Origin of the sequence: Cohaesibacter sp. ES.047 (genome assembly GCF_900215505.1) — a bacterium.
In the GTDB taxonomy this organism is placed as follows: domain Bacteria; phylum Pseudomonadota; class Alphaproteobacteria; order Rhizobiales; family Cohaesibacteraceae; genus Cohaesibacter.
The window spans coordinates 56824-518196 of sequence record NZ_LT907844.1 but is presented as its reverse complement, the minus strand read 5'-3'; the positions used below and the strand labels follow the sequence as shown (position 1 = coordinate 518196).

371 protein-coding genes, 2 tRNA genes, 5 pseudogenes and 2 riboswitches (2 of these 380 cut by a window edge) are annotated in these 461373 nt (G+C 56.3%); of the genes and pseudogenes, 225 read left to right on the top strand and 153 right to left on the bottom strand.

Features of this window, described 5'->3' with window-relative positions:
* Positions 1–419, top strand: partial view of an IS6 family transposase gene (locus CPH65_RS02170; protein ID WP_090075640.1) — the 3' portion only. 334 nt of this gene lie to the left of the window's left edge; only the last 419 of its 753 coding nucleotides appear in the window; its start codon lies off the left edge, out of view; it ends in the stop codon at positions 417–419.
* 87 nt (positions 420–506) lie between these two features.
* Here the strand turns inward: CPH65_RS02170 and CPH65_RS02165 are convergent, their stop codons facing one another.
* The 12 genes from CPH65_RS02165 to CPH65_RS02110 all read right to left on the bottom strand — a co-directional run bounded on the left by CPH65_RS02165 (position 507) and on the right by CPH65_RS02110 (position 14121).
* Positions 507–767 carry a type II toxin-antitoxin system ParD family antitoxin gene (locus CPH65_RS02165; protein ID WP_096171937.1) on the bottom strand — a complete coding sequence of 87 codons (261 nt, stop codon included), beginning with the start codon at positions 765–767 and terminating at the stop codon, positions 507–509.
* Positions 768–1259: 492 nt separating this feature from the next.
* A complete protein-coding gene (locus CPH65_RS02160) occupies positions 1260–3452 on the bottom strand; it encodes a methyl-accepting chemotaxis protein (protein WP_096171936.1) in 2193 nt (730 codons plus the stop codon).
* A gap of 450 nt (positions 3453–3902) precedes the next feature.
* The gene (locus CPH65_RS02155; protein ID WP_096171935.1) at positions 3903–4247 is read right to left on the bottom strand and encodes an antitoxin Xre/MbcA/ParS toxin-binding domain-containing protein; all 345 of its coding nucleotides are present in this window, start codon (positions 4245–4247) and stop codon (positions 3903–3905) included.
* Positions 4248–4581: 334 nt separating this feature from the next.
* Positions 4582–5340, bottom strand: a complete 759-nt coding sequence (gene istB / locus CPH65_RS02150; protein WP_096171581.1) for an IS21-like element helper ATPase IstB — start codon at positions 5338–5340, stop codon at positions 4582–4584.
* Positions 5341–5351: 11 nt separating this feature from the next.
* The gene (istA, locus tag CPH65_RS02145) at positions 5352–6881 is read right to left on the bottom strand and encodes an IS21 family transposase (RefSeq protein WP_096171580.1); all 1530 of its coding nucleotides are present in this window, start codon (positions 6879–6881) and stop codon (positions 5352–5354) included.
* A 74-nt stretch (positions 6882–6955) separates the two neighbouring features.
* Positions 6956–7621, bottom strand: coding sequence for a hypothetical protein (locus tag CPH65_RS02140; protein ID WP_157747463.1), 666 nt, complete (start codon positions 7619–7621; stop codon positions 6956–6958).
* Between the two features lie 191 nt (positions 7622–7812).
* Positions 7813–8610: a hypothetical protein gene (locus tag CPH65_RS02135; RefSeq protein WP_157747462.1), complete on the bottom strand. Its 798-nt coding sequence runs from the start codon at positions 8608–8610 to the stop codon at positions 7813–7815.
* Positions 8591–9127, bottom strand: a complete 537-nt coding sequence (locus tag CPH65_RS02130; RefSeq protein ID WP_096171932.1) for a hypothetical protein — start codon at positions 9125–9127, stop codon at positions 8591–8593. Before CPH65_RS02130 ends, CPH65_RS02135 begins: the two co-directional genes overlap by 20 nt.
* Positions 9128–9328: 201 nt before the next feature.
* Positions 9329–10312, bottom strand: a complete 984-nt coding sequence (locus CPH65_RS02125) for a hypothetical protein (protein ID WP_172891439.1) — start codon at positions 10310–10312, stop codon at positions 9329–9331.
* Positions 10313–10796: 484 nt separating this feature from the next.
* Positions 10797–12626, bottom strand: coding sequence for a hypothetical protein (locus CPH65_RS02120; RefSeq protein WP_096171930.1), 1830 nt, complete (start codon positions 12624–12626; stop codon positions 10797–10799).
* 178 nt (positions 12627–12804) lie between these two features.
* On the bottom strand, positions 12805–13341 hold the full coding sequence (locus CPH65_RS02115) for an AlpA family transcriptional regulator (protein WP_157747460.1): 537 nt from the start codon (positions 13339–13341) through the stop codon (positions 12805–12807).
* Between the two features lie 177 nt (positions 13342–13518).
* The gene (locus CPH65_RS02110) at positions 13519–14121 is read right to left on the bottom strand and encodes a hypothetical protein (protein WP_157747459.1); all 603 of its coding nucleotides are present in this window, start codon (positions 14119–14121) and stop codon (positions 13519–13521) included.
* Positions 14122–14859: 738 nt separating this feature from the next.
* Between CPH65_RS02110 and CPH65_RS02100 the strand changes: the two genes are divergently transcribed.
* Both CPH65_RS02100 and CPH65_RS24935 read left to right on the top strand, forming a co-directional pair.
* Positions 14860–15132, top strand: a complete 273-nt coding sequence (locus CPH65_RS02100; protein WP_157747458.1) for a hypothetical protein — start codon at positions 14860–14862, stop codon at positions 15130–15132.
* Positions 15133–15315: 183 nt separating this feature from the next.
* The gene (locus tag CPH65_RS24935; RefSeq protein WP_096171925.1) at positions 15316–15696 is read left to right on the top strand and encodes a hypothetical protein; all 381 of its coding nucleotides are present in this window, start codon (positions 15316–15318) and stop codon (positions 15694–15696) included.
* A gap of 619 nt (positions 15697–16315) precedes the next feature.
* Here CPH65_RS24935 and CPH65_RS02090 read toward each other — a convergent pair.
* The 8 genes from CPH65_RS02090 to CPH65_RS02055 all read right to left on the bottom strand — a co-directional run bounded on the left by CPH65_RS02090 (position 16316) and on the right by CPH65_RS02055 (position 24006).
* Positions 16316–17527 carry a UxaA family hydrolase gene (locus CPH65_RS02090; protein ID WP_096171924.1) on the bottom strand — a complete coding sequence of 404 codons (1212 nt, stop codon included), beginning with the start codon at positions 17525–17527 and terminating at the stop codon, positions 16316–16318.
* Positions 17520–17849 (bottom strand): UxaA family hydrolase, encoded by a 330-nt coding sequence (locus CPH65_RS02085; protein ID WP_096171923.1) that lies wholly within the window; start codon positions 17847–17849, stop codon positions 17520–17522. Before CPH65_RS02085 ends, CPH65_RS02090 begins: the two co-directional genes overlap by 8 nt.
* 129 nt (positions 17850–17978) lie before the next feature.
* Positions 17979–18632: an RraA family protein gene (locus tag CPH65_RS02080; protein ID WP_096171922.1), complete on the bottom strand. Its 654-nt coding sequence runs from the start codon at positions 18630–18632 to the stop codon at positions 17979–17981.
* Between the two features lie 57 nt (positions 18633–18689).
* Positions 18690–20099 carry a glucuronate isomerase gene (gene uxaC, locus CPH65_RS02075; RefSeq protein WP_096171921.1) on the bottom strand — a complete coding sequence of 470 codons (1410 nt, stop codon included), beginning with the start codon at positions 20097–20099 and terminating at the stop codon, positions 18690–18692.
* 47 nt (positions 20100–20146) lie between these two features.
* Positions 20147–20911 carry an SDR family NAD(P)-dependent oxidoreductase gene (locus CPH65_RS02070; protein ID WP_096171920.1) on the bottom strand — a complete coding sequence of 255 codons (765 nt, stop codon included), beginning with the start codon at positions 20909–20911 and terminating at the stop codon, positions 20147–20149.
* A 49-nt stretch (positions 20912–20960) separates the two neighbouring features.
* Positions 20961–22001, bottom strand: coding sequence for an enolase C-terminal domain-like protein (locus CPH65_RS02065; protein WP_197703942.1), 1041 nt, complete (start codon positions 21999–22001; stop codon positions 20961–20963).
* Between the two features lie 126 nt (positions 22002–22127).
* Positions 22128–22928 (bottom strand): GntR family transcriptional regulator, encoded by an 801-nt coding sequence (locus tag CPH65_RS02060; RefSeq protein WP_096171918.1) that lies wholly within the window; start codon positions 22926–22928, stop codon positions 22128–22130.
* Complete coding sequence (locus CPH65_RS02055) at positions 22870–24006, bottom strand: mandelate racemase/muconate lactonizing enzyme family protein (RefSeq protein WP_172891438.1); 1137 nt, start codon at positions 24004–24006, stop codon at positions 22870–22872. The genes CPH65_RS02060 and CPH65_RS02055 overlap by 59 nt, the downstream gene beginning before the upstream one ends.
* Positions 24007–24411: 405 nt before the next feature.
* On the opposite strand from CPH65_RS02055, the gene CPH65_RS02050 reads away from it, so the two are divergent.
* The 4 genes from CPH65_RS02050 to CPH65_RS02030 all read left to right on the top strand — a co-directional run bounded on the left by CPH65_RS02050 (position 24412) and on the right by CPH65_RS02030 (position 28497).
* Complete coding sequence (locus CPH65_RS02050) at positions 24412–25407, top strand: TRAP transporter substrate-binding protein (protein WP_096171916.1); 996 nt, start codon at positions 24412–24414, stop codon at positions 25405–25407.
* A gap of 90 nt (positions 25408–25497) precedes the next feature.
* Positions 25498–26001 (top strand): TRAP transporter small permease, encoded by a 504-nt coding sequence (locus CPH65_RS02045; protein ID WP_244574608.1) that lies wholly within the window; start codon positions 25498–25500, stop codon positions 25999–26001.
* Between the two features lie 2 nt (positions 26002–26003).
* Positions 26004–27305: a TRAP transporter large permease gene (locus CPH65_RS02040; protein ID WP_096171914.1), complete on the top strand. Its 1302-nt coding sequence runs from the start codon at positions 26004–26006 to the stop codon at positions 27303–27305.
* Positions 27306–27945: 640 nt separating this feature from the next.
* Complete coding sequence (locus CPH65_RS02030) at positions 27946–28497, top strand: winged helix-turn-helix domain-containing protein (protein ID WP_157747456.1); 552 nt, start codon at positions 27946–27948, stop codon at positions 28495–28497.
* Positions 28498–28545: 48 nt separating this feature from the next.
* Here the strand turns inward: CPH65_RS02030 and CPH65_RS02025 are convergent, their stop codons facing one another.
* The gene (locus CPH65_RS02025; RefSeq protein WP_096171912.1) at positions 28546–29496 is read right to left on the bottom strand and encodes an IS481 family transposase; all 951 of its coding nucleotides are present in this window, start codon (positions 29494–29496) and stop codon (positions 28546–28548) included.
* Positions 29497–29676: 180 nt separating this feature from the next.
* On the opposite strand from CPH65_RS02025, the gene CPH65_RS02020 reads away from it, so the two are divergent.
* Complete coding sequence (locus tag CPH65_RS02020; RefSeq protein WP_096171911.1) at positions 29677–30741, top strand: AbrB family transcriptional regulator; 1065 nt, start codon at positions 29677–29679, stop codon at positions 30739–30741.
* A gap of 342 nt (positions 30742–31083) precedes the next feature.
* On the opposite strand, the gene CPH65_RS02015 is transcribed toward CPH65_RS02020, so the two are convergent.
* On the bottom strand, positions 31084–32073 hold the full coding sequence (locus CPH65_RS02015) for an N-acetylneuraminate lyase (RefSeq protein WP_244574512.1): 990 nt from the start codon (positions 32071–32073) through the stop codon (positions 31084–31086).
* A gap of 17 nt (positions 32074–32090) precedes the next feature.
* Between CPH65_RS02015 and CPH65_RS02010 the strand changes: the two genes are divergently transcribed.
* The 4 genes from CPH65_RS02010 to CPH65_RS01995 are packed head-to-tail and all read left to right on the top strand — an operon-like array spanning position 32091 to position 35578.
* Positions 32091–32777 (top strand): FadR/GntR family transcriptional regulator, encoded by a 687-nt coding sequence (locus CPH65_RS02010; RefSeq protein WP_096171910.1) that lies wholly within the window; start codon positions 32091–32093, stop codon positions 32775–32777.
* Positions 32778–32830: 53 nt separating this feature from the next.
* Complete coding sequence (locus CPH65_RS02005) at positions 32831–33793, top strand: sialic acid TRAP transporter substrate-binding protein SiaP (protein ID WP_096171909.1); 963 nt, start codon at positions 32831–32833, stop codon at positions 33791–33793.
* A gap of 1 nt (position 33794) precedes the next feature.
* The gene (locus tag CPH65_RS02000) at positions 33795–34307 is read left to right on the top strand and encodes a TRAP transporter small permease (RefSeq protein WP_096171908.1); all 513 of its coding nucleotides are present in this window, start codon (positions 33795–33797) and stop codon (positions 34305–34307) included.
* On the top strand, positions 34304–35578 hold the full coding sequence (locus CPH65_RS01995) for a TRAP transporter large permease (protein ID WP_096171907.1): 1275 nt from the start codon (positions 34304–34306) through the stop codon (positions 35576–35578). The genes CPH65_RS02000 and CPH65_RS01995 overlap by 4 nt, the downstream gene beginning before the upstream one ends.
* A gap of 125 nt (positions 35579–35703) precedes the next feature.
* On the opposite strand, the gene CPH65_RS01990 is transcribed toward CPH65_RS01995, so the two are convergent.
* Together CPH65_RS01990 and CPH65_RS01985 are read right to left on the bottom strand one after the other, a co-directional pair.
* A protein-coding gene (locus CPH65_RS01990; protein WP_096171592.1) for an IS630 family transposase occupies positions 35704–36770 on the bottom strand; the annotation gives its coding sequence in 2 pieces (ribosomal slippage) (positions 35704–36266 and positions 36266–36770; 1068 coding nt in all).
* A gap of 368 nt (positions 36771–37138) precedes the next feature.
* Positions 37139–37477 carry a hypothetical protein gene (locus tag CPH65_RS01985; protein WP_096171906.1) on the bottom strand — a complete coding sequence of 113 codons (339 nt, stop codon included), beginning with the start codon at positions 37475–37477 and terminating at the stop codon, positions 37139–37141.
* Between the two features lie 148 nt (positions 37478–37625).
* Here CPH65_RS01985 and istA (CPH65_RS01980) point away from each other — a divergent pair, with 148 nt between their 5' ends.
* The gene (gene istA, locus CPH65_RS01980) at positions 37626–38906 is read left to right on the top strand and encodes an IS21 family transposase (RefSeq protein WP_197703941.1); all 1281 of its coding nucleotides are present in this window, start codon (positions 37626–37628) and stop codon (positions 38904–38906) included.
* On the opposite strand, the gene CPH65_RS01975 is transcribed toward istA (CPH65_RS01980), so the two are convergent.
* Positions 38874–39931, bottom strand: a protein-coding gene (locus CPH65_RS01975; RefSeq protein ID WP_096171905.1) for an IS630 family transposase whose coding sequence is annotated in 2 segments (ribosomal slippage) — positions 38874–39445 and positions 39445–39931 — 1059 coding nt in all. Because the reading frame shifts where the segments join, the coding sequence is not laid out codon by codon here. The genes istA (CPH65_RS01980) and CPH65_RS01975 overlap by 33 nt on opposite strands.
* Before the next feature lie 95 nt (positions 39932–40026).
* On the opposite strand from CPH65_RS01975, the gene CPH65_RS01970 reads away from it, so the two are divergent.
* Positions 40027–40296, top strand: coding sequence for a hypothetical protein (locus tag CPH65_RS01970; protein ID WP_197703940.1), 270 nt, complete (start codon positions 40027–40029; stop codon positions 40294–40296).
* Complete coding sequence (gene istB, locus CPH65_RS01965; protein WP_096171904.1) at positions 40293–41039, top strand: IS21-like element helper ATPase IstB; 747 nt, start codon at positions 40293–40295, stop codon at positions 41037–41039. The genes CPH65_RS01970 and istB (CPH65_RS01965) overlap by 4 nt, the downstream gene beginning before the upstream one ends.
* 538 nt (positions 41040–41577) lie before the next feature.
* Here istB (CPH65_RS01965) and CPH65_RS23700 read toward each other — a convergent pair.
* From CPH65_RS23700 to CPH65_RS01955, 3 genes are all read right to left on the bottom strand, one after another.
* Complete coding sequence (locus tag CPH65_RS23700; RefSeq protein ID WP_157747454.1) at positions 41578–41769, bottom strand: hypothetical protein; 192 nt, start codon at positions 41767–41769, stop codon at positions 41578–41580.
* 432 nt (positions 41770–42201) lie between these two features.
* The gene (locus CPH65_RS01960; protein WP_244574606.1) at positions 42202–43209 is read right to left on the bottom strand and encodes a LacI family DNA-binding transcriptional regulator; all 1008 of its coding nucleotides are present in this window, start codon (positions 43207–43209) and stop codon (positions 42202–42204) included.
* Between the two features lie 60 nt (positions 43210–43269).
* Positions 43270–44268 carry a LacI family DNA-binding transcriptional regulator gene (locus tag CPH65_RS01955; protein WP_096176172.1) on the bottom strand — a complete coding sequence of 333 codons (999 nt, stop codon included), beginning with the start codon at positions 44266–44268 and terminating at the stop codon, positions 43270–43272.
* A gap of 531 nt (positions 44269–44799) precedes the next feature.
* Between CPH65_RS01955 and CPH65_RS01950 the strand changes: the two genes are divergently transcribed.
* The 9 genes from CPH65_RS01950 to CPH65_RS01910 all read left to right on the top strand — a co-directional run bounded on the left by CPH65_RS01950 (position 44800) and on the right by CPH65_RS01910 (position 53989).
* Positions 44800–45765, top strand: coding sequence for an ABC transporter permease (locus CPH65_RS01950; RefSeq protein WP_096171902.1), 966 nt, complete (start codon positions 44800–44802; stop codon positions 45763–45765).
* A 42-nt stretch (positions 45766–45807) separates the two neighbouring features.
* Positions 45808–46794 carry a sugar ABC transporter substrate-binding protein gene (locus tag CPH65_RS01945; RefSeq protein WP_096171901.1) on the top strand — a complete coding sequence of 329 codons (987 nt, stop codon included), beginning with the start codon at positions 45808–45810 and terminating at the stop codon, positions 46792–46794.
* Between the two features lie 72 nt (positions 46795–46866).
* Positions 46867–48432: a sugar ABC transporter ATP-binding protein gene (locus CPH65_RS01940; protein ID WP_244574511.1), complete on the top strand. Its 1566-nt coding sequence runs from the start codon at positions 46867–46869 to the stop codon at positions 48430–48432.
* A 38-nt stretch (positions 48433–48470) separates the two neighbouring features.
* A complete protein-coding gene (locus tag CPH65_RS01935; protein ID WP_096171900.1) occupies positions 48471–49361 on the top strand; it encodes an AraC family transcriptional regulator in 891 nt (296 codons plus the stop codon).
* Positions 49362–49544: 183 nt separating this feature from the next.
* The gene (deoC, locus tag CPH65_RS01930; RefSeq protein ID WP_096176170.1) at positions 49545–50246 is read left to right on the top strand and encodes a deoxyribose-phosphate aldolase; all 702 of its coding nucleotides are present in this window, start codon (positions 49545–49547) and stop codon (positions 50244–50246) included.
* 63 nt (positions 50247–50309) lie between these two features.
* Positions 50310–51221 carry a ribokinase gene (locus CPH65_RS01925; protein ID WP_096171899.1) on the top strand — a complete coding sequence of 304 codons (912 nt, stop codon included), beginning with the start codon at positions 50310–50312 and terminating at the stop codon, positions 51219–51221.
* 68 nt (positions 51222–51289) lie between these two features.
* Positions 51290–51784, top strand: a complete 495-nt coding sequence (gene rbsD, locus CPH65_RS01920; protein ID WP_096171898.1) for a D-ribose pyranase — start codon at positions 51290–51292, stop codon at positions 51782–51784.
* Positions 51785–51974: 190 nt separating this feature from the next.
* Positions 51975–53078: a Gfo/Idh/MocA family protein gene (locus tag CPH65_RS01915; protein ID WP_096171897.1), complete on the top strand. Its 1104-nt coding sequence runs from the start codon at positions 51975–51977 to the stop codon at positions 53076–53078.
* A complete protein-coding gene (locus tag CPH65_RS01910; protein ID WP_096176169.1) occupies positions 53075–53989 on the top strand; it encodes a sugar phosphate isomerase/epimerase in 915 nt (304 codons plus the stop codon). Before CPH65_RS01915 ends, CPH65_RS01910 begins: the two co-directional genes overlap by 4 nt.
* Before the next feature lie 352 nt (positions 53990–54341).
* On the opposite strand, the gene CPH65_RS23695 is transcribed toward CPH65_RS01910, so the two are convergent.
* The 6 genes from CPH65_RS23695 to mtnK all read right to left on the bottom strand — a co-directional run bounded on the left by CPH65_RS23695 (position 54342) and on the right by mtnK (position 60675).
* On the bottom strand, positions 54342–54503 hold the full coding sequence (locus tag CPH65_RS23695) for a hypothetical protein (protein ID WP_157747453.1): 162 nt from the start codon (positions 54501–54503) through the stop codon (positions 54342–54344).
* Between the two features lie 81 nt (positions 54504–54584).
* Positions 54585–55916, bottom strand: a complete 1332-nt coding sequence (locus CPH65_RS01905; RefSeq protein WP_096171896.1) for a DUF6538 domain-containing protein — start codon at positions 55914–55916, stop codon at positions 54585–54587.
* A gap of 595 nt (positions 55917–56511) precedes the next feature.
* On the bottom strand, positions 56512–57201 hold the full coding sequence (locus CPH65_RS01900) for a class II aldolase/adducin family protein (protein WP_244574510.1): 690 nt from the start codon (positions 57199–57201) through the stop codon (positions 56512–56514).
* Between the two features lie 5 nt (positions 57202–57206).
* Complete coding sequence (locus tag CPH65_RS01895) at positions 57207–58193, bottom strand: sugar-binding transcriptional regulator (RefSeq protein WP_197703939.1); 987 nt, start codon at positions 58191–58193, stop codon at positions 57207–57209.
* Between the two features lie 122 nt (positions 58194–58315).
* The gene (gene mtnA / locus CPH65_RS01890) at positions 58316–59419 is read right to left on the bottom strand and encodes an S-methyl-5-thioribose-1-phosphate isomerase (RefSeq protein ID WP_096171895.1); all 1104 of its coding nucleotides are present in this window, start codon (positions 59417–59419) and stop codon (positions 58316–58318) included.
* On the bottom strand, positions 59416–60675 hold the full coding sequence (gene mtnK / locus CPH65_RS01885; RefSeq protein WP_096171894.1) for an S-methyl-5-thioribose kinase: 1260 nt from the start codon (positions 60673–60675) through the stop codon (positions 59416–59418). The genes mtnA and mtnK overlap by 4 nt, the downstream gene beginning before the upstream one ends.
* 130 nt (positions 60676–60805) lie before the next feature.
* On the opposite strand from mtnK, the gene CPH65_RS01880 reads away from it, so the two are divergent.
* The 7 genes from CPH65_RS01880 (at position 60806) to CPH65_RS01850 (ending at position 68216) form a co-directional block, all read left to right on the top strand.
* Positions 60806–62320: a sugar ABC transporter ATP-binding protein gene (locus CPH65_RS01880; protein ID WP_096171893.1), complete on the top strand. Its 1515-nt coding sequence runs from the start codon at positions 60806–60808 to the stop codon at positions 62318–62320.
* A gap of 3 nt (positions 62321–62323) precedes the next feature.
* Positions 62324–63340 carry an ABC transporter permease gene (locus CPH65_RS01875; RefSeq protein ID WP_096171892.1) on the top strand — a complete coding sequence of 339 codons (1017 nt, stop codon included), beginning with the start codon at positions 62324–62326 and terminating at the stop codon, positions 63338–63340.
* Positions 63341–63473: 133 nt separating this feature from the next.
* Complete coding sequence (locus CPH65_RS01870; protein WP_096171891.1) at positions 63474–64526, top strand: substrate-binding domain-containing protein; 1053 nt, start codon at positions 63474–63476, stop codon at positions 64524–64526.
* Between the two features lie 71 nt (positions 64527–64597).
* Positions 64598–65038, top strand: coding sequence for an RbsD/FucU family protein (locus tag CPH65_RS01865; RefSeq protein WP_157747452.1), 441 nt, complete (start codon positions 64598–64600; stop codon positions 65036–65038).
* 109 nt (positions 65039–65147) lie between these two features.
* A complete protein-coding gene (locus CPH65_RS01860) occupies positions 65148–66074 on the top strand; it encodes a transketolase (RefSeq protein ID WP_096171889.1) in 927 nt (308 codons plus the stop codon).
* Between the two features lie 10 nt (positions 66075–66084).
* Entirely contained in the window at positions 66085–67089 is a 1005-nt protein-coding gene (locus tag CPH65_RS01855) for a transketolase family protein (RefSeq protein WP_096171888.1), read from the top strand.
* Positions 67089–68216, top strand: coding sequence for a RuBisCO large subunit C-terminal-like domain-containing protein (locus CPH65_RS01850; RefSeq protein WP_096171887.1), 1128 nt, complete (start codon positions 67089–67091; stop codon positions 68214–68216). Before CPH65_RS01855 ends, CPH65_RS01850 begins: the two co-directional genes overlap by 1 nt.
* A gap of 231 nt (positions 68217–68447) precedes the next feature.
* Here CPH65_RS01850 and CPH65_RS01845 read toward each other — a convergent pair whose 3' ends face one another.
* From CPH65_RS01845 to CPH65_RS01835, 3 genes are all read right to left on the bottom strand, one after another.
* Positions 68448–69230: a FadR/GntR family transcriptional regulator gene (locus tag CPH65_RS01845; RefSeq protein ID WP_244574509.1), complete on the bottom strand. Its 783-nt coding sequence runs from the start codon at positions 69228–69230 to the stop codon at positions 68448–68450.
* Between the two features lie 129 nt (positions 69231–69359).
* The gene (locus CPH65_RS01840) at positions 69360–70154 is read right to left on the bottom strand and encodes a carbohydrate-binding protein (RefSeq protein ID WP_096176165.1); all 795 of its coding nucleotides are present in this window, start codon (positions 70152–70154) and stop codon (positions 69360–69362) included.
* Positions 70155–70171: 17 nt separating this feature from the next.
* Complete coding sequence (locus tag CPH65_RS01835) at positions 70172–71971, bottom strand: heparinase II/III family protein (RefSeq protein ID WP_096171886.1); 1800 nt, start codon at positions 71969–71971, stop codon at positions 70172–70174.
* A 277-nt stretch (positions 71972–72248) separates the two neighbouring features.
* On the opposite strand from CPH65_RS01835, the gene CPH65_RS01830 reads away from it, so the two are divergent.
* The 8 genes from CPH65_RS01830 to CPH65_RS01795 all read left to right on the top strand — a co-directional run bounded on the left by CPH65_RS01830 (position 72249) and on the right by CPH65_RS01795 (position 83538).
* Positions 72249–73190: a carbohydrate ABC transporter permease gene (locus tag CPH65_RS01830; RefSeq protein WP_096171885.1), complete on the top strand. Its 942-nt coding sequence runs from the start codon at positions 72249–72251 to the stop codon at positions 73188–73190.
* 12 nt (positions 73191–73202) lie between these two features.
* Positions 73203–74039 carry a carbohydrate ABC transporter permease gene (locus tag CPH65_RS01825; protein WP_096171884.1) on the top strand — a complete coding sequence of 279 codons (837 nt, stop codon included), beginning with the start codon at positions 73203–73205 and terminating at the stop codon, positions 74037–74039.
* Between the two features lie 4 nt (positions 74040–74043).
* Positions 74044–75219 carry a glycoside hydrolase family 88 protein gene (locus CPH65_RS01820; RefSeq protein WP_096171883.1) on the top strand — a complete coding sequence of 392 codons (1176 nt, stop codon included), beginning with the start codon at positions 74044–74046 and terminating at the stop codon, positions 75217–75219.
* Between the two features lie 32 nt (positions 75220–75251).
* Positions 75252–76361 (top strand): ABC transporter ATP-binding protein, encoded by a 1110-nt coding sequence (locus CPH65_RS01815; protein WP_096171882.1) that lies wholly within the window; start codon positions 75252–75254, stop codon positions 76359–76361.
* A gap of 26 nt (positions 76362–76387) precedes the next feature.
* Positions 76388–77110, top strand: coding sequence for a DUF624 domain-containing protein (locus CPH65_RS01810; RefSeq protein ID WP_096171881.1), 723 nt, complete (start codon positions 76388–76390; stop codon positions 77108–77110).
* Between the two features lie 28 nt (positions 77111–77138).
* Entirely contained in the window at positions 77139–78395 is a 1257-nt protein-coding gene (locus tag CPH65_RS01805) for a sugar ABC transporter substrate-binding protein (RefSeq protein ID WP_096171880.1), read from the top strand.
* Positions 78396–78560: 165 nt separating this feature from the next.
* A complete protein-coding gene (locus CPH65_RS01800; protein WP_096171879.1) occupies positions 78561–81626 on the top strand; it encodes a glycoside hydrolase family 2 TIM barrel-domain containing protein in 3066 nt (1021 codons plus the stop codon).
* Positions 81627–81654: 28 nt separating this feature from the next.
* Complete coding sequence (locus tag CPH65_RS01795; protein ID WP_157747451.1) at positions 81655–83538, top strand: DUF2264 domain-containing protein; 1884 nt, start codon at positions 81655–81657, stop codon at positions 83536–83538.
* A 27-nt stretch (positions 83539–83565) separates the two neighbouring features.
* Here the strand turns inward: CPH65_RS01795 and CPH65_RS01790 are convergent, their stop codons facing one another.
* Positions 83566–85149: an aromatic amino acid lyase gene (locus tag CPH65_RS01790; protein ID WP_157747450.1), complete on the bottom strand. Its 1584-nt coding sequence runs from the start codon at positions 85147–85149 to the stop codon at positions 83566–83568.
* Between the two features lie 114 nt (positions 85150–85263).
* Between CPH65_RS01790 and CPH65_RS01785 the strand changes: the two genes are divergently transcribed.
* On the top strand, positions 85264–86520 hold the full coding sequence (locus tag CPH65_RS01785) for a LysR family transcriptional regulator (RefSeq protein WP_096171876.1): 1257 nt from the start codon (positions 85264–85266) through the stop codon (positions 86518–86520).
* Positions 86521–86549: 29 nt separating this feature from the next.
* On the opposite strand, the gene CPH65_RS01780 is transcribed toward CPH65_RS01785, so the two are convergent.
* Positions 86550–87161 (bottom strand): uridine kinase, encoded by a 612-nt coding sequence (locus CPH65_RS01780; RefSeq protein WP_157747449.1) that lies wholly within the window; start codon positions 87159–87161, stop codon positions 86550–86552.
* On the opposite strand from CPH65_RS01780, the gene CPH65_RS24810 reads away from it, so the two are divergent.
* Positions 87151–87279, top strand: a complete 129-nt coding sequence (locus tag CPH65_RS24810) for a hypothetical protein (RefSeq protein WP_256385208.1) — start codon at positions 87151–87153, stop codon at positions 87277–87279. The genes CPH65_RS01780 and CPH65_RS24810 overlap by 11 nt on opposite strands.
* 145 nt (positions 87280–87424) lie before the next feature.
* Here CPH65_RS24810 and CPH65_RS01775 read toward each other — a convergent pair whose 3' ends face one another.
* The gene (locus tag CPH65_RS01775) at positions 87425–88483 is read right to left on the bottom strand and encodes an aldo/keto reductase (RefSeq protein ID WP_096171874.1); all 1059 of its coding nucleotides are present in this window, start codon (positions 88481–88483) and stop codon (positions 87425–87427) included.
* A gap of 281 nt (positions 88484–88764) precedes the next feature.
* Between CPH65_RS01775 and CPH65_RS01770 the strand changes: the two genes are divergently transcribed.
* From CPH65_RS01770 to CPH65_RS01710, 13 genes are all read left to right on the top strand, one after another.
* Complete coding sequence (locus CPH65_RS01770) at positions 88765–89532, top strand: GntR family transcriptional regulator (protein WP_244574508.1); 768 nt, start codon at positions 88765–88767, stop codon at positions 89530–89532.
* 4 nt (positions 89533–89536) lie between these two features.
* The gene (locus CPH65_RS01765) at positions 89537–90565 is read left to right on the top strand and encodes an SIS domain-containing protein (RefSeq protein ID WP_096171872.1); all 1029 of its coding nucleotides are present in this window, start codon (positions 89537–89539) and stop codon (positions 90563–90565) included.
* Positions 90562–91746 (top strand): N-acetylglucosamine-6-phosphate deacetylase, encoded by a 1185-nt coding sequence (nagA, locus tag CPH65_RS01760; RefSeq protein WP_172891437.1) that lies wholly within the window; start codon positions 90562–90564, stop codon positions 91744–91746. The genes CPH65_RS01765 and nagA overlap by 4 nt, the downstream gene beginning before the upstream one ends.
* On the top strand, positions 91743–93242 hold the full coding sequence (locus CPH65_RS01755) for an FGGY-family carbohydrate kinase (protein WP_096171870.1): 1500 nt from the start codon (positions 91743–91745) through the stop codon (positions 93240–93242). The genes nagA and CPH65_RS01755 overlap by 4 nt, the downstream gene beginning before the upstream one ends.
* A gap of 123 nt (positions 93243–93365) precedes the next feature.
* The gene (locus CPH65_RS01750; protein ID WP_096171869.1) at positions 93366–94106 is read left to right on the top strand and encodes a GntR family transcriptional regulator; all 741 of its coding nucleotides are present in this window, start codon (positions 93366–93368) and stop codon (positions 94104–94106) included.
* Complete coding sequence (locus CPH65_RS01745) at positions 94103–94831, top strand: SIS domain-containing protein (protein ID WP_096171868.1); 729 nt, start codon at positions 94103–94105, stop codon at positions 94829–94831. Before CPH65_RS01750 ends, CPH65_RS01745 begins: the two co-directional genes overlap by 4 nt.
* A 49-nt stretch (positions 94832–94880) precedes the next feature.
* Complete coding sequence (locus CPH65_RS01740) at positions 94881–96158, top strand: ABC transporter substrate-binding protein (RefSeq protein ID WP_096171867.1); 1278 nt, start codon at positions 94881–94883, stop codon at positions 96156–96158.
* 32 nt (positions 96159–96190) lie between these two features.
* Positions 96191–97066 carry a carbohydrate ABC transporter permease gene (locus CPH65_RS01735; RefSeq protein ID WP_096171866.1) on the top strand — a complete coding sequence of 292 codons (876 nt, stop codon included), beginning with the start codon at positions 96191–96193 and terminating at the stop codon, positions 97064–97066.
* A complete protein-coding gene (locus CPH65_RS01730) occupies positions 97063–97890 on the top strand; it encodes a carbohydrate ABC transporter permease (protein WP_096171865.1) in 828 nt (275 codons plus the stop codon). The genes CPH65_RS01735 and CPH65_RS01730 overlap by 4 nt, the downstream gene beginning before the upstream one ends.
* Before the next feature lie 29 nt (positions 97891–97919).
* Positions 97920–99008 (top strand): ABC transporter ATP-binding protein, encoded by a 1089-nt coding sequence (locus CPH65_RS01725; protein ID WP_096171864.1) that lies wholly within the window; start codon positions 97920–97922, stop codon positions 99006–99008.
* 155 nt (positions 99009–99163) lie between these two features.
* The gene (locus CPH65_RS01720) at positions 99164–100372 is read left to right on the top strand and encodes a PQQ-dependent sugar dehydrogenase (protein WP_096171863.1); all 1209 of its coding nucleotides are present in this window, start codon (positions 99164–99166) and stop codon (positions 100370–100372) included.
* 238 nt (positions 100373–100610) lie between these two features.
* Positions 100611–101954 (top strand): efflux RND transporter periplasmic adaptor subunit, encoded by a 1344-nt coding sequence (locus tag CPH65_RS01715; RefSeq protein WP_096171862.1) that lies wholly within the window; start codon positions 100611–100613, stop codon positions 101952–101954.
* A 5-nt stretch (positions 101955–101959) separates the two neighbouring features.
* A complete protein-coding gene (locus CPH65_RS01710; RefSeq protein ID WP_157747448.1) occupies positions 101960–105070 on the top strand; it encodes an efflux RND transporter permease subunit in 3111 nt (1036 codons plus the stop codon).
* On the opposite strand, the gene CPH65_RS01705 is transcribed toward CPH65_RS01710, so the two are convergent.
* Both CPH65_RS01705 and CPH65_RS01700 read right to left on the bottom strand, forming a co-directional pair.
* The gene (locus CPH65_RS01705) at positions 105060–106343 is read right to left on the bottom strand and encodes a DUF2254 domain-containing protein (RefSeq protein WP_096171860.1); all 1284 of its coding nucleotides are present in this window, start codon (positions 106341–106343) and stop codon (positions 105060–105062) included. The two genes, CPH65_RS01710 and CPH65_RS01705, sit on opposite strands and share 11 nt — an antisense overlap.
* Before the next feature lie 92 nt (positions 106344–106435).
* A complete protein-coding gene (locus CPH65_RS01700) occupies positions 106436–107338 on the bottom strand; it encodes a LysR family transcriptional regulator (RefSeq protein WP_096171859.1) in 903 nt (300 codons plus the stop codon).
* Positions 107339–107433: 95 nt separating this feature from the next.
* Between CPH65_RS01700 and CPH65_RS01695 the strand changes: the two genes are divergently transcribed.
* The 10 genes from CPH65_RS01695 to CPH65_RS01650 all read left to right on the top strand — a co-directional run bounded on the left by CPH65_RS01695 (position 107434) and on the right by CPH65_RS01650 (position 119717).
* A complete protein-coding gene (locus CPH65_RS01695; RefSeq protein ID WP_197703935.1) occupies positions 107434–108714 on the top strand; it encodes an FAD-binding oxidoreductase in 1281 nt (426 codons plus the stop codon).
* Positions 108715–108724: 10 nt separating this feature from the next.
* Entirely contained in the window at positions 108725–109903 is a 1179-nt protein-coding gene (locus CPH65_RS01690; RefSeq protein ID WP_096171858.1) for an FAD-binding oxidoreductase, read from the top strand.
* A 28-nt stretch (positions 109904–109931) separates the two neighbouring features.
* The gene (locus CPH65_RS01685) at positions 109932–110645 is read left to right on the top strand and encodes an SDR family NAD(P)-dependent oxidoreductase (protein ID WP_096171857.1); all 714 of its coding nucleotides are present in this window, start codon (positions 109932–109934) and stop codon (positions 110643–110645) included.
* 108 nt (positions 110646–110753) lie between these two features.
* Positions 110754–112295 carry an ABC transporter substrate-binding protein gene (locus tag CPH65_RS01680; protein WP_096171856.1) on the top strand — a complete coding sequence of 514 codons (1542 nt, stop codon included), beginning with the start codon at positions 110754–110756 and terminating at the stop codon, positions 112293–112295.
* Positions 112296–112358: 63 nt separating this feature from the next.
* On the top strand, positions 112359–113300 hold the full coding sequence (locus CPH65_RS01675; RefSeq protein ID WP_096171855.1) for an ABC transporter permease: 942 nt from the start codon (positions 112359–112361) through the stop codon (positions 113298–113300).
* Complete coding sequence (locus tag CPH65_RS01670) at positions 113297–114220, top strand: ABC transporter permease (RefSeq protein WP_096171854.1); 924 nt, start codon at positions 113297–113299, stop codon at positions 114218–114220. The genes CPH65_RS01675 and CPH65_RS01670 overlap by 4 nt, the downstream gene beginning before the upstream one ends.
* Positions 114217–116013, top strand: a complete 1797-nt coding sequence (locus CPH65_RS01665) for an ABC transporter ATP-binding protein (protein ID WP_096171853.1) — start codon at positions 114217–114219, stop codon at positions 116011–116013. The genes CPH65_RS01670 and CPH65_RS01665 overlap by 4 nt, the downstream gene beginning before the upstream one ends.
* Positions 116014–116193: 180 nt before the next feature.
* Entirely contained in the window at positions 116194–117312 is a 1119-nt protein-coding gene (locus CPH65_RS01660) for a Xaa-Pro peptidase family protein (protein WP_096171852.1), read from the top strand.
* A gap of 163 nt (positions 117313–117475) precedes the next feature.
* Entirely contained in the window at positions 117476–118249 is a 774-nt protein-coding gene (locus tag CPH65_RS01655; RefSeq protein ID WP_096171851.1) for a gamma-glutamyl-gamma-aminobutyrate hydrolase family protein, read from the top strand.
* Positions 118250–118289: 40 nt separating this feature from the next.
* The gene (locus CPH65_RS01650) at positions 118290–119717 is read left to right on the top strand and encodes an aldehyde dehydrogenase family protein (RefSeq protein WP_096171850.1); all 1428 of its coding nucleotides are present in this window, start codon (positions 118290–118292) and stop codon (positions 119715–119717) included.
* A 56-nt stretch (positions 119718–119773) separates the two neighbouring features.
* Here the strand turns inward: CPH65_RS01650 and CPH65_RS01645 are convergent, their stop codons facing one another.
* From CPH65_RS01645 to CPH65_RS01630, 4 genes are all read right to left on the bottom strand, one after another.
* On the bottom strand, positions 119774–121114 hold the full coding sequence (locus CPH65_RS01645; protein ID WP_096176163.1) for an FAD-binding oxidoreductase: 1341 nt from the start codon (positions 121112–121114) through the stop codon (positions 119774–119776).
* Between the two features lie 63 nt (positions 121115–121177).
* On the bottom strand, positions 121178–122569 hold the full coding sequence (locus CPH65_RS01640) for an aspartate aminotransferase family protein (protein WP_096171849.1): 1392 nt from the start codon (positions 122567–122569) through the stop codon (positions 121178–121180).
* Positions 122570–122683: 114 nt separating this feature from the next.
* Positions 122684–124108 carry a glutamine synthetase family protein gene (locus tag CPH65_RS01635; protein ID WP_096171848.1) on the bottom strand — a complete coding sequence of 475 codons (1425 nt, stop codon included), beginning with the start codon at positions 124106–124108 and terminating at the stop codon, positions 122684–122686.
* A 197-nt stretch (positions 124109–124305) separates the two neighbouring features.
* Positions 124306–125001 (bottom strand): GntR family transcriptional regulator, encoded by a 696-nt coding sequence (locus tag CPH65_RS01630; protein ID WP_197703934.1) that lies wholly within the window; start codon positions 124999–125001, stop codon positions 124306–124308.
* A 180-nt stretch (positions 125002–125181) separates the two neighbouring features.
* Here CPH65_RS01630 and CPH65_RS01625 point away from each other — a divergent pair, with 180 nt between their 5' ends.
* From CPH65_RS01625 to CPH65_RS01605, 5 genes are all read left to right on the top strand, one after another.
* Positions 125182–126291: a polyamine ABC transporter substrate-binding protein gene (locus CPH65_RS01625; RefSeq protein WP_172891436.1), complete on the top strand. Its 1110-nt coding sequence runs from the start codon at positions 125182–125184 to the stop codon at positions 126289–126291.
* A 342-nt stretch (positions 126292–126633) separates the two neighbouring features.
* Positions 126634–127800 (top strand): ABC transporter ATP-binding protein, encoded by a 1167-nt coding sequence (locus CPH65_RS01620; protein WP_096171847.1) that lies wholly within the window; start codon positions 126634–126636, stop codon positions 127798–127800.
* Positions 127801–127803: 3 nt separating this feature from the next.
* Positions 127804–128784 carry an ABC transporter permease subunit gene (locus CPH65_RS01615; RefSeq protein WP_172891435.1) on the top strand — a complete coding sequence of 327 codons (981 nt, stop codon included), beginning with the start codon at positions 127804–127806 and terminating at the stop codon, positions 128782–128784.
* A gap of 4 nt (positions 128785–128788) precedes the next feature.
* Positions 128789–129607 (top strand): ABC transporter permease, encoded by an 819-nt coding sequence (locus tag CPH65_RS01610; RefSeq protein WP_096171846.1) that lies wholly within the window; start codon positions 128789–128791, stop codon positions 129605–129607.
* 66 nt (positions 129608–129673) lie between these two features.
* The gene (locus CPH65_RS01605; RefSeq protein WP_197703933.1) at positions 129674–131089 is read left to right on the top strand and encodes a glutamine synthetase family protein; all 1416 of its coding nucleotides are present in this window, start codon (positions 129674–129676) and stop codon (positions 131087–131089) included.
* A gap of 45 nt (positions 131090–131134) precedes the next feature.
* Here CPH65_RS01605 and CPH65_RS01600 read toward each other — a convergent pair whose 3' ends face one another.
* On the bottom strand, positions 131135–132502 hold the full coding sequence (locus tag CPH65_RS01600; RefSeq protein WP_157747447.1) for a DUF418 domain-containing protein: 1368 nt from the start codon (positions 132500–132502) through the stop codon (positions 131135–131137).
* A gap of 798 nt (positions 132503–133300) precedes the next feature.
* Between CPH65_RS01600 and glpK the strand changes: the two genes are divergently transcribed.
* Positions 133301–134794, top strand: coding sequence for a glycerol kinase GlpK (gene glpK / locus CPH65_RS01595; RefSeq protein WP_096171843.1), 1494 nt, complete (start codon positions 133301–133303; stop codon positions 134792–134794).
* Between the two features lie 73 nt (positions 134795–134867).
* Here glpK and CPH65_RS01590 read toward each other — a convergent pair whose 3' ends face one another.
* The gene (locus tag CPH65_RS01590; RefSeq protein ID WP_096171842.1) at positions 134868–136484 is read right to left on the bottom strand and encodes an FAD-dependent oxidoreductase; all 1617 of its coding nucleotides are present in this window, start codon (positions 136482–136484) and stop codon (positions 134868–134870) included.
* Between the two features lie 269 nt (positions 136485–136753).
* Here CPH65_RS01590 and CPH65_RS01585 point away from each other — a divergent pair, with 269 nt between their 5' ends.
* A complete protein-coding gene (locus CPH65_RS01585; protein WP_096171841.1) occupies positions 136754–137605 on the top strand; it encodes a DeoR/GlpR family DNA-binding transcription regulator in 852 nt (283 codons plus the stop codon).
* A gap of 99 nt (positions 137606–137704) precedes the next feature.
* Here the strand turns inward: CPH65_RS01585 and CPH65_RS01580 are convergent, their stop codons facing one another.
* Together CPH65_RS01580 and CPH65_RS23690 are read right to left on the bottom strand one after the other, a co-directional pair.
* On the bottom strand, positions 137705–140443 hold the full coding sequence (locus tag CPH65_RS01580; protein WP_172891434.1) for a peptidoglycan-binding protein: 2739 nt from the start codon (positions 140441–140443) through the stop codon (positions 137705–137707).
* The gene (locus tag CPH65_RS23690) at positions 140427–140672 is read right to left on the bottom strand and encodes a hypothetical protein (RefSeq protein WP_157747446.1); all 246 of its coding nucleotides are present in this window, start codon (positions 140670–140672) and stop codon (positions 140427–140429) included. The genes CPH65_RS01580 and CPH65_RS23690 overlap by 17 nt, the downstream gene beginning before the upstream one ends.
* Before the next feature lie 406 nt (positions 140673–141078).
* Between CPH65_RS23690 and CPH65_RS01575 the strand changes: the two genes are divergently transcribed.
* Positions 141079–142863 carry an ABC transporter ATP-binding protein gene (locus CPH65_RS01575; RefSeq protein WP_096171839.1) on the top strand — a complete coding sequence of 595 codons (1785 nt, stop codon included), beginning with the start codon at positions 141079–141081 and terminating at the stop codon, positions 142861–142863.
* A gap of 41 nt (positions 142864–142904) precedes the next feature.
* Positions 142905–143648 (top strand): M48 family metallopeptidase, encoded by a 744-nt coding sequence (locus CPH65_RS01570; RefSeq protein ID WP_157747445.1) that lies wholly within the window; start codon positions 142905–142907, stop codon positions 143646–143648.
* Between the two features lie 117 nt (positions 143649–143765).
* Here CPH65_RS01570 and CPH65_RS01565 read toward each other — a convergent pair whose 3' ends face one another.
* Positions 143766–145994 carry a transglycosylase domain-containing protein gene (locus tag CPH65_RS01565; protein WP_096171837.1) on the bottom strand — a complete coding sequence of 743 codons (2229 nt, stop codon included), beginning with the start codon at positions 145992–145994 and terminating at the stop codon, positions 143766–143768.
* Positions 145995–146430: 436 nt separating this feature from the next.
* Between CPH65_RS01565 and CPH65_RS01560 the strand changes: the two genes are divergently transcribed.
* Both CPH65_RS01560 and polA read left to right on the top strand, forming a co-directional pair.
* Positions 146431–147480, top strand: a complete 1050-nt coding sequence (locus CPH65_RS01560) for an acyltransferase family protein (protein ID WP_157747444.1) — start codon at positions 146431–146433, stop codon at positions 147478–147480.
* 171 nt (positions 147481–147651) lie between these two features.
* Positions 147652–150537: a DNA polymerase I gene (polA, locus tag CPH65_RS01555; protein ID WP_096171835.1), complete on the top strand. Its 2886-nt coding sequence runs from the start codon at positions 147652–147654 to the stop codon at positions 150535–150537.
* A gap of 7 nt (positions 150538–150544) precedes the next feature.
* On the opposite strand, the gene CPH65_RS01550 is transcribed toward polA, so the two are convergent.
* Positions 150545–151375, bottom strand: coding sequence for an HAD family hydrolase (locus CPH65_RS01550; RefSeq protein ID WP_096171834.1), 831 nt, complete (start codon positions 151373–151375; stop codon positions 150545–150547).
* 437 nt (positions 151376–151812) lie between these two features.
* Here CPH65_RS01550 and CPH65_RS01545 point away from each other — a divergent pair, with 437 nt between their 5' ends.
* From CPH65_RS01545 to CPH65_RS01535, 3 genes are all read left to right on the top strand, one after another.
* On the top strand, positions 151813–152208 hold the full coding sequence (locus CPH65_RS01545) for a DUF930 domain-containing protein (RefSeq protein WP_157747443.1): 396 nt from the start codon (positions 151813–151815) through the stop codon (positions 152206–152208).
* Between the two features lie 173 nt (positions 152209–152381).
* On the top strand, positions 152382–152828 hold the full coding sequence (locus CPH65_RS01540; RefSeq protein ID WP_157747442.1) for a MarR family winged helix-turn-helix transcriptional regulator: 447 nt from the start codon (positions 152382–152384) through the stop codon (positions 152826–152828).
* 48 nt (positions 152829–152876) lie between these two features.
* Complete coding sequence (locus CPH65_RS01535) at positions 152877–154256, top strand: MATE family efflux transporter (protein WP_096171831.1); 1380 nt, start codon at positions 152877–152879, stop codon at positions 154254–154256.
* 24 nt (positions 154257–154280) lie between these two features.
* On the opposite strand, the gene CPH65_RS01530 is transcribed toward CPH65_RS01535, so the two are convergent.
* The 4 genes from CPH65_RS01530 to CPH65_RS01515 all read right to left on the bottom strand — a co-directional run bounded on the left by CPH65_RS01530 (position 154281) and on the right by CPH65_RS01515 (position 157427).
* Positions 154281–155195 (bottom strand): DMT family transporter, encoded by a 915-nt coding sequence (locus tag CPH65_RS01530; protein ID WP_096171830.1) that lies wholly within the window; start codon positions 155193–155195, stop codon positions 154281–154283.
* 141 nt (positions 155196–155336) lie between these two features.
* Positions 155337–155765: a DUF1801 domain-containing protein gene (locus tag CPH65_RS01525; RefSeq protein ID WP_096171829.1), complete on the bottom strand. Its 429-nt coding sequence runs from the start codon at positions 155763–155765 to the stop codon at positions 155337–155339.
* Complete coding sequence (locus CPH65_RS01520; protein ID WP_096171828.1) at positions 155762–156541, bottom strand: class II glutamine amidotransferase; 780 nt, start codon at positions 156539–156541, stop codon at positions 155762–155764. Before CPH65_RS01520 ends, CPH65_RS01525 begins: the two co-directional genes overlap by 4 nt.
* Before the next feature lie 157 nt (positions 156542–156698).
* Positions 156699–157427 carry a glycosyltransferase family 25 protein gene (locus tag CPH65_RS01515; RefSeq protein WP_256385207.1) on the bottom strand — a complete coding sequence of 243 codons (729 nt, stop codon included), beginning with the start codon at positions 157425–157427 and terminating at the stop codon, positions 156699–156701.
* Between the two features lie 228 nt (positions 157428–157655).
* Here CPH65_RS01515 and CPH65_RS01510 point away from each other — a divergent pair, with 228 nt between their 5' ends.
* Complete coding sequence (locus CPH65_RS01510) at positions 157656–159185, top strand: choice-of-anchor I family protein (RefSeq protein WP_096171826.1); 1530 nt, start codon at positions 157656–157658, stop codon at positions 159183–159185.
* Positions 159186–159286: 101 nt separating this feature from the next.
* On the opposite strand, the gene CPH65_RS01505 is transcribed toward CPH65_RS01510, so the two are convergent.
* Positions 159287–159706 carry a BA14K family protein gene (locus CPH65_RS01505; RefSeq protein ID WP_096171825.1) on the bottom strand — a complete coding sequence of 140 codons (420 nt, stop codon included), beginning with the start codon at positions 159704–159706 and terminating at the stop codon, positions 159287–159289.
* Positions 159707–159900: 194 nt separating this feature from the next.
* Here CPH65_RS01505 and map point away from each other — a divergent pair, with 194 nt between their 5' ends.
* Positions 159901–160671, top strand: coding sequence for a type I methionyl aminopeptidase (map, locus tag CPH65_RS01500; protein ID WP_157747441.1), 771 nt, complete (start codon positions 159901–159903; stop codon positions 160669–160671).
* An 8-nt stretch (positions 160672–160679) separates the two neighbouring features.
* Here map and CPH65_RS01495 read toward each other — a convergent pair whose 3' ends face one another.
* Together CPH65_RS01495 and CPH65_RS01490 are read right to left on the bottom strand one after the other, a co-directional pair.
* On the bottom strand, positions 160680–161186 hold the full coding sequence (locus CPH65_RS01495) for a GNAT family N-acetyltransferase (RefSeq protein ID WP_096171823.1): 507 nt from the start codon (positions 161184–161186) through the stop codon (positions 160680–160682).
* 223 nt (positions 161187–161409) lie between these two features.
* Positions 161410–163008 (bottom strand): phosphoenolpyruvate carboxykinase, encoded by a 1599-nt coding sequence (locus CPH65_RS01490; RefSeq protein ID WP_096171822.1) that lies wholly within the window; start codon positions 163006–163008, stop codon positions 161410–161412.
* Between the two features lie 699 nt (positions 163009–163707).
* On the opposite strand from CPH65_RS01490, the gene CPH65_RS01485 reads away from it, so the two are divergent.
* The 5 genes from CPH65_RS01485 (at position 163708) to CPH65_RS01465 (ending at position 168083) form a co-directional block, all read left to right on the top strand.
* A complete protein-coding gene (locus CPH65_RS01485; protein WP_096171821.1) occupies positions 163708–164418 on the top strand; it encodes a response regulator transcription factor in 711 nt (236 codons plus the stop codon).
* 262 nt (positions 164419–164680) lie between these two features.
* Positions 164681–166549, top strand: coding sequence for a sensor histidine kinase (locus tag CPH65_RS01480; RefSeq protein ID WP_096171820.1), 1869 nt, complete (start codon positions 164681–164683; stop codon positions 166547–166549).
* Positions 166550–166581: 32 nt separating this feature from the next.
* Entirely contained in the window at positions 166582–167139 is a 558-nt protein-coding gene (locus CPH65_RS01475; RefSeq protein ID WP_096171819.1) for an HPr kinase/phosphorylase, read from the top strand.
* Between the two features lie 166 nt (positions 167140–167305).
* Positions 167306–167707 (top strand): PTS sugar transporter subunit IIA, encoded by a 402-nt coding sequence (locus CPH65_RS01470; RefSeq protein ID WP_096171818.1) that lies wholly within the window; start codon positions 167306–167308, stop codon positions 167705–167707.
* Positions 167708–167801: 94 nt separating this feature from the next.
* Positions 167802–168083, top strand: coding sequence for an HPr family phosphocarrier protein (locus CPH65_RS01465; protein ID WP_096171817.1), 282 nt, complete (start codon positions 167802–167804; stop codon positions 168081–168083).
* Between the two features lie 37 nt (positions 168084–168120).
* Here the strand turns inward: CPH65_RS01465 and CPH65_RS23685 are convergent, their stop codons facing one another.
* A complete protein-coding gene (locus CPH65_RS23685; RefSeq protein ID WP_157747440.1) occupies positions 168121–168474 on the bottom strand; it encodes a hypothetical protein in 354 nt (117 codons plus the stop codon).
* A gap of 342 nt (positions 168475–168816) precedes the next feature.
* On the opposite strand from CPH65_RS23685, the gene CPH65_RS01460 reads away from it, so the two are divergent.
* The 4 genes and pseudogenes from CPH65_RS01460 to CPH65_RS24930 all read left to right on the top strand — a co-directional run bounded on the left by CPH65_RS01460 (position 168817) and on the right by CPH65_RS24930 (position 173353).
* Positions 168817–169815: an ABC transporter substrate-binding protein gene (locus tag CPH65_RS01460; protein ID WP_096171816.1), complete on the top strand. Its 999-nt coding sequence runs from the start codon at positions 168817–168819 to the stop codon at positions 169813–169815.
* A 216-nt stretch (positions 169816–170031) separates the two neighbouring features.
* A complete protein-coding gene (locus CPH65_RS01455) occupies positions 170032–170916 on the top strand; it encodes a proline/glycine betaine ABC transporter permease (protein ID WP_197704022.1) in 885 nt (294 codons plus the stop codon).
* On the top strand, positions 170916–172178 hold the full coding sequence (locus tag CPH65_RS01450) for a glycine betaine/L-proline ABC transporter ATP-binding protein (RefSeq protein WP_096171814.1): 1263 nt from the start codon (positions 170916–170918) through the stop codon (positions 172176–172178). The genes CPH65_RS01455 and CPH65_RS01450 overlap by 1 nt, the downstream gene beginning before the upstream one ends.
* Positions 172179–172401: 223 nt before the next feature.
* Positions 172402–173353: pseudogene (locus CPH65_RS24930) on the top strand (IS630 family transposase).
* Between the two features lie 48 nt (positions 173354–173401).
* Here the strand turns inward: CPH65_RS24930 and CPH65_RS01440 are convergent.
* Both CPH65_RS01440 and CPH65_RS01435 read right to left on the bottom strand, forming a co-directional pair.
* Positions 173402–174475 carry a DUF2336 domain-containing protein gene (locus CPH65_RS01440; protein ID WP_096171813.1) on the bottom strand — a complete coding sequence of 358 codons (1074 nt, stop codon included), beginning with the start codon at positions 174473–174475 and terminating at the stop codon, positions 173402–173404.
* Between the two features lie 155 nt (positions 174476–174630).
* On the bottom strand, positions 174631–181437 hold the full coding sequence (locus CPH65_RS01435) for an Ig-like domain-containing protein (protein WP_096171812.1): 6807 nt from the start codon (positions 181435–181437) through the stop codon (positions 174631–174633).
* Between the two features lie 264 nt (positions 181438–181701).
* Between CPH65_RS01435 and CPH65_RS01430 the strand changes: the two genes are divergently transcribed.
* The 8 genes from CPH65_RS01430 (at position 181702) to CPH65_RS01395 (ending at position 196028) form a co-directional block, all read left to right on the top strand.
* On the top strand, positions 181702–183525 hold the full coding sequence (locus CPH65_RS01430) for an ABC transporter transmembrane domain-containing protein (protein ID WP_172891433.1): 1824 nt from the start codon (positions 181702–181704) through the stop codon (positions 183523–183525).
* Entirely contained in the window at positions 183522–186011 is a 2490-nt protein-coding gene (locus tag CPH65_RS01425; protein WP_096171810.1) for a peptidase domain-containing ABC transporter, read from the top strand. The genes CPH65_RS01430 and CPH65_RS01425 overlap by 4 nt, the downstream gene beginning before the upstream one ends.
* Before the next feature lie 133 nt (positions 186012–186144).
* On the top strand, positions 186145–187473 hold the full coding sequence (locus tag CPH65_RS01420; RefSeq protein WP_096171809.1) for an HlyD family type I secretion periplasmic adaptor subunit: 1329 nt from the start codon (positions 186145–186147) through the stop codon (positions 187471–187473).
* A 161-nt stretch (positions 187474–187634) separates the two neighbouring features.
* A complete protein-coding gene (locus tag CPH65_RS01415) occupies positions 187635–189110 on the top strand; it encodes a TolC family protein (protein ID WP_096171808.1) in 1476 nt (491 codons plus the stop codon).
* Positions 189111–189287: 177 nt separating this feature from the next.
* Positions 189288–191456, top strand: a complete 2169-nt coding sequence (locus tag CPH65_RS01410; protein WP_096171807.1) for an EAL domain-containing protein — start codon at positions 189288–189290, stop codon at positions 191454–191456.
* 2 nt (positions 191457–191458) lie between these two features.
* Positions 191459–194053, top strand: a complete 2595-nt coding sequence (locus CPH65_RS01405; RefSeq protein WP_096171806.1) for an ATP-binding protein — start codon at positions 191459–191461, stop codon at positions 194051–194053.
* A 153-nt stretch (positions 194054–194206) separates the two neighbouring features.
* Positions 194207–195445 carry an NAD(P)/FAD-dependent oxidoreductase gene (locus tag CPH65_RS01400; protein WP_096176159.1) on the top strand — a complete coding sequence of 413 codons (1239 nt, stop codon included), beginning with the start codon at positions 194207–194209 and terminating at the stop codon, positions 195443–195445.
* An 85-nt stretch (positions 195446–195530) separates the two neighbouring features.
* On the top strand, positions 195531–196028 hold the full coding sequence (locus CPH65_RS01395) for an MmcB family DNA repair protein (RefSeq protein ID WP_244574506.1): 498 nt from the start codon (positions 195531–195533) through the stop codon (positions 196026–196028).
* Between the two features lie 44 nt (positions 196029–196072).
* Here the strand turns inward: CPH65_RS01395 and CPH65_RS01390 are convergent, their stop codons facing one another.
* On the bottom strand, positions 196073–196627 hold the full coding sequence (locus tag CPH65_RS01390; RefSeq protein WP_157747438.1) for an ActR/PrrA/RegA family redox response regulator transcription factor: 555 nt from the start codon (positions 196625–196627) through the stop codon (positions 196073–196075).
* A gap of 107 nt (positions 196628–196734) precedes the next feature.
* Positions 196735–198123, bottom strand: coding sequence for an ActS/PrrB/RegB family redox-sensitive histidine kinase (locus CPH65_RS01385; RefSeq protein ID WP_096171803.1), 1389 nt, complete (start codon positions 198121–198123; stop codon positions 196735–196737).
* 500 nt (positions 198124–198623) lie between these two features.
* Here CPH65_RS01385 and CPH65_RS01380 point away from each other — a divergent pair, with 500 nt between their 5' ends.
* Entirely contained in the window at positions 198624–199880 is a 1257-nt protein-coding gene (locus CPH65_RS01380) for a polyhydroxyalkanoate depolymerase (RefSeq protein WP_371359444.1), read from the top strand.
* A gap of 42 nt (positions 199881–199922) precedes the next feature.
* Here CPH65_RS01380 and CPH65_RS01375 read toward each other — a convergent pair whose 3' ends face one another.
* Complete coding sequence (locus tag CPH65_RS01375) at positions 199923–200372, bottom strand: helix-turn-helix domain-containing protein (protein ID WP_096171802.1); 450 nt, start codon at positions 200370–200372, stop codon at positions 199923–199925.
* 173 nt (positions 200373–200545) lie between these two features.
* Here CPH65_RS01375 and CPH65_RS01370 point away from each other — a divergent pair, with 173 nt between their 5' ends.
* From CPH65_RS01370 to CPH65_RS01355, 3 genes are all read left to right on the top strand, one after another.
* Entirely contained in the window at positions 200546–201178 is a 633-nt protein-coding gene (locus CPH65_RS01370) for an NAD(P)H-dependent oxidoreductase (protein ID WP_096171801.1), read from the top strand.
* Positions 201179–201588: 410 nt separating this feature from the next.
* The gene (locus CPH65_RS01360) at positions 201589–202041 is read left to right on the top strand and encodes a DUF2852 domain-containing protein (RefSeq protein ID WP_096176157.1); all 453 of its coding nucleotides are present in this window, start codon (positions 201589–201591) and stop codon (positions 202039–202041) included.
* 245 nt (positions 202042–202286) lie between these two features.
* Positions 202287–202439: riboswitch (FMN riboswitch) on the top strand.
* 116 nt (positions 202440–202555) lie between these two features.
* On the top strand, positions 202556–203494 hold the full coding sequence (locus CPH65_RS01355; protein WP_096176156.1) for a DMT family transporter: 939 nt from the start codon (positions 202556–202558) through the stop codon (positions 203492–203494).
* A gap of 58 nt (positions 203495–203552) precedes the next feature.
* On the opposite strand, the gene CPH65_RS01350 is transcribed toward CPH65_RS01355, so the two are convergent.
* A complete protein-coding gene (locus CPH65_RS01350) occupies positions 203553–203981 on the bottom strand; it encodes a RidA family protein (protein WP_096171799.1) in 429 nt (142 codons plus the stop codon).
* A 167-nt stretch (positions 203982–204148) separates the two neighbouring features.
* Here CPH65_RS01350 and CPH65_RS01345 point away from each other — a divergent pair, with 167 nt between their 5' ends.
* The gene (locus tag CPH65_RS01345) at positions 204149–206116 is read left to right on the top strand and encodes a beta-N-acetylhexosaminidase (RefSeq protein ID WP_096171798.1); all 1968 of its coding nucleotides are present in this window, start codon (positions 204149–204151) and stop codon (positions 206114–206116) included.
* Between the two features lie 58 nt (positions 206117–206174).
* Here the strand turns inward: CPH65_RS01345 and CPH65_RS01340 are convergent, their stop codons facing one another.
* Positions 206175–207149 (bottom strand): complex I NDUFA9 subunit family protein, encoded by a 975-nt coding sequence (locus tag CPH65_RS01340; RefSeq protein ID WP_096176155.1) that lies wholly within the window; start codon positions 207147–207149, stop codon positions 206175–206177.
* A gap of 450 nt (positions 207150–207599) precedes the next feature.
* Here CPH65_RS01340 and CPH65_RS01330 point away from each other — a divergent pair.
* The 5 genes and pseudogenes from CPH65_RS01330 (at position 207600) to CPH65_RS01320 (ending at position 209988) form a co-directional block, all read left to right on the top strand.
* Positions 207600–207686, top strand: a tRNA-Leu gene (locus tag CPH65_RS01330).
* Positions 207687–207747: 61 nt separating this feature from the next.
* Positions 207748–207936: pseudogene (locus CPH65_RS24925) on the top strand (DUF6538 domain-containing protein); the annotation flags it as partial.
* Between the two features lie 279 nt (positions 207937–208215).
* On the top strand, positions 208216–208950 hold the full coding sequence (locus CPH65_RS24210; protein ID WP_197703932.1) for a tyrosine-type recombinase/integrase: 735 nt from the start codon (positions 208216–208218) through the stop codon (positions 208948–208950).
* A 552-nt stretch (positions 208951–209502) separates the two neighbouring features.
* Positions 209503–209655, top strand: a pseudogene (locus tag CPH65_RS24805) (BRO family protein); the annotation flags it as partial.
* Positions 209641–209988 (top strand): Bro-N domain-containing protein, encoded by a 348-nt coding sequence (locus tag CPH65_RS01320; protein WP_256385217.1) that lies wholly within the window; start codon positions 209641–209643, stop codon positions 209986–209988. The pseudogene CPH65_RS24805 and the gene CPH65_RS01320, both read left to right, overlap by 15 nt.
* A gap of 17 nt (positions 209989–210005) precedes the next feature.
* Here CPH65_RS01320 and CPH65_RS01315 read toward each other — a convergent pair whose 3' ends face one another.
* A complete protein-coding gene (locus tag CPH65_RS01315; protein WP_096171794.1) occupies positions 210006–211796 on the bottom strand; it encodes a hypothetical protein in 1791 nt (596 codons plus the stop codon).
* A gap of 622 nt (positions 211797–212418) precedes the next feature.
* On the opposite strand from CPH65_RS01315, the gene CPH65_RS01310 reads away from it, so the two are divergent.
* From CPH65_RS01310 to CPH65_RS01300, 3 genes are all read left to right on the top strand, one after another.
* Positions 212419–213564, top strand: coding sequence for an ATP/GTP-binding protein (locus CPH65_RS01310; protein WP_096171793.1), 1146 nt, complete (start codon positions 212419–212421; stop codon positions 213562–213564).
* Positions 213561–214361, top strand: coding sequence for a DUF3226 domain-containing protein (locus tag CPH65_RS01305; protein ID WP_096171792.1), 801 nt, complete (start codon positions 213561–213563; stop codon positions 214359–214361). The genes CPH65_RS01310 and CPH65_RS01305 overlap by 4 nt, the downstream gene beginning before the upstream one ends.
* A 127-nt stretch (positions 214362–214488) precedes the next feature.
* Positions 214489–216510: an ATP-binding protein gene (locus CPH65_RS01300; RefSeq protein WP_096171791.1), complete on the top strand. Its 2022-nt coding sequence runs from the start codon at positions 214489–214491 to the stop codon at positions 216508–216510.
* A 38-nt stretch (positions 216511–216548) separates the two neighbouring features.
* On the opposite strand, the pseudogene CPH65_RS01295 reads toward CPH65_RS01300, so the two are convergent.
* Positions 216549–217121 (bottom strand): annotated as a pseudogene (locus tag CPH65_RS01295) (Bro-N domain-containing protein); the annotation flags it as partial.
* Between the two features lie 127 nt (positions 217122–217248).
* Here CPH65_RS01295 and CPH65_RS01290 point away from each other — a divergent pair.
* Positions 217249–218315, top strand: a protein-coding gene (locus CPH65_RS01290) for an IS630 family transposase (RefSeq protein ID WP_096171592.1) whose coding sequence is annotated in 2 segments (ribosomal slippage) — positions 217249–217753 and positions 217753–218315 — 1068 coding nt in all. Because the reading frame shifts where the segments join, the coding sequence is not laid out codon by codon here.
* A gap of 623 nt (positions 218316–218938) precedes the next feature.
* Here CPH65_RS01290 and CPH65_RS01285 read toward each other — a convergent pair.
* Positions 218939–219343 carry a DUF6636 domain-containing protein gene (locus CPH65_RS01285; RefSeq protein WP_371359376.1) on the bottom strand — a complete coding sequence of 135 codons (405 nt, stop codon included), beginning with the start codon at positions 219341–219343 and terminating at the stop codon, positions 218939–218941.
* Positions 219344–219486: 143 nt separating this feature from the next.
* The gene (locus CPH65_RS01280) at positions 219487–220908 is read right to left on the bottom strand and encodes an acyltransferase family protein (protein ID WP_096171788.1); all 1422 of its coding nucleotides are present in this window, start codon (positions 220906–220908) and stop codon (positions 219487–219489) included.
* A 490-nt stretch (positions 220909–221398) separates the two neighbouring features.
* On the opposite strand from CPH65_RS01280, the gene CPH65_RS01275 reads away from it, so the two are divergent.
* Complete coding sequence (locus CPH65_RS01275; RefSeq protein ID WP_096171787.1) at positions 221399–223450, top strand: methyl-accepting chemotaxis protein; 2052 nt, start codon at positions 221399–221401, stop codon at positions 223448–223450.
* Positions 223451–223555: 105 nt separating this feature from the next.
* Here the strand turns inward: CPH65_RS01275 and CPH65_RS01270 are convergent, their stop codons facing one another.
* The 5 genes from CPH65_RS01270 to CPH65_RS01245 form a co-directional block, all read right to left on the bottom strand.
* Positions 223556–223894 (bottom strand): acyl-CoA thioesterase, encoded by a 339-nt coding sequence (locus tag CPH65_RS01270; RefSeq protein ID WP_244574602.1) that lies wholly within the window; start codon positions 223892–223894, stop codon positions 223556–223558.
* 924 nt (positions 223895–224818) lie between these two features.
* Positions 224819–226162 carry an SLC13 family permease gene (locus tag CPH65_RS01260; RefSeq protein ID WP_096171784.1) on the bottom strand — a complete coding sequence of 448 codons (1344 nt, stop codon included), beginning with the start codon at positions 226160–226162 and terminating at the stop codon, positions 224819–224821.
* A 97-nt stretch (positions 226163–226259) separates the two neighbouring features.
* On the bottom strand, positions 226260–226724 hold the full coding sequence (locus CPH65_RS01255; protein ID WP_096171783.1) for an HPP family protein: 465 nt from the start codon (positions 226722–226724) through the stop codon (positions 226260–226262).
* A 435-nt stretch (positions 226725–227159) separates the two neighbouring features.
* On the bottom strand, positions 227160–228554 hold the full coding sequence (locus CPH65_RS01250; protein WP_096171782.1) for a hypothetical protein: 1395 nt from the start codon (positions 228552–228554) through the stop codon (positions 227160–227162).
* 406 nt (positions 228555–228960) lie between these two features.
* On the bottom strand, positions 228961–230568 hold the full coding sequence (locus CPH65_RS01245; protein ID WP_197703931.1) for a methyl-accepting chemotaxis protein: 1608 nt from the start codon (positions 230566–230568) through the stop codon (positions 228961–228963).
* 912 nt (positions 230569–231480) lie between these two features.
* Here CPH65_RS01245 and CPH65_RS01240 point away from each other — a divergent pair.
* The 12 genes from CPH65_RS01240 to CPH65_RS01185 all read left to right on the top strand — a co-directional run bounded on the left by CPH65_RS01240 (position 231481) and on the right by CPH65_RS01185 (position 246425).
* A complete protein-coding gene (locus CPH65_RS01240; protein ID WP_096171780.1) occupies positions 231481–232680 on the top strand; it encodes an acetate/propionate family kinase in 1200 nt (399 codons plus the stop codon).
* Between the two features lie 391 nt (positions 232681–233071).
* Positions 233072–234073, top strand: a complete 1002-nt coding sequence (gene galE, locus CPH65_RS01230; protein WP_096171778.1) for a UDP-glucose 4-epimerase GalE — start codon at positions 233072–233074, stop codon at positions 234071–234073.
* A gap of 154 nt (positions 234074–234227) precedes the next feature.
* Positions 234228–235157 (top strand): sulfate adenylyltransferase subunit CysD, encoded by a 930-nt coding sequence (gene cysD / locus CPH65_RS01225; protein WP_096171777.1) that lies wholly within the window; start codon positions 234228–234230, stop codon positions 235155–235157.
* Complete coding sequence (cysN, locus tag CPH65_RS01220) at positions 235157–237079, top strand: sulfate adenylyltransferase subunit CysN (protein WP_096171776.1); 1923 nt, start codon at positions 235157–235159, stop codon at positions 237077–237079. The genes cysD and cysN overlap by 1 nt, the downstream gene beginning before the upstream one ends.
* Entirely contained in the window at positions 237063–237851 is a 789-nt protein-coding gene (cysQ, locus tag CPH65_RS01215; RefSeq protein ID WP_096171775.1) for a 3'(2'),5'-bisphosphate nucleotidase CysQ, read from the top strand. Before cysN ends, cysQ begins: the two co-directional genes overlap by 17 nt.
* Before the next feature lie 192 nt (positions 237852–238043).
* A complete protein-coding gene (locus CPH65_RS01210; RefSeq protein ID WP_244574504.1) occupies positions 238044–239615 on the top strand; it encodes a mannose-1-phosphate guanylyltransferase/mannose-6-phosphate isomerase in 1572 nt (523 codons plus the stop codon).
* Positions 239616–239878: 263 nt separating this feature from the next.
* Entirely contained in the window at positions 239879–241165 is a 1287-nt protein-coding gene (locus CPH65_RS01205; RefSeq protein WP_096171774.1) for a malonyl-CoA decarboxylase, read from the top strand.
* Between the two features lie 220 nt (positions 241166–241385).
* Positions 241386–241532: a hypothetical protein gene (locus CPH65_RS23675; RefSeq protein ID WP_157747432.1), complete on the top strand. Its 147-nt coding sequence runs from the start codon at positions 241386–241388 to the stop codon at positions 241530–241532.
* Between the two features lie 163 nt (positions 241533–241695).
* The gene (locus tag CPH65_RS01200) at positions 241696–243375 is read left to right on the top strand and encodes a methyl-accepting chemotaxis protein (RefSeq protein WP_096171773.1); all 1680 of its coding nucleotides are present in this window, start codon (positions 241696–241698) and stop codon (positions 243373–243375) included.
* 225 nt (positions 243376–243600) lie between these two features.
* The gene (locus CPH65_RS01195) at positions 243601–244878 is read left to right on the top strand and encodes a class I SAM-dependent methyltransferase (protein ID WP_244574503.1); all 1278 of its coding nucleotides are present in this window, start codon (positions 243601–243603) and stop codon (positions 244876–244878) included.
* The gene (locus CPH65_RS01190; RefSeq protein ID WP_096171771.1) at positions 244875–245720 is read left to right on the top strand and encodes an RNA methyltransferase; all 846 of its coding nucleotides are present in this window, start codon (positions 244875–244877) and stop codon (positions 245718–245720) included. The genes CPH65_RS01195 and CPH65_RS01190 overlap by 4 nt, the downstream gene beginning before the upstream one ends.
* A gap of 66 nt (positions 245721–245786) precedes the next feature.
* Positions 245787–246425 carry a DsbA family protein gene (locus tag CPH65_RS01185; protein WP_096176153.1) on the top strand — a complete coding sequence of 213 codons (639 nt, stop codon included), beginning with the start codon at positions 245787–245789 and terminating at the stop codon, positions 246423–246425.
* 3 nt (positions 246426–246428) lie between these two features.
* Here the strand turns inward: CPH65_RS01185 and CPH65_RS01180 are convergent, their stop codons facing one another.
* Entirely contained in the window at positions 246429–247235 is an 807-nt protein-coding gene (locus tag CPH65_RS01180; protein WP_096176152.1) for an undecaprenyl-diphosphate phosphatase, read from the bottom strand.
* A 452-nt stretch (positions 247236–247687) separates the two neighbouring features.
* Between CPH65_RS01180 and CPH65_RS01175 the strand changes: the two genes are divergently transcribed.
* The 5 genes from CPH65_RS01175 to CPH65_RS01155 all read left to right on the top strand — a co-directional run bounded on the left by CPH65_RS01175 (position 247688) and on the right by CPH65_RS01155 (position 252056).
* Complete coding sequence (locus CPH65_RS01175; RefSeq protein ID WP_096171770.1) at positions 247688–248374, top strand: glutathione S-transferase family protein; 687 nt, start codon at positions 247688–247690, stop codon at positions 248372–248374.
* A 34-nt stretch (positions 248375–248408) separates the two neighbouring features.
* A complete protein-coding gene (gene queG / locus CPH65_RS01170; RefSeq protein ID WP_096171769.1) occupies positions 248409–249584 on the top strand; it encodes a tRNA epoxyqueuosine(34) reductase QueG in 1176 nt (391 codons plus the stop codon).
* A complete protein-coding gene (locus CPH65_RS01165) occupies positions 249581–250453 on the top strand; it encodes an SDR family oxidoreductase (RefSeq protein WP_096171768.1) in 873 nt (290 codons plus the stop codon). Before queG ends, CPH65_RS01165 begins: the two co-directional genes overlap by 4 nt.
* 189 nt (positions 250454–250642) lie before the next feature.
* Positions 250643–250719, top strand: a tRNA-Arg gene (locus CPH65_RS01160).
* A gap of 270 nt (positions 250720–250989) precedes the next feature.
* A protein-coding gene (locus CPH65_RS01155) for an IS630 family transposase (RefSeq protein ID WP_096171592.1) occupies positions 250990–252056 on the top strand; the annotation gives its coding sequence in 2 pieces (ribosomal slippage) (positions 250990–251494 and positions 251494–252056; 1068 coding nt in all).
* Positions 252057–252275: 219 nt separating this feature from the next.
* Here the strand turns inward: CPH65_RS01155 and CPH65_RS01150 are convergent.
* From CPH65_RS01150 to CPH65_RS01125, 6 genes are all read right to left on the bottom strand, one after another.
* Complete coding sequence (locus CPH65_RS01150; protein WP_157747431.1) at positions 252276–253418, bottom strand: MFS transporter; 1143 nt, start codon at positions 253416–253418, stop codon at positions 252276–252278.
* Positions 253363–253800: a MerR family transcriptional regulator gene (locus tag CPH65_RS01145; RefSeq protein ID WP_096171766.1), complete on the bottom strand. Its 438-nt coding sequence runs from the start codon at positions 253798–253800 to the stop codon at positions 253363–253365. The genes CPH65_RS01150 and CPH65_RS01145 overlap by 56 nt, the downstream gene beginning before the upstream one ends.
* A gap of 217 nt (positions 253801–254017) precedes the next feature.
* Positions 254018–254803 carry a DNA adenine methylase gene (locus tag CPH65_RS01140; RefSeq protein ID WP_096171765.1) on the bottom strand — a complete coding sequence of 262 codons (786 nt, stop codon included), beginning with the start codon at positions 254801–254803 and terminating at the stop codon, positions 254018–254020.
* A gap of 156 nt (positions 254804–254959) precedes the next feature.
* Positions 254960–255442, bottom strand: coding sequence for a hypothetical protein (locus CPH65_RS01135; protein WP_096171764.1), 483 nt, complete (start codon positions 255440–255442; stop codon positions 254960–254962).
* Between the two features lie 13 nt (positions 255443–255455).
* Positions 255456–255890: a hypothetical protein gene (locus tag CPH65_RS01130; RefSeq protein ID WP_096171763.1), complete on the bottom strand. Its 435-nt coding sequence runs from the start codon at positions 255888–255890 to the stop codon at positions 255456–255458.
* A gap of 2 nt (positions 255891–255892) precedes the next feature.
* Positions 255893–257155, bottom strand: a complete 1263-nt coding sequence (locus CPH65_RS01125) for a phage tail protein (RefSeq protein ID WP_157747430.1) — start codon at positions 257153–257155, stop codon at positions 255893–255895.
* 270 nt (positions 257156–257425) lie between these two features.
* Between CPH65_RS01125 and istA (CPH65_RS01120) the strand changes: the two genes are divergently transcribed.
* Both istA (CPH65_RS01120) and istB (CPH65_RS01115) read left to right on the top strand, forming a co-directional pair.
* Positions 257426–258979, top strand: a complete 1554-nt coding sequence (gene istA / locus CPH65_RS01120) for an IS21 family transposase (RefSeq protein WP_096171585.1) — start codon at positions 257426–257428, stop codon at positions 258977–258979.
* Positions 258980–259008: 29 nt separating this feature from the next.
* Positions 259009–259791, top strand: a complete 783-nt coding sequence (istB, locus tag CPH65_RS01115) for an IS21-like element helper ATPase IstB (protein WP_096171761.1) — start codon at positions 259009–259011, stop codon at positions 259789–259791.
* 20 nt (positions 259792–259811) lie between these two features.
* Here istB (CPH65_RS01115) and CPH65_RS01110 read toward each other — a convergent pair whose 3' ends face one another.
* The 4 genes from CPH65_RS01110 to CPH65_RS01090 all read right to left on the bottom strand — a co-directional run bounded on the left by CPH65_RS01110 (position 259812) and on the right by CPH65_RS01090 (position 261914).
* Positions 259812–260729 (bottom strand): DNA-binding protein, encoded by a 918-nt coding sequence (locus CPH65_RS01110; RefSeq protein ID WP_157747429.1) that lies wholly within the window; start codon positions 260727–260729, stop codon positions 259812–259814.
* A gap of 112 nt (positions 260730–260841) precedes the next feature.
* A complete protein-coding gene (locus CPH65_RS01105; protein ID WP_096171759.1) occupies positions 260842–261183 on the bottom strand; it encodes a hypothetical protein in 342 nt (113 codons plus the stop codon).
* A 225-nt stretch (positions 261184–261408) separates the two neighbouring features.
* The gene (locus CPH65_RS01095; protein ID WP_096171757.1) at positions 261409–261615 is read right to left on the bottom strand and encodes a hypothetical protein; all 207 of its coding nucleotides are present in this window, start codon (positions 261613–261615) and stop codon (positions 261409–261411) included.
* Positions 261612–261914, bottom strand: coding sequence for a helix-turn-helix domain-containing protein (locus CPH65_RS01090; RefSeq protein ID WP_096171756.1), 303 nt, complete (start codon positions 261912–261914; stop codon positions 261612–261614). Before CPH65_RS01090 ends, CPH65_RS01095 begins: the two co-directional genes overlap by 4 nt.
* Positions 261915–262287: 373 nt before the next feature.
* Here CPH65_RS01090 and CPH65_RS01085 point away from each other — a divergent pair, with 373 nt between their 5' ends.
* On the top strand, positions 262288–263316 hold the full coding sequence (locus tag CPH65_RS01085; protein ID WP_096176137.1) for an IS110 family transposase: 1029 nt from the start codon (positions 262288–262290) through the stop codon (positions 263314–263316).
* Between the two features lie 306 nt (positions 263317–263622).
* A protein-coding gene (locus tag CPH65_RS01080) for an IS3 family transposase (protein WP_371359365.1) occupies positions 263623–264794 on the top strand; the annotation gives its coding sequence in 2 pieces (ribosomal slippage) (positions 263623–263914 and positions 263914–264794; 1173 coding nt in all).
* Between the two features lie 68 nt (positions 264795–264862).
* Here CPH65_RS01080 and CPH65_RS01075 read toward each other — a convergent pair.
* Positions 264863–266809, bottom strand: a complete 1947-nt coding sequence (locus CPH65_RS01075) for a lipopolysaccharide assembly protein LapB (protein ID WP_096171755.1) — start codon at positions 266807–266809, stop codon at positions 264863–264865.
* A gap of 536 nt (positions 266810–267345) precedes the next feature.
* Between CPH65_RS01075 and CPH65_RS01070 the strand changes: the two are divergent.
* Positions 267346–268569 (top strand): annotated as a pseudogene (locus CPH65_RS01070) (IS256 family transposase).
* A gap of 249 nt (positions 268570–268818) precedes the next feature.
* Here CPH65_RS01070 and tnpB read toward each other — a convergent pair.
* The 4 genes from tnpB to CPH65_RS01050 form a co-directional block, all read right to left on the bottom strand.
* Entirely contained in the window at positions 268819–269046 is a 228-nt protein-coding gene (gene tnpB, locus CPH65_RS01065; RefSeq protein WP_096171754.1) for an IS66 family insertion sequence element accessory protein TnpB, read from the bottom strand.
* Complete coding sequence (locus tag CPH65_RS01060) at positions 269043–269447, bottom strand: transposase (RefSeq protein WP_096171753.1); 405 nt, start codon at positions 269445–269447, stop codon at positions 269043–269045. The genes tnpB and CPH65_RS01060 overlap by 4 nt, the downstream gene beginning before the upstream one ends.
* Positions 269448–269527: 80 nt before the next feature.
* Positions 269528–270481, bottom strand: coding sequence for an IS30 family transposase (locus CPH65_RS01055; RefSeq protein ID WP_256385215.1), 954 nt, complete (start codon positions 270479–270481; stop codon positions 269528–269530).
* Between the two features lie 250 nt (positions 270482–270731).
* Positions 270732–272894 carry a malate synthase G gene (locus CPH65_RS01050; protein WP_096171751.1) on the bottom strand — a complete coding sequence of 721 codons (2163 nt, stop codon included), beginning with the start codon at positions 272892–272894 and terminating at the stop codon, positions 270732–270734.
* Between the two features lie 280 nt (positions 272895–273174).
* On the opposite strand from CPH65_RS01050, the gene CPH65_RS01045 reads away from it, so the two are divergent.
* The 4 genes from CPH65_RS01045 to xdhC all read left to right on the top strand — a co-directional run bounded on the left by CPH65_RS01045 (position 273175) and on the right by xdhC (position 278863).
* Entirely contained in the window at positions 273175–273999 is an 825-nt protein-coding gene (locus tag CPH65_RS01045) for a bifunctional allantoicase/(S)-ureidoglycine aminohydrolase (protein ID WP_096171750.1), read from the top strand.
* A gap of 201 nt (positions 274000–274200) precedes the next feature.
* Complete coding sequence (xdhA, locus tag CPH65_RS01040) at positions 274201–275658, top strand: xanthine dehydrogenase small subunit (RefSeq protein ID WP_096171749.1); 1458 nt, start codon at positions 274201–274203, stop codon at positions 275656–275658.
* Complete coding sequence (xdhB, locus tag CPH65_RS01035) at positions 275655–278003, top strand: xanthine dehydrogenase molybdopterin binding subunit (protein ID WP_244574502.1); 2349 nt, start codon at positions 275655–275657, stop codon at positions 278001–278003. The genes xdhA and xdhB overlap by 4 nt, the downstream gene beginning before the upstream one ends.
* Positions 278004–278017: 14 nt before the next feature.
* Positions 278018–278863, top strand: a complete 846-nt coding sequence (gene xdhC / locus CPH65_RS01030; RefSeq protein WP_096171748.1) for a xanthine dehydrogenase accessory protein XdhC — start codon at positions 278018–278020, stop codon at positions 278861–278863.
* A 98-nt stretch (positions 278864–278961) separates the two neighbouring features.
* Here xdhC and CPH65_RS01025 read toward each other — a convergent pair whose 3' ends face one another.
* The 3 genes from CPH65_RS01025 to puuE all read right to left on the bottom strand — a co-directional run bounded on the left by CPH65_RS01025 (position 278962) and on the right by puuE (position 282419).
* On the bottom strand, positions 278962–280389 hold the full coding sequence (locus CPH65_RS01025; protein ID WP_096171747.1) for a uracil-xanthine permease family protein: 1428 nt from the start codon (positions 280387–280389) through the stop codon (positions 278962–278964).
* An 87-nt stretch (positions 280390–280476) separates the two neighbouring features.
* The gene (locus tag CPH65_RS01020; protein WP_096171746.1) at positions 280477–280983 is read right to left on the bottom strand and encodes an ureidoglycolate lyase; all 507 of its coding nucleotides are present in this window, start codon (positions 280981–280983) and stop codon (positions 280477–280479) included.
* Positions 280980–282419, bottom strand: coding sequence for an allantoinase PuuE (gene puuE / locus CPH65_RS01015; protein WP_096171745.1), 1440 nt, complete (start codon positions 282417–282419; stop codon positions 280980–280982). The genes CPH65_RS01020 and puuE overlap by 4 nt, the downstream gene beginning before the upstream one ends.
* A gap of 223 nt (positions 282420–282642) precedes the next feature.
* Here puuE and uraH point away from each other — a divergent pair, with 223 nt between their 5' ends.
* Complete coding sequence (uraH, locus tag CPH65_RS01010) at positions 282643–283002, top strand: hydroxyisourate hydrolase (RefSeq protein ID WP_096171744.1); 360 nt, start codon at positions 282643–282645, stop codon at positions 283000–283002.
* Here the strand turns inward: uraH and CPH65_RS01005 are convergent.
* Positions 282999–283949: a LysR family transcriptional regulator gene (locus CPH65_RS01005; protein ID WP_096171743.1), complete on the bottom strand. Its 951-nt coding sequence runs from the start codon at positions 283947–283949 to the stop codon at positions 282999–283001. The genes uraH and CPH65_RS01005 overlap by 4 nt on opposite strands.
* Before the next feature lie 133 nt (positions 283950–284082).
* On the opposite strand from CPH65_RS01005, the gene CPH65_RS01000 reads away from it, so the two are divergent.
* Positions 284083–285339, top strand: a complete 1257-nt coding sequence (locus CPH65_RS01000; protein ID WP_096171742.1) for a urate hydroxylase PuuD — start codon at positions 284083–284085, stop codon at positions 285337–285339.
* A gap of 88 nt (positions 285340–285427) precedes the next feature.
* Here CPH65_RS01000 and CPH65_RS00995 read toward each other — a convergent pair whose 3' ends face one another.
* Positions 285428–286414: a Gfo/Idh/MocA family protein gene (locus CPH65_RS00995; RefSeq protein ID WP_096171741.1), complete on the bottom strand. Its 987-nt coding sequence runs from the start codon at positions 286412–286414 to the stop codon at positions 285428–285430.
* A gap of 211 nt (positions 286415–286625) precedes the next feature.
* Between CPH65_RS00995 and CPH65_RS00990 the strand changes: the two genes are divergently transcribed.
* From CPH65_RS00990 to CPH65_RS00970, 4 genes are all read left to right on the top strand, one after another.
* Positions 286626–287390 (top strand): DeoR/GlpR family DNA-binding transcription regulator, encoded by a 765-nt coding sequence (locus tag CPH65_RS00990; RefSeq protein ID WP_172891431.1) that lies wholly within the window; start codon positions 286626–286628, stop codon positions 287388–287390.
* Positions 287383–288567: an MFS transporter gene (locus tag CPH65_RS00985; RefSeq protein WP_096171739.1), complete on the top strand. Its 1185-nt coding sequence runs from the start codon at positions 287383–287385 to the stop codon at positions 288565–288567. The genes CPH65_RS00990 and CPH65_RS00985 overlap by 8 nt, the downstream gene beginning before the upstream one ends.
* Positions 288568–289048: 481 nt before the next feature.
* Positions 289049–290389, top strand: coding sequence for a sodium-dependent transporter (locus CPH65_RS00975; RefSeq protein ID WP_096171737.1), 1341 nt, complete (start codon positions 289049–289051; stop codon positions 290387–290389).
* A gap of 160 nt (positions 290390–290549) precedes the next feature.
* Entirely contained in the window at positions 290550–291434 is an 885-nt protein-coding gene (locus CPH65_RS00970) for a lysophospholipid acyltransferase family protein (protein WP_096171736.1), read from the top strand.
* 33 nt (positions 291435–291467) lie between these two features.
* On the opposite strand, the gene CPH65_RS00965 is transcribed toward CPH65_RS00970, so the two are convergent.
* The 5 genes from CPH65_RS00965 to CPH65_RS00945 all read right to left on the bottom strand — a co-directional run bounded on the left by CPH65_RS00965 (position 291468) and on the right by CPH65_RS00945 (position 298830).
* The gene (locus CPH65_RS00965) at positions 291468–292484 is read right to left on the bottom strand and encodes a hypothetical protein (RefSeq protein WP_157747427.1); all 1017 of its coding nucleotides are present in this window, start codon (positions 292482–292484) and stop codon (positions 291468–291470) included.
* Positions 292485–292760: 276 nt separating this feature from the next.
* Positions 292761–294173, bottom strand: coding sequence for a glucuronate isomerase (gene uxaC / locus CPH65_RS00960; protein WP_096171734.1), 1413 nt, complete (start codon positions 294171–294173; stop codon positions 292761–292763).
* Positions 294174–294440: 267 nt separating this feature from the next.
* Positions 294441–296825 (bottom strand): TIM-barrel domain-containing protein, encoded by a 2385-nt coding sequence (locus tag CPH65_RS00955; protein WP_096171733.1) that lies wholly within the window; start codon positions 296823–296825, stop codon positions 294441–294443.
* A gap of 139 nt (positions 296826–296964) precedes the next feature.
* Positions 296965–298275 carry a TRAP transporter large permease gene (locus CPH65_RS00950; RefSeq protein WP_096171732.1) on the bottom strand — a complete coding sequence of 437 codons (1311 nt, stop codon included), beginning with the start codon at positions 298273–298275 and terminating at the stop codon, positions 296965–296967.
* A gap of 24 nt (positions 298276–298299) precedes the next feature.
* Positions 298300–298830, bottom strand: coding sequence for a TRAP transporter small permease (locus CPH65_RS00945; RefSeq protein ID WP_096171731.1), 531 nt, complete (start codon positions 298828–298830; stop codon positions 298300–298302).
* 563 nt (positions 298831–299393) lie between these two features.
* Between CPH65_RS00945 and CPH65_RS00935 the strand changes: the two genes are divergently transcribed.
* From CPH65_RS00935 to galK, 6 genes are all read left to right on the top strand, one after another.
* A complete protein-coding gene (locus CPH65_RS00935; RefSeq protein WP_172891430.1) occupies positions 299394–300374 on the top strand; it encodes a TRAP transporter substrate-binding protein in 981 nt (326 codons plus the stop codon).
* A gap of 133 nt (positions 300375–300507) precedes the next feature.
* On the top strand, positions 300508–302322 hold the full coding sequence (locus CPH65_RS00930) for a glycoside hydrolase family 2 protein (RefSeq protein WP_096171728.1): 1815 nt from the start codon (positions 300508–300510) through the stop codon (positions 302320–302322).
* A 25-nt stretch (positions 302323–302347) separates the two neighbouring features.
* Positions 302348–303103 carry an FCD domain-containing protein gene (locus CPH65_RS00925; RefSeq protein WP_096171727.1) on the top strand — a complete coding sequence of 252 codons (756 nt, stop codon included), beginning with the start codon at positions 302348–302350 and terminating at the stop codon, positions 303101–303103.
* Between the two features lie 123 nt (positions 303104–303226).
* Positions 303227–304384 carry a mannonate dehydratase gene (uxuA, locus tag CPH65_RS00920; RefSeq protein ID WP_096171726.1) on the top strand — a complete coding sequence of 386 codons (1158 nt, stop codon included), beginning with the start codon at positions 303227–303229 and terminating at the stop codon, positions 304382–304384.
* A gap of 318 nt (positions 304385–304702) precedes the next feature.
* Positions 304703–305743, top strand: a complete 1041-nt coding sequence (locus CPH65_RS00915; protein ID WP_096176150.1) for a UDP-glucose--hexose-1-phosphate uridylyltransferase — start codon at positions 304703–304705, stop codon at positions 305741–305743.
* Between the two features lies 1 nt (position 305744).
* Positions 305745–306845, top strand: coding sequence for a galactokinase (galK, locus tag CPH65_RS00910; protein ID WP_096171725.1), 1101 nt, complete (start codon positions 305745–305747; stop codon positions 306843–306845).
* A 79-nt stretch (positions 306846–306924) separates the two neighbouring features.
* Here the strand turns inward: galK and CPH65_RS00905 are convergent, their stop codons facing one another.
* The 3 genes from CPH65_RS00905 to CPH65_RS00895 form a co-directional block, all read right to left on the bottom strand.
* On the bottom strand, positions 306925–307314 hold the full coding sequence (locus CPH65_RS00905) for a NifB/NifX family molybdenum-iron cluster-binding protein (protein ID WP_096171724.1): 390 nt from the start codon (positions 307312–307314) through the stop codon (positions 306925–306927).
* 127 nt (positions 307315–307441) lie between these two features.
* Complete coding sequence (locus tag CPH65_RS00900) at positions 307442–308140, bottom strand: DUF2161 domain-containing phosphodiesterase (protein ID WP_096171723.1); 699 nt, start codon at positions 308138–308140, stop codon at positions 307442–307444.
* Between the two features lie 129 nt (positions 308141–308269).
* Positions 308270–309556, bottom strand: a complete 1287-nt coding sequence (locus CPH65_RS00895; protein ID WP_096171722.1) for an Nramp family divalent metal transporter — start codon at positions 309554–309556, stop codon at positions 308270–308272.
* Positions 309557–309873: 317 nt separating this feature from the next.
* On the opposite strand from CPH65_RS00895, the gene mntR reads away from it, so the two are divergent.
* Positions 309874–310338 (top strand): manganese-binding transcriptional regulator MntR, encoded by a 465-nt coding sequence (mntR, locus tag CPH65_RS00890; RefSeq protein ID WP_096171721.1) that lies wholly within the window; start codon positions 309874–309876, stop codon positions 310336–310338.
* 14 nt (positions 310339–310352) lie between these two features.
* Here mntR and CPH65_RS00885 read toward each other — a convergent pair whose 3' ends face one another.
* The gene (locus CPH65_RS00885; protein ID WP_157747426.1) at positions 310353–311039 is read right to left on the bottom strand and encodes an HAD family phosphatase; all 687 of its coding nucleotides are present in this window, start codon (positions 311037–311039) and stop codon (positions 310353–310355) included.
* Between the two features lie 237 nt (positions 311040–311276).
* Here CPH65_RS00885 and CPH65_RS00880 point away from each other — a divergent pair, with 237 nt between their 5' ends.
* Complete coding sequence (locus CPH65_RS00880; RefSeq protein ID WP_096171719.1) at positions 311277–312119, top strand: inositol monophosphatase; 843 nt, start codon at positions 311277–311279, stop codon at positions 312117–312119.
* A 59-nt stretch (positions 312120–312178) separates the two neighbouring features.
* Here CPH65_RS00880 and CPH65_RS00875 read toward each other — a convergent pair whose 3' ends face one another.
* The 3 genes from CPH65_RS00875 to CPH65_RS00865 are packed head-to-tail and all read right to left on the bottom strand — an operon-like array spanning position 312179 to position 314508.
* On the bottom strand, positions 312179–313162 hold the full coding sequence (locus CPH65_RS00875; protein WP_096176149.1) for a threonine/serine dehydratase: 984 nt from the start codon (positions 313160–313162) through the stop codon (positions 312179–312181).
* A gap of 58 nt (positions 313163–313220) precedes the next feature.
* Positions 313221–313421 (bottom strand): hypothetical protein, encoded by a 201-nt coding sequence (locus tag CPH65_RS00870; protein WP_096171718.1) that lies wholly within the window; start codon positions 313419–313421, stop codon positions 313221–313223.
* Positions 313422–313473: 52 nt separating this feature from the next.
* Complete coding sequence (locus tag CPH65_RS00865) at positions 313474–314508, bottom strand: LacI family DNA-binding transcriptional regulator (RefSeq protein WP_096176148.1); 1035 nt, start codon at positions 314506–314508, stop codon at positions 313474–313476.
* Between the two features lie 360 nt (positions 314509–314868).
* Here CPH65_RS00865 and CPH65_RS00855 point away from each other — a divergent pair, with 360 nt between their 5' ends.
* From CPH65_RS00855 to CPH65_RS00805, 11 genes are all read left to right on the top strand, one after another.
* Positions 314869–316176 carry an extracellular solute-binding protein gene (locus CPH65_RS00855; RefSeq protein ID WP_096171716.1) on the top strand — a complete coding sequence of 436 codons (1308 nt, stop codon included), beginning with the start codon at positions 314869–314871 and terminating at the stop codon, positions 316174–316176.
* A 122-nt stretch (positions 316177–316298) separates the two neighbouring features.
* A complete protein-coding gene (locus tag CPH65_RS00850; RefSeq protein ID WP_096171715.1) occupies positions 316299–317183 on the top strand; it encodes an ABC transporter permease subunit in 885 nt (294 codons plus the stop codon).
* 128 nt (positions 317184–317311) lie between these two features.
* The gene (locus tag CPH65_RS00845; RefSeq protein WP_244574600.1) at positions 317312–318100 is read left to right on the top strand and encodes an ABC transporter permease subunit; all 789 of its coding nucleotides are present in this window, start codon (positions 317312–317314) and stop codon (positions 318098–318100) included.
* A 10-nt stretch (positions 318101–318110) separates the two neighbouring features.
* Positions 318111–319172, top strand: a complete 1062-nt coding sequence (gene ugpC, locus CPH65_RS00840) for a sn-glycerol-3-phosphate ABC transporter ATP-binding protein UgpC (protein ID WP_096171713.1) — start codon at positions 318111–318113, stop codon at positions 319170–319172.
* Complete coding sequence (locus CPH65_RS00835; RefSeq protein WP_096171712.1) at positions 319169–320161, top strand: endonuclease; 993 nt, start codon at positions 319169–319171, stop codon at positions 320159–320161. Before ugpC ends, CPH65_RS00835 begins: the two co-directional genes overlap by 4 nt.
* Positions 320162–320394: 233 nt before the next feature.
* Positions 320395–320489, top strand: a riboswitch (TPP riboswitch).
* Positions 320490–320550: 61 nt separating this feature from the next.
* Positions 320551–321339 carry a hydroxyethylthiazole kinase gene (gene thiM / locus CPH65_RS00830; protein WP_096171711.1) on the top strand — a complete coding sequence of 263 codons (789 nt, stop codon included), beginning with the start codon at positions 320551–320553 and terminating at the stop codon, positions 321337–321339.
* A complete protein-coding gene (gene thiE / locus CPH65_RS00825) occupies positions 321336–321950 on the top strand; it encodes a thiamine phosphate synthase (RefSeq protein ID WP_096171710.1) in 615 nt (204 codons plus the stop codon). The genes thiM and thiE overlap by 4 nt, the downstream gene beginning before the upstream one ends.
* On the top strand, positions 321947–322744 hold the full coding sequence (thiD, locus tag CPH65_RS00820) for a bifunctional hydroxymethylpyrimidine kinase/phosphomethylpyrimidine kinase (protein ID WP_096171709.1): 798 nt from the start codon (positions 321947–321949) through the stop codon (positions 322742–322744). The genes thiE and thiD overlap by 4 nt, the downstream gene beginning before the upstream one ends.
* Before the next feature lie 94 nt (positions 322745–322838).
* Entirely contained in the window at positions 322839–323780 is a 942-nt protein-coding gene (locus CPH65_RS00815) for an ABC transporter substrate-binding protein (RefSeq protein ID WP_096171708.1), read from the top strand.
* A gap of 5 nt (positions 323781–323785) precedes the next feature.
* A complete protein-coding gene (locus tag CPH65_RS00810) occupies positions 323786–324490 on the top strand; it encodes an ABC transporter ATP-binding protein (RefSeq protein WP_096171707.1) in 705 nt (234 codons plus the stop codon).
* A complete protein-coding gene (locus CPH65_RS00805; RefSeq protein ID WP_096171706.1) occupies positions 324487–325212 on the top strand; it encodes an ABC transporter permease in 726 nt (241 codons plus the stop codon). The genes CPH65_RS00810 and CPH65_RS00805 overlap by 4 nt, the downstream gene beginning before the upstream one ends.
* Before the next feature lie 39 nt (positions 325213–325251).
* Here CPH65_RS00805 and CPH65_RS00800 read toward each other — a convergent pair whose 3' ends face one another.
* A complete protein-coding gene (locus CPH65_RS00800; RefSeq protein ID WP_096171705.1) occupies positions 325252–325980 on the bottom strand; it encodes a VIT1/CCC1 transporter family protein in 729 nt (242 codons plus the stop codon).
* Between the two features lie 196 nt (positions 325981–326176).
* Positions 326177–327079, bottom strand: coding sequence for a hydrogen peroxide-inducible genes activator (locus tag CPH65_RS00795; RefSeq protein ID WP_096171704.1), 903 nt, complete (start codon positions 327077–327079; stop codon positions 326177–326179).
* 172 nt (positions 327080–327251) lie between these two features.
* On the opposite strand from CPH65_RS00795, the gene katG reads away from it, so the two are divergent.
* Entirely contained in the window at positions 327252–329426 is a 2175-nt protein-coding gene (gene katG / locus CPH65_RS00790; RefSeq protein ID WP_096171703.1) for a catalase/peroxidase HPI, read from the top strand.
* A 102-nt stretch (positions 329427–329528) separates the two neighbouring features.
* Here katG and CPH65_RS00785 read toward each other — a convergent pair whose 3' ends face one another.
* The 5 genes from CPH65_RS00785 to CPH65_RS00765 form a co-directional block, all read right to left on the bottom strand.
* Positions 329529–330212, bottom strand: a complete 684-nt coding sequence (locus CPH65_RS00785; protein WP_244574500.1) for a L,D-transpeptidase — start codon at positions 330210–330212, stop codon at positions 329529–329531.
* Between the two features lie 421 nt (positions 330213–330633).
* Positions 330634–331782 (bottom strand): sodium ion-translocating decarboxylase subunit beta, encoded by a 1149-nt coding sequence (locus CPH65_RS00780; protein WP_096171702.1) that lies wholly within the window; start codon positions 331780–331782, stop codon positions 330634–330636.
* Between the two features lie 16 nt (positions 331783–331798).
* On the bottom strand, positions 331799–332197 hold the full coding sequence (locus tag CPH65_RS00775; protein ID WP_096171701.1) for an acetyl-CoA carboxylase biotin carboxyl carrier protein subunit: 399 nt from the start codon (positions 332195–332197) through the stop codon (positions 331799–331801).
* A gap of 13 nt (positions 332198–332210) precedes the next feature.
* A complete protein-coding gene (locus tag CPH65_RS00770; RefSeq protein WP_096171700.1) occupies positions 332211–332594 on the bottom strand; it encodes an OadG family protein in 384 nt (127 codons plus the stop codon).
* 15 nt (positions 332595–332609) lie between these two features.
* Positions 332610–334163, bottom strand: a complete 1554-nt coding sequence (locus CPH65_RS00765; RefSeq protein ID WP_096171699.1) for an acyl-CoA carboxylase subunit beta — start codon at positions 334161–334163, stop codon at positions 332610–332612.
* An 851-nt stretch (positions 334164–335014) separates the two neighbouring features.
* Between CPH65_RS00765 and CPH65_RS00760 the strand changes: the two genes are divergently transcribed.
* From CPH65_RS00760 to CPH65_RS00730, 7 genes are all read left to right on the top strand, one after another.
* The gene (locus tag CPH65_RS00760; protein WP_197704018.1) at positions 335015–336460 is read left to right on the top strand and encodes a circularly permuted type 2 ATP-grasp protein; all 1446 of its coding nucleotides are present in this window, start codon (positions 335015–335017) and stop codon (positions 336458–336460) included.
* The gene (locus tag CPH65_RS00755; protein WP_157747425.1) at positions 336460–337464 is read left to right on the top strand and encodes an alpha-E domain-containing protein; all 1005 of its coding nucleotides are present in this window, start codon (positions 336460–336462) and stop codon (positions 337462–337464) included. The genes CPH65_RS00760 and CPH65_RS00755 overlap by 1 nt, the downstream gene beginning before the upstream one ends.
* 196 nt (positions 337465–337660) lie before the next feature.
* Positions 337661–341041 carry a DUF2126 domain-containing protein gene (locus tag CPH65_RS00750; RefSeq protein ID WP_096171696.1) on the top strand — a complete coding sequence of 1127 codons (3381 nt, stop codon included), beginning with the start codon at positions 337661–337663 and terminating at the stop codon, positions 341039–341041.
* Positions 341042–341292: 251 nt separating this feature from the next.
* On the top strand, positions 341293–343941 hold the full coding sequence (locus tag CPH65_RS00745) for a circularly permuted type 2 ATP-grasp protein (RefSeq protein ID WP_172891429.1): 2649 nt from the start codon (positions 341293–341295) through the stop codon (positions 343939–343941).
* 25 nt (positions 343942–343966) lie between these two features.
* Positions 343967–345091: a transglutaminase family protein gene (locus tag CPH65_RS00740; protein ID WP_096171694.1), complete on the top strand. Its 1125-nt coding sequence runs from the start codon at positions 343967–343969 to the stop codon at positions 345089–345091.
* Positions 345092–345762: 671 nt separating this feature from the next.
* Entirely contained in the window at positions 345763–350739 is a 4977-nt protein-coding gene (locus CPH65_RS00735; RefSeq protein ID WP_096171693.1) for a 2-oxoacid:acceptor oxidoreductase family protein, read from the top strand.
* Positions 350736–353495 (top strand): sulfide/dihydroorotate dehydrogenase-like FAD/NAD-binding protein, encoded by a 2760-nt coding sequence (locus CPH65_RS00730; protein ID WP_096171692.1) that lies wholly within the window; start codon positions 350736–350738, stop codon positions 353493–353495. The genes CPH65_RS00735 and CPH65_RS00730 overlap by 4 nt, the downstream gene beginning before the upstream one ends.
* Before the next feature lie 91 nt (positions 353496–353586).
* On the opposite strand, the gene CPH65_RS00725 is transcribed toward CPH65_RS00730, so the two are convergent.
* The 5 genes from CPH65_RS00725 to CPH65_RS00705 form a co-directional block, all read right to left on the bottom strand.
* The gene (locus CPH65_RS00725; RefSeq protein ID WP_096171691.1) at positions 353587–357636 is read right to left on the bottom strand and encodes a translocation/assembly module TamB domain-containing protein; all 4050 of its coding nucleotides are present in this window, start codon (positions 357634–357636) and stop codon (positions 353587–353589) included.
* 42 nt (positions 357637–357678) lie between these two features.
* Positions 357679–359652, bottom strand: coding sequence for an autotransporter assembly complex family protein (locus CPH65_RS00720; protein ID WP_172891428.1), 1974 nt, complete (start codon positions 359650–359652; stop codon positions 357679–357681).
* Positions 359653–359907: 255 nt separating this feature from the next.
* The gene (locus CPH65_RS00715) at positions 359908–361338 is read right to left on the bottom strand and encodes a carbon starvation protein A (RefSeq protein ID WP_096171689.1); all 1431 of its coding nucleotides are present in this window, start codon (positions 361336–361338) and stop codon (positions 359908–359910) included.
* A 294-nt stretch (positions 361339–361632) separates the two neighbouring features.
* Positions 361633–363351, bottom strand: coding sequence for a LytS/YhcK type 5TM receptor domain-containing protein (locus tag CPH65_RS00710; protein WP_096176146.1), 1719 nt, complete (start codon positions 363349–363351; stop codon positions 361633–361635).
* 109 nt (positions 363352–363460) lie between these two features.
* Entirely contained in the window at positions 363461–364243 is a 783-nt protein-coding gene (locus CPH65_RS00705; protein WP_096171688.1) for a LytTR family DNA-binding domain-containing protein, read from the bottom strand.
* 539 nt (positions 364244–364782) lie between these two features.
* Between CPH65_RS00705 and CPH65_RS00700 the strand changes: the two genes are divergently transcribed.
* The 11 genes from CPH65_RS00700 to CPH65_RS00650 all read left to right on the top strand — a co-directional run bounded on the left by CPH65_RS00700 (position 364783) and on the right by CPH65_RS00650 (position 377878).
* Positions 364783–366054 carry an imelysin family protein gene (locus CPH65_RS00700; protein ID WP_197704017.1) on the top strand — a complete coding sequence of 424 codons (1272 nt, stop codon included), beginning with the start codon at positions 364783–364785 and terminating at the stop codon, positions 366052–366054.
* Positions 366055–366215: 161 nt separating this feature from the next.
* Positions 366216–367748, top strand: a complete 1533-nt coding sequence (locus CPH65_RS00695) for a di-heme oxidoredictase family protein (protein WP_096171687.1) — start codon at positions 366216–366218, stop codon at positions 367746–367748.
* 3 nt (positions 367749–367751) lie between these two features.
* Positions 367752–368762 carry an imelysin family protein gene (locus CPH65_RS00690; protein WP_096171686.1) on the top strand — a complete coding sequence of 337 codons (1011 nt, stop codon included), beginning with the start codon at positions 367752–367754 and terminating at the stop codon, positions 368760–368762.
* A gap of 1 nt (position 368763) precedes the next feature.
* Positions 368764–369840, top strand: a complete 1077-nt coding sequence (locus CPH65_RS00685; protein ID WP_096171685.1) for a DUF1513 domain-containing protein — start codon at positions 368764–368766, stop codon at positions 369838–369840.
* A gap of 276 nt (positions 369841–370116) precedes the next feature.
* Entirely contained in the window at positions 370117–370806 is a 690-nt protein-coding gene (locus tag CPH65_RS00680) for an HAD family hydrolase (RefSeq protein WP_096171684.1), read from the top strand.
* Between the two features lie 115 nt (positions 370807–370921).
* Complete coding sequence (locus tag CPH65_RS00675; RefSeq protein ID WP_096171683.1) at positions 370922–371884, top strand: sugar-binding transcriptional regulator; 963 nt, start codon at positions 370922–370924, stop codon at positions 371882–371884.
* A 128-nt stretch (positions 371885–372012) separates the two neighbouring features.
* On the top strand, positions 372013–373326 hold the full coding sequence (locus tag CPH65_RS00670) for a sugar ABC transporter substrate-binding protein (protein ID WP_096171682.1): 1314 nt from the start codon (positions 372013–372015) through the stop codon (positions 373324–373326).
* A gap of 96 nt (positions 373327–373422) precedes the next feature.
* Positions 373423–374295 carry a carbohydrate ABC transporter permease gene (locus tag CPH65_RS00665; RefSeq protein ID WP_096171681.1) on the top strand — a complete coding sequence of 291 codons (873 nt, stop codon included), beginning with the start codon at positions 373423–373425 and terminating at the stop codon, positions 374293–374295.
* 2 nt (positions 374296–374297) lie between these two features.
* Positions 374298–375128: a carbohydrate ABC transporter permease gene (locus CPH65_RS00660; RefSeq protein WP_096171680.1), complete on the top strand. Its 831-nt coding sequence runs from the start codon at positions 374298–374300 to the stop codon at positions 375126–375128.
* A 9-nt stretch (positions 375129–375137) separates the two neighbouring features.
* The gene (locus CPH65_RS00655) at positions 375138–376145 is read left to right on the top strand and encodes an ABC transporter ATP-binding protein (RefSeq protein WP_096171679.1); all 1008 of its coding nucleotides are present in this window, start codon (positions 375138–375140) and stop codon (positions 376143–376145) included.
* 263 nt (positions 376146–376408) lie between these two features.
* On the top strand, positions 376409–377878 hold the full coding sequence (locus CPH65_RS00650) for a mannitol dehydrogenase family protein (protein WP_096171678.1): 1470 nt from the start codon (positions 376409–376411) through the stop codon (positions 377876–377878).
* Positions 377879–377981: 103 nt separating this feature from the next.
* Here the strand turns inward: CPH65_RS00650 and CPH65_RS00645 are convergent, their stop codons facing one another.
* The 3 genes from CPH65_RS00645 to CPH65_RS24405 all read right to left on the bottom strand — a co-directional run bounded on the left by CPH65_RS00645 (position 377982) and on the right by CPH65_RS24405 (position 380039).
* Complete coding sequence (locus CPH65_RS00645; RefSeq protein ID WP_096171677.1) at positions 377982–379244, bottom strand: MFS transporter; 1263 nt, start codon at positions 379242–379244, stop codon at positions 377982–377984.
* Positions 379245–379325: 81 nt separating this feature from the next.
* Entirely contained in the window at positions 379326–379580 is a 255-nt protein-coding gene (locus tag CPH65_RS00640) for a hypothetical protein (RefSeq protein ID WP_096171676.1), read from the bottom strand.
* A 27-nt stretch (positions 379581–379607) separates the two neighbouring features.
* On the bottom strand, positions 379608–380039 hold the full coding sequence (locus CPH65_RS24405; RefSeq protein WP_244574683.1) for a hypothetical protein: 432 nt from the start codon (positions 380037–380039) through the stop codon (positions 379608–379610).
* Here CPH65_RS24405 and CPH65_RS00635 point away from each other — a divergent pair.
* Complete coding sequence (locus CPH65_RS00635) at positions 379968–381812, top strand: GNAT family N-acetyltransferase (protein ID WP_244574681.1); 1845 nt, start codon at positions 379968–379970, stop codon at positions 381810–381812. The two genes, CPH65_RS24405 and CPH65_RS00635, sit on opposite strands and share 72 nt — an antisense overlap.
* Positions 381813–381848: 36 nt before the next feature.
* Here the strand turns inward: CPH65_RS00635 and CPH65_RS00630 are convergent, their stop codons facing one another.
* The 9 genes from CPH65_RS00630 to CPH65_RS00590 all read right to left on the bottom strand — a co-directional run bounded on the left by CPH65_RS00630 (position 381849) and on the right by CPH65_RS00590 (position 390809).
* Entirely contained in the window at positions 381849–382574 is a 726-nt protein-coding gene (locus CPH65_RS00630; protein ID WP_096171674.1) for a FadR/GntR family transcriptional regulator, read from the bottom strand.
* A gap of 2 nt (positions 382575–382576) precedes the next feature.
* Positions 382577–383560: a galactofuranose ABC transporter, permease protein YjfF gene (yjfF, locus tag CPH65_RS00625; RefSeq protein WP_172891576.1), complete on the bottom strand. Its 984-nt coding sequence runs from the start codon at positions 383558–383560 to the stop codon at positions 382577–382579.
* A complete protein-coding gene (locus CPH65_RS00620; RefSeq protein WP_096171672.1) occupies positions 383560–384603 on the bottom strand; it encodes an ABC transporter permease in 1044 nt (347 codons plus the stop codon). Before CPH65_RS00620 ends, yjfF begins: the two co-directional genes overlap by 1 nt.
* Positions 384600–386108, bottom strand: coding sequence for a sugar ABC transporter ATP-binding protein (locus CPH65_RS00615; RefSeq protein ID WP_096171671.1), 1509 nt, complete (start codon positions 386106–386108; stop codon positions 384600–384602). Before CPH65_RS00615 ends, CPH65_RS00620 begins: the two co-directional genes overlap by 4 nt.
* A gap of 93 nt (positions 386109–386201) precedes the next feature.
* Complete coding sequence (gene ytfQ, locus CPH65_RS00610) at positions 386202–387155, bottom strand: galactofuranose ABC transporter, galactofuranose-binding protein YtfQ (protein ID WP_096171670.1); 954 nt, start codon at positions 387153–387155, stop codon at positions 386202–386204.
* 402 nt (positions 387156–387557) lie between these two features.
* A complete protein-coding gene (locus CPH65_RS00605; protein WP_096171669.1) occupies positions 387558–388211 on the bottom strand; it encodes a 2-dehydro-3-deoxy-6-phosphogalactonate aldolase in 654 nt (217 codons plus the stop codon).
* A complete protein-coding gene (locus tag CPH65_RS00600; RefSeq protein WP_157747424.1) occupies positions 388201–389157 on the bottom strand; it encodes a 2-dehydro-3-deoxygalactonokinase in 957 nt (318 codons plus the stop codon). The genes CPH65_RS00605 and CPH65_RS00600 overlap by 11 nt, the downstream gene beginning before the upstream one ends.
* A gap of 52 nt (positions 389158–389209) precedes the next feature.
* The gene (locus CPH65_RS00595; protein ID WP_172891427.1) at positions 389210–389902 is read right to left on the bottom strand and encodes a FadR/GntR family transcriptional regulator; all 693 of its coding nucleotides are present in this window, start codon (positions 389900–389902) and stop codon (positions 389210–389212) included.
* Between the two features lie 145 nt (positions 389903–390047).
* Positions 390048–390809, bottom strand: coding sequence for an SDR family NAD(P)-dependent oxidoreductase (locus CPH65_RS00590; protein WP_096171666.1), 762 nt, complete (start codon positions 390807–390809; stop codon positions 390048–390050).
* A 545-nt stretch (positions 390810–391354) separates the two neighbouring features.
* Between CPH65_RS00590 and CPH65_RS00585 the strand changes: the two genes are divergently transcribed.
* The 3 genes from CPH65_RS00585 (at position 391355) to CPH65_RS00575 (ending at position 394551) form a co-directional block, all read left to right on the top strand.
* A complete protein-coding gene (locus CPH65_RS00585; RefSeq protein ID WP_244574498.1) occupies positions 391355–392332 on the top strand; it encodes a tripartite tricarboxylate transporter substrate binding protein in 978 nt (325 codons plus the stop codon).
* Between the two features lie 259 nt (positions 392333–392591).
* Entirely contained in the window at positions 392592–393044 is a 453-nt protein-coding gene (locus CPH65_RS00580; protein WP_244574680.1) for a tripartite tricarboxylate transporter TctB family protein, read from the top strand.
* A gap of 4 nt (positions 393045–393048) precedes the next feature.
* Positions 393049–394551 carry a tripartite tricarboxylate transporter permease gene (locus CPH65_RS00575; RefSeq protein WP_096171663.1) on the top strand — a complete coding sequence of 501 codons (1503 nt, stop codon included), beginning with the start codon at positions 393049–393051 and terminating at the stop codon, positions 394549–394551.
* Between the two features lie 143 nt (positions 394552–394694).
* Here CPH65_RS00575 and CPH65_RS00570 read toward each other — a convergent pair whose 3' ends face one another.
* The gene (locus CPH65_RS00570; protein WP_096171662.1) at positions 394695–395192 is read right to left on the bottom strand and encodes a MarR family winged helix-turn-helix transcriptional regulator; all 498 of its coding nucleotides are present in this window, start codon (positions 395190–395192) and stop codon (positions 394695–394697) included.
* Positions 395193–395290: 98 nt separating this feature from the next.
* Between CPH65_RS00570 and CPH65_RS00565 the strand changes: the two genes are divergently transcribed.
* The 3 genes from CPH65_RS00565 to CPH65_RS00555 are packed head-to-tail and all read left to right on the top strand — an operon-like array spanning position 395291 to position 400045.
* Positions 395291–397066, top strand: a complete 1776-nt coding sequence (locus CPH65_RS00565) for an N-acetylglutaminylglutamine amidotransferase (protein ID WP_096171661.1) — start codon at positions 395291–395293, stop codon at positions 397064–397066.
* Positions 397067–397072: 6 nt separating this feature from the next.
* Positions 397073–398857 carry an N-acetylglutaminylglutamine synthetase gene (gene ngg / locus CPH65_RS00560; RefSeq protein WP_096171660.1) on the top strand — a complete coding sequence of 595 codons (1785 nt, stop codon included), beginning with the start codon at positions 397073–397075 and terminating at the stop codon, positions 398855–398857.
* A gap of 15 nt (positions 398858–398872) precedes the next feature.
* Entirely contained in the window at positions 398873–400045 is a 1173-nt protein-coding gene (locus CPH65_RS00555; protein ID WP_096171659.1) for an osmoprotectant NAGGN system M42 family peptidase, read from the top strand.
* Positions 400046–400112: 67 nt separating this feature from the next.
* Here the strand turns inward: CPH65_RS00555 and CPH65_RS00550 are convergent, their stop codons facing one another.
* The 5 genes from CPH65_RS00550 to CPH65_RS00530 all read right to left on the bottom strand — a co-directional run bounded on the left by CPH65_RS00550 (position 400113) and on the right by CPH65_RS00530 (position 407862).
* On the bottom strand, positions 400113–402341 hold the full coding sequence (locus CPH65_RS00550; protein WP_096171658.1) for a ferredoxin: 2229 nt from the start codon (positions 402339–402341) through the stop codon (positions 400113–400115).
* A 5-nt stretch (positions 402342–402346) separates the two neighbouring features.
* Complete coding sequence (locus CPH65_RS00545) at positions 402347–403339, bottom strand: thiamine pyrophosphate-dependent enzyme (RefSeq protein ID WP_172891425.1); 993 nt, start codon at positions 403337–403339, stop codon at positions 402347–402349.
* 10 nt (positions 403340–403349) lie between these two features.
* Positions 403350–405278, bottom strand: coding sequence for a 2-oxoacid:acceptor oxidoreductase subunit alpha (locus CPH65_RS00540; RefSeq protein WP_096171656.1), 1929 nt, complete (start codon positions 405276–405278; stop codon positions 403350–403352).
* 107 nt (positions 405279–405385) lie between these two features.
* A complete protein-coding gene (gltA, locus tag CPH65_RS00535; protein ID WP_096171655.1) occupies positions 405386–406894 on the bottom strand; it encodes an NADPH-dependent glutamate synthase in 1509 nt (502 codons plus the stop codon).
* A 2-nt stretch (positions 406895–406896) separates the two neighbouring features.
* Positions 406897–407862: a sulfide/dihydroorotate dehydrogenase-like FAD/NAD-binding protein gene (locus CPH65_RS00530; RefSeq protein WP_096171654.1), complete on the bottom strand. Its 966-nt coding sequence runs from the start codon at positions 407860–407862 to the stop codon at positions 406897–406899.
* A 473-nt stretch (positions 407863–408335) separates the two neighbouring features.
* Between CPH65_RS00530 and CPH65_RS00525 the strand changes: the two genes are divergently transcribed.
* From CPH65_RS00525 to CPH65_RS00495, 7 genes are all read left to right on the top strand, one after another.
* The gene (locus CPH65_RS00525; RefSeq protein ID WP_096171653.1) at positions 408336–409136 is read left to right on the top strand and encodes a FadR/GntR family transcriptional regulator; all 801 of its coding nucleotides are present in this window, start codon (positions 408336–408338) and stop codon (positions 409134–409136) included.
* A 66-nt stretch (positions 409137–409202) separates the two neighbouring features.
* Entirely contained in the window at positions 409203–410234 is a 1032-nt protein-coding gene (locus CPH65_RS00520) for a TRAP transporter substrate-binding protein (protein WP_096171652.1), read from the top strand.
* Between the two features lie 142 nt (positions 410235–410376).
* Positions 410377–410973, top strand: coding sequence for a TRAP transporter small permease subunit (locus CPH65_RS00515; RefSeq protein WP_096171651.1), 597 nt, complete (start codon positions 410377–410379; stop codon positions 410971–410973).
* Positions 410973–412298: a TRAP transporter large permease subunit gene (locus tag CPH65_RS00510; RefSeq protein ID WP_096171650.1), complete on the top strand. Its 1326-nt coding sequence runs from the start codon at positions 410973–410975 to the stop codon at positions 412296–412298. The genes CPH65_RS00515 and CPH65_RS00510 overlap by 1 nt, the downstream gene beginning before the upstream one ends.
* 74 nt (positions 412299–412372) lie before the next feature.
* Complete coding sequence (gene dgoD, locus CPH65_RS00505) at positions 412373–413521, top strand: galactonate dehydratase (RefSeq protein ID WP_096171649.1); 1149 nt, start codon at positions 412373–412375, stop codon at positions 413519–413521.
* Positions 413522–413561: 40 nt separating this feature from the next.
* Positions 413562–414953, top strand: a complete 1392-nt coding sequence (gene gndA / locus CPH65_RS00500) for an NADP-dependent phosphogluconate dehydrogenase (RefSeq protein WP_157747422.1) — start codon at positions 413562–413564, stop codon at positions 414951–414953.
* 80 nt (positions 414954–415033) lie between these two features.
* Positions 415034–415534: a gluconokinase gene (locus CPH65_RS00495; protein ID WP_244574497.1), complete on the top strand. Its 501-nt coding sequence runs from the start codon at positions 415034–415036 to the stop codon at positions 415532–415534.
* On the opposite strand, the gene CPH65_RS00490 is transcribed toward CPH65_RS00495, so the two are convergent.
* Both CPH65_RS00490 and adh read right to left on the bottom strand, forming a co-directional pair.
* Positions 415531–415884 (bottom strand): DUF779 domain-containing protein, encoded by a 354-nt coding sequence (locus tag CPH65_RS00490; protein WP_096171647.1) that lies wholly within the window; start codon positions 415882–415884, stop codon positions 415531–415533. The two genes, CPH65_RS00495 and CPH65_RS00490, sit on opposite strands and share 4 nt — an antisense overlap.
* A gap of 123 nt (positions 415885–416007) precedes the next feature.
* The gene (adh, locus tag CPH65_RS00485) at positions 416008–417555 is read right to left on the bottom strand and encodes an aldehyde dehydrogenase (protein ID WP_096171646.1); all 1548 of its coding nucleotides are present in this window, start codon (positions 417553–417555) and stop codon (positions 416008–416010) included.
* A gap of 290 nt (positions 417556–417845) precedes the next feature.
* Here adh and CPH65_RS00480 point away from each other — a divergent pair, with 290 nt between their 5' ends.
* A complete protein-coding gene (locus CPH65_RS00480; RefSeq protein ID WP_096171645.1) occupies positions 417846–419831 on the top strand; it encodes a sigma-54-dependent Fis family transcriptional regulator in 1986 nt (661 codons plus the stop codon).
* 131 nt (positions 419832–419962) lie between these two features.
* Here the strand turns inward: CPH65_RS00480 and CPH65_RS00475 are convergent, their stop codons facing one another.
* Entirely contained in the window at positions 419963–420982 is a 1020-nt protein-coding gene (locus tag CPH65_RS00475; protein ID WP_096171644.1) for a 1-aminocyclopropane-1-carboxylate deaminase, read from the bottom strand.
* Between the two features lie 153 nt (positions 420983–421135).
* Here CPH65_RS00475 and CPH65_RS00470 point away from each other — a divergent pair, with 153 nt between their 5' ends.
* The 4 genes from CPH65_RS00470 to CPH65_RS00460 all read left to right on the top strand — a co-directional run bounded on the left by CPH65_RS00470 (position 421136) and on the right by CPH65_RS00460 (position 424063).
* A complete protein-coding gene (locus CPH65_RS00470) occupies positions 421136–421597 on the top strand; it encodes an Lrp/AsnC family transcriptional regulator (protein ID WP_371359368.1) in 462 nt (153 codons plus the stop codon).
* A 188-nt stretch (positions 421598–421785) separates the two neighbouring features.
* A complete protein-coding gene (locus CPH65_RS24795; RefSeq protein WP_256385206.1) occupies positions 421786–421908 on the top strand; it encodes a hypothetical protein in 123 nt (40 codons plus the stop codon).
* A complete protein-coding gene (locus tag CPH65_RS00465; RefSeq protein WP_096171642.1) occupies positions 421905–422720 on the top strand; it encodes a sulfite exporter TauE/SafE family protein in 816 nt (271 codons plus the stop codon). The genes CPH65_RS24795 and CPH65_RS00465 overlap by 4 nt, the downstream gene beginning before the upstream one ends.
* A gap of 8 nt (positions 422721–422728) precedes the next feature.
* Positions 422729–424063, top strand: a complete 1335-nt coding sequence (locus CPH65_RS00460; RefSeq protein WP_096176143.1) for a D-serine ammonia-lyase — start codon at positions 422729–422731, stop codon at positions 424061–424063.
* 41 nt (positions 424064–424104) lie between these two features.
* On the opposite strand, the gene CPH65_RS00455 is transcribed toward CPH65_RS00460, so the two are convergent.
* The gene (locus CPH65_RS00455; RefSeq protein WP_096171641.1) at positions 424105–424806 is read right to left on the bottom strand and encodes an aspartate/glutamate racemase family protein; all 702 of its coding nucleotides are present in this window, start codon (positions 424804–424806) and stop codon (positions 424105–424107) included.
* Positions 424807–425083: 277 nt separating this feature from the next.
* On the opposite strand from CPH65_RS00455, the gene CPH65_RS00450 reads away from it, so the two are divergent.
* From CPH65_RS00450 to CPH65_RS00430, 5 genes are all read left to right on the top strand, one after another.
* A complete protein-coding gene (locus tag CPH65_RS00450) occupies positions 425084–426352 on the top strand; it encodes an FAD-binding oxidoreductase (protein WP_096171640.1) in 1269 nt (422 codons plus the stop codon).
* A 22-nt stretch (positions 426353–426374) separates the two neighbouring features.
* Entirely contained in the window at positions 426375–427346 is a 972-nt protein-coding gene (locus CPH65_RS00445) for a TRAP transporter substrate-binding protein (protein ID WP_096171639.1), read from the top strand.
* A 121-nt stretch (positions 427347–427467) separates the two neighbouring features.
* Complete coding sequence (locus tag CPH65_RS00440; protein ID WP_096171638.1) at positions 427468–427995, top strand: TRAP transporter small permease; 528 nt, start codon at positions 427468–427470, stop codon at positions 427993–427995.
* Positions 427992–429287 (top strand): TRAP transporter large permease, encoded by a 1296-nt coding sequence (locus CPH65_RS00435; protein ID WP_096171637.1) that lies wholly within the window; start codon positions 427992–427994, stop codon positions 429285–429287. Before CPH65_RS00440 ends, CPH65_RS00435 begins: the two co-directional genes overlap by 4 nt.
* Before the next feature lie 75 nt (positions 429288–429362).
* Complete coding sequence (locus CPH65_RS00430) at positions 429363–429788, top strand: universal stress protein (RefSeq protein ID WP_096171636.1); 426 nt, start codon at positions 429363–429365, stop codon at positions 429786–429788.
* 9 nt (positions 429789–429797) lie between these two features.
* On the opposite strand, the gene CPH65_RS00425 is transcribed toward CPH65_RS00430, so the two are convergent.
* The 8 genes from CPH65_RS00425 to hutI form a co-directional block, all read right to left on the bottom strand.
* Positions 429798–430556, bottom strand: a complete 759-nt coding sequence (locus tag CPH65_RS00425) for an amino acid ABC transporter ATP-binding protein (protein ID WP_305764024.1) — start codon at positions 430554–430556, stop codon at positions 429798–429800.
* Positions 430557–430666: 110 nt separating this feature from the next.
* Positions 430667–431326 carry an amino acid ABC transporter permease gene (locus tag CPH65_RS00420; RefSeq protein WP_096171634.1) on the bottom strand — a complete coding sequence of 220 codons (660 nt, stop codon included), beginning with the start codon at positions 431324–431326 and terminating at the stop codon, positions 430667–430669.
* A 9-nt stretch (positions 431327–431335) separates the two neighbouring features.
* Positions 431336–432004, bottom strand: a complete 669-nt coding sequence (locus tag CPH65_RS00415) for an amino acid ABC transporter permease (RefSeq protein WP_244574496.1) — start codon at positions 432002–432004, stop codon at positions 431336–431338.
* A 147-nt stretch (positions 432005–432151) separates the two neighbouring features.
* Positions 432152–432970: a transporter substrate-binding domain-containing protein gene (locus CPH65_RS00410; RefSeq protein WP_096171633.1), complete on the bottom strand. Its 819-nt coding sequence runs from the start codon at positions 432968–432970 to the stop codon at positions 432152–432154.
* Positions 432971–433026: 56 nt separating this feature from the next.
* Positions 433027–434703, bottom strand: a complete 1677-nt coding sequence (hutU, locus tag CPH65_RS00405; RefSeq protein ID WP_096171632.1) for a urocanate hydratase — start codon at positions 434701–434703, stop codon at positions 433027–433029.
* 17 nt (positions 434704–434720) lie between these two features.
* Positions 434721–435536: an N-formylglutamate deformylase gene (hutG, locus tag CPH65_RS00400; protein WP_096171631.1), complete on the bottom strand. Its 816-nt coding sequence runs from the start codon at positions 435534–435536 to the stop codon at positions 434721–434723.
* Positions 435523–437079, bottom strand: a complete 1557-nt coding sequence (hutH, locus tag CPH65_RS00395; protein ID WP_096171630.1) for a histidine ammonia-lyase — start codon at positions 437077–437079, stop codon at positions 435523–435525. Before hutH ends, hutG begins: the two co-directional genes overlap by 14 nt.
* On the bottom strand, positions 437067–438242 hold the full coding sequence (hutI, locus tag CPH65_RS00390; RefSeq protein WP_244574679.1) for an imidazolonepropionase: 1176 nt from the start codon (positions 438240–438242) through the stop codon (positions 437067–437069). Before hutI ends, hutH begins: the two co-directional genes overlap by 13 nt.
* Before the next feature lie 179 nt (positions 438243–438421).
* On the opposite strand from hutI, the gene CPH65_RS00385 reads away from it, so the two are divergent.
* The 3 genes from CPH65_RS00385 (at position 438422) to CPH65_RS00375 (ending at position 441977) form a co-directional block, all read left to right on the top strand.
* Complete coding sequence (locus CPH65_RS00385; RefSeq protein WP_096171628.1) at positions 438422–439801, top strand: formimidoylglutamate deiminase; 1380 nt, start codon at positions 438422–438424, stop codon at positions 439799–439801.
* A 2-nt stretch (positions 439802–439803) separates the two neighbouring features.
* Positions 439804–440499, top strand: coding sequence for a GntR family transcriptional regulator (locus CPH65_RS00380; protein WP_197703928.1), 696 nt, complete (start codon positions 439804–439806; stop codon positions 440497–440499).
* Positions 440500–440666: 167 nt separating this feature from the next.
* Positions 440667–441977 carry an aspartate aminotransferase family protein gene (locus tag CPH65_RS00375; RefSeq protein WP_096171626.1) on the top strand — a complete coding sequence of 437 codons (1311 nt, stop codon included), beginning with the start codon at positions 440667–440669 and terminating at the stop codon, positions 441975–441977.
* Between the two features lie 30 nt (positions 441978–442007).
* Here the strand turns inward: CPH65_RS00375 and CPH65_RS00370 are convergent, their stop codons facing one another.
* Positions 442008–442454 (bottom strand): secondary thiamine-phosphate synthase enzyme YjbQ, encoded by a 447-nt coding sequence (locus CPH65_RS00370; RefSeq protein ID WP_197703927.1) that lies wholly within the window; start codon positions 442452–442454, stop codon positions 442008–442010.
* A gap of 357 nt (positions 442455–442811) precedes the next feature.
* On the opposite strand from CPH65_RS00370, the gene CPH65_RS00365 reads away from it, so the two are divergent.
* On the top strand, positions 442812–444959 hold the full coding sequence (locus CPH65_RS00365; protein ID WP_096171625.1) for a bifunctional diguanylate cyclase/phosphodiesterase: 2148 nt from the start codon (positions 442812–442814) through the stop codon (positions 444957–444959).
* A 50-nt stretch (positions 444960–445009) separates the two neighbouring features.
* Here CPH65_RS00365 and CPH65_RS00360 read toward each other — a convergent pair whose 3' ends face one another.
* Positions 445010–445963, bottom strand: a complete 954-nt coding sequence (locus tag CPH65_RS00360; protein ID WP_096171624.1) for a LysR family transcriptional regulator — start codon at positions 445961–445963, stop codon at positions 445010–445012.
* Positions 445964–446116: 153 nt separating this feature from the next.
* On the opposite strand from CPH65_RS00360, the gene CPH65_RS00355 reads away from it, so the two are divergent.
* From CPH65_RS00355 to CPH65_RS00285, 15 genes are all read left to right on the top strand, one after another.
* Positions 446117–446902, top strand: coding sequence for a transporter substrate-binding domain-containing protein (locus CPH65_RS00355; protein WP_096171623.1), 786 nt, complete (start codon positions 446117–446119; stop codon positions 446900–446902).
* A 72-nt stretch (positions 446903–446974) separates the two neighbouring features.
* A complete protein-coding gene (locus CPH65_RS00350) occupies positions 446975–447766 on the top strand; it encodes a creatininase family protein (RefSeq protein ID WP_096171622.1) in 792 nt (263 codons plus the stop codon).
* A 12-nt stretch (positions 447767–447778) separates the two neighbouring features.
* Positions 447779–448426 (top strand): amino acid ABC transporter permease, encoded by a 648-nt coding sequence (locus CPH65_RS00345; protein WP_096171621.1) that lies wholly within the window; start codon positions 447779–447781, stop codon positions 448424–448426.
* 27 nt (positions 448427–448453) lie between these two features.
* Entirely contained in the window at positions 448454–449110 is a 657-nt protein-coding gene (locus CPH65_RS00340) for an amino acid ABC transporter permease (RefSeq protein WP_096171620.1), read from the top strand.
* A 21-nt stretch (positions 449111–449131) separates the two neighbouring features.
* Positions 449132–449902: an amino acid ABC transporter ATP-binding protein gene (locus CPH65_RS00335; RefSeq protein WP_096171619.1), complete on the top strand. Its 771-nt coding sequence runs from the start codon at positions 449132–449134 to the stop codon at positions 449900–449902.
* Complete coding sequence (locus tag CPH65_RS00330) at positions 449902–451248, top strand: aspartate aminotransferase family protein (RefSeq protein ID WP_096171618.1); 1347 nt, start codon at positions 449902–449904, stop codon at positions 451246–451248. Before CPH65_RS00335 ends, CPH65_RS00330 begins: the two co-directional genes overlap by 1 nt.
* Complete coding sequence (locus tag CPH65_RS00325; RefSeq protein WP_096171617.1) at positions 451245–451937, top strand: CoA transferase subunit A; 693 nt, start codon at positions 451245–451247, stop codon at positions 451935–451937. Before CPH65_RS00330 ends, CPH65_RS00325 begins: the two co-directional genes overlap by 4 nt.
* A 7-nt stretch (positions 451938–451944) precedes the next feature.
* Entirely contained in the window at positions 451945–452577 is a 633-nt protein-coding gene (locus CPH65_RS00320; protein WP_096171616.1) for a 3-oxoacid CoA-transferase subunit B, read from the top strand.
* 60 nt (positions 452578–452637) lie between these two features.
* Entirely contained in the window at positions 452638–453930 is a 1293-nt protein-coding gene (locus CPH65_RS00315) for an ArgE/DapE family deacylase (protein WP_096171615.1), read from the top strand.
* A gap of 26 nt (positions 453931–453956) precedes the next feature.
* Positions 453957–455135, top strand: a complete 1179-nt coding sequence (locus tag CPH65_RS00310; protein WP_096171614.1) for an acetyl-CoA C-acyltransferase — start codon at positions 453957–453959, stop codon at positions 455133–455135.
* Positions 455136–455542: 407 nt separating this feature from the next.
* Positions 455543–456607 carry a multiple monosaccharide ABC transporter substrate-binding protein gene (chvE, locus tag CPH65_RS00305; RefSeq protein WP_371359475.1) on the top strand — a complete coding sequence of 355 codons (1065 nt, stop codon included), beginning with the start codon at positions 455543–455545 and terminating at the stop codon, positions 456605–456607.
* 84 nt (positions 456608–456691) lie between these two features.
* Positions 456692–458218 (top strand): multiple monosaccharide ABC transporter ATP-binding protein, encoded by a 1527-nt coding sequence (mmsA, locus tag CPH65_RS00300; RefSeq protein ID WP_096171613.1) that lies wholly within the window; start codon positions 456692–456694, stop codon positions 458216–458218.
* A complete protein-coding gene (gene mmsB / locus CPH65_RS00295; RefSeq protein WP_096171612.1) occupies positions 458211–459416 on the top strand; it encodes a multiple monosaccharide ABC transporter permease in 1206 nt (401 codons plus the stop codon). Before mmsA ends, mmsB begins: the two co-directional genes overlap by 8 nt.
* A gap of 413 nt (positions 459417–459829) precedes the next feature.
* Positions 459830–460969: a tyramine oxidase subunit B gene (locus CPH65_RS00290; protein WP_096171611.1), complete on the top strand. Its 1140-nt coding sequence runs from the start codon at positions 459830–459832 to the stop codon at positions 460967–460969.
* Between the two features lie 87 nt (positions 460970–461056).
* Positions 461057–461373, top strand: partial view of a Rid family hydrolase gene (locus CPH65_RS00285; protein WP_096171610.1) — the 5' portion only. It continues 106 nt past the right edge of the window; only the first 317 of its 423 coding nucleotides appear in the window; its start codon is at positions 461057–461059; its stop codon lies beyond the right edge, outside the window.

Sequence of the window (461373 nt, the reverse complement as noted above, 5' to 3'; positions counted from 1 at the left end):
ATCCCGTGGATTTTCTGCTCACCGCCAATAGAGATCTTGATGCAGCAAAGCGTTTCTTCAACAAAATGCTCAAGGATGAGCCGCTCCTGTCGCCGGGCAAGATCGGCACTGACGGTGCCAACACATTCCCGTCAACGATCAAACAATCGGTCGACAAAGGCCACCTGCGGCCGGACCCAGTCCATTATGTTACCAAGCATCTGCAGCAGCGTATTGAGAGTGATCATTTCAGGGTAAAGAAGAATATGCCCAGGATTGGTGGTTTCCGATCCTTCCATGCTGCGAGACGAACCATCGCTGGTTTCGAAGCCATGCTGTGGCTTAAGAAGGGCTTCGACTTCGCGGAGACATGGACCGTTCGCGAACAGAATGATCTCATTGCTCTCCTCTTTGGACTTCAAAAAGTTAACGAAGCATGAAAATGACGCTGATCACAGCACAAACAGGGCCTGATTGAAACTTTGCGACGCGCCCCTATGATCTCATCTTGAGCTTTCTGCGATAGTCTATAGCTCATTTTTGGAGGCGGTCAGGCCTGCTTTTGTTCGTGCCATCTGTCTAATGTCTTCCATTGAGGAAGAACTGACACCGCTTGCCAAACCTGCATCCACATGGCTTTGCATTGCAGCGATCTTCTGTGTTCTCGCCTGATCGCGGCGAATGAGATCGCGCACATAGTCGCTAGCATTGCTATACCGCCCGTCAGCGGTTTGCTCAGTCACCCAATCCTTCATGGGCTCCGGGAGCGATACATTCATTGTTGCCATCAGAGAACCTCCAATGCTGTTATATATCATATCTTGGCAAAGTTTGCCAAGATATCGATGTCAGATAAAGAAGGAGGATCGGCGCTAGTGAAAAGAAATGTGAGTGATCCACCGGAGTGCCCTACATTCCTGCCATTCGAACGAAGCGCAGCATTTTTAGCGCCTGGGTGACAGGAGCGCGGACGTTTGAGACATTGGCTGCAGCGCCTAAATTTTTTGGCAACAAGGTGCACGTCTGGTAACACGGGGCGGAGAGCTGACTCGCATCAGTGCAGCATGGCTTAAGCATCTCCGTTCAAAGCGGACAATTTTTGCGTGTGCGAAAAGTTAGCCTTCGGCTGTAAAATCAGCCATTGCGAAGCAAGCGACTGCGTAAGCTGCGGGTTTTTGTTTTGAAGCTAATTTCAATTGCGGTTACAGCCAGATCTTCAATAAAGCTAAGCGGAGCGAACTAGTCGCTCCGCACTTTTTAAGTCGAGCAATTGGTGATTATCAAGCCGCGGCGAAATCCGAAACAAACGACTTCACAGTTTGGTTCAGATTTTCTGCGCTTGTCGACAGGCCGTGTGACAGTTGTATCAATTCGTCAGACGCCTGGCTTGTCATATTCGCCGCAGCACTCACACCACCGATACTGTGTTTTACTTGTTGCGTACCAGTTGCTGCTTCCTGACAATTTCGAGCAATCTCACTCGTCGCTGCACCTTGTTGTTCCATAGAACTTGCAATTGAGGTTGCAATTTCTTGGATATTGGTGATCACCTGAACAATCTCGCCTATGGAGGATACTGTGGTGCCAGTCTCTGTCTGAATTTCACCAACCTTGTGGGCGATTTCCTCGGTCGCTTTGGTTGTTTGGGTCGCGAGTTCCTTCACTTCCGCAGCAACGACAGCGAAGCCCTTGCCAGCTTCACCAGCACGTGCCGCCTCGATGGTGGCATTGAGTGCCAAAAGATTGGTTTGATCGGCTATGCCTTTGATAAGATCAATGACATCTCCGATAGCAGTTGCGGATTTGGCCAACTCATGAATGCGGGCATTGGAAGCCTCTGCTTCAGTGCGTGCCTTATTAGCGACGCTTGCCGAATGTGAGACTTGGTTATTGATCTCAGAAATTGAAGTCGTCATTTCCTCAGAGGCAGAAGCTACTGTTTCAACATTGGTGGCTGCCTGTTCAGAAGCTAATGAAACAGCCTCGGATTGGTTGGATGTTTCTTCTGCGGTATCGGACAGTTTCTTTGCAGCACTTCCAACTTCCTGAGATGTCTTGATGAAATTTGCTGACAAATCCTGCATTCTCTCAACGAAATTGTTTGCAAGTTTTTCTCTTCGTGCAAGGACTTGCCGCTCATTCTCTTGACGTGCAGTGGCCTCCTCGCGTAATTTTCGCGCTTCCTCAAGACCTACACGCAAGGTCTCCGATGCCGAGGCGATCTCACCGACTTCATCTTTGCGATCTGCACCCTGAATTTCATCAACGGTTTCTCCTGCTGCAATGCGTCGCAATACGGCAGCCAAGACAACGATTGGGTTGGATATCTTATTGGCAAAATATGCAAGAAAACCAAGTGAAAGCACGGCTGCCGCGAATGCTGCAATAATTTGTAACCAGATCGCTGAATCCGACCGAGCTTCGATGCTTTTCCGCAGGGCGATGGACGAAGCTAATACATCCGAGTTGTTTACATCGATAATCAGAGCCCATTTCTGACCTGTCCGTCCCAGTTCAATCGGCGCGGTCACGCGGATAGTTCCCGCAGTTTCGTCATTGGTAACTTGGGTTTCGTCCAGTTTGAGCTGCTCAAGTGTTATGTTAGCAAGCTCATTGATCTTGTCGAACCCACCTCCGATTGCTTTTGGCGTGCTGCTGGAAGCAACCACGAGCCCTTTGTCGGTAATGATGTTTGCCTTACTGTTGCCGTTATACAAAGTTTGGCTGACGTTGTCTGCGAGCTTCTGGATGAATGAGAGATCGAAGTCCGATCCTGCGACGCCCAGAAACTGATTATCAACTTTGATTGGGACGGAAATAGTGGCGAGCTGTACTGCTTTTCCTTGCACAATGTAGGGCAAAGGGGCGAGCAGGCTTTCTTTACCAGATTGCTCTGGACCCAAAAACCAACCGCCTTTCATTATGCCATTGGAATGTAGTGCTTTACTGTCATACTCAACCAAAGGCTGCAGTGCGATTTTGCCGACAGCATCTCGCACCCAGTAGGGCAGAGCGCGACCTGTATCATCGGACCCAACATCAGTACGTCCTTTGAAGGCATCATCATTCGCATCGATACCGTTTGGCACCCAGGCGCTATATGTTCCATTAAATTTGGGATTATCTTTCAATACGCGCTCAAGCAAGGCATTCAGCTGTGTTCTTCGAGACGTGAGCCGAGAGCCTCCATCTTCAGGTTTCGTTGCGATAGTTTCTAAGGCGCTTGCCATATTGCGGGCGGCTTGAAATGCATGATCAAGCTCTTCCTTGATATGTGCGGCCTTTACACCTGCCAACTGCCCTAGAAGCCGCTTTGCTTCCTCGCTCTGCATATCACTAACCGACTGCTCTACATATTCATTCAAGTTCAATGATGAATACAATGAAATTCCGGCAATCGTGCCTCCAGTTGCCAAAACGGAAAGTGCCGCAAGGCCAACAATCTTTATGCGAATCGACTGTAATTTCATCATTTTACCTTTCTGACGAACACATTAGATCGACAACAACAGTATACCCCGACAAAAATGCACCTAAAAATTGCACATTGCCTAGCTATATAAGACCAAAATTGTGTAAATTTATTTTTAATGAAGTCAAAAAACTATGTATGTAGTAAGTAATACTTACTTTTATACGATAAATAAATGTTATTTTACTCGGCCCATCAAGTTACTCCCGAAAGATTAGGCAGTGAGATGCGCTACCCTTGCGTCTCCACCTGATCTCCAACAAAGCAGTGTTTCATTCGATGTCAGCAATAGAGAAGGATGATACATAATCTGCTTACCGACGAATGACCGCAAATGGGATGTTGCGACACAGCATCACTCGGACCGCGAATGGCAGGATTGGGCCGCTTCTTCCATGGGCCTCAATGAGAACAGGTCAGGAATATGCCAATCTGTGCATTGCAGATTCACTTATGAATAGACACCTGATTGGACCGACTTCAAATAGTCAAGAACTCTGTCAGATTTGCGCTCCAACACCAAATCAAACGCAGTTTTTCCGGCCCAACCAGGAATTGGTTGATGTTTAAACCAAAGAGCCGCTCGCTGATCAGATCCTGTCATCTCGCTTGCTAGGTTGAGGATGCTCATTAATGGTCGAACTGCTTCATTCAGTTTGCGTAAACCGGATTGCCTATAAAATGATTGTCGATCTACACCGGTCAATAGAGCCAATTCTGTCTGAGTGATTCCAAGTCTCTTGGCGAATGCTCGTGCAGATATGATCTGATTGTTGCTATCGAAGTGCGTGGACATGGTTGGGTAATCTCTCTGCAAAACAGGCCTTTGAAGTTCATTCGAGATAAGCCAATTCTGTGACCACCTTTCGAGCAACTCAAGCCTCTTGACGCCCAAGGTTTGCCGAAAGCAATCATCTTGTGACAGATGGTTACCCAAATAGCTTCAGTCAGGGCAATGCTCCTCTTTCGCGTGGCCGGTTTGAGCAAACTGCGATCTTTAATCGCAGACATCATCTTTCATCGATCAAGCACCTGTCCATCTAGCTGTCGAAGGCTTCATTAATGTCATGCGCATTCCGGAGTATCCGGCCACCTTTGGCGTGCCGTCTTGAGGCCTGAAGATTTAGGTATCAGCTTTTGTTGTTTTCGTCACCCGTTTTGACATGGGTTTTTCGGAAGGACTGGCCTTCGAGTTCGAGGCGATATGCGTTGTGCACGAGCCGATCGAGGATAGCGTCGGCGAAGGTAGGTTCGCCGATAACCTCGTGCCAGGTTTTCAGCGGCAATTGGCTGGTGATCAGGATTGACCCTGCACCATATCGTTCTTCGACGATTTCCATGAGGTCCCGTCTCTGGTTTGCATTCAGACGGTCGGGTCCCCAGTCATCGAGGATCAGGAGTTGGGTTTTGGTAAGGCTTCGAAAGAGGCGCGGGAAGCGCCCGTCTGCATGGGCCATCTCCAATTCGCTAAACAGACGCGGCACACGTTTGTAAAGCACGGTGACACCACTTCGACAAGCGGCCTGGGCGAGCGCACAGGCTAACCAGGTTTTACCGACGCCACATGAGCCGGTGATCATCAAGTTCCGTTTGTCCCGTATCCATTTACCTGTCAGCAGTTGCTGGAACAGCGCCTTGTCCAGCCCACGTCTGGTTTTGTAGTCGACATCTTCTGGGGCGGCTCCGACATGGCGCAGACGTGCGGTTCGCATTCGGCTCTCGAACCGCTTGGTCTCGCGGCTGGCAGCTTCTCTGTCGATGAGTAGCCCCAGCCATTCGGCGTGGGTCAGATCAGCCGTTCCGTCTTGGCTGGCCAGCTCGGTGAAGGCCTCTGCCATGCCGTCGAGCTTGAGGCTATTGAGCTGCTCCAGGGTTGGATGTGTCAGCATATCCTGTCCTTTCAATGGAAGTAATCTGCACCACGGATATTGGGGTGGGTGATCGCGGGGCCGTCCGTGGGCGTTTCTCGGCGTTGTCGATCCAGACCATTCTTGAGAATGGAATGCAGGGATTGGTAGGTGTAGCTGTTGATCTCGAGCGCGCGTTCACAGGCAGCATCGAGGCGAGCATTGCCAAAAGATCGGGCAAGCTTGAGCACGCCCATGCAACTGCGATAGGCTTGTTCTGGGTGTTTGCGTCGGCGCATGACGACCTCAACATAGGTATCGACATTGGGGCCGATGCGGACGGCTTGCCTTCGGATGCTTTCCGGCGTCCAGTCGGCACGATGGCGATGATTGGACGGCATATGTTCTTTCTGGGTGGAATGTTGGCGGTTACCAGAGATGCGGACGTGAGACGCAACCCTCTGACCTTTATGGAAGACTTCGATGGTCCGCGCGGCGACCCGCACCCATAGCCTTTGTTTGATCAGCTGGTAGGGTACCGAGTAATAGTGCCGGTCCACATCGATGTGATAGTCAATCCCAGCACGACACTGCTTCCATTCGGCATAGACGTATGGCTCCCGGGGCACTGGCTTCATGGCTGGTTTGTCCAGGCTCTCAAACAAGGCCCGGCGGCTGGTACCCAGATGCCGGGTGACCTTGGCATTGAGCTGATCTTGTAGAGGGCGAATTGCTGCGTTCAGCTCGTCCAGGCCAAAGAAGGTCTGGTTGCGAAGTCGAGCCAATACCCAGCGCTCGGCCAATTGAACCGCCGTCTCGACCTTGGCTTTGTCCTTGGGTTTATGCGGACGAGCGGGCACAACGGCGGTATCGTAATGTGCAGCCATATCCCCATAGGTGCGGTTGATCGCCGGGTCATGGAAACAGGCCTTGATTACCGCTGACTTCAGATTATCTGAGACAATCATCGCAGGCACACCGCCGAAGAAATCGAAGGCCCGCACATGGCTCGATATCCAATCCGGCAGGCTCTGGGTCCAACTGGCCTCCACATAGGTGTAGTTCGACGCCCCAAGCGTGGCCACAAAGATCTGAGCTGTGCGCACTTCACCGGTCTGAGGACAGATCACATCCACGGTCTGGCCCGCATAATCGACAAACAACCGTTCACCAGCGGGGTGACGCTGGCGCATTACCGGCGAAAGCTTGCCTTCCCACGCTGAATAGCGGGCACAATATTGGCTGTAACCATAGCCGTCAGGATGAACCTCGCGATATTCCTGCCACAACAGAGCCAGCGTCACACCTTTGCGGCGCAGCTCGGCATGCATATGAGCCCAGTCTGGCTGCGGTACCGCGCGAGAGGACGCCCCAGGTTGGGATGGGTAAAGAAGAAGTTCCAGATCACTGTCAGACAAATCAACCGGCAGAGGCCATGCCAAACCAGCCAAATCCGCGCGACGGAAATAGTCCGATATCGTTGCTCGTCCTATCGAAAGGCTTTGCGCCACTCGGCGTCCTGACAAGCCTTCTGCCCGAAGCCGAAGGGCTTCCCGGATCTTGCGCATTGGTAATCTCTTCATGGGGCTTTCTCACGTTCCAAAAGAACACAAGATAGCCGGTGAGTGATTACCTCAAAACGGTCGACAAATCCCCTTCACAAGGGGGGGCCGAATGCTCCGGAATCAATGGCCGGATCAAATCGGAATGGGTGGCCGGATGCTGTCGGAATCAGTGGCCGGATAAGACCGGAATGCGCAATGTCATCCGGAATTCCGTCAGAGAAGAAGGCCTTCTGCTTTGAGGCTCGCTTTTGTTGTTTCTCGAAGAGGTAGAAGGACATGCCATCTGCTGCATATGGGTTGCTTGGTTTAAATATCTGTCCGTCTTCTAGAATTGAACACTGGATGAAATACTCCACCACCAGCATGCTGCAGGTTTCGGTCACGGTCGGAACGTAGTTGATGATCGGGAACTGATCGCCGTCTTCGTCGCATTCATAGTAAAAGTCATTATTGGTGAGCCGGGTTCCTGTTGCTGTTTCAAAAGCGACAAGAAGCTGTTGGAGACGCCGATCTTCTTCTTCCGACAGTTCTGAGCTGAAATCGTAGTAGCCTTTGATCTTGCCACCTTCTGCTCTTGTGGTTGCGATGATGCCCGCGACTTCGTCAGACTGAAGCTCTTTGCAATAGAGTGGGCCTTCAACGAAATTCTGAACGCAGATGGATGATCCAAAGCTGATGAAAAGGTCTTTCATATCAAAGTGTATCCTGAATAAGAAAAACTGAATGGAGTGCGGCTGGCGAACGGATTGGTAGAGCAAAGCAGGCCATTCAATGGGTGAACAATGTTGGCGCAAGCTGTTGTTGTCTCAGTCACGGCGACAGTTTGACGCCGTGACCGATGCATGATCCTCAGGCTCGATTTCGATGAGTGTTTTGAGATGCGGAAACAATATCGGTAGAAGCGAAACTGAAGCGCCGATGTTTCCTGTCTATGCAGGAAGGCGAATTCTCAACGGAGCCAGGAGCGAAGATGAGGGCGCTCATCGAGTTCCACTGTTGCTGTTTTGGTAAGGCTGATGGATGGCAGGGTCGGCTTTTTGGGGGTGCGGTCCTCTCGGCCCTTCTCGAAATTGCGGACTGCCGCCATGTCGATATTGGCCTGAACACGGGCGCGGATGGCACTGAAACGCAATCCGTCAGGACCGATCAGACGCCCGATGACAGGTGAGGCTGATCTGCATTTCTTGAATCCGTTATGGTCGAGGGAAACGGTAATTCGGATGTTGCTGTCAAAGACCGTTGGCGAGTTGAGACCGGCTGCGGCCATGGCAATCGGGTTGGTGATGTCAGTTTGAAGGGATGAGCTGGATTTGTTCTCGAGCCTTGATCCGTAGACAAGGGTGACAAAGCGCATCCCGCCGATGTTGCGGATATCATGGATGAGACAAGGGCGTGGTTCAGGAGCGTTTTGCTTTCGTTTCTCAGCGAACGGGAAGGGGAAGAGAATGACATCGCCCCATTTGAGTTTGTCTTTCCAGTCATGGCGGTGTTGGGCGATGTGATGATCTTGTTTGGCCTTGATGAGCATGGGCTTTTGCGTCCTTACGTTTGAGGTTTGCTTGACGCCTGTCTTTTCCTTTTCCTTTGTTTGGGGGATCGGATCGTGCGCGGCGTCATCAAGGCTGCCGCGATCGATCTCGAACCCCTCCATTGCGCATTGTTTCCAACTCTTCCTTCTTCGGATGTCTGGCTCGCCATTGGCTGCGAGCCAGAAGGTGGTTTTCGGATCACCGGGCAGAGATGGCATCCCATGCAGCCTGTTGCCGCTCGAGATCATTCTCCGACATCAGAGCTTTTGGGCCTCTTTCTCCTGAATGCGTCAACTGATGACGAGCCTCGTGAAGCAGAAGGCGATCCGCCTCAATGCGTTGAGGGCTTCGAATATATTGCATGCGATGAAGTCCCTTGTTTGGTAGCCTGCCGATCACTGGCGAGGCCATTGAAGGCAGTCTGGAAACATCGTGAGGGATGAGAACCGTTCGGGTGAAATTGACCGAGAAGGTGATTGGTTGTGAAAGGCCTGCCATTTGCAGGTCCATCTTTTCGGTGATCTGGATATCTGAGGCGTTCAAAGATGTCGGATCGACATCACGACCGATGCCCATCAACAGCAGGGTTTCAGAATCGAGTTGCGCGATCTCGATCACAACGAAGGCGTTGTGGAGGAGTGGAGTTTTCGGTGGGTAGGCAGGAAACTGGACGATATCTCCGGGTTTGAGATCCTTGAGCCAATTGTCGGGGGATGGATTGATGGCATCGGTCATGTTTGTGACTTCCTTGTAAAAGTGAAAACAGACGCCTGTTGCTCTTCTGAAAGGTTTGGACGTTCAGATCGGCGCGGCGACATCCCGGCTGTCGCGCCAAACTGAACTGTATTCTTTCCAACAAAAAAACACCCCTTTCACGTCAGGAAAGGGGTGTTGTGTCTCACGAGAGATGATCGGACCTGGTCATGGATAAATGATCTATTTGTCGGTTTCGGTGTCTTCATCCTCGTCCGGTGATGACAAGGTTTTTGCCACCAATTGGTCCATCAGGGATTGGGATTGCTTGAAGAGAGTATCGCGCAAGGCATCAGCCTGATAGGCCAGTCTGGTTTTGATGTCACGTTGGGCACAGAGCGCCATCGCCATGGCAACGCCTTCTGCACCGCGTTTGCCAAGCTCGGTATGAGCCATGGTTCGTGCGATGTGAGCGCCTGTTCCGAAGTGCTCACGCCAAACCTTTGAAAAACGCTTTTTGTCATACATTTTGCCCAAGAAGTCATGAAACACCGGGGCTTTTCCTTGGATCAGCCTCTGTCTTTGTTGATTGAGCCATCCCGTTCCGACTTCAGGGCTGACCTCGTCAAATATCAGGGCATCGAAGAATCTATCGAGTTTTGGATGCAGTGGCGCCCTGATCGATTGGCCCGTCTTGTTGGTGGCCACATTGATCTTATAGCTACCTATGTTGGCGTCATAGGTGATGTCGTCTCCCCACCGCAATAACCCATCTGTTATGCGCAGTGGCATAAAGAGCCAAAGTGCGATGACTGCTGCCTGATTGCGCAACTTGTTCTTTGTCTTGCGATGTGTGGCAGTTGAGCTGTCCTTGAGGAGTTGGCAAGCAATCCGGTAGATATCCTTGTAAGAGGGTACTTGTTCATATCGGCCGAATTTCAGGGGGCTTTCTGCGGCTGCATCGCTTTCGAGTTTGTTGATATGCTTGCTTAAGTCGGCCAGAATCTGGGGGCTGATACCAAGCTCTTTTCCGAACTGGCGCAATCGGGTTGTTGCGGTTTGCAAGGTACGGGCACGGCACCCCTGATTCATGTAAGCGGCTTCTTCTGCAGACGGAGCCCGATCTTTTTTTGTCTGTTCAAGAATGCGTACACCAGCGGTATCGATGACGACCGGAACGCCTGCGGTTTTGAGGGTCCAGACATACTCACTGATGACATCTTGCATACTTTCCAGCAAACTCTCTGAAAATGCTTTGCGGCCAGAAGGGCGATGGCCATTTCGCAACTGCGCCCAGACTTTTTGCCATTGGACGGGCCACTCCGTCACAGGGCTTCGAAACTTTGCTGGCTTTCTCTCTGCCTTTTTTCGCGGTTTCCTGTGGGCCTTGTCATATGCAATCGTCTTTTCGGTGATCGCTGCCTGCAGGGCTGTGGAGACAGTCGGGTGGCCAGGATAAAGGATATTCATGGTTTCCCTCAAACGGATCAGCATGCCGGCTGGTTCGCGATTTGCTGAGTAATCCAAAAAGTCCTGTTTGGTGGGTGCGGTTATGCCGTGCAAATGATTATAGAGCAAAAACTTGGCCAACCGCTTCTTATGAATGTCGTCCAACAGACCGAATGTTGGCATTGTCTCATAAGGAGCGAGCAACTCGTCATTGGATGGGGTGTTCGCTGCTTCTGTGCTCATTTTGTCTTTTTTGTTACCATTATTCATCGATCATCTCCGCAATCAGTTCTTGGCCGGCTTGCATCTGTTCCACTTCCTTGATCCATGCGTAATAGGTCAAAACCGTATTGACCGTATTGACCGTATCGCCGAGGCGCGCTGCTATGACCACGATCTTGTCGGGATGTGCCCGAAGCAAGAGTGATGCTTGTCCATGGCGCATTTGTTGAGGTGTCATGGGCAAGTTGAGGACCGTGCGCGTGTAGAGAGAAAACCGCGTGCTAAAATAGCTCTCATTCATTGGCTTTGTGGCACTTTCCGGGGCTGGAAAGAAATACGGGTTGTTGGCCGCGTGCTGATACAAGGGCCTGATGGTTTCAAGATACCAGTTCAAGACTCCCAGATAGTCCTGTTTGCCTGGGAGTATCTCAACCTTGATGCCCTTTTTGTTTTTGACGGTGCCCGGTGGAATCCGAAGCTTGACGGGATCCTTCTTGCTCTTGGGCATTATGATATGCGCATCAGTGCCATGGAGGGTCAGGCCCATGGCATTTTCGCAGCGGATTGGTGCTCCGCCGATTTCGATGGCGCAAAAGGCCGCACAAGTGCCGATCCAGCGGTATTTCACCAGTTCCATCTTCGTCAGTGCGCGCCCTTTTGCTTCCATTTCCAGGGCAGCATCCTGAAAGGCAAAAGGCGAGTTCAAGAAGCGCTTTGTAAGGGCTTTGGATTCAAACAATTTTTCACAAAACTTCCTATTGGCTTCAGCCATTTCCTTTTCGGCATCTTTGCCCTCAATCAGGAACGAATTGTTTTTGAGCGCCTGGGTGAGCGCCGCAAGGGCTGTCGGGTCAGCGTCAAGCGCATGGAGGACCCGTTTGTATTTGGACAGATATTTCCGTACGGTCCGAGGCGAAATTTTGCGGTCATCATGGTCTGGCAACTGACAGCGGGCAATCATCAGATTCCGGACCTCAGTAATCACATCGCCGCGGGCGAAAATAAGATCCCAAGGTTGACTGGTGTCAGTTTCGGGATGCGCATCGAGGTACGTGCGCGTGATGGAGTTCATCGTCGAGTTGAAGAGGGTTTGCGTTTCGGGGCTGCGATTGGCATAGGTCTTTGATACAGGATCAAAATCCTTGTCAGCCAAGATCGCATAGATCGCATCAAAGTCTTCCTGCCAATCTAGCGGGATCGGCTCCTGATTCTGACGCAAACGGCGGGCTGAAAAGCCAATGCTGCCCAGAGGCAGATGGGGGCGAGCAAAATCATATTTGCGGAGCTTGTCAAGAAACGCCACGGCGCGGCGATAGGAATCCCGTATGCGCGTCGGGCAGTCAAGATACTTGCTGTTGGCGATATCGTTGGTGATGTCCTGTGGTTGGATATCTGCAGATCGCATGAAATCAGCAAGTTTTCTTACCGCAACAAAATTGGTTTTGCGATAAGGATCCAAATCCGGGATATCGGGTGCGTTGCAATCAAGCGCATCAAGCAAATGATACCACCCATCTTGCTGGGCCCGTGCTTCTTCAAGGGCTTTATCGACGCCCAGGAATTCTTTAAGAGGTGCCAGGGTACGGCGGCGAAGCAGCTGGTAGGCGTTGTCGGTGGTGCACCAGTTCGGATCATACCCGTCAATCGGGAAATTGATCTCGATAAGATCCAATGAGGCAAGAATGTTTGCCAAGGGCTCGTTCAGAATGTCGCCAACCCGCTTGATCGAAGATACATAACGCTTCCTGCTGTCGTCGCTGAGGTCTGTTCGCTTCTCGACATGAGCGAGCAGATCCTCAAATGTTTTGGGTTTGGGTTGATGCTCCTCAGATGCCGGTATTGGTGGCGGGGGGTCGAATAAGTTATTCAATTTGCTAACCTTTCTTTGGTTTGAGTGTGGTCGTCCGTTTGCACTTCCGGTCGCTTAAGTGCATGCAGGACACACACACCACTGAATTTTCCGGATCCGATAATCAGTGGGTGTATGTGTCCCGGTCGCTTGTTGGTATGTCCGGTCGAAAATGCGAATTTTGCTGTGTCCGAACTATTCATTGCGCATCTCCATCGATTACTTGCGGCAACGAGAAGATGCCGACAGTGGCCGTTGGTGCAGGGTCAGCAGATGGAACCTGTGATGGGGATGGCACGTCACCTGATTTGGACAGGTGTCGATATTTCGGCTGGGGCTTGTTGCTCTGCCAGGCAATCACATCAGCTCTACGCCAACGTTTCCGATTCCGCGCGTTGGGGCGCTTTCCAAACGAAAAATCGATTGGCGCGGGAAAGTCTGGACTATAATTGGGTGAGGAAGGATTGGCCCAGCGATAGATGATCGATGGATCTGCCCTATCCAGATCCTCGGCTACCTGACTTGCTGTCAAGAGAGGCTTCGTCAACTCTTCCCAATGTTCGGCAGACTGGTCGGCGGCAAGCCCGAGGGCCTCAAAGACGACGGACCAGCAGGTGCCGTTGGCGCGCAACACAATGCCTGCGTCCTGAAGGACTTCCTTGAGGCTCCGCGCTGGCACACCAAAATAGGCGATCAGGTCTTTGCGGTTGATGTAACTGTCTTTGCATTTTGTCATATGAAGGGAACTGGAAAAATTTTCCGAGAAACCAAAATGAAAATGCAACTTTTTAGAAATTATTTTACAAGTAATTGTATTTGTTTGTGAAATTTAATATCTGAAGTATGCGGGATGATAGCTGCAGGGCCAAACAGTTTGGCCCGGCGACAGTGAAGCAATCGCCGGGCTGGTTGTTTATGCAAGATGCGGAGGCACGGGATACATGATAAGGGTTGCCAGGCGTTGCCTCTCAGCCAGTGACGTTGGTTTGTTTAATACATATACACATCGCCAACCCATCATCTCTTCTACGATTGGAATGCCGGCGTGACACCCGCGCACGACCCTGTAGTGATATTGCGCACGCAAAAATCCCAAGAGCGGGGCGCTGCCCGGATTAAGATTTATTTGATCAAAAAAACGATGCAGCTTTGCAAGCGTGTGATAGCCCCGACAATCTGGAAAGCCATCAGGATGTCTATTTGCTGCGGCCAACGACAGGCCGACCAAGGGCACCTTGCGTTGGCTATCTGGATTTTTGGACGTGTTGCTTTTCCCAATGCATATATGAGGGATTGGATCGTCAAGGACGATGTCGCAGGGGGCAAGGCCTGTGAGATCACTTGCTCTGCAGCCAGTTTCGAGCATCATCAGCAAAAAATCGCGTGAGGTGTCGTCTAGGCCATCAAAGGCATTAGGAGCAAGCCAGTCAGACTTGATCCGTGCGATATCGGACACCAACTCAGCAAAGTTGATGTCATCTCGGAATTGTACGGTTTTGAGGTTAGATTTTTTCATCACAATCTCCATCTTTGGTTTTACAAGAGAGGAGGATGCCTCTGCAAAGAGCAGCAGGCGATCTCTCCCGGAAAGCAAATAGGACGATCAAGGACGGACGAAAAACGTATATTTTGTCATATTTTTACGAGAATGTGCGTATATTGGCGACGGGCTCGGCCAAGATAATTGGGGTCGTTACCTATTATTTCTTCCGGTCATCTATAATGATGGCAAAATAATCAAAAAATTTGGCACATTCGTTTGGGCTTCTTCTTAACCCGCCCTATGTTCGCCAGTGAAACTGGCATTCAACAGAACCTGTTCGCTTTATTCCTGTTTTTTCGACATCCGGCAGCCAATCAGTTCATGCCTGGGCGGATTGATCTGTGATTTACATTGTTACAGTTCCAGTTGTTGGATGAGCGAGACGGGATCATCCATAATATCTGTTCCGCACTCCTTTACCGGAAATCGCTGAATTCTGCGGTTCTTTCCCCCATTTTCTCTTTGCGACCGAAAAAAGCACGGGTCCGTTTGGGTTTGTATCGCAATCGCCGTAGTTCCTTGATGTAGGCCGGTGTGTGATCGCTGGCCGTGATCGCAATCCCGCGATCAGAGATCGGATCCCGGCGTTATGGTACCGCAATGCTCAACAATAGAGTTTGAGAGAGTGCCAATCCATGGCAGGCGTGCACATTGCCACCCATGGATGCTGTCCAATGCTGCCCTGCGGATGCTTCGCATGGATGGTCTGACATGACGTTATCCTGCGACATAGATCCCAAATGCGGATCTGCCGATCTCCATAAAGCAGCAAAAAGCCAGCCCAAAAGCGAAACGGCGATTTATCTGGCACGCCTGTATGCCGCTCGTGACAAGGCTGCCGTGTTGATTTCAGATGGCGAAGAATGGGTGTTGCCCCATTTTGAAAGGATCCTCGCCGAGATCGAAAAGCTCGAAGATAAGCAGAAGCGACTGGATCATGCCCTTGAAATCGCCCGCAAGGCCAAGCAACGGCGGGCAGATTGATGAGCTCGACGTAACCGACACATCCTCTCTAGCAAGAAAATGCGATCACTTTTTCTGGTTCGCTGAAATCCGCCCTAAATCCCGTTCAAGGCTCTTGGACAAGGATTGTGATCTGAACCAATCGTTCCTTTGGCCTCATTGCGAAAAACCAATGATCGGTGTGTGCCGAGGAACAGGATCAATATGAGCGAACAGAATGAGGTTTATGGGAAATACAATGATGTGTCGGTGCTGACGCGGCATGTCGATGACGCACTTTTGCAGCTGTCAGACACATTCGACACAGCGGAGTTTGTCTCAGCTCTTACGGCTGCAGGACAAAGAGGTGCCGATGATGAAAAGGTCTTGAATTCCGCCGTGAAGTGCAACACTCCCGCCTCGATATGGTCAAATCGATGGCCCGACTTCAGCTTTGGTGAGTGGTTAACACGAGCGTCCGAACGGATGCATCGCAACAAGTTGGCTGTGGCTTTGGCCAATAAACTGGCCCGGATAGCCTGGAGTATCCTCAAACACAAAACGGCGTTTGATGCGCCAAGAAATGCGGTCGTAGTTGGTATTTGAAGATAACACTCACGACTTCAAAGGAGTTCGCGATAGATAGACTGCATGGAACGGAAAAATACGCCCCCAGAATCTGACGGCCCTTTCGGTCAACTTTGACCTTGCAGCTAATGAGATCACGGTGCGAGCGTAACCCCAACAAGGCCACGACCCGCGTGTCGATCAAAAGTCCGGATACATATGAGCGACTTCCTGCGACATGCAAAGAAATCTCTTGCGAACAGCAGCCGGTACATACAAAAGGGCCGCGATTGCCAATCTCGACCTTTGATGATTGCGGTCAGGTGATGATGCAGTGAATCACGCCGCTTCCAGTCCAAGGTGGACGTTGAAACTGGAAGGGACTTTCATATTTGCGAACGAGATCCCCGGAAATCGAGGCACTTAGCGGATACTTCTCGTTTGTCTGTTGGCAACAATGCCCACTCTGCATCTGTCAAATCGCTTGAATACCAATCCAGTTTTTTGGATATGTTCTTGCCGGATGATATCAGGAAAGGTCATATCAGCCCCATCTCTTCGCAATGACGGTGAATCACAATCCGCTGATATCACTCAGGTACTTTGCGATCAGACAGTAAGGCTGACTTGGGGTAAATCCACTTACATGAAGGCGTGGCTATAACCGACAGCCACCCTGTTGATCCGCATTTTGGTGTTTGTACATGATGTAATACTCGGCATGCCCAAGAGCTTCAGGTTTGCTTTGCTGTCCTGAGGCGATGTCGCAGATCAAATGAGCCAATTCGATGGCGGCATCATCGAGTGATATGTCGCCGGTCAAAATTCGACCGGCGTCGAAATCCATGTCTTCTTTCAAACGGTTGTAGGTTTCCGAATTGCCAGTGACTTTAAGTAGAGGCGAGATGGCCGACCCTATGACAGAGCCGCGCCCCGTGACAAATACCAGCAATTGGCTGCCTGCACTCATCAGGTCCACCAGACCCTCGGTGTCGTTGGGGTTGGTGTAGCCAAAATTCATAAAATGCTCATCAGGAACACTGTCCATGATCCAGAGGCCAGAGTCCGGAGGAGGCGTACCTACCTTGATGACCCCTTGTATCGGGCGGCTGCCACTTTTGGCAAAAGCGCCCATGCTTTTCTCTTCGATTGTCGTCAAGCCTCCTGCGAAATTGCCCGGTGAGACGGAATATTGCCGAACCGACTGACAATAGGAGACAGCCTTGTTATAGGCCCAGTCTAGCTGTGTTTTTGTTTCTGCTGTCGCTGCGCGATCGAGAATGATTTCCTTCAGCCCAACCATCTCAACGATTTCTTCGATGATAGCCCGGCCCCCTGCATCAACAAGAAAATCAAAAAATCGACCGGTGACAGGATTGCCCGCAAGCCCGCTTGTACCATCGGAACCTCCGCATTCGGCGCCAATTGTCATGTCTTTAAGGGACATCTCAACACGAGGCGTCTGGTCCTTGATCTGGCTTCGCAGGGATCGCACGATGGCTTTGCCTTTGTCGATCGAGCTTTGGGTACCACCAGTATCCTGGATATAGAAAGCCTCTGCCAGTCTGCCGCTTTCTCTGGCCAATTCTGCGATTTTTCCGGGCTGGGTATATTCGCAACCAAGACCGACCGCAAGCACTGCGCCCACATTGGGATGGCGAGCCAGCGACAGAAGCAGGCGGATGGCATATTGATTGTCATAACAACCATCAAATCCGATGACATGGACATCATCTTCGCCTTGCGCAATGGCATGGGCGACGTGGCGTGAACACATCACCGTATGGACAACAAGAACCAGATTGCGAATGCCTTTGCGACCGTCCTTGCGCAAATAGCCGGTCCAGCTGCGCTCGAAAGGATCATTCATAATGGGTATCCGTTGTTGCTCCTGAGTGGATGTCCAGCGATGAGGAGCGTTCATCAAACTGGCTTTCGCAATTGTGTAGATGCACCCATTCGCCAGATTTGATCGGTTTGGATGCAAGTCCGATCGGAACGCCAAACTTGATCACTGCCTCGCCCTGCTGAATGTCACTCAAAGCAACCTTGTGGCCTGTTTCGATGGCCTCAAGCAGTCTGATTGCTTTCAAATCGTCTGCATTGTGGATCGTGATATCCTGCGCGAGCGAAGCGCTGAGCAAGGTTGCAACATTGTCCGTCTTGTCTATCCTGAAGCATCCTTGGGACATACCACATCTCCTGTTCGGTCCATGGAGCATTGGGGCGAGTGTGAGACGCGCCCCGATGAGGGTGTGAAATTTAGGTGTCAAACCCGCGCGATGAGCGACCAGATAGGTACTCAAGATTCCGCTTCGTGGTCAAAGAACACCAAATTTCTCAAACGCAGCCGTGCTGGTCATTCCCGCTTCGATGGCTTGGCGGACTGTCTTTTCAGCCCGTGCCTTCTCAACGGCTTTCTCAATCACTTCTGCCTCGTGCTTTTGCGGGACGATCAGCACGCCATCCAGATCGCCAAAGACCAGATCACCCGGCTCGATCCAAACACCTTCAATTTCCAACGGGCAGCGATAATCGATGACTTTGGTGCGCACACCTGAATCCTGCGCATAACGTCCGCGAGAGAAAACCGGCCAATTCTGGTCAAGAACCATCGGCGTGTCGCGGTGGTAGCCATTGATTACCGCACCATTGGCTCCTCGCGTTCTGGCCGTAGCTGTAAGCAACTCGCCCCAATAGGCACAGCGCATATCACCGCCACTCGCAAGATAGATATCGCCCGATTCCAGTTGATCAAGGGCATGCGTGAGCTTTCCAAAGGGTTCAGCTTGTGGGCCAAAAACATCAATCATCACGACCGGCATGGCGCGGCCGACCAGCTTCATCTCTTCCTTCATGGGTTGAACGGGTTGAGGTAGAAATTGATGATAGAGACCCATCGCATCAAGGATATCGCCGACGACGGGCGTATAGAGTTCCTCTTTCACAAGGGAAAACAGATCTTCGTCTTTCATGTCATTGTCTCGCAAGTCTTTGATCGATTATGCCGAATGGTTGGTAATCTTGGGTCTTCACTTTTCGGCCTGAAAGTATCGGATGGCATTGTCAAAGCAGATGTCTTTGACCATTTTGCCCAGCAACGCTTCATCATTGGGAATCTCGCCGTCACGGACGCCGTGGCCGATGAACTGGCAGAGCACCCTGCGGAAATATTCATGCCGCGTGTAGGAGAGGAAGCTGCGGCTGTCGGTCAGCATACCAACGAAGCGGCTGAGCAGGCCAAGATTGGCCAACTGCATCATCTGGCGCAGCATACCGTCCTTCTGATCGTTGAACCACCATCCTGATCCGATCTGAATTTTTCCCGGAATCTTGCCATCCTGAAAATTGCCGCACATGGCGGCGATCATTTCATTGTCCCGCGGATTGAGACAATAAAGAATGGTGCGGGGCAATTGATCGGTTTGCTCAAGGGTGTCGAGTAGGCATCCAAGCGCTGCGGCAATGGGTTGATCATGGATGGAGTCAAAGCCACATGCTTCTCCCACTTCGGCAACTTTGCGGGTGTTGACGTTGCGATAGGCGCCAATGTGATATTGCTGCGCCCATTCGCGTCGGTGATATTCACGACCCAGAAAAACAAGCAGAGCTGTTCGATAGGCGGAGAAATCATGCTCTGATGGGATAGACCCATCTCGCCGCGCTTTCAGGATGGCATTGAGCTCGGTGTCTGAGGCTTGCGCAAAGGTGACCTCATCAAGCGCATGGTCTGAGATGGTGCAGCCCATCGCTGCAAAATGGTCCATCCGCTGAACAAGGGCAGCGAAAAGATCGTCCATCGAGGCGATAGCGACACCGGAGACCTCTTCCAGCTTTTCCAGATAGCTGACAAAGTCCGGATGCCGAATGTCACAGATGCGATCGGGCCGGAAACATGGCACGATTTTGGCTTTGAAACGCTTGTCGGCTTGTGCCGTGGCGTGAGGCTTGAGGTCATCGACCGGATCGTCCACCGTCACCACAGTATGGACATTCATCTGATCAATGATACCGCGGGCAGAAAATTGTGGCTCTGAGAGCAGTTCGATGCCCTTGTTCCAGACATAATCAGCCGTTGATGGGGACAGCAATATATCATCAATGCCAAAGGGGCGACGCAGCTCTAGATGTGTCCAGTGATAAAGCGGATTGCCGATGGTATCGGGCACGGTCCGCGCCCATGCGTCAAACTTCTCGCGCGGGGACGCTCCACCGGTACAAAGGGCCTCATCCTCGCCGTTGGCACGCATGGCGCGCCATTTGTAATGATCGCCCTTCAACCAGATTTCCCAAAGATCCTTGAATTGATGGTTTTGGGCAATCTCTTCAGGGGGCAGATGACAGTGATAGTCAAAAATTGGCTGATTTTCTGCATAATCATGAAACAGGACACGCGCCATAGGCGTGTCGAGCAGAAAATCATCATGTATGAAACCGGACATCGTCGTTGTTCCTATTATCCTGACAATCGAAACGGGCCTGATGGATATCAGAAGCTGTGAAGTGCACCGCCATCTACAACGGTGATGTGGCCGGTGACATAGCGTGCTGCATTGGAGGCGAGATAGACCATGGCCCAACCGATATCTTCCGGCTGACCGGTGCAATTCATGGGAATGCGTCCCATGATTTTCTCAAGGCGCTTCGGATCGTTTAAGGTTGCGAAGCGGAAGAGAGGCGTGTCGATCCACCCCGGTGCCACACCATTGACCCGAACACCGCTCGGAGCCAGCTCTGTTGCGAATGAGCGAATGAGCCCCACATAGGCCGCTTTTGATGCGGCATAACCGGACACATTGGGAATGCCCAAGAAAGAACTCATTGAAGCTGTGAAAAGGGCTGAGCCTTTGCCGGTTTTCTTCAATTGGGGCAGGAAGGCCCGCGTTAGGGCAAAGGCTCCCGTTACATGAATGTCGAAAACCTGCTTGAATTCTTCGACCGACATTTCCTCAATCGGTTTCTTGACCGTGTTGCCTGCATTATTCACCAAAATTGAGATGGGGCCTTTTTGCTGCTCCACCTTTTCCGCTAGATCGGCGGCTCCGTCAAAGTCTGTAACGTCAAATTTGAAACCAGAAGCTTTGGCGCCCAGATCAGTGGTTGCCTTGTGAAGCTTTTCTTCCTCACGTCCCACCAAAACAACTTCAGCGCCGGCTTTGAGGAAGCATTCTGCAGCGGCCAGCCCCAGTCCACTTGCTCCTCCGGTAATCAAGGCACGATGACCGGTCAGCGAAAATGCTTCTGAAAATTCCATATCGACAGTCCCTTAATTGACTTATTGACGAGGCCAAGCTGTGGCCCGTTCATCCTTTTGAACTGGTGCGATGAGACACGCACAATTGATCGATGGCATCCCAATCAAGATCTACGCCCAAGCCAGGAGCTTTGGGCACCATCGCCCAGCCGCGTGCATCAATGGGGAGTTTGCCTTTCAACGGGAACTGGAACGGTTCCTGCGGCACAAAAAGCTCGAAATAGTCACAATTCTTGACCGAGCAAGAGACATGAAGATTGGCGATATCCATGAAGGCCATGGTGGTGGTGTGTATTTCGCAATTCATGCCGAAACTCTCTGCCAGATTGCAGATTTTCAATGTTCCGGTCACACCGGCTTTCCATGAAACGTCGGCTCTTACGATGTCTGCAGCCCGCTGGGCAATGGATTGAGCAACCCCCCAATGGCAGCCGCGTGTCGTCTCCGTGGCAGCGACAGCAATATCCAGAGCGCTGCAAAGCTCGGTATATTTTGCAAGTTCAAAATCCCTGAATGGCTCCTCGAACCATTCATAACCATGCTCTTCCAGACCGCGCCCCACACGGATGGCCTGATCAAGCGTGTAATCGCCGACAGGATCGCAAAAGAGCAGAAAATCCTCGCCGACAGCTTCTCGCAAATTTTTGTGTAGTTCGATATCCCGGCGCCATGGTGAGGGGGAGTGCACCTTGTAGCCGGGGACGCCGAGATCCTTGTAGAAAAGTGCCTCTTTGATGCAATCTTCATCGTCTTCATGGAACAGGCCGCTGGCATAAGCTGGCAGACCATCACGCACGGCACCAATATATTGGTAAAGCGGCAAGTTGGCAGCTTTGGCCGCGATGTCCCACAAGGCGACATCAATGGGACCGGGTAGATAGACGGGGAAGAAGGTCAGATGCCGGTCCAGCGTCCATAATTCGTGCCAGATCTGTTCTCGATCATGCACATTGCGTCCCAGTACGACCGGCGCAATCACATCATGTAAATAAGTCTCTGTGATCACACCCGATCTGGTGGCGAGTGCAGAGGCATATCCGTCTATGCCTGCGTCTGTTGACAAACGCAGGACGACAACGTCCCAAGACATGTTTGAGCCTGCGCGATTTTCTGGAAAGAGCGAAAAATCGCGCTTGCAGTGCCAAGTTTCGAGTTGTGTGACTTTCACGATGGGACCTCAAGTGTCTTGTCTATTGACGATCAGCCTGCGCGGCACCTAAACAAAGATGTCGTTACGGTTTGCAAATATCTCTTCACGGAATTGTTCCAGAACTTTCAGATGTCCGAGCATCTGTTCTCTGGCACCTTCTGCATCCCCTGCCTCGATCTCGGCAATGATGCGTTTGTGAAATTCGATTGCCTCCGCATCAAGATGGGCGTGTTGGAGCTCAATCACGCGCATGCGGTTGAGATGCGCACGGATTTCGCCGACAACATCATAGATCGTCATATTGTCTGCAAATCGCATGATGGCGCGGTGAAAATCCTCATCCAGCCCCGAGAAGGCATGATAATTCTTGTCTGCAACCACCTCGATTTGTCGCAGAATGCTGGCTTTTATTGCCAGACTGAAAGCCTGACTTTCCTCATCTTCGGCGCGCCATTTCTGGGCTGCCTTGGCGACCGCGACAGTTTCCAGAATCTCCCTCACTTCCTGCGACTCACGGATTTTTCGTTTTGACAAGAAGGAGACGCGCGCTCCGCGTTGGGGCAGCACTTCGAGAAGATCCGCAAGAACGAGGCGCTGGAAAACCTGACGGACCGGTGTTCTGCTCACGTCAAATTGCGCTGCAATCTCGTTCTCATAGATCATGTGTCCGGGCACATATTTCAGGGTGACGATGCGCTCATAGAGTTCGTCATAGATGACGCTTTCCAGCGTCGGGCGATCCCGAAGAATTGATTCCGCTTTTTTCTTAATGAGTCTTCTCCTTAAAGATCCGTTTGCTCGAGCATGCTCACTTGCTGCCGCCGGCAAAGGCGATGGGTGATCCGTCTGGCCGGATTGCACATGCATCAAGTGCCGCTCGATCAAATTTCAGTCCATGGCCTGCATCGCTTGGCGGACGACCGATTGCATCTTTCACGACAATGGGGTCTTCAAGAAGTCCCAGCTCAGTGAAACTGCCACCAATCACATTCTCAAGCATAAAGCCGTTGGGAACGCCGCACAGCAGGTGTAATGACAGCTCCATCATATAGTGAGGGGCCACTGGACGTCCGAATATATCTGCAAGATGCGCGATTTTCAGCCATTCCGAAGGACCGCCTACAAAAGCCACGTCCGCTTGAATGATGTCGACGGCATCTTGTTGTAAATATTCAAGGAATTGGGCGCGTGAGAACAAGCTCTCGCCAAGCGCTATCGGGGTCGTGGTGGATTTTCTTAGCGTTGCATGGGCCGCAACGTCATGAAAGAGCAGAGGCTCTTCTATCCAACCCAACTGGAAGGATGCGAGTTGCGCGGCCTTCTGTCTTGCTTCCGATGAGGTCCATTTCTGATTCAAATCGACAAAGATTTTACCGTCGGGACCAATTTTTTCACGTGCAAGTCTAATGCGGGCGATATCTTCTTCGATCTCTGTACGTCCGATTTTAAATTTCACAGCCCGATAGCCTTGCGCCTTATAGTCATCCAGTCGCAGTGAGAAGTCGGCCAACGTATCGTCATGGGTCAGTTTGATTTCCGAAATATAGGCCGGAATTTCAGGACGAGCGCCTCCGAATAGCCGCCAAAGGGGCTGACCCAGCGCTTTGCCGATCAGATCCCACACTGCAACATCGATTGCCGCAATAGCCAGCATATTCACACCAGTCCCCAGTCGGCGGGACTGTCTTTGCAACTTGGTCCATATCTGCTCGCGATCCAGCGGATCCATGCCGACGATCAGTGGCGCCAGATAATCTTCAATCAGGGCTGAGATGGAAGTGATGCCGACATCGACCGAATAGCTAAAGCCCGTCCCTTCCAGACCGGTATCTGTTTTGAGAACAACAAATACAAACTCCAGAGCTTGCACTTTGTTTGTTGCATCCTCCCATGGCGAGACAGGGGCAATCCTGTGTGCTGAAACTGAAACTTCCTCAATTCGCATGTCTGAATTCCTTTTCGACTCTGCCATATCGTGCGCTGGAAACTACTATTGCATGCTTGAACACTTGGATACAAGTGTGTACTATGACATTACCGCACGAATGAGAAAATCTGTGTGGAACTGATCTGGAAGGTTGGGTGAGCAACAATTGGCTCGTCGCCCGGTTTGGCATGGTTCCTGACTGGTCGACTTTGTCATTGTTTGTAGGAATTCTTCTGCGGGGCCTCTTTAATAGTGCGCCCATTTTTTGAGAGCAGGGAATTTCTAAACCAAATCAGACGGATGCCAATGACCGGAAGGCGGGTGGAGCTGCTTTTCAATATTGGGGTGGGGGAACCTACCGAGAGGATTTCGTGCTGGCCGCTCATTTCAAAGGCTGGCCGAAAAAGATTATGGGAGTGAAGAATGCATAAACTACTAGGGTCTACTGCCGCACTGCTGCTGGGCGGCTTGCTATCCGCTGGTGCTGTCAATGTGGCCTCTGCGCAATCGGTTGTGTTGAAATATGGTGAGTTGAACCCGGACTCTCATCCAATGACAGTTGTGGCACGCGCATTTGCCAAATTGGTCAAGGAAAAGAGCAACGGGGATATCGTTGTTGATGTCTATCCCTCCAGTCAGCTGGGTGACGAACGCACCGAGCTTCAGGGCTTGCAAATGGGTGCGATCGATATGTTCCGCGCCAACGCAGTGAGCCTGGGTGACTTCGGCTCGAAGAAATCCAACCTGTTCTCCCTGCCCTATCTGTTCCGTGATCGCAATCATCTTTGGAATGTGCTTCATGGTGAAATCGGGCAGGATATTCTGTCTGATGTACAGGCTTCAGGTTCGATGATGGTTGGTGTGGCCTTCATGGAAGAAGGGCAGCGCAACTTCTTCTTCCGCGATGCTCCCGTTTCCGACATGGAAGGCATCAAGGGCAAAAAGATCCGCGTCCCTCAGACGCAGATCCTGATCGATACGGTCAAAGCTTTTGGCGCAGCACCAACCCCAATTTCCTACTCGGAACTTTATTCAGCCCTGCAAACCGGCGTGGTTGACGGTGCGGAGAATCCTCCGACCGGTTATCTGGCGAACAATTTCTATGAAGTCGCGCCTTACTATATGGTCGATGGTCACACCTACAGCCCATCCATCATGGTGATGTCCGAGATTTCATGGAACAAATTGTCCGCTGATCAGCAGGCCATCATCGCGGCGGCTGCACGTGAGACCGAAGATTTCAACAAATCGCTGGCTGAAGAAGCCGATGCCAAAGCTTATGAAGAACTCAAAGCCAAAGGCGCGCAGATTATTACTGTAACAGATCTGCCGGAATGGCCCAAAGCTGTTGGCAGTGTCTATGAAAAATATGGCTCTGACTTTACCGATATAATTCAGGCAATTCTTGCTGTGAAGTAAAGTCAATTGATGGCTGCTCAGGGATCCCGGCTTTGGTCGGGGCTCCCTGAGCAAAAATCCAGTTCCCAATTCCAGTCTTTGCGAGTGCCAATGACTCTTGAGCCGATCTCCCGCCCCATATATCTCGTTGTCAGGCATGCCTGCAACGTGATGCTCATCCTTCAAGTTGTCCTGATCTGTTATGCAGTATTCGCCCGTTTTGTGCTGAATAATGCCCCGGCATGGGTCGAGGAATTTTCATTGCTGTTTATGGTCTGGTTCTGTTTGCTCAGCCCAGCCGAAGCGATCAAGGAAAAACGGCATCTTGCGATCTCGATTTTGCAGTCTTTCCTGCCAAGTCGGGCAATTCGTATCGTCGATCTTTTCAATCATACCCTGATTTTGCTGTTCGCGGTTTTTATGGCGACCGAAGGCATGAAGCTCGCAGAGCTCACCTTGCGCAACATCATGCCCGGCATGGGGGTCTCAGCCACCTGGCTTTATACCGCGGTGCCTGTTTCCGGTGTGATCATTGCATTGGCATCCATCGAACGTATCCTCGCAATTCTGTCCGTTCCGGGCGAAAATTATGTTGAGCTGGAGTGCAATAGTTAGAAATGGAAATACTGACCGACATTCCGGCAACTGTGTTGTTGATTGGATCATTCCTAACAATGATCATTTTGCGCCTGCCGATCGTTTTTGCAATCGGCATTTCAAGCGTTGTTACGACCCTTTATCTGGGATTGCCGTTGATGATGGTGGCCCAGAATATGGTCAAGGGGCTCAATGTTTTCGTGTTGCTTGCGGTGCCCTTTTTCATTTTGGCTGGCGACATCATGTCTGCAGGGGGGATCGCCGACAAGCTGGTAGCCTTTGCGACTGCGCTGGTGGGATGGATGCGCGGAGGGTTGGCCATGGTCAACATTCTGGCATCCATGTTCTTTGGCGGCATTTCTGGCTCCTCGGCCGCGGACACCACGGCCATCGGCAAGATGCTGATCCCGATGATGAAGAAAAAGGGGTATGATGAGTCCTTCTCCACTGCGGTGACGATCACCAGTTCGGTGCAAGGGGTCTTGGTGCCACCCAGCCACAATATGGTGATTTATGCCCTCGCTGCTGGCGGTGTCTCGATTGGTGGGTTGTTTCTGGCAGGGATGGTGCCCGGCGTGCTGCTGGGCATCGCCTTGATGGTCTATGCCTATATCGCGTCGCGAGTGAAGAACTACCCTACGGGCAACAAATTCGAAATGCGCGAATTGTGCCGCTCTTTCTGGGACGCATTGCTTGGTCTGGGCACTGTGCTGATCGTTGTGATCGGGGTGATTTCCGGCATCTTTACAGCCACGGAATCGGCTGCGGTGGCGACAGCTTATGCCTTCTTTATCACTTTCTTTGTCTATCGAAAGATCCCGCTATCGGAAATCTGGCCTATTCTGACCCGTTCGATTAAAACCTTGGGGATCGTCATGATCCTGATCGGAACATCGACGGCCTTTGGCTGGCTGTTGGCTTTCCTAAAAGTGCCAGCATTGATCGCGCAAGGCATTTTCACCATCTCGGAAAATCCGATCATCGTGCTACTGATCATCAACCTATTTTTGCTCTTCATGGGTATGTTGATGGATATGTCGTCTCTGATCTTGATCTGTACTCCCATTTTGCTTCCCATCGCCAAGCAGATCGGTATTGATCCTATCCATTTTGGTGTGATCATGGTGCTTAATTTGGGAATCGGACTGCTCACACCACCGGTCGGGAGTACCTTGTTCTTGGGGAGTGCCATATCAGGGGTCAGTATCGAGAAAATAACGAAGGCAACATTGCCCTTCTATATCGTGATGCTGGTGATGTTGATGGCGGTGACATTCATACCCGCTTTGTCCATGACGATGGTCGGCCTGTTCTTAAGTTGACGGGCTGGATTAAGAATGGTGGTGTTTGATGGTTGCTCTGCGCCATAAAACTGGCAGAGACTTGGGGCGTAGGTGAAGCGGCGAGATGCTCGAACCGAACAGATTGCGAGGCTATCGATTTATACCTCAAAACTACCGGGGTATACCAAATTTCGGTCTACTCCGGTAGACTTCGCTAGTTTTCACTAGCTTTAGTCCCATTCCGAGCCAAGATCCGACTGGGAAATGATCCATCCTTCAGGCTTTGCCAAGGCGTGGATGGCTTGCATTTCAGCTCCTGACAATTCGAAATCGAAGATGCCGAAGTTTTCAGGCAGGCGTGTCAGTTTCGCGGTCTTTGACAGGAGTGATCAGAGGATACGGTATCCAGGCGACTGAAGATAGACATCATCACCGAGACTGTTTCGGCCGCGCTCTTGCCGGTCATGCGAGCAGCCAGGGTAACCCGGAATTTTCTCTCGTGGATCACAAGCACAGGGCGGGTTCGCTTGCAGATGATCAGATCAGCTTCCCATGTGTGGATGCCCCGTTTAGTGCAAGAGATAATTTCAGCAATTCAGACATGTGATCGGGTACGGTCATGTGTCATACCAAGGGCGTGAAGTTCTGACTCTTTAGGGATTCCATTTTTAGCACTGGCGTGATTCAACATGGCAAAGGAGATTTTGCCATGTCTGCCGCTTTGATTCTTAGCGATGCTTTTGACGCCGATAGTTTGCGCCGTCTTGCCAAAGGATGCCGCAATGCCAAACAGAGCCGCCGCCTACTGGCCATTGCGGCTGTCTATGACGGCATGAACCGTGCTGATGCCGCCAAAGTCGGCGGTATGGACCGCCAGACTTTGCGAGATTGGGTTCTTCGCTTCAATGAGCAAGGCACCGATGGTCTTGTCGACATCAAAGCAACCGGCGCTCCCATGCGCTTGAGCCCAGAACAGCTCGAAGAGTTTGTTGCTATCGTTGAAACCGGTCCTGATCCTGAGAAGGACGGCGTCTCTGTCTGGCGTAGCCAGGATCTGGTGCGTGTGATCCAAGAGCGGTTTGGGGTCTCCTACAAGGAACGTGGAGTACGGGATCTTTTGCGCCGCATGGGGTATGTGCGCATATCTGGTCGACCTCAACATCCAGAACAAAAGCCTGAAGTCATTGATGCTTTCAAAAAAACTTCTCCGCAACGTTGGCAGCGCATGTAGGCCATTTGCCAAAGAACAAGCCCATCGAGATTTGGTGGCAAGATGAGGCTAGGTGTTCGGTCCCGGGATTTGATGGATCGGATTCATTTTGAATCTTTCCGGATCCTCTGTCCACTTTTTGCAGATAAATTCGTATGGGGTCAGGCCCCTTAGCGTCTTCAATCGTCTAGCGAAGTTGTAGGCATCTATGAAAACAGCCAGATGCTTCTGGAGTTGCTCGTGATCGTCGTAATGGAACCGTTTGACGGTGGCATCCTTAATAGTCCGGTTCATCCTCTCGACCTGACCGTTGGTCCATGGGTGCTTCACTTTTGTCAGGCGGTGTTCAATGCCGTTTCCAGTGCAGACCCGGTCAAAGATGTGCTGGAACTCATGGAGATCGCGAGACCGATTGGTGAACTGGATGCCATTGTCGGTCAGAACAGTATGGATGGTATAGGGCACAGTGGCGACCAGATTGCGCAGGAACTGTGCAGCATTCATCTTTCCTGCCTTGGTATAGAGTTCAACGAAGGCATACTTGGAAGTCCGGTCAATAGCCACAAAGAGATAGAGCTTGCCTTCAGCTGTCTGTACCTGGGCAATATCGATATGGAAATAGCCGATCGGATAGCTCTTGAAACGCTTCTTTGGCTGCTTGTCGCCTTCGACACTCGGTAGTCGCGAAACTCCGTGTCGTTGCAGGCATCTGTGCAGTGAAGAGCGCGTCAGATGCGGGATTGTCGGCTGGAGTGCATAAAGGCAGTCGTCGAGAGGCAACAAGGTATGCCTGCGGAAGGCGACAATGGTCGCTTCTTCTTGCCGCGAAAGCACAGTCGAACGTGGCTCCTTCGGTCCGGTTCTTAAGTCCGCTTGTGAGGTGCGCGTCTTCCACTTGACGACCGTTTTCTGATTGATGCCGTATCGCTTGGAAAGCACTCTCAGGCTCTCTTGACTATTTTGTATTGCTCGACGGACTGCCTCTGTCGTCGTGGCGCTGCCGTGTAGAACTTGGCCCATAGTGCTTCCCTCCATTCAAATGAGAAAGGTGCACCATCAAAGCATGGGATCAAACACCCTAGATCATCCGATCGCGCTCTTCGTCTTTGCTGCAACTGCTCTCGTTATCCTGACACCCGTTCTTGTTCGCGTCTTGAGGATATCTGGACAGGATGAGGCTGTGAGTTCGGAAGGCTGAGAATGGGCCGGTTCAAACCAATGACCCAACAGGTGAGCGGGCTTGCTATTGCTTTAGCGGGCGCCGCTCTCTTTTTGGTAGTGGGGTTGCCGCTTCCATTTCTGTTTGGTTCTCTCTTTGCCTGTCTTATGGCGGCACTTTTGCGGCTTCCGTTCAAGGGAGTCGGTCTTCTTTCGAAGACCGCCCGAACTGTTCTCGGTGTTGCTGCGGGAGCCTCGATAACACCCGACGTGGTTCATGCCTTGCCGCACATGGCTTTCACTATCGCGCTCATTCCACTTTTTATCGGTCTCATCGCTGTTGTCGGTTTGCCCTTCTTTCTCCATTTTGGCTACGACCGGGTGACAGCTTGGTATGCCGCCATGCCTGGTGGATTACAGGACATGGTCATTTTTGGGCAGGAAGCGGGTGGCGATGCCCGTGCCTTGTCACTTATTCATGCGACGCGCGTCCTCGTTATCATCACCTTGGCTCCAGTCATCGCGACCCACTTCTATGGAGTCGGTTTTGACCATCCCATCGGTGCATCGACGAGGGATCTCCCGGCGGTTGAGCTCGTCCTTATGATTGTTGCAGCGCTGGGAGGATGGTTTCTAGCCGTTCGCCTGAAATTGTTTGGGGCGGCCATTCTCGGGCCGATGATTTTGGCGGCCTGTTTCACCCAACTTGATCTGCTACATGCCAGACCCCCGCGTGAAGCCATCTTGGCAGCTCAGCTTCTTATTGGCCTCAGCATCGGTGCCCACTATATCGGAGTCACTTTGCGAGAACTTGGCCGTTTCGTCTTGTCCGCAGTTTTGTTCGTCCTGATCCTCGCCGCCATGTCGGCGTTGTTCACCGAAGTGATCAGCCTGCTCGAGTTTGCTCCGCCGCTGGATGCGTTTCTTGCCTTCTCGCCCGGAGGTCAGGCAGAAATGGCCCTATTGGCGATGCTCTTGGGAGCTGATATGGGGTTTGTTGTGGTGCATCACGTCTTTCGAGTGATCATCGTCATCACCGGAGCACCAATCGCTGCTCGTTTGCTGCGAAAGCTGGCGAAATATGAGGAGTTGAACCGACGTTCTTAGACTTCCCGAGTTGTTCTCCCTGAACGAAGTCAAGGCTTGACGCGACCCAGAGCGCGCTGGCTCTATATTGCCGGAGGCTGCTTTGTTGTGCCATTCGCCTTGGCAACATGGGATGCCCTATTGGGCAAATTCAAGCAAGGTTTCGAGAAGATTCTCTAAACTCTCAGATATCGAACTCCTTTACTTCATTCTGAGTCACTCTGCTTTTCCTGTCCGTGGGGAACCCGCTTCGCGTTTGAAAAGCTCGGTACTCTACTGAGTGACAAGATCGAATGCAGTCGGGAGGGGCTGGAGTTCTCCCGACTGCGCTGCTTAACCGTCAAAACAAGGGAGGTTGAATCGTTAAGCAGCGGATCGGGCTTGTCTCCAATGCAGGAGACGCGAAATCCTGTTCTGAAGCTCTGCGTCATCAGCCCAGTTCAATTGCTGGAAAGGTTTTCTGGCTTCTCCACAAGGTACACCCATCTGAGAGACCACATATTTAGTGCCATTGATGATGCTGGGATAAACGGCCTCAATCAGTTCGTTGGCCATGCCTTGCAGTTCCAGTGCTTCTGGCATTTTTCCGAGTTGAAAGAGTTCAGCAATTGCAACAATCAAGTCTCCCATGAAATTGAAAGTCGTTCCGATGCAGCCGTCAGCACCCATCGACAGACCTGCTAGTGTCATTTCATCGAAGCCATTGTAAATTATCTTCTCAGGGAATGCTCTCTTGATACGATCAAGAGTGTATAGGTCAGATGAGGTGAATTTTACCCCCTCTATATTCTTGTGCTCGAGCAGTTTGCAACATGCTTCGAAGCTGAGGCCAAGATTTCTCGCTGGAAAGTTATAGACGATTAGAGGAACTGATGTATTCTGTGCAAGCGTGAAATAGTGTTGCATCACTTCAGATTCCGAAAAACCATAGTAAAAAGGTGATATCGCGGAAATTGCATCGTAGCCGCAATCATTGGAAACCTTTGACAATCGTAAAGATTCTTCTGTCGCGATCGTTCCTATATGAGCGATTTTCTTCAATCCTGCTCCGTGTTTAGCGACGAGTTGAAGTATTGTCTCACGCTCCGAACTATTTTGCATCGGACCTTCCCCGCTGCTGCCACCCACGTATACGCCGGACAGGCCTAGCTCACTTTGAAATTCAAGCAATTTGATCAAAGCGCGCTCGTTCACCATGCCATCCTCACCGTATGGTGTGACCAAGGCAGAGTAGATTTCCTTCGGATGCATTTTCTTTTCCTTTATGTTGACAAAGGTGGAGCCATAATCCAATATGGTAATACCAAAAAATATTATGGCTTTACAGTAATTTTTTATCGTGTTACCAAACATGAGAAGGAGAAGCAAGCGTGATTGCGAACAGCAAAACAAAAACCGCAGGGGAGAGGATCGCATCTCAACTTGTCGATGAGGTCAAGGAAGGCGTCTTGGTGGAAGGTGATCGCCTTCCATCGGAGCGCTCACTTGCAGAAAAATTCGGAGTTTCAAGACCCACGATCCATCACGCGATACAAATTATGGCACGCAACGGATATCTCGAGACGAGCGGTAAGCGCCGACCAAGAGTTGTTTTGCCAAAGGTGCATTCTCTGCCCGGATTTCAGGCTGAAACCGTGGCCGTTCTTCTGACGCAGGAAGAAGGACATGCCAGTTTAGAGCAGTTGCGACAGATCATTGAAACAGGAGCTGTAAGAGTTGTCGCGCGAGCTTCTGCGGTAAACCATGTCGGTCGATTGATGGCACAACTTCGTCCTTTGGAAGAGGCCGGGGCACCGGAGGAATTTCTTTTGGCGGACCAGGCATTTCACCGAACCCTAATTGGTTGCCTTGAAAATCCAATCGTTTCAAACCTTTACGAAAGCTTTATCGGAGAGATTTTTAAACTCCGAATTGGGCGCGCATCGGATCGAGATCACTGGGATGCTGTGCGGCGCGAACACCGAGAGATCGTCGATGCAATCCGAATGAGTGACCCAGTGAAGGCAGCTTCAATACTCGAAGAGCATTTGATGGATGCTTATGCATTGAGTTTTTAATCAACCGGCACACCCATAGAAACCTGCCGGTTGCAGCATGAAGGAGGAAAGTAATGCTAAAGATCGTATCCGCCATAGTTTGTGCGGTTTTGCTTCCCGTTACAGCGGCTCAAGCGGAAACTCTTTCACTTGGGATGCAGGAATCTCCCGGACACAATCTTTACAAGGGTGCCGTAGCAGCGAATGAAAAGCTCAAAGAGCTTTCTGGTGGAACAATGGACATCAACATCTTCCCAAGCTCTCAGCTTGGAGAATTCAGAGCGATGGCCGGACAGGTGCAATTCGGTGAACTGGACATATTCGTTCACGGCTACACCGATCTGAACTACATGATGCCGAATCTCACTCTCTTGGGTGCGCCTTATGTGCTTCCGAGTTTTGAGGCATTTGAAAAGCTGATCGCCTCGAGTTATGGAGACGGTATCGAGGCTGATTATGTCGCAAACGACCTACACCCGATTGATAACTGGTATCTTGGCATGCGCCAGATGACGTCAAACAGGCCGATCAATTCCATAGAAGACATGAAGGGCCTGAAGTTGCGTGTCCCAAATGTGGACCAATTGATCGCGTTTGCCGAGGCCGTTGGAGCTCAGCCATCCCCTGTCGCTTTTCAGGAAGTCTATCTTGCATTGCAGACCAATCAGGTCGACGCGGAAGAGAACCCTTTGCCAACCATCGAGAACATGAAATTCTATGAGGTTCAAGACTATATCGCGATGACTTCGCACTTCATGGCCGCAATGACCGTGACGATGAGCGAGGCAACTTGGCAGAAGCTTTCGGATCAACAGCGCGACTGGGTGACAGAGGCACTCAAGTACGGAGGTTCCGTGTCTGATGAACTGACGTTTGAAGGAGAAAGAAACCTGCTTAGCTTCTTCAAGGAAAAAGGGCTGACGGTCACATATCCCGAGTTGGAACCGTTTCGTGAAGCGATGCAGCCATTCTACGCAAAAATGAATGAAAAATTTGGCGAAGGTTCCATCGAAAAACTTCTAGAGTTTGCAAATTGAAATGAAGAAAAAAGCCACGGGGCGAATGGGAAACCATTCGATCGAGGGAAGTATCTCTGCGATTTTGATGATGCTTCTTCTTGTGACTGTTGCTGTCCAGGTCATCGGCCGTAGTGCCGGTGGCTTTGGGCCGGTTTGGACGGAAGAGTTGTCGCGATGGTTATGGATATGGATGTCCTTTGTGGGGCTTGCTGAAGTTGAAAGACAGCGGGGGAACTTACGAATGGATGCTTTCCAGGCCCTGTTTCCTGCTTCTGTTAGTCGTGGGATCAATTTGCTGATCGACATAGCTTTCTGTCTTGTTCTCGTCCATCTGATTCAAATCGGTATTTCAATGGTTGTGAGAACAGCAAACTACTCATCAGTCGCCTTACCAATTCCTACCGCATGGCTCTACGCAGCATTTCCGGTTGGGGGAGCATTGACCTTTGTTCGCGTTGTCATGCGCGTCATTGGCGAGTTTGCGGAATTGCGCTCTTCTTTTGCGCGCAACAGTGCGGGAGATGAAAAATGACACTGGCAATCATTGCCTTTTCCATGTTGTTCATGATCGGCCTCGGTGTGCCGATTGCGCTGTCCATGCTGTTCACGAGTATGGGATATTTCTATATCAATGGTAGCGGTTTGACCTTTGCAACTCAGAGGTTGGTTGATAGCTTAAATAGTTTTCCGCTACTGGCAATTCCTCTTTTTATTCTTGCCGCGAGTCTGTTGAACAATGGAGGTATTACGGCCCACATTTTCGGGTTTGCTACACGCCTGGTCGGACACATCCGAGGTGGGTTGGGACACGTAAACGTACTTGCCAGTGTCTTCTTCTCAGGTATGTCAGGATCGGCTGTTGCCGACACTGCAGGGTTGGGAAAAATGGAAATCGAAGCGATGCGGAAAGCTGGTTATGATGCTGAATTTTCGGGTGCCGTGACCGCGGCTTCTTCGATGATCGGCCCCATCATTCCACCCAGCATCACAATGGTGCTCTATGGCGTCAGTGCGAATGTGTCTATCGGCGCTCTCTTCCTCGCAGGAGTCATTCCTGGACTTTTTTGCGCGGTTGCTCTCATGGCCATGGTGTATTTCTATTCTGTCCGCAGGAATTACCCTGCAGAGAAGCGTGCGAACTGCAAAGAGGTCTGGGAAAGTTTCAGAAAGGCCTTCTGGGCACTGCTGACACCGATGATCATTATCTTCGGTATTATGGGAGGGTATTTTTCTCCCACCGAAGCGGCTGCAGCGACCGTGGTCTATGCTCTTCTGATCGATCTGTTCATCTACCGGACCTTGACAATCAGAAGGCTCTGGGGATCACTTTATGAAGCCGCCTCGCTATCGGCGAGCATCGCATTCATTGTTGCCAATGTCGGGATGCTTGGAATTATTCTGGCAAAAGAGCAGGCACCGCAGCAACTTACTCAACTATTTCTGGCGTTGGTCGATAGCCCGATCATGTTTCTGCTGATCGTCAACCTCTTGATCTTCGTTCTGGGGGCTTTCATTGAATCTATGGCAATCCTTCTGATTGTCGTTCCGATTCTAGTGCCTTCAGCGCTATCCTTTGGCATTGATCCAATCCACTTTGGGGTGGTTGTTGTTTTGAATATCATGATCAGTACGCTAACCCCTCCCATGGGCATGGCTCTTTTCGTGGTTGCAAAGGTTGGCAACATTCCGTTCCAGAAGCTGGCACTGGCGATTCTGCCCTGGCTGATACCTCCGGTATTCGTGTTGGTATTGGTGACACTGATCCCAGAGATCTCGATGTTTCTTCCCAACTTGTTGCGATAGTACTCACGTTTTCTCTGCGCCCCGTAATCCATGAAAGGTTTTTGGGGGGTGGAGTATTGCTAGTGCCTTTGTGAAGCGGGAGATCATTCCGACAGAGATGTGGTCTCTTCTCATACCAACGGCATTTAATTCTGACCTTCTTGAGCCCATTTTCTCATACCTATTGAATGGATGATGGTTGGGTTGGCGGAGAGGCTCTTCCATGCTTGGCAACCAGCATCAAGAATGGCGGCATAGTCTTCGAAGACCCGATTGGACAGGAAGGTACCGCGCAGATACTGCCAAATATTCTCAACTGGGTTCAGTTCCGGTGATTTGGAAGGCAACAGGAGGATGGTGATATTCTTGGGCACGTTGAGTCTGCTTGTCGTATGCCATCCGGCACGATCCATCAGCACCACGGCATGAGCGCCGCGCGCCACTGTCCTTGAGACTTCTTCGAGGTGCATTTGCATGGCCTGTGTATTTGCAAAAGGCATCATCAATCCCGCGCCAACGCCACGCGCTGGACATATTGCACCGAACAGATAGGCATTTTTATATCGCTGATCGGCTGGCAGACGTGGTCTGGTTCCCTTTTTTGCCCATAGTCGGGCCAGTCCATTCTTCTGACCAAGCCTAGCCTCATCTTGCCACCAAATCTCGATGGGCTTGTTCTTTGGCAAATGGCCTACATGCGCTGCCAACGTTGCGGAGAAGTTTTTTTGAAAGCATCAATGACTTCAGGCTTTTGTTCTGGATGTTGAGGTCGACCAGATATGCGCACATACCCCATGCGGCGCAAAAGATCCCGTACTCCACGTTCCTTGTAGGAGACCCCAAACCGCTCTTGGATCACACGCACCAGATCCTGGCTACGCCAGACAGAGACGCCGTCCTTCTCAGGATCAGGACCGGTTTCAACGATAGCAACAAACTCTTCGAGCTGTTCTGGGCTCAAGCGCATGGGAGCGCCGGTTGCTTTGATGTCGACAAGACCATCGGTGCCTTGCTCATTGAAGCGAAGAACCCAATCTCGCAAAGTCTGGCGGTCCATACCGCCGACTTTGGCGGCATCAGCACGGTTCATGCCGTCATAGACAGCCGCAATGGCCAGTAGGCGGCGGCTCTGTTTGGCATTGCGGCATCCTTTGGCAAGACGGCGCAAACTATCGGCGTCAAAAGCATCGCTAAGAATCAAAGCGGCAGACATGGCAAAATCTCCTTTGCCATGTTGAATCACGCCAGTGCTAAAAATGGAATCCCTAAAGAGTCAGAACTTCACGCCCTTGGTATCAGTCGTCAGAAAAAAATTAATGCAAACACCGAATGATGGCCCACCGACTGGCGGAGCTCATCTAGGGACTGTTCTGCGGCCCCTTTTCGCTGCAACTTCTATTGGGGCTTCACATCCTTTTGAGCCTGAAACAATCCTGCGTTATGCGTTAGTCGAGCTGTTTCCTACATTTCTACAGTCAATCGCGGTGCCGGCGATTTTTCCTCTGTTGAGGGCAGGGTAGAGCGCGCCCTCATCGGAACGGGACCTCTGCCTCTGATCTGCTCAACGTGCTAATGGCAGGGTCATTTCAAATGTTCGGGCACGGGAAGTACGATAAGCTTGTGCAAGGCCAGTTTGTCCTCAACGGTCATGTCATCGCCATAGAGTTCGCGATCGCGGATGGCCTTGACGCTGTGGCCCATCAGTTCGCCACGGTCGTCATTGGGCAGTTGAACCTTCTTGAGGCGAGATTCAAACGAGTGCCTTGTGCCGCCAACTGTGTGCTTCTCTGAAGGCAGTAGGCCTTTTTCCCTGAGAGCCTTGTTTATCGTGTTGGAATAGTTGCTGTTGCCACGATACTTTGGAAATCCTCCAGGGTGCCGTTTTGCTGCTGCCAGAGCGACACCGACGAGGGGTACCATCCTTTGAGAGGCTGTATTCTTAACCTCGCGACTGTGAATCGGCGTGCAAAATTGACCCACTTAGGTGGGTTATGAGCGAGTAAAATTGACCCACCTGTATCCGTTAGTCTCTGCAGGCCAAGTGCGGAGGAAAGAGCAGGTGATATTGATGGAAAGTGTTTTGAAGATCCGTCGTTGGGTGCTGGTTGATGGCCGAAGCATCCGATCTGTCGCGCGTCAGACAGGTTTGTTGCGCAACACAATCAAGAAGTATCTTAAGGATGACAGCCCGCCGAGCTACCATCGCCAGGCCCCGCCAACTCGGCACAAGCTATGCAATGGGTTTGATGCTCGTCTCCAGACGCTTTTTGAACAGGACCAGAAGCGCCCTCGCCGGGAGCGCCGAACGGCCCAAAAGCTCTATGAACAGCTGGTGTCCGAAGGATATACCGGCTCGTATTCGCCTGTTCAGCGCTTTATCCGCGATCTGAAGCGGGCCGGTACCGGTTCTGGTGAGGCTTTTATCCCGCTCTATTTTCCGGCAGGTGATGCGCTGCAGTTTGATTGGAGCGAAGAACGGGTTGTCCTTGGCGGCGTCGAGCAGAAGATCAAGCTCGCCCATTTCCGCATGTGCTACAGCCGCAAACCCTTTGTGGTTGCCTATCACGGCGAAGCTCAGGAGATGGTTCTGGATGCCTTTGTGCAGGCACTGTCTTTCTTCGGCGGTGTTCCTCGCCGGGTTATTATAGACAATCCCAAAACAATGGTGACTTATGTCTCTCGTTCAAAGGATCGGATATTCCATCCCCGTTTCCTGGCGCTGATGAACCATTATGTGATGGAGCCGGTTGCCTGCACTCCAGCCTCTGGCTGGGAGAAGGGACAGGTTGAGAACCAGGTCCAGTTCTTGCGGGGGCGGCTGTTTGTTCCCAAACCTGCCTTTGATGACCTCGATGCGCTGAACGACTGGTTGTTTCTGCGGTGTGAAGATTTGGCAGGTCGCCCCCATCCAGAGCGTCAGGACTGCACGATTGCCCAGATGTTCGAAGATGATCGCGCCAAGCTACGCCCACTGGGGCGGGCATTTGACGGATACGTGGAAAAGACCGTCCGCGTCCGCTCCACCTGTCTGGTTCAATATGACAGCAATCGCTATAGCGTGCCGTCGCAGTTCGCAGGGCAGCATGTCTCGCTGCGTGCCTATGCCAACCGGATCGTGGTCGTATCTGGCCAGGATATCATTGCCGAACACAAGCGCCACTTCACCCGGAATATCAGCTATTTTGAACCTTGGCACTATGTTCCTCTTCTGGATCGCAAGCCCGGTGCCCTGCGCAATGGGGCTCCCTTTGTAGGCTGGCAACTCCCCCAGGCTATGCATCGGATCAGAGAGCATTATACCAACGAGCATAATTCATCATCGATTTGCCCATTTTCTCAACCCGATTGACATGATGATCCAAGGTTGGTCGACAAGTTTGTTCCAAGCTTTGCAGCATATCGCGAGGATTTCCTCGTAGGATGAGAAGATCCGGTTGGAAAGCCAGTTTTCCCGCATGAACTGCCATATATTCTCGACCGGGTTCAATTCAGGAGACCTTGGTGGTAGCGGGAGCAATGTGATGTTGTCCGGCACGTCAAGATTTTGCGTTGTGTGCCAGCCGGCCTGATCGAGAATGAGGATTGCGTGGGCTCCATCAGCGACTTGGCCGGAGATTTCTTCCAAATGCCACTGCATGGCTTGGATGTTGCAAAAGGGCAGAACCAATCCAGCCCCTACACCGCGGGCCGGGCAGATAGCCCCGAAGATATAGACTGACTTTGTCCTTTGATCTTTCGGTGCAACAGGGCGGGTTCCACGCTTTGCCCAACGACGTGTGATCTTGGTTTTCTGTCCGTCACGCGCCTCGTCCTGCCACCACACTTCTATCGGAGTTCCTTTCGGGAGCTTTTTGCAGACTTCTGCCAACTCGGCTGGGAAGTTTTTTTAAACTCATCCATCGCGAATTGATTCTGCCCTCTATGGCGGGGGCGAGCCGAAAGCTTGGCAAAACCAAGGGCACGTAGTTCACGACCAACAGAGGATTCTTCCAGGGAGATGCCATATTCCTCATAGATCCAGCGAGCCAGATCCTTGCGCCGCCAGCGCACAACACCATGAATGGCCGGGATTGGGCCCTGCTCGACGATCTGTGCGAGAGCCTTGCGCTGTTCATCATTCAGTTTGCTGGGTGCTCCAGAACGTGCCTTGTCGATCAGGCCCGTTGGGCCTTCGGTATTAAAGCGAAGCACCCAGTCCCTGACGATTTGCAAAGTCACGTCACCAATTCGGGCCGCATCGCTCCTTTTGCCACCATCGTAAATCTCGGCCAAAGCCAATAGCCGGCGGCTCTGGTTGGCATGCTTGCTGGCTTTGGCCAGATGTCGCAAAGATTGTCCGTCGTAATCATCCCGAAGTGATACAGCTTTGCCCATTCTACGCCCTCCAAGTCAATGAAAGCCATTGATTCAGAAAACGATCAAAAAGGGAACCCCTAATTTGAGTCTGCACTTCTGCTTGTTGGTATTATATGGCCGGGAAAGGCGGGGATCGGGAATTTGTCGACCTGCTTTTGCTGGCTCAGGATCACGGCATTGAAGCTGTCGAGATGGCTTGCGAGCTGGCGGTGGAACAAAACACCCTGCGCCTTCCTGCCATCATCAACCTGATCAACCAACTGGTAGAGCCGGTTATAACGCCTCTGAGTGAGGCCTACGCCTATCCGCAACTGACCTTACCGCCCAAAGCGGACTGCAAACGCTATGAGGCGTTGTGCTCGACTGAGGAGGTTGCCGCATGAATGCTCTGATCGACCAACTGACCGCACTGAGGCTGCATGGTATGGCAGCTTGCGCCCATGATTTGCTGTCCGCGCGCAAGCCACCAAGTCTGACCACAGCGATAAAGCAACTGATCGACGCCGAGACTGTAGAACGCCGCGTGCGATCGATCCAGTATCAAATGAGGATCGCGAAGTTCCCCCACCACAAGGACTTCGCCACCTTCGATTACAGCGCTGCCGCCGTTGTCCAGACCCAGATAGAGACCTTCTGCACGGGACAGTTTACCGAAGAAGCTCATAATCTGATTTTGGTCGGCGGAACCGGGACGGGCAAGACACATATTGCCATCGCGTTGGGAACGACCTTGATCAACAATGGCAAGAAGGCGCGCTTCTATAACGCCGTCGATCTGATCAACGCCCTCATCAAGGAACAGGCCGATGGCAATACCGGCAAGCTCATCCGGCAACTGACGGCTCTGGACTGCGTCATCATCGATGAACTGGGGTATATTCCATTCCCCAAATCCGGCGGGGCGCTTCTGTTCCACCTGATCAGCAAGCTCTACGAGAGGACAAGCGTCATCATCACGACAAATCTGGAGTTCGGGGAATGGGTCTCGGTCTTTGGCGACGCAAAAATGACAATCGCGCTGTTGGATCGCGTCACCCATCACTGCGCAATCGTTGAGACCGGCAACAAGTCTTATCGGTTTGCCCAAAGCAGAAGACAAAATCACAAAACCAAGCCCCCGGCTTGACCACAGCCCCGCTTCGCTTCGTTTGGCTAGTGGGGCCACTGCACTACGCGGGGCTATGGACAAGCCTTAGCAACAACGCGGCCTGAAAAGGCCGCGTTAAACAGCAATACGGTGGGTCAATTTTAAATGCTGAAGGCGGGTCAGTTTTGAATGATCATTGACAGGGCAATATCAGTGTCATGCGTCTCCGCTCGATCAGATGCCTTGTGATTGTCGTGAAATGCTGTGATTGAAGGTTCCTTGCGGTTATTCGCGTGGCAAGGCCGATCCTGTCCTCATGCCAATCCAGAGCCATCCATTGCGACGATACGAACCTCTCGGTATCGAATTCATTTTGACCATGCGGAGCTATGGAAGCGCACATTCCAAGATCTTGTTGACACGCCGACTGCATACATCACGATTCTCGCGGAAAATATCGAAACATTGATCACACAATGCGGCTTCAGCTCAATTGATGTGTTTTCGTTCGGTACTCCGGATTGCGTTCTTTGTTCCCGTCAACACTGCCAGTGCGACCATCACAGGCGTGACGCAATCATTTTTCTTTCTCATCTTGCTGTTGACCAGGTGATGCTACTCGGCTTCGTGCGAATACATTACAGACGGTTTCTCCGATGAACTGCGGGAATTGGCCGATGTTGTCAGGGATGAGCATCACATCGCAGCTGAGGCGGTATTCGTGACCACGCATGTCAACGCTGGTTCGATTTGAGATATGCGTGTTCATGGTGGCGTTCTGTGTCGACAGTGACAGTTGTGATGGCCAATCCTGAAATTTTGAAGGCATCACACCTCCGAGGATCAACGTGCGTTTTAAGTTGCGCAGTCTGTGACAGATTACTGCTCAGCTGTGGCGCGAGTGTTTTTGCTGCTTCTGGACGGCAGAGATGATTACATAGTTTTCAAACTTCAATACTCATATAAAGAATTCTTTATATGTTTTGAAAATACTTAAAAAGCAAAACTTGGAGACGATCAGTCCATTGATATGCTTCGGGCTGATGTCTTTTCGTTGCAGGTTTCGTTCTCACAACACAAGCTTGTTCAATCACACCAGACCTCACAAAGCCAGCAGTGTTATGGTCTTTCACCATTATTACTTTCCACTCGATACTATTGGTTCCCGAAACCGGCACAATATGGGTAAGAAAGCAGGGGGCTACGCTTCATGAAAGGGCAGATTCTCTCTGAACACGAGTTGCAACGGTGGCGGAGCCTGATCTTCTCGGAGGCCATTGGTAAGTGAGACAAGCCGCTTTACCGCCTCACGCGCCTGAGCACCGGTGTCCTGATCAATAACAGCATCCAGTGTGCGGTCCACCAACATGGTGCGGGTGGCGTCTGTGAGATCATGGGCGACAAAGACCACCTCGTTTGAAAGTCCGAGTTCGTAAAGAGCTCTCGCGATACCCTGATTGCCTGAGCCAATGCTGTAGATGGCCGAAACGGGTTCCGACGAAAGCAGTTTCATCGCTTTTGAATAGGCTTGATCGCGATCATCATTGACTTCCATGATGCTGGTGATCGACATGCCGGGATATTCTTCTTTCAAGATGGATCGGAAGCCCATTTCCCTTTCTTCATGTCCGCGATAGAGCAGTGACCCTGCGAATAGAGCGATGCGGTGGCTCGTGCCCCGTGGCAGGAATTTACCGATGATTTGGCCCGCAAGACGGCCTGCGGCCCGGTTCTCGATCCCAACATAGGCCGCTCTGGTGCCGGAATGGATGTCTGATATGAGAGTGCAGACATGGATGCCAGAGAGCGTGAGGATGTTGATTGCCTCGCAAACCTCCGGGTGATCGAGGGCCACCACGCCAACCGCATTGGTTTGACCCCTGAGTGAGAAAAGCTTCTGGCTCAGGCGAGCGGGATCGAAGCCGTCGATCTGATGAAACGTGAACTTGCAATCTTCACAGAGCTTGGACTCCTCGATCAGGCAGCGGCGCAAAGAGCGGATGAAGCTGTTGGTCCCGGCGGGGAGAACAAAATCGATCTGTCTGGTCTGCAATCCAAATTCCTGAATTGGGGCAAAGTAACCAAGCTGCATTGCCGCCTGCAGAACGATCTCGCGTGTTCGGGGATGGACGCCATGTCGATCGTTGAGGACCCGGTCGACAGTGGTTGCCGACACGCCCGCCTGTAGAGCAATCTGCGCAGCTGTCACCTTCAACTCATGTCTCCTCTTTGTTGATTCTGATGCGATGGCCGGTGGCGAGACTGTGGCTCAGGGCAGGTTTTCGCGGAAGAAGACCTGCAATCTCGGGGGGTATTCCAGCTCGCAGGAATTCTCAACCGAGGAGATGAGCAGCTTGACGACTTCGCGGGCTTCGGCCCTGAAGTCCTGATCGATAACCGCGTCCATGGTTCGATCGAGCAGCATTTCTCTAGAGGCGGTCGTCAGGTCGTGCCCGATGAATATGATGTTTCTGGCATGCTCGGATTCCCTGAGGGCCTGTGCGATGCCCTGATTGCCCGATCCGATGTTGTAGATAGCATCGGGAGGCGCTTCCTTCAGGAGCTTCTTGGCGAGGGTGTAGGCGGTTTCCCTGCGATCATTGAACTCGATCATTTCAGAAATCTGGATCGTCGGAAATTCATGGGACAGCACCGATCTGATGCCCATCATGCGTTCTTCATGGCCCCGATAGGACAGGGAGCCGACGAACAGCGCGAGTTTTGCAGTAGCATCTCGCGGCAGGAAGCGACCGATCAGATATCCCGCCAGACGTCCGGCTGACCGATTGTTGATGCCAACATAGCCGACCTTCGGGGCGCCGGGTATGTCTGAGACGAGCATGGCGACCTTGATACCAGCTTCAGTCAGTTTGCTTATCCCCTCGCGCACGGTCGGGTTGTCGATGGCGACAATCGCGACAGCATCGGTCTTGCCGATCAGTCCCGCGAACATTGCAGCGAGATTTTCGCTGTCGAACCAGTCGATCCAATGCACGCGGGCATCTATTTGGCTCCGGGATTCAGTTTCTTCCTGCAGTTGGGTCTGTAACTGCTGAATAAAGCTGTTGCCCCCAGCGGGAAGCAAGAAATCCAGCCGCAGATGCTGCGGTTCCTTGCCATCGGATGAGAAATATCCCAGCTTTCTGGCCACATGGAGCACGACCTCGCGCGTGTGCGGCTTGACGCCCTCACGATCATTCAGAACGCGGTCAACTGTTGCCACGGATACGTTGGCTTCGCGCGCTATGGCCCCCAGCGTGGTTTTCATCAGAAACACTCCACATGTCTTGTTGTATCCGGAAATGATGGTCCATCGTTAGGATACAATCAATTTCGTCAGGAAGGGTGTAAAAAATTCAAAATGATGAAAAATGACGAAAAATGATTTATCATAATGATTGCTTCTACACCTTCTTTGACGGATAGTTGTTGTGGGAGGACAAAACGGGATTGGGAGGAGAACCCGATCTTACGTTCGCTCGTAATTCTGAAATTCCGTTATATATCAGGAAATTATTAGTATCTCTGCTGATGCGGCATCGGGATTTTGCGATGTGATGAGGAATGGTGCGTCGTATGGGAGCCTTCATTTTGAGGGCTTCTTGAAGAGATCTAATCCAGTTGGCCTGTGGCGGTGTTTGAGGTCTTGCGGGGTGACTTCCGGTTCAAGGGTGTTCCGGAAGCGTTCGTAAATCTGGTCTCGTACTCGTGGCGATGAGAGAAACGTGCCCGAGTCGGCTTCGCACTGCGATCCTTGTTGGTCATTCCAAGGTTCAGAACCGATTGAAAGACAGCGCCAATGACGAACAACAACTCAAATGGAATCAAGCTGATAAAGTCCCTGTTTTCCGGGCGTGAAGCTTCGGTTGCGATCATTCTTTTGCTGGTCATGTGTTTCATGTCCTTTCAAAACGAATTCTTCCTGACCCAGCGCAACCTGTTGAATGTGGGACGTCAGGCTTCAGTGGTCGCGATCGTGGCTCTTGGTCAGGCTCTGGTGATCATCGCAAGAGGGATTGATCTGTCCGTGGGCTCGATCATCGGTGTTTCGGCAGTTGCCGGTGCCATGGCAGCGCAGGTGACCGGAAGCCAGATGGCCGGCATCATCGCAGCACCCATGTGTGGTCTTCTGTTCGGGGGCTTCAATGCGATCCTCTACACGCGGATCAACATCAACCCCTTCATTGCCACACTTGGCACTCTGTCAGTCGCCAGAGGCATCGCGTTGCTTGCCACAGGGGGAATTCCGGTCAGCATGAGTGGCTGGGCCTCCTGGCTTGGGTCTGGACGCATTTATGGTGTGCCGGTGTCGTTCATCGCTATGCTGCTGCTAGCCTGTGCCTTCTTCTTTCTTGCAACGCGCACCCGGATCGGCCGCAACATCTATGCAACGGGTGACAATCCCACAGCGGCCCGGCTCGCGGGGATCGATGTCGACCGGACACGTGTTTTCGTGTTCATGACCAGCGGCCTGCTGGCCGGTCTGGGTGGTCTCATTCTTGCGGGCAACCTCGCCTCGGCGAACCCCAATCTCGGTCGTGGCTATGAGTTGGATGTCATCGCTGCCGTCATTCTTGGCGGAACGGCCCTGTCCGGCGGGCGAGGATCCATTCCTGGTGTGATCCTTGGTGCACTGTTGATGGCCCTTCTTGGCAATTCCTTCGTTCTGCTGGGGATCTCGTCCCACTGGCAGGTCGTGACCAAGGGTCTTGTCATCATTCTAGCCGTCGGGATCGACGGAATCCGTCGCGGTCGAGAAGACTGACGACACCTCGTGCAATCCACTTTGTTTCTGGGAGGAATAATCATGTGGAGTCTTACCAAACGCAGCCTGATGGGTGCGGCAGCAGCCATGGCACTTGTGATGAGTTGTGGCAGTGTCTTTGCGGAACCGGCCCTGCCGGACGGCGGGAGTGTGAAAGCGCTACCCAATGATGGAAAACCCCTGCGCATCGCGTTTATGGGATTTCAGAACAATCCTTTCTGGATCCCGGTGGTCGAAGGTGCACATGCGGCAACCAAGTATCTCGCCGAATTCAACACTCAGGTCGACTATTCGGACCTCGGGGATGGCTTGACGACGGAGGCGGTCATCGCAGGCATCGAGAGTGCCATCGCCCAGCAATATGACGGCATTGTCGTTGTGCCGATCTTCGATGGAACGGAACGAGCCATCAATGAGGCGGTCGATTCGGGTATTCCGGTCATCAATATCATTGCAGAGGGGAGCGTCCCGTCCAAACGCCTGCTCTTCATCGGCCAGAACTCGACACAGGCTGGACAGCAGTTGGGCGAATTCATTGCCAAGCGTATGAACGGTGAAGGCAAACTCGGCGTGATCACTGGCTACTTCGGGGCGGTCCAGCACACCCAACGCATGAATGGCGCCATCGACTATCTCAAGGAAGAGTTCCCCGACGTGCAGATTCTCGGCCCCTATGAAAATCAGGACAGGGCGGAAGTTGCCTATTCGCAGGTTCAGGACATGTACACCGCCAATCCTGATCTGAAGATGGTCTATGTCACCGCAGGCGGTCCATACGGTGCAGCACGTGCGGTCAAGGATCTTGGCAAGACCGGGGAAATCGGTGTCGTCGGCTTCGACCATACGCCGGACAATGTCGCCTATGTTAAAAGTGGTGAAATGGTCGGCTTGATCGATCAGGCCCCTTTCCAGCAGGCCTTTGACGCGACGGTCATGATGCACAATTACCTGATCTCCGGGAAGAAACCCAATCAGGATGTGATGTTCCTCAAGGGCAATCTGATGACCCCGGAAAATCTCGACAAGTAGTCAGCCCTGCCAGCACCGGCCGTCGTGTCGGGGCTGGCTTCCCTCTTGTCCAAGACTTGCGATGGGAGGGGTGTGTTCGGAAATGAAATGTACGCGCGTGCGGTTGAGCCGTCAGGCGGCAATGGATCTGGAGCCTTTATTGTCATGATCCCCCCAAGATTAAGACTTGAGAATGTCACGAAATCTTTCGGCCCTGTCGAAGTGCTTCATGGCGTCAATCTATCCATCGCGCCTGGAGAGGTGGTTGGTTTGCTCGGCGAGAATGGAGCGGGCAAGAGCACACTGATGAATGTTGTCAGTGGCAGATTGTCGGCGGACACCGGAGAAATCGAACTGGATGGCGCTGTCCTCAAGCTTGCTTCGATCAAGGAGGGTATGGGCCTCGGGATCCGCTTCGTTCATCAGGAGCTGTCGACGATTGGCTCTCTTAGCGTGGCTGAAAACATCTTTCTTGGTGACTATCTGGCAGGCAAATCTGGTGTCATCCGGCACTCGCTTCTGGTCGAGAAAGCCAGGAAGGTGCTTGCGTCAGTTGGCCTTGAAGATCTCGATCCGTCCGCGTCGGTCGATACCCTGAGTCCGGGCCAGCAGCAGCTGATCGAAATCGCCAAGGCCATCGTGGTCAAACCGAGTCTTCTGATCCTTGATGAGCCGACCTCTTCGCTGACTTCCTTTGAGGCGGACAAGTTGTTCAGGCTTGTCAGGGATCTGACGGGCGAGGGCGTCTCGGTCGTTTTCATCACCCACAAACTTGATGAGGCAATCAGCAACTGCGATCGCATTGTTGTCCTCAGGGATGGGAAGCTGGTCAGCAGCGAGCTTGCCTCCGAGACCAGCAAGCAGAAGCTGATCGTGCACATGATCGGCAAGAGCTCTGAATTCAACTGGCGCGGAAGCGCGGCCCGAGTGGGAGAAACGCGTGTGTCCATTCGCAACCTTCAGGATGAAACCGTACTGTCTCCGATCGATCTGGATATCGATGCGGGGGAGGTTGTGGCCCTGTTCGGTCTGGTCGGTGCAGGTCGGACCGAGTTCATGGAAACGCTCTTCGGGTTTCGCAAGGCCAAGAACGGCACACTCAAAATCGACAATGAAACCTGTCCCTTGGGGCATGTGCCGACCGCGGTTCGGTACGGCCTTGCGATGGTGCCGGAAGGGCGGAAGGTTCGTGGCATTCTGCCCAGCCACAGCGTTGAGCGCAACATCTCCATTTCCAACCTCTCGGCACTTACGCGTCTTGGCGTGGTGCGGCAGGGGGAGGAGCGGCGCGGCGCCGATTTCCTGAGCAAGAGCCTGCACATCCGTATGGAAGACGGGCGTCAGGAAATCACCAGCCTTTCGGGTGGCAATCAGCAGAAGGCGGTCTTTGCCCGTGCGGTGATGATCAAACCAAGACTGTTGCTGCTTGATGAGCCAAGCCATGGCGTCGATGTCGGTGCCAAGGCCGAGATCTATCAGATCATCAGTGATCTTGCGCGCGAAGGCATGTCGGTTCTGGTTGCGTCCTCGGAATTGCCTGAAGTGTTTGCGCTGGCAGACCGGTGTGTCGTTTTCTCCTGCGGTGAACTCGTTGGCAGCCTTGCACGGGACGAAATGACGGAAGAAAAAATTCTCCAGCTGGCCTTTTCGCGTCATTAGCGCAGAGGGTTCTGCTGTCACACGGGGGACTGAGGTCCATGGGTGGTGAACTGGCCATGTTTCGAAAAGCACCGACACAAACGAGAATTATCAGTTCTCACTATGCCGTTCACGAAGGCTGGCAAGGGCTCTTTGCCTACCAGTTCCTCAGAGCTGGTCACATTTGCACCGGCCCTGATTTCAAGGTGGAACGGGCAGGGGTTCCAGGTCACGAATTTCTGTTCTGTCTAATAGGCCGGGGCACGGTCACCGTCGATGGGCGCAAACATGTGGTGGGGCCAAAGGAACTGGTCTGGTTGCCGGTTTATGAACGCCATGCACATCTTCCCGACAGAGAGGACCCTTGGGAGTTGCTCTGGCTTCGGGTCGATAGCGCCAATCTGGCTCGCCTTGCTGCGATTCTATCCGTTCATGAAGATCCCGTGTTTCACTTCGACAATCCGCGACGCATCCAGCAAGTGTTTGAGGGCATCCTGTCCCAGCTCGAAGTTGCCTCTCTTGCGGCTCAGGCATCCTGTGATCGGCACATCTCCGGGTTGGTCGAATATTTGCTCGAGGCCAGAGGCAGTCGTCTGATCCAGCCCGAGGCCGCCAATCACAAGGGCTTCGGCCATCTGATGACCCAGATCCATATCCACTACAATGATCACTGGGACATCGACAAGCTGGCAAAGGCCTGCCGGGTGAGCAAATCACATTTGTTCAGGCTGTTTCGCAAGGCGTTTGACAAGACACCTCTCAACTGGTTGCGGGACTATCGCATTGCCCAGGCAAAGCGCTTCCTAGTGGAAACCGACGACTCGATTTCGATGATCGCAATGAAGGTCGGATATGACGATCCCTTCTATTTCTCACGAGACTTCAAGAAGCAGACGGGGCTCGCGCCACGGGCCTTTCGCCTCAAGGTGAATAGTTGCGACGGCTTTTAGGTTGGGTAGCCTTTGGTATAAATATTTATGTAATTTTTACAGAGATTTAGATGTGGTTTCGCACGTTCAAAGACGATGAGAATATTGTCCAGTTTTTTGAGAAACACAGCCATCCAGTCTCGATTTCACCATTGCTATGATGGGGGCAAGATTGAATTTCTGCACATGGAAGGTGAAACCAAGATGATCGACTTCAATGATCCCAAACAGGTCGCCAAGGCCATTCAATATACCAACGTTAATCCCGATCTGACCCGTGAAGAACTCCTCGCCCACGTCAAAGTCTGTGCTGAATATGAATTTGATGCAGCGATGATCGCACCGTGTTTCGTGTCACTGGCACGCGAAGCGCTCAAGGGAACCGGGGTCAAGGTCGCGTCGACCGTGAATTTTCCCATGGCCAACGATACACTCGAAATGAAGCTCGCCGTTGTGCGCATGCTCGCCAAGGAAGGTGCGGACGAGTTCGATTTTCCACCCAACCCGGGACTTCTGCTGGGCGGTGACGAAGACGGATATGCTCGCGAGCTGCAGGAAATGGCCCGCGTTGCCCATGAAGAGGGCATGAGAATCAAGGCCATGCTGGAGTTCGGATATATCACCACGCCGGATCTCAAGGCGAAGTCGGCACAATTGGCCTGCGAAGCCGGGATTGACTGGGTCAAACAGTCTTCGGGCTGGGGCAAGGGCGGTTGCGTGGCCACCACCGAAGACGTCGTGATCCTGAAGGACAACATCAAGGCACCGTGCCGCGTGAAGGTCTCCGGCAAGGTCAATACGCGCGAGAAGATGGAGATGCTCTTCAAGGCTGGAGCAGAGCTGGTCGGCACCAGTTCAGGTCCATCCATCGTTGCCGGTGAAGCTGGTGACGCCAACGCATACTAACAAGATTTGAGCTCAGGTGGTCCGGTCTCGGTGAGAGATCCGGACCCCGGGTTGGAGGATGAGATGTCGATCATAATTTTGGGAAGCTATCTCAGAGCATTGGTGATGACGACCGAGAGGATTCCGGTGGTTGGCGAAACCTTGCTCGGCAGAGACTTCCGCCAGACCTTTGGAGGCAAAGGCTCTGACATGGCGGTTCAGGCTGCTCGGCTCGGAGCGGATGTTAAATTTCTAGGCGTCATCGGGACGGACATGTTTGGCGACGAATTTGTCGAGCTGATGAAACAGGAAGGGATCGGCATCGAGGGGCTGCACCAAACTTCGAAGCTGGCAACAGGTGCCGGTTTCATCATCAAGGACGAAGCCGCCAAGAATGTCATTGTTATCGATATGGGGGCGAACAGCCTGTTTGGCAAAGACGATATCACGGCACATGAAGGTCTGATCGCCAGTGGCAAAATAGCCTTGGCGCAGCTTGAGGTGCCGATCGAGACAGCCCTGTTTGGCCTTCAGAAGGCAAAGGATGCCGGACTGACGACAATCCTGAACCCGGCTCCAGCTCAGGACTTGCGAGGGGTTGATCTTGGCTGTGTCGACATTCTGACGCCCAATGAAACGGAAGCGCGAGTTGCGCTTGGCCTCGATCCATCCGACCCGTTGTCGCACGAGGATGTTGCCCGACAACTGATGGAAACCGGTGTCGGTGCCGTGGTCATGACCCTTGGCGAAGATGGCGTTGCAGGTTTTACCAGCGAGGGCAGCTTCACGATCCCGCCCTACAAGGTTGAAGTGGTTGATAGCAATGGAGCCGGTGACTGCTTCAACGCCTCGCTTGCTGTCGGCCTGTCAGAAGGAATGGCGATGGAGGACGCCGCCACATTTGCTTCCAGGGTTGCGGCTCTGTGCTGCACGCGCTGGGAAACTGTTCCGTCCTATCACACCAGACAGGAAGTCGAAGCCATTCTCGCACAATAGCCAGCGATTTATGTACCCGGTCCTCGATAATCATGGGAGCCACAGATGCCGGGTGGAAGGAGAAAAAGATGATCCCCAACAAGATACTACATCCGGAATTGGCCAATGCGCTTGCAACGCTCGGGCACACCGACATTGTCATGGTGACCGATGCCGGTTTCCCTATCCCCAAGGACGCTCACCGGATTGATCTGGGCTTTTATGAAGGATTGCCGGATGTGCTAGACATTCTGAAGGTTCTGCGCAAGGAGATCTTCGTTGAAGAGGTGCATTTCGCAACGGATGTTCGCGACAGGCACCCGGACCTCTACGCGGAGCTGCAGTCGATCTATACCGGTGCAGGCGCCGTTTTCAAGGGCACGGACCATGAAACCCTTGTCAATGAGTATGCCAAAAAAGCCAAGGTTATCATTCGTTCGGGCTCGTTTAACCCGTGGGCAAACATTGCTCTGGTCGCGAGCACGGACCCATTTGCCTGGTTCACGCAAAAGAACATCAAGATCCTGCCAGAGTATGTCGAACGGCGCAAGATGATGGACGAGAAGGAGGTTCCCAACCTTTAGACCCCGCTGGCGCCCTGCGCCTGTCGCAGGGCGTTTTCGATCAAGTCATCAGAATCCCTCCGTGCAATCACCAATTGAGGTGCGAGGCGAGGATGCTGATGATGGAACGAAACGTAGTGCCATAGCCCGCGCTGATGTGAGGATGCCCCCTTCGCGCAAGGCATGGCGCTGACTACAACAGGAGGATTGAATGGGAGGATTTGAGGTGCATCCTGATCCTGAAGTCAGGGTACGGGAATACAAAATTGGGGCGATCGGGGCTGGCATGATCATGGCCGACTGCCATCTTGCCGCCTATGCGGAGGCAGGTTTTCCTGTGGTCGCAATCTCCTCGAGAACACGCGATCATGCACAGGCAGTCGCGGAACGGTGGCAGATCGAAACGGTCTGGGATACGCCGGAAGAGCTGATTTGCGATCCCAATGTCGAGATTGTCGACATCGCCTTTCCGCCTGATCAACAGCCGGATCTCATTCGCAAGGCACTCGCGGCACCGAATGTGAAGGCCATTCTGGCGCAAAAGCCGCTCGCCCTGTCGCTGGAGGAAGCAAAGAAGCTGCGTGACGAAGCGAAGGCGGCAGGCAAGCCTTTGAGTGTCAATCAGAACATGCGGTTTGATCAGTCGGTTCAGAGCCTCAAGCAGATTCTCGATGAAGGCATCATTGGGGATCCGGTTTTCGCGCAAATCGATATGCATGCCATTCCCCACTGGCAGCCATTCCTGCGCGACTATGATCGGCTGACCCTATCGAACATGAGCGTTCACCATCTGGATGCGCTGAGGTTTCTTTTTGGCGATCCCGTTGAAGTGACCAGCTTGGTGCGTTCCGATCCGCGCATTGAATTCGACCATACCGATGGCATCGTGGTGACCTCCCTGCGGTTCCCGTCCGGACTGTTGGCTCTCAGCCTTGAAGATGTCTGGTCGGGGCCCAGGGAAGAGGGCTATGTCGACGACCAGTTCATCAACTGGCGCGTTGAAGGCAGCCTTGGTGTTGCCAAGGGAACCATCGGCTGGCCGACCGGGGCACCCTCGACACTGAGCTATGCCAGCACCAGCCACACCAACGGGCAGTGGGTCACTCCGCAATGGGAAACCATGTGGTTCCCTCATGCATTCGTCGGAGTGATGGAGCAACTGCAATTCGCGCTCAAGTCCGGGACGGAGCCCGTTCTTAATGTGACGGACAATGTCAGAACGATGGCGCTTGTCGAGGCCGCCTACCAATCCATTGAAGAAAGCCGCAGCTTGCGGATCAATCTCGCACAGGATGAATGGAGGATATCATCATGATGCAAACCGGTATCTTTACGGGATATTTCCCCTATGAACTTAAGACAACCGCTGAGGTCATCCGAGCTCACAATTTCAACACGGTTCAGCTCGATCTGCATTTTAAGGACATTGATGTGAGCGATGGGCAGATGACGCCGGAGAAATGCCGCACCATTCGCGACACCTTCCGTGATCATCATCTGCCGGTGAGCTGTATTTCGGGCTACACCAACATTGTCCATCCGGACCTTGCGATCCGTGCCCAGCGTCTTGCCCGGCTCAAAGAACTGATCGCACATGCCCAGTATCTCGGCTCACCCTACGTGATTTCCGAAACCGGAACGTTCGACACCGAAAGTGACTGGGTTCACCATCCCAAAAACAAGACCGAAGAGGGCTGGGATGACTGTCGCGCCGTGATCGCTGAGTTGGCCCAGTTTGCCTATGACAACGGAGCGGTCTTCCTGTTGGAGACCTATGTCAACAATGTCGTCGGTTCGGTCGAGGAAACCCTGCGCATGTTTGCCGAAGTTGATCATCCGGGACTTGGCCTCCTGATGGATCCGACGAACTATTTCGAAGCGCACAACATGGACAAGATGGATCAAACGCTGAATTACGTCTTTGATGCCCTGTCCGACAAGATCAAGATCGGTCACGCCAAGGATGTGAAATTGTCCGGTGACGACAAGTCCGAGAAGCACTCGGATATTGGCGACGACACGGCTGCCGAGAGCCACACCTTCCGTGGTGTCGGGGAGATTGAGTTGCCTGCTCCGGGGCTTGGGTCTCTAAATTATGATCTCTACTTCCAGCGCCTTGTGAAGAAGCATCCCAACATTCCGATGATCATCGAGCATCTGGATGAGTTGGATGTTCCTAGGGCGAAGGCCTTCATCGATGGCAAAATGCGGCAAAACGGCTGCTGATTGCTCATAGCTGCTTCGGACTTGTTGCCATGAGGTCTGGAGCAACCCACTGGAGACGGCGAGTTCACACAAAATGGGGTGTCTTCACTCCAGTGCTCGCCGGTTCTGGCATTTCGCTTTGAAACGCGGAATCCGGTCTGAGCCATTGGGACATCGTCTCTCATCTGTTCTATGAGAGGAACGTTTCGATGAGATCGCGCCCAGTCTACCGAGCAATGCACTAATATTAAAACTGGACCATTTAAATGGGGCGGATCAGCCGGACCATTCCCTTTCTCGATTAGATGAAGAACCAGATGGCAATCATTATGGACTGAACGCACTATTTCGCGATGTTGTTCCTCTGTTCGGATCAGAAGCGGTTTGCCAGATGCATCGAGAATGTACCCGATGAGGTGGTCTTCAGATTTTCGAAGGCGGATGACACATGCATGACCATGTTGGAGCCGAATTGGCAAGATTTCTGGTTCACAAATAGATCGCCAAAGCCGCCAAATGAGAACCGTCTTTTCACGGAACAACGACGGGAGTGCCTTTTTTGCAAGGAAGCGCTTCCGGTTGTAGTGTTCTGGTAGTGGTGTTAAGGGGGCGGGGGTTATTCCAAATGTTTGGGCACGGGAAGTACGATAAGCTTGTGCAAGGCCAATTTGTCCTCAAGGGTCATGTCATCGCCATAGAGTTCGCGATCGCGGATGGCCTTGACGCTGTGGCCCATCAGTTCGCCACGGTCGTCATTGGGCAGTTGAACCTTCTTGAGGCGAGATTCAAACGAGTGCCTTGTGCCGCCAACTGTGTGCTTCTCGGAAGGCAGTAGGCCTCTTTCCCTGAGAGCCTTGTTTATCGTGTTGGAATAGTTGCTGTTGCCACGATACTTTGGAAATCCTTCAGGGTGCCGTTTGGCTGCTGCCATAGCGACACCGACGAGGGGTACCATCCTTTGAGAGGCTGTATTCTTAACCTCGCGGCATATGTCTCCTTCTTCCACCTTGATATGAAGGTGAGGGATCGGATGATCCAGTACAATCGAATGCGGGGGCAAATTTGAAATCTCACTCTGACGGCACCCTGTTTCGATGGAAATCAGCAGAATGTCGATCGCTTCGTCATTGATACCATCCAAAGCACCAGGAGCAAACCATTTCTCCGTCATCCAGTTTACCGGGATCTCGAGTTTCCGGTTGGGTTTCTCATAACGGTTCTTCTTGATGCCAATGCCCTGATAAAGCTTGGGCGGTTCAGTCATTCCGATGCTTTCGTAATAGGCGCTTAGCATCGAACGCATGAGGATAAAATCCTTGTTGGCAGTATCAGGCTTTGTTTTTCCCGAAGAGACTTTGTTCTGCCAGAACATCTTGTGTTTTTGGACAGCGGCGGCGGCGATTTCTGATACGAGGATGTCCTTGTTTCCGATTGATTTCATCAGATTTCGGACCGCCTTTTTCCTTGGGTTACGCCATTTGCGCAATTGGTCGTCATTCTTGTGCCTGTTGTCATGAGCGCAGAATTCTTCAACGTTGCCCACCAATTCTGATAACCGCAAACCTGGCTCTTCAACACCTCCGAGAAGAGCACGGGCAGCCCCAACATCATCTCCTTCCGCAAGTTTTTCGAAGCGAACCAGGGTCTCCTCCAGCGGAGCCAACAGCAATGACTCAGACGGCAGATAGCTGAGACCTCGTTTTTTGACGATATCTTGAGCAGCCCGGTAGGCATCGGCACTAGTCGGCTGGTCCTGAAGAAGCTTCAAAGCCTCAAGCTCGTCCAAGATTCCCTTCCTCATGGCTGGAGCCAATTCGGCGGCCTGGCGAGCGCTGTCTGTCTTCAATGTTCGATGGATCTCGGTCTTTCCGGCGATGCCGACATATTCCTTCCGGACCCGCATCCTGAAATGGAAAGTCCCTTTCCCGCGCTTGATCAAACCGCTCATGAATTGTACCCTTTTCACCGGTGTTGCAACGTCGTCCGGCCAACGACGGTTGCTACACTTTTTGCTACACATTCCGTTTGAATGCTCACAATGCAAGTAGGGCTAAACTTCTAGAAACAAAAAGAAAAATCAATATCGGCCAGATCCGCCAGAAGGACTGTCTCTTCGCCATACACCATTAATTTAATTGGGTAACTTCCCAATCTGGATTTACTATTGCCGATCTAGTGACAGTTTTCACGCGATAGAAAACGGTTTCCATGTTCGTATCCCTTCAAAGGTTTGGGATACACCCTAGATGACTGTCCGGTCTTCCGGGGCCAATTTAGAGATCGCGCTGACCGAGGTACTTCTAATTTTTTTTTGGGGGGGGGGGCTCGCTGGCTTGATATCGTCAAACCGCGCGCGCCATGTATATGCTCCAGCATATCGTTGAACCAATGCTATATGTGTGAGCATTTGCTATGCTGATCACATATAAATTCTGATATGCCAGAGCATATAATGGGGAGCTTTGATATCGTGCAGCCTATATGCGAGAGGCTACTCGATTGGCCTCTCCGGGCGGTATGAGGCCCCAGAGTCAGGATCAGAGTCAGTCGACTTTGACCGGTCCATAGTTGGAGAAGGCTTTGATCACGTCGTCCATCTCTTCACGGCTGAGGATCACCGGTGTGCCAAGCTGGCGACTGATCGTATAAACGCGCGCGATGTTTTCCAGCTCTTCAAGGCGCCAGATGGCTTTCTCGATGCTCTCACCCACCACAGTCGCGCCATGGTTGGACATCAGGCAGGCATGGCGGTCCGTCATCGCCGAACAGACCTCATCGGCCAATTCCTTGCTGCCGAACAGGTGATAGCCCGTGAGCGGCACATCATGGCCCCCGAAGGCCGCAATCATATAGTGACAGGCGGGAATGGGCTCGCGGACAATTGCCAGTGCCGAGCAATAGGCGGGATGGGCATGCAGCACCACATTCATGTCGGGACGGCTGCGCAAGAGAGCTTGGTGGAACTGCCATTCGCTTGACGGTTTGAGTTTGGCTCCGTCTTTGACCGGCACGTCCTCAAGACCCATCCGGACCAGCATTTCGGGAAGTAGATCATCGTAGGGGACGCCTGACGGGGTGATCAGCATATCTTCACCAGCATCCCCGACACGAACCGAGATGTTCCCCGATGTGCCCTGGTTGATGCCGCTGCTGTTCATCCAGCGGCAGGCGCTGATAATGGCATTGCGCGTTTCCAATGTGTCGGAAAGCCCTTGGTTAAGCCCTTTGGCCACGTTTCTTACTCCATTAACAACTGTGCTGTGTTGGAACAGGTCACAAGATGGGATGTGTATCCGCCCAAGATGGCCGCTTTGGCGCCCCTGACCCTTTCGGGGCCGGACGCGACAAGAAGGCCCATTTCCTTGCTTCGCATTTGCTCGAGCGTAACGCCGATCATGCGATCATCAATTTCGGTCGGGATGGGTGTGCCTTCTGCGTCAATCAAGCGGGCGCAGATAACCCCTGCGGCCCCTTTTTCTCGGCATTTGGCCAGCGTTTCGCGCGAGAGAATGCGTGTGCGCGCGATGTGGCTGTTGTCGCCCACGGTACCGCAGGCAAACAGCACCTTGTTGCAGTCATTCACTGCCTTGAGCTGGTCGGCAATATCGGGCTCGTCCCGCAATTGCTTGGCAAGGCCTTCGGTGGAAACGATCAAGGGCACATGCAGGTTGATGACGCTTGCACCAAAATGCCGGGCGATGGTTGCCGAGCAAACTTCGGCCGCATAGCCAAGCCCTGCGGCACGGGAGCCCACCAGCTGGACAACGGTGACATCCTCGACCGTGAGATGCGGGACAACTTCGGCCACCCGATAAATCGTCTCCCCCCATGCAATCCCCAGCTTGTCACCAGGTTCAAGCAATTGGGGCAACCAGTCCGCGGTCGCGCGGGCTACCCTTTCGCTGGACCCTGCCTGCCCGGTGGGGTCGGACGGCACCACCAGCACTTCGGCCAGCCCGTATTTTTCCTTGAGGCGTTCGGACAATTCGTGATTGAGAAAAATTTCGCTGTTGAGCGTGATCCGCACATAGTCCCGGCGACGGGCCTCGGTCAGATAATTGACCACAGAGGCACGACTGACTCCCAGACGGGCGGCAATGTCGTTCTGGTTCAATCCATCATGATAATAGGCCCATGTCGCCTCTATGATTGCGTCATCTTGACGGGATATCTGTCGAGGCAGGGATCGGGACGGCTTGGCCCGCGATGTTTTCTCTGAAACCACTGGTCAGTCCTTCAATGAATGGGGTTTCTGTGCCTCTGATGGGTACAGAAACCATCTCTATCCGTAACGTTTTTCAACCAGCGATTGGCGTTATAAGAAAACCGCCAATTGTGCAAGAAAAACTAGTTGGCGGATTTTACCATATCCGGGAACAAACCAGCCAGACCTTCCGGTGTGGCCTTGCAGACGCCACGCTCGGTGATGAGCCCGGTGACCAGTCGATTGGGCGTTACGTCAAAGGCCATGTTGCCACCTGACGTGCCTTCTGGTGCGACCTGTACCGTATCAATGGTGCCGTCGGCTCGGCGTCCCTGCACATGCGTGGTTTCGAAATCATCGCGTTCTTCGATGGGAATTTCGGCCACGCCATCATCAACGGTCCAGTCGATGGTTGGGGATGGCAGAGCAACATAGAAGGGAACACCATTGTCATGGGCGGCCAGCGCCTTGAGATAAGTGCCGATCTTGTTGCACACATCGCCGCGCCGCGTGGTACGGTCCGTGCCAACGATCACCATGTCCACAAGACCATGCTGCATCAAATGCCCACCGGCATTGTCAACGATATACTTGTGCTCGATGCCGTGACTGCCCAATTCCCATGCCGTCATGGCGCCCTGATTGCGCGGACGGGTCTCATCGACCCAGACATGCAAGGGGATGCCGGCATTGTAGGCATGATACATCGGTGAGGTCGCTGTGCCCCAGTCCACAGTGGCGAGCCAGCCCGCGTTGCAGTGGGTCAACAGACGAACCGGCTCACCGGCTGGTTTTTTCGCAGCAATCTCGCGGATGATCGCAAGGCCGTTTTCACCAATCTGGCGATTGATTTCCACGTCTTCATCAGCGATTTCGTGGGCCAGTTTCAAGGCCGCATCAGCCCGCATTTCCTGCGGGATAGGCCGCAGGGCTTCGCGACAGCGATTGAGCGCCCAACGCAGGTTGATCGCGGTGGGGCGGGTCTTGTCGAGAAACTCCCATGCCTTGTCCATGTTGGCATCAGACGCATCCTCAGCCATGGCCAGAGCCATGCCATAGGCAGCAGTTGCCCCGATCAGCGGCGCGCCACGCACGCGCATTTCCACGATTGCGTCGGCATATTCCTGCATGGTCGTTACCGCCTGGATCCGGAAATCATGGGGCAGCCAACGCTGGTCTATAATCTGGAGTGCACCCTGGTCATAGTCCCACCACAGTGAGCGATAGTGCGTGCCATTGACTTTCATAGGAAGTCCCTCTTGTTAAAGTCTTGCGCCATGCTAGCCAGAGCAGTCATGTCGGGAAGTGTATCGCAAGTCATGACAAGCTCGGCGCCCATCATCAGATTGCGGGCTTCAAGGGGCGCTCGCACAGCGGTGTCCTCGATGCTTTCGAAGTCGGCATTGTGTGCCAGTGACAGCGTCCGGCGATGCATTTCGATGCCGCAGATGGCGACAGCATCCGCCCAGATATCTCCAAGCAGGGCCTTGCAGGCCTCATCGGAGCTGTGCCCCTGATCCTCGAACAGGGCCTTGGGATAGAGCATCCCTGTGCGCTCGGTCTGCCAGAGATGGGTAAACTCTTCCACGAAGGTCTCCCATGTGCCGGTGATAACGGAGAGGATCCAGGTCTGGAAATCCTCCAGATCATCGCCGCGGTGGGCTGGCTGGCTGAAATAGGCCATCAGGAAGTTGGCAATCAACATGCCGATATCAAAGCCCATGGGGGCATATTGAACAAATTCGGGGTCAATCACCCGGGAGTCGCTATCCGTCGACATGATCGAGCCGGAATGCAAGTCCCCGTGCACCATGGTTTCGGTGTTGGACGCAAATTTCATCAGCATGCGCTGAACGCGGGCCTTGAGGGCAGGGTCGGACCGCAATTGGGCGACCACCGGATCAAGCTCGGGGGTGTGATGGTTGCGCTCCGCATCATAATAAGGGTCGGTGAAGACCAGCGACTCGGTGATGGCCGGGATTTCCACATTGCCTGCAAACATGGCAACGTCTGCTTTCTTGTCCGACGATTTCATCGACAATTCCGACCCGCGAAAGGCAGTCCGGGCGCAGAATTTGCCAAGGAATGGCGCGAGATTGTCGACCTTTTCGCCGTCAATCAGCTTTTTGCGCAAAATGGCGTGCGGCGCAATGAATTCCATCGCGATAAGGGCGTTTGGTTCATCGAACAGAAAGACTTCCGGAACCGCGCCGGGGTCTCTTTCAGCTTGCCGCTTGAGGGCATGATATTCGAAGAAGGCACGGTACAACGGCAAGGGCCAGCTGTCCCCGACCAGACGCACATAAGGCAGTGCCTGTTTTACGATGACGGTGCTCTGCGGACCTTCCACAATGAACACCAGATTGAGGTTTCCATCGCCGACTTCCTTGATCTTCCAGTCATCCCGGGATCCCCCGAGACGATTGGCAACGTCAGTTGCTTGAGACAAGTAAGATGGCAGGGTTTCGGCCGAAAATGGCGTGTAGTTTCTTTGATCTGACATGGCTTTTATCCTCCCATGGTGGTTCTACACTGCCATCAAATTATTCAAACGTCAAGTGACTTGACATATGAATAATTCATGTGAATAATCACCCTTGAAACTCGCCGCATGTCGGCGTAGGGAGGAAAAATTGAGTGAAGCAGTGCTTAGAGTTTCTGGGCTTTGCAAGGCGTTCGGTCAGAACCGGGTCTTGCGTGGTCTGGATCTGAAACTCTATCCCGGCTCGGTCACCGTTCTCATGGGAGCGAACGGAGCGGGTAAATCAACTCTGGTGAAAGTCATCTGCGGCTATTATTCGGCCGACGAAGGTGAGCTTTTGCTGGACAACAAACCCTATCAACCAAACGATTCCGCAGACGCCATCACACAAGGTGTGGTCACGGTCCATCAGTCCATTGATGATGGTGTCATTCCGGATCTGGATGTTGCCAACAATCTGCTTCTGGACCGGCTGGCCCGGTCGGACGCGCCTTTGCTGGTGCGGGATCGCGCCATGCGCAAGGAAGCAAGCGCCATCGCTGCAAGCATGGGGTTGTCCATGGATGTCAGCACTCGCGTCGCAGATCTTGGCGTGGCGGACAGGCAGATGATTGCCATTGCCCGCGCCATGGCAAGGGCCCCCAAATTGCTTATTTTGGACGAGCCCACCTCATCGCTTTCTGCGGCTGAAGCGGACCGTCTGTTCTCCCTCATCGACCGGTTGCGGGATCAGGGTGTTGCGATCCTTTATATCTCCCACCGCATGTCTGATATCCGGCGCATCGCCGACCGGATCATCTGCATGCGGGATGGCAAAATCTCCGGTCTTTTCGAAGGTCCGGCGCTGGATTATGAAGGCGCGGTTACGGCCATGCTCGGTCGCCAGATGACGGACGCGGATATCGAGCCCGTTGCGGCCAAAGCCCCCATCCTCGAGCTCAAGGACATTTCGCTCATCGAGGGTGCGCAAAAGGTCAACATGAGCGTTGGCGACGGCGAAGTGGTGGCCGTCACGGGCCTTTTGGGCAGCGGGAAATCGCGGCTCAGCGAGATCATCTTCGGGCTGTCGAAATCCCCCACCGGCAGCATGATCCTTGATGGCAAGCGCTATGCGCCAAAAGACGCCAAGACGGCGGTCAAGAGCGGCGTCTATATGTCGCCAAAGGACAGGGCGGCCAATGCCGTCATTCCCGAATTCGACATCGCCAACAACATGACGCTGCCGTTTCTCGGGTCTTTCTGCAAACTCTCCCTTCTGAGCCCGCGCGCCCAGCGCGGCGCAGCCGACAGCATGATCGGACAGATTGGTGTGGTCTGTCAGTCCAATGAAGACGGCATCAACACGCTTTCGGGTGGCAACCAGCAAAAGGTGATGATTGGCCGCTGGCTTATTGAGCCGTCCCGCGTTCTGCTTCTGGATGAACCCTTCCAGGGGGTTGATATCGGAGCACGGCGCGACATTGGCCGTCACATCCGCGCCACCGCCAAAGGGCGCGCAACGATCGTGTTTGTTGCCGAAATTGACGAAGCGCTGGAGATCGCGGACCGCATTCTTGTGCTGCATGAAGGCGCGATCAACGGCGAGCACAAAAATCTGAATATCGATCTGACGGCGCTGGTCTCGCAAGTCTCCGGCCAGTCCACAACAGAACAAGTGGCAGTGTGAATCATGGATAACGATAAAGTCATCAATTTTGCCATCAAATACGGGTTTCTGATCCTGTTGGTGGGTCTGGTTATCTACTTCAGTGTGGCGTCCAGCGGATTTGCCTCGCCGCGCTCTGCGGTGTTTATTCTGCAATCGGTTGCGATCACCGGCATTCTGGCGCTTGGCGTCACCTGCACCTTGGTCGTTGACGGCTTTGATCTCTCGATCGGCTCGACAGCGACCTCGGCCCTCATGCTCTCGGCCTATTCCATGGTCATTTGGGAACAATCGGCCTTTGTTGCCGTGCTGCTCTGCCTGATCATGGGCGCATTGGTCGGCTTCGTGAACGGCATTTTGATCGTCAAGTTCAAGGTGCCCGATCTGTTGGCTACCCTTGGCATGATGTTCCTGCTGATCGGCTTGCAGCGTATTCCGACACAGGGCAATTCCATCGCCACAGGCATGTCGCTGGCCGACGGATCACAGGCTGAAGGCACCTTCTCGCGGGCGTTCCTGTGGATCGGTCGTCATCGCTTTGATCTGGTCATGGACAATCTGCTTCCTGTTCCGGTGCTGATCTTCCTTGCGATTGCCCTTGGTATCTGGGTGTTCCTTGCCCTCACGCGTCATGGTCGTCTGATGTATGCCATCGGCTCCAATGAACGGGCTGCAGCCTTGGTGGGAACCCCGGTCAACAAATACAAAATCATCGCCTACATGATTTCGGGTGTCATGGCATCAGTTGGCGGCATTCTGCTGGCGGCACGCCTTGGTCGCGGCGATATCGCATCGGGCAACAATCTGCTGCTCGACAGCGTGGCCGCCGCCCTCATCGGCTTTGCCGTGCTGGGTGCTGCCCGCCCCAATGCCTTCGGTACCGCCGTTGGCGCCTTGTTCGTAGGCATCCTTCTGCAGGGCATGACCATGCTCAATGCCCCCTACTACACACAGGACTTCGTGAAGGGCGCCGTGCTCGTGATCGCGCTGGTCTTTACGTTCTATCTCTCTTCCCGCCGCGGATCGGGAGGAAAAGCCTAGAGCTCGTGCGCTTATGTCATGAATAAACAATCGGCATAAGATCACAGCTCACTCCGTCACAATCCAGCCAACACGAGATCCCTTTAAGTTGGCAGGATTTAGAAAAAGTCTCATTCATCTGGGAGGATACACAATGCTGAGACGTACCTTTATGAAACTGGCTCTGGCCACAACGGTCGCAGTGGGAAGCTTCGGCTTCCAGCCTGCTTTTGCAGCCGATATGCCAGCTCCATTGGACAAGCCCGGTGATGTCACCATCGCGCTGGTTCGCTATCTCTCTACCGGCGACTTCTTCCAGGCCTATCTGTCTGGCGCAGAAAAGCAGGCAGAAGCGATCGGCGTGGATCTGCGCATCTTTGACAGCCGTCAGGACGCCGCTCTTCAGGCAGACATGGTCGATCAGGCCATTGCATTGGGTGTTGATGGCATCATCATCCAGCACGGCTTGACCGAAGCCATGAGCGACGCGGCTCAGCGGGCCGTTGAAGCCGGTATCAAGGTTGTTGCCTTTGATGTCGACGTGCAGAATGAAAAAATCCCGCAGATCGAGCAGTCCGACTATATGCTTGGCAAACTGGCTCTGGAACAGGCCATCAAGGACAACGGCAACGAGTTTGTCGCTGGCTATGTGTATGTTCCCGGTATCGCTCCGCTAGATCGTCGTGATGTTGCATGGACAGATGCCAAGAAAGCCAATCCTGGCATCAAGGAAGCGGCGATGTTCGGCACCATGGACAATCCGATTGCCAACTCGGTTGCCAACCAGGCCCGCTCCATTCTGCAGGGATATCCTGACATCACGGTCATGTTTGCCCCTTATGATGCCTTTGCCAAAGGCGTAAAAATTGCCGTTGACGAAGCTGGCCTCAATCAGGACATCAAGATCTATTCCGCAGACGTCTCCACCGCTGATATCTCTGCGATGCGCGAGCCGGATTCCGCATGGGCAGCAACCGTTGCCACCAACCCTTCGGTTGTGGGTGAGGTTTGTGTCCGTACCTTGGCCATGATGCTGGCCGGCGAAAATCCGGGCAAGGAAGTTGTTGTTCCGCCAACCCTGATCACCCAGGAATTCCTGTTGGAAAACGACATCAAGAATATGGATGAACTGGGCAGGAAAATGCCGCAGTTTGCTCACGCTGATGTATCTGTTCCCGATTGGATGCCTTTGCCCAATCGTGATTGATCGCAACTAAACACCCCACCCCGGATCATTCGCGATCCGGGGTCGGGATCTCACAACGAGGGATGCAGACCATGCTGATAGGAATTGACAAATCCATGACCCCCGCCCTTCTGCACTGTTTGGCGCGGATGGGGCATGGCGACGAAATCGTGATTGCAGACGCAAATTTCCCCGCAGAGTCCATCGCCCATCATTGTGTGGTGCCTGAGGTTCTTGACCTGCCCGGTCTGGATTGTCCCGCCGCTGCCGCCCTGATCACCAGCCTCATGCCTTTGGACGGGTTCACCGACTACTGCGCCCTGCGCATGGAGATCGATGGCGAGCCGGATACGGTGGGCGAGGTGCATCAACATGTCTGGGATGTGCTTACCCCACGCCTGCCGGACGATGGTGTTCTGGGCAGTATCGAACGGCAAGCCTTCTATGCCCATGCAAAGACCACCTTTGCCGTTGTGAGAACCGCTGAAACCCGACCTTACGGCTGCTTCATTCTGCGCAAGGGTGTCGTCTGATCCGCATCATCAGATCGCGTTTCAGAACGAGCCTTGCGTTCAATCTTTCTCCCCCACGACATTTTCCCCGCGCCTGATTATCTCAGCCGCGACAAGAAGAGGTTTATCTATGCGCAACGAAAAGACGACCGCAGAGGTCGCGCTGGGCATCCGCAGACGGGTGTTCGAGCATTCGATCCGCAACAATGGCGGCTATCTCTCTCAGGCCTGCTCCGCCGCCGAACAGCTTGCGTGGCTCTATAACGAACAGCTCAATCTGGGGGCCCCAACGCTTCCAGCCATCCCGAAACCTTTTGCCGGCGTACCGTCTGCTGACAACCCCGATTACCATACGGGCGCAGGCTATAACGGCCCGGCGACACCGGAGTTTGATCGTCTCTTCATCGCGCCAGCCCATTATGCGCTCGTTGCTTACGCTACCCTCATCGAGGTGGGGCGTATGGATGAAGAAGGGCTGAAGATGTTCAACCAGGACGGCTCCTCTGTCGAGATGATCGGCGCGGAGCATTCCCCGGGAATGGAAGTGCACAACGGTACGCTGGGCATTGGCCTGTCCACCGGTGCAGGGCTTGCCTATGGCCGCAAAATGCGCGGCGAAACGGGCAAGACATGGGTCTTCATGTCCGATGGTGAAGTCGAGGAAGGCCAGACATGGGAAGCGGTGCAAGCGGCACAGTTCCACGGCATCGACAATCTGTGCGCCATCATGGATGTCAATGAACAGCAATGCGACGGCGCCATGTCCTCGGTCATGGAAGTGGGCGACATCCGCCGCAAACTGATCGACTTCGGCGCGGTCTGTGTCGAGATCGACGGTCATGACCTGGATGCCATGCGGCAGGCTGCTGAAGAACCTCATGAAGGCAAACCGCTCATCATCATGGCTCGCACCTCGCCCTTCCATTCCATGAAGATTTTGGAAGAGCGTTTCCCGCGCCTGCACTATGTCCGCTTCAAGAGCGAAGACGAGCGGGCCCGTTTCAATGTCTCGATTGCTGCCGACCTTGGCATCGATCCCATCGATTACGCCCACTAAGGAGGTCACAATGGTTGAAATGGTAAGTCGTCCCTATGCGACGGCCTTCGAAAAATACGCGGCGGGCAATCCCGACATTCTGTGTCTGTCAGCAGACCTGACCTCCTCATGCGAGGTGGATGGTTTCCGGGATCGGCATCCGGACCAGTTTATCTCCATGGGTATGGCCGAGCAGAATATGCTCAGCTTTGCCGGTGGTCTGGGTCTGGCCGGGTTCCGCCCCTTCATTCACACCTTCGGCGTCTTCATGTATCGCCGCCCCTATGACCAGTTGATGGCCTCCATTGCCTACCCCCGCAGAAAGGTGCGACTGATGGGCTTTCTTCCCGGTGTGACCACGCCGGGCGGGATGACCCATCAGTCCATCGAGGATATCTCGGTCATGCGCTCCATCCCCAATATGACCATTTTGGAGACAGGCGACGCGACAGAGGTGGAAACCATCTGCGAAGCCGCTGATAGCATCGACGGTCCGGTCTGGTGCCGGGTGTTGCGTGGGGCTGTTCCCCGCCTGTTTGATACCCCCATCAAGGTGGGCGAAATGCGCGAGTTGTCCAAAGGCGATGATATCCTTGTCGTCACGGCGGGCATTTGCACCGAGGAAGCCATGCGGGCACGCTCGGCGCTTGCCAAGGCAGGTCTTTCCATCCGCCATTTGCACCTTCACACCATCAAGCCGTTCGATCATAAAGCCTTGCTCGATCATATCGGTTCGGTGAAACATGGCGTCATCACGCTGGAGAACCATGTCACCGAAGGCGGCATCGGCTCACTGGTGGCCGAAACCATGGCGGATGCGGGCGTTGGCAAACGGTTGATCCGTCTCGGCCTCAAAGACACCTATGCCCATGGCGGTTCGCGGCCTTATCTGATGCGCTTTTACGGGCTTGATGCTCTGGCGATGGTCAGGGGTGTCGAGGATCTGATGGGCCAGAGCTTTGGCATCTCGGAAGAAGATCTTGATGCTGCGCGCGTCGAAGACGTGCATTCGCTGGTAAAAGCGGAGGCGCTTTGATGGAGCGGTTCGAGGTAACCTATCGCCTGTTTGCCGACGATCAGGCAGACGCGGAAGGGCGGGCGGCCAATATCGCGCTTGAGGATACGGTCGAAATCCCCCGCGATGTTGTACCAAGCGGCTACATCGAAGATGTCGTTCTGGGTCGCGTTGAATCGGTCACACCAGAAACCGAAACGACGTGGCTTGGTCGCATCAGCTACCATATTGATGCGGTCGGGCGCGAATTGCCCCAACTGCTCAATGTGGTGCTGGGCAATGCCTCCATTCTCAAAGGGGTGAAGGCCATTGCCTTCACGCCCAATGAGGATATCAAGGCACGGTTCCCCGGTGCACAATATGGCCGGGAAGGCCTGCGCCAACTGACGGGACGGAAAACCGGCGGCTATGTCTGTCCGGTGATCAAACCCCAAGGCTCCTCGGCGGAGCAGCTGGCCAAGCTGTGCTATCTGACAGCGCGAGCCGGTGCGGATATCGTCAAGGAAGATCACGGGCTTGCCAATCAGGATGCCGCACCCTTCCGTGAGCGTGTGAAGCTGTGTGCCGATGCGGTCAATCGGTCCAACGCTGAACGGGGCGATGCAGGCGAAACCACCAAATCCCTCTATCTGCCCAATATCGGCGGCCATGGGGATCAGGTGCGCGAGCTTGCTCTCTACGCGCAAGAAGCTGGCGCTCACGGGGTTTTGCTCATTCCCGGTTTGCTCGGCTTTGATGCCATCAATCGCCTTGCGCAGGATCCCGATTTCAAACTGCCAATCATGGCTCATCCATCCCATCTGGGGCCTTATGTCCTCTCGCCCGAGTTCGGCTATGGTCACGGCATGCTGTTTGGCGATTTGATGCGGTTGGCCGGTGCGGATATTTCGGTCTTTCCCAATCACGGGGGCCGGTTCGGCTTCTCGATTGGAGAATGCGAAGAGATCGTCTCCCGTTGCCACAGTGAAGACGGGCTGGGCCGCTCGATCCTGCCAAGTCCGGGTGGCGGCATGAGCCTTGATCGACTGGGCGATATGAAAAAGCTCTATGGCGAGGATTGCGTCTATTTGCTGGGCGGCAGCCTGCTGCGCTTCGGCGACAAGATCGGCGATGCCATCCACCAGATGCGCACCGCTCTCGACAGCTGATCAGGGCTGTCTTTTTAACCAACAAAACCGTCGCCCAACGGGCGGCGGTTTCTTTATGTCTGTATCCCAATGACAAGCTGATGCGTTCTGAAACGTCTCAGGGCGTTCAAGGGGGAGGGCATTTGCGGTGCGAGTGGCCGCGTTGCGTCTCTATCTTATGACCAGACGATTGTGCGCCATAACCGGATCAGCTGTCGCCGCGGAGTTTAGCCACGACGCGCATGCGCCGGATCAGCTGTCGCCGCGGAGCTTTGCCACGACGCGCATGCGCTCGTTGCGCAACAGGCTGCGATGTCGTTCCTGACTGCCCTTGAGATGATCCCGCATGGCTTCGCGGGCCTCGGTTTCATCTCTGTTGGAAATGGCCATCACGATCCGCTCATGCTCTTTGATCAGCAGATTGCGATAGGCAACCTCGTCCTCGTCCTGAAGCTGCTTTTCCTGACCGGTTTGCGGAATGGCAGCGTTGCCCTGCATCTCCAGAAAGGTCGCAAACAGCGGATTGTTGGTTGCCTTGGCGATGGCAATGTGCAGCGCGATATCCGCTTCACTCCAATGCTGGCCATCATTGGCGCAACCGATGAGAGCGGCATGCTTTTCGAAGATTTCTTCTTCCTGAGCGGGAGACCGGCGTAGGGCCGCAAGGCCTGCCGCTTCGATTTCCAGCGGCGTGCGGGCTTCAAGCACTTCCAGTGACGAGAAAACACGGTCCTTGTCCACATTCATGCGGTTGCGCTGGAATGTGAAATTGATCGGATCCAGCACGAAGACCCCAGCCCCTTGCCGCGCTTCAACAAGACCATCGGAGCGCAGGGCGGCAATCGCTTCGCGGATGACGGTGCGGGAGACACCAAAGGCCCGAGTCAGCTGGGCTTCACTCGGCAACTTGTCTCCCATCGCATAACTTCCCTGCAGGATATCATTGCGAATGGCATCGCTCACACGCAAGACGAGGGTGCCTTTGTCTCTCGCCGGGCTGGCAATCATCTCTGCCTGGGTCATGTTGTCGGTCATCGGATTTGTCTGCTTAAAGCTGCGCAGGGATTGTCAGAAGTGCTGGGGGTAGCTGATTTATAATCTAACTTGTATGACAAGATAGGATAAAATGCAACAACTGAATAGATTGCGCTGGTTGGCCTTGTTTTAGGTGTCGACCTCGCACCCCCAGGCTTCCAATTGCGTCAGGGCAGGAAAGGGGGATGGATCGTCCGCCTTGATGAGCTGATCAAACATCAGGGATTGCGTCAAACGCGGTTCGAACTCAATGACTTGACCTTCTCCCGATTTCGTTAGGTCTGCAATGGTCGACCATCCGTCGCTCATCGTGAGACGGGCCGATTGCCACCAGGCATCATGCGGGAAGTCGGCTCGCAGGAAAATGACGATCCTGCTAACCAGAACCGTCCGACCAAAGTGCAGGACAAGTGCTGCCTCCGGATCCTGATTTATGCCCCAACTTGTGTAGGGCCAGAAGCCGTGATTGTCGTTGGCAATTTCGCCGTCAATGGCGCTCCTTGCGGCAAACGCCGCTTCGCCGCGGGTCACGACATTGGCGGTCGCGTGCGGAAAAACCGAATGGTTGCTCTCGTGATCATAGGGATTCAGGCTCAGATTGCGCAAACCACCCACGGTGGTTGCCGGGACCGTTCGGGCCATCAGGCGATGGGTGTCGCCCTTGAAAGCGGCTGGCGCATAGGATTCGCTCCTTTCGCCCGAAGGGAGCGGGAACAGCAGGCTGTTTTCCTTGAAGAAGAGCGTCGCCGGCGGCAGGCTTTCGTCAAGAGTGACGTCAAGAAAAACGCCGGTCTCGTCCGTCTCCACCTTCAGAAGATCACCCTCCTGATAGGCTTGTTCGTAAACAAGGCAAACGCTTGCAAAGCCGGTTGCCCGGGCCTTCTCGTTGCCGTCCTTGTCCTGTACGGATAGGGTGATAGTCAAAGGTTCGTCCCCATTGTTCATTCGATGGTGAGACGCAAGGTTGCGCTGTTGAGAGGCAGAAGCAGCCGATAAAGAGTGGCCGGCCAGGCCGCGCGCAACCATGGGTCGTCAATAGCAAGTGTTTCCAGAACAGCCCTGTCAGCTCCTTCGATCGCGATGGTTCCCAATCCGGGGATTGTCACCTGTCGGTCGGTAACCTCTGGCTCGGATGCCAGCATCAGAGACAGCGTGGCGGCCTTGGTTCCTCGGTGGTGATCGATGATCGTGATGGGGCCGCCTTTCGCGAAATGGACGTCACGGCGGTACTGCTTGAGCCCTGCCTCTTCCGGGTAGGCACCCGCCAACTCCATGACGATTTTGGCGTGGTCCCTAGAAAAATCGACAGTCACATCACGCGCGGCGAAGCGCTCGCCGTCCTGCTGCTCCACGCCGTCAAAAGAGGGCAGATTGTGGTAGCCGGACTGCATGGTCCAGATCTCGTAACGGCGCGCCGAAAAGGTCTTGGCCGTATAGCTCTCGACGCCCAGATCGATGAGAAAGGGCTGGTCGTTCTTGTAGAGAATGAAGCTGCCGACATCATTGTGGTTATGACTGTCGCCATTATCCCCGGCCTTGACGGCCAGCACGAAGCGGTTGTCCCTTGCCGTGAGCAGACCGATGCTTGGGTAGAAATGATCTGGAATCGCCAGTTTGTCCGTCTTTTCTGCCATGAAGTCGTTGAGGCTTACCAATGCGCAGGCGGTCTGAAAGCGATAGAAGAGGTTGATTTCTTCGGGTAGATCCGGCTCCGGATCCTGCTGCCAGTTTTGCAGCGCGAAACTTGCGAGAGCACCGGAGGCGACCGCCTTGCCGAACAGATACTCTCGCGCGCCGCAATACCCGGCCTTGGCCGACGAGTCAGCGAAATTGAAGTAGCGGTCGTCGCTCACATGCATGTGCATGGCGAATTCGGCGATGTTGCGGATCTTCTCTTCCTGCCAGAGCGGGGTGAAACAATCAGGTGCGACCTGACAAAGAACATTGAGCGCGTTGAAAAGGCACAAGCCTGCATGGCGATAATAGAGGATGCCTTCCTCGCAAGCCCCGTCCTGACCATAATCCTTGAGGAAACAGTCGAGGCTATAGGCGGCCTTTTCCACGATCGTTCGGCGTGTCTGCTGATCAAGGGGGAGCAAAAAGGCAGTGAGGAGCACATTCTGGGTGCACCATGCCGTCCAGTTGCACATGGGCTCATCACCGTTGCCCATCCACCAGAAATGCTCGGTCAGGTAGGGCGTGATGATGCGTTTGTTCAGCTCCGCCGTAATGCGGCCATTGATTTGTGGGCTTACGCTCCTGAATTTTTCGCCCAAAAGCGCAAGGAGTAACGCCAGCAGAGCGCCGGTTTCCGCGGCAAACAGATCGACAACGGGTCGGTTTGGATCGGGGAGGGGCAGGCAGGCTGTGTCGCGCACATAAGTGTTGTGAGCAGGCAGTTGCCAGCCGCTTTCCTCACACAGCAAAAGCGCGCCATCAATGATATGATCCAGATAGTCATCCGTGCCACTTGCGAGATCGGCCATGGCGAAGGCGCAGATCATGCGGCGGCGCTGCATATAGCCCGCTTCAAAGCGGGCCCGGTTGCCGTTGCGGGTGAAGTCCATGTATTGGCTGGCAGTCAGGACAGGCCAGTCATCAAGACAGTCCTGCGCGCGCTGCGCAAGCTTTTGCCGGTATGGGAGAGGGAGATCCCGAATGCTTTCAGCACCGGAAAGGGGCCATGCGGGATTGAAGGCCTGAAATGTCTCAGGCAGCGCTTTCAGGCATTCGCTAAACATCGGTTCCTCCGCGTCGAGACGGTTCTGGCTGAAATGGGTCTTTCGGCCTGAAACGGGACTTCCGAGGGACGCCTCTTCGCAGAATTCATCATCGATTGATGTAACTTATACTATATGTTTGGGCGATTTGGAAGGAAATTTGCCAAAATATTCCCACTTGTATTATGACTTTTTTCGGCTTAGGATGGTCGCAATGGGAGTTTGCTGGCGCAGGGTATCTCCGGCTGCCGCAAAGAAGGAGTGAGGGATCCTCGGCGATCTCACGTGGGAGGAATAAGTGTCGGTTAGCGACTTGAAGCTCAATGGGGCGTCAGGGCGTAAGAAGCGGCGGGTTTTGAGCAAAAGGCAGCAAAAAATCCGTTCCTATCTTGTGGCCTATTCATTCATTGCACCCAACTTTCTCGGCTTCGCGGTTTTCACGCTGGGGCCGATCCTGTTTGCGTTTGCGCTGGCCTTTATGCATTGGGACGGATCGAACCCGATTGAATTTGCCGGGCTCGACAATTTCTTCAAGCTGTTCACGGACAAGGCTTTCATTGCGGCCTTCTGGAATACCATCATCTATACGGTCTTTTCAGTGCCCTTGACGATGGCTTGCTCCCTCGGTCTGGCAATTCTGCTCAACAAGAAGATTTTTGGGCGAGAGTTCTTCCGTGCCGCCATGTTCTTTCCCTATGTTGCATCGTTGGTCGCGACGGCGGTGGTCTGGAACATGCTGTTCAACCCGGAAATGGGTCCGGTCAACATGCTGCTCTATATGTCCGGTGTTGATCCTTCCAATCTTCCCGGTTGGGCTGCTGACAAGGACTGGGCCATGGTGACGGTTATCCTGTTCGGCATCTGGAAGCAGGCTGGCTATTTCATGATCATCTATCTGGCAGGCCTTCAGGGTGTAAACCGCGAGCTTTATGAGGCTGCGGATCTGGATGGCGCCAATAACTGGCAGAAATTCTGGAACGTGACCGTACCCCAGTTGATGCCGACGACCTTCTTTGTCTCGGTGATGCTGACCATCAACTCGTTCAAGGTGTTCGATCAGGTCTACATGATCACGCAAGGCGGGCCGGGCACCTCAACCCTCGTGCTGGTCTATCACATCTACAACGAAGCCTTCATTTCGTGGGATCTTGGATACTCCAGCATGGTGGCGCTGGTTCTGTTTGCGCTGGTCCTTCTGGTGACGCTGGTCCAGTTCCGCTACTCGAGAAACATGGATTAGGAGGGCGGCGTCATGAGACTCTTCGGTAAGAAAGCCAAACGCGACACGATCCTGATCTATCTGCTGGTGATCGGTGTTACCATCCTGATGCTGTTGCCATTTGTCTGGATGATGTCTGCGTCGCTGAAACTGAACCGTGAGGTGTTCGAATTTCCGATCGACTGGATTCCGCCGCATCCGCGTTGGCAGAACTATGTGGACATCTGGACCAAGATCCCGATGCTTACATTCGTCTTCAACACGGCGAAAATCACCATAATCGTGACGCTGCTGCAGCTCTTCACGTCCAGCTTTGCAGCCTATGCCTTTGCAAAACTGAAGTTCCCGTACCGGGATCTGTTGTTCCTTGGCTATATCGCAACCATCGCCATGCCATGGCAGGTCTATATGGTGCCGCAGTTCCTCTTCATGCGCGAGATCGGGCTTTACAATTCCCACTGGGCTCTGATCTGCCTACAGGCCTTCACAGCCTTTGGTGTGTTCCTCATGCGACAATTCTATATGTCCGTGCCGGATGAATTGTGCGAGGCGGCGCGTGTTGATGGCATGAGTGAGTATCAGATCTGGTGGTCCATCATGCTACCGCTATCCAAACCGGCGCTGTCGACCCTGACGATCTTCACCTTCGTGTTTGCGTGGAACGACTTCCTTGGCCCCATGATCTATCTGACCAAGACCGAGCTGAAGACGATCCAGATTGGCCTTAGAATGTTCATTTCGCAATATTCTGCGGAATATGGGCTGATCATGGCCGCTTCGGTGGTGTCGATCATTCCGGTTCTTCTGGTGTTTCTGGCCTTGCAGCGGTTTTTCGTTGAAGGGGTTGCAAGCTCCGGAGTGAAAGGCTGACCTCATGATCGATTTCAAACAGGATTTTGACGTTGCGCCCATAAGCGATGCAGACGTGAAGGCGGCTGGTGATAAAGCGGTTGCACAGGTCTTGCGCAACCTGCCGGACTATACCTATTCCATGCAGAACCATTCCAGTGTCGATCGGTTTTATCCTGCTTGTGACAATACCCAATGGACCTGTGGTTTCTGGCCCGGGGAGGTTTGGCTCGCCTATGAATGGTCTGGCAACGAAGTCTTCCGTCATGCGGCCCAGATTCAGGTGCAGAGCTTTCTTCATCGCATCGAGAACAAGATCGAGGTCGATCACCATGACATGGGCTTCCTCTATAGCCCGACATGCGTTGCGGCATGGAAACTTGTCGGTGATGAAGATGGCCGGAAAGCGGCCATCCTCGCTGCGGAACAGCTCATCTCCCGTTACCATTCTGTTGGCCGGTTCATTCAGGCCTGGGGGCAAATGGGCGCACCTGAGAATTACCGCTACATCATTGACTGTCTCTTGAACCTGCCGCTGCTCTATTGGGCAAGCGCTGAGACCGGAGACAGCAAATATGCTGATATTGCCCGCATTCATGCAGCCACGACGCTGGCTCATTCGATCCGTCCGGACCATTCGACCTATCACACCTTCTTCATGGATCCCGAAACAGGGGAGCCGGTAAGAGGGGAGACCTGTCAGGGCTACAAGGATGACAGTGATTGGGCGCGCGGACAGGCCTGGGGCGTTTACGGCATGGCGCTTTCCTATCGCTATGACAGGAGAGAAGACTATCGGCAGACATTCGATCATCTTCTGGGATTCTTCCTCAAGCGGTTGCCGTCTGACATGGTGCCCTATTGGGACATGATCTTCACGGATGGTGCAGAGGAACCGCGCGACTCTTCCTCAGCTGCGATTGTCGCCTGCGGGCTTCTGGAGATGGCCGACCTTGTCGGTGGCCCGGAAGCTCAAGACTATCGATTGTTGGCGCGCCGGTTTGTCGGCAGCCTCTATCAGACTTACGCAGTCAAGGATCCGTCCGTTTCCAACGGGCTGGTGCTGCATGGCACCTACTCGAAGAAATCGCCACACAACACATGCACGCCTGAAGGTGTCGATGAGTGTGTCTCATGGGGTGACTATTACTATCTCGAAGCGTTGACCCGCTTGTCCCGAAATTGGTCCTCCTACTGGTGAGCAGGATGAAAACAAGAGTTGGAGTTATGTGAATGTCCGGCATTTCGCTCAAAAAACTCAACAAGGCTTACGGCCAGTTGACTGTGGTCCATGATATCGATCTGGAAATTGCCGATAAGGAATTCATCATTCTGGTTGGGCCTTCGGGATGTGGCAAGTCAACGACCCTGCGCATGATTGCGGGCCTTGAGGAGATCTCTTCAGGCGAGCTTTATATCGGAGAGGATCTGGTCAACGATGTTCCCTCAAAGGATCGTGACATCGCCATGGTGTTCCAGAATTACGCCCTCTATCCGCATATGACCGTCTACAAGAACATGGCCTTCGGTCTTCAGCTGCGCAAAGCGCCGGAAAGTGAAATTGACGCCAAGGTGCGCGAAACCGCCAAGATTCTCGATATCGAGCATCTGCTCAATCGCAAGCCCAAGGCTCTATCCGGTGGTCAGCGCCAGCGCGTGGCTCTAGGCCGTGCCATGGTGCGCAATCCGGAAGTCTTCCTGCTTGACGAGCCGCTGTCCAACCTTGATGCCAAGTTGCGCGGGTCCATGCGCTCGGCCATTACCAAACTGCATCGCCAACTGGACGCCACCTTCATTTATGTGACCCACGATCAGGTGGAAGCCATGACCATGGCGGACCGGATCGTGGTGATGAAAGAAGGCTATATTCATCAGGTGGACACCCCGCAGATGCTCTACGATCATCCGGCCAACATGTTCGTTGCCGGCTTTATCGGGTCGCCACAGATGAACATGCTTGAGGTCACCATCGAGCGAAGCGGCGAGGATTTCGTTGGCAAATATCTTGAGACCGCCTTTCCGCTGAAACTGGGCGAGCGCAAGGAGCGCCTCGAGCCCTATGTCGGCAAACAGGTCATTCTGGGGCTCAGGCCTGAGAATTTTCATGAGGCAGCACCCCACGACATCGATCCGGCGCTCACCTGTCAGTTCGAGGCTCTGGTCGAGTTGGCCGAACCCATGGGGGCAGAAATTCACCTCAACATGGTGTCGAACGGCACGGATATGATCGCGCGCGTCTCACCGCGATGCGAAGCGCGGGATGGTTCGGTCGTAACGCTCTATGCCGATCTGGTGAACCCGCATCTGTTCGACAAGCAAAGTGAAGCCTCGATTTTGTTCTGACCACCGCGCGGGGGGAGTGCGCGATCATGGATTGGATGACCAACTGGATAACAAGAGAAGGGCCTGGGATCCGCAAGGATGAACCCAGAAAGACCGGTCTTGCGTTGTTCGGAAGCATCATCTTCAGGGAAGCATGGGAGCTGTTCAAGCTCAACCTCTTGATGCTTCTGCTCGCCATCCCGCTGATAACCATTCCCGCAAGTTTCGCAGCCGCCTGTCACATCACGACCCGCATGATCGACGATGAGGTGGTTTTTCTGTGGCGCGATTTCTGGCGCGCCTTCGTGCGCCTTTTCTTCAAGGCAACGGGGCTTGGTCTCGGTCTCGGGGTGGCTGGCGGCATTTGTTGCTATGCCGCCTATATCTACGGGCAAATGGCGTTGCAAACCATGCTCTATATTGCTCCGGCGGCGCTGGCGGTCGCGATTGCGCTGTTTTTGCTGATGGCCGCTGTCGGTGCCTTCACTTTGCTTGCGCGCTTCGATCTGCCGCTCGGCATGCTGATGAGATGCGGCTTTCTGACCGCTCTAGCCCGTCCGCTTCCCATTTTGGCAGGGGTTCTGTTTGCCGTTTCGCTCTGGGGCGCTCACATCCTCTTCTATCCGGCATCGATCTTTATGCCGGTCATACTCAATTTTTCCCTTGGAACGCTCGCGATGACTTTCAGCGCGTTCAAGGCAACAGATTTCGCGCTTGGACTGGTCGAGCCCACTGGCTCACGTCCCGACGTGGATCATCCGGCATCATGATGGTGCCAGTATAAACGGAGGAGAAGTCATGAACAGGTTCGTAAAAGCCGCTCTCATGCTCACGGCAGGCTTTATGCCGCTGTCTGCCCATGCAGAACAGGTGACCATCAACTGGGCCCTTTGGGACTGGGACGCAACCGCCTACTACAAGCCGGTGATCGAGGCATTTGAGGCGAAATATCCCGATATCAAGGTGGAACATACCGATCTGGGATCCACGGATTATTCCACCATGTTGATGACGCAGCTCTCTGGGGGGGGATCCGATCTCGATGTCGTGCAGATCAAGGACATTCCCGGATATGCCAACCTGATGAAGTCCAACAGTTTGGTTGAGCTATCCGACTTCATCAAGGAACAGGGCATCGATACCGATGCGTTTGGCGGTCTGATTGAGGAGCTGACCGTTAAATCCGGCACCTATGGTATGCCGTTCCGTTCGGATGTCTGGATTCTTTACTACAACAAGGGTCTGTTTGATAAAGCCGGCGTCGAGTATCCAACCAACGACATGACCTGGACTGAATATGCCGATCTGGCGCGCAAGATGACGAGCGGCATGGGGGCCAAGAAGGTCTATGGTGGGCATTTCCACACGTGGCGCTCAACCGTGCAGATGCCTTGCATTCTGGACGGAAAGCATTCCCTTGATGGTGGCGACTATGACTTCCTCAAGCCCTGCTACGAGCGCGTGCTTGGATTGCAGGAAGACAAGGCCATCCGCTCCTATGCATCGCTGAAAACATCCGGCACGCACTATTCCGGCCCATTCTACAATGCTGAAATCGCGACGCTGCCAATGGGCAGCTGGTTCATCGGGACGCAAATCGCCAAGGTGGCCAGCGGCGAATCTCTGGCCAAGGACTGGGGTATTGCCAGCTATCCGCATCCCGAAGGTGTTGCTGCCGGCACGACTGCGGCAACGATCACGTCCGTGGGGGTCAGTGCCAACTCCAAACATAAGGACGCGGCCCTGAAGTTCGTCGACTTCATCTCTGGTCCTGAAGGAGCAAAAGTGATTGCCCAAACCGGCACCCTGCCAGCCCTTAAAACCGACGAAGTGCTGAGTGTCATCACGTCCAAGGAAGGCTTCCCGCAGGATGCGACGTCCAAGGCGGCGCTCAAAACCGTCAAGGGCTATCTGGAAATGCCGGTCAACCTGAAGGCTGCCAAGATCGAGGTTGTTCTCAATCGCGCGCATGATTCCATCATGACCGACAACATTTCCATCGACGATGGCATCAAGGAAATGAATGAAGAAGTTCAAGCCATTCTGGCTGAATGATTCCTCCCCACTGTGGTCCCCTGACATATTGTCGGGGGACTTCTTTTCCTGTTTAGTCTGGGCACCGGTCTTGTTTGCACCGGTGCCCATTCCCGTTCCTGATGAGCGCGTTCCTGCCAAGGCTTGGTTCCCCGTGCGCATAAGTTCCCTTCGAAAGGCTGTTCAATGGTCACGTCTCCCTGCCTCGACTGGTTGTCTGATCCGGAAGTTTTCGCCGTCAACAGGCTTGATGCCGTCTCGGATCACATCGCCTTTCCAGAAGAGACTTCATTCAAAAACACCAGCAGCCCACTTCGTCAGAGCCTTTCAGGCCAGTGGCGCTTTCATTTTGCCGGTAAACTCGAAGAGCGTCCCGAAGATTTCCACGCCGAGGCGTTCGAACCGCTTGGTTGGGACATGATCGATGTGCCCGGTTACATGCAGCTGCAGGGCTTTGGCCGCAACCAATATGTGAACACGCAATACCCGTGGGATGGGGTGGAACAATTGCGTCCACCGCAAGTGCCGACGGAAAATCTGGTCGGATCCTATCTTTGCGATTTCAAATATTCTGCTCGCTCTCAGACCGCCCGCACCATTCTGACTTTTGACGGGGTTGAGTCCGCCTTTTTCGTCTGGCTGAACGGCACCTTTGTCGGCTACAGCGAAGACAGCTTCACACCAGCCCGATTTGACGTCAGCGATCGTCTCCGCGAGGGCAAGAACCGATTGGCGGTTCAGGTCTTTCAGCGCTCGTCGGCCAGTTGGATCGAGGATCAGGATTTCTGGCGGCTGACCGGCATCTTCCGCGATGTCTGGCTTGAACAGCAGCCCGCTCTGCACCTGCGTGATCTGTTCATCAAAACAGACCTCACGGATGACTTTGCCTCTGCGGAGTTGGCTCTGGAGCTTTTGCTTGATGGCGCAGAACCGGGGGCAATGATCGATCTGTCGCTTATCGATCCTTCCGGTGAGCCCGTTGCCAGCCTCTTGGGGGCTTCGGTCGAGCCGGAATTGTGCCTGAGCCTGCCAGTCAATCAGCCTGTTCTGTGGAGTGCGGAAAATCCCGCTCTTTATGATCTGGAGATGACCCTGCGCACGCCGGGTGGAGAGCTTTCAGAGGTGATCCACGAGCGCGTTGGGTTTCGCCGGTTCGAGATGGTCGGCAAGGTGATGATGCTCAATGGCAAGCGGGTCGTGTTCAACGGCATCAACCGGCATGATTTCGATGCCCGTCGCGGCCGTGCCGTGACCTATGCGCAAATGCTCTGGGATGTGAAATTCTTCAAGCAGCATAACATCAACGCTGTGCGCACCTGCCATTATCCCAATCAGTCGGTCTTCTATCGACTGTGCGATGAATATGGTCTTTATGTCATCGACGAGGCCAATCTTGAATCCCATGGCTCATGGCAGAAGGACGGCAAATGCGATCCTGAATGGGTCGTGCCCGGTGATCGCCCCGAGTGGCGCGACTGTGTGCTCGACCGGGCAAAATCAATGCTGGAGCGGGATAAAAATCATCCCTCCATTCTGATCTGGTCCTGCGGCAACGAGAGCTACGGCGGCAAGAATATCTCTGAAATGGCGGATTTCTATCGTGAGCGCGATCCGTCGCGGCTGGTCCATTATGAAGGGATTTTCTGGGATCGCCGCTACAATGGCACGTCCGATATGGAAAGCCACATGTATACCAAGCCGCAGGATGTGGAAGCCTACCTAAAGGATGACCCGCAAAAGCCCTTCATTCTGTGCGAATACATGCACGCCATGGGCAATTCATGTGGCGGCATGCATCTCTACACCGATCTGGTCGACAAATATGATCTCTACCAAGGCGGCTTCATCTGGGACTATATCGATCAGGCCATCGCTGTTGGCGATGACGAGCATGATCATCGGCTTGCCTATGGCGGGGATTTGGGTGACCGGCCCAGCGATTATGAATTCTGTGCCGATGGGATTGTCACTGCGTGGCGTGAGCTGACCCCCAAGGTGCAGGAGGTCAAGGGGCTTTATCAGCCCTATGTCCTGACGCCGCAGAAGACACTGCAAAACACCGGGGTTTTGATCCGCAACAAGAACCTGTTTGCCTCCAGTGAGGGGCTGGCCCTTGTCTATTGGGTCCTCAAGGATGGCGAGGTGATCTTCAAGGGTGAGACAACCCAGGTGGTTGCTGCCGGTGCGACGGAATTGGTGGCGCTTGAACTGCCTGAGATGAACGGCTCTGGCGAATATGTCGTCCAGTGTTCGCTGATCCTTGAAGAGGCAACGATCTGGGCCGCAGCCGGTCATGAAATTGCCTTTGGCGAGGCCGTGTTCGAAGGGACCGGCGAGGAAGAGGCCAGAGAGGAAGAGGGCAGGGAGGCATCTGAGCTGGCGCGGCCTGTTCCCCTCAAGCAAATTCACGGGGATCTCAACTTCGGGGTCGAGACGGACAGGTTCAAATCCCTGTTCTCCATGGTGTTCGGTGGCCTCTCTTCGGTCAAGGCCAGTGGCCTTGAATTCATCCGCCGTCCGCCGCGTCTCACTTTTTGGCGTGCCATGGTCGACAATGACCGGGGGCGGCATCAGGGCTTCGAAATGGCACAATGGCAGACAGCCAGTCTCTACCACAAGCGGCTCGGCTATGAGGTTGGCGAGGTTGATGGTGAGCCAACCATTTCCTACCGCTTTGCCTTGCCCAGCCTGCCGGTCGAGCCAACCGTCACCTACAGGGTGGGTCAGGATGGCCTGATCCACGTCGAGGCCCATTATCCGGGTGCAGAAAATCTGCCCGACCTGCCGATCTTTGGCATGCAGTTCACGATGGATTCCCGGTTTGACCGTTTCCGCTTCTACGGACTTGGCCCGGACGAGACTTATTGCGACCGGATGCGCGGTGCACGACTTGGCATCTATGAGAAAAGCCTGCGGGAGAATTTTCCGGCCTATCTGGTGCCGCAGGAAAGCGGCAACCACATGGGCGTTCGCTGGGCCGAGATGCTCAATGCCGACGGCGCCGGATTGCGCTTTGTGTCCGAGGAAGCGCCGTTCGAGTTTGGCGCGCTGCCTTGGGGGACCATGGAGCTGGAAAGCGCCTTGCGGGCCGAAGAGCTGCCTCCGGTCTATCGCTCCGTTGTCACCATCGCAGCCCGGCAGATGGGTGTTGGCGGCGACGATAGTTGGGGAGCGCCAGTGCATGAGCCATATCGCATCGCCTCCAACGAGGCCATGACCTTGAAATTTTCCCTGTCGCCGATTGGTGTGTGACAGGCGCCTTGTTGACGGGATCAAACTGATGATGAAAAGCACAAGTGCCTGGGACCGTCTGCCAGCGACCCGACAGATGGCAGCCAAGAATCCGATGAATGGCAATCCGCTCAAAACGCGCGCAGATCTCGCTAAGGCCACTGAGGGCTTCTATGCGCCTCTGAAGCCCTATTTTTCTCAAGGCAATGGTCGTCTGCGGCTCGGCGTGACAGCCACCCATTATGACCAGACAGCCGCCGAAATGGAGGCATTCGTGCGTCCGCTCTGGGGACTGGTGCCCATGGTGGCTGGTGGGTTTGCCTTTGAGGATGCGTCCCGCTATGTCGAGGGGCTCGCCCATGGCATGGATCCGGATCATGAAGATTACTGGGGGGATGTCGGCCCTTGCGACCAGCGGATGGTGGAAATGGCCGGTATTGCGACGGCAATCCTGTTGGCGCCTGAGACCTTTTGGGATCCGATGGACGAGACCGCAAAGGACAAGGCCGAAGCGTGGCTCCTGACTGTCAACTCGCATCCGATGCCGGACAACAACTGGCTGTTTTTCCGCATTTTGACCAATCTTGCCATGCGCAAGGTGGGGCGAGAATGGTCGGAGGAAATCGTGCGTCAGGGCTTGGACCGGATCGAGACCTTTTATCTGGGAGAGGGATATTACAAGGATGGTGAGTGGGCGCAGCGCGACTACTACCTGCCCATGGCGCTTCATTTTTACGGGCTGATGGTGGCCGGGCTGGCCGGTGACCTGTTTCCCGACTATGCCGAACGCTACCGGCACCGGGCCCGGCTCTTTGCCAAGGATTTCCAGCATTGGTTTGCCGAGGATGGCGCAGCCATTCCTTTTGGCCGGTCACTGACCTATCGCTTCGCGCAAGGGGCCTTCTGGGCGGGGTGCGCCTTTGCCGGAGAGGAGGTGCTGCCATGGGGGCAGATGAAGGGGCAACTGCTGCGCCATTTGCGCTGGTGGTCCGAGCAGCCGTTCACCGAGCGGGATGGCGTCATGAGCATCGGCTATGTCTATCCGAACCTCTTCATGAGCGAAGCCTATAATGCGCCGGGCTCCCCCTATTGGGCGCTGAAGACATTCCTGGTTCTGGCCTTGCCTGAAGACCATCCCTTCTGGGCTGCAGAAGAAGAGGCCTTGCCGCCAGCAACGGGCGAAACAATCCTTGCGCCTGCTGCGGGGTTTGCCATTCGGCGATCTGAAGGGGATTCGGTTCTGTTGATGGGCGGGCAGGATGGCCATGAGCATCGGGTCTATGATGCAAAATATGGCCGGTTTGCCTATTCATCCGCCTTCGCCTTTTCCGTCAAGAGCGACGCAACATCGCCGGATTATGCAGACCGCTCCGCAGTGGACAGCGGCATGATGGCCTCCTTTGACGGGACGTGCTGGATGTCGCGGGGGCATATCCTTGAAGCCGGCATCAAGGAAGGCTTGGTCTATGGTGTCTGGCAGCCGTGTGATCGGTTGCGGGTTGAGAGCTGGCTGGATTTCGCCTCCGAAGGATGGCACGTAAGGCTGCACCGGATTACCAACGAGGCTGATGTCTACATCGGTGAAAGCGGCTTTTCGGTTGATCGGACCGATGAGAAGAGGCCGGGCTTTGCAGACGGGCTGGTTGAAGAGGCCGGACGGGTGATCATTCGGACACCGGACGCAACATCGGCCCTTGTTGATCTGCTGGCCAAGCGATCCGGCGCGATCCTTCGGGCATCCCCCAACACCAACATCCGCTATCCCCGGACGCTTTTCCCGCGTTTCTATGGCATGTTGGAGGCGGGTGACCATTGGCTGGCAACGGCGGTATATGGCAAGCCGACCGAGACGAAGGAGCTACCCGCATTGCACCTTTCCAGCGCAATGCTCGCTTTCTGCAAAAAGCACGGGATCGAGTTGGCGACGGAGTGACGAACAGCCGTTTCAATGGCGATCCGATCACCGACGTCCTTCTTCCCAGATCGGGAACGCATAGGTCTGCGCAAGATGATCGATCCATTGGTCATTGATCAGCAACCGCTCGGCCGCGATGAAGTCGAGGGTATAGATGCGGTCATCGTCAATCGGCAAAAGTTCTTTCTCAAGCCGTGTCAGGATCGCGCCTGCCAGCCCGTTGAGCTGACCATCCAGACGGCGCAAATAGACCGCTTGTCGCGCAACGAAGGCCTCGTGGGCGATCAACTTGCCCCAAAGGTCGAGCTGCCTTTCCAGCTTTCTGGTGATCAGCGGCAAGAAGGTCTCTTCATCTTCCATGCCGTCCGCGACCGTCACATTGACGAGCGATGCCGGTGAACTGTCATCCGCGATGGAGGCGAACAGATCGACCGCTTGCTTGACCGGCGGGCCGAAGGCCAAAACCGAGCCGTCATGTGGCGTGAGATTGCGCGCAAGCCCCGTCAATTCGCAGCGCCCGAGCGCAATGATGCGGTTGAGCATGCTGCGACTGAGGTGGCCGATGTTGAGCTGGAGATTTTCGAGCGCCAATGTCAGGCGCTGCGGCAGAGAACGGCCCGACGTGATGAGGGCACCATCCACCACGACCGGATTGTCGTCGCTGTTGTTCATGGACTCGCGCGCAACGCGGCTGGCGTGCACGAGCGCCTCAAGCGCGGTCCCCGATACCTGCACCGCGCAGCGATAGGAGAGCGGATCATGAACCCGCGAGGATGCGCTCCATTTGTCCGCAGCAAAGGACGAGAGCGCAAAATCGGCAAGGTCGGGAATAAGACCGCTTTCCGTATGCTTGGCGGCAAGCCACGGCTGGCGGCTGGCAGAAAAGCCCGCACTGGATAGCCCCAGCACCGCAATGGAGACGTAAAAGAGGCGATAGGCCTTGGCCAGCAGCAGGGCCGCCCGAGCCACAGACGTGGCATTGCTGCTAACCAGCACAAGGCCCTCTTTGCTTTGTGGCCGATAGGGAACCAACCCAGCCCGCGCCAGAGCCTCAAGGGCGGGACGTCTTTCTCCGTCCACATAGGCAAAGCCCTCGCCGACAAGAGCCGCCCCGATCTGCCCCATTAGGCCGATATCGGCGCAGCCGAGGGACCCGATGGGCCGAACTTCGGGTATGACGTCCCGCTCAAGCAGGTTATGCAAGGCGATCAGCAATTCGGGGTGGATGCCAGCATGGCCGGTCAAGGACGCATTGATCCGCAGCGCAATGGCGGCCCTGACGTCCTCCACCGGCAGCGGTGTCCCGATGGCAAAACTATGCGCACGCAACAGGCGCATGTTGAAGTCATGCATGCTGTTGGCGTTGACAACGCAATCCTTGTAGGCCCCAACGGATGTGGTCACGCCATAAGCGGCTGTGCCATTCTCCACCGCTTGCTCCACGGCATGCCGGGCCTTTTCGACCTGACTGAGGGCGATGGGGCAGGTCATGATCTGACCGCGCCTGTGGGCGATGGTCTCCAATTGCCCAATGGTCAGCGACCGGCCATCCACCATGATGGGCTGTGCCGGGGCTTGGGGACGTGTTGTTTCAATATCAGAAGGGATGGCTGGAAAGGGGCTGTTCACGGCTGCTTTTTCTCTTAATGCACTGGAGGGAATAATATTAGCCGTTCGCTCCATCAGTTGTGGTATACAAAAAACTGAAATGATTATACGTAATTACGTGGGAAGATAGGTTCCTTGTTTGATATCAGGTCTCTAGTGGCATTCGTCTATTCCCGCAAGACAGGCAGCGCAAGCGCCGCCGCGCGGGAAATGGGCCTGTCCGTGACGACGGTCATCGCCGCCATCACACGCCTTGAAGACCAATTGAACACGTCCCTTTTCCTCAAAACCCGCAAAGGCAACCTGCCAGCCGTGGGCAGCAATTCCGTTCTGTTTTTTGCCATGCTGTTGTTGGGCGGGCTGTCGCGCATCGAAAATGCTTTTGGCGAGGACAATGTCCCCATCTCCATGTCGGAACTGGAGTCGCGCACGGAATGCCTGATGAAGCTCGATGACAGTCTTGATGCTCAGCTTGAAGAATGGCGTCGCCTGCGCCTGTCCCCCAAACTGATCTTTCGCTTCATTGCCGTCTATGAACATGGCAGCATCAACAGCGCTGCCGTCGCGCTAGGCATCGCCCAGCCGCAGCTCAGTCGCCAGATCGCGCAGATCGAGAAGATCCTGGGCACCAGACTGTTTGAGCGTGGAACCCGGGGGCTCCGGCCCTTGCGATCTGCCGACATTTTCTATGCGGGTGCCGGGGCGCTCAACGCGATTTGCGAACGCAACATCAGGCGCGGGGACCTGTTGTTCATGCGAGACGTGAAGTCGGTCAAGATCGGCTCCATCCCACCGCTTGAAACACGGAGCTATCTATGCACGATGATCGCCAAGATTTGCGGAGCGTGGCAGCGGATCGATCCGATGGGACAGGTGCGCATTAGCACCGCAAGCTGCAATCAATTGATGGCCGAGCTGAAGAACCATGAGCTGCATGCCGCCATCGTCGACAGCCCGCGCATCCCTTATGGGTTTTCCGCGCGGGTTCTGCGCCGCTATCGGCTCAAACTGGCCGGAACCAATATTCACGCGCAAGCCGAAAACGGCCTTCTGCCCAAGGCAGCCCTGAAGGAACTGATGCAAAAGCGATGCTTTGTACTTCCCGGTCGCGACACCGGTCTGCGGACCCTCGTCGACGAGTGGCTACAGACCCAGGAGCTTGATCCGCAGGAGACGATCGAAGTGGATTCTATCACCATTTTGGCATCCATGACGCGGCAGGAGGCCTTCATTTCGCTGTTGCCGTCGCAGGGACTGCTTGAACTCCTAAGCGAAGTGCAGACCTTTGACATCCCCGATGCGCCGGAACTGGTCCAGACCCTGATCTGGAATGAGGAGGCCGCGCAAAGCCGGCCAGTCTCGGTCCTCAACCACATCATCACGAGCTTCTAGCAACATTTGAGACTATGGGCGGGGCGCGTCTACCCTGCCTCTTCCGGCCCCATGACGCGGTTGATGATGATGTCGATATACCGATCCAGCCGCGTCGGGTTCTTGTACATGCTGAACTCGTTGTTGATGATCACATCCGCCACATATTTCGCTGGATAGGTGTAGCGATAATGCATGGGCTTCACCTGCTCCAGATACTGATTGATGATATCTTCGGGATCCCGCTTGCGCTCGATGATGTCCCGCGCCATGCGCCGCGCCAGTCGAATGTCATCGGGCGCATCGATATAGATCTTGCAGTCGGCGATGCGGGACAGGCGCTTGGGATAGAGGATCTGGGTGCCTTCGAGGATCAGCACCTCCTTGTGTTGCATTTCCTCGACATCTTCGGACCGATCGTGGATCGTCATGTCATACTTGGGGATCTGGATGGTCTTGCCAGCCTTCAGATCATTGATATGGGCAAGAATCAAATCATGATCCTTGGTGTCGATATGATCGAAGTTTCCGTCAACCGCACCCAGATAATAATCGTCCTCGCAAATCAGGTTGGCCTTGTCCTTGCCAATCCGGTTCTGCAGTCGGCGCGCGAATGAACTCTTGCCAGATGCCGAACCGCCCGCGATCGAAATGATTTTCATCAGCATGTCCTCGGTGAATGCCCATATCCTAGTCTTCTCACAAGCCGTGATCGGCTCTGAGGAGACCGAATCCTTGCTTGAAGCGGACCTTATCTGGATGCTCGCCGGACAGATTTGACAAACATCACAAGGCAGCAAAAAGCCGTTGCCGTGTGGCTTGTCAAGCGTCAGACACCCCGGAAGGCAGGATGTCCTGCCTCCCCGGGTTGGATTTGGTCCGGAACCGCAAAAGGAAAAGCGGACCGGTCAACGCACTTGGCGGCTTATTCCTCCAGATGAGGCTCGATGAGAGACAGGTCTGCTGGCGACAGGCGATCCGACGCGGTTGCCTTCTGATGCCAATAGGGATAGGCGAGGGGTTTGCGGCTGACTTTTTCCAGCTTCTCGACGGCCTCTTTTTCGAGCGTCAAGTCCGCTGCCTTGAGATTGTCGGCCAGTTGTTGCTCGTTGCGGGCGCCCACAATGACACTCGCCACACCCTCACGGCCCATGAGCCAAGCGAGTGCGACTTGCGCGGGCGTGACGCCGTCATAGGAATCGGCAACCTCGCAGAGGACATCAATGATATCGTAGAGCGCTTCGGGATCGTAGACCGGTGGCTCGGTCCATCCCTGAATGCGTCGTGTCCCTTCTGGATCAGGCTGATTGCGGCGGTATTTTCCGGTCAGCAAACCGCCAGCGAGCGGTGACCAGATCACAGCGCCAACGCCTTGATCCATGGCGACGGGGAGAAGCTCTTGCTCCGCTTCGCGGGCCTGAAGCGTATAGTGGATCTGTTGCGCGACAGGGCGGACAAAGCCTTCCCGCTCGGAAACGCCCAAATATTTCATGATGTGCCATGCCGAGAAATTCGAAACCCCCGCATAGCGGATCTTGCCCGCGCGCGTCAGGTCGTCCAGAGCGCGAAGCGTCTCTTCCACCGGGGTCATGCCATCCCATTGATGGCACCAGTAAAGATCTATATGATCGGTCTTGAGGCGTTTCAGGCTTGCTTCGCAGGCCGATATGATGTGATGGCGCGACAAGCCGCGATCATTGGGGCCCGACCCCATGGGGAACCGGACCTTCGTTGCAAGCAGGATGGCATCGCGATGATCCGCGACGGCGTCCCCGATGATTTGCTCGGAGAGCCCGTTCGAATAGACGTTGGAGGTGTCGAGCATGTTGACACCGGCCTCTGCGGCCATCGCGATCTGGCGTTTGGCCCCGTCAAGATCCGTGCTGCCGGTCTTTGCGAAAGCTCCGTCTCCGCCAAAGGTCATCGTGCCCAGTTGCAGGGCAGAAACCTTGAGGCCTGATCGTCCGAGTGTGTTGTAGTGCATGATGCTCCCCTTCTGATTCTGGCGCTGTGCGGTCGATCCCTGCGGCGTTCAAGTCAGTGCCCGAGATGATGCTAAGCGTCCCTCACACAGCACAGTGAAATAGCTGCGTGGGAGAATGCAAGGCAACATTGAACAAAACAAGGCATCCCGGGCCGAGTAGGACAAAGGGATCATGTTAAGCGGTTGGAAAAGACCGTTTGGCAAGCTTGCCGTGCACATCGGCTGGGGCCTGTTTAAAACGGGCCTTGTACAATTCATTCAATTGGTGCTATATTGGATCTATGTTGAGATCCAATCTACCAGACCGGCTTCAGGCGATGGGGTTTTCCGTCACCGAATCTCAGGGACCGATTTATCGCCAACTGGCCGAAGCAATCAAAAGTCTGATCAATCGCAAAGACCTGCTGGTTGGCAGTGCCTTGCCGCCGGAACGCGATCTGGCCAAGCGATTGAATGTGGGCCGCATTACGGTGCGCAATGCCTACAAGGAGCTGATCGAAGCGGGCATTCTCGAAGTCAGGCAAGGGTCGGGCACCTTCGTTGCTGGAGCAAAACCGCGAATCGAGCAGCCCCTTAGTGGACTGACCTCCTTTTCTGAAGACATGTCAGCGCGAGGACTGTTGCCCGAGTCGCGGATTATACGCCGCGAAGAAGCGGTCCCGACCGACTATGAAATGCGTCTCTTTGAAGTGCTCAAGGATACTGTCATGTTGCGGCTCGATCGGTTGCGCCTTGTCGATGGTCAGCCGGTGGCGCTCGAAAGTGCCGTGGTGCGCCATGAAATGGTCGGCCCGGAATTCGACGAGACACAATCTCTCTATGAAGCGCTGACGCGCAATGGCAACCGTCCGCTGCATGCCACCCAGCGCATCAGTGCCGCTTCGCTGGATGCCTTTGTTGCCGAGTTGCTGGAGGCGAAGGCAGGCGAACCCTGTCTGCAGATCAACCGGACCAGCTTCGGCGCCGAGAAGCGGGTGATTGAATTCACCCGCTCATACTACCGCAGCGACAGCTTCGAGTTCGTCGCTGAACTTACATTGGAAAACTGACCTCATGTCTGATCAAAGCCTGATGCTGCGCGAAGCCAATCACTCTCCTGAAGTGGTCGCGCATCTTTTGCAAAATCAATCTGCCAATCTGGACACCATCGGGCGCTGGTTCCGACAGGATCCGCCACCGGTGATCAGCCTTGCGGCTCGGGGGTCTTCTGATCATGCCTCCACCTTTTTCAAATACCTGATTGAAACCTGTGCAGGCATTCCAACCGCCTCCATCGGCCCATCGGTTGCCTCGGTCTACAAGGCTCCGCTCAAGCTTCGCTCGGCCATTCACTTCACCGTATCCCAATCGGGGGCCAGCCCCGATATTGTTGCCTTGCAGGCCGCAGCCAAAGCGGGCGGCGCGCGCACGGTAGCCATCGTCAATGTGCCAGACAGTCCGATCGGTCGAGAGGCGGATATCGTCATTCCGCTTGGAGCCGGACCTGAACTCAGCGTTGCTGCGACCAAGAGCTTCATTGGCTCGGCGGCAGCCCTTGCCTGGGTTGCTGCGGTGGCCTCGAACGATGCTGCTCTTCTCAAAGGCGTCAGGGCACTGCCCGAAACTCTTGAGAAAGCCGGTTCCGTCGATGTCGACCCGCTTAGCGAAATGTTGGTCTCCGCTGAAAGCCTGTTTGTCTGCGGCCGCGGCCCCGGTGTCGGGGTCGCCTATGAATCAGCGCTCAAGGCCAAGGAAACGGCGGGTCTTCATGCCGAGGGCTTTTCCAGTGCAGAGGTAATGCACGGCCCCGCCCGCCTCGTGCACAAGGGCTTTCCGGTGATTGCCTATGTGCAGAAGGATACGGCCTTCGATCTTGGCTGTCAGGCGGTTGAAAAATTTGAAGCCATGGGAGCCCAGACGGCGGTCTTCTCGAGCGAGGCGCTCGGCTCCTGCCCGGTGGTCGTTCCCTCGACCGGTTGTGGGCTCATCGATCCGTTGGTCAGCCTTCTGCCCTACTACCGCATGATCGAAGCGGTGACACGTAAGCTCGGCTTCGATCCGGACAAGCCTGCTCATCTGAAAAAAGTGACGGAAACAATGTGATGGCAAAGACAGCGCTGGTTGGTGCACGCCTTTTTGACGGGACGTCCTTTCTGGAGGATCACGCGCTCGTTCTGGACGCCGACCGCATTATGGCGGTCGTGCCGATGTCTGACTATGCCGAAGGTTCCCGAGAGGATATCGAAACCATCCGGCTGGATGGCGGACTTCTGGCACCCGGTTTCATCGATGCACAGGTGAACGGCGGTGGCGGCGTGATGCTCAACGACGATCCGTCGCCCGAGACGATGTATGCCATCCTCAATGGCCATCGCACATTCGGCACGACATCCATCATGCCCACCCTGATCACCGATGCGGATGCCCTGCGTGACCGGGCGATCGCGGCAAAGCCACAAGCGGTCCTCGCCGGTCGGGGCGTTGCCGGACTGCATCTGGAAGGGCCGCATCTGGCACCTGCCCGCAAAGGTACGCATCTGGCCAAATACATGCGCCCCTTAACGGATGCCGATGTGACGCTCTACTCGGAAGCCGCCTCAAGCGCGGGGCGCCTTCTGCTGACCGTTGCCGCCGAGCAAGTCACCCCCGATCAGGTCACTGCCCTAAACGAGGCGGGCGTGCTCGTCTCCATCGGTCATTCGGACACGGATGCCGACACGGCGACGCGGCTGTTCCGGGCCGGTGCCCGGGGTGTGACCCATCTGTTCAACGCCATGAGTGGCCTGTCCCATCGGGCACCCGGACTGGTCGGTGCGGCGCTTGACAGCCCGATGGCATGGGCGGGCATTATCGCCGATGGTCACCATGTCGATCCGGCCGCGCTCAGGATCGCCATCCGGTCCAAGGCTCATGGACAGGGCAAACTTTTCTTCGTGACCGATTCCATGTCTCTGGTGGGGCAAGAGGAGGACAGATTGCAGCTCAACGGGCGCACCATATACCGCTCACGATCCGGCTTCTGTCCAAGGCTGACGCTGGAAGACGGCACGCTTGCCGGATCGGATCTCGACATGGCGTCCGCGGTTCGTTTTGGCGTTGCCTATCTCGAGCTTGATCTCGCCGAGGCCTTGCGCATGGCCACCGCCTATCCGGCAGACTATCTGCGACTTGAGGACCGGGGGCGCCTTTCGGTTGGCCTGCGCGCCGATCTGGTGCATCTGGATTATGACTTGCAGGTCAAGCAGACCTGGCTTGGTGGGCGCAGTGCATCGGAGGCGGCATGATCGGCAAAGGCTATCTTCTGGGCATTGATGCCGGGTCGTCCCTGTGCAAGGCGGCGCTGTTTGACGAGACCGGCGCGCTGTGCGGTTTGGCGCGCCAACGCACGCCGCTCAGTCGGCCGCAACCGAGCTGGTGCGAGATGGATCCGGAACAATCCTGGAATGCCGTGCTCAAGGTCATACGCGACGTGGTCGCCGATGCAGGCATTGATGCCACTGAAATACGCGGAATCGGCCTGTCTGCCGCCATGATCGGTGCATGGTTTCTGGACGAAGTGGGCAATGTCTTGCGCCCCGGCATCAATTGGGAAGACAGCCGGAGCCAGTCGGTGCTCGACCGAATGGAAGGGGACAATCCCGATTTCATGTCCGAGATCTTTCTCTCTTCGGGATCGGTACTGCAACAGGGCTGCACCTTGCCCGTTGTTGCATGGTTCAACGAGAACCAACCTGACTTCCTCAAAAAGGTGGCACATGTCATCAGCTACAAGGATTTCATCCGCTTTCGCCTGACCGGCGAGATTGCGACCGATCGCAGCGAGGCTTCGGTGATCCCGGGCGATGCCCGAACCCGGTCTCGCAGCGACGCAATGATCGCCAAATTCGGTCTCATCGACCATGCCCACCGTTTCCCGCCGGTTCGTAATTCTGAGAGCATCGCAGGCGGCCTCAGTCGGCTGGTGGCCAAACAGACCGGATTGCCCGAAGGACTGCCCGTGGCGATTGGAGCGGGGGATGTGCCTTGCACCGTCACCGGCGTGGGCGGTTTGGCCCCCGGACAGGTCACCGCCGTGCTCGGTACCACCTGTATGGTTGGCATGTGCCACAGGGAGCCGGTGTTCGAACCAAAGGATCTGGGCTTGCTGTTCTCGATCCCCGGTGACTGCTGGTATCGTGCCATGGTCAACGTTGCCGGAACGCTCAATCTCGACTGGGCGCTGGATGCGCTTGCCCCGGACATCAAAGAGAGGCCTGATGTGTTTGATCAGGTCACCAGGATGGTTGAAGCGATCCCGATCGGGGCTGAAGGCGTGGTCTATCTGCCCTACCTCAGCCAGAGCGGCATCATCGCGCCGGTGGTTGATCCGAACGCCAGAGCGCAGTTCGCCGGGCTTTCTCCCATTCACACCCGCGCCCACATGTTGCGGGCCGTGTTTGAAGGGGTGGCCTTTGCTCTGGCCGATCTTATCGATCTGCTGGGCTTTGAAGGCGCGGAGATCCGCCTCACCGGCGGTGGAAGCCAGAGCCGCTTCTGGTCGCAGATGATTGCGGATGTCATCGGCAAGCGCGTGCTCGTTCCCTCGGGATCCGAATTCGGAGCCAAGGGCGCCGCGCTGATCCTTGCCACGGCACTGGGCGATTTCTCTTCGGTACGCGAGGCTGCTTTCCCCACCGAGGACTTGGATCGCCAGCATGATCCGGATCTCGCCCGGGCCTCAGCCTACGCAGACGCTCGGGCAACATTTGCGAATGTGCGACAAAAACTGCTTCGAGGCTGATGCCCTGCTTTTTTCTGACGAACCTGTCTTGACAGATCGCCGGATCGTGATGTCTACTAATTGGACTATACCAATTTACAAACCGGAATAGACCATCATAGGAACCATAATAGGAAACTGTCCATGGCCGAAGCCGAGCAACCGATCTACAGGCAGATCGCGACCTCTCTGGAAGCGGACATCACCTCTGGAAAATTGAAAGAGGGTGACAAGCTGCCGTCCGAGCGTGTGCTGGCGGAGCAATTCGGTATCTCGCGCATGACGGCCCGTCAGGCCATGCGCGAACTGACGGCAAAAGGCATTCTGGTCACCCGGACAGGGCATGGCACCTTTGTGGGCCAGCCGCAGATTCAGCAAACCCTGACAACATTGACCGGCTTCAGCGAACAGATGGAGCCGCTGGGCTATGAGCTTTCCAGCATCGTCATCAGTTCGAGCCTGTCGCAAGCGGACAATGCCTGCGCTGCAGCCCTGAAACTGACCCAGACCGCTCAGGTCCACCGCCTTGTTCGCGTTCGGCTGGTGGATGGCAAGCCGCTGGCCATCGAGACCACGGAAGTGCGCGCAGATGTTGCGCCGGGTCTATTGGACAAGGCCGATTTCTCGCACGAGTCCCTATACTCTATTTTACGCGCAAGCTTCGACATTGTGCCGACGACGGCTGAACAGGTGCTCGAAGCCGCACAAGCGTCCCCCGATGTCGCACGCACCTTGCAGATCAAGGCAGGAGAGGCGCTTTTGAAGCTGACCCGCCTCACTTTCGATGCCCAAGGTGAACCCTTCGAATATGTCCGTTCATTCTATCGTGGTGACAGCTTCGCCATGAAAGTCAATCTCACACTAGGATCCCCCAAGAACCAATGACAAATATGACCGATGGCTATTTCGATGCCCTGATCGACCGATTGACCGCTCTCAAGAGCGCCACAGAGCCTGCCATGAAAGCGGCAGCGGACGCTATTGTGAAATCGGCACGGTCCGATGGCCGCATCTACATCTTCGGTACCGGTCATTCACACATGATGGCCGAGGAAATGCACTATCGGGCAGGCGGTCTGGCAATCACGGTGCCCATTCTCGCAGCGCCGACCATGATCCATGAAGGCGCCATTGCCGGAACGAAATACGAGCGCCTTGAGGGGATCGTGTCGCCGATCTTCGAGCGCTACAACATCCAGCCCGATGACGTCCTCGTCGTCATTTCGAATTCGGGCGTCAATGCCGCTCCCATCGAGGCCGCCCGCATCGGCCGGGACATCGGCTGCACGGTGATCGGTCTGACCTCGCTCGATTATTCCACTGCGTCTGCCAATGGCCGCCAGCGCCTTGCCGACCTTGCCGACATCGTCATCGACAATGGCGCACCTCCGGGGGATGCCATCATGTCGATCCCCGGATCGGCACTCAAGGTGGGGCCAGTGTCCACGGCAATCGGCATGACCATCCTCAATGCCATCTTCGTTGAAGTGGCGACCCAGCTTGCATCCGATGGCGATGCACCAATTTACCTGAGCGCGAACATGCCCGGCGCGAAGGAAATAAACCAGAAACTGGTTGAGCGCTACAGAGCGCGAAACCCCCACCTATAAAAGCAATAATAACAAGGCACGACATCTCCACCAAAGAGGGAACATCAACATGAAGAGATTAATGGCACTACTGGCCGGAGCCACATTGTTGGCTCCCGTGGCAACACTGGCAGATCCGGTCGAAGTCACCGTTTGGCACATGGAACAACCCCCGCAGCGTGTGGCGCGCATTCAGGAATTGATCGATGCCTTCAACGAGGCCAATCCTGAAATCGTCGTCAAACAGGAACCGCAGAACTGGGGCGAAATCTACGCCAAGGCCCCGGCAGCACTGGCGGCGGGAGCCGGTCCGGACATGCTGTTTGCAATCCCGGACTTCACGCCCATTCTCAAGGATATTGGCGCGCTCGCCGATGTGTCCGATCTCGTCAAGGAGCTCGACGAGAAACACGACTTCATCGATAGCGCGGTCGAAGCCTATACCTATGACAACGGCACATGGGCGGTTCCGCTCTATAACCAGTCGATGAACCTGTGGTATCGCAAAAGCGTCTTCGAGAAGGCCGGCATCGAGGTTCCCAAAACATGGGAAGAATGGACCGCCGCAGCCAAGGCCCTGAGCAAGGATGGCATGTATGGCATCGGGCTGCCGGCCAACAAGCAGCTCTACACCGACCAGACTGTCTATTCGGTCATGGTCAATGGCGGGGCGTCCGAGATCTACAACGAAGACGGCTCTCTGCGCTTTGACAATCCAAAGACGGTTGCCGCCTATGACTATTATGCCAACCTGCAGAAACTCTCCCCGCCGGACAGCCCGTCCTGGACCTGGGGCGAAGCGGAAGCCTGTTTCGCGGCCAACAGTTGCGGCATGGTCATGCAGTTCACGGTGATCTCGACCTATGACACCCAGACCGATGGCGATGCATCCGATCTCGGCGTTGCCGCGATTCCTCATGCCGCCGATCAGGACGAGCATGCAACCATCGCCTATCCGAACGCCGTGATGATGCTCTCCACGGATGAGGCAAAGGCTGAAGCCTCCAAGAAGTTCGTCAGCTTCATGCTTGAGCCGGAAAATTATGGCCGGTTGCTGAACATGGAACCGGGCCTCTTCATGCCGTTGACTGCAGATGGTGCAAAGGCTGAGAGCTTCTGGCAGGATCCGACCGTCCAGAAATACAAGTCGCAGATTGAAACCGTGATCGAAAACTCGAAAAACGGCAAGCTGTTTGGCTTCACCAGCGGACGTGTCTTCCCCGCCATTGCTGCGATTTCGGCACAGAACCTCATCGCCGAGACGCTGCAGAATATCACCGTCAATGGCATGTCGCCTGCCGAAGCCGTCGCTGCGGGTCAGGCGCACATGAAAGACGTTTCGCAGTAAGCAACAAACAGTAGGCAACAAAGGAGCGCTGGATGCGACACTCTCGACTATATGCCGCGCTGTTTGTCGGACCGGCGTTCATCGTATTGGCGGCCATTCTCGGATGGCCGCTGATCTCCGCCATCATCCTCAGTTTGCAGGATGTGCGGACCATTGGATCGGAAGGTCATTGGGTGGGCCTTGCGAACTATGAGAAAATCATCAGCGGAACCAAGTTCTGGAGCGCCAGCTGGCTCAGCCTGGTCTGGGTTCTGGCCAATGCCGCTCTCCAGACCCTTCTGGCTCTGGCTGCGGCGCTGGTTCTCAATCAGAAATTCCCGGGCGTCCGTGTTGCCCGGACCTGGATCATCCTGACCTGGATCGTGCCGACCGTCGTGGTCGTGATGATCTGGCGCTGGTTGTTTTCCACCTCCGGCGGCATGATCAACCCGATGCTCATGCAACTGGGGATCATCGATCGGCCGGTTGGCTTCTTCGCCACACCAGAAACCGCGATGTCGACACTCATTTTCATCAATTCCTGGCGCTGGTTCCCGTTTATCGCGCTGATGATGCTGGCGGGCCTGACGCGCATCCCGGGCGATCTCTATGAGGCAGCCCGCATTGACGGGGCCGGAGCTGTCAAACGGTTCACCCGCATCACATGGCCGCTTCTGGCTCCCACTCTCGGGGTGTTGCTGGTGATCGGCACGCTTCTGTCGTTCAACGTCTTTGACATCATCTGGCTGCTCACCAGTGGTGGCCCTGCTGGCGGCACGCGCACCCTGCCGGTGTTGATCTATGAAACCGCCTTCAAGGGCTATCGCCTCAGTGAAGCCTCGGCAGTTGCCGTGCTTGCCACCATCATTCTCATGATCTTTGCCCTCTTTGCCACGAGGTCTCTGGCGGATGCGGGAGAAAGCCGATGAAGCGCTCACTTTTATGGAATGTCGTACTGGCGCTGGTGATTTTCTTCTTTCTCGCCCTGATCCTTATGCCCTTCTGGTGGGTGGTCAGCGGATCTGTGAAGTCGCCACAAGAAATCATTGCGCGTGTACCGACGATGGTTCCGAATACCTTCTCGCTTCAGCATTACCAGAAGCTCTTGAACCAGTCCGATTACATGACCTACATGGTCAACTCGATCTCGGTGGCGACCTTCTCGACACTCATCACCCTTTTGCTTGCAGTCCCCGCTGCATATGCGTTCTTCCGCCTCAAATTTCCGGGGCGGGAGACGCTGTTTCGGATCATCCTGCTCGCCTATGCCTTTCCCAGCATCGTCGTGCTGATCCCGCTGTTCGGCATGTTTGCAAAACTTGGCCTGATCGACACCAGAACCGCATTGGTGGTGGTCAACGTCACCTTTGCCTTGCCCTTTTCGATCTGGATGCTGCGCTCCTTCTTCAGCTCAGTCCCCTTGGAAATCGAGGAAGCCGCCATCATGGACGGTGCGCCGCCCCTGATCATCCTGCGCCGGATCATGATCCCCTTGATCGCTCCGGGCATTGCCAGTGTCGGCATTTTCGCGTTTGTATCCGCCTGGACCGAATATGTCTTCACCTCGGTGATCATTCTTTCGGATGCCAACCGGACGGTGCCCGTCGGCTTTTCCGGCATCATCGGGCAATATCAAATCGACTGGGGCCTTCTCCTCGCAGGGGCCAGCTTTGCAACGCTTCCCGTCATCCTTCTGTTCGCCCTGATCGGTCGCTGGTTTGTTGCCGGCCTGACGGAAGGCGCAGTCAAGTGATGCATTCTTGAATCATACTGGACTTATTCATGGCTAATCTGGAACTCAAAAAAGTCGTCAAGAAATTCGAGAAGACCGAAGTCATCCGGTCGGTGGATCTTGAGGTCAAGAGCGGCGAATTTGTCGTCTTCGTCGGCCCCTCCGGCTGCGGCAAGTCAACACTCCTGCGCCTGATTGCCGGGCTTGAAACGGTCACGTCGGGAGCGGTCGTCATTGATGGTGAAGACGTCACCAAAAAGGAGCCGTCCGACCGCGGCATTGCGATGGTCTTTCAGACCTATGCCCTTTATCCGCACATGACGGTCGAACAAAACATGGCCTTTGGTCTGGAAATGGCCGGCATCGACAAGACGAAGCGCACGGCGCTGGTCAAGAAGGCCGCGGAAACCCTGCAGCTGGAGCTCTATCTCAAGCGCAAGCCAAAGGCTCTGTCCGGTGGGCAGCGTCAACGCGTGGCGATCGGCCGGGCCATCGTCAGGGAGCCCAAGATCTTCCTGTTTGATGAACCGCTGTCCAACCTTGATGCCGAATTGCGGGTTCAGATGCGCCTCGAGATTGCCCGCCTGCATGCCGAGCTTGGTGCAACCATGGTTTATGTGACCCATGATCAGGTTGAGGCCATGACCCTTGCGTCCCGTATCGTGGTCTTGCGCGATGGCTGCGTGGAACAGATCGGAACGCCGGACGAGCTATACAGCAATCCGGACAATGTCTTCGTTGCCAGCTTCATCGGCTCCCCCAAGATGAACATCATCGGCGCAAAGGTCACCGGACGGGCAGACAATGGCGCGGCCCTTGTCTCTGTCCCGGAGCTGGGGGTGGAAAATCTGGCGGTGATGCCGCGCGATCGTTCGGCGCAGTTGCCACCGGACGTGCGCATCGGTATTCGGCCCGAACATTTCGATACCGAACCGGGCGAAGCGAATTTCACGGTGAAATGCGCCGTGATCGAAAAACTGGGGGGCGTCTCCTACGTCTATACCGATACGGGCCGCGAGAATGCCCTGACCATCGAAATGCGCGGCATGACCACGCCGATCAGGCCGGATGACAATCTGGATCTGTCCATCAGCGGCTCTGATTGCCTGCTGTTTAGCACAGGTGGCGCGCGTCTTTGAGGCGGCGTTCACGCCACCAATGGATAAGCAAACTTGCCTCATTCTCGCCTCAGCGATGATGTCGCATGGTCTAAGGATAAAAACGGGTGCCTATAGCCCGGACGCCACAGCGACCGGGCCATGGCACCCAACACCTGACCATGGAGACACACGACATGAATGCGACCGTGACGAAAAGCCTTCTTGCCGTCGGCCTGATTGCAGGCTTCGGCTCCATCGCCATCCCGGCGCAAGCCCAGACTTTCAACACCCGCCCACCAAATGCCGACAATCAAAGCCCGGCTTTCAAGGGCCAGACCAGAGCGCCGATCCTTTCTGACGGCGTCACCCTCAAGCGCGAGGTGATCGCCAATGGGCTCGATCATCCCTGGGGTATGGACCAGTTACCCGAAGGCCGCTGGCTGGTGACTGAGCGCCCCGGCCAGATGCGGATCATCGCGCCCGACGGGACCAAGTCGGACCGCATCGGTGGCCTGCCGGAGGTGGATGCCCGCGGTCAGGGTGGTTTGCTTGATGTCACCGTCAAGGACGATTTTAAACAGACGCGCCGCGTCTGGTGGAGCTATGCCGAGCCACGCGGCAACGGCACCAACGCCACGGCAGTGGCAACCGGCACCCTGTCCGAAGACGATAGCCGCATGGAAAATGTCAAGGTTATCTTCCAGCAGCAGCCACCATGGCGTTCGACCTATCATTTCGGCTCGCGACTGGTGTTTGATGAAAGCGATGCCTTGTTCGTGACCACCGGCGAACGCTCTTTGGAGGAGCCACGCCAATTGGCTCAGGATGTCGGTACGACCATCGGCAAGGTGGTACGCATCAACCCGATGGGAGGCCCGGCTGATGGCAATCCCGAGATTGATGGCGGTCTGCCGGAAATCTGGTCTTATGGCCATCGCAACCTGCAAGCCGCAGCTCTCGATGCGGACGGCAAGCTCTGGACCGTTGAACATGGCCCCAAAGGTGGTGATGAACTCAACCAGCCCAAACCCGGCCTGAACTACGGCTGGCCGGTGATTTCGTATGGCATCAACTATTCCGGCGCACCGGTCGGAGAAGGCCTGACCGCAAAAGACGGCATGGAACAGCCGGTTTATTACTGGGATCCGGTGATTGCCCCGTCCGGCATGGTCTTTTATGACGGAGACATGTTTCCGGCCTGGCGCGGTGATGCCTTGATTGGCGGATTGGCCAGTCGAGCGCTCGTCCGGCTCGAAATCGAGGACGGCAAGGTGGTTGGCGAGGCACGTTATATCGAGGGAAATGCCCGCATCCGCGATGTTGATGTCGATGCCTCGGACGGATCGATTATCGTTCTGACCGATGCGGACCGCGGAGCCCTCATAAAGCTGACACCGCGCTGAAGGGCATGAACAGACGATAGGCACACGGCCGCTTCGGACACCCGAGGCGGCCTTTTTCATGACCAAAGCTCAGCCAACAGTTTGATACAAACGGATACGTTTGACCATGAACGAATACCGTTCTTGGGTTGCGACGGCTTTCCAAATACCGCTATTTTAGAAAATAAGAATATAATAGCCGTTTCATTCTGACCTGCGACAAGCCCCGAGAAGAGCCTTTAACGAGAGGACCGCCATCATGGGCATACTGAAGAAGCTTCTCTTCCTTCCGCCGATCGCGCTTGCAGTCGTTCTGTTCATGATGTCCGGCAAGTCCGCAAAACCGCCAAGAGCGGCCTCGGACAAACAGGAGAAGGCGACGCCGGTCAAGGTCATCGGAGCCAAGTCCATCACGGTGACGCCCTCGGTGAGCGGATATGGCCGGGTTCAGCCCGCCCGCGCTTGGGAAGCGGTGGCTGAGGTTGCCGGACCGGTTGTCTGGACCGCGGAAAATCTGCGAGACGGGCTGTTGATCGGCCAAGGCACCGAATTGTTGCGCATCGATACGCGCGAGTATGAACTGGGGCTGGCGCAGCTCGATGCAGAGCGCGAAGCCCTTGATGCCAGGGACCGCACCAATGAGGCATCGCTCCGGATCGAACAGCGCGCCCTTGATCTGCTCAAGGAAGATCTCAGCCGCAAACAGACCTTGCTCAAACAGGGCTCGACCTCGCAAGCCATGGTCGACGCTGCCGAACGGGCGATGCTCACCGCTGAAGCGAAGGTGCAGACGCTTTTAAGCAACATCAAGCTCAATGAGGCCGAGCGCAATGTCCTGAAGCAAAAGCGCGAAATCGCTGCGCTCAATGTGGAGCGCACGGTCATCAAAGCACCGTTTGATCTGCGCCTCGGGACGGTCGATATCGCGCTGGGGCAATATGTCAACAAGGGCGAAAAGCTCTTCTCCGGCGATGGCATCGCCGTTGCCGAGGTGGTGGCCCAATTCCCGGTTGGAGCCCTCAGCCCGCTGTTGGGCAAGACCGGCACCCCCGGCGCGGCTCTGGGAACGCTCGCCGACGACAAAAAAGCGGTCTCGGATCGCCACGCCCTGCTCAAGGCCAAGGTGCGCCTCAACACACCAAAAACCACCGTTGAGTGGGATGCGGTGGTGGATCGCGTCACGGCGACTATGGACCCCAAGACCCGCACACGAGGCATCGTGCTCAAGATCGAGGATCCTTATGGGCAGGCGACTCCCGGTCAACGCCCGCCTCTGGTCCGCGATATGGCCGTTGAAGTGGTGCTGATCGGACCGCCCAGAAAGGGCATGATCGCTCTGCCAGCCCTTGCTGTGCGCAAAAGCAAGGTAATGATAGTCGACGATGAAAAACGCCTGCGTTTTATCAGCGCTAAACCAGCCTATATTCAGGGCAATATCATTGTGCTGAAATCCGGTGTCGAGCCCAAGCAAAAGGTGATCGTCTCCGACATGCCATCGCCCGTCGAAGGAATGCTGCTCAAGCCCCGCCCGGACAAGGCACTGCTCGCGCGTGTCATCGCTGAGGCGACCGGCAAAAGCCAGAGCAAGAGCAAGGGAATGTGATCGTCATGATCCGCTACTTTGCCCAGCACCCGACGGCAGCCAATCTCCTGATGGTGGCAATCCTGCTGGTCGGTGCCCTGTCCCTGCCGCGCCTGCAAAGGGATACCTTTCCCGTCACCGACCCAACCGAAGTCGAGGTCCGGGTCAATTATCCCAGCGCCACGGCCTTGGATGTCGAGGAAGCGGTCTGCCTGCGCGTGGAGGAAGCCCTCGGCGTCATTCCCGGCAAAAAGGAGCTGACCTGCGAAGCACGGGAAAATCTGGCCATTGCCGTGGTCACCATGCATGAAGGGCGGGATTTCGACACTTTCTACAATGATATCAAGAGCGAAATCGAAGCCATCACCGGCTTTCCCGATCAGGTCGAGCGGCCAACAGTCACCAAGATGGAACGCACCGCGACCATTGCGACCATCGCCATCACCGGCATCGAGGATGAGGCAGGCCTGTTCGCCTATGCCAACGGCGTTCTCTCTCGCGTCCTGCGCAACAAGACCATCGCTCAGGCAACCCTCAAAGGCTTTGCCGATCCTCTCATTGATGTACGGGTGTCCGAGACGGCCCTACGCGATCTGGGTCTCAGCATCACCGATGTGGCTACCGCCATTAGAAACCAGAGCATCGACCTGCCTGCAGGCACTCTGCAAACCGGTAGTGGCGATCTGGTGCTGCGCTATGCGGATCAGCGACGCAAGCCGCACGAATTTGCCGATATTGTGATCAAGAGCACACCGGATGGCGGTATCTTGCGCTTGAGGGATATTGCGACCGTTGCGAAAACCTTCGAATTTGCTGAAGACAAGGTCACCTTCAACGGCAAGCAGGCGGCGCTGATCGAGATTGCCAAGACGCCCAATCAGGACACGCTGAAGATCAAGGCGCTGATTGATACAATCCTGCAAAAGGAGCGCGCAATCGCGCCTCCCGCTGTCGGCCTCGAGATCTCGCAGGATGTCTCCCCCAACATCATCGACCGCCTTCGCATCCTCACGGTCAATGGTGCGCAAGGTCTGGTGCTGGTCTTTCTGACCATGTGGCTGTTCTTCTCCTTCCGCTACAGTTTCTGGGTTGCCATGGGCTTGCCGGTTTCCTTTCTCGGGGCGATTTTCATCATGCAGGGACTGGGCTACACGCTCAACACCATGACCATGGTTGGCCTGATCGTATCCGCCGGGTTGCTGATGGATGATGCCATCGTCATCTCCGAGAATATCGGCGCGCGCCTGAAGAAAGGCGACAATGAGCTTGATGCAGCCGTCAACGGCACGCTTCAGGTCATGCCCAGCGTCGTCTCATCCTTCCTGACAACCATCCTCATCGTCGGCCCGCTGGCTCTGATGGCGGGTAAGATCGGGGCGGTGCTGAAAGTGATGCCAGTCATTTTGGTCATCACGCTGGCGGTGAGCCTCGTTGAAGCCTTTCTCATCCTGCCATCCCACCTCCATCATTCGCTGAAAAAACAGGGTGCCAACAAACAATCCCGTTTCCATGCTGCATTCGAGCGCGGCTTTGAAGGCTTCCGCAACGGGGTCTTTGCACACGCCATCGCGTGGGCGATTGCCTGGCGCTATCTGACCATCGGCCTTATCATTGGCCTGTTGATCCTGTCGGCGGCGTCGTTCCCCAGCGGCTTGCTCAAATTCCGGTCCTTCCCGAAGCTGGAAAGCGACACCATTCAGGCGCGCATCCTGATGCCGCAAGGCACCCCCTTGGCCGAGACCCAAGAGGCCGTTCAGCAGGTCGTGGCTGCACTGAAAAAAGTGAATGAGGAATTCAAGCCGATCCAGATCGAGGGTCAGGAGCTGGTCAACAACATCCTCGTCTATTACGGCGTCAATGCGGATGCCAACGAAAAAGGCCCGCATCTGGCGACCATCAGCGCCGATCTGCTCCGGGCGCAACAGCGCGAGGGGGATTTGCGCGAAATGCTGTCCCGCTGGCGCAAGTTGACCGGCCCGGTCGCGGGCGCTCTTGCGATGAAATTCACCGACAAGGAACGCGGCGTTGCAGGCAATGCCATCGATATCCGGCTCAAGGGCAACGATCTTGAGCAGCTCAAAGCGGCAGGCAATGACCTCAAGGCGTTCCTCAATGGCTATGAAGGGGTTGTTGATGTCCTCGATGACCTCAGGCCCGGCAAGCCGGAATTCATCGTCACCCTGCATGACGATGCCGGTGGCCTCGGCCTCACCGCAAAGTCGGTCTCTGAAGAGCTTCGGGCGATTGTGCAAGGGGGAACCGGTCTTGAAATTCAATCCGGCAGCTACGGCATCGACGTGCGCGTGCGTCTGGCAGAAGGCGCGATTGATAGCCGAGGCGGCATCAACGACATCTATGTTACCGCGCCGGATGGCTCCAAAATCCCGCTCGCCACGGTGGCCGATGTGCGCGAAACCCGCGGATACGCAAGGATCAACCGGGTGGACGGCCTCAGGACCGTCACGGTTCAGGGGGCGATCAAGGCCAATGTCGTCAATGCCCGCGAGCTGATGATGGTGACCCGTTCCCAGTTCCTGCCCAACTTGAAGAAAACCTATCCGGGCGTCTCGGTCGCCTTTGTCGGACAGGGCAAGGAAGCCTCCGCCACCGGTGCCTCACTGCTCACCTATGTGCTCATCGGCATTGCCTTCGTGTTCATGCTCTTGAGCTTCCAGTTCAAGAGCTATGTTCAGCCCTTCATCGTGCTGGCGGCAATCCCCCTCGGGGCCATCGGCATGGTTATTGGTCATCTTGCCATGGGGCTGGACCTGTCGATCCCCAGCCTTGTCGGCCTTGCCACTCTATCGGGCGTGGTGGTCAACAATTCGATCCTGCTGGTCTCTTTCATCCGCGAAGAAATGGCCGCTGGCATGGATCCGATCGAGGCGTCCTGTGCGGCGGCAAAGGCCCGTTTCCGCGCTGTGGTGCTGACCTCGCTGACCACCATCGCAGGCCTGTTGCCCCTGCTGGCAGAGACAAGCACACAGGCACAGTTCCTGATCCCGCTTGTCAACAGCCTCGCCTTCGGTCTGTTCACGGCGACGGTCCTGTCCTTGTTTCTTGTTCCCAGCCTCTTCGCCATTCTGGCGGATTTCGGGCTGGTAAAGGCAACAGGCGAACGCAGCGTCAAAACGTGATGGCTCTGACCCGGTCCTTGTCTTCTTCCAGCGTGAGGCTGCTTTCGGCATGAACCAGTGCTATCGCTGCCTGATTGTGTGCCGCCGCAGAGAAAGCATTCTCCCCGATCTCGCTCAGGGCTTTCAGAACCTTTCGAAGTCTCATTTGCACCTCGACCTGACCGGCACCATCTCTTGCGATCAGGTGGAAGGAATCATCAAAAAGATCGACGCTTCGGAGTGGCGGCACATGGATATTGGGAAAGGACACATCGTCACTGTCACTATCGTGGTCGGCATCGTTCGACTGTTGTTTCTGCGACCACAACGTTAGCAGGCGTGCTTGCCTGCCGATGATGTCAATCGCGGTTCCCGGATCATTGACGCCGGGCGACAGGGCACGAATGGCGATTTCGCTGAGCACACAAAGACCGAATCTGGGATCCTGATCAAAATTTCGTTCGTTGCCGATGGTAATGGCGTTCTGGACCGCGGCGCGGAAATGCTCGATGTTTTCCTTGTCCTTTTTGCTCGCGTCCAGTGTTATGTAGGCCAGATTGGTATTGAGAAACACGAAGGTTCCCGGTGTTGCAGCTAGAAAGATTTCTCCACCGGCTTCGGTGGCGCAATTGGAAAGGCGTTGCAGGTCGACATGCTGGATATAGCCGGTTGATTCGGAGAAAATACCGATTGCCCAAGCGGGGATCGCGTCCTCGTCAAGCAGCGCTCTTCCGCCAAGATAAGGGGCTGCAAGCCGTGTCAGCATCGCGTTTTTCGTTGCCTGCTCAACCCTGTCGGCAGCTTCTTCAACCCTGCCGAGCTTGGTGAGATAGTCGATCCAGCGCAACAGCGACAGGACCACCAGCGCGATAACCAGTACCGTGACCGCGAACAGGACGATCCTGCCTTGTGGGCCGTAGGCTCCCGCATTGAGCACCACCAGCCCGACCATGCTGAACAGAAAGGATCCGATGAAGGAGGACAGGGCATTCTGGGAGGAGTGATCCTCGATCAGAAGCCGCGTTGCGCGCGGCGTTGCATTGCTTGTTGCTGTGTTGAAGGCGGCGGTCATGACGCTGAGCGAAAAGGTCGTCACCGTCAGCATGCTTGAGGCGATGATCGTCAGAATATTCTCGATCGCATCCGCGCCAATGTCGAACTTGATCGGCAGGGTGGGCAGCTCGTCCACCAAAGACGCAAGGCCCGCAGCGCAAATACCCAGAAAACCAATCAGGGCTGCACGCACCCAGAGGCGTCGTGTGAACTGCAAGAGAATCCAGTGCCATTTGGACATGTGCCGCTCTCCCTTTTCGAGCGAACGCCCTACGGGTTCGCAACCACCCCATAGTGCATACTTCTGCAAAAGAAGTCTCGCCCGATTGAAAATTAATTCAGATTCAATCGGGCCGCATGCATGTCGAAATGATCAATGAGCGCCTGACAATTGTGGCTGAGTTGGTCGCCACGCGGCTTGATCACCGAATAGCCAAAGCGGCTCTCGATCGTGATCGGTCGCACAATACCGCCCATCCGCTGGTGATCTTCCGCGGTGAAGCCATCGACGATGCCTGCGCCCACCCCGCGGATCACCAGCGCAGAGACAATCTGGGACAGGTAGGAGCGTGTCTTGATGCTGGGCGGACGACGCATGCGCGCAAACAGCCGGTTGAAGATGCGCCCCGTGATGGTTGATTCGTCAAAGGCGACAAAATCTATGTCTGCAAGATCATCAAGCGTGACGATCAGCTTTTCTCCATAGGGGTGATCGGCCGGAGCGATGAAGCGAAACGGCACATCTCCGGTCATCACCACATCCACCTCGTGCTTGTGCTCCGTCGGGATGCCAAAGCCGACCTGGCACTGCCGCATGGCGACCTGCCGCACCACATTCAGTGTTGTCATCGACAGCGAGTCTACCCGAAACTCCGGACGCTGCAGCAGCAGCTCCGAGATGACGGTGCACAAGACGGTCTGTGCGAAGGCGGGGGCCGCCGCGATGCGCAGGGTCGAGCGGTTGCCACTACGGATTTCCTCCGCCGCCTCGGCAATCTGCCTGAGGCCGACAAAGCTGCGCTCCACCTCCTTGATCAACTCGTAAGCCTCTGGCGTCGCGATGACTCTGCTGCCGTGCCGGGTGAAGAGCGGGATGTTGAGGTCGTTCTCCAAATCGCGGATAAGACGGCTCACCGCAGGCTGTGAAACACGCAATTCCTCCGCTGCGGCAGAGACGCTTCCGGTCAGCATAACAGCGGAGAAAGCTTCCAGTGCTCTTTGTGATAAACTATTCATTATAACAATTTCACATATTAAAGATCAAATTTTGTATTTGCCTTATAAAATATTTGCCGTCAGGCTGACAATAAGAAAGTTTTCAGGAGGTCATCGTGACAGAAGCAGCAATCGACCAAGCCGTCCCCGCAGACAAGGATGTGGTCATCATTGGTGGAGGCGTTGTCGGCATTTGTGCGGCAATTTACCTCGCAGACGCGGGACTTTCCGTTGCTGTGTGCGAAAAGGGCACGGTCGGGGCCGAACAATCCTCGCGCAACTGGGGCTGGATCCGCAAGGCCGGGCGCGACTATCGCGAACTTCAACTGATGATCGAGAGTGCCAAACTCTGGGGCCGGCTTGCGGCAGATGTCGACGAAGACATCGGCTATGGAATACGCGGAATCTCTTACCTTTCGGAGACCGAAAAGGAACTCGACGAACACCGCAAATGGCTGAAAGACAACGAAGGCTTTGATCACGGTTCACGCCTGATAACGCGCGACGAGGTAAGTGAAATCCTCGATCGCACGGACCATCCCTTCATCGGTGGACTGCATTCTGCTGACGACGCCACCGCTGAGCCGTCGCTGGCTGTTCCCGCCTTCTCCCGCCTCGCTCAAAAGAAGGGCGTCACAATTCTTGAGAATTGCGCCGTCCGTACGGTCGAAAGCGAGAGCGGTCAGGTGACGGGCGTCGTCACCGAACATGGGCCGATCAGCTGTCGCTTCGCCGTCATGGCCGGAGGTGCCTGGGCGCGGACCTTCCTTGAAAACATGGACATCATCATCCCGCAGCTTGCGGTCAAGGGCAGCGCCATGCGCACGACGGAAGCTCCCAATATTCTGGAAGGCGCAGCCGGTGCCACGCGGGCATCGATCCGTCGCCGCAAGGATGGCGGCTATACCGTTGCCAAGAGCCGGACGGCCGAATTTCAGATCATCCCCGCCGCTTTCCGTCATTTCGTCAATTTTGCCCCCGTCATGATGGACCGGCTTGGTCTCGTCAAGCTCCGTGTCAGCAAACAATTCTTCGGTCCGCTCGGACATCATCGCTGGACATCCGATGAAAAGACCCCGTTCGAGGAAATGCGCACTCTCGATCCCGAACCGGACATGAGCCTGATGGGCAAGGTGATCAAGGAAGCCAAGGCCCTGCATCCGGCCCTCAAGGATGTCGAAATCGCTGAAGCCTGGGCAGGCATGATCGACGTCATGCCCGACGAGGTGCCGATTATCGAAATGACGGATAAGCCGTCGGGCTTTGTTATCGCCACCGGGCTATCCGGTCATGGTTTTGGCACGGGGCCGGGTGTCGGCAAGCTGGTGCAGCAAATCATTTGCAGCGAGGAGCCGATGGTCGACATATCCCCCTTCAAATCCGCTCGCTTCACATAAGGATGTCTGAATGAGTGAACGCCCCCCTTTCCATCCAGACGTTATTGTCGTCGGCGCCGGCATCACGGGCCTGTCGGCGGCTGTGGAACTGGCCGAAAGCGGGGTGCGAACCAGACTGATCGATGCCTATGGCCCGGCGGCCATGGCCTCTGGCTGGACGCTGGCGGGTGTGCGCCAGTCGGGCCGGGATCCGGCCGAGCTGCCAATGGCGAAGAAAGCCGTTGAAATCTGGCAAACTCTGCATGAAAAGCTCGGAGCCGAAACCGGCTATCGCCAAGAGGGCAATCTGCGTCTGGCCCGCACTGAAGCGGAAGTGGTGGCCATTCGTACCCTCGTCAAGCAACAGTCCGATATCGGCCTTGATCTGAGGTTCCTTGACAACCTTGAAGACATTCGCGCCATTGCTCCCCCGCTATCCGATACCGTGCTGGCGGCCTCCTACTGTCCGACGGACGGTCATGCTGATCCGCTAATGGTGGCCGAGGCCTATCTGTCGCGTGCCAAAGCGTTGGGCGTTGAAATCATATTTGGTGAGCGCGTTACGGCTCTGACGGTCTCTCAAGGCAAGGTGACGGGTCTTGTCACCGATGCCGGCAGTCATGCCGCCGGGGCCGTTCTACTGGCCACAGGCTTTCTGAGCAATCGCCTGCTCGAGCCTCTGGGGACGACGATCCCCTTGCGCCAACCCATGGTAACGGTGATCCAGACCGCGCCCGCTGAACCCCAGCTTTGCCCCGTTCTTGGTGTTGCCAATGCCGATATGGCGGCCCGGCAGGAGCTTTCCGGGCGCTTTCGCGTCACCAGCGGCATGGAAACATGGCCCGGAACCCTCGTTGAAGAGAACGGCAAACCCGCAATACGTCCCTATGCCCGCGCCATCGAGGCGACAATTAGCAAGGTTGCCACGGTTCTTCCCGTCCTGCATGATCTGGAAATCGAAAAGATCTGGGCCGGAGCGCTTGATCTCACGCCGGATGCCTTGCCGGTGATTGATGTCGCGCAAGGGTTTGACAATCTGATGATTGCCGCGGGCTTTTCCGGGCATGGTTTCGGCATTGGTCCGGTTACGGGGCCGTTGGCAGCCCAGAAGCTCATTGGCAAAAAGCCGGATCTTGATATCGACGCCTTCAGGCTGGATCGATTTGATTCCCTGACCGGTGCCGAAGCGACCCTGACCTTGCATGGGTGAGGGCATCAGATGACAAAGGGAGACACAGATGCTTGAGCCGAACGGACGTGTGATCATGATATCGGGTGCCAACCGCGGCATTGGTCTGGCGGTGGCAAGGCAACTGCTCGACAAGGGCTTTTGTGTCAGCGCGGGCGCCAGAAGCATCGACGCTCTGGGCGAAGCCTTCGCCGGGGCGGATTCGGACCGCTTGCTCTGCTCACCTTATGATGCCGCCGACCGCAACAGCCATGAGGCCTGGCTTCAAGCGACCATCGATCGGTTTGGCAAGCTCGATGGCCTTGTCAACAATGCCGGCACCAGCAACACCTTTACCATCGAGGCGGGCGACGAGGAAGAGCTCGATACCCTCTGGGCAATCAACATCAAAGGGCCGTTGTTTCTCACCCGGATCTGCATGCCCCACCTGAAGGCTGCCGGAACCGGGCGTGTGATCAACATAGCCTCTCTTTCAGGCAAACGTGTCCGAAATGAAAATGTTGCGTATAATATGACCAAGCATGCGCTCATCGCGCTCACCCACAACACGCGCCGGATCGGCTGGGATCACGGTGTCAGGGCGACGGCCATCTGCCCCAGTTTCGTTGCGACGGATCTGACTGACGATGTGGCCAAGGTCAGCAAAGAAGAGATGATCCAGCCAGAAGATTTTGCCGAAGTGGCCGCGCTTGCGTTGTCCCTTCCCAATACTGCCTGCATGGCGGAAATGATCGTCAACTGCAGGCTCGAGGACACCTTCTGAGAAAAGGTGCCTCACACAATTCAAAACAAACAAAACAAACAAAACAAATAACAAAAACACCAATCACCAACACCAAACGATAAACATCACCACCAGGGGAAGAAAGTCATGAAGTTTAGATACGGAATTGCCTTAACCAGCATGCTGTTGGCCAGTCAGGCCATGGCAGCTGGGACCACGCTCAACGTCGGCATGGGGGTTGCTGATGCGGGCAAGCTCGATCCGCATGTTGCTACCACCACATCGGACAAGGGCCTTCTATACTGGATGTTCAACGGTCTTGTGCGCATCAAGCCCGGTGAGGCCAGCCCCGAATTCATCGAACCCGATATCGCCAAGAGCTGGACCAAGAACGAGGATGGCACCGAGTGGGTCTTTTCCCTGCGCGATGATGTCGAATGCCACGGCGACTATGGCAAGATTGACGCCGAAGACGTTGTCTATTCGCTCGAACGGTCCGCCAATCCTGATTTCTCAGCGTTCGCCAAGGACTATACGGCCTTCGAAAGCGTCGAGGCCACCGGTCCGCTCGAAGTCACCATCAAGCTGAAGAACCCGGTTCCCAGCCTCTTGGGCCTGCTTGTGCCCTATCACGGCGGCAACATCGTCTGTAAGGATGCGGTCGAGGCCTTGGGCGACGAATATCAGCGCTCGCCGATCGGCACCGGTCCTTTCATGTTCGCTGAATACCAGCCACAGCAATATGTGAAGCTGGTTGCCAACCCGGAATATTTCCGCGGCGAGCCCAAACTCAAGGAAATCTACTACCGCTATATCCCGTCCGACGCGTCCCGTGATCTGGCGTTCCAGTCTGGCGAGATCGACATGATCTACGGCAAGCAGGACCAGACATGGGTCGAACGCATTGCCAAGTTGCCCAACACCAAGGTCATCGTCATGACGCCGGGCGAAATGAGCGTCTTGCACCTCAACATGGCCATGCCGCCGCTCGACAATATCCTTGTGCGCAAGGCTTTCGCCCATGCGGTCAACCGGGATGCATTGCTCCAGTTCAAGGGTCCGGATGTCACCCTTGCAGCCTGGTCTCCCGTGCCTGAAGGCTATCTGGGCTACACCGGCGATGTACCAAAGTATGAATATTCCATCGAAAAGGCCAAGGAACTGCTGACCGAAGCCGGCTTCCCTGACGGGGTCACCATCAAGGCGATCCACACCACGCTTCCGGGCATGTTGCCGACCATGGAAGCCGTTCAGGCACTGGTGCGTGACGCCGGAATCAATCTCGAAATCGAGACTGTCGAACACGCCACCTTCCACGAACAGATCCGCAAGGACATGAGTCAGGTCACCCACTATGCCGCAGCCCGTTTCCCCGTTGCGGACACCTACCTGACCCAGTTCTTCCACTCGGACTCCATCGTTGGAACTCCGACGGCGGTGACCAACTTCTCGCACTGCGATGTGGCAGACAAGGAAATTGACGCCGCTCGGGTCGAGACCGACAGCGCCAAGCAGATCGAGCTCTGGGCTACCGCTCAGAAAAAGATCATGGAAGAAGTCTGTGCTGTTCCCATTCTTCAGGCTCTCCAGCTCTGGGCATGGAACGACAAACTTGACCTTGGTGTCGACGTGAAGGGGTCATTGAACCTGTCCCCACCCGTCACCGAAATGGCGACCTTCACCGAATAAAGACCATAACCGCCCGGCTCCGCCATCCTGTGGAGCCGGTGCGGCTGAAGACGTGGAGTCACCATGACTGTATTCATTCTTAAGCGGCTCGGCTTTGCGTGTGTGACACTCTTTGCCGTACTGACCATTGTTTTCTTTATTGTTCGCATTCTGCCGGGTGATCCCGCAATGGCCATTCTGGGCGATCAGGCCAACGCGGCCGCGCTGGCCGCCATGCGTACCCGGTTGGGGCTGGATGCACCGATGTATATCCAGTATTTCGACTTTCTCAGGGGTGTGATCGTCGGTGACTGGGGTGTTTCCATGGTATCCGGTCGTCCGGTCATCGAGGAAATTCTCAAGGTTCTGCCCTCGACCATCGAGCTGACCCTTGCGTCTCTCGTTGTGGGCGTCGTCGTCGGCCTGCCGGTTGGCATCTGGTCAGCGGTTCGTCGCAACAAGTTGCCTGATTATGTTGCCCGGATCGCGTCTTTGCTGGGGCTTTCCTTCCCGGCGTTTGTCTCTGCCATCCTGCTCCTGTTGCTGTTCTCCATTCAGCTCAGATGGTTCCCGGTCATCAGCTCCGGGCATGGCGACACGTTTCTGGAGCGCCTGAGAGATCTTGCGCTGCCGGCCATCAACCTCGGCCTCATCATGGCCGCCTACATCACCCGCGTCTCCCGTTCGGCGATGCTGGAGGTGCTCAATCAGGATTATGTCCGCACGGCGCGAGCCAAGGGCATGGCTTTCGCGGTCATTCTGTGGCGTCACTGCCTGCGCAATGCGCTTATCCCTGTCGTCACCGTTGTCGGGCTTTATCTCGGCATTCTCATTGGCAACTCCGTTCTCACCGAGATTGTCTTCAACCGTCCCGGTCTTGGCAAGCTGATCGTCGGCGCGCTCAACCAGCGCGACTACACCATGCTGCAAGGCATGATGGTGATCTACACTTTGCTGGTGGTTCTGGTGAATCTGATCACCGACCTCACCTATGGCCTGATTGACCCGAGGATCAAATACTCATGACGTCTCAAATCAAATCCAAGGCCGAATCTACGGTCAGCCAGCCCAGCGACGCGGCCTATTTCCAACTGGTGGTCAAATCTTCGCTGCTCGGTGTCTACAAGGCCTTCAACACCAACAAGACCTCTTGGGTCGGGCTTGGCGTCTTTGTCTTCGTCTGTCTTCTGGCCCTTCTGGCCCCTTGGATCGCACCCTACGATCCCATCGACCAGAATATCCTTTACCGCCTCAAGCCGCCCAGTCAAGCCCACTGGATGGGCACGGACTTTTATGGCCGGGACACCCTGTCGCGGATCATGTGGGGCGCGCGGATTTCCCTGACCATCGGCTTGCTGGCGATCGGCGCGGCGCTGATCATCGGCACCATTATCGGCCTGATCTCGGGCTATTTCGGAGGGCGCATCGATATCCTTATCATGCAGGTCATGGACGTGCTGTTGGCGTTCCCCTCGCTCATCCTCGGTCTCATCGTCGTTGCCATGCTTGGCCCCTCGATCTCCAACCTCGTGATTGCGATTTCGCTCACGGCCATTCCGCCCTTTGCCCGCATCGCCCGCGCCCCGACCATCTCGATCAAGAGCCGCGAGTTCGTCGAGGCCGGTCACGCGCTTGGCTATTCGCACAAGCGCCTGATGTTCGTGCACATCCTGCCCAACATCGCCCCGGAAGTGCTGGTGATGGGCTCTTTGTGGCTGGCAACAGCCATCCGTGTTGAAGCCTCGCTCGCCTTCATCGGCCTTGGCGTCAATCCTCCGACAGCCACTTGGGGCGGCATGATCCGCGAGGGCTTCGAGAATATCCTCGACAGCTTCTGGCTGGCACTCTTTCCCTCCATTGCCATTCTGGTCGTGGTCTTTTCCCTCAACCTTCTGGGTGACGGTTTGCGCGACGCGATTGATCCGCGTCTGAAAGGTGAACAATGAGCGAAACCATTCTCGAGGTCGAAAATCTGACCACCTCCTTCTCCGTCGATGGAAAATGGCAATCCGTCGTTCGCAATCTCGACTTCACCATCGACAAGGGCGAGACCGTCTCCATCGTTGGCGAATCCGGGTCGGGCAAGTCCGTCACCGCCCTGTCGATCATGCGGCTTTTGCAGGAGAATACGTCCCGTATCGAAGGATCTGTGCGTCTCTCCGGCAAGGAACTTCTGACCCTTGACGAGCCGGCTATGCGCGATGTGCGCGGCGGTGATATCGGCATGATCTTTCAGGAGCCCATGACCAGCCTCAATCCGGTCATTCGCACCGGCTTTCAGGTCGCTGAAGTGCTCATGCGCCATCGGGGCATGGACCGCGCGGCGGCAGAGGCCGAAACCTTGCGGTTGTTCGATCTGGTGCGGATTCCGGATGCCAAGAAACGCATGCAGGAATATCCCAACAGCTTCTCTGGCGGGATGCGTCAGCGTGCGATGATCGCCATGGCGCTGGCCTGCCAGCCCAAGCTGCTGATTGCCGACGAACCCACCACCGCCCTCGATGTGACCATTCAGGCCCAGATCCTCGAACTGATCAAGGCCCTGCAGGATGACATCGGCATGGCGGTGATGTTCATCACCCATGACATGGGTGTGGTGGCCGAAATTTCCGATCGCGTCGTGGTGATGTTGCGCGGCGACAAGGTCGAGGAAGCCGAAGTCGCGCCGCTCTTTGCCAACCCGCATCACAATTACACCAAGATGCTGTTGGGGGCCGTGCCGCGCCTCGGCGGTCTGAATGAGTCCCAGACGCCGCGTCGGTTTCCAGTGCTGGATGAAAATGGTGCTGGACCCGAGCCGGACAACGAAGAAGACAAACGCGGCAGACCGATCCTTGAGGTGAAGAATCTCTCCACCCAGTTCAAGGTTCACGGCGGCCTGTTCAATCGTTTGGTCGGCAATGTCCATGCGGTGGAGAATGTCTCCTTCACCATTCGCCGCGGCGAGACGCTGGCGCTGGTGGGCGAATCCGGTTGCGGCAAATCCACGACCGGTCGGTCGCTGCTGCGTTTGGTGGAGCCGGTCGAGGGAGACGTGATCTTCGAAGGCCAGAACATCACCCACGCCAAGCAAGAAGAATTGCGCAGCGTGCGCCAGCGCATGCAGATGATCTTTCAGGACCCCTACGGCTCCCTCAACCCCAGAAAGACCGTTGGCTCGGCCATTGCCGAACCCATGCGCGTTCATGGCATCCGCACCGCATCAGAGGCCAATCGCCGCGTTGGCGAACTGCTCGAACTGGTTGGCCTTGCGCCCGAACACGCGCTTCGCTTTCCCCATGAGTTTTCGGGTGGCCAGCGCCAGCGCATCTGTATTGCGCGCAGTCTCGCGCTGGAACCAAGCCTCATCGTGGCCGACGAATCCGTCTCCGCCCTCGATGCCTCGATCAAGGCGCAGGTGGTCAATCTGATGCTGGAGCTGCAACAAAAATTCCGCCTCAGCTATCTCTTTATCAGTCATGACATTGCGGTGGTGGAAAGGATCAGCCATCGCATCGCGGTGATGCTCCTTGGTGAGATTGTCGAGATCGGCCCGCGTGACGAAATCTTGCGCAATCCGCAGCATCCCTACACCAAGAAGCTCATCGAGGCGGTGCCGATCCCCGATCCGCTGCTTGCCAAGGAGCGCAGCGGCCTCATCACCGACGAACTGAAAAGCCCGGTGCGTGCGCCAGACTGGGTGCGGCCCGAGCGCAAGCTTGTGCCCGTGGGGGAAGATCATCTCGTGCTTGACCACTGACTGGCACTTTGGCTGGATATGGATCTTGCATCAAAAGGACATTTCAGGTGCTAAAGAGGCATTGGCCACTTGAAAAGCTGACGTATCTGGTTTTTGTTCCTGTCATATCCAGCCAACAGGCAGGCTGCCCGTCCCCCCCAATCGTCTGGGCAGCCTGCCACATTTTTCAAGGAAGACCCCATGTCGCACGCCCCACTTGACCCGGCCATTGCCGCAAAACGCCTTGATTCTCTTCGCTCGCGCATGAAGCAGACGGCAACCAATCTGGTTGCCCTTGGTCCATCGAGCCACATGGCGTGGTTGTCAGGCGTCAATCCCCATGGCGATGAACGTCCCGTGCTTCTGATTGTCACCGCTGATTTCTGCGGTTTCCTGATGCCGGCGCTCAATGTGGAGTCCGCGCGCGCCTCAACCGATCTGCCCTTCTTCACCTGGAGCGACGATGAAGGCCCTGCAGCTGCCCTTGAGGCCTTGCTCGAGGAGGCAGGAGCAAAGAAGCCGGGCCTTTCGGTCGTGCTCGACGAGACCATGCGGGCCGACTTCGCGCTCTTCTTGCTCGATGCTCTGGATAGCCCCAAGCGGCGGTTTACCGAGGACACCATCGGCCTGTTGCGCACCTTGAAGGACGAAGATGAATCCCGCCGCATCAAGGCCGCACACCTGCTGAATGATGCAGCCGTGGCCGCGGCCTTTGCCAGCCTCAAGGTCGGCATGAGCGAAAAGGATGTCGAGGATCTGATCGCCGCCCATTACAAGAAAAACGGCGCAGAAATGGCCTTTTGTGCCATCTGCTTTGGTGAGAATTCCGCCTATCCCCATCACAATTCGGGCAACACGACCCTTAAGGACAATATGCCGGTGCTGATCGACACAGGCTGCATCCTTGATGGTTACCCCTCCGACATGACCCGCACGGACTTCTTCGGCACGCCTGACGAGGAATTCTGCAAAGTCTTCTGTGTGGTGGAAGACGCTGTCACGGCTGCTCTTGCCGCCGCCAAAGCTGGCGCCAAGGCGCAAGATGTTGATCTTGCGGCCCGCAACACCATCGCCGCTGCGGGGTATGGCGACTATTTCCTTCATCGCTGTGGCCATGGTCTTGGCATCGACATCCATGAGCCGCCCTATATCACGGCGACGTCGGACCGGGTGCTGGAAGAGGGCAACGTCTTCTCCATCGAGCCGGGCATCTATCTGGCTGGTCATTTCGGGGTGCGTCTTGAGGAAATTGTCATCCTTAAAGGGGATGGCTGCGAGATCTACTCCGAAATGTCCCGCGCCATGAAACTGCAGGATTGATCAGCTAGCAAACTAAGGGCAGACGGCATTGCTTTTGCCGATCTGCCCTTTCTGTATATTCCCTTATTATATCTGGCGATTGACGCTAGAGCCGTCTCCTAGTAATTTGTGATCACAATTTTAGAACCAACTTTATGTCATTCCGCAACCCGGCAAAAAACACATGACTGAAACTTTCACGCTCGGCATCCTGGAAACGGGACGCCCACCCGAAGAATTGGCAGATGGCTATCCTTCCTATGCCGAAATGTTCGCCCGGATGGTGGGGGCCACGGCACCGGACCATTGGGACTATCAAACTTATTGTCCGCTCGATGGTGAGTTGCCAGCAAGCCCGACGGACTGTCAGGCATGGCTGATCACGGGCTCCAAATTTGGCGCCTATGAGGATTACCCCTGGATCCATGCGCTCAAGGACTTCATTGCCAAGGCCTATCAGGCGGGCGTGCCGATGGTGGGTATCTGCTTTGGCCACCAGATCCTCGCCGAGAGTCTTGGGGGGAAGGTGCTCAAGTCCGACAAGGGCTGGGGCGTTGGTCGCCATGGCTACCACTGGCAAGGTGAGGCCCCGGACTGGATGGCGGCGACTGATCTGGGGGACAAGGATGACTTTTCGATCCTCGCCTTCCATCAGGATCAGGTGGTCACCCAACCGCCAGAGGCAAAGGTCATTGCCAGCAGTGAATTCTGCGAATACGCCGCCCTCGCTTATGGAGATCAGGTCATTTCCTTTCAGGGCCATCCCGAATTTGGTCCCGAATTTGTCGCGGACTTGATTGAGAGCCGCCGCGACGCTGTGCTGGGGGATGATGTGGCGGATCTGGCCATGACATCGCTTGAGACCAAGATTGACAAGGACGCAATCGGCGAAGGAATCGTCGCCTTTCTCAAGGCGCGCGAAGAAGACTGGAAACAAAAAAAGGCCGCTAAGGCCTGAACACGCGACAGTGAACACTCGAACAGGGGATCGAAGTACAATGCTCGACAAACGCAAATTTTTCATTGGCGGCAAATGGGTCGATCCGATTTCCGCCACGGACCTCGATGTCATCAACCCGGCAACCGAGGAAGTGATTGCGGTCATATCCATGGGCAGCAAGGATGATGCGAACGCTGCGGTCGCGGCGGCCAATATTGCCTTCCCCAGCTTTTCGCAAACCACCAAGGCTGAGCGCATCGAGCTGCTCGAAAGCATCATGACCGCCTACAAGGCGCGCTATGACGAGATGGCGGAGGTCATTTCATCGGAGATGGGCGCGCCGATGACCTTGTCGCAAAACGCGCAGGCCAAGGTCGGCTTGGGGCATCTGGAAGGCTTCATTGAAGCGCTCAAGAGCTTTGATTTCGAAAGCATCAGCGCCAACGGTGACACGATCCTGCGCGAGCCCATCGGAGTGTGCGGCCTGATCACGCCGTGGAACTGGCCGATGAACCAGATGGTGCTGAAGATCGCACCAGCACTGGCCACCGGCTGCACCTTGGTGCTAAAGCCGTCCGAGCTGACCCCGCTCTCGGCCATGCTCTATGCCGAAATTCTGTCTGAGGCCGGTGTGCCGGACGGTGTCTTCAACCTTGTCAACGGCGAAGGGCCGGTTGTCGGCTCGGCCCTGTCCTGCCATCCCGACATTCAGATGATGTCTTTCACCGGCTCCACCCGCGGGGGTGTGGCTGTGACCAAGGATGCGGCGGATACGGTCAAGCGCGTCGCGCTTGAGCTGGGCGGTAAAAGCCCCAACATCGTCTTTGCCGATGTCGAAGATGTACAGAAATCCGTCAGTCGTGGGGCCCGGTCCTGCTTCAACAACACCGGCCAGTCCTGCAATGCACCCACCCGCATGCTGGTCGAAAAAAGCATCTATGAAGACGCCATGCAGATCGCGGCCAAGACCGCTGAGGAAACTGCCGTTGGTGATCCATCCAAGGAAGGTGGCCACATCGGCCCATTGGTCAGCCAGTTGCAATATGACAAGGTGCAGGCGCTGATCCAGAAAGGCATCGACGAGGGCGCAACCCTGCTCGCAGGCGGCATTGGCAAGCCCGAAGGCCGCAATGTGGGTTATTTCTGCAAGCCGACCATCTTTGGCAATGCGACGAACGAGATGACCATCGCCCGCGAGGAGATCTTCGGTCCCGTCCTGACCATGATCCCGTTCGAAGGTGAGGATGAGGCTATTCGCATCGCCAACGATACCCCCTATGGCCTAGCGGCCTATATCGAGACCGGCGACGAGACCCGAGCCACCCGCGTGGCCAAGACTTTGAAGGCTGGCATGGTGCGCATCAACGGCACCGATCTTGACTGGGGCAGCCCGTTCGGCGGCTATAAGATGAGCGGCTTGGGCCGCGAAGGCGGTCACTTCGGCCTTGAGGATTTCCTTGAAATCAAAGCCGTTACGCGGCCGTAACAAAGCCAATTATAGCATAAGAAAAGGGGCCTTCCGGCCCCTTTTTGTTTCTCTGATCATGGCCTTGCGGGCGTGCCGATCCTGTCGCGCATCTTGTAGTAGAGCATGGCCATAACAAGCAGGGCGTGGCGCATGTGTCGTCCGCCGGGGAAGGGATAGGTCGGGACATGCTCCATCGTGTCAAACCGGCTTGCCTGCCCGTCGATCAGATCCGCCAATATCTGCCCTGCGATGGTGGCAATCGCCAGCCCGTGACCGGAGAAGCCGCTGGCATTGACGATATTCTTGTTGATCTTCGAGAAATACGGCATGCGGTTGACCGTGATCCCCAAGGTGCCGCCCCAGCCATAATCGATGCGGACATCCCTCAGTTGCGGATAAATATCGAGCATCGGTTGGCGAACGAAGGATTTGATATCCTGAGGGAATTTGAAGCTGTAGGTCTCGCCGCCGCCAAACAGCAGCCGCCGGTCCTGCGACAGCCGGTAATAATTGACAACGAACTTGCTGTCCGCAACGCCCACATCATCGCGGATCAATTCGCGCGCTAGCTCTTCGCTCAAAGGCTCGGTCGCGATGATGTAATTGTTCATCGGCATCACCCGTGCGGCGACCTTTGGCATCAGATTTTCGATGTAGCCGTTGCAGGCAAGGATGAGATGATCAGCAGTGACACTGCCCCGGGCGCACTGAACCGTGACCTTGGCCCCGCGTTTGACCGAGGCGACCTCGCTATTCTCATATATCACCGCACCGGCTTCTTGCGCCGCAGTTGATAGGCCGAGGGCGTAATTGAGCGGATGCAGATGGCCGGACAGGTCATCCAGCATGCCGCCGTAATAGGCGTTGCTCCCCACCATCTCTCGTGCTTCGGCCTGATCCACGTAGCGGATCCGATCATAGCCATACTTAGCATGGAGCTTGTCGACATAGGCGCGGGATTCTTGTGCATAATGGGGCTTGTGGTCCACATGCAGGGTGCCGGGTTTGAAATCGCAGTCGATATTATGCGTCTCGATCAGATCGCGCACCATCTGGATGCCATCGACCGAGATGTCCCACAAGGCGCGGGCTTCATCTTTGCCGACCATGGATTCCAGCGCATCCTGATCAAGGCGCTGGCCAGTGCAAACCTGCCCGCCATTGCGGCCAGAAGCCCCCCAGCCCACCCGGTGGGCCTCCAGCACGATGACTTTGTAGCCCTTTTGCGCCAGATGAAGCGCCGACGACAGGCCCGCGTAGCCGCCACCCACGATGCAGATGTCGCAGGATTGGTCGCCCTCAAGAGACGGCAGGACCGCGTGCGGCGTCGCCGTGGCAGCATAATAGCTGTCGGGGTAGGTGCCCTGTTTGTCGTTGCTGTGGAGAAATCCACCCTTGGGACTGCTCAGACTCATGTTCCACCTATCTGGGATGGCTGGCAGGGCGGGCATCAGCACCGCCCTTGCAAATTGATTGGTCTACTTTAAAAGATCGCGGGCCTTGAGCTCCGCTAGCGCAAGATCGAGCGCCTGTTCAGCCTTGGTCACCAATTCGTCGATCTCGCTGTTGCTGATGACGAGGGGCGGCGAGATGATCATGGTGTCGCCCACGTGGCGCATCACCAGCCCGCTGTTGAAACAATGCTCGCGGCAGATCAGCCCGGCAGTTCCCTTGGCGGCGGCGAACGGGGCCCGTGCCGCCTTGTCCGGTGTCAGTTCGAGAGCCGCCACCAGTCCCTTGGAGCGGGCCTCACCGATCAGAGGATGATCCCCCAGCTGGCTCCATTTCTCCGCAAGATAGGGCGCAGCTCGGTCGTGTACACCTTCAACAATCCCCTCACCCTCAAGGATTTCCAGATTGGTCAGCGCTGCGGCGCAAGCCACCGGATGGCCCGAATAGGTATAGCCGTGATAGAACTCGCCGCCTTCGGCCAGCCCTTCGGCAACCCGGTCCGAGACAAGAACTCCGGCAATCGGCAGGTAGCCGGACGATAGCCCCTTGGCGATGGTCATCAGATCAGGCTTGATCCCGTAAGTGTCGCTGCCAAACCATTTCCCCGTTCGGCCAAAGCCGCAAATGACCTCATCGGCCACCAACAGAATGTCCCGTTCGTCGCAAATGCGCTGGATTTCCGGCCAGTAGCTCTCGGGCGGGATCACCACACCGCCTGCACCCTGAATGGGCTCGGCAATGAAGGCGGCAACCTTGTCTTCGCCGATGCGGTCGATCTCCGCCTCAAGCTGGCGTGCGCGCATCAGGCCGAATTCGTCCGGATCCATGTCGCCTCCTTCGCCATACCAGTAGGGCTGGTCGATATGGGTGACGCCGGGGATCGGTAGACCGCCCTGCTTGTGCATTGCCGTCATGCCGCCAAGAGAGGTCGCAGCCACGGTCGAGCCGTGATAGCCGTTCTTGCGGCCGATGATGACCTGCTTTTCCGGTTTGCCGAGCGTCGCCCAATAGTGCCGCACCATGCGAAACACGGTGTCATTGGCCTCAGAGCCGGACCCGGCAAAGAAGACATGATTGATATGCGGCGGGGCGAGCGAGGTGAGTTTTTCCGACAGCGCGATGACAGGCGGATGGGTGGTCTGGAAGAAGGTGTTGTAGTAGGGCAGCTGCTGCATTTGCCGCATTGCCGCTTCCATGATCTCGTTGCGGCCATAGCCGACATTGACGCACCACAGGCCAGCCATGCCGTCCAGATACTTCTTGCCGTCGCTATCATGCAGATAGACCCCGTCGGCCCGCGTGATGACGCGGGCACCCTTGGCATTGAGTTCGGCGGTATCCGTGAAGGGATGCAGGTGATGGGCCGCATCCTTTTGCTGCAGCTCTGCGGTCGGCGGCAGATTGGCCATGAAAGTCATTGTCGTCTCCCGTTGAATGCGCCGCTTCCTTGCAGGATCGGCGAACAGGGCCCTTTTAAGGGGCTTGGCTGAAAGGATTGGCGGGCGGAAATCCGAAATCGGAATGGGTGTGTATCACACGGTCAGCAGCAGGTGCTCGCGCTCCCAGGGACTGATGACCTGATTGAATTCCTCTGATTCATCGAGCTTGATCTTCGAATAGACGTTGACGAAATCTGGTCCAAGCAGATCGTGCAGCTGCGTGTTCTTTTCAAGCCGCCCCAGCGAATGATGCACCGAGCGCGGCAGGCTGAAGGGCATGTGGTGGGCATGGTGTTGCAATTGCGGCTTGGGCTTGTCCTTGTTCATGATACCGAGCAGGCCACAGGCAAGGCTGGCCGCAATCGCGAGATAGGGATTGGTATCTGCCCCCACAAGGCGGTTCTCGATCCTGCGGGCCTCCGGTCCTGAATTGGGAATGCGAAGCCCCACCGAGCGGTTGTCGATTGACCATTCAAGGTTGATCGGAGCCGAATCCCCGGCCAGAAGACGCCGGTAGCTGTTCACATAAGGGGCGAAAATGCTCATGGCATCCGGCAGATATTTCTGCTGCCCGCCAAGGAACTCATAAAACAGCTCACTTGCCGTGCCATCTTCGTTGGAAAAGACATTCCTTCCGGTTTTCGCATCCACCAGGCTCTGGTGAATATGCATCGCGCTGCCCGGTTCGTTATCCATCGGCTTGGCCATGAAGGTTGCATAGCAGTCGTGCCGGAACGCGGCCTCGCGGATCAACCGCTTGAAGACAAAGATCTGGTCGGCAAGATCGACCGGATCGCCATGAATGAGGTTGATCTCAAGCTGCCCAGCACCGCCTTCCTGAATGACCGTATCGATCTCCAGCCCCTGCGCGTCGGCAAAATCATAAATGTCCTCGATGACGCGGTCATATTCATCAACGGCGGCGATGGAATAGGCCTGACGTCCGACAGACTGGCGCCCGGAGCGGCCAACCGGCGGCTCCAGCGGATAGTCCGGGTCGGTGTTGCGCTTGGTCAGATAGAATTCAAGTTCAGGTGCGACAACAGGCTTCCAGCCCATGGTCTCGAACCCGCCCATAACCCGCCGCAAAACGTTGCGCGGGGCAAGCTCCACCAGATTGCCATCCAGATCATAAAGATCGTGGATGACCTGCATCGTCGGGTCGTTCGCCCAAGGGACCGCGCGCAAGGTGGAAAGGTCGGGGACGAGCTGAATGTCCCGCTCCATCATGAAATCCTGCCGGTCTTCCATCTCGATATAATTGCCGGTGATGGTCTGGAAAAAGATCGAGGAGGGCAGGTAGGTCGGAGACAGGCCGGAGAATTTGGAGGCGGGCATGGCCTTGCCGCGTGCAATACCGACGATGTCGGGCACCACGCATTCAACCTCGTCGATACCGCGCTGGCGCATCCATTCGTGGACGTCTTCCGAGGTCTGGGGCACATGATAACTGCGTCCGCGTCCCCCTTTCAGGGTCACATTGGAAAAGGGGCTGTCTGTGTCTTTGGGATCTGGCATCTGATTACCTATTGAGGAGCAGCAAGCGGAACTGCAACTGCCGTTGAGCTTAAGTCAGGAGGGGATCACAAAGCAAGAAAAATTTGTGATCACAAATTGAAAGCACGCCCGTGGTCGACTGCGGTTTGATTGCATGCAGAATGACAGGCAATCGGCTACGGCTCCGGCGGATCGTGCGTTTTTGATGAGCATGCAACTCAGATATCATCACCTATAAAGAGCATGCCTTGATGAATATCCTCGTGGATTGCCATGCGCAAGGAAGCCGCATCGCGGTGGCGCAGCGCCTCGATGGCTTGTTTGTGCTGATCAATGAGGTTTGCGGTGCCATGCCGGCCATAAATGAGGCGCATGAAGGGGCCAAACTGCATCCACACGCTTTCGACCAGCCGGGCGATGACATTGGATCTGGCGGCATCATAGAGCGCAAAATGAAAAGCATGATTGCCGCGCATATAGCCTTCAATATCGCCATTTTCCAAACAGACATCAATGGCCAGATCAATCTCGACGAGCTGCTCGATATGCGCGGTTTCGATATGGGGAAGCGCCATTTCGGCCAGTTCCGGCTCTAGAAGAGAGCGGGTGAGATTGATTTCCTGATAGCGCTTGGCGGTCATGGCGGGAATTGACACCCGTCGATTGCCATGGCTTTCCAGCGCGCCTTCCGCGATCAGGCGACGCACGGCTTCGCGAACGGGCATCGGGCTGACGTCAAGATCCTCCGCAAGACCCCGCAAGGTCACCGCCTTGCCCGGAAGAAAACCGCCGAAAAGGAGCCGTTCGCGCAGCGACTGATAGATCCTCTCATGCGCAGTCTGCGGCGCAGTGGATGCCACCTCGGCCTCGGTAACAAGGAAATTTTCAGTGTTCTGGTCCGTGTCTGATTCCACTCTTCTCATGTTCCCGTTATAGCCGTGCAAGAGGATCAAGCAAAAGGTTTCTGATTGAAAAGGCTTGCGGTTCGGAAAATTTTGTGATCAAATTTTCCAATAATAAACAAAAATTTATTCGGGCCACAATAGCCCACTGCAATCACAACATATCCCGATAGAGTGAAGGGGACCTAGTCAATGGCAGGCAAAGCACGCAAGCTTTACTCCAAAACCGCACTCACCATGGCATCGTTACTGGCTGCAACGAGTATGACCATGGCCGCAGGCGGCGAACTCCATGTATACAATTGGTCGGATTATATCGACGAGGAGATCATTTCCGATTTCGAAAAGGAAACGGGCATCAAGGTCGTCTATGATGTCTTCGATTCCAACGAAGTTCTTGAGACCAAGCTGCTGGCCGGCTCCACCGGCTATGACGTCGTTGTGCCCACCGGCACCTTTTTGCAGCGGCAGATTCAGGCCGGTGTGTTCCAGAAACTCGACAAATCCAAGCTTCCGAACCTGAAGAACATGTGGGATGTCGTCTCCGAGCGCACCGCCGAATATGATCCGGGCAACGAATATTCCATCAACTATTTGTGGGGCACCACCGGTGTCGGCTTCAATGTCGCCGCTGCAAAGGAGCGCATGGGCGATGTGCCGCTCAACACCTGGGACATGATCTTCAAGCCTGAAAATGCCAAGAAGTTTCAGGATTGCGGCATCCACATTCTTGACGCGCCCACGGAGATCATTCCGATCACGCTGATGTATCTGGGCAAGGATCCCAACAGCCATGATCGCGATGACATCAAGGCTGCCGAGGAGCTGCTCCTTTCGATCCGGCCCTATGTTCAGAAATTCCACTCGTCGGAATATATCAATGCGCTGGCCAACGGCGACATCTGTCTGGCCATCGGCTGGTCCGGCGACGTCTTTCAGGCTCGTGACCGTGCTGCCGAAGCCGACAACGGCGTCGAAGTCAATTATATCATCCCCAAGGAAGGGGCGCAGATGTGGTTTGACCAGATGGCGATTCCGGCAGACTCGAAAAATGTCGAAGGCGCGCACCTGTTCCTTGACTTCATCATGCGACCCGAGGTGATCGCCAAGGCATCAAATTATGTCTTCTACGCCAACGGCAACCTTGCGTCTCAAAAGCTGCTCGATGATGAACTGCTCAGCGACCCGGCGGTCTATCCCGATGCTGAAACCACCGCCAAGCTGTTCGTGCACCGGCCCTATCCGCCCAAGATCCAGCGCATCGTGACCCGGACCTGGACCCGGATCAAGTCCGGCCAGTAAGGCGCCTGCAACGGACCCTAACTCCGGCGCGCCATGTCGCGCTCAGCGATGGGTAAAAAACAAGACACAGCCGGGCAGATTGGCATCGTTCAAGTGCAGACTGCCCGGCCAGATTGCCATAATCGAATTGATAAATATCTCTCTGCCTTAGCCGCGTCAGGCCTATTCGGTCTGACTGGCCCAACCGTTCGCACCCTTTGGCTGACATGATCCCGATGCACTGAAGGGGCGCGTAATTTGATATCCGGTTGAAAAGACGGCACGATGGGACCACCGCCACATGCAAACACCGCGACCGACGGTCAGGGATGGGGCGATGTATTGAGCGAGAGTTGACCTGATATGAATGGTTCCCCCACTGCAGGATCCGGATGTCCCTTTGCGCCTTGGGATGATCCCGATGAAAAACCGTTGATCCGGTTTGATGCCGTCACCAAGAAATTTGACGATTTCACCGCTATCGACAATCTCAACCTGAAAATCTACGAACGCGAATTCTTCGCTCTTCTCGGTCCCTCCGGATGCGGCAAGACAACCCTGATGCGGATGCTGGCGGGCTTCGAGCAGCCCACCTCAGGCTCAATCATGCTGCGGCAGCAACATCTCACCGACATCCCGCCGCATCACCGGCCGGTCAACATGATGTTCCAGTCCTACGCGCTGTTTCCCCATATGAGCGTTGAGAAGAATATCGCCTTCGGTCTCAAGCAGGAAGGGCGCCCCAAGGCTGAGATCGCCGATCGCGTCGAGGAAATGCTGACCCTCGTTCAATTGAAGCCCTTCGCCAAGCGAAAGCCCCATCAACTTTCCGGTGGCCAGCGCCAGCGCGTGGCCCTCGCCCGCTCATTGGCCAAAAAACCCAAGCTTTTGTTGCTGGACGAGCCGCTCGGCGCGCTTGACCGGAAACTGCGCGAACAGACCCAGTTCGAATTGATGACCATTCAGGAACAGCTCGGCCTCACCTTTGTGATCGTCACCCACGATCAGGAAGAAGCGATGACGGTTGCCAGCCGCATCGCCCTGATGGAGCAGGGCAAGCTGGTTCAGGTCTCGACGCCGCGCGATATCTACGAAAATCCCAACTGCCGCTATGTCGCGGACTTCCTTGGCGACGTCAACATCATCGGCGGGCGCATCAAGGGGTGTAACGAGAGCGAAAGCGACATCATCGAGCTTGCATGGCATGAGGATTACGCTCCGCTCAAGGTGAGGCTGAAGCCAGACGCCCCATGCCCGGCAATAGGTGCCGAAAACTGGATCGCGGTGCGCCCCGAAAAGGTTCGCATTTCGAGGGATATGCCCACCGACACCCACAATATCCTCAAGGGAACGGTGCTCGACATCGCCTATACCGGCAACATCTCGACCTATCACGTCAAAACCGAGGATGGCCAGATCATCAAGTCGCAGGAAGCCAATCTGGAGCATCTGCGCAACCGCAGCATCACGTGGGACGATGAGGTCTTTGTCCATTGGCGGGCCGGTGCCTGCGTTCTGCTGGAGGGCTGAACCATGACAGATGTCACCGAAACTGCCGCCATGGCACCCGCCGGAGATCCGGGACCGAAGAAAACACCGCGCCGCCTTGCCTTGCCGAACAACTGGGGGCGTTGCTTTCTGATCACCGTGCCTTATCTGTGGCTGCTGGCGCTGTTTCTGGTGCCGTTCATCATCGTGGTCAAGATTTCTCTCTCCGACATGGCCATCGCCATGCCGCCTTACACCCCGACCTTCGATTGGGCGAAAGGCTGGACGGGCATCAAGGATCTGATCAGCCAGCTTGATCTGGAGAATTTCACCTGGCTGATGGAGGATGATCTCTATTGGAGAAGCTACCTCTCCAGTCTCAAGATCGCCTTGATCTCGACCTTTCTGGCGCTTGTCATCGGCTATCCCGTTGCCTATTCCATGGCCCGCGCGCCCAGTGAATGGCGCCCAACATTGCTGATGCTGATCATCCTTCCTTTCTGGACCAGCTTCCTCATTCGCGTCTACGCGTGGATTGGCATCCTGAAAAAGGAGGGATTGCTTAACCTTGCGCTTTTGCATCTGGGCATCATTGATGAACCTCTGACCATTCTCAACACGGACACCGCTGTCTATATCGGTATTGTCTATTCCTACCTTCCGTTCATGGTTCTGCCGCTCTACTCAGCGCTGGAAAAACTCGACGATTCCCTGCTCGAGGCAGCAACAGATCTGGGCAGCTCCCCCTTCAAGGCTTTCTGGGTGATCACGGTGCCCCTGTCTCTGCCCGGCGTGATTGCGGGCTGCTTTCTTGTCTTCATCCCGGCGGTGGGAGAGTTCGTCATCCCCGATTTGCTCGGCGGCTCCAATACGCTGATGATCGGCAAGACGCTCTGGGTGGAATTCTTCGCCAACCGGGACTGGCCGGTGGCTTCTGCGGTGGCGGTGATCCTGCTTCTCTTGCTGGTGGTGCCAATCGTCCTGTTCCAGCGCATGCAGGAAAAAGAACAGGAAAAGGGGGCATGACGCCATGAAACGCTTTGGTCTCTTCAACATCACCGCCCTGACGCTCGGCTTCACCTTTCTTTACCTGCCGATCCTCCTGTTGATGATCTTCTCCTTCAACGAGAGCAGGTTGGTCACCGTCTGGGGTGGCTTCTCGACCAAATGGTACGCTGAAGTCTTTGCCAACGATGGCTTCATGGATGCGGCGTGGGTTACCTTCCGCGTCGCCTTCCTCTCTGCCTCGCTGGCCACCGTTTTGGGCACCATGGCGGCGCTGGTGCTGATCCGTGCCGGGCGTTTTCCCGGTAAGACCCTGTTTTCGGGCATGGTCTATGCCCCCCTTGTGATGCCCGAAGTGATCACCGGCCTGTCCCTGTTGTTGCTGTTCGTCTCCATCGGCTTTGACCGGGGCTTCTGGACCATCACCCTTGCCCATGTCACCTTTTCCATGTGTTACTCGGCGGTGGTGGTCTCCTCGCGTCTGGTCACCTTCGACATGTCGCTCGAGGAAGCGGCCATGGATTTGGGGGCTTCACGGCTTGGCACCTTCTTTCAAGTCACGCTTCCCATCATCCTGCCTGCCGTCGTATCTGCGTGGCTGTTGAGCTTCACCCTGTCGCTGGATGATCTGGTGATTGCCTCCTTTGCCTCCGGTCCCGGCGCGACAACCCTGCCCATGAAGATCTATTCTCAGGTCCGGCTGGGGGTCACACCTGAAATTAACGCCCTTTCGACAATCCTTGTTGTTCTGGTCTCGACCGGTGTGATAGGAGCCTCTCTCCTGACCAAGCGTCGCGAGGTGCGCCGCAAACGCGAGGAACGCGCCGCCGTGGCAACCGTTTGAAACCGATCCATCAGGATTATCCTCTTCTTGCGACCAGCCACCTGTTGACGTCTGGCGCGAATTGAAATGAATGATAAAGACATGTTGACGAGCAACGACAACAAACAGCAGGCAAAAGCCTTCCGCGCTGAGGCCGAAGCCTTTCTGGCCGCGCATCCCGATCTGGTGAAAGTCGAGATCCTGCTGCCACGCTTTTGCGGCACGCTGATGGGCAAATGGTTACCCGCCGACATGCTGCCCAAGCTTGCTGACGGAGCGGTTCGCCTGCCGCGCTCCACCGCTGCGCTCGACATCTGGGGTGATGATGTCCCCGCCGTTGGCATCGCGCTGGAGAAGGGCGATCCGGACGGCATCTGCATGCCGGTGCCCGGAACACTCACCATGGTGCCATGGGCGTCCGAGCCGACCGCGCAGGTGCTGGTCACCATGACAGACATCGTGACCGGCGAGGATTGCGGCTATGACACCCGCTCGACCCTGTCACGCTTGCAGACGCGTTTCGGGCAAATGGACCTGACACCGGTCGTTGCGACCGAGCTCGAATTCTATCTCATTGATGCGGAAACCACCCCAACGGGCCATCCGCAAGGACCAATGGTGCCGGGGCTTGGAGAGCGGCTCACCGGCAGTCAGGTCTACAACATGGATGTGATCGCCGCTTTCGAGCCGTTGCTCGCCGAGATCTATGACGCCTGTCTGATCCAGAATATTCCCGCTGAGACCACCATTTCCGAATTCGGCCCCGGCCAGTTCGAAATGAATTTGAAGCATGTGCCGAGCGCCCTTGATGCCGCCGATCACTGCATGCTGTTCAAGCGGGTGGTGCGCAACATCGCCCGCAAACACGGCATGGACGCCACCTTCATGGCCAAACCCTATGCACACACCACCGGCAATGGCTTTCACGTGCATATGTCTGTGCTGGATGGCAGCGGAACGAATATTTTCTCCGGTGCGCGTGAGAATGAAGCCAACGACACCCTGCGCCACGCCATCGGCGGCATGATCGAGACCATGCGCGAATGCCAGATCCTCTACGCGCCCCACGCCAACAGCTACCGCCGGTTCCAGCCCGACAGCTACGCGCCGACAACGCCCTGTTGGGGCTATGATCACCGGGCGGTTGCCATTCGGGTGCCTTCTGCCCATGGTCCTGCTGCCCGCTTCGAGCATCGGGTTGCCGGCGCGGATGCCAACCCCTATCTGGTCATTGCCTCAATACTGGCTGGTACCCTGACGGGCTTCGAGAAAGCCTGTGATCCCGGAGCACCTGTTGAAACGCTCGAACAATTGGACGAGATGAAGCCTCTGTCGCCGATCTGGCAGGAGGCTATTGCGCGCTTCGGTGCGTCTGACTGGGCCGAAGACCAGTTCGGCCATGACTTTCACCTCTGCTACACCCGCTCGCGCGAAGCCGAGGAACAGATCGTCGCCGCAACCATCACGGATTTTGAGTGCCGGTCTTACCTGCGCACGGTCTGACAGCAAAAGCGGAGACATCAGAAGATGCCTCCGCTTTTCCTTCGCTCAGGAGCCGATGGCAACCAGCCGCCGCCACAGCCATTCCGCCGGCCCCTGCGCGAAGAATTCGAGATAGATCCTTGATCCGACAAGCTGAACGCAAATGATGCAGAGCGCGATCAGCAACAATTCTGAATGGCGGAATTCGCCATAAAGGCCAAAGCCGAAGCCGAAGAAAAGGGTGACGCACACGATGGTCTGCAGCAGATAGTTGGTCAGAGCCATCCGTCCTGCCGCTGCAAACAGGCTCGTCACAGCCTTGAACAGAGTCACCCGGACCAACAGAACAAGCAAGGCAAGATGGCCGAACGCGGTCGCGATGCGTCCAAGATCATAGGTGAAACCGGCCCAGCGGGGCGCTTCCATTCCCTCGCTGACCAAAAGATAGTCCGCCCAGGTCTCAGCCCCATTGACCGAGAGGCCGATGCCATAGCCGCATATCAGCATGACAACATAGAAGCGGGTCGAGCGCTGGCCTGTGACAATCCCAAGCTTGAAAAAGGCCATGCCGATGAGAAGCAGGATGCCGACATCGGTAAAGTGCGACGTGTAGAGTTCATGCGAATGGTTGGCCACACTGACCTCGGCCAAGGAGAGCACATTGAGGATATAGCCATCCTGACGGGCGGTGATTTCTTCGATCCACTGCGGCGCAATGTAGGTGCTGATCGCCTCTTCGTAGCTCAGTTCCTTTTCCTCGGCCGCCTCGGTGCCGGGGGCCTGTTCCCCTTCGGATGGCGTCGCGAACTGGTCAAGGTCAACCCCGTCGCCATCCTGCGCATCCTCAAGGATGGTTTCGATGCTGGCCGGCAGGCTGGTATCGCCCTTGGTGGTCACCTCGAAGGCCACCTCCGAAACGATGGCCGAAATCACCATGCCAAGGAATGCCATCGCCAGAAGGGCCTTGGCGCTGAGATTGCGAAGTGGGAACAAAAGCAATCCCAACAGCCCGTAGACGAAGAGAATGTCGAACGTCGACAAAAGCACATAGGAATGAAAAAGCCCGAAGACCATCAGCCACATCAGGCGTCGGTAATAGCGATCAACCTGTCCCAGCGGGTTGCTGGTGACCCGGGTCAAAAGCAGCATCGCACTGGCCCCGAACAGCAGGGAGAACAGCGCCCGCATGGTGCCATCGACATACATCTCGACAAAGGCCCAAGAGGCAATCTCGACCGGTTCGTGTCCGCTCCAGATCGTGGGCAGAGAATAGGCCATCGCCGGAATGCCGAACGCGAAGACGTTGCGGAACAGGATGCCGCACACCGCAAAGCCGCGCAGAACGTCCATCACCATGATCCGGCTGCGGGCTTCATCCTGAGGCAGAGCAACACTGACCGGTGCTGCCGTGCCGGGCAAGCTGGCCGCGCTCATCGTGCGGTGCATCCGCATTTGGACTGGGAAAAGAGATCACGGTCATCGAAGGGATCTTTGGAGATCCGAACCGTGAGGGTTTCGGGCGCAGGCGCACACGCGCGCAGGCGGCAGCGCTCAGCCGCAGCGAAAGGCAAGGGACGCATTCAATTGTCTCCGAAACCCGACTGCATTCTTTACTTTGGGGCAGATCGGGAAACCCAAGCGATCATGTACACGGGATCGCAAAGGTCCTATGCTGCAAAAGCTGCTTTTTGGCAACAAAAAAAGTCATCTTTGCACCAGCAACGCGGCCAGATCTGACTGGCGGGTACTGTCCGGCCCGGCTTGATCTGACGACGCCCGCAAGATGGGGGAAAGACCCGTCAGGGAGCCGCTTGTTTATCACGGGCAAGATGAAGCTTTGCTGCTGTAGATTGGTTCTGTTCCGAACAAATCGGGCGGATATTTTTGATGATACGAACAGTTAGCAACAATTATGAAGAGTGAAATTTTCGAATGTGAACATTCTTTCATTGCATTTTGCGGTGCCACGGAACATAATTTTCAAACGAAAATCTGAAGTGTAAGGCTGCTGACCCCGAGGGACGGTCGCGAGTGGTGACTGGCACGCTTGTGCTGCGGGACAAAATGACTGAACCTGTTCTGGTTTGAAACCGCAAGATGCGACGTGATCCGGCGACCCCGATGCCTGTCTGGGAGCCCGATGCCTGTCTGGGAGAAAGGCAACGTTGCTCGAGGCCGCAAGACACGGGCATCAGCAGTCCGTCGACCCGAGAAGAGGGATGGAGATAAGGTATGGAAAAGAAGTATGTTCTCTCGATTGACCAGGGAACGACCAGTTCCCGCGCGATCCTGTTCAACAAGAAGGGCGAGATCGTTCAGGTCACTCAGAAAGAATTCACCCAGATATTCCCCAAGCCCGGTTGGGTCGAACACAATGCCATCGAAATCTGGTCCTCCGTCCAGTCCGTCGTCGCCGAAGCCTTGTCCAGCCCGGACATCAATCCCGAGGAAATCGCCTGTGTTGGCATCACCAACCAGCGCGAAACCGCGGTGGTCTGGGACAAGCATACCGGCATGCCGGTCTACAATGCGATTGTCTGGCAGTCCCGCCAGACCATGGATGTCTGCAACGAGCTGAAGGAAAAGGGCGTCGACACCCTGTTTCGCGAGAAGACCGGTCTGCTCGTGGACGCCTATTTCTCCGGCACCAAGGTCAAGTGGATTCTCGACAATGTCGAAGGCGCACGCGAGAAAGCCGAGAAGGGCGATCTGCTGTTTGGCACCATCGACACATGGCTTGTCTGGAAACTGACCGGCGGCAAGGTCCATGTCACCGACTATACCAATGCATCCCGCACGATGATCTACAATATTTATGATCTCAAGTGGGATGACGAATTGCTCGAGCATCTGACGATCCCCAAATCCATGTTGCCCGAGGTGCGCAATTCCTCCGAAGTCTATGGCACGACCGACAAGGCGGCCTTTCAGGGTCATGAATACCCGATCTCGGGCATGGCGGGCGATCAGCAGGCCGCGCTGTTTGGCCAGACCTGCTTCACCGAAGGCATGGCAAAGAACACCTATGGCACCGGTTGCTTCCTCCTGATGAACACCGGTGAAAAGGCCGTCAAATCCGAGAATGGCCTGCTCACCACCATCGCATGGGGCATCGACGGCGAGATTACCTATGCGCTTGAAGGCTCCATCTTTGCTGCCGGATCCGCCATTCAGTGGCTTCGGGATGGTCTGAGGATGTTCCGGGAATCCCGCGACAGCGAGCTCTATGCAACCCGTGTTCTCAGCTCCGAAGGCGTCTATATGGTTCCGGCCTTTGTTGGCCTTGGCGCACCTTATTGGGACTCTGAAGTGCGCGGTGCCTTCTTTGGCCTGACGCGCGGCACCACCAAGGAGCATTTCATTCGCGCCACGCTGGAAGCCCTATGCTATCAGACCCGCGATGTGCTTGCGGCGATGGAGGCGGATTCGGGCATCAAGCTCGACAAGATGCGCGTTGATGGCGGCGCTGTCGCCAATGTGCTCATGTTGCAAATTCAGGCCAATTTCCTGCAAGCGCGCGTTGAGCGGCCCATGTGTTTCGAGACCACAGCTTTGGGTGCGGCCTATCTAGCCGGACTTGCGGTCGGCTTCTGGGAAAGCAAGGAAGATGTGGTCAAGAATTTCGGTGTCGATCGCTATTTCGATCCCACCATGGAGGCAGAAGAAGCCGATCGGCTCTATGAGGGCTGGCAAAAGGCGGTCAAGGCGACCATGGCCTTCAAGTAGCTTTCAAACATCAGCGCGCATTAAAAAGGGCACCAGTCGGTGCCCTTTTCAGTTCTATTCGTCCTCTAGACGTCTAGAGAGCCTTGGCGAAGCGCTCTTTGGCGATGGAGACTTCGGTTGCCTTGCGCACGTCATCCCAGCCAAGCGCCTCGGCCATCAACTCGATCACTCGCGGCAAAGCCTCTTCCGCTGCCGCCTTGTCGATGAGGGCGAGGGTCGTCCGGCGCACAAGGAAGTCCATCGCATGAACGGTGGCTTCCTTCTCGATCGTATAGAGCACTTCGGCCTCGATGACGCCATACCGGCTGCATAGCCGCGCATCGAGCCCCTTCTCCTTGGCCAGTTTGGCCACCTCGGTGCTGCGGTCGCCGTAATTGTGGTTGAGATGATCGGCCACATCCGCAGGCAGGCCATAGCTGTCGACCAATTCGTTGACCGTGCTTTCCGAATAATTGTCGGCACCGAGGATCTTCATGTCGTGGGTGCTGCAGGGTTTGGCTGCCGGATAGGAACCGTCCGCGACGATCTTATCAAGGGCCTGCTCGGCCATGAACCGGTAGGTGGTCCATTTGCCGCCCGAGATTGTCACAAGACCGGATTCATCCTCGATGATGACGTGGTCGCGGGCCAGTTCGGCCGTGTCCTTGGCGTCCGGATCGAAGACCAGTGGACGAATGCCCGACCAGGACGAGCGCACGTCGGACTTCGACAGTTTCACATCAAAGTAGCGATGCACATAATCGAGCAGATAGTCGATATCCTTTTCATCCACTTCCGGGTGATCGGTGACCTCCGTCATGTTGTCCGTCGTTCCGATCAGGGCCTGACCTTGCCACGGCAGAATGAAGAGCACGCGGCCATCATCAGTCTGCGGGATCAGGAGGCCCCCGTCGGGCGGGACAAAATCCGCATCGACGATGAGGTGGATGCCGGAGCTGACCTTGAGGATCGGGTCGGCTGTGCGATGGTCCATCTTGCGAATGCCATCGGCAAAGGGACCAGTGGCGTTGATGATCTTCTTGGCCTTGATATTCCAGCTGTCATCTGTGACGCGATCCCTGAGCGTGGCGCCCGTGAGCTTGCCGCTTTCATCATGCAACAGATCCACCACCTCGACATGGTTGGCCACCACCGCCCCTTCGCGTTCTGCGGTCATGGCGAGCGACACGACCATGCGCGTATCGACAAACTGGCCGTCATAATAGAGCACGCAGGCTTTGAGGCCCTTGGATTTCAGCATCGGATACCGCCGCTTGGCTTCGGCCGCGCTGATCAGCTTTGACTTTCCGATGTTCATTTTGCCCGACAGCCAGTCATACATTTTGAGGCCCGTGAACATGTAGGGCACCTGAAACCATGAATAGAGCGGCGTAATGAGGGGCAAGGGACGGGACAGATGCGGCGCGTTCTTCAGCGCCGCGCCACGCTCGTGCAGGGCTTCCTTGACGAGATTATACTGGGCCTTGTCGAGTTTTTTGACCGCTGCTTCCAGATAGCGCACACCGCCGTGCAGCAACTTGGTGCTGCGGCCCGATGTGCCTTCGGCAAAGTCGTAGCGGTCGACCATGGCGGTGCGCAAGCCCCGCGTCGCTGCATCAAGGGCAAGGCCGCAGCCGGTCGCTCCACCCCCGATGATCAGAAGGTCGAATGGGGTCTCCTCGCGGAGTTTTGCAAGAGTCTCGGATCTCATGATGCGCCTCGTGGATTGTTGGCGAAGTCAGTCTGTGCCAAACGTGCGTGAGCACGTTCGTTTCAGTTCGCGCTTGTTGGATTTTTCATACCATTTTCGCAAAAAATGTTCAACCGAAAACGAAAACGAATAAATATGAAAATAAACATTCGAAAAAGAAAAGTGGCCATGGTCGGCTTGGTGAAAAGAAAATCGGCCATTCCTCTATGCTCGACTCTTTTCATCCATTATCATTTTCCTGTTCGTTTGTGAGTGAGTCGGAGACCAGAATGCACATCAAGACAGATGAAGGGATCAGATCCGAACAATCGGGGCTGAACCAGCGCCAGACCCTGATTGTCGAGAAGGCACGGGCCGAGGGCTTCGTCAGCATTGATGATCTGGCCACGGACTACGACGTGACACCCCAGACCATTCGTCGCGACATCAAGCTTCTGTGTGATCAAGGCATCCTGCGCCGCTATCACGGCGGGGCAAGTCTGGTCTCCAACACGCGCAATGTCGACTACAGTCGTCGCCGCGAGTTGATGAAGAACCAGAAGGAGCACATCGGGCAAATGGTGGCGGAGCATATCCCCGATGGTGCATCGCTATTCCTGAACATCGGCACCACCGCCGAGGCCGTCGCCGCAGCCCTGATGGGGCACAAGAACCTGCGTGTCGTTACCAACAACATCAACGTCGCCTCGCTGCTCAGTCAGCGCGAGGATTTCGAAATCACCATTGCCGGGGGCCGGGTTCGCGCGCGCGATCTGGCGGTCGTGGGCGAAGCAACCATCGGCTTCATCAACCAGTTCAAGGTCGATTTCGGCATCGTTGGTATTTCGGGCATCGATGAGGATGGCACGCTGCTTGATTTCGACTACCGCGAGGTCCGGGTGGCTGAAGCCATCATGGAAAACTCCCGCACGGTCTATCTGGCGACCGATCACACGAAATTCGGGCGGCGCGCAATGGTCAAGCTGGGACATCTGGCGGATCTAGACGGTTTGTTCATTGACCAGATGCCGGACGCCCCCTATGCGGAACTGCTGGCCGATTCCAACATCGCCGTTCACGTCGCCAGTGATCGCTTTCCCGGGATTACCAAGATCGAGCCCGAGCTTGATGACGACATCTGACGCACCCGACCAACGCCTCTCCGGATAACTCTGTCGATCTAAAAAACACCCCCTCCCGATGTGGGAGAGGGCTGGTATCGTTCGGTCTTCAGCGCCGGATTACCGGCACCCTTTCTGCGGCACCATGCTGTTCTGACAGTTGGTGGGGCGCTTTGATGGGCGCTTGGACGGGCGCTTGATCGGGCGTTTGGGTGCCAGGCTTGGCCGTTTGACCGCGGGCTTCGGTGCCAGATGGGGACGCACCACTGGCTTCTTGGGCGCAAGACTTGGGCGTTGCGGCTTGATCACCGGGCGCTTGCAGTTCGGCTGATACTTGCCGATCCAGCCTTTGGGACAACGGGCGCGCCGCGGCTTGCAGTTTGGCCATTTGCCGATCATGCCCTTGCTGGTGCAAGTTGGTTTTGGCTTGATCACCGGGCGTTTGCAATTCGGCTGATACTTGCCGATCCAGCCTTTGGGGCAACGGGCGCGCCGCGGCTTGCAGTTCGGCCATTTGCCGATCATGCCTTTGCTGGCGCAAGATGGTCTTGGCTTGATCACCGGACGCTTGCAATTCGGCTGATACTTGCCGATCCAGCCTTTGGGGCAACGGGCCCGTTGCGGGCGGCAGTTTGGCCATTTTCCGACCAGCCCCTTGCTTGCGCAGGTTGGCGCGGGAATGATAATCGGGCGTTTACAATTGGGCTGATAGTCACCGATCCAGCCTTGCGGGCATGGCCGACGCGGCGGACGGCAATCGGGCCAGTCACCAACCATGCCATTGATGGCACAGGTCGCACGAAGCGGAACGGTTGCGCAATCCTTGTCATTGGCAGGATTGATGTCGCCATTGCCCCAATCACCGCCAAACAGCACGGCGAAGAAGGCATTGTTGACGTGGCCGGTCGGCGCAAGGCCATTGTCCAACTGGAATTGCTTGATTGCGGCTTTGGACATCGCACCGAGCACACCGTCAATTGGACCAACCGCATAGCCTGCCAGAGACAGGGCCTTCTGGATTTCAACATTGGTCAGCGGCACGGTCATCATCCATTTGATGCCCGCACAGTTGCGGATTCGTCTCTTCTTGCTTAGTGCTGGTGGCAGATGAACCTTCATGAACAGATCAACACTGTCGCCCGGTGCAAGGAACACTGGTGGATGGTAGCAATCCACCTTGACCCCCGCTGCCGAGCAGTTCCACGCTGGGTCGACACTGTCAAAGATGGTGCCAGCCGGAAGCTTGTCGGAGACATAAAGCGGCCCATTGAAGTCCGTTGACCCCACATTGGTGATCTCGATGATAAACGGACAGGATTGCCCAACCTTGCAGGCGCCGCCGGGATGCCGCTTGGTCAATTCCAGATCGAAGAAGTCGTCGGATGGCTGCCGCGGTGGTGGCGGTGGCGGTGGCGGCGGGAAGGACGGTTCGGCAAAATCGACAGGATCGCAGCGCTGCAGAACTTCGATATCGCCGATTTCACCCTGTTTGGCTGTGATGAAATCACTATCCGCATCGATCATATAGGAGGTGGTGGGCACAACGGCTGCTGCGGATGTGCCGCCGAACTGGCCAGTGGGTGAGGTGGCCGGGAACCCTTGCATGCCATCGACTTCGCTGAAGTCGCTGAAATCGCCAGTGGACGGATCAAAGCACGGAACGCCTGCCTTGCAGAGTTGATTGCCACTCGTCCAGATGAACGCATCAGGTTGGTTGGTATCGATAAGCCCGGTTGCGTCATAGCGATAGCCGAAGGTCACGCCGCCTGCTGTGTTGGCGCGAGCCTCTGGATCGGTTGCCCGCTTGGGATAGCCCACCTCGAAGGAGCCATCATAAGACCATTGGCCGGTGTCTTCGAGGGTGAAGCGGGACAGGCGGGATTCATTCTCATGGGTCGGTGGTGTCAACCCGCCAAGCCCAGTTGTCCGAATGCCGCCGCGCTCGGCAACCAGAAGACTGTCCGGTTTGCGACAGGCGGGAAAGGCAAGATCGGCGACCGCATGGCTGGGTCCCTTGCTGGCACTGTCGGTCGGATCGGTGAAGAACTCGGGAACCAGCGCCTCGCGCCGAATATCGCTCGAATCGAAGCTGCCATCGGGCATCAGGCCGATCGACCAGAGTGAATTCTGTTTCTCCGACGGACTGGCTGCAGCCCAAGCCGGATGACCAAAGCCCTGAGAGCCCCAGACAGAATAGAACAACCGGTTTGCCCCGGTCTGCACATCCTTGCGAACGGCGACACCAAAGACACGGCGCCGGAAATCGGCAAAGTTCCAGCACCCCGGCGTTTCGTCAAAGATGCCAAACGGGCAGGTGTCAACGAGCGCTGCTGTACCGGGATTGAAAGAGACGGGAGCAAGACCGGCCTCGCCCAGCTCTGTCTGATCAATGAAGTTGCTGCGGCCGGTTTCGCCATGATCGTAGCGTCCAAGTTCCATACCATCCTCAAGGGACAGACGGTGGATCTTGCCACTTTCCAGATCCGTGACGAAAAGCTGCCGGTTCTGGCTATCAATGGCGATGTTGCCAAGAGAGGCACCCGTGTTGGTTCGGCCTTCGAGATTGATATCGGTGAAGATTTCCGGTGTATAGCCGGTTTCGGCCCGCAGACGCCAGATGGTGCCCGGTCCGCCACCCGGCCCCCACATGCCATCTGCCCAGTCGCTGTTGTCTGCGGTTCGGAACAGGCCATAGGCCGAGCTGGCCGACAGATAGATGTCAGAGGTTTCCGGATCAAGGGCAATGCCGAAGACCTGCCCGACATCGGAGGCCAGAATGTCGAACCGGCTGATGATCGAGCCAAGCTTCTGTCCCATTGCCTCGGCGGCAGGCTGGCTGACATCATAGATCGATCCCACAACCCCTTGGGGATCGGGGGGGCAGGCCCATGCCATTGTCGACCAGACCGGAGAACCGCGTGAGGAAGCTTTCGCCGTTGGTCATCGGGCCGGACTGGGCCAACGAGGGGCTGAGACCAACGCTGATGTGAAGGGAAATTGTTGCCAGCAGAAGGGGGACCAGACGTGACTTCGTTCGTCTGAGCACCGGTTCCCGGCGGCGGGATGTTTGCGATACGAAAGAGAGCATCGTGCCACTCCTTGTTGGTGAAATTGATGTATGAAACGTCCTTCTGTCACCTACGTTGGTCGTCGCGAAGACGCGGATGGTTCTAATCCCGTCGCGTTTTTTGTCATCTCATGATCAACCGCACGCACCTTGCCTTCGCTTCTCTTCTCTACCATACCCCTAATCGGGCTCGATTTCACTTGGCCTGACGGACAAGGGATCAAGTTGCCTCAGGAACTGCTTTCGTGCGGTTTGGGAGCCGCAGGTCAGCGGGCAGGGCCATCAATTGCGGAGGAGGAGAAAAATGCGTCTTTCATCTGCCGTAAAAAAGCGATAAACAAAGCGCCAACAGGTCAAGGGCTGGATGCGCCCATATCTCGACGGAACGCTTGAGCAAGGCCAGCAAGCAACGGACTTAAGGACAGGCATGAACGCCGAACGCTTGCGCCAAAGATGGCGCCGATTTTTCTCAAATCCAGACACCTCGCGATATCTCGTCTATCGACTTCTGTCAGAGAATTTCCATCTCTACGCAAAGCGCTATGCCCTCGCCTTCTTCTTTATGGGGATTGTTGCCGCGACCACCGCGCTCAGCGCCTGGATCATGCGCGACATCGTCAATGAGATTTTCATTTCCAAGGACTTCAGCGAGGTTCTGCTTATTTCACTTGCGGTCACCGCGATCTTCATAACCAAAGGCTTCGCCACCTACGTGCAGGCCACCACCCTTGCCCGGATCGGCAATGCCAATGTCGCCAATCTGCAAAGAAAGCTCTATCGCCATTTCATGCAGCAGGGTGCCGATTTCTTTCAGGAATATCCGTCAAGCGAGCTGATCACGCGTATTTCGCACAATGCCGGTGCGGCGCGTGGCGTGATGGACATGATTGTCACCAGTCTGGGGCGTGATCTGCTCTCGCTCATCGGTCTTGTCGCTGTGATGGTCATACAGGATCCGGTGATGTCTCTGATCGCCCTGTTTGTTGCGCCACCCGCGATCTATTTCGTCTCGCGGCTGGTGCGCCGGGTCAAACGCATCGCCAAGGATCAGTTCGTATCGCTCACCCAGACCACCCAGACCATGCAGGAGAGTGCACAGGGATTTCGCATCATCCGCACCTTCGGCCTGGAAAGCGTGATGGCGAGCCGAATGGACTACGCCATCTCTGGCGTCGAGCAGCGTGCCAACAAGATCGCCACTCTGGGCGCCCGCACGAGCCCCCTGATGGAAACACTGGGCGGCTTCGCCATTGCTCTGGTCATTCTCTACAGCGGTTGGCGCACCATTGTTGGCGGTCAGACGCCGGGTGAGTTCATCTCTTTTTTGACGGCGCTGCTTCTGGCCTATGATCCAGCCAAGCGTTTGAGCCGTCTTCAGGTCGCGCTCGAAAGCGGCCTTGTCGGTGTGCGTCTGATGTATGAGATTCTCGATCGTCCGAGCCGGGTTGTCGAACGCCCGGATGCCTGTGAACTCGAGGTGACAGACGGCACCATCACTTTCGATGATGTCAGCTTCTCCTATGCACCCGACGAACCGGTCCTGACGGATCTGTCCTTTACCATCGCTGGCAACAAAACAACGGCGCTTGTCGGCCCGTCGGGCGGCGGCAAGTCGACCATCATGGCGCTTGTGCAGCGGTTTCACGATGTCTCCAAAGGGGCCGTGCGCATCAATGGCACGGACCTTCGGGATTGTTCGCTCGCCTCGCTCAACTCCCACATCGCGCTGGTGACTCAGGATACCATGCTGTTCTCCGGCTCGATCCGGGATAACATCCGCTTTGGCCGTCAGGATGCCAGCGACGAGCAGATCGAGGAAGCCGCCCGGAACGCCAACGCACATGAGTTCATCGCCAATTTGCCCAACGGTTATGACACCCCCATCGGCGAGAATGGCGCTTCGCTTTCAGGCGGACAGAAGCAGCGGCTGGCCATCGCCCGAGCCATGATCAAGGATGCCCCGATTGTTTTGCTTGACGAGGCAACGTCCGCGCTTGATTCTGAATCCGAGGCCAAGGTGCAGGCCGCGTTCGATCGTCTCAGCGAAGGACGCACGACCCTCGTGATCGCCCATCGGCTGTCAACGATCCGCAATGCAGACAAGATCTGTGTGATCAAGGGGGGCCGGGTGGCCGAAGAGGGGACCCACGCCGAGCTTAACAGCCAGAACGGGCTTTATGCCAATCTGGTCAAACTGCAATTTGAAACATAGAGACCGCCTCGCACCCTAGGTGCCGCCGGGAGATATCGTCTTTGCGCAAATCCGGATCTGCTTCAGCTTCGCTGCCCAAGGTGATCCGCCTTACTCACGAGAGCGGCCCCATTGACGTCAAGCTCAAGCACAATGCACGGGCACGTCGCCTGATCCTGCGGCTAGACTCGCGCTCCGGCGAGCCGGTCGCCACCTGTCCACCGGGCGTCAGCACACTCAAGATAGGACAGTTTCTCCAGAACCATGTGGACTGGCTGATCGAGAAACAGGGATTGCGGCAACCCAATGTGCCGTTTGAAGATGGCGCCATCATTCCCGTGCGCGACGTTCCCCACCGCCTTCAGCATGTGGGCCAGACGCGCGGCACGGTTCGTCTGCTTGAGCAGCATGGCGAGCATGTCCTGATGGTCAGCGGGCAGGGGCAGCATATGCAAAGGCGCGTCACCGACTGGCTGAAGAAGGAAGCCAAAGCGGACCTGACCGAAGCGGTTGATCGTCATGCGGACGCCATCGGCATCAAGCCTTCTTCCTTGCGCATCAAGGATACCACAAGCCGCTGGGGCTCATGCAGCTCGGCGCGCGAGCTGTCCTTCTCATGGCGCGTCATCATGGCACCGCCCTTCGTGCTGGATTATCTCGCTGCGCATGAAGTCGCGCACTTGCGCGAGATGAACCATTCCGCACGCTTCTGGGCACATGTCGAAGCGCTTTGCCCGGACTTCGAGGAAGGCAAGGCGTGGTTGCGCACGCACGGACGCCAGCTCCACACCTACGGTGTCGAATAGGGCAGCCCGTGCCTGACTAGAGCAATTCTCGGGAACACTCGTTCACGAGAATGCAATAACATACTGACAAATGGCGTTTAAATCTAAACCGGTGACCCGGTTTATCTTCAAAGCGCTCTAGTTTCCGAACAGCCGCGAGAAGAAGCCCTTGCGTTCCTTGGGCTCTGGCGCAGAGGCGGTCGGCGGCGTTTGATCCGCAGGCAACAGGTCGGGATTGATCCACGGGTTTTTCTCACCACCGAGGGTCCGGCGGGTCTCGGCCAATTGCTCAACGCTGACCCCGGGCAGTCCGGCAATCACCATGCCATTGTGCGCGCCGACCATATACTTTTTCCATGTTGCTGCCGGGATATTGCCGCCTGATGCATGTTTGGTCGGTGAGCCATCGTCATTGCCAAACCAGACATCGGTTACGAGGTTCGCCGTGTAGCCGACAAACCAGGCATCGCGGTAATTCTGCGTCGTGCCTGTTTTCCCGCCTGCAGGCCGTCCGGGCAATAGGGCTTTCTTGCCGGTGCCAGAGATCAGGGTCTCCTGCATCATGGAGTTCATCATCGACAAAATCTGCGGCTCGATCACGCGAGGGCCGGGCATGTTGGGTTTGAGGTAGAGAACCTCGCCATCCTTGTTGACGATCCGCTGAATGACATAGGGATTGGCTCGTATGCCACCGTTGGCAAAGGGCAGATAGGCGCCAACCATCTCGAGCGGTGAGACTTCCGCCGTTCCCAGAGCGATCGACAGATTGTCACTGAGCTTTGAATGGATGCCGAGCCGGTGCGCCACTTCGGCCACCTGCTGCGGGCCGACCTCGAAGGTCAACTGCGCCGCTATGGTGTTGATCGAAAGGGCCAGCGCCTTTCTCAGGGTGATCTGACCCACGTATTTTTTCGAGTAATTCTGGGGTGTCCAGCCGTTGTAGGAAATCGGCTCGTCAACGCGCAGGCTGTTGGGCTGGTTGCCGCGCTCCAGCGACGCCAGATAGACGAACGGCTTGAAGGAGCTGCCCGGCTGTCGCTTGGCATTGACCGCACGGTTGAACTGGCTTTCGCGATAGGATTTGCCACCAACCATTGCCCGCACAGCGCCGTCAGGCGTCGCCGAGACGAGTGCTCCCTGACTGACGCCATATTTCTTGCCCTGATCCTCGATGGCATCGGCGATTGCGGTTTCTGCAAGGGTCTGCATGCGCATGTCGATGGTGGTTTCGACGATCAGATCCTCTTTCATGTCCCCCACCAGATCGGGCACCTGCTCCATCACCCAGTCAGCGATATAATTGAGCGAACTGGCCCGATGGCGCGCCACGGTGTTGACCGATTGTGTCAGCGCCAGTTTTTGCTCTTCGGGCGTGATGAACCCTTCCCGCGCCATGGCCGCCAGGACCAGTTTGGCGCGCGCACGGGCTGCCTTCGGGTGCCGGTTGGGCGCCAAACGGGACGGGGCCTTCAAGAGCCCGGCAATGGTTGCAGCCTCCGACAGGGTCAGCATTGAGGCCGGCTTGTTGTAATAGGTTCGGGCCGCCGCATCGACCCCCGTTGCACCAGAGCCCAGATAGACCCGGTTGAGATACATCTCGAGGATTTCGTCCTTGCTGAACTTGGTTTCCAGCCAGATCGCGAGGATCAGCTCCTGCACCTTGCGCTCAATGGTGCGTTTGTGCTCGAGGAACAGGTTCTTGGCAAGCTGCTGGGACAGCGTCGAGCCACCCTGCGACAACCGCCCGCGAACGATGTTGGTTACCATGGCGCGTGTGAAGCCGATGGGATCAAAGCCGAAATGCGAATAGAAGCGATGGTCCTCGATGGCGACAACCGCATCGACGAGATAGGGCGGCAGCGAAGAGATGCGCACCTTCTGCCCGCCGGTTTCGCCCCGGTTGGCCACAAGCGCCCCATCAAGAGAGACGATCTGGATGTTGGGCGGACGATCAGGAATGCGCCAGTCGGTCGATCTTGGCAATTGAGCGCCATACCACAACAGGATGCAGCCCGCGATGATCCCGCCCCAAAGACCGGCGATCACCAGCCAGTAGACCAGCTCACGAACAACACGGAACATGCGCCCCAGAAGCGACCCGCTTTTGGGGCCCCGTTTGCGACCACCTTTCCTGCGACCGCCGTTGCCAGATCCATTGGAAGGCCCCTTGCCACGACCTCCGCCATTGCCTGATCCATTGCCGTTCTTTGCATTGCGGGCATTGGCAGGCGTGCGTTTTGCACCAGCGCCTTTCTTTGCGCCGGTCGGCTTTTTCGCCCGTCTCTTGGTCTGGGCAGGTTGGCTGCGGTCATCTTCGCTGAGGCGAATGTCGCCGGGAGCGCGGGATGGAGGGGTTTGACGCGGCATGGGCTGTCGGGTGGCTCTTTGGTTGGTGCTTTTACCGTGTGCCTTCGGGTTTGGGCTGCGGCAAAGGCATGGATCCTGATGGTTTCAGCGGGAGATTTGCCCCCACAATACGGCAAATTCGTGAGCGCCCCGCACTTTCAGGGAGCTGGGCAATGATTCGGCAAAAATATTAACCGCGCGATCCCAAAAAGCCCGTTAACATCCACATATCAGCGCCCGAGACGCATGAGATGCGACAGGCCATTAACCTAAACTGCCCGTACCGGCTCCCCTCTCACATCAATGTGATGTCGGAATAATATTTACAAATCAAATACTTGGATATTGCGTTAAGGTTAAATACGGATGGCGTGGGACTCGTGTGTCCATCGCGATCATAGTGGCACCGATGACTAAATTTGGAACGAAATTCCTAAGAAAAGGACGGAGCCGGGAAATGGCGCAACAGCCAGTAGCAAACAAGCAGCGAATCGAGTGGATTGACCTTGCCAAGGGCCTCACCATTTTGCTCGTGGTTATCATGCATTCTACCGGAGGGGTCGAGCTTCATTTCGACAGCGAAGGCTGGATGCATCACGTGCTCGCCTTTGCAACGCCTTTCCGGATGCCTGTGTTCTTTGCTGTTGCGGGGCTGTTCGCGGCCAACGCCATTTCCAAGGACTGGCGCACGTTCCTTGACAGCAAGTTTGTCCACTTCGCCTATTTCTATGTGATCTGGATGACGATCCAGTTCATCTTCAAGACGCCCTTCTTCATCCAGACATTGGGATCAGAGGGCACACTCTCCTACTATATCGCGTCCTTCGTCCAGCCTTTCGGTCTGCTCTGGTTCATCTATCTGTTGCCGATCTATTTTCTCGTGCTGCGTGTCACGAAGCCCGTACCAATGCTGGCGCAATTTGTCATCGCCATTGCCTGCAAGGCCTATCTCACGCACACCGGCATCAATGTCGTCGATTTCTTCTCGAAATATTACGTCTTCTTTCTGGCCGGGCATTTTGGGCGGGACCTGTGGTTCTCCCTCGCCGGAGCAGCAGACCGGAATCGATACACGGTGTTTGCGGGACTGTCGCTTTGGGCCGGTGTGAATGGCGCAGTCGTCTATCTCGGCTATGGTGACATCCTGCCGGTGACCATACTGATGGGCGTGTTGGGCTTCGTGGCGGTGATCGGTCTGATCGCGATAGTGCCCAAGAGCGGCCTTGCCGGAACCCCGGCGCACCTCCTGCGGTTCTGTGGCCAGCGGTCCCTGCCGATCTATCTGGGCTTTTTCCTGCCCATGGGCGTGTCCCGTCTTGCGCTCTCCCGCTTTACCGATGTGATCGATGTCGGCACCATCGCCTTTCTGGTATCCCTGACAGCGATTGCCGGTGCGATTGTGATGTTTGAAGCGGTCAAGCGCCTGAAGATCGGAACTTTTCTTTATGTGCGGCCCGAGTGGGCCCGGTTGAGACTGCGCCGTGTGGAAATGGTTCCAGCCGAATAAATCACTGCGGCCATCTGCCTAACCTCTCAAGCCCCCGTGCCGTCCGGCATGCGGGGCTTTTTGTTTTTGGTCTTTTCTTTCCCCCCGTCGTTGGCTAAGGTCTGAGCCAATCATGATCATGGTTTGTTCACATATCCGGTGAACAACCGGCAGAGCGACGAAGGACATCCAATGGCACAAAAACCGCATCTCTTTCTGGTTGACGGCTCGTCCTATATTTTCCGCGCCTACCACGCGCTGCCGCCGCTGACCCGCAAGAGCGATGGGCTACCGATCGGCGCGGTTTCCGGCTTTTGCAACATGCTCTGGAAGCTGATGCAGGAGGGCGACAACGGGCTCGCCGGGGTCACCCCCACCCACATGGCAGTGATTTTCGACGCCAAGGGCAAGACTTTCCGCAGCGATATCTATGAGCAATACAAGGCCCACCGGCCACCAGCACCGGAAGATCTTATCCCGCAGTTCGGCCTCATCCGCGATGCCGTCCGGGCCTTCAACATCGCCTGCATCGAGCTTGAAGGCTATGAGGCCGATGATATCATCGCCACCTATTCCGAGCGTGCGCTGGAAGCGGGTGCGGATGTCACCATCATCGGCTCGGACAAGGATCTGATGCAGCTCGTCCGGCCCGGCGTGCTGATGGTCGATACCATGAAGAACAAGGTGATTAACGAGGAGGAGGTGCTGGCCAAGTTCGGCGTCGCGCCTGACAAGGTGGTCGAGGTGCAATCGCTGGCGGGCGATTCGGTCGACAACATCCCCGGCGTGCCCGGCATTGGCATCAAGACCGCAGCCCAGCTGATCAATGATTATGGTGATCTGGAAACCCTGCTGGCCCAAGCCGACGGCATCAAACAGAAGAAGCGGCGCGAAAACCTCATCGAATTTGCCGATCAGGCTCGGATTTCCAAAGAGTTGGTCTATCTCAAGCGCGATGTGCCGCTGCCGCTCGGTATCGATGATCTGGTCTGCTGCGATCTGGACGGCGTCAAGATCGTCTCCTTTCTCAAGACGATGCAATTTACCTCGCTGACCCGCCGCGTTGCCGAGGCGACCGAGACCGAGGCGGATGTGGTCGAACCATGCGCGCTGGAAATCGTCGGCTGGGAAGCACCCGAAAAGGCCGAAAAGGCTGAAGACGCGGATGATGGTCTGAAAACACCGGCCCATCTGGCGGCCAAGATTGCCGCCGACGTGGCCGCTCTACCCATCGACCGGGACGCCTATCAGACCGTTACCACCACAGACGAGCTGCAAGTCTGGCTCGATGAGGCCAAGCGCATCGGCCATGTGTCTGTCGACACCGAGACCAACAGCCTTGATGCCATGCAGGCCAAACTGGTCGGCGTGTCGCTCGCGACCGAGCCGGGCAAGGCCTGTTACATCCCGCTCGATCACACAGTGGGTGACGGCGACATGTTCGGAGGTGGCCGCGCCGAGGGCCAGATTGCCTTTGATGATGCACTCGCCATGCTCAAATCCCTGCTCGAGGATCCCACCATCCTCAAGATCGGGCAGAATCTCAAATATGACACCCTGCTGCTCAGTCGCTACGACATCGATCTCGCGCCCTTTGATGACACCATGCTGCTATCCTATGCACTCGACGCGGGCAAGCATGGCCACGGCATGGATGAGCTGTCCGACCTCTGGCTCGGCCACCAGCCAATCCCCTTCAAGGAAGTGGCGGGTAGCGGCAAGAACCAACTCACCTTTGACAAGATCGCCATCGACAAGGCCACCGCCTATGCCGCCGAGGATGCCGACGTCACCCTGCGCCTCTGGATGGTGCTGAAGCCGCGCCTTGCTGCCGACCGGATGACCCGCGTCTATGAGCGCCTTGAGCGTCCATTGCTTCCTGTCCTGACCAAGATGGAGCGCCGCGGCATTTCGGTGGACCGCCAGATCCTGTCGCGCCTGTCCGGCACCTTTGCCCAAGGGATGGCCGCGCTGGAGGAGGAAATCCATACCCTCGCGGGCAAGCCTTTCAATATTGGCAGCCCCAAGCAGTTGGGCGATATCCTGTTTGGCGAACAGGGCCTGCCCGGTGGCAAGAAGACCAAGACCGGTGCCTGGTCGACCTCGGCTGGCGTACTCGAAGACCTCGCCGCCACGGGCCACGAACTGCCGCGCAAAGTCGTCGACTGGCGCCAGCTTTCCAAGCTCAAGAGCACCTACACCGACGCGCTGCCAACCTTCATCAATCCTGAGACAAAGCGGGTTCACACCTCCTATTCACTGGCGGCAACCAGCACGGGGCGGCTCTCATCGTCTGATCCGAACCTGCAGAACATTCCGGTTCGCACGCAGGAAGGGCGCAAAATCCGCACCGCCTTTGTCGCCACACCGGGCCAAAAACTGATCTCGGCCGACTATAGCCAGATCGAGTTGCGGGTGCTCGCCCATATCGCCGGGATCGAGCAACTGAAAAAAGCCTTCGAGGACGGACAGGACATTCATGCCATGACGGCGTCGGAAATGTTCAACGTGCCCATCGAGGGCATGGATTCGGCCACCCGCCGCCGCGCCAAGGCGATCAACTTCGGCATCATCTATGGCATCTCGGCCTTTGGTCTTGCCAACCAGCTTGGCATTTCGCGCACCGAGGCCAAGGAGTATATCGACACCTATTTCGAGCGCTTCCCCGGTATCCGCGACTATATGGAAGAGACCAAGAAACAGGCCCGCGAGCATGGCTATGTGGAAACCATCTTTGGCCGCAAGATCCACTATCCGGAGATCAATTCCAAAAATCCCAACATGAAGTCGTTCCAGGAGCGCGCCGCCATCAACGCCCCCATTCAGGGCTCGGCAGCCGACATCCTGCGCCGCGCCATGATCCGCATGGACGACGCGCTGGAAGCCTCAAAGCTCAGCGCCCAGATGCTGCTTCAGGTGCACGATGAATTGATTTTTGAAGTGCCCGAAGGCGAGGTTGAGGCAACGATCCCGCTGGTGCAGAAAATCATGATCGACGCCCCCATGCCAACGCTCCAGCTTTCGGTCCCCCTGAAAGTCGACGCCGAAGCCGCCGACAACTGGGACGAGGCGCATTGAGGGGGAATTATGGACGATAACCCTGTTGCCGAGCTATCCTGCCGATGATGCCTTTTACAATTATGTCTAGAGAAGAATGCTCTTTATAGTTTGCGGGAGCAATAAAATTTACTCTCCCGTCAGAAATCAATGTATGGATTTTGTCTAGATCTCTTGAATTCTTGCTCTCATCATAAACAGCTATTGAGTTACCTCCCTTATAGGTCAACATTTTCATAGTAGGAATGTCTGTATCTCCATCACCCAGAAAGACCATATGCTCAAAAGGAATAGGTCTTTCTGGTTCAGGAATGTAGCTATTTATGGTAGTATTGTCCCAGTGATTATTGATGCCTTTGTTGATGCGAAATAAATATTGTGTTTTCGTTGTGTAATTAATTCCTGCTCCGGGCCAAACAGCTTTCTCTGATTCATAAATAAACTTAGAGGCGAATATTTTAGTAAAGCAATCTCTTATTGAGCAGCCGTCAATCATTTCGTCGATTCCAGACGAAATAATATAGTGCTCTAAAGATAGGTTTAGTTTCTTCGCATGCTGATTAATTCTCTTGAACCAAGTTTTGTCGCTGAGACCTGGGAAAAGCTGGGCAGCCTGTCCATGATTACTTAGCATCGACTTTGTGAGAGGTTTGTTATTAGATGCCGACAGTTCGAGCATCAATTGCATATAGACCAATATTTCATCTGCATCGTTAGCTTTTGTGCGAGATTTAACTTCTGACCAAAACTCTTCTTTCGTTAGACCAACTTCCGGAATGAAACTGGTTTCTTGCAGGTTTCCCTTTGCCAAAGTTCCATCGAAATCATAAATAATCGCGCAGCGAGTTGAACTTGTCATTCCAAGTTTCCATTTTCCGTTTCCATTTGAATATTAGTATAGCACGTCTCCTGTTCAATTATTAGTTGCTTAACAGTTTTTGCTGCCGAGAGGCGTTGCAGTTGTTTCTAGCCAAATTTTTACCGCATTCGGGGGGCATAAAGCTGCCGGATCAACGGCAGCGGTCCGGGCTTCGGCCAAGTCAAATCCGAGCCAAGCCAAATCCGAGCCAGGCCAAGTCCGTGGTGGATGACCGACACCCGCTTTCAAGGCAACTGACCGACGTCAAAGACAGCAGCCCCTTGTGCCGATACGTCCATGGTCCAAAATCCGAACTGAGCATCAGCGGCTTGTATCCTCCGATGGGCTCCGATACCAGATCTCAGCTTGCAGACCCGCCTGCGACGCGATATTGAGGCACAATGAAACACCAAATCAGCATTCTATCCTCTTCCCTAATGCCCCTTTCCCGCCTGACACTGTCTCTTCTGGCCCTCTCACTCGTGTCCCTTGTGGCATTGAGCCAGTCAGTCGATGCTCGGGGGCTGCACAAGCGCGAGCTCGCCGCGCTTAAGGATATGGAGCCGTCCGAACAGCTCATCCAGCGCTGCGAGCTGGAAACGCTGGCCAAGCTCAACGCAGACCGCGTGGTTGCCTACACCTTCGAGCCGATGCACTATAAAGGCAATCATCTCGATGCGCCCGGGGCGGCTTATCGCAAGGCTGGTGTCTGGTATCGCCTGAGCTACAGCTGCACCACCAGCGCAGACCGCATGGAGATCGTCGAGTTCGATTTTAGCAAGGGCGACAAGATCCCAAGGAATGACTGGGGTAAGTACAATCTTTTCCCCTAAGGAAAAGCGCTTCAGGCTGTCTTTGCGGCTCGTAATATCAACAGAATTCTCAACAAGGGACGGGGCTTGTTAACCCTTCACATTTTTTTGCGTTGTAAAATGTAGCACGCTACATATATAGACAGGACGAAACGGTCCCCGCAAAACGAAGGCCGTTAATGAGGAGGGAGCCGATGCCCAATGAACGTGGTGAGCACGAAGAAAAAACAATCGGCTTCCTCCTCAAACAACTCAACGATGGCACGAAACAGATGGTGGATGCGAAATTGCAGCCTTTCGGGCTGACGATGACGCAAGCCCAGTTTCTGTATTTCCTGCGCACCCGCATGGGCAAGACAACGACGCCCAAGCATTTTGAGGAACACTTCGGGATTGCCCACCCGACCGTGGTTGGTGTCTTGAAACGTCTGGAGCAAAAGGAATTGATCGCGGCGATGCCCGACCCGGAAGACGGGCGACGCAAGATCATCACCCTCGCTCCCGCCGAGCAGCAGATACATCGTCAGGTGCAGGCCACCAGGCAAACCATAGAAGCCTGCCTGATCGACAAAATGACCCCCCAAGAGGTCGCGGATCTGAAGATCATGCTCGAGCGGTTGCTCGCCAATATACAGGATTAGGCTGACGTCGCAAAAACGGCGGCAAGCAAGAACAAGAGAATAACCAGCATGGATAATGACAACGAACAATTCGAAAGCATGTCGGTCCCGAAAGCCATTCTGAAGAATGCCATTCCGACCATTGTTGGCATGATTGTCATCCTGATCTACAACATTGCCGACACCTTCTTCGTTGGCCAGACCAATGACCCGATACAGGTCGCCGCCGTTTCGTTGGCGACCCCGGTGTTCTTGCTTTTCATGGCAACCGGTAACCTCATCGGCATTGGGGGCACGTCGGTCATTTCTCGTGCCTTTGGTGAGAAACGTCAAGCCTACGCCCAGCAGGTCAGCTCCTTTTGTTTTTATGCCTCATGGATCGTTGGCATCCTGTTCTCGCTTGTCTTCTTTGTCGAGATGTCGACCATTCTGTCAGCCATCGGCGTCAGCGAGGATACGATTGGACCGACACGGCAATATCTGTTGTATATCGCGCCCAGTGCGCCCTTTGTGATCATCTCGATTGCCTTTGGCAACATCGTTCGGGCCGAAGGCAAGGCCAAGCAGGCCATGATCGGCATGATGCTGGGCACCGCCCTCAACATCCTGCTCGATCCGATCTTTATCATCGGACTGGACATGGGCGTTGCCGGTGCTGCCGTTGCAACGCTGATCGGCAACATCGTCTCGGCGGGATACTTCCTCTCCATGTTTTCGCGTGGCCGCTTCAGGCTGTCCATTGCCTTCAAGGATTTCCGCATCAAGGGCGTTCTCTGGCCGGTTGTTGCCATCGGTGTGCCGGCGGCGCTCAACAATGTCATGATGAGCACGTCGGTCATCATTCTGAACAATGTGCTCACCGCATATGGCGATGTGGCCATCGCCGCCATGGGCATTGCATCCAAGGTGATGATGATCGCGGTCCTGTTGCAGATCGGTCTTGGTGCCGGCATCCAGCCGCTTCTGGGCTATAGCTTCGGGGCGGGCAATGCCCAGCGCTTTCGTTCGATCCTCAATGTTTCGATGGTCTATGCACTGGTGATGGGCAGCGTCCTGACACTGGTGACCTTTCTCAGCTCGGACCTTATCATCAGCGCCTTCATCGAAGACAAGAGCGTCGTCGATCAGGGCGTCCGCTTCGTGCATATCCTGCTCTTCTCCGGTCCCATTGTCGGTGTGATGTTTGTCTTCATCAACACGTTGCAGGCCATGGGAGCGGCACGGGAATCGCTGGTTCTTTCAATCAGCCGTCAGGGCTTTGTTTTCATCCCTATGCTGTTTGTGATGAATGCATGGTTTGGTCTGGATGGCGTGGTCTTTGCCCAGCCGACCGCCGATCTGGTATCGGTAATCATGGCGGTGTTTCTTGTCTATCCCTATCTCAAGAAATACCTGCCCCATGACAAGGAGACGGCCTCGCTGGAGCTGGGCGAGCAGCCAGCGCAGTGACATCGCGGCTGAACCGGCTTGGTTCTATCCCAGAACCAGAATGAGCACGCCGCAGACGATGAACAGGCATCCGGTGATCTCGAGCCGGTTTATGCTTTCCTTGAAGATGAAGACCGAGGACGCAAAAGAGAACAGCATTTCGATCTGGGCCAGTGCCTTGACGATCGCCGATTGTTGCAAGGTCATCGCCATGAACCAGCCAAAGGATGCGGTTGCACCGACAAAACCGGTCGCCAGCGACGGTTTCCATGCGCGTGCGATATTGCCGAACTGCTCTGGCTGTTTGAGCGCCATGTAACATCCCATTAAAAGCGTCTGAAAGCCCGTCGCGGCAACCAGCGTGAACCCGGCCTGCAGGATGAAGTCTGGCGAGGCCATGTCAGGTTCGAGAGACAGCGATGCGGCGCGAAACCCGGCCGCAGCGATGCCGAAGAAGGCCCCGGACCCGAGCCCGATGAGCGCGGTGCGCGAAAAGGTCGAAATGACAAGGCTGCGCCATGAGAAGGGCGTGCGGGCAACCGATATGAGCATCACCCCGAGCACAGCCATCACGATGGCAAGGATCGCCGTTGCCGAGATGGTTTCGGCAAAGACGATGAAGGCAAAGAGAGCCGCCTGCGCCGGTTCTGTGCGGCTGTAGGCCGTGCCCACCGCAAAGTTGCGGAAGGAAAACAGCATCACCAGCAACATCTGCCCGCCAATCTGTGCCAAAGCCGCGATGACCACCCAGAAGACGAAATCGCCGTTTGCTGAAGGGATGGCCGCACCCGTCAGCCAGGCATAGCCAAACAGATAGATAAGGGCGAAGGGAACACCAAACGCGAAGCGAATGAACGTCGCTCCGGTGGTGCTGAGCGTGCCCTTCAGGTGTTTTTGCAGCACAGAGCGGATATTCTGCAAAAACGCAGCAGAAATCGTGATGGCGATCCAAAGAGGCATTGTCTTCTTTCAGGGCAGGGGCGCCGCGTTTCTCACGGCGCTCTCGGGCCATTAACACGGTCTCACAAGAGAATCCAGCGTCTGGATGCGTTCAGACGTGCGGCCAGACAATCGGCGGGCATGTACGTTGGCCGGCGCCAGTCAGTCGCGCTTGGCGCTGTAATAGGTCAGGCCAAGCGTGATCGCATGGCGCAATTCGGTTTCTGGCAGTGGTTTGGTCGGGTCGAAATGGATGGCCCGTTTGCCCTCGAACTGCCAGTTGGCCGGAGGGGAGGCATCATAATGCTCCCTCAATTGTGCGATCAGCTTGCTTTGACAGGGCACATAAAGCGCAGCGCTTCTGCCATCTTTGGGCATCCCCAGCCGGATCGGGCACCCGGTCTTGGGGCGCGTGGCAAAGCTGGGTTGCCCCCATTTGACTTCTTCATGGATCGCACCGACATCGCTTCGCGCCCCGGCAATTTCATGGATCCAACGCCGAACCGTCAACAAGGCCATCCGTGCGGGATCGGGAAACGCTGCAAAAGCGGCCTCAACGTCCTTGCTCATCTTGTCAAGAGACTGCGTCATTGTACCTGTATCGCCATCTCGCTCATCACCATTTTACCGCCCGTGAAGCAGACCACATGATCTTGCGGCACTTCCTGCCAGCATTCAAGCTGCCTGTCGATGGGTTCGGAGACCAGAATGACGTCGCCATTGTCATAGCGGCGATAAAACAGCGACGGAGCCTGATGATCGCTTGAGCAGCGAAACCCGATCAGACGTTCGCCATCGGAGAGGCAGGAGGTGAAGCGCAAGGGGGTGGAGATGCCTTTCTCCGCCATGCCGTTAACGACCCGCCTGAGAACCTTGGCAAGAGCCTTTTTGGGGCAGGAGCGAAGATCCTCCTGCATGGCCAAAAGGAACAACAGCTCGGAATCTGTGGTGCCGGTCCGGTGCGCATAGTGGTCATCATCGAGCATGCTCTCAAGCAGCCGTCGCAAGGCGCCATACCCACCGACCTGGCCATTGTGCATGAACATCCATTGATCAAGTGCGAAGGGGTGGCAATTGGCGCGGCTGGTCTCTGTTCCGGTCGAGGCGCGGACGTGAGCGAAGAACAGGCGTGACTGGATCTGTGAGGCGAGGCTTTTGAGATTGCCATCATTCCACGCGGGCAAAATCTCGCGGTAAATGCCCGGCTCTGGCCGCGATCCGTACCATCCGATGCCAAAGCCGTCGCCGTTGGTTTCGGTCTTGCCCTGTTCGGCATGAAGACTTTGATGAATGAGCGAGTGCTCGGCTGTGGTGATGTAATGCTCCAGAAAAACCGGTTGCCCCTTGTATGCGATCCAGCGGCACATCTTGCTCTCCTGTCGGCAAAAGAAATTGGCTGAGCTTTTCAAATACACTGTTGTGCTTATTTGCGGCAAGGCGCAGGCACATGAGGAGCTCCCGAAGTGCACAAGTCATGGGCGGCGGTTTCGCTTTCGGCGGTGACTACCCGCTCAAAAGGGCGCGTTACGCTTTTGTTTTGGCATTAATGGCGGCAAACAGACCAAGCTTGCGTAAGATCATGTAGCGCATCCCCATAGATTGCTGGAACCGCCAGATTTTCTTCTGAATGACGAGCTTGAAGTCTTTCTTCAGCGGCTTGTTGAGCCGGTCCGATATGGTCGACTCGCATTCGTCGAGCCGTACGGGGAAAGGGCAAACCTCATAGAGATTGATGCGGTTGCGATACTGGTTGGCGAGGAGGCGGTCGATCGGTTCATCGATGATCGAGAGATTGGCGGCCAGCTTTTTGGCTGCGCCCGCCTTGACCAGATAGCACGCTGTTCCCGACGAGCAGCGCGGCGCAAACAGAATATCCCGTTGCTTGTGCTCGCCGAACTTCCAGGCATGTTGATAGGGCGCATAATGCCCGCTGAGCTTGACCAGCTCCATGTCGTCTGGATAGGCCGAGAGGCTATCGATCCAGTCGCTGAAGTCATCGGGCAGGATCGCGTCATCCTCTAGGACGATCCCGTAAGGGTGTCCGCCGTCAACGATGCGCTGAAGGGCAAGACGATGGCTCATCGCGCAGGCAATTTCACCCAGCGAGAGAACCCGGAGCATCCTTAAAGAGAAATGCCGTTTGATCGTCGGCTCCAGATCCTTGAAATCCACCGCGTCGAGAATTTGATAATCGATATTGAGATCAGACAGGCGTTTTGACATCGCTTGGCGACGGTCTTCTTGGCGCCACAAATTGATGACCTGAACGAAGGGGGGGCGGCTGGGGCATGTCTGGTTTCCAAAAATCCATCGAGCGATTGCTTTGCAATACAGAATTGCAAAGCAACAATCAATCCGCAAGGCCCATCCGCAAGAGTGGGCCTGAAGTACAGATCTGGTGCATCGGTATGGACTTCACGTGGCTGTCACATCGGGCCGTTAAGGGGAGGCATGTTTCATTACCGAACCAAGGGAACACCGATGCTAAAAAGTTTCTCCAAGGCGCTGCTTCTGACCAGCTGCCTCGCACTGCCCTTCGCCTCTGAAGCTGCAGCCCTTACCATCGAGCCGATCTCGACCTATTCCGTAGGCGTCTTCGACGAGGGGGCCGCTGAAATTGTCTCCTATGACAAGGCAGGCAAGATGCTCTATGTCGTCAATGGTCTCGACAAATCCATCGACATGCTGGATATCTCCAACCCGGCTGAGATCAAGAAGGCCGGTGCAATTGATGTCACCAAGCACGGCAAGGGCGCCAATTCCGTGTCGGTTCATGGTGAGTATGTTGCCATCGCAGTGGAAGCGGAAGACAAGCAGGCTGACGGCAAACTGGTCCTCTACAAAACCGACGGAACGCTCGTCGGTGAAGCCACCGTCGGCGCTCTACCCGATTGCGTTGTCTTTGCTCCCAATGGTGACTTTGTGATTGTTGCCAACGAAGGCGAGCCGTCCGACGATTTCAAGACCGATCCTGAAGGCACCGTTTCCATCGTGTCCGTCCCTTCGCTTGAGGTGAAGACGATCACGTTTGACGCGCTGAAAGCCAAAGATTTCGGCGATGACTTCCACACGGCTGCTCCTGAGGGTATCTCCTTCACCCAGCAGATCGAGCCGGAATATGTTGCGATCACGCCGGACAGCAAGACCGCTTTTGTGTCCCTGCAGGAAAGCAACGCGATTGCAGTGATTGACGTCGACAGTGCCGCCCTGAAAAAGGTCTTCACGCTCGGGTTTCAGGACTATTCCAAAGAGCTCGTCGATCTTTCCGATAAGGACGGCAAAATAAACCGCCAGAACTGGCCTGTTCTGTCTTTCCGCATGCCGGACACCATTGACGCCTTCACCAAGGATGGCGTGAATTATGTCGTCATGGCCAACGAAGGCGATAGCCGCGATTATGACGGCTATTCCGAAGAAACCCGACTTGGCAAGGCCAAACTCGACCCGGCGGCCTTCCCGAATGCCGAAGAGCTGCAGAAAAAGGAAAATCTTGGTCGTCTCAAAATCACCACCTCGCAAGGGGATCGTGATGGCGATGGCGATTTCGACGTCATCTATGGCTACGGCGGTCGGTCTTTCTCAATCTTCAACGAGATGGGCGAAATGGTCTTTGACAGCGGCACCGAAATCGAAGCCAAGATCGCCGAACTGGCGCCGAGCGCTTTCAACAGTCAGGGCGCAAACGAAAGCTTCGACAATCGCTCCGATGACAAGGGCGCTGAGCCCGAGGCCATCGAACTGGGTGAAGTGGATGGCAAGCTCTACGCCTTCGTCGGTCTTGAGCGTCAGAGCGGCATCATGGTCTATGACATCACCGATCCAGCCAAGTCCTCTTTCGTAACCTATGCCAGCAACGCCAAGCTTGAGGGTGAATCCGAAAAGCTGACCGCAGGCGACATCGGCCCGGAAGGCGTCAAGTTCATCGCTGGTGAAGACAGCCCAAGCGGCAAACCGATGCTGGCCGTCGCCAACGAAGTCTCCGGCACCACCACCCTGTGGGCGATCAAGTAGCGCTTGATGGCGTGACAGAGAAACAACAAAGGCCCGCTGTCTGCGGGCCTTTTTCATTCGAGCACTGTGTTCCGGCATTTCGGCCTTTGGCAATGCACTTGCTACATGCGACAATAGCGTCGCGGGCCATTGTAGGGCTGGAAGGTGCAATCCGAACCCCGGAAGCTGCGATATCGATTGGCGCACGCATCATAGTTGCAGTACCCGCCATACTCTGGCGGCGGCGCCTGGCGCTTGTTCATGTCGGACAGGATCGTCCCGGCGATCGCCCCGAAGATGGCCCCTGCTGCGAGCGCCGCACCATTGTCGTCGTCGTCGCGATGATGGCGCCTGTGATTGCGAGGCGCCATTCTGGGGCGTCTGTGATCATTACGTCCCCAGTGCCGCTTGAAGTTTCGCTTGTCGTTGTAATGTCGTTCTTTCTTGAAGTGCTTGAATGGCGGAAGCGGTTCAGCCGATACAGGAACGGCAACCATGCCAATACAGGCAGCCATGAATGCTGCAGCAATTTGCCTTTTCATGATTTGCGCCTCTCTATGTTTGAATATCTCTCAAGACAACTATTTCGCACGCACATTGGTTCCGTGACACAGGAGTATGTCTTTTCTGTAGCCATGAGGCGAAGTCTCCCGGATAAAGCGAGGCGCGTTGATGCTGGTGGGAGCGATCACAGCTTGTCAGCGCAATGTCAAATGCGATAAGCATGTGTTATATCATGCAAAACGCCAAGGATCTTCACGCCACTATGATCATCACCAACAACGACCAACTCGAAGGTTTCAAGGACTGCGGCAAGGCGGTCGCCATGGCAATCGAGGAAATGGGCAAGGCACTCGAACCGGGTATGACAATCAAGGAACTTGATGATCTGGGCCGAAAGATCCTTGAAAGAGAAGGGGCGCGGTCTGCGCCCGAGCAGGTCTATGACTTTCCCGGTGCGACCTGCATCTCTGTCGAACCGGTTATTGCACATGGCTGGGCGGATACGCGGGTCATCAAGGCCGGCGATCTTGTGAATATCGACGTCTCCGCCAGCAAGGGCGGGTTCTTCACCGATGCGGGAGCAACCTTCATCCTGCCTCCTGTCACGCCTGAAAAGGCGCAATTGGTCGAGGCCGCCCAAAAGGCCCGGGATCGTGCCGTCAGCAAGATCCGAGATGGCGCCGCCATGCAGGTGATCCCCAACGCCTTTGCCGAGATCGCGCTGGAAGGCGGCTATACGGTCATCGAGAATCTGCTCGGCTGTCACGGTGTGGGTGAAACCCTTCATGACAAGCCCGAAGTGCTCGCCATTCCGGACCGGCGCGACAAGCGCAAGCTGGTCGAGGGCATGGTGCTTGCCATCGAGCCGTTTCTGTCGACCGGTGCCGAATTCGCGCTTGATGGCGACAAGGAGTGGGAGCTCTTTACGCCCGGCTGCCTCACCGCTCAATTCGAGCATACGGTGATTGTCAGCAAGAAAGGACCAATTGTCGTCACGCTCTGATCAAGAGTTCATTGCTGCAAAGCCTGCTCGAAGGCATCGGCGTGGGACAATGTGCCTTTTGGTGCGGGGCCTTGAAAGGTCATGTGCTGAATGAGTGAAGGATCCAGTGCGCCATAGCGTAATTGGCCATCGCATTCGAACCCGAGCCGGACATAGTAGGCGGGGTTGCCGATCAGGATACAACCATTGGCACCAAGAGCGCGAAGGCGCCTCATACCTTCGCCAACCAGAGCCTTGCCGATGCCCTGATTCTGTTTGTCTGGAGCAACCGAGATAGGGCCGAGGCAATACCATTTGTCCCATGTGCCATCGATCTGGATTTTCGAAAAAGCCACATGGCCGACAATCATGCCATCATCATCCATCACCAACGACAGCACAAGATCGCCATCCCGGCGCAATTGGTCGATGATCTCGCCTTCGCTGCCAGAGCTGTAGGGCATGGGCGCAAACGCTCTTTGTGTCAGGGTATGAATGTCCGCCGCGTCAGCAGAGGTTTCTTCGCGAATTTCCATGGTAAATCCTACCCCGCCGGTGTGTGGTGAAAATGCAGGCTCTCAGAACGGGGTCTATTGAAGGGTTTCGTGGCAAGATAAGGCCATATGATGGTCGGCGGAATGCGACACAGCGTCTTCGCAAGTCTGACCATTGGATCTCAGTGAAGCAATCAAGCGCGGTGTTTGAAAAGCATAAGGCCCGCCATTGGCGGGCCTTTCGTGTCTTGATGTCGCGAAAGCCCTAGGCTTTCGGAGCGGCAGCTTTTACTGCTTCGTCAACATGTGGCAGGTAGTATTCGAAGTTTTTCACGAACATACCAGCCAGTTTCTTGGCCTGTGCATCGAAGGCATCTTTGTCAGCCCAGGTGTCGCGAGGCATAAGCAGCTTGTCATCAACGCCAGGGCAGGAAAGCGGAACCTGGATGCCGAAGATTTCGTTGGTCCGGAATTCCATGTCGCTCAGGGAGCCGTTGAGCGCTGCGGTCAGCAGGGCGCGGGTTGCCTTGATCGGCATGCGGGAACCGACGCCGTAAGCACCACCGGTCCAACCGGTGTTAACCAGCCAGCAGGTAACCTGATGTTTTTCCATCATTTCGCGCAGAAGATTGCCGTACTCGGACGGATGGCGCGGCATGAACGGAGCACCGAAGCAGGTAGAGAAGGTTGCTTCAGGTTCGGTAACACCTTTTTCGGTACCAGCCACTTTCGCGGTGTAACCGGACAGGAAGTGATACATAGCCTGTTCCGGGGTCAGTTTAGCGATCGGAGGCAGCACACCGAAAGCGTCAGCCGTCAGCATGATGATGTTTTTCGGCTGCGGAGCACGGCCGGTCAACGATGCGTTCGGGATGAAGTCGATCGGATAGGAAACACGGGTGTTTTCCGTTTTGGAACCGTCTTCGAAATCAGGGATATCGGTAATAGGATCGATAACCATGTTTTCGACGATTGCACCGAAAGTATGCGTGGTTGCAAAGATTTCCGGTTCTGCTTCAGCAGACAGGCGGATGGTTTTTGCGTAGCAGCCACCTTCGAAGTTGAAGACGCCGTTTTCGCCCCAGCCGTGTTCGTCATCACCGATCAGAGTGCGGTTCGGGTCAGCGGACAGGGTGGTTTTACCGGTGCCAGACAGACCGAAGAAGATCGCGGTGTTGCCTTCGTCGTCAACGTTGGCCGAGCAGTGCATCGGCATGATGCCTTTTTCAGGCAGCAGGTAGTTGAGCGTGGTGAAGACAGATTTCTTGATTTCGCCTGCATAGGAAGAGCCAGCAACCAGAATGATCTTTTTCTTCAGGTTCAGCGCGATGCAGGTGCTGGAACGGATACCATATTTTTCAGGATCGCATTCGAAGCTCGGCAGATCGATAACGGTCAACTCGGGCATGAAGGAGGCAAGTTCTTCATGTTCAGGACGGATCAGCATGTTGCGGATGAAGTGCGACTGCCATGCCAGTTCGGTAACAACACGGGTTGGCAGGCGATGGTCGATGTCAGCGCCGCCGTAAAGGTCCTGAACAAACAGCTCTTTGCCTTCAGCGTAAGCCATCATGTCTTCGAACAGAAGATCGAAGGATTCCGGGGTCATCGCCTTGTTGTTGTCCCACCAGATGGTGTTCTCAGAAACGTCGTCGCGTACGGTGAATTTGTCTTTAGGAGAGCGACCGGTGTGAACACCGGTATCAACTGCAAAGGCGCCGCCATGGATCAGGCGACCTTCGCCGCGAGCCAATGCTTCTTCTACCAGTTTTGGATACCGATAGTTCCAATGAACGGCTTCCAGATTGCGCAGACCGTTTTTATCCACGCCGTAAGATTCGTTGATCGTGCCGAATTGTTTCACTTTAAAAGCCCCTTGAGACACACTAGGTTGTGGGAAACTGACCTATAGGTCAGCCCGATTGCGGCAAGCCACCGCAATCGATCGTCCGCAAAAAGAAAAGCGGAAGTCAGGTTCGTCGGGCGGATATGACCGCTCTTTTTATGACGTCTCTTCCTCCAGAAGCCGTCGCGCCATTCATACTTGGTCGCAGGAGGCGGCTCCGTAACAGTCCTTATGTCGAACTCGAGCCACTTCTAGACGGGACACTCTGGAGTGTCGTTGATTTCCCGCAAAGTTGCAAACGGGAAGTACGTCTTTATGTCGCAATTTTCTATACTAAAGTGCTAGAGTCGAATAGTTCGACCTTTCGACAAAAGTGATGCCAATTTGGCTTCGGTCGTGTCAGAAAAGAGCGCAAAAGACATCAAAAATGACCATGTGAGTGCGAATTGTTTTCATTTGTTGCGCATTTTCGTGCCTGTGGATTGATGTTGCAGGCCATATTTTGGCGATGATCGCTCCATATCAACCGTCATAGGTGACAGAAATGTGTTTTTGGCATATCTGTCAGGTCCGAATGGCAGGTCTGAAGAGCTTTGAATCGCCGTGCCTGTTGATGAAAGCAATGGGCGGCCTATATTCGTAGCGGAATGCCTGCTTGGCGGTAAAACCGCAAAATCACGAGCCGGTCAGCAAAACCGGTTATGGAAAGGAAGCGACATGGCAACGATTGCGCTTGTCGACGATGATCGAAATATTCTGACGTCCGTCTCCATTGCTCTGGAGAGCGAGGGATACAAGGTCGATACCTATACAGATGGTGCCTCCGGGCTCGATGGCCTGCTGCACGCGCCGCCCGATCTTGCAATCCTCGATATCAAGATGCCGCGCATGGACGGCATGGAACTGCTGCGACGTCTGCGCCAGAAAACGGACCTTCCGGTCATCTTCCTGACATCCAAGGATGACGAGATCGATGAATTGTTTGGTCTGAAGATGGGCGCAGATGATTTCATCCACAAACCCTTCTCCCAACGTCTGCTTGTTGAGCGGGTCAAGGCGGTACTCAGGCGCGCGCAAGCCCGCGAAACAGTAATCAAGGGCGAGGGCCAGGTGAACAAGTCCGATCTGCTTGAGCGCGGTCTTCTGTCGATGGATCAGGAACGCCACACCTGCAGTTGGGACGGTAAACCTGTTACCTTGACGGTCACCGAGTTTTTGATTCTTTTCTCGCTTGCCCAGCGCCCCGGGGTGGTCAAGAGCCGCAATGCCTTGATGGATGCTGCCTATGAAGATCAGGTCTATGTGGATGATCGCACCATCGACAGCCACATCAAGCGCCTGCGTAAGAAGTTCAAGGCCGTCGACGACAATTTCGACATGATCGAAACCCTCTACGGCGTTGGCTATCGCTTCCGTGAAAGTGCCTGAGAAAAGCACCTGGGCGTGCATATCACGACCGTGCGCGACATTTGAAGCGCACGGAGCGGCCTGAAACGCACAAAGATCTGAAGCGCATAAAGAGATGGCCAATTTCTCAGACCACGGAATGACTTGCAACGAACAGCGTCTGGGTTGACACTATCAGCCACCTTGTGCCGGGCCGCTCTGCGGCCCCTCTCGCATTTCGGCAACAGGACGGGATAAGGTCTCGATCCGATTGACATCCGAATGCTGCCAACAATGGAACCGCATGCTGCAGCAGAAAAACAATCAGGGCTCGGAAAAGCAGAAGCGCGCGCAATCGGCCAAACGGAACAAAGGCCGGTTCAATCGCTTTCTCGGCATCGTAACGTCATCGGTCGCCTTTTCATCCCTGACCCGCCGCATCGTGTTCCTCAATCTCGCCGCGCTCGCAGTGCTGGTGATTGGTATTCTTTATCTCAACCAGTTCCGCGAAGGACTCATCGACAGCCGCGTGCGTTCTTTGATGACACAGGGCAACATCATTGCCGGTGCGATTGCCGCCTCGGCTGCATCCGACGCCGACGCCATCACCATCAGCCCGGATCGCCTGCTCGAGCTGCAGGCCGGCGAGAGCTTCACCCCGTCCGATGACACCTTCGGCTTCTTCGAATTTCCCATCGATCCCGAGCGCGCGGCTCCTATTCTGCGTGCTGCGATTTCAACCACGGACACACGGGCCCGGATCTACGATCTGTCCGGCAATCTGGTGGTGGACTCGCGCCAGCTCAATGCCAGCGGCATTCTGCGCTTCAATCTGCCCGATCCGGTCGAGGAGAAAGACGGCGGCTGGATGGACAAGTGGAGCCGCTTCATCAGCTGGATCCGGCAGGCAGAGCACCCCCTCTATAAAGAGCTGGGGAGCAGCGAAGGCCGGGGCTATCCGGAAGTAACGCTGGCACTGGATGGATCTGCTGCCTCCATCGTGCGCGTCAATGACAAGGGTCGGCTGATCGTCTCCGTTGCAGTGCCCATTCAGCGCTCGCGTGTCATCGCCGGTGCGCTCCTTTTGTCGACACGCGATGGTGAGATCGACGAAATCGTGACCGCCGAGCGTCTTGGTATTCTGCGGGTTTTCCTCATTGCCGCCGTTGTGACGAGCACGCTGTCCTTCCTGTTGGCTGGCACCATCGCCGGCCCTGTACGCCGGCTCTCCGAGGCAGCCGAACGCGTGCGCCGGGGCGTCAAGTCCCGCGAGCAGATCCCGGATTTTTCTGATCGCAAGGACGAAATCGGCCAATTGAGCCAATCTCTGCGCGACATGACCAAGACCCTCTATCAGCGCATGGATGCCATCGAGGCCTTTGCTGCCGATGTGGCGCACGAGCTCAAGAACCCTCTGACATCTCTGCGCTCGGCGGTGGAAACCCTGCCATTGGCCAAGAAGCCCGAAGCGCGAGAGCGTCTTACCGGCATCATTCTGCATGACGTCAGACGCCTTGATCGGCTGATTTCGGATATTTCCGATGCGTCTCGCCTTGATGCGGAGTTGGCACGACAGGACTCGGATGCCATCGACCTTCATGCACTGCTCGACACCATTGTCACCATTCAAGATGAGATTGGAGCCAAGGTCGGCGTACGCGTCAAGCTCGAGACCGATGGCGAACCCGCCAAGGACGACAGGCGCTTTTTCGTCAATGGCAATGACAGCCGCATCGGTCAGGTCTTCGTCAATCTCATCGACAACGCTCGCTCCTTCTCCCCAGATGGCTCCGAAGTGGTCGTCAGTCTGTCGCGCGAAGACAATTGGGTGGAGGTCACGGTTGATGACTGCGGCCCCGGCATTCAGGCGGAGGATGTCAATCGCGTCTTCGAGCGCTTCTACACCGATCGCCCGCAAGGAGAGGATTTTGGTCAGAACTCGGGTCTCGGGCTGTCCATTTCCAAGCAGATCGTCGAGGCCTATCAGGGGCAGATTGAGGCTTTCAACCGCATTGACGAAAGCTCGTCAGAGAGCGATCCTGAGATACTGGGTGCCCGCTTCTGCGCGCGCTTCCCGGTGATGGCAAAGACAACAGCCCATAAGCCGACGCACCACAAGACGACGGCTCATAGGAAGTCCGACCACACGACAGAGCGCGACGATCAGGCCTGACACCATCGGTTGCCCGTAAAAAGGAGCAAGCCATGTCCAACTATCTTGACCCTGACAGGGACCATGCCACTCAAGGGCCGGCCTTCGACCTTCCTGCTCGTCTCGAAGACGGCAGCGAAATCATGCAGGCCAGTGGGCTGGTGCTGCACCGCTACGGCCTTCTTTTGTGCGGGCCTTCAGGCAGCGGCAAGTCGATGCTGCAGCGGCGGTTGCGCCAGGAGGCGCGTGCGCGAGGCATGTTTGCGGCTTTGATCAGCGATGACTATGTGCGCCTGTCACGCCCCGGGCCTGATGGCAAAGAGGAGGCTGTGCCGCCGTTGCTGGCCTTCTCGCCCGTGCCCACACATCGTTTGCAGGAGGTGCGGGGCATCGGCGTCCTCAAGCTTGAACCGGAGCATGTGCTCTCGCGTGCCGTGATTCATCTGCTGGTCGATATGGTTGCGCCGGAAGAAATTGAACGAATGCCGAGAAAAATGGCAAGGTCGAAACCTTGTCTTGGTCATGAGGTAGCACACCTTGCCGTCCCGCAGCGTTCGGTGGATGTGGCCTGCGATATGGTGTTTGCGCTTCTTTCCACATGGAAGCATTGACCGAACCGGCCCAAAAATGACATTTGGGCTTGCGTTCCAAACGCTGCTGGTCAAGATAGAAAATCTTTGACGGCTGTCTGTCCGGCGATCGCGCCATGGTTCGACGGTATGGCCGCAAGAGAGCGTAAGGAGCTCTGGCTCCGACAATCAGGAGAAGTGAGGCACTATGATCGGTCTTGTCCTCGTTACACATGGTCATCTGGCAGAGGAATTTCGATCTGCGCTTGAGCATGTCGTTGGCCCTCAGGAGCTGATCGAGACCATCTGCATCGGTCCCGACGACGACATGGAACAACGGCGGCAGGACATAATCGATGCTGTCGCGGCGGTTGACGATAAGCAGGGCGTTGTCCTTCTGACCGACATGTTCGGTGGCACGCCGTCCAACATGGCCATTTCCGTCATGGACAGCGAGCGCGTTGAAGTGTTGGCTGGCGTGAACTTGCCGATGCTGATCAAGCTCGCAAGCGTTCGCTCGGACCGCTCGATCACCGAGGCGGTGCATGAGGCTTGTGAAGCCGGGCGGAAATACATTAACATAGCCAGCAAGTTGCTGGCCGGAGAATGACCCTCGGACACGCAATTGAGACAACCGGTGCTTAAGGGGCGACGTTCAGACATGATCCCCGGCGTTCCTTTGATAGCAAGAGACTAGCCTTTTCGTGACCGACCAATCCTTTTCTGGCACTCTGACCATCCAAAACAAGCGAGGCCTGCACGCCCGGGCGTCGGCCAAATTCGTCCAGCTCGTCGACATGTATGATGCCTCGGTTACGGTGTCCAAGGACGGACAGACAGTCTGGGGCAATTCCATCATGGGGCTGATGATGTTGGCGGCGGCTCCGGGCTGCTGCATCGATGTCGTTGCATCAGGAAACCAGGCAGAAGAGGTGCTCAAGGCCATTTCGGACCTGATTGACGATCGGTTCGGCGAGGGAGAATAGAGAGCGCTTTGCTCAGAATCTCAGCGCGAAAATTTGATCACATTGTGCGCACCGAGTGCGCATGCGGATCTAAAACAGGCCCGCATCCAATGACGATTTTCAGTCCGGAATGAGCGCTAATGGCTCCTTTTAAAAAAGTTTTCCCCGCAAAAATAGTGCGCAATTTCAAGTAGTTCCTGTAGGGTCGAGTCGCCGCACATTGCGTATTTTTATTTCCTGGAAGCGGCCAAGAAGTCTTTCCGGATAGGTGCTTTCTGGCCTCTTGCCTCATCGTGATCAAGTTGATGAGGCTGTAAAAACCAAGCACTTTCAGCGCATAAAGTGGTGTTTGACAATAGTTCAAAGTAAATTTCGCCTGCAAACAAATTTTCGCACCCTTTTCAAAAAACAACCAAAAAATACTTTTCGCTTTCCGCTCGAGTGCTCAGATATGATAGTCATGCAAAATCGGATCTGTCATTGACGTAGGTTTGCAAGAATTGTTATTCTCTTGTGCGTGAAACGAATTTGCGCCAGCTACTGGTGAGGGAAGACTGATCCGGTGGAATGTAGGCAAGATTTTATTCTTTATGACGGGGTCGGACGAAGCTGAAAATTTCTGTCCGGGTCCGTATCCCTGTGCATGGTTCGCACTGGGTAATGCAAATTCCATGATGAACAACGTGGTCATGCTCTGTGTGGCCGCACATAAGTTGTCAAAGCAAATTGAAAACCATCTCGGAGGTTTATTCATATGAAACGACTCCTGCTTGCTGCCCTGATGCTGTCAGGCTCGGCCCTTTCTTCAAACGCGGCTGATTGCGGCAAAGTCACCATCGCTGACATGAACTGGAGCTCTGCGACCCTGATCGCAAATGTGGAGAAAATTATTCTCACGCAAGGGTTCGGTTGTGATGCCGAATTGATTCCGGGCGACACCATGCCGACCGGCGCATCCATGACCGAAAAAGGCGAACCAGATATCGCTCCCGAATTCTGGTCCAACTCCATGCGCGAAGTTATCGACAAGGGTGTCGAAGAGGGCCGTCTGGCCATCGCCGGCAAATCTCTGTCCGACGGCGGGGAAGAAGGCTTCTGGGTTCCCAACTACATGGTTGAGAAAGAGCCCAGCCTTGCCACCATCGAAGGCGTCATCGAGCATGCCGATCTCTTCCCACATCCGGAAGATGACACCAAGAGCGCATTCTATGGCTGCCCGGCAGGCTGGAACTGTCAGATCTCTTCCGGCAACCTGTTCCGCGCTATGAATCTTGAAGACGCTGGTTTTGAAATCGTTGATCCGGGTTCGGGGGCTGGCCTCTCTGGTTCCATCGCCAAGGCTTATGAGCGCGGCGAAGGCTGGTTCGGCTACTATTGGGCGCCGACTGCTGTTCTCGGCAAATACCAGATGACCAAGGTTGATTTCGGCTCTGGCATCGACGAAGAAGAGTTCAAAGGCTGCACCACGCAGAACGATTGTGCAGATCCGAAAGTGACCATGTATCCGCCGTCTCTCGTTCAGGCGATTACCACCGGTGAATTCGCCAAGAACAATCCGGAAATCATGGATTTCCTTGGCAAGCTTTCCTTCACCAACAAAGAGATGAACGCTCTGTTGGCATGGATGGAAGACAACCAGGCTGACGGTGAAATCGCTGGTATCTATTTCCTCAAAAACCATGAGGACAAATGGACCGAGTGGCTTTCTGACGACATGGCTGCCAAAGTCAAGGCTGCTGTCGCAGAGATGTAAGACTGACACCCCAAAAGGGGTGCTGTGCCCGGGCGACCTCAGGTGGCCCGGGTTCTTTCGTAAAGAATGTCTGCTTTTCCATCGTCACGCACTCTGTTTCATCGAGCACCCTGACGCCTGAAAAGCGGATGATTGTGACCAATCAACAAGGCGCGTTTGAGCTTGACCCCCGTGCTCACCACCTTTGGACTGAACTGGAGACCGCGTATGGCGGAATTGTCATGGCTAACAGAATTTCCGCAGTTGGATCGTCTTGATCTTCTTGCGATACGCAAGACGCTAGATGGCGCTTACAAAGCATTCTCTCGGGAGTATGGCGAGTTTATCGAAGGCTTGTTCCACCCCCTTCTCCAGTTCCTCGTATGGTTCGAGAAGCTGCTCCTCAACACGCCATGGCCGATTATCATTATTGTTATCGGTGCAATCGTCTATTCCGCCAGCCGCTCATGGAAGTTGCTTCTTGGTGTTGTTGTTTCTCTGCTGCTGATTGGCTATTTCGGCATGTGGGAAGACACGATGAGCACCCTGTCGATGATTACCGTCTGTACGCTCATGTCCATTGTGGTTGGCATTCCGGTTGGCATTGGCATGGCGCGGTCCGATCGCTTCCAGAAAGTGATGACACCGATTCTCGACGTCATGCAGACCATGCCAGCCTTTGTTTATCTTATTCCCGTTGTCATGTTGCTCGGCATCGGCAAGATTCCAGGCCTCATTTCGGTTGTGATCTACGCCATTCCGCCGGTTATCCGCCTGACCAACCTCGGTATTCGTCTGGTCGACAAGGAAGTGCTCGAAGCGGCCACCGCTTTTGGTGCAAACCCGACCCAGCGCCTGTTCGGGGTGCAGGTTCCGCTCGCCATGCCAACCATCATGGCCGGTATCAACCAGACCATCATGATGGCGCTCGCCATGGTCGTGGTCGCATCAATGATCGGTGTGAAAGGTCTTGGCCAGCCGGTTCTCAAATCCATTCAGAACCAGTACTTCACGCTGGGTCTCTTCAACGGTCTAGCCATTGTGGCGCTTGCTATCATCTTTGACCGTGTTTCGCAGGCATATGCCACGCGAAGTCAGAAACACATGAAGGGAGCCCACTAATGAGTGAAGTGCTGATTGAAATCAAAGGGCTCTACAAGCTTTTCGGCAACGACCCCAAGAAATATATGCCGTTGGTGCACCAAGGGCTGAGCAAGGACGAGATCCTTGCTCAAACCGGTCACACCCTTGGTCTCAAGGATATCAACCTCAGCATTCAGAAGGGTGAAATCTCGGTCATCATGGGCCTGTCAGGTTCGGGCAAGTCGACCCTGATCCGCCACTTCAACCGCCTGATTGATCCGACCGAAGGTCAGATTCTGGTTGACGGTACCGACGTGATGAATCTTTCGATCAAGGAACTCGAGCAGTTTCGGCGTCACAAGATGTCGATGGTCTTCCAGCGCTTCGGGCTCCTGCCGCACCGCACGGTTCTCGACAATGTTGCCTACGGCCTGCACATTCAGAACGTCAAGAAGTCCGAAGCCCATGATCGGGCTGTTGAGTGGCTCGAGACGGTTGGTCTGGCTGGATACGAGAACCAGTATCCGGCACAGCTTTCGGGTGGTCAGCAGCAGCGTGTCGGTCTGGCGCGCGCCCTTGCCACCAACGCCGAAGTCCTTCTGATGGATGAGGCCTTTTCCGCGCTTGACCCGCTTATTCGCTCCGAAATGCAGGATCAGCTCGTCGAGCTGCAGGAAAAACTGCACAAGACCATCATTTTCATCACCCACGATCTTGATGAAGCCCTGCGTCTTGGCAGCACCATCGCCATCCTCAAGGACGGTGAACTGGTGCAGGATGACAAGCCTGAAGAAATTCTGCTCAATCCGGCCAATGACTATGTCGAGGCCTTCGTCAAGGATGTGAACCGTGCCCGTGCGCTGAACGTTGAGACTGTGATGCAGCCGCAGACCTTCCGCATCACGGCCAAAACCATCGGCGAGGCCTACAAGCAGATGAAGGCCCACAAGGACGATTACGCCTATCACGTCACCGACGATGGCTATCAGGGGACCCTGACGCAAGAGAGCCTTGAGGAATATTACAAGGACAATGCGGACAGCAAGATCTCCGAAGAGCACTATTACGATGTACAGCACATCTCTCCGGATGCCCCTCTGGAAGAAGTCCTGCCAGGAACCCTGTCTGCGGACTATCCTGTGCCGGTGGTTGGAGAAGATGGCGAATTCGTTGGCTCACTGTCCCGTGACGCCCTTGCTGAAGTGCTGAGTTCCGAAGCTTCTGAAGACGAGGAAGCCGAAGATGAAACCGCGAAAGCCAAAGCCGGCACCGAAGGGGATGCTGTCAAGGAACCGAGCTGATCGCTCAATCAGCCAGCCGGCCCGTGGCGACTGGCAGACCCGTTCCTCGATGAGCCGTTTGGTTGCAATCTTGGACGAGATAATAAAAAAGGGTGCCAACCTGTGTTGGCACCCTTTTTTTATATTCAAGCCGGTGGATGGGACTAAAGCGTGTCGCAGTTAATGAGATTCAGGATTCCCATTTTTTGCCAATTGTGATTCCCTTTGAGAAAAGGGGATCATCATGGGCAAATCACTTCCTATTGCATTGCGCGAACGTGTTGCTTCATTTGTTGATGCCGGTCATTCGCATCGGGCGGCCGCCAGCCATTTCCGCGTGTCACCACGGTTTGTCAATAACCTGATGCTTCTCAAGAAAGAGACGGGTTCTGTGCAGCCTCGCAAGCAAGGCCGACCAGACAAAGGCAAGTTGGGTGTGCATCATGAATGGATCACAAGGCGCATGTCTGAGAATGGCGATCTGACGCTTGATGAGCTTTGTCTGGAATTGGCTGAACGCGGGGTCCATGTGCATCGCTCTAGCGTTGGGCGCGTGCTTCACAGGCTCGGCCTGAGCCATAAAAAAAAGTCTGGTAGCCACTGAACAGCTACGGGCCGCGATTGCTCATGATCGGTATGTATGGATCAATCAGCGCCGGCCTTTCTTCAACAAAGCATTGTCCCGATTGATCTTTATCGATGAGACATCAACCAACACGAAGCTGACCAAACGGTCTGGATGGTCACCAAAAGGACAGCGCTATCGCGCCCACGCTTCTTTTGGTCATTGGAAATCCCAGACCTTCATCGCTGGTTTGAGATCCCGTGGGATGGTTGCGCCCTGGATCGTCAATGCTCCGATGAACCGACGTATCTTTGAAACTTGGATTGAAACTCAACTACTGCCGACCCTGTCAGCTGGCGACATCGTCATCCTCGATAATGTCGCCTTCCACAAAAGTGAGAAAGCTCACAAGCTCGTCAAATCAAAGGGAGCATGGCTGCTGTTTCTTCCGCCATATTCACCGGACCTCAATCCCATCGAAATGGCATATTCCAAACTCAAGACACTGCTGCGCAAGCGAGCAGCCAGAAGCTTCGATACAATCTCAGACGCGATCGGTGACATTTGTGACCTCTATTCTGCCAAGGAGTGTCTGAACGACTTCAAAGCTGCCGGGTATGAGGTTAATTAATTGCGATATGCTTTAAAGGCTCGACCACATCATTCGCGCCGAGCTCGATTATTGGGTTTTCGCAACATTGTTGCGCATCTGGACGAAGCGCATGGCCCGCTGAGAGGAGGCAACGTCCAGCTCTTTGAAGTGCGCAATGCTGCGCCCAACCGCCGATAGCGAAAGACCAAGCTTTTCCTGACGGACATTCATCAGCTTGGCAAACGCATTCGTTTCCAGATCCATCGATTTGCAAAGGATGGCAATCGGTTCGTCGTTGCTCTGATAGAACACATTCGAGATGATCGCCTGATCAAGGCCGATGATTGCCGCGAGCAACATGATGATGTCGGAGCCGCGCTGGGCCTCAGCCAGAAGGGACACCGCATCGGATAATGCCCGCGTACCCTGCTTAACTTGACTGATCAGAACCTTGGCTTCGATCCGTTCGCTGCGTTCTGAAAGGCTATGCTCGATAAACTTCTTCTGCGCCCCGGCAACAAGGTCACCGGCAGCGTGGGGATCATGTCGGAACAGCTTGGCGAGACGGGCCTTGCCCTCAGGCGGCAACAGCGGCAACAGCTTTTTGGCCGCGTGTTCAGGGATATCTTTACGAGAGCTCAGGCTGGTTTGCAGGATCTCGTCATCCGTTGCATTATCAACAAGCGTGTCAAAACCCTTGTCAGTGATCTCGGCGCTTTGGTTCTGTGTGACCTTGTGCCAGACAGCTCTGGTGCCGTTCTCAATCAGGGCATCGGTGACTGTGCCGCTCAGCGACTCTCGCTCTGCGATGGTTTCAAGATGCGCCGGGGACAGCGTTTGAGAGAGGGCAACAAAATCCTCGTCGGTCAACACCGGGCTGTTCTTGAGTACGGGAGCTGCGATTTCAACGTCATCCTGTGCAAGATTGCGTGCAATTTCGATTGGCAGAGTGGGTTCCTTGGAGGCGCGCTCGGAGAATATGGCGCGACCTTCTGCACCCACATCGTTGAGCATCTTCAGGACGATGTCGCGAAAAAGAATTGCTTCGTGATCGGTGTGCAGCTCTGCTCCATCAAAGAACATATCGGCCACACGGCCGAGGAGTTCGCGTCGCTTGTCGCTCGATTTTTCTCGCGCAAGATCGGTGATGGTATCCAGCATTAGCTTGCCTCATTTCTTGAAGTCCAGCCCATGGTATCCGACCGACTCTAAAATTATGTTAATTGATGCTAACGATGACAATCAAAAACAAAAAGACTGGCAGCTTTCCCATAAGGAAGGCTGTCAGTCCTTGTCTTTAAAACCCCGCGACTAGATCACCAGCCGATCCGCTCGACATTGTCGAAGGCGATTTGGCTGCCATCGTCAAAATCGATGGTGCCCGAGGCATCATCCGAGAGCTGCAACTCATCAGTGCCGACCGTCTCTACCGAGCCATGGGTAAGCGAGATGGTCCAATCGGTTCCCATCTCGGTTGAAGCCGATCCGTCAGCCGCAAAGATCTCGATGCTGTCCGTCCAGTCTCCGCCAGCCCCGCCGTCGATCGTGTCGTTGCCGTCGCCCACCATGTAGATGAAGGCATCATCACCGTCACCACCCGACAGGAAGTCGTTTCCGTCGCCGCCGATGAGCGTATCATTGCCAGCCCCACCATAAAGACTGTCATTGCCGCCCTCACCATAGAGAACATCGTCCAGACCGGACCCTTGAATGGTATCGTTGCTGTCAGTGCCGTGGGTTACATCCTGCACCGACAGATCGAAGGAATCGGTAACCGACTCGCCACCACTGTCTGTCGACGTGATCGCCAGATTGATTGTCGGCTCGCTACCAGCATCAAGAGATTCTCCATCCTTGAGTTTGAGCATCATGGTGCCTGTGCCGTCATCGACCACTTCGAAACGGTTATCCGAGACGCTGTAGTCAAAGGCCTCATGAGCATCGGCGTCCGTCGTCGTCAACGTGCCGATGACATCACCAGCCTCATTCTCGGTCACCTGACTGCCATCAAGGATAACCTCGGTCGGTGCGTCATTGACGTCACCCACTTGAATGCCCAACACCTGACTGTCGCTGTTGCCCCCGCTATCTGTGACCGTAACGGTGACATCGATATTTGCCGTTGTTTCGTGATCAAGGCTGATGCCGTCTTTCAACTTCAGAACGGTCTCACCATCCAACTGGACAACCTCGAAGCGGTCATCGGAGACGACATAGGTATGACTATCCCCCGCATCGGGATCGGCAACAGCAAGAGTAGCAACCTCGGCTCCCGCTTCATTCTCCAGAACGCCGAAGCCCTCGGAGTCGGTGATCCGGAAGTTATCAAGGAGCGTGCCGAAATTGTTTTCCGAACCCACCTCGATGAAGTTGATGGTATCGGAGCCATCTCCAGACCCGCCAACGATATCAAAGTTGTAGGTGTGCCAGCCCAATCCGTCTTCTGCCGGGTCCACGGTTGCGATGACTTCGCCATTCCAGACGATCTTGACGACCGACTGTCCAAGGGCGTCTTGCTCATTGCCAGTGCCGTGGCCGTTCGATCCGCGGGATTTGAGGTCCATGGCCAGGGTGTAGGTCTGGTCATCTTCCAGCCCGTTCATCTCGCGGGTCAAGGTCCCGTTGGTCGTACCTGCCAGATCGACATGGTATTCGCCATCAGTTGCGCCCAAGCCTTGGTGCCCAGCTTCGTGCACATCGATGTCGGTCTGTGACCAGCCGTCAATGGTTGCGCCGGCGAACCATCCGGTTCCCTCGCCGCCGCCATGCTCGCCATTGCTGAAATGCTCGAAGCTGCCGTTGTAGAGGAAATTGTAGGATCCTTCCGCGCTCAGCGAGAGGCCTTCATTCACGTCTGCCACATTGATCGTCAGGCTTTCGCTGTGACTGAGACCGCCCTGATCAGTGGTGGTGACCACAACATCAACGCTCTGATCGGTCTCATGATCGAAGCTGACGCCGTCCTTCACTTTCAGGACCATGTTGCCCGCGCCATCATCGACCACCTCAAAGCGGTTATCATTGACGGTGTAGGTGTGACTGTCATTGGTATCCACATCGGTCGTCGAGAGAGTGCCGATGATGGAACCATCGCTGTTCTCGTCGAAACTCGAATTGGAAATCTCGATTGCAGTTGGCGCATCATTGGTGCCGCTAACCTCGATCGTCACGGTACCGGTGCCGTTTTGGCCGCTGCTATCCGTTGCGGAATACTCAAATGTTACCGTCCGGCTTTCATGGAGGTTGAGGTCCTGGAAATCCTGGCCCGGATCAAACGTGTAAGACCCGTCCGGATTCATGACAACGGACCCTTCTCCCGGCTGGCCGGTGAGACTGTAGCTGATGTCGCCTCCATTCACGCTCTGGGCATGCGCAACACTATTCAGGGCGTCATCTTCCGTCGTCGTGCCATTTTCATTCTGAGCAACCACGCCTTCGTCGATATCAGCGACATTGATGGTGAAGTCTTCGCTGAAGGTGCCGTGATGGCCATCGTCGGTGGTGACGGTGAGAGGGACGGAGGCTTCCGTCTCATGATCGAGCGTCACGCCTTCCTTGAGCTTGAGCACCATATTGCCCGCGCCATCATCAACCACTTCGAAGCGATTATCGGAGACGGTGTAACTGTGGCTGTCGGAGCTATCGACATCGGTGGTGCTGAGGGTGCCGATCACGGCCCCCGCATCATTCTCATCAATGCTGTTGGCGGTGAGGTCCACGGCGGTGGGGGCATCATTGGTGCCGGTCACCTCGATGTTGACGGTGCCGTCATCGGTGGAGCCATTGCCATCATCGGCGGTGAATTTAAAGCTGACGGTACGGCTTTCGCCAACGGCGAGATCATCAAAGTCGGAGCCGGGATCAAAGCTGTAGGAGCCATCGGGATTGAAGGTGACAGCACCTTCGGACGGCTGACCATCAAGGCTATAGGCAATCGCATCGCCATCAAGGTCCGTCGCGGTGACACTGCTGGAGAGCGGGGTATTCTCACCGGTGATCTCTGCCGCATCATCAGCGGTGACGGCCTCATTGAGGTCGGCGACATTGACGGTGAAGTCTTCGCTGAAGGTGCCGTTATGGCCATCGTCGGTGGTGACGGTGAGAGGGACGGAAGCTTCCGTCTCATGATCGAGCGTCACGCCTTCCTTGAGCTTGAGCACCATATTGCCCGCGCCATCATCAACCACTTCGAAGCGATTATCGGAGACGGTGTAACTGTGGCTGTCGGAGCTATCGACATCGGTGGTGCTGAGGGTGCCGATCACGGCCCCCGCATCATTCTCATCGATGGTGTTGGCGGTGAGGTCCACGGCGGTGGGGGCATCATTGGTGCCGGTCACCTCGATGTTGACGGTGCCGCTATCGGTGGAGCCCCTGCCATCGTCAGCCGTGAAGTTGAAGCTGACGGTGCGGCTTTCGCCGACGGCCAGATCATCAAAGTCGGTGCCGGGATCAAAGCTGTAGGAGCCATCGGGATTGAAGGTGACAGCACCCTCGGATGGCTGGCCATCAAGGCTATAGGCGATCGCATCGCCATCAAGATCCGTCGCGGTGACACTGCTTGAGAGCGGGGTATTCTCACCTGTGGTCTCGGCGGCGTCTTCAGCGGTCACGGCCTCATTGAGGTCAGCGACATTGATGGTGAAGTTCTCGCTGAAGGTGCCGTCATGGCCATCGTCGGTGGTGACGGTGAGAGGGACGGAAGCTTCCGTCTCATGATCGAGCGTCACGCCTTCCTTGAGCTTGAGCACCATATTGCCCGCGCCATCATCAACCACTTCGAAGCGATTATCGGAGACGGTGTAACTGTGGCTGTCGGAGCTATCGACATCGGTGGTGCTGAGGGTGCCGATCACGGCCCCCGCATCATTCTCATCAATGCTGTTGGCGGTGAGGTCCACGGCGGTGGGGGCATCATTGGTGCCGGTCACCTCGATGTTGACGGTGCCGTCATCGGTGGAGCCATTGCCATCATCGGCGGTGAATTTAAAGCTGACGGTACGGCTTTCGCCAACGGCGAGATCATCAAAGTCGGAGCCGGGATCAAAGCTGTAGGAGCCATCGGGATTGAAGGTGACAGCACCTTCGGACGGCTGACCATCAAGGCTATAGGCAATCGCATCGCCATCAAGGTCCGTCGCGGTGACACTGCTGGAGAGCGGGGTATTCTCACCGGTGATCTCTGCCGCATCATCAGCGGTGACGGCCTCATTGAGGTCGGCGACATTGACGGTGAAGTCTTCGCTGAAGGTGCCGTTATGGCCATCGTCGGTGGTGACGGTGAGAGGGACGGAAGCTTCCGTCTCATGATCGAGCGTCACGCCTTCCTTGAGCTTGAGCACCATATTGCCCGCGCCATCATCAACCACTTCGAAGCGATTATCGGAGACGGTGTAACTGTGGCTGTCGGAGCTATCGACATCGGTGGTGCTGAGGGTGCCGATCACGGCCCCCGCATCATTCTCATCGATGGTGTTGGCGGTGAGGTCCACGGCGGTGGGGGCATCATTGGTGCCGGTCACCTCGATGTTGACGGTGCCGCTATCGGTGGAGCCCCTGCCATCGTCAGCCGTGAAGTTGAAGCTGACGGTGCGGCTTTCGCCGACGGCCAGATCATCAAAGTCGGTGCCGGGATCAAAGCTGTAGGAGCCATCGGGATTGAAGGTGACAGCACCCTCGGATGGCTGGCCATCAAGGCTATAGGCGATCGCATCGCCATCAAGATCCGTCGCGGTGACACTGCTTGAGAGCGGGGTATTCTCACCTGTGGTCTCGGCGGCGTCTTCAGCGGTCACGGCCTCATTGAGGTCAGCGACATTGATGGTGAAGTTCTCGCTGAAGGTGCCGTCATGGCCATCGTCGGTGGTGACGGTGAGAGGGACGGAAGCTTCCGTCTCATGATCGAGCGTCACGCCTTCCTTGAGCTTGAGCACCATATTGCCCGCGCCATCATCAACCACTTCGAAGCGATTATCGGAGACGGTGTAACTGTGGCTGTCGGAGCTATCGACATCGGTGGTGCTGAGGGTGCCGATCACGGCCCCCGCATCATTCTCATCAATGCTGTTGGCGGTGAGGTCCACGGCGGTGGGGGCATCATTGGTGCCGGTCACCTCGATGTTGACGGTGCCGTCATCGGTGGAGCCATTGCCATCATCGGCGGTGAATTTAAAGCTGACGGTACGGCTTTCGCCAACGGCGAGATCATCAAAGTCGGAGCCGGGATCAAAGCTGTAGGAGCCATCGGGATTGAAGGTGACAGCACCTTCGGACGGCTGACCATCAAGGCTATAGGCAATCGCATCGCCATCAAGGTCCGTCGCGGTGACACTGCTGGAGAGCGGGGTATTCTCACCGGTGATCTCTGCCGCATCATCAGCGGTGACGGCCTCATTGAGGTCGGCGACATTGATGGTGAAGTCTTCGCTGAAGGTGCCGTTATGGCCATCGTCGGTGGTGACGGTGAGAGGGACGGAAGCTTCCGTCTCATGATCGAGCGTCACGCCTTCCTTGAGCTTGAGCACCATATTGCCCGCGCCATCATCAACCACTTCGAAGCGATTATCGGAGACGGTGTAACTGTGGCTGTCGGAGCTATCGACATCGGTGGTGCTGAGGGTGCCGATCACGGCCCCCGCATCATTCTCATCGATGGTGTTGGCGGTGAGGTCCACGGCGGTGGGGGCATCATTGGTGCCGGTCACCTCGATGTTGACGGTGCCGCTATCGGTGGAGCCCCTGCCATCGTCAGCCGTGAAGTTGAAGCTGACGGTGCGGCTTTCGCCGACGGCCAGATCATCAAAGTCGGTGCCGGGATCAAAGCTGTAGGAGCCATCGGGATTGAAGGTGACAGCACCTTCGGACGGCTGACCATCAAGGCTATAGGCAATCGCATCGCCATCAAGGTCCGTCGCGGTGACACTGCTGGAGAGCGGGGTATTCTCACCGGTGATCTCTGCCGCATCATCAGCGGTGACGGCCTCATTGAGGTCGGCGACATTGATGGTGAAGTCTTCGCTGAAGGTGCCGTTATGGCCATCGTCGGTGGTGACGGTGAGAGGGACGGAAGCTTCCGTCTCATGATCGAGCGTCACGCCTTCCTTGAGCTTGAGCACCATATTGCCCGCGCCATCATCAACCACTTCGAAGCGATTATCGGAGACGGTGTAACTGTGGCTGTCGGAGCTATCGACATCGGTGGTGCTGAGGGTGCCGATCACGGCCCCCGCATCATTCTCATCGATGGTGTTGGCGGTGAGGTCCACGGCGGTGGGGGCATCATTGGTGCCGGTCACCTCGATGTTGACGGTGCCGCTATCGGTGGAGCCCCTGCCATCGTCAGCCGTGAAGTTGAAGCTGACGGTGCGGCTTTCGCCGACGGCCAGATCATCAAAGTCGGTGCCGGGATCAAAGCTGTAGGAGCCATCGGGATTGAAGGTGACAGCACCCTCGGATGGCTGGCCATCAAGGCTATAGGCGATCGCATCGCCATCAAGATCCGTCGCGGTGACACTGCTTGAGAGCGGGGTATTCTCACCTGTGGTCTCGGCGGCGTCTTCAGCGGTCACGGCATGGTTGGTTTCGCCACCACTGCCTCCGCCACCCGGGGTCGATACCGCACCATCATTTCTTGCAGTGTTTGCAGGCGCAAAGCTGGGTGCCGCACCCGTGTTGGTGGCTTGAGCAGAAAACGGAGAAGCCGAGGCCAAAGCAGCACCATTGTCGATGGATTGAACGCCCTCAAGGCCGCCGGACATCGCGAACGCACCTTCGGCAGGGGCTGACGGGCCTGTCGAAGAAAGAGGAGATTGGGGACCGTTGGCAAAGGCACTTGGTGTGGTTTGAGGCGCGCCATTGTTGATCGGCTCGCCAGATACGCGCGCGCCACTGTCATCCGCAGCTCCGCTTTGCGTATCGGTAAATGGCAGTTCGCTCTCGACTGTTACACCATAATGCAGGTTCGGGTTCAGGATGTCCTGACGCGCTGCAATGTGATCACCGGTGTCGTAATCACTGCCACCCTTGTACTGATCGGCTTTCTGGGCCGAGTCCTGTGCGCGGTTGGCTTCTAGTTTGGTGGAACTGCTGTTGATCTTGATGTTGGGAGTCGAGGTGTCAGCCATAGACCTGTCCTTAGCTTCTTGGCCCCTTGGGGCAGGCAATTGGACAGAAAGCTATCGTGAGGCTGATTAATCGGTGGTTCTTTTAATTGGTTAGGAATACGTAAAAATAACATTTCAGACTATCTATAACGGCATTTTGGACGGAAAAGTTCAAACTTGGTTAAGAAAAGTTCAAGAGACTAGGCGCATAAAGAGAGAGTGGTTTGTGCTTTTGGCGCACCAAGCCCGGGCGACATGGGCCGAATAACCGAGAAATTGGGATCAATGACAGAACCATATCCAGACGGGCAGCGCGGCAATCGGTCACGTTTCGGGCAAAAGCTCGAGCGCCTGCACGATATCTTTCAGCCGCCTCGCTCCATGCAGTCGGCCTGGTTTGCGGATCTGATCAAGGTTCCCAAGCGGATCATGGCGGCCTCTTTTGTCATCAACATGCTTGGCCTCGGCATGCCTTTGGTGATTTTGCAGATCTATGACCGAATTATCCCCAATTTATCATACGACACGCTGTTCTACCTGATGGGCGGTCTGGTGATCGTGATGCTTGTCGACACGACCCTTAAGGTAATCCGGTCGCATATCTCCGGCTGGTCATCATCGTACATCGACTATGTGGCCGGTGTGGAAGCGGTCAGACGTGCGATGCACGCGCCACCCGAAGCCGTCGAACAGGAAGCGGCAAGCACACATATCGACCGCATGAATGCGCTCTCGGCCACGGCACGGATGTTTGCCGGTCCGGCCCGGATGGGGCTGGTTGACCTGCCATTCATTTTTGTTTTCCTCGCGGTCATGGCAATTGTCAGTCCGGTGATCGCTGGGCTGCTCGTCTGTCTGTTTGGCATCTTTGCCTGGCGACTGCTGGTCAAGGCTCGGGAAATCCAGCTCCTGCAGGACGAGCGGCAACAACTCGACCGGCGCAAATATGATTTCGTGATCGAGGCATTGTCTGGGATCGAGACGATCAAGACCATGGCCTGCGAGCCGCAAATGATGCGGCGATATGAGCGCTTGCAGGAATCCATTGCCGTCGCCTTTCACAATTCGGTGCGCATGGATGGAGAGACCCAGTCCCTGAGTGCGGTGTTTGCCGCCGTTACCATGGTCACAATCGTGAGTAGCGGTGCTCTGCTCGTCATCGAGGGAACCCAGTCGATCGGGTCTCTTGCCTGCTGCCTGCTGCTTGGCGGGCGAGCGGTGGAAGTGCTTGTCCGGTCGGTGCGATCTTGGAGTGAAATGAGCAACTTCGATCTGGTCAAACAGAATGTCGATGAATTGCTCAGCATCAATCCCAACCCGGATCAGATCGCAGAGAGGATCACTCTTGATGACGGCGCGATCAGTGTTCGCAATGTGATAATCAACTCGTATATGCCTAACAACAAGCCATATCGGGTTTCGCTGACCATCCCGCACGGCAGCATCATCGGGCTCAAGGGCAATCTGCCGCGCGATGATCACCAGTTTCTCGAGATCCTTCGCGGCAAGCTCGATCCAGAGGTTGGCGAGGTCTTGATCGGTGGGTACTCAAGTGCCGAATTGATCGATGCGGATCTGTCCTCCTCCATCGCCTATGTGCCCAACAGTCCTGCGATTTTCAGCGGAACGATCCTTGAAAACCTGACCCTGTTCAACCCGCGCGACGGACTGCAAAGAGCGCGTGAGGCAACACAATTGATCGGCCTTGAAAGCGACATTCAGCAATTGCCGCATGGGTATGACATGAACATCGGGACAGGCGGCAACGAAACACTGCCGCCCAGCTTCCGCCAGCGTATCTGCATTGCCCGCGCCATCGCCCAGAAACCGAGTATTCTGGTGCTTGAGGAGGCCAATGCCCTGCTCGATCAACGTGCGGACAACCTTCTGAGGAAGGGACTGGAGCAATTGCGCGGCACGATGACCATCGTTTTCCTCTCAAACCGTCCCTCTTTCCTTGCCATGGCAGACAAGCAGTTCATCCTCAAGGAAGGCCAGTTGCAAGTGCATGGAGGCCAGCAAAGAGACGCCGCTGATGCCAGGGGAGCCGGTTCAGAAAAATCCGTTCTGGCTCAACAGACAAGACAGGCGATCGGGAGGTCCGCATGAGCGAAAAAGACCCAGGATCGCAATCGCCCGATGACAATGGCCAGTCCGAATTCATTCGCAAGCTGCAATCCGGTGGAATCTCACTGAAAGAGCTTTCGCGCTATTCTGCCGAACGCAATTTCGCAACATCGGCGGATGAAGTGAAGCCAGTGCGGAAAGCAGAGGTCGCATCGGACCCGAATGTGCAAGCCTTTGAAACGGATCAGGTCGCTGAAAGAGCGCAACCTGATGCGGAGCAGGAGATCCAATTTAGCGCAGAGGACATACAGTTCGATGCTGCGCCGAGTGATTTGCTGTCAAAAGGAGCGGCTGCCGGGACAGAAGCCCAAGGCCCTGCGTTCACGGACTTCGAGACCTTGATAGGCGTGAAGGAACGGTGGTCCGGGATCGACTACCACAGTTCCGCTGGGCGCTGCCTGCAGGTGCTTCTCGCGCTTCTCGGCTGGGGCGGCGACGGGCGCCATCTGGCGCAGGCCCTGCCGCACTTCAATACCATTCATGACATGAACGGCCTCAGGGCCGTGCTTTCCCGTCTGAATTTTGCTGCGATCGCGGGCGAAACCCGCCTTGCATCGCTGTCGAACGAGAAGCTGCCATGCCTGTTCGAGGATCAGAACGGGACGGTGCGTATTCTCCTGTCCGTTAATCACGGTGAGGGCACGGTCACCTGCTTTAATGGAGCAACCGGCGCCGAAGAAGACATCAGCTGTCTTGATCGCACCGAGACGATCTATCTGATCAATTCGATCGATCTGGCTCATCAGACCCGCTTCGTGCAGTCTTTCGGTTGGGTTACCCATGCCGCAACGGCCTTTCGGCGGCTGTTTTTATCGCTGTTCGTGATCAATTTCGGCATCAACCTTGCTGCCCTTGCCGTGCCGATTTTCATCATGGCTGTCTATGGCTATGCCATCCCATCAAAGGCGCCGGGCAGTCTTGTGATGTTCATCGCCGGGGTCGGTCTGATCATTGCTGCTGACTATGCCCTGCGAAGGCTGAGAACCCGGGTTCTGGCCTATATCGGAGCGCGTTTCGATACCGCCTTGTCCGTTGAGATCTTCCAGCGCCTGCTCTTCATGTCTTACGGCATGGTCCAGAATGCGACCATCGGAGCGCAGTTGTCGCGCTTGCGTCAGTTCGAGAAGCTCAGAGAAATCTTTCTGGGGTCGCTGGGCACAGCGGTGCTCGATCTGCCGTTCGTGTTCGTCTTCATCATCGCCATTGCCATGATTGGGGGGTGGATCGCGGCGATTCCGGCGGTTCTGCTCGCGGGCTATTTCATTCTTGCCGCTTTCAGCATTCCGGTAGCCAAGCGCCAGACCATGCAGTCCGGTGATGCCAAGACCAAGAAACAGAACATCATGATGGAACTGTTCCTGATGCATCGCGACATCCGCAACACCGGTGCCGAGCAGATCTGGCAGGAACGCTTCGAACGCGCTGCGGCGAGTTTCGCCGCCCTTGATTTCCGGGCGCAGCACTTCTCTCAGAAAATCCAGATCATCAGTCAGTCCATGTCGATGACCGCCGGACTGACCACGCTGAGCGTCGGCACGCTGATGGTCATGGCTGGCGATCTGGGCGTTGGCGGATTGATTGCAATCATGGCCCTGATCTGGCGGGTCCTGTCGCCGCTGCAGAATGCGTTCCTCAGCCTGTCCCGCGTTGGCAAGCTCATCGAAGCCGTGCGCATGGTGAACAATCTGATGCGCATGCAACCGGAACGCACTCCCGGTGCTGTGCCCAGCATTTCGCGCAAATTCAGCGGCCATATCTCGACCAAGAATCTCAGCTTCCGCTATCCGCAGGCGTCCGATGCGGCGATCAAGAATGCCAATGTCGTCATCAATCCCGGTGAGCTGGTCGCCATAACAGGCCCCAGTGGCGGCGGTAAGTCGACCTTCCTCAAGCTTCTGGCGGGACTCTACCGGCCGGTTGCGGGCGTTGTCGGTTTCGATCACCTCGACATCCGGCAGATGGATCTTGGCGAATTGCGCGCCGAAATCAGCTACCAGCCAGATCATCCCACCTTCTTCTACGGCACTGTTGAGCAGAATTTCCATCTCAATGATCCAAAGACGATGCGGAATGAGATGCAGGCATTGATGACGCACTTCAATATCACCGAGGATCATCCCGATCTGCCGGACGGTGCTCTGGACACGCGGCTGAAGGCCGAAACGGTGCATCAGATGGCCGACAGCCTGAAGCAGAAGCTGTTGCTCTGCCGCAGCTTTTCCAAGCATGCGTCCTACTATTTCCTTGATGAACCCGCCAACTATCTGGACTTCGAGACCGATCGCAAGTTCATGGCCCATCTGGCAACCCTGAAGGGCAGGGCGACCACGCTGTTCACCACTCAGCGCCCCAGCCACATGAAGGAAGCCGATCGCATCATCGTGTTGCATGAAGGACAGGTCATCCTTAATGGTCCTCCCGAGCAGGTCTTGCCACAGCTGGATTCGTTCAACAAAGCGGTCGCCTGACCGGGTTTTCTTAAAAACTTTTTGATCGTGAACACAATGTATTAACCCTGAGAGGGCATATTGAACGTGTGCGCACAAAGCGCACGGACCTGCGTTTCTGGTTGTCTTTTTACAGGGTATTGGGTCTTTGAAGTTGTTTCAGTCAAAACAGAGTGAGCTTGACGCGCGGACTCTGACATTGCCTCTGGCGCTGGAAGCGGAGCAACCGCCCCAGCTATTTGCCTATGTGGTGTCGGGATGCGTCCTTTTCATGGCGGCATTTGTCATCTGGGCTTTCGTTACCTCTGTGCTGGAGGTGACCCATGCGATGGGACAGGTCCAGCCCACCACTCAGGTGCAGACGGTTCAGCATCTGGAAGGGGGCTATGTCCAGCAGGTTCTGGTCCACGAAGGGGACCGGGTTGCCGCTGGCCAGCCGATCATGCGCCTGCGCTCTACAGCGACCGAAAGCGAGCGGGATCAACTGGTGGTCCGGGCTGCGGGTCTCAAAATGTCCATCGCCAGCCTTGATGCGCTTATGGATGGCAAGGATCAGCCGGATTTTGGCTCCCTGTTTCACTCCTATCCCAATCTGGCAAATTCCCAATACAACGTCTTCTTGTCTGAAAAGACCCGCATTGAGCGAGAGGAAGCCAAGTTTGCTTCCCAGGTGGTTCGGCGCAAGGCCGAATGGCACGCCGCTGTTGCCGAACAGAAAAGCGTCAACAAGCGCGCCGAGATCGCCAAAGAGCAATTTGTCATGCTCGAAAATCTGCTCAAGCAGCAATATGCCTCCCGCCGGTCCGTCCTCGAAGCGCAGGCCTCGCTGGAAGAAGCGCGGTCCCGGCTCTATGTGCTGGATGGCAAGATCGCGACCACACGGGAACAGGTGACTGAAGCGGAAATCCAGTTGGAAGAAACCCGCGCGTCCCTGCGCAGCGAGCTGGCAAAGGAACGCTCCAAGAGCGCCACGGAACTGGCAGAACTTGACCGCCTTCTGACCAAGCAGCAAGACCGGGTCGAAAGCCTTGATCTCGTTGCGCCGACCAGCGGTCTGGTTCAGGAACTGGCGGTCAACACCGTGGGTGCGGTGGTGCGCTCGGGTGAAGTCGTTGCCCGGATCGTGCCAGATGATCGCAAGATCCTCGCCGAAGTGCGCGTTCAGCCAAAGGATATTGGCCACATCCATGAGGGAGCGAATGCCAAGATTACGGTTTCGACTTTCGATCCCTATGTCTTTGGCACCATCGAAGGACAGGTCAAGACGATCTCAGCCACATCCTTTGAGGATGAGCAGGGTCAGCCCTATTTCAAGGTGCATGTCTCGCTTGACAAGAATGAACTGTCTCATGGCGACAAGACCTATCCGGTTCTGCCGGGCATGGTGGTGACGGCGGATATCGTGACGGGCAGAAAGTCTCTCGCACGCTACCTCCTGAAGCCGGTCTATCGGTCAATGGACATCGCCTTCTCCGAGCGCTAACGCTGAATTTAAAACTCCGCATTTAGCCCTTGTTAACCATAAAACCCTAATAGTGATAGGGAGTTGGTAAGCAAATTGATCGGGGCGGTGACCCTCAACGGGACACCAGATGGCACAGATGTGCCGCCTTCGTGCTTCTTTGGGTCAAGAGTAGAGCAGTCATGAAGCTGATACACAGCAACACGGGATCGGAGCTTTGCTTCAGCGCGACTGCGACGGGAATCAGCCGTGGCGTGCGGACCTGTCTGGTCTTGGCTGCGATCATTGCGCCCCTCTTGGGTGCGGCAACAGCCAGAGCCGACAATCTCGCCCAAATGCTTTACGACGTCTATGACAACAATCCCGACATTCGGGCTCAAGAGGCAGCGCTCGAAGCGAGCAGGGCAAGCACCCGCAAGGCAGCATCGGCCTATGCCCCCAAGATCAATGCGACAGCGGGGCATTCCATGGTTGAAGAGCGCCTCAAGGCCGGCGGACGCACCAGAACCCGAACAACGCAATATGGCTTGAGCGCGAGCCATCGTCTGTTCAATGGCTTCCAGAACCGCAACAACCTGATCAGCTCCAAATATACGGAACGTTCAAGCCTTTATCAGGTCCGCAACAAGGAGCGCCAGATCCTGCTCGAAGCGGTCAAGGCCTATATGGACGTCTTTGCCGCGCGCAAGATGATCAATCTGCGGCGTCGGTATCTGACCAATCTGCTCGATCAGCAGCGCGGCACCAAGGCACGCATTCGTGCCGGAGAACTGACCCGCACCGATCTGTCCAAAACCGACGCACTGATTTATCGCGCACGCGCCTCGCTGGAGGGAGCATCGGCTGATCTGGGGGCTGCCGTTGGTCGCTACGAATCGTTGGTGGGATACAAACCGGCGGAATTGATCTTCCCTCAGATGCCAGTCAGCCACTTGCCGCAGACGGTTGAGGAAGCAGAGCGCAAGGCCCTGCAGATGCATCCCGATTTGCGCGCCTCCCGCGCAAGCGTCAAGGCGTCGGAATATGCGGTCAAGTCCGCACAAGGAGCGTTTCTGCCGACGCTTGATGTGAGCGGCGAAGTCAACCGCAACTATGCCTCGAGTCATGCGGAAACCAACAAGGCGGAAGGTGCCTTCTCCCTTCGTCTCAGCCTGCCGATTTTTGACGGAGGGGCACGGATGGCCGATGTCCAGAAGGCGCGTGCCCTGCGCGATCAGCAGAAATACGCCTCCCACGCACTGTCAGCGCGCATCAAGGCCGACGCCAGAGAGCAGTTTCTCAGGAACCGTGCAGCACAGGTCGCCTTGAAGCAGGCCTCCGCCGAGGTTCGCGCCGTACGAGACCTCTTGCGTGGCATCAAGATCGAGGAAAAGGCGGGGCAACGGTCCTTCTTGGACATCCTTGATGCGGAGGTGTCGTTGCTCGATGCTCAAGAGCTGGAAATCTATTCCAAGGCCGATTCGGTGATCGCGATCTACAGTTTCCTGGCGGCCACAGGCCAGTTGACAGTGTCAGGTGCGCGCAAGGCACAGTTGCAATATGCACCGGAAGCTGTTGCTGCGATTGCGCGCGCGGAACAGATGAACCGACCTAAGTCCCAGAAAGTAAAGACAACCGGGCCGCGCAAATCTGATGATCCCTGGAGCGGATTGCGCTAGCCATATCGGGCAGCCTCCTCAAGCTTCATTTTTCATTAACGATGACGCGATCTTTTGCCTCCAAAACGGGTCAGCACCGAGTACGTTCCTCTCGCTTTAACTTCTTCTAACTAGAATACGACGAGATTCAAAGACGACCGTATCCAGGGGGGACGGGCGGACGACTTGGGGCGAAAAATGGCACTTATTCTGATCGTTGACGATCAAAATACCAATAGACAGATTTATTCCCAAATTGCACGGCGAATAGAGGACGGAACGGATGTTGTGACCTGCGCGGGCTCGCATGATGCCCTCAAATGGCTTGATCACAATGACCCGGATCTGATTCTGACCGACTTCAACATGCCCGGCATGCATGGAGACGATTTCATTGGTCAAATCAGAGCCAATCCTCGCTTCGCCGATGTTCCGATCATTGTTGTGACCGTGTTCGAGGACCGCAATCTCAGACTGCGGGCGCTTGATGCCGGAGCGACGGATCTGTTGATCAGTCCTGTTGACCATCGGGAATTCGTTGCCCGAGCCCGAAATCTTCTCAAGATGCATCGTCAGAGTCAGGTGCTGTCGAACCGGGCCAGTTCGCTTCTGGAGTCTCTCAAGAAAAGCGAAAGCATTCTTGCCTGGACCCAGCGCGAGAACGAAAGCCGCCTCGTCAACGTGATCAACACCCTGCCGGTGATGGTCAGCGCCACGGATGTTGATGGCTGTTTCCTCTTCATGAATTCCAACAAGGCGAATTATCTGGGCTTGAAAGCCGAGGACGTGGTTGGCCGCTCCTGTACCGAGGTGTTGGGTGAGCAGGTTGCTGAGCGGAACACCGCAATCGATCAACTGGTCATCGCCTCGGGCACTGATTTGCGTTCCTTCGAGGAGGAAATCGTCAGTAGCAAGGGCACGCGAAAGATCTTCATGACCACCAAAAGTCCGCTTATCGAAGGCAAGCGGGTGATCGGTGTGGTAACGTCGTCGCAGGACATCACGGATCGCAAGGCTGCTGAAACGCACTTGCATCACATGGCCCATCACGATGGTTTGACGGGCCTTGCAAACCGGTCGCTTCTGCGCGACCGGGTCGACCGCGAAATCGGACGCTGCCGCCGCGGTGATGGCCGCTTTGCATTGCATCTGATCGATCTGGACGGTTTCAAGCAGGTCAATGATGTGCACGGCCACGCAACCGGGGATGAGCTGCTGGTTCGGGTTGGTGAACAATTGCGCAATGTTGCCAGTCCGAATGATCTGGTTGCGCGTTTGGGCGGCGATGAATTCGCCATCCTTCAGACCAACGTCAAGAATGACACGCATGTCGAACAGTTGGGCCAGGCAATCACCAACGCGATGCCTGATGCGATCTCGCTTATCGACCTGTCGACCAGTGTGACAGCGTCCATCGGCATTGCCGTTCATCCCGAGGATGGCAATTCCTTCGAAAAGCTGATGAGCAATGCCGATCAGGCCATGTACAAGACCAAGGCGGCGAGTGGCAATGGTTTTTGTCTTTATGCCACCAATCTCGATGCCCGTGCCGAAGCGGAGCGCCGCGTCGACGATGCCCTTAAGGCCGCGCTTGACGATCGGCGCTTCGAGTTGCTCTACCAGCCACAAGTGGACCTGAAAAGCGGCGACATATGCGGCTGCGAAGCCCTGTTGCGCATGCGGGGTGAAGACGGGGCGCTGATCGCACCAGCGGACTTCCTCGCCCGTGCCGAACGCAACGGCATGATCATGCCGATCAACGAATGGGTGATCTATGAAGCCTGCCGTCAGGGGGCCGAGTGGCACTCCAAGGGCTATACGGACTTCACCATCGGTGTAAACCTGTCTCCCGTTCAGTTCCAGCGCCAGTCTGTGCCGCTTCTGGTCGCCCGGATCCTCGCAGAGACCGGTATGCCGGCCCATTGCCTCGATCTCGAATTGACCGAAAGCATCGTGCTGCATGATCGCAAGCAAGTCGCGCAGCAGCTCAGTCAATTGCGCACGCTGGGTATCAAGATTTCGATTGATGATTTCGGGACAGGATGTTCCTCGCTGTCCTACGTCAAGCATTTCCCTGTCGACCGGCTCAAGATCGACCAGTCGTTCGTGCGTGACATGCTCAAGAACCCGTCTGACACGGCCATCGTACGTGCGACGATCAATCTGGGCCATTCACTGGGGCTGGAAGTGATCGCAGAAGGCGTTGAGGATAGGGCTGTTGCCAACGCTTTGCTGCTTGAGCATTGCGACAGAGCGCAAGGCTACTATTTCTCCCGCCCCGCGCCCGCCGATGAGTTCGAGCAGGCCATGCAGAAACAACTCAGATATGGCACCAGATTGGTCGAGAGCTTGCAGGAGCCGGCCTGATCATGACAATCCGGTTTGTTTCCCGCCCTCTTGATGGGTTGAAAGCGTTGCATCTGCGTCTGGCGGCCCGAGAGGATACTGAGCACACGGCGATCTTCTATCGCTATGGCATCATTGCGGCCACCTATGCGCTGGTCGCTTTCGGTCTGACCGTGAACAATGAAACAGCGACCCTGTTTCACGACGACATGCTCATTGCGATCCCGTTTTATGTTGCGGTGCTGACGTTGCAACTGGGGCATTTGCTGTATTCTCCCGGCGTCTCGATGGTTCGCCGTGGCGTGTCCCTCATCAATGATCAGTGGATGCTCTACTTTGCGACCTATACGCTGGGACCAGATGGCACGGGCCTTTACCCTTTCTACTACTGGCTTATCTTTGCGGCTGGATTTCGCTATGGCCCAACCTATCTGCTGATTGCTGCACTGACGTCCGTTCTTTGCCTTGCGAGCCTCTTCACCGAATTTGGTCTGTGGCAAAGCAGTCCCGTTGTCTGCATCGTCCAGATTGGCGGCATTATCGCGCTCTCGGCGGCGGTCTCATCATTCCTTCGAACAATCCGGGAGGCCATCAAGGGGGAACAGCGCGCCAGCAAGGCAAAGTCGCGGTTTCTTGCGAGCATTTCCCATGAAGTTCGCACACCGCTGAATGCCATCAACGGCTTGAGCGATCTTCTGTGCGACACAAAGCTCAATGCGGATCAGAGACGGATGGTCTCGACCATTTCCGAATCCGGCAATTCGCTTCTTGTGCTGATCAATCATCTGTTGGATTTGTCGCGCGCCGAAAGTGGCAAGATGCCTGAACATCTTGAGGATTTCGACTTTTACGCCATGTTTGGGCGTATCCACCGCCTGTTTCGCCTTGAGACATCCCAAAAGGATCTCCAGTTCAACATCCATGTCGATCCGGCCATGCGCAGATTCTATCGGGGCAATGGCCGTTTCATTGAAGACATTCTGATCAACCTGATCGGAAACGCGGTCAAGTTCACGGAAAATGGCAGCATCACGGTGCGCGCTTCCCTGCTTCGGGCGGGCGAGCAAATGCAACGGGTTCGCTTGGAAGTGATCGACACAGGCCTCGGCATAGATGCCGCTGCCCATGACCGCATTTTCGAGAGCTTCACCCAATCCGACGACGGCATCATGAACAAGTATGGCGGCTCCGGTCTCGGTCTTGCCCTGTGTCAGCAATATGCCCAGCAGATGGGGACGCGCATCCGTCTCTCCTCCCAGCTCGGTACGGGCAGCACCTTTTGGGTCGATCTGCCCCTTGATCCGGCGCAGAAATACAGCGAGATCGTTCGGCAGGGCAAGAACTCCGCTGGTCGCGGGCTCGCTCTGGCCTTGGTGACCGAAGACTGGCACCTCAGGATGTCCGTGCGTTCCAGCCATCCGTTCAGTCATCATTTCACCGCTCTCGAACCCGCTGTCACCGAAATGGTTCGCCTGTGCCGGACCGAAGGCGTCGCCCCTCTGCTGTTGGTTGATCGCCGATCCTATCCCCACTCGCTCCCGGCCCTGAATGAAGAGATCTCGCACCTCCTGGCTGGCCAGCAGGTCAGTGTGGTGTGGGTTTGCAAGGACAGCGAGGATCCTGCCGAATTGACGCGCACTGCGCCCGAGTTGGGCATGGCCTATCTGCATCGGCGTGACGTTCAACTGCGGCTGGAGACTCTCTTGCGTCTGGCCGCAAATCTTTATGACAGTCAGGAAAAACGGCAACCGGTTGAAAAGTGCCTTGATGGCCAACAGTTGCGCATTCTTGTCGCCGATGACAATCGCACCAACCAGATGGTCATTGAGCGGATGCTTCAGACACTGGGACATCAGGTGGAGTTGGTCTCCGATGGCGAACTGGCGCTCAGACGCCTCTCCGATGAGGTCTTCGACCTTGTCTTTCTTGATATCAACATGCCGCTCCTGAACGGGCTTGAAACTTCCGAGCGATATGTCCGACTTGCCAACCAGCGCGGCCTGACCGTGCGACCCAATATTCTGGCGCTAACTGCGGACGCATCACCCGAAATGGAAAAACGGTGCCAGCAATCCGGGATGGTTGCCTGTCTGCACAAACCCATTGATCGCGCGAAGCTCAAGGTGCTGCTTGATCTTTATGGCCCCAAGCCCGAATGCGAACTCCAGATCGAAGAGGAACACGAGATGCTCCAGTCAAACAGATCAGATGATGGAAAACTCCTGTCCGAACAGACCCTGATGGATTTGAAGGATTTGGGTGGAGAAGAGTTCGTCGTCCAACTGGCCCATCAATTCACCGAGGACGGTATCGACGCTCTCAAACACCTCAATGAAGCGGTGAAAGACTGCGATGATGCCGAATTCCGCGACAGAGCCCATGCGTTGCGGTCCGCTGCGGCCAACGTCGGCGCTCAGGCGGTTTTCCGGCTCTGCCTGTCATGGCGGCACATGTCAGCCGCTGAGCTTCACGAGGAGGGCGGCGATCACGTGCTGGAGCTTGCCAACGACATGCGTCTGTCGATTGAGGCGCTGGAAGACATGCTGAATGTCGCACTTCCCAAGCCGGACATGGCTGGCTACGCGGGGCGTGAAGACAGGATCGCAGTCGCCAATTGATGCGAATTCAATAAGATTGCTTGACGCTGAAAGCCTGCGTCGGCTATTGCGGTGAGCCAATCGGTCAGACGCGCCCTAGCTGTTGCACCATCGCAATGAGCGTGCTGCACGGCTCGTTTGATGACCGGCGGTCCCATACCAGCAACGAGCCTCATGACCAGCATTTCAGAACAGACACCGCAATCCAATCCAGAGCAATCCGGGCCTCAGAGCAAAGACATCTGGGATGCAATCATCATTGGTGGCGGTGCGGCCGGTCTCATGGCGGGTCTGACGGCAGCGCAGCGGGGGCGGCGTGTTCTGGTCTTGGATCACGCTCGAAAGCCAGCGGAGAAAATCCGCATCTCGGGCGGTGGGCGGTGCAATTTCACCAATCTGGGCACCACCGAGAAGAATTTCCTTTCTGCCAATCCCCGCTTCTGCATTTCCGCCTTGCGGGGCTTCAAGCCGCAAGATTTCCTCGCCATGGTCGAAGCGCACCGGATTGCCTGGCATGAAAAGGCATTGGGTCAGCTTTTCTGTGATGACAGCGCCCAGCAGATCATCGACATGCTGCTCGACGAGCTGTCGGGAGCCGGCGGCAAACTGCGCCTCGGGATCGATGTGAAGATGGTAGAGAAAAGCGATGACCTCTACCACGTCGCCACTTCTCGCGGCACCGAGTTTTGCCGCTCGTTGGTGATTGCAACGGGCGGAAAGTCGATCCCCAAAATGGGGGCAACCGGCTTTGGCTATGACATTGCCCGGCAATTCGGCCTTGATCTTCAATCAACCCGCGCCGCATTGGTTCCCTTCACCTTTTCAGAAGTGGACAAGGCGTGGTCCGTTCCTCTTTCGGGGCTGTCGGTGGATGCCGAAGTGCGGTTCGGCAAGGTGACTTTCCGGGAGGGCTTGCTCTTCACGCATCGCGGACTGTCGGGGCCGTCCATTCTTCAGATTTCGTCCTACTGGTCCGAGGGCAAGTCTGTGAGCATCAATCTCGCCCCCGATGGCGATGCCCTCGCCACATTGCAGGAGGCGCGCATGTCTCGCCCCAAGCAGGATGTTGCAACGGTTCTGGCAACCGTCCTCCCCAAGCGTCTTGCCAAGGCCATCTGCGAGCGCGAAAAGATCAGCGGCAACATTGCTCAGCTCGGAGACAAGGCCTTGCGCAGGCTTGATGAGTGCGTTCACCGCTGGCAGGTGAACCCGATCGGAACAGAGGGCTATCGCACCGCTGAAGTGACGCTTGGCGGGGTCGACACCCGCGCCCTGTCGCAAAAGACCATGGAAGCACGCGACGTACCTGGCCTTTATTTCATCGGTGAGGTGGTGGACGTGACTGGTCAGCTCGGAGGCTATAATTTTCAGTGGGCCTGGGCCAGCGGTCGCGCCGCCGGCTTGGCCCTTTGAGCGTCTGCCGAGCGAAGGTTTGACGACAGTTGTGCTAGGCTTGCCCAATCGAATCGCATGGTGAAACTATCCAACAGGGTCCCTCATGAGCAGAATGATCGAACCGGACATCACCGCCCCGGTGGATGGCCGTCAGTCGCAAAGAGCCATGGAAATCCAGCGCGGGACGAGCCGCCTTTTGCGCCGCCACGGTTTTGTCTGTTTGCCGGAAATGACACTGAAGTCAGGCAGGCGGGCCGATCTGTTCGGGATCAACAACAAGGGCGAGGTCTGGATCATCGAGATCAAATCCTCGGTCGCCGATTTCCGGGCAGACAACAAATGGCCCGACTATTGGGACTTCTGTGATCGACTGTTCTTTGCCACCAATCAGGAAACGCCAGCGGATATTTTCCCTCAGGAGGCCGGGCTGATCATAGCCGATGCCCACGGTGCGGAAATCGTGCGCCATGTGGAAGAGCAGAAACTGGCTGCGGCCAGACGCAAGGCAGTCACCTTGCGCTTTGCCCAGTTGGCCGCTGCCCGGCTGCATGCCATTCACGATCCGGGCGTGCCGGTCCATATCGAACCCAACAAATTGTAGAGTGCGCAGCAGGACCGGATGAGCAGTCTGATCGTCAGGATGGCCTAGCGCGGGGCGCGTTTGGCCAGAATGCGTTGCAATGTCCGGCGATGCATGTTGAGCCGACGGGCGGTCTCTGACACGTTGCGGTCACACATTTCATAGACCCGCTGGATATGCTCCCACCGGACCCTGTCGGCCGACATCGGGTTTTCCGGCGGTTCGGCCTTGGCTGCACTCTCATTCATCAGTGCAGCATAGATATCGTCGGCATCCGCCGGTTTGGCGAGATAATCGACGGCACCCAGCTTCACGGCGGTGACAGCGGTCGTGATGTTGCCGTAGCCAGTCAGCATGATCGTGCGTGCATCGGGATTGGCTGCGCGGATCGCCTCGATCACATCAAGTCCGTTGCCGTCTCCAAGGCGCATGTCCACCACCGCATAACGCGGAGGCTCCTGTTTTACCAACGCCAGGGCTTCTGCAACGGTATCAGCTGACTGGATGGAAAGGCCTCGGCTTTCCATCGCTCGCGCCAGCCGTATAAGAAATGGTCGATCATCATCAACCAGCAACAGGTAGCCCGTCTGGGCGCTCACGGCTTGTTCGATTAGTGTCATTTGCTGGTCCTGTTTGCTTTGCCTTTCTACCCACATGGCCTGTTTGCCGTCACAGGGGGTGTGGCAATCGGTCTCGCCCTTTTAATCTAGCATCAAACTTACTTCTTTTATTGATCTGTCTCAAGCGCGGACCTAGGCCAAAGTATATCGATCATTGCTCCACTGTTTTCAAAAGTATTGTTCGACTGGAGCGCGGTTTTGGATCCATTTCGGTTGGCGATACTCACTTTTCCACCAGTTCGTTCGAGCAATGTCTTGGCGATGAAGAAGCCAAGGCCCAACCCGCCACCGCTGAAGCTTGCACCAGAGTGTCCTTTTGTCGCCGGGTTGGCAAGGGCCGCCCGGGCCGTTCTTGTGCGATTGCTGCGCGTCGTAACGAAGGGATCGCCCAGATGTTTCATGATCTCTTCAGAAAAACCCGGTCCATCGTCAGATATCCGGATCAAGACGTTGCTTTCACCCCAATGCGCGGTGACTTCAACGCGACTATGGGCAAATTCCACCGCATTCTCGATAAGGTTGCCAAGCCCGAACAGAATGCCGGGGTTGCGCCAGACCACCGGTTGTCGGGCAAGATCGTCGGGAAAGACCTGTTCGATCTCAACACCCATAGTCTCGAAAGGCTCCACGATCTCACAGATCAGGCTGGTGATGCGCATTTTGGTGAAATTGTTGTGCTCGTCGCCCGAAAGCGAGCGCAATTTGCCAAGGATATCCCGGCATCGCTCGGCCTGCGTTCGCAAAAGCACCATATCCTCATGCAACGGATCATCCGGGCTGAGATCGCGCTCCAGCTCTTTTGCGACCAGCTGGATGGTCGACAACGGGGTGCCCAATTCATGCGCTGCGGCGGTTGCCAGCCCGTCAAGGTTGGTTAAATGCTGCTCGTTTGCCAGAACCAGCTCGGTGGCCGACAATGCATTGGCAAGCATGTGCCCTTCCTTGGCAATGCGAAACGTGTAGATGCTCATGAAACCCATGGTCAGGATGAGGGCAATCCAGATCCCTGCCATATACAACACCGGCATGGTGGGCGGCCTGTGCCCGACCCATGGCAGGGGCTGGTGAAAGATCACAAGTGCAGTCGCAATGATCGTGATGAGACAGGCCAGAAACACGGTATAGCGTGGCGGCTGCATCGTCGCAGAGACCACCGCCGGGACGAGCAGAAGAAGGGAAAAGGGGTTTTGCAGACCGCCGGTCAGATACAAAAGGCCACCCAGTTGCGCCGTGTCATAGGCAAGCAGCCCTGTTGCGGGCAGGGGAGAGAGCCGCACGCTCTTGCGGAATTTGGCCTGCAGATAGAGATTGAGCCCCGCCGAGAGGCCGACCAACGCAAGACACAGCACCGCGTCGAAATCATAGCCAAGCCCCAACCAGACCAGCACCACGGCAATCGCCTGCCCCAGAATAGCGAGCCAACGCAGGCGCACCAGCGTATCGAGCTTGATTTGCAAAGTGGCAAATTCCGAGGTGGGGAGGGGGGAGAAGTCCATTTGGGAAGGCTTTGGAATGCATGACAGTTAAACGGCGATGAAGCAAGCAACTTGCTTGGGAGGCTATAGTGTCACCATCAAGACAGGCAGTGCAAGTCCGGCTAACCGGTTTGCTCAGATGTTTATGTTGCAATGCAGCATAAAGTGTGTTGCAATAGGAAGGACGAGGCGTTTCTTAGCCAAAAGGCCTAGGTTATCCGCCTGTTTCGACGGTTGGGTGGCAATTACAATATTGCCATGCACAATCAACGAAGACGCAGACGCAGACGCGGCTGTTCAGGGGAGCCGATCACGACCCCGAATGCTTGCAAAGCTTGATCGGCTATCCTGCGCGATTGACAACGGACATGATGGAAAACGCAATGACAAATCGCCCATTTTCTTACGGCGCTTGGTTTGACCCGAACAAGTTCGATCTCAATGCGTTCGATCCCAAGACCCTGTTCTCTGGTCTGCCTTTCTATGATGCCTTCGATTTCAGCGACATGACGGAGCTGGACATGTCCATGCTTCCCATGCCCGTTTACCAGATGTACGAGTGGAACCATGCGATGCTCAGTCCATGGCGGGCTGCGGCCGATGCAACGCGGGTCTTCATGCAAAACCCGGTCAACCCGCTCTCCCAAACGCCATGGGGCAAGACGATGGCCGCCGTGGCAGAGCTGTTCGAGCGCACCACACGCCGCTATGGCAAACCCGAATTCGGCATTCATGAGGTCTCGATCGATGGTCAGGCGACCTCGGTGCATGAAAAGACCGTCTGGCGTCACCCCTTCTGCAATCTCATCCATTTTGAGCGGATGCTGCCTGCCGGACACGGCAAGGACCCCAAGCTATTGATCGTCGCGCCGATGTCTGGCCACTATGCAACGCTTCTGCGCGGCACGGTCGAGACGATGCTGCCCAATCACGAGGTATACATCACCGATTGGATCGATGCCCGCCTCGTGCCGTTGCAGGACGGCGAGTTCGGGCTCGATGACTATATCGACTATATTATCGACATGCTGCATTATCTGGGACCCAACACTCATGTCATGGCTGTTTGCCAGCCTTCTGTGCCAGTCATGGCTGCGGTTGCTCACATGAACGCGGCAGATGATCCGCGGACACCGGCATCCATGATCCTGATGGGCGGCCCGATCGACACGCGCATTTCGCCCACCGCCGTCAATGATTATGCCAACAGCAAGGGCATCGACTGGTTCCGCAACAATGTCATCCTGCCCGTTCCCTTCCCTCATGCCGGTTTTGGCCGGCGGGTTTACCCCGGTTTTCTGCAATTGGGCGGCTTCATGGGCATGAATCTGGATCGCCATGTCAGCGCCCATCAGGAATTTTACAATCATCTGGTGGTTGGGGATGGCGACTCGGCCGAGAAGCATCGTGACTTCTATGACGAATATCTCGCGGTCATGGACATGACTGAGGAATTCTATCTCGAGACGTTGCAAACTGTCTTCATCGAGCATGCCCTGCCTGATGGCAAGATGACCTATCGCGGCAACCGCATTGACGCGTCAGCCATCACCAAGACCGCCTTGATGACGATTGAAGGCGAAAAGGACGACATCACCGGCACCGGCCAGACCAAGGCCGCTCATGCGCTGTGTTCCGGATTGGAAGAGGCGATGAAGGTTCATTACGACCAAGAGGGCGTCGGACATTATGGTGTCTTCAACGGCTCACGCTTTAGGTCCGAGATTGCGCCGCGTGTTTCCGATTTCATCCGCACCCATGATCAAGAGCGCGCATAGCGCAGACATCAAGGCCACAGTCTCTGTTTCCCTTAGCCGCGATTAGCCATGGTCTATGGCTGATGCGCCGATCGCTATCGGAGCCTGTTCTGCTTGTTCGGGTTGTGGCTTGCGGGCCGGCGGCGTCGATTGGGCCTGATTGTCATCGAATATCATCCGGGCCGACTGGATTTCGGCATGGTGGTGAAACACCCAATCCCCCAGCGCCATGATTGGCTCGGCGAAGGAATGGCCAAGATCGGTCAAGGCATATTCCACGGCGGGTGGCACAGTCGGATGAACCGTCCGGCTCACCAGTCCATCCCGTTCCAGTGTTCTGAGAGTCAGCGTCAGCATGCGCTGCGAAATGCCGGCAACCGAACGTTTGAGGACGCTGAAGCGCATCGGGCCATCCCTGAGCATGATGATCACCAGCACGGTCCATTTGTCACCCAGCCGCGAGAGCAATTCGCGCACCGTGCTGCATTTGGCGTGATCATATTGTTTGTTCATGCGCCTTCCTCCGTCGCCATTCTGTAACTAGGTATCAAATTTGTGCCTGCTTGCATGGATGTTGTGGTTCCGTATATAGGCATAGTTACGAATAGTTACCACGGGCTGCTTCCTCCCGCCAGCCCATGAGCGATGGCCAACGGCCATGAGCACAAAGCGAAGAAGGCAAAGACGTGTATATTGAAAAACTGAACTGGCGCTATGCTGCCAAGAAAATGAATCCCTCCAAACCAGTCCCGCAGGAAAAGGTTGATCGCATTGTAGAAGCGGTGCGCCTCGCGCCGACCTCAAGCGGACTGCAGCCGTTTGAGCTTCTGGTGATTACCAATCCCGAGCTGCGCGCAAAAATCTGCGAAGCCGCCTATGGTCAGGCCCAGATCACCGATGGGTCTCATTTGCTGGTCTTCGCCGCTTGGGACAACTACACGGCGGATCGGATCAACGGCATGTTTGATCTGGTGAACGAAGAACGCGGGTTCGCCGATGAAGGTTGGGAAGCCTATCGTCAGCGGCTCCTTGCAGGCTATGTGCCGCGTGATGAGGCCGTGAATTTCGAGCATACGGCCCGTCAGGCCTATATTGGTCTGGGGGTCGCCTTGATGGCCGCGGCCTTTGAAGAGGTGGATTCCACCCCGATGGAAGGCTTTGATGCAGACAAGCTTGATGAGATCCTCGATCTGAGGGCCCGCGGTTTGCGCTCGGTCAGCATTCTGCCGCTTGGCTATCGCGATAAAGAAGGCGACTGGCTGGTCAATCTGAAAAAGGTTCGTCGGCCTTCTGAGGATTTTGTCACGACGCTCGATTGAGCTTCTTGGCGTATAACATCAGATAAAGTGGCAACAAGCCCCGGATCCAGTCCGGGGCTTTTTTGTTGCAAAAAGCGACGGGAAGGGCGGAAAACTGCTTGAGCAGCGAAAGGTCGCATGGTTTCTCCCGCTTTGGGATGGGAATTGCCGCGATCTTTTTTCCAAAGGAACTGCGACAAAATCGCGATTTGGACCAGATTTCGATCAAAATAGCCCTCTTGACGGAGCAACGGTAAGATTGGCTGCGATTTCAAGAGTGAAAGGGTGAAATAAATTTCAAACAAATTCTCTTGAACACGGATGAATACTTCACCACCTCTTGCAGTGTGAGAGCGCATCGGGTTTTGAAAAAGGCGAAGACTCGAAACTCGATGTAGAAAATGAATGTAATTCCAACCGAAAGGAAGACAATGTCACAGATTAGAGCTGCCAAGTCATCTTGGAAAATCCAGCATGTGGGTTTGATGATACTTGGTTTTGTTTTCTTCTGGCCGCTTGGTCTTGCTATGTTGGCCTACATGATCTGGGGTGAAGAAATGCGAGAACTTTTCAAGGATTTCAAAACACGAGTGGACCAGGAGTTCAAAGGATCGAAATGCGGCCAGCGTCACAGACACTATCGACGCGGCGGTTTCGAACCGACGGGCAATGTGGCCTTTGACGAATATCGCAAGGCAGAACTGCAGCGTCTCGAAGAGGAACGTCGCAAGCTCGAAGCAGAACGGGCTGAATTCGAAGACTTCCTCACCGAACTGCGGCGCGTGAAGGACAAGGAAGAGTTCGACCGCTTCATGGCGGCGCGGCACAATTCCAATCCAACCGCTCCGTCCGAAGGGGCCCCCTATAACGATCAGGGAGCATAACCTTCGGCGAAAGCCACCCAAGTCCTTGTCTCAAGGCACACACCATATGAACAAAAGGGCGGGACCTTGACTCCCGCTTTTTGTTTGTCTGCAGTGCGGTTGTGCCGCTCTGCCATCGCCAGCTATTCATTTCGCTCATGCAACAGATGAGCCACCGGCGTATTCTTCCTACTTGCAAAATTTGCAGAAAAGAGCCATTTTCTTTTTGGTCCGTACAGAATGCATCTTTGCAGTGTCTGTAAGGGCCTTGTTCTCGGGGCGGGGTGAAAGTCCCCACCGGCGGTAAAGGAGCCTGTCTCTGAAGCCCGCGAGCGCATTCTTGCTCTCCGCAAGGATGGTCAGCAGATCCGGTGTGATTCCGGAGCCGACGGTTACAGTCCGGATGAAAGAGAATGTGACAGCCACCAATCCCTTGCCGAAAATCCGGCGAGCGCGAAGACCTGTCATTTCGTCCTGATTCACTTTGGCTGTGCTCGCCATGCCTTTTGCTGGCAGCCTTTTTTCGGAAAGCGAAATGAATCAGATTTCCCAAACTGCACTTCCTCAGCCGCCGCTGATCAATTCGGGCGCCTTTATGGGCGCCATCTACATGATCTGTGCCGGTTTATCCTTTGCGTTGGTCAATCTGGCCACGCAATATCTGACCATGAGTCTTGGCGTGACCTCGCCCGTTGTTGCCTTCGGGCAATATTTTGCTGCTCTGCTCTTCAGCCTGCCATGGCTGTTGAAGGTGGGGATCCGGGCGGCCCGCACCAATGCAACCGGCAAGCATTTGCTGCGTGTCATCTTTGCCGTGCTCGGGGTTCAGGCCTGGGTCGCCGGGCTTGCGCATGTGCCGATCTGGCAGGGCATTGCGCTCATCATGACGTCACCTTTTTTTGTCACCCTTGGTGCGCATCTGATCTTGAAAGAGAAAATCGGCATCCATCGCCTCGCCGCGACGATTCTCGGCTTTGTCGGTGGCATGATCATTCTGGCGCCGTGGTCCGATAGCTTCAGCTTCTATGCCCTTTGGCCCGTGGTGGCCGCCATCTTCTGGGCGGGCACATCCCTGTTGACCAAGACCCTGACAGGAAACGAGGCGCCCGAAGCGGTTACCCTCTATCTGCTGTTGTTCATGACGCCGTTCAATGGATTGCTCGCCGTTGGCAGCGGCTTTGCCATGCCGGGCATGGATGCCATAGCGATCATTGGTCTGTCGGGCTTTTTCGTGCTGCTGTCTCAATGGCTGATCGCCCGCGCCTATTCGAGCGCCGATGCCGCCTATGTACAGCCCTTCGATCACGTCAAGTTGCCGTTCAATGTTGCTGCTGGCTGGATCGCCTTTGGCTTTGCGCCAGTCGGACAATTCTGGCTCGGGGCATTGCTGATCGTTGCCGCCTCCCTCTACATTTTGCATCGAGAGACACGCCTCTATCGAGGACCTACGGGAGCAGCAGCTGCTGCAATCTGATAATGCAAAAAGGCCCGCTGAGCGGGCCTTTTTCTCGTTTGGCGGTAGTCAAACACGATCAGTCAAACAGCATCAGTGGATCCGACGTGCCAGTCCAGAAGCCGCTTTCCGGCTTCTTGGCCGTTACTTCAATCTCGATCTTCATTTCAGGGCGCAACAACTCGCAGATAATCAGAGTTGCTGCGGGTCGGATGTCACTCAGATATTTGCCGAAAATGGGAAAAGCCTCGTCCGCATAGGCGCGGGATGTCACGAAATAGCGGATGCGGACAATGTCCGACAGCTCGAAACCGGCCTCGCCAAGGGTTTTCTTGATCGTCGAAAAACAATTATGCGTCTGCGCCGTCAGCGTTTCCGGCATGACCATCGTATCATAATTATACCCGGTCGTGCCGGATACGAAGCACCAGTCTCCATCCACGATTGCCCGGCTGTAGCCTGCTTCGGCTTCCATGCTCGACCCTGTCGAAATCATCTGGCGAACCATGTCCCGCTCCTTCTGTTCTTCGCAATCTTAGTCGCTATAAGTAACCTCATCCCGCTTGACGAGCAAAGCCAAATCAAGGCCAATACAATCAACTTTGTTCCGCGGAGTTTCAACCGGTGAAGGGGGCTGCTTTGGTGCCGTTGCGCCAAAGGCAGGATCAGAACGACATGATTGGGCAAGATATGAGCAACGAGGCCGCTTTCTCTCTCGAAAGCCACTGGATTGATGACGGCAGCAAAACGGGACAGATGCACCTGTCATTGGCCTCCGCTGAAGGGCTTGAGCTCACCCCGCGGCACATCCTTGCGTTCACCGCGATAACCCGTATTCCGCCGGGCACGGATGTGACCGGAGCCCGGTTCGTCAGCCGCACGGCGAACTATCACGAACTGGCCCCGGAAAAGACCGTGATGGTTGGGCCGGATACGCCTTGGCGGATCAATATCCCGGTTCTGTCGCACCGGCCTGCTCATTGTACCGACGGTCCGAAATCCGCTTTCATCCTTTGCCCTGACGGCGAGACGATCCCGGTTGACTGCGCGCCGCTCGCCCCTGAGGGGGAGCAAGCTGCGCCCGCGGAACTGACGCGTGTCCACCCCGAAGCGGGCGAGGGGACCTGCCCCGAACGGCTGGGCCTGATACCCATGGCCAAGGAGGTGGCGGTAGAACGCTGGTCGGAAGTGGCTCCTGCGAGCTTGAGTGTCGCTGAGTGGAGCGAGGCGATCGAAACCGTCAATGCGCTGTTTGGGCGCATTTTCCCGAACGAATTCTGGCCTTTTCGGACCGATTCTGCCGGAGTGCTGCTGGAGGTTGTCGAAGCCTCGCCTGATGGGCTGAAATCGACGGAAGGCTATCGCCTCGACTTTTCACACGCCACCGTTACCCTCACAGCAACCGGCCCGGGCCTGCACTATGGCCTCATTGCTCTTGCCCAGATCTGGCGGGCCGCCCGCACCGAGCCGGAAAGCTTCCATTTTCCGCTTGAGGGGTATCTGTCCGATGAACCCGCTCATGATTGGCGCGGCATGCATCTGGATGTCTCCCGTCAGATCTACACCAAGGACTCCATTCTCGACTTTCTCGATCGGCTGGCATGGCACAGGCTCAACCGCTTCCATTGGCACCTGACCGACGACGAGGGCTGGCGCTTTGAAAGCAAACTCTACCCGCAACTCACCCAAGTCGGCGCATGGCGCGGCCATCGCTTGCCCCTGTTGCCCCAGCATGGCTCGGGGGCGGCGCGGCATGGTGGCTTTTTCAGTCAGGCAGACATCAAGGAGATCCTTGATCACGCCACCAGTCTCAGCATTGAAGTTGTGCCGGAGATCGACGTGCCGGGCCATTGTTACGCGGCGCTCGTCTCGGTTCCCGAGCTGGTCGATCCCAGTGCCATGGCGGGTGGGGTTTCGGTGCAGGGGTATGTCAACAATGCCCTCAATCCCGGATTGTCGGCCACATGGCAGTTTCTGGAGCGCATATTCGGGGAGCTCAGTGATCTCTTCCCCGGTCGCTATATCCATATGGGCGGCGATGAGGTGGCTGACGCGGCATGGGCCGGATCGCGTGCAGCAGAAAGCTGGGCCCGCGCCAAAGGCCATGTCGATGCTGCAGGCAATCCCGACAGCATGAAGATGCAGGCCGCGCTTTTGCGGTTCGTCTCCGACAGGCTCGTCTCGGCCGGTAAGGTGCCGATGGCTTGGGAGGAAGCCGCAAAGGGCGGCGGACTTGATCCGGAAGAGACAATCCTCATGGCATGGATGAAAGCGCAAAGCGGTCCAGAGCTCGTCGCCAAGGGCTACCGCGTCGTCATGTGTCCGGGTGAAGCCTATTATCTCGACATGGCCCAGTCGGATGATTGGCATGAGCCGGGCCTTAGTTGGGCGGGCACCTCTTCGCCGCAACAGACCTACGATTTCGATCCGCTGGCGGACTTTGACGATACCTCACGGGTCTTGGGGCTGCAGGGATGCATCTGGAGCGAAAATCTGGTGTCGCGCTCCTTGTTCAATCACATGGTTTTCCCGCGCTTTTCTGCCATTGCAGAGAGTGCCTGGACGCGACCCGAGCACAAACGCTGGCAAAGCTTTGCCGCGCGCCAGAGCCTGATCCAGACAATGCCGCCAACCGAAGGCTGACGGCATATCTCAAGGCTTGCGGACGGTGGATTGTCGCACGGTCTGGCGATAGCGCTTATCACTGCACCCGGTTGGTTTCATATTGCCCGGTTGAGCGATAGCTCCACAAATAGGTCGGAATCACCGCCTCGATGGCCATTGGATTGATGTCCAGTCCTTCGAAGGTGCGCCCTTCGGCCTTGGCAAGATCCGAGACCACATTGTCGAACTTGAGCAGTGTCACCTGATCGCTGGTCAGCGGCGGCGTCAAGGGGAGCCGCTCAAAGACCGATCCCATGGCATGGGCTGCCCAGAAAGGGATGGGCATCAACAGCCGCTGATGGTGTGTGACGGCCATCATCATTTCCAGCAATTCCTTGAAGGTCTTGACCTCCGGGCCGCCCAGTTCATAAGTGGCACCGGGCGTCAGCAATCCATCGACACCGCGCGCAATGACATTGGCGACATCGCCGACAAAGGCTGGCTGGAATTTCGTCTTGCCACCGCCGACCAGCGGTAGGAACGGCGAAAGCCGGCTCATTTCAGCGAATTTATTGAAGAAATTGTCTTCCGTGCCAATCAGCAGAGAGGGGCGCACGATCACCGCGCCGGGGACCGCTGAAAGAGCGGCGATCTCGCCGTTGGCCTTGCTCCGGGCATAGTCTGAGGGCGACTCCTCCGACGCGCCGATGGCGGAAATCTGAACCAGCTTTGAAATGCCAGCCCGGGCCGTCGCCTCGGCAATGGTCTGGGCTCCGATGTGCTGAACTGCGTCAAAGCTCTGCTTGCCGGCTTGATGCAGAATGCCGACCAGATTGACGACCGCCTCTGCGCCTTCAACAGCGCGCGCAACGGAGTTTGCATCCCGCAAGTTGGCCTGCATCGGCATGACTTGGCCGACATTTCCCAGCGGCTGCAGGAAGCCGGCAAGATCTGGCCGCCGCACGGCAACGCGAATCCGGTAGCCCTTGAGGGCCAGAGCTCGAACCACATGGCGCCCCAGAAAACCGGAGCCTCCGAATACCGTGACGATCCCGCCTGTAGACTTGTTCATCAATGTCTCCCTGTGCTCATTCTGGCGCTCGGCCTGTTCCCGTCCGTTGCATCCGTGAACACCATTATGCTCCACCATCTTGATACCTATCAGTGAAGACGAAAAAGGACTCATATTCAACCATTTCGCTGATAAAAGCGACGTTGATCTCAATGCATGGAAGCTTTTCCGGTGCGATCGGCCTGCGTATGAAGCGGTTGTGCGGGCTGTTGCAGATAGGCTCAAGCGAGCCTTCAAAGGCACCCATGAAATTGAAGTTGCGACATATTTCATTTTTGTACGTTGCCGCACATCTAATCCCTTGTCTGCTCAAGAGAAAGGCTGTGCAAGCCGGTTTTCCAAGGCTCTGTGTCACAATCCTCTTTTATGATGTGAATTGTGCACTTTTTCCAATTCTTTAGATTGACATTGACCATGTCACGCCGTAAAAACCGCCTCACATCTGAGATTGCCCAGGTGGCGGAACTGGTAGACGCGCTAGCTTCAGGTGCTAGTTTCTGTATGGAAGTGGAGGTTCGAGTCCTCTCCTGGGCACCATTTACTCACTTAAGCCATTGTTTTCGCTCCAGCTTTTAGCAACCGCTAGGAGCCGTAGACCATGTCGGAGACCATTTCACACCCGTTTACCTTCGTGAAATCTGGCGTTTTTTACTTTACCCGCCGCATCCCCAAAGAGCTTCAATCTCACTACACATCTCGTCGGATAGCCTATTCACTCCGAACGAGGTCTCCACGTATCGCAGACGCCAGAGCCAGAAGAGCGGCTGATCAACTCGATGAGTATTGGTATCAGTTGCGGTGCCAAGACAGAGAGTTGCCTGGCAAACACCTGCTGCGCCTGCAAGGAGACGTCGGAACGCGGCCCGCTGATGTTTCACCTGTCCTTCCCTCCACATTTGTCTGTTTGTCAGAAGCCGTCGGGATATACCTGAAGCTGAAAGGAAAGGGGCGTCCTGCCACCTTCCACCGTGCTGCAGAAAGAGCCTGCGGCTACGTCATTGACGCCTGTGGAGATAAGCCTCTCGATACATACACCAAGGCAGACGCAAACGCCTTTCGGGACTCCTTGATCAAGCGTGAACTCGCAGGCAGCAGTATCACACGGGTCTTTGGAACCGTGAGGGCTGTCACCAACTTTGCCGCTAGCGAACTGGGCCTGACAATCAACAACCCATTCTCTGGCGTTTATTACGACCGGTCGGCAGGGGTCTCAGACCGAACGCCGGTTCCTCCTGAAGCCGTTACCATTGTGCAAGCCAAGAGCCGTCGTCTTGACGATGATCTGCGCTGGCTTGTTTCTCTTGTGTCCGACACGGGAATGCGTTTGGCTGAAGCCGTTGGAATGACGCGAGACGATATCGTAAGAGCTGACGACGGTTCTCTCTTTGTGCGTGTTCGACCACACCCTTGGCGTCGCCTCAAAACAAAAGGCAGTGAGCGGGAAGTTCCACTTGAAGGGGAAGCCAGATGGGCGGCATTGCGCATCCTTAGCCAGGATACAGCATCAAAGTTCGCTTTTCCCCGCTACAACACATCGGATACGACAAACGCGAACTCCGCTAGCGCTGCTTTGAACAAATGGTTGAAGGAATACGTGCCTGAAGGATGTTCAATGCACAGTTTCCGCCATTCGATGAGAGATCGCCTCAGAGCAGTTGAATGCCCAGCCGACATTGTTGATCAAATTGGCGGGTGGCAGACTGACGGGGTCGGCCATGGGTATGGTTCGGGATATCCGCTGGAGGTGCTCAGGAAGTGGATGAAGGCCATAACGGGAGCCGACATGGTCTACGGCTCCTAGCGGTTGCTAAAAGCTGGAGCGAAAACAATGGCTTAAGTGAGTAAATGGTGCCCAGGAGAAGCGGGATTTTGTGTTCTATTCCCGTTACAGGCACCTACACAGCAGGTAACTCCAGCAAAACAAGGGATAACCGGTGGCTTGAGCATCTGTCAACAGGCGTCAGCGGGTCTACGGTTTGGTCTACGGCATCGTGGCTGCCTGGGAGACCTCCTTGCCTTGATCAACGAGCAGCCCACACGAGCGTTCAGTTCCCCCACAGCGACAAGCTTTGGAAGGCACCTGCTCCGACACTTAAGAAGGCTTGGCTTCACTGAGAGAGCGCCCCAGGGCCATGGGGGAATGTTCGAACGTCCAGCATATAGATAGGGCGCTCACATTTTTGACCCCAATAGCTCATGGGATGGTGGGGGCTGGATTGGTGTCTAGGTGGTGACGCACTCACACACCCTAAATCGGATAAGCGCGGGGGGCTGGAGCGACCAGGCTGGATAGACGTGAAGTGAACTCTCAGGTCAGCAGCGGTGAGCGTGTAGTGGGTCGCGAGGGGAGTCTTGGTTCGTAGCTATGGATGTGTGTGGGGTGTTGGGGTATGGGAACGCTTCACAAGCGCTGATCCGCCATGTCGAGCCGTTGCAGAAGAATACCATAACGATTCGTTCGGGTATTCGCGGCAATCCCAACAAAACTGTCATTTCCGAAGGTGGCCTTTACGCCCTGAGGCTTGATATCGACGGCGAGCCTTGGTTCGTCGCCAAGGATGTCTGTGATGTGCTGGGATACACACATACTGGGACTGCCCTGCGTAGCCATGTCGATCCTTCCCAACAGAATACAGTGTCAATTCGACACGGTATTCGCGGCAACCCCAACAAAGCTGTCATTTCCGAAGGTGGTCTTTACGCTCTGGTCCTCGGCTCCAAGCTCCCGCAGGCCATACGCTTCAAGCTCTGGGTCACTGACGTGGTGCTCTTGGTTGTCGCTAGATGTCCTGTGCGACGCCCTGCCATTGAGGGGATGCGCGAACGCCCCAGCGTTTGATAGGGCGCTCACAGTTTTTAGCCAGGAACATCCGCGATGCAGGTTGAGCCAGCAATAGGCTCGAATGCGGACTTCTTCTTCGCCAGAGCATTGGAGTAGCGTCCGTTCCCTTGGGTGACCTCTTCTAGCCCCAGGTCATCGAGAGCTATTTTGAAGCTGTCGTGTTTGCGGACGCGCTTGTTAAAGTTGGAAATGTCCTTCACGCCAAGTTGTTTCCGGAGGTCTTTGTAAAGATAGGTGCCATCTGGATTCTCGGCGAAATAGGCCTCGATCTGTCTGATCGCATCAGCAACCCACCCCTTCAGCTTCACCTTCGCTGGCTTCCAGGTCGTGATCTGGCAACCCGGAAAGACCTTGGGCAGGAACGCGCGGGCACCTGAACAGGGTGGGGCTATGATGTATGCATTGCAAACCCCACACTCATTGCCGGAACCCTGCCTAACATAAGAGCGACACAAGGCTTGCAAGATGTGATGCATGTGTTCGCCAGCCTGGACTTGTGACACCACGGTCGCAGCAATGGCCTGGTCATTTGGGGTGCCACTGCAATGCCGTGCCGTCATCTCATAGTCAGTTTCAGGGTAGTTATTCAAGCTGGCAAGGATCACGTTCTGGATGTGGCGGAAGTCATTTGTTCCCTGATGCTTACCCCAATTCAGGAACTGTACCCGACCCGCATCCGAGATCAGTAACTCCTTGATGCGTTCTGGTGTCCTCCCACCAATAGCGCCCTTGAGATAGATAACCAGCCATTCCTCGTCGGGTTTGCTGTCGATCAGCTGGGCGACCTCCTGAGCCAAGGTGTCACCATTCTTCAACCAAGCGTCCTTGCCGGACCCCTTGTGCATGATACCAATCGTAAGGTTGCGATAATTCCTGGCAACTGAAGGCAACTTCACGAGATTTCCTTTGGACTTTCCCAACAGGTCATAGCTTGATCTGACACGCCCTGAAGCGTCAAGAATCACAATCGGTGCCAAGTCATCGGGTATTGCGTCTCGGTTGTTGAGCGCGGAAATGACAGAGGAACCTTTGCGGGGTGGGCGAAGAAGCACATGCCGCCCTGAGAGGGCATATATCGTGTCCAGGAGTGAAGCCTGTTTCGGTCCAAGCCCTCGTTTTGCGGACCAGCGGCAAACCTTGGTAACATTCTCAACGTCAGGCCAAGTGAAGATGCCTGAAGCACCGATAGAGACCAACTCCATCTCCAAACCCGTGACAAACTCAGCCAGAACAGGATGGGATGGTCTCAACGGGTCACGCAAAGAAGCGAGCTGATCGGTGTTGACTGAGATGACTTCGCTGAACACCATTGCTTCGTCCCAAACTCGGACAACACGCGCCTTACCTTGGTAGTGGAAGACATCTGCGTCGCTAAAGCTGTTATCACGGCAACGACTCTTGACCATGGCGTGGGTCGTGAGCAAGACACGGGCTTCGTTTGGTGGTGTGCAGCTCAAGCGATTGACACCTTCTTCGGAGGTGAAGACCGCATAGTCTGCGGGATGAAGCTTCAACTCTTTAGCGACCCTGACAATCTCCTCATGGCGTGAGAAGCAAAGAAGAGCCGAAGCACCGCTGTGCTGTTCAGACCTCACGAGTTCTCGTATGAAGTGAACCATAGCTGTGGTCTTCCCGACACCAGGATCGAGACTGGATAAGAAGAAGTTGGGGGAGGCAGCCCCTTCAGCCATAGCTACCATTGTCGCGACCAGTTCACGCAGCGCCTCTTCAACATCCTGCTGTGTGGTCCCCCCTCCACGTTTCTCCAGTTCAGTGATCAGGGAAGAGGTGGTGGTGTCAGCCAAGCTGTAGCTGGTACAATCTCTATATAAAGGCTTTAATGGGTTTTGTACCACTGGGGCGGAGACTGGAGGCGAAGCGCAGCCGTACCCATTGGCCAAAGCGACAGCTTGTGACATGAGCATTCCTTGAAGATTTTGTTTGGAGAGAGGGGATGTTGGGGAGGGTCTATGCCTCACCCGAGAGGCGCAACGACGACGCGTTGGCCGGTGGCTTTTTGATCTGGAGCTTTTGTCTGATCGATGGTGGAACTTAATTCGAGCGGCACCAGAACCCGTCCCCCACAAAGCATCAAAGGGTCTTGACCGCCAGGTGGCTAGGTGCGCTCAACGCTACTCATCACGTTTTGGATTGGCATGTCGATGAACGCAGAGGGCGGGAAGTGTGAAATCACTACGCATCGCATGAAAGATCGAGATGCGCAGGTAGCGGCTCGAGAACTGGCAATGTGAGGCATCAGCAGACATGGTCCGTTCAAAAGTCTGAAGTTTTGAATGGCAATATACTCGCAGGGGACTCAACCTAGATACTATCGACTTCTTTGCAAGCATGGACGTGCTTGGTAAAGTTGCCAAACTTAGAACAGGTTCCGGCCACCCGGAACAATGCAGATGAAAGATTTTGCCAATGTCACCAAATTATTTTTTGGAAAATTCAAGCGTGTCATATGGCCACGTATCTGAGCTAGATATTTCGACCTTTCGTGGGGTCAAGGGACTGAAGTTAAAGGATCTGTCGCGATTCAACTTATTGGTTGGCAGGAACAACTCGGGAAAAACTTCAATTTTGGAGGCCCTGGCATTCGTCCTTTCGAGAGGCGATTTGCTAAGGTTGTTTCGTTCGGTGCGTGAGCGGGACAGCCGCTCTAATGTCGCCCTATCCGGCCCCTATTATCTCATCGACGTGATTCAAGCGATTTTTCCTGCTGCTGGAAACGCGTTTATTGATGAAACCTTTGAAGGAGAAATTTCGCTTTCAGCAACGCTAGGTAGTACGGTGGAATGTGTATGGGCCCGTTGTGTAAAGGAAACTGAAAGGGAGCCTGACCTTGGATTTGTGGAACCGACCTACAACCCAGTTCTCTCATTAAGTATAGGCGGGCAACAGCACGATAAACGAACGAATCAAGCTGTTGTTGTAGATGAATTATCGTATCGGATTAAGGCTGGAGAAAGCCTTTTTCGCTCTTACGAACGTTCACGTAGAATCCTTGCCTACGAATACGTTAGCCCGTATGGACATCGGAATAGCAACAATGCAGAAAGGTTTGCAAAGATCGCTGCTGAAGATAGCAACTTGCGAAATGAAGTTGTCGAGATGCTGGCAAAGTTGGACCCTAGAATCAAAGACTTCATCTATGCACCATTGCCAGGTCGCAGAGGGGGGCGTGTTTTTGTGAACATTGATGGCGAGAATGTTGTCCCTCTTGCCGCCATGGGGGATGGTATTCGTAGGATTTTTAGCCTCGCTGCTTCAATGCAAGCTGCAAAATCTGGCGTTCTACTTTTGGATGAAGTAGAAGCTGCTTTTCATGTGGGTATTCTCAAAAATGTTTATGCGTGGCTAATTGAGGAGGCCCAAAGGCTTGATGTTCAAATCGTGGCGACTTGCCATAGTCTGGAAGCAATTACGGCCCTTGCGGAGGTTACGAGTGATAGACCAGAATTACCATTGAAAGCTTATAGACTTGGACTGAAGGAAGGGCTGGCTTTCCCAATATCTGGACGTGATCTATACTCAATGGTGCTTGAAAGTGGGCTCGATATCAGATGATGAGGATGCATCTTCTATTAGTAGAGGGAAGCACCGATTCAGCGCTTGTTACTGCGTTGATGAAATTTCGTGGGTTCACTTCAATTGATGACCTATCTATGGTTCCCAAACCAATGAATAGCCTGTTTCCGAGGCAATTCCCATTAAGGGGCACCCGCCTCAATCGAGTGAACCCATACCCGGAAATATTACACTTGGATGGTGACTACCTCGTTATTCTCAACTGCGGCGGTATAGACTGCATTTCTAGTAAACTAAAGGAAACACTCGCACAAATTATCCCCGATCTGCCTAACTCTGTGTTGGTCATTGTCGACTCTGATGATGTTGTGATTGCGGAGCGCTTTGCCTCGATATGCCAAATTTTATATGACGTTCTGTCTTGTCATCTAGCTAGCATTTCTGAGGACAGAAACATCACTCTTCCCACGGAAGTGGGTGTGATCGGAGAAGGAGACGTCAACATCGGCATCTTCTCTCTCCCCAATAACAGCGATCAAGGAGCTATCGAAAAGCTAATTTTAAGTGGCTTTGAACGGCACAACCCCTTAGTGTATTCTGAGGCAGTGGCATTCGTTGAGGGTATTGCGAAGAAAAATGAACTCGATTGGTCTGATGTTCAGAGTGCAATCGCCGGGCAGGGTGGTGATAAGGCTAAATGTCGAGTAATGTTCAGTGTTATTTCTCCTGATAAAAATATGGATGTTTCACTCTCACAATTAGCGATTGCTAGCTTCTGTGAAAATGAAGCGCCGAAAGCTCTCGCTGATTTTGTGCTGGCTGCGTTAGCAAAGTGATAGGGTCGACAAGCCATCATTGACAACGAAAAATTGTCTGCCCAGAACTGGAAAATGACTGCTCTACAGTCGCCTGATGATTAGGCTAATTGGCAATTAAGAACGAAATATAAGGCTGGGGAATTCTATGACGGACGCCCATTTTCGAGTGCAGGTGGAAAAAGACCACTTAAAGAAACTTGCAAGCGCTGACCCCATCAAGGCGCTATCCGAATTGATCTGGAACTCTGTAGATGCCGACGCCACACGTGTGGACATAGAGATCGATAACGATGACATTGCGATGCGGTCGATCATCGTTCGTGATAACGGTCACGGTATTCCCCACGATGAGATTGAGCAACTCTTCGGCAGCATTGGCGGATCTTGGAAACGTCACGGAAACCGTTCCAAAGGCAAGAAACGTATTCTGCACGGAAAGGAAGGCAAAGGTCGCCTGAAGGCACTGGCACTCGGGCGGTCGGCTGAATGGACCGTTCGCTATCGGAGTGAAGGCGGCAAGCTTCTCGGATATAAGGTGTCACTTCTCAAGGATGATTTGATTGATGTCCGAGTTACAGAGCCTAAGGAAGCCGAGCCCGCGCTCGGTACGGGGGTCGAGGTCCAAGTGTCGGAGCTTGATAAGAACTATCGGTCCCTAGAACCTGCCAATTCGGTGCAGTCGCTGTCTGAGGTCTTCGCACTGTATTTGACCGACTACAAAGACGTGTCAATCTTTGTCGAAACAAACCGGCTAGATCCGAACAAAGCAATCAAAGAAAAAGCCAGTTTTGACTTGGAGCCTTTAGTTGACGGTGAAGGTGGTGACGCCAAATCATACCCAGTAAAGCTCGATTTGATCGAATGGAAGAAATCGACAGAACGCTGGTTTTTCCTTTGTGGACGGCATGGCTTTCCTTTTCAACGCGTCAAGCCACGGTTTCAGGTGCCTGGGTATCAGTTTTCGGTCTATTTGAAATCTAGCTTCATTGACGAGTTGCAGGAGCGTGGCGAACTCGACCTCGCTGAGATGGTTACACCGGCGCTCTCTCACGCTCAGGACGCGGCCATAGAGGTCATCAAGCGTTACTTTGAGAAGAAGGACGCCGCAATCGCTAAGACTGAAATTGAACAATGGAAGGAAGAAGAGGTCTACCCTTATAGAGTTGAACCTCAGTCCTCTGTCGAAGTGGCAGAGCGCAAAGTCTTCGATATCGTTGCGCTGAACGTCAACAAGCACTTGCCAGACTTCAAAGCTCAAAGCTCAAAGAGCAGAGCGTTTCAAATGCGGATGCTCCGGCAAGCCATTGAAAAAGGCCCTGACGAACTACAGCATATCCTCACCGAGGTTCTGGAACTCCCGCAGAAAACCCAGAGGGAAATGTCCAGACTGCTCGAAGAGGCCGATCTTGCCAATGTTATTAGCGCCTCTCGCCTTGTTTCCGATAGGCTAAAGTTTGTCCACGGTTTGGAAGCGTTGATATTTGAAGCCGAGAGCAAAAATCTCCTGAAAGAGCGTAGCCAGCTTCACCGGATGATCGCTGAGGATAATACATGGATATTTGGCGAAGAGTTCAACCTAACGGTGGATGATCAGTCCCTTACCGAAGTGCTACGCAAACACCAAAAGCTGATCGGCACAGAGACCAAGATCGACGCTCCTGTTATACGTGTCGACGGCAAAAAAGGCATCGTTGACCTTATGTTGTCACGTGCAGTCCCCCAAAGCCGCTCTGACGAACGCGAACACTTAGTGGTCGAACTGAAACGACCCAAATGTAAGATCGGTTCGGACGAAATCACGCAGGTTGAGAAATACGCTTTCACCATCGCCAATGATGAACGCTTTAAGTCTGTTAAAACCCGATGGAGCTTTTGGGTCGTATCCAATGATCTCGACGCTTACGCTACCACCAAGACGCGCCAGAAAGATCAGCCACCTGGTCGTGTGTTTATCTCTGATGACGGCAATATTCAGGTTTGGGTCAAAAGCTGGGGAGAAGTGCTCCAAGCCTGCAAAGCACGAATGCACTTTGTTCAGGAACAGCTAAAGGCCAATGTCGATAAAGATACGGCGTTGCTGTATCTGAAAAAGACCTATGACAAATACCTAATCGGGGTAGCTGAAGACCAAGCCGAAGAAGCAGAAGCCGTGGAAATCGATGTCTGAAGAATATGTTTGAAAGAATGCTGCATTTTGTTCGTACGTCAGCCATGGGGGGAAGTCGTCTTGCCGCAGACGATAGTAGATGAGTGACCAGAATGGGCCAATTTTGTTTTGGGCCTTTTCATACTAGCTTCTGACGTATCTTGAATTATTTCACCGGTTATACGGCTTCCCTTTTCGGGGATGGCGACAACCAAGAGCACCACGTCAGTGACCCAGAGCTTGAAGCGTATGGCCTGCGGGAGCTTGGAGCCGAGGACCAGAGCGTAAAGACCACCTTCGGAAATGACAGCTTTGTTGGGGTTGCCGCGAATACCGTGTCGAATTGACACTGTATTCTGTTGGGAAGGATCGACATGGCTACGCAGGGCAGTCCCAGTATGTGTGTATCCCAGCACATCACAGACATCCTTGGCGACGAACCAAGGCTCGCCGTCGATATCAAGCCTCAGGGCGTAAAGGCCACCTTCGGAAATGACAGTTTTGTTGGGATTGCCGCGAATACCCGAACGAATCGTTATGGTATTCTTCTGCAACGGCTCGACATGGCGGATCAGCGCTTGTGAAGCGTTCCCATACCCCAACACCCCACACACATCCATAGCTACGAACCAAGACTCCCCTCGCGACCCACTACACGCTCACCGCTGCTGACCTGATACCAAGGGCGTGAAGTTCTGACTCTTTAGGGATTCCATTTTTAGCACTGGCGTGATTCAACATGGCAAAGGAGATTTTGCCATGTCTGCCGCTTTGATTCTTAGCGATGCTTTTGACGCCGATAGTTTGCGCCGTCTTGCCAAAGGATGCCGCAATGCCAAACAGAGCCGCCGCCTACTGGCCATTGCGGCTGTCTATGACGGCATGAACCGTGCTGATGCCGCCAAAGTCGGCGGTATGGACCGCCAGACTTTGCGAGATTGGGTTCTTCGCTTCAATGAGCAAGGCACCGATGGTCTTGTCGACATCAAAGCAACCGGCGCTCCCATGCGCTTGAGCCCAGAACAGCTCGAAGAGTTTGTTGCTATCGTTGAAACCGGTCCTGATCCTGAGAAGGACGGCGTCTCTGTCTGGCGTAGCCAGGATCTGGTGCGTGTGATCCAAGAGCGGTTTGGGGTCTCCTACAAGGAACGTGGAGTACGGGATCTTTTGCGCCGCATGGGGTATGTGCGCATATCTGGTCGACCTCAACATCCAGAACAAAAGCCTGAAGTCATTGATGCTTTCAAAAAAACTTCTCCGCAACGTTGGCAGCGCATGTAGGCCATTTGCCAAAGAACAAGCCCATCGAGATTTGGTGGCAAGATGAGGCTAGGCTTGGTCAGAAGAATGGACTGGCCCGACTATGGGCAAAAAAGGGAACCAGACCACGTCTGCCAGCCGATCAGCGATATAAAAATGCCTATCTGTTCGGTGCAATATGTCCAGCGCGTGGCGTTGGCGCGGGATTGATGATGCCTTTTGCAAATACACAGGCCATGCAAATGCACCTCGAAGAAGTCTCAAGGACAGTGGCGCGCGGCGCTCATGCCGTGGTGCTGATGGATCGTGCCGGATGGCATACGACAAGCAGACTCAACGTGCCCAAGAATATCACCATCCTCCTGTTGCCTTCCAAATCACCGGAACTGAACCCAGTTGAGAATATTTGGCAGTATCTGCGCGGTACCTTCCTGTCCAATCGGGTCTTCGAAGACTATGCCGCCATTCTTGATGCTGGTTGCCAAGCATGGAAGAGCCTCTCCGCCAACCCAACCATCATCCATTCAATAGGTATGAGAAAATGGGCTCAAGAAGGTCAGAATTAAATGCCGTTGGTATGAGAGTTCACTTCACGTCTATCCAGCCTGGTCGCTCCAGCCCCCCGCGCTTATCCGATTTAGGGTGTGTGAGTGCGTCACCACTTAGACACCAATCCAGCCCCCACCATCCCATGAGCTATTGGGGTCAAAAATGTGAGCGCCCTATCTATATGCTGGACGTTCGAACATTCCCCCATGGCCCTGGGGCGCTCTCTCAGTGAAGCCAAGCCTTCTTAAGTGTCGGAGCAGGTGCCTTCCAAAGCTTGTCGCTGTGGGGGAACTGAACGCTCGTGTGGGCTGCTCGTTGATCAAGGCAAGGAGGTCTCCCAGGCAGCCACGATGCCGTAGACCAAACCGTAGACCCGCTGACGCCTGTTGACAGATGCTCAAGCCACCGGTTATCCCTTGTTTTGCTGGAGTTACCTGCTGTGTAGGTGCCTGTAACGGGAATAGAACACAAAATCCCGCTTCTCCTGGGCACCATTTGTCTTTCCGAAAATTAGAAGACTTGACTGTCTTGACTGCTGGCATCGTGCCTCGGTGCGGTTGCGCTTTCCCAAGAGCTTTGCACCCTGTGCGAACTGCGACTAAACGACTGCGGGGCGGTCTGATTTTTGCCGGGCATCAGATCAGAAGATCTTTTGTTGTCGACGAGACAAGAAGAAGCCATGGCCGCTTTTGTTGCGGCAGGTCAGGCCGGTGCGCTTTGACGTGCAGCGAATATCCCCGAAGTTGGCTGAGCGGCCATAGGATGCGATATCGGAATAGTCGACGCGTGAAGGGCGCCCGCCGCAGCTCATGGTCGCCCGACCCGAGCCCTCGACCGAAAACGCGTGCCCCCATGTCCCGGAACAGGATTTGGGGCGAGGCATCGCAGGTGCACCCTGACGCGATACGATGGTGCAGTCGATCCCGCCACCATTGCTCACGTAGCCATTGCAGTAGATATTTGTAGACGGGGTCATGAACCCAAAACCGTCAGCATGGGCGCTGACCGGAAACACCAAAATTAGAACTGCAAAAATTCGCTTCATAAGGCCCACCTTAATTCATTCACAAGCAATGCATTTATGGCACCCAAGCATTCAACCGGGGCCAAGTCAATGACCACTCGGTGCACGGACGCGCAAAGCCAATGCGAAGCACGAAGATTCTGTGAAGGAGAGCTGCTGCGGTTTTATTGAGGCTTTTCAATATCCAGCGCGCGAACAATCGACATGATCTGCTCACTGACCAGTCGAGCGCCGGCATTGGACAGATGATCGTCATCAAAATAGTAAACCTCATCGCCCTTGGCCTGCACGCATGAACCCGGCTGCATTTGCTGGCAGAAGATCTGGGCTGGCTTCACGCGATAAAGGGAGTGAAGGTCGAGGGAATCGAGGAACTTAATGACCGCACCGTAGCGGTCTTCATAGGCTGGGTAGGGATAGGAAAGGACTTTGGGGCCACCGGTGGACCTCAGGCGCGCATAGGCTTTGGGAACATGCCATCCGCCTTCCGGAACGGGGTAGACGAGGATGACCGTCTTGCCAGCATTCACCAGCAGGTCTAACTCTGTGCGAAAGGAATGAAAGGCGTTCTTCTGTCGGCAGTCCGCCGTCCTCTCAGTGCAGATCGCGTTTGAGAATTCGACAGTCTCGACGGGCTTTTTCTCGGCGCCGCCCACACCATTGACAAAGGGGGAGCCGTCGACCGTCATCGAATAGCGCGCCGCAAGCACGACGATTTGAATGTCACGGTCCATGAGCGCCTTGTTGATCAGCTTGGTGGAGGTCTCGCATTTCGTGATTCCAACCCATGGCGCGCAGCCTGCGACCGTAAGCACTGCCGTCGTTAGACCATCTCTGGTCAGGTCGGCGCTCACCGCGCCGGACAATGCGGACGCATGGCTATCGCCAACAATGGCGACATCAATCTGATCATGGCCTTTGGGGAACACGCAATCGGTCAACGGATAATGTGATTGCGCCGCGTCCCGAAACTCTGCCGCATAACGCATGCAGGACGCTTCGTTGGCGCTTTTGTCATTCTGGGCGGACAAGATCCGGGCGGTTTCGCCGCTGAAACGCCAAGGCGCACCCTTGAGACCAAGCGCGGAGATCACATAAATGGCGCCTTTTCGACCGAAACGCCAGACAAGAGCGAGCAGCAACGGAAAAACCAGATAAAACTGCTCTTCAACCGCGAGACTCCACGTGTGTAGCAGTGGCTGGACTTCTGCTTCGGGGGAGAAATAGCCCGTATTGTTGAAAAACTGAATATTGGAATAGAAGAAGAGAACCGAAAGCAGGCTGCGCGAGAAATACATCAGCTCTCTTGGAAAGATCCAGATACATGCGCAAGCCAAAGAGAAGAGCAAAACTGCAATGAGAGCGGGCAGAATGCGGCGCACGCGCCGCTCATAGAAGCGAAGAATTGAAAAGCGGTCTTTCTCGAGATCGTCGATCAAAATCGAGGTGATAAGATAGCCCGAAATGACAAAGAAGACATCCACACCCAGAAAACCACCGCTGACGACGTCGATCCCTGCGTGAAACAAGACAACGGGGACAACAGCTATGGCGCGCAGGCCATCGATTTCTCTTCTGTAGATCATGCGGCTAGAACCGGGGGCTGGTCTGATGAGATGGATCGGAATAAATCCAATAACCGGTCGAGTCAGCGGTTTCGAACAAGGTCTTCATCTTCGGTATGTCAAAAAGAGACTGGATGTAAAGGCATGGTTGAAGACCGCCCCGTCGCCTGTGGTCAGGTCACCGGATTTTGTCTCTGTGACTACAAATAGAGGACGAGACCTTGCTTGACTAGACTTTTCTTGAGAGCGATGGCTCATCGTCACGAGAGATAACAAAGGGTTGTCTTTTGATTTGGTGTGTCCAAATATATTAATTGTTTATCAAAGTACAATAAGTATATAATTTTCGTTGCTGTACAAAATATTGCGTAATACTGCGTAAATCAATAATTAAAGTTTAGAAAAGAATGCAAATTTACTTTCGGTTAACTAAGGTTGTTAACACTTCAGGTTGAGGGATGAGTGCTGGGCAAGCACTGAACCTACCAATTCGCAGTAGGATGGAACAATCATGAACGCGATCAAACAAGCGCCTTCGGGAGGCGATATATCCCTTTTTTCTCGTTTCAAAGTCGGGCACAGGATCTATGCAGGTTTTCTGGTGCTCCTTGTATTGCTGGTCATGCTGTCGGGGATGAGTATCCTGTCGTTCCGTGATCAGGACACGCAGTTCACGACCTACAGCGAGATGGCGTCGGATGCCACTCTTGTCGAGAATATGAACAAAGAGGCCATCCGAACCCAGTTGGCACAGAGAAACTATTTCGCATCGACCGGAGAGGCGGAAAAGACAGCTTTCGTTGAGCAGTATGAGCGCGTGGTCGCACTCATGGACAAAGCGAAGAGTGCAATTGTCAATCCAAAGCGGGTTGAGCATCTGAACGAGATTGATGATGCGCTGGTTACCTACAAGGCCGGGTTTGATGAGGTTTCGCAGTTGGGTGATCGCAGGAACCATCTGGTGTACAAGGAGCTTGGTCCAACCGGTTTGAAGATTCGTGAGAATCTGACGAACATTCGTCGCGGGGCGTTTGGCGCCGGTGACTACGAGTCGGCGAGCTACGCGGGAACCTCACAGGAACACCTGCTGCTCGCGCGGCTTTATGTGATGAAGTTCCTTGATGACAACACCAAAGATACACTTGATCGTGCGATTGAGGAGTTGAGGACCTTCGACAAGGCTCTGGCCGACTTGGGCAGATCATTGTCGAACCCGCAACGTCTTAGGACACAGAAAGAGACGAAGGTCCTGGCTGATGCCTACGAAGCCTTCACCACAGAGCTGGCCGAGGTCATTCTCAAGCGTAATGCTATTCGCGATGGCACCCTGAAGACCAGCACTGAGGCCGTTTTTTCCTCTGCACGAGCCGTGGCGCTGTCAGCTGCAGCAGAAGAAAAAGACCTGCGGCAGCAGTTTTTCGCAAAACTTGAAAGCGTAGAAAAACAGCTCATGATCATTGCCGTGGTTGCGTTTCTGATCGGTGTTGCGGCCGCATACGTGATTGCACGCGGTATCACCAGCCCGGTCAAGACCCTTACGGCAGCCATGAACCGTCTAGCCAATGACGATGTGGCGTCCGAGATTCCGGGTCAGAACCGCAAGGATGAAATCGGCGAAATGGCCGAGGCTGTTGAGGTGTTCAAGCAGAACATGATCAGGACCAAGCAGCTTGAAGCCGAACAGGCCACCATGAAGGAAAAGGCCGAAGCGGAAAAACGCAGGCTCATGGAACAGATGGCGGACGAGTTTGAACAACAGGTCGGCTCGATCATTCAGGCTGTCTCGTCCAACTCGGTCGAATTGAATGCGAGCGCCCAGTCCATGACGGATGTGAGCCAGGTCACCCTTGAGCAGGCGACACAGGCCGCCTCTGCCTCGCAGCAGACCACCGCAAGTGTTCAGACCATTGCCTCAGCGACGGAAGAAATGACGAGCACCATCGCCGAGATTTCCGAGCAGGTGGCAACCGCATCCAGATCGGCCTCAGAAGCTGTGACCAAGGTGAGCAGCACAAACGAGCAAATGGCCATCCTGTCGCAAACTGCGTCAACCATTGGCGAAGTGGTGGAAATGATCTCGACAATCGCCGAACAAACCAACCTTCTGGCTCTCAATGCGACGATCGAATCTGCTAGGGCAGGCGTGGCTGGCAAGGGCTTTGCCGTTGTTGCCGCTGAAGTCAAGGAACTGGCCAACCAGACCTCAAAGGCAACCGAGCAGATCGGGCAGCAGATCGCAGAAGTTCAGAATGCAACAAAGCTGTCGTCAAGCTCAATGGAAGAAGTCAGCCATGTGATCCAGAACCTGAATGAAATTTCGGCCGCGATCGCAGCGGCAATGGAAGAACAGAATGCTGCGATCAGCGAAGTCTCGAGCAATATTCATCAGGCTGCCAAGGGCTCCGAGCTGGTGAACGAGAATATCAATTCGGTGAACAAGGCTTCGCAAGAGGCGGGTAGTTCCTCCAGTCAGGTTCTGGCGTCTTCCGAGGAATTGGCCAAGCAGTCCGAAATTCTCAAGGCAGAGATGGACAAGTTTGTCCTGCAGATTCGGGCGAACTGATCAAACCGGGATCCCATCCCGCAATATGATGGCGATGGAGTGGACAGGTATCCCTCCATCGCCTTTTTTGAAGCAAAGGGTGATCGGGCCTACCTAGTGCCGGTGTCACGTCTCTTCGAATACCGGGCGTGGCGCACCATTCTCATCAAGGGCAACAAAGACGAAATCCGCATCGGTCACCTTCTCCCCTTTATCCGAATAGCGTGGCCGACCCCAGGCATCGACGTGAATGCGCATCGAGGTGCGCCCCACCTTGCGCAGGGTCGCATACAAAGTGACCTCATCGCCGACCTTAACCGGCCTTAGGAACTGCATCGCCTCGACGGACACCGTGGCACTTCGCCCCTGTGAGACGCGGCCGGCCATGTTGCCTGCCGCAAGGTCCATCTGAGACATCAGCCAGCCGCCGAAAATGTCGCCTGAGGGATTGGTGTCGGCGGGCATTGCGATGGTTCGGATCACCAGCACGCCTTCCTCCTGTTGACGGCCATGGGATCCGCGCTGCGCGGCGCGTGCCAGATAGCTTTCCTTGTTATCGCTCATTCAGGCAATTCTCCAGATGCGCCGCAAAACACTCGCGGATCGGACGGGGGACATGCCGGACGCAGATCTTGCGGTTGCAGGGGATCGTCCGGCAAGAGGTACGAGATGAAAAAACACGTCTCGACAATCGACCATTTCTGGCAGAATTGATCAATTCGCCCTTGGTTACAGATGGGCTCCTCACACTCAGTGCATTCATCGCCTCATACGCAAAGACCGGGTTAGGTGCGACGCATGTTCTGTCCTATCAGGTACGGCAGGCGGCGGAAGAAGGAAAGTTGGAGATTTTGCCTGAAAATTCCAATCTGGAGCCCTCGCACGTGAACATTGCCGATTGAGCGCCGTCAGTGCTGAAAAAGAAGTTCAGTTTCATAGGCTTAGAAGATGCTCGCCTGAGGTTTGTACTCTCTTGGCTGACGACAGTTGACGAAAGAATTTGCTCAAAAATTGTGGAAAATGACAATAATTGATCAGAAACGTCCAAATAAATGGAACAAATGAGATCATAACCGGAACATTGGAACGGGCTTGTGCTGACAAACCGCATGGGACATCTGACCCGGTTTTGCAAATTGGCCCGAAAGCGTAGACTTCAATGGTTTCATGACCAAGGCCAGTTTGCTGCCGTATCGTTTGCGTAGAACCAAGCTCTAGAAGGTGGACAGGGGAGATCGGGTGCCTCGGCATCTGGTCTCCTTGGAACGGCGAAACGCCATAACTCTTTCGCCTCTTGTTCCCTCGCATGAAAAAGCCGCCTGCCGGAGAGGATCCGGCAGGCGGCGAAATGTGATTGCTTCCATGCGGGCAGAGGCTGCCCTTTTGCTATCAGAAGTAAAACAGGTAAGCGTACACGGCCGAGATTGCGGTGGTGAACAGCATCAGCGGGAAGGCCAGTTTCAAGAACTGGACGAACGAGATGCGTTGTCCGGCGCGTTCGGCAAAGCTGGCAACCATGACGTTGGCACTGGCACCGATGAGCGTGCCGTTACCACCAAGACAGGCACCCAGCGACAGACACCACCACAGCGGCTCAATGGCAGCAGGTCCGCCAAGATCGGCCTGCATGGCCTTGATCAGCGGGATCATGGTGGCAACGAACGGGATGTTGTCGACGATGGCCGAGAGCACGGCAGAGGAACCCAGAATGAGCATGCCTGCGAGTTCGATATTGGTTCCGGTCACGCTGAGCATTTCGGATGCCACGATCTTGAGCAGACCGGTGTGTTCAACACCGTAGACGAGCACGAACAGACCAAGGAAGAAGAAGATCGTTTCCCATTCCACTTCCTGGAAGAATTTGTGCACCTTGTGGGACTGCTCTTCAGGAGAGCCGCCGAAGCTGTGCAGCAACAGAAGGAAGGCCGCACCGGTCAGGGCGATTGTGCCCGGCGCCCAGCCAAGGCCGTGGCCATAGATAAAGCCGAACAGCACCAGAGCAAGGGTGATGAGGGATTTCACCAGCAGCACCTTGTCCTCGATGGCTTCGAAGGCGTTGTACTGCATCATCGCAGCTTTGTCTTCTTCGCTGGCTTTCATCTTGCGACCCCAGAGGAAGTCGAAGAAGACAAGGCAGAAGATCAGCACGATCAGGGCAGGCGGGCCGACCCAGTCGACAAAATCCATGAAGCCAAGGCCAACGGCGGAACCGATCAGAATGTTCGGCGGGTCACCAATCAAGGTTGAGGTACCTCCGACGTTGGAGGCAAAAATCTGGGAAAACAGGAACGGATAAGCCCTGAGATTGAGCTGGTCCGTAAGCAGCAGCGTAACAGGAACGATGAGCAGAACCGTTGTCACGTTATCAAGGAGGGCCGAGAAGACCGCAGTGATAATCGCCAGAGCGGCGAGCAACATGCGCGGATTGGCCTTGACCGCCTTGGCGGTGTAGATCGCGACGAACTGGAAGACGCCGGATTCCCTGGTGATGGCGACAATGACCATCATGCCGATCAAAAGAAAGATCGTGTTGAAGTCGATTCCCTCGACCACGAGCTTGAAGTTCAGCACGCCGAGCAGGACGAGCAGTCCAGCACCCAGAAGGGAAACGATTGCGCGGTTGACTTTTTCGGTGATGATAAAGAAATAAGCCGCAATCAGGATGACCGTTGCCACGATCATGGGCGGCAAACCGAAGGCCGCGCTTGTGGCTAGTTCACTGGCATGTTCCATCGATACACTAAAGCTCTTCCACTTATAGACGGATGTGCCGCATCAGATCGAGCACACATCCGGTCTAGGCTTTCTATTTTTTGCTTGGCCGAGTTAATCAGGAATTGTACTCGTCGCGTTCCAGTTCGGCGATGGCGGATTGTTCCGTCACGATGCCCAGGAACTTCCCGGTACCTTTCTCCACGACAGACAGAGGACTGCCGTGTTTGGCCAGCTTGCGAATTCCTTCCCAGACCGAGAGATCTGGACGAAGGATAATTGGGTTATCATCCATTGCACTGGTGAGCGATTGCGATTTGATCACACGCAGGCGGCGGGCAATGTCAGGTTTGGCACCACGCACAAAGTCGAGCCTGTCGAGACCCTCAATCATCTTGACCGAAACGGGAAGCATTTCTTCCAGAAGCGAGTCGAATCCAAACATCCCCAGAAGGATGTTGTCCTTGTCAAGGACAGGCGCTTTGCGGATGTGGTGACTTTCGAGGATTTTCATTGCTTCTTCAACGGTATGATCTGGGTCCAGACTGACCACTTTATCGACCATTGCGTCTATGCAGGGCATGGGAACCTCCTTCTTCTTTTTGCGGCATGAACGATTTGCTTTTCAGAAAACTAACTTTACACCCAAAAGCAAGCCGCATCCAACGAGGATGCACCATGTCGTTCGTCCGGTTGGTTTTAAAGACTGAACTTTAAAAACCATTAATCAATTGACCGGTTTGCATGGGGGAAACTAGGAGCCTTGATCGTCACATACAAGCTGTCTCTAAGGTGCAGTCTTTCTACAACCAAAGTTTGAGCCTGCTTGGGGCGTTTTAACGGAAACTTTAGGAGAATCCTAGGTTCATCCTGAGCTTTCAACAGTTGATGTGCGACTTTGCGCCGCGGATTGATCGGATTTTTACGTCTTTAAGGACGATATCGATTTATCGCAGGGCGGCTATGCAAATATGCGGAGAAAATCGGCAGATAGTCCGTCTTGTGCGCGCTTAGCACCTCACGCGATCAGATAGGCGTAGATCAAGGACCACACCGACAATAGCGTGACTGCGACCAGAAAATACAGACGGTTCCAGACGCGGCCGACGTCCACGGTGGGAATGTTGCCAAAGCGGGCGATCAGCATGTTGGTCGCGGTAAAGGGGGATGTTAGGCCAGTGAGAGACCAGCCGCACAGCATGGATACCGCAAAGGCCGACGGATGCAGTCCGAACAGGGCCGCATCGGGCAGCAGGGGCGCCACCAGCGACAGGGTCAGAATGGGGTTGCCTCCGAATTGACCGGCAACGGGCATGATCCACAAAATGATGATCAGCAACAGCCAGCCGGGCACGACGGTCAGATCGATGCCAGCTTCTCCCATCAACGGCACCAGCAGCGCCGAACCGATGACGCCGATATATCCGGCACTCATGAGCAGCAGCAGGTCGGGCTGGAATGCGGGCAGTTCTGTCTGGACATAGGCCGCCAGATGACGCCGCAGCGTGCCGATGTTCCGGAACTGCAGCAAGAGCCAGATGATCGAAACGAGCGGAACCACCACCAGCACGATGCCGACGCTGCGAATACCCAGAAGGAGCTCGATCGACAGCACTGGCACAAGAATGGCAACCAGCAGCACACCGAGCGGGATGAGCGCCGTCCAGCGATGATCCGTCGTCAGGCCCGAGGATTTGCGCGGACGGGAAAGCTTGGGTTTGAAGATCGTGTCGATGGCCCAGCCAGCCCCAAGCAGGATGGCAGAACTGACGAGACCGGGCAGGGCGACAGTCAGCCAGTTGAGGCCGGGAATGAAGGACACGGCCATGGCGGTCGAGAAGGCCATGGGCGACCATGTGAGGCCCGATATGAAGCCCCGCTGGATCGCCAGAAGCATCCGGCGGGCCCTGATCTTTCGGATTTCCTCGTCCGGTTCGTTCTTGGCGCTTGAAAGCGCCAGCGCTCCGAGCAACTGGATCGAGCCGTAGTTGAGCAGAAGACTGAAGAGCTGCGTTCCGAACGAGAGCGAGATATACCGCCTGCCCGGTGGCTGCGCTGCCAGAAATCCCCCCGCCTTTGACATGGCCTCGGACAGGGAGGCGGCATTGCGCAGGATCGTCAGGGCGCTGAAGAAGGAGGCCAGAAAGCCCGCGTTGACAATAACGCCCCACAAGACCTCACGCCAATTGTCATTGATGGCAATCAGAGCAAGCGTCAGGGCAATACAGACCAATAGAAAGACCCGGCCGGTCCTTGAGGCTTTGCGTGCCATCAGCACGACAATCCCGAGCAGGCAAACCAGCAAGGGCAGCCGGACCCAGTCCAAGCCAACCCATTCATGAATCGCCTGCAGGGCAATGATGATAACAATGAGCCAGCCGAAAAGGCGATCGCCTGCGTTTTGAACGGTCATTCGCTAGATCCTGTTTCGCAGCATAGGGTTGGAAAAGCCTCGTTCGGAAAATTGAAATGGCATAAGGCCTGAAAGCCCGAACCGGCGGCAGGCGAGTGGCTCGGTCGGGGAGCAATCAGACCGTTGCGCCCACACCAGCCTTTCGTTGAAAAAGTGCTGAACGCATAAACCAGATGCCAGAAGGGGATCAACCATCGTTTTTGCAATGCTGTGACAACAAAGGCTCATGAGACCGTGGTTTGAGACGATCCCTTCATGCCTGCGCTCCTCACCGGGAACGGCAAAGAAAAATCCCCCGAACCTGCGCAACGAAGCCGGGGGATCCATTCGTGATATGTTGCCGTGTGCAGCATCAAGGCCGGAACCAGCGCCAGAGCCCTGTCATTGGGCTCCGAGCTGGATTGGGTCAGCCATTGACCACGGCATGGCGTTTGACATCGGTAAGGAAGGTGTCGACCCGCTTGCGCAACTCGTCAGCCTTTTCTTGCAACATGGTCGAGGATTCGTTGACGGTGGTTGCTGTCTCGCGGGTGCTCTCGGCAGCTTCGGTCACCGAGCCGATATTGTCGGACACCTCGAGGGTCATGCGTGAGGCCTGCGTGACGTTGGATGCGATTTCGTCCGTTGCTGCACGCTGCTGCTCGACAGCTGCGGCGATCTGGCTGGAAATATCGCTCAGATTGTCGATGGTCTTGGAAATGGCGCCGATGGCATTGACGGCCTCGTTGGTCTCACCCTGAATTTCCGAGATCTGCTTGTCGATTTCCTCGGTCGCCTTGGAGGTCTGGTTGGCCAGCTCCTTCACTTCAGCTGCGACCACGGCAAAGCCCTTGCCCGCTTCCCCGGCGCGGGCCGCTTCGATGGTGGCGTTGAGCGCCAGTAGGTTGGTCTGTTCGGCAATCGCCTGAATGAGGGTGACGACTTCGGAAATCTGCTTGGCCGAAGTGGCCAGCCGTTCGATGCGATCATTGGTGTTGCGCGCTTCGGATGAGGCCTGCACGGCAATGTCGTTGGAGGACTGCACCTGACGGGTCACTTCGCTGACCGATGCTGCCAGTTCTTCGGCGGCGGATGCGACGGTCTCGACGTTGGACGAGGCCTGTTGCGATGCGGCAGAAACCTGCACCGACTGCGCGGATGTGCCCTGAGCGATCGAGCTCATGTCGTCTGCGGCTGTTCTGAGGTGGCCTGCTGCGTTGGAAACGTTGAGCAGCAACTCGGCGACTTCCCTGTCGAAGTCCATGCAGAGTGACTGGACGCTCTCACCGCGGGCAAGCGCTTCATTGCGGACGGCTTCCTGCTCCTTCATAAGATCCTTGCGGCTTTGTTCGTTGTCGACGAAGACTTTCATGGCTTGCGCCATCTTGCCGATTTCGTCTCCGCGTTCGGTGTCGGATACAGTTATGTCGCTGTTGCCCTGGGCGAGTTCGCCCATGTTGGTGACCAGCGCGGTCATGGGGCGGTTGATCGAGCGAATGACGATGAGCGCCAGAGCGCCGACAACGGCAAGACCGATCAGGCTGATGATGATCATGAACAATGTCTGTTCCCAGAACGCAGCTTCGAGGTCATCAATATAGACACCAGTGCCGATCATCCATTGCCACTGCGGCAGACCTTCTGCCCAGCTGTATTTCTCGAACGTGCTGTCAACGCCCGGTTTCGTCCAGTAATAGACATAACTGCCACCGCCATTCTTGGCGATTTTGATAAGGTCCTGAACCAGGTTGTTGCCGGCCTTGTCCTGCATGTCCCAAAGGTTTGTGTTGACCAGCTTCTTGTTTGGCAGCACCAGATTGGTGCCGTCATACTGATAGACAAAGACATATCCAGTCCCGTCGTCGAAACGTATCGCGTCGATGGCTTCCTTGGCGCGGGCCTGCGCCTCTTCCCGGCTCATCTCGCCAGCAGCTTCCATTTCCTGATAGCGCATGGCGATTGTCTTGGCCGAAGTCACGATATACTTCAGGCTGTCTGCTCGATCGGACAACATGGTGTCCCATTGTTTAGACATGTTGAATGCAGACAGACTGGCCGCGAGTAGAAAGATGAGCAGTGAAGGAAGAGCAATCTTCCAAGACAGGGGGAACTTTGACAATGACATTTGGGGACTACCTAGATGCGATTTAGTTTGGACATATTGTGGACAGGAATATATAAATATTCCTTAATGTTCATAAGTCGTTACTGAAAAATATACTGGTTGAAGTATGGTAATGCCGCGGTAAAGGTCGCGATGCTTTTTTGAATAAAGACTATTTCATAAACGCACTATCACAGCTCAGAAAAAACCGGGTTTTGATACAAGTATTTCGGCGTGGTAGTCGAGATTGTCTAGTTATTTCAGTCTATTTGGATATTCAGTCATGCGGGGCTTCGATGCCGATCGACCCGATCGGGTCGGCCAATCTGACAAGGAACGAAACCGGTGCGCTCTTAAGGTATGTATTTTTGCATGCCAGATATGCAGTCTTGCAGTTGTCCTAACGTCTTGCAAATAAAGCGATCTGAGCGATCAGAGTCAGAACCGGCGAGGCCAGATTTCACCGGATGTTCAATGAAATTGGTGGCAGGGATGCGAAATAGGAATGGGTCGTCGTCTGGACATGCTTCAAACGCAAATGATATACCAAAGTCTAACTATGTTCGGGGTGCCTGCCTGACGAGATTTTATCTCGATCAATGCCGCAGTGCACAAATCCCATATAGTCCCGATCGACCGTATCCGTCGAGCCGGATGCGTGCTCAGGACCAAACCAGTGGCTGCCAGAGCGTGTCTTGGCTCGTCACGTTCCGGCTCGCACCTCTCAAGGGAGAGGCCGAGCCTTCACCCGGTCCTCGGGTTCTACAATCCGCCTTCAAGGCTGGTGGTGCTGACGCCCGCCTGCACTAAAACAAAAATGATGTGATTGAGAGTTTTGAAATAATGACGAAGTCTGCTTTGAATAAGGGAGCCTTGCTGGTTCTCAACAGTGGGTCCTCAAGTGTGAAATTTTCCCTATTTGAGCTTGAGAGTGACAATATAACGCCGTTGTTTGCGGGCCAGTTGACCGGCATCGGCACGGACGCGGTCCTCAAGGCCAAATCGGAAGCCGGTGAGTTGCTCGCCAAGGAATCCTGGGCGCAATACGACAAGGGCTCCGTGCCTGCCATCCTTCCGAACTTGCTTGAATGGATTGAAAAGAACTTGCCGACTGAGCTGCCGCTCATCGGCGCGGGCCACCGTGTGGTGCATGGCAGTGTGAAATACGACAAACCGGTTCTCATCGATGGCAATGTGCTGAACGAACTGGCCAGCTTCAGCCCGCTTGCGCCCCTGCACCAGCTCCAGAACGTGGCCGCGATCAAGGCGCTTGCCGATAGCCGCCCGGAACTGCGCCAGGTGGCTTGTTTCGACACGGCCTTCCATCATACCATGCCCAAGGTATCGAGCACCTATGCCATTCCGAAACGCTTCACCGAGGCAGGTGTTCGCCGTTATGGCATGCATGGCCTTTCCTATGAATATATTGCGCACAATCTCTGTGAGACCAAACCAGACCTTGCCAAGGGACGCGTTATTGTTGCCCATCTGGGCAACGGCGCCAGCCTTACGGCTCTCAAAGATGGCGTCAGCATCGATACCTCGATGGGCTTTACGGCGCTTGAGGGTGTTCCCATGGGCACCCGTCCGGGCAGCATTGATCCGGGCATCCTTTTGTATCTTATGCGCGAATATGACATGGATGCCGACGCTATAGAGAAATTTCTCTATCACGAGTCCGGCTTGCTTGGCGTATCCGGTATTTCCAACGATATGCGCGACCTTGAAGAGAATACCGACCCTGCTGCGATTTTGGCTATTGACCTTTTCTGCTCGCGTGTGGCCAAGCAGATCGCGTCTCTCGGCGTTTCCATCGGCGGTATTGACGGTCTTGTCTTTACCGCAGGGATTGGCGAGCATGGTTCGATCCAGCGTAAGAAGATCCTTGATCAACTCGGCTGGTTGGGCTTTGAAATCGACGCTGCCAAGAATGCTGCCAACGATCATGTGATCTCGGCAGAAGGGTCTATCCCGACCTTCATCATTCCCACCGACGAAGAGTTCATGATCGCACGGCACACGGTTCGCCTGTTGAACGCCTGATCAGAACGATGAGGTCCTTGTGACCGAATGACCCGATTGAGGGGCAAGCTTCACGGCTTGCCCCTTTTTGTTATTGCCGACATTAAATTGACGACAAAAGGTCGCATCAGATGGCCCGATGGCAATCACGACGGCCAGCGAAGGCGAAAGGCGCAAAATTTTTTTTCAAGGAAAATGCAGGCGTTGAAACAGGGCTGTTCCCAAAAGCCGATCCATTCGAAACCTAGACTTATTTAACGGCGCGATTGCTCTTGTGACTTGCGTCAGGGACTGTTGAGCCTTTAAGTATGAAGACATTGTCGACTGGCAATGCCGACAAGACAGGCAAGAGATCGGCACCGATTGGGTGTCTTCTTTGGCGGGCGCAATGCAAGATTAAAGGTGTAAGAGAATGAGTATTTTGGTGACGGGTGGCTGTGGTTACATTGGAAGCCACATGACGTGGAACCTGCATGATGCCGGAAAAGACGTCGTGATCATCGACAACCTTTCAACCGGCTTCTCCTGGCTGGTTCCCGATGGCGTCCCTGTCATCGAGGGAGATATCGGAGACGCAGATCTGGTCGCCAAGGTGATGCGCGATCACAAGGTCGAGGCCGTTATCCACTTTGCCGGCTCCATCGTTGTGCCAGACTCGGTCAAGGATCCTCTGGGCTACTATTTCAACAACACCGTGAAGTCGCGCTCGTTGATCGAGAATGCGGTCAAGGCCGGGGTGAAGGCCTTCATCTTTTCCTCAACCGCTGCGGTTTACGGCAATCCGGCCGAAACGGACAAGCCCCTGACCGAGGAGCTGTCGCTGGAGCCCATCTCGCCTTACGGCACCTCCAAGCTGATGACCGAATTGATGCTGCGTGACAGCGCGGTGGCCTATGGCTTGAAATATGCCGCCCTTCGCTATTTCAACGTCGCCGGTGCAGATCCGGCCGGTCGCACGGGGCAGTCAACGCCCACTGCAACTCATCTCATCAAGGTGGCCAATCAGGTCGCGCTCGGCCAACGCGATGCCTTGGCCATCTTTGGCAACGACTATCCCACGCCGGACGGAACCTGCATCCGCGACTATATTCACGTCAGTGATCTGGTGGCCGCTCACGCTCTTGCCCTTGATGCCTTGCTCAACGGACATGAGCCCTTTGTTGCCAACTGTGGCTATGGCAAGGGGTATTCCGTGCTCGAAGTCGTCGAGGCGGTGCGCCGGGTGTCGGACGTCAACTTCGAAGCGGCGATTGTTCCCCGGCGCGATGGCGATCCGGCAACGCTGGTCGCGGACTCCTCACGCCTTCGCTCGATCACCGGCTGGCTCCCGCAGCATGACGATCTCGACCTCATCGTTCGCACGGCGCTCGATTGGGAGCGCACGCTGATTGAGAAGGGGCACAACAGAGCATGACTCACATTTCCTCTTAGTTTCGTTCGGAGAGCTGTCTGATCCAGACATGTCTTTCCTGATATCAGACACTAGCGTTAAGCTGTGATGCACCGTCCAATGACATGGGGTCTGGACGAACGATGCCGCTTACCGCCAACCCGGCTGCATTCTGAACATGACCACGGACAGACATTCGACACTACAGCAGGCAAAGTCTCATCTAAAGGCGCTTGAGAACGAGAGCATTCACATCATCCGTGAGGTGGCGTCCGAGTTCAAGAACCCGGTGATGCTCTATTCCATCGGCAAGGATAGCGCGGTGATGCTGCATCTGGCGCGCAAGGCCTTCTATCCCTCGCGCCTGCCGTTTCCGCTCCTGCACGTCGATACCACATGGAAATTCCGTGAGATGATCGAGTTCCGGGATCGCATGGTCAGGGACTATGATCTTGATCTCATCGTGCATACCAATGAAGAGGGACGGGCAAACAATGTGAACCCGTTCGATCATGGCTCTTCGCTTTACACGCAGGTGATGAAGACCGATGCTCTCAAGCAGGCGCTGACGGCGGGGGGCTATGATGCGGCCTTTGGCGGGGCGCGCCGCGACGAGGAGAAATCCCGCGCCAAGGAACGCATCTTCTCATTCCGCAATGCCCAGCACGGCTGGGACCCCAAGAACCAGCGCCCCGAGCTATGGAATGTCTTCAACACCCGCATCAAGCCCGGCGAGAGCATCCGCGTCTTCCCGCTCTCCAACTGGACCGAGCAGGACATCTGGCAATATATCATGCTCGAGAATATCCCCATCGTGCCGCTCTACTTCGCCAAGCAACGCCCGGTGGTGAAGCGCGACGGCACATGGATCATGGTCGACGACGAGCGCCTGCCGCTGAGCGAGGGTGAAGTGCCCGAGAAAAGGCTGGTGCGTTTCCGCACCCTTGGCTGCTATCCGCTCACAGGCGCGGTCGAAAGCCCCGCCAGCACCCTTGAGGAAATCTTCGAGGAAATGCTTGTGGCGCGCACCTCCGAGCGCGAAGGCCGCATGATCGATCATGACGACACCGCCTCCATGGAGAAGAAGAAGCGGGAGGGATATTTCTGATGACCACTGCAACCGATACCGCTTCAGGCCAAGCCATCCTCAAAGGCGAAGACTTTGCCCGCGAGGAGAGCCGCGACATCCTGCGCTTCCTGACCTGCGGCAGCGTCGACGATGGCAAGTCCACCCTCATTGGCCGCCTGTTGTTCGACAGCAAGACGATTTTCGAAGACCAGATGTCCGCACTGGAAGCGGTCAGCAAGAAACACGGCACCACCGGCGATGACATTGATCTGGCACTGCTGCTTGATGGCCTGCAGGCCGAGCAGGAGCAGGGCATCACCATCGATGTGGCTTACCGCTTCTTTGCGACCGACAAGCGCAAGTTCATTGTCGCCGACACGCCGGGCCACGAGCAATATACCCGCAACATGGCAACCGGCGCGTCCAACTGCGATCTGGCGGTGATCCTCATCGACGCCCGCAAGGGTGTCTTGACCCAGACCCGCCGCCACAGCTTCATCAACTCGCTGATCGGTGTGCGCCATGTGGTGCTGGCGATCAACAAGATGGACCTGATGGACTATTCCCAAGAGGTCTACGACAAGATCGTTGCCGACTATGAGGAATTCGCGCGAAGCTTTGAATTCGAGACCATCACGCCGGTGCCCATCTCGGCCCGTTATGGCGACAACGTCGTCGCCCAAAGCGACAGAATGCCTTGGTATGAGGGGCCGACCCTCTTGGGCTATCTGGAAGAAATCGATGTGGAGAGTGCTGATCGTTCTCTTCCCTTCCGTTTCCCGGTGCAGTGGGTGAACCGCCCCAACCTCAACTTCCGCGGCTTCTCAGGCACCGTCGCGTCCGGCCATGCCCGGGTTGGCGATGAGTTGGTTGTCGCCAAGTCCGGCAAGACCAGCCGCATCAAAAAGATCGTCACCATGGATGGCGACTTGCTCGAGACCGAGGCGGGGGACGCGGTCACCATCACGCTCGAAGACGAGATTGACATCTCACGCGGCGATCTTTTGGCACCCACCACGCATCGTCCGCTGGTCTCCGATCAGATCTCGGCCCACCTGATCTGGATGGATACGAGCCATCTTTTGATCGGACGCCCCTACATCATCAAGATGGGCAGCCAGCAGACGCAGGCGACGGTCACATCCTTGAAGCACAAGCTGGACGTCAACGATTCCACCCATCAGATGGCGGGCAAGGCGCTTGAGCTCAACGAGATCGGCTTCTGCAATCTTGCCTTCTCCGATCCCTTGGCGATGGACACCTATGAAGAGAACCGCAAGACAGGCTCCTTCATTCTCATCGACCGCTTCACCAACCAGACGGTGGCAGCCGGCCTTGTCTGGTATGGCTTGCGACGGGCTGACAATATCCATTGGCAGGCCGTGGATGTCGACAAGGGGGCACGTGCGTCGATGAAATACCAGACGCCCAAGGTGCTCTGGTTCACCGGCCTCTCCGGCTCGGGCAAATCAACCATTGCCAACCTTGTCGAGAAGAAGCTGCACAATGAGGGCCGCCACACCTATCTGTTGGATGGCGACAACGTCCGGCATGGCCTCAACAAGGATCTGGGCTTTACAGACGTCGACCGCGTGGAGAACATCCGCCGCATCGGCGAGGTCTCCAAGCTGATGGTCGACGCGGGTCTCATCGTCCTCACCGCTTTTATCTCGCCCTATGCCGCCGAACGCCGTATGATACGCGAAATGCTCGGTGAGGGGGAATTCGTGGAGATCTTTGTAGATACACCGCTCGATGTTTGCGAGGCGCGCGACATCAAGGGCCTTTATGCCAAGGCCCGGTCCGGTCAGCTGAAGAACTTCACCGGCATCGACAGCCCCTACGAAGAGCCGGTCAACCCGGACATTCATGTCAACACGGCAACCATGACAGCTGAGGAAGCCGCCGAGATCATCGCCACCTATCTGCTGTCGGGAGAGATCCATGACTGGTCTGTGTGATCAGCTTGTCGAAGCCACGCTGGCAGCATCGGAGGTGATCCTCGATATCTACGAGGCTGGCTTCGTTGTCGAGATCAAGGGTGATGAAACGCCGGTGACAAAGGCTGACAGGGAGGCCGAGGCGATCATTCTTGCTCACCTTGCAGCTGCGGCTCCGGACATCCCCGTGGTTGCCGAAGAAGCCGCAGCTGCCGGACATATCCCCGATGTGAACGGGGTGTTTTTCCTGGTCGATCCGCTGGATGGCACCAAGGAGTTCATTGCGCGCAACGGCGAGTTCACGGTCAACATCGCCCTTATCCGGGACAATGTGCCAGCGCTGGGAGTGATCTTCACCCCCGCCAAGGGCTGGCTGTTTGTTGGAGAAGTGGGAAAGGGCGCGTGGCGCGGAGAAGTCGCAGACCCGCGCGTGAGCCATACCGTGACCAACCGGCGCGACATTTGCGTACGCAAACCAGGCGAACAGGTCGACGTGGTCGGATCACGGTCCCACAACTCGCTCGAAACCGATGATTATCTGCAGGGTTTTCCCGTGCGCGAGAAGAAATCGATCGGCTCGTCCCTCAAGTTCTGTCTGTTGGCATCAGGTGAAGCTGACCTTTACCCACGTTTCAGCCGCACCATGGAATGGGACACCGCCGCAGGGGATGCGATTCTTTCGGCAGCTGGCGGAACCGTCACCCGCACCTGTGGCGAGCGTCTTACCTATGGCAAATGCACGCAGGATGATGCTCCCTTTGCCAATCCCTACTTCATCGCAAAGACCAGCTAATCGCAGACCGGGGAGCAGCTTCTGCGCTGTGACCTGTCAGACGGGCGTGCCCATCAAAGCCATCCATTGGTGTAAAGGCGCAAAAAGACACTTGCAAAAGCGTCCCATTTCGGGCGCAATCATGGTTAACAAAAGCAAAACCGGAGTTCGCCAGCGTGAGGCCGCATCTGTTCAGGCAGACGCGGCATAGCAATGCCAAACCGTTTGCTTGCTCGTGCCAGAGAAAGGCTCGATCGCCTTGGCTGCAATCCCGTCGAGGATTGTCACGCCGGTCAAACCTCTGATCCGCATGCATCCTGCCATGAGCGGCAACGATCCATGCCCGTGTGGAGAGAAGACGCCGTGATCATCCCTGTTCTTCTTTGCGGTGGGTCCGGAACGCGCCTCTGGCCCCTTTCTCGCAAAAGCTATCCCAAGCAGTTTGTCCAGCTGGTGGGGGCCGATACGCTGTTTCAGGCTTCGGCCCGACGCCTGTCCGGTGAGGACTATGCCGCGCCAATGGTCATCACCAATCAGGACTTTCGGTTCATCGTCACCGAGCAACTGCTTGAAGTAGGCATCGAACCGGGTGCTGTTGTTATCGAGCCTTCGAAGCGCAACACCGCTCCGTCCGTTCTGGCCGCGGCCCTGTTGCAACAGGATCTTGACCCCGAGGCCCTGATGCTGGTCGCACCGTCCGATCATCTTGTGCCCGATGCCGAGGCTTTTCGCGAGGCGGTCGCTGTGGGATGCAAGGCCGCTCAGGATGGAAAACTCGTGACCTTTGGCATTAGGCCAAGATATCCCGAAACCGGATATGGCTATCTCGAACTGGCCGAATGCGTGCGGGGAGAGGCTGCCCGGGCCTTTGAACTCAAGTGCTTTGTCGAAAAGCCGGATCCTGAGGATGCGGAAAGAATGGTGGCATCCGGAGCCCATCTCTGGAATGCCGGGATTTTCCTTTTTTCGGTCAAAACGATCATTAAGGCCTTCCGCCAGCATGCACCCGCGATTGTTGAGCAAGTCGAGCAGGCGCTGCACTATCGCACGATGGATCTTGGTTTCTTGCGTCTGGACCCCTTCTTCTGGGACAAGCTGGAGGACATTTCCGTCGATTATGCGGTGATGGAAAAAGCGGAGAATCTGGTCGTCGTTCCTTTTGGTTCGGAATGGTCCGATCTGGGCGGTTGGGATGCGATCTGGCGGGTCAGCGAAAAGGATGAAAACGGGGTTGCTGTTTCAGGGCCGGTTACGGCGATCGAATGCCAGAATTCCCTTTTGCGCTCAGAAGACGAAACCCAGGAACTGGTCGGCATAGGAGTGCGCAATATCGTGGCCGTCGCGATGCCTGACGCAGTTCTCGTTGCGGGTGTGCATCGGGCGCAGGATGTTGGAAAGGTCGTCGAGGCGCTCAAGGTAAAAAGGGCAGAGCAAGCCGAAGCTTTCCAGCTCGAGCACCGTCCGTGGGGCTGGTATGAGAGATTGGTGCTTGGGGATCGCTTTCAGGTCAACCGCATCGTCGTGCATCCAGGTGCCAGCATGTCCCTGCAATCCCATCACCACCGCTCGGAACACTGGGTCCTGGTCGAGGGCACGGCCCGCATCACTTTGGATGATGAAAGTGAGTTGCTGACCGAGAATCAATCGATCTACATCCCGCAAGGTGCGGTTCACCGCCTTGAAAATCCGGGCAAACTGCCTGCGGTGTTGATCGAGGTTCAAACCGGGGCCTACCTTGGTGAGGATGACATCATCCGCTTTGTCGACATGTACCATCGGTCGTGATCCCGTCGCGGTATCTCCTGTCGCGCATGGGTACCAATCCTTACAGCTATTGCACGCAGTCCCTTCCGTTCCTACTTCATGGTTACAAGCGCTGTGTTCGATGAGGACATGGCTGGTTTGCGTTGCCGGTTTTACGCCAACTCTCTGTGGAGCCGTGCTTAGAGCTTACTTGTCGAAGCGGGGGTCGGGCACCTATGCTCCCCTCCGAGTCGATTGCCCTTTTTGAGGACAAGAACACCCACACAAGAACGAGGTGCAGCCCGATGTCAGAAAAAAGCTTCCTGAGCGACATGCTCCAACGCATAGCCCGAGCCGGGCCGTTTCTATCCTCCAAGCTGCCGCTGACACCGGAGAACCTCATCGAGCTCTGCGAAGAACTGGTCAGCGACAAGGGTGAGGCGTCCGGGCTGAAAACCGCTTTCAAGATCATGGACATCTATGACACCGCGACCATGGAGGAGCGGAGAAGCTTCTTCCTCGATATGGCCGAGAAATTCGGTGTCAACCATAACGGACTGGAAAAGGCCGTGGCTAACTGGCAGCCCGGTGACAACACTGCGGCCCGAGAATTGTATTTCGCGGCGCAACCGCGCAGTCAGGAGCTGATCCGTCGGCTCAACCGTGTGCCCGGGGGCGCGGCTCGTCTGGTGCGCATGCGTGCCGATCTCTTGAGCTTCGTGAAGGAAGAACCCAGCCTCAAGGCGCTTGATCACGACTTTCAGCATCTCTTTTCCTTCTGGTTCACCCGCGGCTTTCTCGAAATCAGCCAGATCGACTGGTCAACACCGGCGTCCATTCTTGAAAAGATCATCGCTTATGAAGCCGTTCACCAGATTCACGGCTGGGATGACCTGCGCCAGCGAGTGGCAGAGGTGGATCGACGCATGTTCGCCTTTTTCCACCCGGCCATGCCCGGCGACCCTCTGATCTTTGTTGAAGTCGCATTGACCAAAAAGATCCCCGGCTCGATCACCGAAATTCTCGAGCAGGATCGGGAGCCTATCGACGCCAATGCGGCGACCTCGGCGATTTTCTACTCGATTTCCAACTGCCAGAACGGGTTGCGCGGCATTTCCTTCGGTAACTTCCTCATCAAGCAGGTGGTTGCCGAATTGCAGCGCGCTATTCCATCGCTCAACACCTTCGTCACGCTTTCGCCGGTACCCGGCCTGCGTCGCTGGGTCAATCAGGCGCTTGAGGGCGATGAGCCTCTGCTCAGTGCGGAAGATCGCAGCAAGCTCGAAGCACTCGGAGAAGACGATGTACCGTCTCCCGAATTCGCTGCCCGGCTGGCCGCCCGCTATCTGCTCAATGCCCGCAGCAAGCGCGGCACGGCCTTTGATCCGGTTGCCAACTTCCACCTTGGCAACGGAGCGATCCTGCACAAGGTCCATGCCAACGCCGATCTGTCTGCCAACGGCAAGAAGAACAGCTGGGGCGTGATGGTGAACTATCTCTACAACGAGGCCAAAATCGAGGAACACCATCAGGCCTATGCAACGGATACAACCATTGCCTGTTCTTCCGAAGTGCGGTCTCTGGCAAAATAGAGCTCTCCTAGAAATGACACGATCTTTCGGATCGTCGTCCCCCAAATCGACCTGATACGAGAGGCTGGCGCCAAAAAGCGCCGGCCTCTTTTCTTTGGTGGGCAAGAAGAAGAGGGATCGGGCGCAGTGAGAATGAAGCTTACCTGTAAGCGGGATCGTAAATAGAACGCTGGAGCCGGCTTTCTGCTTCGATGGGCGGCGAAATGACAAAAACCGCCCAATGAAATGGCGCGCTTTAATTCAAGACAAAAATTTTATCAATCCTCATTTTCAGGAATTTTTGTTGCGCAAAGACAGAAAATTAATCGCCAAAGGCGAACAAAAAAACGAATTACCCGGTAAAATTGAGGCGAATTTTAATAAGTAAAAAATTTTTCATAGGTACAATTATCCAGGGATGTAGAGCCCTTCAGGCGATTATTTCTTCTGAAGGAAAGGAACAACTTCTGTTGCCCTGAGACGTGTGCTGTCGGTCTGGAACCAGCACGCTCGCTCTGGAGGAGCAAGAGAGCAAAGGTGGAAAAGACACAATGCGCTTCACTATTGCCAAGAGATTGTATCTTCTGGTTGCAGTTTTCCTCGTCGGAATTGCCGCGATGGTCGTTACGCTCAACCAGAATGCCGCTTCGAACTTGAGGGATCAGAAGGCGTCGGAACTCAAGAGCCTGGTTGATGTCGCAGTGCATGTTGCGAAGTCGAAGTATGAAGCCTTCAAGGCCGGGGAGATGAGCGAGGAGCAGGCCAAGCAGGCAGCGATGGTTGCCATCAAGGCCATGCGCTATCGCGGTCAGGAGTATTTCTGGATCAACGATATGAACAGTGTCGTTGTGATGCATTCGGTCAAACCGGATCTTGACGGCAAGGACCTGACCGATCTCAAGGACGCCAATGGGGTTCAGATCTTTCCCGCCTTCGTTCAGACGGTCAAGGCCGATGGGGGCGGATTTGTAGGCTATCTCTGGCCAAAACCCGGTCAGGATGACCCGGTCGACAAGCTCTCCTATGTCAAGGGCTTTGCACCTTGGGGCTGGGTCGTGGGAACCGGCGTCTATATGGATGAACTGCAGGGCATCCTTTGGCACAACACCAGAACAGCCTTGCTGCTTGGCGCGATCGTGACGCTGCTTGGGCTGGCCATGGCATGGTACACGCTGCGCTCCATTCTCTTGCCGATGGGATCATTGAAGCGCGCCATGCTGCGTCTTGCCAACAACGAGCCGATCAACGCGGTTCCGGCTGAAGACCGCAAGGACGAACTGGGAGAGATGGCGCAAGCGGTCAAGACCTTTAGAGATATGAATGCCGAGCGCATGGTGCTTGCCGAGCAACAGCACAAGGATCAGGCCGGTCAGGCCCAACGACAGGCCGAAATTGACGAATTGATCGAAGCATTCCGCACTGAATCGAGCCGGGAGCTGCACGTGGTGACCCAGCAGATGGATCGCCTTCGCACCACGGCGGGCAGCCTGACAGAGCTTTCGCGGTCCACGGCCGAGCGTTCGGGGCAGGCGCTGGACGCAGCTTCGCTGGCGTCCTCCAATGTGCAGACCGTCGCTGCGGCCAGTGAGGAGTTCGTTGCCTCAATCGGAGAAATCGGTCGTCAGGTTGAACAGGCAACCAGTGCCGTCAACAATGCCATGGTCACGACCGGCGCCGCCAACGAACGGGTTGGCAGTCTTGACGCTGCCGCGCAGCAAATCGGTGACGTTGTCAGTTTGATCCGGGATATCGCCGAGCAAACCAATCTGTTGGCACTTAACGCCACGATTGAGGCGGCGCGTGCCGGAGAGATGGGCAAGGGTTTTGCCGTTGTGGCCGCTGAAGTCAAGGAACTGGCAACCCAGACCTCCAAGGCAACCGAGCAGATCAGTCATCAAATTTCGACCATCCAGACCGAAACGCAGGAAGCTGTGCACTCGATCGAAGAAATCGGCACGACGATCGAGCAGGTCAACACCTACACAGCCTCCATTTCTGAAGCCGTCGAGCAACAGAATCTGGCAACCAACGAAATCGCCAGTTCCATTCAGGAAGCCTCGCGGGGGACAACGACGGTTTCGCAAGATATCGAAGTGGTCTCCAGTGCCGCAGAGCAAACCCGTCAGGCAGTCGATGAGGTCAATTCCGTCTCAGCCGATGTGAACGCCTGCGCCGAGGGGCTTTCGGGGACGGTCGACCGGTTCCTCGCCCGTGTCGCAAAGCGGGCTTGAGGCACGGCATAGGCCAGCAATCATCAAGGGCGGGATCATCCCGCCCTTTTTTGCGACTTGAAGGCCGTGGCACAAGACTGAACAATTGCACCCGCCCCCGTTTTTGACTATCAAGGGCACCTCAAGTTCCTTCGTCCCGTTTGGGCGCGCCAAAAGCGCGACCATAGCGGCGCGATGCGCTGGCATTTATTTCTTTTTTGGGGCTTCGCCTCAGGGATGGCCAGCATGGACCCGACTTTAAGGACACGAGCCCAACACAAGGGCTACAGGCACAAGGCACAATCGGCGATGGCAAACCGGCGCGGAGGCAAACCGACACGCAATCCGGGGCAGAGGAACGACAGGCAGGGCGGCGATCCCGGCGGTCGCAATCGTGCACCCGCTCGCGGGCCACAACGCGACAAGCCATCAGGGGCAAAATCAGGGGCAGGCAAGTCCGGCGCACCCAAGCCGACCTTCACCCCCGGCCGTGTGATCAAGAAGGGCAATCGCGATGAGGCTCGTCCGAAGTCGCAGGCCGAGACCCGCGAGCCGTTCATCCTGCCGCCCCGTCCAGAAGGCCCGGTACCGCGCCGCGCACCCTTCTCGCTGATGGTGACCGAAGCATGGGACGATTATGCCCTGCTGGACATGGGCCACAGCGAAAAGCTCGAACGCTACGGCCCCTATACCATCGTGCGCCCCGAGACACAGGCCATGGGCAGTCCGCATCTCGCCAAGTCCGTATGGGACAAGGCTGATGCGATCTTCTCTGGTGATCTGGAAGAAGAAGGCCCGGGCCGCTGGCGCTATCCCGATCCGCTCGGAGAGACATGGGAGACCCACTGGGACGGCATTCGTTTTTATGGTCGTTTCACAGCCTTCCGACACGTCGGCTTTTTCCCTGAGCAGGCTGCGCACTGGCAATGGATGGACAAACAACTCCGTTCGGCCTTTCTGGCGCGTCCTCCCCGGGTCCTCAACCTGTTTGGCTATTCCGGTGTTGCCTCACTGGTGGCCGCAAGGGCAGGGGCCGAGGTCACCCATGTGGATGCCTCCAAAAAGGCCGTTGCTTACGGCAAGGAAAACCAGATGCTGGCCGGCCTTGATGACAAGCCCATCCGCTGGATCGTCGATGATGCCATGAAATTTGTTCAGCGCGAAATCCGCCGCGGCAATGTCTATGACGGTATTCTGCTCGACCCGCCCAAGTTCGGTCGTGGACCCAAGGGCGAGGTTTGGCAGCTGTTTGAAATGTTGCCCGAAATGCTCGATGCTTGCCGCCAGATCCTGTCAAAGGAGGCGCTTTTCTTCACGCTGACCTCCTACGCGATGCGTGCGTCCTACGCGGCGTTCGATGAATTGATGATCGAAGTGATGACCGGCAAGGGCGGGATTGTCGAATCCGGCGAGCTGATGATCGCCGAAGAGAACGGACAACGCACCCTCAACACATCGCTTTACACGCGCTGGCGTCCCCTATCCAAGGACGAACTCAACGCTGAACAGGAGAGCGAGGGATGACCGAAAGCCGCGCCACCCGAAAAGGGCTGATCAAGGAAATCACCGCTGTCTCCAACCAGCACATCAAGGACATCCGCGCTCTGGATCGCCGCAAGGTACGCAACGAGACAGGTCTCTTTATGGCCGAAGGGCTACAGCTTGTTGCCTTTGCCCTTGACGCGGGCTGGGAAGCAGAGACGCTGGTCTATGCCAAGAATATCAAGACCCACGAGCTGGTGCAGAAGGTGGCCGCCAAGGTCTACGCCAAGGGCGGGCTGATTTTGGAAGTCTCCGAGCAGGTGCTCTCCAAGCTCACCCATCGGGACAACCCGCAGCATGTCATCGGCGTTTTTCGTCAGCGCTTTGGAAGCCTTGAGGATCTGGCTCAGGATGTCGAGGCGGCTGGGGGCGACATGGTGGTTGCCATGGAAGGCGTGAAAGATCCGGGCAATCTTGGCACCACGATCCGCACGTCGGATGCGGTCGGAGCCAGTGCACTTGTGCTCATCGGCGAGACCACCGACCCCTTTAGCCTTGAGGCGGTGCGGGCCACCATGGGCTCGATCTTTCATATCCCGCTCTATCGTGCCACCCGCGAGGAATTTCTCAACTGGCGCAAAAGCTGGCCCGGCGAGATTGTCGGAACGCACCTGAAGGGTGCCGTCGATTACCGCACGATCAAGGCAAAAGAGCCGCTGATGGTGATGATGGGTAACGAGCAATCGGGCCTGCCGGATGCCTTCGCCGAAGCTTGTGATCATCTGGTCAAGATCCCGATGGCGGGGCGTGCCGAGAGCCTCAATCTGGCTGTTTCAACGGGAATTACCCTGTTTCGTCTGCGTGAGGGCAAGTTGGGTCTGTAAATCCCCTGATCGAATTCCTATGTTGGTACTTTGCCAAATCTGAAGCCAAATCTGAAGGAAGAGATCATGAGCCAGCCCCTTCGCATTGATATCGTGTCTGACGTTGTGTGTCCGTGGTGCGCTGTAGGCTACAACCAGCTGCGCGTGGCATTGGAGCAAACCGGGACCGATGCCGAGATCCATTGGCACCCCTTCCAGCTCAATCCCGATATGGGGCCGGAGGGGCAGAATATGGGTGAGCATCTGGCCGAGAAATACGGCGTTTCCCCTGAAGAGAGCGCCCGCAATCGGGAGCGCATTTCCACGGTTGCCGCCGAGGTTGGGTTCGAGATCAATTTCTCCGACGAGATGCGCATCTACAACACCATGGCCGCCCACCAGCTCATTCACTTTGCGAGCCAGAATGGTCGCGAGCACGACACCAAGCAGGCCTTGCTCAAGGCCTACTTCACCGATGGCCGCGATGTCTCGGATATCGACGTGTTGATGGATGTCGCACAAGCGGTCGGACTGGATGTCGAGGCCGCCCGTACCGCGCTTCAAGAAGAGACCTATGCTGCGGTTGTCGGCGAGCATATGCAATTCTGGACCCGGCAAGGTATCAGCGGCGTGCCGGCGATCATTCTCGATCAGAAATATCTGGTCAATGGGGCTGCGGGTGTCGAGAACTTCAAGGGTGCGATCAAGCAGGCGCTTTCCGCCTGATGTTTACCCCCAGACGGCGAGACCGATAAACCCCAATATGCCGACGACAATGCGCCAGATTGCAAAGGGCATGAAGCCATGGCGGGAAACGAAGTCGAGCAACGACTTGACCACGAAGAGCCCTGCAATGAACGCCATGACGAAGCCCACGGCAATGACGCCTGCCTGATCCATCGAGATGATGTCGCGGTTCTTGTAAAGGTCATAGACAAAGGCGCCGGTCATCGTCGGCATGGCCAGAAAGAAGGAGAATTCCGCGGCGCTACGCTTGTCTGTGCCCATCAGAAGGGACCCTGCAATGGTCGAGCCGGAACGGGAGACGCCGGGCACCAGCGCAAGACACTGGAACAGCCCGATCTTGAAGGCAAGCGACAGCGGATAATCCATGACGTCGGTATATTTGGGCTGAAGCTCGAGACGGTCGATCCATGCCAGAAGAACGCCGCCGATGATCAGCGTCGAGCAGATCAAAGCCGGGCTCTCAAACAAGACAGTCTTGATATAGTCATGCAGGAACGCGCCCAGAACGGCGGCTGGCAGGAAGGCCAGAAGGATGGCGGCAACGAACCGCCGCGCTTTGGTGCTGCTGGGCAGGTCCATGGCGATTTTCCACAACCGCCCGAAGTAGATCGACAGGATGGCGAGAATCGCGCCGAGCTGGATCAGAACCTCAAAGGTCTTGCCCTCATTCTCGAAACCGAGAAAATGGCCGACCAGCAGAATGTGACCGGTCGAGGAGACCGGAAGAAATTCGGTGATGCCTTCCACCAGCCCAAGAAACGCGGCTTCGAAATATGTGGCCAAATCCATCTTTTGATCAATCCTTCTATGGCAGTGCTGGGCGACTGCCGGTATGTTCGCCGTCTTCTCGAACCGGTTCGCCGGAACAAGAGCGTATCCCAGACGTTCTATCGAATGCTGGAGTGCTTTTAGGGCATGTTTCTTTGTTTGCACAGAACCCGTTGCGATTTTGTTGGCAGATCCGGGATTTTTGCAAACGATAACAAATTCCTTGTTTGCGCTGCCTTTCAAGCGCACTCTCGTGATGCGATAGTCACTTTCGGTGGATGAACGCTTTTGTTGCTGCCGTGCAGCCGGTCATTTGCTCCTGAATGGGACCTATGATGGGTGCTTGCCGAAAAATTGCCGCTTTGCGCGTGTCTTGTCGGGCAGGGATACTGTTTGTTAACGAAGTCTTGGAATGCAAACCCTATGCTTAGAAGTCTGTAGGGATAGTTTGAGGTCAAAGGGTTCGCAAAGCCATGTTGCTGCTCTATCACACGAAGATGTCAATTCCGTCGCGGTTCGCCCGGCTTGTTCTTGCCGAATGCAAGGCTGGAGCTGAACTGAGCGAAATCCTGCCATGGGAGCGCAAGGAAGATTTCCTGTTGGTCAATCCAGCAGGATCTGTCCCTGTCTTGCGTGAAAACGACGGTCCGCCCGTTTGCGGCGCCAGCGTCATCGCCGAATATCTCGACGAAACACGCGGCTACTCTCTCGGCGCGCGGCGTCTGTTGCCCGATCATCCCAACGAACGCGCCGAAGTCAGGCGCCTGATGCATTGGTTTTTGGTCAAGGCGGTCGACGAGAGCGCGCAATTCTTCATCGAGGAAAAGATCTATAAGCGCCAGCGCAACGATGGCAACAGCTCGCCCGATTCGACGATCCTGAGGGCCGCGCGTGCCAATCTCAAGATCCATCTCAATTACATTGCCTATCTGGCAGAGCGGCGCAACTGGATGGCGGGGGAGCACTTCTCCTATGCCGATCTGGCTGCAGGTGCCTTTCTTTCATCAATCGATTATATCGGCGAAATACCGTGGGAGGCCGCCCCTGTGGTCAAGGACTGGTATCAGCGCATCAAATCCCGGCCTGCCTTCCGTCCCATTCTTGCCGACAGTTTGAAGGGCATTCCGCCTTCCAATCACTACATGGACCTGGACTTCTAGACCCGGCTGTGCCCGAGCTTGAAATGTGGTGGACATGACTGAGACCAGCGGACCAGCAGAAAAGCAGGCCAAATTGCGGACTTTCCTCGAGAAGGAGGCCAAAGCACTGGGCTTCTCGGACTTGCGTATTTGCCGGACAGACAACGTCAGGGATCACGAGGACACCCTGCTCAGCTTCACTGCAAACGGCTACCATGGCTCGATGGAATGGATTAAGGAGACCCTCGCGCGCCGCTCTCACCCGAACAAGCTGTGGGATGGTGCGCGATCGGTGATCATGCTCGGGTTCAACTATGGCCCCGAAGGTGACCCGCTTGCGACACTGCACAAGACCGATTGTGCCTCCATATCGGTCTATGCCCGACATCGCGATTATCACGATGTCCTCAAAGGGCGGCTCAAACAACTGGCAGCCAAGCTTTTGGCGCGTGTGCGTGAAAGCCAGCCAGACGGCGAGATCAAGGTCTTTGTCGACACCGCGCCCGTGATGGAAAAGATGCTTGCTGCCACGGCAGGGCTCGGCTGGCAGGGCAAGCACACCAATCTTGTCAGCCGCGACATCGGTTCGTGGTTCTTTCTCGGTGCCATCTTCACCAGTCTCGATCTGGCACCCGATGCGCCGGAAGTCGACCATTGCGGTTCCTGCCGGGCTTGCCTTGATGCCTGCCCGACGAAGGCCTTTCCAGAGCCTTATAAAATCGACGCCCGCCGCTGCATTTCCTATCTCACCATTGAGAACAAAGGCCCGATCCCCCATGAATTCCGCTCGGCGATGGGCAACCGGATCTATGGCTGCGATGACTGCCTCGCCGCCTGTCCGTGGAACAAGTTCGCACAAGTTGCTTCCGAGGCCAAGCTCAAGGCCCGGACCGATCTCAACGAGCCGTCGCTTCATGATCTGCTCGCGCTTGACGATACCGAATTTCGCAAGCTGTTCTCCGGATCACCCATCAAGCGCATCGGCCGGAACCGGTTCTTGCGCAATGTGCTGATCGCAACGGGTAATTCGAACAATCCGGCTCTCGGCCCGATCGTCCGGCGTCACGTGTCTGATCCGGAGCCGATTGTCAGGGGGGCTGCAATCTGGGCGCTCGGGCGTCTGATATCCAAAGAGGCGTTCGAAAGTCTTGCCTCACCCCTTGTTCCCTGTGAAACTGACCCCTACGTGCAAGAGGAATGGCACAGAGCCATGGCAGAGGAGACAACATGAGGCTTTTCATTTTCGGACTGGGCTACAGCGCACGTGCCATCGCCCGTAAACTCTCAGGCGAATGCGAGTGGATCGCGGCGACATCCCGCAGCGCAGACAAATGTGCCGAGATGGAAGAACACGGGATTCGCGGGTTTGTCTTTGACGGCAAAAAGCCCAATCCGAATCTTGTTCCTGCCTTGAAAGAGGCCACACATGTTCTGATTTCCATTGCCCCCACGGCCATGGGAGATCCGGCCTTTCATTGCCATGGCGAGAATATCGCGCACAGTCCTGATCTTGAATGGCTCGGCTACCTGTCCACCGTCGGCGTCTATGGTGATCACGATGGCGAGTGGGTGAGCGAGGAGACCGAACCAAGACCGGTGTCGACCCGCTCGCTCCAGCGCGTCTCGGCGGAAATCGGCTGGATGGACTTTGCTGCCAAGCTGGACAAGCCTTTGGGCATTTATCGCCTCGCGGGCATCTATGGGCCGGGGCGGAACCAGATGATCAAGATCGATGAAGGCACGGCGCGTGCCATCGACAAGCCCGGACAGGTCTTCAACCGCATTCACGTCGACGACATCGCTCTGGCCGTCGCCATCGCCGCAAGAGAGCGGCATAGCGGCATCCTCAATGTCTGTGATGACAAACCGGCCCCGCCACAGGACGTGCTGGCCTATTGCGCCGAGCTGATGGGCAAGCCCCCCCTGGTGGAAATCCCCTTCGAACACGCCGACATGTCACCCATGGCCCGCAGTTTCTATGGCGAGAACAAGCGTTGTGACAACAGGTTGCTGCACGAGCTGATCAAGGGTGACATGCGCTACCCCACCTACCGCGAGGCTTTTTCCATCATGTGGAAGGAGAACAGCTGGCGCGGTTGACGCCTTGGGGTCTCCCCGTGGCGGCATGATTGAGAAAGCGCACATATTGCGCTTGTTGGTGACTATGCACAGGCAAAAGGATCGCTGTTAAAAAAATGCAAGAAAAGCAACTTATGCCCTTGCCATCATGCCAAAGAAGCATTAGACAACAGCCTCACCGGCCGCGCTTTTTGCGGCGGCGGACAGGTTGCGCTGGTAGCTCAGTTGGATAGAGCACCAGACTACGAATCTGGGGGTCGGGGGTTCGAATCCTCCCCAGCGCGCCATCATTTTCAATGACTTAGCTCGAAGTCATCTTTTTCCTCGATGCCCTAAGGTGACACAAAAGGTAACAGAATTTCTGTTTCCAGTACCTCGTCGTGCGAAAATGCATCCCAATTTCTGAGAAACAAATTTCCATCTGTGGCGCGGCGCGATTTTCTGGACAGGTGGGCGAAATCTTCTGGACAACTCATACCAAGGGCGTGAAGTTCTGACTCTTTAGGGATTCCATTTTTAGCACTGGCGTGATTCAACATGGCAAAGGAGATTTTGCCATGTCTGCCGCTTTGATTCTTAGCGATGCTTTTGACGCCGATAGTTTGCGCCGTCTTGCCAAAGGATGCCGCAATGCCAAACAGAGCCGCCGCCTACTGGCCATTGCGGCTGTCTATGACGGCATGAACCGTGCTGATGCCGCCAAAGTCGGCGGTATGGACCGCCAGACTTTGCGAGATTGGGTTCTTCGCTTCAATGAGCAAGGCACCGATGGTCTTGTCGACATCAAAGCAACCGGCGCTCCCATGCGCTTGAGCCCAGAACAGCTCGAAGAGTTTGTTGCTATCGTTGAAACCGGTCCTGATCCTGAGAAGGACGGCGTCTCTGTCTGGCGTAGCCAGGATCTGGTGCGTGTGATCCAAGAGCGGTTTGGGGTCTCCTACAAGGAACGTGGAGTACGGGATCTTTTGCGCCGCATGGGGTATGTGCGCATATCTGGTCGACCTCAACATCCAGAACAAAAGCCTGAAGTCATTGATGCTTTCAAAAAAACTTCTCCGCAACGTTGGCAGCGCATGTAGGCCATTTGCCAAAGAACAAGCCCATCGAGATTTGGTGGCAAGATGAGGCTAGGCTTGGTCAGAAGAATGGACTGGCCCGACTATGGGCAAAAAAGGGAACCAGACCACGTCTGCCAGCCGATCAGCGATATAAAAATGCCTATCTGTTCGGTGCAATATGTCCAGCGCGTGGCGTTGGCGCGGGATTGATGATGCCTTTTGCAAATACACAGGCCATGCAAATGCACCTCGAAGAAGTCTCAAGGACAGTGGCGCGCGGCGCTCATGCCGTGGTGCTGATGGATCGTGCCGGATGGCATACGACAAGCAGACTCAACGTGCCCAAGAATATCACCATCCTCCTGTTGCCTTCCAAATCACCGGAACTGAACCCAGTTGAGAATATTTGGCAGTATCTGCGCGGTACCTTCCTGTCCAATCGGGTCTTCGAAGACTATGCCGCCATTCTTGATGCTGGTTGCCAAGCATGGAAGAGCCTCTCCGCCAACCCAACCATCATCCATTCAATAGGTATGAGAAAATGGGCTCAAGAAGGTCAGAATTAAATGCCGTTGGTATCACTTGATTGATAGCCCGCTTTTAGCGGGCCTTTTTGTATCTGCTTAACGTGTGTTTTTTCAGGACTATTTTTGCCCCCTATAAAAACTTGTTTGGATAATGAAGAAGCAGGCGTTCGCTGTTCGATTCTCGAACTCACACAATGCGGACGAAGTTGCCATTGAGGTTGATCTGCTGAACGGCAACTTCGGTATTCCACGACAGGCCTACGTCTGGTCTAGTTCGCGTTTTAACGTTGCACCCTGTGCTAATGCCAGTATGCCTGTCCCAATGGTCAGAACAGCCTGCGCGGCGACTGCCATTGGAGCATACTCGAATCCGAAGGCGGCAACTGCAGACCATGCAGCGACGCCGAAGTTCATTGCACTTGCGCCAAGAGCCATCAGAACGCCGCGCCTCGTTTCTGACAGGCTCGCGAGATAGGTTTGCAGACCAGGGGCACCCGTGCCGCCCAGTAATGCCCAGATACCGAGAGCGAGACAGGCGGTCAGGGTACCGAGCTGTAGACTGAACAAAGCGACGATAGATAGCATTACGCCGATCAGGCTAATCTGCATGAGCTGCCGTCCATCACTCACTTTCTTGAGCGCCCACGGCATAAGGAGATTTCCCAAGAGAGTAACAGCCCCAAAGCCAGCATAAATCAGGCCAATGCCGCTGGTTGTAATATCGGTGGTATCTCTCAACCGCTCTCCTACCAGCGCATAAATGCCAATGGCTCCGCCCAGACCAAAGCCCATGGCAACGATAGCCCCCAAGGCGCCGGGTACAAGAACCGAACCTTTCGGTGTGGGCGGCGTGAATTCACTCTTCGTTTTTCCCAGCCAACCAATGCCCAGAACCGAAAGGATGCCCGCAATAGCCAGTCCTGCAAAGGCATATTGCCAGCCTACCGTTTCAGTCATCCATGCTCCGTAGAGTGGTGCAAGAATGATGCCCCCAGTCAACCCCGCTTGGACTGCTGCAATGTTTGCCGGTGCGCGTTCCGGTCCACTATCGGCTGCCGTTGCGAAGGCCACAGGAAGCATGCCCGCCGCGCCGATGCCAGTCACGACGCGGGTAAGAAGCGCGAATTCGTAAGAAGAGGCCAAGGCGGTGCCAAGCGATCCGAGGCAGAACAGTCCGACCCCTGGCAGCAGAACATTCTGTCGTCCGAAGCGGTCCGAAAGTCCACCTAGCACTGGGGCCAGGAGCGCCAACGGGAGAGCGTAGGCACCGATAAACAGGGTAATCCTCTCTGGCACTACGCCGAGATCGGATCCGACAGGCGTCAGGATTGGTCCAAGCAAAAATTCATCGCTTCCGACGAGGAAGGCGATCAGAAATAGAACTATCGTCTGAGGGTTCATGAAGCGGGTCTCTCGCATTGTTTTGGTGTTGCGAAAGGGCACCCCGGAAACTGTCGATCCGTTCGACGGTTGTCTGTCTTCTGGACTGGAGATCAGCAATGAGACGGTCGATTTGCGTGAGCTTATGTTCCAGATTGGCAAGGCCGTCATCACAGGCCCCGGCTCCTTCATCGGTCAGGCACGGAGCCATCGCGAGAATTTCACGTGTCGAGAAACCGGTAGCAATCATGTCACGAACACGCTCAGCCCGTCTCATATCCACCGCGCTATAGCTTCGGTAACCATTTTGGTCTCGGGATGGCGACATCAGCCCCATCTGCTCATAGTGGCGCAGACTTCGAGCACTGAGTCCCAACCTGTCAGCGGCTTCCGCAATTTGCATGTGTGATACCCTTTCCAGAACAGCGCTACACCATTGACATTAGCGTCAATGTCAATAGTCATTTACCATGCTTGAGTAAAAATACAGAACGCCATTTAAATTGGGCCAGTGTCCAAACAGCTGACATTGGCCGCGGTGCTCAAAATCATCACATTGGGCTCTGACCCGATCTTCGGTGCGGTTGGCACGAACGTCAGCTCAGAGCAGATGAGTTTTCTCAATTCCCGATCACCAATTCCTTGGCCTTCTTCTGCCCTTTGTCGTTGGCGGTGTAGCTGAGGGTGACTTCCTCGATATCAAAGCCTGAGAAGATTTCGCGGATTTCAGGCACATCGTTGATGGAGAACAGAAACCGCCCTTTGATCCCTGCCAATTGCTCGGCCAGTGTCTCGAAGTCTTCCGGACCGAAAATGCCCTTGCCGTAATAGTCCTCGCAGTTCCAATAAGGCGGATCGAGATAGAAGAGTGTCTCGGGCCGGTCGTAGCGTTTGATGCAGTCGGCATAGGGCAAGCATTCGATGGTGACGCCGCTGAGGCGCTCGTGAACATCTTCCAGCAGTGGGACAATCTTGGTCAGGTCAAACCGCGCTCCGCGCAGTGCGACGCCATACGTCCGGCCACCCACCTTGCCTGCAAAGGATGTGCGCTGAAGATAAAGGAACCGGGCGGCGCGTTCCAGATCGGTTAGCGTGTCCGGGTCTGTGGCCTTGAGCCGCTCGAACTCTGACCGGCTGGTGAGCTGGAATTTGAGGGTATCAAGGAACTGCGGATAGTGGCGCTGCAGGATCCGAAACAGGGTGATGACATCTTTGGAGATGTCGTTGATCACCTCGCACTTGGGGCGTTCCGAACGCCGAAAGAAGATGCCGCCCATACCAACAAAGGGTTCCACATAATTGGCGTGGTCGATCTTGTTGATGCGGCCTGCAATATGCTTGGCCAATTGGCTTTTGCCGCCAATATAGGCGGCAACAGGTTTGACGAGAGTGACAGCCTCAAACATTTTTGTTCTCACTATGTTCTTTTGATCAAGAATCACCCATAGTGCGCCTCTATCGATAGAAGCGGCGGGAGTGATGATTGTGTTTGCTGTCATCGACCGGGTCAGGACGGCAATCTTAAGCCCGGTATCTGGACAAAACGTCCAGGTCTCCCGCTCCTATCGCGGGATATGGTTCAGGCTGGCCCCTTGCTCGATCCAATATTCCACCAAAGCGGTTGGTGTAATTGCACTTGATTTTAGATCGAAGTCGAGGTCGGAGCGCCAGAAGATTTCCGCTGCATATTCCGAGCAGATATAGCCCTCTGCCGTCATGGGAAAGCCCAGCCCGGCTCCTAAGGCATCTATATAGCTGTAGGGCTTGCCCAGTTGAGAGAAAGCAAAATCCTCGACTGAAGCCGACCAATCAACCGAGAGCCTGATCCAGTCAAATGGCAGGGCGGCACAGGCGGCACGAAGGGTAACACCAATGCCTTCCCTTGCTTCAAGAATGAAGAGCCGCCCCCTGAACCACCAGGCAACGCCCACATGAGTGTGGAAACCGCCCGTTACATGGCGAATAAGCCAGGAAACCGGCCCCTTGCCCCGAAAGGCAATAAGGTCACCGCTCCGGATCTGGCAACGGGCGTCCGGGTAGACCATCACACACCACGCCCTATTCAAGCACCATGGCTTCTCGCCACATGACTGCGAATTGGTCCTCGGTAAGATCAAGAGCTGCCTTCATATGCCCGATAAGATCATGATCCGGCTTGTAGATCGATGCGTTCCGCCAAGCATTCAGAGCTTTCTTGCGCTCTTTGCCATCTGCGATGGCCTCAAGAGCAGGCTCGACCGTCTCATCCAATTCATGGTTGATCAGCACATCAATCAACTGCTTACGGGTGATAGGAGCGAGCCGTACCGGACCCGGTGCAGGGTTACGCAAAGACCCATCTTCATTGACGATCTGACCTGGCACGCCATCCATCTCGAGTAGGTTCTCTTTCGAAAAGCCTTCAGTGCCTTTTAGGATTTCTACCAAATCCTTAATCGTCTTATGCTTCCAAACATGTTGGATCACGCGGTCGTCGTTGATCAGAACAACCATTTTTATCGCCTCCAGAAATCGATTTGAGAATAAAGCTCAGTTTGCCCCAACACCATGGAAACCCCGAAGCCAACAGAGGTTTCCGCTCTACGCATCTCAATACGATAGGTTTTTCCTGCCGTAAGCTTCGCGGAGAGAAAGGTGTGCGAGGTGCAATAATAGGTCGGGTTGGAATGCCCGCCTGATCCAACGGCAACAACCGCATTATCTGTTACACAAAAAACCCGCGAGGAGGTCTGAGCGGTATCGTTGATAGAAGCCCATCCACTCATATACAGGTCGGCTGCTGGCGTGAAGCTGTTGTTGGCCAGTGAGATCAATCCAAATGGATCATCTTCCGTGTTGTAGGGCCTCACTTGCCAAGAGCCAGCGTAAAGCCAGCCTCCGTCAACTCCATTGGCCATCTCGTGCGTAATCGAAGCGGCAGGTCCCCCGCCTAATTGGCTCGGCAACCGGCCATCGATCAAACCATTTGCCAAATCGAAAATGCCATTGATGCCGCTGATTTCGCTGATCTGGTGACCATGGCTTTTGGCGGCATATAGAAGATCATGAGCGTGATTGATCGACGCATAGGCACCGTCGTGGTTATGGGCTGCTAGCGCATAAACCCCGGCATGGTTATGATTGATTGCTGCTTTGCCTTCCAACGCAAGATCAATTGCCTCAGACAAGGACGTTAAATCCTCAGGCCTGGCAAAGGCGAGTTGTGACAATACGGCTGCCAAACGTTTTGGATCCACCAGCTTCTTTTCAATCGCTGCGTCTACCACTTCTTCTTCGTTGGCCCACGGATAGGAGGATATAACCCAGTTTTGGGAGGCGTAGCTGTCAAGAGGGTTGACCACCAACTGAATGCTATCGGTATTGGTGACCTGCAGGACGATCTGGATCGTGAGCGTCGAGGCGGTGCCATCCGTAAGGATGGACTTGTAGGTTGGCGGATGTTTGGCGATGGCGAACATTGCCCCATTGGCGTCAAACAGGCCTGCCTCGCGGATCCACCACCCACCCACGTCAGGCGGGAGAATTGCCTCGACAATCAGCCAAGCCGGGTTCTGAACGTCTGGCGTGATAGACGTGATATTGAGCCGATGTGTCTCGTGCACCAGATTGGTTTCCGTTCCGTCCGGATCATAGCTAGAACCATCGGCGTCTCCCACAGCAAGATGGGTCAGAGAGACCGAAGCGCCACCGGTAATGGCCGCGCTGAGGGCATTGGAGCCGATATTAGTGAGGCGGGTATAGTAAGTTGCGGCAGTCATCATTCAGCTCCGTTAAAGCACCATGGCTTCACGCCACATGGTCTGAAATTCTTCGTCGGTGAGATTGAGGGTGGTCTTCATTTGCAATATCAGCGCATGGTCTGGCTCATGCTATAGCTGCGGGTTTCAGTAATTCCCGGACAGTCGTTTCATTAAATACCGGACAGCGATTTCACAAAAACCCGGACAGTTTTCAAGGCATAATTTTGGTTGATCCTTACCTGCCTAATTGGGGCACTCTTTTGGTCGAAGAACAGATCAGGAGGGAGCATGCCCCGACGCAAGCAAGTGAGGCGCACGACTGTGCAAGATATACGAGAGATATTACGGCTGACGCATGATCCGGGGCTTTCTACACGAGAGGTCTCTGCGCGAATGAAGCTGAGCAAGACAACCGTTGCCACCTACCTTCACCGAGCCCGTGACGCTGGCTTGAACAGCTGGCCAATACCAGCCGATCGCGATGATGACGAGCAATTGCGGGCAGCCCTGTTTCAGAATGTAGGTCGACCACCGCGTGACGATGCAGAACCTGATTGGCGCCATATTGCGACGGAATTGAAGCGCAAGGGTGTGACCCTGACCTTGCTCTGGGAGGAATATAGGGCGGTCCATCCCGAAGGTTACGGCTATACTTGGTTCTGCACTCGTTTCAGGGAATTCGAGTGCCGGGCCAATCCCCGTTTTCGCAACCGGCATGAAGCGGGTGCGGCCATTCAGACCGATTATGCCGGCCACACTATTCCGGTTTTTGATCCTGCGACCGGAGAGGCATATCAGGCCCAGATTTTCGTCGCAGTCCTCGGAGCCTCGAACTACACATTTGCCTGGGCCTCTCGAAGCCAGAAGCTGCCGGACTGGATTGATGCGCAAGTTCGGTCACTGAAGTTTTTCGGCGGCGTTACCAAGGCCATCATTTGCGACAATCTCAAGGCCGCCGTGGCCACACCATTGTGGTTCGAGCCATCGCTAACTGCCACCTTTGAAGCCATGGCAACCCATTACGACACGACCATTTTGCCGACACGACCACGTAAGCCGCGCGACAAGGCAAAGGTGGAAGGAGCGGTTCTGATTGTCGAACGTTGGATCCTGGCCCGGCTGCGCAATCAGCAATTCTTCTCGATTGAAGCGTTGAACAATACCATCGCGGAATTGCTGGTGGTGCTCAACAACAAGCAAATGCGGCGGATCGGAAGATCCCGCAAGGAACTGTTTGAAGAGATTGAACGGCCTGCCCTGCGTCTGTTGCCCGACACTCCATTTGAATATGCCGAATGGAAACGGGCCAAGGTGCATCTCGACTATCATGTCGAGATTTTACGAGGTTTCTATTCCGTCCCTCACAAGCTAATCGGACGGCAGGTTGATGTCCGGCTAACCCATCGTGTTGTCGAGATATTTTGCAATCATGAGCGGGTTGCAGTTCATCAGCGCAGGCGGGATCGGGGTGGCCATTCCACGATTACACAGCATATGCCCAAGGCCCACCAGCGTCACGCAGGCATGACGCCTCAAACCCTCGTCGCTCAGGCTGCCCGCATTGGATATCACACCGCCCTGTTGGTGGAACGCCTGATGCGAGATCGGCCACACCCCGAGCAGGGTTTCCGCTCGGCACTGGGGGGGGTGAGCCTACAACGCCGGTTCGGAACAGACAGACTGGAAGCAGCCTGTCAAAGGGCTCTGACATGCGAGACGGTCAGATACAAATCCGTTCAATCCATCCTGGTATCCGGTCTCGACAAGGCACCCGCGCACCAGGAACCCGCCCCTCCAGCACCGAGCCACGACAATATCCGAGGCGCAACCTACTACCAGTAATCAACAAACATCAAAACAGGAGAGAAAGAATGCTGACACACCCGACATTGAACCAAATGGCCGCACTCGGCATGACCGGAATGGCACAAGCTTGGAAGAGCCTGAATGAACAAGATCCTGGGCAATCCCTAGATCGGAATGAATGGCTTGGCCTTATGCTCGACCAGGAAGTAGCATCCCGAGCCGACAAGCGTTTTGCCAACAGGCTGCGCAATGCAAAAATGCGCTTTCCTGATGCATGCATCGAAGACATCAGCTTCGCTGCCAATCGTGGCCTTGATCAGAGCAAAATCCTTTCTCTCGCTCAAGGAGACTGGATTAAGGCTCATGAACAAATCATTCTCACAGGGCAAACCGGAACCGGCAAAACATGGCTCGCCTGCGCCTTCGGACGCCAATCCGCCAGGCTCGACTATTCCGTCTTTTATGTCAGAATGCCCCGCCTGTTTGAGGACATGGCCATGGCCCGTCTCGATGGGCGCTTTCCAAGGCTGGTCGACAAACTTGCTCGCGTCCAGTTGCTCATCCTGGATGACTGGAGAACCCATTCGCTCACAGACCAGCAGCGCCTCGATCTGCTCGAGCTCTTCGAGGAAAGATACCAACGCAAATCAACCATCATCACGGCTCAACTTCCCGTTTCGGCATGGCACGAGATGATCGGCGAGCCGACAATTGCCGATGCCATCCTTGATCAAATTATTCACAATGCGCACCGAATAGAGCTCAAAGGGGAAAGTATGAGGCGATCAGAAGAAAATCAGAACTTGACCCAACAAACAGAACAGAAAACCATCAATCCACAAACCTGAACCAGGTAAAGGATCAGCCATTACTCAGCTGTTCGCGAATTACTGAAATCGCTGTCCGGGTTTTCGTGAAATCGTTGTCCGGTATTTCTGAAATCCGCAGTCAAAGCGCCTTCGGGGCCCCGGACACGATCCACATTGCCCAGTTTGGACAGAGCCGTGCGAACCTGCTTGTATGATGGGGCAAGGCTTTTGTCTTCGAGCGTCTCGATATAGTCACCCAACGCCTGAGCAATGGAAGGTTTGGATGGTCGGGCATAGAATTTGAGGAAGCCCCCGAACCATTCAACCTCGGCAAGCGACTTGGTCTTCTTTTTGATCTGGGGAGCCAGAGCCGTCACCCCGCCTTCGTCACGAGCTGAGAACCAGCCATAGACAGAGCGAAGCGACAGGCTGTTCCGGCGCTCTGCAGCAAGTTCTGCAGCTTCACTCAGGGCTGCATAATCTGTTTTGTCTTTGGAGTGTTCGTCGCTGGTTGGCAAACCAGCCCGATAGAGATTGAGATCTTCAAGAAACTGCAGGATGGCTTTCCGACGAGACAGATCGCTGATGATAGAGCGGCGCTTGATTTCGACGAGAAGAGCTGCCCGTGCTTCCATCATCACACGTTGACGGGCGTTAAATGCTTGCTGGTTCTGAACCGCAATAGCCCTCTTACTTTGCACAAGGGAGTTGTCCGCCTGGTGTCGCTCAAGAGCAAAGCGTTTCTGCAATTCCGACCGAGCGCCCTCTGGCAACAAGTCGATGTGATATTCCCAACCGCCGCCACGCCCTGAGCGCTTGCGAGCCAAGGAGGTGGATTGCCAATCGTGACGTTTGGAAAGGCGAATGAGCGAGCTTTCAGTTATAGGTAGATCTGGCAGTCGCAACTCTGCCAATTCTCGAGCGGTAAACCATTCACGGAAAGCACAGCTTTCAAAGATGGAAACATCAGCAGTCATTTGCTCAGCCTCCATTCCTTGTCGCGATTGGCGATGAACTGTTCCAGAGCTTCCTTTTTCTCAAGAGCCAGCTCGCGCTCGATGAGGGGTTGATACTTCTGGTCGACGACAATCATGTGGTATCGGTGAGTAGTTCGTTGAGCATTTCGGCGCTGCCAAGAATTCGGGCGAGGGCAAAAAAGCGATAGGTCGTGATGTTGTTGTTCTCGCGGGCTTCCGAGGTCCATGCATCAATGCTGTCCCGGCTGATTTCCTCGCCCAGGAATGCCGAAAGCTGAGCAGCAATGTCCTCGCGGCTTCTTCCATCCTCTTTGAGAGCTTCGGCCAGAACACGACAGACCTTCCGAGCGAGAGACGAAGCCCGCACGCGCGTTTCCTCAAAGCGGGGAGCCACCTTGGGTGGTTCCCAACTCAAAAGATCACCAGTCATCTTGTCGCCCTGAGCTTTTGCCATGTGGAAGATGGACCTTTAACGTTTCGATTTAGGAGGTTTGCTTTGGGCTTGGACGGCTTCGATGGACTTCAGTTGTCCAACCAAGTCCCCCAGTTCATGAGCACCGGTGATCTCGAGGTCGATCCTCAATGCCCCTTTGCCCGATAGGGCCCAATTCTTGAGGCGAACACCATCGCGTGTACTCCAAAAAAGGGAATGGAATTCCCGCATGACTTCAGAGGTCATTCACTCAATCATCCAGACGATGACCCAGCCGCTGGCGATCCAGCAGAACAAGGCAAGAGAGGCTTGAAAGCAAACAAGGGAAATCAATCCTGCCAGATCTCGTAGGCCGTTCTGATCAGGCCAATAATCAAAGCAGTGATAGAAGCGCGACAGGGCTGCGACCCACTTGTCAGCATCAAACAGTCGCTCTGACACCACCCGGTTCATGCTGCACACTCATTGTCAGCGCCAGTTGCAAACTTCTGACTGGTACAAGGGCCATATCGTCTGCTATCGTAAATTCGATGAGACGTTGCAGACTTGGGGTAACGGTCAGGCCAAAGCTCTTCAGCAGGTACGCCGATGGCTTCAGAAATGGCTTTCTCGCCGGTGGAGTTGGGGCGATCTAGCGCCACGCTAATATTGGTGCGATGACATCCGTGCCGAGCGGCAAGCTCGGTGAAGGTCATGCCCTGGCGGTGAAGCTCGGCTTTGATTGCATACTTGTCCCACTTACGCTTCGGCATAATGTCTCCTCATGAAAAGCGGGCTGCTGTAACAGGCCGCTTTTTTCTGAACCTTGCAGTTAGCCTTTGTGGCTGCCTGCTGTGATTAACGAATGAAGACAGAGCGATTGATAAATCGCCCATCATTATGCGATAAATAGTTCGTCAGAGTTATTTTGACGCTCGATTGTGGCGAAATATAAAATCCTGTTTTAATTAAGGGTGTTATAGGAACTCTGACCCGACATTGGGAACTCTGGCTTAAAGGTCAGAGTTAGTAAAATGAACTCTGACGGGCTGGTTGAGCGCATAAAACAGAGTTAATGGGATGAACTGCCTTTCCGCCAAATTCAAGCTATATTAGCTGAGATTGAGGGATAGGAGGATCATCATGATGAATATCGCGATCTTGGGCATAGATCTAGGCAAAACTGTATGCAGCCTCGCCGGTTTGGACAAGGATGGGGCCGTCATTTTCCGCAGACGCATTAAGCGTTTTAAATTGCTAGATTTTCTTGATGAGCTTTCCCCTTGTATTGTGGCTATGGAAGCATGCGGAGGAGCCCATCACATTGGCCGATTTTGCCTGACCAAAGGTCACGAACCTCGGCTAATGTCGCCGTTATATGTGCGTCCCTATGTGAAGGTACACAAGAATGACGACCGTGACGCAGAAGCGATCGCCGAAGCAGCAACACGCTCCACGATGACTTTCGTTGCAATCAAATCTGAAGAACAGTTGGATCTTCAGGCTATCCATCGTCATCGTGAAAGGTTGGTTCAAAGCCGAACGCGTCTCATCAATCAAGCTCGCGGCCTCCTTATGGAAAGAGGGATTAGCATCGGAACTGGACGGCATGTCTTCCAGAAGGCCCTGAAAATGCTGACTAGCAAGGCCGAATTAGATTTATCGCCTCGTATGATTGTCATGTTTGAGAGTATGGCTTCGGAGCTGGCCGCATTGAATAAACAGATTAGTGGTCTAGATCAAGAAATCCGATCAACAGCTCAGCATGACAATGATATGCGTCGCCTTATGGAAATACCTGGTGTTGGACCAGCAATAGCGAGTGCTCTAGTCGCAGCAGTGGGCGCAGCAGAGAATTTTGGCAAAGCCCGCGATATGGCCGCATGGCTTGGGCTGGTTCCTCGACAAGTATCAACAGGAGGAAAAGCCAAGCTGATAGGAATATCGAAGCATGGAAACAGCTACCTCCGAAAACTCTTCATTCATGGTGCACGCACAGTTCTTCACTTGGTGCAGGATCGGAACACCCCAATCACTCAGTGGGTTGATCGGTTAAAAGAGCGAGCTCATGTTAATGTTGTAGCCGTTGCCATGGCGAACAAGATGGCCCGAATTGCATGGGTTATCCTTACCAGGGGTGAAAGATACAACGCCAGTAGATTGATCGAAGTATAGGCTAGAATAAACACTTCTGGCAAAGCCGAAATCTGCGAGCGAAATAGAGATGGACCAACGACCAATCGGCGTTTTTTAAGCCTGACCGGGACCATGGCCAAAAGGCCGAAGAGGTAATGAGGCAAAGAATGCGCGACTTCCCATCTTGGTTAGGAGCAAAAAAACGCTCCGTGGTAAGACCGAATACATAGAAGCAGGGTCAACGGAACATCAAAAAGGGCTTGCAGAGGAGAGGCAGTTCATACATGGTCCTGGATTTTGGACCATATGTTAAGGTGGATCGTCTGAAAAGAAAGACGATCCGAAATGACGAAGAGAAAACGCTATTCTGCGGATTTTAAAGCCAAGGTTGCGCTTGAAGCGATCCGGGAAGAATTGACGCTTTCCGAGCTGTCGAAGAAGTATGACGTGCACCCGAATATGATCAGCACCTGGAAGTGGGCCGCGATCGAGAATATGGCGACAGCTTTTTCGAAGGGCAAGGAAACAGAGAGCCAGGCCAGTGCCGAGGAAATCGTGAAGCTTCACGCCAAGATTGGCCAGTTGGTCGTGGAGCGGGATTTTTTATCACAAGCCTCTGTTCTACTGGGCGTGAATGGAGGCAAAAAGCGGTGATGCGGGATCATTCCAAGCTCAGTATCCGTCGCCAATGCAAGCTTTTGTCTCTGTCGCGCTCGGGTCTATATTATCAGCCGGTCGGCGAAAGTGCTGAGAATCTGCGGTTCATGGAAATCATTGATAAGCAGTTTCTGGAAACGCCTTGGTATGGTTCCCGGCAAATGGCCCGCTACATGAAACGACAGGGCTATAAATGCGGGCGTCATCGTGTTCGCCGTCTGATGCGATTGATGCGGCTGGTTCCAATCTACCGGGAACCCAATACCAGCAAGAAGCATCCGGCGCACAAGATCTGGCCATATCTGCTGAAGGATGTGTCGATTGATCGGCCCAACCAAGTCTGGTGTGTCGACATCACCTATATCCCGATGCGTCGCGGCTTTCTATATCTGGTGGCAATCATGGACTGGTATAGCCGGAAGGTCTTGTCCTGGCGGCTTTCCAACAGCATGGAAGCCAGTTTCTGTGTCGATGCTTTGAAAGAGGCCTTGGTCAAATACGGACCGCCGGAAATCATGAATAGCGATCAGGGATCCCAACTTACCAGTTCCGACTGGATCCAGACCCTGACCGATGCTGAGGTGAAAATCTCCATGCCTCTCGGTGATGCTTCGCATCAACTGCCGGTAATAGACGGTCGAGGGCGCTGGGTTGATAACCGTATGATTGAACGGCTCTGGCGATCCATCAAATACGAATGCATTTATCTCAATGCTTTCGAGACAGGATCAGAGGCGAGGATTGGTATCGCGAAATGGATTACCTATTACAATGTCGAGCGACCTCATTCCAGCCATGGCATCTTGACCCCGAACGAGGCATATGACACCACACCAACCATCGAGAAAATCGCAGCCTGATGTGAAAACTGATCCACCTTATTGGGGCTGCAGAATGGTCCAAAATCCAGGACCACCTCTCCCCACACTTATAAGGTACTATCCAACTCTATCGCTTCAAAAAGAATTCGATCACTTATGTCCGAGCGGCCAGCGCTATCTTTTTCCAATGCGTCTATCAGCAGTTGACGCGGCGGCAAGTAACCTGGCGCATGCTGTAAATAGGTCAATAGCGGGCATCTCAGAATTGAAATTCCATGATAAAGGCAGGTCATTGCAAGGTTTCTATGTGGCATGAAGTCTTCTGGAAACGTGCTGCCAATCGCCTCGGATGCAAGTGTGTCTTGATATGAGTTTGCATATATGTTCATGACTTCCGGCACAGCTATGGCCATTTGATCACCCATACAGATATCAATATGCGGAAACATATAGTATGTATAATCAGCATATAATTTGCGCTCCTTTCTTGATGTAAGAAAGGCATTGTTCCAGTCGAAACTAAATTCCTGCCGCATCCTTGGGGACAAGACGATGTCCGGCCTGAAGCGAATGACCAGATCAAACTCTTCGCCGCTGTCTTGCGCCAGCCGGTTTGCCATCATGATCTTGTAGTGCATCTTACGGCTGTTGGTAAAACCTGCGAACTGCGGCAGATTGGCGTCCTCGACAACAACGTGATCAGTACCATAAAACCCCTTCAATGAAGCCTCATCGACTTGTGTCATATTGGCGTCAAACAGGCGAAAAAATCTCGGATAACGGTGTAACATATGAGCGCTACCCATTTCATTCCAAACACTCCGCCACGCAGGCCCAAATTCACCCGTGAAAAGTCGGACGTCTTTTGGTGGTAATGGTTCGATGCTTCCCGCATCAAGCCAAGTGTGAACAAAAATCCTTACATCATGCCCCTGCAGTCCCATCAAATTAAAGCTTGGCCAAGCTTGTCTGTAACCCCGCATTTGCCCGGAGAGGCATAGGGCTATCCTTAGCTTCGAGTTTGTGTGAATTGCCGGAACAGCCAATCCCTCCACTTGAGCAAAAGAGGCAATATATTCGAGGTCTTTTTTCAGACTTCCGCCGAGCTGTTTTGCCTCGAGCAGCTTAATTCTCTCATTTGCTAAAGCCATAGAGCTCTCACCGCAAATTGCAGCGAGAATAAACACTCGGTAGGCTTCGTTTGCGCTTGAAGCGCTCCGCCAAAGCTCAGGAAGCAGTTCCGCCGTCAACTCGATATTCTCTCTGCGACGGCGTATATCGGTCTTTTTGACCTGCTCCCAAAGAACGTAAGGCAAATGAGCATAGGCATCAAAATCCATTAAGTATCGTTTGAGTAGGTTACACTTCTCGTTAACACTGACCCAGTCGTAAGTTAGGGCCCAACAAGCCAAATTCCGGCCTGCAGAATACTCAATATTTTTTGCATTACAAAAGTCGACGATGAACTCATTGAGCAAATCAAAGCTAGACGGGTTGAATTCGCGTTGCTCAAATAAAATACGCCCGAGGGTGGATACATGTCTTGGCGGCAAATCGTCCGATTGTAGTAACAGTCGTTCCAACATTCGTCCGCCAACATCTGAATTTGCGGCTTGCTTGTCTTTGTAGAGACCTAGCCAAAGTTGTCCAGTTATGTCGAAGAAATATGGCGGCATCGAAGGTAGATTTTCATCAATCTCGCACCATTTGATGCATGCGGCGCCAATATCGCCCAACTCAGACAGTGTTCGCAACAAGCGCATCTGTATCTCAGAATTTGTTTTGATGCCGTCTGGCATCCGCTTCAAAACATCTTTCACATTTTGAAATTTCTTCAGCGCGTGCAGACCTTCCAAAATGCCGATGTAAGCACTGAGATTGTCCGGATCGACAGAAATGCACCGATTAAATTTATCAAGTGCCTCTTCTTGGAGGTTCTGCCCCAGAGCCTCCCACCCTGAAAACAAGAGCTCAGTTTGACCGTCCGCCAGACCAGTCGAGTCGTGCCTTGAAGTCAATTTTCTAAATGCCACTTCAGCCCTTCCGGCAAACATTCTAAACCTTCTTAGCATTGGCAATACTACTCCCTTACTTTCGAACAAAGCGAAAATCGACCGACCCAAACCCCATCTAAATATTGTATTGTCTTTGAAAGATGTTAATAGTACGTCCGGCATTTGGCTGTCAAATAAATAGGGGGAAGGTGGAGCTTATGTCGAGTCTGGTGTTTGAAGATTTTTCAAGCAGCGGCTTTTTGTTGGGTTGATGCCATTGACGCCCTCAGTGGCGCCGGCGAGGTGAGCGAAGCTGCGAAGCTTGTGAGGTGGTCTTAGGCTGTAAATTCATAAAAGTTGTTTGTTTTTTGTTGTGTTTGTGATTCAAGGACTCTAGGTGTTTGATCCCATGCTTTGATGGTGCACCTTGCTCATTTGAATGGAGGGAAGCACTAAGGGCCAAGTTCTACACGGCAGCGCCACGACGACAGAGGCAGTCCGTCGAGCAATACAAAATAGTCAAGAGAGCCTGAGAGTGGGGACTATGGAGAATTTTGTGCCCTGGCGTGGTAACTCTAATATGAGGAGACCCACGTATGAGCATCGACAAAGCCCTTTTGGATCATCTGATGGAAGGCCGCAAAGCGGGCGATCTGTTCGGAGAGGACGGGATTCTGCAAGAACTGACCAAGGCGCTGGCCGAACGAGCCCTGAGCGCCGAACTGGACGAGCATCTGACCGAAGAACGCGCCGATGCGCCGCCTGAAGGCGCGAACCAGGCGCCAAATCGTCGCAATGGCCGCAGCCAGAAGACGGTGACCACCGACAGCGGGAAGGTCATTCTCGACATTCCCCGTGACCGCAACGGCAGCTTTGATCCTCTGCTGATCGCCAAGTATCAGCGCCGCTTTCCCGAGTTCGACACCAAGATCATCAGCATGTACGCGCGCGGGATGACGACCCGCGAGATCCAGGGGCATATCGAGGATATCTATGGTATAGAGGCGTCCCCGAGCCTGATTTCGGCGATCACCGATGCCGTGATGGAGGAAGTGACCGCCTGGCAGAACCGCCCGCTGGAACCGTGTTATCCGATTGTGTTCATGGACGCGATCCGGGTCAAGATCCGCACCGACGGCGTGGTTCTGAACAAGGCGGTTTTTGTGGCCCTGGCTGTTCTCCCGGACGGCACCCGCGACGTTCTGGGGCTTTGGTTCCAGGCCAATGAGGGTGCCAAGTTCTGGGCTAAAGTTCTCAGCGATCTGCGCAACCGTGGCGTTCAGGACATTCTCATCGCCGTCGTGGACGGTCTGAAGGGCTTCCCCCAGGCCATCGAGGCAGCCTTTCCTCAGACCCAGGTCTAGACCTGTATCGTGCATCTGCTGCGCCATTCCATGAGCTTTGCCAGCTACAAGGATCGCAAGGCCGTCGCAGCGGCTCTTAAGGCTGTCTACACCGCTGTGGACGCAGCAGCCGCGGAGACTGCGCTGGCGGAGTTCGAAAACAGCGACCTTGCCGCCAAATACCCGGCAATCGCGCCGAGTTGGCGCCGGACTTGGAACGAGGTGATCCCGTTCCTTGACTATCCGCCCCAAGTGCGCAGGCTGATCTACACCACGAACGCCATTGAAGCACTGAACTCGAAAATCCGCCGGGCCGTTCGCTCCCGCGGGCATTTCCCCAGTGACGAGGCAGCTGCGAAATTGATTTATCTCGCCCTGAATGCTACTTCTGTGGAATGGAAACGCTCCGTGCGCGAATGGCACTCAATGAAAAGCCAATTCGCCATAATGTTCGAAGATCGTTTCCCAATGGCGTAATTAATGCGCCAGGGCACAAAATTCTGCATAGCCACAATACAAGGGGAAAGCTCATCAAGAAAATCTAGCAATTTAAAACGCTTAATGCGTCTGCGGAAAATGACGGCCCCATCCTTGTCCAAACCGGCGAGGCTGCATACAGTTTTGCCTAGATCTATGCCCAAGATCGCGATATTCATCATGATGATCCTCCTATCCCTCAATCTCAGCTAATATAGCTTGAATTTGGCGGAAAGGCAGTTCATCCCATTACCTCTGCTCCTCAAGACGCTTGTAGGCGAGCACAAGCTCCGTACCATCCCAATAGAGAAGCTTCAGCCGATCTGCCCGGCGGGAGCGAAAGACAAACACTGTGCCAGTGAAGGGTTCCTTGTTCAGCGCGTTCCTGACCAGCGCAGCGAGGCCATCATGGCCCTTTCGGAAGTCCACCGGTTTGCTGGCCACCAGGATCTTCACCCGGTTCGAAGGAAAAATCATGACGAACGTGCAAGAGATCGCGCCACAGCGACTATCCTGCCTGCGCTTGCTCCTGCTTCGAGCCGAACGATCACAGAGCCACATTCGATCTCCGGACGGTCATGGCTCGTAACCGGCCCGCCACTCTCTGGTTCCAAATCGCTGCCGGGTTCTTCCACAATCAGGCTGGCAAACTCGATTGCGCCCTCAGGCTCCGGCAACACAAGCTTGCCAAGACGGGTTTGCGTGCGCCATGCGGAAAGGTGATTTGGCCGAACCCCATGCAGCGCGGCAACATCACGAACACGAGCACCCGGCTGTAGGCTTTCCGATACGATCTGCGCCTTCTCTTCATCCGTCCACTTGCGTGGCCTCCCGCGCGCACTCCGCGAAGGAGTGAGAAACTCCGCCGTACTCTCCATGGAGATACTCCATAAATATCAATATGAAGATCTCATCGCAGATCACGCCAGGGTGGATTCCATCGCGAAGTGCAACAGGTTTAAGCAAAGCAGATTTTGGCGTCTTTACCAAGGTCTTGCAGCTCCTCGTCGTCCATCGCGTCAATATCGAAGTCCCTTGGCAACCATCGCCTCAATCGACCATTCGCATTCTCTACTCCCCCCTTTTGCCAAGAGGCATAGGCATCGCAAAACCATGTCGTCATGTTGAACATGGAGCGCAGTAGGCTGTGCTGGGCGAAGGTTGTGTCATTGTCGAATGTGACTGACTTGCGCAAGGCCGGATCTAGGCGACGGAAGATAGACATCATCACCGAGACTGTTTCGGCCGCGCTCTTGCCGGTCATGCGAGCAGCCAGGGTAACCCGGGATTTTCTCTCGTGGATCACAAGCACAGGGCGGGTTCGCTTGCAGATGATCAGATCCGCTTCCCAATGCCCTGCTTCTTGGCGGTTTTCTGCCGCTTCTGGCCGATCATGAATGGATGCCCGATCCTTGATCCTGTCGCGTGAACGGCGGGCACGCATAGGCCTGCGGATGCGATGTCCACGGGTCAGAAGCTTCCACAATGCTTCACTTTTCTGGCCAGCTCGATAGATGAAGCTATAGATCGTTTCAAAGCATATAGGGCGCAAACCCTTCTCGTTACCTGCCTTCAGCCAGCCTGCAATCTGCTCCGGCATCCAGCCTTCCGACAGTCGGTCCCGAACAAACTGGCCGAGCTTCTCAACATCTTCGAGAATGGCAAGACGCTGCCAACGAAGCAAATAGCTCCCATCGGCATGGCTGGGTGAATAGCGACCTGAGGGCAGCCGATTACGGCTCAACTCGCGACTGATCGTGGATTTGCAACGACCAACAAGCTCGCCGATTGAACCGATCGAGTGACCGGAATGTCTCAAGATGGAAATCTGTTCTCTTTCATCGATAGAAAGATGGGAATAGCGATGGCATCGCAACACTCCTGACGGTCTCGACAACCACCTCGATACCATATCGAGGCGGGAGTCTTGCATTTCACAACGGAATTCGGGGAACACCAGTTCGTTGGTCTTCTTCTGCCTGATGTCGCTGAGGGTTACTTCCTCAACATCGAAGCCACTTAAGATTTCTTGGATTTTTGGATCATCGAGGACGGACAAGAAGAAAGCGCCCGGCGGAAGCGGGGCGCCTTTTTGTTTGCGTGTGCCACTTAACCTCTATCTTAGGGCATGAGGCGATTTCAAAGCTGGCGTATTTAGAGCCTTACGCGCTTTGCGCGGATTTTGCTTCGCGGCGGCGCTTGTGCAGCAGAGGTTCGGTATAGCCGCTGGGCTGCTCCTTGCCCTTGAAGACCAGATCGCAAGCCGCCTTGAAAGCAATCGAGGTCTCGAAATGCCCCGCCATTGGCTGATAGGCCGGATCGCCCGCGTTTTGCTTGTCGACGACAGCGGCCATGCGCTTCATGGTCTCCATCACCTGTTCTTCGGTGACAAGTCCGTGATGCAGCCAGTTTGCCATGTGCTGGCTGGAAATGCGCAAGGTCGCGCGGTCTTCCATCAGGGCCACATCATTGATGTCAGGCACTTTGGAGCAGCCGACGCCCTGATCGACCCAGCGCACCACATAACCAAGGATGCCTTGGGCGTTGTTGTCGAGTTCCTTCTGCACTGTGTCGGCGTCGAGATTCGAGCCCTTCAGAAGCGGCACGGTCAGAATGGCATCAAGCGAGGCGCGCGCCCGATCCTTGAGGCTGTCCTGAACCGACGCAACGCTGACCATGTGATAGTGCGTCGCGTGAAGGGTCGCCGCTGTGGGTGAGGGCACCCAGGCGCAACTCGCTCCAGCCTTGGGATGGCCGATTTTGGCACTCATCATCTCGGCCATCTCGTCCGGCATGGCCCACATGCCCTTGCCGATCTGGGCCTTGCCTTGAAGGCCTGCTTCCAGCCCGACATCGACATTCCAGTCTTCATAGGCGGCAATCCAAGGCTCGCCCTTGATGGCTCCCTTGGGCAGAAATGCCCCGTAGTTCATCGAGGTGTGGATCTCGTCGCCGGTGCGATCAAGAAAGCCGGTGTTGATGAAAACGATCCGGTCTTTCACCGGACGGATGCATTCCTTGAGGTTGATCGTGGTGCGGCGCTCCTCGTCCATGACGCCTATCTTGATGGTGTTGCGCGGCAGGGAGAAGGCATCCTCGACGCTGGTAAACAGACGATCTGCAAAGGCGACTTCTTCGGGGCCGTGCATCTTGGGTTTGACGATATAGATACTGCCCGTTCGGCTGTTGCCCTTAAGCCTCAGATCATGCAGCGCGCAGGCAACCGTGAAATAGGCATCCATGATGCCTTCGAAGACCTCATGTCCCTCGCTGTCGAGAATGGCATCATTGGTCATCAGGTGACCCACGTTGCGCACCAATAGAAGGCTGCGGCCATGCAGCACAATCGGGCCGCCATCAATGCCGACATAGCTGCGATCCGCGTTTAGCCTGCGCGTCAGCTGGTTGTCGCCCTTGGTGAAGCTATCCTCAAGATCGCCTTTCATCAGGCCCAGCCAGTTGCGATAGACAAGGCATTTGTCCTCGGCATCGACGGCAGCAACCGAATCCTCGCAGTCCTGAATGGTGCTCATGGCGGATTCAAGCACCACATCCTTCACCCCGGCTGGTGACAGCTTGCCGATGGGATGGTCCTTGTCGATCTGCAATTCGATATGAAGCCCGTTGTTGACGAACAGGATCACCTCGTCTTCGACGTGTCCGGCATACTGGTTTGCCTCGACGAGTTCGGTTTCGCTGCCGTCCTTGAGCAGAACGCCAAAACGGCTGTGATCATAGGACACGCTATAGGCAGCGACATCGGCATGGCTGCCGGATTTGAGCGGAATGGCGTCATCAAGAAAGGCGCAGGTCTTGGCGATAACGGCCCGCCCGCGCGCCTCGTTGAACATTTTCCCCGGTGCCAACTCTCCCTCCTGCGACAGGGCGTCGGTGCCGTAGAAGGCATCATAGAGGCTCCCCCAACGGGCGTTGGCTGCGTTGAGGGCGAACCGGGCATTCATCACCGGAACGACGAGCTGCGGTCCGGCGATCAGCGCGATTTCGTCATCGACATTATCCGTGCCAATCTCGAAATCCTCGCCTTCAGGCAGAAGATAGCCGATTTCCTGAAGGAAGGCCCTGTAGTCCTCGAGGCTGACGTCGCGACCCTTGTGGGCGCGGCACCAATCATCAATCCGCGCCTGCAGGTAATCGCGCTTTGCCAGAAGGCTGCGGTTGACCGGTGTCAGGGCGGCGACCCCGTCGGCAAAGCCCTTCCAGAATGTGTCGGCGTCCAGCTCGGTGCCGGGCAGAATGTCCTTCTCCAGCAAAGCCACCAACCGCTCGTCCACTTGCAATCCGAATTTGTCCAGTCTGCTCGGCATAGTTTCCGTCCCTTCGACCCGGTCCCGTTTTGCCGCGGCGTGTGAATGATGCCGCGCGGGATCCTTAATTTGTGTGCGGGATTATGGCCCCATTGGATTGGTCCTGAAAAGCTGAAAAATCCTATTATTTTCAAATATTGGAAGATGATGCTTCTTCTCAAACCAGTGACAAGCGCGGTTGGCAAATGCCATCGGAGAGGGTTTGATGGTCTGACAGGTCGCTGCCGTGCCAAGAGCCAAACGTGGTTCGGTCGTTGTCGAATGTGATGAAAGACAAGAAATGCAAGAGACACGCTACTTTACACCAGAAGGCGGATTGCCGCCCCAGAGTCAGTTGCTCACCGACCGGGCGGTTTTCACCGATGCCTATGCGGTGATCCCAAAGGGCACCCTGCGCGACATCACGTGCAGCCGCCTGCCTTTCTGGCAAGGCATGCGCATGTGGGTTCTGGCCCGCCCGTTGTCCGGCTTTGCCGAGAGCTTCTCGCACTATATCGTCGAACTGGAGCCCGGTGGCGGCAGCGAACGGCCGGAGACGGACGCCCGTGCTCAAAGCGCGCTTTTTGTCGTGGCAGGCAGCATCAAAATCACAATCGGCAGCAAGAGCGAGAAACTTGGTGTTGGCGGCTTTGCCTATCTGCCTGCGGCAGAAACCTGGACGATCAGCAACGATGGCGACGAGACTGCCCAGTTCCACTGGATCCGCAAGGCTTATGTATACGTTGACGGTCTGGACAGGCCCGAGCCGCTATTCGTGGCAAGCGAGGCAGACATCGAGCCATCTCCCATGCCGGATACCGATGGCACATGGGCAACGACGCGCTTTGTCGATCCGGCAGACCTGCGCCACGACATGCACATCACCATTGTGACGCTCAAGCCCGGAGCGGCGATTCCCTTCCTTGAAACCCATGTCATGGAGCACGGGCTTTATGTGCTTGAGGGCAAGGGCGTTTACCGCCTCAATCAGGATTGGGTCGAAGTGGAAGCGGGCGACTATATGTGGTTGCGCGCCTTCTGCCCACAGGCCTGTTATGCGGGTGGGCCGGAGAATTTCCGCTATCTCCTTTACAAGGATGTCAATCGCCACATGGATTTCCTCTAGCGATGCACCGCTCAGGTGATGCCGCATTGGCAGCACTTGTGTGTTGATTGTCTCCATTATTTGACTTTTGTTGAAACTGTCGTAGAATTTTTTGTGTTTTTGAAAAGATGCCGGTCTTCTACGCTGCGAGATATCCGGGATTGTTACTATACTGATATTTGCATTCATATCCCGCGATTCTAAATTTCAAGGGGACCGTCAATGCCTTCTCTTCGCAGGGAAATCCGCTTCTGGCTCAATGATCAGCTGGTACAACGCGACACCTGTTCGCCTTGCGAGACCTTGCTCGATTTTTTGCGAATCGAGCAGCGCCTGACTGGAAGCAAGGAAGGGTGTGCCGAAGGGGACTGTGGCGCCTGTACGGTGCTTGTCGGGCGGCTCATGAAGGGCACGCTCGTCTATGAGACCGTCAATGCCTGCATCCGCTTTCTGCCCAGCCTTGATGGGTGCCACATCGTTACCATCGAAGCGCTCAAGGGAGAAGCTGAGGCGCTGCACCCTGTGCAGCAGGCGATGGTGGATCATCACGGCAGCCAATGCGGCTTTTGCACGCCGGGCATCGTCATGTCGCTTTATGCGCTCTGGATGCAGACGCCCAATCCCGGACGCGAGGCGGTGGAAGTCGCACTTCAGGGCAATCTCTGCCGCTGTACCGGCTACCGCCCGATCATCGACGCGGCCATGGCCATCAGCCAGTATGGCAATCCAGCCTCCGATTGGCTGGCGCGAGAACGCGAAGCCAACCTTGCGCGTCTGCTCGACCTCAAGGATGGCGCACGGGTGGTGATCGAGAAGGATGGCGAACGGGCGATCCTGCCCGCAAGCCTTGCAGATTTTGCCACCGTGCGCATGGAGGAGCCCGAGGCTACTATCATCGCAGGCAACACGGACGTCGGCCTCTGGGTGACCAAGCAACTCAAGCGCCTCTCCACGGTGCTCTTCATCAATCACCTTGAGGAGCTCAAGGACATCCACGCAACAGAAGACAGCCTCTTCATCGGCGCGGGCGTGACCTACACCGAGGCTGCCGGAGCCATTGCGGAGCATTTTCCGCATTTGAATGACTTCTGGCTGAGGATCGCCGGTCCGCAGATCCGCAACATGGGCACCATCGGCGGCAACATCGCCAACGGCTCACCGATTGGTGATCTGCCACCGGTGCTCATTGCCCTCGGTGCTGAACTCATCCTGCGGCGCGGCTCGAACCAGCGCTGTTTGCCGCTGGAGCGCTTTTTCATCGACTATGGCCAACAGGACCGCGCCGCCGGGGATTTTGTCGAAATCATCCGCATCCCCACTCTTGATGAGACCAGCCTTTGTAGTGCTTACAAAATTTCGAAGCGTCGCGATGAGGACATTTCATCGGTCAGCGCCGGCTTCTGCCTTGATGTGACAGATGGCGTCATCACCCGCGCCCGCATTGCCTTTGGCGGCATGGCTGGCGTGCCAAAGCGCGCATCCGCTGCCGAGAAGGCCCTCAAGGGCAAACCCTTCGCGCTCGACACGCTTCTTGCCGCAGCCAAACGGCTGCCGGATGATTTCAAACCGCTCAGCGACGGGCGAGCCAGCGATGCCTACCGCATGAAGGTGGCGCAAAATCTCTTCCGCCGCTTCTGGCTGGAGCATACGGTCTCTGAAGAGGGAGTGGCTGCGGAATGAAACAGGACACCAACATGACGCCCGGCGGCAATGCGGCCATCAAGGGTGCTGCTCATGACAGCCAAATTCACGAGTCTGCCATCAAGCATGTCACCGGCGGAGCGGACTATACCGACGACATGATGGAGCCGATTGGCACCCTGCATGGCGCGCTTGGCTTGTCTGAGCGCGCCCACGCCCGGATCCTTGCCATGGATCTTTCCGAGTGTGAAGAGAGCGAGGGCGTCGTGGCCGTTCTGACCGCAAGCGACATTCCCGCGGTTAACGACATCAGCCCCAACCATCTTGATGATGAACCGGTCTTTCCCGAAGAGATCACTGATTTCTACGGCCAGCCGCTGTTTGCCGTGATTGCTGAAACCCGTGATCTGGCCCGCCGTGCGGTGCTCAAGGCCAAGATCGATTATGAGGATCTGCCGTTTGCGACCGATGTCGATGCGGCGCGTGAGGCCGATTACCCTCATGTCTACAAACCCATGAAGCTTGAACGGGGGGATGTCGCAACCGGCTTTGCCGATGCGCCCCACCGCATCTCCGCTCGCATGCGTGTGGGTGGTCAGGATCATATGTATCTGGAAGGCCACATCGCCTTTGCCCTGCCGGGCGAGGATGAAGATGTGCTGCTTTATTGCTCCACCCAGCACCCCAGCGAAGCCCAGCATATGGTCGCCAAGGTGCTTGGCATCCCGTCCCATTCCGTAACGGTACAGGTGCGCCGCATGGGTGGCGGCTTTGGCGGCAAGGAAACCCAGATGAATATCTTTGCCGTGGTCGCTGCCATGGCCGCAAAGAAGCTGGACCGCCCCGTCAAGCTCAGGCCTGACCGCGATGACGACATGATCGCCACCGGCAAGCGCCACGACTTTGTCGTCGATTATGATGTCGCCTTTGATAACGATGGCCGCATTCTGGCGGTTGAGGGCGATTTTGCCGCCCGCTGCGGCTATTCCGCTGATCTGTCCGGAGCCGTGACCGACCGGGCGCTGTTCCATGCTGACAATGCCTATTTCTACCCCAATGTCCGCGTACGCTCCCATCCGATGAAGACCAACACCGTCTCGAACACCGCCTTTCGCGGCTTTGGCGGGCCGCAAGGGGTCATCATCGCCGAACGCATCACCGAAGAGATTGCCTATGCGCTGGGCAAGGATCCGCTCGAGATCCGCAAGCTGAATTATTATGGCGAGGAGGGGCGTGACCACACCCCCTACCACCAGCAGGTCGAGGACAACATCCTTGCGCGCATCACCGATGAGCTCGAGATAAGTTCGGACTATCAGGCCCGCCGCGCCGATATTCTGGCCCACAACAAAAAGGCCAATGAGACGGGCGCTATCAAGAGGAAGGGTATCGCCTTCACGCCGGTCAAGTTCGGTATCTCCTTCACGGCAACTCACTTCAATCAGGCGGGCAGCCTCATTCACATCTATTCCGATGGCTCGGTTCAGCTCAACCATGGCGGCACAGAAATGGGGCAGGGCCTCAACACCAAGGTTGCGCAGGTCGTCGCCGAGGCCTTCCAGATCGACCTTGGTCGCATCAAGATCACGCGAACCGCGACCGACAAGGTGCCGAACACCTCTGCCACCGCCGCATCTTCGGGCACGGACCTCAACGGGATGGCAGCGCTCGATGCAGCCAATCAGTTAAAGGCACGCCTCATCGCCTTTGCCGCGGAAAAATGGAGCGTGTCGGAGGAGGCGGTCGAGTTCCTGCCCAACACGGTCAAGGTCGGCGCGGAAGTCATGCCCTTTGATGCCTTCATCAAGCTTGCCTATCAGGCGCGCGTGCATCTTTCTGCTGCCGGTTTCTACAAGACCCCCAAGATCCATTGGGACAGGGAGGCAGGCAAGGGGCGCCCCTTCTTCTATTATGCCTATGGCGCGGCTGTCTCCGAGGTCACCATCGACACGCTGACCGGCGAATATGTCATTGATCGCACGGATATTCTCCATGACGTCGGCAAGTCCCTCAATCCCGCCATCGACAAGGGACAGGTGGAAGGGGCCTTCATTCAGGGCATGGGCTGGCTGACCACCGAGGAGCTGTGGTGGGACGACAAGGGCCGCCTCAGAACCCATGCCCCCAGCACCTACAAGATCCCGCTTGCAAGCGATATCCCGCGTGTTTTCAATGTCGAGCTGGCCAACTGGTCCGAAAATCAGGAGCGCACCATCAAACGCTCCAAGGCCGTTGGTGAGCCGCCCTTCATGCTGGCCATCTCTGTGCTTGAAGCCCTGTCCATGGCGGTTGCCAGCGTTGATGACTATCGCACCTGCCCCCGCCTTGATGCCCCCGCCACCCCCGAGCGGGTCCTGCTTGCCGTGGAGGCGTTGCAGCCATAATAGGAGACCGGATCATGACCATCAGCTTGCAATCTTTTCTTGAAAAGCACGACACGATCATCCGCGTCGAACTGATGGACCTGAAAGGCTCATCCCCGCGCGAAATTGGCGCGACGATCTTCGTCACCGAGAGTGCAATCCATGGCACCATCGGTGGTGGTCAGCTCGAATATATCGCCATCGACGAAGCCCGCCGCATGTTGCGCCTCAGGCAGGGGGTGAAAAATCTCTCAGTGCCCTTGGGGCCGGAAATCGGTCAATGCTGCGGCGGCGTCGTGGCGCTGCATTTCTCGCTGATGGATCACCGGGCAAAGCGACTTGCCATCGGGCGCGAAGACCGCGAGATCGCGACCCGGCCCAACGTCTATATTTTCGGAGCAGGGCATGTCGGCCGGGCGCTGGCCTCAAACCTTCGGCTGCTGCCGGTGCATGCCATTGTTGTTGATAGCCGCGAAGAGGAATTGGCCCTGTGCGATCCAGTTGTCGAGCAGCGCTGCACGCCCCTGCCGGAGCAGGACGTCCGCACAGCGCCACCGGGCAGTGCCTTTGTCATTCTCACCCATGATCACGCTCTGGATTTTCTGCTCGCGCGAGAGGCGCTCAGTCGCGCGGATGCTGCCTATGTCGGCATGATCGGCTCCAAGAGCAAACGCGGCACGTTCAAGCATTGGCTGAGCGGAGAGGAGGGCAAGGATGCTCCCGCCCTCTATGAGCGTCTCACCTGCCCGATCGGTGGCAGCGCCAGCCGTGACAAGCGTCCGGCGGTCATCGCTGCCTTGACCGTCGCCGAGGTGATGCTTGCGCTGGAGACGGCCCACGCCAGCTATCAACTCAGCCACCAGAGAACCGGTGGGCGATGATCCCGTAAATCCCCTCAATTCTGGAAGCATCCAAGACGAAAAAGCCCCCGGAAACCATTGGCTTCCGGGGGCTTTGCATTGTCACATATGCTAGGCGATCACTCGCCTGGCAGAGACCCTTCACCGTGACCGGCCATGCCGCCGGAGACTTCCTCGGTCGACTCAGCTGCCAGTTCTTCCGGCAGGATGAGGTTGAGCACAACCGCGATCAGCGCAGCGGGAAGCAAGCCGGAGGTCAACAGGATTTTCAAGGTTCCCGGCAGATGCTGCACGGCACCCGGCTCAAGCTGCAGACCAAGACCGACCGACAGGGCAATCGCAAAGATCACCATGTTGCGGCGGTTCCAGTGCACGTCCGAAAGCATGGAAATGCCCGCAGCAACCACCATGCCGAACATCACGATCACACCGCCGCCCAGCACTTCGATGGGGATGGTGCGGATGAGGCCGCCCACTTTCGGGATCAGGCCGCAGATGATCAGGAAGATCGCACCGATGGTCACCACATGGCGGCTCATGATGCGGGTCATGGCAATCAGACCCACATTCTGGGAGAAGGACGTGTTCGGCAAAGCGCCAAAGATACCGGCGAGTGCCGTGCCAAGGCCATCGGCAAAGGTTGCACCGGAGATTTCCTTGTCGGTCGCTTCACGCCCAGCCCCGCCTTTGGTGATGCCCGAGACGTCACCAACGGTTTCAATCGCCGAGATGACAGCCATCAGGCAAAAGCCGAGGATGGCGGCAAAAGACAGCTCGAAGCCATATTTGAAGGGCATCGGCAGGGCGAATGCGGCTGCGCGGTCCCAAGAGGTGGTGATGGCATCGACCGTCAGCATGCCGGTGAGGAGCGCAAAGATATACCCCACAATCAGGCCAACCAGCACCGCCGAGACAGACAGCATGCCACGCGCGAAGAACTTCAGACCCAGCGTGACAAAGATAACAACCAGCGCAGCGCCCCAGTTGAGAGCCGAGCCATATTCCGGCGTGCCGATGGCAGGAACCCCGCCAGCCGCATACTGGATGCCGACCTTGACCAGCGCCAGACCGATCATTGTGACCACAAGGCCGGTGACGAGCGGTGGCAGCGCAAAGCGGATCTTGCCGATGAACAGGCCAAGAAAGGCATGGAACAGACCACCGATGAAAATACCCGTATAAAGGGCTGCAAGGCCATCAACACCCTTGCCAGCAACCAGCGGGATCATGATCGGCAGGAACGCAAAGCTCGTGCCCTGAACAATGGGCAACGCCGCACCAACCGGTCCGATGGTGATCGTCTGCAGCAGGGTAGCGAGCCCGGCGAACAGCATCGACATCTGGATCATGTAGAGCAATTCTGGGAAATCCGGCGAATTGGAGCCGAATCCGAACCCGGCAGCACCCGCCACGATGATGGCCGGTGTCACGTTGGCAATGAACATCGCCAGAACATGCTGGATGCCAAGTGGAATGGCCTTGAGCAAGGGAGGCGTATAGTTGGGGTCGGCGAGCTGCGCCGGTGTCCCGATTGAATTGTTATCCATGGTTGTTACCCCTCATTGGAATGGTTGTCTTTCCTCCAACAGCACATTGGGTTGGTTCTTTTTTTATTTTGTGATTGCTTTTTGTCGTTAGGCGCGGGCGACACGGTAGGGACGCTCGAACCAGTGTTCTTGTAGATTTTTAGCCGTTCCGATCCTGTCGATAACGGCAAATAGCCCCGGCGCATGGAGCGGAGTGAGAACTCCGTGCCATACGTCGCGGTGAAAATTGATGCCCTGCCCGGAGTGCGTCTCGAACGCCAGCGGTGTCCCCGGTGTGCCACCTTCATCCGGTGCGACAATCACGAGGAACGGATCAAGGCTCATGGGCACAAAGGCCTGGCTGCCCAGTGGATGGCGCTCAACCAGATCGAGGCGATAGGGCAGGCTACGCGGCTCGGCATCGAACAGGCTGATGCCCGGGCGTCCATCATCCTCTTCGGTCATCACGAAATCGAGTTTGGCAAGATCGTGATGGCGCCCGCACAGTCCCTGATTGATGATCATCGTCGGCTCGGCGCCAAGCTCGAGGATGTCTCCGTAAGGCGCGAAGGCCTCACGGGTCAGAGGCTGGATGAGAACGTCACCTGCACTCATGAATTGGCCCCGGCTTGATGAGGTTCGAGCAGATCATTGAGCCGATAATGCGCGATGCGCTCCACCTGCCGGCAGGCCTCGGCGAATTCCATCTCGATGCTGTTGCCGATACGGCGGCGGAAGGCGGCAAGGATGCTGGCCTTGTCATGCTCGCGCACGGCAATGATGAAGGGGAAGCCGTGTTTCTCCATGTAGGTCTCATTGAGCGAGGTGAAGAGAATGCGCTCGTTGTCTGTCAAAAGGTCTAGCCCGGCACTTGCCTGCTCGACCGTCGAGGCGGCGGTCAGTTCTCCTGCTGCTGCAAGTTTGCCCGCAAGGTTGGGATGGGCCTTGAGAACGCCCAGTTTCTCTTCAAAGCTTGCAGAGCGGAAAGCGCGGCAAAGGGCACTGTGCACACCAACGGCTGAATCATGCGAGGTGCCAAGTTCGAGCCCATGGGCCCGTTCCGCGATCCATGGGCTATGCTCGAAAATGCCGCCGAACTCGCGCACAAAGCGAGCGGCATCCATCTGGCTGGGCCGATCCCGCCGCACCGGCGGATGGGCATTTTGCCAATGGCGGGCGATGTCGATGCGGCGCGCAAACCAGACATCGACGCGGCTTCGGGCATATTCCATGAAGCGCTCCAGCGCCATGATGCGGCCCGGCCGACCGATGAGACGGCAATGAAGGCCGATGTTCATCATCTTCGGCGTGCCAGCCTGTCCCTCGGCATAAAGACAATCGAAGGTATCCTTGAGATAGGTGAAGAACTGATCACCCGAATTGAACCCTTGCGGCGTTGCAAAGCGCATGTCGTTGCAGTCAAGGGTATAGGGAATGATCAGCTGATCACGCGAGCCGGACTGATACCAGTAAGGCAGGTCATCGGCATAGGTGTCCGAGACATAGTCGAGCCCGCCGATTTCGGTGGCCAGATCCACCGTCTGGTCGGAGCTGCGGCCCGTGTACCAGCCGCGCGGTTTGAAGCCGGTGACCTCTTCATGCAGGCGGATGGCCTCCAGCATGTCGGCCTTCTCGTCCTCGCGGGCATAATCCTTATACTCGATCCATTTGAGACCATGGCTGGCGATTTCCCAGTCTGCTTCCTGCATGGCTGCGACCTGTTCGGGGCTGCGGGCAAGGGCCGTTGCCACGCCATAGACGGTGGCGGGAATCCTGTGCTTGGTGAACAAGCGATGGAGGCGCCAGAACCCGGCCCGGGCACCGTACTCATAGATGGATTCCATGTTCCAGTGCCGCTGGCTGGGCCACGGGGCCGCCCCCACGATTTCGGACAGAAAAGCCTCTGACGCTGCATCGCCGTGCAGGATACAGTTTTCACCACCCTCTTCATAATTGATCACGAACTGGACAGCGATCTTGGCACCGTTCGGCCAGTTGGCCTTGGGCGGGTTGGCTCCATAACCGGAAAGATCTCGAGGGTAACGTGTCACGTTTGGGCTCCTTTGTTAATTTACTTCTATAGCAAATAAATCGCGTCGTATTTTCTTGAAATTCCGATAGCTATTTTTGCAAATGAAGCAATGTATTGGTCGTGGGGGACTATAAGATGAATGGACGTGGTCACTATCGCGCCGTAAGACCCATTTGGCAAATGCGCTTTGAAGGCATAAAAACAAGTGTTCCGAACACCATAGGCTAGACAGGAGAGAGACAATGAGCGGATATCTGACAACCCACGTATTGGATACGGCGTTGGGCTGTCCTGCCGAGGGCATGACGATCGACCTGTTCCGCATCGGTGGGAAAGATGGGGAGAGACAGTTGTTGAAGTCGCTGGTGACCAACGCTGACGGACGCACGGACGAACAGATTCTCCCATCAGAGGAGTTTGAGATCGGCACCTATGAGTTGGTTTTTCATGCGGGCAGCTATCTTGATGGGCTGGATTCGGCGGCTAATAAGCCGCGATTCCTCGATGTCATCCCGATTCGCTTCGGCATGAACGAAGAAAGCCACTACCACGTGCCGTTGCTGATCTCGCCCTTTGGCTATTCAACCTATCGAGGCAGCTAGGTCTCGTCCTGCGAACGCGGGGAGACGTCGACCGCACGGGCTTGTTCGGACAGGACGGTGCGAATGTGGCCCGAGATGAAATCGATGAACATGCGGATCTTGGGATCCTGCCGTCTGCGGTGGGAATAAAGACAGGCCATCTGGATTGGAACGGGCGGCGTGTCTGTGAGGATCGGCACCAAATCGCCCGAGCGGATATGGGCGAGCACCTCGAATTCTGGCTTCAGAACGATCCCATGACCATTCAGCGCCCAGTCGGTCAGCACGTCGCCATCATCAGACTCGAACGGGCTGGAGACCGCAAAGCGCTTGACCCCGTCTGCTGTCTGCAGGGGCCATTGGAATTCCGGCGATCCGGGGAAATGCAGGTTGAGGCAGGCATGACCTGATTTGGAAAGATCCTCTCCGCTCTCCGGCTCGCCATGGCTTTCCAGATAGCGCGGCGCGGCACAGAGCACCCGGCGGCAATCGGCGATCTTGCGGATCCTGAGGTTCGAATCCTCCGGCACCCCAAGAAAGAACGCCACGTCCAGCCCTTCTGCCGCCAGATCGACCTTGCGGTCCGACAGGCGCATGCGCACATCGATCAGCGGGAATTCCTTTTTGAAATCAGGCACGGCAGGCGCGACGAGGCGCCTTCCGATCCCCAAGGGCGCTGCGACATAGATCGAGCCGCGTGGCTTCAGCGTCACGCTTGAGACCAGAGCCTCGGCTTCCTCGATGGTTTCAAGGATACGGCAAGCGCCGGGGTAGAACAATTTGCCCTGCTCGGTTGGCGTGAGCATGCGCGTGGTGCGCTGGAAAAGCCTTACATTGAGATGGTCTTCAAGCTGGGAAATCCGCGCTGACGCCACGGCGGGGGAGATACGCTGGTCCCGGGCCGCTGCTGACATGCTGCCCAGTTCATACACCCGTACGAAGGTCTTGATATTGTCGAAATACGACATCTTGCAAGTCGCCGCTTTTTATTGTTTTTTTTGAATCTGATCTGTTTATTTCTTAATACCAGAAAATAGCCCAGTACAATAGAGTTATCTCGGCCCGATGGCCAAGGTGCCTTGTCACTGTTGGAGTTTGTTGATGCTTGATACTGAATTACTGCAACCGCTCATTTGGTCTTGGCTGGAATTTGCCATTCGCTGGACCCATGTGATCACCGCCATGGCGTGGATTGGATCGAGCTTTTACTTCATCGCGCTGGATCTGGGCCTGCGCAAGGCTCCTGATCTGCCCACCGGAGCCCATGGCGAGGAATGGCAGGTGCATGGCGGTGGCTTTTATCACATCCGCAAGTTTCTCGTCGCGCCCGAAAACATGCCCGAGCATCTGATCTGGTTCAAATGGGAGAGCTACTCGACATGGCTGTCCGGGGCGGCGCTGCTCATGGTCACCTACTGGGCGGGGGCCGAGCTGTTTCTGATCGATCCGGCAAAAATGGACCTTGAGGTCTGGCAGGCGATCCTGATTTCCGCCGCCTCACTGACCATCGGCTGGCTCGTTTACGATTTCCTCTGCAAGTCCAAGCTGGATCAGAAGCCGACCCTGTTGATGGTGCTGCTGTTCATTCTGCTCGTCATCATGGGGTGGGGCTATAACGAGGTCTTCACCGGCCGTGCCGTCCTGTTGCATCTGGGGGCCTTCACTGCCACGATCATGACGGCCAACGTCTTTTTCATCATCATACCCAATCAGAAGATCGTGGTGGCCGATTTGAAGGCAGGCCGGACGCCGGATCCGAAATACGGCAAGATCGCCAAGCTGCGCTCGACCCACAACAATTACCTCACCTTGCCGGTCATCTTCCTGATGCTCTCCAACCATTATCCGCTGGCCTTTGCCTCGCCCTACAACTGGGTGATCGCGGCGCTGGTGTTCCTGATGGGTGTGACGATCCGGCACTATTTCAACACCAAGCACGCTGGCGCCGGCAATCCTGTCTGGACCATTCCGGTGACCATCGCGCTCTTTCTGGCCGTGATCTGGATTTCGCTTCTGCCCGCCAAGCATCTCGGCACCGTGATCGAGGATGAGGAGTCTGGTCGCCTGATGACGCCTTATGAGCTGAAATTTGCGTCAGCAGAAGGCTTTGAAGAAGTGAGCGGCATTGTCATGGGCCGCTGTTCCATGTGCCATGCGCGCGAAACGGCATGGGACGGGATCGGTACCGCACCGCGCGGCATCTATCTGGAAAATGAAGCCGAGATTGCCAGTGCTGCGCGGGAAATCTTCCTGCAGGCCGGCGTGACCAACGCCATGCCGCCAGCCAATGTGTCCTATATGGAGCCCGCCGAGCGACGCGCCATCGTCAACTGGTTCAAGGCCGCGACCAAGAGCTGATTGCCTGAGTTCGCATCAACAAAAAAAGACCGGCTTCCGAGAGCACCCGGAGCCGGTCTTGTTATGTGCTGGCGTACCAGATCATAACTTAGACATTGACCCAGCCATCGGACAGGTCGGCTGCATAAAGCGCGTCAATCGCTGCCTGATTGCGCTTTGAGCTTTCAAGCGAGAACAGCTCGACATCCTTGCCTTCGATCTTGTCGGCAAAGGCTTCGACCTGCAGCTGATACTGGTTCATGCCCCGGAATTTCCAGACCTGCTCTTCGAGATGGGCGCGATCATGCAGGATCACGTCAACCCCTTCATAAAGCTGGGCGTTGAACGGGGCGGTCACCTCGATACAGCCATTGTCACCGTGGAAGACCATGCTCTGACGGTTGGCAAGCTGGGTAGCGCAATAGAAGGTCATGTCAAAGCTGCCGAAATCATACTGGCAGTTGGCATAGATATCGGTGCCAAAATCCGGATCACGCACGATCGAGGCGCGCGCCCGGACCGGATCCTTGCCGGTTGCAAAGCGGGCCGTCACGGTCGGATAGACGCCGATGTCTGGCAGTCCGCCGCCACCAAGACTGACCTGATTGCGCATATTGTCGGGATCGACATTGTAATAGGTGAAGACCCCCTGAATGTGCCGTAACGTGCCGATGGCTCCGGATGCCAGAAGCTCTTTGACCTTCAGCCATTGCGGATGATAGGTGACCATGAAGGCCTCGGACATCACGCAGCCGCTTGTCTTCTGGGCTTCGATGATGGCGTCGATTTCCTTGGCATGCAGGGAAACCGGCTTTTCGCACAGGACATGCTTGCCCGCTTGAAGGGCCTTGATCGTCCATTCCACATGTTGAGAGGTCGGCAGAGGAATATAGATCGCATCCACTTCGTCGCTGCTCAAAAGCGCATCGTAAGAGCCATAGGCTGTCGGAATCCCGAAGTGTTTGGCGAACGTGTCCGCGCTGTCCTGACTGCGGCTTGCGACGGCCTGTACATTGCCGTTACGCGCAGCCTGCATGGCCGGGACGAGATTTTCACGTGCAATTTTTGCTGTGCTGAGTATACCCCAACGGATCATGTGTTCCTCCTTGTTGATGTTGCAACCTTACCAAGAGAAGCTGTGCTATTCCAATGCTAATCCGGAAAGAAAGTATCAGCGTCTCGCAGTTGTTGAGTAAAGGATAGGACTGTTTGGTCATGCGCGCTATTTTGCAATTTGCTGCATGGTATTGCATTTTTATGCATTTTGGTGCAATGTGTCCCAAAGCAACGCTCCAAGAGACAAACCGATGGTCGATCTTGCACTGAATAACCCTCTGACGCGGCAGGACCTGCTGCGCGCCCGCCTTCAAGCAGGAGATCCGTTGATCGCCGTTGATCTGGCGCGTGAATTTGGCCTGTCCCTCGACACCATTCGCCGGGATCTGCTCGCCTTGGAAGAGCTGGGCATATTGCAGCGCGTGCGTGGCGGTGCGGTGCCAGTGCGCAGCCATTCCACGACCTACAAGGAACGTCGTGAAGAGCCTCAGACCGATTGTGATGCGTTGGTCAAGGCGGCTGTGCCGCTGATCAAGGAGGGCATGACAATCATGGTTGATGGCGGCACGACCCTCACTCATCTGGCTCGGCACATTGCGCCTTTGCGTAATCTGCTTGTTGTCACACCTTCACCAACGGTCGCGGCTATCATGCTGGAAAAGGACATCGCCACCTATCTCATCGGTGGCCAGATCAGCCCCTGGGGCGGCGTTGCCACCGGTGCCGAGGCCGAAGGCGCCATTCGAAATTTGGCAGCCGATCTGGCCTTCGTAGGCATTTGTGGCCTTGATGTCGACTTTGGCCTGTCTGCCGATGACGCCAGTGAAGCGGGCGTCATGCGGGCCATGGCGTCAAGTGCCAGTCGCACCATTCTCATTCTGGCCCACTCGAAGCTGGGCCAGCGAGCGCGTCACCGCGTGTTGCCTATCGACCAGTTGGGGACCATTATCACGGACGCCTCTTGCGATAGTATGCAGCCTTTTCTATCCGCAGGAGCGGAGATCATTCATGTCTGACCATACCGGCAACCTTGCCCTTCCCACTCCGCCGTCTGCCTCGCGTTGGCGCACTCCCCGGCGCGCAGTGTCCGCCCAATTCGCCTTCAATGGCATGTTGATTGGTATCTGGGCCTCGCGCATTCCGGCCATTACCGAAATCCACGCGCTCGACAAGGCAGAGCTTGGCCTTTTGCTGTTGGCGATGGCCATCGGGGCGATTGCCTCGTTTCCGCTCGCCGGGCGTTTGTCGGATATCTATGGCAGCGCTCTTGTGACCAAGTGCATAGCGGTTGTCTACACCTTCTCGCTCATGGCGCTGGCCCTTGCGCCAAGCATCTGGGCGTTGGCGCTTGCTCTTGCCTTTTTCGGTGCCAACCATGGGGCGATGGATGTCTCCATGAATGCCTGGGCAGGGGAGGTCGAAAAGCATCTGGGCAAACCGGTGATGTCATCCATCCATGCCATGTGGAGCATCGGGGCCGGGTTCGGGGCGGCAACCGGGTACCTTGCGGTCAAGCTCGGTGCCGACCCGGCGGTGCATTTCGTCGTGGGTGCGCTCGTGTCCTTTGCCATCACCTTCCCCTTTGCAACGCTTCCCTGGCAGAGCCAGCGACGGGCATCCCAAAAGGGAGACCCGATCTTTCCCTTGCCCAAGGGCGCTCTCATTCTCGTTGGCCTCATCGCGCTGAGCTCGGGCATTGGCGAAGGCGCCATGGCGGACTGGAGCGCCATCTTTCTGGTTTCCGTTACCGGCGTGGGGGAAGCAAAGGCGGCTTTGGGCTATACCATCTTTTCGCTGGCGATGGTCTTCATGCGGTTGATTGCCGATCGCATTGTCGTGCGAACCGGTCCGGTGAGGGCTGCAAGGCTCAGCGGGCTGGTGGCCGGTCTTGGCACTCTGACGGCAATCTTTGCAGGCTCCTACTATACTGCCCTTATTGGCTTTGCCTTGATGGGAGTGGGCTATGCGGTGGTCATCCCTCTGGCCATGTCGCGGGCAACCAGAGACGACAGGCTTCCTCCCGGAACGGCCATTGCGTCCGTCGCCACGCTGGGATATGCCGCCATTCTCGTCGGGCCGGTCTTGATCGGCTTCTTCGCCGAGTTCCTGTCTCTGCAATGGGCCTTTCTGCTGCTCACCTCTCTGACGGTGGTGATCATTTCGCTGGCATCCCATCTCGCGCCGCCAAAGTGAGGCTTTTATTGTTAAAATTACCAATGAATTACTTTTTCGCGATTTTTTGAGCTACATCAAATTTCTGGTTGACGTGGCTCAAAAAGAGGACGTTTGCTCAACAAATGATCGCGAAAACTGTGATTTTTGTCTGTTTTTTGAACTTTTTAGCTACGACTGTGGTCGACTCCCAATGGAAAATTGCGCAAAAGGGGATCTGCTGCTTAACAAGTCTTTACCGTGACCGGACAGATGAGCGGATCCGAAGACGACCTGTTGCGCACGGGCTGAAGAAGAGGGGACTGCTCGTAAGTCCTCCACGCCAGCCACCAACAGGCGTTATGCCGGAAGGTCTTTTGGAGACATTGCGGATCGTTGGAGGAAACGGATCAACCCTGCGGGAGCAAAGGGGGGGCTTGAGCAAATGCCATAACGGTGGCATCGGCTTCTGACGGAGCCAGATGTTGCCAACAAGAAACATCCGTTGGGATTGATTACAACTATGAGCATCAAACGCGAACACTGGGGCTCCCGTCTCGGTTTCATCATGGCGACTGCCGGATCGGCGATTGGCCTTGGTAACATCTGGAAATTTCCCTATATGGCTGGTGAGAATGGGGGCGCTGCCTTCATCATCATCTACCTGGCTCTGGTCTTCACAATCGGCCTGTCCGTTTTGCTCGCCGAGATCATGATTGGTCGCTCGACCCAGTCCGATGCTGTCACTGCCTTTAAAAAGCTTGGCCATGGCGGTTTCTCGGTCGTGGGCTATATGGGCATTGCTGCTGCCTTCATGATCCTGTCCTTCTATTGTGTTGTTGCGGGCTGGACCATCGCCTACATCATCAAATTCGCCAGCGGGCACTTTGTCGGAATGGGCGGAGCTGAACTTGGCGCCGAATTCGGTTCCTTCATTGCGGCTCCGGTTAAGCCGATCCTCTATCAGGGCGGATTTGTAATCCTGACGGTCATCGTCGTGCTTGGCGGTATTGCCAATGGCATCGAGCGGGCGGGCAAGATCCTGATGCCGCTGCTGTTCGTGATTCTCATTGCGCTGGTCATTCGCGGCGTCACTCTGCCGGGTGCAGAGCGCGGGCTCGAATTCTTCCTGGCTCCGGATTTCTCCAAGATCACCGGCTCCACCATCATGGCAGCCCTTGGGCAGGCCTTCTTCTCTCTGTCGCTGGGCATGGGGGCGATCCTGACCTATGGCTCCTACCTCGACAAGACGGCCAACATCGGCAAATCCGCCTCACAGGTTGCCTTTCTTGACACCTTGGTGGCCATCCTCGCTGGTCTCGCCATCCTGCCCGCCGTCTTTGCCTTCAACATGGACCCCGGCGCAGGTCCGGGCCTGACGTTCGTCACCCTTCCGGCTGTTTTCTCGGCCATGCCGGGTGGTTACATCTTTGGCCCGCTGTTCTTCTGCCTGTTGACCATTGCCGCACTGACCTCTTCGGTCTCGTTGCTTGAGCCGCTGGTTGCCTTTTTCTCGACGAAGGGCTTCTCGCGTGCGCAGATCACCATCGCCTCGGGCTTCCTGACTTTCCTTATGGGCATCCCCTGTTCGTTGTCCTTTGGCTTGCTGAGCGATTTCAAGATCATCGACAGGAACTTCTTTGATCTGATGGACTTCCTGACCGCCAACCTCATGTTGCCGATCGGTGGCATGCTGATTGCGATCTTTGCTGGCTGGGTGATTACGCCTTTGGCGATCCGGGAAGTGTCAGGCGAAGGAGACCATGGTCTGCTGACGAAAGCTTGGATTTTCATCCTGCGATTCGTCGCTCCGATTGCCATCGCGCTGATCCTGCTGTCGGGTCTGGATATTATCCAGTTCTGATAATGCACTGATTGCGGTTAAAGCCCGGAAATCGGCCAAATTGCAACAATGAATAGGGCGGGCCTTTGGTTCGCCCTTTCTTGTCTTGACCGCTCAGCAGAAGGGCCTCTACCTAAAAGCAAATGGCTCATGCGGGTCGGCAGGACCGGAGAATGTAACAATGACGTTACGTCGGCACATCGCGCGCGACATCACCTACGCCTTCTCGGCAGAAACCCGCCGGGGGCGTGCCATGATCCGGTTTCTGGAAAATACGACCGGCCGTCTTCAGATCATCAAGCGGGCAGACGGCTATGAACATGAGGTGGCCGCTGGACGCGACTTCTGGTCCGTCATGATTGAGCGGTACGGTCTGACGCTGGATGTCATCGCAGGCTCGCTTGACAACATCCCCGCTGACGGTCCCCTCATTCTCATCGCCAACCACCCCTATGGCATTCTTGATGGCCTGATGATGGGCTATATCCTGTCCGCCCTGCGGGGCGATTTCCGCATTCTGGCCCACAAGATCTTCCGCAAGGCCGAGGATATCGACAGGGTCATCCTACCCATTTCCTTTGAAGAAACCCGTGAAGCGATCCGGCAGAATCTGGACACCCGCAAAACCGCCCTTCATTATCTGGATCAGGGCGGGGCCATCGGGATTTTCCCCGGCGGCACCGTCAGCACCGCCGCCAAGCCCTTTTCTCAGCCCATGGACCCCAATTGGCGCGGTTTCACCGCGCGCATGATCGGCAAGTCCAACGCCACGGTGGTTCCCATCTTCTTTGATGGTCACACCTCGCGCCTGTTTCAGATCGCAAGCCACCTGCATGTGACCTTGCGCATGGGGCTGCTTATTCAGGAGTTCAAGAAACGCGTCGACACGCCGGTGAAAATCGTGGTTGGCGAACCAATCGGGCGCGAAATTCTCGATCCTCTGTCTCGCGACAGTCGAGCCTTGATGAACTATCTGCGCCGGGCGACTTATTCCCTCTCTCCAACTCCTGTAAAGCCGCACATGCTTGGCTTCGAATTTGAAGACAAGCACCGCATTCGCGTTTAGAGCACAGGGCATTCTTTGACGCGGGCCTCAGGATCACTCCGCTCTGAAAATCAGGGGAAAGGCGCTGGCGGGCCTTTCCGGGCCGGAGCATTCGGACTTTTCACGATATTCGAGCAAAAAGAATTCGAGCGCTTCGCCCTCGACCGCGCGCAGCTGGTAATATTCAGAACTGCCACAATTGCGCTCGATATTCAGATCCTCCGCGTGCACCACCGCATTGGAAGGCGTCAGAACCGGATTGAGCAACTCGTAGCGGCCCTCCATATCGCCGTGATCGGGGACACCGGGCAGAAACAGCACATTCGCATAGGCCGGATTGTCGTTCAGAGCGGTGACATAAACAGATGATGCGCTGCGGGCATAAAGGCTGCACGGGACTTCCCAAAGCGTCATGGCATCACTGATGGCATATCGCGCCCCGTTGCCTGTGGTGTTGTGCGGGTCACAATCAGGGGCGTTCTGTGCGACTGCATCGAGGATACCGGTTGGCACGGCTGAAAGATCGTTGAACGGCTGTGCTTGGCCAAGCGAAATTGCATCGCCATAAAGACCGCTGGGCACCACAAAGCTGTTTTCCCGAGTGTCGGCCCAAGCCGTGTCTTTGGCGCTGTCCTGAGCACTGTCTTGTGCGTTGGGGCAGATGATGCCGCCTTTCACCGTGATGACGAAGGGGTACCGCTCATCGTGCGTGATGGTCATCTGGCCCTTGTCGACGACAATATTGTCACCTTCCACATGCTGATCAAGCACCTCGATCAGGGCGGTGTAGCTGCCCTTTGATGCCCGGTAAAGGCGCAGGCTCTCCAGCATCTGCCCGGACGCGCGTACGCTGTCTTCCCTGTTCATCATATAGACCGTGCCGCCAACCTTCATCCAGCCGGGCAGCTCCTCACCATCGTTGAACGGCGCATAAAAGACATAGGCATATGTGTCGGTCTCAGGGTCCCTGTTTGCCTGCCAGAAGGCGAGGCGACAGCCGTCATACGCCTCTGTCACATTCTTGCCGAACAATCTCAGATCGATTGTCTGGTCCTCACTGGCCGCTCGCACGGGCTGGCTCGCCACAAGGAGAAGCGCCAGGCCTGCACCGAGGCACCGGACAAGGTTTCGGGATCGAAAAGCGGAAGGAAAGAACGAGAGCATCAGTTGGTCCGAACACAGGAGTGAAAAAGCTGTGTATTCGAAGCTAGGCAATAATACCTATGATATCCAGTAAAAAAAGGCGAGCTGCGCGTAGCGGCCCGCCTTTTATCAAATCGATGGAGCGCGCATCAGGCCCCAAGCCCCAAGCCCCGAGGCCTCAGCGGCGCGTCTCATGTCGGCGCGTTAGTCCTGCTTGAGGAACCAGTTTGCCGCATTCTGATAGCAGACATCCCGCACCAGCCCGTCCAGCAGCTCACGATCATTGGGAATGTGGCCGGTTTCAGTCCAGCGACCGATCATCTGGCACACCAGCCGGCGGAAATACTCATGCCGCGGGAAAGACAGGAACGAACGGCTGTCGGTCAGCATGCCGATGAAATGCGAGAACAGGCCCATCTGTGCGAGCTGGGTCATTTGGCGTTCCATGCCATCAAGCTGGTCGTTGAACCACCAGCCCGATCCGGCCTGCACCTTGCCAGCGACACTGCCGTCCTGGAAGTTGCCTGCGGTCGTGACCATCACTTCGTTCATGTTTGGATTGAGGTGATAGAGCACGGTCTTGGGCAAGTGCCCATCGCGATCCATTTCGCCCAGCAGACCATTGAGCCCGGCGGCCACCGGCAGATCGTTGATCGAGTCACCGCCGACATCCGGGCCAAGCGAGGCATGGAGGCGATGGTTGTTGTTGCGGATCGCACCGATATGCAGCTGCATGACCAGATCACGCTCATAATAGGCCTTGGACAGGTCCACCAGAACACGGGTCTGGAACTGGGCGATTTCAAGCTCGCTCAAGTCAGCGCCCGATAGGCGTTTCTCAAGGATCACATCAAGCGCCGCATCATCGACCGGAGCAGCAAAACGCAGCACATCAATACCGTGGTCCGTAGCAAGGCAGCCATGGGCGACAAAGTGATCAAGCCGCTTGATCAGGCCTGCCATCAGGGCCGAATAGCTTTCAACCTGCCGACCGGTGGTGGTGGACAGGGTTGCAATGAAATCGTTGAAGCCGGGCATCTCGATCTTGATGGCCTGATCGGGGCGGAAGCTTGGGGCAACGACCATGTCGTTGATGCTTTCGTCCGCTGCTATGGCCTTGTGATGCTCCAGACTGTCGCAAGGAAAGTCCGTGGTGCCAACGAAGCGCACCTGCATGCGGCGCAACAGGCCGCGGGCGCTGTGGCTGTCTTCGGCCAGCATCGCTTGGGTCTTTTCCCAGATCGAGTCGGCTGTTTCCGGGCTCAGCAGCTCGCGGATGCTGAAATAGCGTTGCAGTTCGAGATGGGTCCAGTGATAGAGCGGATTGCCCACACAGCGCGGCATGATCTCGGCAAAGGCGTTGAATTTCTCGCGGAAGCTGGCAGATCCTGAAACCTTGGCTTCATCGACACCGGCCCAGCGCATGGCGCGCCATTTGTAGTGGTCGCCTTCCAGCCAGATCGCTCCAATGTCATCCCACTTGCGGTCGCTGGCGATGTCCTGCGGACCGAGATGGTTGTGATAGTCAATGATTGGCAGTTCTTCAGCCACATCGTGATAAAGCTGACGAGCCGCTGCCGTATCGAGCAGAAAGTCTGGGCCAAGAAATTGGTGCATGTGTCACTCTCCCGTCAAGCATCGCTGCTGTCCGAATTGCGGATATCCAAGCCGATGGTGGCTGAGACGCTCCGGGATGGTCGACATCCGGACCAACGTGCATCGTGTGGTTGTGGTTTGTACTAAAGTTGCAATCTCTGCCTTGATACCTGTCATCAAAATGCAAATGCAAGCACGTTTTTCCGGCAGATGATGCGTAGGAGTTGGCGGCGCACCGATGCCGCCGCCAACAGTTGATCAAGGCCTGAGCAGCCTCGCGGGTCGGGACTAGAAATCCAGAAGCCCCCCCTTGGTGTAAGCCTTGCCCTGCGCCGTCATCGTGCGCGTATCAAGGCCACTGACTTGGATCTCGCACCCTGCAAGCTTCGGCTCGAACTGCCCTTTATGCAACCAGGACACATCAAGGGTCGTTGCTGTCTGGAGCACGTTGATGGTCGTCAGGCGGCTCATGCCGTCAAGGGCATCCACATTGTCCACGGCATCTTCATAAAGCTCGCAGGCGTAGCTGTGGGTCGCGGCATCCGCACAAGGATAGACCACCAGAACCCGTTTCTGACCTTTTACCGGACCAGAGCGATCAACATCCGGGGAGAGCGGTAGAATGGATCCGGCCCGCACGAACAGCGGAATGGAGCCAAGATCGACCGGAACGGTAATCTCCCGACCACCTGCATGGTAGGCACCACTCCAGAAGTCATAATATCCAACGCCGTTATCTGGCAGATAGATCGTGCGTTCGCTCGCACCTTCTTCCACAACGCTCGCAACCAGCAGATCCCGGCCAAGGAAGAAATCATCGGTTGGCTCGAAACAACGCGCGTCATGCTCGTGATCAAGGAAGGTTGGGCGGATGATCGCTTCGTCTTCCACCACGGACTTGAACAGCAGGGTGTAGAGATAGGGCAGCAACGTGTAGCGCAGCTTGATCGCATTGCGGATGTGGTGCGTCACCTTGGGATACATCCACGGCTCGTTGACGGTCTTGTCGTCATTCCACGAGTGGATGGTGAAACGCGGATGGAAGATGCCGTTCTGCACCCAGCGCACGAACAGTTCCGGATCAGGACGGTCACCGGAAAAGCCGCCAACATCATGACCGATGTTGTAAAGGCCTGACAGGCTCATCCCGAGGCCCATCGGAATATTGTATTTGAGGCTGTTCCAGTTGGTGCGGTTGTCACCGGACCATGTCTGGGCATAACGCTGAATGCCCGGGCAGCCGGAACGCGAGATCAGGTAGGGACGTTTGGATGGCGAGAAATCGATCTGCGCATCATTGGAGGCGCGGGTCATAAGAAGCGGCTGCACCGGTCGGATGAGGTCGATATCGATCGGCGTACCGAAGCCAGCACACTGGGCCTGACGGTCCCAGATCTCATATTCGTTGTTGTCATTCCAGGTGCTGTTGATGCCATACTCAAGCAGCGCGGTTTTAACGTTGCCCTTCCACCAGTCCTGCGTTGCCGGATTGGTGAAATCAAGATGGCTGCCCTCGTCGTCCCAGAACACGGAGCGTTCGGCCTTGCCGGTCTCACCGTCCCGTACGAACAGACCCAGCCCGTCCGCTTCACCATAGCGCGGGTGATCCTGCAGCATGCAGGGCTTGATGTTGGCGACCAACTCAATGCCCGCATCGGCAAATTTGCGCGCCATACCATGGGCATCGGGCACCTTGTCGGTGTTCCAGTTGAACACATAGCGTTTCGGCCCGATTGAGGTGTAGCCCGAAGACAGCTGGAAGCTGTCGCAGGGAATGTCATGAGCCTTGACGAGGTCGACAAAGCCTTCGAGTTGTTGCTGCGCATTGTCCGCATCGGTATAGGTCATGGTCGAGCCGGAATAGCCCAAAGACCAGCGGGGCAGGAAGGCGGTGCCGCCTGTCAGACGCACCTGAGCCTTGGACAGATCCGAGATGGTCGGCCCGAGCGTGAAGTAATAATCAAGGTCGCCGTCATCGGCGCGATAGGCGCGATAAGGCAGATGATAATTGTCCAGCTCATTGCCCAGATCGAACCAGCAGGGGGCCAGATTGTCATAGAACAGGGAATAGCTCAGACCGCTTTCAAGCCGCGTGATCGTGAAGGGCACATGCTTGTAGAGCGGGTCGGTGGTGCTGGCGTTGTAGCCCATGGCATCAAGGTTGCGCATTTCGAAGCGGCGCCCCGACCGTTCCAGTTCACCGGCCTTTTCGCCCAGACCATAGAAACGATCGGTTTTTGTCCGGCGCAGGAAGTGACTGTGCGCATGGTCCTTGCGGCCCAGCATATAGGCACCCGTCGGGCGATCTTCGGCGATCTGCTCCCATGGTGCGTCGACATTGGGGCGGGCTTCCCAGACAAGGCCAAGCGGGTGGCGAACCTTGACCCGCAGCAGCCCGGTGCTGAGCCTTACGCTGTCGCCATCATTGTCAAAGGAGAAGGACGGACAGGAGAAGCCGGCAAGCGTTGAACGATCACGCCCCTCGATAGGCGCATCTCCGCCCGGCGCGACGGTCCAGCTGCGATTGAGGCGGTAAGCGCCATCCTTGAGAAGCTGCACCCGGATGATGCTTTCTTCGAGGATATCGATATGCATGGCATGGCGACCTTCAACCTGCAGAATGACGCCGGTTTCGGTCTGGGTCTGCAACGACCATTGTTTTAACTGATACATGTGAGTTTATCCCGGTTCCGAGCCGCGGCGATCTGTTGCGGGCAGGTCGTATCGGCTCATTGAAGGTCTTGCCTGCAAAGTGCAGGGTATGGAAGAAGCCGCGCAGGGGAGGAGACTGCGCGGCTTGTTACTGTCAGGCCTAACCGCCGTAGCCAAGGAAGAAGTGTGGCAGGGTCAGGGACAGTTCAGGGATGAAGGTAACCGCGAGCAGCAGAACCACGAGGACCGCATAGAACGGCAGCATCGGTTTGAGCACGCTCGAGATTGGCACCTTGGCAACGGAGCAGCCGATGAACAGGGCGGACCCAACCGGCGGCGTACAGATGCCGATGCAAAGGTTGAAGGTCATCATGACACCGAAGTGTACCGGGTCCATGCCCAGATCTTGAACTACAGGAAGGAAGATCGGGGTGAAGACCAGAAGGGCCGGGGTCATGTCCATGAAGGTACCGATCACCAGCAGCGCAAGGTTGATCACCAACAGGATGACGATCGGATTGTCCGAGATGGAGAGCAGTGCATCAGAGATGGCGAACGGAATATCAGAAAAGGCCATCGCCTTGGACATGCCGATCGAGCAGCCAACCATCAGCAGCACGATGGAAGTCGTGATGGCTGATTCCAGAATGATCTTCGGCATATCGGAGATCTTGATTTCGCGATACCAGACCAGCGCAAGGAACAGCGTGTAGACAACCGCGACAGCCGATGCTTCGGTCGCGGTGAAGATGCCGCCGATGATGCCGCCCATGATGATGATGATCAGGCCAAGCGGCAGGATCGCATCGCGCGTCTTGTCCCACATTTCGCGGCAACTGGGACGTTCGGAAACCGGGTAGCCGCGCTTTTTGGCGATGATACCGGCAACGATCATGAGGCCCAGACCCATCAGGATGCCCGGTACGTAACCGGCCACGAACAGCGCAGCAATCGAGGTGCCGCCTGTGATCAGGGAATAGACGATGAACGTGGTGGACGGCGGGATCAAGAGGCCCGTTGGGCAGGAGGCGATGTTGACCGCAGCAGAATAGGACGGATCATAGCCTTCCTTTTTCTGGATTGGCGACATCACGCCACCAACGGCAGCAGCTGAAGCGACCGCAGACCCCGAAATGGCCCCGAACATCATGTTGGCCAGAACGTTACAGTGGGCCAGCGAGCCGGGCAGGCGGCCGCCAAGGATCTTGGCAAACTCGATGAGCCGCATGGCGATGCCGCCGCGGTTCATGATGTTGCCTGCCAGAATGAAGAAGGGGATCGCCAGCAGCGTGAAACTGTCAAGCCCGGAGGCCATCTGCTGGGCGACGATGAAGATCGACTGATCGAACGACATGTCGATCACCAGGAAGGTGAAGACGGTCGCTATGCCGATCGCGAAGGAGATTGGTACGCTGAGCGCCATCAGGACGATGAAGATCGAAAACAGCGTGATTGTGGCTTGCCATTCCATTGTCGTTAAACCCTTTATCCGATCTTACTTGTCTTTGGTGGCGGCATCGACGGCCGCTTCATTGCTGTTGAGCGCTTCGAGATAGGCCGGGTCCATAATGTCGGACACCAGAGCGGCGCAGTAGAACAGCATTGTCAGCCCAGAGAAGGGAATGGCGCCGTACACATAGCCCATTGGCAGACGCAAAGCCGGCGTCATCTGACCGGATTCGAGCGTCTTGATCATCAGTTCCCAACCGCCATAAACCATCACGACGCCACAGAATGCGGCGATGATTATGATGACGAAGATGCGGATATTGCGCAGGGCTTTGCCTCTCAGTGAAAGGCTGACAATGTCGATGGCCAGATGCCGGTTCTGGCCCAGCGTGTAGGCCGCGCCCACAAAGGCCACCCACATGAACAGGAAGCGGGCGATTTCATCGGTGGTCGTGCTTGGGGTGCCGAGAATGAAGCGGGATACGACCTGCCAAACGACGCAGATGACGAGGATGGTAAAGACCAGAACGGTTATGGAACCGAGGACTGTGTTTACCAGGCGAACAGCTTGTTTCATGGCTGCACTTCCTTATCTGATTGGGTTCAGTTCGAACGCTGTCGAACGCGATGTCTGCCTTTGGGGAAAATTGGTCTGCCAATTTATCAACAGCTGCTTCCCTGATGGACAGTGTCTGACGCGGCAGTTGGAAGGGGCGAACCCGGTTCCTCTATGTCGTGCCAGCAAAAAGCCGAGGGATGCTGACGGCAGCAATCTGTCTGCTTTCAATCTTCAAAAGGAAGGGAAGGCGCTGATTTTCGGCGTTTCCTGTTGTTTTTGAAGCGTCTTTGGCGATTTTGCCAGCAGACTCTCAGTGCCATTCGGCATCTCTGTTGCCTATAGTCATCGCTTAAAAAGCAAAATTGGTCAACCAAAATAAAAATCGTTTGACAAAAATTTGAAAATGACCAATTGTTTGGTCGACCAAAAATCAAATTGGTTAGGCCGGGCGTGGTAAGGGTGTGAGGTGAAGGTCTCGAATCCGAAGCCCCGTGTCAATAAGCAGAGATTTCCGGCCCGCCGTGCGAGCGGATCTCTCATCAAACGATAACCGACTGACTCATATTCTCGGGAGGGAAATGATGAAACGCAAGCTAGCCATTCTTAGCGCCGTTGCCGGTGCAGCTTTCGCGATCACTGCAACTGCTGCCAGCGCAGTGACCCTGAAAATCAGCCACAACAACCCGGAAGATCATCCGTTGCACAAGTCCATGAGCTTCATGGCAGATCGTGTCAAGGAATTGACCGGCGGCGACGTGAAAATCCGCATTTACGCAAACGCCCAGCTCGGCACCCAGCGTGAATCCATGGAGCTTGTCCAGAACGGCACGCTGGCCATGGCCAAGTCGAACGCTTCTGAGCTGGAAGCCTTCGAGGAATCCTACAGCGCGCTGAACCTGCCTTACCTGTTCACCTCTGAAGATCACTTCTTCAACGCTCTTGGTGGTGAAATCGGCGATGACATTCTGATGGCCTCCAAAGACAAGGGCTTCATTGGTCTGACCTACTACTATGAAGGCGCTCGCTCCTTCTATGCCAACAAGGCAATCAACTCCCCGGCAGACCTCAAGGGCATGAAGATCCGTGTGCAGCCGTCTCCCTCTGCGATCCGCATGGTTGAACTGCTCGGCGGCAACCCGACCCCGATCGCTTGGGGTGAGCTCTACTCTGCTCTGAAACAGGGCGTTGTTGACGGTGCCGAAAACAACCCGACCGCTATGACCACCGCGCGTCACGGCGAAGTCAGCAAGGTCTTCTCCGTTGATGAACACACCATGATCCCGTCGGTTCTGGTGATGTCCACAAAGAAATGGGATGCTCTGAGCGAAGATCAGCAGAAAGCCGTCAAGCAGGCTGCTGATGAGTCCATGGACTTCCATCGTGAACTCTGGGGCAAAATTGTCAAAGCAGAAATCGAAAAAGCCAAATCCGAACTCGGCGTTGAATTTGTCGAAGTCGAAAAAGCTCCTTTCGTGGAAGCTGTTATGCCCATGCATGAAGAAGTGGCCGCCAAATCCGAGCGTCTGGCTGACCTGATCTCTCGCATCAAGGCCGTTGAATAAGCGATCCGTCGCTTGATTGTTGCCTGTTAGGCCCCCGCAGTGACAGGTAACACAGCAAGAGTGACAGCATGGCGGGCCCCTGCCCGCCATGCAGCCCCTTGGAAAGAACTTCAAGAAAGCAGGAAAGAGACCGATGGTCCTCGAACGTTCAGAGCTGGCGGAAAACGCACTTCAGTGTCTTCATGACGAAGCCTATGACGCGCCGTTCAATACCCAGAATCTCAATCATGAAACCATGCTGTTCGTGGGTGGGCGCGAAGGCGAAAGCCTTGATGGACCTTGGAACTTCTGCGTTGACCTGCTTGATACCGGACTGCGCCAGAAATGGTTTGAGATGGAGCAGATGGATCCCGAAGATCGCATCGAGCCCTATGACTACGACCCCTTCATGGGTGAACAGGTAACGGTTCCCTCCAACTGGCAGATGCTCAAGGAGAAATGGTATTTCTTCGAAGGCAGCGCCTGGTATTCCCGGCCGATCACCATCGACGAACTGGCTGCTGACGAGCGCAAGATCCTGCGCATTGGCGCGGCCCAGTATGACTGCAAGATTTTCCTCAACGGCGAATTTCTGGGCAACCATTATGGTGGCTCGACCCCGTTTTTTGCCGAACTGACCGGTAAGCTACACCAGGGCGAAAACTGGCTGATGCTCTGCGTCAACAACACGCGCACCACCGATCGCGTGCCGATGCGCAACACCGACTGGTTCAACTATGGCGGTGTCTATCGCGAAGTGACGCTGTTCACCACGCCGCGGACCGTCATCAAGGATCTCTTTGTGCGTCTCGTCCCGGACGGGGCTTATGACAAGATCGCCCTCGACATCACCATCGACGGCCCGGTTGAAGACGACGTATCCTTCACCATTCCCGAGCTCGGCATAGACAGGCGCTTCAAGCCTGATGCCTCTGGCCGGATCACGACAACACTCACCGTCAAGCCTCAGCTCTGGTCGCCGGAAAATCCGCGTCTTTATGACGTTGTTGCCCGCATTGGCGGTGACGAAGTCCGCGACCGCATCGGCTTCCGTCAGATCGAACAAAAGGGTGCCAGCCTTTTCCTGAATGGCAAACCGCTGTTCTTGCGCGGCATATCGGTGCATGAGGATGACAAGGAAACCGGTAAGGTCACCAGCGAGGCAGACATCCGCCGCCGCTTTGAGCACGTTAAAGAACTCAACTGCAATTTTGCCCGTCTCGCCCACTATCCGCACCACGAAATGGCAGCCCGGATCGCTGATGAAGTGGGCCTTCTGCTTTGGGAAGAGATTCCTGTCTATTGGGCCATCGATTTCGAAAATCCGGCCACCTATCGCGATGCGCACAACCAGGTCAGCGAACTTATCAAACGCGACCGCAACCGCGCGTCCGTGATCATCTGGTCCGTCGGCAACGAAAATCCGGATACCGATGCCCGCCTTGAGTTCATGCGCAAGCTCGCAGCCCGGGCTAAGGATCTCGACCCGACCCGCCTCACGTCAGCAGCCTGCCTGATCAATCATGCCAAGAAGAAAATCGAAGATCGTCTGTCGGATTACATCGATGTGATCGGTATCAATGAATATTATGGCTGGTACGAGGAAAACTTTGAAGATCTGATTGAAATCGGAATCAACTCATCACCGAACAAGCCTGTTGTGATTTCGGAAACCGGGGCGGATGCGGACATCAGTTCCACCGGTCCGAAAAAAGGCCTGTTCAGTGAAGCCTACCAGACAGAGGTATACGAGCGTCAAATCGAGACTCTGCGCTCGCTGGACTATGTGAAGGGTATTTCTCCGTGGATTCTTTATGATTTCCGGGTTGAAAGACGCCAGAACATCTTCCAGCAGGGAAGCAACAAGAAGGGTTTGATTGCCGGTGACAAGCAGACCAAGAAGGAAGCGTTTCACAAGCTTGCCGCCTTCTATCAGGAGAAGGCAAGCCAGTCCGACGCTGGCAAATAGAACAGGCGAGAAGTGAGGGCTTTCAATGATCCCGGAGACAGGCAAAAGACGATATCAGGAAATCGCTGAAGCGCTCAAAAAGGAAATGATCGACAAGGATCTTTCCATCGGCACCCGGTTGCCGACCGAGCGTCAGATTGCTGAAGAGTATGACGTATCGCGTTCGGTCGTGCGCGAGGCGATCATCATGCTCGAAATCGAAGGGCTGGTCTCCGTGCGCAAGGGGTCTGGCATCTATATCGAACGGCTGCCCAATCAGTCAGAGCGCAATTCGATTGCCCGTCCGGATATCGGTCCGTTCGAGCTCTTGCAGGCGCGCCAACTGGTCGAAAGCAACATCGCAGCCTTTGCTGCGACAATGGTGACCAAGAACGACATCGTCAAGATGCAGGACGCGCTCGATATGGAAGTGGCGGCAATCGATTCCGGCCGCAAGGACTATGATGGCGACGAGATGTTTCACCATCTCATTGCCCAGTCCACCCAGAACAGCGTCCTCATCGAGATGGTCGACAAGATGTGGCAACTGCGCAAGGGCAACCAGATCTGGGATGGTCTGCATGCGCGCATTTTTGACGAAAGCTATCGTCAGCAATGGCTCGACGACCATCAACAGATCCTGACCGCGCTCAATCGCAAGGATCCGGGCAAGGCGCGTGATGCCATGTGGAACCATATGGAAAATGTCCGCAACACCCTTCTGGTGCTCTCGGATCTGGAAGACCCGAAATTCGATGGCGATCTGTTCAAGACGCCAAAGGTCATCAAACTGAATATCTAGGACCCTTTTCAGGCCGCTGAACGCTTTGAAAAGGGGAACGCTTAAAACTCAGGAAGCCGCGCCTGCCAGTGATCGGGAGATGACTGCCATCGCGTAGAGACTTCAAATACAAGAGGCAAGCAAATGAAGCAAACTTGGCGCTGGTTCGGCCCCAACGATCCTGTCTCCCTTCAGGACATTCGTCAGGCGGGTGCGACAGGAATTGTGACCGCCCTTCATGACATTCCCAACGGAGTCGTCTGGAGCCGCGAAGCGATTGCAGAACGCAAGAAAATGATCGAAGAGGCAGGCCTTGTCTGGTCCGTCGTGGAATCCATCCCCCTGCATGAAGACGTCAAACTGCAGCGTGGCGACTACAAGACCTATATCGCCAACTGGGGCGAGTCCTTGCGCAATCTTGCCTCTGAGGGCATCAAGATCATTTGCTACAACTTCATGCCGGTTCTCGACTGGACCCGCACCGATCTTGCCTGGGAACTGCCAAGCGGTGCGCGCTGCCTGCGCTTTGATGCCGACCGGTTCGCCGCTTTTGATCTCTATATCCTGAAACGCGAAGCGGCCCAGAGTGAATATACCGACGCGGAAAAGGCATCTGCCAAGGCATGTTTCGATGCCATGAGTGACGAGGACAAGGATCTCCTCGTGCGCAACATGATCGCAGGCCTGCCTGGATCGGAAGAAAGCTACACCATCGAACGGTTTGCCGCCCAGCTCGATCTCTACAAGGACATCGATGCCGATCAGCTGCGCAAGCATCTCGGTGACTTCCTCAACGAGGTGCTGCCGATTGCCGAAGAGGTTGGCTCCAAGCTCGCAATCCATCCCGATGATCCGCCGCGTCCCCTGTTCGGCCTGCCGCGTATTGTCTCCAATGTCGAGGACATGCGGGCACTTCGTGCGGTCAACGACAGCCCTGCCAACGGCTTCACTCTGTGCACCGGCTCTTATGGCGTGCATGAAGGCAATGACCTGCCGGCCATGGTCGATGAATTCGCCGATTTCATCTATTTCTTCCATCTGCGTTCCACCAAACGTGATGGCAAGAGCTTTTATGAGGCGGATCACTTTGGCGGTCACGTCGACATGGTTGAAGTCATCCGTCGTTACAAGGCGGTCGAAGAAAAGACGGGCCTGTCCATTCCGTTCCGCCCCGACCATGGCCACCAGATCCTTGATGATCTGACCCGCCGTTCCAATCCGGGTTACCCGGCCATCGGTCGTCTGCGCGGGCTTGCTGAATTGCGCGGTGCCATGATGGCCATCGGCGGTAAGCTCGATTAGCCGCCTGACGCATACAATCTGGATATCTGATAAGGGTCGTGCCTCTCATAGCACGGCCCTTTTTACTGGCCGCGTCGGGGCCGCATGTATGAAAAGGGCATCATCATCCATGTATAAATCTGGATAGATCCCGATTGCCTCTGGTCCTTTTTGATAACGACGTTAGTCTTAGGGCGACCGGCTGATCGTTCCGGTCACGAGTGAAGACCGTCGCCGTTGTCTGGCATATCTGCAGTCTGCGAGGAGCCGATCCGGAAAGGATCAGGTGGACCCATCTGTTCAGACATGATGATCGAACGGTGACGCATGGAGGAATGGATGCGTGAAACTGATTTCGAAGAAGATCCACATCGGCGGTACAACCCGCTGAAGGGAGAATGGGTGCTGGTCTCGCCACACCGCAACAAGCGCCCATGGATGGGCAAGCAGGAAAAAGCACCGGTCAATGAGAAGCCGCGCTTTGACGAAAAATGCTATCTTTGCCCCGGCAATGCCCGCACGTCCGGTGCGGTGAACCCGGATTATCACGGCCCCTATGTTTTTGATAACGATTTCCCGGCGCTGCTGACCGACACTCCGTTGGGCGAGGCGGGCGACGGCGCTCTTTTCCGCGCTGAAACCGTGTGCGGCACGGCCCGCGTGATCTGTTTCTCAGAGCGGCATGATATCACATTGCCCGAAATGAGCGCCGCTGACATACGCAAGGTGGTGGATCTCTGGGCCGAGCAGCTCACCGAGCTTGGCGCGACCTATGAGTGGGTCGCCATGTTCGAGAACAAGGGCGAGATGATGGGGTGCTCCCAGCCTCATCCGCACGGCCAGATATGGGCCTGCAATTTCCTGCCCAACGAAATCGCGTGCGAGGACGAGAAGCAGAAAGCCTATTTCGAAGAGAAAAACAGCGTCTTGCTGGTTGACTATGCGGCGCAAGAAAGCCGCCTCGGCCTGCGTACTGTCGTTGAGAACGAGCATTTCATAGCGGTGGTGCCCTATTGGGCAACATGGCCGTTCGAAACGCTTGTCATGCCCAAACGCCACGTTCTGCGCCTCACTGATCTGGATGACGCCGAGCGCGATGCCTGCGCCGATATCTTCCGGCGTTTGACCTGCCGTTATGACAATCTGTTTGAGACGGAATTTCCCTATTCCATGGGCTGGCATGGGGCGCCAACCATGGAAGGCAATTTCGATCACTGGCAGCTTCATGCCCATTTCTACCCGCCGCTTCTACGCTCTGCTACCGTCCGCAAATTCATGGTCGGGTTTGAACTGCTGTCAGAAGCCCAGCGCGATATGACCGCAGAGAGCGCCGCAGATCGCCTGCGCAGCCTTTCTGACGTGCATTACAAGGAGCAATGAGATGGACACAGCGATGCTGAGACAAAATGTCAGTGAGTCGTTTGAGAAGCAGTTCGGTACAGCGCCAACCGCCATCGTTTCTGCCCCTGGCCGCGTCAACCTGCTTGGGGAGCATACGGATTACAATGGCGGCTTCGTCCTTCCCATGCCGCTCAATCTCGAAATTTGCATTGCGATTGGCCCCGGCCCGAACCCAGGCCATGCGGAACTCTACAGCTTGAATTTCGATGCACGTGCCGATGTTGCGCTGGATGGCGACAAAGCCGATGAATGGACCGACTTCATTCTCGGTAGTTTCCAGCTGTCACCTCACGAGCCGGATCTGAAAGCGGGTTACTGTCTCGCCGTTGGGTCCAGCCTGCCGATGGGAGCCGGGATTTCCAGCTCCGCGGCGCTGGAGGTGGCGAGCCTTCGCGCCATTGCTGCCTATCAGGGCGACAAGACGCCGGATCCTGTCGCAATCGCGAAGAATGCCCGCAAGGTCGAGAATGAATTTATCGGCATGCCGTGCGGCATCATGGATCAGTTTGCCTCATCGGTTGGCACCCACAACATGGCGCTGTTCCTCGACACGCAAAGGCTCGACTATGAATTGGCACCGCTCTTCCCTGATCATCGCTTCATCACGTTGCATTCCGGTGTCACGCACAAGCTGACCGATGGCTCCTACGAGCAGCGGGTGAAGGAATGCAACAGTGCCTGCGAAAAGCTTGGCATCGCCTCCTTGCGTGAGGTCAGCGCTGATGATCTGGATCGGATCAACGCCATCGGCGGAGTGGAAGCCAAACGCGCCCGCCACGTCGTTACCGACAACCAGCGTGTGCTCGACGGGGTCGAAGCTCTGAAATCCGGCAATGCCGAAAGCTTTGGCAAGCTCATGGTCCAGAGCCATCTGTCGCAAAAGAACGACTATGAGATCACCGTGGACGAGACCGACACGCTGGTCGAAATGGCCCTTCAGATGGGAGCAATCGGCGCGCGCCAAACCGGTGGTGGCTTCGGTGGTTCGATTGTGGTTCTGGTCAAGGAAGAGTTGGTCGATCGCTGGTGCGAAGATATGACCACGCGCTTCCCGGAAACCACTGTGCTCGCAATCAACTGATCGGGATTGTTATCGCGAACAATAAGAAGGGGCCTTGCGGCCCCTTTTTTACATGCGACTCCATTCAGCTGCCAATCTATCAATGCCCATGCTCGTGGTTATGATGATGACCGCTGGTGCATGTCTTCTCCGGCAGTCGCTGTCCATGGGCCTGATAGTCTTCGATCGCGCGCAATGGGTCGCTTTCCTCTGTCAGGCTGGCAATCACACCCCTGCGGGTCATGTTGCGAGCAAAGCCTGCTCCGAAGGAGTTGGAAATCAACACATCGACACCGTCGAGCGGATGGGGCACATCGGCACCGCCAAGCTCGTGAATGCACATCTCTTTGGGCAGGTCAAAGCGGTCTATCTCGACCGGGGCGGCCCCTGTTTCGACGCCATAGACGAGAAAACGGCGTGCGCGCCCTGCATGGTTGGTCACTGTCTTGAAATTCTGTGATGTCACGGCGATTTTGAGTGAAGAAGTCAACGTCTGGCTCCGGTGTCAGGCCGCGCAGGTCCAGAAGGAGGCAACGAGGAGGCCTGATTGAGTTTTGTCTCTGCACGTCTGAGATAGGCTTTCAAGAACGGGATAACAAGATGCCGCAATGACGCGGCTACGCGCCAGAGACCTCAAGCGGCACCTCAAGTCCCTCGAGCTCCTTGGCATATTCAATCAGCGCGGCATCGCCCTTCGGGGTCATCTGATAGATGCCCGTGGAGACCCGCTCGAACCAGCCGTAATGATCATCAGACAGGATCGGTCTGGCCCTATCCACACCGGTCATGCGGGCGACGATCGCGGCCTTGGTCGGGCCGCTGAGAGACAAAAGCTTGAGGCATTTGAGCGCATCCTGACGATAGGATGTGATCAGCCCCCGCCGCGTGGAGCCGCCGCTGTTCGGATCGCCCACCCGCCGCGCAAACTCGCGCAAGAGACGCGCTTTGCGCGGCTTTACCTTGCGTGGCTTGTAGGGCGCGGGATCGAGTTGGACTGTTACCAGATTGTCCTTGAGACGCACCGTGATCAAGCCAAGCCCCAGTCGGCGGCAAAGGGAGCGATTGTTCTTGAGGGATCGCTGGAAGGCCGCACCCTTACTTTCAGGCACCGCGATATAAACCGCGTCGGTCATCGATTGTCGTTCGATGGCTTGGTGAAACAGCGCAAGGGAAAAGCCGACTTTCAGCTCGACGACCACCGGCTCGTCGTCGTCCCGGCAGGCGACCAGATCAGCCGCTCCGATCTCGCCCTTCACCTCATAGCCTTGAGCCTCGAGATAATCTTTGATCGGGGGGTAGAGTTCCGTTTCCTGCATCGTTCCGTCTGATTCGTCTCTTCTGGTGCCTCTCAATCATTTGAGAGCAAAGAGGTTAACAGAGTGATGCGCCCTTTATCGCCTCACGTTGGGATGTGGCTTCTTGCGAAGCTTCGGAAACGGGAACCCTCAGCCGACAATAAATGGGATCGGTGCGCCAAAGACTTCTGCAAGCAGCACGAAATTGAGCGTCAGAACCGCCATCGCCCCCGCTATGGCAAGGACCCGGATCACCGGACCGCTCGCATAAGGTCCCATGATATCCTTACGCGAGACGAAGATGATCAGGGCAATCATCGGGACGGGAAGCGCAATGCTCAGAATGACCTGACTGATGACCAGCGCCTGCGTGGCGTTGACACCCATTGCAACCACAGCAAAGGCGGGGACCATGGTAACGAGGCGGCGTAACCAGATGGGGATGCGGAAATGCAGAAAGCCCTGCATGATCATCTGTCCGGCCATGGTGCCAACCACCGAGCTGGAAATGCCCGATGCAATGAGCGAGACAAGAAAGGCTGCAGCCGCAGCACCGCCGAGCAGGGGCGTCAGCGTATGATAGGCGGTTTCGATCTCGGCCACTTCCTCATGTCCCAGATGGAAAGCGGCGGAGGCCATCATCACCATGGCCATGTTGATCATGCCGGCAATGGCAAGCGCAATGACCACTTCGGTGTTGGAGAATTTCAGAACCCTGCGGCGTTGCTGTTCATTGCGGATTTCGCTGCGCGATTGCGTCAGCCCCGAATGCAGATAGATGGCATGGGGCATGACGGTTGCGCCGATGATGCCGATCGCGATGGTCAGGGCGGTTGCATCCGCCAACTCCGGCGTCACCATGCCAACGGCCGCATCACCCCATGCGATCGGAGCGATAAAAATCTCGACCAGATAGCAAAGTCCGATCACGCCGACCATCGCGCCGATGATCAACTCCATCGGCCGAAATCCTCGGTTCTCAAACAAGAGGATGCCGTAAGTCACGATCGCCGTGATGCCCATCCCTGCCATCAACGGCATCTCGAACAGCAGCGCGAGCCCGATGGCACCACCCAGAAACTCCGCCAGATCCGTCGCCATCGCAGCGATCTCGCTGACGCCCCACATAATCCACACCACCGGCGCGGAAAAATTGTCGCGGCAAAGCTCGGCCAGATTCTTGCCCGTCACGATTCCAAGGCGCGCCGAGAGGGCCTGAAACAGCATCGCAATCAGATTGGCAAACAGAACGACCCATAAAAGGCGATAGCCATAGCCGGCGCCTGCCTGAATGTTGGTGGCATAATTCCCCGGATCCATATAAGCGACCGACGCGATGATGGCTGGACCAGCAAAGAGCAATTTCCCGCGGAAACTGCGGTTTTTACCAGACAATACGGCATTCATTCCCTCGCGGGTCTGGTCGGTTGCAAACATGAAAGAGCCTTGAAATCTGAATTGACGCGGGTTTTATGGATCGTTGGCCGGAAAACAGCCAGAAGGTTCAGGCAACAATGAAATGTCGTCTTGTGCGAAGAATATAGCCTCGGCTAACTTTAATGCCAAGTACTAAAATGTCGCGGCTCGACTATTAAACACAGTTTGGGGTTCGGCCATTTTGCAAAGTCAAACTCATATGCGCCAATTTCCCAATTGCATTTCGTGGGAGCATTCTTTACCCAAGGCTATATTAATTTCTGTGCGTCTAACAATGAGAGACAGGCAAAGCCATTCGTGCTGTGCGTCACCTCTCAATGCGCATCAACACCAAGAGGCAGGCAGACCACGCAATGACAGCGGGAAAAAGGGAAAACGCCACGCAAGCCAGACGGTTTGCCCGCGCGCGTGAGGCGCAAGCCAAAGCGGTGATGGAAGATTATGTCGAGATGATCGGCGATCTGATTGCCGAGCATGGCGAGGCCCGTGTTGCCGACCTTGCTGAACGCATGGGCGTGGCCCACCCCACCGCGACCAAGGCCATCTCGCGATTGAAAAAGGAAGGGCTGGCGGTTTCCCGCCCCTATAGGGGGATTTTTCTCACCGACGAGGGCGCCGCACTGGCCGACCGTGTCCGCGACCGGCACAGGTCGGTTGTCTCGCTTCTGATTGCCGTAGGCGTGCCGCCCGAAACCGCCGAGATCGACGCCGAAGGCATCGAGCACCATGTCTCGCAAAGAACGCTTGAAGCGTTCGAGAAATATCTCAAGTCACAGAGCTGACCGCGCGGGACGCGTTACAACAGGTCTGAGATCGATTCGATGATGTGTGTTGCTCCGGCTTCACGCAGGTTTTCGGCATGTGCCTTGCGCAGCGCGTCGTCGTTAAGGTGGCTTGCCCCAACAAACCCGACGATCAACCCGATCCCGGCAGCTTTTGATCCCGCAACGCCTGCAAGACCGTCTTCGATTACCATGGAGCGCGCCGGATCTACGCCGAGCTGGTCCGCAGCAAAGAGAAACAGGTCCGGGGCGGGTTTGCCATTTTTCACCTGTTCCGCGCTGAAGGCGGTGTCGGCAAAGCGCTCCGTCTCGCCGATCTGCTCAAGCGCAAAGGCCACACGGGCCTGACTGCTGCCTGTTGCAAGGCAATGGGGAATGCCATCGCGGTCTAGGCGTTCGAACAACGCCGGAATGCCATCGACGACCGGCAATGACTTGGCAAAGCCTTCCCTCACGCGCTTACGCCACGCATCGGGGAACAGGTCACCGGTTGGTTTGCCGATCTTTTCTTCGATATAGGCCTGAATCGCAATATCGGAATGGCCCATGAAGGACGTCACCAGCTCTGGCCATGACATCTCGAGGCCAAATTGTGACAGGGTCACACCCAGCTCACCAAGGGAAATGGGTTCACTGTCAATCACCACACCGTCAAAATCGAAGATGACGGCATCAACGCCAGCAAGCAGGTTCGCAGTCAAATCATTGCTCCATTGTCCAGATCCCGACCGGGGCCGACTGCCTTGTAGACCGTTTGAACCGGGAAATAAAGGAACCATGAGCGGAAAAAAGCACCGGAGCCACTTTGCGGTTTCAAAGGGCATGTGAGGGCGAAAAGAACCGGGCAAAGTGCATCAAGACACAATGTCATCTGACAGCCATCTGTTTTTCCTATATGCATGGCACGATTGATTAGAAAGACAAATCAGGAGTGACTCATGCATCTCGACCAATCCGAGCAAACAGCGCTGATCGAACTCGTTCGTCAGGCAGCAAAGGCAGAAATCATGCCGCGCTTTCGCCATCTCGAAGGCGGTGATATTCGCCAGAAGAGCGGACCGGATGATGTCGTCACTGATGCGGACGTGGGCGCCGAGGCGGTGATCACCGCCGGGGTGCAGTCGATCTTCTCCGATCCGATTGTGGTGGGTGAGGAAGCCGCTGCGCTCAATCCCGATATCATCAGCAACATAGCGTCTGCCGAATGGGCGGTGATTATCGATCCCGTCGATGGCACATGGAACTTTGCCAACGGGTTGGCGACCTTCGGGGTTATTTTGGCTGTCACGTACAAAGGCGAGACCTGTTTCGGTCTGCTTTATGATCCCGTGCTGGATGACTGGATTGTTGCCAACAAGGGCGAGGGGGCTTTCTTCGGTCGCCCCGGAGCCGCTCCGCGACGCTTGCCCATGGCTCAGAAAAAGCCACTCTCGGAGATGCATGCCATTCTGCCCGGCTCTTTGTTCCGCAAGCCCTTTGGCCCCAGACTGGCCGAATTGTCCGCGAGGCTGGGCCGCTTTGGCAATTACCGCTGTGCCTGTCATGAATATCGCCTGACGGCACAGGGCCGCAACGATGTCTCTTTGACGGTTTCGATGAACCCTTGGGACCACGCGGCAGGCGTGCTGGTGGTCGAGGAGCTGGGGGGAGCTGCTCTCATGCTCGACGGGCGCAAGTACAGCCCGAGCGAAAACAAGGGGCCGTTTATCGTCAGCGCCCATGCCGACAGCATGCCCGAATTGCAGGACACCTTCGGCTGGCTTGCCGAGCATCTCTACTAGCGGTTCTTTTGGCCACCCTGTGAGCGCTTTTGGCTAGGCAGGGTGGCGCTTTTATTCTGCTATTGAGTAAGAATGTCGCGAAACACATCCTCGTCGACATTTGAGCCGGAAATCGTCAGTGCCAGCGCGCCGCCATTGTCGGGCACCTTGCCAGAAAGGGCTGCAGCCAACGCCGCCGCGCCGCCGGGTTCGGCCACCAGCTTGAGCTTTTCAAATGCAAAGCGCACCGCGTTTCGAACTTCGTCGTCTGACACGGCTAGTCCGCCGACACCCAGATGGCGATTGATCGCGAGCGTCATCTCGCCGGGCAGCGGTGATTGCAGGGCATCGCAAATGGAGCGGGCACCTTCATCATTGCCAATCGCATGGTCGCTTCTGAGAGACCGGCCCATGGAATCGAACCCCTCCGGTTCGGCGGCAAAGATGGCAGCATCCGCAATCTGTGACTTGACGGCAGTCGCGATGCCTGACGTCAGTCCCCCTCCGCCACAACAGGCGACAACCGTTCCCACCGAGGCACCAAGCTCTGCTGCCTGTTCGAGGATTTCCAGACCCGCCGTTCCCTGACCGGCAATGATCATCGGGTCGTTGTAGGAGGGGACAATCACGGCCCCACGCTCCTTGGCGATGCCGATGGCGATCTCCTCGCGGGATTCGCTGTAGCGATCATAGGTGACGATGTCGGCGCCATAGGCCAGCGTGTTGTTCACCTTGATCCGGGGGGCATCGCCGGGCATGACAATGGTTGCGGAGATCCCCAGCATCTGGGCCGCGTAGGCGACCCCTTGCGCATGGTTGCCCGAGGACCAGGCAACGACGCCGCCCGCACGGTCATCCGGCGCAATGGCGGACAGCCGATTGAAAGCTCCGCGGAATTTGAACGACCCGGTGTGCTGGACCCCTTCGAACTTGACCAGAACCCGCCGTCCCACAACGGCATTGAGTGGGGCGAACTCGAGCAGGGGCGTTCGCACCGCATGGCCTTTCAGGCGCTCGGCTGCGCGATGAATGTCGTCAATAGAGATGGCAAGAGAGGTCGTCATGGCAGCGCGTTCCTGATGATCGGGACAGGGAATAATCAATGGGTGAAAAAACGGTCTGCTATTCCTCCGGCTCGCCCGGGTCCTTATAGGTGAGGATGAGGGAGAAGAGGCATAGGCATCCCACCACGCCGAACATCACGGCCCAGGTCACATTGCCCAGTGACAGCTCGAACAGCGCCCAGGCGCTGGGAGCCAGAGTGGTCAGCAAGCGAACCCATAAGGGACGCAGCATCGGATGAGAGGTGTCGATCAGGTTCATGCCAGCGCTCCGTCAGCATTGGGAGTGTGAAGTCATCCTATCCTTTTAAGCGCTAGTGGGTGCCGCGCTCAAGCAGGATCGGGTCAAGCATACAGATTTCTCCCGGCTTTTCAGGATTGTCCAGTCTTTCCTCGAGCAAACGCAGGATCTCGCTGACGGTCGTCTCCAGCGGGTTGCGGATGGTCGTCAGGTTGAAATCGGGCCATGACGCCATGAGAATGTCGTCAAAGCCGATAATCGAAAGATCCTCGGGCACCCTCAGCTCGAGTTCCGACTGCGCTGCCGAAAGGGCGCCGAGCGCCATGGCGTCATTGGCGCATATGATTGCGTCGAGCGGTTGCTGGTCGATCATGCGTGTCAACGCTTCCCGCCCGCCCTCATAGGTGTAGTCAGAATGCTCGACACCCTGCAATTCCAACCCGAATTCTGCCAATCTGTCAGAAAGCCCGGACAAGCGTTCGTTCGATGAGGTGCGCGTCTTCGGACCACCGATGAAGCCGAATGCCGTGCGGCCCCGCCCGACGAGCAATTCAACGGCCATGGATGTGCCCACCCCGTTGCGGCAGCAAATGCAGTCCGTATAGGGCGCGTTGACGACATGGCCCGAGAAAAGCAGCGGGATACTGAGCTTCTCACAGTCGGAAATCAGCGAAGAGGGAATGCTGCCACCGCGTATGATCAGAGCATCGAGTGGATAATTGAGCAGTGACAGGATCGCATGCTTGCTGACCGACCTGTCACCGCCTCCCAGAACAATCGGCCATTTATTCGCCGCGTTGAGCTGCGCAACAAGCCGGGCGATGAATTCTGAATCGTAATGATTGTTGAGATCACCTGCGACCACACCGACGAGATTGGTGCTGGTGCCGTGAAGACTGGCCGCCAGCGCATTGGGGCGATAGCCCAGTTGCATGGCGGTCTCAAGGATCAGCTCGCGCTTGGCATTGTCAAGATAGGCCCCCGGCGTGAACGCGCGCGAAACAGCCGGGCGCGACACCCCGGCCGCCTTGGCGACCTCCGAAGCGGTAACCCTTTTGCTGCGCCGGGTCCCTGTATAGTCTTTGTTCTCGCCGTCATCTCCGGACATGAAGCTTGAACCTTCCGCGTGCTCAAATGAAGTTTTTATGACCTGACTCATGCGTCACATGACTGTTACTTTCAACTTGTATGTGAACACGTGTGCAGACTGGTGGCAAGCCAAAAGGCACATCAACGACCCGCTTTTTGTTTTCAAGGGTGCGCTGGTCGGCGCGCGTCGGGTGAGTGGTTGGAAGGTTGATTGCGCGCTCGGGTTTGGAGCGGCGTTTCAAGCTTCAGGATTGCTGCCATGTCTGTGTTTCTGTCGGGTCAGCCCGGCAATAGGGGGCGTCCGAAGCTGGCCCATTGGGCAGAAGAGGACACATTCAAATACCAAACGCCAAATTGGCAAATTTGCTTGGAGCAAACAATGAATTTTCTGAAACTTGCTGCAGCCAGCGCCGCGCTGAGCCTGATGACTGGTGCTGCTTACGCTGAAACCGAAATCACCTGGTGGCACGCTATGGGTGGTCAGCTGGGCGAGACCGTCAACGCCATTGCCGAAAAATTCAATGCTTCCCAGGATGACTACAAAGTCACACCGGTTTTCAAAGGTGGCTATGAAGACACCCTGACCGCTGGTATCGCCGCTTTCCGCGCTGGCGAACAGCCAAACATCATGCAGGTCTTCGATGCTGGTTCCGCAACCATCATCGGCGCCAAAGGTGCAACGGTTCCTGTTCAGGATCTGCTGGCAGACAACGGCATCGACTTCAACATCGAAAACTACATTTCCGGTGTTCGTTATTTCTATGCCGACAACGACGGCAAAATGATCGGCATGCCGTTCAACTCCTCTTCACCCATCATGTACTACAACGAAGATGCTTTGAAAAAAGCTGGCGTTGAAGCACCGGTGACCTACGAAGAGTTTGAAAAAATTACCGCTCCTGCTTTGAAAAAAGCCGGTTACATTCCTTTCGTGCAGTCTCACCTGCCTTGGGAATTCGTCGAGAACTTCTTCTCCCGCCACAACCTGCCGTTCGCCACCAACAACAACGGCTATGCTGGTGCTGATGGCACCAAAATCCTGATCAATTCTCCTGAGCAGAAAATGCACTGGAGCAAGGTCAAGGAATGGCTCGATGAAGGTTACTTCGGTTTCTTCGGCACCTCCTGGGGTGACAATCAGTCTCAGTTCGAAGAAGGCAAAGTTGGCCTCTGGATCGGCTCTTCAGGCTCCTTTGGCGGCCTCTTGCAGAAAAACCTCGACTTCAAATGGTCCGCAACCAACCTGCCTTACTGGGAATCCATCACCAAGGAAGGCTATCAGACCTTCATCGGTGGCGCAGCCCTGTTTGCCATGTCCGGCAAGTCTGCAGAAGAAAACAAGGCAACCGCTGCTTTCTTCGAGTTCATGACCTCTCCTGAAATCCAGTATTTCTGGCACAAGGAATCCGGTTATGTTCCCATCACCACCGCAGCTTACGAGCTCGCCAAGAAAGACGGTCACTATGATCGCTTCCCGGCTGCCGAAGTGGGCATCAAACAGCTCTCCTTGCAGGCTGGTGAAAACACCCGCGGCTACCGCATGGGCTTCTACGTTCAGATTCGCGATGTCGAAAACCGCGAGTTCACCCGTTTCCTCAACGGTGAAACCGACATCGACACCGCTCTGGCAACCATCGAGAAAGATGGCAATGCCCTTCTCGAGCGTTTCGCCAAGACCCAGAAGTAAACCCTTCTGATTGTTCATGAGACGGTCGCGCAAGGCGCGGCCGTCTCGATCTTTGATGTGCGGCAGCTCTGGCTCAATCCTTTGAGACCTGATGCTGTGCGCCAGGATCAAGAGGCTCAGACGTGAAACGCGCCGGATTCAACAACAAATGGCTGCCCATGCTGTTCCTGCTGCCGCAGCTTTCGATCATTTTCATTTTCTTCTACTGGCCCGCCCTTCAGGCCCTGAACCTGTCCTTCTATCTCGAAGACCCATTCGGCTTTGGCTCCACCTTCGTGGGACTGGATAACTATACGGATATCCTCAACAACGCAGAATATCTCAAGATCGCAGGCTTCACGGTCTTCTTCTCCGTTTCCGTCACCTTCTTTTCGTTGGCGCTGGCTCTGTTGTTTGCCGTCAAGGCCGACAAGGTGATCCGCGGTGCCAAGGCCTACCGTACGCTCCTGATGTGGGTCTATGCTGTCGCGCCGCCTGTTGCCGGTTTCATCTTTCTGGTCATGTTTTCCCAGCGCTGGGGGCCGTTGACCAACTTCCTTGATTATGCGTTTGGGTATGATTTCCGCGTTGGTCTCGATTACAACGACACTGCCGCGGCCATGATCCTTGCCTCGGTCTGGAAACAGATCCCGGTCAATTTCATTTTCTTCCTGTCCGGCCTTCAGTCCATTCCGCGCGCCATCATCGAAGCGGCCCGCATTGATAACAATTCGGCCTTTCGCCGCTTCTGGGATGTCACCTTTCCGCTGTTGGCACCCACCGGCTTTTTCCTGCTGATCACCAACTTCACCTATTCGCTGTTCGACACCTTCGGCACGATCGACACGATCCTGCGCGGGGAGCCTGCCTCCAACCCGATGACCCTTGTCTACAAAGTCTATGTGGACGGCTTCCGGGGCAATGATCTGGGGGGCTCGTCGGCCCAGTCGGTCATTCTGATGGTGCTGGTCCTTGCCATGACGATCTTCCAGTTCCGCCTTGTCGAGCGGCGTATTCACTACACATAAGGTGTTGTTCCATGACTGATATTGCACAAACCACCGGTGTCGAGACTGCGCTACCAAGCCATCCGAGGCGTCGAATCAGGATCGGGGTGATCTTTGATCACATCATCCTTATCATCGGGGCACTCATCATGATGGTGCCGCTCTTGATGGTGCTTCAGATGACCACCGTCTCCGACGTGGAAATTCTCAAACACGGCCCATCCTTGAGCATCGGCGACGAGTTTGGCTCCAACCTCAACAAGGCCCTGTTCGGCGCATCCGGTTTTGCCGGTGAGAACACAGGCCTGGCGATGTTCAAGAATTCGCTCATCTTGGGTGTCGGCTTTGCTCTGGGCAAGATCATTATCTCGATGATGGCTGCCTATGCCATTGTCTATTTTCGGCTGCGCTTTGCGACCCTTGCCTTCTGGCTGATCTTCACCACGCTTCTGTTGCCACTCGAGGTGCGGATCCTGCCGTCCTACGAGATCGTGCAGCAGCTTGGCCTGCTCAACACATACACCGGCCTTATCGTGCCGCTCATCGCGTCGGCGACGGCCACCTTCTTCTTCCGGCAATTCTTTTTGTCGGTGCCGGAGGAACTGGCGGAAGCGGCGCGCATCGATGGGGCCGGGCCGTTCAAATTCTTCATCGATATCCTCGTGCCTCTGTCGCGCACGATGATCGCGGCGATCTTCATCATCATGTTCGTCTATGGCTGGAACCAGTATCTCTGGCCGACCATGATCACCACAGATGAAGACATGTTTACGCTGCTGCGCGGCATCAAGCAGATCACCCAAACCATGTATGACGGGCAGATCCCCGAATATGGCCGCGGCAACCTTTTGGCGATCCTCGCGGTCATCCCGCCGGTCGCCGTCGTCATCTTCTTCCAGAGCTGGTTCGTCAAGGGCCTGACCGAGTCTGACAAATAAGGACACCACAATGACAACAGTATCTCTTGATATGGTCCGCAAGATCTATGCGAACGGCGTTGAAGCGGTCAAACCCTGCAATTTCAAGATCCCCGATGGCGAATTTGTCGTGCTCGTTGGCCCCTCGGGCTGTGGCAAGTCCACCTTGCTGCGCATGATCGCTGGGCTGGAGGAAATCAGCGGCGGCACCATCACCATTGGCCAGCGCGTCGTCAATGATGTCGATCCCGCCGGGCGCAACATCGCCATGGTGTTTCAGAATTATGCGCTCTACCCGCACATGACGGTCGCCAAAAACATGGCCTATGGCCTCAAAAACCGGGGCCTGCCGAAAGCCGAGATCGAGCAGAAGGTCAAGGACGCAGCCAAGATGCTGAACCTCTCAGACTATCTGGGGCGTCGCCCCAGCCAGCTTTCGGGTGGTCAGCGCCAGCGTGTTGCCATGGGGCGCGCCATCGTGCGCAATCCCGAGCTGTTCCTGTTCGATGAACCGCTCTCCAACCTCGATGCCAAGCTGCGCAACCAGATGCGCATCGAGATTCGTTCTCTGCAGCGACGCCTTGGCGTCACCGCCGTCTATGTGACCCACGACCAGATCGAGGCCATGACCATGGCCGACCGCATCATCGTGCTCAACGAAGGCCGCGTCGAACAGATCGGCACCCCGTCCGAGATCTACAATCAACCCGCTTCCACCTTCGTGGCCGGTTTCATGGGCGCGCCGCCGATGAACCTTTTGAAAGCCCACCGCACGGACGAGGGAAAGATCAATCTTGGCAACGGCTCTGATCTTGACCTTGCAGCCCCCAAAAAGGAAGCCAGTGAGTTCCTGTTCGGTGTTCGCCCCGAAGACATCATTGTTGCTCCCGAGGGGGCAGAGGGCACCATGACCTTTGATGTCGACATCGTCGAGGAACTGGGTGCAAACCATCTGCTGCACGGCAAGCTGGCGGATCAGGATTTCTCGGTCAGCGTTCCCAAGACGGTTGATGCCAAGACCGGTCCGGTTTCGGTCGCGATTGGTCCCGATGTGACCCATTTCTTTGCTGTCGATACAGGTGTCCGTCTATGACGACCTTGGTTTCTCGTCTTCCTGATATTACCAAGGAGGAGCGCGCTCGGATTCAGTCGGCCGAACGCGTCCCTGAGGTGCATCGCGCGCTCTTGGCGGACATCCCCGCCATGACCTCGCTTGAAGTGGGCGGCGACGGCTCTTTGGCCAAACTGCCGCGAAATTTCAAAGTCGCGGCATGGAACATGGAGCGCTGTTATTTCCCGGGTCGCAGCGCTGCCCATATTGCGCCCTATGGGCCTTCGATCATTCTGTTAAGCGAAATGGACAATGGCATGGCCCGGACGGGCCAGCGCAACACCGCTGCCGACATGGCCCGCGCTCTTGGCATGCACTATGCCTATGGAGTCGAATTCTTCGAACTGGAACTGGGCAGCGAGATTGAACTGCCCTACTGCAAGGACGATTTCAACGCGTCTGGCTGGCACGGCAACGCCATCCTGTCCACCGTGCCGTTCACGAAACTGGCGCTCTTTCGGCTCGATGAGAAGGGCCGCTGGTTCTGTGCAGATCACGAAGATGCCTCAGGTGAGCCGCGCATGGGCGGGCGGATGGCCATTGCCGCCATCATCGACAGCGAAGCCGGACCGGTTTGCGTCGTCTCCACCCATCTGGAAAGCGCAGCGGACGCCGACTACCGCAAGGCCGAGTTCACAAAATTGCTAAGGTGCGTCGAAGATTTTGCCCCTGACATGCCCGTCCTCATTGGCGGTGATCTCAACACCGGCAATCACGTGCCGCCCGACTATGACTGGCGTCAGGAAACCCTGTTCGATTTTGCCCGCGATCAGGGGTATAGCTGGGATCTGACGCCAGACGGCATGACCATCCGTAGCAGCCTCATCACGCCGAACAACGAGCCCTTGATGAAGCTCGACTGGTTTTTTTCGCGCGGCCTTGACGGGACGTCTGGACCGCTCCTGGAGGCGATTGATGATCAAGGCCCTCTGTCCGATCATGAATGTGTGCTGTGTTCGGTGACGCTCTGAGCGAGATGTCCCGAGCACGCGCCCTTTGGCAGTGGTGCACAGGGTAAATCCCTTGGCATCGATCATCCGTTCCATTCGGATGTCACTGCACATGCGCGTAAAGTTATTGAAAAATATATAGAATTTCATAGGGCTGCCTAAATGGCGGCCCTTGCCATATGCGCCGCAATAAAGGGTGCCGATAAAAATACCGTGACCTCCCTTTCCATCCAAACCGAAAAGTGTTTACCTTGCGCTTGTGACAGGGGCGCCCGATGCATCGGGCTGAGATGAACCCTTTGAACCTGAACCAGCTTGTACTGGCGGAGGAAGTCGCGGACTTGCCCGAATGTGGTCTTGATGGCCTCGGGCGGCTCAACGTCATTCCATCCGCCTCAGGAGGATTGAGAATGACCGACTGGGGCCAACACCTTTCCCAAATGCGGCAAACCGCACCACTTATCCAGAATATCACCAACTTCGTTGCGATGAATGTCATGGCCAATGTCATTCTGTCGTCGGGCGCTTCGCCTGCCATGCTGCATGCCGAAGAAGAATCCGGTGAATTTGCTGCAATCGCATCGGCTTTGACGATCAACATCGGCACCCTGTCCGCGGACTGGGTTCGGGGCATGGTCGCCGCTGCCGATGGGGCCAACAAGGCGGGCACACCCTGGGTGCTCGATCCGGTTGCCGCCGGAGCCACGACCTATCGCAGAGACACTTCGGCACAGCTCATAGCGATGAAGCCCAGCATCATTCGCGGCAACGCGTCCGAGATTCTGGCGGTGTCCGGTGCCATGACAAAAGGCAAGGGCGCAGACAGCGCAGACAGCGTCACCGCTGCCGAAGACGGAGCACGGGCGCTTGCCAAATCCATCGGCGGCATTGTTGCGGTCACCGGGCCTGAAGATTTCATCACTGATGGACAAGCAGCTTACCGTGTTCGCAATGGTCATGACATGATGCCGTTGGTGACCGCGCTTGGCTGCTCCCTCAATGGGGTGATTGCCGCCTTTATCGTGGGCCAGCCGCATCTGGAAGCAACCGCAGCTGCCATTGCCTACTACGGCCACGCAGGCGAGGTTGCCGCCAAGACAACCAGCGCTCCGGGCAGTTTTGCCACGGCCTTTGTCGATGCGCTCTACACCATTTCACCAGAACAGCTGTCGCAGGCAGCAAGGATCGAGAAAATATGAATCTCTCCGTTTATTTCGTAACCCCGCACAATCCCGATGATGCGCTGGTCACCGCTGCGCTGAGGGGAGGCGCATCCATAATCCAGTTGCGCGACAAAACCGCACCTGATGACGTGCTCATCAAACAGGCGACGCATCTTGCCGGGCTGGCGAAAGAGTATGGCGTGCCCTTCATCATCAATGACCGGCTCAAAGTGGCGTTGGAAAGCGGCGCCTCCGGGCTTCATATGGGGCAGTCGGATGGCGATCCGGTCGCCATGCGCGAAGCACTCGGCCCGGATAAAATCCTGGGGCTTTCCATCGAGAATGAAGACCAACTGGCTGTCGCTGCGGCGCTTCCTGAGGGAACGCTCGATTATATTGGCTGCGGACCAGTCCGGGCGACACCATCCAAGCTGAACCATGCCACGCCTATCGGCTTTGAAACGCTCAGCCGGATCGCAAAGGCTGCGCCAGTGCCGTGCGTTGCTATCGGCGGGGTGAAAGAGGCCGACATTCCGGTCGTCAAGGCCGGGGGCTGTGCTGGGCTGTCCGTCGTGTCTGCCATTTCCGAGGCGGATGACCCGGAAGCAGCAACTCGCGCGCTCATCACCGCATGGGAGGCAGCATGATCCCCAACATTCTCTCCATAGCCGGGTCTGACCCGTCCGGCGGCGCTGGCATTCAGGCGGACATCAAGGCCATCTCGGCCAATGGCGGCTATGCCATGGCGGTGATTGCCGCGATGACGGCCCAGAGCACCAAAGGGGTGACCGGCTGGGTTCCAACCGAGCCGGACTTCATCAAGGCCCAGATTGCCGCGATCCTTGATGACATTCGGGTCGATGCCATCAAGATCGGCATGCTCGGAACCTCCGCGATCGTCGAGGCGGTGGCCGACGCTCTCAAGGACTGCGACGCGCCCATCGTGCTTGACACGGTCATGGTTGCCAAGGGCGGCGATCGACTGCTCCATGAGGACGCGGTCAATGCTCTGCGTGAGAGGCTCATGCCTCGTGCGCGTATCATCACGCCAAACCTGCCCGAAGCGGCCGATCTGCTGGGCGAGATTGAGGCAACCACACCCGACGAGATGGAACGTCAGGCTCGGGCCTTGCTGGCTCTTGGGCCGAAAGCGGTCTTTCTCAAGGGAGGGCATCTGTCTGACGACGAAAGCCCGGATCTCTTCCTATCTGAGGATCAGATGGAATGGCTGCCGTCTCTGCGCGTGGCGACCAAAAACACCCATGGCACAGGCTGCACCCTGTCATCGGCATTGGCGACGCATCTTGCGTTGACGCGGGTTGACCTAGCCGCAGCCAAGGCCGCCAAGATCTATATCTCGAAGGCCATCGCCGCCGCTGACGGATTGGACGTCGGCCACGGTCACGGCCCGACCGACCATTTCTTCGCAATGAGACACTGATCGGTTGCAGAACGACACAACAGGACAACAGCGCCTTTCACGCTCGATCTTCAAGAGGAGAGATGGAGCGTAAAGGCGCCAAGAGGAACGCGACATGAAATCAATTATCACCGCATTGGCTCTGGCAGCCTCACTCACCACCGCAGTTAGCGCTGAAGAGAGCAAATTCTCGATCATGCTGGACTGGTTCGTTAATCCGGATCACGGCCCGATCATCATCGCCGAGCAACGGGGCTACTTCAAGGATGAAGGGCTGGACGTGGAAATCATCCCGCCAGCCGACCCCGCCGACCCACCCAAGATGGCAGCCGCCGGACAGGTGGATCTTGGCATCTCCTACCAGCCGCATCTCTATCTGCAGCATCGCAACCTGCCGGTCGTTCGTGTCGGCACGCTGGTCGATTCGCCGCTCTACTGCGTCATGGTGGATGCGGATGGACCCATCAAGAGCCTGTCTGATCTGAAGGGCAAGCGGATTGGATATTCGGTGCCTGGCATCGAACAAGCCCTGATGCACCGCATGTTGCGCACCAACGGGGTCGACCCGGCGGATGTGGAACATATCACCGTGAACTTCGCGCTAACCTCTGCCCTTGCTTCAGGCAGAGTTGAGGCCACCTCAGGGGCGTTCCGCAATATCGAAATTCACCAGATGGCGTCGATCGGCCGAAAAGGCAAATGCTTCAACCCCGAAGATCATGGCGTGCCGATCTATGACGAGCTGATCTATGAGGCCAGCAGCAAGCGCACCGACTTCACCGACATCCGCAAATTCCTCAAGGCGACCGCTCGTGCCACCGCTGACATCAAGGCCGATCCGGAAGGCACATGGGAACAGTTCAAGACCTATGCGGACGAGCTTGATGACAAGCTCAACCATGCCGCATGGTTCGACACCTATCCCGTCTTTGCCGATGATCCCATCACGCTTGATCCCAAACGCTATGCCGAATTTGGGACTTACATGAAAGAAATCGGGTTGATCGATGAGGTGCCAGAGGTCGACCAGATCGCCATTGATCTGGGCGCGGAATAGCACCAATGAACAGAACCCCGACCATCGGTGTTACGGGCACAATATCGCTGCAGCAAGAGGTGTTGGTCAAGCCGTTCGCGCTTGACCTCGCCCCTGGCTGGACCTGTCTGCTCGGCCCATCCGGGTCGGGTAAGTCGACGATTCTGCGTCTGCTTGCTGGCCTTGATACCGGCACCCGCTTTGAGGGCGATGTTTCCGTGCCTGACCGGGTTGGCTGGATGGCCCAGAGCGATCTCATGCAGCTACGGCTGACGGTGCTGCAAAATGTCATGTTGATTGAAACCCTCGCCGGGCGGAAGCCCGACGAGGCCCGGGCGCGTGATCTGCTCGCCCGTGTTGGCCTTGATGGCTATGGGGATCGTCTGCCGACAACGCTATCGGGTGGTCAGCGTCAGCGCGTGGCGCTTGCTCGTACGCTGATGAGCGATGCCGACTTGATCCTGCTTGATGAACCCTTTTCCGCGCTTGATCCGGCCACCCGTGCCACGATGCAGGAACTGGCGCACACTCAGTTTGAAGGGCGCACAATTCTGCTCGTCACCCACGATCCGACCGAAGCACTCCGGCTTGGCAGCCGGATCTGGCTGTTGGCCAACAAGTCGCTGGTCAGTGTGCCTCCCATTGCGGGCGATCCGCCGCATGATCTGGCCGACCCGGCCCTGTCCGCAGAGGCGGCCAATTTGCTGATCAGTATCAGGAAGACTGCATGAAAAAAATTGCCTTACCCGCCTTGTTGCTGGCCTTGTGGGAACTGATTGCTTTCTTCGAGCTGTTGCCGCCCTTTATTCTGCCCGGCCCCTATGCGGTTGCCGAGACTTTGGTGACCAAAGCCCCCATGCTGTTCGAGCATTTGCAGGTCACTTTCGGTGAGGTGGCGCTTGGCTTCGTCATTGGCTCGTCTCTGGGGTTGATCTTTGCCGTGGTGATGATGCTTTCGCCGACAATCCGTCAGCATATGCGGCCGCTGCTCAATGCATCACAGGCGATTCCGGTTTTCGTGCTCGCTCCCATCCTCACCCTCTGGTTCGGATATGGCATCGAGCCAAAGGTCGCGATCACCATTCTGTTGATCTTCTTCCCGATCACCTCGGGGCTGCTCGACGGCATGCTCTCGACACCCGCCTCAACGCTTGATCTTGGGCGCATCGCCAAGGCAAGCCGCTGGCGCGAGCTGGTCTGGCTGCGCCTTCCTCATGCCTTGCCACAACTGGCCGCAAGCATCCGCATCGCCATCACCTACGCGCCCACCGGGGCGGTCATCGGTGAATGGGTCGGGGCCTCCAAGGGGCTGGGGTATCTCATGCTGTTGGCCAACGCGCGCTCCCGCACCGAATTGATGTTTGCCGCGCTCGTGCTCGTGGTGGCCATGACCCTGTTGCTGCACAAGGGCGCTGATCTTTTGCTCAAACGCTTTGTCGACAACAGGGGCTAGACCCCCCGAGCGAGATGGCAATCCGCTTAAGGAAACCGGCTATCCGACGATCGCACCGACCGCATAGGCAACAAGGGCACAGACGCCGCCAATCATCACCGTCTCGCCGACGCAGCGCAGGATATTCTCCTTGGTCGACCACCAGCGCAGCAGCCCAAGTCCGACCAACGCACCGAACGTCGCCAGAACAGACAGGACGAAAACAATAGCTGAGGGGTCCATGATGAAATAGGGCGCTAGCGGAATAGAACCGAACAGGACAAAGGACAGGAACGTGACCAGCCCGTCCATGGCCGGTGAGACTTGCCGCATGTCGTGCATTTCAAGCTCGTAATTCATCATCAGATCGGCAACAAGCTCGGGGCTTTTCATCAATTCATCCGCAACGATGCGAGCCGACTCCTTGCCAAGGCCCCGTTCGTCCATCATCTGCAAAAGCTCTTCATATTCCTGATTGGGGTGGGCTTCCAGTTCGTGATAGACGAAACGCCGCTGCCTCGAATAGAGATCCCGCTGCGAGCGCGTCGACAAAAACTCGCCCAGCCCCATCGAGACCGCATCAGCGAACAGGTTGGCAAGCCCGAACACCAGCACGGCGATGGCGCCGATCTGAGCCGTTCCGCTGGTCTGTGCGCCTGCAAATCCAGCCACGATGGCAAAGGTCGTGACAATACCGTCATTGCCGCCATAGACAATTTGTTTGAGAAATTCCTGTACCTGCCCGAGGTTATGAACTTCCTTGCGGTGCTCCTGCCAGTCAATGGCCATGCTTCGGTCCCCTGCCACGTCGTTGCAACGCACCGTGCAACGCGGTCAAGCCACACGGATGCGCGATTCTTTTGGTCGGTGCGAAAAATAGCAGGCATCAAAGCGCCATGACGTGACAAATCTCAATCTGCGACCATCAGCGTCATCTGATCGCACCATCCTTTCGACTATCGAAATCCAGTTCACAGTATCCAGTTCACTGTGATTTCTGCGACAGCCCGACGGTTCGAATGAGATCGGCAATTGTCTTGAGCTGGTCCTGAAGCGGGTTCGACTTGCGCCAGACCATGCCAATGGCGCGGCTTGGTTGTGGTTCGGGCAGGCGAGCGACGGACACAGCCGCTGATCGGCACTCGACCGGCACGGCCATTTGCGGGATCAATGTCACCCCGATGCCCGCGCCAACCATCTGCACCAGCGTTGACAGGGAGCTACCCTCCATCAGATTGCGGGGCAGGGAGGACATGGTCGAACAATAGGAGATGGCCTGATCGCGGAAACAGTGCCCTTCCTCCAGCAGCAAAAGGCGCATTTCTGTTAGCCGCTCCGGAGCAGGCACCGGCTTGTCAGAATCAGCTTCGGAACGCAACAGGACGAAGTCTTCCTCGAACAGCAATTCTTCATGCAAGGATGGCTCGGAAATCGGCAAGGCCACGATGGCCGCTTCAAGCCGGGCATCCAGAATGTCGCGCACCAGCTTTTGCGTCTTGGCCTCCCGTGGCCGCAGGTCGAGGGCCGGGAATGTCAGGGTCAGTTGCTTGATGATATCGGACAACATATAGGGCGCCACCGTCGGGATGACGCCGAACCGGAACTGGCCGGAAAAGGCGTTGTTTGACGCGCGCACCAGATCTTCCAGTTCATCGACGGATTGCAAAATCCCCTGCACACGCTCGGCAAAGGCGCTGCCAAGCGATGTGAGGTGAATTTTGCGCGCATTTCTCTCGACCAGCGGTGCCCCGATCAGCTCTTCCAACTCTTTGATTTGCACAGACAAAGCGGGTTGGGTGACAGAACAGGATTCAGCGGCGCGGCCAAAATGGCCAAGTCGTGCGAGTGCATCGAAGTAGCGCAAATGCTTCATGGAGAACTTATTCATTAGATTTTCTTATCATTAAGGTTAGAAAATGCAATTTTATTTTATCAGATTAACTAGGTATATTCAACGGTACAGAACAATCACGGTATGCGGCGCTTGATCAGAAAAGGGCCGAAACCGGCAGCCGGACTTAGCGCTGCTCAAACAATAAAACCGTCTCTCGGAGGATCAAATGGACCACAGTGATACCAAATCAACCGGCAAATGCCCTGTCATGCACGGCAGCAACACGTCCATGGGAACCGGCGTCATGGATTGGTGGCCCAATGCCCTCAATCTCGACATCCTGCACCAGCACGACCGCAAGACCAATCCATACGATGATGGCTTCGACTACCGCGAGGAAGTCCAGAAGCTGGACTATGAAGCCGTCAAGGCCGATCTGCGCGCCCTGATGAATACGAGCCAGGACTGGTGGCCCGCAGACTGGGGCAGCTATGTTGGCATGTTCGCGCGCGTCGCGTGGCACACAGCTGGATCCTACCGTTTGGCTGATGGCCGCGGTGGTGGCGGCACGGGCAACCAGCGCTTTGCCCCGCTCAACTCATGGCCGGATAACGTCAATACCGACAAGGGTCGCCGTCTGCTTTGGCCGATCAAGAAAAAATACGGCAACAAGCTGTCTTGGGCCGATCTGATCATCTTGTCCGGTACGGTTGCCTATGAAGTCGCAGGCCTGAAGACCTTTGGCTTCGGCTTTGGCCGCGAAGACATCTGGCATCCGGAAAAGGACGTCTATTGGGGTGCGGAGAAGGAATGGCTGGCTGACAGTGATGGCCGCTATGGGGATGTCGACAAGCCTGAAACCATGGAAAACCCACTCGCCGCCGTTCAGATGGGTCTCATCTATGTGAACCCGGAAGGCGTCAACGGCAAGCCTGATCCGATGAAGACCGCTGCGCAGGTGCGCGAAACCTTCGCACGGATGGCAATGAATGATGAGGAAACCGCGGCTCTGACCGCCGGCGGCCACACCATCGGTAAATGCCACGGCAACGGCAACGCGGACGACCTGAGCGCAGATCCAGAAGCCGCCGGTCCTGAATCGCAGGGCATGGGTTGGATGAACGCCAAAGGCCGCGGTGTCGGTCGCGACACGGTTGTCTCCGGCATTGAAGGCGCATGGACCTACAATCCGACCCAGTGGGACATGGGCTATTTCGACAATCTGTTCGGCTACGATTGGGAGCTGGCAAAAAGCCCCGCCGGTGCATGGCAGTGGCAGCCGATCAACATGAAGGAAGAAGACATGCCAGCCGATGTGGAAGATCCTTCCATTCGCTGCGTGCCCATCATGACCGACGCTGACATGGCCATGAAGGTTGACCCGATCTACAATGAAATCTGCCAGCGCTTCATCAAGGATCCGGACTATTTTGCCGAGACCTTCGCCAGAGCATGGTTCAAGCTGACCCACCGCGACATGGGTCCGAAAGCCCGCTATATCGGCCCGTGGGTGCCGGATGAAGATCTGATTTGGCAGGATCCGATCCCTCAGGGCAACACCAGCTACGATGTCGATGCCCTGAAGGCAAAACTGGCCGATTGCGGCCTTTCATCGGCAGATATGATTGCGACCGCGTGGGATAGTGCTCGCAACTATCGCGGCTCCGATATGCGCGGCGGGGCCAATGGCGCTCGCATTCGTCTTGCCCCGCAGAAGGATTTCGAAGGCAATGAGCCGGACCGCCTCGCCAAGGTGCTGGCCGTGCTCGAGCCAATTGCAGCAGAGGCCGGTGCCAGCATCGCCGATACCATCGTGCTCGCTGGTAACGTGGGTGTTGAACAGGCGGTTAAGGCCGCAGGCTTCGACATTCCTGTGCCCTTCGCACCGGGACGCGGCGACGCAACCGACGAAATGACCGATGCAGAAAGCTTCGAACCAATGGAGCCGGTTGCTGATGGCTATCGCAACTATGTCAAGAAGGACTATGTCGTCAGCCCTGAGGAGCTGCTCCTCGACCGCAGCCAGCTGATGGGTCTGACCGCCAAGGAAATGACCATCCTCATTGGTGGCATGCGCATGCTCGGCACCAACTATGGCGGCACCAAACATGGCGTCTTCACCGACAAGCCCGGAGCCCTCACCACGGATTTCTTCGTCAATCTGACCGACATGGCTTACAAGTGGATCCCGGTTGGCAAGAACCTCTATGAAATCCGTGATCGCAACAGCGATGAGCTGAAATGGACCGCTACCCGTGTTGATCTGGTCTTCGGTTCCAACTCGGTTCTTCGGGCCTACGCAGAAGTCTATGCTCAGGACGACAACAAAGAGAAGTTCGCAAAAGACTTCGTTGCCGCCTGGACCAAGGTGATGAATGCAGACCGTTTCGACCTTGCCTAATTTTTGAGGCGCAATGGTCAAAACCTGCTGCTCAAAACACAGAAAACCCCGCCGGACAGTCCGCGCGGGGTTTTCTTTATCTCAAAATTGAAAGGACCGAGGCTAGATCACCACGATCGGGGCCCGGCGTTTGACGCGATCGTAAAGATCGATGATGTCCTGATTCATCATGCGGACACAGCCCGAGGAGACAGCGCGACCAATGGAGCGCACATCGGGGGTGCCGTGCAGACGATAAAGCGTGTCGACGCGATCCTGATAGATATAGATTGCCCGAGAACCAAGCGGGTTCTTTAGCCCCGGATCCATACCGCCATTGTCAAAGCTGTAGCGCTCAAGCGACGGCTTGCGAGCAATCATTTCTTCAGGCGGCACCCAGATAGGCCATTCCGCCTTGCGTCCAACATAGGCGCGTCCAGCCCACTCAAAGCCTGCGCGCCCGAGGCCAACGCCATAACGGCGCGCCAGTCCATAGCGCTCGACAAGATAGACATAGAAATGTTTGGTATCGACGATCAGCGTGCCGACCTTTTCATCGGTGTCATACTCGACGGTACGGCGCAAATATTTTGAATCAACCAGATTTAGGTTGATTGCGGGCAAGGGAAATTCTTCGTCGGGCATCGCCGCATACATCGACTTGTAGTCTTGCAACGTCAGCGGCTTGAGCGCTTCCTTGCGGGCAGCTGGACCACAGCCAGCGAGCAATCCTGCACCGATCAGCGCGGAGCCCTTGAGCATCGTTCGTCTGGAAATGTCAAAGCCGTTCTTGCTGTCGGCTGTCAATAAAGGCGTGTCTTGCAATTTCATACTCTGACCAAATGGCGTGTGTGCTGTTAAGACCTGCCGCAACCGGGCGAAAGGCTTCCTTTAAAGGGGCTGGGTCGTGCCATCGTCGAATCCCCATTTGCCCACTGATATAGCCGCAGCGAAGAAATCTTCGGAAGGTCCTTGTGCGTTATCCCCAGCCTCCCCGATTAGCAATTGCGAGGTGTGACAAATATGCGACCAAGCGCGACCGGGCCAATCTAGCAGTATTCACGCGTCGCAGCGATCACGATTGCTTGAAGGATGGGTGCGCCAAGGCGTTGAAACCGCGCAAAAAAAAGAACCCGGCACCAATGGTGTCGGGCTCTTGATAGGGTCCGAAACCCGTTAGCGAGACGAGCACCGGAAAGGGAAAGCGGGGAGGCCCCGCTTTCGGATGTCAGCTAAACCAGGCGATCATGTAACCGGCAACAACTGCGGTTCCGATAACGCCTGCAACGTTCGGGCCCATGGCATGCATGAGCAGGAAGTTGCTGGGATCAGCACGCTGGCCTTCGACCTGAGAGACGCGGGCTGCCATTGGGACGGCAGACACGCCTGCCGAGCCGATCAGCGGGTTGATCTTGTTCTTGGAGAACAGGTTCATCGCTTTGGCCATCAGGACACCGCAAGAGGTTGCGATGCTGAATGCCACGATGCCGAGGGCCAGAATCTTCATCGTGTCGAAGTTCAGGAACCGTTCAGCGGTCATGGTGATCCCGACAGAAGTCCCCAGGAAGATGGTGATGACGTTGACCACCTCGTTCTGGGCAGCTTTTGACAGACGCTCGGTTTCCAGGCTTTCGCGCAGGAAGTTGCCAAGCATCAGCATGCCGATCAGGGCAGCTGCAGCCGGAACCAGCAGGATAACCAGAATGGTCACCATGCAAGCGAAGATCAGCTTCTCAAGGCGGGAGACCTGACGCAGGGACTGCATGCGGATCTTACGTTCCGCTTCCGTGGTCAGGGCGCGCATGATGGGAGGCTGGATCATCGGCACCAAGGCCATGTAGCTGTAGGCAGCAACGGCAATGGGAGCCAGAAGATGCGGAGCCAGCTTGTTGGCCAGGAAGATCGAGGTCGGGCCGTCAGCACCGCCGATGATGCCAATGGCACCGGCTTCTTGCGGGCTAAAGCCAATTGCAACGGCTCCAAGGAAGGTCGCAAAGACACCGAACTGCGCTGCTGCACCAAGCAGAAGCGTGCGCGGGTTGGCGATGAGCGGACCAAAGTCCGTCAGGGCACCAACGCCCATGAAGATGAGCGGAGGAAAGATCTCCAGCTCAACACCCTTGGAGATGTAGTAGTAGAGTCCGCCACCATGCTCCCCGAGAGGAGCGTTGATCATGCCTTCCGTCGGAAGGTTGGCCAACAGTGCCCCGAAGGCAATCGGGATCAGCAGCAAGGGCTCGAATTTTTTGTAGACGGCCAGATAGAACAGGAGTGCAATGATCGCCCACATCACCATCATTTGCCAGGTGACGTCGCTAAAGGCGGTCAGATTCCAGAGCTGTTCGATCTTGGATATCTCTGTGGTGGTGCCTTCCATTGAAGAAACCCCCTAATCAGGAAAGTGTGACAAGGACTTGGCCCTCGGTCACGGATGCGCCGGGGGTGATGTTGACAGCTGTAACAGTGCCAGCCTGCGGGGCGGTGATGTTGGTGTTCATCTTCATCGCTTCCAGAACCAGCAGGGTATCACCAGCGGCAACTTTCTGGCCAACGGAAACATCAATGCTGATGACCGTGCCAGCCAGCGGGCTGGGGACAGCGCCGTCACCGGCGGGGGCTGCAGGGGCAGCAGCAGGAGCTGCGGCTGCAGGAGCAGCAACAGGTGCCGCCGGAGCTGCAGGTGCAGGAGCTGCGGCCGGAGCAGGAGCTGCAGTGGCTTCGGAAGCGAGATCCTCGTCTTCCACGGTCACATCATAGGTGATGCCTTGTACGGTGATCCGCAAACGTTTCATTACTTAAGTCCTCTCAGGATTTCTGGGTCTCGCGGGCGAGAGTAGGCGCCATGGGGCCCCAATCAGCACGGGTTTTGTGAGCGGTAAAGGCTGCAATGCGCCCTTCCATCGGCCATTCGCTGACTTTGTGAGCCGGAGCCGCCACACGGGTCACGCGGTACCCCGGGCCAAGCGTATCGACTACAGCCGCAGCGATTGCGGCCAGATGGTGAGGGGGGACACCGGCACGGGAGGCGACTGCCGCCCGTGCTGGAACCTGAGGCGATTGCTCTTCTTTGGCTTTCTTCGGAGTGCGGGTAAAGAAAAAACCCACAATCGAACAAGAGGCCCAAAGAGAGGCAAGAGCCAGCAGCACCACTGCGAAACCTATGACGATGAGTTCTAGATTCTCGAGCATGTGGGTTCCTTTTGCTTACAGCGGAATGTTGCCGTGCTTTTTCGGTGGCCGGGTTTCACGTTTGGACATCAGGCCACGAAGCGCCAGAGCGATTGCACTCTTGGTCTCGCGAGGCTGGATGATATCGTGAATGGCCAGCATGCCGGCAGAAAGATAAGGCGTGGCAAACTGGGTCCGGTATTCATCGGCCAGTTCTTTTGCCTTGGCTGTCTTGTCTTCTGCTGCTGCCAGTTCTTTGCGATAAAGAATGTTGACAGCACCTTCAGCACCCATCACGGCGATTTCGGCGGTTGGCCAAGCGATCACCCGGTCAGCACCCATATCTTCACTGCACATGGCAAGATAGGCGCCGCCATAGGCTTTACGCATGATCACGGTGATTTTCGGTACTGTAGCAGAGGCATAGGCAAACAGCATCTTCGCACCATGGCGAATGATACCGCGGCGTTCCTCGTTCACGCCAGGCAAGAAGCCCGGAACGTCAACCAGCGTGACAATGGGGATGTTGTAGACGTTACAGAAGCGAACAAAGCGCGCTGCCTTGTCACTTGCGTCAATGTCCAGCGTACCCGCCTTGACCGTTGGCTGGTTGGAGACGAAGCCGACAACCACACCACCGACGCGGCCAAAGCCGATAACGATGTTGGCTGCGAAATGCTGCATGATTTCCAGGAAGTCGCCATCGTCAGCCAGACGTTTGATGACTTCACGACAGTCAAACGGTGTTTTGGAATCGGCCGGAACCAAATCATCGATGGACGGATCGTCAACAATCTTGAGATCGGCCTCGAGATGATGCGGCGGATCCTGCATGTTGTTCGATGGCAGGAACGACAGCAGCTTGTGCACGATGCTGATGGCGTGCTTGTCGTCTTCCGCGATGAAGTGGATGTTACCGGAAACGGAGGCATGCGCCTGAGCCGAACCGATTTCTTCCATCGTGGTGACCTGACCGGTCACGGCACGGATCACTTCTGGACCACAGATGAACATGCTCGCATTTTCGCGCGTCATGATCAGGAAGTCGGTAAGGGCAGGGCTGTAGGCTGCACCACCGGCACAAGGGCCAGCAATCACCGAAATCTGAGGCACGACACCGGAGAGCAGGACGTTGCGATAGAAGACCTGACCATAGCCGGACAGGGCGCCAACGCCTTCCTGAATGCGAGCTCCTCCAGAGTCATTGAAACCAACAACCGGGACACCAGCTTTCTGCGCATGGTCAAGGGCGTTGCAGATCTTCTTGGCATGAATATCGCCAAGAGAACCGCCGACAACGCCGAAGTCCTGCGAAAAGGCAGCCACGGGACGGCCGTTGATGAAGCCTGTACCAGTGATCACACCGTCTGTCGGGATGGATTTTTCCGCCATGCCGAAATGACGGGTGTTGTGCTGAGCGTGCAGACCGAATTCTTGAAAAGTGCCTTTGGAATAAAGCGTGTCCAGTCGTTCGCGGGCGGTCAGCCGCCCTTTTGCGTGCCTGTCTTCAGCTTTCTTCTTGCCGCCGCCTTCCAGTGCGACGGCGCGCCGCTTCTCCAACTCGTCTGCGAGCGTTTTGGAAATCGCCATAATATAACCGCTTTGCTAGAGCGCGCCCGGGTTGGGCGCTGCATTTTTTCTTTCGAGGAACGGCGGGGTATTCCCCGCAGGGTATCCGGAAATACCCGGATTTCGGGCGTCCAGATCCTCAACGACTAAAGTATTACCGCCTTACTCCACCAAGATAAACGATCAAGATCAAACCGTTGAATAGACCAAAGGCTAGGAAGTGGCGCGTTTTGTCCTTCATTGGTCCAAGAGAAAGCAAAAAACGAGGCAAACTGCGGCTTGATAGGGGTGCTCTATATTACGTAAGCGTAAGAGTAATTTTTTTTTGATTCCTCCCCAAAAGTTCGTGGAAAGGTTGGAAACAGGAGGTCTTTTGCCCTTTTTTCGGGCTTGTGGTTCGAATGAGGGCTGTCTTTTGCACGAGAAATGGAAGGCCGCTGAGTTAGTCTGGTATCAGCGCGCAGCAGATTGGCATGTATGCGCAATTGATAGGCACAAAGGCGCATTTTTGAGCGCTGAGACCCAGTGGTTTTGGTCGGAATATAGGCACCAAAGGTTGAATGTCTAATGGATTCGCTCTTCGAAAGCCCATAACATGCTGAAATGGTGCAGGTTTGTTCGACAACTGACAAGTGTGGTCCAGAACTTGCTCATGAATTGGACGGCAACAGCAACGAGGCATCCGTCGTGTGGGCTGGTGTTGCAACAAATGCAGTGGGGATGCGACCTCGATTGAATCGCTCTTGAGGGAGGGAAACCATCGCAGAAAACTATGGCGTATCGGCATGTCACTTGATTCATCAGGTGATTGGAATGCCGAAAGAAAGGTGAACCGCGTGACTCAATATGATCCGGGCAAGCTGTTCTGTGAAATGTCCAGCAATATGTCGGAACGCAGTCCCAAGCTTGAAGAAATCTGGCGACGCTTCGATGGTGCGGATGTTGAAAACCTCGCCTTGCGATCCAAGGAGGCCGATCTCGAACTGTTCAATCTGGGGGTGACTTTCACAGTCTATAGCGACAAGGATGTCATTGACCGGGTGTTACCCTTCGACATTATTCCGCGCATCCTGACGGCAGGCGAATGGGACATTCTGGATCGGGGTGTCATCCAGCGTGTTGCTGCGATCAATGCCTTTCTGCATGATATCTATAATGACCAACGCGTCATCAAGGACGGGATCGTGCCGGCTGATCTGGTGCTGGGAAATTCCAATTTCCGCAAGCAGATGATGGGCTTCACGCCGGCCGCCGGCGTCTATACCCACATCGCCGGAACAGACATCATTCGCGATGACAATGGGGATTTTCTGGTTCTTGAAGACAATGTGCGCTCGCCCTCCGGTGTGTCCTACGTGGTTGAGAACCGCCATCTGATGGAGCGATCCTTCCCGGATCTGATGGCTGATCTCAAGCTGCGCAAGGTCTCTGACTATGGCCGCAACCTGTTCGAAAAACTGGCCGAGACCGCGCCGGACGGGTGCCGCGACAAGGATGATCCGCAGGTCGTTGTCATGTCGCCGGGCATGTTCAATTCAGCCTATTTCGAACATATCTTTCTGGCGCGTGAAATGGGCGTGCCCGTCGTGGAAGGCAGCGATCTTTTCTGCGATGACGACAAGATCTACATGAAAACGATTGCGGGCCCCCGGCGCGTGGATGTGATTTATCGGCGCATCGATGATGAATTCCTTGACCCCGAGAGCTTCCGGCCTGATTCCGTGCTTGGCGTCAGCGGTCTGATCAAGTCGATGCTTGCTGGCAACGTCACCATTGCCAATGCGATCGGTACAGGGGTTGCCGATGACAAGGCGGTCTATGCTTACATGCCGCGCATCATCAAGTATTTTCTCGGCGAAGAGCCGATCCTTGGCAATGTGGAAACCAACATCTGCCGCGAGCCCGACGCCTTGCAATACACGCTGGACAACCTTGCTGATCTGGTGGTCAAGCCGGTCGGGGAATCCGGCGGGTACGGCATCACCATCGGCCCCAAGGCAAGCAAGGAACAGCTCGAGGAAGCACGGGCTGCCTTGCTCAAGAAGCCTGAGAATTTCATCTCACAGCCGATGATTTCTTTGTCGGTCTGTCCAACCCTTGGCGAGAACCAACTGGTGCCGCGCCACGTCGATCTGCGCCCCTTTGCCGTCACGGGCAGGGGAACATGGGTCTTGCCCGGCGGGCTGACCCGCGTCGCACTCAAGGAGGGTTCCATCATCGTCAACTCGTCTCAGGGCGGCGGTACCAAGGACACTTGGGTGCTGGCCGAAGATACGGGCTCCGGCATCACGCCGACAGCAGCAAAAGGAGATCTCTAATGTCTACCATGTTGCTCAGCCGATACGCAGAAGCCCTGTTCTGGTTCGCCCGCTATATAGAGCGGTCCAAGAGTCTTGCCCGCATACTGAATGTGCAGGCCAGCTTCTGGCAGGACCAGTCCAACCAGGAAAACTGGTCCTCGATCCTCAATCTCTATGTGGATCACGAGCGCTATGCCGAGCGTTACGGCACAGTGACCGCCCAGAAGATTGCGCACTTTTACATCACCGACCGGGAGAACCCGGGCTCGATCCTGTCCTGTCTGTGGGCAGCGCGCGAGAATGCACGCCTGTTGCGCCCGCTGATCTCGGTGTCGATGTGGTCCTACGTAAACGTGATCTATAATGATATGCGCGATCTGGGAGAGCGGGATCTTGATGCCGCCCGTCTGTCGCGGACCTGTGAGGCCATCGCCCGTCGGTGTGATGCCATCATGGGCGTGACCGAGGGCAGCTATTATCGGGACGCGGGGTGGCGCTTCTATCAGCTTGGCCTCTGGATCGAACGGGCCGATCAGACAAGCCGACTGCTGGATGTCAAAATTGCGCAGGTGGCCTCTCAAACCGGCGGAAACAGCATGGCCCTTGGGTCGGAGGCTGAATTCTGGAAGCTTCTGTTGCATTCCTTCGAGGCCTACCATGCCTATCAGCGCACCCATGCTGGGCGCCTCGACCCCAAGAAGGTCGCCGACTTCCTGATGTTCAATCAGGGGTTCCCGCGTTCGCTTGCCCATTGTATCGGAGAGATGCAGGTGGTTCTGAATGACCTCTATCTCGGCTTTCATCTGCGCCATGTGGCCCAGAGCTATGAGGAGGTGGAAATGCTCTTGTACGAGCTTGAGGCCGCATCTCAGGATCCGCATCTGCATCTGCGGTTCCACGGCTTCAATGATAAGGTGCAAAACCGTCTGATGGCTGTGACAGGCAGTTTGGGCAAGTCATTCTTTGGACATGGTGATCTGTCTACAAAAACAGAGCAGACGCAAAGTCAAAGCCAGACCTAGCGCATCCGGTGGATCGCGCCAGTGGCAAAGATGACCCAGTGGCAAAGATGATAAAGATAGCAAACAGGCAATACCAGAGCGTTTTCCCCAACCCGCCAGCAGGGAACAAGGGGAAACGGTCAGATCCTTTGCGGATCATACGTATTTGAGTGAAACGACTTCCGATATCGGGGCAAATCAATAAAGGCTCATTATAATGTCCATTCATGCAGCTTTGACGCATAGAACGAAATACAGCTATGATCGGCCGACCCGAATGGGTGCCCAGATCATTCGTCTGCGCCCGGCTCCTCACACCCGCAACCAGCTTCTGTCCTACTCCCTCAAGGTTGAACCGGCAGAGCATTGGATCAACTGGCAGCAGGATGCTTTCGGCAATTTCATGGCGCGCATCGTGTTCCCCGAGAAGGTGGATTTCTTCGAGGTGACCGTCGATCTGGTCACGGAAATGGCCGTGATCAACCCCTTTGATTTCTTCATCGAGGAAGCCGCCGAGCTTTTCCCCTTCACCTATTCGGCAGAAGAGAAAAAGGATCTGACGCCTTATCTTGAGGAAGGGCCGTCGACGCCCCTGTTCGAGCAATTGATGACCGAGGTCGAGCCGCTCTGGAAAGACAAGAAGGATCTCAAGACCATTGATCTGCTTGTGCAGACCAACCAGATTGTCGAGCAGAAGATCGATTATCTCATCCGCATGGAACCGGGCGTTCAGAAGCCAGAGGAAACGTTGGAAAACGGCTCAGGCTCTTGCCGCGACAGTGCCTGGTTGCTGGTCAACGTGCTGCGCCGTCTCGGGCTGGCGGCCCGCTTTACCTCTGGCTACCTCATTCAGCTCAAGCCTGACGTCAAGCCGCTGGAAGGCCCGGAAGGCACCGATCATGACTTCACCGATCTGCATGCCTGGACCGAGGTCTATGTTCCCGGTGCGGGCTGGATCGGTCTCGATCCGACCTCCGGTCTTCTGACCGGCGAAAGCCACATTCCGCTTGCCGCGACGCCGCATCCGGTGTCCGCCGCTCCCATCAACGGTGCTCATGAGAAGGCCGAAGTCGAGTTCGAATTCGAAATGGAGGTCAAGCGCATCTTCGAACGTCCGCGCGTGACCAAGCCATACACCGACGAGCAATGGGCCGATATCAACGCGATGGGCGAGGCGGTCGACGAGCGGCTTGTCGAGGGCGATGTCCGATTGACCATGGGCGGCGAGCCGACCTTTATCTCCATCGATGACTATGAAGGGGATGAATGGAACACAGCAGCCGTCGGACCGAGCAAGCGTTATTATGCGGAAAATCTCATTCGCCGCTTGCGTGATCGCTTTGCCCCGGGAGGCCTTTTGCATTTTGGTCAGGGCAAATGGTACCCCGGCGAGCAGCTGCCGCGTTGGGCCTTCGCGCTTTATTGGCGGGCCGATGAAGAACCGCTTTGGGAAGATCCTGCACTGATTGATCAGGAGACCCCGAAACATCCCGCCGACCACAAGGTCGCTCAGAAATTCATCTACAAGCTGGTCGAAAATCTCAAGATCGATCCCAAATGCATCCTGCCCGCCTATGAGGATCCTGCCCATTTTGCTCTCGTCGAGCAGAAGCTGCCAATTGGTATCGATCCGGCGAACAACAAGATCGACGATCCCATCGAGCGGGCCCGCATCGTCAAGGTCTTCGAGCAGGGGCTGGCTGATCCCGTCGGCTTCGTGCTGCCGGTTCAGGCGTGGAACTCCGAGGTCTATGGCCGCTCGTGGATGTCGGAAGTTTGGAAATTCCGCCGCGAAAAACTCTATATCATCCCCGGCGATTCTCCGGTCGGCTTCCGTCTGCCGCTCGGCTCCCTGACCTACATTCCCGAAACCGAGTTTCCGCATGTGATGCCAATGGATCCCCATGCGGCCCACGCGGCACTGCCCGCGCGTGAAGCTCTGCTGCGTGACCGCCGACAACCCTTCAAGAGCCGCGAAAAGCTCAAGAAAACCGATCCGGCCAAGCTGCTTGAAGCACCTGAAGTCGAGCGGCACGAGACCCGGGAAAACACCTTCATTCCGCTCAACGAGGTGCCCGGTCATGTGCGCACGGCCCTTACGGTGGAGCCGCGTGACGGGCATTTGTGCATCTTCATGCCGCCGCTTAACAATGCAGAAGACTATGCCGCCATGGTCGCGGCCATCGAGGATGCGGCCAAATCCGTCGGTCAGCCCGTCCATATCGAGGGCTACGAGCCGCCGTCCGATCCGCGCCTCAACGTCATCAAGGTCACTCCGGATCCGGGCGTGATCGAGGTGAATATCCAGCCAGCATCCAGTTGGAAGGAAGCCTCCAAGATCACGCAGGTTCTCTACGAGGAAGCGCGTCTGGCGCGCCTTGGCACCGAGAAATTCATGCTCGATGGCCGCCACACCGGCACCGGCGGGGGCAACCATATCGTGATGGGAGGTGTTACTCCGTCCGATAGCCCCTTCTTGCGCCGGCCCGATCTGGTGGCGAGCCTGATCACCTATTGGCAGAACCACCCCAGCCTCTCCTATCTCTTCTCGGGCACCTTCATTGGCCCGACCTCGCAGGCGCCCCGCGTCGATGAGGGCCGCCACGAAGGGCTCTACGAGTTGGAGATTGCGCTCAAGCAGGTGCCATTGCCCGGCGAGGGATATATTCCAAACTGGCAGGTGGATCGCCTGTTCCGCAACCTGTTGATCGACGTGACAGGCAACACCCATCGCGCCGAGATCTGCATCGACAAGCTTTTCTCGCCTGATGGGCCGACGGGGCGTTTGGGGCTGGTTGAGTTCCGCTCCTTCGAGATGCCACCGCATGAGCGCATGTCGCTCGCCCAGCAACTGTTGCTCAGGGCCATCATCGCGCGGTTGTGGGAACGCCCGTGCCGTAACAAGCTTGTTCGCTGGGGCACCCAGCTTCACGACCGTTTCATGCTGCCCCACTATGTGCGTGAGGATTTCCGGGATGTGCTGCTGGATCTGGCCAACCATGATCTCAAGCTTGAGGAAGACTGGTTTGCCTCACATTTTGAATTCCGCTTCCCGCGCTATGGTGAGGTGAATTATGACGGCGTTCAGGTTGAGCTGCGTCAGGCCCTCGAGCCATGGAACGTGCTGGGTGAGGAGGGAGCCGTTGGCGGCACCGCCAGATATGTCGACAGCTCACTTGAACGTGTTCAGGTCAAGGTCAATGGCCTCAATCCGGATCGCCACATCCTGACGGTCAACGAAGTTGCCATACCGCTGCGGCCGACCGGACGGCAGGACGAAGCCGTGGCCGGTGTGCGCTATCGCGCCTGGCAGCCGCCGTCCTGTCTTCATCCGATGATCGGCGTTCATACGCCGCTGACCTTTGATCTGCTCGACAAATGGAACATGCGCTCCCTTGGTGGTTGCCGGTATCACGTGGCGCATCCGGGTGGTCGGGGCTATGAAACATTCCCCGTCAATGCCTATGAGGCCGAAAGCCGCCGCCTGTCACGATTTGAGACGATCGGGCACACGCCGGGCTTCTTTGATCCGGTCAAACTTGATGACAATGCGGAATTTCCTTACACGCTGGATCTTCGTCTTGCTTCTGTTAGGTAACAAAGACAAGATGTTAGGTAGTTCTGGACGGCTTTGATAAGAGTAAAAGGGGCGACAATAGTCGCCTCTTCTCGTGTAAAAGTTGTCTTTACCCATAGATATTAGAATATAGAGCAATAGAGTTCGCTATCTGTCTTTGTTTTTTCATTCAAGGGGTGCTAAAAGCAGAGACCCGGCAAACGGACGAGGGGTAAAACACTCGCAGCAAAACCGGCAACAGAACAATAATCATAAAAATGAGTTTGAGGGGGATGGCTCATGACCGCGGAACCGTTATGCAAGTAAACCAGTCAAAGCCTACCGAGAACCAGAGCTCGAACGGTGGCAGCACCAATCGCTCCGGACAGGTGCAATTGAACATGCCCACCCTGCTTTATCAGCCGCAGGCCGGTATCCATGATGAAATGATGGATAGCAACGGTCAGATTCGGCCTCATTGGCAAAACTGGTTTCAGTCTTTTTCCAACTGGTCGCCCGATGAACGCACATCCCATGCAGAGCAGCTCAATCAGGTGGTGCGGGAAACCGGCATTGCCTATGATCTTTTTGCTGATCCCAACGAGACAAAACAGCCCTGGTCGATCGATCTGGCACCGCTGATCATTTCACCTGAAGAATGGCAATGGCTGAAAGCTGCGCTTGCTCAAAGAGCGCGCCTGTTCAACGCCATCAATCTCGACCTGTATGGCCCGCAGAAACTGATCCGGGAAGGGCTCGTTCCTGCAGCCCTGATCTTTAGCGACAAGACCTACCTGCGCTCGATGCAGGGCCATAAGAATATGTCCAACGGGTTGCAGTTCTTTGCCTCCGACCTTGCCAAGGGGCCCGATGGCACATGGCGGGTGCTGGACAACCATGCCGAAACCCCTGCCGGAGTGGGATTTGCGCTTGCGAACAGGATTTCGCTCACCCATTGCGAAAGCAATATGTTCCGCGAGAGCCGCGCCTTGCGCCTTGCGCCCTATTTCCAGCAGCTCCAGACCACGCTGATCAATCGGTCCGGCGTTGATGATCCGCATATCGCGGTGCTGTCGCCCGGCCCCGATCATCCCGATTATTTCTCCCATGCCTATCTGGCCCGCTATCTGGGGTATCTGCTTGTCGAAGGCGGAGATCTGGTTTGTCAGAACAATCAGGTCTGCCTGAAAACACTTGCTGGTCTGAAACCCATCGACCTGATCGTCCGGTCCATCGAAGGTGCCAAAGCCGATCCTTTGGAGCTGGATCCCACCGGCTTTGACGGTGCCACCTCCATGGTGCGCGCCGTGCGCGGCATGGGTGTCAAGATCGTCAACCAGCTTGGCACGGCCATAGTCGAGAACCGCGGCATTGCGCCCTATTTGCCGCGCATCTGCCAGTATCTGCTGAGCGAGGATCTCAAACTGCACGAAGCCCCGCGCTGGTGGCTTGGTGATCCCGCTTCCAAAAGTCATCTGGTTGACAATCTCGACGAGATGCTGATTTCCAACGCGCATGAAGGATCCGGGCGACCGGGCGAAGTGCGACCCGCCGTCGACGGGGCCGAACTTGACGAAGCGGGCAGGGAACAGCTCATGCAGCGCATCGAGCTGTTCGGCAATCAGATGATTGCAGAAAAGAAGATGGACTTTTCAACCACGCCCAGTTGGGACGGAAACAGCCTCAAGCCGCAATCCTTTGCCGTGCGCTTTTATACCTTCCGGCGTTCCAAGAACTATCAGGTCATGCCCGGTGGATTGTCGATGTCCCTTGGTGCCCAGAAGGCCGTGGGGCTCTATTCGCCCGATGGCATCACCCGCGACGTTTGGGTGCAAAGTGATGCGACACCCGCACCGTTCGAGAGCATCTGGGCAAGCCGGGAATCCCCATCTGCCTATTCCCGCGCCGGACGCTCGTTGCAAAGCCGCATAGCGGACAATCTTTTCTGGCTGGGCCGCAATGTGGAGCGCGCAGAATGGCAATTCCGCCTGTGCCGGCAGGCCTTGAGCCGCCTCAATGAGGACAGTGGTCCGGAGGAAGATCAGCGCACCATCACGACGGCCCTCAACAGCTTGATCCTGCGTGCCCCCAAAGCTCCGATCTTTGACGCCGGTTTCGGTGGCATGAACGAAATCGAGCGACTGGTCCGCACCATCCTTTATGGCAAGGGGCGGGTGCATGGCTTTCAAGAATCCCGGTTCCACATGCATCGGCTTGCGGGTCTGACCCGCGATCGCATGTCGTCTGACGCGTGGCGCATCCTCAATGACTTCTTCACGGATCGGCGCTGGCATCAACAGCCCGGATTCGTACATTCGGGGCAGGTGGTCGATCTGATCGATCGAGGGCTCATCAGCCTCGCCGCATTCTCGGGCGTTGCCATGGAGAATATGACTCGCAACTATGGTTGGCGGTTCCTGGATATGGGACGGCGCATCGAGCGGGCGGAAAATCTGTCTTCCCTGTTCAGCCGGCTGGTCTTCTCATCCGGCATGGCCGCAGATGCACCGCGCCGCATGATGTTCATTCTTGAAGTCGCGGACAGCTTCATCACCTATCGCTCGCGCTATCGCATCATGCCATCGCTGCCAGCAGTGATCGATCTTCTGTTGCTCGACGAGGCCAATCCGCGGTCCATGGTGTTCCAGATTGCAGCCCTTCATGATCACATCCACTCGCTGCCCAAGGAGCCTGAAATCGGCCAGCGCAGCGAAGAGAACCGATTGGTGCTCAGTCTGTTGTCCCAATTGCAGCTTGCAGAGGGCCATTTGCTAGCGCAGATCCCGCAACTGGATGAAGGCAAGGACATCGAGCAGATGATCGCCGAGGAATCCGAACTCGAACGCCTGTTGCGAGACCAGACGAACCAATTGCCGTTGCTCACGGAAATCCTGACCCGGCGCTATTTTACGCACACCGAAGAACAGCCCTATCGTATCTGAGTCATCGAGAGGCCGGACCAAACCAATGCGCTATCGTATCACGCACAAAACGGACTATCGCTACGCCAATGCCGTGGCGCAGTCCAACCATCTGGTTCATCTCGCTCCTCGCCAGACCAAGGGTCAGCTTGTCGAGAGCCATGAGCTTGTCATCAGCCCGCGTCCTGCGAGCCAGCGGGACTTCTTTGACTATTTCGGCAATCCCACGGTGCATCTGACCATCGAAGAGGATCACAATGTTCTGTCGATCCATGCCTTTTCCACGATCCGGGTCGAGCGTGATCATGCCGAAGCGGTCGAGAATGCTTCCGCCAGTTGGGAAACCGTGCGTGACCTGATGCGCGATCCGGCCCATGCTTCGGAAGCGGAATTCTCATGCTATTCGGGCTTTACCACCCCCAACCATGAGATCGCCGAATATGGCGCCCAGTCCTTCACGCCGGGACGGCCCTTGCTTGATGCCGTCAGTGAGCTGACAAGCCGCATCTACACCGACTTCGAATATGACGGTGTGGTCACCGATGCATCCACGCCCGTCGAGCGAGTGTTCGAGATCATGGGCGGTGTCTGTCAGGACTTTGCGCATCTTCAACTGGCCTGCCTGCGTGCCATGGGCCTTCCCGCACGCTATGTGTCGGGCTACCTGCGCACCTATCCGCCCGAGGGGCAGCCCCGGCTCATAGGGGCGGATGCGTCTCATGCATGGATATCCGTCTGGTGCCCCGAGGCAGGATGGGTGGATTTTGACCCGACCAACAACAAGGTCATTGCCGATGAGCATGTCACCTTGACCATCGGTCGCGATTTCGAGGATATCAGCCCCATTTCCGGCATCATCCTTGGCGGCGGCAACCATTTTGTCGATGTGTCCGTGGACGTGATGCCCATCGATGACAATGGCAACGAGATTGGCGCGTCAGTCGATCCCGAAGGCGCTCCCGCCCCGGCAGAGCAGTCCCAAAGCCAGACGAGCCAGACAGCGTCGCAGCAACCGGATCTGACACGTCAGAACCAGCAGGTTCAGGAGCAAAATCAATCCGTAAATGCACAGTCGACCCAACTTCAGCAGGCTGAAAGCGCTTCTCTCTCGGAAGACAAGGACGCCTCCGAAACGCCTCCCCAACCGGTTACGGGCGACAGGACCTACTAGCGCCCCTTCCCTCGACGGGCCAGCATCAGAGCCCATCCACCGCTTCTAGGGCCGCAACCCATAAGGGGCTGAGTTGGTGCTGACATCGTCTCATCTTGCAGCCAAGGGGCTTGGTCAGGATGGCGCTCAGAGCGTTCGGACTGTGCGAGTCACAACTGCGACGCGGTGCAAAAATGCATGACACCGATGTCTAAATCGCATAGCTAAGGTGGTGTTTTGAGTAAGTTTTTCTCCTGATTGCAGATCTCCAGAAACCGCATTTTCCCATAGTGGACCATATTAAAACACGAAAATATAAGCACTTTTTCTTGCGCCTTCTCTCGACAGGGTAAAAGCAATCAAAAGTAGCATTGGAATTCCAATGTAAACTTCCCTAGCGGCAGGTCTGAAGCCCGTTGATGCAGGTCAACGTATATTTCTCCCATGTAGACTATTGGATAGGTGACCAGATATTGGGAGGACCAAGTGCATGAACTCGACGTCTCGAGGCATATGGCCGTGGTAGAAATGACCAGGGTACAGTCTTTTCAGCATAGCTTTATGACCTTGAATCATCCTTCCGGTCTTCCCACGACCGGCGGGCTTTAGCTACATGCGCCCGATAATGTCTTTCTTTCTTTTGGGTTGACTGGCGGAGGAGAACACCGGTCGGCTAAAACTAGGTGGAAAATATGAACGACAAACTTCCTAACACGCCGGTATATCCCGGAGTTCCAACCGTCATTCATGGCAACGGTGCAATCGCACAGGTCATGGGCCAGGTTTGCGGTGGTGTGATTGGCTATCCGATCACCCCCTCGACAGAAATCGCCGAGCTTTATGAATCCTTCCGGGCATCCGGTGGTCAGAACCTCTGGGGCCGTCATCCCTTCTTCTTCGAGCCCGAAGGCGAGCATTCAGCCCAGTCCGGTGCTCTTGGCGCCGCATTGACCGGCGGCCAGTATATTTCCAACGCCTCGTCCTCTCAGGGCGTTCTGTATGGTCTGGAATCGCATTATGTAACCGTCGGCAAGAAAGTCGGCGGTTTTGTCATGCAGGTGGCCGCACGCTCCGTCTCCCGCCATTCGCTGAACGTGATGGCCGGTCATGATGACGTCTACGCCCTGTTGCCATCGGGCTACACGATCCTCTTCGGCTCCAACCCTCAGGAATCGGCTGACCTTGCCGCGATTTCCTATCGCGCCAGCGCGATGTCCATGATCCCGGTTGCCAACTGCATGGACGGGTTTGTCACCAGCCACATGATGAGCGAAGTCCTGATGCCTGAAGATGAGCTTCTGGCGGACTTTATTGGTGATCCGACTGACAACATTCCGTGCCCGACCGTCGCGCAGGAAATGCTGTTCGGCTCCAAGGGGCGCGTTTTCCACCTGAAGCGCTACCTCGGTCGCCACAGCTCGGACATGGAACAGGATGTCTACGCCAAGTTGATCGCCTTCCTTGGTGACAATTCCGATGCCATCGAGGCCGACAACGACGGCGAGCTGATTGCCCAGACGCTAGAACTCGTGCCCGCCGAGCTGCATGCCCAGTGGAAACGCCAGTGGACCAATGCCACCCCCAAAGGCACCCGCCAGCGTGTTCCCGCTCAGGTCGATGTCAACAACCCCGGCCTGACCGGTGGTGTTCAGAACCAGCCAGACTATCAGGCAGGCTCGGTTGACCATCGCACCCACTTCGTGCGCGACGTTCCCCGCTTCGTAAAGGAAGCGATGGACGAATACTCCGTACTCACCGGCCGCCATTATGCGCCCATCAAGACCTTTGAATGCGACGATGCCGAAACCGTCGTGATCGGTCTGGGCTCTGTGACCGACGATGCCGAAGCCGTTGCATCCTATCTGCGCCGTCAAGGCAAGAAGGTCGGCGTCATCTCCGTCAAGATGCTGCAGCCCTTCCCGGAAGCAGAAATGGTTGCCGCCCTTGCAGGCAAGAAAGCCGCGACCATCCTTGAACGCTCCGACGTCACGGCCCTTACCGGTCTTGTCAAGGAGGCCCTTCTCAAGGCTGTCGAAAATGCCTCCGCCCCGCGCTATGCAGGTATTCCGGCTCTCAAGGAACTGCCGAAACTGACCACTGCGATTTTCGGTCTTGGTGCGCACGATCTGCAGCCACGGCACATGGTTGCCGCCTTTGAGAATATGGAAGGCAAGAACGCGCCGTTCGTTTATCTCGGTAGCCAGTTCTTCTCCAAGGATCCGCACCCGGCCATGGCCGAGCTGCAGGAAAAACTCCGCGCTGCCTATCCCGAAACCGAGCTGATGGCGCTGGAAACCAAAGCCAATCCGCGCATGCTGCCCGATGAGGCCCTCCGCATCCGCTTCCACTCTGTGGGCGGTTACGGCACCATCGCAACCGGCAAGCTGCTCACCGATATCCTAGCCAACGTGCTCAACCTCTACTCCAAGGCCGCACCGAAATACGGCTCGGAAAAATCCGGCGCGCCGACCAACTACTACATCACCCTGTCGCCAGAACCGGTGAAAATCACCAACGCTGACCTGGAAGATGTGGAAGTGGTTGTCTCGCCCGACCACAAGGTCTTTGCCCATTCCAACCCACTGCGCGGCCTGATCGAGGGTGGCACGTTCATCCTGCAGTCCAACCTGTCGCCGCTTGAGGTCTGGAAGGAAATGCCGTCGGCCATGCGCCAGACCATCATCCAGCGCAAGATCCGCTTCATGGTGATTGACGGCTTCAAGATCGCCAAGAAACATGCCCCAAGCCCCGAGCTTGAAACCCGCATGATGGGGATCGCCTTCATCGGTTCGATCTGTGGTCACGTCGATCGCGTCTCCAAGGGCGCTTCCGAAGACGCGCTGCTTGAAAAGGTCCGCAGCCAGATTGCCTACAAGTTCGGCAACAAGGGTGCCGCCGTTGTCGATGGCAACATGGCGGTCATCCGCGATGGCCTCAAAGCAACGGTTCTGGTCGACTATACGTCACCTGAATTCGAAGCGATCAGCGCTACGGTAGATGAGGAGCCGGTCTTCTCGCCGAAGATCTCTGCCAGTATGTGCCGCATTGCCGAGGATGCATCGCCATCCGCGCTGTTCGACCACAACTATTATGAAGACTCCATGGCGGCATCTTACCGCGATGGGTCCATCGGCGAGGCTCCGGTGCTGCCGGGCTCGGGCATGTTCATGCCCTCTGGCACTGCCGCTGGCAAGGACAAGGGTCTGTTCCGCCGTGCGGTTCCGGTCTTCAACCCCGATGCCTGTACGGGCTGTCTTGACTGCTCCATGGTTTGCCCGGATGCAGCCATTCCTCCGAGCGTCTTTGATATCAACGAGCTGCTGATGTCAGCGGCCAAGAATGTCGACATGCCGAACGCCCAGCGTGAGGTCATCCGCGAGCATATCCGTTCGGTCGGTGATGCCGTCCGTGCCAAGCTCAATGGGGGAGCCGAAGCCAGCTTTGCCGAGCTGACCAAAGCCGCGGTTGATGAGCTCTATGTCGAAAGCGCCGTCGTCAAGGGAAACCTTGCCCGCATCGTCGAGGCTGTTGCCGTGCTGCCCGTCGCCAAGACGCGGCCTTTCTTTGATACGCCGGAAAAAGAGCATTCCGGTCAGGGCGGTCTGTTCACGGTCGCGATTGATCCTTGGAAATGCACAGGCTGTCTGGAATGCGTCGAGATCTGCGGTCCGGGCGCTCTGGTGGAAGCCGAGCAGGACGCTCCGCTCTTGCAGGACCTTCAGGCGAAATTCAACTTCCTGTCGAAAACACCCAATACGCCAGCCCGCTTCGTCGAGCCGGCCTTTGAGTCCGACAGCGAAATCAAGCGCATGATGCTCGATCGCAGCACCTATTACGCCACCACCGGTGGTCATGGGGCCTGCCGCGGCTGTGGCGAAGTGACCGCGATCCGTCAGGTTGTCTCGGCAACCCATGCGATCCATGATCGCCGTCAGAAAGCCCACATCCGCGAGATGGAGCAGCTGGTTCAGCGCCTTGGCGACAAACTCGTCGAGGTCAAGGGCGACAAAGAGCGCGAGGACCGCATCGCTGCGACCCTTAAAACGCTCAACAAACGCCTGTTCCTCTTGGAAGGCGGTCCAACAGGCAATGGTCCATCGCCGTTGATGGTTGCCAACGCCACCGGCTGTAGCTCGGTTTATGCCTCTACCTTCCCTTACAACCCCTACAATGATCCGTGGGTCAACAGCCTGTTCCAGGATGGCCCCGCCGTTGCCAAGGGTCTGTTCGAAGGCATGACGGCCAATGCCGCCGCCGACTTCCGGGCGCTTCGCGTTGCCAAGCTCGAGCTTGCGAACGCCTACGATCCGGCAACGGACGATGCGTTCCTGAAGAACTTCGAATGGCACGATTTCTCCAAAGACGAGCGTGATCTTCTGCCAACGGTGATGAACATCTCCGGTGACGGTGCCGCTTACGATATCGGCTTTGGTGCCCTGTCCCGCCTTCTGGCCAGCAACTCGCCGATCAAGGTGATGGTGCTGAACTCCGGTGTCTATTCCAACACCGGTGGTCAGGCGTCCACGGCCAGCCTTTCGGGGCAAGACAGTGACCTTGCCCGCTTCGGCAAGGCCAGCCCCGGCAAGCTGGAGGACCGCAAGGAACTGGGCCTCATCGCCTCCTTCCACCCCAATGTGCTGGTGGTGCAGAGTGCTACGGCTTTCCCCGGCCATTTCCTTAAGAATGTGATGGCCTATCTGAAGCATTCGACTTCGCCGGCCCTGTTGGATGTCTACACCCCCTGTCAGGGTGAGCATGGCATCGCCGACGATGCTGCCAACCGCCGCGCAAGACTGGCGGTGGAAGCCCGTGTCAGCCCGCTCTTTGTCCATGATCCCAAGGCCGGTGAAACCCTCGCCGAGCGCTTCTCGATCGAAGGCAACCCTGCCATGGATCACGACTGGGCAACCATGACGCTCGAATATATGGAAGACGGTCAGCTCAAGTTGATGGATGTTCCATTGACCCCGGCCGACTATGCTCATGATGAAACCCGCTTCAAAAAGCAGTTCCGTCCATTGGCGGACGGCGTGGAAGGCGTGCCGATCCACGACTATATCAACCTGCCGAAAGTCGAGCGGGGCCGCGTGGTGCCGTTCGTCTACAAGACCAACGGCAAGCGCGAACTGGTTCGGTTGCAAGTCGGTGAGATGGTTGTGCATCTGGTCGAGGAACGGCGCCACAACTGGCGGACACTCCAGCATCTGGCCGGCCTCGACATGGTCAAGGTGTCATCCGAGCACAAGGCAGAGATCGCGTCTTTGAAACAGCAGTATGAAGAAGCGATCAACGACCGTGAAGCAACCATGGACAGCATCGCAACCGGCATGAGTGAGCTGGCGGCTGCATCCGGAGCGCCCGCTGCGGTTGGCTTCGGTGGGGCTATGGCTCCAACTGCTGCTGCTGCACCAGCTGCCGCTGCGCCTCAAGCCAACGGTTCGGCCATCCCGCATATCCATGATGAGGATGTGAGCCTCTGCACCGATTGCAAGACCTGCTATCAGGAAGTGCCCGAACTGTTCGAGTTGACCAAGGTCATCGTCGACGGGGCGGCCAAACAGGTCGCGCACACGATCCCCGGTGCTCTGGATCAGGTCGAGATGACCCCGCAGCTGAGCGCCCGGCTTTCCAAGGTCGCAGCAACCTGTGATGCGGAGATCGTCAAATGAGTGTTGAAGCCTTATCCCCTCAAGAGGATCTGTTCAGCCTGCAGCTTGATGTCTTGAAAAAGCATCTGGCTGCCGACCCCAGATCCCTGCGCAACCTCTTTGTTGCCGATGGCACGCAGGCAATCGCCTGGGAGTTCCAGCAAGACAAGATCGGAGAACGCTTCATTGGCGTTCTCTGGAACCTGTTGCTGCGCGATGACGATATGTCGACCGTGTTGCAGCGCTTCCTCTGGGGCCTGCCGCTCAAGTTCAAGCGCAAGTTCGTTCGGGCGCTCGATGAGCATATGTCCGAGCGCTATCCCATGTTCAAGGGCCTGTCGAAAGGCTGGCCTGCGGACAATTTCATCCCTCCTTATGTGCGGCCGCCCGAAGAACGCAACCATGACTTCGAGCTGGTCAACACCGGCTATCTGGGCTATCAGGCGCTGGGCTACAGCGTGCGCGAGGTGGAGCTTTTTGTCTGGCTCGAAGTGATGCGCGACAAGCAGTGCGAAGACAAGCCCTGCGAACTCGGCGTGCTCATGGAACGCCACAAGAAGCAGGAAAAAGTCGGCGGCTGTCCGGTCAAGATCCACATCCCCGAGATGATCGATCTGATCGGCAATGGCAAGATCCGTCAGGCACTCGAACTGATCGAAAGCTGCAACCCGCTGCCGAACGTCACCGGTCGCGTCTGCCCGCAAGAGCATCAGTGTCAGGGTGTCTGCAAACACACCAACCGGCCCATCGAGATCGGTCAGATCGAATGGTATCTGCCCGAACATGAAAAGCTCGTTGCCAATGATCCGCTGGCGGCCTATCGCGGCCTTGTCAGCCCATGGGAAATGGCCGAAAAACCACCCATCGCGGTGGTTGGCTCCGGCCCGTCCGGTCTCATCAACGCCTATCTTCTGGCGGCTGAAGGGTTCCCGGTCACGGTCTTCGAGGCCTTCCATGAACTGGGCGGTGTGCTGCGCTACGGGATTCCCGAATTCCGCCTGCCCAACAGCCTGATCGATGACGTGGTTGGCAAGATCGACGCCCTTGGCGGACGGTTCGTCAAGAACTTCGTCGTTGGCAAGACCGCAACTCTTGAGGATCTGAAAGCCGCTGGCTTCTGGAAGATCTTTGTCGGCTCCGGTGCCGGGCTTCCCACCTTCATGAATGTTCCGGGCGAGGAATTGCTCGGTGTCATGTCGGCCAACGAGTTCCTCACGCGGGTCAACCTGATGCGCGGGCGGGATCCGAAATATGAGACCCCGCTGCCGGACGTCAAAGACAAGAATATCCTTGTCGTTGGTGGCGGCAACACCGCGATGGACGCCGCCCGTACGGCCAAGCGTCTTGGCGGCAATGTCACCATCGTCTATCGCCGGACACAGTCCGAGATGCCTTGCCGCGTCGAGGAACTGCATCACGCTCTGGAAGAAGGCATCAAGCTTGCAGAGCTTCGCGGCCCGAAAGAGTTCCTTGGTGATCCGCACAGCCACTTCGTCACCCATGCAGTTGTCGATGTGAACGAGTTGGGCGAAGCCGATGCATCGGGCCGCCGCAGGCCACAGCCGACTGGCGAAGTCATCAACATACCGGCCGATCTGGTCATCATGGCGCTGGGCAACAAGTCCAACCCGATCATCCCGGCCTCCGAGCCGGGGCTCAAGCTCAGCAAGTGGGGCACCATTGAGGTCGGCGAAGAAACCCAGTCAACCTCGATTGCCGATGTCTACACCGGTGGTGATGCGGCCCGTGGTGGCTCCACAGCCATCCTTGCTGCTGGCGACGGTCAGGCCGCCGCCCGCGAAATCGTCGGTGACATCGACCTGCCTATGGAGGAAATCCGGAACCGGGTTAAAACCGCCGACCACTTCACCGGTCTGGGGCAGGCTCAGCATACCATCGTCAAACATATCGATCAGGCAGATGGCATTGTCGAGATGACCGTCAAGGCGCCAGCGGTGGCTCACTCGGCCCGGGCCGGGCAGTTTGTCCGCATTCTGGCAACCGATGATGGCGAGCTGATCCCGCTGACCTTAGCTGATTGGGACGCAGAGCAGGGCACCATCGATCTTGTCATTCAGGGCATGGGCACATCCACCAAGATGATGAACAAGATGGCCGAGGGTGACAGCTTTGCCGGTATCGCCGGGCCGCTTGGCGAGCCAAGCGACGTCAAGGCCTACGGCGAAGACGAAACAGTGGTCTTCACCGCTGGCGGCGTCGGCCTGCCTGCCATCTTCCCGATTGCCAAGGCGCATCTGCGCATGGGCAACAACGTCACCATGATCATCGGGTTCCGTTCCGCAGGGCACCTGTTCTGGACGGGCGATGATGATCGCATGGGCAAGTTGAAGGCCCAATATGGCGACAAGCTGGACATCATCTACTGCACCAACGATGGCACCTTTGGGCTGCATGGTTTTGTCACCGGACCGCTCGAAGACATGCTCAAGGCGGGCAATGTCTACAAAGGGCGCAAGGTGGTCGAAGTCGTCTCCGTCGGGCCTCCGATGATGATGCGGGCGGTGAGCGATCTGACCAAGCCTTACGGCGTCCACACGGTCGTCAGCCTCAACTCCATCATGGTCGATGCGACGGGCATGTGCGGTGCCTGCATGGTGCCGGTTATCACCGAAGAGGGCAAAAGCCTCAGACTTCATGCTTGTATTGATGGGCCGGAATTCAACGCCCACACGGTTGAATGGGACAAGTTCCTGCCCCGCTTCGGCCATTTCAAAACGCAGGAAGTCGAGTCCATGCACAAGCACGGTCTCAACTGACAGGCCGCATGACCGGAACAAACAAAAGGCGCCGCTCTTCCCGAGTGGCGCCTTTTCTGTTGGCTGAGTGCGGCAGTGAAGGGACTAAACCCTAATAGTCCTGCTCGAAAAAGATGCCTGCCTTGGAGCGTCCCGAGGTGTCTGCCTCGCCCCGCGCTTTGACTTGGCCTGTGAGTTCCAGATCTATGGTCACCTTGCCGGAGTCGCTTGAGGTGCCCTTCTCGACATTGACGTAGGTCTTGTCATTGAGATAGCGCCCAACGCCCACCGTAGTTTCGCCGGTTTTTTCGTCCGACTTGATGTCGATGTTGTCGATCCCGGCAAGGTTGCGCAATCGGTCGATGAGACCGGGGCCGGAATTGGCGCCGCTGATCGTTGCCACCGCGTTGGCGAGTTGGGCGATCTGCAGGGGCGAAAGGTCGGAAATCGGCCTGTCGAAGAACAACTGGGCAAGGATCTCATCCTCCGGCATTGAAGGCGAAGAGGTGAGCGACAGGTTCGGATCGGACGCATAGCCGCCGACGGCCATCGTGTAGGTCCTTCCCGAGTTGGTCACCACCGCGGCAAAGTCGAGGCTGGGATCAAGGGAACCAGCAAAGCCGAGGCTGCCCCGGTCGAAATCGAGCCGCTTGGTTAAAAGGTCCATGCGACCGCGCTGCATGGAGACCGTCCCGACCGGATTGGGGTTGGAGGTCGTGCCAAGCACCTTGATGGTGCCACCAAGCTCGGCGTCTATTCCGCGACCGCGAACATAGATGCGGCGCGGCGACGAAATGGTCAAATCAAGCCCGATGGTGGAGCCGCCGGATCCTGATGACGATTGTTTTGGCTGCAGATCCTTGACCTGCTTGGCGAGCTCACCTTCTGCATTCTTGTGTTGCACCGAGACCGCAGGGATTGATTGCGGCAGTGTCTCGGGGATCATGATTTCCGTCGAGCGCAGATCAATGCGCCCGGACAGCACTGACGAGGTTGCCAGCTTGCCTTTGAGCTTCAGATCGGCATCGAACAGGGTATTGAGGATATCCTCATGACGGAAATTGACATTCTTCATGGTCAGAGTGATATCAGCTGGCAGCTGCTGGGCTGGATCTATGCCCACGGTCCCTGCTATGGACAATGATCCGTCCTTGCCGATTGTGCCAGAAAACTTCTCAAGCCGTGCAGTCTGCTCGGAAAGACGCACGGTTCCGGAGAGATTGTTGATCACTAGCCCGGAGGACAGTTCGATCAGCCGCGCCCCTTGCGTGGTCACGGATCCCGAAATGCTGGGATTGGTTGCCGAGCCGGTCACCCGTGCCGATACCGCTGCATTGCCATTGAGCCTGAGGCCTGCATCAGCCAGCGTCCGCGCCGCAAGCGAGAAGGGGATCGTCCCGTCGGCGCTGAGATCGAGCCGCGGGCCGGACAGCGCAACCCCGCCCTTGAGCGTCAGTTTCGAGCCGCCACCGGTGATCACATTGTTCAGTCTGACCTGATTGTTCTCAAGGCTGCCGTTGGTATCAATCGCCATGGCCGGAACACCGGCTGCCCGCATGGAACGCGCGGACAGGTTGGAGACATTGCCGTTCCACTTGACGCGCGGCGCGGCGGACGTGCCGCTGATATCCGCATCAAGGTTGAGGCTTCCCGAAATGGCTTCACCGGTCGTCGGGGCGACCTTGTCTGCGATCGAGAGCGGCAGATTGCGCGCCGCAAGCTTGAGATCAAGCTTGTCTCCGGCCTCACCCGACACAGTGACCGTCCCACTGTCGACCTTAAGCACAAGGGGGCTGCTCAGCGTTGCGCCATTCGTCAGATTGACACTGGTCGCCTTGGAAAGCGCCAGCGCGATCCCTTTCCACTTTCCGGAAAACCGCGACAGCTCGATGGTTGTTTCCGAGGCGCTCTGGCGCAGAACGCCCTTCAGGGTCATCGGAGCATTGGAGACGTTGGCATCCAGCGAGAAGGGCAGGGTGCCGGTATCGCCTTCCATGCGGGCGGACAGGTTGCGCACCCGCTCGCCGCCGGCATTCAGATTGGCAAGGGACACCGTGGCCTCGACGCCCATGGCATTGGTGGCGTCCCGGATGCGGGCTTCTAGAGCCAGATCCGACAGCGAAACGGATGGCATGGACAAAGTGGCCGCTGACGCCGTGACATTGATATTCTGCCTGTCTTCGTCGGCGCGCAGCGCAATGTCCGCCTCTAGCGAGCCTTCAAGATCGGGCTGAAGCAGAAGCGGTCCCAGTTTTTTCAAGGAAGCAATCTTGGCATCTAGGTCACCCGTTGCAAGGCCCGCTGGCGAGATCGCAACAGCCCCTTCGACAGTGCCGCCCGGCGCCGAGAGAATGATGTCGCGTACGTCCCGGCTGCCATCCTCGTTGCTGACAAGATTGGCCGCGAGCTTGAGGGGGGAGCCGTCATAGCTGGCAACAAGGGAAAACGCGGCATTGGGCACAGCGTCAGCGTCAAGAGTCAGCTTGAGCCCTTCGATGGCTTTTTTTGCCACCGCGACGTCCTCACCCGCGATCTCAAGGTTGAGCTCGGGTGACGTCGACGACCCCGAAACGGTGAAATCACCTGCGAGCGAGCCCGCAAGCTGCGGATCAATGCGCTCAAGGCCTGACAGACCAATCCTGCCATCAAGATCGAGCGTGGAGGCTGAGGCCGAACCGGTGAGGCCTGCTGTCAGGAGGCCTGTGGCCAGCGAGGTCTCGTCCAATGTGATCACGCTACCGTCAATCTGACTGCGAACGGACAGGTTGACCGGTCCTGCGAGCGCCTTGTCGAGCGCTTCGGTCCCCGTGGTTAGGCTGGCGATGGTGGCGGTCGCATCGAGCGGCCCGCTCACATCCTCCAGATTGAAACCCTCAGAATTGAGCTTGACCTGAAGCCTGCCAAGCTCGGTTGAGCCTTGCACAAGTTGCTCGAGCCTTGCCTCAAGCGCAATCGCTGCTTCGTCAAGAGGGCCCGCAACGCGGCTGGTCACATCGACAAACCCGAGCTGATAGCGACCGCCAGCGTCGTCTTCGATGGTCAGCATCGTGCCTTCCTGCCCAAGCTGGAACCGGCTCGTCAGATCAACGGATCGCCCACCAATATCAACGGTACCTGCGGCATCAAGGCTTGCAAGACCGGAGGTGAAACGGAGCTGCTTGAGGGCGTAGAGGTCAGCGTTATCCTGCTCAAGTGCGAGGGTGAGATTGCTATCGCCTGCCACCAACGGAACGACGCTTGTCGGCAGGAAAGGGGCCAGCTTGCCATTGAGCGAGGCTTCAACCCGGCGCACCTGCTGGCTTGACCGAATGATCATCTCGCCCGTCACCGTCGGCGTGCCGTCAAGTGAGACTTCAAGGTCGGAGCGCCAGTCATCTGCGGACCCGTCGCCAGCAAGGGTGAGGCGCAGGGCGGGCAGGTTGTCCATATCGAGAAGGCGCGCAATGAGACCACCACGCGGCTCGGCAACATCGAGATCGATCTGCCGCCGGTTCTGGCTAGGGGCAATATCCCAGTTCCCCTTGATGTAGCCCTTAGAGCTGTCCTTGTGCTGGATATCGATCGCGCCCGCTAACTGAAGCGGCTGTCCTTCAATGGTGACATTGCCGTCAAGTGTGAGCGTGGCGGGTTTGCCGAGCAGCGCCGCTCCGAGCTTGATCTCGCCAACGGCCAGTCGGTCGATCTTGGCGCGCAGATAGGCCAGAGGATCAGCTCCAGAGCTTGAGGTCTCGTCTGTCGTCGCAGTTGAAGCAACGGGAGGGCGCACGACTTCAAGGCTGCCAAGGGTGATGTGATCCGCATCGAGGCGCATGGCCAGAAGAGACGCAAGGGAATAGTCCGCCGAGAAGTCTTTTGCTTCCAACCAGATGCCATCGGCATCTGAAAGACGAACGGATGACAGGCGCAACGACCCGAGCGCACTGTCGAGCCCGGCGATTTCCACAGTCTGTTCGTCACTGCTGGCGAGCGAATTGACGATCTCTACCGTCAGGCCGCGCCCCGGTGAGGTGCCCAGCAGAAACAAGACCACCAGAACGCCAAAGAGGATCACGATGACAAGGGCAACAAGAGCTTGCAGCAGACGTTTGCCGAGCCTGCCGGGAAGTGATCTTTTGGGGGTGGGGCCTGGAGTCGTGGTGTTTGGTGTCTTGGTGTCGGGCATTCAGAGAAACCGGTCGAAAAGCATGGAAGTTCGGGGGCGAAATCAGAATGCCTGACCTAAGCCCAAATAAACACCATATTGTGGCTCTCCGTGGATTTTCTTGAGCGGCACGGCAACGTCGAGACGCAAGGGACCGATCGGCGTCAAATAGCGGATGCCTGCTCCGACGCCTGTGTACCAGTCGCCTTTATCGCCCGGTGTGAGCCCGTCAAAGGCCCCTCCAGTATCAACAAAGGCGGCAAGCCCGATGGAATCGGTCACCCGAACGCGTGCCTCGGCGGAGGCGATTGCGAACGACCGCCCACCTTCTGGCGCGCCCTTGCTGTTGCGCGGTCCAGCCGCTTGATAGGCATAGCCGCGTATGGAGCCGCCGCCGCCGGTAAAGAAGCGACGGTCTGCGGGGACATCCTTCTTGGAGGCCCCGAATATGGTGCCCGCCGAGACCTTTCCGGCCAGAACGAAGCGCTTGGCATCATCAAGGGCCTGATAGGCCATGGCGGTTGCGCTTGTCTTGAGGAAATAATTCGACTGTTCGAAACCGGCCGTCGGTTCGGCTTGCAAAAGGATCTGAAAGCCTTCTGTCGGATCGAGCTGATTGTCCCGCGTATCGTAGGACATCTCAAGCGGTATGGACGTAAGCAGCCGGTTGTCGGTGCCCGTATCGTCAGTCAGGCGCGAATACTCGACCTTCAGGCCAGCCCGTCCCGATAGCTGCTCGTTGAAGTCCTTGCGCAATGCCACCTCAGCGCTGACCGAGCGTTTCTCAAAGGCATCGGGATTGATGTAGTCAGCTGCGAGCTCACTCTCGAATGTTGTCGTCGGTCCAAACACGCCCGGTTTGGAAAAGAGCACAGCGCCGTGATAATCGATCTGGCTGAAATCGTCCTGACCAATGCGTGAGACCGAAGATTCGATGCGCAGTTTCTCGGCTTTGCCAAACAGATTGCGGTGTGTCCAGAAGCCCTCGAGCCCGATACCATCAAGGTTGCCCACGGTAATACCAGCGCCGATGGTGCGCGGCTTGCGCTCCTTCACTTCGATCATCATGGGCACGGTGCCGTCCGCCAGAACCTCTTTGCCCGGTTTGACGATGACGCTTTCGAAGACGCCCAGACTGCGCAGCCGCTTGGCCGCCGCTCGCGTTTCTTCGGGCGAGTAGAGTTCGCCTTGCGGGATGTTGGCCTGCTGCGCGATGAAGTCGCTGTCGACATCTTTCGCGCCGCTTACCGAAACCGAACCAAGCCGTGCCTGCTCGCCCGGGGCGACTTCCAGCAGCACGTCGAGTTTTTGGGTCCGGTGGTCCGCTTCCAGAACGCGATTGGAGATTGCCGCAAAGGGATACCCCTCGCGCTGGTAACGGTCGACAAGGGCATTCTCTGCATCCAGCACCAGATCGGATTTGGCCACGTCTCCTTCAACTAGACCGAACGTGGACACATCCAGCTGATTACCGCTTGCGTCGGTCACTTGTGGCTGGGAAAAGGTAAAGACCGGGCCGGGGGTCACATTAATGCGCACGGCCGGCTTGCCGGCCGTCGACAAATCCTCATCAAGGGCAACTTCGTCCGGTGCGCGGCCATTCACGGTCACATCGACCACTCCGCCATACCGACCCTCTTCATACAGGGAAGCGAGCAACCGTTTCCTGTCATTCCGCATGCGCAGGAGCAATCCGACGGTGCCGGAGGCGGGCTTGTCTTTTTGTTCAATCAGCAGGGAAGCGGCTTCAAGAGTTTCGCGAATATCTTCGTCTGGAACATTGAGAGTCACGTCATAAGTGACCGGATCCGGAACGCTCGCATCCGATTCGGTTTCCGAGACCTTGGAAATCCCGTCAAGGCCGATCTCGTATCCGAAAAGCTCCAAGGCCTGTGCCGGAGCGATCGCCGTGCCGAGCATCAAAAAGGCAACAAGAGAGGAGAGAACAGGCGCAAAAACGGCGGAACGGTGCTGTTTCAGGCCCAACGCGGCCCGCAGCTCAACGTGCGCCTGATTGTGCTTGGTTCCAAATGGCATACTCATAAACTTCCCGAATTTGGTCTCAGCTCTATGCGCTATAGCACAATCGCCCCTTAGTCCATAGGAATTCTAAAGCATAATCGTAACCGATTGCTTTCTTTCAATCTCTATCGTGGGAGTAGCAACAGCTGACTGCAAGCCTCTTGCGCAAGTTTTTTTGATCAAAGCCAGCGTTTTTCGACAGATGAAAAAACCGCGCCGGACCTTTGATCCGACGCGGCATGGTTTCCGCCACCTATGTGTTCAGCTGACCTATTCAGCCGGAGTAGGATCTCCGCTAACGGCGCTTGGTGGCCGCACGAACACCAGGAATGCGACAAGCGTGGCAATGGCGATTGCGACCCCTGCGATGTTGGAGATGTTCGCCGGCAGACCGAAGCCGATTTGGGCCTGCAGAATGAACGAGGCATCAACAGCCGTCATGAAGACAGCCGGCACCGTTGCAATCCAGTGGAGCTTGGAGTTGCGGACAAGCCAGATGGCCGCGGACCACAGAACCAGCATGGAGAGCATCTGGTTGGACCAACCGAAATAGCGCCATACCACTGCGAAGGGCACCTGCGAAACCAGGAAGGCAATCGCGAACAGCGGCAAGGCGATCATGAGGCGTTTTGCGGTTTTGGCCTGATCCACTTTGAAGGTTTCAGCCAGAATGAGCCGGGTCGAGCGGAAGGCAGTATCGCCAGATGTGATCGGCAGAACAATCACACCGAGAATGGCCAGGAACCCGCCAATCGGACCGAGCAGGGAGTTGCAGACCTCGTTGACGACGGCAGCAGGAGATCCGGCTGCGATCACGGCTTGCATGGCTGCGGAGTTTTCATAGAAGGAAACACCGGCAGCAACCCAGATCAGCGCGATAATGCCTTCAACGATCATGGCGCCGTAGAAGATCGGACGACCGTTTTTCTCGTTGCGCATGCAGCGTGCCATCAGAGGCGACTGTGTGGAATGGAAGCCGGAAATGGCACCACAAGACAGCGTGATGAACAACAGGGGCCAGATCGGCATGTCGTTTGGATGCACGTTGGTGGTGAAGTCAAGGTTCGGCATCAGCTCATAGCCGTTGAAGATCAGGCCACCCAGAACACCGAAGGTCATGAAGAGCAACAGAATGCCGAAGATCGGATAGAGACCACCAATGATCTTGTCGATCGGCAGGATCGTCGCGATGAAATAGTAGGCGAAGATGCAGGCGATCAGGAGCGAGACATTCAAGCCGGTCATGTTGGAGAGCAGTTTGGCTGGGCCAAGGATGAACACCACGCCAACGAGCAGCAACAGAATAACCGAGAAGACGCGCATCACCTGACGTGCGGTCATGCCCATTTCATCGCCGACCACTTCCGGGATCGACTTGCCGCCAGAACGGACGGACAGCATGCCTGAGAAATAGTCGTGAACGCCACCGGCAAAGATCGAGCCGAAAACGACCCAGAGCATGGCCTGCGGGCCGTAAAGGGCGCCAAGGATCGGGCCAAAGATGGGGCCAAGGCCAGCGATGTCGAGCAACTGAATGAAAAAGACCTTCCAGGTGGGCATGTTGACATAGTCAACGCCGTCTTCCTTGGTCCAGCAGGGAGTCTGTCTTTCAGGCTGCGTTCCGAAGATTTTTTCGACAAAGATGCCATAGGTATAATAGCCGAGTATCAGCACCCCGACACATGCAAAGAAAAAGAGCATCCCGTTTCCTCCTTGAGATGTGTGTTCTCCCAAAGAACACTTTGTCCAGAGCCATCATCGCGTTTTGGAAAAACGGGAGAAATACTCTGGTTTCGATGGGTATCAAGGTAGTTTGGCTATTTAATTTGAGCAATGAAATGGTAGCGACATGTCATTTTGCAGCTTTGAAATGCATCTACGTGAGCCGGAATGCACTGGCTTGGGGACAAGGTTAGCAAACCCCTAAGGTTGATTCTCGAAGGCCCCGGAAACAACGCTCCCAGGGCCTTCGAGACAAAGGTTTCAGGCTCTGATTTATGAGGCTTTTGCGAGCAGCTGTTCCTGCACCGGGATGGTGAAGGTGATCGTCGTTCCCCCGTCCGGGATGCTGCTGATCTGCATGCCATATTCCGGGCCATAGATCTGTTCGAGCCGTCTGTTGGAGTTGCGCAAACCCACGCCCTCGAACTGGGATTCAATTTTGTGATGGGCCTTGAAGCCGGCCAGAATCTGTTGCGGCATACCCGCCCCGTCATCATAGACCGTGATGCCCAGCTCATTGCCAATGTGCCGGATGATCAGGCCCACCGTGCCGCCTTCCGGTTTGGTCCGGATGCCGTGTTTGACGGCGTTTTCGATCAGGGGCTGAATGATCAGGGATGGAATGGGCCAGTCCTCGCACCCCGCCTCGACGTCGAGCTTGACCCGGATCTGTTCGCCAAAGCGTGCCTTCTCGATGGCGAGATAGGAGTTGATCTGTTCGAGCTCGTCCGCCAGTCGGATGAACCCGCGGCTTGAATCGAGATTCTTGCGCATATAGAGCGACAGATCGAGGATCAACTCCCGCGCCCGATCCGGCGCCGTCCGGCAGAAGGAGGCGATGGTGTTGAGCGAGTTGAAAAGGAAGTGCGGGTTGATCTGGGCCTGTAAATGCCGGATTTCGGCATGGGCAAGCAGGCGATCCTTGATCTGGATGTCCTCCAGCTCGAGCTGGATCGAGAACAGGTCTGTCAATCCCTTGGCAATCTCGAACAGCACTGCATTGAGCTCATGGGCGCTCGTGCCATAGAATTTCAGAGTGCCGGCGACAACGCCGTTTTTCTTCAAAGGCACGATGATCGCCGCCGTGAAGGGGCAATGAGGGTTGCTGCATCCGATCGGCTCCCGATCCCTCAGAAAGATCGGCTCGCCTGTCTCCAGAACCCTTTGTGTTGCGGTTGTGCCGAGCGGATGGCCGGGCGTGTGGTGGTCACTGCCTTCCCCGACGTGTGCGAGCACCTGCTTGGTATCGGTCACCGAGACAGCCGCCACCGGCAGGCGGTCATGGATGATGCTGGCCATGGCTTGGGCGCTGTCCTCATGCAATCCCGCTCGCAGATAGGCAACGGTCTTGTTGGTGATATCGAAAATGCGCTGCGCATAGTCCGAGAGCTTGCGTTCACGGAAGGCTTGCACCCAGTTGATGACATGAACGAAAAGAACCGCCCCAAGGCTGTTGCCGATCAGCATTGGCACCATGATGACATTGACCAGATCCACCGCATCCTCAAAGGGACGCGAAAGCAACAACACGATGCCCATGTGCATGGTTTCGCCAACCAACGCCAGCAACAGGGCGATCGGCCAGGTCATGCTGCGTTCCTTGAGGCGGGTGCGCACCAGTCCTGCACCAAGCCCTTCAAGACAGGTTGCCAGAGCACAGGCAAGGGCAGAAAATCCCCACGGATCGATCAGAAACCTGTGGCCACCCGCGATCAGTCCAGCACCGAGGCCGACGAGTGGTCCGCCGAACAGACCCGCCGGAATGACCGCCATCGCCCTGAGGTTGGCGATTGAATCAAAAATCGCATTGCCGCTGTAAGTGCCCAGAATACCGAGCGCTCCGAAGAACACCATGGCAAAGAACAGGCTCTTCATTCCTCTCCGGCGGAAGCTCAACTCTTGAACCGGCGCGATGGTCAAAAGCACGAAAGCCCCGGCGATGAGCACACCCACGTGTTTGAGCAGAACGGTGACAAGGGCGAGAATGGACATGGGGATCAAGCTCCCGAAAAGTGGCCGACAAGAGAAATGACTGGCAACGACAAGATCGCGCAACCGGGTGGTCTGGCAAGAGGCCTTGCGACCAACCTCAAGAGGCGGGTCAAAGACCGAGCCTGTGTTTGAAATCCTTCACCCGCGTGCGCGAGACCGTCAGTTCGCTGCGCATCTGATCCGCCATGATCAGGCTGTATTTGCCGTTGAACCAGGGACTGAACTCACGGATGGCATCGAGATTGACCAATGTCGCCCGGTGGGCACGGAAAAAGGAGGCCCCATCCAGATGGTCCTCCATCCTGTCCATGCTCGCGATACCGTAGATCGGCACCACTTCGTCATAGGTGTGGGCAACGATCTTTTGGTCCTCATAACTGCAGTAGATGATATCTGCCGGATCAAGAAGGCGAATGCGGCCATTCTTTTCAACGGACACCTTGGTGTGTTTCTGTGCGCTCGTTGGGCGGGTGACCTGCGAGAGCAGGGTTTCGATCTGTTCGCGCAACGGAGCTCCCTTGTCCGCCAGAAGCCTTGAGGCGCGCTCAAGGGTCGTTGCAAGGCGCTTTTCCTCGACCGGCTTGAGGATATAGTCAACAGCACTCTCCTCGAAAGCCTTGACCGCATAGCTGTCGTAGGCGGTGACGAAAACGAACAAAGGTGTGGCGTCAAGCTGTGGCGTCACGGCCCGGATGACTTCAAAGCCGTCCTCGCCGGGCAGTTGAATATCGAGAAAAACCAGATCCGGCTCACAGTCCAGACAGAGTTGGATCGCTTGTGCGGCCGTGGCGGCTTCGCCAACGATTTCGATCCTGTCGTGACTGCCGAGCAGATAGCGCAGTTCATCTCGCGCAGGCGCTTCATCATCAACGATGACACATCTGATGGTCATTGGAGTTCTGGCCAAAGGTTCGTGACGGTTGCATGGAACTATGTCTTTGGGGAAAACCCGTAGCAGAGTTTGGATGACCCGGCTTTAATCTAGATCACAAAAGGCGAGGCTTGTCGGGCATTGCACGTTGAGGTCGACGGTGCACCACAACAAGACACCCCGATAAAGGGCGCTTTGTTTCCGAACGAGCATCCAGTGGCGGCCAAATGCGATGAGGATCTCGACCGGACATCAGAAATCGATGGCGATTGGAAAAGTATTATTTGTTTTATTACAATCGCTTGAGGGCAAGAGAGTTGGCGTGAAGACACGCGACGAAAAGCTTCTGTTGCGATCAGTTCTCAACAGCGATATAGCTGAGTTTCATTTTCAACTTTACAAATATGAATTATTTAGTCAGGTTTTAACGCGTGGCTTGGCTCAGCCACCATCGGGCCTTTTGTCCCGGTGCGACAGAATTTATCGATCCTACCGCCATGCGGCAAGAAGAACCACGCCGGCATGGTATGAAAACGATCAAAGAGGGGAAGCGCGACGTGATGAACGGACGCTATATTGCTGCATTTTCATTGACAATGCTACTCGGTGGCACTGGTCTGGCTGAAGCCGAGACCAGCAAGGCCGCTGTTCTGGATACTTACGCGAATATTGCCGAAGCAAAATACGAAGACAGCCTGACAAGCGCAAAGACGCTGCAAGACAGCATCAATGCGCTCATCGAGACGCCGTCGGCTCAGGCGCTGCAGGCAGCCAAGGAAGCGTGGCTCATGTCGCGGGTTCCCTACCAGCAGACCGAGGTCTATCGCTTTGGCAACGCCATCGTCGACGACTGGGAAGGCAAGGTCAACGCATGGCCGCTTGATGAAGGCCTGATCGATTATGTCGATACCGGCTATGGTGGTCCGACCGACGAGAACGAATATGCCGCGCTCAACGTGATTGCGACGCCGAAATTCACCCTTTCGGGCACCGAAATCGACGCGACCGAAATCACGCCAACCTTGCTTGCAGAAACCCTGCACGAGGCCGATGGCATCGAGGCAAACGTCGCCACCGGCTATCACGCTATCGAATTTCTGCTCTGGGGTCAGGATCTTCATGGTCATGATCATGGTGCCGGCGAGCGTCCCTGGACGGACTATGCCAAGGGTGATGCCTGCACCGGCGGCAATTGCGATCGCCGCGCCGCCTATCTCAAGGCCGCGACCGAACTTCTTGTATCCGATCTTGAATGGATGGCTGCCCAGTGGGGCGAGGAAGGCGACGCGCGCAAGACCCTTATGGACAATGAACCGGCAGGCATCATCGCCATTGTCACCGGCATGGGCTCTCTGTCCTATGGCGAGCAGGCCGGTGAGCGCATGCGCCTTGGCCTGATGCTCAATGATCCAGAAGAAGAGCATGATTGCTTCTCTGATAACACCCACAACAGCCATTACTATGATGGTCTGGGCATCCAGAGCGCCTATCTTGGCGACTATGTGCGCATCGATGGTTCGGTCGTTTCCGGCCCGTCCCTGTCCGATCTCGTTGCAGCGTCGGACAGCGACCTTGATGCCGAAATGAAACAGAAGCTCTCCACCACCATGATGAAGCTTGGCCGCATCAAGAGTTCCGCAGAAGCGGGCTTCAGCTACGACCAGATGCTCGAGCGTGGTAACGAGGGCGGTGAAGCGCTGATCATGGGCGGTGTCAACGCTCTGATCGATCAGACCAAGAGCATCGAACGGGTTGCCGCAGCCCTTCAACTCGACACCATCAAGTTCGAAGGCTCCGACAGCCTCGACAATCCGAACGCAGTGTTCGAATAAACCACTTCAGGGCACGGCAATCACTGCCGTGCCCTTTCTTCTTCATCGGTCTTCCTGATCGCCCGATCACGAAGGCTTTCGTGCGTTTAAAGGTGTTGTGCATTCCCAGCGGACTTACCAATCCGCGCCGGAAGAGCACACCATGTGAGCTGACCATTCTCATGACCCGTCTTGTTTCCCTGCCCTTTTTCTTCCTGCTTGTGTCCAGCGCTCTGGCGGACCCGCAGATCGGCGATCTTCATCTCGATGATGTCCATCTTGACATTGTCCCCAGAACCGAGGAGGAGGCTGCACGCATCAAGCGGGTAACCGAACTGCCGACCGAGTTCGACAAGCCGCAGAAATTCGAGGCCAAGTCCGCAGGCGCTGCAACCGTGCGCGCCCGTCGCAACAAGGATGCCTTTTCGCAATCCTCCGCCAACATCGGCTATGACGGCGAATTGCGCTTCAAGGTCGGCAACGGATTGTTCAAGAAACTCTGGGTCAGTTCTCCATCCTCCACCAAGGCGTCCGACGGCCTCGGGCCGATCTACAACGCGCGGTCATGTCAGCGCTGCCACATCAAGGACGGGCGCGGCCACCCACCGGAAAGCGCCGAGGACAGCGCAGTTTCCATGTTCCTGCGTATCTCGATCCCGGGCGAGCACCACCCGCTTCAAGACGAGATACCGGGCTATCACGCGACATTCCCCGATCCCACCTACGGCACCCAGATGCAAGATTTCGGCATTCCGGGCCATCCGGCAGAATATCGCCTGAAGATCGATTATGAGGAGATCAAGGTTGCGTTGAATGGAGGCGAAACAGCCTCCTTGCGCAAGCCCACCTACACCGCCGCCGATCTTGGCTATGGCCCGCTTCACTCAGGCGCCATGCTCAGCCCGCGGGTTGCCCCCCAGATGATCGGCCTTGGCCTCATCGAAGCGATTCCGGCCAAGGACATTCTGGCGGGTGCAGATCCGGACGATGCTGACGGGGACGGTATTTCTGGACGTCCCAACATCGTCTGGTCAACCGAATTCGACCAGCCCATGCTGGGCCGGTTCGGACTGAAGGCAGGCGCTCCCACAGTCAAGCACCAGTCCGCAGGCGCCTTTGCTGGCGACATAGGCATCTCCAACTCCCTCAACCCCTTCCCTTGGGGCGAATGCACCGAGGCGCAAACTGACTGCCGTCTGGCACCCCACGGCGACGGGGATGAACGGGAATTCGAGATCGATGACACGGGTCTTGACCTCGTCGCCTTCTACAGCCGCAACCTTGCCGTCCCGGCCCGGCGCGATGTCGGCGACCCTGAGGTGCTCAAGGGCAAGGAACTATTCTACGATATTGGCTGCGTTGCCTGTCACAAACCAAATTATGTAACCCACCGTCTCAAGGACCAGCCCGCCCAGAGTTTTCAGCTGATCTGGCCCTATTCGGACCTTCTGTTGCATGATATGGGGGAGGGATTGGCCGACAATCGACCCGAAGCCCGGGCGAGCGGCACCGAGTGGCGCACGGCACCTCTCTGGGGCGTCGGGATGACGAAGCAGGTTTCCGGTCACACCTATTTCCTGCATGACGGGCGGGCCCGGTCTTTGCTCGAAGCTGTGTTGTGGCATGGCGGCGAGGCCGAGACGCACAAGCAGTCCGTCGTCGCGCTCGATCCCGAGGACCGCGCCGCCCTCATCCGCTTTCTGGAGAGTCTTTAAGGCATGAAACACCGGCTATTTGCTTTTGTCCTCCTTATCGCAGCTCCCCTTGGCTCGCAGAGCCTCGTTGCGCAGGAGTTGAAACCCGATCTCAAAAAGATCGTCGAAGCTCACATCCTGCCCGGCTATCAACGTCTGGCTGATCGCTCCGAGACACTCCAAAAGGTCGCCAGCCGAACCTGTGGTTCGGACATGAAGGCCCTGAAGGCGGCCTACAATGAGGCCTTCGATGCATGGATTTCGGTCAGCCACTTGCGGTTCGGTCCAGCAGAGCAGGATGATCGCGCCTATGCTCTGGCCTTCTGGCCTGACAGCAAGGGCTTTACCCCCAAGACACTGTCGAGCCTTCTGAGCGGTGATGATCCGGTGATCCATGATCTGGAGAAATTCCAAACCGTATCGATTGCGGGCAGAGGCTTCTATGCGCTGGAATTCCTGCTGTATGACAAACGGTTTACTGAGGACCCGGGTGCGCATTATTGCGACCTCGTCACTGTCATCACCGAGGATATCGCTGCCAATACACAAGCGATCCTTGCAGACTGGAAAGGCGGCTATGCCGACACGATGGTCTTGGCTGACAACGAGACCTACCGAAGCAAGACCGAGGCCGCTCGCCAGCTTTACACCGCGCTGACAAGTGGGCTTGAATTCACGACCCGGTCGCGTCTTGGCAGGCCCATGGGGACGTTTGACCGTCCCCGCCCCAGACGCGCCGAAGCCAGACGCTCTGGCCGGTCACTGCATCATGTCGTCCTGTCCCTTGAAGCCAATCGGGAGCTTGCTGCGCTGTTGTCCCATGGCAATACCGCCATTGATCATCGCTTCGAGCGCGCCATCAAACTGGCCCGCGACCTTGACGATCCGGCATTTGAGGGTGTCAGCACCGTGCAGGGACGCATTCGCGTCGAGGCGCTTCAGACGGCCATCGGCCAGATCAGCCTTCAGCTCGCCGAGGATCTCGCGCCGAGGCTTGGTATCACGGCGGGCTTCAATTCAGCGGACGGAGACTGACATGACGGATCGGCGTTCTTTTCTCGCGGGCATGTTTGCCTTTGGCCTCTGTCCGAGCGTGACATGGGCCGATGCTGGCAGTCCCGCCTTTCTGGCTGCTGCGCGCAAGCCCGACGGCTCCTATGCCCTGTCGGGATTGGCCGGTAACGGTCAGGTGCGCTTCGATATCCCATTGCCCGGTAGGGGCCATGCCGCCGCGGCCCACCCTGAGCGCCCCCAAGCGGTTGCCTTTGCCCGCCGGCCGGGCAATTTCGCCCTTGTGATTGATTGTGCCGCTGGCAAGACACGGCAGATTCTCGAAGCGCCCAAAGGCCGACATTTCTATGGCCATGGCGCCTTTTCCGCTGATGGCCGCCATCTTTTCACATCGGAAAACGACTTTGAGTCTATCAAGGGTGTCATCGGCATCTGGAAGGTCGGGGACACTTATGAGCGCATTGGCGAATTTTCCTCCGGTGGCCTTGGTCCGCATGACATCAAACTGATGCCGGATCGCACCCATCTGGTGATCGCCAACGGCGGCATAGAGACCCACCCTGACAGCGACCGGGCCAAGCTCAACATCTCCACCATGGAACCGAACCTCAGTTATGTCAGTCTGGACGGCGAGATCGTTGACCAGATGTCCCTGCCGCATGACATGCACAAGAACTCGATCCGGCACCTCAGCGTCGGCGAGGACGGCGTTGTCGCCTTTGCCATGCAGTGGCAGGGGGATATCCATGAGAGCCCCGAGCTATTGGGGTTGCACAGCATCGGCGGCAAGCCCCGCCTCATGGAAACCGGGCTTGCTGCGCACGGCCGACTTCAGGGATATCTGGGGAGTGTCGCCTATTCGGCAAAGAAACAGCTCGTCGCGGTGACCTCTCCGCGTGGCAGCGTCCTGTATATTTATGACGCCAGCACCGGCAAGCATGTCAGCACCATCAAGGAAGCCGACGTTTGCGGCGTCGCGATGTATCACGACGAGATCTACCTGACCAGCGGCACGGGCATTGTCAGCAAGTCCGATGTCAAACGCGAAGCATGGCGGCAGTCCCACCCCTGCAACTGGGACAACCATCTGGTCACGATCTGATCAAAATTGCAAAACTGCAAACAAAAAGCCGGGGCAATGCTTCGGCTTTTGACATCGATACTCTTTGGCCATATTAGCGCTTATGCCGTCTCAAGCGACGGGACCGGAATGCAGGCTTCGCGTTTGCAGACATTCACCTCGACAGTGACATGCGCGCGAGGAAACGCACATGAAATCATACCGGTGCGATTGCTGAGCGCAGCGAAATATCCTAACACATCAGTATGTCAGCGTGTCCTTGTCGGGACGCGGCAAAAAACGAAAGAAAGTGCGGATATGCGCAAGCTGATTATATTCGATTGCGACGGCGTCGTGATCGATAGCGAGATCATTTCGGCCAGAATGCTCATCGAAGAGCTGCATCTGCATGATGTTGAGCTCAATCTGGATTATGTCGCCAGGCATTTTTTGGGGCGCAGCTATCCCATTGTTCTCAAACAGATTCGCAAGGATTTCGGCATAACCCTGCCCGATAATTTCGAGGCCGACTATCGCAGGCGTCTGCTTTCAGCCTTTGAGCGTGATCTCAAGGTTATGCCCGGCATCAAGGAAGTGGTCGATCGCCTTGCCGTCCCCTATTGTCTTGCGACAAGTTCAAGCCCGGAGCGGGTGCGCAAATCGCTCTACCTGACGGGCATGACAGACTCTTTTGCGGGACGAATTTCCACAGCCTCGGAAGTCAGCCGCGGCAAGCCGGCGCCGGACCTGTTTTTGCATGCAGCCAAAAAGTACGATGCTGAACCGGCCGAATGTCTGGTGATCGAGGATTCCCGTGCCGGGATCGAGGCGGGGCTTGCAGCCGGGATGGAGGTGTGGCACTTCACCGGAGGCAGCCATCTCAAGGGACGGGAAAGCAACGCGGGATCCAGAGGGCATGCGCATCGACGTCTTGCGGGATTTCGCGAATTCTTTCAAATGGCTCCGGAGCTTTTCCGGGAAACCGCGCCCCATCTTGCCAAGGGTTGAATGGGCGCCAAAAAAGAAACATGATGGCTCAGTGGAGCAGGACGGCTGCGCAGCCGGTTGACATTGTCTCGCGCGTGGCCAAGCTGCCGCACATGCTAGGAAAAGGACCTTTCTCATGGTCGGACGCGCCGAACAGGATGGTGAACAATCCTCTCTAGACCTTGCAGCACGGGCAGCGTGGCTGTCGTTTGTTGGTGGCCTGACGCAGGATCAGATCGCCCGAGAGTTGGGCATCTCCCGACAGCGCGCCCAGCGATTGGTGGCGCGAGCCACATCCGAGGGGCTCATCCATGTCCGGATCGATCACAAGATTGCCGATTGCCTTGAACTCGAGCGTGCACTGAAACAGAAATTCGGCCTTGATCATACCTGGGTGTCGCCAAGCGTTGGGCGTGCGTCGGATGCGGTCAACGGGCTGACCCGCTATGCAGCTCCGGTTGTTGAGGCTCTGTTCGAGACGGAACAGGCGCGCTGTTTTGCCATCGGCACGGGACGAACCCTGCGCACCACGGTCCAACACATGCAGCAGATCGACGGCTCCCGCCACAAGCTTGTATCGCTGATCGGCAATGTGGCACCGGACGCCTCTGCGACGCTCTATGAAGCCATTTTCAGTCTGGCGGAAAAGACGGCCTCCAAATTCTATCCCATGGCCGCACCGATGATAGCCAAGACGACCGAAGAACGGGAAATCTATCATTCGCTGCCCTATGTGAAGCTGACGCGAAACATTGCCGAAAGCGCCGATATGGCAATCGTGGGAATGGGTCAGATGTCCGAAACCGCCCCCCTCTATCTCGACGGTTTTGTCACCCATGAGGAACTGACGGATCTGCGCCGATCAGGGGCCGCGGGGGAAATCTGCGGACGGGTTTTCGACCAGAACGGGAAATTTCTCGACCACGAATATAACGAGCGAATTGTCGGCACCAAGCTGCCGATCAACGGCACACCGGTGCTGTGCATCGCAGGGGGTGACAACAAGTTGGACGCCCTCACAGGCGCACTATCAGGGCAATTGCTTAGCAGTTTGGTCACAGATGAACACACGGCACGTCATCTTCTAACTATCAGATAAAAATACGATAATCTGAGTTTAGCACCACTTTTGCGTGTTGTCGCAAAATGTTGTCTTGACAGTAACCATGCTTCAGTGTGATTATTTGCCCATTGGTTGAGCAAATGCTCAATTCTTGGGAGGAAATTATGAAACATACTGTCAGCGCTCTTTTGAGCGCCTGCGCTATCTCTGTGCTTGCAACTTCAGCGTTTGCTGAAGAAACCATCACCATCGCTACCGTGAACAACGGCGACATGATCCGCATGCAGGGTCTGATGGATGACTTCTACGCCAAACATCCCGACATCAAGGTCGAGTGGGTTACACTCGAAGAGAACGTTCTTCGCCAGCGTGTCACGCAGGACATTGCCACCAAGGGTGGACAGTTCGACGTGATGACCATCGGTACCTATGAGGTTCCGATCTGGGGTGACCGCGATTGGCTTGTCAGCCTCAATGACCTGCCTGAAAGCTATGATGTCGACGATCTTCTGCCCGCCATTCGCGAAGGCCTGACCATCGACGGCGAGCTTTACGCTGCCCCGTTCTATGGCGAAAGCTCCATGGTTATGTACCGCACCGACCTGATGGAAAAGGCAGGCATGGAAATGCCAAAAGCCCCGACTTGGGACTTCATCAAGAAAGCCGCCGAAGCCATGACCGACAAGGATGCCGGTGTGTTCGGTGTCTGCCTGCGTGGCAAAGCCGGCTGGGGCGAGAACATGGCCTTCCTGACCGCCATGTCCAACTCGTTCGGCGCGCGTTGGTTTGATATGGACTGGAATCCTCAGTTCGACACCAAAGAGTGGAAGACGACGCTTAACTTCTATCTCGACCTGATGAACAACTTTGGCCCTCCGGGCGCATCGGGCAACGGCTTCAACGAAAACCTTGCACTGTTCCAGCAGGGCAAATGCGGCATGTGGATCGACGCAACCGTGGCTGCATCCTTCGTGACCAACCCCGATGATTCCACCGTTGCCGACAAGGTCGGTTTTGCGCTGGCACCGGACAATGGTCTTGGTAAGCGTGGCAACTGGCTGTGGGCATGGAACCTTGGTATCCCGGCCGGCACTCAGAAGGAAGAAGCCGCCAAAGCGTTCGTCGAATGGGCAACGTCGAAGGAATATCTCGAGTTGGTCGCTTCCAAGGAAGGTTGGGCCAACGTGCCTCCTGGAACCCGGACGTCTCTTTATGAGAACCCGGAATATCAGAAGGTTCCGTTTGCGCAAATGACGCTGGACAGCATCAACAGCGCCAACCCGAAAGAACCAACCATCGATCCGGTTCCTTATGTCGGCGTGCAGTTCGTGGCCATTCCTGAATTCCAGGGTCTTGGCACGGCTGTCGGACAGCAGCTCGCCGCAGCGCTTGCCGGTCAAATCAGCGCTGATCAGGCCCTTGAAGCTGCACAAAACCTGACCGAGCGTGAAATGATGAAAGCCGGTTACATCAAGTAATCCTGCGCCCTCCCGGGGTGGGCCGGTCTCATTAGGCGTGACTGGCCCGCTTTCCGGATTTTCACGAACGCACCCCAAACCTGTCAGGACAAAGCGATGGCCACGAAGCATTCGAAAGTGGCGGCGAGGCTTATGATTTCCCCCGCGGTATTGTTGCTGCTCGGCTGGATGATCGTACCCTTGTCGATGACGCTCTATTTTTCCTTTTTGCGCTACAATCTCTTGATGCCGGGAATGGAAGAATGGGCGGGCTTCACAAACTATAAATTCTTTCTCACCGATCCCGCCTTCTTTGCGGCTCTCTGGAACACCTTGGCCTTGGTGCTGGGCGTTTTGATTGTCACCGTCGTGGGCGGAGTAGGGCTTGCGCTGCTGCTCGATCAGCCCCTCTTCGGTCAGGGCATTGTTCGCATTCTGGTCATTGCTCCGTTCTTCGTCATGCCGACGGTCAACGCGCTTGTCTGGAAGAACATGTTCATGAACCCGGTGAATGGGCTGTTTGCCTATCTCGCCACCTATCTGGGCTTCGAGCCGTTCGACTTTCTCTCGCAAGCGCCGCTTGCCTCGATCATTGGCATTGTCAGTTGGCAATGGCTGCCTTTTGCGACGCTGATCCTTCTGACCGCCATGCAGTCGCTTGATCAGGAACAGCTCGAAGCCGCCGAAATGGATGGGGCCAGCTGGGGCTCCCGCTTCTGGCACATCATGCTGCCCCATCTGTCGCGTGCCATCACGGTGGTCATTCTCATTCAGACAATCTTCCTTCTGTCGGTCTTTGCCGAGATCCTCGTGACCACCAATGGTGGACCGGGCAACGCTTCGACCAACCTGACCTATCTCATTTACGTCCAGTCACTGCTTCAGTTTGACGTTGGTGGCGGGTCTGCCGGGGGTGTGGTTGCCATTATCCTTGCCAACATCGTTGCGATCTTTCTGATGCGGATGATCGGCAAGAATCTGGAGACTTGATCATGTCACGCAGAGTCAACAAATCTCGCAAATATCTGGTCACTGTCGTGGCATGGCTGATCGGCATTGCAATCTTCTTTCCGATCCTCTGGACGGTGCTGACCAGCTTCAAGACAGAAGCGCAGGCCATTGCCGATCCGCCTTTGTTCCTGAACTTCGACTGGACGTTGGAGAATTACGTCACCGTTCAGGAGCGCTCGAACTACTTCAGGCACTTCATGAACTCGGTCATCCTGTCGGTTGGATCGACGTTCCTGGGACTTCTGATCGCGGTTCCCGCAGCCTGGGCCATGGCCTTCGTGCCGGGTAAGCGCACCAAGGATGTCCTGATGTGGATGCTCTCCACCAAGATGCTGCCGCCGGTTGGTGTGCTGGTCCCGATCTATCTCATCTTCCGGGATTTCGGCCTGCTCGACACCCGCATCGGTCTCGTCGTGGTGCTGATGCTGATCAACCTGCCGATCATCATCTGGATGCTTTACACCTACTTCAAGGAAATCCCTGGCGAAATCCTTGAGGCTGCCCGGATGGATGGCGCAACTTTGCGCTCGGAAATCCTCTATGTGCTGACGCCCATGGCGGTGCCCGGCATTGCATCTACGGTGTTGCTCAACATCATTCTTGCCTGGAACGAGGCATTCTGGACCCTCAACCTGACCGCCGCCAAGGCAGCGCCGCTGACGGCCTTCATTGCCAGCTATTCGTCGCCGGAAGGGTTGTTCTACGCCAAATTGAGCGCAGCAAGCACGATGGCCATCGCTCCCATTCTCATCATGGGCTGGTTCTCACAGAAACAACTTGTCCGGGGCCTGACCTTCGGCGCAGTGAAATAGGTGTATCAAATGGGACGTATTACACTCGATAAGGTGCGGAAGTCCTTCGGCGATGTTGAAGTCATTCCGCCACTGGATCTGACCATTGAAGACGGAGAGTTTGTGGTTTTCGTCGGCCCGTCCGGTTGTGGCAAATCGACCTTGCTGCGCCTCATTGCCGGTCTTGAGGATGTCTCGGGAGGAGAGATCCGCATTGACGGCACGGACGCAACCGAAGTGCCTCCGGCCAAACGTGGACTTGCGATGGTCTTTCAGTCCTATGCGCTTTATCCGCACATGTCGGTGCGCAAGAACATCGCCTTTCCGTTGCGGATGGCGGGGCTGGAAAAGAGCGAACAGGATCGGCGGGTCAATGAGGCCGCAAAGGTGCTGAACCTCACCGACTATCTTGACCGCAGACCCGGCCAGCTTTCAGGTGGGCAGCGCCAACGTGTTGCCATCGGCCGGGCGATTGTCCGCGAACCGTCCGCCTTCCTCTTCGACGAGCCTCTGTCCAACCTGGATGCGGCCTTGCGTGTCGGCATGCGGCTGGAAATCTCCGAGCTTCACAAACGTCTGGCCACCACCATGGTCTATGTGACCCACGATCAGGTCGAGGCCATGACCATGGCCGACAAAATCGTGGTTCTGCAGGCCGGTTTCATCGAACAGGTTGGCAGTCCGCTGGAACTCTATCGCACGCCGCGCAACGCCTTCGTTGCCGGCTTCATCGGCTCGCCGAAAATGAACCTGATCAGCGGCCCCGAAGCCTCGAAACACAACGCGGGTACCATCGGAATCCGGCCCGAACACATAGATATCTCAACGACGTCTGGTGATTGGGAAGGAACCGTCGGTGTCTCCGAACATCTGGGCTCGGACACCTTCTTCCACGTCAGCGTGGAAGGATTTGCCGAACCCCTGACCATCAGGGCCGGGGGCGAAGTGTCTCTGCATCATGGCGACAAGATCTATCTCTCTCCCCAGATGGCGAACCTGCACAAGTTCGATGCCAACGGAGATCGGATCGACGGATAAAGATTGATTGCGTCCGTCTCCACACTGGCGACGGGCGCAAACTGAATGCCGAACCCGGCTTTGCCTGGGTTCAAAACCTTTGACCCGATCGGGTTCTCTGATCAAAGCGATCTCTGACCCGGTCATGAAATCCTCAGGCGACAGCTGTCGCAAGAAGCAATCGGCTCGAGACATGTCTCGGACCGGGCTGGTGAAGTTGTGCCTGAAGGTCCCACATATCCTTGCCTGCTGGCAGGGCGAGCAGAACAAAAGCGAGGCCCGTCATGGGAATTCTGTTGTCGAACGCAACCTTGAACGAAGTGCCGGAAACTGTTGCAAGGCCAACCTATGACCGAACGACACTGACACCGGGGATCGTCCATATAGGGCTGGGCAATTTTCATCGCGCACACCAATCCTGGTATCTCAATCGCCTGTTCGAGCAGGGCCTTGATCACGACTGGGCAATCATCGGTGCGGGCGTTCGTCCCTATGACGAGAAAATGCGCGCAAAGATGAAAGCGCAGGATTATCTCACCACGCTGATAGAGCTCGATCCCGAAGCGCGATCCGCTGAAATCGTCGGGTCTATGATCGACTATGTCCCCATTGAGGAGGGCAACGGTCCGTTGATCGAACAGATGGCAGATCCGGCCATTCGCATCGTCGCTCTGACCGTCACCGAAGGCGGCTATTATATTGATCTCGCCACCAAGGGGTTTGATGAAAACCATCCCGATATTCGCTATGACGCGGCCAATCCGGATCGTCCGCGCACCGCCTTTGGGGCCATGGTCGCAGCCCTCAAGCTCAGACGGGATCGGGGCATTGGCGCCTTCACCTGCCAGTCCTGCGACAACCTTCAGGGCAATGGCAACATCCTGCATCAGACGCTCGTCTCTCTTGCGCGGCTCTCCGATCCGGACCTGGCGGACTGGATCGACAGCAACTGCACCTTCCCCAATTCCATGGTCGACTGCATCGTTCCGGCATCCGGTCCGCGCGAGCTGGCCTTTGCGGCTGAATTCGGCATCGAAGATCAGGTGCCGGTGACCCATGAACGCTTCCGCCAATGGGTGATCGAGGACAATTTCTGTGCCGGGCGTCCACAATGGGAAAAGGCAGGCGCGACCTTGTCCGACCGGGTGCATGATTATGAGACCATGAAGATCCGCATCTTGAATGGCGGCCATCAGGTCATTTCGGACATTGGTGAATTGCTCTGTGTCGAAACCATATCGGGCTGCATGGCGCATCCCAAGATTCATGCGTTTTTCGAGAAGGTGGAATCCGAGGAAATCGTACCCTACGTGCATGCGGTGCCCGAGTTTGACCCGGTCGACTATCAGGCGCTGATCGACCGACGCTTCTCCAACCCCGAGATTGTCGACACCACGCGCCGGGTCGCCTTTGATGGCTCATCCCGCCATTCCGGCTTCCTCTTGCCATCAATCAAGGATGCGCTTGCTACCGGTGGCTCGATAGATGGGCTGGCGCTGGCTTCCGCTTTCTGGGCGCGCTATTGCCTCGGAACGCGGTCCGACGGAAGCACGATCGCCCCCAACGATCCTCTGTGGGACGATCTTCTGCCTGTGGCTGAAAAGACCCGGACCAACCCGGCAGCATGGCTCGAGATGCGCCAGCTCTATGGCGATCTTGCCGATAATGTTCGGTTCAACAAAGCCTTTTGCAATTGGATGTCCATGATCCACGAAGACGGCATCGAGGCGGCGCTTGATGCCTATCTTGCCTGAAGAACAGGCCGGTTTCCCCGCGGCGGTTCTGGACTTTGAGCAAGACTGACAGCAGGGACGTGATCGTTAATCGGTTGCGTCCCTGTTTCGTTGGCGATGTGGATCAGATGGCAATGTCTTCGGAGTATTCCTCGGTCAGTTCATCATCGCCAAGAACAATGGTTTGCGGCGTTCGCGTCCGCATGGGAGCGATGGGAACGAAGGCCGTCTTGTCGTCTTCTTCCACCGCCGTGCGCTGTGTCATACGCCAGATCGCGAACGCAAGGATCATCACGTGCGGCACAGTGGTTGAGTAGAACAGGCCCGCAGGGCCGAACATCGACATCAGGATACCACCGGCAAAGGGCCCGAACATCGAGCCAATGCCGAACAGCAGCAGGAGCCCGCCACTGATCTGCATCCCGTCTGATCCACTGGCATGGTCGTTGGCGTGGGCCACAAGAACCGGATAGAAGGCAAAGATGGCCGACCCGAAAATGGCCGAGTGAATAACTGCGGTCATCGGTCCATCTGGCGCATCCAGGAGGAAATAGAAGTCCGCACCGATGGCGACCAGAGCAATGCCGACGACGACAAGGCGTCGGTCCATTCGGTCGGACAGATACCCCACCGGTATCTGCGCCACAGCCCCGGCCAGAATCGAGGCGCTGACAAACAGCGCCACACTGGTCAGATCCAATCCGATATCCTTGCCATAGACAGCAGCGAGCGTCCCGAAGCTGCCTTGCGATACGCCCGTCAGAATGACGGCGACAACAGCGATGGGGGAGTTTCGCCACAGGCCCTTGACGTCAAGCTTGACTTGCGCGAGGGGGGCCGGGGCCGGGGATTTGGTCAGCGCGGTGGGAAGAAGCGCAATCACATAGAAGATGGCAGCAAGGGTGAAGAGATGAAAGCTCTCTGCCGACCCGACCGCAATGACCATCTGGCCGATCGTCGAAGCGAACAGGTTGACCATTGCGTAGGAGCCAAAGATCATGCCACGGGTTTCGGTCTCGGTGCGTTCAACCAGCCAGCTCTCGACAATCATCGCAGCGCCAGCAAAGGCAAATCCGGCCATGGCCCTGAGAATGATCCAGGCTAAGGGAAAAATCGCCAGAGACGATGCCATCACCGACAGGCAGGCAATCGCGGCCATGACGCTGAAGGCGCGAATATGTCCGGTGCGCACAACGATCTTGGGAACGAACAGGCAGCCTGAAATATGACCGATGGCCCAGCCCGTTCCCAGCAGGCCGAGCGAAAAACTGGAAAAGCCTTCCATCCCCCCGCGCACTGGCAACAGGACGCCAGTCAGACCCCCGGCGAAAAACAGAAAGGCGGATCCCAAAAGCAGGGAGGCGATCGAAAGCAGACTGCGGGACATGGCAATACTTTTAAAAAATAGGTGGTTCGTAAATCTGAAAAAGCGACAGTGCCAACAAAGCGACACTGTCGCACAGAGTGATTATTGAGACAAGGTGACCGAGTTGACGAGCAAGATATCGTCTTGATCTTCGTATTCAACGGTCACGACGTCTCCTGGTTCCATATCCGGCAAATCAATTTCCTCAGGCACCAGAAACAACTTTTCTTCGTCCAGGATCAACATTGAGGATTCATAGTCGAATCCATTGTAAACACCGGTGTAACTATCGGCATACGCATGGGAAGCAAGCAGGGTCATCCCTGCCGCCAGAAGTGGCAACAAAGCCTTGCGCATTGGTTTTCTCCAAAGAAACTGAACAGGCTATCGAGGCGCCAGAATAGAGCGTGTCGATCTGTTCCGGATGAGGCCAATAAGCCGTTTGCCAGCTTGCGACAATGCCAAAAAACGCAAGGCGGAATTTTGCCTTGTATAAGTCGCAATGCCGCAGCTTTTTGCCATTCTCTGACGAAGATTTTTGTTTGCGCCAACACGGTTGAGGTGTATAGCACCAGATTGCTCGGCATCCTGCCGCAACAAGCGGATACGAGATTGGAACCCACTCTTAGCAGGCAGCCGATCATGACCGCTCAGCTTCTCCAGCCAATTCTTATTCGTACCGCTCAGGCGGATGATGTTACCCAACTTCTCGCACTTGAAGCCAAGTGTTTTCAAACCGACAGGATCAGCAGGCGCTCCTTCAAGTCGTTCATCAAAACCGACAGCTCGCGCCTTCTTGTGGCGGTTGATGACCATGACCAGCTGCTGGGTTATGCGGCGGTTCTGCTGCGTCTTGGGTCCAGCGTCGCACGCATCTATTCGCTGGCCGTCGAACCAGAGGCGCGAGGGCGGGGCATCGGAGCCCAATTGATTGGTGGGGCAGAGGCCATCGCACGGGAGAATGGCTGTTCCAGTCTGTCCCTCGAAGTGCGCAAGGACAATGAACGCGCCATCTCTCTTTATCAAAAGCATGGGTTTGAACGCGAAGCCGAGTTGGTGGCCTATTATGAGGACGGTGCGGATGGGGTGCGCCTCGTGCAGGTGCTGGACAACATGCCCAGTGGTTCGGTTCCTGCCAGCCGCACCCGTCTGCCGATCATTCTTGTCGATCGGTTATCCGATCTGGCTGCCGTGCCCGATGGCAGTCGTGTCATGACCGTACGCGATTATCTGGCGCTCGAATATGGTGTGCCGGGGCGACGTGTCATCAATCTTTCGCGCTCCTACGAGCCTTTGTCGCTTGGCTATTATTGCAGCCTGCTTGCAGATGCGCGCAAGGAGCGCTCCCTGCCCGAAGCGGATGCCCTTCTCGACATCAACTGGAAACGCATTCACAAGAACGCCCGGCTCCGCCTTCAGGATCTTCTGGCTCAGCGTCAGGGCGAAGACTGTCCAGCCTCCATCGAGATCTATTTTGGCAGAACCACGGACAAGCGGTTCCGCACAATGGCCCGCGAGGCGTTTGACCTGTTTCGATGCCCGATCCTGCGTATCAACATCCAGCAGGCCCCTGCGGTACGGGTCCGCGATATCGAGGCTGTTGCGATCCATCGTCTTGGTGAGGAGGCGATGCAGCAATTCCTCGTTGCTCTGAAAGCATTTCTCAAGGGCAGTCTGCCTAGGCCCGCCGTCCGTAAACAGCCATCCGCCCTTGTGGCCATTCTGGCAAACCCGGAGGAGGAGAGCCCCCCAAGTGACGCGAAGGCCTTGCAGAGTTTCGTCGAAGCGGCCGATCATGTTGGTGCGCGTGCCGAGGTGATTGGCGCGAGGGACTATGGCCGACTGCTTGAATTCGACGCTCTGTTCATCCGTGAGACAACGGCCCTCAACCATCATACCTACCGATTTGCCAAGCGGGCGCGCAGCGAGGGAATGCCGGTCATCGATGACCCCCATTCCATTCTATGCTGCACCAACAAGATCTACCTTGCCGAACTTTCGAAATCGAACCGCATTCTGACACCGCGCACCGTCATCTACGACAAGCCGCGCCTCAGGGAACTGGCGGAAATGCTAGAATTTCCCGGCATCGTCAAGATCCCCGATGGCTGCTTTTCGCGCGGGGTGCACAAGGTGTCCGGAGCCAAGGAATTCAAGGATCTGTCAAAGGGGCTGTTCCGTGACACGGACCTGTTGATGATCCAGGAATATTTGCCCACCGATTTTGACTGGCGGATCGGTGTGCTTGATGGCAAGCCGCTTTATGCCTGCAAATACTACATGGTGAACGGCAACTGGAAGATCTATGAATATGAACAGGATGGGTCGGTGCAGTCGGGCGACTCCGAGACCGTGCCGATCGACGCCGTGCCCGGAGCTGTGATCGATGTTGCACTCAAGGGCACGCGATTGATTGGCAACGGGTTTTATGGCGTCGATATCAAGGAGACGGCATCGGGTCCGAGCATCATCGAGATTAACGACAATCCCAGCGTGGATTACGGCATCGAGGACGCCGTGCTCGGCGCAGAGCTCTATCAAAGGCTGATGGCGGTGCTGGTTGGCCGTGTTGGCCGGATCACCGGTTGATGAGGGCCCAAGAGACTGTAGCCTAGAAACTGTGGCCTAGAATATGCCGGACTGGGCGCGTTGAATGAGTTTGGCCATCAGCTGTTCGGCTCGCAGGGCATCGCCGGTCCGAACGGCTTCGACAATCGCGCGATAGTCTTCCACCACCTCCCTGTTTTCGCTGGGCAGCAGATCCGCATCGGACTGGTCGATCCCTCTGCGATAGACAGAGAAGAGCGCCGCCTGCACCATGTCGCCAAGCGAGGAAAGAAAGCGATTGCCTGACATGTGCAGGATCGATGTGTGGAATTCGATGTTGGCGGCAGCGTAAGTCAGGGAGTCGCTGGCCGTGGCCATGAATTCGCAATGGCTGTTGAGCCTGAGATAATCGGCGTTTGATGCGCGGGCGGCGACCAATGCGGCCGCCGCAGGCTCGAGCAACAACCGGATCTCGAACAATTCTTCAAGGAAAGGACCGGGCTTGCGAAGGGCGGCATGCCAGCGCAGCACGTCTGCGTCAAACATGTTCCAGTCGGAGCTGGGGCGCACCCGCGTCCCAACCTTGGCCTTTGACTGGACAAGGCCCTTGCCCACGAGCGTTTTCTTCGCTTCTCGAACCACTGTCCGCGAGACGCCAAACATTTCTTCAAGATCGGGGTCAAGCGGAATCATCGTCCGTTCCGCATAGTCCCCCGACACGATGGCCATGCCGAGTTGCTCGACCACCTTGGATGTGTTGTTGAAGGCCTGCTGGGACAAATCTCCGGCAGTGGATAGGCTCATGATTAAGTCGCGAACTCTGTTGCCTGTCGTTTTCGTGCCGTCGTTGCCCAACCCAGACCCTTTTGCAGCATAATGAACGTGAACAGCAGGATGCCGATGACGATCTTGGTCCACCAACTCGACAATGTTCCGTCAAACACGATGTAGGTCTGTATCAGGCCCATGATCAAAATCCCGAAGAACGTGCCGGCGACAAATCCGGTTCCTCCCGACAGAAGGGTGCCCCCGATCACCACCGCAGCGATGGCGTCCAGTTCAACCCCTACCGTGGCGAGCGAATAGCCAGCAGACGTGTAAAGGGAGTATACAATTCCAGCCAGACCTGCCAAGCCACCAGAAGTGGCATAAATCAGGATTGTCGTGCGGGCAATGGGAACCCCCATCAACTGGGCCGCTTGGATGCCGCCGCCAAGGGCATAGACATTCTTGCCGAACCGTGTCCGGTGCAGAACCATCATGGCGCCGATGAAGACAAGCAGCATCAAGCCGCCAATAAACCGGAACCGACCGCCGCCCGGCGCTTTCCAGTAGATATTCTGCAGAACATCGTAGAATTCGTGGGCAACAGGCACCGAGTCCGTTGAAAGCACATAGGCCAAGCCTCGCATGAGGAACATGCCGGCCAATGTGACAATGAACGCGGGCATATCCAGATAATGCACGATGGCACCGATCGCAGCCCCGAAGGCAATGGTGATCGCCAGCACCAGCGCGAATGCAGCGAGGGGATGTATGGAGGTATCACGGAGGATCACCGCAAGGAACACTCCAGTGAAAGCGATCACCGATCCTACGGACAGGTCGATCCCGCCCGAGAGGATGACAAAGGTCATTCCAACCGCTGTGATGCCAAGAAAGGCGTTGTCAGTCAGTAGGTTGGCGATAACACGCGTCGACAGCATGTTGGGATATTGCGAGATGCAAAGAAGAAACGCGATGAAGAATGTCGCAATCGTCATGTAGAGCGGGAAACGGGGAGAGTGGATCATGACAGATTTTCCTTTGCGACGCGCTTGTCACCAACGACCGCGTCGTCGTTCTGCGGTCCAGAGCTCGCCCGGAACAGATAGATTGCATGACGAACGGACGGAGACTGGATGAAGAGAATGCAAATGATAAGCAGGGCCTTGATGACCAGGTTGAATTCGGGCGGCATGCCGGACAGCAGGATGACCGAATTGACAGACTGGATGATCAGGGCGCCCAGCAGCGAAGCGATGATCGAGAAGCGACCGCCAAGCAAAGAGGTGCCCCCGACAACCACGGCAAGGATGGCATCAAGCTCCATCCATAGCCCGGCGTTGTTGGCATCAGCCCCCTTGATGTCGGCGGCAACCACGACCCCGGCCAGCGCGGCGCAAATCCCGGACACCAGATAAACCGAGATAAGCAGCACATGGCTGTTGATACCGGCAAGGCGTGAGGATTTCTCGTTGATACCGATGGATTCAATCAGCATGCCAAGGGCCGTGCGCCGAACCACCAGAGTGACGAGTGCGCCAATGCAGATCCAGATGACAATCGGCGTTGCAAGGCCAAAAATCGTGCCCGCGCCGAGAAAAATCAGGCCGGGATCCAAAAAGGTAAGGATCCGCCCCTCCGTGATGAGCTGGGCAACCCCGCGTCCGGCGACCATCAGAACAAGGGTCGCAACGATTGGCTGAATGCGAAAAATCGAAACCAGCACCCCGTTCCAGAGGCCGCAGGCAAGGCCTGCCGCCAGTGCGGCCATCAGGGCGACAATCCAATGGTTGCCATCGGAGACCACGCTTGCCGCAACCGCGCCGGCAATGGCCATCACGGCACCAACCGACAGGTCAATGCCTTTTGTTGCGATAATCAGCGTCATGCCGATGGCCAGAAGAGCGGTTGGAGCGCCGCGGTTCAGCACATCGATGAGGTTGCCGAACAGACGGCCATTCTGGAATTCGATGGAGAAGAAGCCGGGAAAGACAATAAAGTTGAGCAGCAGGACAGTTGCCAGAATGACAAGCTGAGGTGCGATACGGCGGAAGGTGTCAGAAATCATTGCCTGGCCTCCTCATCTGCAATGGATTTAACGATGGAATCGACGGAAATCTCATCGCCCTTGAGTTCTCTGACCTGACGCCTGTCGCGCAGGACGACAATCCGGCTCGAGTAAGCCATCAATTCTTCCAGCTCGGAGGAGGCAACAATCAATGCCATGCCGTGGGCCTGCAATGACTGGATCAGTTCGATGATTTCGGCATGGGCCCCGACGTCGATGCCGCGGGTCGGCTCGTCGAGGATCAGAATGTCAGGCTCGGTTGCCAGCCACCGCGCAAGCAGGGCCTTTTGCTGATTGCCGCCGGACAGAAGCCGGATCGGCATATCAAGGCTTGCGAGACGGATGTCGAGGCGTTTGACATAGTCTTCCGCGATTTGTTCAGCCTTGGCACGCGGGATCGGTCTGCTCCAGCCGCGTCGGGCTTGTAGCGACAGGATGATATTCTCGCGCACCGAAAGGTCGCCAACGATCCCGTCTGTCTTCCTGTCCTCCGGACAAAGTCCGATGCCATGACGAATGGCCGAACGTGGGTTATCAAGTTTGATAGACTTACCGCGCAAGCTCGCCTTGCCGCGATCGGCGACAATGTCGCCGAAAATCACATGGGCGGTTTCGCTGCGTCCCGAGCCCAGAAGCCCCGCAAGGCCGATAACCTCACCCTCGTGAAGATCCAGATCGAACGGTTCGATGGTGCCGCGACGACCATAATTTTCGAGCTTGAGAAGGGAAGGGCCATGTTCAGCCTTGGCGCGCTCCTGTTTGGCGGCCGCGAGCTGACGGCCTAGCATCATGGTGATGATTTCGGTCTGGGATACTTCGCTTAGCAGACGCGTGCCGACCATGCGGCCGTTACGCAACACCGTGGCGCGATCCGAGATTTCGAAAACCTGATCCAGAAAATGGGTGATGAAGACAACCGCCAGACCACGATCGGTCAATTTGCGGATCACCGAGAAAAGAAGCTCGATCTCTTCGCGGTCGAGGCTGGCCGTTGGTTCATCAAGGATGAGAACCTTGCCTGCCAATTCCACGGCGCGCGCGATCGCGACCACTTGCTGAATTGCAATGGAGTAGCTCGACAGAAGCAGGGATGGATCAATGTCGAGGCCGAATTCATGAAGCACTTCACGGCTGCGTCTTAGCATTTCGCGGTTGTCGAGCATGCCGTAGCGCGTGGGCTGCCAGCCCAGAAAGAGGTTTTCGGCAACCGTCAGATTGGGCAGCAAGTTGACTTCCTGATAAACAGTGCCAATGCCGCAGGCGAGGCTGCTCTGCGGGTCGCGGGGGTTAATCTCCGCGCCATCCAGCAGAATTGTGCCAGCATCTCGCTTGTAAGCTCCGGTCAGACATTTGATCAGGGTGGATTTGCCTGCGCCATTTTCGCCCAGAAGAGCATGGACCTCTCCGGCATGAAGCGACAGGGATACGTCATCCAGTGCGATTGCACCGGGGAAAAATTTGGATATACCGGTTGCCTGCAGCACCGGTCCATTCTCGATGGTCATTGTCTGATCCTGGAAGCTGACGTCGATTGGGTGACAGCGAAAGAGGCTGTGGCGAGCAGCATCATACCGCTCGCCACATCATTTCGTCAGAGATCAGTAGCCAAGGCTTTTCTTGGTTTCGTAGATCGCTTTGTTGTCGTCTTCCAGCGTGTAGAGTTTGGATTCGGTCTGGATCCATTTCGGAGGCACGGTGCCATCTTTCCAGTATGCTTCCAGAACATCAAACGCCGGACCAGCCATATTCGGGGTCAATTCGACGGTTGCGTTGGCTTCGCCTGCGTCCATTGCCAGATGAATATCAGGCACGGAGTCAATGGAGACAACCAGGATGTCTTCGCCAGGTTTCGCACCGGCTTCCTTGATTGCCTGAATGGCGCCAACGGCCATGTCATCGTTATGGGCATAAAGTGCGCAGATATTTTCAGCGCCTTCAGCTTTCAGGAAGCTTTCCATAACGACTTTACCCTGAGCGCGGGTGAAGTCACCGGTCTGGCTGCGGATGATCTTAAGGTTCGAAGCATCGGCGATGCCCTGTTCGAAGCCTTTTTTGCGATCGATTGCAGGGGAAGACCCGGTCGTGCCCTGAAGCTCTACGATGTTGCAGTCTTTGCCATCGACTTCGTCCTGAAGCCAATTACCAGCGACTTCGCCTTCGTGGACAAGGTCAGAGGTGACGGCCGTCATGTAAAGATCTTCCGGCGCGTCAACGGTGCGGTCAAGCAGGATGACGGGGATTTCAGCGTCTTTTGCTTCTTCAAGCACAGAGTCCCAACCGGTTGCCACAACAGGAGCGAGCAGGATCGCGTCAACGCCCTGAGCGATGAAACCACGGATCGCTTTGATCTGGTTTTCCTGTTTCTGCTGAGCGTCGGCGAACTTGAGGTTCACGCCGCGTTCTTCAGCCTGTTGTTTGGTGACGGTGGTTTCGGCTGCGCGCCAGCCGGATTCTGAACCGATCTGCGAGAAACCGACAGTTTTGTCGGCAGCAAAGACCGTTGCCGGTGCAAAGAAAATAGCACTGGCGAGCAGGATTGAGCTAAGTTTCATGTTTTCCTCCCTATGAAACATTTCATCTCCATATTTATTAAGTATGACTTATTGGGGATCGTAAATGGACGATGCTGCTGCTTTCATGGCAAAAAGCACTGGCACCTCGTGCGAAGGCTTTTGGTTGCAACAACTTGGCAGTGATGCGCTTTGATGGGTAAGTCGGAATTTACAGTTGTCGCGCTTCGTTACCCTATCAATCATAACGGGAAACTGGCCGAAAACACAGTATCCATAAGGCTTCAAGATGTCCGCTGGTGCGCCTTGTTGCACGCGCAAGCAGGTTACATCCTGCTGTACGAGGCATTTCTGCGCTGGCAAAAGAAGAGGGGGGCAAAAATGCCCCCCTCCAAAAGACTAGTGCAAAAGCCATCGGATCCAGCCCTTCAGACCGGATTGAGGCTAAGTATTCTGGCATGCAGCAACAACCTGCCGGGCGCGCTCGGCGATCTCTTCTGTCGGACGCCCGGGTTTGAACAGCCATGAACCGATGCCAAAGCCATTGGCTCCCGCTTCGGTGAAGGCGCTCATGTTGTCCGCTCCGATGCCGCCAACCACGAGCACACGTGACTGGGGAGGCAGCACCGCGCGCAGCGCCTTGATCATGGCCGGTGTGAACGCCTCACCGGGAAACAGTTTCAGCCCATCGGCGCCCGCATCCAGAGCGGCAAAAGCCTCGGTAGCGGTGAAGCAACCGGGCAGGGCGTACATGCCCATCGCCTTGGTTGCGCGGATCACGTCCGCGTTCATGTTCGGGCTGACGACAACCTGTCCACCTGCTGCCTTGACCTTGGCGACATGATCCATGGTCAGGATCGTGCCGGCCCCAACCACGGCCCGATCGGCAAAGTGTTTCGCCATCTGAGCGATGCTGCCGAAGGGATCGGGCGAGTTGGCCGGAACCTCCATGATACGGATGCCCGCATCGAACAGGGCCTCGCCGACCTCGATAGCGCGCTCCGGTTCCAGCCCGCGCAGGATGGCCACAACCGGACACTTGGCAAGGGCCGCCCCGAGGCGATCATCAGAGTGCCGATCACTAGAGTCATGCAACATGAGACGTCTCCACAATACCCATCTGGCGGGCAACACTGGCAAGGCCCGCAATCGTCAGTTCTTCCGCATCCAGAACGATGCCCTCAATGCCGAAGTGGCTGAGCGCTCTGGCATACCGCTCCGACAGCGGTTTGGGGCCGATGAGCGGCACGGACACGAGACCATGATCCAGACTGGAGACCTCTTGGAAGACATCGGTGCCGACAAGAATGCCAGAGAGAAAGTCGCCCGCATCTTCTGGGTTCAGCTCGTTGAACAGGCTGTTCGCCCGCACCTTGAAGATATCGGCCAGCAGTCCGCCGCCCTCGGCTGCCATGCGAACCCCATCTTCGAATTTGGCACCAACCGCGCTGGACGAACTTTTGGCGATGCTCTGGGCAAGAATGCTGTGCTCTGTCAAAAGGCCGAACAGTTCCCCCGTCATCGTGGTGTGGAAGTTCCGAACGGTGTAATTGTCCGCGCTGATCCACTTGGTGTGGGTGCCCGGGGCACAGATCAGGCGCGTGATCAGGGAGGATTGCTCGAACAGTCCCAGAAGCTGGGTCTCTTCACCCCGGATCACATCATGGTTGCCGCGATCATCCTTGCAGCATAGTCCCGGCAGGATCATGATATTCTCGATGTCATCCGGGTGTACAGCCTTGGCGACCAGATCGCTTACCCCCGCAGGACAGGAGGCATAGGGTGCCTCGACCCAGCCGAACTTGCTGCCTGCCATGCCGCAGATGATCACGGGCGTTTCGTCGGTGACGTTCCAGCCTTCGATGAGCGTCTGGTAGACCGTTGTCCAGCCGTCGTCGTTGCAGTCCTTGATGTGCCGGGCAAGTGTGTGCTTGTCGAGGATCCGGGCCGAGGCATCAAGCAGATAGGCGCGGATGTTGGTGGTTCCCCAGTCGATGCCAACCCATGTGGCGCTGGATTTGTCGGACGTGACTTTGTTGTTCATGGCTATACCTGAAAATATGGCGCCAAGGCGCCCACAGCGCGCCTTCGTTGGATTACGAAGACGGGCCTTTAAAGATTCTGTGCCGTGCGTTTCGCAGATGCATCTGCATGTGGACACGCGCGGCATTCCGTTCCCGGTTGCGGATGGCAAGAAAGATGCGATGATGCTCTTGATGAACGACAGCCTGCCTTGAGCGTTTGCCGCGCAAGGTCAGATTGTGTGCCAGATTCATCGATTGATGCATGGCATCCGCCAGGAATTGGAAGGAACTGACAAGGAAATAATTGTCGGTTGCCTCACAGATTGCCAGGTGAAAGCGAAAGTCCCCTTCGACCACATCTTCGTTGGTCTCGAGTGCTTCATCCATGCGCTTGACTTCAACGGTCATTTTCTCGATATCGCGATCGCTGGCCCGTTCGGCTGCCAGATAGGCAGCCTCCCCTTCCAGCATGATCCGATATTCGAAATAGCGTTGAATATCCGCAATGGATTCAATGGGAGCAAAATGAGCCGCCGCCTCGTTTGGACGCTTGAGAACAAAGCTCCCTGATCCGCGCCGGGAGGCAACCAGGTCACTCTCCCTGAGCCGGGCAATGGCAGCCCTGACCACCGGACGCGATGCACCCAGATCCTCTGCCAACTCGGCTTCGGTCGGCAGCTTGGTATTCTCAGGATAGGTGCCGGCAACAATCCTGCTCAGCAGCTCCTGATAGACGGTATCGGCTAGACTTCGCGACTTGCTCATCCCATTGTTGTTTCGGCTCAAAAGAACGCTGTCGTCGTTGCGCAGCGCGCTCGACCTTCTTCCGTTTTCGGGAGGAAGTGCAGTCTCTTTCCACTCACCGTTCAACGCTAGCATCCTTTCACCTGCCAATCAATTACACCCGCGCTCAGGGCATCAGTGCCCCACCGTTGATTTCGATAGTCTGCCCGGTGATAAAGCTGCTCATCTGCGGAGACGCAAGGAACAGCAGCGATCCCGTGCAGTCTTCTGCGACACCGGCCCGTCCGAGCGGGGTCGAGGCGATGATGCTATCAACCACGGCCTGCGGCGTCTCGTCATGAAAGGCGGTCTTGATGAAGCCCGGCGCAATTGCGTTGGCACGAATGCCGAACTCGGCCAGATCCTTGGCGAGGTTGCGGGTGTAGTTGCCAACGAAGGCTTTGGCCGACGCATAGAGTCCGGCGCCCGGTCCGCCGCCGTTGCGACCAGCGATAGACGCAAGATTGATGATCGATGCCTTGTCGGATGCCTTCAGGTAGGGAAGGGCGGCCTGACTGGCCTCAATCACGGCCCAGACATTGAGGTCCATGATCTGGTCGTAGAGTTTGCGTTCCACATCAGAAAGCCGCGCGCGACCGACCATGGCTCCGGCGTTGTTGATGAGCACGTCAAGGCCGCCAAGTGCCTCTGCCGCCTCCTTGACGGCAGCTGCCGCCGCGCCTTCCTCAAAAAGGTCCGCACCAATTGTCACGGCCTTGACCCCGTGGGAGGAGGCCTTCTGAGCCACCGTGTTTGCGCGTTCTTCACCCCGGGCATAATGAATTGCAACGTCAGCCCCCTCAGCCGCGAAGGCTTCGGCGGCTGCTGCGCCGATCCCAGAACTTCCTCCAAAAACAAGCACCTTCATGCCTGCAATATCGTTTAGCATCTCTGCCTCTCCGCGTGGTTTGATCCTGTCGTGTGTCCCGTGTGGAGGAGGTGACAAGATCGTTTCTTGGTATCTTTGGTTGGTAAGGGTAGCAAAATAAGATAAAATTAGTAAGATATAATTTCCTTAAATTTCCTAATTGCGCAAAAAGAGACATCTCGGTGGAGGGCGGCAAAGGCACCAAGACTTTAGTATGCCTGCCCGGAAATGATAGAAAAACTTCGGAAAGAAAGATATAAGATATTGTAAGATATATAAATTGTATCTTTTTCAGTGGGGCTTCTGTCGTGCTCGGAAGCCATCGCCAATAGGTGGCCAATTGGAAATATGCGTCAATTAATTAGTAAAATGAAATCATTATTTGTTGATTTTGAGGAAAAAAGCGGTTTCAATGAATGCTGGGTTCCCGGCTTCTGAGGTTGCCTCGGATGCACGTCTCAGTGTGATCATCGGGTTGGGGATCTGCGAGGGAGAGCGCTGGCAGATGCCGGTGTGAGGGGCCTGATGCGCGATGTCGGGCTGCATGAAAAACTAGGGAGAGTTCCATGCTTCGTACAATGTTGTCCGCAGGCCTGAGTGTCGCTGCGGTTGCTTTCGCCATGTCTGCGGCCACGCCCGCTTTTGCCGAATATCCAGAGCGTCCGATCACCTGGATCGTGCCTTGGGGTGCCGGTGGCGGCACAGATGCAACCAGCCGCATGTTGGCCGGACTCGTTGAAAAAGATCTTGGCGTGCCCGTCAATGTCGTTAACCGCACCGGCGGGGGTGGTGTGGTCGGCCATTCCGCCATTTCTATGGCCAAACCGGATGGTTATACCGTTGGCACTGTCACGGTGGAAATCGCCATGATGCACTGGGCTGGTCTGACCAAGCTCGACTATACCGGCTACACGCCACTTGCTCTGTTCAATGCCGACTCGGCAGGGGTCCATGTTGCATCCGATTCCAAATATAATGATGTGAAAACCCTCCTCGCTGACGCCAAGGCCGATCCGGGCTCGATGAAAGGGTCCGGTACCGGTCAGGGCGGCATCTGGCATCTGGCTCTTGCGGGCATGCTGGTCGCTGCGGACGCCGATCCGAGCACTGTGCCTTGGGTTCCGACCAAGGGGTCCGCACCTGCTCTGCAGGATCTGGTCTCTGGCGGCGTTGATGTCGTGACCTGCTCCGTGTCCGAAGCCTCATCGCTCATCGATGCCGGCAAGGTCAAAACCCTCGCCGTCATGGCTAACGAGCGTCTCGACAAATACCCCGATGTGCCGACCCTCAAGGAAGCGGCTGATCTGGACTGGACCAGTGCAACCTGGCGCGGTGTTGGTGCTCCGAAGGGACTGTCCGATGATGTCGCTTCCAAATTGTCCGCGTCCATTGAAAAAGCCTACAAGTCTGATGAATTCCAGGCCTTCATGAAAAAACGCGGCTTTGGCACGATCTGGCGTGATGGCGCAGGCTTTGGCGAATGGATGGCCAAGGCTGACGCCGATCTGGGCAAGGTCATGAAAGCAGCCGGGTTGGCAAAATAATAGTGTCAGCAGAAGGGTCTCTCATGACCCTTTGCGGTTGAACCACTTCGCCTCGGCGCGGGATCGCCGGGGTGGACATGGCAGGTGCAAAAATCCCGCCTTGCTTTGATCTGGACCTGAACCGCCTTGTGTTGCTTTGTGGTGCCCTGCTTGGGCCTTGTCGTCTTTTGCCTGTCCATGAAGGCAATAGTGACCGGTGAGCATAGGCACAAGGCCTGTCTGAAGTCGGATGCAAAAAATGAAAATAAGCGATCGTTTGATGGGGGGACTCCTCATCCTGTTCTCATTGGCCATCCTGTATGAGATCAGCTCATTTCCCTCCGTTCCGGGGCAATCGGTCGGTTCGGATCTCATGCCGAGAATTATCGCCTTCGGCTTTATTCTTGGTGGCCTGTCTCTCATCATTACGGATTTACGTCGTACGGACCGCGCAAGGCTTGTGTCATTCGGCAACTGGATCAAAGATCAACGGCGCGTCCTGCAAGCTCTGGTCATTCTGCTTGGTACGGCCAGTTTTATTCCCTTTGTCAACGACATCGGGTTTCCACTCCTCAGCGCTATTCTGCTGATTGCGCTCTTTCTGGTCTTTCAGCTCAGGATCATTGTTGCCATTCCGGTGAGCGTCGTCGCTGCGTTCGCCATCCATACCATCTTCAACAAGCTGTTCCTAGTGCCGCTGCCATGGGGCCTGCTCGAACCGATTGCCTGGTGATCTCATGGACGTTCTTCTCTCAGCTTTCAGCCAAGTCACCGAGCCCTATGTTCTGATGGTCATTCTGGGATCGGCCATGTTTGGCCTGTTTGTTGGCGCCGTCCCCGGGCTTTCGGCAACCATGGCCACGGCGCTGCTGGTGCCTATTACCTTCTTTATGGATCCCTTGCCTGCGATTGCGGCGATCGTAACCAGCGTTGCTATGGCGATCTTTGCAGGGGACATACCCGGCGCACTGCTGCGCATTCCCGGCACGCCAGCCTCTGCGGCCTATGTCGATGAAGCCTTTAACATGACCCAGCGCGGTGAGGCTGAAAAAGCCCTCGGCATCGGGCTTGTCAGCTCTGTCTTTGGCGGGCTTGTGGGCGCGGTTATCCTGTCGACCGGAGCGCCCTATCTGGCCGAGTTCGCTTTTCAATTCTCAACGGTCGAGTATTTCTGGCTTGCCTGTCTTGGCCTGAGCTGCTCGGTTGTCATCTCGCGCGGATCCCGCACCAAGGGCATGATCGCATTGCTTCTGGGGCTCTTCATCTCGACAATCGGCATTGATGTGATCGGCGGCTACCCGCGCTTCACATTCGGCAATGTCGAACTCATGGCCGGGATCAGCTTCATTCCGGCGATGATCGGCATGTTCGCCATGACCGAGCTGTTGCGCTTTGCGATCTCTCCCCAACAGAACCGATCAACCATTGCCCCCGGGCGGTCGAGCGTTTTCGCCGGGCAGGGCAAGATGATGTTAAGGAACAAAAGTCATCTGGTCCGGGGAAGCCTTATCGGCACCATCGTCGGCATCCTCCCCGGCGCTGGGGCCGATATCGCCGCCTGGGTCTCCTACGCCCTGTCCAAGAAGTTTGCTCGCGAACCGCAAAAGTTCGGCACGGGGCATGAAGAGGGGCTTGTTGCTGCTGGTGCTGCCAACAATGCCGGTCTGAGCGGTGTCTGGGTGCCTGCCCTGGTGTTCGGTATTCCCGGCGACTCGGTAACAGCAATCGCAATCGGCGTTCTGTTCATGAAGGGCATCACGCCCGGCCCCATGGTCTTCATCCAGCAGGCGGATCTGACCTATGGCATCTTCCTGACCTTCTTCATCGCCAACCTGATGCTCATCCCACTGGGCTACGCGGCCATCCGCAGTGCCCGCTACGTGCTGCGCGCGCCGGCCAATGTCATCATGCCGATCATTCTGATCTTCTGTATCGTGGGGTCCTTCTCGATTACCAACAGCACCTACGGCATCAGTGTCATGCTGGTGCTGGGCGTGATCGGATTCATCATGGAAGAAAACGGCTTTCCTCTGGCGCCGGTCATTCTGGGGATCGTCATCGGGCCAATGCTTGAGGAAAACTTCATGGCAACAGTCATCAAGACCGATGGTGCCATTCTGGGCTTCTTCGATCGTCCGGTGGCCGGGGTGCTTGGTGTCCTGACGTTGATCATCTGGACGATCCCGCTTTTGAAAATGCTCAACCGGGCGAGAAAGTCGTTCGGCTCAAGAGAGACCTGAACAACCTTTCGACTGGTCTGTCCCCCGTGGCAATAGCCGTCTCCCGACTCCGGGAGGCGGCCTTTTCATTGTCGTGCGGTGCAAGGCGTGGCGCTCATGAAAAGCGAAAAAAGTCATTGAGAAAACAGAGAGTTTATAACGCGTCAGTGGGGCTTTTGCGTCGCACTGGGTACCGGTAGGTCCATCACCTCCGCAAGCTGCTCGATCTTTTCGACACCCGAGAACTCAGCCACTTTCTCCAGACTGTCGATAATGACCTGACGCTGTTCGGGCTCAAGTGCAAAGAAGCGCCGAGAGAAGGTCTCGCCAAGCGGGGAGGGGGCGGCTGCGAGCACGCGTGCGCCGTGTTCGGTGATACGAGAAATCACCACGCGGCGGTTGGTTTGAAGCCGCTGCCGTTCGATCAGGCCCTTGGTGGAAAGCTTGTCCAGAATGCCCAGAACAGTCGGTGGTGACAAATCCACATCACGTGCGATAGCATTGCCCGATGGCTCGCCCAGATCGCGGACGCATCGCAGCACAATCAATTGTGGCAAAGTAAGGCCACTTTCTTTGTTTAACACTCGGGAGTGGATATCCAGCGCCCGCTCGATTTTACGGATCGCCTTCAGCACCACCCGGATTTCCTGGCTCGCTGTCATTTTTTGGTCTCAAGAGTTGAATTCTAATTATTATTGTACTAATTGTTAGCTGTCAAATAATTCTTGATCAAATGGTTTTAAGGAGACCTTCACAAGATATGTGTGGTATTTGCGGCGAAGTCAGGTTCAACGGCACCGAAGTTCCGCTCCAACAAATTGAGGCAATGACCGATTGCCTCGTGTCGCGCGGTCCTGATGCGCAGGGTACCTATGTGCGCGGCAATGTCGGCATGGGGCATCGCCGTCTCAGGATCATCGACTTGTCGGATGCATCCGCCCAGCCGTTCGAGGATGAAGTCAACGACCGGGTGATGGTCTTCAACGGCTGCATCTACAACTATCCCGAACTGCGTGAAGAGCTCAAAGGCCTCGGTCACAGCTTCAAGTCCCAAGGGGATACCGAGGTGATCATCAAGGCGTGGGAGCAATGGGGCGAAGCCGCCATTCCCCGTCTTCAGGGCATGTTTGCCTTCGTGATTTTCGAACGTCGCACGGGTCGCACGATCATGGTGCGCGACCGCTTCGGCATCAAGCCGCTGTATCTGAGTGAAGGTCCGGATCACATCCGCTTCGGCTCGACCCTGCAATCGGTCCTGAAGGGCGGCAGCGTCGACACCTCAATCGACCGCATTGCTCTTCATCACTATATGTCATGGCATGCCGTCGTGCCCGCGCCCCGCACGCTTCTGAACGGTGTTCGCAAGCTGCCCGCAGCGACCATCCGCATCATCGAAGCCGATGGCTCTTCCACTGAAAAGCTGTATTGGGAACCGAGCTTCGAACGCAGTGATGCCGATGAAGCGCGCTCTGAGGAAGAATGGTGCGACATGCTGCTTGAAAGCCTGCGCACCGCTGTAGGCCGCCGTATGGTCTGTGACGTGCCGGTTGGCGTGCTGCTCTCGGGCGGTGTTGATTCATCGCTGATTGTGGGTCTGCTCGCCGAACAGGGGCAGGAGGGTCTTGCCACCTATTCGATCGGTTTTGAGGACGCCAACAACGAGAAGGGTAACGAGTTCGAATATTCCGATCTCATCGCCAATCACTACGGCACCAATCATCACCAGATCCACATCCCGTCCGCCGAGATGATGGAAAATCTGCCGCACGCCATCAAGGCGATGTCCGAACCGATGGTGTCCTATGACAACATCGGCTTCTACCTTCTGAGCCGCGAGGTTTCCAAGACCATCAAGGTGGTGCAGTCCGGTCAGGGCGCGGACGAGGTCTTTGGCGGCTATCACTGGTATCCGCCGCTTCAGAAGACCAACGACCCGGTCGAAAGCTATCGTCAGGCCTTCTTTGATCGCGACCAGAAGCGCATGTCCGAGCATCTTAATCCGGAGTATCTCGCCGAGAAGGACGAAAGTGCCGCCTTTGTCGCCGAACATTTCGCCCGTGCCGGTGCGCGTGAGCCGGTCGACAAGGCGCTGCGCCTTGATACCAACGTCATGCTCGTGGACGATCCGGTCAAGCGCGTGGACAACATGACCATGGCCTGGGGCCTTGAGGCGCGTGTTCCCTTCCTTGATCACGAACTGGTTGAACTGGCTGGCCGTATCCCCAGCCGGCACAAATTGTCCCACGGTGGCAAGGGCGTTTTGAAAGAAGCCTCCCGCCGCGTGATCCCCGCCGCCGTCATTGATCGGCCAAAGGGGTATTTCCCGGTTCCGGCGCTCAAATATATTCAGGGGCCATATCTGGAAATGGTTCAGGATGCTCTCGGCTCGCAGGCAGCAAAGGAACGCGGCCTGTTCCAGCAATCCTATCTCGACCAGCTCTTTGACTCACCGTCCGACCACATCACGCCCTTGCGCGGGTCGGAACTCTGGCAGGTTGCATTGCTCGAAATGTGGCTGCAGGCACAGGAGATTTAGCGAAACATGAGCACTGAACGTGAGAAGCCAAAGCCGGTCGCCCAGCACAGGCTGCAGCGGATCAGGCAGGAGGGGATGAACTCCCTCCATTCGTCTTCGCATCAACTCACGCAGTCGAATGTCGCCGTCAATTGCGGATGGGGGCGGCTGATATTTGGTAACACCTTTGAGACCCCGGAACAGCTGGTCGAGGTCATGCGGTCGGAAAAGGCCGATCAGCGTGACATCGCCTTTTATGTGCGCGATCCACATGTGGTTCTGGCTCAGTCGCCGCAGGAATTCTTTCTCGATCCGTCGCACACTTACCGTCTGGATATGTCGATCTACCGCCCCGCTAGCATGCGGCGGCAGGGCTATCACATCCGGCGTTTGTCGACCAAAAAGGATGCCGACGCGATCAATGGCATTCTGGCCGAGCGTGGTATGGTTTCGGTCCCGCCTGACTTTTTCTGGTCGGCTCGCGATGCCAGCAAGGTGACCATGCTTGTGGCCGAGGACGCCCAGACCGGAGAGATCTGGGGCTCGGTCATGGGGGTCGATCACTCCAAGGCCTTTGACGATCCGGAGAGAGGCTCCTCTCTGTGGTGTCTGGCGGTCTCGTCCGCCGCGCCCCATCGCGGCCTTGGCGAGTCGCTCGTGCGGCGTCTGGCTGAACAATATCAGGCCCGAGGCTGCTCCTACATGGATCTCTCGGTCCTGCATGACAACGACAAGGCCATCGCCCTTTATGAGAAGCTGGGCTTTCGCCGCGTCAATGTCTTTGCGGTCAAGCGCAAGAACCAGATCAACGAAAAGCTCTTTGTCGGAGACAAGGAGGAAACCGGGCTCAACCCCTATGCCAAGATTATCGTCGATGAGGCATGGCGGCGCGGCATTCAGGTCGAAGTGATCGATGCGGAGGGCGGACTGTTCCGCCTGAGCTATGGCGGTCGAACCATCCGGTGTCGCGAATCTCTGACGGATCTGACAAGCGCGGTGACCCTGTCGATCTGTGACGACAAGCGCATGACCCGCCGCATTGTCGAGGAGGCTGGCGTCCGCGTTCCGGCCCAGATCGATGCCGGCGAAGGCGAGGAGCCGTTGCGGGCGTTTCTCGAGCAATATGGCGCCGTGGTGGTCAAGCCTGCGCGCGGTGAACAGGGTAAGGGCATTGCGGTCGGGGTGCGCGATTACGATGAAATGCTTGCTGCCATCGACCGCGCCAAGGAGGTCTGTCAGGACGTTCTGCTGGAAGAATATTTCGAAGGGCAGGATCTGCGCCTCGTCGTCATCAACGACCGGCTGGTGGCCGCGGCCCTGCGTCTTCCTGCCCGGATTGTCGGGGACGGCATGAGCACCATCCGCCTGTTGATTGAAAAACAAAGCCGTCGCCGTTCGGCTGCAACGGGGGGAGAGAGCAGCATTCCTCTCGACAAGGAAACGGAACGGTGTCTCGCCGAGGCCGGATACGGGCTTGACGATTGCCTGCCATCCTGCGAGGAATTGGTGGTCCGTAAAACGGCTAATCTGCATACAGGTGGTACCATTGTCGACGTAACCGATCAGGTGCATACAACCCTGATCGAGGCTGCGGTGAAGGCAGCGCGCGCTATCGACATTCCGGTTACCGGCATAGATCTGATGATCAAGGATCATCGCAAACCGGACTATGTTTTCATCGAGGCCAACGAACGACCCGGCCTTGCCAATCATGAACCACAACCGACAGCAGAACGTTTTATTGATCTCTTGTTCCCGCGGTCTTTGCCTGCTTCCGTGCGTCAGGAGCTTAAAAAGAAACAAGAGGGCTGACGGGAAGACATAAAGATGACCATGTTGGTAATAGATACCGAATATCTGCAAAAAACGCTGGCCAAGCTGCTCGAGATCCCGAGCCCGACCGGATACACCGACACGATCGTCAGATTTGTCACCAGAGAGCTTAAGTCACTCGGACTGGATGCGGAGCTGACAAGAAGGGGCGCGATTTGCGCCATCCGGCAGGGCTCGCGGCGCAAGGGCGCAAGGGCCATCGTGACGCACCTCGACACCCTTGGGGCTCAGGTCAAGTTCGTCAAGGAAGATGGCCGTTTGGCCCTCGTGCCTGTTGGTCACTGGTCCGCCCGTTTTGCCGAAGGGGCACGCGGGACGATCTTTTCGGAGAGTGGCTTCTATCGCGGTACGATCCTGCCGCTCAAGGCCTCCGGGCATACCTTCAACGAGGAAATCGACACCCAGCCCATCGGCTGGGATCACGTCGAGTTCCGCGTCGATGCCCTTGCGCGCAGCTTCGAGGATATCGAGCGCCTTGGGATCGATATCGGCGACATGATCGCCATCGATCCGCAGTCCGAATTCATCGACAATGGCTTCATCGTTTCGCGTCATCTGGACAACAAGGCCGGTGTTGCGGTTGCCCTGACTGCGCTCAAGGCGATGCAGGACGAAAAGCAGCGCACGCCCGTGGATATCCATTTTCTCTTCACCATCGCTGAAGAGGTCGGCGTGGGCGCCTCATCGGTGCTGACACCTGATGTCGCCTCGATGATTTCCGTGGACAACGGAACGTCGGCCCCGGGGCAGAATTCATCCGAATTCGGTGTCACCATCGCCATGGCCGATCAGACCGGCCCGTTCGATTATCACTTGACCAAGAAACTGGTCAGCCTTTGCCGCGAAAATGACATCCGCTTCCAGAAGGATATCTTCAAATATTACCGCTCGGATTCAGCCAGCGCCGTTGAAGCCGGTGCGGACGTTCGCACCGGATTGATCACCTTCGGTGTGGATGCATCCCACGGCTATGAGCGCATTCATATGCATGCGCTCAGGTCTCTGGCCGAACTGATCACTGCCTATCTGGGAAGCCCGGTCGAAATCAAACGCGACTTCGAACAGTTCAAGGCAGGCATCACCGGCTTCACCAGCCAAAGCTCAACTGAAGCCGAGCAGGATCTGACCAAGGACGCGGTCAACGAGGATCTCGGGCCGCAAGCCTGATGAAACATCACAAGACATAAAAAAGGCCCGCAAGACGGGCCTTTTTGCTTTTTGCGCGCGATCAGGATCAATTGAACGGCTCTGCCCGTTCGACCAATTCATCCAGATTGGGTTCGTCCGGATTGCGCGGCTTGCCCGGATGGATGATGCTGACCTGACAGCTTTCCGCTGCCTCGACGAGTTGCCGGTAGGTGCCACCATCAGGATCGGCGATATAGGCCTGCATGTCGTCATTGAAGGCAAACAGCTTGTTGTTGATTTGCGTGCATTCATTGCAGGTCGTGCAGCGCGGCGTCTCGATCCACGGGGTCCCATCAGCATTGGGATCGGATGCAACGTCTTCCGCTTCTTCAACCTTGGGAGCCTCGCTGACCGCATCGGACACGGGAGCCTGTGCAGCCGATGGCGCGGAAGGCTGATTCGCTTCCTCCTCCGCCATTTCCTTCAAAAAGGCCTCTCGTTTCAGACGCTCCTCATGCAACACGGCCGTCACATGCGAATTGTCGATCCCGGCGAGTTCCTTAAGCCCGCGCCAGGCATCCTGACAAAGGCGTGCTGCGCTGGTGATCTTGTCGTCGACAGCCACCCGCATCAGCCGGTTCTGATCGAAAACGCCCAGAACATAGGGCTTGCGCACATCGTCGGTGTTGCCTGCGACCTTGAGCCAGTCGGCAAAGGGCACCATGTTGGTGCTCCAGTCACTCTGGGCAATGGCGTGGCAGAAGCGCTGATAGCGTTCGTCGCAGATGGCAAAATCCCCGAAGGTAAAGGCAACGCGCTCTTCCTTCCATTCGCCGATCTGGTTCTCGAAGGTGAGTGAATGTTCCGGCCAGACTTCATCCAGTTGCGGATTGTCATCGAGATTGAACCGGCTTGCCCAGTCAGGACCGGCGGACGGATCGAAGGTGAAGCTGGGAAAGGCTCGAGCTTCAGTCGCCGCTGCTGCGAGGATATAGGGAGCAACATCCCTGACCGTGTGGGTTGCGCCCGAATAGATCGAGAACATGGCCGGCCCGCCATATTCCATGCCTTTCAGGAGGGCATCCCGCATCCGGTAAAGATGGGCACTGGTGGTCTGGATGGCGAAAGCGTTGTTGAGCCCCATCGCCATCGAGGCAAGACGCGCGGTGCCTGCTCCAAAGGAATTGAGCGGCGGTTCCGGTGTCGTCGGCCCCAGAATGTCGTCGACCTGAATCATCACCTTGAAAGGAAGACCGCAGGCAAGCGCTTCATAAACGCGGGCGATTTCCAGCGTTTCCGTCACCCCGTCCCGCAGATAGATCATGGCGGGTGGCAACAGGTCCATCTGCTCGGCCGTCAGATCGCTCTCGTCAAAAGAGGCGAAGATTGCGTCATGCAGGCCGGGAACATACTTGTTCTCGACCTCAAGCTCGGCAATGGTCAGCGCCTTGGTGAGCGCAACGAGGCTCGGCAGGCGCTCGCGATAGGCGGCAAGGGCTTCGGAACAGCTCTTGAAGACATAGCTGTAGCACATGGCCTTGCCCGGATCGCTATAGGACGCGCGACCGGGGCCAAAGAAGACCTGGGACTGTAGAACCTCGATGGCCTCATTGATCCGGGCGACCCTGTCTGCTGGCAGTCGATCCTCCGGCCGGAGGCGATGCAGCACATCTGACAGGCTGGAAAAGTCGATGGAGCCATCCCGATCCAGACCCATGGCCGAGCTGAGCGCAACGGCTCCGTGCGCCTCGTCGGATTTCATGTGGTCGGACTTCAGGATGTCATTCATCCTCAGGATCAGGCTGTCGACCCGCTTGCGGAAGTGCCGCGCCCTGTTCTTGTGCATGGCCTGCCATATATGGCCGAGCACCTTGCTTGGTGTGGTGTCATCGCACCCGATGACACGGCCATCAACCTTGATCTGGCGGCGCGCCTTCTCAAAGATCTGGTCGAGCGAGCCAAAGCGGGCCTCTCCGGCTTCCTCCACCAGTTCCGCCTCGCAAGCCCACCAGAGCTGAGTGAGCCGTTCCTCGCGACCACCGGTCGCGCGATCCCGCATGCGCTGTTCGAGCTTGAGAACCTGCATACGCACCTCTTCGCCATCCGGTCCTTCCGGAGCTGCTGCCCTGAGGGCCTCGTTGACGATCGTGCTTAGCGGGCGCAGCAAAGGCTGCGGCTCGTCGCTGTCGACGAGCACCAGCGGATAATCATGCCGCAGCTTTGACAGATTGCCATAGCGTGCAAAGAGCGCGGGTTTGAGCGACGGCAGGGCTTCGGCAGCATCGGACCGGGCTGAGTTCGGGAAATCGTCCCGCACGATTTGAGCGTTTTGCATGATCTCTACTCCTCGCTCTCAGCCGGTTTGCCGTCTTTGGGCCAGATCCCGATCTTGTCGAATTCTTCATTGAGGACCGTCGAGACAAGGCCCGGGGTGTTGGGGCGTTCACCGGCGCGCAGCTCGTCGTAGCAGGGAACGTCCGGGTTCGAATAAAGAATACCGACGGGGATTTCTCCCTCCAGCGACGCCAGTTGCCGCGCCCGGTCAAGATCGAGCGGGTCATGGGTTTCCTGATTTTTGTAAACCCGCGACAGCTCCGGCTTCAGCCGCAAACCGTCCGAATGGGTGAGGATGCGCGTGCTGAGCGGGTCCCGGACAGCATGATCGAAATTGTGATCCATGAAGTTCGGGCAGCGCTGCAAGATGCGGATGAAGGAAAAGCCCTTGTGGTGATAGGCCTTCGACAGAACGTCATAGAGCAGATCGGGAATCCAGTCGACAACTTGCGCCACGAAGGAGACGTTGGCGACACCGAGCGTCACGCTCAATGGGTTGAGCGGATTAAGGGTCGCCCCGGTCGGCGTGGTGTTGCTCTTGAGGCCCTTGGGTGAGGTTGGCGAGGCCTGTTTCTTTGTCAGGCCATAGACATTGTTGTCATGCAGCAACATGGTCATGTTCATGTTGTAGCGGATCGCATGCAGCCAGTGGGCGGCACCGATGGAGCAGCAGTCGCCATCCCCCGTGGTCACGAAGACATGCAGGTCCGGCCTGCGGATCTTGATCCCTTCAGCGATGGGCAGGGCCCGTCCGTGAATACCGTGAAAGCCATAGGCATTCATATAGTGAGGCAGGCGCGAGGCACAGCCGATGCCCGAGACACATACGGTCTTTTCGGGCGGCAATTGCTCATCGCGGCACAGCCGCTGCATGGCGGTGAGGATGGCCGTGTCACCACAGCCGGTGCACCAGCGCGGCTGGATGTCACTTTGATAATCCTTGATTGCGTAGTCCGTCTGCACCATTTGCATCAGACATTGGCTCATTGAAGCGGTCATGGCTCTCTCCTCAGACCTTTCCCAATTTTGCAAGCGCGGCTTGTTTGATGGCAGCCGGTTTGAGTGGTTGTCCGCGTGCATTGCCCCAGCAATCCACGTCGACCAGCCAACGGGATCTCAGCAGCATCGCAACGTGCGAGTAGCGACGGTTGTTCGGGTTGATCATCGGGTCGCTCACCGGATCATTCCAGTTGTTCTCGATGGTCATCACCTTCTTGAACCGCGCCATCACTTCGTCAATGCCTGAGGCCATGGGTTGGAGAAATTTCAGATGCAGCGCCGAGACCTTGTGCCCTTCCTCGCGAAGGGCGGTGACAGCTTCCTCAATGGCGCCGCGCGTGCTGCCCCAGCCGATGAGCAGAAGGTCGCCCTCCGCATCACCGAACACAGGAGCCAGCTTCAGGGTCGTCTGGAAGGCCGCGAGTTTGCGGGATCTGTTGAGCAGGCCTTCTTCATTGATCTTGGGGTCATAGGCCACATGGCTGTCGCGGTCATGGGCAAGACCGGTCAGGCAGTGCATGCCGTTCGGCTGGCCGGGTATGAAGCGGGTGGCAATGCCCGTCCGCTCATCCCAGTCATAGGGATGGGCATCCTTTGGCACGGCACTCTGGTTGACAGGAGGGGCCAGCCAGTCGGCGTGGAATTCGGGGCGCTCGAACGGCTGCTGCGCCGTCGACAGAGCCGCATCGGACAGGATCACCACCACCATGTTGAAGGTCTCGGCGATCTTGCGCGCCGTGATAACCGAATAGAAGCAGTCCTCAATCGAGTCCACCGCCATCACCACCTTGGGTGCGTCACCATGGCTGCCGAACATGGCCGACATCAGATCGCCCTGTTCCACCTTGGTGGGCAAGCCAGTGGAGGGTCCGCCGCGCTGGACGTTGATAACGACCAAGGGGATTTCGGTCATCACCGCCAGCCCGATGGCTTCCTGCTTGAGCGAAAGCCCCGGACCGGATGTGATGGTCACAGCGCATTTGCCCGCATAGGACGCGCCGATGGCAAACGTACAGGCCGAGATTTCATCCTCTGCCTGATGCACCACGCAGCCCACCTTCTCAAAAATGCTCGAGAGATAATGCGAGGCCGAGGTTGCCGGGGTGATGGGATACATCGCGCAAACTTCCATGCCTGACGCGACGACACCGAGGGCCAAGGCCGCGTTGCCGTTGGTCACGATCTGCGGCTTTTCGACCGGTGGGGTCGGGATCATATAGCGGAAATCAAGATTGGCTTCGGCCCATGCACGACCAGCCGCAAGCAGCTCAAGGTTGGCATTGATGATCTTCTGGTCTTTCTTGGCAAAGGTCAGCCGCACCTGCGCCTCAGCCAACTCATCATCAAGGCTGTAGAGCGCGCAGAGCATGCCGAGCACGAACATATTCTTGCCCTTGCGCGGATCGGGCACCAGCTTCTGGCACTCGACTTCCATCGGGATCTCATAGACCCGGTAGCCAGCATCCTTGATGTCCGCGAGCACTGTTTCATAGGCCGCAACGATTTTGGGATCATTGTCGCGCTTCCACATTTCCTCAATGAGGATGATGCCACCGGGTTTGATTTCGCCCGCCCGCACGCGGCTGAGCAGCACCTGCTCGTTGAAGGCGATGACGAGATCCGCTTCGTCCCCGACGTTGGTCACCTTGTGAGCGGCCATGCGCACGCGGTTACCGCTGGCCCCTGCGACGGAGCGATGAGGCGGCTGGATTTCGGCGGGGATGATCTCCACCGTCCAGATGCCTGCGCCCGACCGGGCGGCGATGGCTGCGAGCGCCTGGCCGCAGCGTTGAGCGCCTTCGCCGGAATCGCTGACGATTTCGACGATATGCTCGTTGATCACCTCGGCCACGCTGGCGCGAGGCGGGGTCTTGTTAAGCGCGTCCGGCTCGCCTGTTCCGTCTTGGGCTGCGAGGGTTTGGATGCTTTCCGAAGTCATTGGTCCATGTCCGTTTCAAGAACATCTCCGCTCTTCGTTGAGAGGATTGAAATGTTCGAATTCCTTGTCTGCCCCGAGTACCGTGATCCAGCAGCCGGGGCGCTGGTTCAACTCAGTCGAATCGGATTGAAGTTCTGCTCGCTGCGGTCGATCCCGAACAGGCTGTCTGCAAAGCCGCTTGCCTCTGGCCGGTAGACGGCCTGGCTGTCGCGGATGCCCAGATAGGCTCTGATGCTGTGGGCTGCCTTGCGGCCAGCCCCCATCGCCTGAATGACAGTCGCCGCACCGGTCACGATATCGCCGCCGGCATAGACCCCCGCCAGAGATGTCGCCAGAGACGCATCGGTATCGATATAGCCCCACTTGTTGAGCCGCACGTTCGATGTCTGGCCAAGGATCGGATTGGGCGAGGTGCCAATGGCATAGACCACGGTGTCCGCCTCGAAATCGAATTCGCTGTCCGGGATCGGCACGGGCCGCCTGCGGCCTGACGCGTCCGGGTCGCCAAGCTCCATCCGAATGCAACGGATGCCCCGGACATTGCTGTCAGTATCTCCGAGCAGTTCAACCGGGTTGGTCAGCCAATGGAAGGCGATGCCTTCTTCCTGTGCGTGATGCAGCTCTTCAAGGCGGGCAGGGCATTCAGCTTCGGAGCGGCGATAGACGCAATGCACCTCTTCGGCCCCCAGACGCAGCGAGACCCGCATGGCATCCATGGCCGTGTTGCCCGAGCCGATGACCGCAATCCGCTTGCCAAGGCCAAGCGGCGTGTCGTGGCCCGGGAAGTCGCCTGCATGCATCAGATTGCAGCGCGTCAGCAACTCGTTGGCCGACAGAACGCCGTTGAGATTCTCGCCCGGAATATCCATGAAGTGCGGCGTGCCCGCCCCGACCCCGATGAAGACGGCATCAAAGCCCATCTCGCCGAGCATCTGCTCAATCGAGAACAGGCGCCCCACCAGCATGTTGCACTGGATGTCGACGCCCAGTGCCTTGAGGTTGGCAATCTCCGCATCGACCACTTTGTTGGGCAGACGAAACTCGGGAATGCCATAGCGCAGAACGCCGCCCGGTTGATGCAAGGCTTCGTAGATGGTCACCGCGCACCCTGCCTTGGCAAGGTCGGCGGCACAGGCCATGCCCGCTGGACCGGAGCCGACAATGGCAACTCGGAAGCGGTTCGGCTCGATATGATGGACCTTCTTCCAGCCCTCCTTGATGGCCTGATCGCCAAGCCAGCGTTCAAGGCGGCCAATGGCCACCGGTTCGAGGCCGGTGCCTGCCCCCACGGCGCAGACGCCCTCGCACTGATCCTCTTGCGGACAAACCCTGCCGCACACCGCTGGCAGCTGTGTGGCGTCCGTCAGAAGGTCATAGGCCCCTTGGAAATCCTTTTCCAGCATATGGGCGATGAAGCCCGGAATATCGATGCTGACCGGACAGCCTGACACGCAGGCCGGTTCCGGGCACATCAGACAGCGCTCGGCTTCAAGCAGGGCATTCTCGAGATCAAAGCCGTGCGTGACTTCATCGAAGCATTTGGCACGGGTTTCCGGATCAAGAACAGGCATCATCGCCCGCTCTTGCGGAATGGTTCGGATGGTTTTTCGGACCATGGTCACTTGCCTCCCACAGGCATGGTCGGGGACGGCTCCATCGCCAGACGGCGGCAGCTGTCGGAATAGCGTTCCATCGCTTCGCGCTCCTCGGACTGATAGCGATGCAGCCGCGACATGAGGTCGTTGAAATCAACGGCATGGCCGTCAAAGTCCGGCCCGTCAACACAGGCGAACTTGATGCGGTCATTCACCCGGACACGGCAGCCACCGCACATTCCGGTGCCATCCACCATGATCGGGTTGAGGCTTACCATCGTCTTGACGCCATAGGGCCGGGTGGTTTCGGCACAGGCCCGCATCATGATGGGCGGCCCAATGGCGACCACCTCATCGATATCGCCATGCGCTTCGATTGCCTGCTTGATGCCGTCGGTGACAAAGCCCTTCATGCCGGCAGACCCGTCGTCGGTGCAGACGATGAACTCGTCGCAGACCGCGCGGAACTTCTCCTCCCAAAAGATGAGATTGCTGCTTCGAAAACCAACAATGCCGATGACATGGGCCCCGGCATCTTTAAAGGCTCGAGCTTGCGGATAGATTGGCGCGACACCAAGACCACCGCCAACGCAGATGACCTTTTTGGCATGGGAAATCTCGCTTGGAATTCCCATTGGCCCGACGATCGCGAAGATCTTTCTTCCCTTCTGACAGATGGACTGCATCTCGCGGCTCGATTTGCCGACGGCCTGCACGACAAGCGTGACAGTTCCTCTGTCGCGGTCGAAGTCGGCAATGGTCAGGGGAACACGTTCCCCGTGATCATGGGTCATGACAATGACAAATTGCCCCGGCCTTGCGGCCCTGGCGAGCAGTGGATGCAGGATTTCTAGTAGAAAGGTGGTCTCAGCGAAGTCAGTTCTTGAGACAATTGGAAAGCCCGGCTCAGGATCCTCTCCCGAACCGCTCTGCGCCCCGTCAAAGGACGCATCGTTCGCACGACCGCCCTCCGAGTTGCGATCGGACATAATAATTTCCTCCCGTGATAGCAGCTCCCTCCCGTTTCACCCAAAGAGTGGTGAATTCGACGGAAACAACTATCTCAAAACGCTACGCCCCATAGGGTGAGCTGCATTGATCATGATCAATCGGAAAATTTACCCACCGCTCTCTTGCATGCGGCCGAATTCGGCGCGGCGCTGCGTCTGATTTCACCCAATGCAAAAATCAATGTCGTCCAAAATTATGTCGGGAGAATATAGGGTTAACGGCACGGACCTGTCGCGATGACGGTTGCAGCGGGCTTTTTGATCGAACCGATCTCGGCTGTCAGCCCGGCGAGCGTCATCCCTCAGTTGTGCCCAGCTCGTCGTCTGTATTAGGTTAGTGGAATCAGACCATTAAGTCTATAAGGTCTGATGTTGTGGCTTCAATGTCTGATTTGTATTTGTAAATGTCAGACATTTAATATACCTTGATCTGACAAATTAACAGGCATCCCATGATCGACCAATCAAGCATCTCCAAATCCACCAGTTCGCGCGCCGTCGGCAGTCTAGTTGCCGAGGACATGGCACGCCGGGTCTGTTCGGGTGATCTGCAGCCAGGCGACATTTTGCCGCCGGAAACAGAAATTGCCGCGCAATTCCATATTTCGCGCGCATCGGTCCGCACGGCGCTCAAAACGCTCGAAACCTTGGGCATTATCGTCCGGCAGGCCGGACGCGGCACCACGGTGCAGGAATTCCGCGAATGGAACTTTCTAGATCCGCAAGTCAGTCAGTGGATTGCCACGTACGCAGCTCCCAATCTGGGTGTCTTGCATGATGTCTTTGAGTTTCGCTGCACGACCGAGCCCTTGATTGCCTCGCTGGCTGCGCGCCGGGCCAACGCGCGCGATCTTCTGGCGATGGAAGAGGCCTTCGAGATCATGGAGCAAAATTGGGAACGCCGCGCCTCTCATGGCGAACGCGATCCCTTCAGCACAGCCGATATTGCCTTTCATGAGGCGATCTATCGGGCCACCCACAATCTGGTCTGGGCGCAGATCGTTCACATTTTGCGCCCCGCCATTCTCCTTGTCATTCGCACCAGTAACGAGACAGCCGAGGAGCTCAGAGAGAGCTTGGAGCGGCATCGCCGCCTGATGGAAAGCATCCGCATGCGCGACGCCGAGGCAGCCTATACCGCTGCCGGAAGGATCCTCTCTCAGACGGGCTTTGATCTGGGGTTTGAAGAGACACCGGGAGCAAAAGAGATTCTGACCCATATCAGGGCAGGAGGAGCCCGAACCGATCCTTAGGGAGGGCGGTTCGCAAGTCGGGCCGACTTCGTGATCGGTTCGAAAAATGAGTAAGGAGGTACTCACATGAAGTTCTCGAAAGTTTTCGGCTTTAGCGGAGGTTTGATCGCTGCGGGCCTTGGTCTTGCAATGGCAGGGCAGGCGGTTGCCGCAGAGTATGAATGGACATTCCAGACATCCGAAACCGCTGGTGAGCCACAGTTCGTCATCAAGCAGAATTGGGCCAAAAATATCGAAACCATGACGGACGGACGGGTGAAAATCGAAATCCTGCCGACCGGCGCCGTGGTGCCCCACAACCAGACCCTTGATGCCGTGGGAGCCGGCATTCTGCAGGGACATCTGACCGACCCCAGCTATTTCTCCGGCCTCAATCCGGCCTTCTCCATGCTCGGCAACCTTGTTGGGGCTTGGGGCGATCCGCTCGAATTCCTTGAATATATGCAATATGGTGGTGGCGAGGAACTCTACAACGAGCTGGTCGAGCCATACAAAGTGCACCTGATCGGGGCAGCGGCGACCGGCCTTGAAGCCTTTGTCTCCAAAAAGCCGATCCGCACCGTGGCTGATCTCAAGGGCCTCAAGCTGCGCGCACCCGAAGGCATGGTCTATGACATCTTCTCCAAGGCTGGCGCGTCACCTGTGAACCTGCCGGGGTCTGAAGTCTACACCGGTCTGGAAAAGGGCGTCATCGACGCGGCGGACTATACGGTGTTCTCCACCAACCACGCGCAGGGCCTGCACCAGTTTGCGACCTATCCAAGCTATCCGGGGTTTCATTCCCTGCCGATGGTCGCCGTCTCCATCAACAAGGACATCTGGGACGGCCTGCCAACCGACATCAAAACAACCCTTGAAGTGGCAACCGACGCTCTTGCCTATGATCTGGTCTTCCAGCTCAAGGGTCGCGATCTTGTTGCGGTCGCGGAAGCACGCAAGGATCCCAACATCGAAATCATCGATATGGCTCCTGAAGAACGCAAGAAGTTCCGCAACATTGCCAAGCAGGAATGGGCCAATTGGGCCAAGAAGAACGAGTTGACCCAAAAAGTCTATGATTCCGTCGTCACCTTCCTGACCGCACGGAACCTGATGTAGCACCCTCAGGATATGAGGCAGGCAAACCGGTCGGCCTCATATCCTCGCTATGCTGCCTGATACGCGACAGGACGGAAGAGCCCGCATGGTCCGGCCGCCCTGCCTTCAGCGCACACACCCGATCGCATTTCAAGGTCGCCCCATGTCAAAAGATCAGCAAATCGCTGCCCCGGCAGCCCCTTCCGGCACAGATGGAGAGGCCCGCACGCCCCTCGATGCCGCCATCACCTGGTGCGGGCGCGGATTGGCCTGGCTGGTGTTCATCGCCATGGCCATCAGCGTCATCGAAGTCATCTCCCGCTACGCGTTCGACAGCCCGACGTCGTGGGTGCATGAGACCGTGGTCTTCATGATCGCCATTCTGTTTGCCTTTGGCGGACCTGTTGCCATGGCAAAAGACAAGCACATCCGCGTTCGGCTCATCTACGATACCGTCTCGCTAAGGGCGCGGCGCTGGCTCGATCTGTTCAACAGCATCATCACATTGTTTTTTGCTGCCGGCATGTCCTATGCGGCCTACACCATGTTCTGGCGGGCTTCCCACAATCCCTTGGGCGAATGGAGCTTAGAGCGCTCCGGCACCAGCTGGAACCCGCCATTCCCGGCATTGACCAAAGGCATTATCCTGATTGCCCTTGCGATTATGACGCTCCAGACCCTGCTGCATCTTTACAAGTCCATCCGGGACATCAGCAGCAATCAGGGTGACGACAGCAAACAAGGGGAGCGCGTGGAATAATGGGCGGTCTTGGATTACAGGCACTGGGCATCGAATGGGGCACCTATGTGCTCGTCGGCAGCATCTTCCTTCTGCTGCTCACCGGTTTGCCTCTTGCATTCGTCACGGGCCTTGTGGCCTTCGTCTTCACCATCGGCTGGTTCGGCCCCAACGCTATCCCACTGGTCACCGCACGCATCTTCGGCTTTGTCACCGAATACTCCCTTGTTGCGGTGCCCATGTTCGTCTTCATGGCTTCGCTCCTCGACCGATCTGGCATCGCCAAGGATCTCTTCTCGGGCATGCGGGTGCTGGCCGGGCGTCTGCCCGGTGGTGTCGCCATTCAGACCCTGATCGTGGCGGTCTTCCTTGCGGCCATGTCCGGTATCATCGGCGGCGAGATCGTACTTCTGGGCATTCTCGCGCTGCCCCAGATGCTGCGCCTTGGCTATGACCGCAAGATCGCCATTGGCGTCGTGTGCGGCGGTGGCTCGCTGGGTACCATGATCCCGCCTTCCATCGTGCTCATCATCTATGGCCTGATTGCCTCGGTCTCGATTGCCGATCTGTTCGTCGCCGCCGTGATCCCGGGCTTGATGCTGGCCGGTCTCTACATGACCTATGTGCTGACCCGCTGCATGATCAACCCGGAACTGGCTCCGGCCATGCCGCCCTTGCCGCCAGAGGAAAGGGGCAAGGCCCGGCGCGATGCGATCAAGGCGATCCTTCTGCCCGCTGGCATTGCCTTCATGGTGCTTGGGACGATCTATGCCGGCATTGCCTCGGTCACAGAAGCCGCCGCCATGGGTGTCTTTGGGGTGCTTGCCGCAACGCTCATCCGCAAGGAACTGAACTTCAAGCTGGTGCACGAAAGCGCCATGCAGACCCTGACCACCTGCGGCATGATCATCTGGATCGGCATCGGTGCGGCCACCCTCGTCGGGGTCTACAACCTGATGGGCGGCAACCGCTTCGTCTCCAACACCATCCTCGGATTGGATGCAGCGCCGATCGTCATCATCCTTGTGATGATGCTGATCCTTCTGGTGCTGGGCCTGTTCCTTGACTGGATCGGCATCGCCATGTTGACCCTGCCGATCTTCGTGCCGATCATCATCCAGCTTGGCTATGATCCAATCTGGTTCGGTGTTCTGTTCGCCGTCAACATGCAGGTCTCGTTCCTCAGTCCGCCCTTTGGTCCTGCGGCCTTCTATCTCAAGGGCGTCGCGCCGCCCGAGATCAGTCTTGGCGATATTTTTGCCTCGTTGCTGCCCTTTATCGCAATGCAGCTCATGGTGCTGGCCGTCATGCTTCTCTTCCCGGATTTCGTACTGCTGATGGTTTAGTGCGATCCCACGCCGATCTCCAAGCGCGGGGACATATCTCCCGCCCCCGCGCCCCCCGAATTCTGGAGTGAACAATGAAAATAACCAGTATCAAGACCTATCAGGTACCCCCGCGCTGGCTGTTTCTGAAAATCGAAACGGACGACGGCATCAGCGGTTGGGGCGAACCGGTGATCGAGGGCCGCGCCCGTTCGGTGGAAGCCGCGGTGCTCGAATTTGAAGACCTGCTGATTGGCAGCGACCCGCGCCACATTCAGGACATCTGGCAAACCCTTTACCGCACCACTTTTTATCGCGGTGGCCCGATCCTGATGTCCGCGATTGCGGGGATCGATCAGGCGCTTTGGGACATCAAGGGCAAGGCGCTTGGTGTTCCCGTGCATGAGCTGCTCGGTGGCGCTGTCAGGGACAAGATGCGCATGTATTGCTGGATCGGTGGTGACCGCCCGAACGATGTGGGCAGGCAGGCCAAGGAAGTGGTTGAGAAGGGCTTCACCGCCTTCAAGATGAATGGCACCCCGGAAATCGCCATCGTTGACAGCCACAAGAAGGTGGATGATGCGGTCGCCCGCGTGGCTGAAGCGCGCGAAGCGGTCGGTCCTGATGTTGGCATTGCCATCGATTTTCATGGCCGCGTTCATCGCCCGATGGCCAAGGCGCTGCTGCGCGAGCTTGAGCCCTTCCATCCCATGTTTGTCGAGGAGCCGGTCCTGCCCGAGCATCTCTCGTGCCTTAGGGAAATTGCCGGAGGGCTCGGCTACCCCATCGCCACGGGCGAGCGGATCTTCTCGCGCTATGGCTTCAGGGATATTCTCGAGCAGCGCATGGTGGACATCCTGCAGCCTGATATCAGCCACTGCGGCGGTATTACCGAATTGTTCAAGATCGCAGCCATGGCCGAAGCCTATGATGTGGCCATTGCGCCGCACTGTCCGCTGGGGCCCTGCACCCTAGCGGCCTCCCTGCAGCTTGATTTTGTCTCCTACAATGCCTTCATTCAGGAACAGTCGATGGGAATCCACTATAATGTCGGCAATGATGTGCTCGACTATCTTGTCGACCCGTCGCCGTTGCAGATCAAGGATGGCTATTTGCCACGCTTGACCGGACCTGGGCTGGGTATCGAGATCAACGAGGATTTCGTGATCGAACGGGCCAAAGAGGGCCACAGCTGGCACAATCCGGTCTGGCGGCATGAAGACGGAAGCATCGCGGAATGGTAGGCTGAGGCCCATCCGAACCAAGCCAATTGGGAGCAGAATTATGGATACAAATGCACGCGCCGATATCGCTGTCGTCGGCCTTGGCGTCATGGGACGCAATCTGGCGCTTAATTTCGCCGACCATGGCTTTCGGGTGGCGGTCTATGATCCCTTCCCCGAAGTGCTGGAGAAAGCCCGCGAGACACTCAGGGATCTGGTTGTCTGCGAAAGCCCTGAAGACATGGTCAAGGTGCTCACCAAACCCGCGCGCATTCTCATCATGATCAAGGCGGGGAAACCCGTTGACGACGTCATCGACAGCTTCGCTCCGATCCTTGCACCGGACGATATTCTCATCGATGGCGGCAACACCTTTTATCGTGACACGGAACGACGGCAGGAGAAGCTCAAAGCCAAAGGCCTCAAATTTGTGGGCCTCGGGGTCTCTGGCGGCGAGGAGGGGGCCCGTTTCGGCCCGGCGTTGATGGCGGGCGGCGATGCCGATGCGCTTGCTGCAATCGAGGCGCCTTTCTCTGCCATCGCAGCCAAGGCCGCCGACGGGGCTTCCTGTTATGCCGCGCATGGCCCGATGGGGGCAGGGCATTTCGTCAAAATGGTGCACAACGGCATTGAATATGGCCTCATGCAGATGTTGGCCGAATGCTATCTGCTGCTCTCCGGGCCCGCCGAACAGGACCACAAAGAGATTTCCGACTGTTTTGGCGTGATGAATGCCGGGCCTGCGGCCTCCTATCTTGCCGAGATTTCTCAAAAGGTCATGGCAACGATCGACCCGGAAACCGGACGGCCACTGGTGGAGCTTATTCGCGATCAGGCGGCCCACAAGGGCACCGGGCGCTGGACGGTCGAGGCAGGCCTTGAGTATGGCATCGCTGTGCCAAGTGTTGCCGCCGGATTTCTGGCCCGTGCCCTGTCCGGGCGCGAGCGTCTGACGGGCTCAAAACGCACCTTGCCCCTCTCTACCGACGCAACCGGCAATCTCCCCGATCTGGCAATCAAGGCCTTTCCCGCCGCGATGCTATCGGTTTATGTGCAAGGATTGGAACTGATCGCAGAGGCCGCGCGAGACAATGGTTGGGACACGGATCTTTCAAGCGTTGCCAGAGGATGGCGCGCTGGCTGCATCATCCGCTCTGCGATGCTTGATCCCCTGTCAGACGCCTGCAAAGAGGGAGATGCACTCGCTAGCCCATTCGCAGAGGCAACGTTGGAGGACGCGGAAGCCGCCCTGCGGGCTATCGTTACCACAGCCGCGCTCACCGCAACGCCGACACCAGCGCTCAGTTCAGCACTCAGTTGGCTCGATGGTCGGCGCAGTGCATGCCTTGGCGCCAACTTCATTCAGGGGCAGCGGGACTATTTTGGTGCTCACACCTTTGAACGAGTGGATCGGGAAGGGCATTTCCACCATGACTGGATGGGGGAGAATTAAAGTGGACCGGCAAAGCACGGGGGACGCGGATAAAGAGTGACACCTGTCACTTTGGAACCAATCAATAAAGGGCCACGAAAATGATCATTATTGTCATGGGGATATCAGGCAGCGGTAAATCGACCCTTGGCAAACTGCTGGCCGAGCGGTTCGGCTTTGCTTTCGAGGAGGGTGATGCCTTCCATTCAAAAGCCAATGTCGAGAAAATGGCAGCAGGCATTCCGCTGACCGATGAGGACCGCAAGCCATGGCTTGAGACGCTGACCCGAGAGATCGCGAAATGGTCCCAAAAGGGCGAAGCCCGCGTGCTCAGTTGTTCGGCCCTGCGCAAGAGCTATCGGGATCAATTCCGTACGGCGGCCCGTGATCTGCGCTTTGTTTTTCTCGATGGAGCGGTAGAACTGGTGCGGGATCGCATGGCTCACAGAGAGCGCCATTTCATGCCCGTCGATCTCATCGAAAGCCAGATCGCGACGCTGGAAGTGCCCGATGGCGAGGAGGATGTCATCCGGCTGGATATCGACAAATCGCCTCAAGAGCTGGTTGATCACATCGCGGCCATTCTCGAACCGATCCTCTAGTTACCAACCGCGCAAACCTCGGAGCGGGTGAGAAACCGCTGACCCGTGCCATTGTCGAGGCTGAACATGCCGCCGTTGCCCGGAATGGCATCGATGATCAGATTGGTCCCGCCCCAACGCTCTCCCTGATCGCGATTGATATAGAAGGGCACCCCGTCCAGCTCACCAAGCAACAGGTCATTGCCTCCCAGCATGAAGTCGCTGGTCTCGAAACACATCGGCGCAGAGCCATCGCAACAGCCGCCCGACTGATGAAACACCAGATTTTCTCCGTACTTGCCCTTAATCTTGCGGATCAAATCGATGGCGGCATCGGTGGCGGTGACCGTGGGGATGGACTTACCATTCATGACTGGTTTCTCGTCTCTTGCGTGGAGAGGATGGTCGAGTAGAGAACAGAGCGCATGCTCTGTCCTCAGTGGGTGCCCTTCCTGCTCTTGTTCCTTCTGACCCTTACAGTCGACAGGGGGAGATCAGAAGAAGCCCAGAGCATTGTCGTCATAGGAGACGAGCAGGTTCTTGGTCTGGCGGTAATGGCCGAGCATCATCTTGTGGTTCTCGCGACCAATGCCCGACTGTTTGTATCCACCAAAGGCCGCATGGGCCGGATAGGCGTGATAGCAGTTGGTCCAGACGCGACCGGCCTGAATTTCCCGACCCATGCGGAAGGCGCGGCTGCCATCGCGGGTCCAGACACCGGCGCCAAGGCCGTAAAGCGTGTCATTGGCAATCGCCAGTGCTTCGGCTTCATCCTTGAAGGTCGTCACCGACAAAACAGGGCCGAAGATCTCTTCCTGGAAAATACGCATCGAGTTGTCGCCCGTAAATACGGTCGGCTCGATATAGTTGCCCTGCTCCAGATCCCCGCCAAGATGGGCGCGGTTACCGCCAGTGAGGCACTCGGCTCCTTCCTGCTTGCCAAGATCAAGATAGGAGGTGATCTTCTCCATCTGCTCGAGCGATGCTTGTGCGCCGATCATGGTGTCCATGGAAAGCGGGTTACCCTGCTTGACGGCTTTGACGCGCGCCACGGCTTTTTCCATGAAGGCATCATAGATGTCTTCCTGAATGAGGGCGCGGGACGGGCAGGTGCAGACCTCGCCCTGATTGAGCGCGAACATGGCAAAGCCTTCAAGGCATTTGTTCAGGAACGCATCGTCCTCACTCATCACATCCGAGAAAAAGATGTTCGGGCTTTTACCGCCAAGCTCCAGCGTCACTGGAATGATATTCTGTGAGGCATATTGCATGATCAGGCGGCCGGTGGTCGTCTCGCCGGTGAAGGCGATCTTGGCGATGCGGTTCGAGGAGGCAAGCGGCTTGCCTGCTTCTAGGCCAAAGCCGTTGACCACATTGAGCACCCCGGCTGGCAGGATGTCGCCGATCAGCTCCATCAGCACCATGATCGAGGCCGGGGTCTGCTCGGCAGGTTTCAGCACGATGCAGTTGCCTGCCGCCAAGGCTGGCGCGACCTTCCATGTGGCCATCAGGATGGGGAAGTTCCACGGGATGATCTGTCCCACAACACCCAGCGGCTCGTTGATGTGATAGGCATAGGTGTTGGCGTCGATCTCGCCAATGGAGCCTTCCTCGGCGCGGATGACCCCGGCGAAATAGCGGAAATGGTCAACCGCAAGAGTAATGTCAGCGGCGATGGACTCGCGCACCGGCTTGCCGTTGTCCATGGTTTCGGCAACCGCCAGAAAATTGGTATTGGCCTCCATCACGTCAGCAATCTTGAGCAGCATATTCGAGCGTTTGGTGATCGATGTGCGGCCCCAAGCGGGGAAAGCGGCATGAGCGGCATCAAGGGCAGCCTCGACGTCCTCGGCGTTCGAGCGGGCGCATTCACACAGGATCTCGCCGGTGATCGGGGTCGGGTTCTGGAAATACTGACCGGACGTCGGTTCAACAAACTCACCGTTGATGAAATTGCCGTAGCGGGTCTTGAAGGGAAAGGACACATCGAGATGTGCGGTATCGAGCGCAGCGGAGCGTGTGCTTGGTGTAATGACGTTCATGGTTTTCCTCCCGAGAAATGCGTCGTCATGTGGATTTGCTATGGGAGGTGAGAAGGAAAAATCGTGCCAGTTTGCTAACTCGTTGAATTCACTTGGTACCATTACGTACAAAGTGTCACGCCACCGTGACACTTTGTGCCAGTGGGGGTGACATACTGTCTCCTTGTTGGGACGCTTTGGCTTAAGTGTGAGACTGTGCATATTTGTCGCACGTAGAAATGCGTGGTAATCTTCCCCTGTGACCGGCAGAAGCCCGAAAATGAGCCATTGCAGGTCCGGGGAGGAAACACTTGGCCGATCTTACTCTGCGCGGCGCAGCTCTGTCTGCGCTTGACCAGACCACCATATCTGCATCCTGGGATCGCTGCGTGAAAGAGCACGGGCTTGATCAGTGGAAACGCCATCACGAGACGGTGGTGCGCCGAGAGCGCGTGCGCGATTCCATCGAGCATCTCGGCCCGCTCTTTACCGCCTGCCGCTCACAGGTGCAGCATATCTTCAAAAATATTGTCGGATCGGGTCATGCTGTCATTCTGACCGACAAGAGTGGCACCATCGTCGAATTTGCCGTCCAGTCGACGCTTGAAAATCTCTTCCGCAAGGCCGGTCTCAGGCGCGGTGCAGACTGGAGCGAGGCGAGAGAAGGGACCAATGGCATCGGCACGGCCATCGCCGAGAAGAAATCCATCACCATCTATCGCGACCAGCATTTTCACAATCATCACGCAAGCCTGACCTGTACGGGCGCACCCGTGTTCGATGTTGATGGGCAGGTGCTGGCCCTGTTTGATGTTTCAAGCATCGGACGCAAGGACGATCCCGACATTCTGGCCCACACGCGCGCGCTTCTTGAGATGTCTGCGCGGCTTATCAGTCGGCGTCATTTTCAGGATCATTTCTCAAGCCATTGGGTCATGCGCTTCCATCCGGACGCAGAACGGGTGGGGCTTCTGGAGGAGGGGCTTGTCGCGCTGGATCACAACGGACGCATCGCTGGTGCGGATCAACAGGCGCTCAGCCATCTTGCGGTTTCGGATCGCTCGGACATTCTGGGGCGCGACATTGATGAACTCATCGACATGGAGCGTGACCAGCTTGCCGCCCACCTTTCCGACGCGGGGCGAGTTCCTGCGCAAGTCGCCATTCGCGATGTCTTCAAGCGGGATACGCCGCTTGTTCATGCCCGTCTGATCGAGCCGGAAGCGGCCAGTCGCGAGATGCGGGTGTCTGGCGGAGCGATTGCAGCGCCTGTTCGCCCCGTAAGGCACAAGCCCGCCATGGTGGGGCCTTCCGCGCTAGAGCGCATGGTCGGGGACGATCTCAATTTGCGGGATCTCGCGTCCAAAGCCAGTAAACTTTACGAGCATGACGTGCCATTGCTCATCACTGGAGAGACCGGAGTGGGCAAGGACAGCTTTGCCCGCGCTTTGCATGAGGCCTCAAGTCGCAAGAACGCGCCCTTCATTGCCGTCAACTGCGGGGCCTTGCCGGAAAATCTCATCGAAGGGGAATTGTTCGGCTACAAGGCAGGCGCCTTCACCGGGGCGCAGGCGAGCGGCTTCAAGGGCCAGATCTTGGCGGCCAATGGCGGCACCCTGCTGCTCGATGAAATCGGCGATATGCCCCTCTCGGCCCAGACGCGCTTGCTTCAGGTTCTGGAACGGCGACAGGTGACGCCGCTTGGTAGCACCAAGGGCATCGATCTGGACATTCGCCTGTTGGCAGCAACCCATCAGCCACTTGAAGATCTCTGCGCCGAAGGGCGGTTCCGGGAGGATCTCTATTACCGCATTTGCGGCTTTGTCTTGCCCCTGCCAGCTTTGCGGCAGCGCCGCGATATTGCCGCGCTCATCGGGCGTCTGATGCCCGGCACCGCGCTTGACGATCCGACCGCCTTTTCCCGTGAAGCGCGCAACCTGATTGAGCAGCACCGCTGGCCCGGCAACATTCGCCAGTTGAAGCATGCGCTCAAAACCGCTTTCATCTTGGCCGACGGCGGCCCAATCCAGCCTCATCATCTCGGATTGAAAGAAAATAGGGGAATGGATCTACCCTGCCAGGTCAATGCAGCAGCGCCAGCGATTGCAGCCAACCTGCGAGGGGGAGAGAGCGGACTGAAGGCGAGCCTTGACGTCGAGAGGCGCGAGCGGGCGCTGATTGAGAAGGCTCTTAGTGAAGCGAAATGGAATGTTTCCCGCTGCGCCCAGCAGCTCGGCATCTCGCGCAATACGCTTTACAGAAAAATGAAAAGCCACGGCATCGGACGGTCACACTAAAACTGGACAAAAAAAAGCCTATCCGCGGCTTGATCGCGGATAGGCGCACAGTTGCCCGATTGCGCTGGTTTTGAGGCTGCAAAAAACAAAAGCCTAGCTTGGGCTGCATTGGACGGTCTTTTTCGGGGGACCTAGCCGTCCTTGTAGTAATAGCTGTAACCATTCAGCGCCGGTGCTCCGCCCAGATGCGCATAAAGCACCTTGGAGCCTTTGGGGAAGAAACCCTTCTTGGTCAGATCAACAAGACCCTGCATGGATTTGCCTTCATACACCGGGTCGGTCATCATCGCTTCGGTGCGGGCAGCCAAGCGGATGGCCTCGTTGGTCTCGTCTGACGGCACGCCATAGGCCGGATAGGCATAGTCTGGATTGATGACGATCTCGTCGTCGCGAACCTGACGCCCAAGACCGACAAGCTCGGCGGTGTTGTCGACGATGGAGCGAACTTGCTCGCGTGTCTGCTCGATGGTGGCCGATGCATCGATACCGATGACCCGGTCAGCGCGGTCCTGAGCGGCAAAGCCGACAATCATGCCGCCCTGCGTGGAGCCGGTGACGACGCAGACGACGATATAATCGAACTTGAAGCCCAGCTCTTTTTCCTGCTCGGCGACTTCCTCGGCAAAGCCGATATATCCGAGCGCGCCATATTTGTGCACCGAAGCACCCGCCGGAATGGCATAGGGCTTGCCGCCCGCGTCCTTGACCGACTGGATGGCATTTTCCCAGCTTTCGCGAATGCCGATGTCAAAGCCTTCATCAACAAGACGGCTGTCCGCACCCATCAGGCGCGTCATCAGGATATTGCCAACCCGATCATAGACGGCATCATAATGGGGCACCCATTTTTCCTGCACCACCACGCATTTCATGCCGATTTTGGCAGCGGTGGCTGCGACCATGCGCGTATGGTTGGACTGGACGCCGCCAATGGAGACCAGCGTGTCGGCACCTGCAGCGATGGCATCAGGGACGATATATTCCAGTTTTCTGAGTTTGTTACCACCCATTGCAAGACCGGAGTTGCAATCATCCCGCTTGGCATAGATTTCGACATCTCCACCCAGTGCCTCGGTGAGGCGCGGCAGATGCTCGATGGGTGTCGGGCCAAAAGTAAGGGGGTAGCGCTCGAATTTCTTAAGTAGTGACATAAACCGGTCTCCTGAATTGACGGCTCAAATCGTAACGATAAATCTTTGAAAGGTGCTCTCTATTATTCCTCTCAGAATTGATAAATATCTCGACTATTTCCTTCAAAAATGAGAAATAGAGAAATGTATTGAGAATAATTGGAAGAAAATTTCATGGCTGAATTTGATCGCATCGACCGCAATATCCTTAGAGCCCTGCAGATGGAAGGCCGCCTCAGCAATGCCGAACTGGCCGAGCGGGTCCATGTCAGCCCGGCCACCTGTCACAGGCGAACCCAGAGATTGTTCGAAGAGGGATATATCACCGGTGTCAGTGCGCGCATCAATCCCGAGCCGGTTGGTCTGGGGGCGCTGGTTCAGGTCGGTGTCGTGCTGGATCGCTCCACCCCCGAAAGCTTCGGGGCCTTCGAGAAGGCCGTGGTAGAAATCCCGGCGGTGCTGGACTGCAATCTGGTCGCGGGTGATTTCGATTATCTTCTGAAGATCCGCGTGCGTGACATGGCCGATTTCAACAAGCTTCATGCCCAGCAGCTGATTGCTCTTCCCGGTGTTCGCCAGACCCGCACCTTCTTTGTCATGAAGGAGGTGAAAAACAACGCGCCCCTGCCGTTCTAGCGGCATTCTAAGGCGCATCACGCGCAGCTGACAGGAGGCAAAACGTCTGGGGCCATTTCCCGAACGACGGGTTTCTTCTTGACAGTCAGCGGTTGCGGGGGCGTATATAGATCCCTGCAAAGACCAACACATTCCTTACCTCCCGTGCCCGACGCCTGTCTCGCCACACAGTTCTTAGGGGAAACCAGATGAGCGCACCCAGCCCGACAGGGAGCATGGCGGCTTATGGCCCCGCCCGCGGTTCCGTGACAGTGCTCGCAACCCAGTCTCTTCACATTTTCACCATCAGAATTGCGGGGGCGTTCGCATGAACGAAATTCTCATATTGTTTGGCGTGATCGCCCTGTCCGGTGCCGTAGCCGGGATCATTTCCGGCCTGCTCGGAGTTGGCGGTGGCATCATTCTGGTGCCTGCCTTCTTCTATGCCTTCACCACCCTTGGCTATCAGCCCGATCAGCTGATGCAGATCTGTGTGGCGACGTCCACCGGCACCATCATCTTCACCTCGCTCAGATCGGTTATGTCCCATCACAAGCGGGGAGCCGTGAGTGTTTCGCTGATCAAGAGCTGGGGCCCTTTCATTGCCATTGGAGCCCTCATCGGGGTGTTTGCGGCGGCCAGTCTCAGATCGCATGAATTGCAGCTCGTTTTTGGATGCATCGGTGTTTGCCTTGGGCTTTACATGCTCCTTGGCAGGAAGGACTGGCGCCTGTCCAGCGAATTGCCCGGCCGAATGTTGAGCGGCATTTATGGCATGGGCATCGGGTTTTTCTCGGCCCTGATGGGGATCGGCGGCGGGTCTTTCACCGTGCCCCTGCTGACAGCTTACAATGTGCCGCCCCATAAGGCCGTGGCGACGTCGCCGGGCTTTGGGCTGATGATTTCCGTGCCTGCCTTTCTGGCCTTCATGGCAACCGGCTGGGATGTGAGCGGCAAGCCGCCCTACACCATCGGTTATGTCAATCTTCCCGCTGTGGTTCTGATCGTGATGACCACCATGCTCACCGTTCCGTTGGGCGTTCGGATGGCCCATGCTCTGTCACCCCGACATTTGCGGATCGTGTTCGCCTGCACCATTCTGGTGCTTGCGGGGAACATGCTGCGCAAGGCTCTGATGGGTTGATGCCTGACATGTCCTCCCCTCTTGAGGCGCCTCTCCTTGATCGGATCAAGTCGGCGCGCCCGACGCTTTGGTGCAATCCGGCCTATGTGCCAGCTGTCGACCCCGAAGCGGCAGAAGGCCTTTCCAAGGCGCTTGACGACTGGGCGCTCATTGCCCCACTGCTTGAAGCGCTTTTCCCGCAACTCAAGCAAAGTGGCGGAGAGATCGCCTCCGACCTCATTGATGTGCCCGATCTTCAGACGGCGCTCGGATATGGTGCTCCTCACTTTGGTCGCCTCTTCGTCAAGGGCGATCATGATCTGCCGGTGGCCGGGTCGGTCAAGGCACGCGGCGGGCTGTTCGAAGTGCTCATGCACGCGGTGAACGAAGCCCGCGCCTTCGGCTTTCTGGCTGCAGATGAGAGCCTCACCAAGCTGGCGAGCACGGAAGCGCACAGTTTCTTTGGCCGCCGCACCATCGCTGTCGGCTCAACCGGCAATCTTGGTCTCAGCGTTGGCCTTGCCGCCCGCACCCTTGGCTACAATGTGGTCGTGCACATGTCCGCAGACGCCAAGGAATGGAAGATCGAGCGGTTGCGACGCTTCGGTGTCAAGGTCATGCAATATGAGGGCGATTACAATCTGGCGGTCGCCGCTGCGCGTGACGCAGCGAGCCGTGATCCACTGGCTTACTTTGTCGATGACGAGGATTCCGAACTGCTGTTCAGAGGATATAGCGCCGCGGCCGCCGAGCTGAAAACCCAGCTGGAGGATGCGGGCATTGTGATCGGCCCGGACCGCCCACTCTTTCTTTATCTGCCGTGTGGCATTGGAGGAGCGCCGGGCGGTATCGCCTATGGCGCCCGTGCCGTCTTTGGCCCTGATGTCCATTGCTTTTTTGCCGAGCCGGTCCAGTCGCCATCCGCTCTCGTTCAGATGATGCACGGGTCGGATCAGCCGTTACCGGTGTATGAATTTGGCCTCAGCAACAAGACCGAAGCGGACGGGATGGCGGTGGCCACCATGTCCCAGCTTGTTGCCCGCCGGATGCGTGAGCGGCTGGCCGGTGTCTATACGGCTGGTGACGATGATTTGTTCCGCTGGGTGTCGCTTGCCTACAGTCACGCCGGCCTGCAAATTGAGCCTTCTGCAGCCATCGGGTTTGCCGGTCCGCATTTCCTGCTAAGCACCGAGGCGGGGCGACATTTCTGCGCAACGCATCTGGCCCCGGATGCCCTCAACAGGGCCGTGCATGTTGCATGGGCGACCGGCGGATCTCTGGTGCCGGAGGTGCAATTCCAGACCTTTGTCGACCGTGGTTCATCCCTTGGCAGCCAATTTGATTTGATGCGTGAAGATCTCTGATTTGCCAACCGGAAATCCGGGTAAAGGCACCCTCACACATCTCACGCGCGGCGCAGCAGATCGGCAATGCCATCCAGAAGCGAGACGACGGGCCGCCCCGTCGCCTTTGCGATTGCTGCCTGATAGGGCGGCATGTTTCCACACTCAAGCAGGAACGCCCTGACGTTCGGATGTCGGGCCACCATCGCTTTGGCTTTGGCGGTGATGGCGGCTTCGATAGCTCCTTGGTCCATCTTAAGCGTCTGGTCCGCCTTCGCTCTGAGGATAGCCTCGGCAAAGGCGGGACAATCCTCCATTCCCTCGATCACCACATCCTTGGCATCGATCCCCGCTGCAGCCAAAGCAACCTTACCAAGCGAGGACTTCGAGGCTGTCAGAATGCCAATGCGCCCGTCAGGGTGCCTGGCTTTGAGCGCGGGGTAAAGGCAAAGCGCTGATGTTATCACCGGGATCGACACCGCTGCCTGCAATTCCTTTCGGATCGTGATCAGAAAGCCGCAGGTCGAGGTGATGGCTATCGCGCCATCGGCTTCAAGCTGGCGTGCTGCGCGGAGGAAGGCCTCAACCAGTGCATCAGATGGCCGTCCATCCTTGACGATTTCGGGGCTTTCCGCGCCTTCAACCACGGCGACCCGAGCCGGGCAGGGATAGCTCGCCACGTTGCCTGCATCCCCAATCGGGCGCTCAAAGCGGGTGTCGAGCATCAGGATGCCGACAAAGGGGGATGGAGATGGATCAGGCATTGCGATGGTTCGGAAACAGGGGCTGACTATCCGGCAAATATAGGCGACATTTTCAAACCTGTCAGCGAACAAATTCCAGCGGATTGCCCGGCGGCATGTAACCTTGTCAGAAAAACAAGGCGCGATGGAAAGGAGCAATTGCAAACGAGGCTGTCTCCGATGTGGGAAAATACCGGGAAAACCGGCGAAATATCAGACATTTCTATCCAAAATCGACATTTTGCTCTTTCACTGTATGGTCAATTTCTGCGAGCATGCGACAAAAGGAGTATAAGCGATGGCTGAAACGATACTGGTGTGCGGCGCTGGAATGGTTGGTGTAACAACCGCGCTCGAGCTGCAACGGCGCGGCTTGTCCGTCACCTTGATTGATCGCCGCGACCCGGGCGAAGAAACCTCCCACGGCAACGCCGGTATCATCACGCGCACATCGCTCGCACCCATCAACAGTCCGATGCTCTGGCGTCAGCTGCCCAAGCTGATGCTCAATCGCTCGACATCGTTTCGCTATTCCAACGCCTTCATGATGCGCAACATCGGCTGGGGCCTTGGCTTCTTGCGGCGCACATCCCGCTCCGCCTTTGAGGAAACCACCAAAGCGCTGTTTGATCTCATCGAGCTGTCCCGCACCGAGCATGATCGATTAAAAGGCGAGGCAGCGGCAGAGAGTATGTTCCACGATGATGGCTGGCTGTTTGTCTATCGCAGCGAGAAGGATTTCGAGGCCGCGTCCTACACGCGTAACATCTATGCCCGCTATGGCGTTGACATGGAAACCCTCGACCCTGCCGGGATCCATGACCATGATCCGGGCTTGAAGCCTATCTTTGCCAAGGGGCTATGGGTCAAGGACACATGGTCGGTGCAAGACCCCGGCGAGCTGGTTCGCGCCTACGCCCGCCTGTTCGTGGAGCGTGGCGGTGTGATCCGCAAAATGAGCCTTGCGACCCTTGAGCAAGAAGGCGAAGGCTGGGAAGCCCTCGCTGAAGACGGAAGCAGCTTCAGCGCTGACAAGGTCGTTGTTGCGCTCGGGCCGTGGTCGAAGGACTTCTGCGCCCGTCTCGGTTACAAAGTTCCCATGGGATACGAGCGCGGCTATCACATGCTCTACCGCCGCCCCGAGGATGAGGACGTGATCCCGGTCAGCAAGCCCTATTATGATGTTTCAGCGGGCTATGTTCTCTCCCCCATGCAGGAAGGACTCAGATTGTGTACAGGCGTGGAGCTCACGTCACTTGACGCTACCGGAAATTTCCAACAACTTAATTCTGCGGAAACCTCGGCCAGACAGGCAATCGAGCTGGGTGAGCGCATGCTGGACGAGCCATGGATGGGCAGTCGCCCGACCATGCCGGACAGCCGACCCGTGATCGGTCCTGCGCCGGGCCGGGACGGTCTCTATTTTGCCTTCGGGCATCAGCATATCGGGTTCAATACGGGCCCGGGCACAGCAATCATCTGCGCCGACCAGATAATAGGTCGGAATAAAAATAGTTTAGCCGAACCTTTCCGCCCGGATCGGTTCATCCTTCCAGCCAAACAATAATGACCACCCAGAGGAAGACCACATGAAAACCAAATTGATGTTAGCTATGGCAACGGGTCTTGCGATGATCACCACCGCTTCGCAGGCCGAAAAATGGGATATGGCGCTGGCCTATTCCGCAACCAACTTCCATTCCGAAATGGCGGCAGAATTCGCCAAGGACGTGACCGAGAAGACCGATGGCGCGCTCGAAATCGCGACACACCCGTCCGGCTCTCTGTTTGGGGGTGCCGAGATCTTCGGGGCCGTCCGCAAGGGGCTCGTGCCCATGGGTGAGCGCCTGATCTCTGCCCTTGGCAACGAGGACCCAATTTACGAAATCGATGCCCTGCCGTTCCTTGCGACCTCATTTGAGGATTCCATGAAGCTTTACAAGGCCTCGAAACCGGCTCTGGAAAAGACCTTGGCCAAGGCCCGCGTCAAGCTGCTTTACTCCTGCCCGTGGCCACCGCAGGGCTTCTACTCCATCAAGGAAGCCAAGGTTCCCGCTGACGTGGAAGGCCTGAAGTTCCGCGCCTACAACGCCACCACCTCCAAGATCGCCGAAGCACTCGGCATGGCACCCACCAAGATCGAAGCTGCCGAGCTCAGTCAGGCCTTTGCCACTGGCGTGGCTGAATCGATGATTTCCTCCGGCGCAACCGGCTATGACCGCAAACTCTGGGAACATGTCAAATATTACTACGATGTGAAGGCATGGCTGCCGCGCAACATGGTCATCGTCAATGCCAAGGCATGGGCGCGTCTCGATGACAACATCAAGACCATCGTCGAGGAAGCCGCAGCGACGGCCGAGAGCAAATGCTGGGCGAAATCTGCTGAACTGGATGGCTGGTACATCGAGCAGTTCAAGGAACAGGGCATGAATGTTGCCCCTGCAAGCGATGCGATGATGGAAGCCTTCTCCAAGGCTGGCGACGAACTCAAGGCCGCATGGCTTGAGCGCGCCGGCGATGAAGGCGCAGCTGTCCTTAAAGCCTACGAGGGCATGTAAGGAAAGCGAGCCGGGGCCTGTCCGCTCCGGCTCATCTTCTTTCATGCAATATCTGGCCTCGACAAGGCCCGGGCCGCACTGGCCTTCCTTGGGGCCCTGACCTCATGCAGGGACATGTTTCATGGAAACGATCAATCGGTTTCTTGACCGCATCTATCTGGCTGCCGCCTGGATTGCCGGGGCGCTGCTTATTCTTCTGTGCTCGCTTGTGCTTTACAGCATTCTCGCCCGTCTCGTCGGCTGGTTCGGCGGAGGCGCGTCCGACGTTGCGGGCTATGTCATGGCCACCAGCACCTTCATGGCGCTTGCCTATACTTTCCGTTCGCAAGGGCATATCCGTGTGTCGATCCTGACCCGCCGCCTTGAAGGCTTTCATCGCCGTCTGGCCGAAATCTGGGCCCATGCGGTCATTGCGGCTCTCGCGTGCTTCCTGTCCTACTACATGATCCGGCTGATGCTGGATTCCTATGATTTCGGCGAGCGCAGTGAAGGCGCGGATGCGATCCTTTTGTGGATCCCGCAGGCACCAGTGGCGCTTGGCTCGGTGCTTTTCGCCCTGTCCACCCTGCATGTTCTGGCGATTGCCCTGTTTGATTATGACAAGATTGATCCCGAATTGCACGAAGGCGAAGGACCGCAAGAAGTATGAACGAAGCCATCTCCATTGCGATATTCCTCTTCGCGCTGTTCTTTCTGCTCGGCACCAGTGTCTGGGTCGGGGCCTCTCTCATGCTCACCGCCATTCTGGGCATGTTTCTTTTCACCTCTGCGCCAATCGGCGATGCTCTGGCGCTGACCATCTGGGGCAGCCAGTCTTCGTGGACGTTGACGGCCTTGCCGCTGTTCATCTGGATGGGCGAGATTCTGTTCCGCACCAACCTGTCCGAGACCCTGTTTCGCGGCATAGCGCCCTTCATGCGGCGCTTGCCCGGCAGCCTGCTGCATGTCAATGTCGGTGCCTCTGCCATCTTTGCGGCCATCTCCGGTTCGTCCGCTGCGACAGTGGCAACCGTCGGCAAAATGGCCATCCCCGAGCTGCGCAAGCGCAAATATCCCGAAAAACAGATCGTCGGCTCGCTGGCTGGTGCCGGAACGCTGGGGCTTCTCATCCCGCCATCCATTTCGATGATCATTTACGGCGTGACGGTCAACGAGAGCATCGCCCAGCTTTTCATGGCGGCGATGATCCCCGGCATCTGCCTGGCGTTGATGTTTATGGGCTATATCGTGCTGTGGGGCCTGCGCAGTGGGGCGGGCCTGCAGCTTGAACCTGAGACCAACTGGTCCGAAAAGCTCTCGGCCTTCTTGGGCCTGTTGCCGGTCATCACCCTTATTCTTGCCGTGATCGGCTCGATCTATGCAGGCATCGCTACGGCAACAGAGGCCGCTGCGTTGGGCGTTCTGGGATCATTCCTGCTGGCTGCCTTCCAGCGGACCCTTACGCGTGAGAGCTTCATCGACTCTGTGATCGGCGCCGTGCGTACCACCACGATGATCATGTTCATCCTGATGGGCTCGGGCTTCCTGTCGCTGGCCATGGGCTTTACCGGCATCCCCAAGGCGCTGGCCGAAGGCATTGCGGCCTGGCAACCCTCGCCGCTGGCGCTCATTCTGACCCTGACGGTCTTCTACATCATCCTTGGCTGTTTCCTCGACGGCATTTCATCGATCGTCCTGACGATGGCAGTCATTGAGCCGATGGTGCGGGCGGCGGGCTTTGATATGCTCTGGTTCGGCGTCTATCTGATGATCGTTGTCGAAATGGCCCAGATCACGCCGCCCATCGGGTTTAACCTGTTCGTTCTGCAAGGCATGACCGGGCACGATATCGGCTTCATCGCCCGAGCAGCTGTGCCCAGTTTCGTGGTGATGTGTCTGTTCGTCGGCCTGTTGGTGATTTTCCCCGATCTGGCCCTCTGGTTGCCAAACTTCCTCAAGTAGGGCGTCGGGGCGCAACGGGCGGGGTCTGAAGACGATACCGCCCCATCTGAATGTGACTTGAGCGGGGAGCGCGTCATGGTCAACAAGATACTCGTGGCGATTGATATCGAGCATCGCGACAGTGCGGTCAGGGCCTTGAAGCAGGCCAAGCTGTTGGCCGAGGCATGCGACGCAGAAATCCATGTTTGCTTCGTGCTGGCCTATGGCTTTTATGATTATGTGAAGCCGTTTCTGGTCGAGGAAGTCCTCAAGGACACCATTGCGAACGTCAAGGTGGAGCTGGTGGGGGTCATCCGGCAAGCGGGACTTTCAGATGAGTTCGTGTCCCGCCATGTGCTCAAGGGCGGTGTGCATCAGCAGATCCTGCTTCTCGCCGAAAAGCTCAAGCCAGCCTATATCGTGCTCAACGGCCACAGCCCGGACGCTACAAGTGGCGTGACCGGGCCGGTCACCGCACACATCGCCCGGCTGGCACCATGCAATCTGCTGATCGTCAAATAGATCCCGGCGTCAGACCACGTTGCGTTCGCGATAGGTCTGAAGGAACGAGCGCACGCGGGGGTCATCCGGCTCCTTGCCGAACATCTCTACGGGCGGAATGCAGGTCACCAGACGCCCGCTGTCGAGAAACGCCACCCGGTCGGCCACATGCGCAGCAAAGCCCATCTCGTGCGTGACGACAACCATCGTCATGCCTTCGTTGGCCATTTCCTTCATCACCGACAGCACTTCGCCCACCAATTCGGGATCAAGGGCCGAGGTGGGTTCGTCGAACAGCATCACCCGAGGCTCCATGGCGATGGCACGGGCGATGGCGACGCGCTGCTGCTGACCGCCCGAGAGATTGGCGGGATAGTTGTCCACCTTGTCCGACAAATGCACCTTGGTCAGCGACTCTTTTGCCTTCTCGCGTGCCGCTTCCCGCTTCATGCCTTTCACGCTCACCAGCGCCTCGGCGACGTTGTCGAGGGCGCTCATGTGCGGCCAGAGGTGGAAATGCTGAAACACCATGCCGATGTTCTGGCGCTGCTTGCGCAGGGCCTCGGCGGAAACGGCCTTGCGCGGATTGCTGTGGCTGCCTTCACGCCATCCGATCAGTTCTCCATCGAGCCGAACCTCGCCGCCATCATAGGCTTCCAGAAAGTTCAGGCATCGCAAGAGCGTGCTCTTGCCCGAGCCGGATGGCCCGATGAGACAGAGCACCTCGGAGCGGTGCACATCCACCGAAATGTCATGCAGGGCCTCGAAATCATCGAAATATTTGCTCATGTTGCGAACCGTGATGATTGCATCGCTGGCCTCATGAGCTTTGGTGTCGGCAGTGTTGAGAGCATTGGTCTCGGGGACTTTGGTCTCGGACATGGGGAAACCTCGTGATTTCAGGCGCGCTTGAGATGACGGGTGACGCGTTCCTCGACGCGCGCACCAAGCCAACTGGAGGCAACCACCATCAGCCAGTAGAAAAGGGACAGAATAAGGAAAGGCTCAACGAACGTGAAGGTCTCCGCGGCCATGGTCTGGGTTTGATACAGAAGCTCAGGCACGGTAACCACCGACAAGATGGCCGTTTCCTTGGTCAGAATGATGAAGAAGTTGGTCAGCGGTGCTGTGATCGGCACCAGCATCTGCGGCAGGATAATCTTCCAAAGAATGCGTTTTTCGGACATGCCGACGCAGCGCGCAGCCTCAATCTGGCCAATCGGGATGGCGTTGAAGCCTGACCGGAAGATCTCTGCAAAATAGGGGCTGCCATAGACGATGAAGCTGAGAATCCCGGCCTGAACAGGCGAGAGCACCAGCCCGATATAGGGGCCACCATAATAGAGAATGAACAGCTGGATCATGAAGGGCGTGCCGCGGATCACTTCGATATAGGCATAGATCACCCAGCCGATGACCCTTGGTCCCCAGCGCCGTAGGGCCGCAAGAACGAAGCCCACGATAAGCCCTCCGATCGAGCCGACGAGCCAACACAGGATCGTGACGCCGAAACCGGACAGAAGCGCAGGGCCATAACGAATGAAAAGGTCAAATTCCATGGGGTCCTCCTATCCGACCTGAAGTTTCTTCTCGGCATAGCGACCGAGCAGGGACAGGACCCAGTTGATGACGAAATAGATCACCGCTGCGGTGATATAGATCTCGAGCGGGCGATAGGTCTCGCCGGTGATATTCTGCGAAATGCGCGTCAATTCGCCAATGCCGACAACCGACGCCAGCGAGGACACCTTGACCAGCAGGATCAACTCGTTGATGAGGGACGGCAGGCCGATGCGAACGGCTTGCGGCACCAATATGCGGCGCCAGAGCGAGAAATAGGGGATGCCGAGCGCATAGGCCGCTTCAGTCTGGCCAGCAGGAATGGATTGCAGCGCACCGCGCAGGATTTCGGCGGTATAGGCCGCCGAACACATGCCAACCGCAAGAATGGCCGCCTGAATGGCGGGCAGGTCGAGGCCGATGTAGGGGAGCATGTAGTAGAACATCAACAGCTGCACCAGAAGCGGCACACCGCGAAAGAAGCTGATATAGACCTTGGCGGCGGCGCTAAGGATCGGCCCCTTGGACAGGCGGGCCGCGCAGATAAAGGTGCCCCAGACCAGACTGATTGCCATGCCGGCAACAGAGATCAGGATCGTCCAGCGCGCGGCGGCCAACAGATAGGGCAGATTGTGCCAGATTGTTTCGAACGAGAAATTCATCTCATCATCATCCATTCGATCCGCAAGCGCTCGAACGCCTCTTGTTGGGCGTCGTGAGCCTCCGGGTCGCTGTGGCCTCGAAAGCGGACTGGCTTCCGAAACAGGAGGCGGACAAAGAGGTGCGCCCGGAAAGTGAAACCTTCCGGGCGCTTGCGGCTTTTGTTATTTGACGTCCGGCATGGAAGTCGGCAGCTCAGGCGCGGTACCGAGCCATTTTTCGTTGATCGCTTTGAGGCGACCATCTTCATGCATTTTCAGGATAGCGTCGTTGATTGCAGCGACAAGGGACGCGGAGTCTTCGCCAGCCGGTGCAACCCAACCGAAGAACTTCGGATCACCGAATGGAGGCATGACCATTTCGAACAGGCCGGGGCGCTGGACGGCGGCATAGCCCATCAGCGGCGCAGAGTTGGCAACGGCAGAAATACGGCCAGCAGCAAGGTCGGCGAGCGCTTCATCGATGTTGACATATTCACGCGCATCAACTGGCGAGGACAGGGTTTCGGAGAAGGCTTTGAGCTGCTCGAGCTGTGCCGAGCCTTTCTGCGAGCCAACGGCCTTGCCTGCAATGTCTTCAGGTTTGGAGATGCTGTCGTCGCCAGCTTTCTTGGCCAGAGCAACGGTCGCGTTGCCGATGGGCAGGGTGAAGCTGTAGCGTTTCATGCGCTCTGCGGTGATGGTCACAGGCGCATTGACAATGTCGAACTTGCCAGCTTCCAGACCCGGAAGGATCGACTGCCATGGCAGATCGAGGAATTCCACTTCGACACCGAGCTCTTTGGCCACTTCAGAGAAGAGGTCGTGGCAGATGCCCTGATATTCGCCATCCTTGAGAATGTCGAAGGGAGCGAAATGCATTTCGGTTGCGGCGACGATTTTGCCTTTGGCCTTGATGTCGGCCAGAAGGTCGGCCTGCGCGGTGCTGGCAAGGCCAAGACCGAAGGCTGCAGCAGCAACGAGGCTGAAGAAGGTCCGTTTCATGAGTTCTGTTCTCCTGAAAATTTATCTGAGAGGTGATTGGTTTTGTTTTTATTCTATTATTTGCCCGGAAGGATCCCGGGAAGGTTTAGATTGTGCTCTTTTGCACAATCAAGTGCGATTTCATAACCGGCATCGGCGTGACGCATCACGCCCGTTGCCGGATCGTTCCAGAGAACGCGGCCAATGCGTTCCTTGGCGTCGTCTGTGCCGTCGCAACAGATAACCATGCCCGAATGCTGCGAAAAGCCCATGCCGACCCCGCCACCATGGTGCAGCGACACCCATGTTGCGCCAGAGGCGGTGTTGAGCAGGGCATTGAGCAAGGGCCAGTCGGACACCGCGTCCGACCCGTCCTTCATGGCTTCGGTCTCGCGATTGGGCGAGGCGACCGAGCCGCTGTCCAGATGATCGCGACCGATCACGACAGGGGCCTTCAACTCGCCGGTGCGGACCATTTCGTTAAAGGCAAGGCCGAGACGATGGCGCTGCCCAAGACCGACCCAACAGATACGTGCTGGCAACCCTTGGAAGGAAATGCGATCGCGGGCCATGTCGAGCCAATTGTGCAGGTTTGGATCGTCAGGGATCAGCTCTTTCACCTTGGCATCGGTCTTGTAAATGTCTTCCGGATCGCCGGACAGGGCGGCCCAGCGGAACGGGCCGATGCCCTTGCAGAACAGAGGCCGGATATAGGCGGGCACAAATCCGGGGAAGGCGAAAGCATTCTCGAACCCTTCGTCCAGCGCCACCTGACGGATATTGTTGCCGTAATCGAGCGTGGGGATGCCCATATCCCAGAAGGCCACCATGGCTTCCACATGTTCGCGCATCGAGGCGCGGGCGGCTTTTTCAACGCTCTTGGGATCGCTCTCCTGCTTCTCGCGCCATTCGGCAACGGACCAGCCCTTGGGCAGGTAGCCATGGATGGGATCGTGGGCCGACGTCTGGTCGGTGACGATGTCGGGCTTGATGCCGCGTGCCACCAGTTCGGGGAAGATGTCAGCTGCGTTGCCAACAAGGCCGACGGACTTGGCTTCACCTGCCTTGGTCCATTCATCGATCATGGCGAGGGCTTCATCAAGCGTATGCGCCTTTTCGTCGACATAGCGCGTGCGCAGGCGGAAATCGATGCGGCTTTCATCGCATTCCACGGCAAGACAGCAGGCCCCGGCCATCACGGCCGCCAGCGGCTGAGCGCCGCCCATGCCACCAAGACCACCGGTCAGAATCCATTTGCCCTTAAGGTCTCCGCCAAAATGCTGGCGTCCTGCCTCGGCAAAGGTCTCATAGGTGCCCTGCACGATGCCTTGCGCCCCGATATAGATCCAAGAGCCAGCCGTCATCTGGCCAAACATGGCCAGACCTTTCTTGTCGAGCTCGTTGAAATGATCCCAGTTGGCCCAGTGCGGCACGAGGTTGGAGTTGGCGATGAGGACGCGCGGCGCATCCTTGTGGGTGCGGAACACACCAACCGGCTTGCCGGACTGCACCAGAAGGGTCTCGGTCTCATCCAGAGTCTTGAGGGTCTCGACGATCTGATCGAAATCGTCCCACGTCCGGGCTGCCCGCCCTATCCCGCCATAGACCACAAGCTCATGGGGACGTTCGGCGACATCGGGATGCAGATTGTTCATCAACATCCGCAAGGGCGCTTCGGTCAGCCAGGACTTGGCATTGAGCTCGGTGCCGGTTGGCGGAAAGATGTCGCGGGCATTGTGGCGACGATCAACCATCGTGATCTCCTCAGGTCTTAGGTCTCGAGTTCGCACATGAGCAGATCAGGGGCCAGCGCTTCCAGATCATAAAGGATCGCCTTCAAGTGGGCGCGCAGGCGGAAGGCCTTCTGCTCATCATAATCAAAGGGTGGAAATTCTGCGACCAGATGCGTGTCCTGTGCCAATTCCATCTGAATGGCATGGACACCTTCTTCGGGTCGACCATAATGACGTGTGGTCCAGCCGCCCTTGAAGCGGCCATTGAGAACCGAGGTGTATCCGTCCGCCGCGCTCGTATGGCCAGATACCGACCCTTCGATGCGCAAGTCGCAAGTCGTGCCCAAATTGGTGCCGACATTGAAATCAGCCAGCTTGCCATTGAACAGGAACGGGATGTGCGAGCGGATCGAATGGCAATCATAAAGGATCGCAACGCCGTGCTTGTCCTTTACGCGCTGGATCTGTGCGGCAAGTGCTTCATGATAGGGGGCATGGAAGCTCTGAAGCCGCCGCTCGGTTTCCTCGGCATCCGGCTCCATGCCTTCATGGTAGATAGGCGTGCCATCGAAGTCGGTGGTCGGGCAGAGGCTCGTGGTGTTCTGCCCCGGATAGAGCGTTTCGTCTTCCGGATTCCGGTTGGCGTCGATCACATAGCGATGGAAGTTGGCCTTGACCATCGTCAGGTTGGGAAGAAGATCGGCATAGAGTCGATCTACGTGCCAGTCGGTGTCGGCCATGATGTGGCCAGTGTCGTTGAGCTTGTTCCAGATGTCTTCGGGGATGAATGTCCCCACATGCGGCAGGCCAAGAATAATTGGACTGTCGCCCTCGATAACGTCAAACGGTTCCATGTGGCACCTCCAAGCTAAGCAAATAGTTAACGGAGACCACTGTGACCAATTCACGGCTGCTGATCAACCGGCTTGCGGTAGCCAGATCGGGTGCGAGGTATCGATCAGTATCCAGGCAGGGGATTTGACGACGCAGTTTTGACAGGATGGATTGCAACTGAGGGCTGGTTTTCAGCGGCGCGCGATACTCGACGCCCAGAGCTGAACACAAAAGCTCAACGCCCAGAATGTTTGAAAGATTTTCGACCATGCGGCCCAATCTGCGTCCACCATGGGCTGCCATGGACACATGATCTTCCTGATTGGCGCTCGTCGGGGTTGAGTCGGTCGAGCAAGGATTCGCCAGATGCTTGTTCTCGCTCATCAAGGCTGCGGTCGTCACTTCGGCGATCATCAGGCCGGAATTGAGGCCCGGATCCTTGGCAAGAAAAGGCGGCAGATCGAACGACAGGGTTGGATCGACCATCAGAGCGACGCGCCGCTGGGCAATTGCACCAATTTCGGCGATTGCGAGCGCAATCTGGTCGGCAGCAAAGGCCACCGGTTCGGCATGGAAATTGCCGCCCGAGACGATCCGGTCTGCCTCAATAAGAACAAGCGGATTGTCCGTTGCGGCATTGGCTTCGATGCGCAAGGTGTTGCCCGCCATACGCAAGAGATCGACACAGGCGCCAACCACCTGCGGCTGACAGCGAATGCAATAGGGATCCTGAACCCGGGCATCGCCCTCGCGGTGGCTCTCGCGGATTTCCGAGCCGTCCATCAGGTCGCGCATGATGGCCGCGACCTCGATCTGGCCGGGCTGACCACGCAGGGCATGGATTTCGGGCAGCAGCGGGGCGGTTGACCCCATGATCGCATCCGTCGATAGAGACGCCGTGACAAGGCAGGCTTCGGCCATGCGCAGGGCACCGAACAGACCGGTCAGCGCAAAGGCGGTTGATACCTGCGTGCCGTTGATCAGGCCAAGCCCCTCTTTGGGGCCAAGGATGACGGGCGAAAGGCCCGCTTTGGCGAGCGCCTCAGCGCCGGAAAGGCGCTCTCCTTCAAAGGTGGCTTCACCTTCGCCGATCAAGACGGCGGTCATGTGCGCCAGCGGCGCAAGGTCGCCCGATGCGCCAACCGACCCCTGGCTGGGGATGACTGGCGTGACGCCCTTGGCGAGGCAGGCCTCGATCAGTTCGAGGATTTCCCAACGCACGCCCGACGCCCCACGCGCAAGCGACAGGAGTTTGAGGGTCATGATCAGCCGCACGGTGGCCGCATCAAGCTCGTCGCCAACACCGCAGCAATGGGACAGGATCAGGTTGCGCTGAAGGGTGGCTGTATCTTCCGGGGCTATCTTGACGCTGGCAAGCTTGCCAAAACCAGTGTTGACGCCATAGACCGCCTCATTGCCATTGGCTGCCGCAGCGACACGCGCGGCTGCTTCGTCAATGGCAGGGCGGGCACTGCGATCGATCATCACCGCAAGCCCATCGCGATAGATGGCTTCGAGTTCGGTCAGAGTGACCGTGCCGGGAACAAGCGTTACTGAACGCATGGGGTGCCTCCGAAATAGCGCTTGGTGAGGGGATTGAAACCGATGCGATAGCAAAGCTCGGCCGGATGGGCCGCGTTCCAGATATTGAAGTCTGCCCTGAGGCCTTCGGAGAGCATGCCGCGATCAGAAAGGCCGAGCGCCTTGGCCGCATTGCGTGTCGTGCCGATGAGCGCCTCTTCAGGCGTCAGACGGAAGAGGGTGCAGGCCATGTTGAGCGTCAGCAACAAAGAGGTGAGGGGCGATGTGCCGGGATTGCAATCCGTTGCGATGGCAAGGCTGACCCCATGCTGGCGGATGAGATCCACCGGAGGGCTTTGCGTCTCGCGCAAGGTGTAGAAGGCACCGGGCAGCAGAACCGCAACTGTATCCGCCTCGGCCATGGCTTTGACGCCCGCCTCGTCGAGATATTCAAGATGATCGGCAGACAATGCACCATAGGAGGCGGCAAGCGCTGCGCCCCCCAGATTGGAGAGCTGTTCGGCATGCAGTTTGACCAGCAGGCCCAGAGCCTTGGCTTTGTCGAAAACCTGAGCAATTTCATCAGGCTGGAACGCGATGCCTTCGCAGAAGCCATCCACCGCATCCACCAGCCCTTCTGCATGGGCTTTTTCAAGGCCGGGCAGGACGACATCATCAAGATAGCCTTGCGGCTTGCCTTTATACTCTGGCGGCATCGCATGGGCGGCGAGATAGGTGGTTTTGACGGTAATGTCGCGCAAATCGCCAATATGGCGGGCCACCCGCAGCATTTTGAGCTCGCTCTCGATATCAAGGCCATAGCCGGATTTGATTTCAAGGGTCGAGACCCCTTCGGCGATCAGGGTGTCAACCCGAGGCAGGGCGCTTTCCAGCAGCTCTTCCTCGCTTGCGGATCGCGTCGCGGTGACGGTCGAAACGATGCCGCCTCCAGCCCGTGCAATCTCCTCGTACTCGGCCCCTTCAAGACGCATTTCAAATTCGCGCGCCCGGTTGCCGCCGAAAACGACATGGGTGTGGCAATCGATAAGAGCGGGGGTGATCAGCGAACTGCCAAGATCCTTTTGCGGCCAGTCGGCATACGCGTTGGGCAACTCTGCATCCGGGCCGCAGTAGGCAATCAGCCCATCCTTGATGGCGAGTGCACCGTCCGAAATCAGGCCATAGGCAGTTTTGCCCGGCTTCATGGTTGCCAACGTGGCATTTTTCAGGATGAAATGTGTCACAGGTGCCGATCCATGCTTGATTAAATCGTGTTTTATGAGAATATATATGCACATAATAATTTGACTGTCAACGCGATGACAGTAAAGCTGCTGAATTTCGGGGCAGATCTTGAGTGGTGCAAAGTGAAAGTGGTTTTTTGATGAAAATATATGCAGAAACGGCGCTTTTGCCGGACGGTTGGAAAAACGGCGTACTCGTCGATATCGATGACGCAGGGCGCATTGTTTCGACCCGGACCGATGCCGATCTCACCACATTGCCAAGCACGCCAGATCACACGGTTCCGATCCTTCTGCCCGCCCCGGCCAATCTGCACAGCCACGCATTCCAGCGCGCCATGGCAGGCATGAGCGAACGCCGCGGCGCCGAGCCGCTCGATACTTTCTGGACCTGGCGCCAGATCATGTATCGCTTCCTCGATATCCTGACACCGGAAGATATTGAAGCCATCGCCGCCTTTGTGCAAATGGAAATGCTCGAGGCGGGATATGGATGCAACGTTGAATTCCACTATGTGCATCATCAGGCGGATGGCACGCCCTATGCCGCGCTCGCGGAATTGTCCCACAGGATCGGCGCGGCAGCGCAGGAAAGCGGCATCGGACTGACGCTCCTGCCGGTGCTCTATCAATATGGCGGCTGCGACATGCGACCACTCGGCCCCGGCCAGATCCGCTTTGGCAATGATTTCGAGCGCTTCGCCCGTCTGCATCAGGAAGCCACAGCAATGCTGCCGAACCTGCCGGTGGATAGCCGGATCGGTGTTGCGCCCCATTCTTTGCGGGCCGTGGGGCAAGAGGCCCTGCGCGATGCCGTCTGGCTGGTCGGTGACGGACCACTGCACATGCATTTGGCTGAGCAGGTTAAGGAAGTTGAGGAAGTCAAGGCCGCTTGGGGCGCGCGCCCGACCGAATGGCTTCTCAATCATCATCAGGTGGATGAGAAATGGTGTCTTATTCATTGCACCCAGATGACCGATGAAGAGACGGACGCGCTGGCCGCGACGGGCGCTGTCGCAGGGCTTTGCCCGATTACGGAATCGAGCCTTGGGGATGGCATCTTCAACGGGGTGCGCTACCTCTCCAAGGGTGGTCGCATCGGCATTGGCTCGGATTCCAACATCCGCATTTCCTTGAGCGAGGAGCTGCGCACTCTGGAATATTCCCAGCGCCTCAGGGACCACTGCCGCGCCAGTGTCGCAACGACGCAGCAGTCCACCGGGCGCGTTCTCTTCGAGGCTGCTGTCGCGGGTGGCGCACAAGCGGCGGGCCGCGCGTCAGGGCGGATCGAGACCGGGGCTTGGGCCGATCTCCTCGCACTTGATGGCGCCTCCCTGATGCTGGACGGTGTCAAGGGCGACGAAATCCTCGACATGTTCCTTTTTGCTGCCGACGACAGGCTGGTCACTGATGTTTGGTCGGCCGGGCGTCATCTGGTTAAAAATGGGATGCACATCAGAGGCGAGGCAATTCGCGATACCTATCGGCAGGTGATGAGAAAGCTGAGGCAGGAATTTTGACGGTGCGTGAGGCAAACAGCTGGCGGCAGATCCGTGACGAAGTGGTCCGGCGCATCAATGAGCGCGTCTGGCAGCCCGGTGCGCTGATCCCCAACGAGGCGGACCTCGCCGAAGAATTCCACTGTGGCCGCACCATGGTCAACCGGGCTTTGCGCGAATTGGCAACCGCAGGGATCGTCACCCGCAAGCGCAAGGCCGGTACCCGCGTGGCCATCAACCCGCCGCACAAGGCGGTCTTCACCATTCCCATCATTCGCGAGGAAGTTGAAAGCAAGGGCTCGAGCTATCGCCATTCCCTGTTGATCCGCGACCAGAGAGAGAGGCCTGCTTTTCTGGCTGGCGCCTTTCGTGTGGCGGACGACACGCCGTTGATCTACACTGAAACAATGCATTTCTCGGACAATCAGCCTTATATCCATGAAGAGCGCTATACCAATCATGTTGCGGTGCCGGACTTTGCCGATTTCAATCTGGATCGGATCAGCGCCAATGAATGGCTGGTGCAAAATGCCCCCTATACGGGTGGCGAGTTGAGCTTTTTTGCCGTTCAGGCCGATGCAAAACTGGCGCGCACCTTCGACGTTGCCGAAGGCTACGCGCTGTTCGCGACAGAGCGCAGCACCTGGTATCAGGAAAATCCCATCACCCATGTCCGCCTGATCTATCGTCCCGGCTACCGCATGCGAACGAGCTTCTGATCCCCTTTGGTCAAGGCGCTGAGGCAAAAGCTGCGCATGGTTATCGGCTTTACGGATGGCAAAGCGAAACACAATCAATTTGCCTGAATGCACAAGCACTGCTAGAGCTTTTTAAACGCAATCGCCAAGGATGAGCCCCCCAAGGATGAGCCCCGAAGGAAGAGACCATGTCGCTGAACGATGATCCGCAATTCTGGGCCGCTGCCCGCAAGCATCTGATCCGCTATGGTGGATCCTTCGAGCCGATCATCGTCGAGCGGGCAGAGGGCAGTTACGTCTATGATGCGGACGGGCGCGGCATTCTCGATTTCACCTCTGGTCAGATGAGCGCGGTGCTGGGACACTCCCACCCCGACATTCTGGAGACCATCGATCGGCAGAGCAAATCTTCCATTCATCTTTTCTCCGGCATGCTCTCGCGCCCCGTGGTCACCTTGGCTGAGCGGCTCGCAGCGCTCGCTCCCGGCCTTGATCGGGTCATGTTGCTGTCCACCGGGGCCGAATCCAACGAAGCGGCCATTCGCATGGCCAAGCTGGTCACCGGTCGCCACGAAATCGTGGCCTTTGCCCAGAGTTGGCATGGCATGACCGGCGCCGCTGCTTCTGCCACCTACAGTGCGGGGCGCAGCGGATATGGCCCGGCGTCCGTCGGCTCGCTCGCCATTCCCGCCCCTAACGCCTATCGTCCGCGCTTCAAGCATGCAGATGGTAGTCTTGACTGGCAGACAGAGCTGGATGATGCGTTCGAACTCGTCGACCGCCAGTCTACCGGATCACTGGCCGCTTTCATTGCCGAGCCGATCCTGTCAAGCGGCGGCATCATCGATCTGCCGGTGGGCTATCTCGCAGCCTTGAAGCAGAAATGCGAGGAGCGCGGTATGCTGCTCATCCTTGATGAAGCCCAGACGGGCATCGGGCGCACCGGCGACATGTTTGCCTTCCAGCGCGATGGGGTGACCCCGGACATCATGAGCCTGTCCAAGACCCTCGGCGCAGGATTGCCGCTCGCTGCGGTTCAGACGAGCGAGGCAATCGAACAAAAAGCCCATGACAAGGGTTTCCTGTTCTACACAACCCATGTCTCTGACCCCCTGCCAGCGGCGGTGGGAGTCACCGTGCTTGATGTGGTGGCCCGAGACGGCTTGCAGCAAAAGGCCCTTGAGCGTGGTAAGCGTTTGAAGGATGGCCTTTTAGCGCTTCAGCAGCGCTTTGAATGCGTGGGTGATGTGCGTGGACGGGGCCTGTTGTTGGGCCTTGAGGTGGTTGAGGACCGCCAGTCCAAGGCTCCCGGTTTCGAGATCGGAGCGCGGATCATGGAAGAGACCATGCAGCGCGGCCTCTCCATGAACATCGTCAAGATGCCCAGCATGGGCGGCGTCTTCCGCATCGCGCCGCCGCTGACCGTGAGCGATGAAGACATCGACCGCGGTCTTGAAATCATGACAGAGGCCATCGAAGCGGCCTCCGTAAGCGTGTGAGGCTGCCAGAAAGGACGCGGCGAGTAAGGATCACGCTTGGCGCAGGCCGGTGAAGGTCAGGTGGCACTGGCGGCGATGAGGATGGGCGCGATGCTCCATGAAATAGATCCCCTGCCAGGTGCCCAGCGCCATCCGGCCATTCTGTACGGGTATGGTAAGGCTGACTGACGTCAGTATGGTCTTGAGATGGGCGGGCATGTCGTCCGGTCCCTCATAGGAATGCTCGTAATAGCGATCCTCCGGCGCGATGTCGTCGAAATAGCGCACGACATCCTCGCGGACCGTCGGATCGGCATTCTCCTGTATAGACAGCGAAGCCGATGTGTGTTGACAAAAGACAGTCACGGTTCCCGATATCGCGCCGACGCTGTTGACCCATTGCGCGACCTCCTGCGTGATCATGCGGATGCTTTTGGGGGCGGTCTGGAAGGAGATGGTCTCGTGCATGGCATCGAAGATGGTCGTGTCCGCGGGCATGGTCTGGGGTCCCTGACGTCTGGTATGGTATTTAGCATCGACTGCTGCGAGCTGTGATTGGCCTATTGGTAACTGGGTCCGGGCCATCCCTCAAGTCCGACATTACCGCCAGCCGTTGACCGGAACGGCCAAATGACGGCTAATCGATGCGGCCATTCGACCTGCCTTGGCCTGCTGGGTGGAAACCGTTTTTTAACCATCACATTGAAAAGATTGTAAAAAAAGACGATGCGGCCGCTCGGCGCCGTTTCATGGCCACCTGTAAGTCGCCAAGCAATAGATCTGTAACTTTTATTGGTTAGTAGTCAAATACGATTAGTAAACTATTGGATCTTATATCGCGATGCTGATATCGCGATGCTGAAAGTTCTGAATTGCATCTTTACGCAGCATAATATCCCGCTTGTCGGGCTGGCAGTTATCATCTGCTTGTTTGGATCCTTTATAACGCTGCGTTTGTTGCAACGCAGCGTCTCGGCACATGGCTCGCAGCGTCTCGGTTGGCAGTTTTTGGCGGCTGTTGCTGGCGGTGGCGGAATCTGGGCAACCCATTTTGTCGCCGTCCTTGCCTACGATCCCAAGGCACCGATCTCGGTTGATCCGACCCTGACTGTACTGTCCCTTGTCATTGCCGTAGTTGGTCTGTGTATCAGCTTCGTAGTCAGTGGTTATCGCCCGCACATGCTTTTCGCCGCAATCGGAGGCGCCTTGACCGGCGGCAGCTTCGCGGCGACGCACTACACCGGTATGTTCGCCTATCGCATCATCGCTTTCGTTGAGTGGAACGTCAGTTATGTCGTGGCTTCCATCGCGATCCCGGTTGTCTTGGGGGCTTTGTCCCTGATGCTGATCTGGCAACGCAAGGCGAGCAACAAAAAGCTCGCCGCAGCTGTTGGTCTGATGGTTTTGGGCTTTTTCGCCTTGCATTTCACCGGCATGACAGCGTTGACGGTCACGCCCATGATCTCATCATTTCCAAAAACGGATATGCATGCGGTGATCGCGTTGGCACTGGCCGTCTCGGTGCTCACGACCATCATTCTCAGCGCGGGCATCACCAGTTATCTCATCGACACCAAGCTGCGCGAGGCTTCGCAGAACGAGCTGCACTATCTGGCCGTGCACGATCCGTTGACCGGACTGGAAAACCGCTCCAGCTTCAAAAGCTCTCTCATTGAGAAGCTTGATGATGCAATCGCCGACAAGCGGAAGCTGGGCGTCATTGGGTTGGATCTAAATCGCTTCAAGGACATCAATGAACGCATGGGCCACGCTGCGGGCGACGAAGTTTTGCGCGTCTTGTCCCGGCGGATGAGTGATATTCTGTGGGACGGCGAGATGATTGCGCGCATCGGTGGAGATGAGTTCGCTGCCGCTAAGACCTTCTCCGACAGATCGGAACTGGTCGCCTTTGCTGAGAGACTGGCCGGAGCGCTGAGACGTCCGGTGGAACTGGGCGTCAGCGAAATCGAAATGAATGCCAGTTTTGGCGCAGCCGTTTGGCCGGATGATGCCAGAGAACTTGATGAGCTGGTCAGCAACGCAGAGCTTGCCGTGTGCCACACCAAGGACAATTTTCTGGATGGTATCGGCTTTTATGATGCCGAAATCGGAACCAAGTTGCGAGAACGGCACAAGCTTGCCGATGAGCTGCGTCTGGCGCTCGAAAGAGACCAGCTTGAAGTCCACTATCAGGTGCAGGTTTCCTTGGCGACTGATGAGGCGGGTAAGGACGAGGTTCAGGGCTTCGAGGCCCTTCTGCGCTGGACGCACCCGGAGAAGGGGCCGATTTCGCCAGCAGAATTCATTCCCGTGGCAGAGGAAAACGGCCTCATCGCGCCGCTCGGGGCTTGGGTGCTCCGGCGCGCCTGTCGCGATGCTGCCCAATGGGAGCCCGGCTATCGGGTGGCTGTCAATGTCTCCGCCGTTCAGTTCACGAATCCGCGCCTACCCCAATTGGTCCATGAGGTTCTTCTGGAAACCGGGCTTTCACCGCACCGTCTGGAACTGGAACTGACCGAAACAGCGTTGGTTGAGGACAGGGTTCGCTCGCTTCATATCATGCGTCAGATCAAGGATCTTGGTGTTGGTATCGCGCTTGATGACTTCGGCACCGGTTATTCATCGTTGGACGTCTTGCGTGTATTTCCGTTCGACAAGATCAAGCTCGACAAGGCTTTTGTCAGTGGCATCGAACGTGACCGTCAGTGCAAGGCCATCGTCCGCGCGGTGCTGGCGCTCGGTAACAGCCTTGAGATTCCCGTTCTGGCAGAGGGAATCGAGACAAGTGATCAGTTGGCTGTTCTGCGCGCCGAAGGCTGTGATGCAGGGCAGGGCTTCTTTCTGGGGCGTCCGTCCTCCATGGATGCCCTGATCGCGGCTGGTGCTCTGAACCGGCGGATCATCACCTCTGAGGATTCGCCTCAGCCAATCAAACAGGCCCGAGAGGCCGATTCCGATGCCTTCCGGCAAGAAACGCCGCCCATCACCGCAGCCGTTGGCTAGTGAAGCAGAGGGCGCATGACGCTGCGCCGACGCGGGGGGCCGCTCTTCATTCAGCGAAAGGTGCGCTCCTCAAGGGGCAAGCTGAAAATCTTCTCCCTGCACAGGCGCAAAAATTCCGCTTCCGCATCGCTGGAGCGCCGCTTGGGGCTGGTGATTAGATAAACATCGACCACCGGCAAGTCCTCATAGGGCGGCAACTGGTGCAACAGCCCCCGCTCCACGTCGCGCCGTGCCACATGAACAGGCAGGGCGCCGATCCCGATGTTGGCGACGATCATCCTGCGGATCTCGACCAGATTGGATGACACTCCCTGCCAAAGGGTTTCGGCCTGCACATGCGCGCGCAACCCGATCACCGGTTCAAGCGGCCCCCCTTCCACTTCGGTTTGAAACGACACACTGCGTTCACCCGCAAGGTCGGACAGTTTGATGTCCGTTTTGCCAAATAGCCGGTGCCTTGGTCCGCAATAGAGGCCGAAAAACTCGCGAAACAGCACGGGATTATCGAGTGGCCGGGACAGGTCGTTGAGCAGGCAGATGCCGAAGCTGATCCGGTTCTGCAGAACGCTGCTGACAATTTCCTCGCTGTCCGCCACAGCAATGGAAAAGGTCACCTTGCGGTGGCGGTCGGCAAAGTCGGCCAGAACCTCGTCGAAATGTGGGCAGACCACATGGCTCGCGACGACAATGGCGATATGCCCGCTGAGTTCATCTTCATCCCGCTCCAGGAGAGAGGGCAACTGCGAGACGCTGCCAAAAATCGAAGAACACTCGTTGTAGAGAATTTTTCCGGTTTCCGTGACCTTGAATTCGTTCGGTTTGCGCACGATCAGCTTGTGCCCTGTTGCCTCCTCCAGACGTTTCAGGGCGGCACTCACCGTGGGTTGCTTCAAGCCAAGGAAATCTGCGGTTTTGGTAATGCTCTTTTGTTCAACCACAACCATGAATGTACGCAAAAGGTTCCAGTCCAGATTCCACGGAAAGCGTTGTTCATAGGGGCGCATTATAGATTTCACCTATAATAAAAATTGGAATTATTTATTTGATTGATGATAGCGCCCATGCAACCTTCAATGCAAGGTGGCAAAAAATTAGTCACTGCTAAAAATTAGGCAATCAATTCCCGGGAACAGTTTACGCTCAAACAGGAGAAATCCATGATCAACCGTCGCAGCTTGTTGCAGGCCGTCGTCGTCACCGGCGCATTCGCATTGGCCAACCTTGGCATCACCGCTCCGGTCCTTGCAGACGAACTTGACGCCATCAAGGAAAAGGGAGAGATCAGCATCGCCATGAGTGGCGCCTATCCTCCGTTCAACTTCGTCAATGATGAAAACAAGGTCGTCGGCTTCGATCCGTCCATCGGCACCGAAATCGCCAAGCGCATGGGCTTGGAGACCAAGATCGTCACCACCGCATGGGATGGCATCATCGGCGGGCTTCTGGCCCAAAAGTACGACGCCATTGTCGGGTCCATGTCGATCACAGAGGAACGTGCCAAGGTTGTCGACTTCGTTGGCCCTTACTACAACACCCAGCGTGCAATCTTCACCAAGGAAGGCTCCGAGCTGACCAGCATGGACCAGCTCAAGGATGCCACCATCGGCGTGACCCTTGGCGAAACCCATGAAGAATGGGCGCGCGAACAGGGCTATAGTGTCCGCACCTACAAGGGGCTGCCGGAACTGTTGCTCGAGCTTGAAAACGGCCGCGTGGACGCCATTGTCAATGACTCCATTGCAGCCATTCTGGCCATGAAAAAGAACGAGCAGAAATACGCCATAATCGAAGACCCGAACACCGAGAAATTCGGGGCTGGCATCGCCATCCGCAAGGGCAATCCGGAACTGAAAGCGGCCATGCAGAAGGCGCTTGATGAAATGATGGAAGATGGCACCTACCTCAAGATCGCCGAAAAATGGGTTGGTGGCGACATTCGCTAAGCTTACCGCACCATCCCGCTTTTCATCTGGTCCGCCGCACGGCGGCGGGCCATTTGCGCGAAAGTCATCTCCATGCAGACAGATTATGGCAAGCTGAGCTGGCAAGAGGTGCGCGATACCGACAAGGACCGGGTCGTCATCCTCAATGTCTCGGCAACCGAAGACCATGGCCCGCATATGCCGCTGGATACCGATACGGTGCTCGGCATGGCTGTGGCAAACGGTGTGGCAGAGGCCATTCCCGATCAGGTTCTCGTCATGCCGCCGATAGCCTACGGCTTCAATGAGCATCACAAGGACTTTCCCGGCGTCATCTGGATCCAACCAGAGACCCTGATTGCCTTTGTGACCGACGTGACAAAGTCGCTGGCTCATCATGGCTTCCGGCGCATTCTGTTGCTCAATTCGCACGGATCAAACCACCCCATTCTCGATCTGTCAGCGCGAAAGACGGTGATCGAGACGGGCATCATCTGTGTGTCCGCGTCCTACTGGAATTTGTGCTCGGACCGGATCAATGAAATCCGGGCATCTGAGACGGGTGGCATTGCCCATGCCGGCGAATTTGAAGCGGCCATCTACAAATATCTTCACCCTGATCTGGTGCATCTGGACAAGGCTATTTGCCAAAATCTGCATGATCCGGACAGCCGTTTCTTCAACCTCGATCTGGCGCGTGGTGGTGGCAAGGCCATGCTGATGCGCTGGTGGTCTTGTGTTTCCGAAGACGGCACCATGGGCGATCCCGTGGTGGCGACCAAGGAAAATGGCAAGGCCTTTCTCGAGGCTGCCATCAAGGAAACAGCCGATCTTGTCACGGAAATCCGGAAGCTGCCGCTTCTGGACCGTAAAGATCATCACTGAGGAGTTCGACTGATGGATTTGGATCTGATCCTCAAAGTCTATCCCCACTTTCTAGAGGCTGCTCTGGTCACAATCGAATTGTCGGTTCTGACGGCCATTCTGGGATTGGTCTGCGGAACGCTTGGGGCTGCTGCAAGATTGTCTCGCCTTGCGGCTGTTCGCTTCATTGGCACGGCCTATGTCAGCCTTTTTCGCGGTACACCGGCGCTGATTCAGCTCTTTTTGCTCTATTTCGGTGGCCCACAGATCGGCATCCAACTGGATGCCTTCGAAGCTGGCGTGATCGGCCTTGGGGTGAATATCGGGGCCTACATGACCGAGACCATTCGCGGCGCCATTGTCTCTGTGCATGGGGGACAGGCAGAAGCGGCCCGAACGTTGGGGCTGAGCCGTTGGCAGACGACGCGCTATGTGGTGCTGCCGCAGGCTTTCCGCCTGATGGTCAGGCCGCTCGGGGTCAATATCAACGCCCTCATCAAGGGCACGGCCCTCGTCGCTGCGATCTCCGTGATCGAGCTGACCTACACCGCGCAACGCTTCATCGGCTCGACCTACAAGCCGTTCGAGATGTTCATGCTCGCGGGCGCGCTCTACATGATCATCATCTATGCAACCGGGCGCGGCATCAGCTGGCTTGACAGAAAGGTGCAGATCCAATGACCTGTTTCTGCTTGATCGGAGGCCGCTATGGGACTTGATTTTACAGTCGTGCCTGCATTCATGGATGTCATCCTGATGGGCGTCGTCTGGACCATTGCCATCACGGCAACCGCAGCGCTCATCAGCTTTTTCGTTGGTATCTTCTTTGCCGTTATCGCGCTTTATGCGCCGCGTGTGATCAGTTGGCCGATGAAAGCCTTCGAATGGCTCTTCATGGGAACACCGCTTCTCTTGCAGCTGTTTCTCATCTATTTCGGCCTCATCCAGATCGGCATTGATCTGCCCGCCTTCGTGGCTGGGTCCCTCGGACTAGGGCTGCATTTTGCGGTCTATAATTCCGAGCTAATCCAGACCGCAATCATCGCGGTCGACAAAGGGCAAATGGAAGCGGCCCGAACCCTTGGGCTCAGCCGCACCCATGCCCTGCGCTATGTCGTGATCCCGCAAGCGGTGAGAGACGTGATCCCGCCAATCGGCAACAACATGATCGCTCTTCTCAAGGATTCCGCCCTTGTGTCGGTGATCGGGGTGACAGAGTTGACCCTGTCCGCACAACTTGCCATCGGGCGCACATACCGCCCATTCGAATTCTATGCCTTAGCCGCTGTCTGCTACTACGTCGTCAACCTGGGCATGGAAGCGGTGCTGCGCCGTCTCGAGCGCCGCGTTCAAGCCTCACGCTAGCCGTGCCGGAAGGATCTAGTTATGAACAGCAAACGACCCTTTGTCGATATCCGTCACGCCCAGAAATGCTATGGCGATCTGGAAGTGCTCAAGGACATCAGCCTGAAGGTGGATCGCCAGCAGATCGTTGCCATCATTGGCCCATCCGGGTCAGGCAAGTCGACCTTGCTCAGAGCCATCAATGATCTTGATTCCCTCACGTCGGGCGAAATCTGGCTTGATGGGGTGCAGGTCAACAAGCTTCTGCCCCATGCCCAGTATGAAAAACATATCAACCAGATGCGCCAGCATATCGGCATGGTGTTCCAACACTTCAACCTCTTCCCCCATCTCACGGTGCGCGAGAACATCACCCTTGCGCCCAAGCTTTTGAAGGGCATGTCCGACAAGGAAGCGAGCGAGCTGGCCGAACAGCAGCTTGAGCATGTGGGCTTGCTGGACCGGGTGGACTATCACCCCTCTCAGCTTTCTGGCGGTCAGAAGCAACGCGTCGCCATTGCCCGGGCACTGGCCATGAAGCCCAAGCTGATGCTGTTTGACGAGGCAACCTCGGCGCTTGATCCCGAACTGGTGGAAGAGGTCAACCAGGTCATGAAAATGCTCGCCGAAGAGCAGATGACCATGATCATCGTCACCCATGAAATGGGCTTTGCGGAAACGGTTTGCGATCGGGTGTTGTTCATGGATCAGGGCGTTGTTGTTGAGGAAGGCCCACCCGAGGTCATTTTCCGCAACCCGAAAATGGATCGCACCAAGGATTTCCTCCGCAAGCATTTGGAAAGCGCGAATTAATGGAAGAAAAATCTCATCTCTTCTACCAATCCAGACAGCCTAGACCCTTTCTGGATTACGCCGAAGGCATCTATATGTTCGATCAATCGGGTAAGCGCTATATTGATGGCTCGTCCGGCGCCATGGTCTCCAACATCGGCCATTCGAATCCCAATGTGCTGGCGGCCATGAAGGCCCAGATGGACAAGTCGACCTTCGGCTATCGGTTGCATTTCCGCACCGAACCGTCCGAGGCTCTGGCCACCAAGGTGGCCGGTCTGATGCCCGGCGATCTGGACCGCGTCTTCTTTGTCTCTGGCGGGTCTGAGGCCGTGGAAAGCGCCATCAAGCTGGCGCGCCAATATGCCATCACCCAAGGTGAGGCAGGTCGCTGGAAGGTGATTTCGCGCTTTCCCTCCTACCACGGCAGCACCCTTGGTGCGCTTGCCCTCACGGGCTATGACCCGCTCGCCAGACCGTTCGACCCGATGATGCGCGACATGCCAAAGATCGCCGCCCCCGTCTGCTATCTTGATCGCGATAACCTTTCTGACGAGCAACGCGGCCTCAAATATGCCGAACTGCTGCGCGACGAGATCATCGCCCAAGGCCCTGAAACCGTCCTTGCCTTCGTGATGGAACCGATCGGCGGGGCGTCCACCGGAGCGCTCGTCGCACCGGACAGCTATTACGCCCGCATCCGCGAGATTTGCGACGAATTCGGCATCCTGCTGATCTATGATGAAGTCATGACTGGGGTTGGCCGTACCGGTGCTTTCCTCGCTGCTGACCATTGGGGCATCATCCCGGATCTGGTCGCCATGTCCAAGGGCTTTGCCGCAGGCTATGCACCGCTTGGCGCGGTGGTTGCTCGGCAATCCATGGTCGAGGCTCTGCTCGATGCCGGAGGGTTCCTGCATGGCTATACCTATGCAGGCAATCCGCTTGCCTGCGCTGCCGGTGTCGCCGTGCTGGATGAAATGGAACGTCTCGGCCTCATTGATAATTGCGCCACAATGGGCGAGGTGCTGAAAGCCCGCCTTGAGGCCCTCATGGACCGTTATCCCTTCATCGGGGATGTGCGCGGCAAGGGGCTTTTGCTGGCGTTTGAGCTGGTCAGCGACCGGGAAACCATGGAGCCTCTGCCTGCCGAACTCAATGCCTATCTTGATCTCGTTGAAATGGCCTATCAGCGGGGCCTGATCATCTATTCGCGCCGCACCCGCGGCGGCATCAAGGGTGATCATTTCCTTGTCTGCCCGCCGTTGATCGTCACCAAAGAGCAGATCGATGACATCATGACCATCCTCATTGACAGTCTTGATGCCTTTGCAGCCAAACATGCCCTGCCGGTGAATGCCTCATGAGATTGCCTGCCAAATCCACCACCATCGAGGAGGCCATCGCCAATGTGCGTGACGGGGCAACGGTTATGGTTGGCGGCTTCGGTGTGCCGGGGACGCCGTTCAATCTGATTGCGGAGCTGGTCCGTCAAGGCCCCCGACATCTGACGCTGGTCAAGAACGACGCCAACGAAAAGGGCATGGGCATCGATCATCTTCTGGCTGCCGGGCAGGTGGACAAGCTGATCGTTACCCATCTGGGGCTCAATGCCAATGCCATTGCCATGATGAACGAAGGCCGCCTTGAGGTGGAATTCTGCGCGCAAGGGATTCTGGCTGAACGCATCCGCAGCGGCGGATCGGGCCTTGCCGGGTTCCTGACCGACATCGCCATCGGAACTGAGTTGGGCGCGGGCAAGAAGCAGGTCGAAATCGAAGGCGTGCCTTATCTGTTCGAGCCCTCTCTGCGCGCCGATGTCTCTCTCGTCCATGCCGAAAGCGCCGATCTTGTCGGCAATCTCTGCTTTGCCAAGACCGCACGAAATTTCAATCCGCTGATGGCCATGGCCAGCGACTGCGTGATTGCCGAGAGCGTCAATCTATTGCCGGTTGGCGGGTTGGAGCCGGATGTCATTCATGTCCCTAGTCCCTTTGTGGATCATGTGGTGCCCATCGATCAGTTGCACGAGGAATATGCCATTGTCCGACGCTAAAACCAGAATGGTCGCCCGTGCCGCTCGCGAAATCGAGTCTGGCATGCTGGTCAATCTCGGCATCGGCCTCCCCACACGCGTGGTCAATTATCTCAAGCCGGATCTCGAGGTCGGCCTGCACACGGAGAACGGTCTCGTCGGTGTTGGCCCCGAGCTTGGGCTGGATGACGCCGACAAGGATCTCATCGATGCTGGCGGCGCATACATTTCGGCCCTGCCCGGCGGCGCCTTCATCGACAGCGCGATGTCTTTTGCCATTGTCCGCTCGGGACGTCTCGATCTGACCATGCTGGGCGCTTTCGAAATCGCAGCCAATGGCGATCTGGCGAACTGGAAGATTCCCGGCAAATTCTCGCCCGGCGTTGGCGGGGGGATCGAACTGGCGCAGAAGGCCCGGCGCGTGGTGGTCCTGACCACCCACACAGACCGCAAGGGCAATCCCAAGCTGCTAGAAGCCTGCACCCTGCCGTTGACCGCGCGAGCGTGCGTGTCGCGGATCTTCACCGATATGGCGGTGGTGGACGTGACCTGGCAAGGCTTCTGTCTGAGGGAACTGGCGGAAGGGGTGACCCTCTCCGAAGTCGTGGCGGCAACCGGCGCGCCTCTGGCTGTGCCGGATGAAGAGATCCCCACGTTCTGACACCGACATCTCGGCACCAAAGTGATCACGGTGCCGGTTGAACCAGGAAAGACAAGACCCATGGATCGGGAACTGGAAACGGCCCTTTTGTCCGCCGTCGACGAACGCTTTGATGAGCAGCTGGAGTTTCTGAAGGAACTGGTCAGCCATCCCTCAACCCGCGGCAACGAGCAATCGGCGCAGGATTTCATGGCAGGCCAATTGAAAGAGCGCCATTTGGCGGTCGATCGTTGGCAGATTGATGTCGAAGATATTCGCCATCTGCCCGGCTTCTCCTCCGTGATCGGCCCCTATGACGATGCGGTCAATGTGGTCGGCTCCTACAGGAGCGGCAAGCGGTCCGGGCGCTCCCTCATTCTCAATGGCCATATCGATGTTGTGCCCGAAGGCCCGCTTGATATGTGGGACCAGCCACCCTTCGCCCCCCACATTGATGGCGATGCGCTCTACGGACGCGGTGCCGGTGACATGAAGGCCGGTCTTGCCAGCAACCTCTTCGCTCTTGATGCTCTGCGTGCCTGCGGTCTTGCGCCAGCCGCTGATGTCTTTTTCCAGTCCGTCGTCGAGGAAGAATGCACAGGCAACGGTGCGCTCGCCTGCCTTCAGCGCGGCTACAAGGCTGACGCGGCTCTCATTCCCGAACCTTTCAGCGAAACCCTTGTCACCGCTCAGGTCGGCGTGATCTGGTTTCAGGTCCACTTGAAAGGCCTGCCGACCCATGTGGCTTATGCGGGTGACGGGGCCAATGCCATCGAGGCCGCCATTCCGCTCATCAACGCCCTGCACAAGCTTGAGGACAAATGGAACGGCCCCGAGTTGCGGCATCCCGACTTTGCCCATGTCCACCACCCGCTCAATCTCAATGTTGGCAAGATCACCGGCGGCGACTGGACCAGCTCCGTGCCCGCTTGGTGTGTCTTTGATGTTCGTATGGGCGTCTTTCCCGGCCAGAACATCGACGCGATGCGCGAGGAGATCGAAGCGGTGCTACTCGAGGCCGCGAGCAGCAATGCCTTCCTCAAGCAAAACAAGCCATCAGTCGTCTATCACGGGTTCCTCGCCGAAGGTTATGCTCTTTCTCAGGACAAGAGTGAAGGTGCCCGGAGCAGCATCTCAGCCCTTGAGGATGCCCACCAAACGGTAACCGGCGAAGCGCTGGACAAGGTGGCGATCACTGCCACCACGGATGCCCGCTTCTTTGGTCTTTATGCCGACACGCCCGCTCTCGTCTATGGCCCCAAGGCCGAGGCGATCCACGGCTTTAACGAGCATGTTTCGATTGACAGCATCAACCGGATCACCAAAGCCACGGCGCTGTTTATCGCCCGCTGGTGCGGCACCGAAAAGCTGTAGCCTCAAATCGTCTGATGGAGAATAATATGCGCCAAGCCGTCATTGTCTCGACCGCCCGAACGCCAATCGGCAAGGCCTATCGGGGCGCCTTCAACAATCTTGAGGGACCAAGTCTAGCAGCCCATGCGGTCAAGGCCGCTGTTGAACGAACAGGTCTCGAAGGAGACGCCATTGAGGATCTGGTCTTTGGCTCGGCCCTCACGCAAGGCAGCACCGGCATCAACGTCGCGCGCCACATCGTCATGGCGTCAGGCTTGCCAAACAGCGTTGCCGGGGCGACCATCGACCGTCAGTGTGCTTCTGGCCTCAATGCCATCGCAATCGCAGCCAACATGATTGTCTCCGACGGGGTCGATGTGGCCGTCGCGGGCGGGCTTGATTCCATCTCGCTGGTTCAGAACAACCAGTGGAATGACTACCGCTATCGCGATCCGAACGTGCCGGATAATTACTATCTTCCGATGATCGAGACGGCCGAAATCGTCGCCGAGCGTTATGGCGTCACGAGAGAGGCGCAGGATGCTTATGCCCTTCAGAGCCAACAGCGCACGGCTGCGGCCCAAGACGCGGGCAGGTTTGACGATGAGATCGTCCCTCTGACCGCGACCAAACGTATCACCGACAAGGCGACCGGAGAGGTCAGCGAAGAGACGGTTACGTTGGAAAGGGATGAATGCAACCGCCCCACGACGACCCTTGAGGGTCTATCCGCTCTCAAACCGGTTCTGGGCGAGGACAAATGCATCACTGCAGGCAACGCCAGCCAACTCTCCGACGGCGCCTCCGCCTGTGTGCTCATGGAAGCGGGCGAAGCGGTTCGGCGCGGTCTTCATCCGCTGGGCATCTTTCGCGGCTTTGCTGTCGCAGGCTGTGCGCCTGAGGAAATGGGCATCGGCCCGGTCAATGCCATCCCAAAACTGTTGGCGCGGAACGGGCTGACCATTGCTGATATCGACCTTTGGGAAATCAACGAGGCCTTCGCCTCCCAGCTTCTTTTCTGCCGTGACAGGCTGGAAATTGACAATGACAAGTTGAATGTGAATGGCGGGGCCATCTCCATCGGGCATCCTTATGGCATGTCTGGCGCGCGAATGGCCGGGCATATTCTGCTTGAGGGAAAACGGCGCGGTGCCAAACTCGGAGTGGTTAGCATGTGCATCGGTGGCGGGCAGGGCGCTGCCGGTCTGTTCGAGTTTTATGGCTGAAACTGTCACTCTCTAGTGAAATCCGTTAATGCTCAACGTCCGTCCGGGCCGATCTGGCCTAACGACGCGGGCGGCTTGTGCGCCTGAATGCTTGTTGATAATTATTTCAGATAATAAAATAATCAAAAATCAGTCGGTAACTTTGCAAGAAATGCACAGAAACTCCGGCAAGCATTAGCGTAAATACTTATAGTTACGACAAAAATCACTTTTTTCATTGATTAAATTTAATCGCCGAATTAAATTGCACAAGCAAAGGTACTGGGAGGAACCGAGCGCTGGATGACAATCCATCCGCATCATAAGCATTTTTGAATTCGGTGCCTTTCCATTCCATTGAGAGCATTACGCATACTTTTTCGTCGAACCGGCAAGGGAGGTTATCTATGCTGGGAATTCGCGCGCTGCTGAAGGCGGCAACCGTAGGTGCTATGGCTTTGGCTGTAGGGCTTTCTTTCTCCACCGCAAATACAATGGCTGCTGACAAGGGGACTGTCGGCATCGCAATGCCAACCAAGTCGCTCGCCCGCTGGGTTGATGACGGCGCAAACATGGTCAAGCAGTTCGAAGCCGCAGGCTATGACACCGACCTGCAATATGCTGGTGACGACATTGCAACACAGTTGCGTCAGATCGAGACCATGATCCTCAAGGGCGCCGACGTTCTGGTCATCGCATCGATCGACGGCACCGCGCTTTCAAGCGCTCTGGAACTGGCTGCCGACAACGACATCAAAGTCATTGCCTATGACCGCCTGATCCGTGATTCCGGTAACGTTGACTATTATGCAACCTTCGACAACTTCCAGGTTGGCGTACTGCAGGCAAAATCTCTGCTCAAAGGCCTTGATTTCGAAAATGCAGAAGGCCCGCTCAACATAGAAGTCTTTGGCGGATCGCCAGACGATAACAACGCCTACTTCTTCTACAATGGCGCCATGTCCGTTCTGCAGCCGCTGATCGACGAAGGCAAACTCGTTGTTCAGTCCGGACAGATGGGTATGGATAAAGTCGGTATCATGTATTGGGATGGTGCATCCGCACAGGCTCGTATGGATAACCTTCTGTCTGCGTTCTATACCGACAAGCCGATCCATGGCGTTCTCACACCAAACGATAGCCTTGCCATCGGCGTTATTTCGTCGCTCAAAGGCGTTGGTTATGGTTCTGGCGACATGAAAATGCCGATCATCACCGGTCAGGATGCCGAAATCGCCAACGTCAAGGCAATGCTCAAAGGCGAACAGTACTCCACCATCTTCAAGGACACCCGTGAGCTTGCTCGTGTGACTGTTGGCATGGTTGACGCCCTGCTTGGTGGTTCTGAGCCGGAAATCAACGACACCAAAACCTACGACAACGGTGTCAAAGTGGTTCCGTCCTACCTGCTGAAGCCCTTCACCGTGACTATTGACAACTGGGAAGAAATTCTCATCGACAGTGGTTACTACACGATGGATCAGGTCAAGTAAGATCCTCCCGAAAGAGGGCGGCGGCTTTGTTGTCGCCCTCTGCTCCTTTCAGCTCGACAAACAGATTGGTTCCTTGAGGCTGATATGAACACCATCCTAGAAATGCGAGGAATCACGAAGACCTTTCCAGGAGTAAAGGCCTTGAGTGATGTGAACCTGACCGTCTCCGAAGGGGAAATTCATGCCCTTGTTGGTGAGAACGGGGCAGGCAAGTCCACCCTGATGAAGGTCCTCAGCGGGGTTTACCCGCACGGCTCCTATGAAGGAGACATCATCTACAAAGGTGATACCCAGTCTTTTGGCGGCATTTCCGACAGTGAAGACAAGGGCATCATCATCATCCACCAGGAGCTTGCGCTGGTCCCACTTTTGTCGATCGCCGAGAATATCTTTCTGGGCAACGAGCGGGCCAAGAGCGGGGTCATCAACTGGTCACAGGCCCATTCAGAGGCAGAACAGCTGCTCAAGGTGGTCGGTCTGACCGAGACGACTGGCACACTGGTGACCAACCTGGGTGTCGGCCAGCAACAGCTTGTCGAGATTGCCAAGGCGCTTTCCAAGGAAGTTCAGCTTCTGATCCTGGATGAGCCGACGTCTTCGCTCAACGAACAAGACAGTGAGGCGCTGCTTGAGCTTTTGCTTGAGTTCAAGCGCAACGGCATCTCGTCCATCCTGATCTCCCACAAGCTCAATGAGGTGGTGAAGGTCGCGGACAAGATCACGGTTCTGCGCGATGGCGAGACGGTCAGTACGCTTGATTGCGACAAGTCCGAGGAGATGGAAAACAGGATCATCAAGGACATGGTTGGCCGTGAGCTGACCAATCGCTTCCCGCCGCGCGAGCCGAAGATCGGCGAGACGTTGATGGAAGTGAAGAACTGGAATGCCTTCCATCCTGTGCATTCGGATCGTCAGATCATCAAGGATGTGAACCTTGAGGTGCGGGCCGGCGAGATTGTCGGGATCGCGGGTCTGATGGGTGCGGGGCGGACGGAACTTGCGATGAGCATCTTCGGTCGGTCTTACGGCAAGCGCATCACGGGGGATGTCCTGCTCAAAGGGCAACCGATTGATGTCTCGACGATCAACCGTGCGGTTGATCGGGGTCTTGCCTATGTCACCGAGGACCGGAAGGAATTCGGTCTTGTTCTTGACAATACGATCAAGGTCAACACGACGCTGTCCAATCTTGATGGTGTGTCGAAGGGCTTGGTTCTGGACGACAACGAGGAGACCCGTGTCGCGCTTGAATACAAGGACAAGCTGAACACGCGCTGTTCTGGGATCCTTCAGAAAGTGGTCAACCTGTCTGGTGGCAACCAGCAGAAGGTTGTTCTTTCCAAGTGGCTGTTTGCCAACCCCGAGGTTCTGATCCTTGACGAGCCAACCCGCGGCATTGACGTCAATGCCAAATTCGAAATCTACACGATCATCAACCAGCTGGCAGAAGAAGGCAAAGGCGTCATCTTCATCTCTTCCGAGATGCCTGAACTGCTGGGTATGACGGATCGCATCTATGTCATGAACGAGGGCCGTGTTGTTGGCGAACTGCCAACCGCTGAGGCGTCTCAGGAAAAGATCATGCGGATGATCATCAAGAACAATGGGTGATGTGACTATGGAAAAGACGGAAAAATCCGCTCAAGGTGGCAGCATCGGCAGCTACTTCAAGGCCAACCTGCGTGAATACGGCCTGCTACTGGCCCTGATCTTCGTCATGGTCTCGTTCCAGATCATGACCGGCGGCATTCTGATGAAGCCGCTCAATCTGACCAACCTTGTGCTTCAGAACTCCTATGTGGTGATCATGGCCATCGGCATGTTGCTGGTGATCGTGGCCGGACATATCGACCTGTCGGTCGGCTCTGTGGTTGGCTTCATCGGGGCGCTTGCGGCCGTGATGATCGTGAACTACGACATTCACTATGTCCCGACTGTCATTGTCTGCCTGATGGTGGGGACTGTGATCGGGGCCATGCAGGGCTTCTGGGTTGCCTACTACAAGATCCCGGCCTTCATCGTGACCCTTGCGGGGATGCTGGTGTTCCGCGGTCTGACGCTTGCGCTGCTTCAGGGCCAGTCGATCGGTCCGTTCCCCAGTGCCTTCCAGAAAATGAGCTCGGGCTTCATTCCCGATCTGATCGGCTCGGGCCGGCCGCATATCCTGACCATCGCGCTCGGGGCTGCGATCAGCATCTATCTGCTCTACTCCAGCTTCAAGCGTCGTCAGGAACAGGCCAGGGTGGCCTCGGTTGACGAGCCATTCGCCTTCTTCCTTGGCAAGCTGGTTCTGATCGTCTTTGCGATCAACTATCTGACCTATATCATGGCTGGCTACAAGGGCTATCCGAACGTGCTGATCGTGATGGCGGTTCTGATGAGTGTCTACAGCTTCATCACCACCCGCACGACCATCGGTCGCCGCATCTATGCTCTTGGTGGCAACGAGAAGGCGGCCAAGCTGTCCGGTGTCAACACCGCACGGCTGACCTTCCTGACCTTTGCCAACATGGGCCTTCTGGCGGCCTTTGCCGGTCTGGTGTTTGCTGCGCGCCTCAACACGGCAACGCCGAAAGCGGGCTTTACCTTCGAGCTTGACGTCATCGCGGCGGTGTTCATCGGTGGGGCGTCCATGTCGGGCGGTGTCGGCACGGTCATCGGGGCCATCGTCGGTGCCTTCCTGATGGGTGTGATGAACAACGGCATGTCGATCCTGTCCATCGGCATCGACTATCAGCAGGTCATCAAGGGCCTCGTTCTCCTGGCTGCCGTCATCTTCGACGTATACAACAAAAACAAAGCGCAATAATCTGCGCGGTATCGACCTCTTGACCCATAGGTCTTCAAGGGGACGGATGAGACAGGAGGAGCCGGAGACAAGTCCGGCTCCTCCTTTTTTGTTTTTGGACGAGGGTGTCTTTGTCTGATGAGCGTCGTATCTGGCTCACCCGAAACATCAAGATGACACTCGTTTTGTGTCCTTTCTCGCGGTTTTCGAGGCGGGCAAGTCGAAAAGTCTGCCATTTCGGTCCAAAAAGTAACCCGCTTCTCGCTCAATAAAACAGCACATGACGAAGGAAAATTGTGCAGTGCGCCTAATTTGCAGCTAGTTGGCTATGTTTGGCGTAATATATCGAATCATTGGCGCATCTATCGATTGGCACACAGTGCGCAATGCCCGCTAATGGACCCATAAGTCTTCAAACAAACAGGGTCGAACCGATGAGCGAGCTCCCAAAAATCGATTTTCTCTATCTCAATGAACAGGACATGATCAAGGCTGGCGTCATGGATATGGCGGGCTGCGTCGACACCATGGAAGACATGTTCAAGCTGTTGCATTCCGGTGACTATCGCATGGCCGGTGCCAACAATGACAGTCATGGCGCAATGATCATGTTCCCTGAAGACTCGCCCTTTGAGACAATGCCCAAGCCGACAGCAGATCGGCGCTTCATGGCCATGCCCGCCTACCTCGGCGGCCAATATTGCACCGCTGGCGTGAAGTGGTACGGCTCCAACATCGCCAACCGCGACAAGGGACTGCCGCGCTCGATCCTGATGTTCACCCTCAACGATGCTGATACCAGCGCGCCGCTGGCCTATATGTCAGCCAACCTTCTGTCGGCCTACCGCACCGGCGCCGTGCCCGGTGTTGGTGCCCGCCATCTGGCGCGCAAGGACTCCAAGGTTGTCGGCGTGCAAGGACCCGGTGTGATGGGCAAGACCTCTCTTGCCGCCTTCATGGCCACCTGCCCCAAGCTCGATACGCTGAAGCTCTTGGGCCGCAGTCAGGCCTCGATTGACGGGTTCGTCGCATGGACCAAGGAAAACTATCCGCAGATTACCACCATCGAGATTGTCGATGATCTGGAAACGCTGGTGCGCGGCTCTGATATCATCACCTATTGCGCGTCTTGCGAGACAGGTGATGTCTCCAAATACCCGATCGTCAAGCGGGAATGGCTGAAAGCAGGGGCCTTTCTGTCGATGCCTGCCGCCTGTGAAATTGATGATGCAATGGAAGATGACAGTGTTCGCAAGGTCATGGACAACATCGGCCTTTATGATGCCTGGTTCGAAGAGCTGCCCAAGCCTGCCCACGTCTATGTGCCTGTCATCGGGGTGCGATTCCTTGACATGATCCATGAAGGCAAGATGACCCGCGACGCTCTGGAAGATCTGGGCGATATCTGCGCCGGTGCAGCTCCGGGCCGCCAGAATAACGAAGAGATCATCATCCTCTCCGTTGGCGGCATGCCTGTCGAGGATGTCGCTTGGGCAACGGTGCTCTATCGCAACGCTCTGGAAAAGGGCATCGGCACCAAACTCAATCTCTGGGATGAGCCTGTCCTGCGTTGATGCTTCTGAGATCGAACCACGAGCGCGTGGCTCGATCTCCCGCAAGCAATCGATCACTCATCGCGCATCGCCATTTGGAAAACCGATATGACCAAGATTACCAAAGTGAAGACCGGCACCAAGCTCGAAGAGGAAAGCAGCTATTCGCGCATCGTCATGGTGGATAATTGGATCTTTGTGTCCAACACCGCCGGGCGGAACCCGATCAGCAAGGAAATCCCTCAGGACATTACCGAACAGACCCATCAGGTTTTTGACAATATCGAGCGGGCCCTCAAAGGGGTAGGCTCTGGGCTACGGGATGTGGTGCAGACGCGCGTCTTCATCCAGACCCCGTCAGACACCCCCGCAGTGATGGGGATCTTTGGCGAAAAATTCCGCGGCGTTGATCCGACAACCACCGT

Excerpts from the sequence above, each read along its gene's own strand:
- CPH65_RS02165 (WP_096171937.1), bottom strand. The coding sequence starts at position 767 with ATGGCAACAATGAATGTATCGCTCCCGGAGCCCATGAAGGATTGGGTG.
- CPH65_RS02160 (WP_096171936.1), bottom strand. The coding sequence starts at position 3,452 with ATGATGAAATTACAGTCGATTCGCATAAAGATTGTTGGCCTTGCGGCA.
- CPH65_RS02155 (WP_096171935.1), bottom strand. The coding sequence starts at position 4,247 with ATGTCCACGCACTTCGATAGCAACAATCAGATCATATCTGCACGAGCA.
- istB (WP_096171581.1), bottom strand. The coding sequence starts at position 5,340 with ATGCTGACACATCCAACCCTGGAGCAGCTCAATAGCCTCAAGCTCGAC.
- istA (WP_096171580.1), bottom strand. The coding sequence starts at position 6,881 with ATGAAGAGATTACCAATGCGCAAGATCCGGGAAGCCCTTCGGCTTCGG.
- CPH65_RS02135 (WP_157747462.1), bottom strand. The coding sequence starts at position 8,610 with ATGCCATCTCTGCCCGGTGATCCGAAAACCACCTTCTGGCTCGCAGCC.
- CPH65_RS02130 (WP_096171932.1), bottom strand. The coding sequence starts at position 9,127 with ATGACCGATGCCATCAATCCATCCCCCGACAATTGGCTCAAGGATCTC.
- CPH65_RS02125 (WP_172891439.1), bottom strand. The coding sequence starts at position 10,312 with ATGCAAGATGTCATCAGTGAGTATGTCTGGACCCTCAAAACCGCAGGC.
- CPH65_RS02115 (WP_157747460.1), bottom strand. The coding sequence starts at position 13,341 with ATGACAAAATGCAAAGACAGTTACATCAACCGCAAAGACCTGATCGCC.
- CPH65_RS02110 (WP_157747459.1), bottom strand. The coding sequence starts at position 14,121 with ATGAAAAAATCTAACCTCAAAACCGTACAATTCCGAGATGACATCAAC.
- CPH65_RS02100 (WP_157747458.1), top strand. The coding sequence starts at position 14,860 with ATGACGTTATCCTGCGACATAGATCCCAAATGCGGATCTGCCGATCTC.
- CPH65_RS24935 (WP_096171925.1), top strand. The coding sequence starts at position 15,316 with ATGAGCGAACAGAATGAGGTTTATGGGAAATACAATGATGTGTCGGTG.
- CPH65_RS02090 (WP_096171924.1), bottom strand. The coding sequence starts at position 17,527 with ATGAATGATCCTTTCGAGCGCAGCTGGACCGGCTATTTGCGCAAGGAC.
- CPH65_RS02085 (WP_096171923.1), bottom strand. The coding sequence starts at position 17,849 with ATGTCCCAAGGATGCTTCAGGATAGACAAGACGGACAATGTTGCAACC.
- CPH65_RS02080 (WP_096171922.1), bottom strand. The coding sequence starts at position 18,632 with ATGAAAGACGAAGATCTGTTTTCCCTTGTGAAAGAGGAACTCTATACG.
- uxaC (WP_096171921.1), bottom strand. The coding sequence starts at position 20,099 with ATGTCCGGTTTCATACATGATGATTTTCTGCTCGACACGCCTATGGCG.
- CPH65_RS02070 (WP_096171920.1), bottom strand. The coding sequence starts at position 20,911 with ATGGAATTTTCAGAAGCATTTTCGCTGACCGGTCATCGTGCCTTGATT.
- CPH65_RS02065 (WP_197703942.1), bottom strand. The coding sequence starts at position 22,001 with ATGTCTTGGGACGTTGTCGTCCTGCGTTTGTCAACAGACGCAGGCATA.
- CPH65_RS02060 (WP_096171918.1), bottom strand. The coding sequence starts at position 22,928 with ATGCATGTGCAATCCGGCCAGACGGATCACCCATCGCCTTTGCCGGCG.
- CPH65_RS02055 (WP_172891438.1), bottom strand. The coding sequence starts at position 24,006 with ATGCGAATTGAGGAAGTTTCAGTTTCAGCACACAGGATTGCCCCTGTC.
- CPH65_RS02050 (WP_096171916.1), top strand. The coding sequence starts at position 24,412 with ATGCATAAACTACTAGGGTCTACTGCCGCACTGCTGCTGGGCGGCTTG.
- CPH65_RS02045 (WP_244574608.1), top strand. The coding sequence starts at position 25,498 with ATGACTCTTGAGCCGATCTCCCGCCCCATATATCTCGTTGTCAGGCAT.
- CPH65_RS02040 (WP_096171914.1), top strand. The coding sequence starts at position 26,004 with ATGGAAATACTGACCGACATTCCGGCAACTGTGTTGTTGATTGGATCA.
- CPH65_RS02025 (WP_096171912.1), bottom strand. The coding sequence starts at position 29,496 with ATGGGCCAAGTTCTACACGGCAGCGCCACGACGACAGAGGCAGTCCGT.
- CPH65_RS02020 (WP_096171911.1), top strand. The coding sequence starts at position 29,677 with ATGGGCCGGTTCAAACCAATGACCCAACAGGTGAGCGGGCTTGCTATT.
- CPH65_RS02015 (WP_244574512.1), bottom strand. The coding sequence starts at position 32,073 with ATGTTTGGTAACACGATAAAAAATTACTGTAAAGCCATAATATTTTTT.
- CPH65_RS02005 (WP_096171909.1), top strand. The coding sequence starts at position 32,831 with ATGCTAAAGATCGTATCCGCCATAGTTTGTGCGGTTTTGCTTCCCGTT.
- CPH65_RS02000 (WP_096171908.1), top strand. The coding sequence starts at position 33,795 with ATGAAGAAAAAAGCCACGGGGCGAATGGGAAACCATTCGATCGAGGGA.
- CPH65_RS01995 (WP_096171907.1), top strand. The coding sequence starts at position 34,304 with ATGACACTGGCAATCATTGCCTTTTCCATGTTGTTCATGATCGGCCTC.
- CPH65_RS01985 (WP_096171906.1), bottom strand. The coding sequence starts at position 37,477 with ATGGTACCCCTCGTCGGTGTCGCTCTGGCAGCAGCAAAACGGCACCCT.
- istA (WP_197703941.1), top strand. The coding sequence starts at position 37,626 with ATGGAAAGTGTTTTGAAGATCCGTCGTTGGGTGCTGGTTGATGGCCGA.
- CPH65_RS01970 (WP_197703940.1), top strand. The coding sequence starts at position 40,027 with ATGGCCGGGAAAGGCGGGGATCGGGAATTTGTCGACCTGCTTTTGCTG.
- istB (WP_096171904.1), top strand. The coding sequence starts at position 40,293 with ATGAATGCTCTGATCGACCAACTGACCGCACTGAGGCTGCATGGTATG.
- CPH65_RS23700 (WP_157747454.1), bottom strand. The coding sequence starts at position 41,769 with ATGAACACGCATATCTCAAATCGAACCAGCGTTGACATGCGTGGTCAC.
- CPH65_RS01955 (WP_096176172.1), bottom strand. The coding sequence starts at position 44,268 with ATGAAAACCACGCTGGGGGCCATAGCGCGCGAAGCCAACGTATCCGTG.
- CPH65_RS01950 (WP_096171902.1), top strand. The coding sequence starts at position 44,800 with ATGACGAACAACAACTCAAATGGAATCAAGCTGATAAAGTCCCTGTTT.
- CPH65_RS01945 (WP_096171901.1), top strand. The coding sequence starts at position 45,808 with ATGTGGAGTCTTACCAAACGCAGCCTGATGGGTGCGGCAGCAGCCATG.
- CPH65_RS01935 (WP_096171900.1), top strand. The coding sequence starts at position 48,471 with ATGGGTGGTGAACTGGCCATGTTTCGAAAAGCACCGACACAAACGAGA.
- deoC (WP_096176170.1), top strand. The coding sequence starts at position 49,545 with ATGATCGACTTCAATGATCCCAAACAGGTCGCCAAGGCCATTCAATAT.
- CPH65_RS01925 (WP_096171899.1), top strand. The coding sequence starts at position 50,310 with ATGTCGATCATAATTTTGGGAAGCTATCTCAGAGCATTGGTGATGACG.
- rbsD (WP_096171898.1), top strand. The coding sequence starts at position 51,290 with ATGATCCCCAACAAGATACTACATCCGGAATTGGCCAATGCGCTTGCA.
- CPH65_RS01915 (WP_096171897.1), top strand. The coding sequence starts at position 51,975 with ATGGGAGGATTTGAGGTGCATCCTGATCCTGAAGTCAGGGTACGGGAA.
- CPH65_RS01910 (WP_096176169.1), top strand. The coding sequence starts at position 53,075 with ATGATGCAAACCGGTATCTTTACGGGATATTTCCCCTATGAACTTAAG.
- CPH65_RS01905 (WP_096171896.1), bottom strand. The coding sequence starts at position 55,916 with ATGAGCGGTTTGATCAAGCGCGGGAAAGGGACTTTCCATTTCAGGATG.
- mtnA (WP_096171895.1), bottom strand. The coding sequence starts at position 59,419 with ATGAAAGTCAATGGCACGCACTATCGCTCACTGTGGTGGGACTATGAC.
- mtnK (WP_096171894.1), bottom strand. The coding sequence starts at position 60,675 with ATGTCAGATCAAAGAAACTACACGCCATTTTCGGCCGAAACCCTGCCA.
- CPH65_RS01875 (WP_096171892.1), top strand. The coding sequence starts at position 62,324 with ATGGATAACGATAAAGTCATCAATTTTGCCATCAAATACGGGTTTCTG.
- CPH65_RS01870 (WP_096171891.1), top strand. The coding sequence starts at position 63,474 with ATGCTGAGACGTACCTTTATGAAACTGGCTCTGGCCACAACGGTCGCA.
- CPH65_RS01865 (WP_157747452.1), top strand. The coding sequence starts at position 64,598 with ATGCTGATAGGAATTGACAAATCCATGACCCCCGCCCTTCTGCACTGT.
- CPH65_RS01860 (WP_096171889.1), top strand. The coding sequence starts at position 65,148 with ATGCGCAACGAAAAGACGACCGCAGAGGTCGCGCTGGGCATCCGCAGA.
- CPH65_RS01855 (WP_096171888.1), top strand. The coding sequence starts at position 66,085 with ATGGTTGAAATGGTAAGTCGTCCCTATGCGACGGCCTTCGAAAAATAC.
- CPH65_RS01850 (WP_096171887.1), top strand. The coding sequence starts at position 67,089 with ATGGAGCGGTTCGAGGTAACCTATCGCCTGTTTGCCGACGATCAGGCA.
- CPH65_RS01845 (WP_244574509.1), bottom strand. The coding sequence starts at position 69,230 with ATGACCGACAACATGACCCAGGCAGAGATGATTGCCAGCCCGGCGAGA.
- CPH65_RS01835 (WP_096171886.1), bottom strand. The coding sequence starts at position 71,971 with ATGTTTAGCGAATGCCTGAAAGCGCTGCCTGAGACATTTCAGGCCTTC.
- CPH65_RS01825 (WP_096171884.1), top strand. The coding sequence starts at position 73,203 with ATGAGACTCTTCGGTAAGAAAGCCAAACGCGACACGATCCTGATCTAT.
- CPH65_RS01820 (WP_096171883.1), top strand. The coding sequence starts at position 74,044 with ATGATCGATTTCAAACAGGATTTTGACGTTGCGCCCATAAGCGATGCA.
- CPH65_RS01815 (WP_096171882.1), top strand. The coding sequence starts at position 75,252 with ATGTCCGGCATTTCGCTCAAAAAACTCAACAAGGCTTACGGCCAGTTG.
- CPH65_RS01810 (WP_096171881.1), top strand. The coding sequence starts at position 76,388 with ATGGATTGGATGACCAACTGGATAACAAGAGAAGGGCCTGGGATCCGC.
- CPH65_RS01805 (WP_096171880.1), top strand. The coding sequence starts at position 77,139 with ATGAACAGGTTCGTAAAAGCCGCTCTCATGCTCACGGCAGGCTTTATG.
- CPH65_RS01800 (WP_096171879.1), top strand. The coding sequence starts at position 78,561 with ATGGTCACGTCTCCCTGCCTCGACTGGTTGTCTGATCCGGAAGTTTTC.
- CPH65_RS01795 (WP_157747451.1), top strand. The coding sequence starts at position 81,655 with ATGATGAAAAGCACAAGTGCCTGGGACCGTCTGCCAGCGACCCGACAG.
- CPH65_RS24810 (WP_256385208.1), top strand. The coding sequence starts at position 87,151 with ATGATTTTCATCAGCATGTCCTCGGTGAATGCCCATATCCTAGTCTTC.
- CPH65_RS01780 (WP_157747449.1), bottom strand. The coding sequence starts at position 87,161 with ATGAAAATCATTTCGATCGCGGGCGGTTCGGCATCTGGCAAGAGTTCA.
- CPH65_RS01775 (WP_096171874.1), bottom strand. The coding sequence starts at position 88,483 with ATGCACTACAACACACTCGGACGATCAGGCCTCAAGGTTTCTGCCCTG.
- CPH65_RS01770 (WP_244574508.1), top strand. The coding sequence starts at position 88,765 with ATGTTGAGATCCAATCTACCAGACCGGCTTCAGGCGATGGGGTTTTCC.
- CPH65_RS01765 (WP_096171872.1), top strand. The coding sequence starts at position 89,537 with ATGTCTGATCAAAGCCTGATGCTGCGCGAAGCCAATCACTCTCCTGAA.
- CPH65_RS01755 (WP_096171870.1), top strand. The coding sequence starts at position 91,743 with ATGATCGGCAAAGGCTATCTTCTGGGCATTGATGCCGGGTCGTCCCTG.
- CPH65_RS01750 (WP_096171869.1), top strand. The coding sequence starts at position 93,366 with ATGGCCGAAGCCGAGCAACCGATCTACAGGCAGATCGCGACCTCTCTG.
- CPH65_RS01745 (WP_096171868.1), top strand. The coding sequence starts at position 94,103 with ATGACAAATATGACCGATGGCTATTTCGATGCCCTGATCGACCGATTG.
- CPH65_RS01740 (WP_096171867.1), top strand. The coding sequence starts at position 94,881 with ATGAAGAGATTAATGGCACTACTGGCCGGAGCCACATTGTTGGCTCCC.
- CPH65_RS01735 (WP_096171866.1), top strand. The coding sequence starts at position 96,191 with ATGCGACACTCTCGACTATATGCCGCGCTGTTTGTCGGACCGGCGTTC.
- CPH65_RS01730 (WP_096171865.1), top strand. The coding sequence starts at position 97,063 with ATGAAGCGCTCACTTTTATGGAATGTCGTACTGGCGCTGGTGATTTTC.
- CPH65_RS01725 (WP_096171864.1), top strand. The coding sequence starts at position 97,920 with ATGGCTAATCTGGAACTCAAAAAAGTCGTCAAGAAATTCGAGAAGACC.
- CPH65_RS01720 (WP_096171863.1), top strand. The coding sequence starts at position 99,164 with ATGAATGCGACCGTGACGAAAAGCCTTCTTGCCGTCGGCCTGATTGCA.
- CPH65_RS01715 (WP_096171862.1), top strand. The coding sequence starts at position 100,611 with ATGGGCATACTGAAGAAGCTTCTCTTCCTTCCGCCGATCGCGCTTGCA.
- CPH65_RS01710 (WP_157747448.1), top strand. The coding sequence starts at position 101,960 with ATGATCCGCTACTTTGCCCAGCACCCGACGGCAGCCAATCTCCTGATG.
- CPH65_RS01705 (WP_096171860.1), bottom strand. The coding sequence starts at position 106,343 with ATGTCCAAATGGCACTGGATTCTCTTGCAGTTCACACGACGCCTCTGG.
- CPH65_RS01700 (WP_096171859.1), bottom strand. The coding sequence starts at position 107,338 with ATGAATAGTTTATCACAAAGAGCACTGGAAGCTTTCTCCGCTGTTATG.
- CPH65_RS01690 (WP_096171858.1), top strand. The coding sequence starts at position 108,725 with ATGAGTGAACGCCCCCCTTTCCATCCAGACGTTATTGTCGTCGGCGCC.
- CPH65_RS01685 (WP_096171857.1), top strand. The coding sequence starts at position 109,932 with ATGCTTGAGCCGAACGGACGTGTGATCATGATATCGGGTGCCAACCGC.
- CPH65_RS01680 (WP_096171856.1), top strand. The coding sequence starts at position 110,754 with ATGAAGTTTAGATACGGAATTGCCTTAACCAGCATGCTGTTGGCCAGT.
- CPH65_RS01675 (WP_096171855.1), top strand. The coding sequence starts at position 112,359 with ATGACTGTATTCATTCTTAAGCGGCTCGGCTTTGCGTGTGTGACACTC.
- CPH65_RS01670 (WP_096171854.1), top strand. The coding sequence starts at position 113,297 with ATGACGTCTCAAATCAAATCCAAGGCCGAATCTACGGTCAGCCAGCCC.
- CPH65_RS01665 (WP_096171853.1), top strand. The coding sequence starts at position 114,217 with ATGAGCGAAACCATTCTCGAGGTCGAAAATCTGACCACCTCCTTCTCC.
- CPH65_RS01660 (WP_096171852.1), top strand. The coding sequence starts at position 116,194 with ATGTCGCACGCCCCACTTGACCCGGCCATTGCCGCAAAACGCCTTGAT.
- CPH65_RS01655 (WP_096171851.1), top strand. The coding sequence starts at position 117,476 with ATGACTGAAACTTTCACGCTCGGCATCCTGGAAACGGGACGCCCACCC.
- CPH65_RS01650 (WP_096171850.1), top strand. The coding sequence starts at position 118,290 with ATGCTCGACAAACGCAAATTTTTCATTGGCGGCAAATGGGTCGATCCG.
- CPH65_RS01645 (WP_096176163.1), bottom strand. The coding sequence starts at position 121,114 with ATGAGTCTGAGCAGTCCCAAGGGTGGATTTCTCCACAGCAACGACAAA.
- CPH65_RS01640 (WP_096171849.1), bottom strand. The coding sequence starts at position 122,569 with ATGACTTTCATGGCCAATCTGCCGCCGACCGCAGAGCTGCAGCAAAAG.
- CPH65_RS01635 (WP_096171848.1), bottom strand. The coding sequence starts at position 124,108 with ATGCCAGATCCCAAAGACACAGACAGCCCCTTTTCCAATGTGACCCTG.
- CPH65_RS01625 (WP_172891436.1), top strand. The coding sequence starts at position 125,182 with ATGGCAGGCAAAGCACGCAAGCTTTACTCCAAAACCGCACTCACCATG.
- CPH65_RS01620 (WP_096171847.1), top strand. The coding sequence starts at position 126,634 with ATGAATGGTTCCCCCACTGCAGGATCCGGATGTCCCTTTGCGCCTTGG.
- CPH65_RS01615 (WP_172891435.1), top strand. The coding sequence starts at position 127,804 with ATGACAGATGTCACCGAAACTGCCGCCATGGCACCCGCCGGAGATCCG.
- CPH65_RS01610 (WP_096171846.1), top strand. The coding sequence starts at position 128,789 with ATGAAACGCTTTGGTCTCTTCAACATCACCGCCCTGACGCTCGGCTTC.
- CPH65_RS01605 (WP_197703933.1), top strand. The coding sequence starts at position 129,674 with ATGAATGATAAAGACATGTTGACGAGCAACGACAACAAACAGCAGGCA.
- CPH65_RS01600 (WP_157747447.1), bottom strand. The coding sequence starts at position 132,502 with ATGAGCGCGGCCAGCTTGCCCGGCACGGCAGCACCGGTCAGTGTTGCT.
- glpK (WP_096171843.1), top strand. The coding sequence starts at position 133,301 with ATGGAAAAGAAGTATGTTCTCTCGATTGACCAGGGAACGACCAGTTCC.
- CPH65_RS01590 (WP_096171842.1), bottom strand. The coding sequence starts at position 136,484 with ATGAGATCCGAGACTCTTGCAAAACTCCGCGAGGAGACCCCATTCGAC.
- CPH65_RS01585 (WP_096171841.1), top strand. The coding sequence starts at position 136,754 with ATGCACATCAAGACAGATGAAGGGATCAGATCCGAACAATCGGGGCTG.
- CPH65_RS23690 (WP_157747446.1), bottom strand. The coding sequence starts at position 140,672 with ATGCTCTCTTTCGTATCGCAAACATCCCGCCGCCGGGAACCGGTGCTC.
- CPH65_RS01575 (WP_096171839.1), top strand. The coding sequence starts at position 141,079 with ATGAACGCCGAACGCTTGCGCCAAAGATGGCGCCGATTTTTCTCAAAT.
- CPH65_RS01565 (WP_096171837.1), bottom strand. The coding sequence starts at position 145,994 with ATGCCGCGTCAAACCCCTCCATCCCGCGCTCCCGGCGACATTCGCCTC.
- CPH65_RS01560 (WP_157747444.1), top strand. The coding sequence starts at position 146,431 with ATGGCGCAACAGCCAGTAGCAAACAAGCAGCGAATCGAGTGGATTGAC.
- polA (WP_096171835.1), top strand. The coding sequence starts at position 147,652 with ATGGCACAAAAACCGCATCTCTTTCTGGTTGACGGCTCGTCCTATATT.
- CPH65_RS01550 (WP_096171834.1), bottom strand. The coding sequence starts at position 151,375 with ATGACAAGTTCAACTCGCTGCGCGATTATTTATGATTTCGATGGAACT.
- CPH65_RS01545 (WP_157747443.1), top strand. The coding sequence starts at position 151,813 with ATGCCCCTTTCCCGCCTGACACTGTCTCTTCTGGCCCTCTCACTCGTG.
- CPH65_RS01540 (WP_157747442.1), top strand. The coding sequence starts at position 152,382 with ATGCCCAATGAACGTGGTGAGCACGAAGAAAAAACAATCGGCTTCCTC.
- CPH65_RS01535 (WP_096171831.1), top strand. The coding sequence starts at position 152,877 with ATGGATAATGACAACGAACAATTCGAAAGCATGTCGGTCCCGAAAGCC.
- CPH65_RS01530 (WP_096171830.1), bottom strand. The coding sequence starts at position 155,195 with ATGCCTCTTTGGATCGCCATCACGATTTCTGCTGCGTTTTTGCAGAAT.
- CPH65_RS01525 (WP_096171829.1), bottom strand. The coding sequence starts at position 155,765 with ATGACGCAGTCTCTTGACAAGATGAGCAAGGACGTTGAGGCCGCTTTT.
- CPH65_RS01520 (WP_096171828.1), bottom strand. The coding sequence starts at position 156,541 with ATGTGCCGCTGGATCGCATACAAGGGGCAACCGGTTTTTCTGGAGCAT.
- CPH65_RS01510 (WP_096171826.1), top strand. The coding sequence starts at position 157,656 with ATGCTAAAAAGTTTCTCCAAGGCGCTGCTTCTGACCAGCTGCCTCGCA.
- CPH65_RS01505 (WP_096171825.1), bottom strand. The coding sequence starts at position 159,706 with ATGAAAAGGCAAATTGCTGCAGCATTCATGGCTGCCTGTATTGGCATG.
- map (WP_157747441.1), top strand. The coding sequence starts at position 159,901 with ATGCAAAACGCCAAGGATCTTCACGCCACTATGATCATCACCAACAAC.
- CPH65_RS01495 (WP_096171823.1), bottom strand. The coding sequence starts at position 161,186 with ATGGAAATTCGCGAAGAAACCTCTGCTGACGCGGCGGACATTCATACC.
- CPH65_RS01485 (WP_096171821.1), top strand. The coding sequence starts at position 163,708 with ATGGCAACGATTGCGCTTGTCGACGATGATCGAAATATTCTGACGTCC.
- CPH65_RS01480 (WP_096171820.1), top strand. The coding sequence starts at position 164,681 with ATGCTGCAGCAGAAAAACAATCAGGGCTCGGAAAAGCAGAAGCGCGCG.
- CPH65_RS01475 (WP_096171819.1), top strand. The coding sequence starts at position 166,582 with ATGTCCAACTATCTTGACCCTGACAGGGACCATGCCACTCAAGGGCCG.
- CPH65_RS01470 (WP_096171818.1), top strand. The coding sequence starts at position 167,306 with ATGATCGGTCTTGTCCTCGTTACACATGGTCATCTGGCAGAGGAATTT.
- CPH65_RS01460 (WP_096171816.1), top strand. The coding sequence starts at position 168,817 with ATGAAACGACTCCTGCTTGCTGCCCTGATGCTGTCAGGCTCGGCCCTT.
- CPH65_RS01450 (WP_096171814.1), top strand. The coding sequence starts at position 170,916 with ATGAGTGAAGTGCTGATTGAAATCAAAGGGCTCTACAAGCTTTTCGGC.
- CPH65_RS01440 (WP_096171813.1), bottom strand. The coding sequence starts at position 174,475 with ATGCTGGATACCATCACCGATCTTGCGCGAGAAAAATCGAGCGACAAG.
- CPH65_RS01435 (WP_096171812.1), bottom strand. The coding sequence starts at position 181,437 with ATGGCTGACACCTCGACTCCCAACATCAAGATCAACAGCAGTTCCACC.
- CPH65_RS01430 (WP_172891433.1), top strand. The coding sequence starts at position 181,702 with ATGACAGAACCATATCCAGACGGGCAGCGCGGCAATCGGTCACGTTTC.
- CPH65_RS01425 (WP_096171810.1), top strand. The coding sequence starts at position 183,522 with ATGAGCGAAAAAGACCCAGGATCGCAATCGCCCGATGACAATGGCCAG.
- CPH65_RS01415 (WP_096171808.1), top strand. The coding sequence starts at position 187,635 with ATGAAGCTGATACACAGCAACACGGGATCGGAGCTTTGCTTCAGCGCG.
- CPH65_RS01410 (WP_096171807.1), top strand. The coding sequence starts at position 189,288 with ATGGCACTTATTCTGATCGTTGACGATCAAAATACCAATAGACAGATT.
- CPH65_RS01405 (WP_096171806.1), top strand. The coding sequence starts at position 191,459 with ATGACAATCCGGTTTGTTTCCCGCCCTCTTGATGGGTTGAAAGCGTTG.
- CPH65_RS01400 (WP_096176159.1), top strand. The coding sequence starts at position 194,207 with ATGACCAGCATTTCAGAACAGACACCGCAATCCAATCCAGAGCAATCC.
- CPH65_RS01395 (WP_244574506.1), top strand. The coding sequence starts at position 195,531 with ATGAGCAGAATGATCGAACCGGACATCACCGCCCCGGTGGATGGCCGT.
- CPH65_RS01390 (WP_157747438.1), bottom strand. The coding sequence starts at position 196,627 with ATGACACTAATCGAACAAGCCGTGAGCGCCCAGACGGGCTACCTGTTG.
- CPH65_RS01385 (WP_096171803.1), bottom strand. The coding sequence starts at position 198,123 with ATGGACTTCTCCCCCCTCCCCACCTCGGAATTTGCCACTTTGCAAATC.
- CPH65_RS01380 (WP_371359444.1), top strand. The coding sequence starts at position 198,624 with ATGTCCATGCTTCCCATGCCCGTTTACCAGATGTACGAGTGGAACCAT.
- CPH65_RS01375 (WP_096171802.1), bottom strand. The coding sequence starts at position 200,372 with ATGAACAAACAATATGATCACGCCAAATGCAGCACGGTGCGCGAATTG.
- CPH65_RS01360 (WP_096176157.1), top strand. The coding sequence starts at position 201,589 with ATGTCACAGATTAGAGCTGCCAAGTCATCTTGGAAAATCCAGCATGTG.
- CPH65_RS01355 (WP_096176156.1), top strand. The coding sequence starts at position 202,556 with ATGAATCAGATTTCCCAAACTGCACTTCCTCAGCCGCCGCTGATCAAT.
- CPH65_RS01350 (WP_096171799.1), bottom strand. The coding sequence starts at position 203,981 with ATGGTTCGCCAGATGATTTCGACAGGGTCGAGCATGGAAGCCGAAGCA.
- CPH65_RS01345 (WP_096171798.1), top strand. The coding sequence starts at position 204,149 with ATGATTGGGCAAGATATGAGCAACGAGGCCGCTTTCTCTCTCGAAAGC.
- CPH65_RS01340 (WP_096176155.1), bottom strand. The coding sequence starts at position 207,149 with ATGAACAAGTCTACAGGCGGGATCGTCACGGTATTCGGAGGCTCCGGT.
- CPH65_RS01310 (WP_096171793.1), top strand. The coding sequence starts at position 212,419 with ATGTCACCAAATTATTTTTTGGAAAATTCAAGCGTGTCATATGGCCAC.
- CPH65_RS01305 (WP_096171792.1), top strand. The coding sequence starts at position 213,561 with ATGATGAGGATGCATCTTCTATTAGTAGAGGGAAGCACCGATTCAGCG.
- CPH65_RS01300 (WP_096171791.1), top strand. The coding sequence starts at position 214,489 with ATGACGGACGCCCATTTTCGAGTGCAGGTGGAAAAAGACCACTTAAAG.
- CPH65_RS01285 (WP_371359376.1), bottom strand. The coding sequence starts at position 219,343 with ATGAAGCGAATTTTTGCAGTTCTAATTTTGGTGTTTCCGGTCAGCGCC.
- CPH65_RS01280 (WP_096171788.1), bottom strand. The coding sequence starts at position 220,908 with ATGATCTACAGAAGAGAAATCGATGGCCTGCGCGCCATAGCTGTTGTC.
- CPH65_RS01275 (WP_096171787.1), top strand. The coding sequence starts at position 221,399 with ATGAACGCGATCAAACAAGCGCCTTCGGGAGGCGATATATCCCTTTTT.
- CPH65_RS01270 (WP_244574602.1), bottom strand. The coding sequence starts at position 223,894 with ATGCCCGCCGACACCAATCCCTCAGGCGACATTTTCGGCGGCTGGCTG.
- CPH65_RS01260 (WP_096171784.1), bottom strand. The coding sequence starts at position 226,162 with ATGGAACATGCCAGTGAACTAGCCACAAGCGCGGCCTTCGGTTTGCCG.
- CPH65_RS01255 (WP_096171783.1), bottom strand. The coding sequence starts at position 226,724 with ATGCCCTGCATAGACGCAATGGTCGATAAAGTGGTCAGTCTGGACCCA.
- CPH65_RS01250 (WP_096171782.1), bottom strand. The coding sequence starts at position 228,554 with ATGACCGTTCAAAACGCAGGCGATCGCCTTTTCGGCTGGCTCATTGTT.
- CPH65_RS01245 (WP_197703931.1), bottom strand. The coding sequence starts at position 230,568 with ATGTCTAAACAATGGGACACCATGTTGTCCGATCGAGCAGACAGCCTG.
- CPH65_RS01240 (WP_096171780.1), top strand. The coding sequence starts at position 231,481 with ATGACGAAGTCTGCTTTGAATAAGGGAGCCTTGCTGGTTCTCAACAGT.
- galE (WP_096171778.1), top strand. The coding sequence starts at position 233,072 with ATGAGTATTTTGGTGACGGGTGGCTGTGGTTACATTGGAAGCCACATG.
- cysD (WP_096171777.1), top strand. The coding sequence starts at position 234,228 with ATGACCACGGACAGACATTCGACACTACAGCAGGCAAAGTCTCATCTA.
- cysN (WP_096171776.1), top strand. The coding sequence starts at position 235,157 with ATGACCACTGCAACCGATACCGCTTCAGGCCAAGCCATCCTCAAAGGC.
- cysQ (WP_096171775.1), top strand. The coding sequence starts at position 237,063 with ATGACTGGTCTGTGTGATCAGCTTGTCGAAGCCACGCTGGCAGCATCG.
- CPH65_RS01210 (WP_244574504.1), top strand. The coding sequence starts at position 238,044 with ATGCCAAACCGTTTGCTTGCTCGTGCCAGAGAAAGGCTCGATCGCCTT.
- CPH65_RS01205 (WP_096171774.1), top strand. The coding sequence starts at position 239,879 with ATGTCAGAAAAAAGCTTCCTGAGCGACATGCTCCAACGCATAGCCCGA.
- CPH65_RS23675 (WP_157747432.1), top strand. The coding sequence starts at position 241,386 with ATGAAATGGCGCGCTTTAATTCAAGACAAAAATTTTATCAATCCTCAT.
- CPH65_RS01200 (WP_096171773.1), top strand. The coding sequence starts at position 241,696 with ATGCGCTTCACTATTGCCAAGAGATTGTATCTTCTGGTTGCAGTTTTC.
- CPH65_RS01195 (WP_244574503.1), top strand. The coding sequence starts at position 243,601 with ATGGACCCGACTTTAAGGACACGAGCCCAACACAAGGGCTACAGGCAC.
- CPH65_RS01190 (WP_096171771.1), top strand. The coding sequence starts at position 244,875 with ATGACCGAAAGCCGCGCCACCCGAAAAGGGCTGATCAAGGAAATCACC.
- CPH65_RS01185 (WP_096176153.1), top strand. The coding sequence starts at position 245,787 with ATGAGCCAGCCCCTTCGCATTGATATCGTGTCTGACGTTGTGTGTCCG.
- CPH65_RS01180 (WP_096176152.1), bottom strand. The coding sequence starts at position 247,235 with ATGGATTTGGCCACATATTTCGAAGCCGCGTTTCTTGGGCTGGTGGAA.
- CPH65_RS01175 (WP_096171770.1), top strand. The coding sequence starts at position 247,688 with ATGTTGCTGCTCTATCACACGAAGATGTCAATTCCGTCGCGGTTCGCC.
- queG (WP_096171769.1), top strand. The coding sequence starts at position 248,409 with ATGACTGAGACCAGCGGACCAGCAGAAAAGCAGGCCAAATTGCGGACT.
- CPH65_RS01165 (WP_096171768.1), top strand. The coding sequence starts at position 249,581 with ATGAGGCTTTTCATTTTCGGACTGGGCTACAGCGCACGTGCCATCGCC.
- CPH65_RS01150 (WP_157747431.1), bottom strand. The coding sequence starts at position 253,418 with ATGAACCCTCAGACGATAGTTCTATTTCTGATCGCCTTCCTCGTCGGA.
- CPH65_RS01145 (WP_096171766.1), bottom strand. The coding sequence starts at position 253,800 with ATGCAAATTGCGGAAGCCGCTGACAGGTTGGGACTCAGTGCTCGAAGT.
- CPH65_RS01140 (WP_096171765.1), bottom strand. The coding sequence starts at position 254,803 with ATGTTTGAGGCTGTCACTCTCGTCAAACCTGTTGCCGCCTATATTGGC.
- CPH65_RS01135 (WP_096171764.1), bottom strand. The coding sequence starts at position 255,442 with ATGGTCTACCCGGACGCCCGTTGCCAGATCCGGAGCGGTGACCTTATT.
- CPH65_RS01130 (WP_096171763.1), bottom strand. The coding sequence starts at position 255,890 with ATGGTTGTTCTGATCAACGACGACCGCGTGATCCAACATGTTTGGAAG.
- CPH65_RS01125 (WP_157747430.1), bottom strand. The coding sequence starts at position 257,155 with ATGACTGCCGCAACTTACTATACCCGCCTCACTAATATCGGCTCCAAT.
- istA (WP_096171585.1), top strand. The coding sequence starts at position 257,426 with ATGCCCCGACGCAAGCAAGTGAGGCGCACGACTGTGCAAGATATACGA.
- istB (WP_096171761.1), top strand. The coding sequence starts at position 259,009 with ATGCTGACACACCCGACATTGAACCAAATGGCCGCACTCGGCATGACC.
- CPH65_RS01110 (WP_157747429.1), bottom strand. The coding sequence starts at position 260,729 with ATGACTGCTGATGTTTCCATCTTTGAAAGCTGTGCTTTCCGTGAATGG.
- CPH65_RS01105 (WP_096171759.1), bottom strand. The coding sequence starts at position 261,183 with ATGGCAAAAGCTCAGGGCGACAAGATGACTGGTGATCTTTTGAGTTGG.
- CPH65_RS01095 (WP_096171757.1), bottom strand. The coding sequence starts at position 261,615 with ATGAACCGGGTGGTGTCAGAGCGACTGTTTGATGCTGACAAGTGGGTC.
- CPH65_RS01090 (WP_096171756.1), bottom strand. The coding sequence starts at position 261,914 with ATGCCGAAGCGTAAGTGGGACAAGTATGCAATCAAAGCCGAGCTTCAC.
- CPH65_RS01085 (WP_096176137.1), top strand. The coding sequence starts at position 262,288 with ATGAATATCGCGATCTTGGGCATAGATCTAGGCAAAACTGTATGCAGC.
- CPH65_RS01075 (WP_096171755.1), bottom strand. The coding sequence starts at position 266,809 with ATGTTTGCCGGAAGGGCTGAAGTGGCATTTAGAAAATTGACTTCAAGG.
- tnpB (WP_096171754.1), bottom strand. The coding sequence starts at position 269,046 with ATGATTTTTCCTTCGAACCGGGTGAAGATCCTGGTGGCCAGCAAACCG.
- CPH65_RS01060 (WP_096171753.1), bottom strand. The coding sequence starts at position 269,447 with ATGGAGAGTACGGCGGAGTTTCTCACTCCTTCGCGGAGTGCGCGCGGG.
- CPH65_RS01055 (WP_256385215.1), bottom strand. The coding sequence starts at position 270,481 with ATGGTATCGAGGTGGTTGTCGAGACCGTCAGGAGTGTTGCGATGCCAT.
- CPH65_RS01050 (WP_096171751.1), bottom strand. The coding sequence starts at position 272,894 with ATGCCGAGCAGACTGGACAAATTCGGATTGCAAGTGGACGAGCGGTTG.
- CPH65_RS01045 (WP_096171750.1), top strand. The coding sequence starts at position 273,175 with ATGCAAGAGACACGCTACTTTACACCAGAAGGCGGATTGCCGCCCCAG.
- xdhA (WP_096171749.1), top strand. The coding sequence starts at position 274,201 with ATGCCTTCTCTTCGCAGGGAAATCCGCTTCTGGCTCAATGATCAGCTG.
- xdhB (WP_244574502.1), top strand. The coding sequence starts at position 275,655 with ATGAAACAGGACACCAACATGACGCCCGGCGGCAATGCGGCCATCAAG.
- xdhC (WP_096171748.1), top strand. The coding sequence starts at position 278,018 with ATGACCATCAGCTTGCAATCTTTTCTTGAAAAGCACGACACGATCATC.
- CPH65_RS01025 (WP_096171747.1), bottom strand. The coding sequence starts at position 280,389 with ATGGATAACAATTCAATCGGGACACCGGCGCAGCTCGCCGACCCCAAC.
- CPH65_RS01020 (WP_096171746.1), bottom strand. The coding sequence starts at position 280,983 with ATGAGTGCAGGTGACGTTCTCATCCAGCCTCTGACCCGTGAGGCCTTC.
- uraH (WP_096171744.1), top strand. The coding sequence starts at position 282,643 with ATGAGCGGATATCTGACAACCCACGTATTGGATACGGCGTTGGGCTGT.
- CPH65_RS01005 (WP_096171743.1), bottom strand. The coding sequence starts at position 283,949 with ATGTCGTATTTCGACAATATCAAGACCTTCGTACGGGTGTATGAACTG.
- CPH65_RS01000 (WP_096171742.1), top strand. The coding sequence starts at position 284,083 with ATGCTTGATACTGAATTACTGCAACCGCTCATTTGGTCTTGGCTGGAA.
- CPH65_RS00995 (WP_096171741.1), bottom strand. The coding sequence starts at position 286,414 with ATGATCCGTTGGGGTATACTCAGCACAGCAAAAATTGCACGTGAAAAT.
- CPH65_RS00990 (WP_172891431.1), top strand. The coding sequence starts at position 286,626 with ATGGTCGATCTTGCACTGAATAACCCTCTGACGCGGCAGGACCTGCTG.
- CPH65_RS00985 (WP_096171739.1), top strand. The coding sequence starts at position 287,383 with ATGTCTGACCATACCGGCAACCTTGCCCTTCCCACTCCGCCGTCTGCC.
- CPH65_RS00975 (WP_096171737.1), top strand. The coding sequence starts at position 289,049 with ATGAGCATCAAACGCGAACACTGGGGCTCCCGTCTCGGTTTCATCATG.
- CPH65_RS00970 (WP_096171736.1), top strand. The coding sequence starts at position 290,550 with ATGACGTTACGTCGGCACATCGCGCGCGACATCACCTACGCCTTCTCG.
- uxaC (WP_096171734.1), bottom strand. The coding sequence starts at position 294,173 with ATGCACCAATTTCTTGGCCCAGACTTTCTGCTCGATACGGCAGCGGCT.
- CPH65_RS00955 (WP_096171733.1), bottom strand. The coding sequence starts at position 296,825 with ATGTATCAGTTAAAACAATGGTCGTTGCAGACCCAGACCGAAACCGGC.
- CPH65_RS00950 (WP_096171732.1), bottom strand. The coding sequence starts at position 298,275 with ATGGAATGGCAAGCCACAATCACGCTGTTTTCGATCTTCATCGTCCTG.
- CPH65_RS00945 (WP_096171731.1), bottom strand. The coding sequence starts at position 298,830 with ATGAAACAAGCTGTTCGCCTGGTAAACACAGTCCTCGGTTCCATAACC.
- CPH65_RS00935 (WP_172891430.1), top strand. The coding sequence starts at position 299,394 with ATGAAACGCAAGCTAGCCATTCTTAGCGCCGTTGCCGGTGCAGCTTTC.
- CPH65_RS00930 (WP_096171728.1), top strand. The coding sequence starts at position 300,508 with ATGGTCCTCGAACGTTCAGAGCTGGCGGAAAACGCACTTCAGTGTCTT.
- CPH65_RS00925 (WP_096171727.1), top strand. The coding sequence starts at position 302,348 with ATGATCCCGGAGACAGGCAAAAGACGATATCAGGAAATCGCTGAAGCG.
- uxuA (WP_096171726.1), top strand. The coding sequence starts at position 303,227 with ATGAAGCAAACTTGGCGCTGGTTCGGCCCCAACGATCCTGTCTCCCTT.
- CPH65_RS00915 (WP_096176150.1), top strand. The coding sequence starts at position 304,703 with ATGCGTGAAACTGATTTCGAAGAAGATCCACATCGGCGGTACAACCCG.
- galK (WP_096171725.1), top strand. The coding sequence starts at position 305,745 with ATGGACACAGCGATGCTGAGACAAAATGTCAGTGAGTCGTTTGAGAAG.
- CPH65_RS00900 (WP_096171723.1), bottom strand. The coding sequence starts at position 308,140 with ATGCAGGAAACGGAACTCTACCCCCCGATCAAAGATTATCTCGAGGCT.
- CPH65_RS00895 (WP_096171722.1), bottom strand. The coding sequence starts at position 309,556 with ATGTTTGCAACCGACCAGACCCGCGAGGGAATGAATGCCGTATTGTCT.
- mntR (WP_096171721.1), top strand. The coding sequence starts at position 309,874 with ATGCGCATCAACACCAAGAGGCAGGCAGACCACGCAATGACAGCGGGA.
- CPH65_RS00880 (WP_096171719.1), top strand. The coding sequence starts at position 311,277 with ATGCATCTCGACCAATCCGAGCAAACAGCGCTGATCGAACTCGTTCGT.
- CPH65_RS00875 (WP_096176149.1), bottom strand. The coding sequence starts at position 313,162 with ATGACGACCTCTCTTGCCATCTCTATTGACGACATTCATCGCGCAGCC.
- CPH65_RS00870 (WP_096171718.1), bottom strand. The coding sequence starts at position 313,421 with ATGAACCTGATCGACACCTCTCATCCGATGCTGCGTCCCTTATGGGTT.
- CPH65_RS00865 (WP_096176148.1), bottom strand. The coding sequence starts at position 314,508 with ATGTCCGGAGATGACGGCGAGAACAAAGACTATACAGGGACCCGGCGC.
- CPH65_RS00855 (WP_096171716.1), top strand. The coding sequence starts at position 314,869 with ATGAATTTTCTGAAACTTGCTGCAGCCAGCGCCGCGCTGAGCCTGATG.
- CPH65_RS00845 (WP_244574600.1), top strand. The coding sequence starts at position 317,312 with ATGATGGTGCCGCTCTTGATGGTGCTTCAGATGACCACCGTCTCCGAC.
- ugpC (WP_096171713.1), top strand. The coding sequence starts at position 318,111 with ATGACAACAGTATCTCTTGATATGGTCCGCAAGATCTATGCGAACGGC.
- CPH65_RS00835 (WP_096171712.1), top strand. The coding sequence starts at position 319,169 with ATGACGACCTTGGTTTCTCGTCTTCCTGATATTACCAAGGAGGAGCGC.
- thiM (WP_096171711.1), top strand. The coding sequence starts at position 320,551 with ATGACCGACTGGGGCCAACACCTTTCCCAAATGCGGCAAACCGCACCA.
- thiE (WP_096171710.1), top strand. The coding sequence starts at position 321,336 with ATGAATCTCTCCGTTTATTTCGTAACCCCGCACAATCCCGATGATGCG.
- thiD (WP_096171709.1), top strand. The coding sequence starts at position 321,947 with ATGATCCCCAACATTCTCTCCATAGCCGGGTCTGACCCGTCCGGCGGC.
- CPH65_RS00815 (WP_096171708.1), top strand. The coding sequence starts at position 322,839 with ATGAAATCAATTATCACCGCATTGGCTCTGGCAGCCTCACTCACCACC.
- CPH65_RS00810 (WP_096171707.1), top strand. The coding sequence starts at position 323,786 with ATGAACAGAACCCCGACCATCGGTGTTACGGGCACAATATCGCTGCAG.
- CPH65_RS00805 (WP_096171706.1), top strand. The coding sequence starts at position 324,487 with ATGAAAAAAATTGCCTTACCCGCCTTGTTGCTGGCCTTGTGGGAACTG.
- CPH65_RS00800 (WP_096171705.1), bottom strand. The coding sequence starts at position 325,980 with ATGGCCATTGACTGGCAGGAGCACCGCAAGGAAGTTCATAACCTCGGG.
- CPH65_RS00795 (WP_096171704.1), bottom strand. The coding sequence starts at position 327,079 with ATGAATAAGTTCTCCATGAAGCATTTGCGCTACTTCGATGCACTCGCA.
- katG (WP_096171703.1), top strand. The coding sequence starts at position 327,252 with ATGGACCACAGTGATACCAAATCAACCGGCAAATGCCCTGTCATGCAC.
- CPH65_RS00780 (WP_096171702.1), bottom strand. The coding sequence starts at position 331,782 with ATGGAAGGCACCACCACAGAGATATCCAAGATCGAACAGCTCTGGAAT.
- CPH65_RS00775 (WP_096171701.1), bottom strand. The coding sequence starts at position 332,197 with ATGAAACGTTTGCGGATCACCGTACAAGGCATCACCTATGATGTGACC.
- CPH65_RS00770 (WP_096171700.1), bottom strand. The coding sequence starts at position 332,594 with ATGCTCGAGAATCTAGAACTCATCGTCATAGGTTTCGCAGTGGTGCTG.
- CPH65_RS00765 (WP_096171699.1), bottom strand. The coding sequence starts at position 334,163 with ATGGCGATTTCCAAAACGCTCGCAGACGAGTTGGAGAAGCGGCGCGCC.
- CPH65_RS00760 (WP_197704018.1), top strand. The coding sequence starts at position 335,015 with ATGTCCAGCAATATGTCGGAACGCAGTCCCAAGCTTGAAGAAATCTGG.
- CPH65_RS00755 (WP_157747425.1), top strand. The coding sequence starts at position 336,460 with ATGTCTACCATGTTGCTCAGCCGATACGCAGAAGCCCTGTTCTGGTTC.
- CPH65_RS00750 (WP_096171696.1), top strand. The coding sequence starts at position 337,661 with ATGTCCATTCATGCAGCTTTGACGCATAGAACGAAATACAGCTATGAT.
- CPH65_RS00745 (WP_172891429.1), top strand. The coding sequence starts at position 341,293 with ATGGCTCATGACCGCGGAACCGTTATGCAAGTAAACCAGTCAAAGCCT.
- CPH65_RS00740 (WP_096171694.1), top strand. The coding sequence starts at position 343,967 with ATGCGCTATCGTATCACGCACAAAACGGACTATCGCTACGCCAATGCC.
- CPH65_RS00735 (WP_096171693.1), top strand. The coding sequence starts at position 345,763 with ATGAACGACAAACTTCCTAACACGCCGGTATATCCCGGAGTTCCAACC.
- CPH65_RS00730 (WP_096171692.1), top strand. The coding sequence starts at position 350,736 with ATGAGTGTTGAAGCCTTATCCCCTCAAGAGGATCTGTTCAGCCTGCAG.
- CPH65_RS00725 (WP_096171691.1), bottom strand. The coding sequence starts at position 357,636 with ATGCCCGACACCAAGACACCAAACACCACGACTCCAGGCCCCACCCCC.
- CPH65_RS00720 (WP_172891428.1), bottom strand. The coding sequence starts at position 359,652 with ATGCCATTTGGAACCAAGCACAATCAGGCGCACGTTGAGCTGCGGGCC.
- CPH65_RS00715 (WP_096171689.1), bottom strand. The coding sequence starts at position 361,338 with ATGCTCTTTTTCTTTGCATGTGTCGGGGTGCTGATACTCGGCTATTAT.
- CPH65_RS00710 (WP_096176146.1), bottom strand. The coding sequence starts at position 363,351 with ATGTCCATTCTCGCCCTTGTCACCGTTCTGCTCAAACACGTGGGTGTG.
- CPH65_RS00705 (WP_096171688.1), bottom strand. The coding sequence starts at position 364,243 with ATGACCATCAGATGTGTCATCGTTGATGATGAAGCGCCTGCGCGAGAT.
- CPH65_RS00700 (WP_197704017.1), top strand. The coding sequence starts at position 364,783 with ATGAACGGACGCTATATTGCTGCATTTTCATTGACAATGCTACTCGGT.
- CPH65_RS00695 (WP_096171687.1), top strand. The coding sequence starts at position 366,216 with ATGACCCGTCTTGTTTCCCTGCCCTTTTTCTTCCTGCTTGTGTCCAGC.
- CPH65_RS00690 (WP_096171686.1), top strand. The coding sequence starts at position 367,752 with ATGAAACACCGGCTATTTGCTTTTGTCCTCCTTATCGCAGCTCCCCTT.
- CPH65_RS00685 (WP_096171685.1), top strand. The coding sequence starts at position 368,764 with ATGACGGATCGGCGTTCTTTTCTCGCGGGCATGTTTGCCTTTGGCCTC.
- CPH65_RS00680 (WP_096171684.1), top strand. The coding sequence starts at position 370,117 with ATGCGCAAGCTGATTATATTCGATTGCGACGGCGTCGTGATCGATAGC.
- CPH65_RS00675 (WP_096171683.1), top strand. The coding sequence starts at position 370,922 with ATGGTCGGACGCGCCGAACAGGATGGTGAACAATCCTCTCTAGACCTT.
- CPH65_RS00670 (WP_096171682.1), top strand. The coding sequence starts at position 372,013 with ATGAAACATACTGTCAGCGCTCTTTTGAGCGCCTGCGCTATCTCTGTG.
- CPH65_RS00665 (WP_096171681.1), top strand. The coding sequence starts at position 373,423 with ATGGCCACGAAGCATTCGAAAGTGGCGGCGAGGCTTATGATTTCCCCC.
- CPH65_RS00660 (WP_096171680.1), top strand. The coding sequence starts at position 374,298 with ATGTCACGCAGAGTCAACAAATCTCGCAAATATCTGGTCACTGTCGTG.
- CPH65_RS00655 (WP_096171679.1), top strand. The coding sequence starts at position 375,138 with ATGGGACGTATTACACTCGATAAGGTGCGGAAGTCCTTCGGCGATGTT.
- CPH65_RS00650 (WP_096171678.1), top strand. The coding sequence starts at position 376,409 with ATGGGAATTCTGTTGTCGAACGCAACCTTGAACGAAGTGCCGGAAACT.
- CPH65_RS00645 (WP_096171677.1), bottom strand. The coding sequence starts at position 379,244 with ATGTCCCGCAGTCTGCTTTCGATCGCCTCCCTGCTTTTGGGATCCGCC.
- CPH65_RS00640 (WP_096171676.1), bottom strand. The coding sequence starts at position 379,580 with ATGCGCAAGGCTTTGTTGCCACTTCTGGCGGCAGGGATGACCCTGCTT.
- CPH65_RS24405 (WP_244574683.1), bottom strand. The coding sequence starts at position 380,039 with ATGGTCATCAACCGCCACAAGAAGGCGCGAGCTGTCGGTTTTGATGAA.
- CPH65_RS00630 (WP_096171674.1), bottom strand. The coding sequence starts at position 382,574 with ATGAGCCTATCCACTGCCGGAGATTTGTCCCAGCAGGCCTTCAACAAC.
- CPH65_RS00620 (WP_096171672.1), bottom strand. The coding sequence starts at position 384,603 with ATGATTTCTGACACCTTCCGCCGTATCGCACCTCAGCTTGTCATTCTG.
- CPH65_RS00615 (WP_096171671.1), bottom strand. The coding sequence starts at position 386,108 with ATGACCATCGAGAATGGACCGGTGCTGCAGGCAACCGGTATATCCAAA.
- ytfQ (WP_096171670.1), bottom strand. The coding sequence starts at position 387,155 with ATGAAACTTAGCTCAATCCTGCTCGCCAGTGCTATTTTCTTTGCACCG.
- CPH65_RS00605 (WP_096171669.1), bottom strand. The coding sequence starts at position 388,211 with ATGTTGCATGACTCTAGTGATCGGCACTCTGATGATCGCCTCGGGGCG.
- CPH65_RS00600 (WP_157747424.1), bottom strand. The coding sequence starts at position 389,157 with ATGAACAACAAAGTCACGTCCGACAAATCCAGCGCCACATGGGTTGGC.
- CPH65_RS00595 (WP_172891427.1), bottom strand. The coding sequence starts at position 389,902 with ATGAGCAAGTCGCGAAGTCTAGCCGATACCGTCTATCAGGAGCTGCTG.
- CPH65_RS00590 (WP_096171666.1), bottom strand. The coding sequence starts at position 390,809 with ATGCTAAACGATATTGCAGGCATGAAGGTGCTTGTTTTTGGAGGAAGT.
- CPH65_RS00585 (WP_244574498.1), top strand. The coding sequence starts at position 391,355 with ATGCTTCGTACAATGTTGTCCGCAGGCCTGAGTGTCGCTGCGGTTGCT.
- CPH65_RS00580 (WP_244574680.1), top strand. The coding sequence starts at position 392,592 with ATGGGGGGACTCCTCATCCTGTTCTCATTGGCCATCCTGTATGAGATC.
- CPH65_RS00575 (WP_096171663.1), top strand. The coding sequence starts at position 393,049 with ATGGACGTTCTTCTCTCAGCTTTCAGCCAAGTCACCGAGCCCTATGTT.
- CPH65_RS00570 (WP_096171662.1), bottom strand. The coding sequence starts at position 395,192 with ATGACAGCGAGCCAGGAAATCCGGGTGGTGCTGAAGGCGATCCGTAAA.
- CPH65_RS00565 (WP_096171661.1), top strand. The coding sequence starts at position 395,291 with ATGTGTGGTATTTGCGGCGAAGTCAGGTTCAACGGCACCGAAGTTCCG.
- ngg (WP_096171660.1), top strand. The coding sequence starts at position 397,073 with ATGAGCACTGAACGTGAGAAGCCAAAGCCGGTCGCCCAGCACAGGCTG.
- CPH65_RS00555 (WP_096171659.1), top strand. The coding sequence starts at position 398,873 with ATGACCATGTTGGTAATAGATACCGAATATCTGCAAAAAACGCTGGCC.
- CPH65_RS00550 (WP_096171658.1), bottom strand. The coding sequence starts at position 402,341 with ATGCAAAACGCTCAAATCGTGCGGGACGATTTCCCGAACTCAGCCCGG.
- CPH65_RS00545 (WP_172891425.1), bottom strand. The coding sequence starts at position 403,339 with ATGACCGCTTCAATGAGCCAATGTCTGATGCAAATGGTGCAGACGGAC.
- CPH65_RS00540 (WP_096171656.1), bottom strand. The coding sequence starts at position 405,278 with ATGACTTCGGAAAGCATCCAAACCCTCGCAGCCCAAGACGGAACAGGC.
- gltA (WP_096171655.1), bottom strand. The coding sequence starts at position 406,894 with ATGGTCCGAAAAACCATCCGAACCATTCCGCAAGAGCGGGCGATGATG.
- CPH65_RS00530 (WP_096171654.1), bottom strand. The coding sequence starts at position 407,862 with ATGTCCGATCGCAACTCGGAGGGCGGTCGTGCGAACGATGCGTCCTTT.
- CPH65_RS00525 (WP_096171653.1), top strand. The coding sequence starts at position 408,336 with ATGATCGACCAATCAAGCATCTCCAAATCCACCAGTTCGCGCGCCGTC.
- CPH65_RS00520 (WP_096171652.1), top strand. The coding sequence starts at position 409,203 with ATGAAGTTCTCGAAAGTTTTCGGCTTTAGCGGAGGTTTGATCGCTGCG.
- CPH65_RS00515 (WP_096171651.1), top strand. The coding sequence starts at position 410,377 with ATGTCAAAAGATCAGCAAATCGCTGCCCCGGCAGCCCCTTCCGGCACA.
- CPH65_RS00510 (WP_096171650.1), top strand. The coding sequence starts at position 410,973 with ATGGGCGGTCTTGGATTACAGGCACTGGGCATCGAATGGGGCACCTAT.
- dgoD (WP_096171649.1), top strand. The coding sequence starts at position 412,373 with ATGAAAATAACCAGTATCAAGACCTATCAGGTACCCCCGCGCTGGCTG.
- gndA (WP_157747422.1), top strand. The coding sequence starts at position 413,562 with ATGGATACAAATGCACGCGCCGATATCGCTGTCGTCGGCCTTGGCGTC.
- CPH65_RS00495 (WP_244574497.1), top strand. The coding sequence starts at position 415,034 with ATGATCATTATTGTCATGGGGATATCAGGCAGCGGTAAATCGACCCTT.
- CPH65_RS00490 (WP_096171647.1), bottom strand. The coding sequence starts at position 415,884 with ATGAATGGTAAGTCCATCCCCACGGTCACCGCCACCGATGCCGCCATC.
- adh (WP_096171646.1), bottom strand. The coding sequence starts at position 417,555 with ATGAACGTCATTACACCAAGCACACGCTCCGCTGCGCTCGATACCGCA.
- CPH65_RS00475 (WP_096171644.1), bottom strand. The coding sequence starts at position 420,982 with ATGTCACTACTTAAGAAATTCGAGCGCTACCCCCTTACTTTTGGCCCG.
- CPH65_RS00470 (WP_371359368.1), top strand. The coding sequence starts at position 421,136 with ATGGCTGAATTTGATCGCATCGACCGCAATATCCTTAGAGCCCTGCAG.
- CPH65_RS24795 (WP_256385206.1), top strand. The coding sequence starts at position 421,786 with ATGAGCGCACCCAGCCCGACAGGGAGCATGGCGGCTTATGGCCCCGCC.
- CPH65_RS00465 (WP_096171642.1), top strand. The coding sequence starts at position 421,905 with ATGAACGAAATTCTCATATTGTTTGGCGTGATCGCCCTGTCCGGTGCC.
- CPH65_RS00460 (WP_096176143.1), top strand. The coding sequence starts at position 422,729 with ATGTCCTCCCCTCTTGAGGCGCCTCTCCTTGATCGGATCAAGTCGGCG.
- CPH65_RS00455 (WP_096171641.1), bottom strand. The coding sequence starts at position 424,806 with ATGCCTGATCCATCTCCATCCCCCTTTGTCGGCATCCTGATGCTCGAC.
- CPH65_RS00450 (WP_096171640.1), top strand. The coding sequence starts at position 425,084 with ATGGCTGAAACGATACTGGTGTGCGGCGCTGGAATGGTTGGTGTAACA.
- CPH65_RS00445 (WP_096171639.1), top strand. The coding sequence starts at position 426,375 with ATGAAAACCAAATTGATGTTAGCTATGGCAACGGGTCTTGCGATGATC.
- CPH65_RS00440 (WP_096171638.1), top strand. The coding sequence starts at position 427,468 with ATGGAAACGATCAATCGGTTTCTTGACCGCATCTATCTGGCTGCCGCC.
- CPH65_RS00435 (WP_096171637.1), top strand. The coding sequence starts at position 427,992 with ATGAACGAAGCCATCTCCATTGCGATATTCCTCTTCGCGCTGTTCTTT.
- CPH65_RS00430 (WP_096171636.1), top strand. The coding sequence starts at position 429,363 with ATGGTCAACAAGATACTCGTGGCGATTGATATCGAGCATCGCGACAGT.
- CPH65_RS00425 (WP_305764024.1), bottom strand. The coding sequence starts at position 430,556 with ATGAGCAAATATTTCGATGATTTCGAGGCCCTGCATGACATTTCGGTG.
- CPH65_RS00420 (WP_096171634.1), bottom strand. The coding sequence starts at position 431,326 with ATGGAATTTGACCTTTTCATTCGTTATGGCCCTGCGCTTCTGTCCGGT.
- CPH65_RS00415 (WP_244574496.1), bottom strand. The coding sequence starts at position 432,004 with ATGGATGATGATGAGATGAATTTCTCGTTCGAAACAATCTGGCACAAT.
- CPH65_RS00410 (WP_096171633.1), bottom strand. The coding sequence starts at position 432,970 with ATGAAACGGACCTTCTTCAGCCTCGTTGCTGCTGCAGCCTTCGGTCTT.
- hutU (WP_096171632.1), bottom strand. The coding sequence starts at position 434,703 with ATGGTTGATCGTCGCCACAATGCCCGCGACATCTTTCCGCCAACCGGC.
- hutG (WP_096171631.1), bottom strand. The coding sequence starts at position 435,536 with ATGGAACCGTTTGACGTTATCGAGGGCGACAGTCCAATTATTCTTGGC.
- hutH (WP_096171630.1), bottom strand. The coding sequence starts at position 437,079 with ATGCGTTCAGTAACGCTTGTTCCCGGCACGGTCACTCTGACCGAACTC.
- hutI (WP_244574679.1), bottom strand. The coding sequence starts at position 438,242 with ATGAAGCCGGGCAAAACTGCCTATGGCCTGATTTCGGACGGTGCACTC.
- CPH65_RS00385 (WP_096171628.1), top strand. The coding sequence starts at position 438,422 with ATGAAAATATATGCAGAAACGGCGCTTTTGCCGGACGGTTGGAAAAAC.
- CPH65_RS00375 (WP_096171626.1), top strand. The coding sequence starts at position 440,667 with ATGTCGCTGAACGATGATCCGCAATTCTGGGCCGCTGCCCGCAAGCAT.
- CPH65_RS00370 (WP_197703927.1), bottom strand. The coding sequence starts at position 442,454 with ATGCCCGCGGACACGACCATCTTCGATGCCATGCACGAGACCATCTCC.
- CPH65_RS00365 (WP_096171625.1), top strand. The coding sequence starts at position 442,812 with ATGCTGAAAGTTCTGAATTGCATCTTTACGCAGCATAATATCCCGCTT.
- CPH65_RS00360 (WP_096171624.1), bottom strand. The coding sequence starts at position 445,963 with ATGCGCCCCTATGAACAACGCTTTCCGTGGAATCTGGACTGGAACCTT.
- CPH65_RS00355 (WP_096171623.1), top strand. The coding sequence starts at position 446,117 with ATGATCAACCGTCGCAGCTTGTTGCAGGCCGTCGTCGTCACCGGCGCA.
- CPH65_RS00350 (WP_096171622.1), top strand. The coding sequence starts at position 446,975 with ATGCAGACAGATTATGGCAAGCTGAGCTGGCAAGAGGTGCGCGATACC.
- CPH65_RS00345 (WP_096171621.1), top strand. The coding sequence starts at position 447,779 with ATGGATTTGGATCTGATCCTCAAAGTCTATCCCCACTTTCTAGAGGCT.
- CPH65_RS00340 (WP_096171620.1), top strand. The coding sequence starts at position 448,454 with ATGGGACTTGATTTTACAGTCGTGCCTGCATTCATGGATGTCATCCTG.
- CPH65_RS00335 (WP_096171619.1), top strand. The coding sequence starts at position 449,132 with ATGAACAGCAAACGACCCTTTGTCGATATCCGTCACGCCCAGAAATGC.
- CPH65_RS00330 (WP_096171618.1), top strand. The coding sequence starts at position 449,902 with ATGGAAGAAAAATCTCATCTCTTCTACCAATCCAGACAGCCTAGACCC.
- CPH65_RS00325 (WP_096171617.1), top strand. The coding sequence starts at position 451,245 with ATGAGATTGCCTGCCAAATCCACCACCATCGAGGAGGCCATCGCCAAT.
- CPH65_RS00320 (WP_096171616.1), top strand. The coding sequence starts at position 451,945 with ATGGTCGCCCGTGCCGCTCGCGAAATCGAGTCTGGCATGCTGGTCAAT.
- CPH65_RS00315 (WP_096171615.1), top strand. The coding sequence starts at position 452,638 with ATGGATCGGGAACTGGAAACGGCCCTTTTGTCCGCCGTCGACGAACGC.
- CPH65_RS00310 (WP_096171614.1), top strand. The coding sequence starts at position 453,957 with ATGCGCCAAGCCGTCATTGTCTCGACCGCCCGAACGCCAATCGGCAAG.
- mmsA (WP_096171613.1), top strand. The coding sequence starts at position 456,692 with ATGAACACCATCCTAGAAATGCGAGGAATCACGAAGACCTTTCCAGGA.
- mmsB (WP_096171612.1), top strand. The coding sequence starts at position 458,211 with ATGGGTGATGTGACTATGGAAAAGACGGAAAAATCCGCTCAAGGTGGC.
- CPH65_RS00290 (WP_096171611.1), top strand. The coding sequence starts at position 459,830 with ATGAGCGAGCTCCCAAAAATCGATTTTCTCTATCTCAATGAACAGGAC.